This window comes from Orbaceae bacterium lpD01, assembly GCA_036251705.1.
Lineage (GTDB): Bacteria > Pseudomonadota > Gammaproteobacteria > Enterobacterales > Orbaceae > Utexia > Utexia brackfieldae.
Map to the genome: position 1 here is coordinate 980,414 of CP133959.1, position 461,373 is coordinate 1,441,786.

The 461,373-nt window shown below is 41.7% G+C and carries 410 protein-coding genes, 8 tRNA genes, 3 riboswitches and 1 other annotated feature (2 of these 422 only partly in view); of the genes, 233 read left to right on the plus strand and 185 right to left on the minus strand.

Features of this window, described 5'->3' with window-relative positions:
• Together mscM and fdhD are read left to right on the plus strand one after the other, a co-directional pair.
• Positions 1-670: the 3' portion of a miniconductance mechanosensitive channel MscM gene (gene mscM, locus RHO15_04425; GenBank protein ID WVD64764.1), read on the plus strand. Its footprint begins 1,901 nt before the window's first position; 670 of the gene's 2,571 nt are visible here — the last part of the coding sequence; its start codon lies off the left edge, out of view; the stop codon is at positions 668-670.
• 209 nt (positions 671-879) lie between these two features.
• Positions 880-1,674, plus strand: a complete 795-nt coding sequence (gene fdhD / locus RHO15_04430; protein ID WVD64765.1) for a formate dehydrogenase accessory sulfurtransferase FdhD — start codon at positions 880-882, stop codon at positions 1,672-1,674.
• Positions 1,675-1,754: 80 nt separating this feature from the next.
• Here fdhD and RHO15_04435 read toward each other — a convergent pair whose 3' ends face one another.
• Positions 1,755-2,075 (minus strand): MGMT family protein, encoded by a 321-nt coding sequence (locus RHO15_04435; GenBank protein WVD64766.1) that lies wholly within the window; start codon positions 2,073-2,075, stop codon positions 1,755-1,757.
• Positions 2,056-3,018, minus strand: a complete 963-nt coding sequence (ygfZ, locus tag RHO15_04440; protein WVD64767.1) for a tRNA-modifying protein YgfZ — start codon at positions 3,016-3,018, stop codon at positions 2,056-2,058. The genes RHO15_04435 and ygfZ overlap by 20 nt, the downstream gene beginning before the upstream one ends.
• A 352-nt stretch (positions 3,019-3,370) precedes the next feature.
• Here ygfZ and RHO15_04445 point away from each other — a divergent pair, with 352 nt between their 5' ends.
• Complete coding sequence (locus tag RHO15_04445) at positions 3,371-3,769, plus strand: protein YgfX (protein ID WVD64768.1); 399 nt, start codon at positions 3,371-3,373, stop codon at positions 3,767-3,769.
• A 179-nt stretch (positions 3,770-3,948) separates the two neighbouring features.
• The gene (locus RHO15_04450) at positions 3,949-5,898 is read left to right on the plus strand and encodes a U32 family peptidase (GenBank protein ID WVD64769.1); all 1,950 of its coding nucleotides are present in this window, start codon (positions 3,949-3,951) and stop codon (positions 5,896-5,898) included.
• A gap of 94 nt (positions 5,899-5,992) precedes the next feature.
• Here the strand turns inward: RHO15_04450 and queG are convergent, their stop codons facing one another.
• Positions 5,993-7,105, minus strand: coding sequence for a tRNA epoxyqueuosine(34) reductase QueG (queG, locus tag RHO15_04455; GenBank protein WVD64770.1), 1,113 nt, complete (start codon positions 7,103-7,105; stop codon positions 5,993-5,995).
• Between the two features lie 11 nt (positions 7,106-7,116).
• A complete protein-coding gene (gene rsmI / locus RHO15_04460) occupies positions 7,117-7,989 on the minus strand; it encodes a 16S rRNA (cytidine(1402)-2'-O)-methyltransferase (protein ID WVD64771.1) in 873 nt (290 codons plus the stop codon).
• A 268-nt stretch (positions 7,990-8,257) separates the two neighbouring features.
• Between rsmI and nlpD the strand changes: the two genes are divergently transcribed.
• The 6 genes from nlpD to RHO15_04490 all read left to right on the plus strand — a co-directional run bounded on the left by nlpD (position 8,258) and on the right by RHO15_04490 (position 15,500).
• Entirely contained in the window at positions 8,258-9,325 is a 1,068-nt protein-coding gene (gene nlpD, locus RHO15_04465; GenBank protein ID WVD64772.1) for a murein hydrolase activator NlpD, read from the plus strand.
• Positions 9,326-9,584: 259 nt separating this feature from the next.
• A complete protein-coding gene (gpmA, locus tag RHO15_04470) occupies positions 9,585-10,337 on the plus strand; it encodes a 2,3-diphosphoglycerate-dependent phosphoglycerate mutase (protein ID WVD64773.1) in 753 nt (250 codons plus the stop codon).
• 424 nt (positions 10,338-10,761) lie between these two features.
• Complete coding sequence (locus tag RHO15_04475) at positions 10,762-11,901, plus strand: MFS transporter (GenBank protein ID WVD64774.1); 1,140 nt, start codon at positions 10,762-10,764, stop codon at positions 11,899-11,901.
• A 313-nt stretch (positions 11,902-12,214) separates the two neighbouring features.
• Positions 12,215-13,426, plus strand: a complete 1,212-nt coding sequence (locus RHO15_04480) for an aldose 1-epimerase family protein (GenBank protein WVD64775.1) — start codon at positions 12,215-12,217, stop codon at positions 13,424-13,426.
• 262 nt (positions 13,427-13,688) lie between these two features.
• Positions 13,689-14,720, plus strand: coding sequence for a 23S rRNA (adenine(1618)-N(6))-methyltransferase RlmF (gene rlmF, locus RHO15_04485; protein WVD64776.1), 1,032 nt, complete (start codon positions 13,689-13,691; stop codon positions 14,718-14,720).
• 342 nt (positions 14,721-15,062) lie between these two features.
• Positions 15,063-15,500: a hypothetical protein gene (locus tag RHO15_04490; GenBank protein ID WVD64777.1), complete on the plus strand. Its 438-nt coding sequence runs from the start codon at positions 15,063-15,065 to the stop codon at positions 15,498-15,500.
• Positions 15,501-15,583: 83 nt separating this feature from the next.
• On the opposite strand, the gene mutS is transcribed toward RHO15_04490, so the two are convergent.
• A complete protein-coding gene (gene mutS, locus RHO15_04495; GenBank protein ID WVD64778.1) occupies positions 15,584-18,142 on the minus strand; it encodes a DNA mismatch repair protein MutS in 2,559 nt (852 codons plus the stop codon).
• Positions 18,143-18,637: 495 nt separating this feature from the next.
• Between mutS and RHO15_04500 the strand changes: the two genes are divergently transcribed.
• From RHO15_04500 to RHO15_04510, 3 genes are all read left to right on the plus strand, one after another.
• Positions 18,638-19,735, plus strand: coding sequence for a mechanosensitive ion channel family protein (locus RHO15_04500; GenBank protein ID WVD64779.1), 1,098 nt, complete (start codon positions 18,638-18,640; stop codon positions 19,733-19,735).
• A gap of 552 nt (positions 19,736-20,287) precedes the next feature.
• Positions 20,288-20,827 carry a DUF2058 domain-containing protein gene (locus RHO15_04505; protein WVD64970.1) on the plus strand — a complete coding sequence of 180 codons (540 nt, stop codon included), beginning with the start codon at positions 20,288-20,290 and terminating at the stop codon, positions 20,825-20,827.
• Between the two features lie 225 nt (positions 20,828-21,052).
• Positions 21,053-21,808, plus strand: coding sequence for an ankyrin repeat domain-containing protein (locus RHO15_04510; GenBank protein ID WVD64780.1), 756 nt, complete (start codon positions 21,053-21,055; stop codon positions 21,806-21,808).
• Between the two features lie 273 nt (positions 21,809-22,081).
• Here the strand turns inward: RHO15_04510 and RHO15_04515 are convergent, their stop codons facing one another.
• The gene (locus RHO15_04515) at positions 22,082-22,546 is read right to left on the minus strand and encodes a hypothetical protein (GenBank protein ID WVD64781.1); all 465 of its coding nucleotides are present in this window, start codon (positions 22,544-22,546) and stop codon (positions 22,082-22,084) included.
• A 121-nt stretch (positions 22,547-22,667) separates the two neighbouring features.
• Here RHO15_04515 and RHO15_04520 point away from each other — a divergent pair, with 121 nt between their 5' ends.
• The 4 genes from RHO15_04520 to RHO15_04535 all read left to right on the plus strand — a co-directional run bounded on the left by RHO15_04520 (position 22,668) and on the right by RHO15_04535 (position 26,362).
• The gene (locus tag RHO15_04520; protein ID WVD64782.1) at positions 22,668-22,838 is read left to right on the plus strand and encodes a hypothetical protein; all 171 of its coding nucleotides are present in this window, start codon (positions 22,668-22,670) and stop codon (positions 22,836-22,838) included.
• A gap of 386 nt (positions 22,839-23,224) precedes the next feature.
• Positions 23,225-24,019 carry a nucleoside triphosphate pyrophosphohydrolase gene (gene mazG, locus RHO15_04525; GenBank protein WVD64783.1) on the plus strand — a complete coding sequence of 265 codons (795 nt, stop codon included), beginning with the start codon at positions 23,225-23,227 and terminating at the stop codon, positions 24,017-24,019.
• Positions 24,020-24,208: 189 nt separating this feature from the next.
• Positions 24,209-24,649 carry a hypothetical protein gene (locus RHO15_04530; GenBank protein WVD64784.1) on the plus strand — a complete coding sequence of 147 codons (441 nt, stop codon included), beginning with the start codon at positions 24,209-24,211 and terminating at the stop codon, positions 24,647-24,649.
• A 66-nt stretch (positions 24,650-24,715) separates the two neighbouring features.
• Positions 24,716-26,362: a DUF2813 domain-containing protein gene (locus tag RHO15_04535; GenBank protein WVD64785.1), complete on the plus strand. Its 1,647-nt coding sequence runs from the start codon at positions 24,716-24,718 to the stop codon at positions 26,360-26,362.
• Between the two features lie 18 nt (positions 26,363-26,380).
• Here RHO15_04535 and RHO15_04540 read toward each other — a convergent pair whose 3' ends face one another.
• Positions 26,381-26,554 carry a hypothetical protein gene (locus RHO15_04540; GenBank protein ID WVD64786.1) on the minus strand — a complete coding sequence of 58 codons (174 nt, stop codon included), beginning with the start codon at positions 26,552-26,554 and terminating at the stop codon, positions 26,381-26,383.
• A gap of 101 nt (positions 26,555-26,655) precedes the next feature.
• Here RHO15_04540 and pyrG point away from each other — a divergent pair, with 101 nt between their 5' ends.
• The 6 genes from pyrG (at position 26,656) to RHO15_04570 (ending at position 35,049) form a co-directional block, all read left to right on the plus strand.
• A complete protein-coding gene (pyrG, locus tag RHO15_04545) occupies positions 26,656-28,290 on the plus strand; it encodes a CTP synthase (glutamine hydrolyzing) (protein WVD64787.1) in 1,635 nt (544 codons plus the stop codon).
• Between the two features lie 52 nt (positions 28,291-28,342).
• Positions 28,343-29,647 carry a phosphopyruvate hydratase gene (gene eno / locus RHO15_04550; GenBank protein WVD64788.1) on the plus strand — a complete coding sequence of 435 codons (1,305 nt, stop codon included), beginning with the start codon at positions 28,343-28,345 and terminating at the stop codon, positions 29,645-29,647.
• A gap of 350 nt (positions 29,648-29,997) precedes the next feature.
• Positions 29,998-32,571, plus strand: a complete 2,574-nt coding sequence (gene clpB / locus RHO15_04555; GenBank protein ID WVD64789.1) for an ATP-dependent chaperone ClpB — start codon at positions 29,998-30,000, stop codon at positions 32,569-32,571.
• A 239-nt stretch (positions 32,572-32,810) separates the two neighbouring features.
• Positions 32,811-33,587 carry a transporter substrate-binding domain-containing protein gene (locus RHO15_04560; protein ID WVD64971.1) on the plus strand — a complete coding sequence of 259 codons (777 nt, stop codon included), beginning with the start codon at positions 32,811-32,813 and terminating at the stop codon, positions 33,585-33,587.
• A 62-nt stretch (positions 33,588-33,649) separates the two neighbouring features.
• Complete coding sequence (hisQ, locus tag RHO15_04565) at positions 33,650-34,336, plus strand: histidine ABC transporter permease HisQ (GenBank protein WVD64790.1); 687 nt, start codon at positions 33,650-33,652, stop codon at positions 34,334-34,336.
• The gene (locus tag RHO15_04570) at positions 34,333-35,049 is read left to right on the plus strand and encodes an ABC transporter permease (protein ID WVD64791.1); all 717 of its coding nucleotides are present in this window, start codon (positions 34,333-34,335) and stop codon (positions 35,047-35,049) included. Before hisQ ends, RHO15_04570 begins: the two co-directional genes overlap by 4 nt.
• Before the next feature lie 108 nt (positions 35,050-35,157).
• On the opposite strand, the gene ttcA is transcribed toward RHO15_04570, so the two are convergent.
• Positions 35,158-36,051, minus strand: a complete 894-nt coding sequence (gene ttcA, locus RHO15_04575) for a tRNA 2-thiocytidine(32) synthetase TtcA (protein WVD64792.1) — start codon at positions 36,049-36,051, stop codon at positions 35,158-35,160.
• 130 nt (positions 36,052-36,181) lie between these two features.
• Positions 36,182-36,754 (minus strand): elongation factor P-like protein YeiP, encoded by a 573-nt coding sequence (gene yeiP, locus RHO15_04580; protein ID WVD64793.1) that lies wholly within the window; start codon positions 36,752-36,754, stop codon positions 36,182-36,184.
• Between the two features lie 110 nt (positions 36,755-36,864).
• Between yeiP and RHO15_04585 the strand changes: the two genes are divergently transcribed.
• Together RHO15_04585 and RHO15_04590 are read left to right on the plus strand one after the other, a co-directional pair.
• The gene (locus RHO15_04585; protein ID WVD64794.1) at positions 36,865-37,119 is read left to right on the plus strand and encodes a YkgJ family cysteine cluster protein; all 255 of its coding nucleotides are present in this window, start codon (positions 36,865-36,867) and stop codon (positions 37,117-37,119) included.
• Positions 37,120-37,193: 74 nt separating this feature from the next.
• Complete coding sequence (locus RHO15_04590; GenBank protein WVD64795.1) at positions 37,194-38,642, plus strand: amino acid permease; 1,449 nt, start codon at positions 37,194-37,196, stop codon at positions 38,640-38,642.
• A 78-nt stretch (positions 38,643-38,720) separates the two neighbouring features.
• Here RHO15_04590 and RHO15_04595 read toward each other — a convergent pair whose 3' ends face one another.
• A complete protein-coding gene (locus RHO15_04595) occupies positions 38,721-39,554 on the minus strand; it encodes a shikimate dehydrogenase (GenBank protein WVD64796.1) in 834 nt (277 codons plus the stop codon).
• Between the two features lie 403 nt (positions 39,555-39,957).
• Between RHO15_04595 and RHO15_04600 the strand changes: the two genes are divergently transcribed.
• Positions 39,958-41,160 (plus strand): MFS transporter, encoded by a 1,203-nt coding sequence (locus tag RHO15_04600; GenBank protein ID WVD64797.1) that lies wholly within the window; start codon positions 39,958-39,960, stop codon positions 41,158-41,160.
• A 125-nt stretch (positions 41,161-41,285) separates the two neighbouring features.
• Entirely contained in the window at positions 41,286-42,173 is an 888-nt protein-coding gene (htpX, locus tag RHO15_04605; protein ID WVD64798.1) for a protease HtpX, read from the plus strand.
• Between the two features lie 113 nt (positions 42,174-42,286).
• Here the strand turns inward: htpX and argE are convergent, their stop codons facing one another.
• Entirely contained in the window at positions 42,287-43,429 is a 1,143-nt protein-coding gene (gene argE, locus RHO15_04610; GenBank protein WVD64799.1) for an acetylornithine deacetylase, read from the minus strand.
• A gap of 357 nt (positions 43,430-43,786) precedes the next feature.
• On the opposite strand from argE, the gene argC reads away from it, so the two are divergent.
• From argC to argH, 4 genes are all read left to right on the plus strand, one after another.
• Positions 43,787-44,797 carry an N-acetyl-gamma-glutamyl-phosphate reductase gene (gene argC / locus RHO15_04615; GenBank protein WVD64800.1) on the plus strand — a complete coding sequence of 337 codons (1,011 nt, stop codon included), beginning with the start codon at positions 43,787-43,789 and terminating at the stop codon, positions 44,795-44,797.
• 10 nt (positions 44,798-44,807) lie between these two features.
• Entirely contained in the window at positions 44,808-45,581 is a 774-nt protein-coding gene (gene argB / locus RHO15_04620) for an acetylglutamate kinase (GenBank protein WVD64801.1), read from the plus strand.
• Between the two features lie 96 nt (positions 45,582-45,677).
• On the plus strand, positions 45,678-46,898 hold the full coding sequence (locus tag RHO15_04625) for an argininosuccinate synthase (protein ID WVD64802.1): 1,221 nt from the start codon (positions 45,678-45,680) through the stop codon (positions 46,896-46,898).
• A 117-nt stretch (positions 46,899-47,015) separates the two neighbouring features.
• On the plus strand, positions 47,016-48,395 hold the full coding sequence (gene argH / locus RHO15_04630; GenBank protein ID WVD64803.1) for an argininosuccinate lyase: 1,380 nt from the start codon (positions 47,016-47,018) through the stop codon (positions 48,393-48,395).
• A 104-nt stretch (positions 48,396-48,499) separates the two neighbouring features.
• Here the strand turns inward: argH and RHO15_04635 are convergent, their stop codons facing one another.
• Complete coding sequence (locus tag RHO15_04635; GenBank protein WVD64804.1) at positions 48,500-49,534, minus strand: GTP-binding protein; 1,035 nt, start codon at positions 49,532-49,534, stop codon at positions 48,500-48,502.
• A 193-nt stretch (positions 49,535-49,727) separates the two neighbouring features.
• Entirely contained in the window at positions 49,728-49,925 is a 198-nt protein-coding gene (locus RHO15_04640) for a YbdD/YjiX family protein (protein WVD64805.1), read from the minus strand.
• A gap of 334 nt (positions 49,926-50,259) precedes the next feature.
• Here RHO15_04640 and oxyR point away from each other — a divergent pair, with 334 nt between their 5' ends.
• Together oxyR and fabR are read left to right on the plus strand one after the other, a co-directional pair.
• Positions 50,260-51,174 (plus strand): DNA-binding transcriptional regulator OxyR, encoded by a 915-nt coding sequence (gene oxyR, locus RHO15_04645; protein WVD64806.1) that lies wholly within the window; start codon positions 50,260-50,262, stop codon positions 51,172-51,174.
• Positions 51,171-51,839, plus strand: a complete 669-nt coding sequence (fabR, locus tag RHO15_04650) for an HTH-type transcriptional repressor FabR (GenBank protein ID WVD64807.1) — start codon at positions 51,171-51,173, stop codon at positions 51,837-51,839. Before oxyR ends, fabR begins: the two co-directional genes overlap by 4 nt.
• A 183-nt stretch (positions 51,840-52,022) precedes the next feature.
• Here the strand turns inward: fabR and RHO15_04655 are convergent, their stop codons facing one another.
• A complete protein-coding gene (locus tag RHO15_04655; protein WVD64808.1) occupies positions 52,023-53,423 on the minus strand; it encodes a sodium:proton antiporter in 1,401 nt (466 codons plus the stop codon).
• Positions 53,424-53,572: 149 nt separating this feature from the next.
• Here RHO15_04655 and RHO15_04660 point away from each other — a divergent pair, with 149 nt between their 5' ends.
• The 14 genes from RHO15_04660 to RHO15_04725 all read left to right on the plus strand — a co-directional run bounded on the left by RHO15_04660 (position 53,573) and on the right by RHO15_04725 (position 71,799).
• Positions 53,573-58,750, plus strand: coding sequence for an alpha-2-macroglobulin (locus tag RHO15_04660; GenBank protein ID WVD64809.1), 5,178 nt, complete (start codon positions 53,573-53,575; stop codon positions 58,748-58,750).
• Between the two features lie 179 nt (positions 58,751-58,929).
• On the plus strand, positions 58,930-61,266 hold the full coding sequence (gene pbpC / locus RHO15_04665) for a peptidoglycan glycosyltransferase PbpC (protein WVD64810.1): 2,337 nt from the start codon (positions 58,930-58,932) through the stop codon (positions 61,264-61,266).
• A gap of 97 nt (positions 61,267-61,363) precedes the next feature.
• Complete coding sequence (ndk, locus tag RHO15_04670) at positions 61,364-61,789, plus strand: nucleoside-diphosphate kinase (GenBank protein WVD64972.1); 426 nt, start codon at positions 61,364-61,366, stop codon at positions 61,787-61,789.
• A gap of 22 nt (positions 61,790-61,811) precedes the next feature.
• On the plus strand, positions 61,812-62,633 hold the full coding sequence (locus tag RHO15_04675) for a Cof-type HAD-IIB family hydrolase (protein ID WVD64811.1): 822 nt from the start codon (positions 61,812-61,814) through the stop codon (positions 62,631-62,633).
• 152 nt (positions 62,634-62,785) lie between these two features.
• On the plus strand, positions 62,786-64,714 hold the full coding sequence (gene thrS, locus RHO15_04680) for a threonine--tRNA ligase (GenBank protein ID WVD64812.1): 1,929 nt from the start codon (positions 62,786-62,788) through the stop codon (positions 64,712-64,714).
• A gap of 21 nt (positions 64,715-64,735) precedes the next feature.
• A complete protein-coding gene (gene infC, locus RHO15_04685; GenBank protein ID WVD64973.1) occupies positions 64,736-65,257 on the plus strand; it encodes a translation initiation factor IF-3 in 522 nt (173 codons plus the stop codon).
• A gap of 81 nt (positions 65,258-65,338) precedes the next feature.
• Positions 65,339-65,536, plus strand: coding sequence for a 50S ribosomal protein L35 (rpmI, locus tag RHO15_04690; protein ID WVD64813.1), 198 nt, complete (start codon positions 65,339-65,341; stop codon positions 65,534-65,536).
• 42 nt (positions 65,537-65,578) lie between these two features.
• Complete coding sequence (gene rplT, locus RHO15_04695) at positions 65,579-65,932, plus strand: 50S ribosomal protein L20 (protein ID WVD64814.1); 354 nt, start codon at positions 65,579-65,581, stop codon at positions 65,930-65,932.
• 78 nt (positions 65,933-66,010) lie between these two features.
• Positions 66,011-66,126 (plus strand) — a sequence feature (Phe leader region).
• Positions 66,127-66,169: 43 nt separating this feature from the next.
• Positions 66,170-67,153, plus strand: a complete 984-nt coding sequence (pheS, locus tag RHO15_04700) for a phenylalanine--tRNA ligase subunit alpha (GenBank protein ID WVD64815.1) — start codon at positions 66,170-66,172, stop codon at positions 67,151-67,153.
• A 17-nt stretch (positions 67,154-67,170) separates the two neighbouring features.
• A complete protein-coding gene (gene pheT / locus RHO15_04705; protein WVD64816.1) occupies positions 67,171-69,558 on the plus strand; it encodes a phenylalanine--tRNA ligase subunit beta in 2,388 nt (795 codons plus the stop codon).
• Between the two features lie 4 nt (positions 69,559-69,562).
• On the plus strand, positions 69,563-69,862 hold the full coding sequence (locus tag RHO15_04710; GenBank protein WVD64817.1) for an integration host factor subunit alpha: 300 nt from the start codon (positions 69,563-69,565) through the stop codon (positions 69,860-69,862).
• Between the two features lie 60 nt (positions 69,863-69,922).
• Positions 69,923-69,967: riboswitch (PreQ1 riboswitch) on the plus strand.
• Between the two features lie 3 nt (positions 69,968-69,970).
• The gene (gene queF, locus RHO15_04715) at positions 69,971-70,453 is read left to right on the plus strand and encodes a preQ(1) synthase (protein WVD64818.1); all 483 of its coding nucleotides are present in this window, start codon (positions 69,971-69,973) and stop codon (positions 70,451-70,453) included.
• The gene (gene queC, locus RHO15_04720; protein WVD64819.1) at positions 70,419-71,141 is read left to right on the plus strand and encodes a 7-cyano-7-deazaguanine synthase QueC; all 723 of its coding nucleotides are present in this window, start codon (positions 70,419-70,421) and stop codon (positions 71,139-71,141) included. Before queF ends, queC begins: the two co-directional genes overlap by 35 nt.
• Positions 71,142-71,163: 22 nt before the next feature.
• Positions 71,164-71,799, plus strand: coding sequence for a 7-cyano-7-deazaguanine/7-aminomethyl-7-deazaguanine transporter (locus RHO15_04725; GenBank protein ID WVD64820.1), 636 nt, complete (start codon positions 71,164-71,166; stop codon positions 71,797-71,799).
• Positions 71,800-71,857: 58 nt separating this feature from the next.
• Here the strand turns inward: RHO15_04725 and fis are convergent, their stop codons facing one another.
• From fis to RHO15_04750, 5 genes are all read right to left on the minus strand, one after another.
• Positions 71,858-72,154 (minus strand): DNA-binding transcriptional regulator Fis, encoded by a 297-nt coding sequence (gene fis, locus RHO15_04730; protein WVD64821.1) that lies wholly within the window; start codon positions 72,152-72,154, stop codon positions 71,858-71,860.
• Between the two features lie 7 nt (positions 72,155-72,161).
• On the minus strand, positions 72,162-73,157 hold the full coding sequence (gene dusB, locus RHO15_04735) for a tRNA dihydrouridine synthase DusB (protein ID WVD64822.1): 996 nt from the start codon (positions 73,155-73,157) through the stop codon (positions 72,162-72,164).
• A gap of 169 nt (positions 73,158-73,326) precedes the next feature.
• Positions 73,327-74,211 carry a 50S ribosomal protein L11 methyltransferase gene (prmA, locus tag RHO15_04740; protein ID WVD64823.1) on the minus strand — a complete coding sequence of 295 codons (885 nt, stop codon included), beginning with the start codon at positions 74,209-74,211 and terminating at the stop codon, positions 73,327-73,329.
• Positions 74,212-74,219: 8 nt separating this feature from the next.
• Positions 74,220-75,650 (minus strand): sodium/pantothenate symporter, encoded by a 1,431-nt coding sequence (panF, locus tag RHO15_04745; GenBank protein ID WVD64824.1) that lies wholly within the window; start codon positions 75,648-75,650, stop codon positions 74,220-74,222.
• A 4-nt stretch (positions 75,651-75,654) separates the two neighbouring features.
• Positions 75,655-75,900 carry a DUF997 family protein gene (locus tag RHO15_04750; protein ID WVD64825.1) on the minus strand — a complete coding sequence of 82 codons (246 nt, stop codon included), beginning with the start codon at positions 75,898-75,900 and terminating at the stop codon, positions 75,655-75,657.
• 296 nt (positions 75,901-76,196) lie between these two features.
• On the opposite strand from RHO15_04750, the gene RHO15_04755 reads away from it, so the two are divergent.
• The 6 genes from RHO15_04755 to crcB all read left to right on the plus strand — a co-directional run bounded on the left by RHO15_04755 (position 76,197) and on the right by crcB (position 79,138).
• Positions 76,197-76,400, plus strand: coding sequence for an alternative ribosome-rescue factor A (locus RHO15_04755; GenBank protein ID WVD64826.1), 204 nt, complete (start codon positions 76,197-76,199; stop codon positions 76,398-76,400).
• Positions 76,401-76,646: 246 nt separating this feature from the next.
• Entirely contained in the window at positions 76,647-77,075 is a 429-nt protein-coding gene (gene rplM / locus RHO15_04760; GenBank protein WVD64827.1) for a 50S ribosomal protein L13, read from the plus strand.
• Positions 77,076-77,086: 11 nt separating this feature from the next.
• The gene (gene rpsI / locus RHO15_04765; protein WVD64828.1) at positions 77,087-77,479 is read left to right on the plus strand and encodes a 30S ribosomal protein S9; all 393 of its coding nucleotides are present in this window, start codon (positions 77,087-77,089) and stop codon (positions 77,477-77,479) included.
• Between the two features lie 158 nt (positions 77,480-77,637).
• Positions 77,638-78,270, plus strand: a complete 633-nt coding sequence (gene sspA / locus RHO15_04770; protein WVD64829.1) for a stringent starvation protein SspA — start codon at positions 77,638-77,640, stop codon at positions 78,268-78,270.
• Between the two features lie 3 nt (positions 78,271-78,273).
• Positions 78,274-78,714 carry a ClpXP protease specificity-enhancing factor gene (locus tag RHO15_04775; protein ID WVD64830.1) on the plus strand — a complete coding sequence of 147 codons (441 nt, stop codon included), beginning with the start codon at positions 78,274-78,276 and terminating at the stop codon, positions 78,712-78,714.
• A gap of 28 nt (positions 78,715-78,742) precedes the next feature.
• Positions 78,743-79,138: a fluoride efflux transporter CrcB gene (gene crcB / locus RHO15_04780; GenBank protein ID WVD64831.1), complete on the plus strand. Its 396-nt coding sequence runs from the start codon at positions 78,743-78,745 to the stop codon at positions 79,136-79,138.
• A gap of 72 nt (positions 79,139-79,210) precedes the next feature.
• Here crcB and pepT read toward each other — a convergent pair whose 3' ends face one another.
• From pepT to RHO15_04795, 3 genes are all read right to left on the minus strand, one after another.
• Positions 79,211-80,446 (minus strand): peptidase T, encoded by a 1,236-nt coding sequence (gene pepT, locus RHO15_04785; GenBank protein WVD64832.1) that lies wholly within the window; start codon positions 80,444-80,446, stop codon positions 79,211-79,213.
• A 15-nt stretch (positions 80,447-80,461) separates the two neighbouring features.
• Positions 80,462-82,015 carry an AbgT family transporter gene (locus tag RHO15_04790; protein ID WVD64833.1) on the minus strand — a complete coding sequence of 518 codons (1,554 nt, stop codon included), beginning with the start codon at positions 82,013-82,015 and terminating at the stop codon, positions 80,462-80,464.
• Between the two features lie 298 nt (positions 82,016-82,313).
• Positions 82,314-84,275, minus strand: coding sequence for an exoribonuclease II (locus tag RHO15_04795; protein WVD64834.1), 1,962 nt, complete (start codon positions 84,273-84,275; stop codon positions 82,314-82,316).
• Between the two features lie 268 nt (positions 84,276-84,543).
• Between RHO15_04795 and RHO15_04800 the strand changes: the two genes are divergently transcribed.
• The 4 genes from RHO15_04800 (at position 84,544) to dgt (ending at position 88,654) form a co-directional block, all read left to right on the plus strand.
• Positions 84,544-85,401, plus strand: a complete 858-nt coding sequence (locus RHO15_04800) for an SDR family oxidoreductase (GenBank protein WVD64835.1) — start codon at positions 84,544-84,546, stop codon at positions 85,399-85,401.
• Positions 85,402-85,524: 123 nt separating this feature from the next.
• Positions 85,525-86,025 (plus strand): 5-(carboxyamino)imidazole ribonucleotide mutase, encoded by a 501-nt coding sequence (purE, locus tag RHO15_04805; GenBank protein WVD64836.1) that lies wholly within the window; start codon positions 85,525-85,527, stop codon positions 86,023-86,025.
• 39 nt (positions 86,026-86,064) lie between these two features.
• On the plus strand, positions 86,065-87,132 hold the full coding sequence (purK, locus tag RHO15_04810) for a 5-(carboxyamino)imidazole ribonucleotide synthase (protein WVD64837.1): 1,068 nt from the start codon (positions 86,065-86,067) through the stop codon (positions 87,130-87,132).
• A gap of 22 nt (positions 87,133-87,154) precedes the next feature.
• Positions 87,155-88,654, plus strand: a complete 1,500-nt coding sequence (gene dgt / locus RHO15_04815) for a dGTPase (GenBank protein ID WVD64838.1) — start codon at positions 87,155-87,157, stop codon at positions 88,652-88,654.
• A 122-nt stretch (positions 88,655-88,776) separates the two neighbouring features.
• Here dgt and RHO15_04820 read toward each other — a convergent pair whose 3' ends face one another.
• The 3 genes from RHO15_04820 to RHO15_04830 are packed head-to-tail and all read right to left on the minus strand — an operon-like array spanning position 88,777 to position 91,024.
• Complete coding sequence (locus RHO15_04820; GenBank protein WVD64839.1) at positions 88,777-89,178, minus strand: YchJ family protein; 402 nt, start codon at positions 89,176-89,178, stop codon at positions 88,777-88,779.
• A gap of 5 nt (positions 89,179-89,183) precedes the next feature.
• Positions 89,184-90,083 carry a lysine exporter LysO family protein gene (locus RHO15_04825; GenBank protein ID WVD64840.1) on the minus strand — a complete coding sequence of 300 codons (900 nt, stop codon included), beginning with the start codon at positions 90,081-90,083 and terminating at the stop codon, positions 89,184-89,186.
• A 20-nt stretch (positions 90,084-90,103) separates the two neighbouring features.
• Positions 90,104-91,024, minus strand: coding sequence for a VirK/YbjX family protein (locus RHO15_04830; protein ID WVD64841.1), 921 nt, complete (start codon positions 91,022-91,024; stop codon positions 90,104-90,106).
• 221 nt (positions 91,025-91,245) lie between these two features.
• Here RHO15_04830 and clpS point away from each other — a divergent pair, with 221 nt between their 5' ends.
• Both clpS and clpA read left to right on the plus strand, forming a co-directional pair.
• Positions 91,246-91,563, plus strand: coding sequence for an ATP-dependent Clp protease adapter ClpS (gene clpS / locus RHO15_04835; protein WVD64842.1), 318 nt, complete (start codon positions 91,246-91,248; stop codon positions 91,561-91,563).
• Positions 91,563-93,788, plus strand: a complete 2,226-nt coding sequence (gene clpA / locus RHO15_04840; protein ID WVD64974.1) for an ATP-dependent Clp protease ATP-binding subunit ClpA — start codon at positions 91,563-91,565, stop codon at positions 93,786-93,788. The genes clpS and clpA overlap by 1 nt, the downstream gene beginning before the upstream one ends.
• 120 nt (positions 93,789-93,908) lie before the next feature.
• Here the strand turns inward: clpA and ubiG are convergent, their stop codons facing one another.
• A complete protein-coding gene (gene ubiG, locus RHO15_04845) occupies positions 93,909-94,625 on the minus strand; it encodes a bifunctional 2-polyprenyl-6-hydroxyphenol methylase/3-demethylubiquinol 3-O-methyltransferase UbiG (protein ID WVD64843.1) in 717 nt (238 codons plus the stop codon).
• Between the two features lie 18 nt (positions 94,626-94,643).
• On the minus strand, positions 94,644-95,264 hold the full coding sequence (locus tag RHO15_04850; protein ID WVD64844.1) for a CoA pyrophosphatase: 621 nt from the start codon (positions 95,262-95,264) through the stop codon (positions 94,644-94,646).
• A gap of 149 nt (positions 95,265-95,413) precedes the next feature.
• Here RHO15_04850 and cra point away from each other — a divergent pair, with 149 nt between their 5' ends.
• From cra to fruA, 4 genes are all read left to right on the plus strand, one after another.
• Entirely contained in the window at positions 95,414-96,436 is a 1,023-nt protein-coding gene (cra, locus tag RHO15_04855; GenBank protein ID WVD64845.1) for a catabolite repressor/activator, read from the plus strand.
• Between the two features lie 219 nt (positions 96,437-96,655).
• Complete coding sequence (fruB, locus tag RHO15_04860; GenBank protein ID WVD64846.1) at positions 96,656-97,867, plus strand: fused PTS fructose transporter subunit IIA/HPr protein; 1,212 nt, start codon at positions 96,656-96,658, stop codon at positions 97,865-97,867.
• A gap of 1 nt (position 97,868) precedes the next feature.
• Positions 97,869-98,807, plus strand: a complete 939-nt coding sequence (fruK, locus tag RHO15_04865; protein ID WVD64847.1) for a 1-phosphofructokinase — start codon at positions 97,869-97,871, stop codon at positions 98,805-98,807.
• A gap of 14 nt (positions 98,808-98,821) precedes the next feature.
• Complete coding sequence (gene fruA, locus RHO15_04870) at positions 98,822-100,507, plus strand: PTS fructose transporter subunit IIBC (GenBank protein ID WVD64848.1); 1,686 nt, start codon at positions 98,822-98,824, stop codon at positions 100,505-100,507.
• 73 nt (positions 100,508-100,580) lie between these two features.
• On the opposite strand, the gene RHO15_04875 is transcribed toward fruA, so the two are convergent.
• Positions 100,581-101,156, minus strand: a complete 576-nt coding sequence (locus RHO15_04875; protein WVD64849.1) for a TIGR00730 family Rossman fold protein — start codon at positions 101,154-101,156, stop codon at positions 100,581-100,583.
• Positions 101,157-101,383: 227 nt separating this feature from the next.
• On the opposite strand from RHO15_04875, the gene RHO15_04880 reads away from it, so the two are divergent.
• From RHO15_04880 to RHO15_04920, 9 genes are all read left to right on the plus strand, one after another.
• Positions 101,384-101,459: transfer RNA gene (locus tag RHO15_04880), tRNA-Asn, on the plus strand.
• A gap of 301 nt (positions 101,460-101,760) precedes the next feature.
• A complete protein-coding gene (gene recA / locus RHO15_04885) occupies positions 101,761-102,804 on the plus strand; it encodes a recombinase RecA (protein WVD64850.1) in 1,044 nt (347 codons plus the stop codon).
• Positions 102,805-102,839: 35 nt separating this feature from the next.
• On the plus strand, positions 102,840-103,346 hold the full coding sequence (locus RHO15_04890) for a regulatory protein RecX (GenBank protein ID WVD64851.1): 507 nt from the start codon (positions 102,840-102,842) through the stop codon (positions 103,344-103,346).
• 296 nt (positions 103,347-103,642) lie between these two features.
• The gene (alaS, locus tag RHO15_04895; GenBank protein ID WVD64852.1) at positions 103,643-106,273 is read left to right on the plus strand and encodes an alanine--tRNA ligase; all 2,631 of its coding nucleotides are present in this window, start codon (positions 103,643-103,645) and stop codon (positions 106,271-106,273) included.
• A 20-nt stretch (positions 106,274-106,293) separates the two neighbouring features.
• The gene (csrA, locus tag RHO15_04900; protein ID WVD64853.1) at positions 106,294-106,521 is read left to right on the plus strand and encodes a carbon storage regulator CsrA; all 228 of its coding nucleotides are present in this window, start codon (positions 106,294-106,296) and stop codon (positions 106,519-106,521) included.
• 132 nt (positions 106,522-106,653) lie between these two features.
• Positions 106,654-106,746 (plus strand) — tRNA-Ser (locus RHO15_04905).
• Between the two features lie 23 nt (positions 106,747-106,769).
• A tRNA-Arg gene (locus RHO15_04910) sits at positions 106,770-106,846 on the plus strand.
• Between the two features lie 12 nt (positions 106,847-106,858).
• Positions 106,859-106,935: transfer RNA gene (locus RHO15_04915), tRNA-Arg, on the plus strand.
• Between the two features lie 21 nt (positions 106,936-106,956).
• A tRNA-Arg gene (locus RHO15_04920) sits at positions 106,957-107,033 on the plus strand.
• A gap of 666 nt (positions 107,034-107,699) precedes the next feature.
• On the opposite strand, the gene RHO15_04925 is transcribed toward RHO15_04920, so the two are convergent.
• From RHO15_04925 to rsfS, 9 genes are all read right to left on the minus strand, one after another.
• Positions 107,700-108,425, minus strand: coding sequence for an amino acid ABC transporter ATP-binding protein (locus RHO15_04925; protein WVD64854.1), 726 nt, complete (start codon positions 108,423-108,425; stop codon positions 107,700-107,702).
• On the minus strand, positions 108,426-109,100 hold the full coding sequence (gltK, locus tag RHO15_04930) for a glutamate/aspartate ABC transporter permease GltK (protein WVD64855.1): 675 nt from the start codon (positions 109,098-109,100) through the stop codon (positions 108,426-108,428).
• 1 nt (position 109,101) lies between these two features.
• Positions 109,102-109,839 carry an amino acid ABC transporter permease gene (locus RHO15_04935; protein ID WVD64856.1) on the minus strand — a complete coding sequence of 246 codons (738 nt, stop codon included), beginning with the start codon at positions 109,837-109,839 and terminating at the stop codon, positions 109,102-109,104.
• Between the two features lie 73 nt (positions 109,840-109,912).
• Complete coding sequence (locus RHO15_04940) at positions 109,913-110,839, minus strand: glutamate/aspartate ABC transporter substrate-binding protein (GenBank protein ID WVD64857.1); 927 nt, start codon at positions 110,837-110,839, stop codon at positions 109,913-109,915.
• A 155-nt stretch (positions 110,840-110,994) separates the two neighbouring features.
• Positions 110,995-112,515, minus strand: a complete 1,521-nt coding sequence (gene lnt / locus RHO15_04945; GenBank protein WVD64858.1) for an apolipoprotein N-acyltransferase — start codon at positions 112,513-112,515, stop codon at positions 110,995-110,997.
• The gene (gene corC, locus RHO15_04950; protein ID WVD64859.1) at positions 112,512-113,384 is read right to left on the minus strand and encodes a CNNM family magnesium/cobalt transport protein CorC; all 873 of its coding nucleotides are present in this window, start codon (positions 113,382-113,384) and stop codon (positions 112,512-112,514) included. Before corC ends, lnt begins: the two co-directional genes overlap by 4 nt.
• A 55-nt stretch (positions 113,385-113,439) precedes the next feature.
• Entirely contained in the window at positions 113,440-113,910 is a 471-nt protein-coding gene (gene ybeY / locus RHO15_04955) for an rRNA maturation RNase YbeY (GenBank protein ID WVD64860.1), read from the minus strand.
• A 6-nt stretch (positions 113,911-113,916) separates the two neighbouring features.
• Positions 113,917-114,387, minus strand: a complete 471-nt coding sequence (rlmH, locus tag RHO15_04960) for a 23S rRNA (pseudouridine(1915)-N(3))-methyltransferase RlmH (GenBank protein ID WVD64861.1) — start codon at positions 114,385-114,387, stop codon at positions 113,917-113,919.
• A 6-nt stretch (positions 114,388-114,393) separates the two neighbouring features.
• The gene (rsfS, locus tag RHO15_04965; GenBank protein ID WVD64975.1) at positions 114,394-114,711 is read right to left on the minus strand and encodes a ribosome silencing factor; all 318 of its coding nucleotides are present in this window, start codon (positions 114,709-114,711) and stop codon (positions 114,394-114,396) included.
• Between the two features lie 204 nt (positions 114,712-114,915).
• On the opposite strand from rsfS, the gene fabB reads away from it, so the two are divergent.
• Positions 114,916-116,127, plus strand: coding sequence for a beta-ketoacyl-ACP synthase I (fabB, locus tag RHO15_04970; protein WVD64862.1), 1,212 nt, complete (start codon positions 114,916-114,918; stop codon positions 116,125-116,127).
• Positions 116,128-116,173: 46 nt separating this feature from the next.
• Here fabB and RHO15_04975 read toward each other — a convergent pair whose 3' ends face one another.
• From RHO15_04975 to RHO15_04985, 3 genes are all read right to left on the minus strand, one after another.
• Positions 116,174-116,896 carry an amino acid ABC transporter ATP-binding protein gene (locus RHO15_04975; GenBank protein ID WVD64863.1) on the minus strand — a complete coding sequence of 241 codons (723 nt, stop codon included), beginning with the start codon at positions 116,894-116,896 and terminating at the stop codon, positions 116,174-116,176.
• On the minus strand, positions 116,880-117,647 hold the full coding sequence (locus tag RHO15_04980) for an amino acid ABC transporter permease (protein ID WVD64976.1): 768 nt from the start codon (positions 117,645-117,647) through the stop codon (positions 116,880-116,882). The genes RHO15_04975 and RHO15_04980 overlap by 17 nt, the downstream gene beginning before the upstream one ends.
• 114 nt (positions 117,648-117,761) lie before the next feature.
• Positions 117,762-118,541, minus strand: a complete 780-nt coding sequence (locus RHO15_04985; GenBank protein ID WVD64864.1) for a basic amino acid ABC transporter substrate-binding protein — start codon at positions 118,539-118,541, stop codon at positions 117,762-117,764.
• Between the two features lie 160 nt (positions 118,542-118,701).
• Here RHO15_04985 and asnA point away from each other — a divergent pair, with 160 nt between their 5' ends.
• Complete coding sequence (gene asnA / locus RHO15_04990; GenBank protein ID WVD64865.1) at positions 118,702-119,694, plus strand: aspartate--ammonia ligase; 993 nt, start codon at positions 118,702-118,704, stop codon at positions 119,692-119,694.
• Between the two features lie 96 nt (positions 119,695-119,790).
• Here asnA and sppA read toward each other — a convergent pair whose 3' ends face one another.
• From sppA to pcnB, 6 genes are all read right to left on the minus strand, one after another.
• On the minus strand, positions 119,791-121,623 hold the full coding sequence (sppA, locus tag RHO15_04995; GenBank protein ID WVD64866.1) for a signal peptide peptidase SppA: 1,833 nt from the start codon (positions 121,621-121,623) through the stop codon (positions 119,791-119,793).
• A gap of 337 nt (positions 121,624-121,960) precedes the next feature.
• Entirely contained in the window at positions 121,961-122,782 is an 822-nt protein-coding gene (gene apaH / locus RHO15_05000; GenBank protein WVD64867.1) for a bis(5'-nucleosyl)-tetraphosphatase (symmetrical) ApaH, read from the minus strand.
• 9 nt (positions 122,783-122,791) lie between these two features.
• The gene (rsmA, locus tag RHO15_05005) at positions 122,792-123,619 is read right to left on the minus strand and encodes a 16S rRNA (adenine(1518)-N(6)/adenine(1519)-N(6))-dimethyltransferase RsmA (protein WVD64868.1); all 828 of its coding nucleotides are present in this window, start codon (positions 123,617-123,619) and stop codon (positions 122,792-122,794) included.
• Positions 123,620-124,936, minus strand: coding sequence for a peptidylprolyl isomerase SurA (surA, locus tag RHO15_05010; protein ID WVD64869.1), 1,317 nt, complete (start codon positions 124,934-124,936; stop codon positions 123,620-123,622).
• Positions 124,937-125,072: 136 nt separating this feature from the next.
• Positions 125,073-127,424: an LPS assembly protein LptD gene (gene lptD / locus RHO15_05015; protein ID WVD64870.1), complete on the minus strand. Its 2,352-nt coding sequence runs from the start codon at positions 127,422-127,424 to the stop codon at positions 125,073-125,075.
• Positions 127,425-127,547: 123 nt separating this feature from the next.
• Positions 127,548-128,960: a polynucleotide adenylyltransferase PcnB gene (gene pcnB, locus RHO15_05020; protein ID WVD64977.1), complete on the minus strand. Its 1,413-nt coding sequence runs from the start codon at positions 128,958-128,960 to the stop codon at positions 127,548-127,550.
• Between the two features lie 229 nt (positions 128,961-129,189).
• Between pcnB and serC the strand changes: the two genes are divergently transcribed.
• Positions 129,190-130,485, plus strand: a complete 1,296-nt coding sequence (serC, locus tag RHO15_05025; protein WVD64871.1) for a 3-phosphoserine/phosphohydroxythreonine transaminase — start codon at positions 129,190-129,192, stop codon at positions 130,483-130,485.
• 202 nt (positions 130,486-130,687) lie between these two features.
• On the opposite strand, the gene RHO15_05030 is transcribed toward serC, so the two are convergent.
• From RHO15_05030 to RHO15_05045, 4 genes are all read right to left on the minus strand, one after another.
• Positions 130,688-131,242, minus strand: a complete 555-nt coding sequence (locus RHO15_05030) for an MltR family transcriptional regulator (protein WVD64872.1) — start codon at positions 131,240-131,242, stop codon at positions 130,688-130,690.
• Positions 131,243-131,257: 15 nt separating this feature from the next.
• Positions 131,258-132,418 (minus strand): mannitol-1-phosphate 5-dehydrogenase, encoded by a 1,161-nt coding sequence (locus RHO15_05035; protein WVD64873.1) that lies wholly within the window; start codon positions 132,416-132,418, stop codon positions 131,258-131,260.
• Positions 132,419-132,528: 110 nt separating this feature from the next.
• A complete protein-coding gene (locus tag RHO15_05040; protein ID WVD64874.1) occupies positions 132,529-134,406 on the minus strand; it encodes a PTS mannitol transporter subunit IICBA in 1,878 nt (625 codons plus the stop codon).
• A 203-nt stretch (positions 134,407-134,609) separates the two neighbouring features.
• Positions 134,610-134,960, minus strand: a complete 351-nt coding sequence (locus RHO15_05045; GenBank protein ID WVD64875.1) for a DUF4156 domain-containing protein — start codon at positions 134,958-134,960, stop codon at positions 134,610-134,612.
• Between the two features lie 204 nt (positions 134,961-135,164).
• Between RHO15_05045 and RHO15_05050 the strand changes: the two genes are divergently transcribed.
• The 5 genes from RHO15_05050 (at position 135,165) to RHO15_05070 (ending at position 139,374) form a co-directional block, all read left to right on the plus strand.
• Positions 135,165-135,241: transfer RNA gene (locus tag RHO15_05050), tRNA-Ile, on the plus strand.
• 356 nt (positions 135,242-135,597) lie between these two features.
• Positions 135,598-136,017, plus strand: a complete 420-nt coding sequence (locus RHO15_05055; protein ID WVD64876.1) for an OsmC family protein — start codon at positions 135,598-135,600, stop codon at positions 136,015-136,017.
• A 230-nt stretch (positions 136,018-136,247) separates the two neighbouring features.
• Entirely contained in the window at positions 136,248-137,594 is a 1,347-nt protein-coding gene (locus RHO15_05060; GenBank protein WVD64877.1) for an APC family permease, read from the plus strand.
• Positions 137,595-137,929: 335 nt separating this feature from the next.
• Positions 137,930-138,142: a hypothetical protein gene (locus tag RHO15_05065; protein ID WVD64878.1), complete on the plus strand. Its 213-nt coding sequence runs from the start codon at positions 137,930-137,932 to the stop codon at positions 138,140-138,142.
• Between the two features lie 506 nt (positions 138,143-138,648).
• Positions 138,649-139,374, plus strand: coding sequence for a hypothetical protein (locus RHO15_05070; protein ID WVD64879.1), 726 nt, complete (start codon positions 138,649-138,651; stop codon positions 139,372-139,374).
• A 790-nt stretch (positions 139,375-140,164) separates the two neighbouring features.
• Here RHO15_05070 and RHO15_05075 read toward each other — a convergent pair.
• On the minus strand, positions 140,165-140,350 hold the full coding sequence (locus RHO15_05075) for a hypothetical protein (GenBank protein WVD64880.1): 186 nt from the start codon (positions 140,348-140,350) through the stop codon (positions 140,165-140,167).
• Between the two features lie 419 nt (positions 140,351-140,769).
• Here RHO15_05075 and RHO15_05080 point away from each other — a divergent pair, with 419 nt between their 5' ends.
• The gene (locus RHO15_05080) at positions 140,770-143,568 is read left to right on the plus strand and encodes an autotransporter outer membrane beta-barrel domain-containing protein (protein WVD64881.1); all 2,799 of its coding nucleotides are present in this window, start codon (positions 140,770-140,772) and stop codon (positions 143,566-143,568) included.
• A gap of 240 nt (positions 143,569-143,808) precedes the next feature.
• Complete coding sequence (locus RHO15_05085; protein ID WVD64882.1) at positions 143,809-144,966, plus strand: sugar diacid recognition domain-containing protein; 1,158 nt, start codon at positions 143,809-143,811, stop codon at positions 144,964-144,966.
• A gap of 122 nt (positions 144,967-145,088) precedes the next feature.
• Here the strand turns inward: RHO15_05085 and garD are convergent, their stop codons facing one another.
• Positions 145,089-146,648, minus strand: coding sequence for a galactarate dehydratase (gene garD / locus RHO15_05090; protein WVD64883.1), 1,560 nt, complete (start codon positions 146,646-146,648; stop codon positions 145,089-145,091).
• Between the two features lie 373 nt (positions 146,649-147,021).
• Here garD and RHO15_05095 point away from each other — a divergent pair, with 373 nt between their 5' ends.
• The 6 genes from RHO15_05095 (at position 147,022) to RHO15_05120 (ending at position 154,230) form a co-directional block, all read left to right on the plus strand.
• On the plus strand, positions 147,022-148,359 hold the full coding sequence (locus tag RHO15_05095; protein WVD64884.1) for an MFS transporter: 1,338 nt from the start codon (positions 147,022-147,024) through the stop codon (positions 148,357-148,359).
• 58 nt (positions 148,360-148,417) lie between these two features.
• Positions 148,418-149,755, plus strand: a complete 1,338-nt coding sequence (locus RHO15_05100; GenBank protein ID WVD64885.1) for an enolase C-terminal domain-like protein — start codon at positions 148,418-148,420, stop codon at positions 149,753-149,755.
• A 33-nt stretch (positions 149,756-149,788) separates the two neighbouring features.
• Entirely contained in the window at positions 149,789-151,123 is a 1,335-nt protein-coding gene (locus tag RHO15_05105; protein ID WVD64886.1) for an enolase C-terminal domain-like protein, read from the plus strand.
• Between the two features lie 75 nt (positions 151,124-151,198).
• On the plus strand, positions 151,199-151,972 hold the full coding sequence (garL, locus tag RHO15_05110) for a 2-dehydro-3-deoxyglucarate aldolase (GenBank protein ID WVD64887.1): 774 nt from the start codon (positions 151,199-151,201) through the stop codon (positions 151,970-151,972).
• A 17-nt stretch (positions 151,973-151,989) separates the two neighbouring features.
• Positions 151,990-152,871: a 2-hydroxy-3-oxopropionate reductase gene (gene garR, locus RHO15_05115; protein WVD64888.1), complete on the plus strand. Its 882-nt coding sequence runs from the start codon at positions 151,990-151,992 to the stop codon at positions 152,869-152,871.
• A 183-nt stretch (positions 152,872-153,054) separates the two neighbouring features.
• Positions 153,055-154,230: a glycerate kinase gene (locus RHO15_05120; GenBank protein WVD64889.1), complete on the plus strand. Its 1,176-nt coding sequence runs from the start codon at positions 153,055-153,057 to the stop codon at positions 154,228-154,230.
• 17 nt (positions 154,231-154,247) lie between these two features.
• Here RHO15_05120 and nsrR read toward each other — a convergent pair whose 3' ends face one another.
• The 3 genes from nsrR to hcp form a co-directional block, all read right to left on the minus strand.
• Positions 154,248-154,664 (minus strand): nitric oxide-sensing transcriptional repressor NsrR, encoded by a 417-nt coding sequence (gene nsrR / locus RHO15_05125; GenBank protein WVD64890.1) that lies wholly within the window; start codon positions 154,662-154,664, stop codon positions 154,248-154,250.
• 77 nt (positions 154,665-154,741) lie between these two features.
• Positions 154,742-155,773 carry an iron-sulfur cluster-binding domain-containing protein gene (locus RHO15_05130; GenBank protein ID WVD64891.1) on the minus strand — a complete coding sequence of 344 codons (1,032 nt, stop codon included), beginning with the start codon at positions 155,771-155,773 and terminating at the stop codon, positions 154,742-154,744.
• 63 nt (positions 155,774-155,836) lie between these two features.
• Positions 155,837-157,507: a hydroxylamine reductase gene (hcp, locus tag RHO15_05135; GenBank protein ID WVD64892.1), complete on the minus strand. Its 1,671-nt coding sequence runs from the start codon at positions 157,505-157,507 to the stop codon at positions 155,837-155,839.
• 310 nt (positions 157,508-157,817) lie between these two features.
• On the opposite strand from hcp, the gene treR reads away from it, so the two are divergent.
• From treR to RHO15_05165, 6 genes are all read left to right on the plus strand, one after another.
• Positions 157,818-158,780 carry a trehalose operon repressor TreR gene (treR, locus tag RHO15_05140; GenBank protein ID WVD64893.1) on the plus strand — a complete coding sequence of 321 codons (963 nt, stop codon included), beginning with the start codon at positions 157,818-157,820 and terminating at the stop codon, positions 158,778-158,780.
• Between the two features lie 287 nt (positions 158,781-159,067).
• Entirely contained in the window at positions 159,068-160,495 is a 1,428-nt protein-coding gene (treB, locus tag RHO15_05145; protein ID WVD64894.1) for a PTS trehalose transporter subunit IIBC, read from the plus strand.
• 12 nt (positions 160,496-160,507) lie between these two features.
• The gene (treC, locus tag RHO15_05150; protein ID WVD64895.1) at positions 160,508-162,211 is read left to right on the plus strand and encodes an alpha,alpha-phosphotrehalase; all 1,704 of its coding nucleotides are present in this window, start codon (positions 160,508-160,510) and stop codon (positions 162,209-162,211) included.
• Between the two features lie 384 nt (positions 162,212-162,595).
• Positions 162,596-163,432 carry a PRD domain-containing protein gene (locus RHO15_05155; protein WVD64896.1) on the plus strand — a complete coding sequence of 279 codons (837 nt, stop codon included), beginning with the start codon at positions 162,596-162,598 and terminating at the stop codon, positions 163,430-163,432.
• Between the two features lie 96 nt (positions 163,433-163,528).
• Positions 163,529-165,469 carry a beta-glucoside-specific PTS transporter subunit IIABC gene (locus RHO15_05160; GenBank protein WVD64897.1) on the plus strand — a complete coding sequence of 647 codons (1,941 nt, stop codon included), beginning with the start codon at positions 163,529-163,531 and terminating at the stop codon, positions 165,467-165,469.
• A gap of 1 nt (position 165,470) precedes the next feature.
• Positions 165,471-166,901, plus strand: coding sequence for a 6-phospho-beta-glucosidase (locus RHO15_05165; GenBank protein ID WVD64898.1), 1,431 nt, complete (start codon positions 165,471-165,473; stop codon positions 166,899-166,901).
• Positions 166,902-166,956: 55 nt separating this feature from the next.
• On the opposite strand, the gene RHO15_05170 is transcribed toward RHO15_05165, so the two are convergent.
• From RHO15_05170 to RHO15_05210, 9 genes are all read right to left on the minus strand, one after another.
• Positions 166,957-167,916, minus strand: a complete 960-nt coding sequence (locus RHO15_05170; protein WVD64899.1) for a fimbrial protein — start codon at positions 167,914-167,916, stop codon at positions 166,957-166,959.
• Between the two features lie 12 nt (positions 167,917-167,928).
• Positions 167,929-168,492: a fimbrial protein gene (locus RHO15_05175; GenBank protein ID WVD64900.1), complete on the minus strand. Its 564-nt coding sequence runs from the start codon at positions 168,490-168,492 to the stop codon at positions 167,929-167,931.
• A 17-nt stretch (positions 168,493-168,509) separates the two neighbouring features.
• Positions 168,510-169,094 (minus strand): fimbrial protein, encoded by a 585-nt coding sequence (locus RHO15_05180; protein ID WVD64901.1) that lies wholly within the window; start codon positions 169,092-169,094, stop codon positions 168,510-168,512.
• 60 nt (positions 169,095-169,154) lie between these two features.
• Entirely contained in the window at positions 169,155-169,901 is a 747-nt protein-coding gene (locus tag RHO15_05185) for a fimbria/pilus periplasmic chaperone (GenBank protein WVD64902.1), read from the minus strand.
• A gap of 92 nt (positions 169,902-169,993) precedes the next feature.
• The gene (locus RHO15_05190; GenBank protein ID WVD64903.1) at positions 169,994-172,489 is read right to left on the minus strand and encodes an outer membrane usher protein; all 2,496 of its coding nucleotides are present in this window, start codon (positions 172,487-172,489) and stop codon (positions 169,994-169,996) included.
• A gap of 37 nt (positions 172,490-172,526) precedes the next feature.
• The gene (locus tag RHO15_05195) at positions 172,527-173,060 is read right to left on the minus strand and encodes a fimbrial protein (GenBank protein ID WVD64904.1); all 534 of its coding nucleotides are present in this window, start codon (positions 173,058-173,060) and stop codon (positions 172,527-172,529) included.
• Positions 173,061-173,121: 61 nt separating this feature from the next.
• Entirely contained in the window at positions 173,122-173,673 is a 552-nt protein-coding gene (locus RHO15_05200) for a fimbrial protein (protein WVD64905.1), read from the minus strand.
• A 1,211-nt stretch (positions 173,674-174,884) separates the two neighbouring features.
• Positions 174,885-176,435, minus strand: coding sequence for an amino acid carrier protein (locus RHO15_05205; GenBank protein WVD64906.1), 1,551 nt, complete (start codon positions 176,433-176,435; stop codon positions 174,885-174,887).
• Positions 176,436-176,926: 491 nt separating this feature from the next.
• A complete protein-coding gene (locus RHO15_05210) occupies positions 176,927-178,096 on the minus strand; it encodes a M20 aminoacylase family protein (GenBank protein WVD64907.1) in 1,170 nt (389 codons plus the stop codon).
• 488 nt (positions 178,097-178,584) lie between these two features.
• Here RHO15_05210 and RHO15_05215 point away from each other — a divergent pair, with 488 nt between their 5' ends.
• Both RHO15_05215 and RHO15_05220 read left to right on the plus strand, forming a co-directional pair.
• Positions 178,585-180,048, plus strand: a complete 1,464-nt coding sequence (locus tag RHO15_05215; protein WVD64908.1) for a catalase — start codon at positions 178,585-178,587, stop codon at positions 180,046-180,048.
• 301 nt (positions 180,049-180,349) lie between these two features.
• Entirely contained in the window at positions 180,350-181,009 is a 660-nt protein-coding gene (locus RHO15_05220) for an OmpA family lipoprotein (GenBank protein ID WVD64909.1), read from the plus strand.
• A gap of 272 nt (positions 181,010-181,281) precedes the next feature.
• Here the strand turns inward: RHO15_05220 and RHO15_05225 are convergent, their stop codons facing one another.
• From RHO15_05225 to epmA, 8 genes are all read right to left on the minus strand, one after another.
• Positions 181,282-181,770, minus strand: coding sequence for an SCP2 domain-containing protein (locus RHO15_05225; protein ID WVD64910.1), 489 nt, complete (start codon positions 181,768-181,770; stop codon positions 181,282-181,284).
• Positions 181,771-181,789: 19 nt separating this feature from the next.
• Complete coding sequence (locus tag RHO15_05230) at positions 181,790-183,412, minus strand: Na+/H+ antiporter (protein WVD64911.1); 1,623 nt, start codon at positions 183,410-183,412, stop codon at positions 181,790-181,792.
• Positions 183,413-183,734: 322 nt separating this feature from the next.
• Positions 183,735-185,477 (minus strand): adenine deaminase, encoded by a 1,743-nt coding sequence (ade, locus tag RHO15_05235; protein ID WVD64912.1) that lies wholly within the window; start codon positions 185,475-185,477, stop codon positions 183,735-183,737.
• Positions 185,478-185,570: 93 nt separating this feature from the next.
• Positions 185,571-187,394, minus strand: coding sequence for an adenine deaminase C-terminal domain-containing protein (locus tag RHO15_05240; protein WVD64913.1), 1,824 nt, complete (start codon positions 187,392-187,394; stop codon positions 185,571-185,573).
• Between the two features lie 31 nt (positions 187,395-187,425).
• A complete protein-coding gene (locus tag RHO15_05245) occupies positions 187,426-188,748 on the minus strand; it encodes an NCS2 family permease (protein WVD64914.1) in 1,323 nt (440 codons plus the stop codon).
• 381 nt (positions 188,749-189,129) lie between these two features.
• A complete protein-coding gene (locus RHO15_05250) occupies positions 189,130-190,146 on the minus strand; it encodes a lipoate--protein ligase (protein WVD64915.1) in 1,017 nt (338 codons plus the stop codon).
• Positions 190,147-190,149: 3 nt separating this feature from the next.
• Positions 190,150-191,706, minus strand: coding sequence for a DNA recombination protein RmuC (gene rmuC, locus RHO15_05255; protein WVD64916.1), 1,557 nt, complete (start codon positions 191,704-191,706; stop codon positions 190,150-190,152).
• Positions 191,707-191,709: 3 nt separating this feature from the next.
• Positions 191,710-192,693, minus strand: a complete 984-nt coding sequence (epmA, locus tag RHO15_05260) for an elongation factor P--(R)-beta-lysine ligase (GenBank protein WVD64917.1) — start codon at positions 192,691-192,693, stop codon at positions 191,710-191,712.
• A gap of 240 nt (positions 192,694-192,933) precedes the next feature.
• Here epmA and RHO15_05265 point away from each other — a divergent pair, with 240 nt between their 5' ends.
• The 11 genes from RHO15_05265 (at position 192,934) to RHO15_05315 (ending at position 198,618) form a co-directional block, all read left to right on the plus strand.
• The gene (locus RHO15_05265; GenBank protein WVD64918.1) at positions 192,934-193,443 is read left to right on the plus strand and encodes a GspH/FimT family pseudopilin; all 510 of its coding nucleotides are present in this window, start codon (positions 192,934-192,936) and stop codon (positions 193,441-193,443) included.
• Positions 193,437-194,003, plus strand: a complete 567-nt coding sequence (locus RHO15_05270; protein ID WVD64919.1) for a hypothetical protein — start codon at positions 193,437-193,439, stop codon at positions 194,001-194,003. Before RHO15_05265 ends, RHO15_05270 begins: the two co-directional genes overlap by 7 nt.
• Positions 193,990-194,418, plus strand: coding sequence for a DUF2509 family protein (locus RHO15_05275; protein ID WVD64920.1), 429 nt, complete (start codon positions 193,990-193,992; stop codon positions 194,416-194,418). Before RHO15_05270 ends, RHO15_05275 begins: the two co-directional genes overlap by 14 nt.
• A complete protein-coding gene (locus RHO15_05280; GenBank protein WVD64921.1) occupies positions 194,408-194,776 on the plus strand; it encodes a prepilin-type N-terminal cleavage/methylation domain-containing protein in 369 nt (122 codons plus the stop codon). The genes RHO15_05275 and RHO15_05280 overlap by 11 nt, the downstream gene beginning before the upstream one ends.
• 219 nt (positions 194,777-194,995) lie before the next feature.
• Positions 194,996-195,400 carry a 30S ribosomal protein S6 gene (rpsF, locus tag RHO15_05285; protein WVD64922.1) on the plus strand — a complete coding sequence of 135 codons (405 nt, stop codon included), beginning with the start codon at positions 194,996-194,998 and terminating at the stop codon, positions 195,398-195,400.
• A 5-nt stretch (positions 195,401-195,405) separates the two neighbouring features.
• Positions 195,406-195,708, plus strand: coding sequence for a primosomal replication protein N (gene priB / locus RHO15_05290; GenBank protein ID WVD64923.1), 303 nt, complete (start codon positions 195,406-195,408; stop codon positions 195,706-195,708).
• 4 nt (positions 195,709-195,712) lie between these two features.
• Positions 195,713-195,937: a 30S ribosomal protein S18 gene (gene rpsR / locus RHO15_05295; protein WVD64924.1), complete on the plus strand. Its 225-nt coding sequence runs from the start codon at positions 195,713-195,715 to the stop codon at positions 195,935-195,937.
• Between the two features lie 22 nt (positions 195,938-195,959).
• Positions 195,960-196,412: a 50S ribosomal protein L9 gene (rplI, locus tag RHO15_05300; GenBank protein ID WVD64925.1), complete on the plus strand. Its 453-nt coding sequence runs from the start codon at positions 195,960-195,962 to the stop codon at positions 196,410-196,412.
• A 101-nt stretch (positions 196,413-196,513) separates the two neighbouring features.
• Positions 196,514-197,134 carry an FKBP-type peptidyl-prolyl cis-trans isomerase gene (locus RHO15_05305; GenBank protein ID WVD64926.1) on the plus strand — a complete coding sequence of 207 codons (621 nt, stop codon included), beginning with the start codon at positions 196,514-196,516 and terminating at the stop codon, positions 197,132-197,134.
• 331 nt (positions 197,135-197,465) lie between these two features.
• A complete protein-coding gene (gene dapB, locus RHO15_05310; GenBank protein ID WVD64927.1) occupies positions 197,466-198,290 on the plus strand; it encodes a 4-hydroxy-tetrahydrodipicolinate reductase in 825 nt (274 codons plus the stop codon).
• Between the two features lie 121 nt (positions 198,291-198,411).
• Positions 198,412-198,618, plus strand: a complete 207-nt coding sequence (locus RHO15_05315) for a hypothetical protein (GenBank protein WVD64928.1) — start codon at positions 198,412-198,414, stop codon at positions 198,616-198,618.
• Positions 198,619-198,629: 11 nt separating this feature from the next.
• Here RHO15_05315 and hemN read toward each other — a convergent pair whose 3' ends face one another.
• Together hemN and yihI are read right to left on the minus strand one after the other, a co-directional pair.
• Complete coding sequence (hemN, locus tag RHO15_05320) at positions 198,630-200,015, minus strand: oxygen-independent coproporphyrinogen III oxidase (protein ID WVD64929.1); 1,386 nt, start codon at positions 200,013-200,015, stop codon at positions 198,630-198,632.
• 165 nt (positions 200,016-200,180) lie between these two features.
• Positions 200,181-200,666, minus strand: a complete 486-nt coding sequence (gene yihI, locus RHO15_05325; protein ID WVD64930.1) for a Der GTPase-activating protein YihI — start codon at positions 200,664-200,666, stop codon at positions 200,181-200,183.
• A gap of 180 nt (positions 200,667-200,846) precedes the next feature.
• Between yihI and coaA the strand changes: the two genes are divergently transcribed.
• From coaA to RHO15_05355, 6 genes are all read left to right on the plus strand, one after another.
• Complete coding sequence (gene coaA, locus RHO15_05330; GenBank protein WVD64931.1) at positions 200,847-201,782, plus strand: type I pantothenate kinase; 936 nt, start codon at positions 200,847-200,849, stop codon at positions 201,780-201,782.
• Positions 201,783-201,813: 31 nt separating this feature from the next.
• Positions 201,814-202,227, plus strand: coding sequence for a DUF1090 domain-containing protein (locus RHO15_05335; GenBank protein WVD64932.1), 414 nt, complete (start codon positions 201,814-201,816; stop codon positions 202,225-202,227).
• Between the two features lie 233 nt (positions 202,228-202,460).
• Positions 202,461-203,147 (plus strand): DUF2884 family protein, encoded by a 687-nt coding sequence (locus RHO15_05340; GenBank protein ID WVD64933.1) that lies wholly within the window; start codon positions 202,461-202,463, stop codon positions 203,145-203,147.
• A gap of 183 nt (positions 203,148-203,330) precedes the next feature.
• Positions 203,331-204,182 (plus strand): bifunctional methylenetetrahydrofolate dehydrogenase/methenyltetrahydrofolate cyclohydrolase FolD, encoded by an 852-nt coding sequence (gene folD / locus RHO15_05345; GenBank protein WVD64934.1) that lies wholly within the window; start codon positions 203,331-203,333, stop codon positions 204,180-204,182.
• Positions 204,183-204,274: 92 nt separating this feature from the next.
• Positions 204,275-204,766, plus strand: a complete 492-nt coding sequence (gene ppiB / locus RHO15_05350; protein ID WVD64935.1) for a peptidylprolyl isomerase B — start codon at positions 204,275-204,277, stop codon at positions 204,764-204,766.
• Positions 204,767-204,776: 10 nt separating this feature from the next.
• Positions 204,777-205,505 (plus strand): UDP-2,3-diacylglucosamine diphosphatase, encoded by a 729-nt coding sequence (locus RHO15_05355; GenBank protein ID WVD64936.1) that lies wholly within the window; start codon positions 204,777-204,779, stop codon positions 205,503-205,505.
• Between the two features lie 82 nt (positions 205,506-205,587).
• Here the strand turns inward: RHO15_05355 and ulaG are convergent, their stop codons facing one another.
• Both ulaG and ulaR read right to left on the minus strand, forming a co-directional pair.
• Positions 205,588-206,655 (minus strand): L-ascorbate 6-phosphate lactonase, encoded by a 1,068-nt coding sequence (gene ulaG / locus RHO15_05360; GenBank protein WVD64937.1) that lies wholly within the window; start codon positions 206,653-206,655, stop codon positions 205,588-205,590.
• Between the two features lie 24 nt (positions 206,656-206,679).
• Positions 206,680-207,441, minus strand: a complete 762-nt coding sequence (ulaR, locus tag RHO15_05365; protein ID WVD64938.1) for an HTH-type transcriptional regulator UlaR — start codon at positions 207,439-207,441, stop codon at positions 206,680-206,682.
• A 431-nt stretch (positions 207,442-207,872) separates the two neighbouring features.
• Here ulaR and RHO15_05370 point away from each other — a divergent pair, with 431 nt between their 5' ends.
• The 6 genes from RHO15_05370 to RHO15_05395 all read left to right on the plus strand — a co-directional run bounded on the left by RHO15_05370 (position 207,873) and on the right by RHO15_05395 (position 214,153).
• Complete coding sequence (locus tag RHO15_05370) at positions 207,873-209,639, plus strand: PTS ascorbate-specific subunit IIBC (GenBank protein WVD64939.1); 1,767 nt, start codon at positions 207,873-207,875, stop codon at positions 209,637-209,639.
• 27 nt (positions 209,640-209,666) lie between these two features.
• Positions 209,667-210,137: a PTS sugar transporter subunit IIA gene (locus RHO15_05375; protein ID WVD64940.1), complete on the plus strand. Its 471-nt coding sequence runs from the start codon at positions 209,667-209,669 to the stop codon at positions 210,135-210,137.
• A gap of 2 nt (positions 210,138-210,139) precedes the next feature.
• Positions 210,140-210,832: an L-ribulose-5-phosphate 4-epimerase gene (locus RHO15_05380; GenBank protein WVD64941.1), complete on the plus strand. Its 693-nt coding sequence runs from the start codon at positions 210,140-210,142 to the stop codon at positions 210,830-210,832.
• A gap of 12 nt (positions 210,833-210,844) precedes the next feature.
• Positions 210,845-211,492, plus strand: coding sequence for a 3-keto-L-gulonate-6-phosphate decarboxylase UlaD (locus RHO15_05385; GenBank protein WVD64942.1), 648 nt, complete (start codon positions 210,845-210,847; stop codon positions 211,490-211,492).
• Between the two features lie 82 nt (positions 211,493-211,574).
• Entirely contained in the window at positions 211,575-212,447 is an 873-nt protein-coding gene (locus tag RHO15_05390; protein ID WVD64943.1) for an L-ribulose-5-phosphate 3-epimerase, read from the plus strand.
• 308 nt (positions 212,448-212,755) lie between these two features.
• Positions 212,756-214,153, plus strand: coding sequence for an NAD-dependent succinate-semialdehyde dehydrogenase (locus RHO15_05395; GenBank protein ID WVD64944.1), 1,398 nt, complete (start codon positions 212,756-212,758; stop codon positions 214,151-214,153).
• Between the two features lie 97 nt (positions 214,154-214,250).
• Here the strand turns inward: RHO15_05395 and RHO15_05400 are convergent, their stop codons facing one another.
• The 5 genes from RHO15_05400 to modA all read right to left on the minus strand — a co-directional run bounded on the left by RHO15_05400 (position 214,251) and on the right by modA (position 217,566).
• On the minus strand, positions 214,251-214,766 hold the full coding sequence (locus tag RHO15_05400; GenBank protein ID WVD62916.1) for a thioredoxin domain-containing protein: 516 nt from the start codon (positions 214,764-214,766) through the stop codon (positions 214,251-214,253).
• A 4-nt stretch (positions 214,767-214,770) separates the two neighbouring features.
• Positions 214,771-215,232, minus strand: a complete 462-nt coding sequence (locus RHO15_05405) for a redoxin domain-containing protein (GenBank protein ID WVD62917.1) — start codon at positions 215,230-215,232, stop codon at positions 214,771-214,773.
• Between the two features lie 218 nt (positions 215,233-215,450).
• Entirely contained in the window at positions 215,451-216,131 is a 681-nt protein-coding gene (locus RHO15_05410) for an ATP-binding cassette domain-containing protein (protein WVD62918.1), read from the minus strand.
• 2 nt (positions 216,132-216,133) lie between these two features.
• Positions 216,134-216,823 carry a molybdate ABC transporter permease subunit gene (gene modB, locus RHO15_05415; GenBank protein WVD62919.1) on the minus strand — a complete coding sequence of 230 codons (690 nt, stop codon included), beginning with the start codon at positions 216,821-216,823 and terminating at the stop codon, positions 216,134-216,136.
• Positions 216,820-217,566, minus strand: coding sequence for a molybdate ABC transporter substrate-binding protein (gene modA / locus RHO15_05420; protein ID WVD62920.1), 747 nt, complete (start codon positions 217,564-217,566; stop codon positions 216,820-216,822). The genes modB and modA overlap by 4 nt, the downstream gene beginning before the upstream one ends.
• Before the next feature lie 263 nt (positions 217,567-217,829).
• Here modA and RHO15_05425 point away from each other — a divergent pair, with 263 nt between their 5' ends.
• The 4 genes from RHO15_05425 (at position 217,830) to RHO15_05440 (ending at position 222,945) form a co-directional block, all read left to right on the plus strand.
• Positions 217,830-218,618, plus strand: a complete 789-nt coding sequence (locus RHO15_05425) for a TOBE domain-containing protein (GenBank protein ID WVD62921.1) — start codon at positions 217,830-217,832, stop codon at positions 218,616-218,618.
• Between the two features lie 67 nt (positions 218,619-218,685).
• Complete coding sequence (gene modF, locus RHO15_05430; GenBank protein WVD62922.1) at positions 218,686-220,152, plus strand: molybdate ABC transporter ATP-binding protein ModF; 1,467 nt, start codon at positions 218,686-218,688, stop codon at positions 220,150-220,152.
• A 421-nt stretch (positions 220,153-220,573) separates the two neighbouring features.
• Positions 220,574-222,577 carry an excinuclease ABC subunit UvrB gene (gene uvrB, locus RHO15_05435; GenBank protein WVD62923.1) on the plus strand — a complete coding sequence of 668 codons (2,004 nt, stop codon included), beginning with the start codon at positions 220,574-220,576 and terminating at the stop codon, positions 222,575-222,577.
• A gap of 17 nt (positions 222,578-222,594) precedes the next feature.
• The gene (locus RHO15_05440; GenBank protein ID WVD62924.1) at positions 222,595-222,945 is read left to right on the plus strand and encodes a RidA family protein; all 351 of its coding nucleotides are present in this window, start codon (positions 222,595-222,597) and stop codon (positions 222,943-222,945) included.
• A gap of 50 nt (positions 222,946-222,995) precedes the next feature.
• On the opposite strand, the gene fabA is transcribed toward RHO15_05440, so the two are convergent.
• Positions 222,996-223,517 (minus strand): bifunctional 3-hydroxydecanoyl-ACP dehydratase/trans-2-decenoyl-ACP isomerase, encoded by a 522-nt coding sequence (gene fabA / locus RHO15_05445; GenBank protein ID WVD62925.1) that lies wholly within the window; start codon positions 223,515-223,517, stop codon positions 222,996-222,998.
• Between the two features lie 288 nt (positions 223,518-223,805).
• Between fabA and RHO15_05450 the strand changes: the two genes are divergently transcribed.
• Positions 223,806-225,851, plus strand: a complete 2,046-nt coding sequence (locus tag RHO15_05450; GenBank protein ID WVD62926.1) for an oligopeptide transporter, OPT family — start codon at positions 223,806-223,808, stop codon at positions 225,849-225,851.
• Positions 225,852-226,166: 315 nt separating this feature from the next.
• On the opposite strand, the gene map is transcribed toward RHO15_05450, so the two are convergent.
• Positions 226,167-226,961: a type I methionyl aminopeptidase gene (gene map / locus RHO15_05455; GenBank protein ID WVD62927.1), complete on the minus strand. Its 795-nt coding sequence runs from the start codon at positions 226,959-226,961 to the stop codon at positions 226,167-226,169.
• A 279-nt stretch (positions 226,962-227,240) separates the two neighbouring features.
• Positions 227,241-228,035 (minus strand): peroxide stress protein YaaA, encoded by a 795-nt coding sequence (gene yaaA, locus RHO15_05460; protein WVD62928.1) that lies wholly within the window; start codon positions 228,033-228,035, stop codon positions 227,241-227,243.
• Positions 228,036-228,206: 171 nt separating this feature from the next.
• Between yaaA and RHO15_05465 the strand changes: the two genes are divergently transcribed.
• The 5 genes from RHO15_05465 to RHO15_05485 all read left to right on the plus strand — a co-directional run bounded on the left by RHO15_05465 (position 228,207) and on the right by RHO15_05485 (position 233,671).
• The gene (locus RHO15_05465) at positions 228,207-228,677 is read left to right on the plus strand and encodes a hypothetical protein (GenBank protein WVD62929.1); all 471 of its coding nucleotides are present in this window, start codon (positions 228,207-228,209) and stop codon (positions 228,675-228,677) included.
• A 357-nt stretch (positions 228,678-229,034) separates the two neighbouring features.
• The gene (locus tag RHO15_05470; protein ID WVD62930.1) at positions 229,035-230,168 is read left to right on the plus strand and encodes an extracellular solute-binding protein; all 1,134 of its coding nucleotides are present in this window, start codon (positions 229,035-229,037) and stop codon (positions 230,166-230,168) included.
• A 138-nt stretch (positions 230,169-230,306) separates the two neighbouring features.
• On the plus strand, positions 230,307-231,449 hold the full coding sequence (potG, locus tag RHO15_05475) for a putrescine ABC transporter ATP-binding subunit PotG (GenBank protein ID WVD62931.1): 1,143 nt from the start codon (positions 230,307-230,309) through the stop codon (positions 231,447-231,449).
• A 33-nt stretch (positions 231,450-231,482) separates the two neighbouring features.
• Entirely contained in the window at positions 231,483-232,655 is a 1,173-nt protein-coding gene (gene potH / locus RHO15_05480; protein WVD62932.1) for a putrescine ABC transporter permease PotH, read from the plus strand.
• A 2-nt stretch (positions 232,656-232,657) separates the two neighbouring features.
• Entirely contained in the window at positions 232,658-233,671 is a 1,014-nt protein-coding gene (locus RHO15_05485) for an ABC transporter permease subunit (protein WVD62933.1), read from the plus strand.
• Positions 233,672-234,045: 374 nt separating this feature from the next.
• Here RHO15_05485 and RHO15_05490 read toward each other — a convergent pair whose 3' ends face one another.
• The gene (locus RHO15_05490; protein ID WVD62934.1) at positions 234,046-235,407 is read right to left on the minus strand and encodes an APC family permease; all 1,362 of its coding nucleotides are present in this window, start codon (positions 235,405-235,407) and stop codon (positions 234,046-234,048) included.
• A 451-nt stretch (positions 235,408-235,858) separates the two neighbouring features.
• The gene (locus tag RHO15_05495) at positions 235,859-237,568 is read right to left on the minus strand and encodes an amidohydrolase family protein (GenBank protein ID WVD62935.1); all 1,710 of its coding nucleotides are present in this window, start codon (positions 237,566-237,568) and stop codon (positions 235,859-235,861) included.
• A 414-nt stretch (positions 237,569-237,982) separates the two neighbouring features.
• Here RHO15_05495 and matP point away from each other — a divergent pair, with 414 nt between their 5' ends.
• The 11 genes from matP (at position 237,983) to RHO15_05550 (ending at position 249,446) form a co-directional block, all read left to right on the plus strand.
• The gene (matP, locus tag RHO15_05500) at positions 237,983-238,444 is read left to right on the plus strand and encodes a macrodomain Ter protein MatP (protein ID WVD62936.1); all 462 of its coding nucleotides are present in this window, start codon (positions 237,983-237,985) and stop codon (positions 238,442-238,444) included.
• Between the two features lie 98 nt (positions 238,445-238,542).
• Positions 238,543-241,152, plus strand: a complete 2,610-nt coding sequence (gene topA, locus RHO15_05505) for a type I DNA topoisomerase (protein ID WVD62937.1) — start codon at positions 238,543-238,545, stop codon at positions 241,150-241,152.
• A 149-nt stretch (positions 241,153-241,301) separates the two neighbouring features.
• Entirely contained in the window at positions 241,302-242,273 is a 972-nt protein-coding gene (cysB, locus tag RHO15_05510) for an HTH-type transcriptional regulator CysB (GenBank protein ID WVD62938.1), read from the plus strand.
• Between the two features lie 271 nt (positions 242,274-242,544).
• Positions 242,545-243,489: a magnesium/cobalt transporter CorA gene (gene corA, locus RHO15_05515; protein ID WVD62939.1), complete on the plus strand. Its 945-nt coding sequence runs from the start codon at positions 242,545-242,547 to the stop codon at positions 243,487-243,489.
• Between the two features lie 339 nt (positions 243,490-243,828).
• Positions 243,829-245,202: an adenylosuccinate lyase gene (gene purB / locus RHO15_05520; protein WVD62940.1), complete on the plus strand. Its 1,374-nt coding sequence runs from the start codon at positions 243,829-243,831 to the stop codon at positions 245,200-245,202.
• Positions 245,199-245,774, plus strand: a complete 576-nt coding sequence (locus RHO15_05525; GenBank protein WVD62941.1) for a GNAT family N-acetyltransferase — start codon at positions 245,199-245,201, stop codon at positions 245,772-245,774. The genes purB (RHO15_05520) and RHO15_05525 overlap by 4 nt, the downstream gene beginning before the upstream one ends.
• Position 245,775: 1 nt before the next feature.
• A complete protein-coding gene (locus RHO15_05530; GenBank protein ID WVD62942.1) occupies positions 245,776-246,561 on the plus strand; it encodes an amino acid ABC transporter substrate-binding protein in 786 nt (261 codons plus the stop codon).
• Positions 246,562-246,667: 106 nt separating this feature from the next.
• Complete coding sequence (locus tag RHO15_05535; protein WVD62943.1) at positions 246,668-247,339, plus strand: amino acid ABC transporter permease; 672 nt, start codon at positions 246,668-246,670, stop codon at positions 247,337-247,339.
• A gap of 8 nt (positions 247,340-247,347) precedes the next feature.
• On the plus strand, positions 247,348-248,145 hold the full coding sequence (locus tag RHO15_05540; GenBank protein ID WVD62944.1) for an amino acid ABC transporter ATP-binding protein: 798 nt from the start codon (positions 247,348-247,350) through the stop codon (positions 248,143-248,145).
• Complete coding sequence (locus RHO15_05545) at positions 248,108-248,701, plus strand: MmgE/PrpD family protein (GenBank protein ID WVD62945.1); 594 nt, start codon at positions 248,108-248,110, stop codon at positions 248,699-248,701. The genes RHO15_05540 and RHO15_05545 overlap by 38 nt, the downstream gene beginning before the upstream one ends.
• The gene (locus RHO15_05550; GenBank protein ID WVD62946.1) at positions 248,649-249,446 is read left to right on the plus strand and encodes an MmgE/PrpD family protein; all 798 of its coding nucleotides are present in this window, start codon (positions 248,649-248,651) and stop codon (positions 249,444-249,446) included. Before RHO15_05545 ends, RHO15_05550 begins: the two co-directional genes overlap by 53 nt.
• Before the next feature lie 20 nt (positions 249,447-249,466).
• Here RHO15_05550 and dusC read toward each other — a convergent pair whose 3' ends face one another.
• From dusC to ilvY, 3 genes are all read right to left on the minus strand, one after another.
• Positions 249,467-250,450, minus strand: coding sequence for a tRNA dihydrouridine(16) synthase DusC (dusC, locus tag RHO15_05555; GenBank protein ID WVD62947.1), 984 nt, complete (start codon positions 250,448-250,450; stop codon positions 249,467-249,469).
• Positions 250,443-251,195 (minus strand): molybdopterin-synthase adenylyltransferase MoeB, encoded by a 753-nt coding sequence (locus RHO15_05560; GenBank protein ID WVD62948.1) that lies wholly within the window; start codon positions 251,193-251,195, stop codon positions 250,443-250,445. Before RHO15_05560 ends, dusC begins: the two co-directional genes overlap by 8 nt.
• Before the next feature lie 104 nt (positions 251,196-251,299).
• Positions 251,300-252,181 (minus strand): HTH-type transcriptional activator IlvY, encoded by an 882-nt coding sequence (gene ilvY / locus RHO15_05565; GenBank protein WVD62949.1) that lies wholly within the window; start codon positions 252,179-252,181, stop codon positions 251,300-251,302.
• 139 nt (positions 252,182-252,320) lie between these two features.
• Here ilvY and ilvC point away from each other — a divergent pair, with 139 nt between their 5' ends.
• Together ilvC and RHO15_05575 are read left to right on the plus strand one after the other, a co-directional pair.
• Positions 252,321-253,799, plus strand: coding sequence for a ketol-acid reductoisomerase (gene ilvC, locus RHO15_05570; GenBank protein ID WVD62950.1), 1,479 nt, complete (start codon positions 252,321-252,323; stop codon positions 253,797-253,799).
• A gap of 613 nt (positions 253,800-254,412) precedes the next feature.
• The gene (locus RHO15_05575) at positions 254,413-255,000 is read left to right on the plus strand and encodes a cell division protein ZapC (protein ID WVD62951.1); all 588 of its coding nucleotides are present in this window, start codon (positions 254,413-254,415) and stop codon (positions 254,998-255,000) included.
• Positions 255,001-255,044: 44 nt separating this feature from the next.
• Here RHO15_05575 and RHO15_05580 read toward each other — a convergent pair whose 3' ends face one another.
• Positions 255,045-256,166 (minus strand): YcbX family protein, encoded by a 1,122-nt coding sequence (locus RHO15_05580; GenBank protein ID WVD62952.1) that lies wholly within the window; start codon positions 256,164-256,166, stop codon positions 255,045-255,047.
• A 108-nt stretch (positions 256,167-256,274) separates the two neighbouring features.
• Here RHO15_05580 and RHO15_05585 point away from each other — a divergent pair, with 108 nt between their 5' ends.
• The 4 genes from RHO15_05585 (at position 256,275) to RHO15_05600 (ending at position 259,826) form a co-directional block, all read left to right on the plus strand.
• On the plus strand, positions 256,275-257,003 hold the full coding sequence (locus RHO15_05585; GenBank protein ID WVD62953.1) for an AzlC family ABC transporter permease: 729 nt from the start codon (positions 256,275-256,277) through the stop codon (positions 257,001-257,003).
• Positions 257,000-257,329: an AzlD domain-containing protein gene (locus RHO15_05590; GenBank protein ID WVD62954.1), complete on the plus strand. Its 330-nt coding sequence runs from the start codon at positions 257,000-257,002 to the stop codon at positions 257,327-257,329. The genes RHO15_05585 and RHO15_05590 overlap by 4 nt, the downstream gene beginning before the upstream one ends.
• 165 nt (positions 257,330-257,494) lie before the next feature.
• Positions 257,495-258,841: an NADP-specific glutamate dehydrogenase gene (gene gdhA, locus RHO15_05595; GenBank protein ID WVD62955.1), complete on the plus strand. Its 1,347-nt coding sequence runs from the start codon at positions 257,495-257,497 to the stop codon at positions 258,839-258,841.
• A 310-nt stretch (positions 258,842-259,151) separates the two neighbouring features.
• Complete coding sequence (locus tag RHO15_05600) at positions 259,152-259,826, plus strand: ZinT/AdcA family metal-binding protein (protein WVD62956.1); 675 nt, start codon at positions 259,152-259,154, stop codon at positions 259,824-259,826.
• Positions 259,827-259,852: 26 nt separating this feature from the next.
• On the opposite strand, the gene RHO15_05605 is transcribed toward RHO15_05600, so the two are convergent.
• From RHO15_05605 to mnmA, 7 genes are read right to left on the minus strand one after another with little or no spacing between them, the layout of a single operon-like run.
• Positions 259,853-260,746, minus strand: coding sequence for a heme biosynthesis HemY N-terminal domain-containing protein (locus RHO15_05605; GenBank protein WVD62957.1), 894 nt, complete (start codon positions 260,744-260,746; stop codon positions 259,853-259,855).
• A 10-nt stretch (positions 260,747-260,756) separates the two neighbouring features.
• Positions 260,757-262,166, minus strand: coding sequence for a uroporphyrinogen-III C-methyltransferase (locus RHO15_05610; protein WVD62958.1), 1,410 nt, complete (start codon positions 262,164-262,166; stop codon positions 260,757-260,759).
• A gap of 22 nt (positions 262,167-262,188) precedes the next feature.
• On the minus strand, positions 262,189-262,923 hold the full coding sequence (locus RHO15_05615; GenBank protein ID WVD62959.1) for a uroporphyrinogen-III synthase: 735 nt from the start codon (positions 262,921-262,923) through the stop codon (positions 262,189-262,191).
• The gene (gene hemC, locus RHO15_05620) at positions 262,920-263,855 is read right to left on the minus strand and encodes a hydroxymethylbilane synthase (GenBank protein ID WVD62960.1); all 936 of its coding nucleotides are present in this window, start codon (positions 263,853-263,855) and stop codon (positions 262,920-262,922) included. Before hemC ends, RHO15_05615 begins: the two co-directional genes overlap by 4 nt.
• Positions 263,856-263,908: 53 nt before the next feature.
• Positions 263,909-265,279, minus strand: a complete 1,371-nt coding sequence (gene purB, locus RHO15_05625; protein WVD62961.1) for an adenylosuccinate lyase — start codon at positions 265,277-265,279, stop codon at positions 263,909-263,911.
• A 23-nt stretch (positions 265,280-265,302) separates the two neighbouring features.
• Complete coding sequence (hflD, locus tag RHO15_05630; protein ID WVD62962.1) at positions 265,303-265,938, minus strand: high frequency lysogenization protein HflD; 636 nt, start codon at positions 265,936-265,938, stop codon at positions 265,303-265,305.
• Between the two features lie 3 nt (positions 265,939-265,941).
• Positions 265,942-267,096: a tRNA 2-thiouridine(34) synthase MnmA gene (gene mnmA / locus RHO15_05635; protein WVD62963.1), complete on the minus strand. Its 1,155-nt coding sequence runs from the start codon at positions 267,094-267,096 to the stop codon at positions 265,942-265,944.
• 467 nt (positions 267,097-267,563) lie between these two features.
• Between mnmA and RHO15_05640 the strand changes: the two genes are divergently transcribed.
• Positions 267,564-267,890, plus strand: coding sequence for a thioredoxin family protein (locus tag RHO15_05640; protein ID WVD62964.1), 327 nt, complete (start codon positions 267,564-267,566; stop codon positions 267,888-267,890).
• Between the two features lie 137 nt (positions 267,891-268,027).
• Here the strand turns inward: RHO15_05640 and tpiA are convergent, their stop codons facing one another.
• Positions 268,028-268,792 carry a triose-phosphate isomerase gene (tpiA, locus tag RHO15_05645; protein WVD62965.1) on the minus strand — a complete coding sequence of 255 codons (765 nt, stop codon included), beginning with the start codon at positions 268,790-268,792 and terminating at the stop codon, positions 268,028-268,030.
• Between the two features lie 112 nt (positions 268,793-268,904).
• Here tpiA and zapB point away from each other — a divergent pair, with 112 nt between their 5' ends.
• The 4 genes from zapB to RHO15_05665 all read left to right on the plus strand — a co-directional run bounded on the left by zapB (position 268,905) and on the right by RHO15_05665 (position 272,433).
• Positions 268,905-269,147, plus strand: a complete 243-nt coding sequence (gene zapB, locus RHO15_05650; protein WVD62966.1) for a cell division protein ZapB — start codon at positions 268,905-268,907, stop codon at positions 269,145-269,147.
• Positions 269,148-269,156: 9 nt separating this feature from the next.
• Positions 269,157-270,479, plus strand: a complete 1,323-nt coding sequence (locus tag RHO15_05655; protein WVD62967.1) for a DUF2868 domain-containing protein — start codon at positions 269,157-269,159, stop codon at positions 270,477-270,479.
• Between the two features lies 1 nt (position 270,480).
• The gene (locus RHO15_05660) at positions 270,481-271,836 is read left to right on the plus strand and encodes a GTPase/DUF3482 domain-containing protein (protein ID WVD62968.1); all 1,356 of its coding nucleotides are present in this window, start codon (positions 270,481-270,483) and stop codon (positions 271,834-271,836) included.
• A gap of 81 nt (positions 271,837-271,917) precedes the next feature.
• Positions 271,918-272,433 (plus strand): NlpC/P60 family protein, encoded by a 516-nt coding sequence (locus tag RHO15_05665; protein ID WVD62969.1) that lies wholly within the window; start codon positions 271,918-271,920, stop codon positions 272,431-272,433.
• Positions 272,434-272,528: 95 nt separating this feature from the next.
• On the opposite strand, the gene RHO15_05670 is transcribed toward RHO15_05665, so the two are convergent.
• Together RHO15_05670 and RHO15_05675 are read right to left on the minus strand one after the other, a co-directional pair.
• Complete coding sequence (locus RHO15_05670; GenBank protein WVD62970.1) at positions 272,529-272,978, minus strand: hypothetical protein; 450 nt, start codon at positions 272,976-272,978, stop codon at positions 272,529-272,531.
• A complete protein-coding gene (locus tag RHO15_05675; GenBank protein ID WVD62971.1) occupies positions 272,978-273,772 on the minus strand; it encodes a DUF3100 domain-containing protein in 795 nt (264 codons plus the stop codon). Before RHO15_05675 ends, RHO15_05670 begins: the two co-directional genes overlap by 1 nt.
• A gap of 376 nt (positions 273,773-274,148) precedes the next feature.
• Between RHO15_05675 and aspS the strand changes: the two genes are divergently transcribed.
• From aspS to ruvB, 7 genes are all read left to right on the plus strand, one after another.
• Positions 274,149-275,912, plus strand: a complete 1,764-nt coding sequence (gene aspS, locus RHO15_05680) for an aspartate--tRNA ligase (protein WVD62972.1) — start codon at positions 274,149-274,151, stop codon at positions 275,910-275,912.
• Positions 275,913-276,107: 195 nt separating this feature from the next.
• Entirely contained in the window at positions 276,108-276,545 is a 438-nt protein-coding gene (gene nudB / locus RHO15_05685) for a dihydroneopterin triphosphate diphosphatase (GenBank protein ID WVD62973.1), read from the plus strand.
• A 129-nt stretch (positions 276,546-276,674) separates the two neighbouring features.
• On the plus strand, positions 276,675-277,418 hold the full coding sequence (locus tag RHO15_05690; GenBank protein ID WVD62974.1) for a YebC/PmpR family DNA-binding transcriptional regulator: 744 nt from the start codon (positions 276,675-276,677) through the stop codon (positions 277,416-277,418).
• Between the two features lie 3 nt (positions 277,419-277,421).
• The gene (gene ruvC, locus RHO15_05695) at positions 277,422-277,934 is read left to right on the plus strand and encodes a crossover junction endodeoxyribonuclease RuvC (GenBank protein WVD62975.1); all 513 of its coding nucleotides are present in this window, start codon (positions 277,422-277,424) and stop codon (positions 277,932-277,934) included.
• A 53-nt stretch (positions 277,935-277,987) separates the two neighbouring features.
• Positions 277,988-278,398, plus strand: a complete 411-nt coding sequence (locus tag RHO15_05700) for a hypothetical protein (protein WVD62976.1) — start codon at positions 277,988-277,990, stop codon at positions 278,396-278,398.
• A gap of 122 nt (positions 278,399-278,520) precedes the next feature.
• The gene (gene ruvA, locus RHO15_05705; protein WVD62977.1) at positions 278,521-279,135 is read left to right on the plus strand and encodes a Holliday junction branch migration protein RuvA; all 615 of its coding nucleotides are present in this window, start codon (positions 278,521-278,523) and stop codon (positions 279,133-279,135) included.
• A 27-nt stretch (positions 279,136-279,162) separates the two neighbouring features.
• The gene (gene ruvB / locus RHO15_05710; protein ID WVD62978.1) at positions 279,163-280,170 is read left to right on the plus strand and encodes a Holliday junction branch migration DNA helicase RuvB; all 1,008 of its coding nucleotides are present in this window, start codon (positions 279,163-279,165) and stop codon (positions 280,168-280,170) included.
• A 63-nt stretch (positions 280,171-280,233) separates the two neighbouring features.
• Here the strand turns inward: ruvB and lptG are convergent, their stop codons facing one another.
• Entirely contained in the window at positions 280,234-281,298 is a 1,065-nt protein-coding gene (gene lptG, locus RHO15_05715; GenBank protein WVD62979.1) for an LPS export ABC transporter permease LptG, read from the minus strand.
• Complete coding sequence (gene lptF, locus RHO15_05720) at positions 281,299-282,405, minus strand: LPS export ABC transporter permease LptF (protein ID WVD62980.1); 1,107 nt, start codon at positions 282,403-282,405, stop codon at positions 281,299-281,301. It lies immediately after the preceding gene.
• Positions 282,406-282,537: 132 nt separating this feature from the next.
• On the opposite strand from lptF, the gene RHO15_05725 reads away from it, so the two are divergent.
• Together RHO15_05725 and RHO15_05730 are read left to right on the plus strand one after the other, a co-directional pair.
• Entirely contained in the window at positions 282,538-284,040 is a 1,503-nt protein-coding gene (locus tag RHO15_05725; protein WVD62981.1) for a leucyl aminopeptidase, read from the plus strand.
• Position 284,041: 1 nt separating this feature from the next.
• Complete coding sequence (locus tag RHO15_05730; GenBank protein WVD62982.1) at positions 284,042-284,512, plus strand: DNA polymerase III subunit chi; 471 nt, start codon at positions 284,042-284,044, stop codon at positions 284,510-284,512.
• A gap of 178 nt (positions 284,513-284,690) precedes the next feature.
• On the opposite strand, the gene RHO15_05735 is transcribed toward RHO15_05730, so the two are convergent.
• The 5 genes from RHO15_05735 to RHO15_05755 are packed head-to-tail and all read right to left on the minus strand — an operon-like array spanning position 284,691 to position 286,637.
• On the minus strand, positions 284,691-284,921 hold the full coding sequence (locus tag RHO15_05735; protein ID WVD62983.1) for a hypothetical protein: 231 nt from the start codon (positions 284,919-284,921) through the stop codon (positions 284,691-284,693).
• Between the two features lie 34 nt (positions 284,922-284,955).
• Positions 284,956-285,468: a hypothetical protein gene (locus RHO15_05740; protein WVD62984.1), complete on the minus strand. Its 513-nt coding sequence runs from the start codon at positions 285,466-285,468 to the stop codon at positions 284,956-284,958.
• 17 nt (positions 285,469-285,485) lie between these two features.
• On the minus strand, positions 285,486-285,731 hold the full coding sequence (locus RHO15_05745; GenBank protein WVD62985.1) for a hypothetical protein: 246 nt from the start codon (positions 285,729-285,731) through the stop codon (positions 285,486-285,488).
• Positions 285,732-285,777: 46 nt separating this feature from the next.
• On the minus strand, positions 285,778-286,182 hold the full coding sequence (locus RHO15_05750; protein ID WVD62986.1) for an SIS domain-containing protein: 405 nt from the start codon (positions 286,180-286,182) through the stop codon (positions 285,778-285,780).
• Positions 286,179-286,637: a hypothetical protein gene (locus tag RHO15_05755; protein ID WVD62987.1), complete on the minus strand. Its 459-nt coding sequence runs from the start codon at positions 286,635-286,637 to the stop codon at positions 286,179-286,181. Before RHO15_05755 ends, RHO15_05750 begins: the two co-directional genes overlap by 4 nt.
• 588 nt (positions 286,638-287,225) lie before the next feature.
• On the opposite strand from RHO15_05755, the gene RHO15_05760 reads away from it, so the two are divergent.
• Both RHO15_05760 and glpG read left to right on the plus strand, forming a co-directional pair.
• A complete protein-coding gene (locus tag RHO15_05760) occupies positions 287,226-290,093 on the plus strand; it encodes a valine--tRNA ligase (protein WVD62988.1) in 2,868 nt (955 codons plus the stop codon).
• A 268-nt stretch (positions 290,094-290,361) separates the two neighbouring features.
• On the plus strand, positions 290,362-291,177 hold the full coding sequence (gene glpG / locus RHO15_05765; GenBank protein ID WVD62989.1) for a rhomboid family intramembrane serine protease GlpG: 816 nt from the start codon (positions 290,362-290,364) through the stop codon (positions 291,175-291,177).
• A 141-nt stretch (positions 291,178-291,318) separates the two neighbouring features.
• Here the strand turns inward: glpG and RHO15_05770 are convergent, their stop codons facing one another.
• Positions 291,319-293,700: a membrane-bound PQQ-dependent dehydrogenase, glucose/quinate/shikimate family gene (locus tag RHO15_05770; GenBank protein WVD62990.1), complete on the minus strand. Its 2,382-nt coding sequence runs from the start codon at positions 293,698-293,700 to the stop codon at positions 291,319-291,321.
• A gap of 253 nt (positions 293,701-293,953) precedes the next feature.
• Here RHO15_05770 and RHO15_05775 point away from each other — a divergent pair.
• Positions 293,954-294,029 (plus strand) — tRNA-Lys (locus RHO15_05775).
• 467 nt (positions 294,030-294,496) lie between these two features.
• On the opposite strand, the gene RHO15_05780 is transcribed toward RHO15_05775, so the two are convergent.
• The 24 genes from RHO15_05780 to RHO15_05895 form a co-directional block, all read right to left on the minus strand.
• On the minus strand, positions 294,497-295,516 hold the full coding sequence (locus RHO15_05780) for a phage late control D family protein (protein ID WVD62991.1): 1,020 nt from the start codon (positions 295,514-295,516) through the stop codon (positions 294,497-294,499).
• A 5-nt stretch (positions 295,517-295,521) separates the two neighbouring features.
• Positions 295,522-295,938, minus strand: coding sequence for a phage tail protein (locus RHO15_05785; GenBank protein WVD62992.1), 417 nt, complete (start codon positions 295,936-295,938; stop codon positions 295,522-295,524).
• Positions 295,938-298,751 (minus strand): phage tail tape measure protein, encoded by a 2,814-nt coding sequence (locus RHO15_05790; protein WVD62993.1) that lies wholly within the window; start codon positions 298,749-298,751, stop codon positions 295,938-295,940. The genes RHO15_05785 and RHO15_05790 overlap by 1 nt, the downstream gene beginning before the upstream one ends.
• Positions 298,744-298,911, minus strand: a complete 168-nt coding sequence (locus RHO15_05795; protein WVD64978.1) for a GpE family phage tail protein — start codon at positions 298,909-298,911, stop codon at positions 298,744-298,746. Before RHO15_05795 ends, RHO15_05790 begins: the two co-directional genes overlap by 8 nt.
• Positions 298,875-299,174: a phage tail assembly protein gene (locus RHO15_05800; protein ID WVD62994.1), complete on the minus strand. Its 300-nt coding sequence runs from the start codon at positions 299,172-299,174 to the stop codon at positions 298,875-298,877. The genes RHO15_05795 and RHO15_05800 overlap by 37 nt, the downstream gene beginning before the upstream one ends.
• Before the next feature lie 68 nt (positions 299,175-299,242).
• On the minus strand, positions 299,243-299,755 hold the full coding sequence (locus RHO15_05805) for a phage major tail tube protein (GenBank protein ID WVD62995.1): 513 nt from the start codon (positions 299,753-299,755) through the stop codon (positions 299,243-299,245).
• An 11-nt stretch (positions 299,756-299,766) separates the two neighbouring features.
• Entirely contained in the window at positions 299,767-300,942 is a 1,176-nt protein-coding gene (locus RHO15_05810; protein WVD62996.1) for a phage tail sheath protein, read from the minus strand.
• Between the two features lie 127 nt (positions 300,943-301,069).
• Entirely contained in the window at positions 301,070-301,615 is a 546-nt protein-coding gene (locus RHO15_05815) for a tail fiber assembly protein (protein ID WVD62997.1), read from the minus strand.
• A 3-nt stretch (positions 301,616-301,618) separates the two neighbouring features.
• A complete protein-coding gene (locus RHO15_05820) occupies positions 301,619-302,881 on the minus strand; it encodes a phage tail protein (protein WVD62998.1) in 1,263 nt (420 codons plus the stop codon).
• On the minus strand, positions 302,878-303,483 hold the full coding sequence (locus tag RHO15_05825; GenBank protein WVD62999.1) for a phage tail protein I: 606 nt from the start codon (positions 303,481-303,483) through the stop codon (positions 302,878-302,880). Before RHO15_05825 ends, RHO15_05820 begins: the two co-directional genes overlap by 4 nt.
• Positions 303,476-304,381, minus strand: a complete 906-nt coding sequence (locus tag RHO15_05830; GenBank protein WVD63000.1) for a baseplate J/gp47 family protein — start codon at positions 304,379-304,381, stop codon at positions 303,476-303,478. Before RHO15_05830 ends, RHO15_05825 begins: the two co-directional genes overlap by 8 nt.
• On the minus strand, positions 304,381-304,722 hold the full coding sequence (locus RHO15_05835) for a GPW/gp25 family protein (GenBank protein ID WVD63001.1): 342 nt from the start codon (positions 304,720-304,722) through the stop codon (positions 304,381-304,383). Before RHO15_05835 ends, RHO15_05830 begins: the two co-directional genes overlap by 1 nt.
• A complete protein-coding gene (locus tag RHO15_05840) occupies positions 304,719-305,405 on the minus strand; it encodes a phage baseplate assembly protein V (GenBank protein WVD63002.1) in 687 nt (228 codons plus the stop codon). Before RHO15_05840 ends, RHO15_05835 begins: the two co-directional genes overlap by 4 nt.
• 60 nt (positions 305,406-305,465) lie before the next feature.
• Entirely contained in the window at positions 305,466-305,921 is a 456-nt protein-coding gene (locus RHO15_05845; protein WVD63003.1) for a phage virion morphogenesis protein, read from the minus strand.
• Positions 305,906-306,352, minus strand: a complete 447-nt coding sequence (locus tag RHO15_05850; protein ID WVD63004.1) for a phage tail protein — start codon at positions 306,350-306,352, stop codon at positions 305,906-305,908. Before RHO15_05850 ends, RHO15_05845 begins: the two co-directional genes overlap by 16 nt.
• Positions 306,353-306,459: 107 nt before the next feature.
• Positions 306,460-306,894, minus strand: coding sequence for a hypothetical protein (locus RHO15_05855; GenBank protein ID WVD63005.1), 435 nt, complete (start codon positions 306,892-306,894; stop codon positions 306,460-306,462).
• Positions 306,869-307,456 carry an N-acetylmuramidase family protein gene (locus RHO15_05860; protein ID WVD63006.1) on the minus strand — a complete coding sequence of 196 codons (588 nt, stop codon included), beginning with the start codon at positions 307,454-307,456 and terminating at the stop codon, positions 306,869-306,871. The genes RHO15_05855 and RHO15_05860 overlap by 26 nt, the downstream gene beginning before the upstream one ends.
• Positions 307,444-307,758 (minus strand): phage holin family protein, encoded by a 315-nt coding sequence (locus RHO15_05865; GenBank protein WVD63007.1) that lies wholly within the window; start codon positions 307,756-307,758, stop codon positions 307,444-307,446. The genes RHO15_05860 and RHO15_05865 overlap by 13 nt, the downstream gene beginning before the upstream one ends.
• The gene (locus tag RHO15_05870) at positions 307,758-308,123 is read right to left on the minus strand and encodes a putative holin (protein ID WVD63008.1); all 366 of its coding nucleotides are present in this window, start codon (positions 308,121-308,123) and stop codon (positions 307,758-307,760) included. The genes RHO15_05865 and RHO15_05870 overlap by 1 nt, the downstream gene beginning before the upstream one ends.
• A gap of 4 nt (positions 308,124-308,127) precedes the next feature.
• A complete protein-coding gene (locus RHO15_05875) occupies positions 308,128-308,331 on the minus strand; it encodes a tail protein X (protein WVD63009.1) in 204 nt (67 codons plus the stop codon).
• On the minus strand, positions 308,332-308,802 hold the full coding sequence (locus tag RHO15_05880) for a head completion/stabilization protein (GenBank protein WVD63010.1): 471 nt from the start codon (positions 308,800-308,802) through the stop codon (positions 308,332-308,334).
• Between the two features lie 92 nt (positions 308,803-308,894).
• Positions 308,895-309,575, minus strand: coding sequence for a phage terminase small subunit (gene gpM, locus RHO15_05885; protein WVD63011.1), 681 nt, complete (start codon positions 309,573-309,575; stop codon positions 308,895-308,897).
• On the minus strand, positions 309,553-310,560 hold the full coding sequence (locus RHO15_05890; GenBank protein ID WVD63012.1) for a phage major capsid protein, P2 family: 1,008 nt from the start codon (positions 310,558-310,560) through the stop codon (positions 309,553-309,555). The genes gpM and RHO15_05890 overlap by 23 nt, the downstream gene beginning before the upstream one ends.
• Before the next feature lie 62 nt (positions 310,561-310,622).
• Entirely contained in the window at positions 310,623-311,456 is an 834-nt protein-coding gene (locus RHO15_05895) for a GPO family capsid scaffolding protein (GenBank protein WVD63013.1), read from the minus strand.
• Between the two features lie 158 nt (positions 311,457-311,614).
• On the opposite strand from RHO15_05895, the gene RHO15_05900 reads away from it, so the two are divergent.
• Positions 311,615-313,399, plus strand: coding sequence for a terminase family protein (locus RHO15_05900; GenBank protein WVD63014.1), 1,785 nt, complete (start codon positions 311,615-311,617; stop codon positions 313,397-313,399).
• Positions 313,399-314,394 carry a phage portal protein gene (locus RHO15_05905; GenBank protein ID WVD63015.1) on the plus strand — a complete coding sequence of 332 codons (996 nt, stop codon included), beginning with the start codon at positions 313,399-313,401 and terminating at the stop codon, positions 314,392-314,394. The genes RHO15_05900 and RHO15_05905 overlap by 1 nt, the downstream gene beginning before the upstream one ends.
• A 285-nt stretch (positions 314,395-314,679) precedes the next feature.
• Here the strand turns inward: RHO15_05905 and RHO15_05910 are convergent, their stop codons facing one another.
• The 13 genes from RHO15_05910 to RHO15_05970 all read right to left on the minus strand — a co-directional run bounded on the left by RHO15_05910 (position 314,680) and on the right by RHO15_05970 (position 322,350).
• Positions 314,680-315,225, minus strand: a complete 546-nt coding sequence (locus RHO15_05910; protein WVD63016.1) for a DUF4875 domain-containing protein — start codon at positions 315,223-315,225, stop codon at positions 314,680-314,682.
• A 60-nt stretch (positions 315,226-315,285) separates the two neighbouring features.
• Entirely contained in the window at positions 315,286-315,456 is a 171-nt protein-coding gene (locus RHO15_05915) for a hypothetical protein (protein ID WVD63017.1), read from the minus strand.
• 571 nt (positions 315,457-316,027) lie between these two features.
• Positions 316,028-318,196: a replication endonuclease gene (locus RHO15_05920; GenBank protein ID WVD63018.1), complete on the minus strand. Its 2,169-nt coding sequence runs from the start codon at positions 318,194-318,196 to the stop codon at positions 316,028-316,030.
• 6 nt (positions 318,197-318,202) lie between these two features.
• Positions 318,203-319,249 (minus strand): DNA cytosine methyltransferase, encoded by a 1,047-nt coding sequence (locus tag RHO15_05925; GenBank protein ID WVD63019.1) that lies wholly within the window; start codon positions 319,247-319,249, stop codon positions 318,203-318,205.
• Between the two features lie 14 nt (positions 319,250-319,263).
• Positions 319,264-320,100: a Dam family site-specific DNA-(adenine-N6)-methyltransferase gene (locus RHO15_05930; protein WVD63020.1), complete on the minus strand. Its 837-nt coding sequence runs from the start codon at positions 320,098-320,100 to the stop codon at positions 319,264-319,266.
• Positions 320,101-320,143: 43 nt separating this feature from the next.
• A complete protein-coding gene (locus RHO15_05935) occupies positions 320,144-320,563 on the minus strand; it encodes a hypothetical protein (protein WVD63021.1) in 420 nt (139 codons plus the stop codon).
• A gap of 16 nt (positions 320,564-320,579) precedes the next feature.
• The gene (locus RHO15_05940; GenBank protein WVD63022.1) at positions 320,580-320,789 is read right to left on the minus strand and encodes a hypothetical protein; all 210 of its coding nucleotides are present in this window, start codon (positions 320,787-320,789) and stop codon (positions 320,580-320,582) included.
• A 78-nt stretch (positions 320,790-320,867) separates the two neighbouring features.
• On the minus strand, positions 320,868-321,071 hold the full coding sequence (locus RHO15_05945) for a TraR/DksA family transcriptional regulator (protein ID WVD63023.1): 204 nt from the start codon (positions 321,069-321,071) through the stop codon (positions 320,868-320,870).
• Entirely contained in the window at positions 321,071-321,295 is a 225-nt protein-coding gene (locus RHO15_05950) for a DUF2732 family protein (protein ID WVD63024.1), read from the minus strand. The genes RHO15_05945 and RHO15_05950 overlap by 1 nt, the downstream gene beginning before the upstream one ends.
• Positions 321,285-321,680: a hypothetical protein gene (locus RHO15_05955; GenBank protein ID WVD63025.1), complete on the minus strand. Its 396-nt coding sequence runs from the start codon at positions 321,678-321,680 to the stop codon at positions 321,285-321,287. Before RHO15_05955 ends, RHO15_05950 begins: the two co-directional genes overlap by 11 nt.
• Before the next feature lie 34 nt (positions 321,681-321,714).
• A complete protein-coding gene (locus tag RHO15_05960; GenBank protein ID WVD63026.1) occupies positions 321,715-321,966 on the minus strand; it encodes a hypothetical protein in 252 nt (83 codons plus the stop codon).
• Entirely contained in the window at positions 321,959-322,108 is a 150-nt protein-coding gene (locus RHO15_05965) for a hypothetical protein (GenBank protein WVD63027.1), read from the minus strand. Before RHO15_05965 ends, RHO15_05960 begins: the two co-directional genes overlap by 8 nt.
• Before the next feature lie 2 nt (positions 322,109-322,110).
• Positions 322,111-322,350 carry a MerR family DNA-binding transcriptional regulator gene (locus tag RHO15_05970; GenBank protein WVD63028.1) on the minus strand — a complete coding sequence of 80 codons (240 nt, stop codon included), beginning with the start codon at positions 322,348-322,350 and terminating at the stop codon, positions 322,111-322,113.
• 119 nt (positions 322,351-322,469) lie between these two features.
• On the opposite strand from RHO15_05970, the gene RHO15_05975 reads away from it, so the two are divergent.
• From RHO15_05975 to RHO15_05990, 4 genes are all read left to right on the plus strand, one after another.
• Positions 322,470-322,823 carry a helix-turn-helix transcriptional regulator gene (locus tag RHO15_05975; protein ID WVD63029.1) on the plus strand — a complete coding sequence of 118 codons (354 nt, stop codon included), beginning with the start codon at positions 322,470-322,472 and terminating at the stop codon, positions 322,821-322,823.
• Positions 322,824-322,921: 98 nt separating this feature from the next.
• Positions 322,922-323,443 carry a DUF4760 domain-containing protein gene (locus RHO15_05980; protein WVD63030.1) on the plus strand — a complete coding sequence of 174 codons (522 nt, stop codon included), beginning with the start codon at positions 322,922-322,924 and terminating at the stop codon, positions 323,441-323,443.
• Positions 323,415-324,422 carry a tyrosine-type recombinase/integrase gene (locus tag RHO15_05985; protein WVD63031.1) on the plus strand — a complete coding sequence of 336 codons (1,008 nt, stop codon included), beginning with the start codon at positions 323,415-323,417 and terminating at the stop codon, positions 324,420-324,422. The genes RHO15_05980 and RHO15_05985 overlap by 29 nt, the downstream gene beginning before the upstream one ends.
• A gap of 8 nt (positions 324,423-324,430) precedes the next feature.
• Positions 324,431-325,258 (plus strand): hypothetical protein, encoded by an 828-nt coding sequence (locus tag RHO15_05990; GenBank protein WVD63032.1) that lies wholly within the window; start codon positions 324,431-324,433, stop codon positions 325,256-325,258.
• 483 nt (positions 325,259-325,741) lie between these two features.
• Here the strand turns inward: RHO15_05990 and RHO15_05995 are convergent, their stop codons facing one another.
• The 7 genes from RHO15_05995 to RHO15_06025 all read right to left on the minus strand — a co-directional run bounded on the left by RHO15_05995 (position 325,742) and on the right by RHO15_06025 (position 331,077).
• A complete protein-coding gene (locus RHO15_05995) occupies positions 325,742-325,990 on the minus strand; it encodes a hypothetical protein (GenBank protein ID WVD63033.1) in 249 nt (82 codons plus the stop codon).
• Between the two features lie 347 nt (positions 325,991-326,337).
• Complete coding sequence (locus tag RHO15_06000) at positions 326,338-326,796, minus strand: hypothetical protein (GenBank protein ID WVD63034.1); 459 nt, start codon at positions 326,794-326,796, stop codon at positions 326,338-326,340.
• Positions 326,797-327,122: 326 nt separating this feature from the next.
• Positions 327,123-327,587 carry a DUF4822 domain-containing protein gene (locus tag RHO15_06005; protein WVD63035.1) on the minus strand — a complete coding sequence of 155 codons (465 nt, stop codon included), beginning with the start codon at positions 327,585-327,587 and terminating at the stop codon, positions 327,123-327,125.
• A 31-nt stretch (positions 327,588-327,618) separates the two neighbouring features.
• Positions 327,619-328,365: an ankyrin repeat domain-containing protein gene (locus RHO15_06010; protein WVD63036.1), complete on the minus strand. Its 747-nt coding sequence runs from the start codon at positions 328,363-328,365 to the stop codon at positions 327,619-327,621.
• Positions 328,366-328,660: 295 nt separating this feature from the next.
• The gene (locus RHO15_06015) at positions 328,661-329,398 is read right to left on the minus strand and encodes a carbonic anhydrase family protein (GenBank protein ID WVD63037.1); all 738 of its coding nucleotides are present in this window, start codon (positions 329,396-329,398) and stop codon (positions 328,661-328,663) included.
• Positions 329,399-329,729: 331 nt separating this feature from the next.
• Positions 329,730-330,071: a hypothetical protein gene (locus tag RHO15_06020; protein ID WVD63038.1), complete on the minus strand. Its 342-nt coding sequence runs from the start codon at positions 330,069-330,071 to the stop codon at positions 329,730-329,732.
• Positions 330,072-330,444: 373 nt separating this feature from the next.
• Positions 330,445-331,077 (minus strand): S24 family peptidase, encoded by a 633-nt coding sequence (locus RHO15_06025; GenBank protein ID WVD63039.1) that lies wholly within the window; start codon positions 331,075-331,077, stop codon positions 330,445-330,447.
• Positions 331,078-332,164: 1,087 nt separating this feature from the next.
• Here RHO15_06025 and RHO15_06030 point away from each other — a divergent pair.
• On the plus strand, positions 332,165-346,576 hold the full coding sequence (locus tag RHO15_06030; GenBank protein WVD63040.1) for an ESPR-type extended signal peptide-containing protein: 14,412 nt from the start codon (positions 332,165-332,167) through the stop codon (positions 346,574-346,576).
• A 524-nt stretch (positions 346,577-347,100) separates the two neighbouring features.
• On the opposite strand, the gene RHO15_06035 is transcribed toward RHO15_06030, so the two are convergent.
• From RHO15_06035 to RHO15_06045, 3 genes are all read right to left on the minus strand, one after another.
• Complete coding sequence (locus RHO15_06035; protein WVD63041.1) at positions 347,101-348,624, minus strand: DHA2 family efflux MFS transporter permease subunit; 1,524 nt, start codon at positions 348,622-348,624, stop codon at positions 347,101-347,103.
• Position 348,625: 1 nt separating this feature from the next.
• Positions 348,626-349,801: an HlyD family secretion protein gene (locus RHO15_06040; protein ID WVD63042.1), complete on the minus strand. Its 1,176-nt coding sequence runs from the start codon at positions 349,799-349,801 to the stop codon at positions 348,626-348,628.
• Positions 349,802-350,281: 480 nt separating this feature from the next.
• Positions 350,282-350,632 carry an MliC family protein gene (locus tag RHO15_06045; protein WVD63043.1) on the minus strand — a complete coding sequence of 117 codons (351 nt, stop codon included), beginning with the start codon at positions 350,630-350,632 and terminating at the stop codon, positions 350,282-350,284.
• A 273-nt stretch (positions 350,633-350,905) separates the two neighbouring features.
• On the opposite strand from RHO15_06045, the gene nfi reads away from it, so the two are divergent.
• Together nfi and RHO15_06055 are read left to right on the plus strand one after the other, a co-directional pair.
• Positions 350,906-351,589 (plus strand): deoxyribonuclease V, encoded by a 684-nt coding sequence (gene nfi, locus RHO15_06050; GenBank protein WVD63044.1) that lies wholly within the window; start codon positions 350,906-350,908, stop codon positions 351,587-351,589.
• A gap of 238 nt (positions 351,590-351,827) precedes the next feature.
• On the plus strand, positions 351,828-352,703 hold the full coding sequence (locus RHO15_06055) for an EamA family transporter (protein ID WVD63045.1): 876 nt from the start codon (positions 351,828-351,830) through the stop codon (positions 352,701-352,703).
• A gap of 2 nt (positions 352,704-352,705) precedes the next feature.
• On the opposite strand, the gene RHO15_06060 is transcribed toward RHO15_06055, so the two are convergent.
• The 3 genes from RHO15_06060 to RHO15_06070 form a co-directional block, all read right to left on the minus strand.
• Positions 352,706-353,299 (minus strand): YigZ family protein, encoded by a 594-nt coding sequence (locus RHO15_06060; GenBank protein ID WVD63046.1) that lies wholly within the window; start codon positions 353,297-353,299, stop codon positions 352,706-352,708.
• Positions 353,300-353,472: 173 nt separating this feature from the next.
• Entirely contained in the window at positions 353,473-354,339 is an 867-nt protein-coding gene (locus tag RHO15_06065) for a formate/nitrite transporter family protein (GenBank protein WVD63047.1), read from the minus strand.
• Positions 354,340-354,604: 265 nt separating this feature from the next.
• Positions 354,605-355,348: an alpha/beta fold hydrolase gene (locus RHO15_06070; GenBank protein WVD63048.1), complete on the minus strand. Its 744-nt coding sequence runs from the start codon at positions 355,346-355,348 to the stop codon at positions 354,605-354,607.
• A gap of 414 nt (positions 355,349-355,762) precedes the next feature.
• On the opposite strand from RHO15_06070, the gene RHO15_06075 reads away from it, so the two are divergent.
• Positions 355,763-356,992, plus strand: coding sequence for a GNAT family N-acetyltransferase (locus RHO15_06075; protein ID WVD63049.1), 1,230 nt, complete (start codon positions 355,763-355,765; stop codon positions 356,990-356,992).
• Positions 356,993-357,048: 56 nt separating this feature from the next.
• On the opposite strand, the gene RHO15_06080 is transcribed toward RHO15_06075, so the two are convergent.
• Positions 357,049-357,594, minus strand: a complete 546-nt coding sequence (locus tag RHO15_06080; protein WVD63050.1) for a cytochrome b — start codon at positions 357,592-357,594, stop codon at positions 357,049-357,051.
• A gap of 271 nt (positions 357,595-357,865) precedes the next feature.
• Positions 357,866-358,417, minus strand: a complete 552-nt coding sequence (gene apt / locus RHO15_06085; GenBank protein WVD63051.1) for an adenine phosphoribosyltransferase — start codon at positions 358,415-358,417, stop codon at positions 357,866-357,868.
• 206 nt (positions 358,418-358,623) lie between these two features.
• Here apt and RHO15_06090 point away from each other — a divergent pair, with 206 nt between their 5' ends.
• Positions 358,624-359,364 (plus strand): methyltransferase, encoded by a 741-nt coding sequence (locus RHO15_06090; protein ID WVD63052.1) that lies wholly within the window; start codon positions 358,624-358,626, stop codon positions 359,362-359,364.
• Positions 359,365-359,709: 345 nt separating this feature from the next.
• Positions 359,710-360,783, plus strand: coding sequence for an AI-2E family transporter (locus tag RHO15_06095; GenBank protein WVD63053.1), 1,074 nt, complete (start codon positions 359,710-359,712; stop codon positions 360,781-360,783).
• A gap of 174 nt (positions 360,784-360,957) precedes the next feature.
• On the opposite strand, the gene eptA is transcribed toward RHO15_06095, so the two are convergent.
• The 3 genes from eptA to hemL all read right to left on the minus strand — a co-directional run bounded on the left by eptA (position 360,958) and on the right by hemL (position 364,826).
• Positions 360,958-362,646: a phosphoethanolamine transferase EptA gene (eptA, locus tag RHO15_06100; protein ID WVD63054.1), complete on the minus strand. Its 1,689-nt coding sequence runs from the start codon at positions 362,644-362,646 to the stop codon at positions 360,958-360,960.
• Positions 362,647-363,009: 363 nt separating this feature from the next.
• Positions 363,010-363,489, minus strand: a complete 480-nt coding sequence (bcp, locus tag RHO15_06105; protein WVD63055.1) for a thioredoxin-dependent thiol peroxidase — start codon at positions 363,487-363,489, stop codon at positions 363,010-363,012.
• Between the two features lie 56 nt (positions 363,490-363,545).
• Entirely contained in the window at positions 363,546-364,826 is a 1,281-nt protein-coding gene (hemL, locus tag RHO15_06110; protein ID WVD64979.1) for a glutamate-1-semialdehyde 2,1-aminomutase, read from the minus strand.
• A 487-nt stretch (positions 364,827-365,313) separates the two neighbouring features.
• Between hemL and erpA the strand changes: the two genes are divergently transcribed.
• Positions 365,314-365,652 carry an iron-sulfur cluster insertion protein ErpA gene (erpA, locus tag RHO15_06115; GenBank protein ID WVD63056.1) on the plus strand — a complete coding sequence of 113 codons (339 nt, stop codon included), beginning with the start codon at positions 365,314-365,316 and terminating at the stop codon, positions 365,650-365,652.
• A 69-nt stretch (positions 365,653-365,721) separates the two neighbouring features.
• A riboswitch (FMN riboswitch) is annotated at positions 365,722-365,856 on the plus strand.
• An 82-nt stretch (positions 365,857-365,938) separates the two neighbouring features.
• On the plus strand, positions 365,939-366,598 hold the full coding sequence (gene ribB, locus RHO15_06120; protein ID WVD63057.1) for a 3,4-dihydroxy-2-butanone-4-phosphate synthase: 660 nt from the start codon (positions 365,939-365,941) through the stop codon (positions 366,596-366,598).
• Between the two features lie 88 nt (positions 366,599-366,686).
• Here ribB and ruvX read toward each other — a convergent pair whose 3' ends face one another.
• Genes ruvX through rsmE form a run of 4 tightly spaced genes read right to left on the minus strand, consistent with a single transcriptional unit; the run spans position 366,687 to position 369,367 of the window.
• Positions 366,687-367,106, minus strand: a complete 420-nt coding sequence (gene ruvX / locus RHO15_06125) for a Holliday junction resolvase RuvX (protein WVD64980.1) — start codon at positions 367,104-367,106, stop codon at positions 366,687-366,689.
• Positions 367,103-367,660: a YqgE/AlgH family protein gene (locus RHO15_06130; GenBank protein WVD63058.1), complete on the minus strand. Its 558-nt coding sequence runs from the start codon at positions 367,658-367,660 to the stop codon at positions 367,103-367,105. The genes ruvX and RHO15_06130 overlap by 4 nt, the downstream gene beginning before the upstream one ends.
• A gap of 12 nt (positions 367,661-367,672) precedes the next feature.
• The gene (gene gshB / locus RHO15_06135; GenBank protein WVD63059.1) at positions 367,673-368,632 is read right to left on the minus strand and encodes a glutathione synthase; all 960 of its coding nucleotides are present in this window, start codon (positions 368,630-368,632) and stop codon (positions 367,673-367,675) included.
• Between the two features lie 9 nt (positions 368,633-368,641).
• Positions 368,642-369,367, minus strand: a complete 726-nt coding sequence (rsmE, locus tag RHO15_06140) for a 16S rRNA (uracil(1498)-N(3))-methyltransferase (GenBank protein ID WVD63060.1) — start codon at positions 369,365-369,367, stop codon at positions 368,642-368,644.
• Between the two features lie 172 nt (positions 369,368-369,539).
• Here rsmE and folB point away from each other — a divergent pair, with 172 nt between their 5' ends.
• Positions 369,540-369,911, plus strand: a complete 372-nt coding sequence (gene folB / locus RHO15_06145; GenBank protein ID WVD63061.1) for a dihydroneopterin aldolase — start codon at positions 369,540-369,542, stop codon at positions 369,909-369,911.
• Positions 369,912-370,344: 433 nt separating this feature from the next.
• Here the strand turns inward: folB and RHO15_06150 are convergent, their stop codons facing one another.
• Together RHO15_06150 and RHO15_06155 are read right to left on the minus strand one after the other, a co-directional pair.
• Positions 370,345-370,998, minus strand: a complete 654-nt coding sequence (locus RHO15_06150; GenBank protein WVD63062.1) for a hypothetical protein — start codon at positions 370,996-370,998, stop codon at positions 370,345-370,347.
• The gene (locus RHO15_06155; GenBank protein ID WVD64981.1) at positions 370,999-371,436 is read right to left on the minus strand and encodes a GNAT family N-acetyltransferase; all 438 of its coding nucleotides are present in this window, start codon (positions 371,434-371,436) and stop codon (positions 370,999-371,001) included. It abuts the gene before it with no gap.
• 257 nt (positions 371,437-371,693) lie between these two features.
• Between RHO15_06155 and RHO15_06160 the strand changes: the two genes are divergently transcribed.
• From RHO15_06160 to RHO15_06195, 8 genes are all read left to right on the plus strand, one after another.
• Positions 371,694-372,464, plus strand: coding sequence for a transporter substrate-binding domain-containing protein (locus RHO15_06160; GenBank protein WVD63063.1), 771 nt, complete (start codon positions 371,694-371,696; stop codon positions 372,462-372,464).
• Between the two features lie 210 nt (positions 372,465-372,674).
• The gene (locus tag RHO15_06165; protein ID WVD63064.1) at positions 372,675-373,544 is read left to right on the plus strand and encodes a GRP family sugar transporter; all 870 of its coding nucleotides are present in this window, start codon (positions 372,675-372,677) and stop codon (positions 373,542-373,544) included.
• Between the two features lie 121 nt (positions 373,545-373,665).
• Positions 373,666-373,777: riboswitch (TPP riboswitch) on the plus strand.
• Between the two features lie 54 nt (positions 373,778-373,831).
• On the plus strand, positions 373,832-374,824 hold the full coding sequence (gene thiB / locus RHO15_06170; GenBank protein WVD63065.1) for a thiamine ABC transporter substrate binding subunit: 993 nt from the start codon (positions 373,832-373,834) through the stop codon (positions 374,822-374,824).
• Positions 374,800-376,389: a thiamine/thiamine pyrophosphate ABC transporter permease gene (thiP, locus tag RHO15_06175; GenBank protein WVD63066.1), complete on the plus strand. Its 1,590-nt coding sequence runs from the start codon at positions 374,800-374,802 to the stop codon at positions 376,387-376,389. The genes thiB and thiP overlap by 25 nt, the downstream gene beginning before the upstream one ends.
• Positions 376,382-377,080, plus strand: a complete 699-nt coding sequence (gene thiQ, locus RHO15_06180) for a thiamine ABC transporter ATP-binding protein ThiQ (protein ID WVD63067.1) — start codon at positions 376,382-376,384, stop codon at positions 377,078-377,080. The genes thiP and thiQ overlap by 8 nt, the downstream gene beginning before the upstream one ends.
• 531 nt (positions 377,081-377,611) lie before the next feature.
• Positions 377,612-378,622: an amidohydrolase family protein gene (locus RHO15_06185; GenBank protein WVD63068.1), complete on the plus strand. Its 1,011-nt coding sequence runs from the start codon at positions 377,612-377,614 to the stop codon at positions 378,620-378,622.
• A 263-nt stretch (positions 378,623-378,885) separates the two neighbouring features.
• A complete protein-coding gene (locus RHO15_06190; GenBank protein ID WVD63069.1) occupies positions 378,886-379,953 on the plus strand; it encodes a tRNA-dihydrouridine synthase in 1,068 nt (355 codons plus the stop codon).
• 3 nt (positions 379,954-379,956) lie between these two features.
• Complete coding sequence (locus RHO15_06195) at positions 379,957-380,247, plus strand: putative quinol monooxygenase (protein WVD63070.1); 291 nt, start codon at positions 379,957-379,959, stop codon at positions 380,245-380,247.
• Positions 380,248-380,390: 143 nt separating this feature from the next.
• Here RHO15_06195 and cmoB read toward each other — a convergent pair whose 3' ends face one another.
• Together cmoB and cmoA are read right to left on the minus strand one after the other, a co-directional pair.
• Positions 380,391-381,374 carry a tRNA 5-methoxyuridine(34)/uridine 5-oxyacetic acid(34) synthase CmoB gene (gene cmoB / locus RHO15_06200; GenBank protein WVD63071.1) on the minus strand — a complete coding sequence of 328 codons (984 nt, stop codon included), beginning with the start codon at positions 381,372-381,374 and terminating at the stop codon, positions 380,391-380,393.
• 8 nt (positions 381,375-381,382) lie between these two features.
• On the minus strand, positions 381,383-382,114 hold the full coding sequence (cmoA, locus tag RHO15_06205; GenBank protein WVD63072.1) for a carboxy-S-adenosyl-L-methionine synthase CmoA: 732 nt from the start codon (positions 382,112-382,114) through the stop codon (positions 381,383-381,385).
• A 291-nt stretch (positions 382,115-382,405) separates the two neighbouring features.
• Between cmoA and RHO15_06210 the strand changes: the two genes are divergently transcribed.
• On the plus strand, positions 382,406-383,557 hold the full coding sequence (locus RHO15_06210; protein ID WVD63073.1) for a metallophosphoesterase: 1,152 nt from the start codon (positions 382,406-382,408) through the stop codon (positions 383,555-383,557).
• Positions 383,558-383,667: 110 nt separating this feature from the next.
• Positions 383,668-384,780: a ribonuclease D gene (rnd, locus tag RHO15_06215; GenBank protein WVD63074.1), complete on the plus strand. Its 1,113-nt coding sequence runs from the start codon at positions 383,668-383,670 to the stop codon at positions 384,778-384,780.
• Between the two features lie 127 nt (positions 384,781-384,907).
• Here rnd and RHO15_06220 read toward each other — a convergent pair whose 3' ends face one another.
• On the minus strand, positions 384,908-385,375 hold the full coding sequence (locus RHO15_06220; GenBank protein WVD63075.1) for a SulA-like leucine-rich domain-containing protein: 468 nt from the start codon (positions 385,373-385,375) through the stop codon (positions 384,908-384,910).
• A gap of 173 nt (positions 385,376-385,548) precedes the next feature.
• Between RHO15_06220 and RHO15_06225 the strand changes: the two genes are divergently transcribed.
• Positions 385,549-386,160, plus strand: coding sequence for a riboflavin synthase subunit alpha (locus RHO15_06225; GenBank protein WVD63076.1), 612 nt, complete (start codon positions 385,549-385,551; stop codon positions 386,158-386,160).
• 120 nt (positions 386,161-386,280) lie between these two features.
• On the opposite strand, the gene RHO15_06230 is transcribed toward RHO15_06225, so the two are convergent.
• Both RHO15_06230 and mfd read right to left on the minus strand, forming a co-directional pair.
• Complete coding sequence (locus tag RHO15_06230) at positions 386,281-387,807, minus strand: DUF945 family protein (GenBank protein WVD63077.1); 1,527 nt, start codon at positions 387,805-387,807, stop codon at positions 386,281-386,283.
• Positions 387,808-387,967: 160 nt separating this feature from the next.
• The gene (gene mfd / locus RHO15_06235) at positions 387,968-391,417 is read right to left on the minus strand and encodes a transcription-repair coupling factor (GenBank protein WVD63078.1); all 3,450 of its coding nucleotides are present in this window, start codon (positions 391,415-391,417) and stop codon (positions 387,968-387,970) included.
• A 641-nt stretch (positions 391,418-392,058) separates the two neighbouring features.
• Here mfd and lolC point away from each other — a divergent pair.
• From lolC to yejK, 28 genes are all read left to right on the plus strand, one after another.
• The gene (gene lolC / locus RHO15_06240) at positions 392,059-393,261 is read left to right on the plus strand and encodes a lipoprotein-releasing ABC transporter permease subunit LolC (protein WVD63079.1); all 1,203 of its coding nucleotides are present in this window, start codon (positions 392,059-392,061) and stop codon (positions 393,259-393,261) included.
• Between the two features lie 4 nt (positions 393,262-393,265).
• Positions 393,266-393,988 carry a lipoprotein-releasing ABC transporter ATP-binding protein LolD gene (gene lolD, locus RHO15_06245; protein WVD63080.1) on the plus strand — a complete coding sequence of 241 codons (723 nt, stop codon included), beginning with the start codon at positions 393,266-393,268 and terminating at the stop codon, positions 393,986-393,988.
• Positions 393,988-395,229, plus strand: a complete 1,242-nt coding sequence (gene lolE / locus RHO15_06250) for a lipoprotein-releasing ABC transporter permease subunit LolE (protein WVD63081.1) — start codon at positions 393,988-393,990, stop codon at positions 395,227-395,229. The genes lolD and lolE overlap by 1 nt, the downstream gene beginning before the upstream one ends.
• 449 nt (positions 395,230-395,678) lie before the next feature.
• Positions 395,679-396,743 carry an FUSC family protein gene (locus RHO15_06255; GenBank protein WVD63082.1) on the plus strand — a complete coding sequence of 355 codons (1,065 nt, stop codon included), beginning with the start codon at positions 395,679-395,681 and terminating at the stop codon, positions 396,741-396,743.
• A 795-nt stretch (positions 396,744-397,538) separates the two neighbouring features.
• Positions 397,539-398,804 carry a diaminopimelate decarboxylase gene (gene lysA / locus RHO15_06260; GenBank protein WVD63083.1) on the plus strand — a complete coding sequence of 422 codons (1,266 nt, stop codon included), beginning with the start codon at positions 397,539-397,541 and terminating at the stop codon, positions 398,802-398,804.
• Positions 398,805-398,849: 45 nt separating this feature from the next.
• Positions 398,850-399,674: a diaminopimelate epimerase gene (gene dapF, locus RHO15_06265; GenBank protein ID WVD63084.1), complete on the plus strand. Its 825-nt coding sequence runs from the start codon at positions 398,850-398,852 to the stop codon at positions 399,672-399,674.
• A complete protein-coding gene (locus tag RHO15_06270) occupies positions 399,671-400,429 on the plus strand; it encodes a DUF484 family protein (GenBank protein WVD63085.1) in 759 nt (252 codons plus the stop codon). Before dapF ends, RHO15_06270 begins: the two co-directional genes overlap by 4 nt.
• A 268-nt stretch (positions 400,430-400,697) precedes the next feature.
• The gene (locus RHO15_06275) at positions 400,698-402,266 is read left to right on the plus strand and encodes a glucan biosynthesis protein G (protein ID WVD63086.1); all 1,569 of its coding nucleotides are present in this window, start codon (positions 400,698-400,700) and stop codon (positions 402,264-402,266) included.
• A 190-nt stretch (positions 402,267-402,456) separates the two neighbouring features.
• On the plus strand, positions 402,457-404,736 hold the full coding sequence (mdoH, locus tag RHO15_06280) for a glucans biosynthesis glucosyltransferase MdoH (protein ID WVD63087.1): 2,280 nt from the start codon (positions 402,457-402,459) through the stop codon (positions 404,734-404,736).
• A gap of 180 nt (positions 404,737-404,916) precedes the next feature.
• Positions 404,917-405,879 (plus strand): tyrosine recombinase XerC, encoded by a 963-nt coding sequence (gene xerC, locus RHO15_06285; GenBank protein ID WVD63088.1) that lies wholly within the window; start codon positions 404,917-404,919, stop codon positions 405,877-405,879.
• A complete protein-coding gene (yigB, locus tag RHO15_06290) occupies positions 405,879-406,592 on the plus strand; it encodes a 5-amino-6-(5-phospho-D-ribitylamino)uracil phosphatase YigB (protein WVD63089.1) in 714 nt (237 codons plus the stop codon). The genes xerC and yigB overlap by 1 nt, the downstream gene beginning before the upstream one ends.
• A 31-nt stretch (positions 406,593-406,623) precedes the next feature.
• Positions 406,624-408,894 (plus strand): DNA helicase II, encoded by a 2,271-nt coding sequence (gene uvrD, locus RHO15_06295; GenBank protein ID WVD63090.1) that lies wholly within the window; start codon positions 406,624-406,626, stop codon positions 408,892-408,894.
• A gap of 145 nt (positions 408,895-409,039) precedes the next feature.
• Positions 409,040-409,591 carry a RimK/LysX family protein gene (locus RHO15_06300; GenBank protein ID WVD63091.1) on the plus strand — a complete coding sequence of 184 codons (552 nt, stop codon included), beginning with the start codon at positions 409,040-409,042 and terminating at the stop codon, positions 409,589-409,591.
• Positions 409,592-409,614: 23 nt separating this feature from the next.
• Positions 409,615-411,207 (plus strand): UUP1 family membrane protein, encoded by a 1,593-nt coding sequence (locus tag RHO15_06305; protein ID WVD63092.1) that lies wholly within the window; start codon positions 409,615-409,617, stop codon positions 411,205-411,207.
• Positions 411,208-411,218: 11 nt separating this feature from the next.
• Positions 411,219-412,208, plus strand: a complete 990-nt coding sequence (locus tag RHO15_06310; GenBank protein ID WVD63093.1) for an alpha-L-glutamate ligase-like protein — start codon at positions 411,219-411,221, stop codon at positions 412,206-412,208.
• Positions 412,209-412,368: 160 nt separating this feature from the next.
• The gene (gene pldA, locus RHO15_06315; protein WVD64982.1) at positions 412,369-413,196 is read left to right on the plus strand and encodes a phospholipase A; all 828 of its coding nucleotides are present in this window, start codon (positions 412,369-412,371) and stop codon (positions 413,194-413,196) included.
• 26 nt (positions 413,197-413,222) lie between these two features.
• Positions 413,223-415,043 carry a DNA helicase RecQ gene (gene recQ / locus RHO15_06320; protein ID WVD63094.1) on the plus strand — a complete coding sequence of 607 codons (1,821 nt, stop codon included), beginning with the start codon at positions 413,223-413,225 and terminating at the stop codon, positions 415,041-415,043.
• 134 nt (positions 415,044-415,177) lie between these two features.
• A complete protein-coding gene (locus RHO15_06325) occupies positions 415,178-416,422 on the plus strand; it encodes a hypothetical protein (protein WVD63095.1) in 1,245 nt (414 codons plus the stop codon).
• Between the two features lie 316 nt (positions 416,423-416,738).
• The gene (locus RHO15_06330; GenBank protein WVD63096.1) at positions 416,739-417,971 is read left to right on the plus strand and encodes a Zn-dependent hydrolase; all 1,233 of its coding nucleotides are present in this window, start codon (positions 416,739-416,741) and stop codon (positions 417,969-417,971) included.
• Positions 417,971-419,155, plus strand: coding sequence for an amidohydrolase (locus RHO15_06335; protein ID WVD63097.1), 1,185 nt, complete (start codon positions 417,971-417,973; stop codon positions 419,153-419,155). The genes RHO15_06330 and RHO15_06335 overlap by 1 nt, the downstream gene beginning before the upstream one ends.
• A gap of 87 nt (positions 419,156-419,242) precedes the next feature.
• On the plus strand, positions 419,243-421,240 hold the full coding sequence (dnaX, locus tag RHO15_06340; protein WVD63098.1) for a DNA polymerase III subunit gamma/tau: 1,998 nt from the start codon (positions 419,243-419,245) through the stop codon (positions 421,238-421,240).
• Positions 421,241-421,283: 43 nt separating this feature from the next.
• A complete protein-coding gene (locus tag RHO15_06345; protein WVD63099.1) occupies positions 421,284-421,619 on the plus strand; it encodes a YbaB/EbfC family nucleoid-associated protein in 336 nt (111 codons plus the stop codon).
• Positions 421,620-421,633: 14 nt separating this feature from the next.
• The gene (gene recR / locus RHO15_06350; protein ID WVD63100.1) at positions 421,634-422,239 is read left to right on the plus strand and encodes a recombination mediator RecR; all 606 of its coding nucleotides are present in this window, start codon (positions 421,634-421,636) and stop codon (positions 422,237-422,239) included.
• Positions 422,240-422,320: 81 nt separating this feature from the next.
• A complete protein-coding gene (locus RHO15_06355) occupies positions 422,321-423,139 on the plus strand; it encodes a pyridoxal phosphatase (GenBank protein ID WVD63101.1) in 819 nt (272 codons plus the stop codon).
• Between the two features lie 161 nt (positions 423,140-423,300).
• Positions 423,301-424,038, plus strand: coding sequence for a tRNA pseudouridine(65) synthase TruC (gene truC / locus RHO15_06360; protein WVD63102.1), 738 nt, complete (start codon positions 423,301-423,303; stop codon positions 424,036-424,038).
• Positions 424,039-424,175: 137 nt separating this feature from the next.
• The gene (zntB, locus tag RHO15_06365) at positions 424,176-425,186 is read left to right on the plus strand and encodes a zinc transporter ZntB (GenBank protein ID WVD63103.1); all 1,011 of its coding nucleotides are present in this window, start codon (positions 424,176-424,178) and stop codon (positions 425,184-425,186) included.
• A gap of 315 nt (positions 425,187-425,501) precedes the next feature.
• On the plus strand, positions 425,502-427,364 hold the full coding sequence (locus RHO15_06370) for a DNA topoisomerase III (GenBank protein ID WVD63104.1): 1,863 nt from the start codon (positions 425,502-425,504) through the stop codon (positions 427,362-427,364).
• A 166-nt stretch (positions 427,365-427,530) separates the two neighbouring features.
• Positions 427,531-428,532: a nucleoid-associated protein YejK gene (gene yejK / locus RHO15_06375; GenBank protein WVD63105.1), complete on the plus strand. Its 1,002-nt coding sequence runs from the start codon at positions 427,531-427,533 to the stop codon at positions 428,530-428,532.
• Positions 428,533-428,723: 191 nt separating this feature from the next.
• Here the strand turns inward: yejK and RHO15_06380 are convergent, their stop codons facing one another.
• Positions 428,724-428,993 (minus strand): chorismate mutase, encoded by a 270-nt coding sequence (locus RHO15_06380; protein WVD63106.1) that lies wholly within the window; start codon positions 428,991-428,993, stop codon positions 428,724-428,726.
• A gap of 323 nt (positions 428,994-429,316) precedes the next feature.
• Between RHO15_06380 and nfo the strand changes: the two genes are divergently transcribed.
• A complete protein-coding gene (nfo, locus tag RHO15_06385; protein ID WVD63107.1) occupies positions 429,317-430,162 on the plus strand; it encodes a deoxyribonuclease IV in 846 nt (281 codons plus the stop codon).
• Positions 430,163-430,413: 251 nt separating this feature from the next.
• Here nfo and yccS read toward each other — a convergent pair whose 3' ends face one another.
• Positions 430,414-432,570: a YccS family putative transporter gene (gene yccS, locus RHO15_06390; GenBank protein ID WVD63108.1), complete on the minus strand. Its 2,157-nt coding sequence runs from the start codon at positions 432,568-432,570 to the stop codon at positions 430,414-430,416.
• 285 nt (positions 432,571-432,855) lie between these two features.
• Between yccS and grxD the strand changes: the two genes are divergently transcribed.
• On the plus strand, positions 432,856-433,194 hold the full coding sequence (gene grxD / locus RHO15_06395; GenBank protein ID WVD63109.1) for a Grx4 family monothiol glutaredoxin: 339 nt from the start codon (positions 432,856-432,858) through the stop codon (positions 433,192-433,194).
• A gap of 204 nt (positions 433,195-433,398) precedes the next feature.
• Here the strand turns inward: grxD and rnt are convergent, their stop codons facing one another.
• A complete protein-coding gene (rnt, locus tag RHO15_06400) occupies positions 433,399-434,031 on the minus strand; it encodes a ribonuclease T (protein WVD63110.1) in 633 nt (210 codons plus the stop codon).
• Between the two features lie 295 nt (positions 434,032-434,326).
• On the opposite strand from rnt, the gene dinB reads away from it, so the two are divergent.
• Entirely contained in the window at positions 434,327-435,388 is a 1,062-nt protein-coding gene (gene dinB, locus RHO15_06405) for a DNA polymerase IV (protein WVD63111.1), read from the plus strand.
• 92 nt (positions 435,389-435,480) lie between these two features.
• On the opposite strand, the gene RHO15_06410 is transcribed toward dinB, so the two are convergent.
• Entirely contained in the window at positions 435,481-436,629 is a 1,149-nt protein-coding gene (locus RHO15_06410) for an SIMPL domain-containing protein (protein ID WVD63112.1), read from the minus strand.
• 318 nt (positions 436,630-436,947) lie between these two features.
• Here RHO15_06410 and RHO15_06415 point away from each other — a divergent pair, with 318 nt between their 5' ends.
• Positions 436,948-437,445, plus strand: coding sequence for a hypothetical protein (locus RHO15_06415; GenBank protein WVD63113.1), 498 nt, complete (start codon positions 436,948-436,950; stop codon positions 437,443-437,445).
• A gap of 217 nt (positions 437,446-437,662) precedes the next feature.
• Positions 437,663-437,739, plus strand: a tRNA-Arg gene (locus RHO15_06420).
• Between the two features lie 72 nt (positions 437,740-437,811).
• Here RHO15_06420 and RHO15_06425 read toward each other — a convergent pair.
• The gene (locus RHO15_06425) at positions 437,812-438,000 is read right to left on the minus strand and encodes a tyrosine-type recombinase/integrase (protein ID WVD64983.1); all 189 of its coding nucleotides are present in this window, start codon (positions 437,998-438,000) and stop codon (positions 437,812-437,814) included.
• A gap of 1,302 nt (positions 438,001-439,302) precedes the next feature.
• On the opposite strand from RHO15_06425, the gene RHO15_06430 reads away from it, so the two are divergent.
• The 5 genes from RHO15_06430 to RHO15_06450 all read left to right on the plus strand — a co-directional run bounded on the left by RHO15_06430 (position 439,303) and on the right by RHO15_06450 (position 449,731).
• Positions 439,303-441,006: a ShlB/FhaC/HecB family hemolysin secretion/activation protein gene (locus tag RHO15_06430; GenBank protein ID WVD63114.1), complete on the plus strand. Its 1,704-nt coding sequence runs from the start codon at positions 439,303-439,305 to the stop codon at positions 441,004-441,006.
• A gap of 246 nt (positions 441,007-441,252) precedes the next feature.
• On the plus strand, positions 441,253-447,972 hold the full coding sequence (locus tag RHO15_06435) for a hemagglutinin repeat-containing protein (GenBank protein ID WVD63115.1): 6,720 nt from the start codon (positions 441,253-441,255) through the stop codon (positions 447,970-447,972).
• A 4-nt stretch (positions 447,973-447,976) separates the two neighbouring features.
• Complete coding sequence (locus tag RHO15_06440) at positions 447,977-448,474, plus strand: hypothetical protein (protein WVD63116.1); 498 nt, start codon at positions 447,977-447,979, stop codon at positions 448,472-448,474.
• Positions 448,475-448,728: 254 nt separating this feature from the next.
• Entirely contained in the window at positions 448,729-449,490 is a 762-nt protein-coding gene (locus RHO15_06445; protein WVD63117.1) for a VENN motif pre-toxin domain-containing protein, read from the plus strand.
• The gene (locus RHO15_06450) at positions 449,480-449,731 is read left to right on the plus strand and encodes a hypothetical protein (protein WVD63118.1); all 252 of its coding nucleotides are present in this window, start codon (positions 449,480-449,482) and stop codon (positions 449,729-449,731) included. Before RHO15_06445 ends, RHO15_06450 begins: the two co-directional genes overlap by 11 nt.
• Positions 449,732-449,820: 89 nt before the next feature.
• Here the strand turns inward: RHO15_06450 and RHO15_06455 are convergent, their stop codons facing one another.
• Positions 449,821-450,036: a SymE family type I addiction module toxin gene (locus RHO15_06455; protein ID WVD63119.1), complete on the minus strand. Its 216-nt coding sequence runs from the start codon at positions 450,034-450,036 to the stop codon at positions 449,821-449,823.
• 51 nt (positions 450,037-450,087) lie between these two features.
• Between RHO15_06455 and RHO15_06460 the strand changes: the two genes are divergently transcribed.
• Positions 450,088-450,891, plus strand: a complete 804-nt coding sequence (locus tag RHO15_06460) for a hypothetical protein (GenBank protein ID WVD63120.1) — start codon at positions 450,088-450,090, stop codon at positions 450,889-450,891.
• Positions 450,888-451,226, plus strand: a complete 339-nt coding sequence (locus RHO15_06465; GenBank protein WVD63121.1) for a hypothetical protein — start codon at positions 450,888-450,890, stop codon at positions 451,224-451,226. Before RHO15_06460 ends, RHO15_06465 begins: the two co-directional genes overlap by 4 nt.
• Before the next feature lie 43 nt (positions 451,227-451,269).
• Here the strand turns inward: RHO15_06465 and RHO15_06470 are convergent, their stop codons facing one another.
• Entirely contained in the window at positions 451,270-451,503 is a 234-nt protein-coding gene (locus tag RHO15_06470; protein WVD63122.1) for a SymE family type I addiction module toxin, read from the minus strand.
• 361 nt (positions 451,504-451,864) lie between these two features.
• Between RHO15_06470 and RHO15_06475 the strand changes: the two genes are divergently transcribed.
• From RHO15_06475 to RHO15_06490, 4 genes are all read left to right on the plus strand, one after another.
• Positions 451,865-452,611 carry a VENN motif pre-toxin domain-containing protein gene (locus RHO15_06475; GenBank protein WVD63123.1) on the plus strand — a complete coding sequence of 249 codons (747 nt, stop codon included), beginning with the start codon at positions 451,865-451,867 and terminating at the stop codon, positions 452,609-452,611.
• A 257-nt stretch (positions 452,612-452,868) separates the two neighbouring features.
• The gene (locus RHO15_06480; protein WVD63124.1) at positions 452,869-453,483 is read left to right on the plus strand and encodes a hypothetical protein; all 615 of its coding nucleotides are present in this window, start codon (positions 452,869-452,871) and stop codon (positions 453,481-453,483) included.
• Positions 453,480-453,818, plus strand: coding sequence for a hypothetical protein (locus tag RHO15_06485; GenBank protein WVD63125.1), 339 nt, complete (start codon positions 453,480-453,482; stop codon positions 453,816-453,818). Before RHO15_06480 ends, RHO15_06485 begins: the two co-directional genes overlap by 4 nt.
• Positions 453,819-454,092: 274 nt before the next feature.
• Positions 454,093-454,884 carry a hypothetical protein gene (locus tag RHO15_06490; GenBank protein WVD63126.1) on the plus strand — a complete coding sequence of 264 codons (792 nt, stop codon included), beginning with the start codon at positions 454,093-454,095 and terminating at the stop codon, positions 454,882-454,884.
• A 37-nt stretch (positions 454,885-454,921) separates the two neighbouring features.
• Here RHO15_06490 and RHO15_06495 read toward each other — a convergent pair whose 3' ends face one another.
• The 4 genes from RHO15_06495 to vasI all read right to left on the minus strand — a co-directional run.
• Complete coding sequence (locus RHO15_06495; GenBank protein ID WVD63127.1) at positions 454,922-456,208, minus strand: VasL domain-containing protein; 1,287 nt, start codon at positions 456,206-456,208, stop codon at positions 454,922-454,924.
• Positions 456,209-456,256: 48 nt separating this feature from the next.
• The gene (gene tssM, locus RHO15_06500; GenBank protein ID WVD63128.1) at positions 456,257-459,727 is read right to left on the minus strand and encodes a type VI secretion system membrane subunit TssM; all 3,471 of its coding nucleotides are present in this window, start codon (positions 459,725-459,727) and stop codon (positions 456,257-456,259) included.
• Between the two features lie 3 nt (positions 459,728-459,730).
• Entirely contained in the window at positions 459,731-461,128 is a 1,398-nt protein-coding gene (gene tssA / locus RHO15_06505; GenBank protein ID WVD63129.1) for a type VI secretion system protein TssA, read from the minus strand.
• 64 nt (positions 461,129-461,192) lie between these two features.
• Positions 461,193-461,373, minus strand: partial view of a type VI secretion system-associated protein VasI gene (gene vasI / locus RHO15_06510; GenBank protein ID WVD63130.1) — the 3' portion only. 479 nt of this gene lie beyond the right edge of the window; only the last 181 of its 660 coding nucleotides appear in the window; its start codon lies off the right edge, out of view; it ends in the stop codon at positions 461,193-461,195.

Sequence of the window (461,373 nt, forward strand, 5' to 3'; positions counted from 1 at the left end):
GTATGTCATTTTAATGATCGGCTGTATGGTCGCCTTCTCATTTTTAGGGATTGATTGGTCGAAAATTCAGTGGCTAATTGCTGCACTAGGGGTTGGACTGGGTTTTGGTCTGCAAGAGATTTTTGCTAACTTCATATCAGGTCTGATTATTCTGTTTGAGAAACCAATTCGGATTGGTGATACCGTGACCATTCGTGATTTAACCGGCAGTATTACCAAAATCAATACGCGGGCGACCACGATTGTCGATTGGGATCGCAAAGAGATTGTCATGCCGAATAAAGCCTTTATTACTGAGCAGCTGATTAACTGGTCGTTATCCGATGCGATTACCCGTATTGTGTTAACGGTGCCGGCGACCATCAATGCCAGTAGTGAAACGATTATTGATATTTTGAAAGTGGCGGCTCAGGAGTGTAGTTATGTGCTGGACGACCCTGAACCACAAATATTCTTAGTCGATATTCAAGAGGGCATTCAGCTCTTTGAAATCCGGGTATTTGCGGCTGAAATGGCACATCGTATGCCGCTGCGCAGCGAGATCCAGCAACTAATTCTCGATGGTTATCGAAAACATGATCTCGAGCTGCCTTTCCCACCTTTACAGACCAATATTGAAGCCTTAGGCCGTAAAAGTGGCCGACGTATCTATCAATCCGGCTCGCTGTAAACGCATAGATCATGACACCATAAAATCAAATTCATCTGATTGATTTTATGGTGTAAAGCTGAGCCGTATTCCTGTTATCAATATCTCACAAAAGACAGAACACCCAACACCATTATCGTCAATATCGATAACGACAATATAGATTATGCGTGCACCCACTAAAATCTGTAATATAATGAGCCAACGCATTTACCGAAGAAGAGAACAAGATGATAAAAGGTATTCAATCCGTCAATGTGCAGCGATACCAACAGGGTGAGATCACACCTCCAACTGAAGATATGATTGCGCAAGAGGTGCCGGTGGCTTTGGTTTATAACGGTATCTCACACGTGGTCATGATGGCGACGCCCAAAGATCTGGATCATTTTGCGATGGGCTTTTCATTAGCCGAGAATATTATTGAGGCACCTAGCGATATTTACGGTATCGATATTATTGAGACCCCACAAGGGATTGAGGTACAGATAGAACTCTCCACGCGACGTTTTAGCGAGCTGAAACAGAAAAGACGTACGCTGGCTGGACGCACCGGTTGTGGCATCTGTGGCACTGAGCAGCTAGAGCAGATCTGCCCGGTCGTAGCGCCCCTGGCTTTTTCACAAACCTTCTCTTTAGCCCATTTATCAGCCGGTCTGGGTTATTTAAAACAGGTCCAGACGGTTGGCCAAATTACGGGCTGCACCCATGCCGCGGTCTGGCTTAGCGCTAAGGGGGATTTTATCGCTGGTTTTGAAGATATTGGCCGTCATGTAGCGCTGGATAAATTACTTGGCTTTCGGGCCAAACAACCTGATACGCAAGGCGTTGTCATGATCTCTTCACGGGCGAGCTATGAGATGGTGCAGAAGGCGGCCAATTGTGGGGTTGAGATCTTGTGTGCGGTCTCTGCGCCGACCTCAATGGCGGTGGCACTGGCAGCGCGCTGTGGCTTGACCTTAATGGGCTTTTGCCGTCAGCAGCAGGGGGTTATCTATACCCATCCGCAGCGCTTGTCAGTCTAATCGTCGCCTTGTCATGTTCTTAAGCGCAGCCTTTATAGCTGCGCTAATCCCGTCGCTAAACCATTTGATACTGTTACGGCCTAACCGCGCCAGCCATATTTTTTCAGATCAACCAAACCATTGGCGCGAAATAGCACCCCTTCGGCCAGAAGTTTATCGTGCTGCACTTGCTGGCGATTACCAATTAAGGCACAGCCACCTTTGTGGTTAATGACCCGGTGCCAGGGCAGTGTGCTATCACTGGGCAGTTTTTTCAGTACCTGCCCAACAAATCTGGCGGCGCGCGGTAATCCTGCCATTTCAGCTATCTGTCCATAGCTGGCGACGCTACCCGGTGGGATTTGACTGATCACCAGATAGACACGTGCCGCCGGCTCAAGATCAAACGGCGCTGACGTCATCACTGACGATGGTCAACTGGCTGTCAGGATCCTGTTTGACTTTAAACTGGTCGCTGAGCGTAATATCCCGGTTTAAAATCGCCTGCACGAAGAGGCGATCATCTGCCAGCCTCACCGCAGCCAGCACATGGCCACTCTCTCGTTGATGTTCACCCAGTATCAGGACAAGTCCTTCGCCGATCGGCGGTAATACTGAACTGGTACCGATTAAGCTAAACAGTGCTCTTTTATTAGCGCCGCGAAATTGAGCACGAGCGACCATCTCTTGACCGCGATAACAGCCTTTATCAAAGCTGATACCGTCGATTTTTTCCAGACTCATTGCCTGCGGTAAAAATTGAGCAAAATTAATGGCATCAATAAGCGGATAACTGGCCTCGATATCCAATGCCAACCATTGATTATCCTCGGTTGGCTGTGCCCCTTGGGCGATTAGCTGTTGACTGATCATCGCGATATGGGTAGATTCGCCAATCAGCAGAAAACGTGCCGCAGGTTTAGCTAAACGGATGATCGTCAGATTATCTTGATGTATCATCGTTTGTGAAGCCTCGTCCGGCAGCGTCAGGTTTAATTGCTGCAACATGGCGCCGGCCTGCTCACCCGCCACGCCTAATAGCTGTTGGCCATGGTCTATCTCAATGACCACTTTCGAGAATACCGCGTATTTTTTCAGGTCAGCGACCTGCTGCTCGGCCACGCTGCGGCGCTCAAGATAGTAGTAGGTCTCATGCTGTTTATATACCAACATGTTGGAGAGGATTTTACCGGTCGGATCGCAGTGGCCACTGAATAAAAAATCGATCTCAGTGAGCTTGTTGAGATCCTGAGTGAATTGGCCCTGTAGATAGCTGAGCGCATCCTGACCGGTCACTTTGACCAGCTGCCAGTGCTTGAGCGACATAAAACAGCAAGGTAAGGTATTAGCGAGTTGAATATTCATAAGCAACCTGATGTTAGTAATGAGTAATAAGCCAAATAGCATAGCGTATTTATAAATCAATCGGCGACTTTTTTCAAATAATACTCATGCTCACCATCCTGATAAAGCGGAACTCTTTTTGCTTGTCGCCTCGAGATAGTACACTTTTTCAACCGGATTTCAGTCGGCTTCTCTTATCATGGAAAAGTGGTCTGAGGGTCATCTGACCGGACGCCATGCAAGTTTCAACGAGGACAGATATCGTTCAGATTAGACTCAATTAAAACAACTGAAGGCAAGTTAAATTAACACAAATCAATATTAGTTAAGACGAGTTGAATTAAGATAAATTAATACAAGTTAAGGAGCCGTGATGTGGGAAATAAAACTCAAATTATCCAAGCGGTTGTTGTGCCTGTATAGTCTGTTTTATCTGGGATTATTAGGATTACTCTATATTGAGCTATCAACCACCTTATGGCCGATTGCCATGATCGCGATTTTGCTGGTGGGGGTTATCGAATATTATCGCTGTTATCGAGGCTGGTTAATCCTGCAAGGCGATTTTGCCATCATCTCTGACCTCAAGCAGATCTACTTTCGCCGGCAACGCTGGCGGTTATATCGTTCACCCCTGTTTTTGCAATATGCGGTGATTGTTCATTTACAGTCAATTCGCCACAACAAACGGCGCACGCTCTGTTTGATGTTTGATCATGTTTCGCGGTCAGATTGGCGCAAGCTGTGCTATTTACTGCAGCGCTGGCGCTAGTGAGAGGAGGCACAGCTTCGGTGAAAAGGGCAGTATCGGTCTATTTTTGCGACTGTCCTCATCGTTAAGCTGAGCGAATTAAATAACACAACCTCAATCTTTCCGCTATAATAGCCGGCGAATCAAGATTGTCCTTATCCTGACATGACCATTATTAATCATCAAGTGAATTATCATCCATGTATCAACTATCGAATCAGTTAGAGCTTTTAAGTCCAGCGCGTGATATTGAGATCGCCAGGCAGGCCATTTTACATGGTGCCGATGCGGTTTATATTGGCGGTCCCCATTTTGGCGCCCGGCATAATGCCGGCAATAGTGTGGCCGATATCGCCAAACTGGTCACCTTTGCCCATCAATATTATGCGAAAGTCTTTGTCACCTTAAATACGATATTACATGATAATGAGCTGGAAGCGGCTCGCAGCCTGATTTACCAATATTATGAGGCGGGGGTCGATGCCCTGATTGTGCAGGATATGGGCATTATGGCCTTAGATATTCCGCCGATTGATCTGCATGCCAGTACCCAGATGGATATCCGAACACCAGAAAAAGCCAAATTCTTAGCTGACGTCGGCTTTTCACAGATGGTGTTAGCCAGAGAGCTGGATTTAACCCAGATCTATCAGATTGCTCAGCAATCGGCGGCCAAGATTGAGTTTTTTGTGCATGGCGCATTGTGCGTCGCCTACTCAGGCCAGTGTTATATCTCTCATGCTCAGACTGGGCGCAGCGCCAATCGTGGCGACTGTTCACAAGCCTGTCGTTTACCCTATACCCTAAAAGATGATCAAGGCCGCGTCGTTGCCTATGAAAAACATCTGCTATCGATGAAAGATAATGATCAATCAGCCAACTTAATTGAGTTGATTGAGAGTGGTGTTCGTTCATTTAAAATTGAGGGTCGCTATAAAGATCTGGCTTATGTCAAAAATATTACCGCGCATTATCGTCAGCAGCTCGATGAGATTTTAACCCAGCGTGCTGATTTGCGGGCGGCTTCGAGCGGCCGTGTGGAGTATCAGTTTATCCCTAATCCGCAAAAAACCTTCCATCGCGGCAGTACCGACTATTTTGTGACTGGTCGAAAAATGGATATTGGTGCCTTTGATTCCCCTAAATTCATTGGTTTAACCATTGGTGAAGTGTTGAAAGTTACCAAAGATGCTTTAGAGATCCAAACCGATTCGCCGCTGGTCAATGGTGATGGTCTGAATGTCCTGGTTAAACGCGATATTATCGGTTTTCGGGCCAACACGGTTGAGAAACTGTCGGCTAACCGATATCGGGTGGTACCCAATGAGATGCCCAGTGCGTTACTGAATTTACGTCCACATCATGCTCTGAATCGTAACCTTGATCATCAGTGGCAACAGAGTTTAACCAAGTCATCGAGTACCCGGCGTATCGGTGTCAGTTTTTATCTGCACCGTGATGAACAGGGCCTCTGTTTACAAGCCACCAGTGAAGAGGGCGTAAAAGTCTGTGAGCGGTTGACCGGTGAGCTGAGTTTGGCTAATCAGCCGGAAAAAGCACGCAGTCAGTTTTATGCCAGCTTGGAGAAGCTCGGTCAAACCGATTATTATGCGCAGGATATTGTGATTGATTTACCGGTGGTCTACTTTGTTAGCAATGCCCAGTTTAATCAATTAAGACGCGATGTGATTGAGGCCTTAACCGCGCAGCGTCTAGCGGCTTATAAGCCCGCGCAGCGTAAGCCCATCAGCGAACCGGCGCCAGTTTATCCACAAACCCAGTTAACCTATCTGGACAACGTCTATAATCAGAAAGCCTGTGAGTTTTATGCGCGTTTTGGGGTGACACTGATAGAAGCGGCTTATGAAGCACACGAAGTAAAAACCGAAGCGCCAGTAATGATCACCAAGCACTGCTTGCGGTTCGCCTTTAATCTTTGCCCGAAACAGGCGAAAGGGGTGACAGGCGTGAAAACCAAAGTGACACCGATGCAGCTAGTGCATAATGACGAAGTGTTGACGCTGAAATTTGATTGCAAAGCTTGTGAGATGCAGGTCTGGGGCAAAATCAAATCACATGTGTTGAAATCGCCTTTAGCCGGCAGTGAGCTGATTTTTCTTGAGCGCAGCGAAGAGAAAACCCCTCGCTAAAAGTAAACGCAATGGCGGCGATGGGTCGCCATCTAAAACAGCCTGCTACATCACTTTTTATCGCTTTATTTATCGCTGACTTTATTGTTTTACTTTATAGCTCACGCAGCGCTATCTGGCGTAGCAAGCGGGCTTGCCGGGTGGTTACCTCTGGTGCTTGGGTTCGGTGTTGCTCCTGTCTGGCCAGTGCCCAATCAATATGGTTATCGAGCAGTGGACTTATCTGCTGATGGGCCTTAAGCGCCTGCACAATCCGTTCATCATAAGCCGCGTTACCTAAGGCAACGGTAATATTACGCAGCCATTTGGCATAACCGACGCGTCTGATTGGCGAACCTTCGGTGCGTTTTAAAAAGGTCGCTTCATCCCACTCATACAGCGCCAGTAACTCTGCCTTATCGAGCCCATGGCGCGGCGCAAAATCAGCTTCCTGGGTATAGTCGGGCTGACGATTAAAAGGGCAGATCAGCTGGCAATCATCACAGCCATAAATTCGGTTACCAATTAAAGGCCGCAGTGCTTCAGGGATAATGCCATCATATTCAATGGTCAGGTAAGAGATACAGCGTCTGGCATCGACCACATAAGGTTCAACAATCGCCTGTGTCGGACAAATTTGCAAACAAGCCTGACATTTACCACACAGATCCGCGACCGGCTGATCGACCGGGAGTGGCATATTGACCAGTAATTCCCCTAAAAAGAAGAAGGAACCGGTCTCCTTTAAGAGCAGGCTATGTTTACCGCGCCAGCCTAAACCGGCTTTGGCGGCCAGACTTCGTTCAAGTAAAGGTGCTGAATCGACAAACGGTCGATAGCTCAGCGTTTCACAATAGTGCTTAATTTGCTCGCCCAGTTTTTGTAAACGTTGCCGCATCAACTTATGGTAATCTCGGCCAAGCGCATAGCGGCTGACGTAAGCGTTGTCTGGGTTGGCCAGACTGTCACTGATGTGACTCCGATACGGCAGGTAGGGCAGACTGACCGAGATAACACGTAAAGTGCCGGGCAGCAGTAGATCGGGTCGGCTGCGAAGCTCACCATGGGCCGCCATCCACTGCATCTCACCATGATAACCCTGCTTGAGCCACTGCTGTAGGGCCGTTTCATCTAAGCTTAGATCAATATTACAGATACCAACATGGACAAAGCCTAAGGCTTCTCCCCATACTTTAATTTTTTCGGCCAGCGTTACATAATCAATCACGATGAAGCTCGTTATGCGGACGGATTATCTTGTTCTGCTAAGGCGAATTTATACAGCTGATTTTTCTTCGCGCCATAGATTTCCGCTGTGATAGCTGCGGCTTTATTTAACGGCAGCTCCTGCATCAGGCGTCTTAAGGTCTTGAGGATTTGTGGATCGAGTTCATCTTGTGCCGGTTTTTCATAGCCCTCAATAATCAGTACAAACTCCCCTTTTTGGCGCTGTTCATCCTCGTTCAACCACTCAATTAACTGCGTGACCGGCAAACCGATAATCGTTTCCCAGGTTTTGGTTAACTCTTTGGCCAGCACCATATAGCGCTCAGCCCCAAAACATTGTACCATATCACTGAGCGTATCGAGTAAGCGGTGGGTTGACTCATAAAAGATCAGGGTGCGGGTCTCTTGTCTCAGTGCATTGAGTTTATCCTGACGACCTTTACTTTTAGCCGGTAAAAAGCCCTCATAACAAAAACGGTCTGAGGCAATACCCGCAGCGCACAGGGCAGTAATCGCTGCACAGGCCCCCGGAAGCGGTACTACTTTAATGCCGGCCTGATGACACTGGCGCACTAAATGGTAGCCAGGATCATTGATGAGCGGCGTACCGGCGTCAGAGACTAGCGCAATCGACTGACCCGCTTGCAGTTTCTCTATTAGTAACTGAGCTTTGTGCTGCTCATTGTGATCGTGCAGCGCAAATAGTTTGGCGTTAATCACCAAATGCTGAAGTAGCAGACCGGTATGACGGGTATCTTCAGCTGCAATCAGATCAACTTGCTTGAGCACTGAAATAGCGCGGCTGGTAATATCCCCTAAATTACCAATCGGGGTGGCGACAATATAGAGTGCGCCGGGGAGAACTTGATATGAGTATGACGACATAATGGCTCAGTTAACGGTTTCATCAATAATAAATAACTGACGCTATTCTAAAGGAGTTATGCTATTTTACCAATTGCAAATCGATTGTTTTTAAAAATCAATCACTCATCTGACCTGAACGCCTTGATGCTCAGGTCTATTTAGCGTGGTCTAAAAAATAACGTTGCCAGCTGATGCAATTAAATTAGGCAAGCTGAATAATATTGTATAAAATAAAACGCATTGATAGATTATTTGATTTTCATCTGATTTATGGTAGGGGAGACCTATGTCAATTTTGTTCAACACACTAATACAACACCGCTGGGCGAAGACCGTGACGCTGGCTTCAATGAGTCTGTTTTTTGTGGCCTGTACCCAGACCAATCCGGCACAAATCAGAGATATCTCTGCTGCCAGTCCGCAGGTCAGTCCACAAGCTGTTTCAACCGATGTCGATTATGATTACGAGCAGCCGCCGTCATCGATTCAAACGCGTAGTGTGACGCCAGTCACCCAAACGGTCGCACCTAACTCAACCACCATTACCACTCGTGATAATAATGATGGCTCAAAAACGGTGGTGACCACTTCACAGCAGCGCATGGTCTATTCGCGCAACTATGATGATATTCCAAAAGGCGGCTATAAAGGCAGCGCTTATACGGTTAAACGCGGTGATACACTATTTTATATCGCTTGGATTACCGGTAATGATTATCGCGCCTTAGCGGCACGTAATAATATCAAAGAGCCGTACGATTTACACGTCGGTCAGGTGCTGGATGTCAATGGCGATGCCACGGTAGTGGTAACCCAAAAAACCACCACCACGACGCCGGCTAAAACAACGTCCACCGCAACAGCGAATACAACCGGACAGTCGGCAGCGGTGACTAAACCAACAGTGGTCACGACCACGACGACGACGGCAGGTAATAAGACGACCACCACCAATAACACCACGCCGGTGACGGTTGCCACCGTGGCGAATTTACAGTGGCAGTGGCCAACCCGTGGTAAAGTGATTGAAGCATTTTCTAACGAGAGCAAAGGTATCGATATTGCCGGTAGTTTAGGGGATAAAATCGTTGCCGCCGCCGCTGGTCGGGTGGTGTATGCCGGTAGTGCCTTACCGGGTTATGGTAACTTAATCATCATTAAACATAACGATGACTACTTAACTGCTTATGCGCATAACCAAAATATTTTGGTGAAAGAGGGGCAGGATGTAGCCGCTGGCCAGCAAATTGCCACCATGGGTAACACCGGTGGGGTCGCTTCGGTCAGATTGCATTTTGAAATTCGTTATAAAGCCAAATCGGTTGATCCGATGAAATATCTCCCTAAACAGTAAGTTGCTGGGGCGGGTCAGGTTTAAAATACCGATTTCGGCCCCATATCAATATCTAAGGCGTTGATTATGCCATCAGCGCCTGGCCATGCACTGAGTCGCCATTTATCTATTTGGACATCAATGGAGCGAGTCAGCGTTGTGACTGTTGTCAATCAAGCAGAACAGGAATAGTGCCTCACGAGCAAGATGAAGTCAGATCAGGCGGTCAGATACCGCTAGTTGGTGAGGAAATCGGTTATTTTTCACGAAGGAGCATGCTATGGCTGTTAAGAAGTTAGTTTTAGTCCGACATGGTGAGAGTGTCTGGAATCAAGAGAACCGTTTCACTGGCTGGACCGATGTCGAGTTATCCGATAAGGGTCGTTTAGAAGCAGCAGAAGCCGGTCGGCTCCTTAAACAAGATGGCTTTGTGTTTGATGCCGCTTATACGTCAGTGCTAAAACGCGCGATTCATACCCTCTGGTCAGTCTTAGATCAGCTCGATCAACCTTGGTTACCGGTAGAGAAATCCTGGAAACTCAATGAGCGTCATTATGGTGCGCTGCAGGGACTCAATAAAGCGGAAACCGCGCAAAAATATGGCGAAGATCAGGTGAAATTATGGCGTCGCGGCTTTGCTGTGACACCACCCGCTTTGACTGAGACCGATGCGCGTTATCCGGGCCATGATTTAAGATATCAACACTTAAGCGCAAACGCGTTACCGCTGACCGAAAGCTTAGCCTTAACCATTGAGCGCGTGATTCCTTACTGGCAACAAGAGATTGAGCCTCGGGTGCAAGCTGGCGAACGGATTATTATCGCCGCCCATGGTAACTCGTTACGTGCCTTAGTCAAATATCTCGATAACATCAGCGATGATGATATTATTGAACTGAATATTCCAACAGGTGTACCGCTGGTATATGAGTTTGATGACAATATGCAGGTCATTAAACACTACTATCTGGGCGATGCCAAAGAGATTGCTGCCAAAGCCAATGCGGTGGCTAATCAAGGTAAACAGCAGTAACGCTGTTCTGAACGATAAATCAGTGCTGGCCGATGTAGCACTGGTTTTTTTATCCCGCTCTGCTTCTACTCGTCTGATGATTAACGCTGGCGATATCCGGTCGCTAATACTGGGTTAACATTGCAGCTATTGTGCCATCAGGATAAATGCCATGATTGGCATAAATTCAGCGGCGCTGGCGTGATAAATCGTGCGGAAAATCTGCGCCGACTAGTTGACGAACCAAATAGCAACTAAGGTATAATAGCCACGATGAATTGATTTGCTTAGCTGGGTGATGTTGCGTCATGATGCCAACAAATTAGCATAATCGCTTGTGGTTAAATACCCGTTTGCACAACCTTAGTGTCACTGATTTTGCGTCCACTACCTAAACGTCATTTACATACAAGTCAAACCATAACTATAATCAGTAGGCTGCTCGATGACTCGCTCATTCTCATTTCCAATCCTCTTAATTAGTCTGTTATTTGTGACCATTTCACTCTCAGCGCTTAACACTCAAACCCCATTATGGTTGGTCAGAGAGCATTTCGATGTCTGGAAGATCGGGCTGGTTGGCTCGAGCTACTTTGTTGGTAACTTAGTCGGTACGTTTGTGGCTAACTGGTTTGTGGCGAAAATTAATGCCAAAAAAACCTACTGCTATACCTGCCTGCTGTTTGCGGTGTCGACCCTCGGTATGAGTATCTCGATGGATCTGTATAGCTGGTCATTCTGCCGTTTTTTAATTGGTATCGCTTGCGCGATTACCTGGGTGATTGTCGAGAGTTGTATCTTAGTCACCAGTAAGGCGAACAATCGCAGTAAAATGCTTGCGGTATATATGACCACTTACTATCTGGGCACGGTGATGGGGCAGGGGCTACTGCGTTTTTTCCCGACTCAGGTGGTCCATTTTGGCTTAGTGGTGACGATGTTAATGGCGCTGGCAATACTGTTTATTCTGTTGACGCACTACCACCTGCCGCATAAAAAGAAAAAAGCCTTTGATATGATGTCGATGATTTTCCATCGTCAGGCCAGGCTAGGTCTGGTCGGCTGTATTATTGCCGGCATGATCATTGGCGGCATCTATTCACTGATGCCGGTTTATTACGCCAAACTGGGCTTTAATGATGAAGACGTGGCTAACTGGATGATAGTGATTATTACCAGTGGCTTGCTGGCGCAAATCCCGGCCGGCTATTTTGCCGATAAATATGGCCGATCCAGAGTCTTAGTGATTGAAACGTTTATCTTTATGTTAGCCTGTGTGATGCTGATTATTGGGATTTTCCCGGTTATTGCGGCGATCATTATGGGGGCGACGATTTATACGGTTTATCCACTGGCGATGGCCTGGGCCTGTAGTACGGTGAACAAACAAGAGATTATCTTGATGAATCAAGCCATGTTGTTTGTTAATACCTTAGGCAGCTTAGTGGCGCCGGCCATTATCTCCTTTTTTATGACAGAATATGGTAATAATAGCCTGTTTGTCTGTTTTATCTTGATTGCGCTGCTGTTTGCTGTGCTGCTGATGCTGAGCGCCAGAGTGAAGAGACCGGCGCTGAGCCATTAGCGACACCTGACGCTTTGCAGCCGCAATCATCCGCTGCCGCTTGATTTTATGCCTATCCGCTAGCGCCAACGTGTTTGGCGCTCACTGTCTCCTCTGCCAGCTTGCCGGCATCCACTTATTGTTGCTCACACTGCTTTTTATCTGAATAAATATCGATGATGGTATGCGATAAATTGTGAATTCGATCTCATCTTAATGCGAAGTCGATTGTGTCAAATGACACGCTAGGTCACAATGTTTTCACCCTCAGTTTAGCGTGGTTTATTGACCAACTGATTGAGTTTATTGACTATTTTAACGGGAGCAAAGGCAGATGAAGAGAACACTTTTGGCTGTTGGCGTGATAGTGAGCCTAATTTCGGGGAGTAGTATGGCAAAAGAGTTTGTGCTAATCGATCAAGCAAAAGGCATGACGGCAGGCAACTGGCAGGTGACCGAGCGTGATCTAGCCGTGTCGGACAATCTCACCTTTTCAGTGAAAAATCAGATACTTCACGGGGGTAAGCAAGAAGGCAGTCAGCGGATCACTATTCGTAGTGGTGACTTCGCGATTAACTTAAGTCCGACTCGCGGTATGGGAATTTTATCGGTGGTGGGTAATGGAGTGCGTCTGGGTTGGGATTCGCCGGTCGATGAGGTGGTCAATCCGGCTTTTATCAATTTAGATAGCCGCGGTGGATTAGGCTGGTTAGAGGGGTTTAATGAGATGATGGTGCGCTGCGGCTTTGAGTGGACTGGCCATCCGGTGATAGCCGATGGCACGATCTATTCACTGCATGGTCGCGCCGGTAATACGCCGGTTTCCCAGTTGATTGTCGACATTGAGGATCAGCCACCGTATACCATTACCGTCAAAGGATTAATCAAAGAGAACACCTTTAAGAAGGGCCATTTAGAAACCTGGGCATCATTAAGTTATGTGCCGGGCACAAACTCGTTTACGGTGCATGATATATTGACCAACCGTGGCGACTATCCGCGTGATTATCAGATTATCTATCACAGCAATTTTGGTCCGCCGCTCTTAGAGCAGGATGCGCAATTTATCGCGCCAGTCAAAGCGATCTCGCCGTTTAATGATTATGCGAAACAGGGCCTCGACAGCTGGCAAAGCTATCTCGGTCCAACCAACGGCTTTGATGAGATGGTGTTTAATATCTATCCCTATGCGGATGCGCAAGGTCAAACCCAGGTAATGCTGACCAATAAAGCCGGTGATAAAGGGGCGGGCATTGCCTTTAATATCAATCAGTTGCCGGTGTTATCACTCTGGAAGAATACCGACACCCTCAAGCAGGGCTATGTGACCGGGCTTGAACCGGGCACCAGTTTTGCTTACCCGGTCACGATTGAGAGAGAACAGTCACGAGTACGTCAACTGGCACCCGGCCAAAGCACGGCATTTACGCTGACTTATAGCCTGCTGGCGGACAAAACCGCTGTCGATCGCTATCAAGCGCAGATTCGGGCCATTCAGGGCGATCGTCAGACTGAGGTGATCGCGCAGCCGCTGGCCGAGGAGTAACCGTGCGTAATCCGCTGATCCTCATGGTGTAAGCAGCGCCATGAGGGTGCTAAGACTCATAGATATGAGTTTGGGTAATCTCATATAACTGGATTTTTGGCGTGTTTTGAGTGCGTTTGAACAGGCCGCTCAGCGTGGTGTTAATCAGAGGATGCCTCTTCTAACCTGTTGAAAATCAATCGACTGACGGAATATTTTTCGCTTTATCGCCAAAAATCACTATAATACCCACATCGTTTATAATGACAGTGATTAGGATATGATGAGCCGCGAAGCGATTGCGCCAGACACCCGTTTAAATACCCTTGTAGCGACTGATTCGACCGCGCCAGCTACACGCCATCCGATGAAAGCAGAGTTACACCCACGTAATCGCCATCGGCAGGGCTATGACTTTTTGCAGCTGGCCCAGACCTTACCTGATCTGGCGCCCTATATCCGCCAGAATCAGTACGGTAACCTTTCGGTTGATTTTGCTGATCCACGGGTGGTCAAGCTACTGAATAAAGCCCTGTTGTTACAGTTTTATCAGCTAAGCTATTGGGATATCCCGGATAACTATTTATGCCCACCGGTGCCGGGGCGAGTCGATTATATTCACTATCTGGCTGATCTGCTTGCCGACGATAATCACGGTCAGCTGCTACGCTGTAAAGGTGTGCGGGTGCTGGATATTGGGGTGGGAGCGAATGCGATTTACCCGATTGTCGGCCACGCTGAATATGGCTGGTCATTTGTCGGTAGTGATATCAATCCGCAGGCCATTAACGTGGCTAATGTGATTGCAAAGAGCAATCCAGCACTGAAATCTGCCTTACAGTGCCGGTTACAAACTGATAGTGCGGCAATATTTCACACGATCATTAAACCCAAGGACTATTTCACGTTCACACTGTGTAATCCGCCGTTTTATACCTCGGCACAAGAGGCCGATGCCAGTAATCATAAAAAGGTCAGCAATTTAACCGCATCGCAACCGCAAAAGTCGCCAGTGCGTAATTTTGCCGGTCAGCAGAGTGAACTGTGGTGCCCAGGCGGCGAGCGTGCTTTTATTAGCCAAATGATCATTGAAAGTCAGGATTATGCACAGCAGTGTCTATGGTTTAGTTCGCTGGTAGCCAAAAAGGATTCACTCACGCTGCTGATGAAAACCTTGCAAAAGGTCAATCCCGCCGAAGTGAAAGTGATTGAGATGGCACAAGGGCAAAAAATCAGCCGCTTTATCGCCTGGACCTTTATCCCGCAGGCGCAGCGTCACGCTTTTTTAGTTAAGCATCGGATGGTGATGGTTTAACTGTAAATTATATGACTATTTATGATATATCACCAAGGCATATTCCCAAACCTTGGTTCTTATTTTCCCAATTGAATCCAACGAATCCCATTTATCGTATTTTTGTGTTTGTCCGATGTTTTGCCTAAAGCAAGCATTCGTCTTGTGCAGGCTATAACTCATACTAGTGGCATGGCCAATTAAAGACCAATATATGATATTTTAATAGATATATTTAGTTGAATCTTCTAGTATTATCGCGCTTTATTGTAACTAATAAGTAAAATAATAAAAACTTTATCACAAGGAACGATGAATGAAAAAAATGCTTAGTCTGGCGTTTATTGCATTGGCTTTATCTGGATGCATGGCGACCAATCTTATTTCAGGCAAGATGTAGAGCGTCAGGCTGAGGCCAATGATGCCACCATTGCATTCTCTTCTGATTACCAGACTGAAACGATATTTTGGATAAATACTGATTCTCCGGTTGCCCAGCGTTCATGTGCCCATACCGATAAAATCGGTTATTTGTCTTACGACCCTGGCTTTTTGTCATTCGCTAAACCCGTCACAACACTTGAAACATCGGTGCCTAGTGGTGAAGAGATCGTAATAACCGGTTCAGGAACCGAGGGTAATACCTCGTGTGGTCAACTCGATAAAGCATTTACACCTGAAAAAAATAAAAATTATCTGATTCATTTTGAAAAAGCCGGTAATTACTGTCGTATGAATATTACTGAAAAAGAGAGCGGTGCAGAAGTCGCTTCTCGTCGAGTCACAACTTGTTCTAATTAATTTAGTCATATCAGCGAAGTTGCTGCAAGATTGGCAAGAAAAAGGCACCGTCAGGTGCCTTTTTTTATGCGTTTCAAACCAGCTTATAGCAGTTTTTTCAATTGATAGAGGGTTTCCAGTGCCTGCTTGGGCGTCAAGCTATCCGGATCGATGGTTTGTAAAGCCAGTTCCACTTCAGCTGGTTCCGGTTCGGCCATCAGCGACAGTTGTGAACTCTCGACATGGCTGCCGGCCGACTGTTTCGACAGCAGCTCTAACTCTTTCAGTTTCTGTTTAGCCCGTTTAAGGGTGGAAGCCGGCACACCAGCCAGACCGGCGACGGCAATGCCATAACTTTTACTGGCGGCGCCCTCTTGCACAGTGTGCATAAAGGCGATAGTGCTGCCATGTTCTACCGCATTCAGATGAACGTTATAGACACCGCTCATCTGCTCGGGCAGCTGGGTCAGTTCAAAGTAGTGGGTAGCAAACAGCGTCATGGCTTTAATCTGATGAATCAGATTTTCGGCGCAGGCCCAGGCTAATGACAGGCCATCATAGGTTGAGGTGCCGCGGCCGACTTCATCCATCAAGACTAAACTTTTGTCGGTGGCATTATTAAGAATATTGGCCGTTTCAGTCATTTCGACCATAAAGGTGGAGCGGCCAGAAGCCAAATCATCAGAGGCGCCGATACGGGTAAAGATACGATCAACCGGCCCGATAGTGGCCGCGCTGGCCGGCACAAAACTACCGATATAGGCCAATAGCACAATCAGCGCAGTTTGCCGCATATAGGTACTTTTACCGCCCATATTCGGTCCGGTAATGATCAGCATACGCCGGTCGGGTGACAGTGTCAGTGGATTGGTGATAAACGGCTCGGATAACACCTGTTCAACTACCGGATGACGGCCGGCCTCAATCTCGATCCCCATCTTATCGGTTAAGCGCGGGCAGGTATAATTGAGGCAGTCAGCCCGCTCGGCCAGATTGGTGAGGACATCGAGTTCGGCAATCGCTGCAGCACTCTGTTGCATCTCGGCCAAGGTCGGTAGCAGCAGGTCAAACAGCTGATCATAGAGTGATTTTTCCAGCGCCAGCGCTTTGCCTTTTGAGCTCAGCACCTTATCTTCATACTCTTTCAGCTCGGGAATAATATAGCGCTCGGCATTTTTTAAGGTCTGCCGGCGGGTATAGTGAATCGGCACTAAATGACTCTGCCCGCGGCTAACCTGAATATAGTAACCATGGATAGCGTTATAACCGATCTTTAAGGTTTCGATACCGAGCTGGCTGCGCTCTCTGACTTCCAGTTGATCGAGATATTGACTGGCGCCTTCAGCCAGTAAACGCAGCTCATCGAGCTCGGCATGATAACCGGGCGCAATCACGCCGCCATCACGAATTAACACCGGTGGTGCGTCAATAATCGCCCGCGACAACAGATCACTGATCGTATCAAATTGATTGATCGCCGCTTTTAGCTGAGTTAAGTGTGGCGTGTCGAGTGTGGCCAGCATGGCTTGTAACTGCGGTAACGTCTTATAGGCATCACGTAGCCGGGCAAAGTCCCGCGGTCGTGCCGTTCTCAGGGCCAGACGGGCCAGGATCCGCTCAATATCGCCAATCTGGCGCAGCAGTGGCTGTATATTTGCCACTGATAACTGCAGGTCATTAATCGCTTGCTGACGCAGGCCTAAAATTGTTCGATTACAGATCGGCATATGCAGCCAGCGTTTAAGCATGCGGCTGCCCATGGCGGTTTTGGTTTTATCTAAAATGGCGGCCAGGGTGTTGTCGCTGCCGCCGCTGAGGTTTTCGGTGATCTCCAAATTGCGGCGGGTTGCGGCATCGAGCACCACACAGTCGGCTAATGAGGATTTTATTAAGCTACGGATATGCGGCAGGGCGGTGCGCTGGGTATCTTTAACATACTGCAGCAGGCAGCCGGCGGCGCAGAGAGCTTTAACCTCTTTCTCTACACCAAAGCCGATGAGATCGCGGGTACCAAACTGCAGATTAAGCTGCTGACGCGCGGTATCTAGCTCAAATTCCCACACCGGTCGGCGACGCAGGCCATGGCGATGCTCAATCAGTGACATAGCGCTAAAGGTTTCGATATAGAGCAGTTCAACTGGATTGGTTCTTTGTAGCTCGGCCTGCATCGCCTCTTCAGACTGACACTCAAACACATGGAAACGGCCCGAGCTGATATCCAAGGTGGCATAGCCAAAGCCGCTGTTATCCTGATAGATGGCGGCCAGTAAATTATCCTGTTTCTCTTGCAGCAGTGACTCATCACTCACCGTACCGGGCGTGACAATCCGCACCACCTGACGTTCAACCGGTCCTTTGCTGGTAGCGGGGTCGCCAATCTGCTCACAAATGGCCACCGACTCGCCTAAACTGATCAATTTAGCCAGATAGTTCTCCACCGCATGGTAGGGCACGCCGGCCATCGGAATCGGCTCACCCGCTGAGGCGCCGCGTTTAGTCAGCGAAATCTCCAGCAGCTGTGAGGCCTTTTTGGCATCCTCATAAAACAGCTCATAAAAATCGCCCATCCGGTAAAATAGTAAGATATCCGGATGCGCCGCTTTGAGCCGCAAATATTGCTGCATCATGGGGGTGTGGCTGGTTAAATTTTCATTTTCATTCATGGCAGTGATTCTATACCGGGTTGAAGTTTCTCATTATTCACAGGTCGCGACAGCACTGAAGTGGAGCTGCAGCGTACCTATTTTTTACTGGTGGCTATCATAAAATAAAGCCGGTTAACTTGCTATCATTTAAAGTGTCACATTATGATATATGCCTGATTATAGCCGAATTATCGATAGGATGGAGAGATTATTTATCCGGTTAATAACACGGGATAATAGGATACGTTTTCATTTTGGAAAAGGAGTTGTTGAAGCAGTTGATGAGCGATGCTGATAGTGTAATACAGTAAACTCATGAGCAACGTTTGATGACGAAAATAGCGCCTCTCAGCCCGATCGACTAACCGACAATTATTCAGCTAAACTGTCAGTCTGAATATCTCACAGATTAGCATCAAGATTTTGATTAATTGATAGTAATTTACACAAGTATTCGCTTTTTGTTATCATGTTTTTTAACTTAGCAAGGTATTTTAATAGCGAGGTATTTTAATGAATTGGATAGAATCTTTTAAAAACATCATTGAGGGACACGTTTTCTGGTTAGTCCCATTATTATTAGTGATTTCACTTGTCGTCATCAGTAAGTTATTAAGTTGTCTGTTAAATTTTTTTGAAAAAAAAGGTGATTTTGCCACAAATGGCTGGCGAATTGCGATACTGAATGCGACTAAAGTCCCGTTAATTATGACCGTTTGGTTGGTAGGTATCATTATTGCTGTTCGTCATTACTTCCCTTCCGAAAATGAATATAGCGCACTTTACAAAATCATTTCGCCAACACAAAAAATAGTATTCATTGTTTTACTCAGCTGGTTTCTATTTCGTCTCATTCATAACGTTCAGTCTTATTATCTTAACCAGGCCGATAGCCAAGAGACAAATATCGATCGAACCGCTGTAGATGCCATCAGCAAAATTACAACAGTGATTGTTTTTCTAATTATGGTGCTAGGTATCATTCAAGCATTAGGTATTTCGATCACCGGATTACTGGCATTTGGTGGGGCGGCAGGGATTGCTGTTGGTTTCGCTGCACAAAATCTGGTATCTAATCTTTTTGGTGGCTTAACGGTGTTTGCCAGCCGGATCTTTAAAATAAATGATGATATTATTATCAAAGATGCAGATTTATCTGGTAAGGTTATTCATATTGGCTGGCGCTCAACGACGATTGAGGGCTGGGATGGTAAGCGTATCTACGTACCCAATTCAGTCTTTAATACCCATAACCTGATTAATAATTCTCGGCTTACTCATCGGACACTGTCACAAGATATCTTACTCAGCTACAGTGATTACTCAAAAATACAAGATGTCGTTGAGGAAGGGAATAAATGGTTATCGATGCGCGAAGATCTGAGTTATTTCGTTTTTCGCTTCAGTGAATTTGGCCAGACAGCCTTGAAAATCAATCTCTATGCTTGGGTGAAATCGGTCCCGGGTGGGGATTTTGTTCCCTATGGCGAATTTGCCAAGGCCCAAGAAGAAATTCTGATTGCGCTTGCTGATATTGCTCATCAGAAAGGATGCCATGTGCTGCCAATTAATCATGTATTAATTAACGAATTTTCCAATCCCAATGGTTAACATCGATAAAGTCAGGCGGGGAGAGAGCGTATATGGTGTTACAACTTAGCAACCAAATACGTTATCTGGGAAAAGATATCTTTTTTATATTTAACATTTCTGATGAATAACGCTGACTTACCGATCAGTCACCGGATATAATTACCATGGTAAGAATATGAGATATACTGGGATTTAGCTGCAAGAGTGATTAAACCTAGCTAAAATATTGAGGTGAAAATGGGGTGGGGAATGGTAATCAGGCGGTTGTTTTATCGGCGATTTATTTACAAAAAGATCACTCCTATCAAGTGGTCTGAATAAGATCAACATCAGGCCTTTATTTATCAATTTTATGGGCCTGGTAATATTATCGATACAACAACATATGCAATCGGCCACAATAAAACCGTATACCCTAGAGAATAAGTTGCAGATATCCTACGGTTACAGGTAACATACTCCACAACGTTTAAGGCTGATACGGCTATTGCTGTGCCGATGGTGTCAAGCCATCCACCAAGCCATCAGCCAGATAATTTCCGTAATGATTTAACCGATGTAGAGACCAAGATGACAAAACTCACCTTACAAGAGCAGATGCTCAAAGCGGGCTTAGTGACCAGTAAAAAAGTCGCCAAAGTGCAGCGAACGGCGAAAAAATCCCGCGTACAGGCGCGCGAGGCTCGCGCGGCGGTGGAAGAGAATAAACAAGCCCAGCTCGAACGTAATAAAGAACTCAGCGAACAGCAGAAACAAGCTGCCTTAGCTAAAGAGGCTCAGGCACAGGTCAAACAGCTGATTGAGATGAACCGTATCAGCCTGAGTAAAGGCGATATCGGTTTTAATTTTACGGATAATAAGCTGATTAAAAAAATCCTGGTGGATAAGCTGACGCAAAGCCAGCTTATCAGTGGTCGTCTGGCGATTGCCCGTTTGATGGCCGAGGGCAGTGGCACCAGTCAATATGCGATTATTCCGGCCAGCGTGGCTGATAAAATTGCCCAGCGCGACGCCCAGAGCATTGTGCTCAATAACGCATTGACTCAGGAAGCACTCGATGAAGATGATCCGTATGCTGATTTTAAAGTGCCGGATGATTTAATGTGGTAATGCCGCTGTGACCGCGCTTGTTGGATAAGCCATCGCTGGCGGTGGCTGATTGATCAACCGAGGGATTGCGTTATCTGTCGTGCTATCTTGCGATAAGAATTCAGACTATTTCAACCGAGGCGGTTTATTTATCGCCGCGTTTATGCTCTCATTCACTTCAATCATCTTTACATTGGATTGCGCTATTGGTGATATAATACCTGTCATCAATCAAGGAGCGGCGCGATGACAAATAGTATGTTAGACAAAGGTAGCTTAGATAAAAATACCTTAGAGACTAGTACTTTAGAGGCTAGTCCCGCACAGAACAGAGCTTTAGAAAATAGTCCTTCAGAAAACAGTCCCTTAAAAGATAATACCCTGACGCCGCATACCGCAAAAGAGAGCAGCTTAGCTGAAACGTTTCTCAGCGCGGCAGCGCAGGGACAGTTAACCTGCTTAAAACGTTGTCTTGAGATGGGCGTGGATATCAATGTGACCAACCGGCAAGGCCGCACGGCGATGATTAATGCCAGTTTGCATCAACATTATGACTGTGTGGCTTGGTTGATTGAGGCCGGTGCGGATGTAAATAAACAAGATCAAACCTGTTTTAATCCGTTTTTGCTGAGCTGCTTAAATAATGATTTAACCTTATTGCGGCTGGTGTTACCCGCACAACCTAATCTGGACTTGTTAACTCGTTTTGGCGGCGTTGGACTCACGCCAGCTTGTGAAAAAGGTCATATTGCGATTGTGCGTGAACTACTCGAAAAAACCGACATCAATGTTAATCATACTAACTTTGTCGGCTGGACGCCGTTACTCGAAGCGATTGTGCTGAATGATGGCGGCGAGACACAGCAACAGATCGTGCAGCTGCTGTTAAGCCATGGCGCCAATCCGCATATGACTGATAAATATGGTAAAACGCCTTTAACGCTTGCGCAAGAGAAGGGCTACCACAATATTGCTCAGTTACTGATCGCGGCGGGGGCCTAATCCAGTCAGACTGATTTGTCCAGAAGGTCAAGCGCCAAGTGTGGTATCGATTGTCAACCATCATCAGCGGCAATCATCGCTAACGGGATCGGTCACCCACTTTTTATTGCCATGCAGGCCGGTTTGGTGTCGGTCTTTATGCGGCACTAAAAGCCCAGCTGGTGAGAATATTGCGTCATTCAAATAGTTTTGCTTATCCCAGATAGCGATCTGACAGCGATCACGGCAGACTGCAATCAGCAGTGATCGTTGTCTGGGTGATATCAACACGTATCAGGCTGGCATCTCAACGATGACTGACGTCATGCGCCAGTGATTAAGCATCTCACGCAGGATCAGTAACGTTAAGGTAAATTCGCTGGTGATGGGCAACTTATCCAGGCTGGCCGGTCTGCCGTGAATAATATCGGCCAGTCGGTTAAACAGATCTTCTACTTGTTTAAGGGTGATTTCACAACTCGGTTTGGTTTCTAAACCAAGTAGCTGCGCCATCAGCTGAATCTGCGGATTATGAGTGTGTAACTGGCCCGCTGGCGGCAATTTGGCATACAGCGGCATAATCTGATCTTCAATCTGCATAATCGCCGTTTCGGTTTCCCGCGGTGAAGCCGGCAGCTGTTTTAAGGGATTACCGATAATGGTCTGGTTACCGATCGGCACATTAAGCTGCTGACCCGCAAAATAGAGGGTGGTTTGCTGCGGCTCAATGGTCAGTTCGATAGCGGTTTTCTGGGTCATACTCAATGTCGGCTTATAATGGCGTAAAGCCGATCACGTTAGCCGAAAAGCGGCTGTTTGGCAACTAAATCTTATTTGACCCACATAACCTTGGTCGGCGCAGCTAAGTTATACCGCCAGCGTGGATTTTTATCACAATGGTTTGGGCACGGTCACGGAGATAAATACCGCCGAGATTACGCTATTTACCGCGCAAATTGCGCAAATTGACGCTTATACCAGTGCCTTAATTGCCTCGGTAGATTTGGCCTTTTCCCTTGGTGAGCTCGGCCAAGCGATACCTTCATTTTAAAAGGGCATCCGACCATATCAGGGACGGGTATTCAGGCCTGTAGGTATTGAGGAATCGTATTAAGGGACTTGAATAAAGGGACTATTCTTAAGGAACTGTCATTAAGGAACTGTTATTAAAGAACCATTATTAAGGAACGAGTATTAAGAAACCAGTATTAAGAAACGGGTATTAAGGATAGTAAGAATACAATTTTTGGGTTCATGCTATGTTACGCGTGTTATCAGATAAAGGTTCGGGCAAAACCGGTCTTTGTGAGGTTGAATGAGTGATTAAAAGTCCATTCAGGCGGCCAACTCGACGGGTTAAAAAATTCGTTCAAATCAACTTTGTATTGCGGCGCGATCGCGTATAATAAATCGTTATCTACTTATCAGGAGTCAACCGTGCCAAAGCGTGATGAACAGGCCTTAAATCAGTTATTAACCGTGATGAAGCGTCTGCGTGATCCTCAGACTGGCTGTGAATGGGATCGGGTACAGACCTTTGCGTCGATTGTGCCTTATACCTTAGAAGAGACCTATGAGGTACTCGATGCGATTGCGCGTCAGGATTTCGCCGAGTTGAAAGTTGAACTGGGCGATCTGCTCTATCAAATAATATTTTATGCTGAGATGGCCGATGAGCAAGGCTTTTTCCATTTTTATGATGTTTGTCAGGCGATAACCGATAAGCTGATACGGCGACACCCGCATATCTTTGCCGGTGAAACCCTACCTGCCGATAAGCAGTGGGAGCAGCGTAAACAGCAGGAAAGAGCCGAGAAGCAGCAGTTTTCTGTACTTGATGATATTCCGCACACCTTACCGGCATTAATGCGCGCCGAAAAGATTCAAAAACGCTGTGCCAGTGTCGGGTTTGATTGGGAAACCCTAGGTCCGGTGGTGGCTAAGGTGAAAGAGGAGCTGGCGGAAGTGATGGCCGAAGTTAATCAACCGGTGGTCGATCAAGAGAAGGTCACCGAGGAGGTGGGCGATTTACTGTTTGCCGTGGTTAATTTATCTCGTCATCTGGGACAAAAAGCCGAAACGACCTTGCAACAAGCCAATCAAAAATTTGAAGCGCGTTTCAGACAGGTTGAGCAGATTATCGCCGCGCAGCAGATAACCATGCAAGATGCCTCGTTAGCGCAGATGGAAGCGGCCTGGCAGCAAGTGAAAGCTCAGGAAAAAGGTGAATAACCTGTCGATTTGCATCAGTGGCAACTGACGCTAAACGTAATGTGTTAGATTGATTTGAACGGCCAGCGTATCTGGCGGGATCAATCAATTGCCGGATGTGCGAGCAGCCAGACATGACGCTGAGGCTAAATCAGGGTAGAATAAGCCAAAATAGTATTTATAGATGATGACAAATAGGTGTTGATGATTATGGCAACGGTAAAAAATGAGTTATTTGAAGAGATTAATGCTTGGTCAAACAACGCGGTATTAAATAGTCCAGCGTGGAGTTTAAATCAGCTCGATTATAGTGAAAAAAGTGTCAGTGCTGTTGAGATTATTATCGATGAGATCTCAGCAAAACATCATGAGATTTCCGAAGAGCAGCTCGATATGTTGGCGCAAGAGTACGGCTGTTATCTGCTGATAACAGCCTGGCGCCTGTATGGGGGTGAGTTTTACTGGAATGAAGATCTGCAGCAACCGATGCTGATTGTCGGTGAACCTGAGACCTGCATTATCCTGTTAACTTGGCAAAAAGTGAAAGGTCGCCTGCTGGGTGACAAAGTCGATCATTTAGGCTATTTCTTTGAGCAGTTCTCACTCGATGCCAAAGCCACTGAGTCGGGTAAACAAGTGTTATATATGTAATTGATATCGGTGATCTGGATAGGTCATCCGCACTAAATCAAGCCATGTTTGTCGAAAAGGATTGCTATGTACTTAAAGCGTGTTGAGATTGTCGGTTTTCGGGGTATCAATCAGCTGGTATTAGATATCGATCCTAATCAGATGATGCTCACTGGCGAGAATACCTGGGGAAAATCGAGTTTACTCGGCGCGCTGTCATTACTGTCGCCTGAGCAGCTAGATTATCCGTTTACCGCCCGAGATTTTTATCAGCCAACGCCTGATCAGCCAGCGCCGGCCGAACAGGCGTTGCCGTCACAGCGGGCAACGCTGAGTTTTACCTTTGCAGAAAAACAGTCGGGGCAGTGGCAAAGTCCGATTTATCAGCTGTTTGAGCCGGTTGCTGAAGTGGCTGAAGAGGGCCTGAAACAGTTGACCTATCAAATCCTGGCGACCCGCACCTCTGCCAATGATATCGTGATGGCCTACCATTTTTTAGATCGGCAAGGTCAGGTCATGGCGACAGATGCCCAGCTAGCCGAACGTCGCCAGTATCTGGTGCGACTAAGCCCGGTGATGCGCCTAAAAAATCCTTTGCAGCATGAGATGAAAGGGGTTTCCCCGGAAATCCTCTCTGATCACTATCTGGAGTTACTCTCACATCAGCTTAAAGCAGCACAGACTAGCCTCAGTGGCGATGACGTATTTAAGGGATTACAGGTGGCGCGCGCGTTAATGTCCTATTATCTGGTTGATAGCCATCAACGCGATAAACTGAAACGGCAGGCACCGCTGGGTTACCAGCCGAGTTTAACTGACTGGAATGTACTTGATCGCTTTAATCATGCACTGGATGGTTTAGAGGACGAGTATACCCGGTTAAGTTTATTAGCGGTGTTTACTGGTTTACTGTGCTCTGAAGAGGGTCAGGCCTGGTCAGCCGCTGCGATGCCGATTTTATTGTTAGAAGAGCCGGAAAGTCAGCTGCATCCGATTATTTTGTCAGTCGCGATGCATCTGCTTGGTCACCTGCCGGTACAAAAGATTATTACCACCAACTCCAGTGACACGCTGGCGCTGGCGGAGCTGATGCAGATTTATCGCCTAAAGCGCTATCCAGACTATATTGAAGCCAAACATGTCAACGAGAAATCTCTGGGACATAGTGATGTGCGCCGGATTAAATTTCATATTCTCTATCGACGTTCGGCAGCGCTGTTTGCCCGTACCTGGTTATTGGTTGAAGGTGAGACCGAGGTGTGGATTTTACGCGAACTGGCGGAACAAGCGGGCTATTACCTGAACTCTGAAGGGGTACAGATCATTGAGTTTGCGCAGTGTGGCCTGAAACCACTGATAAAATATGCCCAGCAGATGGGCATTCACTGGCATGTGTTGACGGATGGTGATCAAGCCGGTAAAAAATATGCCGACACCGTGCGATCGCTCTGTCCGCAGGAGCGCCAGCTGGATGATTATTTAACGGTGTTGCCGGCTAAAGATATGGAAAACTTTATGTTCCGGCATGGCTTTAGCCATATCTATAAAATGATGGCCTGTGGCACCACCGCCCATATTGATATGCCGATCTCCCGTATTATTCAAAAAGCCATTCATAAATCGTCTAAACCGGATTTAGCCGTAGCCATTTGTGATGACGCCAGAGCCAGAGGACTGCAAGCTATCCCTAATCTGTTTAAGCAGATGTTTGCCCGAATTGTAAAATCTTCTTAACAGGATCTTTTAACTATCTTAATAGATAATCAAACCGCGGAAGCCGTAAAATAGCCGGATTGCGATAAGGGACACGATCTCTGGCAGTTTGTTGCGATAGATGACGATAAAAAGAACATAGAGTAACTGAAATCTGGCATAATGTGGGGCGATGTCTGCAATGGTATAACGTCGATTTAATGTAATTTTCATTGTCGCCAATTCTGCTTTCTGTTAAACTAATATCCCGTCTGATAAGTTTAAAACGAGCCCTTTTTTGGGGCATTATTCATCTCAACGTTAATCGGTTTATTATGGTCACAAATTATATTTTTGTTACAGGCGGCGTCGTTTCCTCGCTAGGTAAAGGTATTGCTGCAGCTTCATTGGCGGCAATTTTAGAAGCGCGTGGCTTAAAAGTCACCATGCTAAAACTTGATCCTTATATCAATGTGGATCCAGGCACTATGAGTCCTATTCAGCACGGCGAAGTATTTGTGACTGAAGATGGTGCTGAGACGGATCTCGATCTTGGTCATTATGAGCGTTTTATCCGCACTAAAATGACCCGCAAAAATAATTTCACTACCGGTCGCATCTATTCTGACGTGTTAAGAAAAGAGCGTCGTGGCGACTATCTGGGTGCTACCGTGCAAGTGATTCCGCATATAACCAATGCGATCAAAGATCGGGTGATCGAAGGCGCAAAAGGCTTTGATGTGGCGATTGTCGAAATCGGCGGTACGGTTGGTGATATTGAATCACTGCCATTCTTAGAAGCGATTCGTCAGTTAGCGGTGAATGTGGGCCGTGAACATACCCTATTTATGCATTTAACCCTGGTGCCTTATTTAGCCGCTTCAGGGGAAGTGAAAACTAAGCCAACGCAGCACTCGGTGAAAGAGTTGCTATCAATTGGTATCCAACCTGATATTCTGATTTGTCGTTCAGATCGCGTAGTACCGGCTAATGAACGCGCTAAAATTGCCCTATTTTGTAATGTACCGGAAAAAGCGGTTATCTCATTAAAAGATGTCGATTCTATCTATAAAATCCCAGCACTACTCAAATCACAAGGTTTAGATGACTACGTCTGTTCGCGTTTTCACTTAACTTGCCCGGAAGCTAATTTGGCAGAGTGGGAACAGGTAATTTATGAAGAAGCCAATCCGGTTGGTGAAGTCACTATTGGTATGGTCGGTAAATATATTGAATTACCGGATGCTTATAAATCAGTGAATGAAGCCTTAAAACATGGTGGCTTAAAAAATCGTATTACCGTACATATTCGTTATATTGATTCAGAAGATGTCGAAGCTCGTGGCGCAGAGTTGCTGCATGGTTTAGATGGTATCTTAATCCCTGGTGGTTTTGGTTACCGTGGCGTGGAAGGCAAGATTTTAGCGGCGCGTTATGCCCGTGAACAGAAAATTCCTTATTTAGGCATCTGCTTAGGGATGCAAGTTGCCTTAATTGAGTTTGCCCGTAATGTGGCTGGTTTGGCGCAGGCTAATTCGACTGAGTTTGTCAAAGATACGCCGATGCCCGTCGTCGGTCTGATTACTGAGTGGAGCGATGAAGCCGGCAATGTTGAACACCGTTCAGAGACCAGTGACTTAGGTGGTACTATGCGTTTAGGCGGCCAAATCTGTCATTTAGAACCGAATACACGCGTTCGCGATATGTATCAGAAAGAGTCGATTGTTGAGCGCCATCGTCACCGTTATGAAGTGAATAACAATCTGTTGCCAAAAATTGTGGCAGCTGGTTTGAAGGTAACCGGTTTATCGACTGATAGAAAACTAGTTGAAATAATTGAAAATCCTGATCATCCTTGGTTTGTTGCGTGTCAGTTCCACCCGGAATTTACCTCAACACCACGTGACGGACATCCGTTATTTACCAGCTTTATTAAAGCAGCAAAAGAGTATGGTCAGCACAAAGACTAACAGCAGAATTATTTTTTAATTTTTTACTATGTCATAATAGAGGAAAGTACACATGGCAAAAATCGTTAAAGTATTAGGTCGCGAAGTGATCGATTCACGCGGTAACCCAACTGTTGAAGCAGAAGTTCATTTAGAAGGTGGTTATGTTGGTTTAGCTATCGTTCCATCTGGGGCATCGACTGGTTCACGTGAAGCATTAGAACTTCGTGATGGTGATAAATCACGTTTCTTAGGTAAAGGTGTATTAAAAGCGGTTGCCAATGTTAATGGTCCAATTGCCAAAGCATTAATCGGTAAAGATGCAACGAATCAAGCAGATATCGATCAGATCATGTTAGATCTTGATGGTACTGACTTTAAATCTAACTTAGGTGCAAACTCAATTCTTGCGGTTTCTTTAGCGAATGCAAAAGCGGCAGCTGCATCAAAAGGCATTCCTCTTTACAAACATATCTCTGAACTGAACAACACGCCAGAAACTTACTCTATGCCATTACCCATGATGAATATCATCAATGGTGGTGAACATGCGGATAATAATATCGATCTGCAAGAGTTTATGATTCAACCTGTCGGTGCGAAAAATCTAAAAGAAGCATTACGTATGGGCGCAGAAATTTTCCATAACTTAGCTAAAGTACTTCATAGCAAAGGGATGAGCACGTCTGTTGGTGATGAAGGTGGTTTTGCCCCTAACTTAAAATCAAATGCTGATGCTTTAGCGTGTATTAAAGAAGCGGTCACTAACGCGGGTTATGTATTAGGTAAAGATGTCGTCCTTGCGCTTGACTGTGCTGCGTCAGAATTCTATAACAAAGAAACCGGTAAATATGAACTGAAAGGTGAAGGCCGTTCATTCACTTCTCAAGAGTTCGCACACTACTTAGAGCAGCTGACTAAAGATTATCCAATCGTGTCTATTGAAGATGGTTTAGACGAAAGCGATTGGGAAGGTTGGGCGTACTTAACTAAAGTATTAGGTGATAAAGTACAATTAGTCGGTGACGATCTATTTGTAACTAATACTAAGATCTTCAAACAAGGTATCGATAAAGGTATCGCCAACTCAATCTTAATCAAATTTAACCAAATCGGTTCATTAACTGAAACGATTGCAGCGGTTAAACTCGCGAAAGATTCTGGTTATACCGCGGTTATTTCTCACCGTAGTGGTGAAACTGAAGATTCAACGATTGCTGATTTAGCGGTTGGTCTGGCAGCCGGTCAAATCAAAACGGGTTCAATGAGCCGTTCTGACCGTATGGCTAAATACAACCAATTAATCCGTATTGAAGAAGCGTTAGGCGAAGCGAAAGCGCCGTTTAATGGCTTAAAAGAAGTGAAAGGTCAGGCTTAATAATCCTGCTTACCACTGATGAAAAAATCCCGCTTAGGCGGGATTTTTTTTGCTTAAAAATCGGCGATCTGGTGCTTATCTTGTTGCATTGTTCACGCCAATTTTGATGACCTTATGCTGCGTAGCTATGTTTGGTATCACTGAGTTTTAGGCTGACTGAAGCTGTTTGGGCGGATGGGATTAAAAAGATGAAAAACAGATGCCGGCATAAAAAAATTTATGGCAAAATTACTTGAAATTAGTTTAAAAGCACAAATCTTATCACTATGCGAAGATTTAAGTCACTGAATCGAAAGTTGTTTATTCCTTTTATCACTTAATTCAATTTAACGCTTAAGGAGAGTTTTACGATGCGTTTAGATCGATTAACCAATAAATTTCAACAGGCTTTAGTGGATGCCCAGTCACTGGCATTAGGTAAAGATAATCAATATATTGAGCCTGTTCATTTGATGTCAGCACTGCTCAATCAGGAAGGCGGTAGTGTCAAACCTTTATTAGTGACCGCGGGTGTCAATGTCGCCACGCTGAGCCAGAATTTAGCCAATGAGATTGACAAGTTACCTCAGGTACAGGGAACGGGTGGTGATATTCATCCGTCCAATGAGTTTGTGCGGGTGCTGAATCTGTGTGACAAGATAGCCCAAAAAAATAGTGATAGTTATATTTCATCGGAACTGTTTGTACAGGCCGCTTTGGAAGATAACGGTAAACTGGCTGATTTAATGAAAAAAGCCGGCTTAACCCAAGAGCGATTAAACCAGGCGATTAACCAGATTAGAGGAGGCGCTAACGTGAATGACGCCAATGCTGAAGATCAGCGCGATGCACTCAAAAAATATACCATTGATTTAACCGAACGCGCGGAACAAGGTAAGCTTGATCCCGTGATTGGACGTGATGAAGAGATTCGTCGTACCATTCAGGTTTTGCAGCGCCGCACCAAAAATAATCCGGTCTTAATTGGTGAACCGGGTGTTGGTAAAACGGCGATCGTGGAAGGCTTAGCGCAGCGTATTGTCGATGGTGAGATTCCGGAAGGCTTGCGCAATAAACGCGTATTATCACTCGATATGGGGGCACTGATTGCTGGGGCTAAATATCGTGGTGAATTTGAAGAGCGTCTGAAAGCCTTGCTGAAAGATCTAGCCAAAGAAGAGGGTCGTATTATCCTGTTTATCGACGAGATTCATACAATGGTCGGCGCTGGTAAAAGCGATGGCGCGATGGATGCGGGTAATATGTTAAAACCGGCGCTGGCGCGCGGTGAACTGCACTGTGTTGGTGCGACCACCTTAGATGAGTATCGCCAATATGTCGAGAAAGATCCGGCGTTAGAGCGTCGTTTCCAGAAAGTGTATGTGGCCGAGCCAACGGTTGAAGATACCATTGCGATTTTACGGGGTCTAAAAGAGCGTTACGAGCTGCATCATCATGTACAAATTACCGATCCGGCTATCGTTGCTGCTGCCACATTATCGCACCGTTATATTTCTGATCGCATGTTACCGGATAAAGCGATTGACTTAATTGATGAAGCCGCTTCAAGTATCCGCATGCAGATGGACTCGAAACCAGAATCACTCGATCGTCTTGAACGTCGGATTATTCAGTTAAAACTGGAGCAGCAGGCGCTGAAAAAAGAGACCGATGAGGCCAGTAAGAAACGGCTTGAGATGCTGAGCGATGAGTTAAACAGCAAAGAGCAAGAGTACGCTTCACTCGAAGAGGCGTGGAAAGCTGAGAAAGCCGCAGTTTCCGGTACCCAAACCATTAAAGCCGATTTAGAGAAAGCCCGTACTGAGCTTGAACAGGCCAGACGTGCGGGTGATTTGAATAAGATGTCAGAGCTGCAGTATGGTCAGATTCCTGAGCTGGAAAAGCAGCTGGCGTTAGCGACGCAATCTGAGGGTAAAACCATGAAGTTGCTGCGTAATAAAGTGACTGAACATGAGATTGCGGAAGTGTTATCCAAAGCCACCGGTATTCCGGTTTCCCGTATGCTGGAGGGCGAAAAAGATAAGCTGCTACATATGGAAGCGAACTTACACCAGCGCGTGATTGGCCAAAATGAGGCGGTCGTTGCGGTATCCAATGCGATTCGTCGTAGTCGGGCAGGCTTATCCGATCCTAATCGACCGATTGGTTCATTTTTATTCTTAGGCCCAACTGGGGTAGGTAAAACTGAACTGTGTAAAGCACTGGCTAACTTTATGTTTGATAGCGAAGATGCGATGGTACGTATCGATATGTCTGAGTTTATGGAGAAACACTCGGTTGCTCGTCTGATTGGTGCGCCGCCAGGTTATGTTGGTTATGAAGAAGGCGGTTATCTCACGGAAGCGGTCAGACGTCGACCCTATTCGGTTATCCTGCTCGATGAGGTAGAGAAAGCGCATCCGGATGTGTTTAATATCCTGTTGCAAGTACTTGATGATGGTCGCTTAACTGACGGTCAGGGACGCACGGTTGATTTCCGCAATACGGTTGTGATTATGACCTCTAACTTAGGATCAGATTTGATTCAAGGGCGTGATGACACTAGCTATGATGAAATGAAAGCGATGGTAATGACGGTTGTAGCGAAACACTTTAGGCCTGAGTTTATTAACCGTATTGATGAGACGGTGGTGTTCCATCCACTTGGCCGTGAGAATATCAAAGCGATTGCGAAAATTCAGTTAGCTCGTCTTGAAAAACGTCTCGAAGAGCGCGGTTATAGCTTGAACATCTCTGAGGCGGCTTTAGAGCAGTTAGCGCAGGTTGGTTTTGATCCGATTTACGGCGCACGTCCATTGAAACGGGCGATACAGCAAGAGATTGAAAATCCATTAGCTCAGCAGATGCTGTCGGGTAAATTAATCCCAGGGAAGACGATACAGCTTGATTTAGTCGATGATAATATTGTCGCTACCCAAGCTTAAGCGTTAATAGAGGTAGATGAAAATCGCTGGCTAAAACCAGCGATTTTTTTTGTCTATCATATTGACATTAGCACATTTTAACGACGAATTATCAAGAATCTGCATAACATATGTGGAAAATAGCCGTAATTAACTTATAATACCGGTTACCTGTCTTATGATCTTTTATCAAACAAGCTGTTGGCTTGTTTTTTTATTCAGAGATTATTGTAAAATCAAGGATATCAATCATGAAGAGAATGATTAAACCATTTTTAGCTATCGGTCTGTTATTGGGCGTACTCAATACCACAACTGCCGTTTTACCCCAAGTGATTAAAATTGGTAGTGATACCTCTTATGCGCCTTATGAGTGGCTGGATGTTGATGGGACGGCAAAAGGCTTTGAAGTCGAGCTGACCGATGCAATGTGTCAACACCTTGGCGTTAAATGTGTTTTTGTGGCGACGGATTTTGATGGTTTAATCCCTTCATTACAATCTGAAAAAGTCGATATGTTGGTCTCAGCATTGGCGATGACTGAAAAGCGTCAACGTCAGATCGCTTTCTCTGATAAAATATTTGCCGTTGCGCCGCGTCTTATCGCGCCTAAAGGTGCTGATTTGCAGCCGACAGCGGACTCATTACGCGGTAAAAATGTTGGGGTTGAGCAAGGCACGACACAAGAGTCATACGCCAATGCCGTGTGGCGTAATCAAGGTGTGAATGTGATTGCTTATCAAAATCAACATTTGGTTTATGAAGATTTAGTGGCCGGTCGTTTGGATGCGTCATTACAAGATCAAGTCGCCGGTGAAGAGGGCTTCCTGAAGCAGGAAAAAGGCAAGGATTTTGCTTTTACCGGGCCTGCGATTAACGATACCAAATATTTTGGTGTTGGCACTGGCTTTGGTTTCCGCAAAGGCGATGATGAACTCAGAGAAGCCTTTAACCAAGCCCTGATTGCGATTCGTGCTGATGGTACGTATCAAGCGATTGCGGCGAAATATTTCGATTTTGATATTTATGGTGGCTAAGCACAGCACAGCGCTGCGTTGTGATGACTCCCCGGTTGTTTATAAAAGATTAGGCGTGTTTTATGTTTCAAGAGTATTTGCCTGCGCTACTGCAAGGGATGTTGATTACGTTACAGTTGGCTATTTGTGCCGTGGTGTTGGCGATATCAATTGGTTTGCTCGGCGCATTAGGTAAACTGTCAAAAAATCGACTGATTGCCAGCGTTTTTAAATTATATACCTCGGTGATTCGGGGTATTCCTGATCTGGTATTAATGTTGCTGGTTTTTTATGGCGTCCAGATCTGGGCGAATATGCTGACCAAGGCGCTCGGATTTGCCCATGTGGATATTGATCCGATGATCGCCGGTATTATTACCTTGGGGTTTATCTATGGGGCATACTTTACGGAAACATTCAGAGGCGCCTATTTAGCGGTGTCTAAAGGACAAATTGAAGCGGCCAAAGCATTCGGTTTTTCCGGCAGACAAACCTTTGTCTATATTTTATTTCCACAAATGATGCGCTTTGCTTTACCCGGTATTGCCAATAACTGGTTAGTGATTTTAAAAGCGACGGCGCTGGTCTCTATTTTAGGTTTACAAGATTTAATTAAAGTCACCAAATTAGCCGGCGTTGTGACACATCAGCCGCTTTACTTTGCACTAGTTGCCGGTGGTTTTTATCTGTTTTTTACCACGGTTTCTCACCTTATTTTATGGTGGATTGAGAGACATTACTCGATAGGTATGAAGAAAACCATTCTATGATTGATATTATTGACGAATACTGGCGCTCACTGCTGTGGAGTGATGGTTACAACATGACCGGTCTGGCTATGACACTTTGGTTACTGGTGAGTTCGGTAACGATGGGCGGCATTCTCGCGCTATTCTTAGCCATTGGCCGCGTCTCATCCAAACCTTGGATTCGCTTACCGATTTGGTTGTTTACCTATGTGTTCAGAGGGACGCCGCTCTATGTGCAGCTATTGGTTTTTTATTCCGGTTTTTATACGTTAGAGGTGGTGCGCGATACCGCGATGTTAAACGCCTTTTTTCGCAGTGGTCTGAATTGTGCGATACTGGCTTTTACCCTCAATACCTGTGCCTATACTACCGAGGTCTTTGCCGGGGCGATTCGTAATGTGCCGCATGGCGAGGTTGAAGCCGCCCGGGCATTCGGATTTTCTGGCTTTAAGCTCTATGCTTACATTATTTTGCCTTCAGCACTCCGTACCGCGTTACCAGCTTATAGTAATGAGATCATTTTAATGCTCCATTCCACTGCGCTAGCCTTTACCGCGACGGTGCCGGATATTTTAAAAATTGCTCGTGATATTAATGCTGATACTTATGAGACCTTCTATGCCTATGGCATTGCCGCCGCGCTATATTTAATGATTAGCAGCGTACTGATTTGGTTATTTAGAAAAGCCGAGAAAAGATGGCTGGTACAGTCTGAGTTGAAAGCGTTCTCTTAAGGTTATGATGGGCAGCGGCTGCATCATCTAGTGATAATTGATGATGTCGGTTTTATCGAGCTGAATATAATCTTAGCAGACTAGGGTAGCTGGGCTACCCTGTTTGATTTACTGCGCTTCTTTCCACAAGATCAGATCTTCATCGGCTAATTTGGCTACATCAAACTGTGGGGTTGGCATCTGTTCGCGGTCAAAGGCTAGATCGCCACCTTCAATCACGTCATCGCCAGCGCGAATCGCTTTAAAGTCGAATAACTGTGTATCGCATAAGTGGGAAGGGACGATATTTTGCGTCGCACTAAACATCGTTTCAATACGACCTGGGAACTTTTTATCCCAATCAACCAGCATCTCTTTAATCACCTGACGTTGCAAATTAGGCTGAGAGCCGCACAGATTACACGGAATAATCGGGAATTGTTTAATATCCGCATACTGGATAATATCTTTTTCTTTGCAATAGGCCAACGGACGAATAACGATATGCTCTCCGGTATCATTCATCAATTTTGGTGGCATCGCTTTCATCTTACCACCATAGAACATATTGAGAAACAGGGTTTCTAAGATATCATCGCGGTGATGGCCCAAAGCAATTTTGGTCGCCCCAATTTCGGTTGCGGTGCGGTATAAAATACCGCGGCGTAAACGTGAACAGAGCGAACAAGTGGTTTTACCGGCTGGAATTTTCTCCTTCACAATCCCATAGGTATTTTCTTGCACAATTTTATATTCAACGCCTAGTTGCTTAAGATAGTTCGGTAAAACATCAGCCGGAAAGCCCGGTTGTTTTTGGTCAAGATTGACCGCAATCAGGTCAAAATGAACCGGTGCGCTCAGCTTTAAATTCAGCAGAATATCGAGCAGGGTATAACTATCTTTACCGCCCGACAGACAAACCATCACCCGATCGCCTTCTTCAATCATATTGAAATCAGCAATGGCCTGACCGACTTGACGACGTAAGCGTTTGTGTAGCTTATTTTGATTATATTGATTCAATTTTATAATCCATTGATTTTACAGATTAAATTTAAATAAATAGTTATTTATATAAATTTGCCAATGACTTGCTCACATCATGTCGATGTGAGCTTTGATATATGTACATATTAACTATTGTAGCGATCGATTACTCTGCGCGACTCATATAGCGTCTTTCCGCGACATGAATTTTCAGTCTCTCTTCATTATTGATATATTCCGGCACCTGCACCACTAAACCGGTTGAGAGTGTGGCAGGTTTGGTACGCGCACTGGCTGAAGCCCCTTTAATGCCGGGCGCCGTTTCAATAATTTGTAGTTCAACGGTTTGCGGTAACTCTAATGCAATGAGCTGATCATCAACCATGACCACCGACATACCCGGAATGCCCCCTTCAGGAATAAACAGTAGTTCGTCTTCAATTTGATCTTTTTTAAAGATATACGGGGTAAAGTCTTCATCATCCATGAAATTATACTCATCACCATCTACATAAGAGAGGCTGACAGGGCGACGGGTTAATTGTACGGTCTCTAAAATATCATCACCTTTAAACCGTTCTTCAACTTTCATACCGGTTTTGACATCATTAAAACGCATTTTATACAGCGTACTGGCGCCACGTGCACTAGGACTTTGCACTTCAACATCTTTAACAACTAATAATTTACCATTATAATTTAACGCATCACCGCGTTTGACTTCATTTGCTTTTGCCATAATTTTGTCTTCTTGTACAATATACAGTTAATTGGATACACGATTTTCGTGAGTTATTTTAACCTTAACTGATTATTGTCTCCATCACTATTTTTGGACATAAAGAAAAAATGGAATGTCGAGCAAAATGTGGCGCCTGTTGTATTGCGCCGTCTATCTCCAGCGCAATGCCTGAAATGCCGGCCGGAAAGCCGGCCAATCTTGCCTGTCCGCACTTGGATAGTGATTACCGCTGCCGGATTTTTCATGATCCCGCCAGACCTGCGGTCTGTGGTCAATTACAGCCGAATGCGGAGATGTGTGGCGATAACCGGCAACAAGCACTATGCTTTTTAGCCAAACTCGAAAAAGAAACCGCACCTTAGGCTAAAATAAAGCTTTTATCCTCGTGATATTTTGATAAAATCCCTCTCGTTTTTTATTTTAAAGTTGATGGATTATGCAAAAAAGATTAAAAAGAGATTTAAAAGCTCGACATTTAACCATGATCGCCATAGGTGGATCGATTGGTACCGGGCTTTTTGTCGCTTCTGGTGCGACGATCGCACATGCCGGCCCTGCTGGCGCGCTATTATCTTATATGATAATCGGCTTAATGGTCTATTTTTTAATGACCAGCTTAGGTGAACTGGCGGCTTATTTACCGGTTTCGGGAACGTTTGCCACTTATGGTTCGCGTTATGTTGATGAGTCTTTTGGTTTTGCGATTGGCTGGAACTATTGGTATAACTGGGCGGTGACCGTTGCAGTTGACTTAGTGGCGGCACAATTGGTGATCTCATACTGGTTTGATGTCTCCGGCAGTTACAGCTGGCTGTGGAGTGCGCTGTTTCTCAGTGTCATTTTCTTACTGAACTATATTTCCGTTAAAGGGTTTGGTGAAGCAGAGTTTTGGTTCTCACTGATTAAGGTCGTGACGGTCGTGGTGTTTATTGTTGTGGGGGCGCTGATGATTATCGGCATCTTGCGTGGTGCGCCGAATGCGGGCTGGCATAACTGGACCATTGGTGAGGCGCCCTTTGTCGGCGGATTCTCCTCGATGATCGGGATCGCCATGATAGTTGGCTTCTCTTTTCAGGGTACTGAGCTTATTGGTATCGCGGCCGGTGAATCGCAAGATCCGGAGAAAAATATTCCTAAATCGATGAAACAGGTCTTTTGGCGTATTTTGCTGTTCTATGTGCTGGCTATTTTTATTATCAGCTTAATTATTCCTTACACCGATCCTAGTCTGCTACGCAATGACGAAAGCGATATCAGTGTCAGTCCTTTTACTCTGGTGTTCCAAAATGCCGGCTTATTATCCGCTGCGGCTATCATGAATACGGTTATTCTTACCTCAGTGCTCTCGGCGGGTAATTCGGGTCTTTATGCTTCAACCCGTATGCTCTATGCCTTAGCCAAAGAGGGCAAAGCGCCGAAGATGTTCACCAAATTATCTAAATCTGGTGTGCCGCGTCGGGCTCTGTTTGCCACCACGGCTGTCGCGATGCTCTGCTTCTTAACCTCGATGTTTGAAAATAAAGATGTTTACCTGTGGTTGCTTAACTTATCCGGTATGACAGGGTTTATTGCCTGGCTAGGCATTGCCATCAGTCAATATCGTTTTAGAAAAGGGTTAATGGTACAAGGCTATGATCTATCACAGCTACCTTATAAAGCCAGCGCTTTCCCTTTTGGTCCTATTTTTGCATTTGTGCTCTGTTTGATTATCACACTCGGACAGAACTATGAGGCCTTCTTACGCGATCAAATTGACTGGTATGGTGCCACAGCAACCTATATTGGTATTCCACTATTTTTCATTATTATGTTTAGCTATAAACTGATCAAAAAAACCAAATTTGTCCGTTATAAAGAGATGAATTTTTCACGTGATGCCGATTAGTTAATAACAGGTTTTTCTTGATAAATAGTCATAAAAAAAGCTGGCCATAAGCCAGCATTTTTATTTTTAGCGAAAAGATTATTTCTCTGCTAAGGTATCAATCACCACTTGTTTGGCGCCCGCTGATAATCCTTGACCGGTCCAGGTTTTAAATTGGGCATCGGCTTGGGCGATAAACATATCGCGGCCAGACACACTACGCCAGCCAGCGGCTTCAGCTTCTTGACGAAAACGTGTCATAAATGGCGTATAAACGATATCGTATGCTAGGCCTTTTTTACCTTTAAACCACTCAGTGTCATAGGCAGTTTGGCTTTCAAATTTACCCTGCATGCCGAGCGGCGTTGAATTGATCACGATATCCGCTTCAACACTGCCACGCTTATCCCAGTCAACGACTTGTAGGTTAAACTCTTTGGCTAAGGTGACCGGTAAATCAGCCGCAATATCGGTCACGGTGATATCAGTATAACCGAGTGTTTGCAGACCGACCACAGCAGCACGCGCCGCGCCGCCCGCGCCTAGCAATAGCACTTTTTTCAGTTCCGGTGCTGCCGGATTCTCTTCCAATGGCGCCATAAAACCCAGTACATCAGTATTATCACCACATAGTTTGTCGCCATCCCAATAAATCAGATTCGCCGCCCCAATCGCTTTTACTCGATCGGTGACTTCATCAAGGAAAGGGATCACGGTTTGTTTGTGTGGAATGGTGACGCAGCAGCCTTTGATATTGAGTAAACGCATAGATTCAACAAAGGTGGCCAGTTTTTCCGGTGGTGTTGACCAGGGTAATAGCACAGCCGGAATACCCAGATCCCGAAAGGCGGTGGTGTGTAACAGTGGACTCATACTGTGTCCTAAAGGATAACCGATAATACCATATAAACTGGGTAACGTAATTTGACTCATAAAAGTCCCCTTAATGAAATTGTTCGCGTGAAAAAGATAACCTAAAAAATAACGGCTCACTGAGAGCGCCAATAGAGCGTTAATAAAGTATAGTCGATTCTGTGAAAAAGCATGAATAATATTTACGATATTTCGTCTAATCTAAGGCGTTAAGTCTGTTAAATCGATAATTTTGTTAAATTAAATCAAAAGGATGATGAGTCTGCGATACTATTTTCAATATCGCTTTGACAATATAACAAAAACATTAATCACTTTGTGACCTAGCCGATACTTTATGCTGAATGTCTATATTTGTTCTTTCCTCATACAGGTTAACGCAGTAATATGTAAATAAATTATGTCAATAAATCCGATTCGTTTTATCGTTAAGATTGAATATTGTGCACAGGAAATTATCAAGATGAGTAAAAACAATCCGCTACCGATCGTGGGGTCACTCTATGCCAACTACATCATTCAGAGTATTGCACTGATAACCATTATGCAGTTTTCTGTGCCGTTGATGGCGCAGTTTCATACCGATGTACAAGGATTAGGTAAAATAGCGGCCGGTATTGGTATTGGAAAGGTTTTATTCATGTTTTTGGGCGGTGTTTTATCGGATAAGTTTGGCCGTAAACCCTTTATCTATCTTGGCATGATCTGTTATGCGATCTTTTTTCTGGGCATGATCCACTGCACTGATACCACGGTTGCTTTCTATTTAGCGGTGATTGTGGGGGCGGGCAACTCTTTTTTAGATACCGGCTCGATGCCGGCATTAACGGAATGCTATCCACACTCTGCGGGTACGGCGAGTGTCTTAATCAAAGCCTTTATTTCGATTGGCACCTTAGTGTTACCCTTGATTGTGACTGTAATCTATCAATCCCAGATTTGGTATGGCTGGGCATTTATTGGTTTTAGTGTGTATTTATTGATCAATGGCCTGCTACTCGCCCCAAGGCGCTTTCCCTCTAAAGATACCCTGATCGCTTCGGCAGATAAAACGATACCGTGTGGATGTTATTTTACCGGTCAACCTAAGATCTATATTGAGGGACTCTGTTTGATTCTGATGGGGTTTACCACGACAGCTACTTTTGTGGTAATTATGCAGTGGATGCCGGAAATTGCAATTCGCGCGGTGAATATGGCGGAAGTCGAAGCCAAGCAGCTGATTAGTTATTACAGCACCGGCTCGATTATTTCGGTATTTTTGACCGCCTTTTTAGTCAAAAAATTTCTTAAACCGGTGCAGTGTATTATTATTCTACCATTTTTATCTGCTTGTGTGTTGTTAGTCTTTTATCTGTCACCGACGCCACTTGTTTGTCGGATTTGCGCCTTTTTTATGGGGGTGACTGCGGCTGGTGGGGTTTTACAATTGACGCTGGTGGTGATGCAGCAGCTGTTTCCTAAGTTTAAAGGCATTGCAGTTGGTGTGATGTATACCTTAAGCGGTATCTCATTTTATATTGTGCCCAGTGTAGTACCAAAATTGGCGGCAACCAATGTGAAATATGCGATTTTATTTGATCTGTTTATTGCTTGCGCCAGTGTTCTGTTGGCAATCATTGTTTATAGCCGTTTTAGACTTGTGATTGATATGAAAAAGATCTAATTGATTGTACTGGCAGCCTTATATCACGGTTGATTACGATTGATTTGATAGATTGATTATTGCCAGTAGACATAAGATAATAAGGGCTGATTTGATTGGCTACTATCTGCTTAAAGAGGATATGCATGTTACGTATAGGTCTTTTTTTATTAACTAATTTAGCGGTGATGTTTATTTTTGGTATCGTACTGAGTCTGTTTGGTATTGATTCGCAAAGTTTCACCGGTTTACTGATTTTTGCCGCCATTTTCGGTTTTGCGGGCTCTATTATTTCCCTGTTATTGTCTAAAACCTTGGCTTTACGTTCAGTGGGTGCAAAAGTCATCGCGCAGCCGAGTACTGAGCAGGAACGTTGGTTATTTGATGTAGTGAAAAGACAGTCTGATCGGGTCGGCATTAAAATGCCCGAAGTAGCCATTTACCAAGCGCCTGACATGAATGCTTTTGCCACTGGTGCACGCCGTGATGCCTCTTTAGTTGCAGTGAGTAGCGGTTTGTTAACCACCATGACGCGTACAGAAGCTGAAGCTGTGCTGGCCCATGAAGTTAGTCATATTGCTAACGGGGACATGGTGACCATGACCTTGCTGCAGGGCGTATTAAATACCTTTGTAATTTTTATTTCTCGTGTACTTGGGCAGGTCATCGCTTCCGCACTGTCTGAACGTAATAAAGAGATGGGCAGAGGCGCCTACTTTTTGATTGTGATGCTGCTTGAGTTTGTTTTTGGTATTTTAGCCAGTATTATTGCGATGTGGTTCTCGCGTCATCGTGAATTTAGGGCCGATGCCGGAGCTGCGGAATTAGTTGGTGCAGATAATATGATTGCGGCTTTAAATCGTTTAAAAGGCAGCAGTGAACCGAAAGAAGAAGCGTCGATTGCAGCTTTTTGTATTAATGGCGGTAAAAAGTCATTATCAGAACTCTTCTTATCCCATCCGCCGCTCGATAAACGCATTGAAGCATTAAGAAGTGGTACTTATCGTAAGCGAGGGGCAGGACTGGTTGAATAGGTCTATATCGATATAGACCGGTGACGTCGATAAGGTGATCGGTTGTATTGATGATTCAAGACTTCTAGCTTGATAAAAAGGCGGCTTAATTAGCCGCCTTTTTTTATGCATATTTATTGACAAAAACGCTGAATGAACTGTTTGAGCAGTAAGTCAGTCGGCTTGATAAAGTCCATATCAAGAAACTCATCGGGTTGATGGGCTTGTTCAATCGAACCTGGGCCGATAACAATAGTTGGAGTCAATTGATTCAGATAAGGCGCCTCAGTACAATAGTTGACTGTTTCAGCTGGCTGTCCCACTAACGCTTCAATCGCTTTGAGTGCCGGTGTATCGGGTTGGCATTCGTAACCTGGAATCGGATCATTTTGATAACTCACCGATAAGCGACCAGGCCACTGGGCTATCACCGGCGCCAGCTCTTGGCACAATAAGTCATAGAGATTTTCGATCGACATTTCAGGTAAAGGACGAATATCCATCACCAGTTCACAACAGCCACAAATCCGATTTGCTGAATCGCCACCATGAATACGGCCTAAATTCATGGTTGGATAGGGCACAGCAAAGCTTACATTATGATATTGCTGTTTCAATTTATCCCGTAGCGTTAATAACCGGGCGATCACCTGATGCATGATTTCAATCGCATTCACCCCTTTGTCCGGATCGCTTGAATGTCCCGATTTACCGATCACTTTGATCACATTAGCAATATGGCCTTTATGGGCGCGAATCGGTACCAGTCCGGTCGGTTCACCAATAATGGCACAGTCAGGCGCCAGGCTGGCTGTTTTGGCAAAATAGATCGCGCCAGACATGGTCGTCTCTTCGTCGGCAGTGGCCAAGATATGAATGGGCTTTTTAAGCTGAGTTAAATCAATATCCCGTAGTGCTTCTAAAATAAAGGCGAAGAATCCTTTCATATCAGCGGTACCTAGGCCATATAATTTATTGTCGATTTCGGTTAACTGAAAAGGATTTTTTTGCCATTGCCCCTCATCAAAAGGAACCGTATCGCTATGACCACTCAGTAATAAGCCACCGCGACCTTCGCCATAACTGGCTAATAAGTTAAATTTATTGCGTGTATTGGGCACAGGGGTGATAGTGATACGAAAACCAAGTGCTTCGAACCATTCAGCTAATTGGTTAATCAGTGCCTGGTTACTTTGATCAATCGTCGCATCTGCCGCACTAATTGATGGAATACTGATGATTTCATTATAAATTTTTAAAAAAGAGGGAATAGTCATCTTAACCTTACCAAAAGAACAAATAATGGCAGATATTAAACAACAAAACCGGCTGAAAGCATAGTGTTAAAAATAGTAAGACGATTTGTATGATGAGTGAATATTTTTTCATTTTTCTGTTTTTGCGGGTTATTGAAATGAGTGTTTATTAACTAATTAATTATATAAAATTAATCTGGTATTATTATTTAATGGAGACGGTTATTTTGTCTAAAAATTGAGATTGTTCGATGGCTATTTTTGAGTTTAAATTCAATTTAAATGAATAAAAATGCATTTTGCAATTGAAAGTCAGATAAAAATAACCTATGCTAACTGGCAGTGAAATCATCATGACAGATAAAACAGGACTTTATCATGTTAAAAGCGTTGATCATTGGCGCGAGTGGTTATGCCGGCGCAGAAATCGCTCGTTATTTAAGTCAGCATCCTGACGTTGAGATTGCCGGTTTACTGGTTTCTGAGCAGAGTACCGATAAAGGTAAATTATTATCTGACCGTGATTTGTATCCTCAGCTGAAAGGCGTGGTTGATTTACCGCTGCAAGGTACGTCAGATTATGCCGCTTTTTCTCAGTCAATTGATATGGTCTTTTTAGCTACAGAGCATCGTGTCAGTCATGATATTGCCCCCCATTTTTTAAAGCAAGGCTGCGTGGTCTTTGATCTTTCAGCGGCATTTCGCGTGAATCAATCGCCGTTTTATACTGATTATTATGGCTTTGACCATCAGCATCCGCAATGGCTAGCCAAAGCGGTTTATGGACTGGCAGAATGGCAGGCCGAGGCCATTAAAACGGCGCAGCTTATTGCTGTGCCGGGCTGTTATCCGACTGCGGCACAGTTGGCATTGAAACCGTTAATTGCCAGACAACTGCTCAATCCTGCCTATTGGCCGGTGATTAATGCGGTCAGTGGTGTGAGTGGCGCAGGCCGAAAAGCCAGTTTAAATAGCAGTTTTTGTGAGGTCAGCCTGAATGCTTATGGTCTGTTTAACCATCGTCATCAGCCGGAAATTGTCGCGCATTTAGGACAAGAGGTGATCTTCTCCCCCCATCTTGGTAGTTTTCCGCGCGGCATTCATGAAACGATTACTTGTCAGGTCAAGTCGGGTACAACTGAAAGGGATATTTTGTCGGCCTTTAATCAATGCTATCACGCTAAACCATTAGTACGCATCTACCAACAAGGCTGGCCGGCACTCAAATCGGTCATCGGTTTACCCTTCTGTGATATTGGTTTTGCGCTTAAAGATCAGCACCTTATTGTGATTGCCGTTGAGGATAATTTATTAAAAGGGGCGGCAGCACAGGCGGTGCAGTGTATGAATATTCGTTTTAATTTTACGGAAACATTATCCCTGATATAAGGAAACTGATATGACCCCATTAGTGCTTAAGCTGGGTGGTGTATTACTCGATAATACGGTTGCGCTAAATCAACTCTTCAGTGCGATAGCTATTCATCAGCAGACAATGTACCGTCCACTTGTTATTGTGCACGGCGGCGGCTGTCTGGTCGATGAGCTGCTACAAAAATTAGCGTTACCGATTGTTCGGCGTAATGGTTTACGGGTCACCCCCAAAGCGCAGCTCGATATTATTGTTGGTGCTTTAGCCGGTAGTGCCAATAAAACCTTATTAGCCGAAGCTAAAAAACATCAGCTGCTGGCGATTGGTTTATGTCTGGCTGATGGCGATAGTGTTGAGGTTAAGCAGATGAGTGAAGCGTTAGGTCATGTTGGTCAGGCTCTGCCGGGCAATCCTACTTTTATCCGGCAATTGTGGCAGGATGGCTATTTACCAATTATGAGCTCGATTGGTATTACCGATACCGGTGAGATGATGAACGTCAATGCCGATCATGCGGCGGCAGCCTTGGCTAACACGCTGTCGGCTGATTTAGTCTTATTATCTGATGTGGCTGGTGTGCTTGATGCGCAAAAGCAGAAAATTGCACTATTGACCGCTGAGCAGGCAGCACAGCTGATCGCTGAAGGCGTGATTACTGACGGCATGGTGGTGAAAGTGAAAACGGCTTTAGCAGCTGCAAGCCTATTAAAACGACCAGTCGAGATAGCCAGCTGGCAGCAAACCGAACAGTTTGATGAACTGTTCAAGGGGCAATCTATTGGTACGCGCATAATCGATTGATATTCGTCATATCATCTTGTGGGCTTCGCCGTTAGATTAGCGGCGTGATCAAATTAGGGTTATTAATTTTCTCAGTGTGAATCAGAAGGACATCATATGAAACAGAGTGGTATTAAGAAAGTAGTACTGGCATATTCAGGTGGATTAGATACGTCGGCGATTATTCCTTGGCTTAAAGAGAATTATGCCGGTTGTGAGGTGATTGCTTTTGTCGCTAACGTTGGACAAGATGCTAATGAGCTGATTGATGTCGAGAAAAAAGCGCTGGCTTCTGGCGCCAGTGCTTGTTATATCGCTGATCTTCGAGAAGAGTTTGTTAAAGATTATGTCTATCCTGTGCTCAAAACCGGCGCGCTATATGAAGGCAAGTATCTGTTAGGGACTTCCATGGCGCGTCCGATTATCGCTAAAGCACAGGTTGAGCTGGCGCTGAAAGTCGGGGCCGATGCGTTATGTCATGGCGCAACCGGTAAAGGTAACGACCAAGTCCGCTTTGAAACAACTTATACCGCTTTAGCCCCGCAGCTCAAAGTGATCGCACCATGGCGTGAATGGAATTTAAGATCACGTGAGGCGTTACTTAACTATCTCAAGGAGCGAAATATCCCGACCACGGCGACGCTGGAGAAAATTTATAGTCGTGATGAGAATGCCTGGCATATTTCGACTGAAGGGGGGGTTTTAGAGAGCACCTGGAATTCGGCTAATGATGACTGTTGGGCATGGACAGTGGCGCCGGAAGCCGCACCAGAACAAGCGGAACTGGTGACGATTGGTATTGAAAAAGGTGAGGTGGTTGCGGTTAATGGCCAACAACTATCACCTTATCATTGTGTTACAACTTTAAATAAAATTGGCGCTAAACATGGCATTGGCCGGGTTGATATCATTGAGAACCGTTTAGTCGGCATAAAATCGCGTGGCTGTTATGAAACGCCAGGCGGGACGATTATCATGGAAGCGTTGCGCGGTTTAGAGCAGCTAATTTTAGATCGCGATAGCTTCAAGTGGCGCGAGCAGCTCGGTTTAGAGATGTCCTATGTGGTGTATGATGGGCGTTGGTTTGCGCCTTACCGCCTTTCTCTACAGGCTGCCGCTGACGTTCTCGCCGAGTCAGTGAATGGTGAAGTTATCATCAAACTCTATAAAGGCAATGCCACAGCTATTCAAAAACGCTCAGAAAATAGCTTATATAGCGAAGCGTTTGCCACCTTCGGTGAAGATGAAGTGTATGATCATAGCCATGCGGGTGGTTTTATTCGGTTATTTTCGTTGTCGTCCCGTATTCGCGCAATCAATGAAGAAAAGAAAAAATGATTGGCTAAATAGCGTTGGCTGATTATAATCTAAAAATTGAGATTGTATCGGGGCGGTTTTCCGCCCTGATTTGTTTATGACTAATTGATATTGAAATAACTATTTTTGGGGTTAAATATGGCATTATGGGGCGGGCGTTTTACTCAAGCAGCAGACCAACGTTTTAAACAGTTTAATGACTCATTACGTTTTGATTACCGCTTAGCTCAGCAAGATATTATCGGTTCGATTGCCTGGTCTAAAGCGCTGGTAACGGTTAATGTCTTAACGCAGCAAGAACAGCAGACATTAGCGCTGGCGCTGGAAACCTTACTTAAAAAAGTGACGGCGGATCCTCAGCAGATCTTAGCGAGCGACGCGGAAGATATTCATAGTTGGGTTGAGCAGCAGTTAATTGAGCAAGTCGGTGATCTGGGTAAAAAACTGCATACTGGACGCAGCCGTAATGATCAGGTCGCCACCGATTTAAAACTCTGGTGCAAACATCAGGTGCCGGTATTACTCCATACACTTAATACGCTACGGCAGCAACTGGTGGTCACCGCAGAAAAATATCAAGATGCGGTGATGCCGGGTTATACCCATTTGCAACGTGCCCAGCCTGTCACTTTTGCTCATTGGTGCTTGGCTTATTTTGAAATGCTTAGCCGTGATATCACGCGTTTACAAGATGCGCTTGCCCGCTTAGATGTGAGCCCGCTAGGTTGTGGCGCCTTAGCCGGTACTGCTTATCCGATTGATCGTGAACAGTTAGCCGATTGGCTTGGTTTTGCCCGTGCAACCAATAATAGTCTAGATACGGTTTCCGATCGCGATCATGTAATGGAGCTGCTGGCGGCGGCGGCGATTGGCATGAATCACTTATCACGCTTTGCCGAAGATCTGATTATTTTTAACAGTGGTGAAGCCAACTTTGTTGAACTCTCTGACAAAGTCACCTCGGGCTCATCTTTAATGCCACAAAAGAAAAATCCTGATGCACTCGAGCTGATTCGCGGCAAAACTGGCCGTGTTTTTGGTGCGCTCAGTGGAGCAATGATGACCTTTAAGAGCTTGCCATTAGCCTATAATAAAGATATGCAAGAGGATAAAGAGTCGTTATTTGATGCTCTTGATACTTGGCATGACTGTTTAGATATGGCTGCTTTAGTGCTTGAAGGTCTTGAGATCAATTATGCCCGATGCTGTGAGGCCGCTCAGCAAGGTTATGCTAATGCGACTGAGTTGGCTGATTATTTGGTGGCCAAAGGTGTGCCTTTCCGCGAAGCGCATCATATTGTTGGCGCCGCTGTGGTGGGAGCTATCGCGAAACAGAGAGCATTAGAAGCATTAACGCTCACCGAATTAAAGGTTTTTTCACCGGTGATTGAGGAAGATGTTTATCCAATTCTATCGCTTGAGTCTTGTTTGGCAAAACGCAATGCGAAAGGCGGCGTTGCCGCTTCGCAAGTAAAACTCGCGATAGAGGATGCCAAAAAAGCATTGAGCACCATGTAATTTAAGTTTGGTTCTACCTCTAGATTAAAAGGCCTATCCCGCAACGGTGTACCGATGGATAGGCTTTTTTGTACCCAACTAGTTGAGTATCTATGTTTTTGTGCTTAAGCCTCAGTGTCTAAAAACTGTTGATAGAGCCGCTCAAAAGGGAGCTTGCGGCTGATGACAACGAAACGCGATTGCGGCACTTCATCTGCTTGCCATAATGCAGCATAATCAAATCCTACCACTTTATGTACGCCCTGTACGATAAGCTTGGCCGGATTATCTTTAATCGCCAGTACGCCTTTATAACGCAACATATCATTACCGTATTGTTCAATCAGCGTCTCGACAAAGGCGCCAATTGTTTTGATATCAAGTTCTCCAGCTTCAAAAAGATAAGAGCGGATGTCATCATTATAGGATAAATGCTGACTCGTGGGCTGTTGGATCAATGGTTGATAATGGGTTGATTGCGGACGCTGAGCATCGATAACAAAAAAACCTTTATTCATCTCAAGCTCATCGGTCAGTTCAAAGGCATGAATATCCAGCCAGGCCGCTTTGGGGATTTCACCTTTTACCGCGACAAACAGCGTTGCTTTACGATTAATTGTCGCGAGCCGGTGGAGGACAGTCTCTTTTTGGGCGGTGCTAATACGATCAGTTTTGGTGAGTATCAGTCTGTCGGCAAAGCCAATTTGCGAATGCGCAACACGATGTTCATCCAGTTGTTTGAGAATATGTTCACTATCAACCAGGGTAATAATGCCATCGATCTCAAAGGTCTCGCGGATTAAGGTATCAATAAAAAAGGTTTGCAGGATGGGCGCCGGATCGGCCAGTCCGGTTGTTTCGATAATCAGACGATCAAAGTGCAGTGTGCCGGCTAACCTACGTTGATTGAGCTGGTGAAGTGCCGTGGTTAATTCGCCCTGAACACTACAGCAGATACAGCCATTAGTCATCTCCAGCACTTCAATATTTTGAGCCGAAGGGAACAGTTGGCTGTCGATATTGGTTGGACCAAACTCATTTTCAATAATCAGAATTTTTTCTGTTTTATCTTGTGTTAGCAAGTAGTTAATCAAGGTGGTTTTGCCGGCACCTAAAAAGCCGGTTAAAATGGTGACAGGTAATAGGGCTTGAGTCGTCATAGGCTCACCTAATATGGATTGTTGTGATGATTAATGGTTATTGTTGTCGGATTGATCATTGGGTCGTTGTTTATGATGGCAGATAACTATCTCAGTATAACTATCGGTATATAACTAGCAGCACAAACCAACAGACGATATCAGTCGACTCATGTTCAGTATCGAAATATTCAGCACATTGAAGTCCAGCAAATTAACAGCAACGCGTACCATCTTTACCACTATAACGCGCATCCTGACGCTCTCTGAAAAACGCTTCATAAGTCATGGGTGTTTGCTCGGGATGGTTAAGTTTGATATGTTGAACATAGGTATCATAGTCTGGAATACCGACCATTAATTTAGCTGCTTGTCCTAAATATTTACCCGCTTTGGCTAAGTTTTCAAACATATTATTCAACCTTTTATAAGTTTTATTATCGTATCATGATATCAATCTATCCTTTATTATTCTTTTATTGTACAGGAATAATGGGATATGAACAGTGGGTTTTTAGCCAAAATAAAACCGTCTGACTAGGGATAAACAAAACTAGCAACGGGTCATCGATAAAGTTATTGTTAGGTCTGGTATCGATGTTGCATGGAGGAGTATTAACCCGATTAATATCAGATAATAAACGTATCACAAAAATAATTTTGTGATATTTCTAATGATATCGATTGGAAAAAACTATATAATCCATCGTTAGGAAATACATTGCTACCGTTTTTGAGGACAGATTATGAACATTCGTGATTTAGAATACTTTGTTGCGCTTGCCGAATATCGCCATTTTAGAAAAGCTGCTGATGCTTGTAATGTCAGCCAACCCACATTAAGTGGCCAGGTTCGTAAATTAGAAGATGAACTGGGTGTGATGCTGCTTGAGCGTACGAGTCGAAAAGTCCTTTTTACCCAGACCGGTTTAATGCTGGTTGAGCAAGCACGTGAAGTGCTGCGTAATGTACAAATTTTTCGAGAAATGGCCAGTAAGCAGGGCGAGGATATGTCAGGACCGATGCATATCGGTTTGATTCCAACGGTAGCCCCCTATTTACTGCCTTATATCATTACCTTACTACATGATGCGTTCCCGCAACTTGAACTCTATTTACATGAAGCACAAACCAATGTCATCGTATCGCAACTGGAACAAGGTAAACTGGATTGTGCGATTTTAGCCGCGGTTAAAGAGACCGATCCGTTTATTAAAATTCCGTTGTTTGATGAGCCGATGTGTTTAGCCGCGCATGTTGATAATCGCTTAGCTAAAGAAAAAGTGGTCAAACTTTCCGAACTCAGAGGTGAAAAATTCTTGATGTTAGAAGATGGCCACTGTTTACGTGATCATGCGATGGGATACTGTTTCCAGGCCGGCATCGATGAAGATAAACGTTTTCGGGCAACCAGCCTTGAAACATTACGCAGTATGATTTCAGCTGGCCGCGGTATTACCCTGTTTCCAGAATTAGCGGCACCGATTGACCGTGTGCGTGATAATGTGGTGTATATCCCTTGTACTGATCCGGTACCGATGCGTTCAATTGAGTTGATTTACCGTCCTGGCTCACCACTGCGTTCACGTTACGAACAGATCGCCAAGAAAGTGAAAGAGACCATGCCGGCGGTATTGGCAAAACGAAATATCAATGCATGAAAAACCTAGTCGCTAAATCAGCGGTATCAACCACCGGGATTCGAGCGTTACAAAAAGAGCGTACCCGCCGTTCATTGATTGATGCCGCTTTCAACCAGCTCAATGCCGAGCAAGGTTTTGCCAGTTTAAGTCTACGTGAAGTGGCCAGAGAAGCGGGAATTGCGCCGACCTCATTTTATCGCCATTTTCGGGATATGGATGAGCTGGGATTAGCCATGGTTGATGAGAGCGGATTAACCTTAAGACAGTTAATGCGTCAGGCGCGTAAACGGATAGAGAAAGGGGGCAGTGTGATTCAAACCTCCATCACCACATTTATTGAGTTTATCGATAAAAATCCGAAGATATTTTTATTACTGTTACGTGAAAAAGCCGGGACTTCAGCGGCTTTTCGTAATGCCATCGATCGTGAAATTCAGCATTTTATTGCCGAATTGGCGGATTATCTGGATAGTGCCAATAATATGCCGCGCCGGGTTAATGAGTCTCAAGCCGAAGCGATGGTGACAATAGCCTTTAATAGTGGTGCAGAAGCGTTGGAGTTTGATGCCAACAAGCGACAAAAACTCATCGATAAGTTAATCTTTCAATTAAGAATGGTATCGCGCGGCGCTTACTATCTCTATCGCAGAGAGCAAGAAAAAGCCCTTCATCATCACGCTTGACCTTCAGATTGCGTCTTTATCGTTCATTTCATTGATATTTTTCGCCAATCCACCGCGCTACAGCTGCCGTTTTTGTTCGATATACACCTCTTAAGCGATAGCATATTGCAATACGCTCGAGATGTGTGTTGCTCATACACATCTCTATTTCTCACTAGCCTCGAGCATATGCAGCTTGAGCGCTTAGAAAAAAATCAGTGCTAACAGAATAAATACCGGCAACAAGATACTGAACGACCATTTCATATAACCAAAGAAACCGGGCATCACAATATGGTGCTGTGTGGCAATACTTTTGATCATAAAGTTAGGTGCATTTCCAATATAGGTTAAAGCGCCCATAAATACCGATCCCATCGAGATGGCCAGCAATGTTTTAGCGAGCTCTGTCATTAACAAACCAGCATCACCAGCGGCCAGATTAAAAAATACCAGATAAGTGGGAGCATTATCCAGAAAACCAGATAGCAGGCCAGTTAGCCAGAAATACATCAGATTAATCGGCTCGCCATGATGATCGGTAACGAGTTCGGTAATACTGGCCAGATCACCTTGCTGACCTGCTCTTAAGATAGCTAGTACCGGCACAATCGTAATAAAAATACCGACGAATAGCTTAGCCACTTCGAGAATAGGTTCCCAATTAAATTGATTCTCGACTCTGATCGATTTAGAAGTCACGCAGAGTGAAATCAGCGTAATCGCGAATAATAGCAGATCGCGCACCAGATTCGATAACGAGAGCGTCGCACCGAGTACTTTCAGTTCGAGACTGGATTGCCAAAACCCTGAGAGCAGCACGCAGCCGATAATTGCCACTAGTAATAAGAGATTTATTTTGCCCTTAAGCTGGAGACGATTATCCGTCGGTGTGGGATCTTCGACACTGATATTATCCTCTCTACGATAATAATAGCTATCAATAGCATAAAACAGTATAAGCAGTATGGCTGAGCTAATAAAAACCGGTAGCAACATATGGCCAACGGTCCAAAAGAAATCCACCCCTTTTAAAAAACCGATAAATAGCGGAGGATCGCCAAGGGGGGTTAAGCCACCGCCAATATTCGCCACTAAGAAAATAAAGAAGATCACAACGTGAACTTGGTGTCGACGTTGATCATTGGCGCGAATAAGTGGTCTTATCAGTAGCATGGCTGCACCAGTGGTGCCCATGATAGAGGCAAGCAGCGTACCGATAGCTAACAGAGTGACATTGAGTTTAGGTGTGCCTTGTAGATTGCCTTTAATCAATATGCCGCCAGAAACAGTAAACAGTGCGAGCAGTAATAAGATAAAAGGAATAAATTCTTCTAGAATTGAATGTGAAATTGTGTAAACTAACAGCAACAGGCCAAAATGATGGGCAAATGGAATAACAAAAAGCAGCACCCAGACCCAGATAATCTTACCAAAATGGTGGTGCCAGAGATTAGGTAAACATAGTGGACACAGTGCGATAGAGAGTAATATGCCCACAAAAGGAATGCCCCAATAAAGAGATAATGTGGCACCATTGAGCTCACCGGCAAAACTGAAATGGGGAAAGAGCATAACAAAAACAGCAAGTAAATATCGAGTCATATTGAAAATATAGCCAGTAAATAAAATAGAGTATAACAAAGAGTTCGTAGAAAAAGAAAATAAAATGGGTCTAAATTGACTGAGTTAGCGATAACATCGTATCCAAGACAATTTAGGGGATCAAATAATCATGGATAATGAGGTCGTGGATGCGATTTAATCTATTATCACAGTGTAAATATTGGCGAACAGCCGTTGTTTTTCTCTTTTTTGTTATCGGTTATTTTATTATGTTACCTTCCGTTAATGCCACTCAAACGGAGAGTAATGCTGGGCAGAGTACACTTTCTGCCACCCAGCAAAGCGACGATGAAGAGCCAATCGAAAGCCAATTTACTACTGAAACATTGAATCATGTCAACGCCAATCCCTCTCATGTAGCGACCCCTATCGATAAAAATCAATTTCGCGATAAATCACTGACTGTGCTTGATGCCAGTGAAATGATCATTGATGGTGCTAGTACCATGGTGGTGACTTTTTCCATTCCGATCGATCCTCATCAGCATTTCAGCCAACTATTACGCTTAGTCGATAAAGAAAAAGGTCTCGTCGATGGTGAATGGGAGCTATCAGATAATCAACGCGAATTACACTTGCGTTACTTAGAACCTGGGCGATCATTGATTGTTAATATTGATCAAAATCTCAAGAGTATTAATAATGTTGCCTTGGCTAAACCCTATCAAAATGAGATAACCACACGCTCGCGTTCGCCTGTGGTCGGTTTTACTGGTAATGGTTCACTCTTACCGGCGAATAATATTACCGGATTGCCGATTATGGCGTTTAATGTGAACCGAGTTGATGTCAATTTCTATAAGATTAAACCTGCCTATCTCTATAAGTTTTTGAAATATTATCGTGATCTAAAGCAAGTTTCTGTCTGGGATGCTGAAGAGATTATGTCTTATGTTGATTTAGTTTATTCTGGACGATTTGATCTCAATTTAAAAAGCAATGTTCAGGAAAATCTGTTACTGAATCTGTCGAGTATTACCCCGCTACAACAAGAGGGCTTTTATTTAGCTATCATGAATAAAGCGGGTAACTATGCTTATAATAATCCGGCAACGACTTTTTCGATCAGTGATATTGGTGTTTCGGTACATGTTTATCCCAATAAAAGCCTGTCTTTGCTAACCCAGTCGCTTTCAACTGGTGCACCGCTGAGTGATGTTGATATCGAACTGGTGTATAAAAATGGTGATATTGATGTGGTGGGTAAAACGGATAAAAATGGTTTTTTAAGTCTGGCTAATCTGACTTTAGCCGAAGATCCGCCATTATTGATTGCGCATAAGAATCAACAAAATTCGCTGATCGAATTAGAGCGAAATGCGCTGGATTTAAGTGAATTTAACATCACCGGCAATCGCTATTACGATAAGCAGCTGTTTACTTTTGGTCCGCGTGATTTATATCGCCCGGGTGAGAAGGTCTTTATGAATGCGCTTTTGCGTGATGCCGATGGTAAACCACTACAATCACAACCGGTAAAAGTCGAAGTGTTAAAACCGGATGGTCAGGTTGCCTTTGAGTCGGTCTGGTTACCCGCGGACAATCAGCCCGGTTTTTATCAGATGGAATACGCCGTTCCACTTAATGCCTCTGTTGGTAAATGGACCTTCCGTTTCAATGTGGGTGATGATAATTATCGCTATCACGATTTTATGGTTGAAGAGTTTTTACCCGAACGAATGGGGCTAGAACTTACGTCGCAATTACCAACTCAGGCGATCGACAATCAACAAGATGTCTCTTTTCATGTTAAAGGTTGGTATCTTTATGGCGCCCCGGCTAATGGCAATAAACTACAGGGTCAAATTTACTTAAAAACCCAGCGTAAAATAGCTGGATTAAATGATTTTGAAATCGGTTTAGTGGATGAGGCAAAGCTAAGCCGTTATTTGAGCGAAGTAGATACCACGCTCGATGAGTCGGGCGAAACTGAGGTCAGCGCGAGTAACAGTAATTGGCGTTATATCAAATCACCGGTGCAAATCATGTATCAAGCCAGCTTGCTGGATGCCGGTGGCCGACCGATTAATCGACAAGTTTCACAAACCGTTTGGCCGGCAGACAAAATGCCTGCGGTGAGAGCGCTGTTTGGTTCTGATGAGTACTATGATTGGTCTGTCGATCGCTATGTGACTCGGCCTACGGTTGATGAAGGCAGTATGGCTCAGTTTGAAGTGATTTCGGTTGATAGTCAGGGGCAACGTCAGCTCAATCCCGATATGCAAGCCCGTATTATTAAAGAACGCCGAGATTACTACTGGACCTGGTCGGCGAATGACGGCTGGCATATGAATTATAATCAAAAAGAGTTTGTGGTTTCTGATGAACAACTGAATTTTGATAGTAGCGGTATCGCGCAGGTTAACTTTGTGCCTGATGATTGGGGTTCTTATCGTCTTGAAGTGACCGATAACCAAACTCATATTACCACCAGTAGCCGTTTTTGGTCGGGGTATTCGTGGGCTGATAATACCAATGGTACCGGCTCTGTGAGACCTGATCAGGTTAAGTTAAGTCTGGATAAGTTGGCTTACAATCCGGGTGATAAAGCTCGCGTTCATGTTCAGGCCCCTAATGCGGGTAAAGGCTATATTGCGGTTGAATCCAATAGTGGCATTTTATGGTCAAAAATGATTGAAGTTCCTGAAGAGGGAATCGATATCGATATTCCTATTGCGAACTGGCAGCGCCATGATCTCTATATTTCGTCTGCCATTATCCGCTCCACTGATTTGACGAATCAGAAAAATCAAACGATCAAAAGGGCGGTTGGCTTACTCTATTTACCCTTTAACGTCGATGATCGTCAATTATCCTTAAAAATTGATGCCCCTGCAAAAGTGGAACCCAATCAGACTGTGCCAGTTAAAATCAAATTATCGGCGGCGCAACAAGTTGCCGGTAAATCAGTGACTGTGTTGGTTTCTGCGGTTGATTCTGGCGTCTTGAATATTACCAATTTTGTGACCCCCGATCCCTTCAGTGGATTTTTGGGACGTAAACGTTACGAGGTTGATCAATTCGATGTTTACGGCAAATTAATTGAGGGCAAAGGCCGCGCTGTTGGTCTTAGTTTTGGTGGTGATAGTGATGCCGCGAGCCTGACGGCAGGCGGTAAGCGTAATGAATCGACTGTACAGATTATTGCTCAACAACTGCAAACTGTTACGCTTGATGACAATGGTGAGGCGACCGTTGAGCTCACATTACCGGATTTTAATGGTGAGTTACGTTTGATGGCGCAAGCTTGGGATGAGACCCGTTTTGGTAAAGCAGAACAAACGATGAAAGTGGCTGCGCCGATTATTGCTGAACTGTCAGCCCCCCGTTTTCTTTCCGGAGGGGATAAAGCGACGTTAGCGATAGATTTACGTAATTTGACCGATAAACCGCAATCTTTAATTCTTAGTTTCTCGGCTGAAGGCTTGCTGAGTTTAGACAAGCAGATGGCAAGATCGCAGTCTGTTGAACTGGCTGCAGGCCAGCGTACGATTCTTCCTGTGCTGATTAATGCGAATGCCGGTTTTGGTTCAGGCAGAGTCAATATGACGGTTGATGGCATTAAAATCGATGGTGTATCAGGTAATAAGATGCGACGAGCTTGGTCAATAGCGGTTCGCCCGGCCTATGCCGCAGATACTCTTTCTTACTCTTTTGTGCTCGACAAAGGGGATCTCTGGCAGATACCCAAGCAGGCTTTAAGTAGTTTAATCCCTAACACGGTAGAGGGAAAACTGGCCATCTCTAATAAACCCGTGATTAATGTCGCTCAATACATTAAGGCGCTGTTTGCCTATCCATATGGTTGTTTAGAGCAGACGAGCAGTGGATTATATCCTTCACTATTTAGCAATCATGCTGAGCTTAAGAGCTTAGGGATTGAGAGCGATACGGATGATGTTCGTCGCGATAAAATTGAGCAAGGTATTGAGCATATTCTCGGCATGCAGCGCAGTAATGGTAGTTTTGGTCTGTGGTCGAAAGAGAGTCCGGAAGAGTATTGGTTGACGGTTTATGCGACGGATTTTTTACTGCAAGCTCAGCAACGTGGCTATCCAGTCAATAGCAAAGCATTGGATAAAGCGATTGAACGAATTAATGCTTATATTTATGACAGCAGTGCTTTTTATAATATGAGTGAGAGTAATTTTTACAATGGTGATCTGCTGGATGTTAAAAATCGGGCTGATTCATTACAATTTATGGTGAAATCTTATGCCGTGATGGTACTGACACAGCATGGTAAAATTACCCCGGTAGTCAGAAATGAAATTAACCGACTCTATTTATCCGCCCGAGATAATGGAAAGCAGCTTATTAAATCTAGTCTATCGTTAGTGCATTTAGCCATTGCGGCAAAAAATGCCGGCTATGTGAAAGCAATGGATAATTTATTAGATATGGCGTTTGAATATCACTCAACACTGCAGCGCAAAACCGAGTGGTATGGCGATTTTGGCAGCCAACTGCGTGATGATGGTATGATGCTGTTCTTGTTGCTGGATAATGACCTTAAGACCGATAAGGCTTATGATCTTCTGCCGGAACTAGCCAGTAGTTTAAATGCAAAACATTACCTATCAACCCAAGAACTCAATGCGGTATTTCTGGCTGGCTGGCAGATTAATCAGCAAAAAGTCACTGACAACTGGCAAGTTGAACTCAATGGTGTGCAGAGCAGTGCGACCAAACCATTCACATTAGCCTTAGATGATGATGATTTAAATGCTGGCTTAATGATTCAAAATCCGGCTAAACAGCATAAATTATATGGCCGAATTGATATCACTGGCTATGCGCAGCAAGCGCCGGCGGCAACTTCTGATAATCAGGTATTACGCATTGAACGTACCTATTATGATATTGATGGTAATAAGATTAATCCTGAGTCATTAAGTTCGGGTGATTTAGTTGTGGTGATATTGGATGTGTATGCAGACAGAGAACTGGCGGATGCCTTAGTCGTTGATCTGCTACCGGCAGGACTTGAACTGGAAAATCAGCATCTTGAGAACAGCAGCGTAAGTTTAAGCGCTATGCCAAATATTGCCAGCTTATTAAAAGATGAGAATAGTGCCGATATTCAATATCAAGAGTACCGGGATGATCGCTATGTTGCGGCTGTTAATGTTCGGCAATATTATCGTCGCTCGCTTTACCGCACGCGGGTTGCTTATTTAGCCAGAGCCGTGACGCCGGGTTGGTATCATGTGCCGGCATCTTATGTCGAGTCAATGTACAATCCGAGTTGGTTTGCCATTGGTGAAACCAGTGCCAATGGGATGACCATTAAAGCGAGTCAATAACGATGAAATCTCTCTTTTGTTGAGGATAGCTATCTGGCTCATTACCGTATCTGTTGAGATGTTATCAGCGGTTTGTTATAAAGGGTTGACTTGTCCATGCCAACCCTATTTTTATGATAAAAATAATGAGTGACCGATTCGACAGTAACAACTGAATTCTGTTGGGGCAGTGAAAACGCATGAAATTAATCCAAATCAAAAAACGCTGGTGGTGGCTGCTCGGTTTACCGCTGTTTTTGTTTGCGCTATTTTTGGCTGCCGATAAACTGTTTCCACTGCCAATACAATCGTTAAAGCCAACCCAAACTATCTTAGCCGAAGATGGTCAGCCTTTATGGCGATTTGCTGACGAACAGGGTATTTGGCGTTATCCCGTCACCTTAAATGAATTACCGAAACACTATTTACAAGCACTATTAACCTATGAAGATCGTTGGTTTTATTATCACTGGGGCATCAATCCCGCCGCTATTTTTCGAGCCTGCTGGCAATATCTGATTAACGGACGTATTATTTCTGGTGGTAGCACCTTGACCATGCAGGTTGCGAGAATTATTGATCCGCATGATAAAACATTGTTAGGTAAGCTAAGGCAGGTTTTCCGCGCAGCACAATTGGAGTGGCACTATTCCAAAGATGAAATTCTGACCTTGTATGTCAATCGAGCCCCTTTTGGTGGCACATTAGCCGGTATTGGTGCGGCAAGTTGGGCCTATTTGGGTAAAGCTCCCTCGGCAATAACACCGGCAGAATCTGCCTTATTAGCGGTTTTACCTCAAGCCCCCAGTCGCTTAAGGCCGGACCGATATCCACAGCAAGCTCAACAGGCGCGTGATAAAGTGCTTGATCGTTTGCAAGCGTTTAGCGTCTGGCCTGAGAGTATGATTGATGATATTCGTCAGGAAGAGGTCTGGGTTTATCCGCGTAAACCGCCTCAGTTAGCCCCATTACTTGCCAGACGTCTTAGTGTACGTTATCCAGATCGCCCGATTATTCATACAACGATCGATACCGCTTTGCAGTATACCCTGGAAGATCTGGCCATCAATTGGAAAAATAAGCTGCTGCCGAAAGGTTCACTGGCTATTTTAGTAGTTGATCATACCGACATGTCGGTAAAAGCTTATGTTGGTTCAGTCGATTTTAATGATAAAGCCCGTTTCGGTCAGGTTGATATGATTGCCGCCTTACGTTCGCCAGGTTCAACCTTAAAACCCTTTTTATATGCTTTTGCCTTAGAGGATGGTCTCATCCATTCTGAGTCGTTACTTCAGGATGTGCCACGCATTACCAGTGATTATCGACCACTTAATTTTGACACGGGTTTTAGCGGACCAGTTAGTGTATCTCAGGCATTACAGCGATCCTTAAATTTACCAGCGGTGCAGCTGCTTGAGATCTATGGGCCGAAACGATTTGCGACTAAACTCTATCAAACCGGCTTAAAGCTTCATTCAGCCGGGAATGAGCCCAATCTGTCTTATATTTTAGGTGGGGCTTCCACGCGTATGGATCAGTTGCTCGCTGCCTATAGTGCTTTTGCGCGGCAGGGTAAGGTGGCTCAATTACGTTTTACCCTCGATCAGCCACTAGTCGAAAAATCGCTGTTTTCTCATGCCGCTGGCTGGGTGGTTCGACAGATTTTAGCTGGTGAAAGCCCGCAAAGTGATGCTTTAGTAGGCTCAAGTGTGGTGCCTTTAGCCTTTAAAACCGGTACTAGTTATGGGTATCGAGATGCCTGGGCTGTGGGTATCAATGCGCGTTACCTGATTGGCGTATGGGTTGGCCGGCCTGATGGTACACCGGTTGCCGGGCAGTATGGCAATGCTTCTGCGGTACCCATTTTGCAGCAGGTAAATACGATTTTATTGAATCGACTACGGGCGATAAATCAGGTGCTGCCCGAAGATCCTCAGCCAGATACGGTGACATCAACGATGATTTGTTGGCCAACTGGCGAAGCCTTAGCCAGTAGTGATCCTAATTGTCATCGTCAAATGCGCACCTGGATTGTCAATGACGTCATTCCACCAACATTAAGTAGTTTTGAGTCGGCCAATCATCAGGCGATGCGTGCGGGTCAAATCACCGTTTGGGTCAATCAGCAGGGCTATCGCGTAGCATCTGATTGTCCTGATGCCCATAAGAAACAGTTAGCGATTTGGCCAATCGCACTTGAAAATTGGCTGCGTCCAGAAGAACGACGAGCCGAGTTACTGCCAAAGATTGATAAAAATTGCCCGATATTAACGGACACCAGTTTTGGTCCATTATTAATTAATGGTATGATTGATCAACAAGTATTAAAACCACTTCCGCAAAAAAACAGTGTGACGATCACCTTAAACAGTTTGGGCGGATTTGGGCAGCGTTGGTGGTTTGTTGATGGCAAACTACAGCAATCCTTGCCGGAAGGACAACGATTCGAATTTACGTTATCAGACAAAGGTGCACATAATTTACTGTTATTAGATGAAAGCGGCCAAATTGATCGGCTTTCGTTTAGGTTGGAGTAAATGAATTGAATAGTTATCTGTGATATTTAGATTATCGATAGCTTAGTCGAGCAGTGTGATGCCATAACAAACTTATTTTATATTCACGATGGAGAATATAGCCATGCAAAGAACATTATCAATTATTAAACCCAATGCGGTAAAAAAAAACCTGATCGGTACGATTAATTTACGTTTAGAACAGGCTCGATTTAAGATTATTGCCATGAAAATGGTGCAGTTAAACCACGAACAAGCAGCTGGTTTTTATGCAGAGCATGCAGGTAAACCTTTTTTCGATAACTTGATTCGTTTTATGACTAGTGGCCCGGTTGTTGTACAGGTACTTGAGGCTGAGCAGGCGATCGTCCGTTATCGTGAAATAATGGGCGCGACCGATCTATCCAAAGCGGCTGCTGGCACCTTACGTTATGATTTTGCCGACAACGTGACCGAAAATGCCGTGCATGGTTCTGATTCGGTTGAATCAGCGCAAAGAGAGATTATGTATTTTTTCGCTGAACATGAATGTTTTTCTCGTTAAGTTAAGCTAAGTTGAGGCAACTATGTATAAGCTCATCGCTTGCGATATGGATGAAACATTATTAGATGAACAGGCGCAAGTGTCACAGCAAAATCGTGATGCTATCGCAAAAGCCAGAGCCGCAGGTGTGCGCTTTGTGTTGGCTAGTGGTCGAGGGTTTCCTGCTATGCAGACAACCGCACAAATTTTAGGGATGGCCAATCAGACAGATGAGTATATGATTTCATTTAATGGTGGCGCCATAACCGAAAATAGGGGCAATCGGATCATCGCGTTACAAGCGCTTACATTTGAGCAAGTAAAAACACTTTTCCAGATCGGTTTAGCTTATGATGTGGGTTTTCATATTTATACGACTGAATCGGTATTTATGTATCGAATTAATCAAGAAGAGCGGACTTATGTTGAAGGTCGATTAGATGGTTATATCGAATTGACCTCGCCTGATATTGATTTTCTCAAAGATCATCAGCTGATAAAAATTTTGTTTCATAACAATGAACGTCACTATTTAGAACAGATTAAGCAGCATATGCCGGCTGAGATTGTCGCGCAGTTAAGTCTCTCATTTTCTGGCAATCGTTATCTTGAGTTTAACCAAAAAGGGGTGAGTAAAGGTAACGCACTGCGCTTTTTGGCGGAAAAACTGAATATCAAACCGACAGAAATCATTACGATTGGCGATAACAATAATGATATTTCCATGCTGAGTATGGCCGGTTTAGGGATTGCAGTTTTAAACGCCACGGCAGATGCCAAAGCAGCTGCAGATTATATCTGTAGTCGAGATCATACCCAATCGGCGATTGCTGATGTGATTAATCGATTTGTTTTGAATGCTTAAAATCGTAAATATTCGCCTTGTCAGCGCGAGAACTATTTCCAAATAAATTGAATGGTGCTATCATATTGCGTCATATTTTAACGTTATTATTCATATAATGAGAACTCAAGTGCGCTGTCGTGTGGCGCACCACTGTGTATAAAAGGAATACCATGCCAGTTATTACTCTTCCTGACGGGAGTCAACGTCATTTTGATCGACCAGTGACTATATTAGAAGTTGCACAAAGTATTGGTAGCGGCCTTGCGAAAGCTTGTATTGCTGGCCGTGTCAATGGTGAGCGTAAAGATGCTTGTGATTTAATTGAAACAGATACCACCTTAGCGATTATTACCGCTAAAGATGAAGATGGTTTAGAGATTATCCGTCACTCTTGCGCGCATTTGCTTGGACATGCCATTAAACAGCTATGGCCAGATACAAAAATGGCAATTGGTCCAACGATTGATAATGGTTTCTATTACGATGTGGATCTTGATCGTACGTTAACTCAGGAAGATCTCGACGCGCTTGAAAAACGCATGTTAGCGTTAGCTAAGACTAACTATGATGTGATCAAAAAAGTGGGTAGCTGGCAAACTGCGCGTGATACTTTTACTGCGCGTCACGAACCTTATAAAGTGGCGATTCTTGATGAAAATATTGCACAAGACGAGACGCCTGCACTTTATCATCATCAAGAGTATGTTGATATGTGTCGTGGACCCCATGTACCGAATATGCGCTTTTGTCAGCACTTTAAATTACAAAAAGTGGCAGGTGCCTACTGGCGCGGTGATAGCAAGAATAAAATGCTGCAACGTATTTACGGTACAGCTTGGGCGGATAAAAAGCAGTTAGATGCGTATTTACTCCGTCTGGAAGAGGCCGCTAAACGCGATCATCGTCGTATTGGTAAACAACTCGATTTATATCATATGCAAGAAGAAGCACCTGGTATGGTCTTTTGGCACAATGATGGCTGGACGATTTTTCGTGAATTAGAGACATTTGTACGGACTAAATTAAAAGAGTACCAATATCAAGAAGTGAAAGGTCCATTTATGATGGATCGCGTATTATGGGAAAAAACCGGTCACTGGCAAAACTATAAAGATTTAATGTTTACGACCTCATCTGAAAATCGTGAATATTGCATTAAGCCGATGAACTGTCCTGGTCATGTGCAGATTTTTAATCAGGGATTAAAATCTTATCGTGATTTACCGCTGCGTATGGCTGAGTTTGGTAGTTGTCATCGTAACGAACCATCAGGTTCACTGCATGGTTTGATGCGCGTACGTGGCTTTACCCAAGATGATGCGCATATATTTTGTACAGAATCACAAATTCGTAGCGAAGTGAATAGCTGTATTAAAATGGTTTATGACATTTATAGCACTTTTGGTTTCAAAAATATTTCGGTAAAATTATCGACACGTCCAGAAAAACGTATCGGCCGAGATGAAGTTTGGGACATGGCTGAAAAAGATTTGGCTGAATGTTTAACTGAAAATGGTATCGAATTCCAGTATTTACCGGGTGAAGGTGCTTTCTACGGTCCGAAAATTGAATTTACTTTACATGACTGCTTAGATCGTGCCTGGCAGTGTGGTACAGTACAGTTAGACTTTATGTTACCTGAACGTTTAGATGCCTCTTACGTCGGTGAAGATAATGAACGTCATATTCCAGTGATGATCCATCGTGCGATTTTAGGTTCACTAGAGCGATTCATTGGTATTTTAATTGAAGATTGCGCAGGATTCTTCCCAACCTGGCTTGCACCATTGCAAGTGATTGTGATGAACATCACTGATGGTCAGGCTGATTATGTTCAGGCGCTGGCAGATAAATTACAGGATGCCGGCATTCGTGCACGAGCAGACCTAAGAAATGAAAAAGTCGGTTTCAAAGTCCGCGAACACACCTTAAAACGTGTTCCATATATGTTTGTATGTGGTGATAAAGAAGTAGAAACTGGAAAAGTTTCGGTCAGAACCCGTCGTGGTAAAGATCTTGGTAGCTTTGATATCGATCATGTTATAGAATTACTGTTAGCAGAAATTCGGACTCGCCGTTTAAATCAACTGGAGGAATAGAGTATTAAAGCCGGAAAACGTATTCAAACAACGCGTGCACACAAGATTAATGATGAAATTACTGCACGTGAGCTCAGATTAACAGGTGTCGATGGTGAACAACTAGGCATCGTTAGTCTAAATGAGGCGCTTAGACAAGCCGTAGAAACAGGAATGGATTTAGTCGAGATTAGTCCAAATGCAGAACCGCCTGTTTGTCGAATTATGGATTACGGTAAGTTCATCTATGAAAAGAGTAAGGCGACTAAAGAGCAGAAGAAGAAGCAAAAAGTTGTTCAGGTTAAGGAAATTAAATTCCGACCTGGTACAGACGAAGGTGATTATCAGGTAAAACTCCGCAGCCTGGTTCGCTTTCTTGAAGATGGAGATAAAGCCAAAGTCACATTACGTTTTCGTGGTCGTGAAATGGCACATCAACAGATTGGTATGGAGATGCTTGAACGCATCAAACAAGATCTTTCTGAATTAGCTGTGGTTGAATCTTACCCAAGTAAGATTGAAGGACGACAGATGATTATGGTGTTAGCTCCGAAGAAGAAATAATAGGTTTGCAAGCTGATTATCGTCAGATAGTTACACCTATTATTTTATGTTATTAACAATGCGAAGTGGAAATTAACTATTATGCCAAAAATTAAAACAGTTCGTGGCGCAGCTAAGCGCTTTAAAAAAACAGCTTCTGGTGGTTTTAAACACAAGCAAGCCAACAAAAGTCATATCCTGACTAAAAAATCAACTAAGCGTAAGCGTCATTTACGTGGTTTGACCATGGTGTCAAAAGGGGATTTAGGTTTAGTTTCAGCGTGTGTTCCATACGCTTAAAATTTAATTATTCATAATTATTATAGATAGAGGATATGATTTATGGCTCGTGTTAAACGCGGTGTTATTGCTCGTGCACGTCACAAGAAAGTTCTAAAACAAGCAAAAGGTTATTATGGTGCACGTTCACGTGTGTATCGTGTTGCTTTCCAAGCAGTTATCAAAGCTGGTCAATACGCCTATCGTGACCGTCGTCAGCGTAAACGTCAATTCCGTCAATTATGGATTGTGCGTATTAATGCTGCAGCTCGTCAATGTGGTTTATCTTACAGCCGTTTCATCAACGGTTTAAAGAAAGCTTCAATTGAGATCGATCGTAAGATCCTTGCTGATATTGCTGTATTCGACAAAAATGCCTTTGCTGCATTAGTTGAAAAAGCGAAAGCTGCATTATAATCGTTTGGTAAAGGCTGATTTATTCAGCCTTTATTTTATTAAAATAATCATTGATTTGGTATTAAAAAATTTAGGATAGTCTAAATGAACACAGTTATTTTCCGTTTCTTTTTTAGCTTTAGAATCTAGTTCATTTTGGGGCGAAATGAAAAATGGAAAATAATTGAAAAGCCTCTTAAAGAGGCTTTTTTTATACCAGTAATTTCTATATCGGATGATCACAAAAAAGAGGATGCTATGTCTCAATTAGCAGAATTAGTTAAAAATGCGAAAGCGGCGATTGAAAATGCAGCCGATAGCAATGCAATCGAACAGATACGTGTCGAATATTTAGGTAAGAAGGGCTATTTTACTTTACAGATGGCTTCACTTCGAGATGTACCCGCAGAAGAGCGCCCCGCAGTTGGGCAGACAATTAATGATGCTAAACAGCAAGTTGTTGATCTGTTAAATGAAAGAAAAAATTATTTTGATACACAAGCACTCAATGCCAAACTTGAAGGTGAGCGGATTGATGTGACGCTGCCGGGTAAAAAAATGCCTGCAGGTGGCTTACATCCAATTACCCGTACCATTATTCGTTTAGAGACCTTTTTTGGTCAGCTCGGATTTGCGGTGAAAACCGGACCTGAAATCGAAGATGCTTATCATAATTTTGATGCTTTAAATATTCCTGCTCATCATCCTGCGCGTGCTGATCATGATACGTTTTGGTTCGATGCTGACCGATTACTGCGTACACAAACCTCAAGTGTACAAATTCGTACAATGCAAAATACCCAGCCACCTATTCGCATGATTGCCCCAGGTCGCACTTACCGAAATGATTATGACCAAACGCATACGCCAATGTTTCATCAAATCGAAGGTTTACTGGTCGATAAAGATATTAGTTTTACTCATCTGAAAGGGTTATTGCATGATTTTCTGCACTATTTCTTTGAAGAAGATATGGAGATTCGTTTCCGTCCGGGTTACTTCCCGTTTACTGAGCCTTCGGCGGAAGTCGATATTAAAGGTAAAAATGGCAAATGGTTAGAAGTCTTAGGTTGTGGTATGGTTCATCCCAATGTACTGCGCAATGTGGGGATAGATCCAGAGGTTTATTCTGGTTTTGCCTTTGGTATGGGGATTGAGCGTTTAACGATGCTACGTTATGGCGTGACGGATTTACGCTCATTCTTTGAAAATGATTTACGTTTTTTAAAGCAGTTTAATTAATTCTGGGAGAACCATACATGAAATTTAGTGAAAGTTGGCTACGTGAGTGGGTAAACCCAGAGATAAGTAGCGAAATATTGTCCAATCAGTTAACCATGGCGGGACTGGAAGTGGATGATATTGGGGCCGTTGCCGGTGATTTTAGCGGCGTTGTGGTTGGACGCGTTGTCGAGTGTGGACAACATCCTAATGCGGATAAATTGCGTGTGACCAAAGTCGATATCGGTCAAAGTGAACTCTTAAATATTGTTTGCGGTGCGCCAAATTGTCGTGAAGGATTGACCGTTGCTTGTGCCACTGTAGGTGCCGTATTACCGGGTGACTTTAAAATAAAGCCAGCTAAACTACGCGGTGAACCTTCTGAAGGGATGCTATGTTCCTATTCTGAATTAGGTATTTCAGACGAGCAGTCTGGTATTATTGAGTTACCGGATGATGCGCCACTCGGGCAAGATCTCAGAACCTATTTAAAACTCGATGATCATATTATCGATATTAGTGTGACCCCTAATCGTGCTGATTGCTTTGGCATTATTGGGATTGCGCGAGATATCTCTGCTGTGAATAATGTTCCGATGGCAAAAGCTGAGTTCAAAACCGCGGCTGTCACGATTGCTGATAAGATTACCGTTAGCATTGCAGAGCCTCAAGCGGCACCGAAATATTTAGCGCGAATCATCAAAGGTATTAATGTTAAAGCGCAGACCCCATTATGGATGAAAGAGAAATTACGTCGTGGTGGGATCCGTTCTATTGATGCGGTCGTTGATATTACTAATTTTGTCTTGCTTGAGTTAGGCCATCCGATGCACGCCTTTGATTTACAAAAAATCGAGGGGGAGATCCAGGTTCGTTATGGTCAGCCAAATGAGAAATTAGTCTTATTAGATGGCAATGAGATTGAGATTAAACCGAAAACTTTAGTGATTGCTGATGATCATAAGGTCTTAGCATTAGCAGGGATTTTTGGTGGTAAAGCATCAGGTGTGAGTGATGAGACCCAAGATATCTTACTCGAAGCTGCTTTCTTTGCGCCGCTGACCATCGCCGGTAAAGCACGTGAATATGGTTTACATACCGATGCTTCACATCGATATGAGCGTGGCGTTGATCCACAAATGCAGCATGGCGCGATGGAGAGAGCAACCACATTGCTACTCAGTATTTGTGGTGGTCATGCCGGACCGATTATTGAAGCAATTGATGAAGGTGCTTTACCTAAATCGGCACAAATCTCGCTGCGCGCTGAAAAAGTTGATGCACTGATTGGTTATAAAATTGATGCACAGCGCATTATGGATATCTTAGTTCGACTAGGCTGTCAGGTTATTTATCAAGATAAAGTATGGCAAGTAACCGCACCAAGCTGGCGTTTTGATTTACAGATTGAAGAAGATTTGGTTGAAGAAATTGCCCGTATTTATGGCTATAACAATATTCCTAATAGTTTAATGAAGATTGAGCCAGTTATCTCAAATCTACCAGAAAGAAATCTATCGCTAGTCGGAGCAAAACAGCTGCTGGTCGATCGTGGTTTCCAGGAAGCGATTACTTATAGTTTTGTCGATCCTAAATTACAAGCACTGCTGCATCCGGGTCAATCCGCATTAGTGTTATCAAATCCGATTTCAAGTGAAATGTCGACGATGCGCTTATCCTTATGGGCTGGGCTCTTGGATGTGGTGCAATATAATCAAAATCGTCAGCAAAATCGGATCCGCTTATTTGAGTCTGGTTTACGGTTTGTGCCAGATGAACATGCTGAATTTGGTGTTCGTCAGGAAGTGGTATTATCCGGTGTGATTACGGGTAATTTGTACGATGAACATTGGAGTTTACCAAAACAATCGGTTAACTTTTATGATCTTAAAGGTGATGTCGAGGCTATTTTAGCGCTGACCCATTTTCAGGATAAGATTCAATTTAAAACGATTGCGCATCCCGCCTTACATCCAGGACAAAGTGCCGGATTATTCATCAATAATCATCAGGTTGGTGTTATTGGTGTACTTCATCCACAATTAGAGAAGACATTGGATTTAAAAGGTCGCGTGGTCTTATTTGAACTATTTTGGGATAAAATCAGTACTCGAAGCGTGCCTGAGTTTAAAGATATTTCTCGTTTCCCGGCCAATCGTCGAGATATTGCTATCTTAGTCGCCGATAATGTGCCAGCAGCACAGATAGTGGCTGAATGTCAGCGTGTTGGCGGTGAAAATTTGATTAGCGTCAATTTATTTGATGTATATCAAGGTGATAATATTGCTAAAGGTCAAAAGAGCTTAGCTATCAGTTTGATATTACAGGATAATTATCGGACGCTTGAAGACACTGATATAACAAATATTGTTGACAAATGTGTTGTTGCGTTGCAAAATCGTTTCGATGCATTACTAAGAGAATAATAATATGACATTAACAAAAGCTGATATTGCAGAAAGCTTAACAAATAAACTCAATCTGGATAAACAAGAATCAAAAGTACTTGTCGAGCTATTTTTTGAAGAAATAAGAGTTGCGCTTGAAAAAGGTGAACCGGTAAAACTGTCTGGTTTCGGTAACTTCACTGTTCGTGATAAAAATGCGCGTCCAGGCCGTAATCCAAAAACTGGTGAAAGCGTGTCAATTTGCGCGCGTCGCGTCGTGACATTCAGACCTGGTATTAAGTTTAAAGAACGAATTGAACAAGGTATTGCTAAACTTGATTAATTTCGGTTTTTAAGAGACACGATAGAACACAAAATAGCACTATTTTGTGTTCTTTTTATTTATACCGTGGTTCGCAATCCTCCCACGTAAAAAAACTAAGGCAAATCAATGACCAACAAATCTCCGATTACTTTATTGGGTAATCAATCTGTACACTATCCTACCCACTATTCGCCGGATATACTGGAAACATTTGAGAATAAACATGGTGATAATGATTACTTTGTTAAATTCAACTGTCCAGAATTTTCCAGTCTTTGCCCGATTACCGGACAACCTGATTTTGCGGCGATTTATATCTCTTATGTTCCAAACATCTATATGGTTGAAAGCAAATCGCTAAAACTCTATTTATTTAGTTTTCGCAATCAAGGTGATTTTCATGAGGATTGTATCAATAAAATCATGAAAGATTTAATTGCGTTGATGGATCCTAAGTATATCGAGGTATGGGGTAAATTTACCCCAAGAGGGGGGATCTCAATCGATCCTTATGTGAATTATGGTCAAGCTGGCACAAGGTGGCAAGAGATCGCTTTCAATCGTCTGGCTAATCATGATCTCTATCCTGAGAAAATTGATAATCGTTAAGCTTAAGGATAGATTAATGCAAAAAAATAAAGCCTTGGTGATTTTTTCTGGAGGCCAAGATTCAACGACCTGTTTAATTCAGGCAATCGCTGATTATCAGCGCGAGAATGTTCAGACCATTACCTTTGATTATGGCCAGCGGCACCATATCGAACTAGAAAAAGCGGCCTATATTGCCCGGGATCTTGGCGTCTCACAAAGGGTGATTAATACCTCGGTCATTGCGCAGACAACGCATAATGCTTTGCTCGATGCGTCGATGCCAATCCTTCATTCGCAAGATCAGGCTTATCCAAATACTTTTGTCGATGGACGTAATGCCTTATTTCTGTTACTGGCCGCCTCTTATGCGAAAACCCAGCAGATTCACGATATGATTATTGGCGTCTGTGAAACCGATTTTAGCGGTTATCCCGATTGTCGTGATATCTTTATTAAATCCATGAATGTGACGTTGAATTTAGCGATGGACTATTCATTCAATATTAAAACGCCCTTAATGTATTTAACTAAAGTGCAGACTTGGCAGCTGGCCGATCAGCTCGGTTATTTAGATTATATCAACCAAAACACGCATACCTGTTATCAAGGTGTTGCGGGGGGCTGTGGTGAATGTCCAAGTTGCCAGTTACGCCAAACTAGTTTAGCCATTTATTTAGCCAATAAAATGGGTTCCCTAACCCCATAAAATGATAAAAAGGTCAGATTACATGTATACTTTTACTACCCAGCAACGCCATCACGCTTTATATTTATTAGCTTTTTTTCATATTGTGATTATTGCTTCCAGTAATTATTTAGTGCAGATTCCCTTTACGATATTGGGATTTAATACCACTTGGGGAGCATTCACATTCCCGTTTATCTTTTTAACTACCGATTTGACGATTCGTATTTTTGGTGCTAGTTTGGCGCGAAAAATTATTTTTGTCGTCATGATGCCTGCTTTATTACTCTCTTATTTGATCTCAGTACTCTTTTTTGAAGGTGTCTGGACTGGGTTCGGTGCTGTCGTCGTATTTAATCTGTTTGTGGCCAGAATTGCACTGGCGAGCTTTGCTGCTTATGCTATTGGCCAGTTAATGGATATTACCATCTTTAACTATTTACGTCAGAATATGCGTTGGTGGATTGCGCCTTCTGCGGCGGCTATTTTTGGTAATATGATCGATACCATAGTATTTTTTAGCATTGCTTTTTATCGCAGTGATGATCCGTTTATGGCAAATCATTGGATTGAAATTGCCACGATTGATTATAGTTTTAAGATATTAATATGTGCGCTGTTTTTCTTGCCGCTTTATGGGGTTCTACTGAATATTTTACTGAAGAAATTGACTAAGTAAAAAAATAAGGCATCGTGAAAACGATGCCTTATTTGAAGGGACGAGATAATCTGCTCGATTAGCTCATGCCATACTGTTTAAGTTTTTTACGTAACGTACCACGGTTGATACCTAACATGTTTGCTGCACGTGTTTGGTTACCACGAGTATATTGCATGACCATATCAAGGAAAGGGTGCTCAACTTCAGCTAAAACTAATTCGTAAAGATCAGTTGGATCTTGACCATTTAGTTGTGACAAATAGTTTCTTAAAGCTTGTTTAACTGAATCTCTTAATGGCTTTTGAGTAATTTGATCCTGAGAGTTTACAGTAGTGAATTTCAAAGCATCTGCTGTAACGCGTATTTCTGACATAGTATTATTAACTCTTTTGTGATAAATGTGTTGTACTAAAAAATGCTTCTAATGCTATAAATTGCTGCTCGGCATTATCAATAGCATTAAATAAGCGCCTAAATTGTTCGCTCTGGGCATAGTCCTGTAAATACCAACTAACATGCTTGCGAGCAATTCTTAATCCTTTATATTCACCGTACAGATTATGTAAAGCTCGCACATGATCGTTGATTAGTGGAGCTTTCTCTATTAGCGATTTTTTTTGTAGCAACTTCCCATGTCGCAGGTAATACTCGATTTGCTCAAAGATCCAAGGATTACCTTGAGCGCAACGGCCTATCATCAGACCATCCGCACCCGTATACTCAAGCACTGCTTTGGCTTTTTCTGGCGAAGTAATATCACCATTAGCAATGACCGGTATATTGATGTGCTGCTTCACGCTTCGGATCGAATCATATTCCGCCTCACCATTAAATAAACAGGCGCGTGTGCGTCCATGGATAGTTAATGCTGAGATACCTGAACCTTCGGCAATCTTAGCAATTTCAAGACAATTAATATTGTCTTTATTCCATCCCGTACGAATTTTTAATGTCACAGGTATATCAACAGATTTTACCACAGTGCTCAAAATTTGTTCCACTAGTATAGGATATTGCAGTAATGCAGAACCTGCTAGTTTTTTATTCACTTTTTTTGCGGGACATCCCATATTAATATCAATGAGTTGTGCGCCACTTGCAGCGCACAGCTGCGCTGCGTTCGCCATCTCCTGTGGGTCAGCACCAACAATCTGTACGGCCCGAATATGGTTTTCGTCTTTTGACGCCATTCTAAGCGCAGATTTATCGGTATGCCAGAGATCTGGATTAGCCAACAGCATTTCTGATACTGCCATTGCTGCGCCCATTTGGCAGCATAAACTGCGAAATGCTCTGTCACTAATTCCAGCCATCGGCGCCGCAATTAATCGGCTCTTTAATTCTAAATTACCAATCTTGATATTAACGGCTGACATGCTTATTTCCCCTTTAGGGTCGCGTATATTACGCACTTTTTGTTTCAGATAAAAGAGGCAAATATAAAAAAAATGTTAAATTTTGCACAAATTGTTTAATATTTTACTTAAGCTATCAAAATGCTTAATAACGATTTGTTTTACCAATTAATTGAGCGAGAGGGAAGGCTCAGCTTAATTTTTTACCGGTAATTCTGCACCACTCTTCTAGCTCAACAACCTCATCAATCGTAAAATCGTCTTGATAGGCAGCACTGACACTGCTGGCTTGTGTGGCTAAGATACCCGATAGTCCTAATAGACCGTGAGGATTGACGCGTTGGATTATTTGTGGAGCCAGCTCTTTTAATGGTCCGGCTAAGATATTGGCCACGACGATATCAGCCTGAATATCATCGGTTAAATCTTTGGCTAACAGTAGCGTGAGTCTATCATCAACATGATTACGTTCAGCATTTGCCTGACTTGCTTGTAGTGCCTGTGGATCAATATCAACACCAATTGCACTTATAGCTCCTAATTTTAATGCCGCAATCGCTAAAATACCTGAGCCGCATCCGTAATCGATAATCGTTTTTCCTGTCAAATCTAAACTGTCTAACCAGCTTAAACACATCGCGGTAGTTGGATGGGTGCCAGTACCAAAGGCAAGTCCAGGATCAAGCATGACATTTACCGCATCAGGCTCAGGAATTTCACGCCAGCTAGGACAAATCCATAAACGTTGGCCAAATTTAAGGGGATGAAAGTTATCCATCCACTCACGTTCCCAATCTTTATCTTCCAATTGCTCGATTTTATAATGGGTTTGCGAATGAAATAATGGGGTATTGTGTAAAGCAGCGATTACCATATCGGTATCTGTCTGCGCATCAAATAAACCGATCACATCGGTATTGCCCCATAATCTGGTTTCACCCGGTAATGGTTCAAAAATCGGCGTATCATAGGTATCTTGAAAGGTGACCGATAATGCGCCTAATTCAGTTAAGCAGTCACTTAACGCTTCAGCTGATTGATCGGTGGTATTTATCTTGATTTGAATCCAAGGCATGATGTCATTTATCTCGCTGTTTTACTGAATTGGTTACCAATCCAAAAGGTGATAAGTCCAATAATCAAGGCGGGGATTATTGGGTGCAAATTGAGCAATTTTATATCAAAGCTGGCTAAAAGTGTATAACTTAGTGCGCCACAGATCATGGAACTTAGCGCACCGCAAGCGTTGGCTTTTTTCCAGTATAAGCCAAGTACCAGTGGCCATAAGAAGACGGCTTCTAGTCCACCAAATGCCAGCAGATTTAACCAGATAATCATCTCAGGTGGATGCCATGCGGTAAGAATCAACAGTGCACCAAAGAGAAAGGTAATCGTTACTGATAATCGGGTTAAGGTCTTATCGCTCATTTTATTTTCGGGCACCGCTCTTAACAGCAGATCTTTAATCATCACCGATGACACTTGTAGTAGTTGCGCATTAATGGTTGACATAATTGCCGCCAGGGGCGCGGCTAAAAAAATGCCTGCGGCAAAGGGCGGTAATACTTTGATAATTAACTGGGGAACCACTTGATCTGGCACGGTTAGTTCGGGTAAAATCACGCGCCCAAGCGCACCGGCTAAGTGCATGGTGAGCATAATCACTGCGATAACGATCGTACCAATAATAATTGCGCGGTGTAGCGCTTTACTATCTTTATATGCCATACACCGAATAGCTGTATGCGGTAGTCCGACGACACCAAAACAGACTAACACCCAAAATGAGATCATGAATGGAAAATCCATAAAATTATTGGGACCGGTTGGCGTAAGTAAGGCGGGATCTATCGCTTTTAATGTTTGTACGGTTTGAGTCACTCCACCACCGGCGTAAATAATCGCCGTTAAGAGTAGAATGGCGCCGACTAACATGACAATGCCTTGAAAGGCGTCATTGAGAATACTGGCTTTAAAACCACCAAATGCGGTATAGAGTACTGTGCCAATACCGAAAACAAAGAGACCGATTTTATAGGGAATACCGGCAGCGGTTTCAAGTAAATAAGCGCCACCCACAAATTGAACTGTCATCGCACCGACAAAGGCGACAATAATCGCAATACTGGAAAACCAGACAATCAGATGACTTTTATAATGCGCATAGAGCATATCGCTGAGGGTGATCGCATTATATTGACGTGCCAGAATCGCAAATTTTTTACCTAAGATACCCAGTGATAATAAAATAGTTGGCACCTGTATCATGGCGAGTAATACCCAACCTAAGCCAAATTTATAAGCGGCGCCAGGGCCACCGATAAAGGAACTAGCACTAATATAAGTCGCGGCTAAGGTCATCGCTAATAAAAAGCCACCCATTGTGCGATTACCAATAAAATATTCGGTAAACTGGTTGACGGATTGACGCTTAAAATAAGCGTAGCCTGATAAGGCGAAGACGAATAATAAATAGAGTACCAGTGGTATAATAATTTCAGTATGCATAGTCATATTGTTATTTGTTTTTAGTCGGAGCGTCGAGTAACATGTTAATAAACTTATATTTTACCACCAGCCAACAGAGTAAAATAAAGCCAATAGGTAAAAACAGACACGAGACTTCAAACCAGAGCGGGAGACCAAACAGTCCAGATGTATTCCCCAGTAAATAGGCTGAAACCAACCAAGCAGTCAGGTAGATGAGGGTCAGAATGAGTGAGAGCTTTGCTTCTTTATTGGCTTGTATAAATCTTTTATCCATAAAGTGATAACCAAGAGATGGAAGAGGCTGGATAGGTTAAAAGAAACCTGAGAGGTTAGCAAGCAAGTTGTTTCATTTAACTATATTATAATGATCATTTGTTAACAAATGGTTATAATTTGTCAGCAAGTGCAACGATTTATTTTGATTATGTTTAATCTTATCGTGATTGATATGATCAAGCTTTGTGCGTTATAGCCTGAAAAAAATCATACCTGTTACTGATATTATTGCACGACATCGTCATATTAAAAGAGCGTTTATTCAACAGAAATTCAACTAATTTTGGAGAGAAAATGGGTCAATATCAACATAAAAAAGGGATCATAAAAGAGAATGCTATTGAGGCATTACTACATGATCTGCTATTTCGGCAGCGTATAGAAAAAAATCGCAAAGGCAAAGGAAGCTATCAACGCAAAGCTAAACACGTAAAAAGCACCACGAGGGAGGCAAGCGATAAGCCGATGTGTTCACATCTCTTATCACTTGCCTTCTGATGACATTAATAGACTTCCGCCACTTTTTAATAAGAAAAATAAATTCTTTCTATTTCGGACTAGCACTTTAAATAATTTTCGGTATAATAACGCGCACCCACGTTACGACAATGTTTTTCCCAACATTGTGTTAATATTTAATTCATCGCTCGAAGGGGTGGATGGCTTAGATAAAAGTGTAAATGAATCAAGCAATTGCTTTTTTCATTAACGTGAGATTAATTATTGAAATTGGATAATCCTAGAATGAAAACTTTTTCAGCTAAACCAGAAACTGTAAAACGTGACTGGTATGTTGTTGATGCGACAGGTAAAACTTTAGGTCGTTTAGCAACTGAAATCGCAAGCCGTTTACGCGGTAAGCATAAACCAGAATATACTCCACATGTTGATACCGGTGATTACATTATCGTTCTTAACGCAGAGAAAGTAGCTGTAACAGGCAGAAAGCGTACTGATAAAATGTATTACCGTTATACTGGATATATTGGTGGTCTTAAAGAGGCAACTTTTAACGAGATGATCGAACGTCATCCTGAACAAGTTATTGAGATTGCTGTAAAAGGCATGTTGCCAAAAGGTCCTCTTGGTCGTGCAATGTATCGTAAATTAAAAGTTTACGCAGGTAGCGAACACAATCACGCGGCGCAACAACCGCAAGTATTGGATATTTAAGGGGATAAAAGATGGCTGAGAATCAATATTACGGTACAGGTCGCCGAAAAAGTTCATCTGCTCGTGTATTTATTAAACCGGGTAGTGGTAGTATCGTTATCAATCAACGTAGCTTAGAGCAATACTTCGGCCGAGATACGGCACGTATGGTTGTTATGCAACCGCTTGAGTTAGTTGAAATGACAGGTAAACTTGATTTATATATTACCGTAACGGGTGGTGGTATTTCAGGTCAAGCAGGTGCGATTCGCCACGGTATTACTCGTGCGTTGATGGAATATGATGAAACATTGCGCCCAACATTACGTCAAGCCGGGTTTGTTACTCGAGATGCACGTAAAGTTGAACGTAAGAAAGTGGGTCTACGTAAAGCACGTCGTCGTCCACAATTCTCTAAACGTTAATCGTATTTTATGCGTCAAAAAACCCAGCTTTTTGCTGGGTTTTTTCTTTTTAAGTAAAAGTTATTTCATTTAGGCGAGATTTTTTACAAATTTGTTTATCAATTTGCTAAAATAGCCAGTATCGTTAATTATCTAGTTGATATTATATTGGAGTAGGTATGGCTGTTGCTGTTAATAAACGTTCTGTTATGACGCTTTTTTCAGATACGAGTAGTATATATAGTCACCAGATTCGCTTAGTGCTAGCAGAAAAAGGTGTCACAGTTGAGGTCGAGCTAGTCGAACCCAATAACTTACCACAAGAGTTACTTGATCTAAATCCATATGGAACCATTCCAACGTTGATTGATCGCGACTTAACTTTGTTTGAGCCACATATCGCATTAGAATATCTAGATGAACGTTTTCCTCATCCCCCACTTATGCCTGTTTATCCCATTGCCAGAGCGCAGGCTCGTTTAGTGATGTTTCGTGTTCGTCGTGAATGGTACACAGCTTATGAAACGATTATTAAAGCACCCAACTCACCTGAAGCTGCCAATGCACGCAAAACATTACAGGACGATTTAACCGCTATCTCTGCGCTGTTTAAAGAGAAACCTTATTTTATGAGCGAGGATTTTAGCCTAAATGATTGTTATATGGCACCGCTTTTATGGCGTTTACCATTGCTTGATTTGACTTTACCTAAAGTGGCTGAGAAAAATCTACTGCCTTATATGGCGCGTTTATTTGAACGTCATTCATTTATTGAATCGTTAACTGATGATGAGAAAAAAATAAGGGCATAGTAGATGGAATTTTCTGAAGAAAAGTTATTACCAAGACGACCTTACTTATTTCGTGCTTTTTATGACTGGATTTTAGATAATGAATTAACACCTTTGGTCGTGGTTGATGCGACAAAAGAGGGGGTTGATGTCCCGGCTGAATACATTGCGGATGATAAAATCGTTCTGAATATTGCTCCTCACTCAGTGGGTCAATATTTGATGAATAATGATGGTATCACTTTTAGCGCGAGATTTAATGGGGTTTTGCGGCAAATTAATGTGCCGATGGCCGCTATTGAAGCTATCTATGCGCGAGAAAATAGCGCAGGATTAGGTTTTGCGCCAGAGCCGCAATATGAAACCCAGTCGAATACCCCATCGGCTGCATCAGCGGAATCGTTACCCGCAGAAAAGAAAAAGACTGAGAAGACCGCTGGCCCAACATTTAGGGTCGTGAAATAGGTCGTGATAATCGATAAAAAAGTTTTGCATGGATGATGTTGGAGTAAAAATAAAAATGATATTGATTATGGTTGCTTTGGGTGGCGCCGTCGGCTCTATTTTACGCTACCTCACCTCAGTTTGGGCAGTGCAGTACCTTGGCAGTGCTTTTCCCTATGGCACGTTGATCGTCAATGTTATCGGCTCATTTTTTATTGGTTTAGTGCTAGCTATGTTAGAAACCAATATACTGGTTTCACCTCATTGGAGGCCGCTAATTATGGTCGGTATCTTAGGCGGTTTTACCACTTTTTCTTCATTCTCTTTAGATACGTTAAATCTATTAATCCAGGCGCAATATCTTAAAGCAGGATTATATCTATTGTTAAATGTCGTATTAGGATTAATTGCCGTTTCAATTGGTTATTTTATGTTGAAACATTAAGTTTGATGTTCGTCTTTGTGAAACCGTGATAGCGAATAATCTATCACGGTTTTTTATTGCCCATGAGAAGGTCTATTTTATGACTAAACGACCAGCCAGCTGGCAGATTTTTTCGGTCACAAGATAGCTTTTGAGAAAAGATTGCATCGGTAAAAACTCAAAACAGGAGTGAAAATTATGCGCGCCGGTAAAGTAGTTTGGCGTGAAAATACCACGAGTTGATAGTGCTGAGCCATCAGTCCCGCCTCGCATTGCGATGACTTTAGGTTCAATCGCTAAGGTTTTCATGGCGCTGAAAATCAGTTCTATGGCGGTTTTATCTTCACTTAATGCATCATGGATATTGCTGTAAACATCGACAATTTGATAACTGATTTTTGCCTTTGGATATTGTTCCTGTACTTTTTTTACCGCTTCACCAATGGCCTGTTTGCGAGCGAGATAACTATTTTTATCAAAGTCTCGGATTGACATCTTGATATTAGCACTATCGGCATTAGCTTGTAGCTGGGTAAAGTAGAAATAGCCCTCACGAAGTTCAGTATGTTCCGGCGTATCGTGTTTATCAAAACAACTGATAAAATCATGCATCACCTGGATTGGGTTGACTAAAACATTTTTTGCTGACATCGGATGCGCGGTTACCCCTTTAATATGAATAGCGGCGGAAGCGGCATTAAATGTTTCATACACTATTTCACCTAACTGGCAGCAATCAATCGTGTAAGCAAAATCAACTGGGAATCGATTTAAATCCATCAATTTGGCACCACGTAAACCGATCTCTTCATCAGGGACAAAAGCGATATAGATATCGCCAAATTCAGTGGGATTTGCTATTAATCTTGCCATCAATGTCATGATGACACTAATCGCGGCTTTATTGTCTGCGCCAAGCACACTGGTACCATCACTAACAATAATCTCATCACCTTGATAGGGGAAAATTTCAGGATGTTCGGAAACCTTAAGCCAGATATCTTGTGCGGGATTTAAACAGAGATCTTGGCCGGTAAAGTGCAATACTTGTGGTTTGATGCTGGCAGATAATCCGACATCAACCGTATCAAGATGAGCTACAAAGCCGATTGTGGGCGCTTGTGTTTTTTGACCTTTAAAATGGGCGGTCAGCACACTATGCTCATCGATATAAATATCGTTTAAGCCGATTTCAGTGAGCTCACTGGCGAGTTGTGTGGCTAATTTTCGTTGCCCTGTAGTACTTGGCACCTGTGTCGCTGCCGCATCACTTTGTGAGGCGATACTCACGTATCGAAAGAAACGCTCGGTTAACTGTTTACTGATCATTTTTCGGCTCCTCTTCTATTTTATCATGCCAGGAATATAGCTATAACGACTATCAAAACCCAATGGAATATCGAACCACCAATAAAAATAGAGCATCGCTGACAGGGCGATTAACAGACCGATTGTATAGGGAATCATCATCGAGCATAAGGTGCCGATACCGGCTTTTTCACAGTATTTATTACAATAAGATAAAATCAGTGGATAGAACGCAAACATCGGTGTACAGACATTCACTGCTGAATCACTAATCCTAAAAGCGGCCTGTGTTAGCTCTGGTGAGATACCGACTGACATTAACATCGGTATTAAGACCGGTGCCATAATAGCCCATTTAGAGGTGGCAGAGGTGATAATTAAATTGATGACAGCTGTGAGTAAAATGACGCCAAGAATGGTCAATCCCGAAGGCATATGTAAGGTTTTTAGTAGTTCGGCTCCTGAGAGTGAGAGCAGGGCGCCTAAGTTTGATTTATCAAAAGAGTATAAAAACTGTGCGGCAAAGAAACTGAAGACTAAAAAAGAGATTAATGCGGTGAGGACTTTTTCCATCGAGCGAGTAACATCTTTTGATGATTTAAAGGTGCCAGAAAGTATACCGTAGACCAGTCCCGGGACAGCAAAAAAGATGAACAGTAGTGGTACAATCGCTTTCATTATGGGTGCCTCTGAACTGGTCAGACTGCCATTTGGCGCACGAAAGGGGGAGCTGTCGGGATAAAGTAATACAATCAATAAAACAATCAACCCAATGATAGAAAAACCGGCCCAGGTAAAACCTTTGGCCTCTGCTGGGCTGATTGTCTGCATATTTTCAGCGATATCGATGGTACGATGGGTATCGATCGGACAAGTTTTATTGAGCCAGGGTTCGACAATTTTTTCGGTGATAAACCAACATACCCCAATCACCAGAAATGTACTACCAAAGCTGAGAAAATAGTTACAGAGTACATTGACCGTATAATTCGAATCGATAATCTGGGCAGCATTTTGCGTAAAACTTTGCATGATCGGATCAATTTTTGAAGGAGTATAACTGGCGGAAAAGCCACCGGCAAGCCCAGCAAATGCGGTAGCGATGCCCGCTAAAGGATGACGACCGTTAAGATAGAAGATAAGTGCTGAAACCGGCATAATGATGACGTAAGCCGAATCGGAGACCACATGGGCAAATATCCCGACAAAGGCAACAGTTGGCGTCAACATTTTCGGGGAAATTAATTTAAGCATCTTCTTCAGTGCGGTTTTAATAAAACCACTACCTTCAGCAATACCTATCCCTAAAGTGGCGACCAATGTGATGCCTAACGGCGGAAAGTTAATAAAATTATGTACCATCATGGTTAAAAACTGAATAATTTGCTGATAACCAAACATATTGATGACTTCAATACGCTGTGAGGTTCTTGGATTGATATAATCAAACTCAATAAAAGAGAGTAAAAAAGAGAGTAGCCAACAAATGATTAATGCATATAAAAATAATATCGTAATATTGGGCATTGCATTACCAATACGCTCGATTCGATTGAGAAATCCGCGCGGTTTATTTATTGTATGGTCCATATTTTAGTCCATTTTTGATGAGCGAGATCTAGATAATAATTTATTGTTAAATAAAGAGAAAGAGTAGATTAAAAATAATATTAACTTCTGGGTATGATCGCTAGAAGACTTATTTTAGGTTATGCTAATTATTCAGATGAGCGATGCGTTTAGGTAAGCCAAGGTTAAGTAGAATAGGCATCAGTTTTGCGAATAAGTGACTCAATGTTATTGTTAAGCTGAATAAGATATCCAGATAGCAGTGAACGGCTAAGACCGTTCACTGTATTTTAACAGATAGATATGACAGATACTGGGGCTATTCTGGTATCACTGGCATTGGTGCGGCTGCCTGATATTTGACAATAATCGCATTGTTGTCCATTTTAACTTCATGCAGCGTGACATTGATTTTATCTGCGATACGAAAGGCTTCTAGCTGATTAATTTTCATCAGCCCATCTTCAGGGATGCTTTCAACCGCGCTACGTTCTTGATGAATCAGTGACATTGGCAAAAAGGCTACCGCGCCTATTTCACATAATCGGACTTTTGCGCCACCTTTATTGATATCAAATACCTCGGCAGTAAAGCCTTGGCCTAAACGATCTTTGAGATATTGACTGTAGAGATATTTAGCCAGTTCTCTTTCAGCTAAACGTAAGCGTTTTCTGCGTTCATTGATACCTTTGAGTACTGATTCGCAAGGCTTAATGACGGGTTGTTTATAGATAATACCCTTTAATAAACGATGGTTCAGCATATCACTATATTTTCTTAATGGCGAAGTCCAGGTCGTATAAAGCGCCAGACCTAAGCCATAGTGCGGCGCTGCTTCTAAGACAAAATCGGCCGCCGTCTGATAACGTAAAATCCGCGATTCAATATAGGGTTTATCGGCGATCTGTTTACGTAGCGCTTTGTAGCCTTCAAAAGTGGCTAAGCGGATTTTATCAAACTCAGTGATATCATATTTATTCAATAATTTGACGATCATGTCTAAATGTTTGCTATCAAAACCAGCATGAACATTAAAGACAGCCATACCAATATGCTGCTGCAAGTAATAGGCCAGTGCCTGATTGACTAAAATCATCGCTTCTTCAATCATTTGATGACCGATGCGACGATTGTCTTGCACAATATCGATGACCTGACGTTGGCTATCAAGTATAAATCGGTACTCTTCTCTGTCTTTAAATAGCAGTGAGTTTATTTTTCGCCACTCGATTCGACACAAACACAGTTGATGCAGTAAATGAAGCTGCTTGTCGATGATCTGATTATCCGGTTGGCAGGATTGATTACCCTCGAGATAATCAGACACAGCGGTATAATCTAGTTTGGCTTTTGAACTAATCCAGGCGGTTGAGAAATCGGCTTGCGAAACCGGATTACCTTGCTCATCAATTGTCACACGGCAGATAACCGCAGCGCGCTTCTCATTTAATTTTAATGAGCAGTGATCATCACTCATTTCGGGCGGTAACATGGGTACATTAAATTCAGGTAAGTAGGTGGTAAATAATCTCTGGCTAGCCACTTTATCAAGATCTTGTTGCTGAGAGAGATAAGCGGTCGGATCCGCTATCGCTACGGTTAGGACAAATTGCCCTGCTTCATTTTGTTCGACGCAGATAGCATCATCAATATCCTGTGTCTCTTTATTATCAATAGAGAAGAAGGGTAAATTACAAAGATCTTGACGCAGATACTGTTCCTGTTCACTCAGCTGTAGATCAATGTCTAAGATAGGTGCACTCACCTCAAGCTGGTAGTGACTTAAGGTGGTTAACCAAGGAGCCAGCGGATCATTGGCGGTGGCAATAAAATCAGTAATCTCGGCCAGAAAAGCGGTTTGTCCATTTTGTAATGGCCGTGCAACCAGTTTGGCACTGACCCAATCACCGGTTGCCAGTGTTTCTTGAATATGCGGACTTACCTGACATTTTATCGGATGGATTATATGATGATATTTGGCATACACAACCAGCTGTTTGGTCTGGCACTCGACACGGCCAACAAATTGATTAACCGCACTTTCAATCACTTTTTCAGGTTCAAATTGTTCTTTATCGCCATTAATTTGAATTGTGCCTTCAACAATATCGCCATTCAACAATTTTCGCATCTGTGCGACCGGTATAAAGTAGCTTTTCTTATTATCTAACACTAAAAAGCCGTAGCCTTTTTCATGTGCTTTTACCATCCCTTGAATACGAGGCGTCTCTTTTTGTAACTGCTGTTTGAGTTGGGCAAGTAGTGAATTATTCTGAAACATAATGATCTAGTATGGTTTTTTACAATTAATAGGCTAAGTTTAGCATATTTTATCTTAATCGTTATAAATATTAATGATTTATGTTAATGAATTATGTTGAATTTTGGCTGGAAATCATGGTGAAAGCATGCTTTTTAACAATTTTTGCGCATTTTTGTTGATTATCAAAATGTTAACATGAATAAAAATAGCATTAGTCATCGTCGGGTTTTTTATGGTAAAAAGAGGATATCATTTTCATTAACTCATTTAATTTATTGAGGTTTATATGCATAATAATTGGTTAGCACTCGAGTCTGATGTTTGTGTTATTACTGGTGCCGTGGGGGGAATGGGCACCGAGATTGCACGTGAATTTGCCAAGCAAAAAGCCCGCTTAGTCTTGATCGATCTTGATAAAGAAAAATGCCAACAATTTGCCCAAGCATTAAACGACGAATTTGGTATTCAGGCTATTGGTATCGGTTGCAATACGACTTTGGAAATAGAGGTCGATGCGGCTGTTGCAAAGGTAAAAGAGACGTTTGGGCGCTGTGATGTTTTAGTCAATACCGCCGCTATTTTACGTTTTTGTCCATTAGAAGATTTGCCGCTTGAAGAGTGGAATCAAACCATTAATGTTAATATGACAGGCTATTTTTTAATGTCGCAACGTTTTGGTCGTTTAATGATAACCCAACAATCAGGGCGCATGGTACATATTGCCACCGTTGCCGCTCATACCCCAGAAACTTATAGTGGTGCTTATAGTGCAACCAAAGCCGCCATCGCGATGCTATCTAAACAAATCGCCGCTGAATGGGGACAATTTGGTATTCGTAGTAATGCGATCTGTCCCTGCTTTGTGAAAACGCCCTTATCCAAAAAATTCTATGAAGATAAAGCGGTAGAGCAGGGTCGAACACGGATGATCGCCAGTCGCCGGATTGGTGAAACAAAGGATATCGCCAATGCCGTTCTCTATCTTGCTAGTAAACGTGCTGATTATACAAATGGTAGTGAGCTGGTGGTTGATGGTGGCTATGAAGTGATGTTAGGTGACTTGGTTCCTCGTCCGGGGGGCCGTCGTCAATTTGCGATTGAGCAACACACTGCAGCGCAATTAGCAAAAACGAATAAACAATAGTCGTCTCTCTGTCTAAATTTAGGTCTATAAATTAAAGGGGAAAGTTATGTCCCCTTTTTTATTCATTTCAAGCTGATTATTCTTTATAATGATAAGCCTCTACGCTTAAGCTGAGTCTATTTTATGTGCAATATTCGCCCCAAAGTCGCGATAGTGATGGGATCGCAAAGTGATTGGTCAACCATGCAACATGCTGCCGACGTGCTTACCGCCTTATCAATTGATTATCATATTGAGATCGTTTCTGCCCATCGAACACCGGATAAATTATTTTCATTTGCTGAACAAGCCAAGCATCATGGTATTGAGATTATTATTGCCGGTGCTGGCGGCGCCGCTCATTTACCGGGCATGTTAGCGGCTAAAACCTTAGTCCCTGTTTTAGGGGTGCCGATACAAAGTGCGGCTTTAAGTGGTGTGGATAGTTTATATTCTATCGTGCAGATGCCTAAAGGCATTCCGGTCGGTACTTTAGCGATAGGTAAGGCTGGTGCTGCAAATGCGGCTCTGTTAGCTGCGCAAATTTTAGCTTTACATGACCAACGAATTTTTACTGCTTTACTGCACTGGCGCCAAACACAGACCGAGGAAGTGTTAGCGCATCCTGATCCACGTGAGCTATAAGTCACTTATTTGTCTAATTCCAAAAGGGATATTGATATCATGAAGTCAGTTTATATATTAGGTAATGGTCAATTAGGACGAATGTTACGTCAAGCTGGCGAACCGCTCGGTATCGCGGTCTATCCGATTGGTGTTGATGCTTTACCCGATCAGATATCTTATCAACAATCGGTGATCACCGCTGAAATTGAACGATGGCCTGATACCCCTTTTACGCAAATGTTAGCGACTCATCCCCTGTTTGTGAATCGCGATGTCTTTCCAATTATTGCCGACAGATTAACCCAAAAAGCGTTATTAGATGAACTGTCACTGCCTACGGCAAAATGGTCTGCACTCAATGATGATGCGCAGTGGCCAGCACTATTTCAATCGTTGGGCGATTTACTCATTATCAAGCGCCGAGTAGGGGGATATGATGGTCGCGGACAGTGGCGTTTAGGTAAAGATAAGGCAATTGATTTACCGTTAGAGATATACACTCAGGCGATTGTTGAACAAGCGATTGCTTTTGAGGGTGAAATCTCTTTAGTGGGGGCACGTAACCGACAAGGGCAAACGGTTTTTTATCCGATAACCCACAATTACCACCAAGAGGGGATATTAAAGGCGAGCATCGCCCATCCTTATCTGGCCGATCGTTTTCAGTTACAGGCCGAAAAGAGATTAACAACGATTATGGATCGCCTGAATTATGTCGGTGTTATGGCGATGGAGTGTTTTATTGTTGGCGAATCGTTACTGATTAATGAACTCGCACCCAGAGTACACAATAGTGGCCACTGGACACAAAACGGTGCATCTATCAGCCAGTTTGAACTGCATCTTCGGGCTATTTTAGATATGCCGTTACCTAAACCAGTTGTCTCTTCTTCCTCATTGATGATAAATTTGATCGGTATACCATTAAATTATCAGTGGCTACAGCAACCCTTGGTGCATTTGCACTGGTATGATAAAGCGGTGAGAGCGGGTCGCAAAGTCGGACATCTCAATTTATGTCATCCTGATCCCAACCAGCTTAGTCAGGTATTAATCACACTCCTGCCGCTATTACCCTCACTGAGTCAAGATGTGATACAGTGGGCAAACCGTCGACTGGTTTAAATAAAAGGATTAGATTGTCAGCATGATCAATTTCAACACTAAAATGAGCTATCACCGTCATAATCATAAACAGTCTTCCACTGAACCGAAAGATGAATATGCCATTATCCGCTGTTTTGAAAGTGATCGTGGGCGCATTTTAAATTCGGCGGCTATTCGTCGTTTGCAACAAAAAACACAAGTCTTTCCGCTCGAGCGTAATGCGGTGGTCAGAACGCGGTTAACGCACTCTTTAGAAGTACAACAAGTGGGTCGCCATATTGTGAAAGAGGTGTTTCACCGCTTAGCTAATGATCACAAGCTTGAACAGTATGGATTAACCGCCTGGATGACACCGATTGAAAGTGTGATTGAAATGGCCTGTTTAATGCATGATATTGGTAATCCACCTTTTGGACATTTTGGTGAGTCGGCGATTAATCAATGGTTTATGGCGCGTTTTTCCATTGATAAAGCGAGTCATTATGCCGTGCTGGCTTTTGCTGATCAAGATGGCTCACCAGCACAAGATGCGTTACGTAAAAAGATTCGCCATGATCTCTGTCATTTTGAAGGTAATGCGCAAGCGATCCGTTTAGTACATTCATTGTTGAAATTAAATCTGACTTATTCACAAACCGCCTGTATTTTAAAGTATACCCGACCCGCTTACTGGTATGAAGCCATTCCAGACAGTTATCACTATTTGATGAAGAAACCGGGTTACTATCTGTCAGAAGAAGCTTTTGTTACTGAGCTTTATCAGCAGTTAGAGATGCAACCTTTTCATCGTTTCCCATTGACCTATATTATGGAAGCGGCAGATGATATCTCTTACTGTATTGCTGATCTTGAAGATGCGGTTGAGAAACGCATTCTATCCGTTGAACAGCTTTATCAATATTTACAGGAAGCATGGGGTCAACAAACGTCAGGTGATCTGTTTGAGCAGACGGTGAATAAAGCCTATAAAGTTTATAATGAGCTAAAGAGAAATGAGCTATTACCGACCGGTATTGATCAGTTTTTTATGCTACTGAGAGTCAATACCATCGGGCAGTTAGTGCCGCATGCCGCAGAACGTTTTTTAGAAAATATCGACGATATCTATCACGGCAGTTTTAATCAGGCACTCCTTGAAGATCGGGGGAGTGAATATCAGCTATTAAATATGTTTAAAACGGTCGGCTTTAAGTATGTCTTTAATCACGAGTCGGTTGAGAATATTGAGCTACAAGGTTATCGTATTATTTGTGGCTTGCTCGATATCTATAGCCCACTGCTGGATATGTCGACCGCTGACTTTATCCAGTTAGTCGATGAGAATAGCCATAAACGTTACCCTATCGAAACGCGGCTTTTTCATAAGCTATCGGCCAAACATTGTGTCGCTTACCGTCAATCGATTGATGAATATCAGCAAAGTGCTGACTTTGCTATTTGGGAATTCTATTATCGCTGCCGGCTAATTCAGGATTATATCAGTGGTATGACCGATCACTTTGCTTATGATGAGTATCGACGATTTATGGTTGCCGATTGATTGATGATGTTATTATGGAGATTGAGTAGAGAGGTTAACTGCTGAAATACCGTGGTTAACCTGATTTAATCTGACTGGCTAATTTGATAAAACGTATGGTCAGCACGTTTGGTGTTAATCCCTTAGCTGACCTGTCCATCGACATAGAACCAGTGATCACCCTGTTTGATAAAGCGGCTAATTTCATGCATCTTTTCTGCGCGGCCCGAGCTATTTCGATAGCGCGCGGTGAATTCAACATAAGCTTCATCAGCTTTATCGCCTGGCCAGCTTTTTTCTATCTTAAGTTCAATCCATTTAGCCTCATTGAGATATTCAGCCAATTGGTTTGGCAGTGTTTTAGGATGCCAGGTGGCAATCAGATATTTGGCATTTTTTAAAGCATAAGCGCTATAGCGAGAACGCATTAAGGTTTCAGCATCGGGTGCATTTTTTTGCCATAAATGGTAAGGCTGGCAGCACTGGGCATAAGATTGTTGTATGCCACATGGACAGTCGGTATTTTTTTGTATCGATTTGGTCATGATAATTAGTAGTTAAATAGCGTTAATAAAATAGGCACCAGCAGGCTCAATATAAAACCTTGCACAATTGCTGCCGGTACCATAGAGGGGCCACCGCCTTTTTGTAGAATAGGCAGGGTAAAATCCATTGATGTTGCGCCGCAAAGGCCCAAAGCGGTGATGCGATAACGATGAATCAGCGAGGGGATCAGTAACACCGCTATCAGTTCGCGCAATAAATCGTTAAAAAAGGCGATACTACCGATAAGCGGCCCGTGAGTCTCAGTCATTAAAATACCCGACAACGAGTACCAGCCGAAACTCGATGATAGGGCTAAACCATTTTTTAAGGGCATATCAAGTATCAAAGCGGAAAGTATGCCACCTAATAAAGCACTACTACACACAACGGCAGTGGTCATTAAGCCAATCTTGTTAATCAGGATCTGTTTTAAGGTCATGCCATTGCTACGTAATTGAATACCCACAATAAACAGTAAGATAATTAATACAATTTCGCTGACATGGCTCGCATAATGAAAGATGTTAATTGGTATTAAGCCAATTAAAAATCCGCTAATGAGTGCAAGACAAATCTGTAACGACTCTAAGATCATTTTCCATCTTGACGGGAGCTGCTGATTGGTATTGTGTGAACGCCAAGGTAAAAAGATATCGATACAGGCTAAAGCAAAAAAATTCATCCCGAAGGTACAAATAAATACAATCGATGTCGAGTAGATGATCGTTTGAAAATGATTACCCAGATTATCCAGTTGTGCCAAGCTAATCCCCATGACAAAGAGGATGAGATAAACACATAGACTCAATAAAAAATTAATTCTATCTAACCACTTTTTATCTTTCAGTCTGAAAAGATAACCGAGAAAAAAAGGTAACAAAACGATCAGCAATCCCGAGTACATATAGGCTCAATTCCTTTTTATTATTTTGTTAAATTCACTAAATGTTGATGGGTGTCATCGATAAGCTTATCTAATAGCAAATAGCGATTTCGATATTCGGATCTCTTTTTACTTGGAATATCTTCCATCGCTTTACGAACCAGCTTGGCAGGCAGTGAGTAGAAATCATCATCGCTGATTGTTGCTTGTAACGTCTCCCAATAACTATCATAATCGGCCATACGCAACTTATTTTGGCGACGATAACGAAAGTTATTATAAATATGCGTTCGATTGCTCACAGCCAGAATCTGCTCTACCTGCAAAAAGCGTGCGATAACCAAAATAGCTTCAATGGCCATCGTTTTAGGAAAAATACCGTAGCAAGCTTTCGTCGCCTTTTGAATCTGTTCGCGAGCATTTTCTTGATTACTACCTTGCAAACCACCAATGAAAAGCGTCAATTTTTGCTGATGCTTGATGATAGCGAAAGTTAGTGTGGCTAAATTAACCTGTTCATGATTAAACACCGAAAGGGTTAATTCACCTTCACGGCTATATTTATCATTACTTTCCAATGTGATAGTAAACGGCTGTTCATCTTTACCAATAATCTCGGCCAATACGATCGGATTTGCGGCATAAAGATGCTCAACTAATGTTGTTGGTAAAGACGATATAAAATCATAATGTGCACATAACGCGTTGTAGCGTGCTTTACGTGACATATTGCTCGCCAAGTAAGGTCTTTGTAGCTTGGCGGGTAAATTCGTTTGCTGACTTAAAAAGGTTTGAAGTAAAGGATATAGAGCCAACTTTTTTAGCCAAGGCAAGGTTTCAGGATAAGCCAAATAAGAACGGAATAAAAACTTCATTCTGTAGCTGGTTTTTTGCCATAAAGGATTGAGCGGTAATTGACCTGAGACAAGTTGAACTAAAAGTGATTTGGTTTGATTTGGCATTTTCATATATTTGAATTAAATAGGAAACTGTTTTACAGTAGGGTTCTGCGTTTTTATCGTTTTGATTACCAGCGAACAAACGATAGCCCTCATATGTTATTAAACTAAGATTAATTATTGTTTCTTTGATCAAAAAGCTAGTGTAAATCACTGTAACCAATATCGACTCGAGTATATAATAAACAACAAAATTGGCTTGATAGAAGAAAAGATTTGCAATAATGTCATATTATAACATAAAAGATCACTGTGTTAATGAAAAGAAACAAAAACAGTTAACGCCCCCATCAAAATATCTTGTCATTATGCATAATGATGATTATACAACAATGGATTTTGTGATTGAGGTTTTACAACGATTTTTTAGTCATGATGAGGCAAAAGCAACCGAAATTATGCTGGCAATACATCATCATGGTATTGGAGTTTGTGGTTTTTATACAGCTGAAATAGCTGAAATGAAAGTGATTAAGGTCACCCAATATGCTCGGGAACACCAGTTTCCATTACGCTGTACCATGGAGAAAGTTTTGGAATGATTATAAATAAAGATTTACAGTTAGTGATTAATCAAGCCTTTAGTGATGCTCAATCCTTTGGTTATGAGTATTTAACTATCGAACAGCTATTAATGGCCCTATTAAAAGATAAAACCGTCATTAATGTGTTATCGGCTTTACATCTGGATTTTGAAGCGATTATCGATGATTTGATCGTTTATATTGAACAAAATATTACCTACCTCAGTGATAACGAATCTATGACTGAGCCAACGATGGCTTTTCAGCAGGTGATTCAGCGCGCCGCCCTTCATATTGAGTCCGTCCAAAAAGAAGAGATAACCAGTTTGGATGTCTTGGTTTCAATTTTAAGCCAAAATGAATCTTATGCCTGCTATATCCTTAATCAACATAATATTGACAGGCTTGAGGTGATCGACTTTATTTCTCATCATTATATGTCGACAGAAAATAGGCAGCCGCAACACGATGCATCACAACAAGCTGAATTGACCGCTTTAGAACGTTATACGACCAATTTGAATGCGATCGCTAAACAAGGTGGGATTGATCCGTTAATTGGACGAGAGCTGGATATTGAAAGAGTGATGCAAGTTTTGTGTCGCCGGCGTAAGAATAATTCAATTTTAGTCGGTGAAGCCGGCGTCGGTAAAACGGCCATTGTTGAAGGATTAGCCTGGCTGATTGAGCGAAATAAAGTACCGCATATTTTAAAAGATGCGGTCATTTACTCATTTGATATGAGCGCCTTAATCGCAGGGACAACTTATCGGGGCGATTTTGAAAAACGATTTAATGAATTAGTGACAGAATTAGAGCAGCAGCCCAATAGTATTTTGTTTATCGATGAAATTCATATGATTATTGGTGCTGGCGCAACGGGTGAGAGTAAAGTGGATACGGCTAATTTGTTTAAGCCGTTACTCTCTTCAGGACGAATTCGAGTAATAGGTTCAACCACTTATCAGGAGTTTAGCCGAATCTTTGAAAAGGATCATGCGTTAGCCCGACGATTCCAAAAAATTGATATCCTTGAACCCTCGGTTGAAGATACGATTAAGATTTTAGCGGGTTTAAAAAGTTATTATGAAAAGTATCATCAGATCCATTATACCGATAAAGCGCTACGTAGTGCCGTTGAGCTGTCGGTTAAATATATCAATGATCGGTTTTTACCCGATAAAGCCATCGATTTAATTGATGAAGCTGGCGCAAAAAATGCACTTTTACCGAAACGAAGTCGAAAAAAGATCATTCATGAGAGTGATATTGAAACGATTGTCGCCAAAATTGCCCGAGTGCCTGAAAATAACGTCTCGACTAATGATAAAACACGCTTACAACATCTGCATACTGAATTAAAATCGGTGGTTTTTGGGCAAGATAAAGCGATTGATGTATTAAGTGATGCCATTATTTTAAATCGCGCTGGACTTGGCCGTGAACATAAACCGGTAGGTTCATTTTTATTTGCCGGGCCGACTGGTGTCGGTAAAACTGAAATTACCCAGCAACTCGCCAAAATGCTGGGTATCAAATTATTACGCTTTGATATGTCTGAATATAAAGAGGCTCATACCGTGAGTCGTTTAATTGGTTCACCACCCGGTTATGTCGGTTTTGAGCAGGGCGGACTATTAACTGATGCGGTGATTAAACATCCTTATTCGGTATTACTATTGGATGAGATAGAGAAGGCTCATCCCGATATCTTCAACTTATTATTACAGATTATGGATAATGGTTCATTGACCGATAGCAATGGTCGTAAAGCAGACTTTCGAAATGTGATTGTGGTGATGACAACCAATGCCGGGGTTCAGGAGACGGTGCGTAAGAGTATTGGTTTTAATCAGCAAGACAATAGTACTGATGCAATGCAGGAGATTAACCGTTTATTTAGTCCGGAATTTCGTAATCGACTGGATAATATTGTTTGGTTTGCGCATTTAACACCAGAAATTACCGCGAATATCGTCAATAAATTCATTCATGAGCTCGCAGAGCAACTTAATGCTAAGCAGGTTCAGCTTGAGGTAAGTAAATCGGCACGGGCTTGGCTTGCTGAGAAGGGCTATGATAAAGCCATGGGCGCAAGGCCGATGGCGCGAGTCATTCATGAAAATATTAAAAAACCGATTGCGCATGAACTGCTATTTGGCGCTTTACGGCATGGTGGTTTGGTTAAAGTGGATCTTAAGAAGAAACAGTTGGTGTTAGATTATAAACTGGCGGTGCATTAAGAGACTAAAAAGATCTTTTGCTCTGAATGAACAGAGAGCCCGGCACTGGACTAGGCTCTTTTCATCTGTTTCAGCTAGCTTGATTATTTTAAGACAAAACAGCTGTTTTTTTCTGTCGGACTACTTTTTTGTCGCCAGAGCAATATAGTTCACATCGATGTTGCGCCCTAAGGTAAACTTATTGCCAAGTAGATGATACTCCATACCAATAAAGGCTTGTGTCGCTAGTCCGGCTTGCTCTATCCAGCCCATTAATTCGGACGGTCGGATAAACTTATTAAAATCATGGGTGCCTTTGGGGACAATTCGCGCAATATATTCTGCCCCAATAATCAGCATTAAACGGGATTTATGATTACGATTGATGGTCGATAAGAAGAGCTTACCCTGCGGTTTGAGTAATTTAGCGCAGCTATCAATGATAGAGTGTGGATCTGGCACGTGTTCTAACATCTCCATACAAGTAATCACATCATAACGCTGTGATGTTTGGGCTAGGTGCTGCTCAATCGATTCGAGTCGATAATCAATCGTCAGATGCTGCGCTTGTGCGTGTGTTTTGGCTATATTCAAAGAGAGTTCGGCCATATCGATGGCTGTAGTTGTTGCACCTAATTTGGCTAAACTTTCAGTAAGAATACCGCCACCACAACCGACATCTAATACCGATTTACCCATTAAATCACCAGTTTGACTTAAAATATATTCAACCCGCAGGGGATTAATTGTGTGTAATGGCTTGAATTTACCATTAGGATCCCACCACTCAGACGCCATTGCCGAGAATTTATCGATCTCAGATTGATCGACATTAAGGGGCTTTGGGTTATTTAACATGTTCAATCCTTTTTGATTTTATATTGCATTGAATAAACTTAAACAAGATACGATAATTTGTGCCGTCAGTCCCCATATCACATGATGTTGATATGGGTAAAGATAGACTTCATGTGATGACCTTTGTTGCCACTCGGTATCACGATTTTTTAATAGTTCTAATGGAAAATTCCCGGCGGGCTTTGTTGCAACCAACATATCTGCCTTAATGGGTGGGTTTGCCATAAACCAGCTAATTGGGACAGTAAAAATAGATTCTACCTCTTGCTGATTGATCTTTATATGTTCCGGATGCACGATTTCACCAATGACCGGATAAATCTCTAAACCTAGTACGGTAAAAAATGGCGGTAGCTCATAATATATTTTAATATCTTGCGCGCCTAAGCCTAACTCTTCTTGCGTCTCTCGTAGGGCCGTAAAATGGGTTGAGGTATCTGTCAATTCAACTTTACCACCAGGAAAACAGATATCGCCAGGTTGCCATTTTAAATGTGCTGCTCTGACTTCAAAAAGAAAGCTTATTCCGGCCTCTGTTTCAACTAACGGGATGAATACCGCAGCTTGGCGTAATGGATGAAAATCAGGTCTATTATTTTGGGTTTGCAAATGCTTGATAATTTGCGACTTCGTTAGCATAAGTATTTATATTGCAGATATCAATTTATTCATCCCAACATTATGCGGGTAGTCCCGAATAAAAACAATATTGATTGTTTTTTATTATTTATACTAATATGGTCTGATTTTATCGATGAAAATGCCTAATTGAGTACGGAATTAATAATATGAAACTTGAGGAAATAGCTCGTTTAGCCGGGGTTTCAAGAACGACTGCCAGCTATGTAATTAATGGTAAAGCCAAACAGTATCGGGTGAGCGATAAGACTATTGAGAAGGTTTTAGCCGTTGTGAAACAACATCAGTTTCAGCCTAATGCTATCGCAGCAGGTTTAAGAGCGGGACGTACATCATCACTGGGATTGGTGATCCCCGATCTCGAAAATTTGAGTTATACCCGCATTGCCAATTATCTTGAGAGATTTGCTCGCGAACAGGGCTATCAGTTACTGATCTCTTGTTCAGAAGATCAACCAGAACTTGAAATTCAATGCATACGTCATTTACAGCAGCGCCGGGTTGATGCGGTTATTGTCTCTTCTTCGTTTTCTGAGGCTGATGAGTTCTATCTTAACTGGGATAATCGAGCGTTACCCATTTTTGCCCTCGACCGTTCTATTGATCCGGCCCGTTTTTGTACGATAACCGGTTCTGATTTTTATGACGCAAAAATGCTCGCGGAAGCTTTCGAACAACATGCTGGTAGCAAAGTGGTCTATATGGGCGCTTTATCTGAATTACCCATCAGTGGATTGCGAGAACATGGGTTTAAAACCGTGATGAGTGAGGATAACCGAGATATTCATCTCTTATATGCGGACAGCTTTACCCGTCAAGATGCGGAAAAGACGTTTACCGATTGGTTGAATCGAAGTCCATTACCCAATCCAATACCGAATGCGATTTTTGTGACGTCGTTTACCTTATTACAAGGGATTATAGATGCGATTCTAAAACGGCTCGGCTATTTACCCAATGATCTATTGATTGCCACTTTCGGTGATAATGAATTACTGGATTTTTTACCGTGCCCCATTATTAGTGTGACACAACAACATAAAGAGATTGCCCATCAAACATTAAGCAGGGTACTCAACTGTCTGGAAAGTCATCAATACCAAGCAAATCTGACCATTATTAATCGAACATTGATTTATCGTGGTGGTCTGCGCCGTGAACGGCTGAGATAATATTTCTGGTGTAATACACTCGGTCAATAATCAGCAAAATGTGAGTTATATCCCAATATTCTGAGCTTTTTTGAAAAGAAATTTGCCTATCTGAAAATTTATTGTCATTATTTTGCTGAAACGATTCAACTTTGATAATATAGGCTGAAAATATCTAAATCTGGTTTGTTTATTATTATTTAGCTGAATTGAAGTAGCTCATGAGAAGAAGAGGTTAAAATGTTTGAATTAGTCGCAAAAGATGTTCATATGAATCAAAGCGCGCAGGATAAAACTCAGGCAATTAAAAGTATTGCTCAAGCTTTGGTTGAAGCAGGTTTTGTGGAAGAGGGATATGGCGAAGGTATGTTGCAGCGTGAACAGCAGGCGGCAACCTATTTGGATAACGGTATTGCAATTCCTCACGGAACCACCACGACGCGTTATTTAGTGAAAAAGACCGGTGTGCAAGTCTTTCACTTTCCTCAGGGCGTGAAATGGGGCGATGAAGATCAATTAGCTTATGTTGCGATCGGTATTGCGGCAAGTTCGGATGAGCATCTTGAACTATTACGTCAGCTCACTCGCGTATTGGGCGATGATGATGTTGAAGACAGATTAAAACAGGTCAAATCAGCCGATGATATCGTGGCTATTTTAACCGGTAAATCAGAGGCAGCCTCTGATGAGATTATTGTTGACACTTCACTGATGATGCTTGATATTCCCGCCGATAGCTTACAGACTTTACAGGCACTTAATGCTTCGCGATTACAGAAAATAGCTGCAGTCAACACGGCTTTTTTAACTTCAGTGATTGAGCATCAGCCAAGCTATTTAGGTGAGGGGATTTGGCTTAGTGACAGCGCACAAGGCAATCTGAAAAATGCGGTTGCTATTAGTCGTCCAACAAATGCCCTAACTGAACAAGATAAACCGGTTAATCTGTTAATGACAATTTCGTCAGTCAATGACGCATTTTCGCCGATTATCGACAAGCTTGCACAGTTACTTTTTAATCGTCAGGCAAAAACCTTATTAAATGCTGGTGCGCAAACGTTAGCGCAGTTTTTTGATGTGAATGTATCCTTACCACCGTCAACATTAGAATCAGCGCCTTCATCTACACCTGTTGAAGCGGATGTCGCGTCAGTTGAGGATACGCAAGAGGGTTTCAGTCGAGAGCTGACTGTACTCAATCCACACGGCTTACATACTCGTCCAAGTTCTGTGTTGATTAAGGTAATTAAGGCATTTAAGAGTACGGTTAAAGTGACTAATTTAAGTGGTTCAAATAAGCCCGTGAATGCCGCAAGTCTAATTAAAGTAGTAGCGTTAGGCGCTAAAAAAGGCGATCGCTTGCTGTTTACCGCCGAAGGTCCAGATGCTCAGCAAGTTTTAGATGCGATTGAAAAAGCAATGGCTGAAGGATTGGGCGAAGGAGTCGAATAAAATGCGTTATAAAGTTGCGACAATTACGTTAAATCCTGCTTATGATCTGGTTGGTTTCTGCCCCAAAGTGGCCTTGGGTGATGTTAATTTAGTCAATACCACGGGTTTACATGCGGCGGGAAAAGGTATCAATGTCGCTAAAGTTCTGAGGGATTTGGGGCTAGACATTACTGTTAGTGGTTTTTTAGGTAAAGAAAATGATGATGGTTTCGTTCAGCTTTTTGAACAGTTAAAGATTGATAATCAATTTCAAACAGTAGCAGGACGAACGCGTATCAATGTGAAAATCACAGAAGAGACCGGTGATGTGACTGATTTGAATTTCTCTGGTTTTTCTATCACAGAGCAGAATTGGCAACAATTTGCCAAGGATTCTCTGGTTTGGCTGAAAGATTTTGATATGATTGCGGTGAGTGGTAGTTTACCAGCAGGTATCGAACTCGATGCTTTTACAGCCTGGATGAGCCAGCTGACTAAACAGTGTCCGCGGGTTGTTTTTGATAGTAGTCGCGATGCATTGATTGCAGGCTTAAAAGCATCACCGTGGTTAATTAAGCCCAATGATAAAGAGTTGGAAATGTGGTCAGGCAAGTCATTAACCACACTAGATGATATTACTAATGTGGCTCAACAGCTGGTTGCACAAGGAATCGCAAATGTTGTCGTTTCTTTAGGTAGTAAAGGTGCATTATGGGTGACAAAAGATCACGTCTGGTTAGCAAAACCGCCTGTTTGTAAAGTGGTTAGTACTGTTGGTGCGGGCGATTCAATGGTTGCAGGTCTGATGTATGGACTGTTAGGACAAAAAACGATTGACGAAACCTTCCGTTTAGCCTCGGCAGTAGCCGCATTATCGGTTAGTCAAAGTAATGTGGGTGTACCAGATAAAAATGCATTGTCAGCGATGATCGATAATATTGAATTAACGGCGATTAAGTAAGTTTAGGTGAGAAGATGAAAATATTTTTAGTGGAAGATTCGAGTGTTGGTCCAATTAATACTCGATTAGCGCAAGCAGAATTAAAGTTAGCTGCAACCCAGCTACATTGGCAAATTGTTGACACACTGGTTGAGTCAGATTTTGCTGTCGTTGCCGGAAATAATATTCCAGCTGATACCGCTTTGGTTGGACGAAAAGTGGCTTTGGTCTCTGTTGCTGAGGTTTTTACTGATCCAATCTCAGCATTAAGTCTGGCTGAGAAGAATGCGGTTGTGTATGAGAAAGTCACTGATACTGCATCAGTGCCAGCCGTATCCGGTATAAAACGTATTGTTGCCGTGACGGCTTGCCCTACGGGAGTTGCTCATACGTTTATGGCCGCAGAAGCGATTGAAGAAGAAGCCAAAAAACGTGGCTGGTGGTGTAAAGTTGAAACGCGTGGCTCTGTTGGTGTGGGTAACGAAATTACACCAGAAGAGATTGCTGCGGCTGATTTAGTCTTTGTAGCGGCAGATATCGATGTCGATTTGAATAAATTCGCCGGTAAGCTGATGTATCGTACTAAGACTGGACCCGCGTTAAAGAAAACAGCGCAAGAGTTTGATCAGGCATTTGCACAGGCAAGCATTTATCAACCGCAATCAAAAAGTAGTTCACAAAACAGTGGCACTCAGGAGAAAAAAGGTGTGTATAAACATCTTCTGACTGGCGTGTCTTATATGCTACCGATGGTTGTGGCAGGTGGTTTGATTATCGCCCTTGCTTTTGCTTTTGGTCATTTTGCACTCGATGCAAATGGTGTACAAACCTTAATTGGTGAGCCGCATTTAGCTGAAATTGGTGGATTAGCGTTTTCATTAATGGTGCCATTATTAGCGGGATATATTGCTTATTCGATAGCGGATAGACCCGGTTTAACACCTGGCTTGGTAGGCGGTATGATTGCCGTGTCGATTGGTGCCGGTTTTCTAGGTGGTATTGCTGCGGGTTATTTAGCCGGTTACTTAGCCTTATTATTAACGCGTCGAGTGCCGTTACCGCAAAGCTTAGAAGCGCTTAAGCCAATCCTTATCATTCCCTTGTTTGCAACATTGATAACCGGTTTAGCGATGCAGTTTATTATCGGTTCACCGATCGCCTGGCTCATGACGAATTTAAGTGAGTGGCTAAGTACGATGAATACCTCTAATGCGATAATATTAGGTATGGTACTTGGTGGCATGATGTGTACCGATATGGGCGGACCGATTAATAAGGTTGCCTATGCATTTGGTGTGGGTTTACTCAGTGATCATCAGTACGCGCCAATGGCGGCTGTGATGGCCGGCGGTATGGTACCACCGTTAGCAATGAGTCTGGCGACTTTTATTGCTAAAAATAAATTCGCTAAAAGTGAACAAGAGAGTGGTAAAGCTGCATTTGTGCTTGGTTTGTGCTTTATCTCGGAAGGTGCCATTCCATTTGCTGCGCGAGATCCATTAAGAGTGTTACCAAGTTGTATCATTGGTGGTGCGATTACGGGCGGTATGGCTTTAGCCTTTGGCTCACAATTAATGACGCCACATGGTGGATTGTTTGCGCTAGCTATTCCAGGTGTGGTAAAACCGGTTTTAGGTTACCTCTTATCAATTATTGTCGGTTCGGTGGTTGCCGGTGTTATTTATGCAATAATCAAACGACCTGAAGAAGTGAAAGCCTAAGCATCTTTATGGATATTGCAAATGAACAAAGAGCGTCTGACTGACGCTCTTTTTTATGATAAGTTGCAATCAGCTATTTTTTAATCCAGCGCTCGAGATTTTGTGGAAAATAGTGATCTATTTTTTGGAACAACTCATCAGTATCATCCGTCACAATTAGGGTTTCATAAAATTGACGACGAATAAAACCCTCGGCAACAGCATGTTCTAAAAATGCCAGCATCTTGTCATAAAAACCTGCAATATTAAACAGTGACACGGGTTTTTGATGATAACCAATTTGCGCGGCAGTCCAAACTTCATAAAGCTCTTCTAAGGTGCCTGTGCCGCCAGGCATAGCAATAAAGCTATCAGCGAGTTCGGCCATCCGCGCTTTACGTTGATGCATATCTTGCACAACCTCTAAGTGAGTAATACCTTGATGCGCAGTTTCGGCTTTGACTAAGCGTTCTGGAATGATACCTATCACTTCCCCACCATGTGAAATTACGGCATTGGCAATCACGCCCATTAAACCTCTATTCCCGCCACCGTAGACTAAACGGCGATGTTGCAATGCAATCGCTTTACCTAGTTGTTGGGCATAGGTTGTATATTCAGGACGCAGACCATCGCTGGCTCCACAATAGACACAAATATTCTGTTTCATCATTTTTCCACATCATAAAGCGTAATTATTTTGTCAGTATATCCTTTTCTGCCCATGTGCCAAATAGATATATTTATTTACTGTATTGAGAAAAAAAGTGGCTGATAGCACATAATAATCAACATTGTAGTCAAAAATGACTATTCAATAATCAATTACAACGGTTTTTATTTTTATTGATTGACAGTTCCTTCTCTTAAAGATACTATTCACAGCGTTAAATCTTTTCCTCCATAGTTCAGTTGGTAGAACGCCGGACTGTTAATCCGTATGTCACTGGTTCGAGTCCAGTTGGAGGAGCCAAATATATAACTAATGCTTCTGCATTAGTCAGCAGAAGCCACTTTAGAGTGGCTTTTGTTTTTTTAATCTACATTATCTTATTCTGTCAAATCTACACTTAATCTAACTCGCCAATTGAATTGTCAATCATTAGCCTGTGATGATTTTCACAAAAAATAGTTTTATTAATTATCTATGTTTACTGAATTTGTTATTAGTGGTTATTCATAAAATAGAAATAATAAAAAAAACGCTTGATACTGTATAACAATACAGTATAATTGTTTACATCTTATCTAATAATTTAAAATGGATATCAAGAATGAATGAGAATAAACAACGCGCACTGTCAGCTGCTTTAAGCCAGATTGAGAAACAATTTGGTAAAGGTTCCATTATGCGTTTAGGTGATACACAAACGCTAGATGTCGATTATATTTCAACAGGTTCTTTAGGACTTGATGTCGCACTGGGCATTGGTGGTTTACCGATGGGGCGAATCGTGGAGATTTTTGGACCAGAGTCTTCAGGTAAAACAACGCTAACGTTGTCGGTTATCGCCCAAGCACAAAAACAAGGTAAAACCTGTGCATTTATTGATGCAGAACATGCGCTTGATCCCATCTATGCAGCTAAACTGGGTGTGCAAGTCGATGATTTATTAGTTTCTCAGCCGGATACGGGTGAACAAGCTTTAGAAATTTGTGATGCTTTAGTCCGTTCAGGTGCTGTTGATGTCGTGATTGTTGACTCTGTTGCCGCCTTAACCCCAAGAGCTGAAATTGAAGGTGAAATGGGGGATTCTCATATGGGCCTACAAGCGCGTTTGATGTCTCAAGCACTGCGTAAATTAACGGCTAATATCAAAAACGCTAACTGTTTAGTGATCTTTATCAATCAAATTCGTATGAAAATTGGTGTTATGTTTGGTAATCCAGAAACGACAACCGGTGGTAATGCGTTGAAATTCTATGCCTCAGTTCGTTTAGATATACGTCGAATTGGTTCAGTCAAAGAGGGCGAAGAGGTGATTGGTAGTGATACTCGCGTTAAAGTTGTTAAAAATAAAGTGGCTGCACCATTCCGTCAAGCTGAGTTCCAGATTCTATACGGCAGCGGTATTTCTAAAGAGGGTGAGTTAATTGATTTAGGTGTTAAACATAAATTAGTTGATAAAGCCGGTGCATGGTATAGCTATAACGGCGAAAAAATTGGTCAGGGTAAGGCAAACTCGATGAAATATCTTCAAGAGCATACAGGGATTGCTAATGAGCTTGAACAGAAATTACGCGAGCTATTACTCAGCAGCCCAGCAGAATTTATTGCTGATGACAGTGCTGTTAATGAAAGCGAAGACGCGTTTTAATTTCAGTGAATCACGTCGTCACCAATAAGAACATCTTGGATAAAGCTGTGCAGTTGCTTGCACAGCGAAATCACAGCAAGTTAGAATTAAAAAAGAAATTAACGCTATTTTTTACCAAAAAAAATCGGCCACTCTCTTCTAAAACTGATCCCTTCCTTGATGAGGATACCCTGTTATCCTCGCACATGTCTTTAATAAAACAGATTGATCAAGCCATTGATTATTGCCATGAACGTAAGTGGCTAGATGATTATGCATTTGCTGCTGTGTATATTGAAATGCGATCCAAACGTGGGTTTGGATATAAACGGATTATCATGGAATTAAATCAACGTGGTATAACAAATGACGTTGCAATGACTTTTTTTGCTCAGAATGAATCAGATACAGTGTTGAAAAAAATGAGCGAAGTAATTGAAAAGAAATACGGAAAAATTGATAAATTTGATATAAAACAACGTCAAAAAATCTATCGATTCCTTTTAAGTAGAGGTTTTTCGCAACAAAATGTAAATAGTATTTATTCTTTAATTGAAGATTGATATTATAACGCGGTTTTTGTACCAAAAATCCACTATTGGTTTGTCAAAATACATAATTTATTATAGCTATTTAGTTTGTTGTATCTGCAGAAAGGATATGGCACTAGTATTTGTATTATGTTAATAAAATTACCTTTTGTATACTCACTATTTTAATTAAACTGCTTAAAATAGTGTAATAGTATCTTAATTTCGTTTATTGATGAGCGAAATAGGTTATTTGTTTATATTTTTGATCAGAATAAAAAAACAATCAATATTGATTAATAAATTAACGTTAAAATCGGAATTTAATGATGAGTAAGAGTACTGCTGAAATTCGCCAGATGTTTCTTGATTTTTTTCATGCCAAAGGTCATGAAGTTGTGCCAAGTAGTTCATTAGTCCCGCACAATGATCCCACATTACTATTTACTAATGCTGGTATGAATCAATTTAAAGATGTCTTCTTAGGTCAGGATAAACGGAATTATACCAGAGCAACAACGTCACAGCGTTGTGTGCGTGCAGGTGGAAAACACAACGACTTAGATAATGTCGGTTATACTGCTCGTCATCATACTTTCTTCGAAATGTTAGGTAATTTCAGTTTCGGTGATTATTTTAAGCATGACGCGATTCGCTTTGCCTGGGAGCTTTTGACGGGGGAAGGTTGGTTTAATTTGCCGAAAGAGAAATTACTGGTCACCGTTTATGCAACTGATGATGAGGCTTATGATATCTGGGCAAATGAGATAGGTATTCCTCGTGAGCGTATCGTTCGTATTGGTGACAATAAAGGTGCACCTTATGCTTCAGATAACTTCTGGCAAATGGGAGATACCGGTCCTTGTGGTCCTTGTACTGAAATTTTTTATGATCATGGTGCACATATTTGGGGGGGACCGCCAGGCAGTGCAGAAGAAGATGGCGATCGGTTTATTGAAATCTGGAATATCGTTTTCATGCAGTTCAATCGTCAGCAAGATGGTACTATGCTACCATTACCAAAACCGTCAGTCGATACCGGTATGGGACTTGAACGTGTTTCTGCTGTGTTACAACATGTAAACGCAAACTATGATATAGATCTGTTTAAACAGCTGATTGAGGCAACGGCTGAAATTATTCAGGTTCAGGATTTAACCAATAAATCATTACGAGTTATTGCTGATCATATTCGTTCTTGCGCATACTTAATTGCTGATGGTGTCATTCCTTCTAATGAAGGTCGTGGTTATGTATTACGTCGTATTATTCGTCGTGCGGTGCGCCATGGGCATATGTTAGGTGCGAAAGATATCTTCTTCTACAAACTCGTACAGCCTTTAATTGATGCCATGCAAAGTGCTGCGAGTGATTTAGCAAAACAAAAAACATTTGTTGAAAATACGCTTAAAACTGAAGAAGAGCAATTCTTGAAAACCTTGGAACGCGGACTGGCACTATTAGATCAAGAGCTAGAGAAATTAGATGGTACCGTCTTAAGTGGTGAAGTCGCGTTTAAACTTTATGATACTTATGGTTTTCCGCTAGATCTTACTGCTGATGTTTGTCGAGAGAGAAATATTTCAATTGATGAAACTGGTTTTGAAAAGGCGATGGATGCTCAGCGTCAGCGAGCACGAGAAGCCAATAATTTTAGTGTCGACTATAGTAAAGTCATCAAGCTTGATGAAGTGACCGAATTCACGGGTTACAATGAGATCAACGCAGAGAGTCAAGTCGTCGCTATTTTTGAAGACGGTGTTGCTGTTGAGCAAATCACTTCACCAAGTAATGCCATTATTATCCTGAATAAAACTCCATTTTATGGTGAGTCAGGTGGACAAGTTGGCGATAAGGGTCAGTTATCTTCACAAGGCGTAGTTTTCGATATTGTTGATACGCAAAAATATGGTCAAAGTATTGGTCATATCGGTACTTTGCAACAAGGCTCGTTAAAAGTCGGCGATTCGGTATCGACATTAGTTGATGCTGAGATAAGGGAAAGAATAAAACTGAATCATTCAGCAACTCATTTACTACAAGCAGCGTTGCAAAAAATATTAGGTTCTCATGTTCATCAAAAAGGTTCATTAGTGACTGCAGATTCGCTCCGTTTTGATTTTTCACATCATGAAGCTTTGACGTCTGAACAGTTTATGCAAATTGAAAATCTAGTGAATAAGCAGATTCGTCGAAATCTTGCCGTTGATGTCGCGGTGATGGCACTTGATGAGGCTAAACAAAAAGGCGCTATGGCACTTTTTGGTGAGAAGTATGATGATCAGGTTAGGGTATTAACCATGGGAGATTTTTCCATTGAGCTGTGTGGTGGTACGCATGTATCGAGAACGGGTGATATTGGTTTATTCAAAATCGCTTCAGAATCAGGTATTGCAGCGGGTGTTAGACGTATTGAAGCAATCACTGGGCAGGTCGCAATAAATGCGATGCATCGAGATGTGAGCCAGCTTTCACAAGCGGCACAACTGTTTAAATCGGATCGTTACAGCGTAGTCGATAAAATCGCTTTGTTGATGGAGCAAACCAAACAGTTTGAGAAAACCATTCAGCAACTCAAAGAGCAACAAGCGGGGCTGACAAGTTCACAGTTACTCAATAACATCGAAAATGTTAATGGTAAAGCGGTGTTAGTTGCCAAAATAGAAGGGGTTGAAGCTAAGTTGTTACGTACCATGATTGATGATATTAAAAATCAGATCAAATCTGGAGTGGTTATTCTTGCGACAATTAACGAAGATAGAATTAATCTTGCTGGCGGCGTGACTAAAGATTTAGTCGATATTGTTAAAGCGGGTGACATTATTTCAATTTTAGCACAAAGCGTTGGTGGAAAAGGCGGTGGACGCGCTGATTTTGCACAGGCTGGCGGTGTAGATATTCAAGCATTACCTCAAGCTCTATTGAATATCAATGAAATAATAAAACAAAGACTCATGTAATTTAGCAAGAAGGAGAACAAATGCTAATTTTAACCAGAAGAGTTGGTGAAACATTAATTGTTGGTGATGATGTTTTCATTACCGTTTTAGGTATAAAAGGTAATCAGGTTCGTATCGGTATCAATGCACCAAAAGAGATCTCAATTCATCGAGAAGAGATTTATAATCGTATTTTTCAGGATCGCGAACAGGACCAAGAACCACAGTCCGAAGAGTGCCAATCAGCCGAAAACGCTGAAAATTTGTAATATTTTATGCGTAATTGGGTGTTAAATATTCAAACAACCGGATAGTTTAAAAAATTGTTTGACTTATTTTCTGTAGCCCTTAATATATGCGCCACACAACGGTTTTAAAGTTTAGTTAAAAACGTTGTTAGTGGTGAGATGGCCGAGAGGCTGAAGGCGCTCCCCTGCTAAGGGAGTATAGGGTCAAAAGCTCTATCGAGGGTTCGAATCCCTCTCTCACCGCCATTTTTATTGTAAAAGTAGTAAGTGCACCCGTAGCTCAGCTGGATAGAGTACCCGGCTACGAACCGGGCGGTCAGAGGTTCGAATCCTCTCGGGTGCACCATTTTTTATTAATGCACCCGTAGCTCAGCTGGATAGAGTACCCGGCTACGAACCGGGCGGTCAGAGGTTCGAATCCTCTCGGGTGCACCAGTCTGAATCTTATTTACATAAGCATCCGTAGCTCAGCTGGATAGAGCACTCGGCTTCGAACCGAGCGGTCAGGGGTTCGAATCCCTTCGGGTGCACCAGTATTCTCTTTTTTCACTTCCTCAATAAATTGCCGATTTCAACTAATCAATTCTTATTTTATATAGCAATGCTAAATCCTTCGTCATTTAGTTTGTTGTTTCATGTAAGTGCTATTTTTTGCTATATTCTTATGAATGTTAGTCTGCATAGTATATTTGCATATAGCACAGTTTTTAAATTATCCTCAGATTTTAGTATTTACAGTATCCACATCAATATCGCACTGTAAATCGCTTAAATAGGCAATAATATCTTTACAGCTATACTCTATTCATAAAATCTCAATGACATGCTAAATTTAATTTACAGGCGTTTTGACGTGCCATGAATGGTAGAATCTACAATTTACACTTTTCGCATTTATTCTGAAATGATAGATTTTAATATGATTATATTCCTATTCGATTAATCTGATATTGTGATATAGATAAATTCTCATTCATTTCGTATTGTCTGATAGCGTAATCTCAAGCAGGTTAAAAAATGAGGTTAGAATGCTGGTATCAGTCATCTGCTTATCAGTAGAAGTTAATCGCTGTTTGGAAAACCTTGGGCGAAGGGGACTATTTGAGCGAATCCAATAGTAAAAAAGCCACTCAGTTGAGTGGCTTTGATGATATTTTGAATATTCGCTTGTTGAGGTATCAACTCAAGATAACCTATCACTAATGAATAATCTTTGCTAAAAAATCCTTCGCACGGTCGGATTTTGGATTAGAGAAGAACTCTTCTTTTGAAGTATCTTCAATAATCGTGCCCTCATCCATAAATAGGATGCGATTGGCAACTTTACGGGCAAATCCCATTTCATGGGTTACAACCATCATCGTCATACCTTCATAAGCCAGCTCGACCATTACATCTAAGACCTCATTGACCATCTCAGGATCAAGTGCAGAAGTGGGTTCATCAAATAACATAACAACGGGATCCATGCATAGTGCACGGGCTATAGCGACACGCTGTTGTTGGCCACCAGATAACTGCCCAGGGAATTTTTCTGCATGGGCAAGAAGACCCACGCGTTCGAGTAACGAAAGCGCTTTTTCTTTGGCTTCAACTTCAGAGCGGCTGAGTACTTTTACTTGAGCTAAGGTTAAATTTTTAATAATCGATAGATGCGGGAAAAGCTCAAAATGTTGGAACACCATACCAACTTTAGAACGCAACTTAGCTAAATTAGTCGCTTTACTGGTGACATTAACCCCATCAACCATAATCGTGCCTTGTTGAATAGGCTCTAAGGCATTAACCGTTTTAATTAATGTCGATTTACCAGAACCAGATGGCCCACAAACAACCACCACTTCGCCTTTACTGACTTGTGTTGTGCAGTCTTTCAGTACTTGGAAGTCACCGTACCATTTTGAAATATTTTTTAAGGAAATCACTTAAGCCATCCTATTTTTAACATAATTAACTAAACTTGACGCGGCAAAACAGATTACAAAATAAACTACTGCTGCGAATAAAATCATCTCATTATAGACACCATTATTATTACCGATAATCTCAACGCTTTGGTAGAAGAAGTCAGCTAAATTGAGCACATAAACTAGCGTAGTATCTTGGAAAAGGACAATACCTTGAGTTAATAATAACGGCGCCATAATTCTAAAGGCTTGTGGAATAACCACAAGTCTTAATCCTTGCATTCTGGTCATGCCTAGCGCTAAAGCGGCGCTTAGCTGGCCTTTAGAGATACTTTGAATACCTGCGCGCATGATCTCTGAATAATAAGCGGCTTCAAACAGCGCAAAAGCGACCATTGCTGAAATTAAACGAATATCAGTACTAGAGGGTAAGTCAAATAGCGTCTTAAGAAGTTGTGGGACTAATAGATAAAACCAGAGTAATACCATCACCAAGGGAATGGATCGAAAGGTATTGACATAAGCTTTGGCTATCCAGCGCACTGCTTTAACCGAGGAGAGTCTCATCACGGCTAATATCGTTCCCCAAATAATACCAAAAATAATCGCCGTTACCGTTATTTGTAGCGAAATTTTAAGGCTTTGTAAAATAAATGGAAGATTATTGGTAATCACGTGCCAGTCAAAATTCATTTTATTTACCTCCTAAAGCGCCAGGGAGGCGAGTTACTTTCTCTATATAGTGCATTCCTTTCATCACCACGATATTGATGATGACATAACCGATAGTGACAGCAATGAAAGACTCATAAGCGGCACCAGCGTGATCTAACAGTTGATTGGCTTGTTTAGAGAGCTCCACCAAACCAACGGTAGAGGCTACGGCAGAGTTTTTAAACATATTGAGTGCTTCAGATGTCAATGGCGGTAATACACGACGATAGGCATTCGGTAATAAGATATATAAATAGGTTTGCCTCAAGGTAAAACCTAATGCGGTTCCCGCATTCTTTTGACCTGATGGTAAAGATTGAATAGCCGTTCTCACTTGTTCACAAACACGTGCACCGGTAAAAAGGCCCAGACCAATCGTTGACATCATAAAAATAAAGATTGAGGGATCAAGAGAAAATAGCCAATCTCTCATTGATTCAGGGACTAAATCTGGCACCACATAGATCCAAATAAAAAGATGAATAATGAGTGGAATATTTCTAAATAGCTGTACATAGCCTGCCCCTAAGCGCGCTAAAAATCGATTAGGTAAAGTTCTTAAAATGCCAAAAAAAGAACCGACAACGAAAGCAATAATGCCTGCGCATATCGATAGTAGGACGGTCATTTGAAAGCCAAGCCATAACCAGCCTAAATAAGTGGTATCACCGAACGGGGCTTGTTCAAAAAAGATGCCCCAATTCCATTGTATGTGCATAGATACTCCATTGATATAAGCTTATTAAATTGATAATAAGCTTATATTATATATGACTAATTTACGTTACTCTTTAATCTAAAGCTTTATCATTTGGTGCAGCAAAAAGCGCTTTCATTTCTGAGGACATATCGAAATTCATATTGAGTCCTCTTGGTGGAATCGGTTGTTTAAACCAACGATTGAATGAGGTTTCTGCAGCGCCAGAAGTTTGTGCTTGTACTATCGTATTATCGACCAGTGTTTTAAATTGGGCATCATCTTTACGTAGCATACAGCCGTAGGCTTCATAAGATAATGGCGTACCAACAATCACCCATTGATCTGAATTACGCGCACGTGAGCGTTCTCCCGCTAATAACGCATCATCCATTAAGAATGCAGATGCACGACCACTTTCCAGTGTTCTAAAAGCATCACCATGATCTTTTGGGGTAATGATACGAATACCTAAATTTTTCTCATCATTAATCTGATTAAGTCTGACTTCCGAGGTCGTACCGGCAGTCACCACAACATTTTTGCCTTTCAGATCATCAATATCTTTAATACCACTGCTGTTTTTAACTAAAAAACGAGTACCAACAATAAAAATGGTATCAGAAAAATCGACTTGATTTTGTCTTGCTGCATTATTCGTGGTTGAGCCACATTCAAAATCATAGGTACCATTTTGGAGTAGCGGGATTCGGTTTTGCGATGTGACGGGTAAATATTTGACTTTTAAATTAGGCAGGTTGAGCTCTTTTTTCACCGCATCGACAATCAGATTAGCGTAGTCTTGTGAATAACCGACAACATTTTGTTGATTATCATAATAAGAGAAAGGAATTGATGATTCTCGATGCCCAACAACAATCACGCCATCTTGTTTAATTTTGGCCAAAGTACCGGTTAGCTCAGCCGCGGCAACCGTAGAACTCATCATGCCAAGTGCGGATAATAATAAAGCTAACTTCGCTAGATTTTTATTAAGATATTTTGTTTTTAATTGTTTCATCGTCATACTCCTTTTAAGGTACTTATTTTGCACCATAATAAGTCAAAAGCCCAATAATGGGGCAAAAATGTTGGTGTTGTACTATTTTTGTGATATCAAACTACACAATAGAACAGTGACCCGTTTATAAAAAGCAAAAAATATGCCAGATATTATCACTTTCTTATTTTGAACCAGAAAGTGATTAGAAATAATAACAAAGTGAGGCTCCAATATGGCCAGTTTCCCCATATTGCAAAAGGCGTTTCTCCGATTGATGGAGAGACACTTACACTCAATACGGCTTGTTCAAATTGAGGTAACTGATCAATAATCTCGCCTTGGGGATTGATGACAGCGGTTATACCATTATTTGTACTACGAATTAGTGACCGCCCAAATTCAACTGCGCGAGTTTGTGCCATCTGTAAATGCTGCCAAGGGCCGATAGTATTACCAAACCAGGCATCATTTGATATTGTCAGTAAGAAGTCAGTGTCTGGCTGAAAATTGTCCAAAATCAACTCAGGTAGGATAATCTCATAACAGATTACAGTTGTAAACTTAAATCCTTGCATCATCAGTGGAGGTTGAGTGCGTTCTCCTGCCGTCATTGATGAAACCGGGACATTAAGTAATTGGGCAATTGGTTTAAAGAGTTGTGCTAACGGAATATACTCGCCAAAAGGCACCAGATGGTGCTTAGAGTAGCGATTATCATTCAAATAGGCATAGGGAACACGATCACCTAAGACAATAATTGAGTTAAACACGTCAATATCATGATGGCGATAACGAACATCGATAATCCCTGTTGCAACCGTAGTCTTATTTTCACGTGCCTGTTTATCTAATGCGGTTAAGTAGTCTTGTTGATTGAGCTCGGCATCGGTAATGGCGGCTTCTGGCCAGATAATAATATCGGCACTTGATAGATGTGCCTGTGTTAACTGTTTATAAGTTGATAATGTTGTTTCTAATTGATCTTTATTCCATTTCAATGACTGCTGAATATTGCCTTGAACTAACGCCAGTTCGACTTTGCGGGACGTGTCCACTTTGGTCCAATGGATAGGGGATAAATATCCGGTAATCACGCTAAAAACAAGGATACTCACTACAACTAAATAGATGGTTAAGCGATGTATTCGATGGCGAATCGAGAAGAGATAGAGTAACAATCCACATAGCATTGGCACAAACAGATTCAGAAAGTTGACGCCAAAAATAGGTAAATAAGCCTTCAGGGGTGAATTAAGTTGGGTATAGCCAAGTTGGAGCCATGAAAAACCACTTAATATCCAGCCACGTAAAAACTCGGTGAGTTGCCATAATGCTGGTGCAGCAATGACTAACTGAACAAAAGAGTAAGGTTTTGCCAATCTATTTAACAGGAAGGCAAACAGCGCAGGGTATAAAGATAAATAACCGATAAGCAGCGATAATAGCAGTAATGCGACCGGAATAGGCAGCTCGCCATATTGCTGAATACTGACATAAATCCAGTGTACACCCGCACCAAAAAAGCCCAGTCCCCAGAAAAATGCAATAATTGCTGACTTTTTGGCGTTTACATTAATACTTAAAGCAACAAGACCGATAAATGAGAAAAAAGCCAATGGCCATAAGTTAAATGGTGAAAAAGCAAAGACGGCAATCACACCAAAAAATAGGGCAAGCAAGGCTTTTAGTTTCATGTTACATCTGTCTCTAATAATGGCACCGGCATATCTTCTGGGACAGTAACATTCAATTGAATAATGCGTCTTTTATCGACAACGGTAACCTTAAATTGATAGGCATCGATAGTGACAATTTCGCCTTTGATTGGTAGACGACCAATATATTGCATCACTAAGCCGCCAACGGTATCAACATCATCATCGCTGAATGTCGTTTGGAAAATCTCATTGAAATCTTCTATCGGGGTTAATGCCCGAACGTTGTAGACCCGGGTATTTAAACGACGGATATCTTGATCTTCAATTTCATCGTACTCATCTTCAATATTGCCGACGATCAGTTCGAGAATATCCTCGATAGTGACCACGCCCGATACGCCACCAAACTCATCGACAACAATCGCCATATGATAGCGCTGTGAACGAAACTCTTTTAACATTTGATCAACGCGTTTACTTTCAGGTACGACCACCGCTGGACGTAATATACGTTGAAGATTGAATTCACCAGCATCAGGTAGCATGAAGTTGAGTAAGTCTTTGGCTAAAAGTATACCTTGAATATGATCTCTATCTTCACTGATAACCGGATAGCGAGAGTGGCCATATTTTTGGATAATCTTCAGACATTCATCTAAGCTATGATCGTTATCAACGGTGACCATTTGTGAACGCGGAATCATCACATCCCGGACTCTTTGTTCGGCAATTTCAAGCACACCTTCGAGCATTTCGCGCGTTTCAGTATCAATTACCCCATTTTGCTGAACAACGTCGATAAATGAAACCAGATCTTCGATGGTTTCCGGGGCACTCTGGAATAGTTGTCCCAGTTTTAGTTTGAATTTTTTCTTGAATAATCTCCGGTGATTATCGTCACTCATGCTCTTTTATTTCCTTGTTTAATTAACTTTTATTGATTATTTATTGGTGAATGATTTATTGATGATCGAAACGATAGGGATTTTTAAACCCTAACGTTTGCATGATCTCTATCTCAAGGCTTTCCATCTCTTCTGCTTCTTCGTCAGAAATATGATCATAACCGAGTAAATGTAAACAGCCATGCACAACCATATGCGCCCAGTGAGACTCTAAACTTTTATTTTGCGCTAAAGCCTCCGCTTCGACAACTGTTTTACAGATAATTAAATCACCCAGCAATGGTACCTCAATTTCAACTGGCGATTCAAATGGAAATGATAATACATTGGTAGGTTTATCTTTATGCCGATAGGTGTTGTTGAGCGATTGGCTTTCCTGCTCATCCACGATACGAATGGTTAATTCGGCCTCATTTTGAAAAGGGAATAAGATTTTATTTAGCCAAATCAGTATTTTACCCTCATCAGGAATATCGGTTGCTGATTGGCTGGCAATTTGTAAATCAAGGATAATGTTGCTTTTCATATCTGATTATTCTCTATGATAAGGATGATTGGCCGTGATACTCCATGCGCGATAGAGACTTTCGGCAACAATCACGCGCACTAATGGATGAGGCAACGTTAAAGGAGAGAGCGACCAACTTTGATGGGCCGCTTGTCTACAGGCTGGTGATAGTCCTTCAGGCCCGCCAATCAGTAAACTGATATCGCGGCCATCTAATTTCCAGCTCTCTAATTGGTTCGCTAATGCCTGGGTTGTCCAAGATTTACCGGGAATATCAAGGGTAACAATACAGTTTCCTTTACCGCATGCCGCTAACATCTGTTCGCCTTCTTTTTCAAGGATTCGCACAATATCGGCGTTTTTGGTTCGTTTCCCGGCAGGGATTTCAATTAATTCTAACGGCATATCCTTGGGAAAACGATTGCTATAATCGTTATAGGCAGTAGAGACCCAGTCAGGCATTTTTGTACCAACAGCGATTAATTGCAGTTTCATGGCAAGTTAACCCCAGAGTTTTTCCAGTTCATAGAGATGACGGCTTTCTTGCTGCATAACATGAACGATAACACTATCACAATCAACGACTACCCAATCAGCGTCAACTTTGCCTTCGCTGCCTAATACGAGCAGACCTGCTTTTTTGCACTCATCAATCAGATGATCAGCAATTGATGTGGTATGACGATTTGATGTACCGGTACAAATCACCAAATAATCGGTGATACTGGATTTATTTTCAACATTTAGGGTGGTGATATCTTGTGCTTTGAGATCATCTAACTTATCAACGATAAATTCAACTAACTGTTTGTCTTGCAAAATCATAAATTTTCTATTCATTAACTTTTAATCAACGATACCATATCATAGCATTAATTCCGGAATAATTCATTTATCATCACTAAATTTAGTTGTTCAGCGTACACTTGTACGCTATAATCGAATCCAGCGTACAAGTGTACGCCATATATATGGATTTTTTCCATCAAGATGAAAAAATGGCACACAGATTAGGGGTTATTAATGAAAAGAGTTGTAATTACAGGCCTAGGTATTCTTTCAAGCATTGGTAATAATGCGAAAGAAGTTTTAGAATCTTTGAAAAAAGGCCGTTCAGGTATTACCTTTTCACAAGAAATGAAAGATGCGGGTATGCGTAGCCATGTCTGGGGCAATGTAAAATTAGATACGACTGGTTTAATCGATCGTAAAGTAGCCCGTTTTATGAGTGATGCATCAATTTATGCTTTTTTGGCACTACAAGAAGCCATCAAAGATGCTAATTTAGCACCGGAACAAGTCTCCAATATTCGTTCAGGTTTAGTGGTTGGTTCAGGCGGCGCGTCGCCACGTAGTCAATACGCGGCAGTAGAAGGTATGAAAACCAAAGGATTGCGCGGCGTTGGCCCTTATGCGGTAACTAAATCAATGGCATCAGGGGTTTCTGCTTGCTTAGCGACACCATTTCAAATTAAAGGCGTTAACTATTCAATTAGTTCAGCCTGTGCAACATCAGCCCACTGTATCGGTCATGCTGCCGAATTGATTCAACTTGGCAAACAAGATATTGTCTTTGCCGGTGGCGGTGAAGAGTTATGTTGGGAAATGGCTTGTGAGTTTGATGCGATGGGTGCATTATCAACCAAATACAATGAAACACCAGATAAAGCATCACGCGCTTATGATGCTAATCGTGATGGATTCGTCATTGCTGGCGGTGCGGGTATGGTTGTAGTTGAAGAACTTGAACATGCTTTAGCCCGTGGTGCCCATATTTATGGTGAAATTGTCGGTTATGGCGCAACTTCTGATGGTGCTGATATGGTTGCACCATCTGGTGAAGGGGCGGTCCGTTGTATGCAGATGGCGATGCATGGCCTTGATTCTGATATCGATTATATTAACGTGCACGGTACCTCTACACCAGTTGGTGATGTCAAAGAGCTTGGAGCGATTGCGGAAGTATTTGCTGATAAAGTGCCGGCGATCTCATCGACTAAATCAATGACTGGTCACTCTTTGGGCGCGGCAGGCGCGCAGGAAGCTATCTATTCATTATTAATGTTAGAAAACGATTTTATTGCACCAAGCATTAATGTTGAAGCGTTAGATGAGAAAGCGCAAGGTATGAATGTTATCACTCAGCCAACGCTGCGTAAGTTAACGACGGTCATGTCAAATAGCTTTGGTTTCGGTGGCACCAATGCAACACTGGTGATGCGTAAGTATTCGTAACATTGATTAAATATAAAAAAAACCCCTTATTTAAGGGGATTTTTTTTTATAAAACTTTGCTTAAAAAGGCTTGAGTACGCTCATTTTTGGGCTTATCGAAAATCTGCTCTGGCGGTCCTTCTTCTTGAATAATACCTTGATCAATAAAGATGACCCGATCAGACATCTCTCTGGCAAACCCCATTTCATGGGTGACCACGACCATGGTCATGCCTTCGTATGCCAGTGATTTCATGACACTGAGTACCTCACCCACCAGCTCTGGATCTAATGCTGAGGTTGGTTCATCAAATAGCATGACCTTAGGCTGCATCATTAAAGCTCTGGCAATCGCCACACGCTGCTGCTGACCGCCCGAAAGCTGGCTTGGATAAGCATCAATTTTATCTAATAGGCCAACTTTGTTTAATAGCTGCTCGGCCCTTATGATCGCATCGGCTTTAGATAACTTCTTTATCTCCATTGGTGCCATAATTAAGTTTTGCAGCACCGACATATGTGGAAAAAGATTAAAGCGTTGAAACACCATGCCAACCGATTCTCTCATCTGATTGAGATTGGTCTTAGGATCATGAACGGCAAAGCCGTTAACAATAATCTCACCTGATGTTATCTGCTCAAGTGCATTAATACAGCGTAAAAAGGTGCTTTTTCCTGACCCGGATGGACCGATGATAGAGATGACCTCTTTTTCATTAATATCACAGGAAATACCGCGTAGAACATGTACCTGACCAAATTGTTTTTGCAGATTATGAATGTGAATCACTTTTACCTAACCTTTTTTCCATCTGTTGGACAATCATTGTAAGTATAAATGTCATACACCAATATATGACCGAAATAACGAGATAGGGCTCATCATAAGATGCATAAGCTGCACCTGCGGTTCTGGCCGCAAAAGCCAGATCGGCCAGGCCGATAGCCGCACCGAGCGAGGAGTCTTTCAAAATGGCAATCGCATTGTTGCCTAATGGTGGTAACATGCGGCGAAAAGCTTGTGGTAAGATAACCTTACGCATGGTTTTGCCATAGGGCATCCCGAGTGAGCGCGCAGCTTCCATTTGGCCTTTATCTATTGATTGAATACCAGCTCGAAATATTTCCGACACATAGGCACCCGAGTTTAAGGTGATGGCGACAACACTGGCGATAAACGCGCCATACTGTGAGCGCATTATTCTGGCAGTTTCCACCGAGATAATATTTGAGGTCACTAAAATACCGTCTTTAGGGCTCACCAGATAGGGCATTAAGACAAAATAGACCACCATAATTTGTACAAATAATGGCGTGCCGCGAAAAGCACTGACATAAATACGTACTGGCCACTGCACCCCAAAATATAACAGATATTTTGGTAAGCCATGTGGAGCCGAGGCAATACGACCTAAACCTAATAATAATCCCCAGAGAATCCCCAAAATGACACAAATGACGGTACATTTCAGGGTCATGAGTGCACCATCAATAAATAGAGGCAGATAATCCTGAATAATCGCCCAATTAAACCCCATAATCATTTCAACCTATAAAAAAACTAAAAAATTAAGCTATCTTAGCGTGATACCATTTAACCGAATGTGTGAGAAGAATGATGGTTCTTTTCATTATCCCACTTTGATTGTCTGAGATTATTCGATATCAATCGGTAATTTCGGTGTATTACTATCGAACCATTTCTCATAAATTTTATGATAAGTACCATCGACAATAATTTTCTTTAAACCCGCATCGATCTTATTTTTTAAGTCTGTATTGCCTTTTTCAACCGCAATACCAAAATATTGTGGTTCAAACGCGTTATCATAAACTAAATCAAACGCTTTGCCCGGATGCATTTTAATATAGAATTTGACGACACCCACATCGCCTACCGCAGCGTCAATACCTTCTTCATAAAGTTCTTGCAATAATAGTGGGGTATTATCAAATCGGCGGATGGCGGTATTATTGCGACCCAAAACAGTCGAGATAACGATATCGCCGGTACTGCCGTTGACCACACCGACAATTTTATCTTTTAAGCTTGCTATTGAGGTAATCTCAGTGCCTTTTTGACCAACAATTACCTGTTCGGCTGGAAAATAAGGCAATGAAAAATCGACTGACTGTTTTCTTTTCTCGGTAATGGTAATGCCGGATATAATAATATCGCGATCGCCGTTATCTAACGTGGCAAAAATACCTTCCCAAGGTGTATTGACTAATTGCACCTGAAACCCTTCGACATGAGCAATCGCTTTGATGAGATCAATATCAAATCCTTCTAGTTCTTTATTGCTATTTTCATACTCAAATGGTCGGTAGGTGCCTCCAGCGCCCACAATATAAGTGGTTTGAACGGCTAAAGCGCTTGGCTGAATGAAAATAGTCATTATGAAAATAATGAAAGAAAATAAGTATTTAAACATGTTAAAGACTACCTCTGTAATTATTTATGCAAAAAAATTGGATAAATATTAAGGTTTATTGCTTCTTAATGCAACATCTTTGAATAATTCTTTATTCTCCTTTATTTGTAGCAATGATATGATATGATTTATTTTTCCTAAAATCAGACAAGGTAATGCCATGGTTCGTCAATTCATCGAACAACAACAACGAATTTCTTTTGTTAAATCATTTTTCTCATTTCAATTAGCTGAAAAACTCTCATTAATCGAAGTTCAGGCGCCGATTTTAAGTCGAGTGGGCGATGGTACACAGGATAATCTTTCTGGCTATGAAAAAGCGGTACAGGTGACGGTGAAAGCGATTCCTAATGCTCAATTTGAGGTCGTCCATTCATTAGCGAAATGGAAACGAAAAGTGTTAAGTCAGCATAAATTTCAGATAGAAGAAGGGATTTATACTAATATGAAAGCGTTGCGTCCTGATGAAGACGGACTATCGCCGATTCATTCGGTCTATGTTGATCAGTGGGACTGGGAAAAAGTGATCGCGGAAAAAGATCGCACCTTAACTTATTTAAAGAAAACTGTTCAGCAAATCTATTCAGCTATTAAAGCGACTGAAAAAGCGGTTGCAGAAGCTTACCAATTAACCCCATTTTTACCCGATCATATTACTTTTGTTGATAGTGAATCACTGCTAAAACGATACCCAGATTTATCGGCAAAAGAGCGTGAAAATCGGATTACCCAAGAGCTCGGCGCCGTATTTTTAATCGGTATTGGCGGTAAATTATCTAATAATGATTATCATGATGTGCGAGCACCTGATTACGATGACTGGAGTACGCTAAATGAAGAGGGGCACGCGGGACTCAATGGTGATATTTTGGTGTGGAATCCGGTGTTAAATAGTGCTTTTGAACTCTCATCGATGGGGATTCGCGTCAATGCTCAGGCATTACAGCATCAATTATCGTTAACCCATGATGAAGGTCGTTTGATGTTTGATTGGCACAAGGCATTAATGAATGGTGAGCTTGTGCAAACCATTGGTGGTGGTATCGGCCAATCACGTTTAACCATGCTTTTATTACAATTAAAACATATTGGTCAAGTACAGAGCTCTGTCTGGGATCAGGTGACTTATCAAAAATATGATGGTTTGCTATAAATATTAAGTATATCATCGTTAAAAGGCGCTACTGATAGCGCCTTTTTTTATTTGATGAATCTCTATTTAATGTGCCGCTATTTAACGCATGTCGGTCTAGCGAACATCAGCACAATTGAGACAATAGATATAGCGGTTCTGCGGATCATTGAGATGATACCAAAGCGCTGCTTGCTGTTGTAACTGTTTGGACATCGGTAACGCCTGATAAATCATATCAGCCATGCTTTGCGGCAAACTAGCCGAGAAATTCAGGAGTAATGAACTGAACCAGTTGCCGGTTGGTTTTAGCCAATCAAGCTGATAATGAGAGAGCTGCGCTAATTCACTCGCTTTAGCAACCGCATCATCAAAATCCCCCAATTGATCGACCAGTTTGAGTTGATAAGCCTCTTGACCTAGCCAGACTTGACCTTGGGCAATCTTGTCTACTTCAGCTTCGGTTAAGTGTCGAGCATTAGCCACTAAATGGATAAACGTTTGGTAACCATTCTCAATGCTAAGCTGCATCAATTGACTATATTCTGTCGGTAGCGCCTTCGTTAAACTGGTATCAACTAATGGCGAGGTATTTACGCCATCGGTATAAACCCCGATTTGCGCTAAAGATTGCTCAAACGTTGGGATCACTCCAAAAATACCAATTGAGCCCGTGATAGTATTGGGTGAGGCAACAATATAGTCAGACTCAGTGGCAATCCAATAACCCCCCGATGCTGCCATGCCGCCCATCGAGATAACCACGGGTACGCCTTTTTTACGCAGCGCTGCTATTTCATTACGAATAGCTTCAGATGCAGTAACACTGCCGCCAGGGCTATTCACTCGGATAATGACTGCCCGAATGTTATCGTTTTGACGAATCTCTTTTAATTGCTGAGTGATTGAGTAGCTACTCGCGTTATTATTACTCGCATCGCCATCAATAATTGTACCATTGACGAAGACAACGGCAATATTGGGTTCGGTCTGGCTATTTTTTGCTGGTTTAAGCAGCGTATAGTTATAAATACTAAGCTGTGGCTCATCTTTAAAAGCCGCTTGCATATCTGCTTCAAACTGATAATAAGGTACCGCTTTATCGGCTAAGTTATGCTGGAGTGCATAATCACTTAAACTGCCGTTAACCGCTTTTAGGTCAGTGATAAATCTGTTTGCATCAGGCACCAAAACTGCTGGTAGTTGTTCTCTGTTGAGTGAGACATCATTAAGATAGTTATGCCACATCGTAGTTAACCAGCGTGTGGTGTTTTCTCTGGCTTCTGATGACATATCGTTACGAATGAGCGGTTCGATGGCTGATTTATAGGTCCCCACCCGAAATACGTGGGTATCAATTTTTAAGTGATCTAACAGGGATTTATAATAAAGTGTATTGGTACCAAAGCCATACAGGCTCACTGCGCCTTGTGGCGTTAAATAAATGTGGTCAGCAAAACTGGCTAAATAGTACTGATTTTGATTATAACTTGGTGAAACCGCATAGATGGGTTTGTTATTTTCGCTAAACTGGTTTAAATATTTACCGATATATTGTAATGAAGGTAAGTCTGCGCCGGTGAAATCGTCTAATTTTAAGATCATACCGGTAATATTCGGATCGTTTGCGGCTTGGGCAATTTTTTCGGTGAGCTCAAACAGACTATTTTCTCTTGATCTATCGATCTGAGCCCCATAGATCTTAGCTCTTAATCGATAATAATCTTCATCATAGGGGGTTGTATCGACAATCGAACCTTGAATATTGACTTCAAGCACGCCTTTTTGAGGATAACTATTTTGGCTATCCTGATCTTTCAATGAAACCCAAAGTCCCCAAATCGCCAGTATGATGAATAAAAATAGTAGATTGGCGATGATCTCTCTGACGAGATTAATCGCGCGCCAGCTAAATTTAATGATTGACCCGATTATTTTCCAAAAATGCATCACTTATCCCACAATAAACTTAAAATAGATCGTCATCATATAATAGCGGATAAATCAATCAAAAGCATATTTTTCATCAGGTTTACTTTATTTTGAGCAAGCATGACATCTTCTGGTTTGTTATGATTATTTTTGTATCGTAAATCATGGATATCTTACTCGTTCATGAATGAAATAACCTTCATCATACTTTCATGAGAGGTATGGAGATGTAGGAAATAGGGTAGGATAGCATCAAAATCGCTTTAAAGATGAACGACTATGCTGATGAAAACAGTTTAATTAAAAAGATAATCAGTTAACCATAGCGGATTGAGAAACCAAACCGATGTGCTAATTAGTCTTTCTGCTTAATTTTACGTTTTTTAAAATATTGCTGATCTTCCCAGCGTAGGGCGGTTAATTTGCCTCCCCAGCAGCATCCGGTATCCAAAGCATAGATCTTGTCTGGGGTTCCTTTGCCATTGAGCGAAGCCCAGTGGCCGAAAGCAATGCTATACTCATCAGGAATTTTTCGCGGCAACATAAACCAGGGTTTTAATTTAGCCGGTGCGTCTTCAGGGGCTTCTTTAAAATTCAGATCCAAACGCCCATCGAGATAGCAGTAACGCATTCGGGTAAAGACATTGGCACTATATCTTAAACGATCAATACCTTGTAAATCTTCACGCCAAAAATCGGGTAAGTCACCATACATCGCATTGAGAAAAAACGCGTAGCTATCGCTCGATAGCATTGCCTCAAGATTGCGTGCACACTGTTTTGCTGTGTCTAGATCCCACTGGGCACTGATTCCAGCATGTACCATAATCAGTTTCAGCTGCTCATCAATTTGCATGATGGGTTGACGGCGCAACCAGTTCATCAGTTCGTCATAATCTGGCGCATTTAATAGTGGCTCAAGATTATCCCGTCGCTTATTTTTACTGATTCCGGCATAAATCGCTAAAAGATGGAGATCATGATTACCTAAACACAAACGAACATGATCTTTGATAGAGTGGATAAAACGCAAAACGTTCAGTGAGTCAGGGCCACGAGCTACTAAATCTCCTGTAAACCACAAGGTATCGCGGCAAGGCTCAAAATCAGCTTTTTCCAGTACACGTCTTAACTCTTCGTAACAGCCATGTACATCGCCGATTAAAATATTTGCCATTATTGATGCCTATGCCTGACTTGGTGTATTCGTCTGTTGAGGTTGGTAAATATTGGCTAGTGCACAGTACTGTTCAACAGACAGATTTTCTGCTCTTAAATTAGCATCGATACCAATCTGTTCAAATTGCGCTAGAGTAAAGAGTTGCCCTAAACTATTGCGAATCGTTTTTCTACGTTGATTGAAAGCCTGTGTGGTAATTTGACCTAATACTTTGATATCTTTTACCGGATGAGGAATCGTCTGATGTGGGGTTAATCTTACGACTGCCGAATCCACTTTAGGCGCTGGTGTAAAAGCGGTTGGTGGCACTTCGAGTACCGGGATTATTTGACAATAATATTGCGCCATCACGCTTAAACGGCCGTAAGTTTTGCTATTCGGCCCAGCAACGAGTCTGTTTACCACCTCTTTTTGTAACATAAAGTGCATGTCAGCAACCGAAGTGGTAAATTCAAACAGATGAAACATCAGTGGTGTCGAGATATTGTAAGGTAGATTACCAAAAATTCTCAGTGGCTGCTGACGCTCTTGGGCAATTTGCGCAAAATCAACGGTCATAGCATCTTGTTGAATAATCCTAATTTTATCTTTCAGTTCTGGATGTACAGCAAGGCGTGCGGCTAAATCTCGGTCAATTTCAACAACCGTCATCTGATCAACACGTCTGGCAACTGGCAAGGTTAATGCCGCGAGTCCCGGACCTATCTCAACCAGTGCTTGGGTCTTTTTCGGTGCGATAGCCGCAACGATATTTTCGATGACAAAATCATCATTTAAAAAGTTCTGTCCGAAACGTTTGCGGGCAAAATGGCCTTGGTGTACACGATTATTCATTTATTTGTTGTCATCTATAATATTAATATAAGCATCTGCGCGCAGTTCCTGCACCCAAACTTGAGCCTCTTCACCGAATTTACGGTTAAATATCATTCGGTAAGCTTGATCTTTCTGAGCTAAGTCAGTTTTATCTGATTGACGGGTATCTAATAACTGAATGATATGCCAACCAAATGCCGATTTAATCGGTACACTGATTTCCCCTTTTTTCAGGCTTAATAAAGCACGTTTGAAACTCTCATCATAACGATCTGGCATGCTCCACCCCAGTTCACCGCCTTTATCTTTTGAACCTGGATCTTCCGAGTAAGCTTTGGCAGCGGCATCAAAAGTCGTTTTATTACTGAGAATATCGTCACGAATACGATTCAATTTCTCTTGGGCTTGCTGATCATCAAAAATTAAATTTGTTTTTAATAAAATATGACGCGCATTCACCTCTGTAACGGTAAGTGATTTTTTCACTTGTGCGCGTGTATCATTCACTTTTAAGATATGAAACCCAACCCCAGAACGAATCGGCCCGACAATATCGCCTTTTTGCGCCCGAATCAGCGGTTCCTCAAACAGAGATGGAAGCTCATTGATCTTTTTCCAACCCAGACTACCGCCAGAAAAGGCTTGATCATCATTAGAATAGGTGGCGGCTAAACGAGAAAAGCTTTCACCGGCTCTTAATTTTTGAATGACGGTATTGGCTTTATTTTGTGCATCCGCGAGTTGTTGTTTGGTTGGCGAATCAGGAATAGAAATCAATATATGGCTGATATTCACATCGATGTTTTCATTCGGTTTCTCAGCAATCACTTTTGCTAAGGCATCGACTTCGGATGGGGAGATAGCGATACGGCGTCTCACTTCATTCATTCGGATATCTTCAATGGCCATTTCGCTACGGATACGATTACGATACCTGGCAAAGTTAATCCCGGCACGCGCTAAATGACTTTTAAGCTCTTGAAGGCTAATTCTATTTTGTTTAGCAATATCATTAATTGCATTATCTACATCACTATCGGTGATGCTGACTTGCGCTTTATTGGCTTGTTGTAAAATCAGCGTGTCATTAATTAAGCGATCGAGAATTTGTTGACGTAATGTGGCATTATCAGGCAGATTTTCCGCACTATTGCCGCTTTTGACCGTTTTTATCATATCATTGACACTACTTTCCAATACCACGTCATTATTGACAACGGCAGCAACTCTATCAACGATTTTAGGGGAAGCTGAAACCAGAGCTGTTGAGCATAAACTGATTGCTAAACAAAAAAACTTAATATAATTTTCTATTTTCATATTATAAATTTCCATTACATCCTTTTAACTAAATCGCTTTCATTGTTATTGGACTGCTATTTTTTCTTTTAGTTCAATAATTTATAGACTGTCGCTCCGTTTGACTAGCAATTACACAAAACGGAGATCAAGATTCATCGATTTGTTGATATTATTCAAACGTTGAGCGATAAGGCAGAATACCAAAATCCAACATTTTAGCCGTCGTATTACGATTTCGACCAAATCCTCTTAGTTCAAAGCTAATCGATAATTTATTATCGTACTCACTGCGGCGAGATTCGCTCTCCCAGTTGACTATTTTTCTACCATATAGAATGCTTAAGCCCCAGCAGCAATCATTGTATTGCAAACCCATAAAGCTATCTGATGATTGTTTAAGATTGACATCATAGTAGTAAGCGCCGACGACTGAGAAGAAATCATTTAAAGGAAAGCTGCCGACAGTGCCTAATTGCGAGATATCTTGACGATAAGGTGAGGCAGCGCTCAGTCCCATTGTATCGATATAGTTTTGATTAGCATAACGATAGCTGATCTGTAATAGCTTATTTTCAGCAGGTTTGTATTCAAAAATAGCATTCGCTAAGGCAACTTCATTAATACGCGTATCGTACTGTAAGCCCAGTCTGAATAGCAGATCTTGTTGAATCAGCCAGAAGCCATCGGTTGCCCAAGTTAAACTACCAGTATCGGTATTTTTGTCTAATGGTGAAACCGTATCGCCGGTGCGAGATTGATTAAAATAGTAAATCTGACCGATCGAAAAATTAAAACGTTCGATAAAGTTATTGTCATAAATGCGTGTCGTGACACCCGTTGCAATTTGATTTGCTGAAGCAATGCGGTCCAGACCACTGTACATTTTGTTTCTAAATAGACCGGAATAATCAGATTGCATTAATGACGAATCATAGTTTTTTATATTAGATTGATCGCGATAAGGGATATACTCATATTTAATACGAGGTTCTAATGTCTGTGTATATCCATCAATAAAGGCATTATTTCTTTCAAAAATGACACGTCCGTCAACAGTGAGTCGAGGCAGAATTCGGGTGACATGCTGTTCTAATTCTGGATATAGCGCCGGTTGTGGAATATCTTGATCATAATGCGTTGCAAACAAGGTGGCCTTGGTATTGAGTGTCGCCCAACTATTAGCAAGGGTATAGCTTAAAGTCGGTTCTATATGGAGTCGAACCGTTTGTGGATTGTTTTTCCCTGGACTGGTAAAGTTAACGATCTGGCCATAAGTAGTGAAGTAGAATGGGCCTAGATTATCGTTATAGTAATTAATATCTAGCTGTGGCTCGGTTCGATAGATATCATCTTTTAAGGCGGTTCGGAATACCTGGAAATTCTTGGAGCTGAGCGCAATATTCCAGTTATCATTGGCATAACCGGCGGCATATTGTTGTGTCAGATAACCATCGGTAACATTGGCATATTGAGAACTTAAGTCAACCAGATATTGCCGGTCACTAACGCGCGTCACATCCGTTTTAATAAACCAGTTTTCATCAATAGTACCATCATGATTCCAATGAAATAACCAGCGACTTTTGTTATCACCAATATCTGAGGTGATTTGAGATTTATTTTTATCGTAGAGTGAATCGTGTTCGAGCCAGTCAAATGCTAGGGTACCTTTACCTAATTCAGTCAGGTAACGACCTTCAGTTTGAAGCTGTAACCCTCGTCGTTGAATGATTCTTGGGGTAATGGTGGCATCAAAATTAGGCGCAATATTCCAATAGAAAGGAACAGCAATATTCACACCATCAGTACTATTGTAATTAAACGTTGGGATCAGTAAACCTGATCGGCGCTTATTGCCAGTTGGATATTGAATATAAGGCGAATAAAAAATGGGTACGGATCCGATTCGAAAAACCGTATTCCAAGCTTCAAGTAACTCTTCTTCTTTATCGTAAATAATCGTTGAACCTGATATATTCCAACTATTGTTACCGACAGGGCAGGTAGTAAAGGTACTGTTTTTTAACGTGACATAACGCGAATCGTCAGTGAGCGAAATATTGGTTGCAGCGCCCCGACCAAGACGATCGACCAAATGATATTGACTATCGGTAATTTCCACATCATTTTTTTCGATTTCCATGCCAACCGTATTACCCTGTAATTTGATAAAATTATCCAGATAATTCACATGACCGGATACCGTCATATAGTGACTATTATCTTCCTGGGTTTGAATGGTCAGTTTATCGGCTTTTAATGCGCGATTGCCTTGCTGTACTCTAACGTCACCTTGATAGATAACGCGATCAATTGCATTGCCTTGTAACGTATTAGCCTCAATGGTAACCGGTAATGATTTAGGATCTTCTGTGATGATCGGGCCTGTATATCTAGGCACATTCGCTAAACAACGCGGATTGGTATTATCAACAAACGATGATTGATTAGCATTAACATTTGCGTTATAAAGACTTGACCATACCGCTACTGTTATTAGTGAAGGAAGAAACTTTCTCATATTTAGCGAATCTATACCAGATGATAAAATGTTAATGCATTATAACGTGTCTTCAGCAAAGTAGTAATGAATAATCATCATTAATCCGATTAAATTTAAGATGATTATTTATGACTCATCAGATCAATCATTATTTGCTGTTGTTGATTGACGACGTCCTCGAGGTGTTTTATGCCAGCGCCTTTTTTGATCATTAGGCAGATTTTTAATCATCGTCTCGCGCTGTTCGGCACTCACATGCTGAAACTCATCCCACCATTTGGCCTGCTCAAGCAAATCACCTTTTTCGATTGATGAACGGAGCTCAAGCAAGTCATAAGCGGCGCGGAATCTAGGATGTTCAAAAACACTGAAAGCACGTTTGCCAAATCGTTTGGATAGACGAATTTGTAACTGCCAAATCTCATTCATGATAGTCGTTAAACGGCGCGGTATGGCAATCGTTTTACACTGCTGGCTGAGTATCTCGTTACAGGCTAAAGCGAAAGCGTCATGATAGGTTAAACCACCTTCATGCATCAAGTTTTGGGTCGTTTCGGTTAATGGATACCATAAAAAAGCGGCAAACAGGAAAGCTGGATTGACTTTTCGCTGTTCAGCTATTCGATAATCGGTATTTTTAAGGACTTGTTCAATCATTTTTTCCATATAAGAAACCGGTTGTTGCTGGTTTGATGGTACAAACAGCGGTTCAATGATTGGGAAAAGTGGACCAAATAAGTGATATTCACGTAACAATTTATAGGTGTTAAAACCATAACCAGATTGGAACAGTTTTAGCGATTCATCAAAGATGCGTGGCGATGGAATATGATTTAATAGTGTTGCTAATCGTTTGATCGGTTCAGCGGTATTCGCTTCGATTTGCATATTGAGCTTGGCGCCAAAACGGATCGCTCTGAGCATTCTTACCGGATCTTCTCGGTAACGTGTTTCTGGATCACCAATCAGTCGGATAATGCCTTGCTGTAAATCATTAAGACCGTTACAGTAATCACGAACGGTAAAATCTTTCACATTATAATAAAGGCTGTTAATGGTAAAATCGCGACGCTGGGCATCTTGTTCAATCGAGCCATAAACGTTATCTCTTAGCAGCATCCCATTTTGCGACTGTTTTGAGATATTGGCGTTTTCTTCATTGCTATGCTCACCGCGAAAGGTGGCTACTTCAATAATCTCTCGGCCGAAGATAATATGGGCTAATTTAAAACGGCGTCCGACCAGACGACAGTTACGAAATATTTTTTGAATCTGCTCTGGTGTGGCATTGGTTGTTACATCAAAATCTTTCGGTTTAAGTCCTAGCAGTAAATCACGAACACATCCACCGACAAGATAAGCTTCATAACCCTGTTTATTTAGGCGATAAAGCACTTTAAGTGCATTTTCACTGATTGATTGACGAGAAATATTGTGCTGGTTTCTAGCGATAATTGTCATATCTTTAGCAGGAGACGCTGGCGCCACTTTTTCTGGTTGTTGTTCTGCAGATTGAAACAATTTTTGATAGAAACGTGAAATTTGCTTAAAAATAACTCACCTCGAAATAATACGGTCATAATGGATAAAATTCGGCGCAATTATAACGCAACTACCTTAATTATCAAAATAGCTTGTATATAAAAATAATTTATAGGGTTTTTGTTGCTATAAAATGACTTGAATGATAAAAATAAAAGTCACGGTATAAAATAGATAGCGCCATAATGCGGCGAGATTATCTGATTAGTTAATGACTCTTAAACAGGTGCTCGTTTGATGGTTGATTGCATACCATGATCTTTTACATGGTGACGCCGCGATTGATGAAAAGCATTGGCGAGTAACTATGCGCTATTTTGCGCGCCTGTTTATCGGCGGCATAAAATTTAAGCTTGTAACATCAGCAGAACAGGTGATTCACCGGAACTGGGGGGGACAATTATCTCCGTGTATTCACCTCTCTAAACGTAACTATGAGTGTAACAATATGAAAAAAATTTACAATTTTAGTGCTGGCCCAGCGATTTTACCGCACGACGTTTTAATTCAGGTGCAGAAGGAGTTACTTAATTGGCAAGATACTGGCGCTTCGGTGATGGAGTTAAGCCATCGAGGAAAAGAGTTTGATGCTTGCGCGATTGAGGCCACGCAAGATCTTAAATCCCTGTTAAACGTCCCCGATAACTACAAGATTCTGTTTTGTCAGGGGGGGGCAAGGGCGCAGTTTGCCGCTGTACCGATGAATATTTTGGGCGATAAAGCTCGCGCAGACTATATCGACAGTGGTTATTGGAGTTTGTGTGCATTGCAGGAAGCACAAAAGTATTGCCAGGTGAATCATCATATGATTAAAACTGAGCAAGATGGTTTGCTCGGTCTTCAGCCGATGTCTCAATGGCCAATATCTGAGGATGCCGCTTATGTGCACTATTGTCCTAATGAGACGATTGAGGGCGTGGCCATTTTTGAACAGCCTGATTTTGGCGATAAAGTGGTTGTGGCGGATCTCTCTTCCTGTATTTTATCGGCGCCAATCGATGTCAGCCGGTATGGGATTATTTATGCCGGTGCACAAAAAAATATTGGTCCATCGGGCATCACTATTGTCATTGTTCGTGAAGATTTGATCGGAAACGCAAAATCATTTTTGCCTTCAGTACTCGATTATCAAGTTCTGGCTAAGTATGATTCAATGTACAATACGCCGCCGACGTTTGCCTGGTATCTGTCTGGACTGGTGTTTAAGTGGATAAAACAGCTGGGTGGCTTAACGGCGATGGCGCAGCGTAATCATGAGAAAGCCCAGCAACTTTATCAATATATTGATCACTCTGATTTTTATCAGAATCGTGTCGCTCAGGCTAACCGATCACTGATGAATGTGCCGTTCCTGTCACCCAATGCCGCGCTGGATAAACAGTTTGTGGCCGAGGCTCAAAAAGAGGGCATTATCGGCATTAAAGGTCATCGGGTTGCCGGCGGTATGCGCGCATCCATTTATAATGCGATGGATTTAGCCGGTGTCAATTATCTGATCGATTTTATGGCAGACTTTGAGACCCGCTATTCAAAATAACCGCTCTCGTATCGATTAAGACAAAATGTGCATTTGAGCGCGTTTTTTTTATCGCGTGAAACGGATGAATTTGCTTACCAAAAAGTTAAGCTACAGCTTGATGAGGCGATGATAGCATTACTGATAGCGGTTTATGTCGATAAGGGTGGCACGACAACCAGTTGTATACGTGATAGAGATAGATATAATGAGGGCCGGATGATTAAGAGAATAGTCTGACGTGCTGCTGCTGATTTAATCGGGTGGCTAAGTTTGTAATCGCAATAATGAGCGAGGCTCGGATCATCTGCTGATAACGCTGATGATACATTGACGATTTCATACTATCGACAATACCAATTTCATGCGTGCCTTTCTGTTTTATCGGTAAATTAGGCGGAATGATCATATCTTGCAACAGACTAATCGGTCCTAAAATCTCATCATCAATGAAGGTATAGGTGGTCTCTTTATCCATATTGAGTTCATCGAGTATCGCGATTAGCAGCTCAACATCCTCATAATCTTCGCGCGAGATAACGCCTAAAGCATAGAGTAATTTTAACCGTACAGACAACTCATTGAGCGGCCCTTTATGACCGACCAGAGACGGAATAACAAATTTGATAGCATGCTTCTCTTTACAAAAAGCCTTCATCATCAGGTTGTTAATACTTTTACTGATTATCCCAATAGCACTAGATAAAAGCCCGTAGATATCAGGCTTTTGATTCAGTGTTTCAAGAATAATATCTTCTTGTAAGCGTTTTTTAGACATTTTGTAATAATGAGATTAAAAAGTCTTGTTTTGCATTGTTGCATAGATTGCCGCGACGTCTTTAATGACGGGATGACTCGCTTCAATCCCTGATACAGTAGCTAAAGCTTGGGTGATCCCATCCTGAGAGATCATTTTTTCCAGCTCAAGGGCCTGATCATCTTCTACGTTACGATAATTGAGCGCCGCAGCAATTCCGATTACCAGATTTTGATGTGGCACATGATATTCAAAGGTACCCAGTAACGGTTTGATTAGACGGTCATTCGCACTCAGTTTACGGATTGGCTGACGGCCGACACGCGCCGTGTCATCATGGAGATGCGGATTTTCAAAACGGCTAATAATCTTCTCAATATAAGCGGCATGTTTAACATCATCAAAACCATAACGTTTGATTAAGACTTGTCCGCTTTCACCCATTGCGCCACGCACGATTAAACGAATACGTTCATCTAAGATAGCGTCTCTGATGGTGGTTAAACCAAAATAGTCGCCAAGATAAGCGGTGATAGCATGACCGGTATTGAGCGTGAATAGTTTACGTTCAACGAACGCCATTAAATTATCGGTAGGTTCCATCCCTTTGATGGCTGGAATATCACCTTTAAACTGGGTTTGGTCAACAATCCATTCGGAAAAGGTTTCCACCGTCACTTCTAAAATATCACCGGTTTTTGAGGTTGCTGGCGGTACGATACGATCGACGGCAGAGTCGACGAAACCAACATGGGCATTAACCCAATCATGATATTGAACCGGTAATTCAGCCATCACATGGGTTTTAAATTGTGAGCTGCCACGGACCATATTTTCGCAGGCAATAATGTTGAGTGGGTGAGTATTGTTTTTATCACAGCGCGCGGTTAAACCTTTTGCGACACTACCAGCAATACGCGGTAAAATTTGTGGACCAACCGCCGTAGTAATCAAATCAACTTCACTGATTTTTGTTAACACGTCATCAGATAAACTGCTGATCGCATCAACATTTTTAACGATTTCCGTCGTTGAGTGCTCACCAACCACATTCACAGGATATTCATGACGGCTCGCCAGTGCTTCAATGACAGCTTGATTAACATCAGCAAAGGTCACTTTAACCCCTGCATCAGCCAATAATTTACCAATAAAACCACGACCAATATTACCTGCACCAAAATGTAACGCTTGCATAAGTTCGACCTTAAATTAATGAGTTATTTCGTTGTGACTATCATGATGCGATGAGGTATCACGAAATGTAAAAGCGTAGCACTGATATCGTGCTACGCTTTGGGGATGACTTAGCCTAATATCGCTAATACATCATCGATGTTGGTGGTATTGGCTAATTTATCAATAATACCCTCTTCATCCAGTGCGCTGGTTAATTTAGCGATCACTTGTAGATGTTCGTTATTGCGTGCAGCGATAGCTACCACTAAACGCGCCATATCGTCGGCATCTTCACCAAACTGCACACCGCCAGGGTATTGGCAGAACACGATACCGGTTTTAAGCACTTTATCTTTTGCTTCAATCGTACCATGTGGCACGGCGATCGATTCACCCAAATAAGTGCTGGTGAGCTGCTCTCTGGCTAGCATCGCGTCAACATAATCCGCTTCAACGTAGCCACGTTCAAACAGTTTTTGACCGGCAAAGCGAATCGCTTCTTCTTTTGACGTTGCGGTTAAACCCAAGAAGATATCCTCTTTAGCCAGACTAAATGCGGGCGCTTCAGGCTCTGCTTCTTGCGCTACAGTTCCTTCACTGTGGCTTTGAGCTTGCTGTTTTGATGCCAGTGAACTGACTAGCTGATTATAGAGATCACTATCTAAGAAGTTACTCAGTGAAATATGATGCGCATTAGGCACTTGTTCTTTTGCTCGGGCCGTCAAGTCTTTATGCGTAATCACAATATCAACATCAGATGGCAGATTATTAATCGCCATATTGGTAACGTTGATATCCAGACCGGCATCTTGTACTTTTTTACGCAGCACGCCAGCACCCATCGCACTTGAACCCATACCGGCATCACAAGCGACAATAATTTTTTTCACCTTAGCTAAATCAAAGTCAGCAGCGCTGATTTGACCTTTTGATTGACTCTTCATTGCTGAAACATCATTTTTAGCATCTTCCAAGTTTTTATCACTGTGTTTTGAGCTTTTCAGTAAGATAGCGGCAACCACAAAGGTCACGATACAAGATACGACGACTGAAGCCACAACACCTAATATCGATCCTTTTGGTGTAACGGCCAGTACCGCAATAATCGAACCCGGTGAAGCGGGTGAGTTTAAACCGGCATTGAAAACGGTTAAGGTAAATACGCCTGACATGCCACCTAAAATCATCGCAATGATTAAACGTGGATTCATGAGTACATACGGGAAGTAAATCTCGTGGATACCACCAAAGAACTGGATGATCGCCGCGCCGCCCGCTGAACTTTTCGCTGAACCTTTACCAAAGAACATATAAGCTAATAACAGACCAAGACCTGGACCCGGGTTAGCTTCAATTAAGAAGAAAATTGATTTAGAGTGCTCGGCTGCCTGCTGAATACCTAAGGGTGAGAAGATACCATGATTGATCGCATTATTTAAAAACAGAATCTTAGCGGGCTCAACGATAATTGAGGTTAATGGTAACAAATTGTTTTGTACCATAAAATCAACGCCATGCGCTAAAATATTTGAGGCGTGAACTACCGATGGACCAATTGCGAAGAAAGATAGTAGGGCTAAAATCATGCCGATAATACCGGATGAAAAGTTATTCACTAACATTTCAAAGCCGCTTTTGATTTTGCCATCAACTAAACGGTCAAATTGCTTAATGACCCAGCCGCCTAAAGGACCGACGATCATCGCGCCAAGGAACATTGGGATATTCGACCCCACAACTACACCCATGGTGGTGATGGCACCGACGACCGCACCACGCTCACCATAAACTAATTTACCGCCGCTATAACCAATTAACAGGGGAAGTAAATAGGTGATCATTGGGCCAACCAGTTGGGCGATTGTCGCATTTGGCCACCAACCCGTTGGGATGAACAGGGCAGTGATAAAACCCCAGGCAATAAAGGCGCCAATGTTTGGCATAACCATATTGCTCAGAAAACGTCCAAATTTCTGAACGCTTAATTTTAAATTTGATGTAGACATAAAGTATTCCATTGAGTGAAAGTCATGGCTATTGTATGAGGTTATCCCGATCGAATTCATCTCAATTTATTAAAAAATGTGAGATAGATCACACTTTGGTTCTCGTCACTGCTTTTTATAATGTGATCTATGTCACATTTTTGTCGATTAAGTAAAAAAATAGCCCTATCGAGAGCGCTATTTTTATCAGATGGCGAGGTGGATTATGGGCATTTATAGACTTCACCCGCCATAACGGCATCAGTCGGCACTAACTCTGAAACAATTTGCATGGTGGCATCTTGGGCATTAAAGATAACATTGCCCCCCATCGCGCCCGCTCGGTTTTGCAGATCTTTGGCCGCTTCACGGATCAGCTCGCTGTGGGTTTTGGTGCCAGCAAAGAAACTGCTGCGACGGCCTTCGGTTTTGCCGAGTAACTGGCAGTCACTACCTGGTTTAACATCCACAAATTTGACTGCTTCGCCGGCCGTGGTTAGCTGGGTGCCGGATGTGCCACAGGCGGTGAGAACCATTGCGGCAGAGGCGATTAAAAGACATTTTTTTAAAGACATGTGCATTCCTTATTCAAGTCATCAATGTACCAAACCAATATAATGGATTGTGTCAGCTTAAGCCAGCCAATTTCTTATTCAATACACAAATTCTGTTTATAAACTGCGCATTTAAGATCATAATCGTCAATATACTCTTTTTTTTAATCTGAAAAACTAGTCAAATGCGGATAAGTTGATTATAATCCCAATCCTCTTCACTATGGCCCCTTAGCTCAGTTGGTTAGAGCAGTCGACTCATAATCGATTGGTCACTGGTTCAAGTCCAGTAGGGGCCACCATTTATTGACGTATTATTATAACAAACGAGTGCGATACCTCTTATTTTTACCAGCGTTAATACCCTCACTAAATTTGTAAAATTATCACCATTACATGCCGATAACGTGTCGTTAAGAACGAATCCACTTTAGCGGATAATATAGCGGGTTTCTAGGCTTGTTTAGGTCTAAAAAATCTGCTGATTGAGTTAGGTTTCAAGACTCCCACCATATGTTACTATTTTTCTCTGCAAAATAAGCCCTTTTGGGGGCGTATGATTTTCTCAAATAGGTTTAAAATATTAAGCGGTTGATTTTATTGGTTAAACAACATAAAGTATCCTCAACTTGGTTGCATATTTTAAGAGGTAAACGCTATGACAGATCGTTTAAAATGGGTTGACGGGTTTTGTTTTATGGGTGAAACCGCTAGCGGTCACTCGTTAGTGATGGACGGCGGCATTGAACATGGTGGGCGTAATCGTGGCGCCAGGCCTATGGAGTTATTGCTACATGGCGCAGCAGGTTGTATGGCTTATGATATTATCGCCATTTTGAAAACGGCCAAAGAAGATGTCCGTGACTTGTGGATTGATATTGAAAAGACACAAGCACCATCGTCACCCAAAGTGTATACCAGCATTAATTTTCATATTGTCATTACGGGTAAATCAGTCTCTAATGAGGCGGTTGAACGAGCGATTAAACTTGCTTCAGAAAAGTATTGCAGTGCATCAATTATGTTAGGTAAAACGGCACAAATGAGCTATACCTATGAAATCCAAGAGCTAATATGAGTTATCCTTTAGATTTATAACTTACCTGAATGGGGAGCTCTTTTATTATCTATTATTAGTGTTAGCCTCTGTTTGCACAGCCTAGTTTACATCAACAAGCCTTGTTGCAAATAGCGACACAATACGTATATAACCCATGTCTATAGGATAAAACCGATTTATGCTTAATTGATTGGAATCAGTTTAATTAAGCTGTTCGGTCATTAATCGAGTTATTACAGAGAAAGGCTATGCAACAATTAAATAAAAGTATGCGTTTTAGAGATTTGGTCATTCTTGGATTGCTCTTTATGGGACCTGCAGCGCCAGTTGGCTTATTTGGTGTGCTTGATGCGATTAGTGATGGCGCCATTGCATTGGTCTATATTGTGTCTACATTTGTGATGGCATTCACGGCTTTCTCTTATGCTAGAATGTCGAGCGAGTTACCGCATGCCGGTTCAGTTTACGCTTATTGTTCGGCAGGTATTCATCCGCATGCCGGTTTTTTAGTCGGGTGGCTGCTTTTACTGGATTACCTGTTTATTCCTGCCGTGGCCTATCTGTTTAGTGGTATTTCATTAAATGCAATTATGCCATCAGTGCCTGTTTGGGTTTGGACCTGTATTGCTGTTGTGCTCACGACCACATTAAATTTAATCGGAGTCAAGAAATCAGCTAAAATAACCTTACTGATTTTAATCGTTGAAATTGTTGTGTTAGCCGCAGTTTTATTTGCGGGGATCTGGATCTTAGCGACAAGTGGTATTGAGCGAGACTGGTTGGTTCCTTTCTCTGGTGGAGAACGATTTAGTTGGGGTAACCTGTCTACAGCTGTCTCAATTGCAGCACTTTCCTATCTTGGTTTTGACGCGATTGCGACTTTTGCTGAAGAAAATGGTGGTGAACGGAGTTTGGTCAGTAAAGCGATTATCGGTTGTCTGATTTTAGCGGGTGCCTTGTTTGTGATTCAAACCTATATTGGCGCGCTACTGAGTCCTTATTCACCGGCATATTTACGAGCTAACCCTAGCCTGCAAGGCAAAGCCTACTACGATATAGTTAACCAAGAATTGGGTCTTTATCTGGGTTGGTCATTAGGTTTGATGAAGGCTATTGGTGCTGCCTTTGCAGCGATGGTGGGTCAAGCCGCGGCAAGTCGTTTATTATTTAGTATGGGACGAGATAAACGTTTACCGCCAATACTGGCGAAGGTTGGTAAGCATAGCGGTGTACCTACGATTGCGATTCTTTTTGCGGCTGCTTTTAACTTCTGTCTTGCGACCAGTGCGGCAAACAACGCAAAAGGGCTACCCACGTTAGTTTCTTTTGTTGATGTCGGCGCGTTAAGTGCGTTTATTATGTTGCACATCGCCGTGATTGGCTACTTTAGATTTAAAAAGAACAATATTGGTTTATCCTCTTTATTGTCTGATATTATCATACCCATCATTGGGATCTCAGTCCTACTGCCCGTGTTATTATATATAAATCATGATGCTAAAATCGTCGGAGGTATTTGGTTGCTTATTGGGGGGCTGATCCTATTTTTAAATAAAAATAAACCCACATTACAATGGATTGATCACATAAAATAGTGCATGACTACGGCATAAAGTTAACGGTTAAGATTGGTATGCACAGATAAATTGGATAGGGCTATGCGTTGTGATGAGCTTGTGCCTAAGAACATGGTATGGTGGATACTTAAGCGCTTACGGCAGGCTAAACAAAAATATCAAAACCGCCGCAGCGGTTTTGATTAAAGTGTGTCAGATTAATCAAAATAGACATAGTCAATATTTTGGCCGATAAAAACATGAATATAATCAAAACCAAAATACTACTTGCTGTTTTTTGTGGTATTTTCTCGACTTCAAGCTTTGCATTAGATTCGTTACAAGTAATTTGTAGCAAATACAATGGTACAATGTTGAGTACACAAGAAGTACAAGGTCTTTATGCTAGCTCAATCTCAAATGTCGTCAGTATTCAGGCAGATAAGGTTTGGTATCATATGGAGTTTACTAATAACGCAGCAACATTTGTATATGATCTGAGTAAAACGGCATTTATTACCAAGCGAAGCATTGAGGTTTGTGTTGATAAAAATGGCGATTATTTATTAGGTGTGCAATACGACTAATCCCTTCTATACAGCAAATCACTTAGATGATTACAACGTAATTATTGATCTAACTAAGATTAACTTTTGTTTAATAACTTTTTAACTCGATATCTATCTCTATCTCTATCAATGGCCACCGTTTTGATCCTTTATCACCATAAGTAAACCTCTTTAACGATGATGAAGATTGAACACGACTGTGATGTTTAAGTCTTACAATAAGCAAACTGGAAACTATTATTACGAAAAAATAGAGGACTATTTTATATCCTAATATTGTTTCATCGCATCGTTATTTGGGGCAAAACGCAATCCATAAAATGAGATAAAATGAGATAAAAAGAGATGATTTAATCACTCTCAGATAAGTGCGACCAAAAATTCGCTAAATCTATCGATTTAAACTCAATACCATAAGCACTTAACTAGATAGCTTAGTTATATTTACAAAACAGGTGGTTCAAGACTAACCAATCACTATTGATAGATCACAACTTTTATCCATCAAATTATATGAGGAATTTATGCGTAACAAAAATAGTACTATTTTACCTAAAGGGCTAACCAACCTTAAAGATGGATCAATTATAATGCCAAAAGGGGATCTGCGAGTCGGCTATCCACAAATTTGCTTACGTTCAAACCGAAAACCAGAACCGACTGATATGGAAGAAATTTGTAAAATTGCCGATGAAGCTGCGGCGGAGTTTCCTGATGATCCGAACGCGCACGCTAAAGCGGTTGTAAAAGCATTGAATAAAATTTGCGGTGGCGGTAGTTTAGGCCATGCTTGGATTATTGTGTTTGAAAGTGAAAATGTGACGGATTCAAATTGCCACCGTTACGGTTACCATGAAGGTGTTGGTTACACCAAAAATAGAAGCAATGATCGTCCTGAGCGTGGTTTTGCTTATCAGTTGAGTTTGCCGATCAGCCAACAGCAAATGATGGATCTGGAAAATAGCGTGATTCCACAATTGAATGATGAAAGTACTGAATTGGCGAAAAACTTCCATATGGAGCCAGGTCCAGGTGACAAAGGCGTTTACACACCAATTACTAACTGTACTTGGTTTGCGGGTAATGTTTGGAATCTGACGATGCAGCAGTCAATTGAATTTAAACAGCCATTTGCAGGTAAAGATCATGCTGAGAATTGGGGGATTGATTATCTAAATGAAGTGGAAGAGGTGGCTGATCCTGGTTATCTGGCGATGAAAATGTCACAAGTTATCCCTCAAAGTGAATAACTTACTTAATGCGTTGGTTTACAAAACCGGCGCATAACGACAAGCTAGCTAATCGGTGATGATGAATCTCATAGGATTGAAATTAATAAGGCGTAAGATATGGTTGTACAGTAGTTACTCCTCTCTTGATGTTACGCCTCGAAATTAAACATTTCATGAGCAATAACAATCAAACAAGAAACTGGCTACGGCTTATTTATAGATAACCCATTTGAGAGATCCAAGTCAGCACATTGACTTAGACAGTAAAATAAATGATAGAGTAATCTTATATATAGTATTTTTGTTCAAAACTTAATACGACCAAGATTACTCGTCTTTTAATCAAAACATGATAAACTAATAATGAGTTAACCTATCGCTACCTTTCTGGGCAAAGCGTAAACGTTCTTAATGGATACTTTTTAACATAGGTCTTAATAATAAATCCACTATTGATAAAATACATCTCGTAGTAGCAGTATGCATAAAGACCATTACTTAATGCCCCTAATAGCCTAATGGATGTTAAGTTCGCATAAGCCGATGATGATGGTAATATTAATGTCAAGCTCAATACAAGACTTATCATTCTAATCAATTTTTTCATATTTATTTTCCCTTGGTTGTTTATGTTGTTTCCAATTAGTATAACGACTTATTTTTTTTAACATTATGATTATCTTTGACATAATCATAAGTATCAAGAATCAATCCACTGACTTTCAAAATATTTTTAGGTTTATCGATGATAACTCGGTCACCTATGCCGATCTCTAAGCCCACGCTTTTTACCTCTTTATTCAACTGCTTAATCAATTAGATAGCCTGCTTTATATTCAGCTTTTCCATTTGTTGGCTCATAAGATGAGAAACCCAAAATATCTAATAACGGTAAGATTAAAATTTGCTTGGTGGTCGCTTCAGTTGAGTAGTGAGTATCAACTTTTTGGACATAATCTGCATGATTATTTAATTTAATCCTAAAATTATTCATTCCGTCCCTTTAACCAATAAGATTATCTTTATACATAAATTTTATCACTAATTAATCCAAATTATTAGAATAATTACATTTTTTTATAAATTTTAGGTACGAAGATTCGAATTTCGCTTAGGATTTATTCGCTTACATTCGGATTATTTAACGTTAGTTGAAATAGCTGTATTTTTATATTCACAGCGTTAAACGTTGTCACAGCTATCTTTTCATCTCATGCTGGGAGATTTTTGGCCAAGAATAATTTTTAATTTGATGGATAACGATGCTAATTGTATGAAAATTGTTAAAAAACAGTATAGAATAGATGGAAATGATCACTTTTTAGTCAGTTAAAGTGATTAGATTAAGTTTATATTATTACTTTCATAATCATTATTTCATTTTTACCGTACTAGCATAGGATGAATTTAGGGATGAAAAATAGTCGAAAATTATTAACAGCCACGATAACGATGATATTAAGTACTCATTATACCTCGTCAGTACATGCCACTGATTACCAACCATTAAATGGCGGTAGTATTGTCTTAAATGACGGTGATACTGTCTCATCGATTGATGAAGGACAGAAGTACGGTATCAATGTCACCACACCAACAGACAGTTTAACCATAAATGGTTCTGCCGATATTACTGTTGAAAGTGATCAAGTGGTAAATGGCGTTACTATCAGCAACACCAACACAAATGATTTGGGCGATGGTACCTCGATAAACACGACCGGTAATGGTGTTGCTGCAACGGGTCTACAAATCGGTGAAAATACGACAGAGGTCAAAGGAACTCACTTAACCATCAATACAAAGGCGACAGGTGGCTACGCATACGGCATTAATGCAGGTCGCTATAGTCAGATCGATTTAGGGGATAGCAGTGTCATTAATACTGACGGTAATGCATTAGGAATTGGGATTTATGGGCTAGTCGGTAGCCATATTCAGGCTAATGCATTGAACCTGAGTATCACCAATCCTAATGGTTATGGTATTTACCTGACGAATGCTTATTTGGATTTAGGTCGTGATTCTGTGATTAAAACGGATACCGCAGATGGCGGCATTCAAGTTTCACAATCGAGCTCACTCAAGGCTGATAATTTAACTGTGATAACGACTGGCTCTGATGGCATTAATCTACAGGAAGGATCAACCACTGATTTAGGTTCAAATACGACAATCTTAACGCAAGGGGCGAATACCAGTGCACTATCGGCCTATGGTCAAAATTCATTAGTGAGGGCCGATCATCTCAGTACCACAGCAACAGGGATGAACAGTTATGCTATTCAAGCTTCTAATGGTGGCACTATCAATGTTGGTGCTGGTAGTTCAGTGAATACCGTACAAGGTGATGCTATCTCTAGTGCGAAATCGACAATTAATTTTTTAGGCAGTGAGACCGAACGTAATACGATCACAATAAAGGCTAAAATGGCTGTTCAATCTGGTGGGATTGGGGCGCAGGTAAATTTAGCTAACACTGATATTCAGGCTGATAACAGTGCGAATACCGATAAAAAAGTGATTGGACTCTATGCTAATACTAATGGTGTAATTAACGCTGAAAATACCAACCTGACCATGTCTGGCTTAGCTTACTCTGCTTACGCGCAAAAAATGGGCAAGATCAACTTAACGGGTCATACCCGGATTATTGCTAATGATGATCCGGGCAGTTTAGCACTGGTAGTGAATGGTGATGGGTCGGTCATTAATTTGGATGGTCGAGTCAATATTGATGGTAATATTCATGCCGAGGAGAAAGGACTGATATCAGCCAATCTGACTGCCGGTTCACTGTTAAATGGAAAGGCGACATTAGCTGATGCCAGCAGTGAGATCGATTTTACCATGGATAGTAGTACTTGGAATGTAAGCGATAATTCGCAAGTTTCTAGCCTTAATTTAAATCAGAGCAATATCAGTTTCACTCAGACTAACAGGGCCAATCAGTCTGATTATGTCACGCTAACCACTAATTCGCTTATCGGTAACGGGACATTTGACATGCGCACCGATATTGTTGGCCAAAAGGGCGATCTATTAACGGTGAATGGTCAAGCGCAAGGGACTTATCAATTAAATATCCTGAATAATGGCGCAGCCTCAACGTCCGGCAATGAAACCTTGACGGTAGTAAAAACCACAACCAATGATGCCGATTTTTCATTAGCCAATAAAGTTGAATTAGGGGCTTATGAGTATGAGTTAAGAGCGGTTGATGGATCGCCAAATAATTTAGAGCTCTATTCTGCCAGTAGCTCAAATAACGGTGGAGGCGGTAATTTAACCACTACTGCTAAAGCTGCCACCAGTTTCCTAAATATCGGTTATTTTACCAATTACATTGAAAATCAAACGCTACTGCAGCGTTTAGGTGATCTACGTAATGGCATGCTCTCTGGTACGCAAACTAATGGCTTATGGTTAAGAGCATTTGGCGGTAAATTAGATTCATTTTCAGACAGTTTAATGACTGATTTTGATATGCGTTATAGTGGAACTCAACTCGGTTTTGATACACCGGTTTCGGTAGCGCAAGGGCAGTTAATGATCGGTGCTATGGTCGGTTATACCCAAACTGATCCCAATTATCAAGCCGGCACAGGTAAAAACAAAAATATTTCAGCGGGTATTTATGCAACCTATTTATTAGATAATGGCTTCTATTTTGATGCAACGTTTAGATATAACAACATGAGAAACAACTTCAATGTTTATGATACTAAAGGGGCCAGTGTGGCAGGTAAAGGCCGTACAGAAGGTCTATCACTATCAGCTGAAATCGGCAAACGAGTTTGGTTTGCCGATGACAAACAAGGCTTCTATATCGAGCCACAACTCCAAATCACCTATGGCTATCAACATGGTGATAATATAAATGCCAGTAATGGTTTGACGATTAAATTAAGTGATTATAATAGTGTCTTAGGCCGCGTCAGTGGCATCTTGGGTTATCAAATTAGTGGCAATAACCCAGTTAATGTCTATGTCAAAACCGGCCTACTCAGTGAAATGAGTGGTAGTGTAGATTACCGCTTTAATGGTAGTGGACCTAATCACTATATATTCCGTTCTAACTGGTTTAACAATGGTTTAGGTGCCAATATCAGTTTTTCCCATGTTCATCATATTTATGCTGAAGCTGATTATTCAACGGGTCATGAGTTTAACAACTTGATGTTTAACATTGGTTATCGTTACGCTTTCTAATCTGAATTCAAAAATACCCAGCGTTTGCTGCTGGGTATTTTGCTGTGTTATTTTCATTTTATAGTGTGATGTCGATTGCTCATACCTCATACCTAATACTTCATAGTGCGGTTCTGATAGTTTATATTGAGTCTTGTTATCTTTATCACAAAATTGCCATCGTTATTTTATAACATATTGAATATAATCTATAAATCATGGTGTAATGAGTCTATTGACACCTGACTATCAAACAATTTAATGAACAATGATAACTTAACCCCACACATCGCCCAAAATATTGTTCAACGGACTATGGCGATTATCAATTGCAACATTAATGTGATGGATGAACATGGCCTAATTATTGGTAGCGGTGATCTGGAGAGAATAGGTGAGTTACATGAAGGCGCAATATTGGCTATTACACAACAAAGAGTCGTCTCAATTGACTCAGCAACCGCACAAACGCTACAGGGCGTTAAACCAGGGATTAACCTACCACTTAAACACAACCTCAAAATCGTTGGTGCGATTGGTCTAACTGGCGAGCCTGAGCAGATTACGCAGTTTGGTCAATTGGTGTGCATGTCAGCTGAGATGATGATGGAACAAGCTCAGCTTTTAAATCAACTATCTCAAGATAATCGTCTGAAGGAGGAGTTAATTCTTTCACTGATTCAGTCTGATGATTTATACACACATCTTGCCGAGTGGGGGCGTAAGTTACAGATTGATCTTGAGCTAGCAAGGGTGGTGGCGGTGCTGGAAGTCGACAGTGGGCAGCTCGGGATTACCACTGCGATGGCTGAGTTACAATATTTACAAAAAACCGTCGAATCAACGCTAAAACATAGCTTAGTCGCGATTCAATCATTAAATGAAATAGTCATATTAATGCCTGCACTGAATCGTTTTAAACGTTGGGATATCGCTGAACACCAGCTTAAGCTAGAAAATCTAGTAAACCAAATTAAAAGTCAAAATCAACTTGATGTGCGTATTGCGCTTGGAAACTTCTTTACTCAAAAAGATAAGCAAATCGCCAAATCCTATCAAACCGCTAAAACTACCCTGCTGGTGGGTAAACAGCGTTCGCTCACTAAGCGTAATTACGCTTATCAAGCGCTAATTTTACCGGTATTACTTCATGGATTAAGCTATAACTGGCAAGCAGAAGAGTTGCTGCTACCGCTGAAAAAATTAGCCATAGCGGATCATCATGGTGGATTACAAAAAACCTTACAAACGTGGTTTCACCATAATTTACATAACAGCCAAACAGCGCAAGCGTTATTTATCCATCGTAATACCCTAGAGTATCGGTTACATAAGATCGCTAAATTAACCGGATTAAATCTGGATAAATTCGACGATCGAATGCTACTCTATATCGCGTTACAGCTAGATAAGCACTAGCGAGTTGAGCGCGTATTATTGAGTGACAATCTTAACCTGCTTTTCAGCAGTGGTATTATAGATATGCAATCGAGATCGCCGCCCTTTTTAACGGCGGCTCAGATTATCTGAGATTAAATAGGTTAGGTCACCGGTGCAGGATTAAAAATAGCCAATGGATTGTGTAATCCCCAATGATCAGACCAAGGTATGTGTTGACCACTGGCCACGGCAATAATCAGATGAAATAGTTGCCAGCCGATATCCGCAATAGATGCTTTGCCCAGCGCTATATCGCCAGCACTAATATCGATAAGATCAAACCAACGCTCGGCAATCTCATGACGACTCGCCATTTTAATGACCGGAACCATAGCCAGACCATATGGCGTACCGCGACCTGAGGTAAAGACTTGTACTGTGATGCCGGATGCAACTTGCTGTGTGCCACAAATAAAATCACTGGCAGGCGTTGCGGCAAAGATCAGGCCTTTTTGAGTCGGGCGTTGACCTGGCGATAATACCTCAACGATCGGACTGGATCCTGATTTAGTAATCGATCCCATGGCTTTTTCAACAATATTATTTAATCCGCCTTTTTTATTCCCTGGCGTGGTGTTAGCACTACGATCAACCTGTCCCTGCGCCAGATACTCATCATACCACTGCATTTCTCTAATGAGCGCCTCACCAACAGCACGATTAGCTGCTCTAGGTGTTAGTAGATGGATACCGTCTCTCACCTCAGTGACTTCTGAAAACAATACCGTTGCGCCACATCTTACTAGTAAGTCAGTAGCGAAGCCGACCGCGGGATTTGACGTAATACCCGAAAAAGCATCACTTCCTCCGCACTGCATACCAACTACTAATTCAGACACCGGCACCGTTTCCCTGCGGCGGCGGTTAAGACGTACCAGATGGCGTTCAGCGACATCTAAAATATGCGTGACCATTGAAGCAAAACCATGATGCCGTTCATCTTGTAAACTGATGATATCATCACTTTCAAGCACAGTAATCGGGATGCTGTCGATGGTTCCTTGTAATAAATGTGCCGGCTGGAGCTTTTCACAGCCTAATCCGACCACCATCACTTCACCCCCAAAATTAGGGTTTTTGGCCAGATTATGCAGGCTTCTGATTGGCATTATTGCGGCGGGGGCATCAATGGCGACTCCACAACCATATAAGTGGGTCAGCGCGACAACCCCATCGACATTCGGATAACGTGGCAGTAGATCACGTTCGATGATTTTAACCACATATTCAACCACGCCAGCTACGCAGTTCACACTCATCGTAATACCTAATAAGTTACGCGTGCCAACCGAGCCATCCTCATTTCGATATCCTTCAAAGGTATAACCCGTTAAGGGTGGTAAATCAGGCGGTATTTTGGTGGCAATAGCCAGATCGTCTAATTGAGGGGCAACGGGCATACGCGTGATTGTTTCGTCAATCCGTTCACCGCGAGCGATTGATGTTAATGCGTAACCAATAATTTCACCATAGCGAATAATGGTGCTATCTTGTGCAATATCGGCTAAGGCTACCTTATGCCCTTGCGCAATATCATCAAGCAGGATTAAACCATCGTCAAATTGAGTGCCTCGCGCTAATCCTTTGTCATTGACGACAATGGCTACATTATCTTGTGGATTAACCTTAATATATAGTGGTCTGGTTAAATTATCGGTCATATATTCCTCTGACTTGTGATGCATGTTTTCAACATAGTAGCGTGTCAGGAGAAATATAACATTGTCATCTTGCACAATATTGTCAGTTTTTAAATGGCTTTTTTTATCAGATTCATCATGTTATGTGATAGCAATCACATAAACTCAGCAAGTAAAACAAAAAGTGTGAAAAGGTTAACCTTTTTTAGGCATTATGCACAAATTAATCTAAATTCAGCGAATTTTTTTCAGTTTATCCTCCAATGATCTTTCTCTTTTTCAGCGCCATACTGATGCCCAATCATATAAAACGTTTCTGAGCAAAAATTAAAAATAGTGCATTGTTTTATATCACGTTAATGCTAAATAAATTTTGACTTTTTAGAGGTTTGATATGGATACAAGTACAATCGTTCTGACCCGCAAGAGAACCAATTTTCGCTGGGCTATCGTGGTATTTCTGTTTATTGTGACCGCAATTAACTATGGCGATCGCGCAACTTTAGGTATTGCCGGTAAAAGTATGCAAACCGCCCTCGGTTTTGATGCTGCCGCGATGGGGTGGGTCATGTCCTCTTTTGGCATTGCTTATGTCATTGGCCAGTTACCCGGCGGCTGGTTACTCGATCGCTTCGGATCGAAGCGCGTCTATTTCTGTAGTATCTTTTTCTGGTCGATCTTCACCTTACTGCAAGGTAGTGTCTACTTTTTTACCGGTGCCTGGGCCATCATTATGCTCTTCACCTTTCGCTTTCTAATGGGCTTTGCCGAGGCGCCATCTTTCCCTGGCAATAGTCGTATTACCGCCGCTTGGTTTCCGGCTAAAGAGAGAGCGACCGCAGTGGCGATTTTCAATTCTGCACAATACTTTGCGACGGTTATTTTTGCTCCAATCATGGGCTGGCTGACCTTTGAGTTCGGTTGGCAAGCGGTTTTCTGGTTTATGGGATTGATTGGCATATTGATCAGTTTTGTGGTGTTGTTGATGATTCGCAATCCGAAGGATCATCCCTTAGCTAACAGCGCAGAGGTTGAGTATATTGCCCAAGGGGGCGGGTTGGTTGATATGGACCAACAGGCTTGTGCTGACGATGAAAAAGCGCAAGGACCTAAACTGAATTATCTTGCTCAGTTATTAAAAAATCGCATGTTGCTGGGCGTCTATTTGGGTCAATACTGTATTAATGTGCTGACCTTCTTCTTTATCACTTGGTTTCCTATCTATTTAGCCACTGAACGCGGTTTAAATATTAAAGAGGTAGGTTTTGCCGCGGCTATTCCGGCCATTTGTGGTTTTGTGGGTGGCTTATCTGGCGGGGTATGCTCCGATTTCTTGATGCGTAAAACCCACTCCCTTTCGATTGCTAGAAAGACACCGATCGTCATGGGGATGCTGTTTTCGATGACGATGATTTTTTGCAACTATGTTGATTCGGTTGTCTGGGTGATTGCCTTTATGTCAATGGCCTTTTTTGGTAAAGGATTTGGCGCATTGGGTTGGGCTGTAATGGCCGATACCGCGCCTAAAGAGATCTGCGGTCTGGCGGGTGGCTTATTCAATATGTGTGGTAATGCGTCGAGTATTATTTCACCGATTATTATTGGTTACATTGTGGCGATAAGTGGACGCTTTGAATGGGCGCTGGTGTTTGTTGCTGCGCACGCTCTGCTGGCCGCGTTTAGCTTCTTGTTTATCGTTGGACCAATTAAGCGCATGGAATTAAAAAAGTAGTCATTTGAATTCAGTCATTTCAATACAGTCATTTAATACAATGAGTCGAGGTCAATCTATGCATTCACAATCTGTACCTATCATCCAGTCGATGCAGGTTATTCCTGTGGCTGGCTGGGATAGTATGCTGCTCAATATCGGCGGGGCACATAGCCCGTTTTTTACCCGAAATATTGTGATTTTAAAGGATAGCGCTGGCCATACTGGTGTGGGTGAAGCACCTGGCGGAACCACGATTGAGCAGGCTTTATTGCAAGCTACTGCACATGTTGAAGGGCAGCCTATTTCGCTATTAAACAAAATAGTGAACCAGATGCATCAGGGCTATGTGAATACTGATTATGATAGTTTTGCGCAGGGCGCCTGGACCTTTGAGTTACGGGTTAATGCGGTTGCAGCGCTTGAAGCGGCTTTACTGGATTTAATGGGACAGTATTTGGGGGTACCGGTCGCAGAGCTATTAGGGGCAGGTCAACAGCGCGACCGTGTGCCGGTTTTAGGTTATCTGTTTTATATTGGTGATGCGCAAAAAACCGATCTGCCTTATGACACCCCGCTGACTAATCAGCATCACTGGTATAATTTGCGCCGCCGCGCTGCAATGACTCCCGAGGCGATAGTCGATTTAGCGCAGGCTGCGCAAGATCGCTATGGATTTAAGGACTTTAAATTAAAAGGCGGTGTCTTTGCGGGCGAAACAGAGATTGATACCGTCAAGGCGCTGAAAAAATACTTTGCCGATGCTCGCATCACTGTCGATCCCAATGGGGGTTGGTCACTGCAGCAGGCTATCGAACTCTGCCACGGATTAAACGATATATTAACCTATGCCGAAGATCCTTGTGGCGCCGAACAGGGCTACTCTAGTCGTGAAGTGATGGTCGAATTTCGGCGTGCTACCGGTATTCCTACCGCGACCAATATGGTGGCGACCAACTGGCGCGAGCTCGGCCATGCCATGCAATTACAATCCGTCGATATCCCGCTGGCTGATCCTCATTTCTGGACACTTACCGGCGCCAGTCGAGTGGCGCAGCTCTGTCATGAATGGGGACTCACTTGGGGATGTCATTCAAATAATCATTTTGATATCTCGCTGGCCATGTTTACCCAGGTCGGCGCTAGTGCACCCGGTCAGATTACGGCATTAGATACTCACTGGATATGGCAGGAGGGACAAGCCCGTTTAACAAAAGATCCGCTGCAAATCGTCGATGGTCATATTCAGCTCAATGGTAAGCCTGGACTGGGTATCGATATCGATATGGCTGAGATTGAAAAAGCCCATGCACTTTATCAAAAGCTACCCTCTGGCGCCCGTAATGATGGCGTGGCGATGCAGTCTATCATCCCCGGTTGGACCTTTGATCGCAAACGTCCTTGTCTGGTCAGATAACCAATATGTTATTTATTTAATGAGGAAAATAAGATGCTTTCATCTACGCCGATCATTACTGCTATGCAGGTCATTCCTGTAGCAGGGTTTGATAGTATGTTGCTCAATTTGAGTGGAGCTCACTCACCCTACTTCACCCGTAATATTGTGATTTTAAAAGATAGTGCCGGTCATACCGGCTTGGGTGAGGTGCCTTGTGTGGGCTGTGTGACGCAAACGCTGGTGGAGGCGATACCGCTAGTAGTGGGCAAGTCGATTGCGCAGTATCATCATGTGATGAATACCGTGCGCCAAACCTTTGCCGCTCGTGATGTGGGCGGACGGGGAAATCAGACTTTCGATCAACGTTCGACTATTCATGTGGTGACGGCGATTGAAACGGCGATGCTCGATCTGTTAGGTCAGTACTTAAATGTGCCGGTTGCTGCGCTGCTAGGAGATGGTCAGCAACGTGATGAGGTTGAGATGCTGGGTTATCTGTTTTTTGTTGGTGATCGCAGCCAAACCGATCTGCCTTATCAAAGCCAACCCGATGAACAGTGTGAGTGGTATCGTATTCGTCATAATCAGGCTTTAACGCCACAGGCGATTGCCGATTTTGCACAGGCGACTTATGAAAAATATGGTTTTCGTGATTTCAAGTTAAAAGGCGGTGTGCTGTCGGCTGCTGATGAGGCTGAAGCGGTGATAGCGATTAAACGCGCTTTTCCTGATGCCCGGGTAACCCTTGATCCGAATGGCGGCTGGATGCTCGATGAAGCGATTGGGATTGGTCAATACCTGAAAGGCACGCTGGCCTATGCTGAAGATCCCTGCGGCGCTGAACAGGGCTATTCCGGCCGTGAAATTATGGCGGAGTTTCGCCGTGCGACCGGCCTGCCAACGGCCACCAATATGATTGCGACGGATTGGCGTGAGATGGGCCACACCTTGCAATTACAATCAGTTGATATCCCGCTGGCCGATCCGCATTTCTGGACCCTGCAGGGCTCGGTGCGGGTGGCACAAATGTGTCATGAATGGGGCTTAACCTGGGGCTCTCACTCCAATAATCACTTCGATATCTCACTGGCCATGTTTACCCATGTGGGGGCCGCGGCACCGGGAACCCCCACAGCACTTGATACCCACTGGATCTGGCAGGAGGGCAATCAACGTTTAACCAAGTCGCCGCTGCAGATCGTCAATGGCAAAATTAAAGTACCGGCGAAACCCGGCTTAGGGATTGATATCGATATGGATCAAGTGATGAAAGCCCACGAATTATTTAAACAACAAGGATTAGGAACGCGTAATGACGCGATGGCGATGCAATATCTGATTCCTGACTGGCGCTTTGATAGCAAACGGCCGTGTCTGGTACGTTAGGGATTAATTATATTGAGTTGAGCACGCTGCCGATCAGCTTCGCGAGAGGGGCAAGTGGTGTAAAGGAGAACAGAAATGAACACGTTGCGTTGTCATAATCAGTTAAAAGACGATCTATTAGCAGGAAAAACACGGATTGGTTGTTGGGGGGCGCTGGGAAGTCTGATTACTACGGAAATCCTCGGATATGCCGGATTCGATTGGATACTGCTCGATAGTGAGCATGCGCCCAATGACGTTTTATCGCTTATACCGCAATTGATGGCGTTAAAAGAGAGTTCAGCGGCGGCCATCGTCAGACCGGCTTGTAATGATCCGGTGCTCATTAAACGTTTACTGGATATCGGTTTTTATAATTTTTTAATTCCCTTTATTGAGACCGAAGCCCAAGCCAGACAAGCAGTTGCCGCCACTCGCTATCCACCCGAAGGCATCAGGGGCGTTTCGGTTGCACATCGCAGTAATCAGTTTGGCAGAATCAAAGACTATTTCGACAATATCAATCGCTGCATTAGCGTGATGGTGCAAATTGAGTCTCAACTGGCGCTGGATAATTTATCAGCGATTGCAGCGGTTGACGGCGTCGATCTGCTGTTTATTGGACCGAGTGATTTATCTGCCTCGTTAGGCCATTTTGGTGATCCTAATCATCCTGATGTGCAAAAGGCAATTCAATTTGTATTTGATGTAGCAAAAAAACTGCATAAACCCTGTGGTATTCTGGCGCCAGTTGAAGCAGATGCCAGACGGTATATGGCGATGGGGGCGAGTTTTGTTGGTGTTGGCAGTGATGTAGGAATATTACGTGCCCATTCTCAGGCACTGGCTGACAAATATTTGAAATCATAAAACAGAGGAGTGAAATAATGAAAATTGGATTTATTGGCTTAGGAATTATGGGCAAACCGATGAGTCGTAACCTGCTCAAAGCCGGTTACGCATTAGTGGTATATGACAGAAATCATGCCGCCGTTGATGAGATAGTCGCAGCCGGTGCTCAAGCCGCGCATAATATTAAAACGATTGCCCAATCTTGTCAGGTCATTATTACGATGTTACCGAATTCGCCGCATGTGAAAGAGGTTGTTTTAGGTGAAGGGGGCATTTTAGCCTTTGCGCCGTCAGGTACGGTGATTATTGATATGAGTTCGATTGCGCCACTCGCCAGCCGAGAAATCCATGCAGCAGTGATTAAAAAGGGCTTATCGATGCTTGATGCACCGGTGAGCGGTGGCGAACCGAAGGCGATTGATGGCACGTTATCAGTGATGGTTGGCGGTGATAAGGCCGTATTTGATAAGTATGCTGGAATCATGAAAGCCATGGCCGGCTCGGTCGTTTATACTGGCGAGATTGGTGCCGGCAATGTCACTAAACTCGCCAATCAGGTGATTGTTGCCTTAAATATTGCTGCGATGTCAGAAGCACTGATTTTGGCCACTAAAGCCGGCGTGGATCCTGAGCTGGTCTATCAAGCCATCCGCGGTGGACTTGCCGGTAGTACGGTACTCGATGCCAAAGCCCCGATGGTGCTTAAGCGTAATTTTAAACCGGGATTTAGAATCGACTTACATATTAAAGATCTGCAAAACGCGCTCGATACCTCGCATGGCGTCGGTACCTCATTGCCTTTAACCGCGGCGGTCATGGAGATGATGCAAGCGCTGCGTACTGAGGGTTTAGGACAGGCGGATCATAGTGCCTTAGCTTGTTATTATGAAAAATTAGCCAACATTGAAATTCAGTAACTAGACATACAGTCGCATGACAATCATATTGAGCATAATACTGCAATTATCGCAGAGTAGTGTTAAAGTCTTGGGGGCAAGCATAGTCAGGAAACCGGTCATATCTCGTAAATGGATAAATTATCATGATTATCGATTAGCGGTATATGCTCAGTATGGAATAATCGTTGATTAAGGAAAGATATGAAAATTATCATTGCGCCCGACTCATTTAAAGAGAGCTTATCAGCCCTGGATATTGCGAATACGATCAAAGCCGGTTTTTGTGAGATATTCCCCGAGGCCGACTATATCATCAGACCGATTGCCGATGGGGGTGAAGGCACGGTTGAAGCGATGGTGCACGCTTTAAAAGGGGAGATTATCACAACCACCATTACCGATCCTTTAGGTGAAAAAGGGACAGCTTTTTATGGTCTCTCGGGGGATAAGCGGTGCGCAATTATTGAGATGGCCGCCGCTAGCGGACTAGAGCGGGTACCGACTGAAAAACGCGATGCCAAAACCACCACCTCCTACGGCACCGGTGAATTAATTCTTGATGCGTTGGACAAAGGCGCGCGCCAATTTATTATCGGTATCGGCGGCAGTGCCACCAATGATGGCGGCGCAGGCATGTTGCAAGCGCTGGGTGTCAAACTGCTCGATGATGCCGGTCAACAAATCGGTTATGGTGGCAAAAATTTGCGTCAACTGGTACGTATTGATATGCAGGCGATAGATCCACGTCTTGCTGACTGTCAGTTTGAGGTGGCTTGTGACGTCACCAATCCATTGACGGGTCAACAAGGCGCCTCTGCAGTCTTTGGCCCGCAGAAAGGCGCTTCTTGCGAGGACATTGCGTTATTAGATAAAGCACTCAAACATTTCGCCAAGATCATCAAACGAGATTTAGGTCGAGATGTTGAACATATTCCCGGTACCGGTGCGGCGGGTGGTATGGGCGCCGGTCTGCTGGCTTTTTTAAATGCACAGCTCAAACCCGGTATTGAGATTATCACCGAGCAGCTTCAGTTAGCACCGTTGATTCAACAAGCCGATTTAGTCATTACCGGGGAAGGTCGTTTAGATCATCAAAGTCTCAATGGTAAAGTACCTATTGGCGTCGCGACGCTGGCAAAAAAGTATCACAAACCGGTTATTGCGATTGTTGGTAGTTTTGGCGAGAAAGCGGAGAGCGTCTATCCGTATGGGATCAGTGCCATGTTTAGCATTCTTTCACGCATATCGACGCTAGAGTCAGCATTACAACCTCAAACGACCAAAGATAATCTCTTTTTAAGTGCTAGAAACATTGCCGCCACTTTAAAAATGGGCTATCAGTTAGGTCAACATGAGTATTATCAAAAAGTAAGATGATAATCCCTAGGTAACGGTTACAGTAAATTAATCAGTTTAGGGTTATCATCCACCAGATCGGCGAGGGTATATTGTGCTAATGCTTGTAAAAAAGCTTTTTTGGCGTCGCTGAGATAACCTTTTAAACGGCATTCAGGGCTAATATGGCAAAAAGAGAGATGACAATTTAAAATTTCGAGCGGCTCTAATAATTTGATAACCTCACCGATATTAATTTGTGCAGCGGGTTTTTGTAAGCGGATCCCCCCATTTTTACCGCGAATCGTTTCGATATAACCAAGTTGACCGAGCTTATGTACCACTTTGACCAGATGATTTCTAGAGATATGGTAACGTTGGCTGACAGTGCTAATGTTGGTCAGGGTATGTTGATCTAAAGCGGCTAGATAGATCAGCACACGAATACCATAATCAGTAAAACTGGATAACTGCACGTAAACAATCCCTCATTCTATTTATTGCCACTTACCTTATATAATCGACTAATCTAAATCAATCACTGTGTATTGACTTAGATTAGTGAAATCTCTACATCGCTTTTAATTTTACCCACGCAAGCTAGGCGATAACCTTGTGCGATCTCTTCTTGAGTAAGGGCTAGCATATTATCACTACTTACATCACCCTGTTCAACCTTACATTTGCAAGCGCCACAAACACCGGCGCGACAAGCAGCAATAATGGGTAATTGTGCCGAGCTTAAAACGTCAAGTAATGTATCTTCTAACTGAGCAGTTTGATTAATATTAAAGGCCGGAACCTGCACTGTTACTGCTGATGGTGTGGCTAAGTTATCATCGTTAGCCGTCGATGAGATCGTAAAATATTCATGATGAAAATGAGCCATATCGAAAGCCTGCTCAACGAGTAATTGCTTAAGCTCGGCGGTGAATTTTCCTGAACCACAAACAAACAGCGTATACTCTTTGGCTAGTTGGGGATAGTGTGCATCGATAAATGCTGAAGTGATACGACCCACTGAACGGGTGCTGTGTGGCTGATCGGACGTACAACTTTTTAGTCTGAGATGATAATTAAAAGTTGTAAATTCGTGAGCTAGTTCCATCAATTGTTGATGAAAGATAACGTTGTGTTCATCTTTAGCACAATGCAAAAATTCAATCGCAGGTGGATTAGCCTGTTTCAGTAAATATTCCGTCATCGACATGACCGGTGTAATGCCACAACCAGCACTAATAAATAGTACTTTACGGCGGAACGGGTGATCAATGATATTAAAATCCCCAGCAAACCCATTTAGTGTGACTTGCTGGCCTGGTTTTAAATGATCAATCAGCCAGTTTGAAACAATCCCTTGTGGTGCTCTTTTAATGGTTAATCTTAAGATTGGACTATTGGGTTGTGAGCTCATGGAATAAGCTCTAACATAGGTCTTATCGTCAATGGTGACGGCTAATAAAGCGTATTGCCCTGGTTTAAACGAAAAAAATGGCACGGATTTGGCAGTGAAATAAAAACTTTCGCAGTCTACGGTTTCTGCATGTCTAGCAGTTAAAGTAAGCGGTAGAGGATAAAAAGACATAATCGCTATTCCTTTCGCCACCGATCAAGGTCGGTGGCGTTATAATGTCATACTATTTATAATTTAAGCGACTTTTGCCGATAGTATTGTTGCTAAATCCGAATCGGCATCCGTTGTCATGCGTATATCAAACTCAGATTGTAAGAACGAGAGTAAATTATCGGTTAAAAAAGCCGGCATTGTCGGACCAGTATAAATGCCTTTGACGCCTAAAGAAAGTAATGTTAGCAAGATGACAATGGCTTTTTGCTCAAACCAAGATAAAACCAAGGTGAGGGGGAGTTCATTCACACTACATTTAAAGGTCTCAGCTAAAGCCAACGCCAGCTGAATGGCAGAGTAAGCATCATTACATTGACCAATATCTAATAAACGCGGGATGCCATGAATATCACCAAAATCCTGTTTATTAAAACGGTATTTACCACAGCCTAAGGTCAAAATGACGCTATCAGTGGGGACTTTGCTAGCCATATCGGTATAGTAGTGACGTTCTGCTTTACCGCCATCACAGCCACCAATTAAGAAAAAGTGGTTAATATGGCCTGCTTTAATCTCTTCAATCACCGTTGGTGCAACATTCATCAATGTATTGCGTGCAAAACCAATCGTAATAAAATGTTCAATTTGTGAATACGTAAATCCAGTTTGATTAAGCGCACTATCGATAACCGCGCTAAAATCATCGCCTTCAATATGGGTCACGCCAGGCCAGCCCACAATACTACGGGTAAAGATACGATCAGCATACTGACCAACAAATGGATTAATAATACAGTTTGAGGTCATCACGATAGCGCCTGGGAAATTGGCAAACTCATGTTGCTGGTTCTGCCAAGCGCTGCCGAAATTACCGACTAAGTGTGGGTATTTCTTAAGTTCAGGATAGGCGTGAGCCGGTAGCATTTCACCATGAGTATAAACATTGATGCCTGTGTTCTGTGTCTGTTCTAGAATCAAACGTAAGTCATGAAAATCGTGACCTGATACTAAAATGCACTTACCCGCTATTGGCTGCGTATTGACTTGAGTCGGCGTTGGGTGGCCGAAAGCGGTAGTTTCACCTAAATCAAGCATCTGCATGACTTGATAGTTTAAACGTCCGATATCCAAAGAGAGCGTGACTAAGGTATTGAGGTCGTTAGGATTATTACCTAATATTGTCATAATTCGATGATACTCGGCTGAAATATCATCCCGCACTTGGCCGAGTACTGCTGCGTGTTCCATATAGGCTGCAGCACCTTTCAAGCCATATAAAGCCAGTAATCTCGCACCAAGAATATCAGCATCAACCTGCTCATGACCACAGTTTAAAGCCACCAATGGTGCAAGTTCAAGTAGCTCTGCTTTATTGGTCGGATAGGTCATTTTCGCGGCATAGGTGAGTGGGGCTAACGGGCGTTGGGCTTGCTGAGCGGCGGCAACGACTTGCTGCTCTAATAATAGCGCGTAATGGTTGGCTTCGATGATATAGCTTAAGATTCTTTCTGGATCAAAGTTAACATTAGTTAATGTTGAGAAGAAACTCTGGCAGCACCAGCGGTCAATCTGGCGATTGATCAGCTGATACTGTCGTCCCTGATTGGCCCAGAAGGAGACCCGTTGTAGGGCGGCGACTAAAATATCTTGTAGATCTGATACCTCAGCGGTTTTGCCACACATACCTTGAGCATAGCTACAGCCTTTAGCGGTTGGTGTGGTTATTGTTTGCTCACATTGAATACAAAACATAGTTGCTTCCTTTAATGATTTTTTCGTAAATAGATAACCTCTTAAACATGTATATAAAATACATGTTTAAGAGTGACTTTGTAAAGACAATTTTTAATATCGGAAGTAATACCTTGATGTAGCATAAATCCTTAATCACAGCGAATTGCTTAAGTCGTCGGTGATAATGTGTTCCGCTAGTTTATAGATTTTGATTCTATGCTATGATAACGCGGTAAATTTCCTGTATTTATCGCTGCTACTTGAGTGAGGTGGTCGTGTCATCTTATGAATAAAGTGAATAGTTAAAAAGAGTAACTGATTAATAACCATGCAAAATTTAACGATTAAAGATATTGCCAAACTTTGTGGTGTAGGTAAATCGACGGTTTCCCGTGTCATTAATCACGATCCGAATGTGAAAGCGTCAACGCGTGAAAAAGTATTGGCTATTATTGCCGAGCAGCAGTTCTCACCGTCAAAATCAGCACGGGCGATGCGCGGTTATCATCATCAGGTGATTGGTATTATGGTGACGCGCTTGGATTCATACGCTGAAAATCAAGCTGTTCGTGCCATGCTACCGATACTTTATCAGCAGGGTATTGATGCCATGATTGTCGAGTCACAATTTAACCATCAACAGGTTAAAACACATTTAAAAATGTTACAGAGTCGTCAGGTCGATGGATTAATCACCTTTGCTTTTTCTGATCTTGATACCACATTATTTGCACCTTGGCAGGATAAGGCACTATTTATGGCCAGAATTATCAATCGTTTTCCATCAATCTGTTACGATGATGTCGGGGCGGTATACCAAGTTCTTAATTATCTTTATACAGTAAAACAGCATCGCAATATCGGTTTTCTTGGTGTGCAGTTGACGGACTTAACGACGGGAAAATTGCGTTATCAAGCATACCAACAATTCTGTCAGCAGCATCAATTGGCTTGTCATGCGCAGTTAGGTGATCTTGATAGCCAAAGCGGTTATCTACTTGCTAGCCAACTGTTAGCCACGAATCCGACAGCCATTGTTTGTGCAACCGATAGTTTAGCATTAGGACTTGGTAAATATCTGCAAGAGAATCAAATTCATACCGTTGAGGTCTGTAGTATTGGTTATAGTGAGTTACTCAAATTTTTATATCCAGCCATTTTATCTGTTGATCTGGGTTTTTATGCCTCGGGTCAGATTGCCGCAACCAGCTTACTACGCCTCCTCGCTGGCGAGGATATTCCCCAACATACCATTATTAGCTCTAAGATGTCGAGTCAGCACGTCTGCTGATGATAATATCTGATTAGGTTAATCTTAACCTTGCTGAAAAAGCGAGAAATTGTCAACTGCGTTGTATGAGACCTTCAGGATTAAAATCAACCCTATTGTTTAATTCTAGTATCGATTAAAAGTCAGAATATGTGATACTACTCACATTAAGGGAACGTTCCCATTTAGATTGTCTCTGATTTGATTTATAGTGTATTCATGAGTCAAAAGTATTGATTTGATTATTGAACTGACTTTTGATCGCGCCTGAGACAGCTTAAATCAATCACGTAAGGAGTGGCATTACTATGGTGGAAAAAAGAGTTATCGATCCCGAGATCCTAAGCCAGTTGATTCAATTGATTGGCGGTAGAGAAAATATTGTTAATGTCACGCACTGTCTGACCCGCTTGCGGTTTGTGCTTAATCATCCAGAGCAGGCGGATATTGAGGCTATCAAAGCATTACCGCCGGTGAAAGGGTGTTTCGTACAAGCTGGACAATTTCAGGTCATTATTGGCACCGATGTTGAACACTACTACAAAGTCTTAATCCAGCAATTAGGTCTCACTGAAGCCAGTAAAGAACAAGTTAAAGTGGCGGCTAAACAGAATATGTCCTTTTTTGAAAGATTGATAGCCAATCTGGCTGAAATATTCGTCCCATTGATTCCCGCGTTGATTGCCGGAGGCCTGTTGCTGGGTCTGCGTAATGTGATTGGTGAAGTCCAGTTTAGTCAGCAAAAAACCTTGATTCAGCTCTATCCATGGATGAATACCCTCTATGATTTTTTATGGTTGCCCTGTGAAGCGATTTTCCATTTTTTACCGGTGGCTATCTGCTGGTCAGCGACCCGCAAAATGGGTGGCACGCCGGTGCTAGGTATTGTGTTAGGCATCACTTTAGTGTCTCCGCAGCTGATGAATGCCTATAATATCGGTATTTCAGTGCCGCAAGTGTGGCATTTTGGTCTGTTTTCGATTGAAAAAGTCGGCTATCAGGCGCAGGTGATCCCCTCTATTTTAGCCGGGCTGTTTTTAGGCTGGTTTGAGGTTCGATTAAAACGCATTATTCCCGATTATCTCTATTTGGTGATCGTACCGATTTTGGCCTTAATGGTGGCGATTTTCCTTGCCCATGCTTTAATTGGCCCGTTTGGTCGCCTGCTAGGTGATGGTATTGCTTATGTGGTTAAACTACTGATGACCGGTAGCTTTGCGCCAATTGGCTCGGCGCTGTTTGGCTTTTTGTATGCACCGTTGGTGATTACGGGAATTCATCACACTACACTGGCGATTGACCTGCAAATGACTAATAGTATCGGTGGTACGCCTTTATGGCCGATTATCGCCTTATCCAATATCGCGCAAGCATCAGCCGTGGTTGGGATTATTTTGATAAGCCGTAAATACAATGAGCGCGAGGTATCGATCCCCGCCGCCATCGCCGCTTATCTTGGCGTCACTGAACCGGCCATGTACGGTATCAATTTACGTTATAAATTTCCGATGCTCTGCGCTATGATTGGTTCGGCTGTGGCGGGATTACTGTGTGGCCTGTTTGGTGTGCTATCGAACGGGATTGGCGTGGGCGGATTGCCGGGAATTTTAGCGATTCAGCCGATGTTTTGGGGGATTTATATTCTAGCGATGCTGATTGCGATTATTATACCTGTTGTCTTAACGATGTTGGTTTATCGGGTAAAACAACGTCGTGGTACTTTACAAGCTAATTAAGAGAGAGAACCGATGACTAAACAATTTTCACAACCGCTATCCCCCTCATCTTCACCGGCGTGGTGGAAGACTGGTGTTGTTTATCAAATTTATCCGAAAAGTTTTCAGGATACTACTGGTAATGGTATGGGCGATATTCAGGGCATTATTCAGCGTTTAGATTATTTAGCTGAGCTTGGTGTTGCCGCGATTTGGTTAACGCCCATCTACCTTTCGCCGCAAATCGACAATGGTTACGATATTGCCGATTACTATCAGCTCAATCCTGATTACGGTACGATGGCTGACTTTGACGAGTTGGTGGCAAAAGCCCATCAACGCAATATTCGTATTATGATGGATATGGTACTTAATCATACCTCTACCGAGCACCCTTGGTTTAAGTCCTCGTTAGATAAGCAGAGCCCTTATCGCTCGTTTTATATCTGGCGTGATGGCAAAGCGGATGGCGGATTACCGAATAACTGGCAATCTAAATTTTCCGGGCCGGCCTGGCAGTGGCATCCAGAAAGTCAGCAGTACTACTTACATCTGTTTGCGGTGCAGCAGGCGGATCTAAACTGGGAAAATCCGCAAGTTCGCGATGAAGTAAAACAGGTCTGTCAATTTTGGATCGATAAAGGCGTGGATGCATTACGACTCGATGTGATGAATTTAGCCTCCAAACAGCAGGATTTTCCCGATGATGATCAGGGGGATGGGCGGCGCTTTTATACCGATGGGCCGCGTATCCATGAATTTTTACAAGAGCTCAGCCGTGATGTCTTTCAGCCAAATCAAACGGCGACTGTCGGCGAGATGTCTTCAACCACGCTGGCGCACTGTCAGCAATATGCCTGTTTGACCGGACAAGAGCTGTCGATGGTATTTAACTTTCATCATCTTAAAGTGGATTATCCGCAAGGCAATAAATGGACAGTGGCGAACCCCGATTTTATTGAGCTGAAAAAGATCTTTAAAACCTGGCAGCAGGGGATGCATAATCAGGCCTGGAGTGCGCTATTTTGGTGTAATCATGATCAGCCGCGCATTGTCTCGCGTTTCGGTCATGAGCAGCAGTACCATACCGCATCGGCAAAAATGTTAGCGATGGTGCTACATGGTATGCAAGGTACCCCTTACATCTATCAGGGTGAGGAGATTGGTATGCTCAATCCCCATTTTAGTGAGATTGAGCAGTATCGTGACATTGAAAGTCTCAATATCTACGATCATTTACTGGCTGAAGGCGTGCCAGAAGCACATATCATGGCGATTTTAGCGCAAAAATCACGGGATAATAGTCGAACACCAATGCAGTGGGATAGCAGTCAATATGCTGGATTCTCAGTGAATACGCCGTGGATTGAGATAGGTAAAACCGCCAAACAGATTAATGTTGCCAATGCCCTGGCTGATAAACATTCGACATTTTACTGTTATCAACGCTTAATTAAGCTGCGCCAACAGTATGCGATTTTTACTTGCGGTGATTTCACGGAGCTGAGTCCCAATAGTCAGGATATCTGGCACTATCGTCGCCAATTTGAAGAGACCACCTTGCAGGTCATCGCGAATTTAACCGATCAACCGCAATTATACTGTCTGGCGGACTATTGTCAGCTGGGAGATTGGCAGACGCTGTATCGTAACTATCCTGATACGCTTAGCCTGACTGATAAGATCGTGCTTAAGCCTTATGAAGCTCACTATTTATATCGTGAAACACAACATTAAGCCGATAAATATATCCTTGCTCAGCGATGTAGGCAGTGGCTTGAATATCGCTTGCTAACTCGTCGCACTGGTTGGTATTCGACAATCGTTGCTTCAAGCCGGTATCGCTGACTTTGAGAATACTAACCCTAGACGCTGATTCTGTCAGCGTTTTTGAAGGGTATCAGGCCTTAAGCTTATCGTCTTAGTGGTCTGAAATATGTTATTTATTCGTGCTTCGGCTCACTTTACATTTTTGAGCAAAATGATATATTAACCTTATCAATGTAGTAAGATTGGATGGTAACTGTTTCAATACAGGCTAGACCTATTTACGCCACCGATAACGCTTTTGCGGTTTGTCGTGTGGTGGAATAGGTCTTTTTTGTTTTTGGGGATACATCAATGAAAATCATCAAAGTTATCAACAATAATGTGGCCTTAGCTGAAAATGAGCGTGGCAAGCAGGTGATCATCAAAGGTAAGGGCATCGCTTTTAAGCGACAAAAAGGTGAGTATGTCGATAAGCAAGTGGTTGAACAATTTTTTCATCTATCCGACCGCGAGACCTTTGCTCGTTTTGAAGAATTACTCACGCAGATGCCGCTCGCCTATCTTGAGCTGGCGATAGAGATTGTTGAACAATCGAAATTGGTGCTGGGCAAGAAACTCAATGAGAGTATCTATTTATCTTTAGCCGATCATTTATACAATACCCTGACCCGAAAAAAAGAAGGGATTGAGCTAAAAAATGCCTTACTGTGGGAAATTAAACGTTTTTATCCTGACGAGTATGAGATCGGTAAACGCGCATTAATCTCGATTCAACAGACCTTCGAAATGACGCTCGCTGAAGATGAAGCCGGTTTTATTGCACTACATTTTGTCAATGCGCAGTCGCAAGATGGTAGTATCGATACGTTTAAAATGACGCAGCTCATGCAAGATATGTCGAATATTGTGCGCTATTTTTTCAATATTAATTTGAATGAGGAGTCGGTCTACTATTACCGATTTATTACCCATTTAAAATTTTTTGCGCAGCGTATTGTGACCGAAAAGACCTACAATAGTCAGGAAGATCCTGATATGATTGTTTTTGTACAGAAAAAGTATCCGCAGGCCTATGCTTGTGTTGAAAAAATGACAGCGTTTTTGAATCATAACTATCACTATCGTCTTTCTGATGAAGAGCGCTTATATTTAACGGTGCATATTCAGAAGGTGATAAGTCAACAATAACAAGAGTAACAAACCCAGCAATCGCGCGTTAAATTTTTGGATAGTGACATTCAGTTGGCTAGACCTTCAAAACGTAGGTTTAATTTGGAGGCAAAAATGGCAGATTATACACAGTTAGCAAGCAAAATCATTGCAGAGGTGGGCGGTAAAGAGAATATTATCAGCTTAACCCACTGTATTACCCGATTAAGGTTTCAGTTAAAAAACGATCAGGCCGCCCATGACGATATCTTAAAAAATATGGATGGCGTGGTGACTGTGATGAAATCCGGTGGCCAATATCAGGTGGTTATCGGTAACCAAGTGGCGGATGTCTATAGTGCCGTCATGCATCAATTAGGCAGTCTTGATGAGCAAGCGGCCGAGGCTGACAATACCAAAAAACAGAAAAAACTCAATCAGCTTATCGACCTGATTTCTGGCATTTTTCAGCCGGTTTTAGGTATTATGGCGGCTGCTGGCATGCTAAAGGGTTTGAACATTCTAGTCAGTGTAATGGGCCTATATCCCGATAGCAGCGGCGTTTTTAAGATCATCAATGCGATGAGTGATGCGCTGTTTATGTATTTACCGGTCTTTCTGGGATATACCGCAGCGAAAAAATTTAAATTAAATCCGTTTATCGGCCTGCTGATTGGTTTGGGACTCTGTTATCCCGGACTACAACTGGCACAAATTGAAACGACAAAACAACCGCTATACACCCTGTTTGAGCATACGCTGTTTTCGTCACCGATCTATTTAGATTTCTTTGGTATTCCGGTTATTACCATGAATTACACCTCAACGGTGTTACCGGTTATCTTCATTGTCTATATTGCGGCTAAGTTTGAAAAGCTATTTAATCGCATTATTCCCGATGTGATTAAGTTTTTTACCGTGCCGATGTTAACCCTGCTCTGTGCTATGCTGCTGGGTTTAATTCTGATAGGCCCGGTTGTGACGTTTGTTTCCGCCTTAATCGCTGAAGGGATATTACTTGTGCGAGATTTTAGTCCCATGTTGGCAGGTGCCTTAGTTGGTTTTTTCTGGCAAATTATGGTGATTTTTGGCGTGCATTGGGGGCTGATTCCAGTGTATATCAATAATATTATGACACTAGGCTATGATAACGTGATGATGCCATTCTTTGCCACCACCTTTGCACAAACGGCGGTGGTGATTGCGATTATGCTTAAAACCAAAAACAGAAAATTAAAACAGCTCTCTTTTCCTGCTGCTGTATCGGCCTTCTTTGGCGTCACTGAGCCAGCGATTTACGGCATCACGCTGCCACTGAAAAAACCGTTTATTATTAGCTGCATTGCTTCTGCAATTGCCGGTGCCTATTACGGTTATGCCAATTTACGCGAATATATCTTTGGTGGTATTGGTATTTTTGAATTTCCGGCCATGATCAATCCGCAAACGCAAGGCATGGGCGATATTGTGGTGGGATTAATTGGGATTGCGATTGCGATGCCGATTGCCTTTGTCGCTACACTGCTTATGTTTAAAGATAAAGATGATACGCTCGATAATACGCATACTTCCGCCGATACCGTTGCGGCAGCGGCCACTCAGCAAAGCTTAAATAGTATGACGGTCTACAGCCCGCTTGCGGGGCAGGTCATACCACTGAGCCAAATCGAGGATGCGGCTTTTGCACAAGGACTGTTAGGTTTAGGTGTGGGTATCAAGCCTGCTAAAGGTGAGGTTGTGGCACCTTTTGATGGCCGCGTTTCATCGCTATTTCCCACCAAGCATGCGATTGGGCTACTTTCTGATGAGGGGGCTGAAGTGTTAATTCATATCGGTCTTGATACGGTGCAACTCGATGGACAATACTTTGATAGTTTTGTCGCCGCCGGTGACAGGATTGTAAAAGGACAAACATTGATCTCATTTGATCAGCAGCAGATACAGGCTGCGGGATTCTCAACGGTGACACCGATCATTATCACCAATTCAGACGATTATTTAGATATCTTACCGACCGATAACAGTGAGATTTCAGCGGGACAAATACTCTTAAAAGGCTTAGTTAAGGAGAAATAAGATGAGTTTTCCAAAAGATTTTCTATGGGGTGGTGCAACTGCGGCCAATCAGGTTGAAGGTGGGCTGATGGAAGATGGGCGTGGCTTAGCCAATGTCGATTTGTTGCCGTTTGGTGAACAGCGATATGCGGTTATGGCAGGTACCCGTAAAATGCTACAGTTTGAAGCGGGTTATGACTATCCGGCAACGCGGGGAATCGATATGTATCATCGTTATCAAACGGATATTGCGCTGTTTGCCGAGATGGGGTTTTCGGTTTACCGCTTCTCAATCTCTTGGACACGTATTTTTCCGCAAGGTGATGAAGCACAGCCCAATGAAGCCGGACTGCGTTTTTATGAAAACATGGTGGATACCTGCTTATCTTATGGTATCACTCCCTTAATCACGATCTCGCATTTTGATTGTCCGATTTATCTGGTCGAAAAATTCGGTGGTTGGCGCAATCGACAGATGATCGATGCCTATTTACGGTTATGTGAAGTGTTATTTATTCGTTTTAAAGGAAAAGTGCGCTACTGGATTACCTTTAATGAAATCAATATGCTGCTGCATGCGCCTTTTATGGCCGCTGGACTGGTATTTGATGAACATGAAAATCAGGAACAGGTAAAATATACGGCAGCCCATCATGAGTTAGTAGCCAGTGCACTAGCCACTAAGCTAGCCAAAAGTATCGATAATCATTACCAGATTGGTTGTATGATTGCGGCCGGGGAAAACTATCCCAATACCCCCAACCCAGCCGATATTTGGGCGGCTAAAGAGATTGATCGTGAAAGTTTCTTTTTTACCGATGTACAGATCAACGGCTACTATTCGAACTATGCCTTGAAAACACTGGCACGAAAAGGTATTAAGTTGCCGATCATCGGCGATGATGCAGATATCTTACGCCAGCATACCGCTGATTTCTTAGGTTTTTCATATTACTCCTCTAGTGTGGCAAGCAGTGATCCTAAAATCAATGAAACCCGAGAGGGAAATTTATTTCCTACCTTAAAAAATCCTTATTTGGCGGCCAGTGAGTGGGGCTGGCAGATCGACCCACTCGGTTTTAGAATCACGATGAATACCCTCTATGATCGTTATCATATTCCGTTATTTGTGGTGGAAAATGGCTTAGGTGCCATTGACACTGTCGAGCCGGATGGCTCGATTGATGATGACTATCGCATCATTTATTTGGCCCAGCATATTCAGGCTATGAAAGATGCCATTGAGCAGGATGGGTTGGAAATTTTGGGCTATACGACTTGGGGCTGCATTGATTTAGTGTCGGCTAGTAGCGGTGAAATGAAAAAACGCTATGGCTTTATTTATGTTGACAGCGATAATCATGGCAAAGGTACTTTTGAACGGAAACGGAAAAAATCGTTCTCATGGTATCAAAAAGTGATCGCTTCTCATGGTGAAGATTTATCCAACTGATCAGATCGATTTCAGGCTGATGATAGGTACTCATCAGCCTGTCTTTGGGGGATATTTAAGGTAGTGATAGAATGAGTGAGGCACTGGCTGAAAAACGGCCGTCCGCTAAATCACTGCTGCTTAAATTGGCCTGTTTAACTAAGGCAAAGGTCACTTGTTCATCAGCCATACCACCATTGAGCGTTGATTGAAAACTGCCAAATGGCGCGACCAATACATGATTATGAAACATCTGTACGCCAAGGGTCGCGTTCATGTTTGTGGCAATCGTATCGCTGGAAAAATCCGCTACATCCGCACTGAGTGTTACTTTGATTTTCTGATTGTTGATACTGCTATCATTACAATCAATTTTTAGATCAACAGCTTGTGTGATGCTATCTAATCCGGTGGTCGCAATTTTATTTTTAGGAACTAAACCAAAATCGACGTAGATGTCTTCATTATTATTAATACTACACGTTCCGGTGCTTAGTACTGATTTATTCGCTGCGGTGAATATCCAGACAAAATTCTCTTCTACATTCGTGGCACCGTTAGAAGTACTGTGTTTATTTAAATTTAATTTCATCAACGTTTGTCCCTTTTCGATAATTAAACTTTCGCCAAGTCCAGCGGGCGTAACAAAAAACATTTGAATATCAACAGGATGATACAGACTATCGGTGAGTGTCAGAATATTGGTTTTGGGCGTATTTTTTGATGAAAGCCGTTGACCTTTGATATATATCCCTGTATCGAGTGATGAGATGACACTACCAACGGTCACACCGCCAGCAGCCAGATCCATATAGTCTACATAAATGTTAGGAAAATGATTTTTACATTCTAGATAATCGCCGACATTACCAAAAATATTCTCATCACCATGCTGTAGGTTTTCATCAATAGGAATTGCAATCGTTACTGTCGCATTACTGGCGATTTCTTTGCCGGTCAATTTATTCTGGCAAACAAAAGCTGCCGCCTGAGGCAACTGCAGCAGTATGAACAACATAAACAGATATTTTTTCATATTTTGTACCAATTAATTATATTGTAGCAAAAAAGTCGCCGTAGCACTAAATGATCCAAGACCGATAGTTTTCTGGCTAATGGCTGTCGGATCTGCCTGTAAAAAAGCTTTAAAAATTAGTGTATTATCTTTATTGATGATAGGGTATGTGGGGCCATTTTTCTCATTAATGGCAATGAGCTGGCCACCATCAGATTCAATGCCGATGCTAACGCCACTCGCTTGGCTTTGGCTATCAATGGCCAATAAGCCCGTTTGTTGGCTACTGGCATTACCCATAAAGGCGATGCTGATCGTTTTGGCCATCGCATTATCACAGTCGGTCAGATTGATTTGAAATGGCTGCTCAATTCGATTTAGGCGATATAAATCACGATCATTCAATGCACCAAAATTAACTTCAATATTGGCACTTTCCGGTAAAACCGTACAAGGTTCACTGATTAATAAACCTGTGATATGAATATTACCGATAGCCAAAGCAGATTTCATGGCTAAGCCTAACCATAAACCTTGACTAATCAGCAGGAGCAAGACGGTTAATAGCAAAGAGTTAAAACGCTTTATGTGAATCATTAATACTCCAGAGTCGATTAATCATAGATTAATTCAAAAGTGATTATCGCGTGATAAGCACCGGGTACTAATGGTGCGGCTGTTCTTATTGGTCGAACGAAATAGCTCAGTTTATTACTGTTGAGGTTTAATAATTGAGGTGGCGTATTTTCACCTATCGATAGCACTTGACCATGAGCAGTAATAAGCTGTAAACCTAATCCTTTTGCGCCATTGACCTGAATAATATCCGGATTCATCGCGCTGGTTGCCGATAAGAAACGTATTTTTACGCCCGGTTGCTGATTACTCCAGGTTACCGTATCTGTGCGATTATTGGTGAGGGTAGTTAAGGCTTGCAGACAATCAAGTAACTCAATACTAAATTCGACAGGTCGCCCTGTATCACCGACTTTCTTGAGATCTGCCGTGACGGTATTGCCCATATCAATGGCTTGATACGCTGAATCCATTGATAATAAACAGCTACCTTGAGTGAGTGAGCCCTGGATATATAACACCCCCTGATTGCTAGCTGCCTCCCAATCATTAACGGGTTGGCGCCAATTATCGACCACGGCTTGGCTAGAAACGGTAAACATGGTACCTACAGTGATAGCCATGATCTGCATCCACTTTTGGTATCTTAATCTGCTACTGATAAACATACGCTGTTCACCTAATTATTGAGAATCGTTAATAACGTGACATACGTTATTTTTACATTGAAAAAACAAATTCGGCCGTCCACCATAATCATTAATATAAGTGAGCACCGGTGCGTTACCGAGTAAATTGGCTGTTATCGCTAATTTAGTTTCACTTAAGGGCGCTATCATTACCGGATCAAAACGATTACTGGCTAAACCTGCTTTGGTGGCCGCGGCATTAATAATTGTGACATAAAATGGTGAGTCATTTTTAAATTTAACGGTTGATCCTTGGATAATAAGTTGTAATTTTTGTTGCCAATTCGTTTTATATATTTCGTTGATTGCGGCAGGGCGATAGAACAGCTTAATCTTCGTTTGAAGCGCAAGTTGTAAAACGTTCTGTTTATCACTTTTTGGTGGAATTTCCCGTAAATTAAAATAGAATAAACTCTCACGATCTTGGGGTAAATTTTTGACTTCAGGCAGCGCTTCAATTCTTACCTGACTCGCTTTGCCGGGTTCAATACGCTGAATCGGTGGTAATACCACGAACGGTGAGCTAATTTTTTGTCCCTGACTATTTTCAATCCATGCTTGGGCTAAATAGGGTAACTGTTTATTTTTATTAGCCACATTGATCGATTCTGATTTATGATTGCCATCAAAAATGACACGGGTACGATCGAGTGAGATCGCCGCGAATGAATTTGACGATAAAAATGTGCTGATGAGCACACTACCAGCGAGTAACAAATAACGGATGTTTGGGGTTTTCATCATAATTCCTCATATATCTCTTGTTGATAAGAAATAGTATCTAAAAATCTTTTCGGCACGTAGCTAATTAGTCTATTTTTTCGACTATTTAACTAATTATTTAACGCTTGGCAAACCAGCGATAATCGTTTAGATAGATCGGTTAATTGCGCTGGGAAGACGATGCGGCATTGTTGTGCACCGTTCCATTTTATAAACATCACTTCATGGGGTTGAATACCACTGATATAAGCCATGCCATTATCATCTACGATACCCGTTTCCTGTTGACGGTTGTTGATAATTTGCGCGCCAAAAGGGGGAAGCTCGCCGCTTTCCAGTGTCAGATTGACCATCATTTTTTGACCAGAAAGCACACTGAATTTGCGATAGCCAATAGCGCCATCGGTTAAGGTAAATTGAACGACTGAGTCGGTGACTTCTGCGTCCTCTGGCAGTTTATTTAAGTCAACTTTGACTTTATTACGATAGTAGCTATTCACATCAGGAATCACCGCTTTACCAAACCGATTTGAGGTCACCGCTGAACTACTGCCTTTCACGGGTATATTAGCGACGCCATCGGTATCAACTAACAGTCTGGTGCCGCCTAGTCTAGATACTCGGTGAGTATCGACACCTTCTGAGGTTAAGGTGATCCCTCCTTTGGCACTGACACCAAATGAGTAATATTCGTTATTCATATAGTTAACATTTGCGGTTAAACGGGCATTATTTGCCTGATGGTTGATATAGGCACTGGCCGTTGTTCCCTGTTTAGCGTTACCGACTGCGACTTGATAGTTAGTCTTATCACTTAACGTACTATAATAGTTAGCTTGATTAATGGTTTCATGACGATTTTGGGTTAATGAGTAACCTAAATAGTTAGCATCGCCAAGCGGTAAGGTGAGCGATAAGAATAGGCCATCATTATTCTTATTATCAAACACTTGTCGGTATGCAGACAGTGAGACACTGATATTTTTTAATGCGCCAATATCAAAATATTTTGAGGCCATAAGGCTATAACGATCAACATTTGAACTATTCCAATAAGTTTGATGGTCATAATTAAAATAGAGTGAAGCTTGGATATCGGTAAAATTCTTATTAAATGAGAGAGTATACATTTCACGACTACTTTTACGACGATCGCCGGTCTCTAGTGCGGTGAGATATTCCGACATACTCATATAGTTACGTTGCGTGAACCGATATCCAGCAAACTGAATTTGGCTATTGTAGCTATCAAATCGTTTTGAGTAGTTCACTCGGAAAGAGCCGCCAGTCATCATTTTTTCTTCAGGAAATCGCGTAAATGATTGTGTCATATCCAATGAGATAGCACCAAATTTAAAGAGATCGCGTCCTAAACCTAAGGATAGCGCATCATAATTTTCACTATTTAGGCTGCCACCAAATAGTGACCAACCATTAGAGATCCCCCAGGAAAAATCGCCGGTAACAAAGAAGTTTCCTTGTGTGTGTCTATCAAGATTGGTGGGACGACCGAGTGCAACATTATAACGTACCGAACCAGGGCGTGTCAGATAGGGAATTGAGGCAGTATTGACCTGATAATTTTGTACGCTGCCATCTTGTTCTTCCACGCGTATATCTAATTGCCCGGTGATCCCACTCGGTAGATCCTGAATTTGGAATGGACCTGAAGGTACTTGCGTTTGATAAATAACACGGCCTGCCTGAGTAATAATCACCGTCGCGTTACTATTCGCAATACCGGTCACTTCTGGGGCATAACCGCGTAAATTAGGTGGTAACATATTCAGGTCGCTATTTAGACTGATACCCGTATAGCGGAAACTATCAAATAGCGCTGAACTTAGATAATTCTCTCCAATTGAGAGTTTGGCATTGAGTTGTGGTATGGCGGTATAAGCATAGATCCTTGTCCAATCAAAAACATTCTGTGTTTTCTCGTTGGTTTCTCCCCAGCTATGATTACTACGACCTTGCCAGTCAGCGCGTACTCGCCAGGCGCCAAGGTTAGCGCCCATTACACCGTTACCATTAATATTATAGTATTTATGGTCGTTTTTATAACTACTGTTCATTTGGGTTGTGACGTTATAGTCAAACAGTAAACCATTCACACCATCATCCCATAATGATGGTGGATCCCAAGTGTTACTACGGTATTCTAAATAAGCCTGTGGAATTTGGATATTCAGTGTCGCAGTGGCTAAGTCTCCTTTAGCTTCCATACCTGGTAAGCTATTTAAATCAAGACACTGCTCATCATGCAGCCAGGTTAGTTTGTTACGTATCTCCGGCTTAAGGCCTAACTGAGCGATCAATGATTTTGATAAACATGCCTGACTATTACCTTCAGTCAATGCATAATATTCAATGGGTTGTTCTGACACAGCTTCATTGTTCATCCTCACTTTTAAGGTATAGGTACCGGGCATAATATAGCCTGGTAAGGCGAACTGATTGAGGTCGATATTTTTTCTATCTTCTAGATCTAATACATCGGTATTAAACTGCACATAATCATTAGCATAAGTCGCTCTGGCGCAAGTAATACTCACCATAAAAGCGATAAATGACCAGATATGTGTCCTGCTTAAGCAAAAAGACATAAAAAATATACCTACTGAATGAACGTGGGTGAAAAAATTAGTAATAATCGAGTTTAAAACGTATGATCGCTTGATAATAACCAGGTTTTAGATAGTGGCCATTAGCTATTAGTTTAATCTCATAAGTTAAGCCTGATTCATTATCTTCGGTGCCGTTGAGTAAAAATGGTTTACCTGGTGTAATTATTGTGCCACGACTATCTTTTAAAGAGAGTTCGACCCCTCTGGCATCCCCGAAAACTTGAAAAGCATCATCATGAGCGGGACCATCAAAGGTGATATAAAAGCCTTGCCACGCTTGAGTTACTTTTTTTTCAAAATTGCAGTCGATGAGTTTGATACTGAAAAATTTACTGGGTCCTTCACCGACTTTATAAACTTCAGCCATAGGTGTTTTGCCTATCTCAATCGTTTGATCAGTTGAACCTGTATCGATCATACACGTTGAATTGCGAATCGCCCCTTGTAGATGGACCTTGCCGGAACCCTTTGGATCCGCTGCGATTGTCACCGTACTGAACATGAGCAGCAATAAAGAGACATATCGAGCAAGGTAGCGTTTATTTTTCAATATTGTTATCCTATCAAAGCGTATTTAAGTGGAGATATAAGACATATCTCCACCATCGATCTTATTCGTAAGATAAAACAAAATCAGTCACAGAAGTAAATGCACCAGGTGTCACTTCTTCAGCGCTACTTAATTTCTTTAAATAGGCAGAAAATAATAAGGTGTTGTTACCTGCTTGTAGCACATGAGTAGAGGTGGTCGCCTGACCTAACGTCACTGGCGTGCCGTTACTGTCGGTGATTTGAATTCCGGCGCCAGCACCTGAACCCACAATTCCTAGCAACGTCGCATCAGAACCAGTTCCTGCTGCTGCACCACTAAAGGTGATATTGATGGTTTTATTGGTTAATCCGGTTAAATCACAATCTTCTAAATTAATTTGGAATGATTGTGGTGATGAGGTGCCATTACTTTCAAGAACAGATTTCGTCACACTTCCTAAATCAACGGTTTGATCAACTGATTCAGGAGAGATAGAGCACGCACCTGAGTTGATGCTACCTGTAAAGTTAACGGTACCAGAACCGCCAGTAATCGTTGTGGTATCTGCCATGGCGGTTGAGAGCATTGAACCAGATAATAGAGTAATAAGTGCTAAGTTTGATAATTTCATATCTTTTCCCTTGTTAGCAATCAAAATTGATGAAGATATCTTTTTTTTCGGTGGAAAATAAAGCGCGCATTATAGATTTCTTTTTTTTGAAAGTAAATAATGTTTATTTTGGTTGTTTCTGCGTTTTATTAAATTTATTAAGTGATTTTGTCTTGTTAATGGTTTCTTATTAGTTCAATGCCTTATCTGATAAGATATTTGATAAATATGCATATTTAGCGATAATTAAGCTAAAAAAGCTTAACACCTTAAGTATTTTTTTACATTTAAGTCATGTTTAGCGCAAGTATTGATCGATGATTGTATATAAAACGTAAAGTCAAATTCAGCGTATTTTTTTATATTCAACTACTCTTTTATGTAGCTCATCAGCGGCATTGATGCTTGCTGTATCGCTATAATTGTGACTATGGTCTCAAAAATGTTGATGATTTATACAATCTAGGAAAATGGTTTTAAGTTCTAAGCGATAGCTTTTTTTTGCTTATTTTTTTCTGTAAATTCACATGGAATTAAATGAGGTTAAGTGAATTTTGATCAGCATAGCAATTAATTGTTATTTTATTATTTTTTAACGTATTTTTTCTTTTTTAAATGCTTGATGTAACCATGTTGGCCTATTTTTTATCAAGATAAACAGTTGTTATTATCAATTTCTAGACAAAGTTATCGGTAGCTTGGTGATGAAAAGGTTATTTTTTGTTAAGATTATCATTGAGTTAAATTTTTGCTGAGAATTGATGCTTAATAATAGTCGCAAAATTAGTTGTGTGGTATGGGCTAGAAAAATGAGCAAGCCTTAACAAATAAAGTGAAACTGGATTTTTAAGATTGTCAAAGATCGGTGCTGACGGTGAGTGAAGGCTAGCCATAAAGTGACACAATTTGACTAAAATTAGTGAACCTTGTTTACCTTAAATTAGCGATTTTGTCATATTGATTGTTTAAGATATAAACGCCGTTTTTATTATTAATCTCAAGGCTTTAAGCGATATTATTAAACAATAATTGTATAGAAATCCGAATTTATCTATTTGTGCCTAATAGGCGCAATGACGATATGCTGTCGATTTTGGTCGGTCACGGAACATCCATTGCGTCAGCTGATTATTTATCTAAATTGCGGCCAAAAACGGATTAGTTTAAAAAAACAGACTGTATGAGGGAGCCCGTGAGGCTACTAATGGATACTCACGGGCTGAATTAATCGGTTATTTATGGAGATCTTGTTCTTCAGTCCAGCAATCTGTTTGAATACCAAAATCTTGCGAGATAAATTTACCACCTTTAGTTTTTCGATAGTGCGCTAAGGCTTTTAGGACTATCGGTAAACCAATTAGTAGTAATGGCACATTGAGATAGACCATGATGATATTCATGAGATCAGAGATATACCATAGATTACCTAGCTCTAAACCGGCTAAAATCGTTAAGGCGCCAAATGGCACGAAGATAAATGAACCAAGAATACGGATAGCGATAATGAAACTGGGCTTTCTGGAGATAAAATTAGCGGAAATCTCGGCAAACGAGATCATCCCCAGTAGTGTGGTGAAAGCGAACAATCCATAACAAATACACATGATGATCTCAATGGTCGCCGCTAACATGCCGGGTACTAATGCTTTGACCGAGGTTAAATATAGACTGAGTTTGGACGCTTTAATTGATTCCCAAACCACGCCATCCACACTGCCAGTCCAAACATGGGCCATGACAACAATAAATCCAGTTAAGGTACAAATGACCATCGTATCAAAGAAAACGCCAAAGCTCTGGACTAAGCCTTGTTCACAAGGGTGGCGATTGTTGGCGACGGCAGCGGCCATGGTGATAGTACCTTGGCCCGCTTCATTGGACATTAAGCCACGTTTAACCCCTTGAGCTAAGGCCGTGCCGATAGCACCGCCAAAAATAGCATGGGGTAAAAATGCCCCGACAAAAACCTCTTTGAAGAAATAAGGGATTAACGGGAAATTGATTAAGATGATAATGAATGAGATCCCACAGAAGATAGTCGCTTTTAATGGAACCAATAGATCGGAATAGGCGACAACCCGGCGGATACCACCGAAAATAATAAAGCTGCAGGCAACGACCAGTATTATCGCAATCGTGTAGTAAAGTATTGACTGACGACTATACACCTCTCCAGTTGCTGCTTCGGCAATCCCACCAATCGCAGAGAAGACATTAAAGGTTTGTGCGGGAATATTAAATAGGGCATAGGTGATAAATACACATGATAAAAACAGACCAACCCAGCGTTTATTACCCAGTAAGCGTTTACCATAAAAAGGTAAGCCACCGACATATTCATTGCCTTTTTTCTCTTTAAATATTTGGGCAAGTACCGATTCGGTAAAAGCCGAAGCCATACCAAAAAAGGCCGCGACCCACATCCAAAATAGTGCGCCAGGGCCACCAATTGATATGGCGCCAGTAATGCCAACGATATTGCCGGGTCCGGCTCGCATCGCAAGACCTAGCATGAAAGAACCGATAGCGCTCACGCCTTGTTTGGATTTTTGCCGAGAAAGCATAATTTTTATCGATGGACCAAAACTCAGGCTTTGGATAAAACGGGTACGGATGGTGAAATAGATACCTACACCAATCAGTAAAATGACCGGGAAAGAGAACTGACCAACGACTGGAATGTTGTGGTACCAATCGATATTGGTTGGAAAATCCCAGATTGCATCGGTGATAGGGCCAAGAAAAGCAAAAAATTCATTAATTAAACTAAAGATATCTTCCAAAACAAAACCTTATTATTTTCTATTCGACTTGATTTGGTTGGGTATGATACAGGAAAGATTGGCGCTAAATATAGATTAATTTCATCATATTAAATTTATTTAACATATTTACTGAGTTAATAGTTTTTCTTATGTACATTTCGCCAGACAAGGCGAGCATTAGCTTTATGTACTATTTTGATTATATTAGTTATTTCTATTTTTTATTAATGTGGATCATGAAAGTGGTTGATTTGTTTAGCAGGGCAGCCCGTTAAGTAAGCTGAGTCGTAGCTAAGTATTATAACAGAGGTATGGAACTCATATTGATTCAATCTTTATTCTGCCTTTATTGATTAAAAAGGCGGGCGGGACGATGAAAGTGAGATGAACAATAATCAAAGCATATTCAACTAATCTGCTATTTTATAATCGCCGTATAAATAGCAAAACAGACCGGTGAAGTCTCTGCTCTGATAAAGACTTTACCGGCGCTTTGAGAGGCTGAAAAATTATTTACCCAGTACCGATTTGACGATTTCTACCCAGTAACTTGCCCCATAGCTTAAGAGCTTATCGTTAAAGTCGAAAGCGGGGTTGTGTAAACCGGCGCCTTTACCGGCTCCTAACCAGATGTAGCCCCCCGGTTTTTGTTGTAACATAAAGGCAAAATCTTCAGACCCCATTTGCGGATTCGGTTGAGTATTGACCTGATCGTGCCCTACCACGGCTCGAGCCGCGTTAATGGCAATCTCGGTCTCTTTGACAGAATTGATGGTAGCTGGATAACGACGTTGATACATCACCTCGATTTGAACATTCATGGCCGAGCCAATACCCGAGGCAATCGCTTTAATGCGTTGCTCAATATTATCCTGGACTTCCGGTCTGAATGTTCTGACGGTGCCGCGTAAGATAGCCTCTTGAGGTAACACATTCCAGGTATCGCCACTATGTACTTGGGTAATACTCACTACCCCAGCATCCAGCGGATCAACATTACGGCTCATAATGCTTTGCAGCGCCGTGATAAGCTGGCCGGCCGCAACAATCGTATCATGGCCGAAATGGGGCGCCGCAGCATGTGCACCGACACCATTGATAGTAATTTCAAAAATATCATAGGCGGCCATTAGCGGGCCTGATTTAATCGCAAATTCGCCAAATGGCATATTTGGCCAGTTATGCATACCATAAATAGATTCAATCGGGAGTTCATCAAATAAACCATTTTCAACCATGACACGGCCACCGCCTTCGTTCTCTTCCGCAGGCTGAAAAATCAAGGCCAAGGTACCGGCAAAATCACGGTGCTGCGCCAGATATTTAGTGGCGCCAAGAAGCATGGCGGTATGACCATCATGGCCACAAGCATGCATTTTGCCTGGTATTGTTGAACAGTGATGAATACTATTTTTTTCTTGTACATCTAATGCATCAATATCAGCGCGCAAACCTAACCAAGGACCCGGTTTATGGCCATGAATAATCGCAACCAGTCCGGTCGGTGCAAAGTGTTTATAAATTTTATCGACACCAAATTCAGTCAGTTTTTTTTCCAGGTACTGCGTGGTATTAAACTCTTCAAAAGCGGTTTCTGGGTGTGCATGTAAATGATGACGCCATTCGATCATCTCATGTTCTAACGCGGCAATCTCGGGTTTTATATTCAAGTTAATCATATCGGTTTCCTTTTCAAAAATAGGGCCTACACCAAGTTCATCACCAAGTCCATTTTGCCTGTCTGAACGGTTTAATTTTGTACTTATTATATACTGTTCAATAGAACGGATGCACGTAATAAGTTCGCTATTACTCTAATTGCTATTTCAGTTGTGATTCTCTGTTAGCATAATCACCATGCTGCTTTGCAAGATGATAAACGGTCATGCTTATCTGTCATTGTTTCACAGTCAGGTGCAGTGAAACAGATTGCTAAGCTCATGAAAGTGACAAGCGATGTGAGCATCAATTATGCAACTGACTGAGTGAGATACGCTGGGTTAATTTGTACAAATACAAATAGTTATCTGTTTTTAAATATGCTAAGTTAAAACCAGAAAGAGAAGGCAAGTCTGCTTTATTCTGCTTTTGACGCCTGTCAGCATACGGATATTGCCGATAATGATAATTAAGATTTATTCATTGATAAAAACATAGGAGTAATGTGATGACATCTAAAAATAGACTAACTGGCGCCAATGGAGCCCCTATTGCTAATAATCAAAATTCAAGAACCGCAGGGGATAGAGGACCGGTTTTACTTGACGATTATCATTTAGTTGAGAAGCTCGCTCACTTTAATCGTGAAAATATTCCGGAAAGACGCGTGCATGCCAAAGGATCGGCGGCACATGGTATCTTTACGGTCACCCAGGATATTTCACAGTACAGCTATGCGGATTTATTTAGTCATATTGGCAAACAGACGCCGGTTTTTGTGCGTTTTTCCACTGTGGGTGGCGAGCGCGGTTCAGCTGATACCGCGCGTGATCCACGTGGATTTGCGGTAAAGCTCTACACGCAGCAGGGTAACTGGGATATTGTGGGCAATAATACCCCGGTTTTCTTTATTCGTGACGCGATTAAGTTTCCCGATTTTATTCATACGCAAAAGCGTGATCCCAGAACCAATTTAAAAGATCCTCGTATGATGTGGGATTTTTGGTCATTATCACCCGAGTCGTTACATCAAGTCACTATTCTATTTTCTGATCGTGGTATTCCTGATGGTTATCGCCACATGCATGGTTATGGTAGTCATACTTATAGTTTGATTAATCATAATGGCATTCGCTATTGGGTCAAATGGCATTTTCGTACTGAACAAGGCATTAAAAATCTACCGCCGCAAAAGGCTAAAGAGCTCGAAGGAACCCATGCCGATTATGCGCAAGAGGATTTATATCAGGCCATCGAGCAAGGCAATTATCCTCGATGGCGTCTGTATATGCAGATTATGACGGAGGCGCAAGCACAGCAGCATTCAACCAATCCATTCGATGTGACCAAAGTGTGGTCGCAAAAACAGTATCCGCTGATTGAGGTTGGTTTGATGGAGCTTAATCGTAATCCAGACAACTATTTTGCCGAAGTGGAACAGGCTGCATTTGCACCGAGTAATGTCGTGCCTGGCGTTGGCTTATCACCGGATAAAATGTTGCAAGGCCGGGTGTTTGCTTACGCTGATGCACAGCGCTATCGTATTGGCACTAATTATCAACAGTTACCAATTAATAAACCGGTTTGTCCTTATCATAACTATCAACGTGATGGAGCGATGCGTCTGGATGGTAATAGTGGTGGTGATGCCAATTATGAACCGAACAGTTTTGACAATTTACCGAAACAACAACCGCAATATGAAGAGCCAGATCTCCATTTAGGGGATGTCAATGCCGGTCATCACGATCACCGTATCGATGGCGATTATTACTCACAGGCGGGTGATCTGTTCCGATTGATGAACGATAGTCAAAAACAGCTATTGATCGATAATATTGTTGGTTCGATAAAACAGGTCGATGAGTCTATTCAAGTAAAACAGATTCAACATTTTTATTATGCTGATCCGGCTTATGGTGAAGGAGTGGCAAAAGGTTTGGGTCTTGATATCAATAAAATCATGCAATAAATAGACTTAAGCGCGATGAGCGTAACGCTACCGTTGAGAGGTTAGGCATGGATACATTGTCTGACCTTTTTTAAGTCATGTTATGCTACTATGTTGAATCATTATCGAAGGTTAGGCGAATATCGGTCTATTTTGCTGGTTTATGCCAAGGCATTTTTTTAATTGAAGCACACAATAGTAGTGCCGCTGCCAATCATTTGCGTATATACTATTGGAGCGTAACTATTGATGATCATGACTGTAGGTATTGATCTCAATATCAATGGACATGATTCAAATAAAGACAAAAAGGAGAGAGGAAATGAAAATACCTGCGTTAATTATTTCGGTATTTAGTGCTGTGCTTATTTTATCTGGCTGTACAACTGACCCCTATAGTGGTGAATCTCAAGCGGCTAAAACGGGCACGGGTGCGGCGATTGGTAGCTTGGTGGGTGCAGGTATCGGTGTGTTGGCCTCATCTAAAAGTGATCGCGGTAAAGGTGCTTTGATTGGCGCAGCTTCCGGTGCGGCATTAGGTGGTGGCATTGGTGCTTATATGGATGCGCAGGAGAGCAAATTGCGTAATCAATTACGCGGTTCTGGCGTCAGCGTTACGCGTAACGGTAACAATGTGATTTTAAATATGCCAAATAGCGTGACCTTTGATACTAACAGCTCGGTTTTAAAACCAGCGGGTGCCAATACCTTAATGAGTGTCGCTTTAGTGCTGAAAGAGTACAACAAAACGGCGATTAATATTACCGGACACACTGACTCAACCGGTAGCGTTGCAACAAATCAACGTCTATCACTTGAACGCGCGAATAGTGTGGCGAATATGTTAATTCAGCAAAATGTTGCAGCAGGTCGTATGTACACTTATGGCGCAGGTTCAACACAACCGATTGCTTCAAATAGCAATGAGAGTGGCCGTGCTGAAAACCGTCGTGTTGAGATCACGCTTTCACCATTACAATAAGATTATCGACGAACAGAGCAAGCTGATTATCTTGCTTGATTGTTGAGAATTAACCGGCGGTTTAATACCGCCTTTTTTTATTGTATTTATTTTCTAATCAGCGCTTTTTATCAACCTAGTCATTAATTTATTAGGGCACTGTTTAGATAATTTATCTGATACGGTTATCTTTCAATGAATAGACTATTTTGAACGTGCTTAACCGATAATTGTTAAAGCAAATAAAAACACCCTCATTTGAGGGTGTTTTTATTACTATGAATATTGATTTGTTAGTATCTCGATTGACCTTTTTCAATAAAATCGGCACATTTTTCCAGTGTCATTCTGAGGGATTTTGGCATGGTATCGAGATCAATCGAATCCATCAGATTTTTGATGTTCAGTCCCAGCTCAGTATCACCTTCAATGATTAAACGGCGCTGAAAGAACAACGTATCCGGATCTTGTCGACGGGTCGCGATCAAGATTAAATCATTAGTTTCGCCACTAAAGGCCACATCGGCAATTTCATCAGGGCTGACACAAAGCTTGCCATCAATTAAACTGACAAACCAGATCAGTTGAATATCTCTGACCTCAATCTTAAGCCAACGATCTTCTAAAAAATCGAGCTCGCCATCGGCTAAAGCTTGTTCAAACTGACGGCGTAGCAGCTGCTCGATAACCTGTTTTTTTAAACCAAACGGGATGTAACGTAGGGTCAACGACAGTACCGAAGGTGTCTTTTTTAAAACAAGTGCGTGTAATTTTTTATACATGCTAATCCTTTATCCTATATTAATTGTCTTCAGCTAACATAGTTTCATATAACACTAAGTCATAGCTCAGACGTTCAAATATGTCATCACTAATCTGTTTTTTGGCTTTTAACTGATAAAGCGCTGAACGTTCGGCACCGATAGCGACCAGACGCATACGTCGTTCAAGATTCTCTGCCTCGAGCGCTTTCTCTTCTTGATTTTTAAGACCGGTGCGGCGACGTAACGAGCTAATGACGCGCGAGCCGACCTCTTTGACAATTTCATTATCAATTTCATGGGTAGTACTTTCTTGTAAGTTAGCCTGCATTTTCTCCAGTGAGGTAATCGCTTCTTCAGCCATAATCCCTTTGGCATACATCTCTTCACGTAGGCTTTCACTATTATCGAGTATCACTTTACCACCTAACAACAGTGGTAAAACGAATACCGCAGTAATCAAGGAGATAAGAATAACGCCGGCTGCAATAAAGACCAGTTCATAACGGCCAGTAATACTGATAGGGATTGAGAGCACACCGGCAAGGGTAATCGCTCCGCGTACGCCAGCAAAAGTAGAGATTAATAGATCACGCGTGCTATATTTTGTAAAGGCAAGGGGTCTTTTGCGATTAATTGACTCAGATAAGTTTTTCATTAACCACAGCCATAAGAAACGTGTGCCCATCAGCGCGAGATAAACAAAAACAACAATCACCGCCAGTTCCCATAACTCAATGGTGGAATCGCGCTGGTTTTCTAAATAAGTATTACTCACAATACGGGGTAACTGAATACCGAGTAAAATAAACACAAATCCATTAAATACAAAAGTGAGCATCGACCAGGTGCTGTCTGATTGGAGTCGAATGTTCAGCGGCGCATTACGCATCATACCGGATTGATTCACGGTCATACCGGCACTCACTGCTGCTAAGATACCAGAAAAACCAATATGCTCAGCAATCAGATAGACCGCAAAAGGGAGTAAGAACAGCAGGACGATTTGCACAGCCGGATCTTGTGAGGTTAAATTATTGAGTTTACGTAATATCCGCGTATAAACCCAGGTGACCAGAAAGCCAGTGGCCAGACCACCAATCGCGACAAACAAGAAATTGAGCGAGATATGAAAAAGATTAAACTCCATCTGACCGACGGCGATTAAAATCGCAAATTTTAAACAGACCAGACCAGAAGCATCATTCATCAGGGCTTCACCCTCAATGATTTCCATTTTATTTTTTTCAATGCGCCCTTTACCGACGATACCGGAGAGTGCCACAGCATCAGTAGGTGAAAGCACTGCCGCTAAAGCGAATGACGCTGCGAGCGAGACATTCGGTAACAGCCAATGCATCAGATAACCTAAGGCCACCACGGTAATAATCACTAATACTAAGGCCAGCCCAACCATTTCGCGAATATTGTGCACAAAATCTTTTAAGATGGTATGTCGACCATCGGCAAACAGTAAGGGGGGAATAAATAAGACAAGAAAGAGTTCAGGATCAAATTCAACATAAAAACCAAATGCGGCCAGTAAACAACCTAATGCAATTTGCATCAATGGCAGTGGAATTTGAAAGGGCAATAATTTTACTGCGACACCTGATAGTGAAACAAGCAGGATAAGAATCAAGATACTTGAGAATAGTTCCATGGCTTCATCTTCAATTTATTGTTAGTTATATTTGCTAGAGTATAACGGATCTTCAACAAAATTTCAGTCGAAAAAAGTGAATTTTTTACTTATTTAATTAAAACTATGCGTTGAAAAAGGGGGATGTGCTGACTGATGAGTGATGCTTTTCCTCTCAGGAAAACGCGTTTAATTGCTGTAAGATTTTTCATTCTAATATCAAAATCGGATAGATAGAATCTATGGGTGAAGTGATGGAAAACCGGTGAGGTTGGTTTGATGCTATGATAAGGCATAAAAAATGGCGTTATCACGCCATTTTTATTATCGGTCAAGTCTGAATCTAATCGTGAATGCAGAGATCAATCGGCTGATAGGTTTTCACATTAAAGAGGCCGGTGGAGGTTAATTTCAACGCCGGAATCACCGGTAACGTCATAAACACCAACGTCATTAAAGGGTGTGCCTGAGGATTAATATCTAAGGCTTCTCGCGCCACTTTAATCATCTGCTCTAAGTTTTGAGCGACCTCTTGCGCGGGTTTATCGGACATTAAGCCGGCCACTGGTAGCGCCAGATGCGCCAGAATTTGGCCATTTTGGCAGAGTGAGAAACCACCGCCCATCTGCTCAACATCTTTGACGGCGGTAAGCATATCTTGATCATTATCCCCGACAACGACGATATTGTGTGAGTCATGGGCAACGGTGACGGCAATCGCGCCATTTTTTAAGCCATAATTGGCGATAATGCCCAAACCAATATTGCCGGTTGCATGATGACGTTCTATCACGGCTAACTTATTTAAACCCGGATTGAGTGTGGCATCAAAATGACCCAGCTGATCTTGGTTTACCTCAAGCTGTAGATGTTCAGTCAGTACGCTACCCGGATTAACCCCAATCACATTGACTTTACCGCTGGTTAATGGCAGCTGAAAACTTTCAGCACTCAGTGGAGCTAAACGAACGCTATTGAGTACGCTATCGGATATATAGTCAGACCAGTCGATGAGCAACTGACCTTGATAAGCTATCTGTTTTCCAGCCACAAAGACATGCGTTGGTTTGAAGCTGTGTAAATCTTCTACAATCAATAAATCCGCATCATAGTTTGGTGCAATGGCGCCTTTATTTTTTAAACGAAAGCACTCTGCCGCATTGAGTGTTGCCATGGTAATGGCAATTAACGGATCTAACCCATGCTCAACTGCTAAGCGTAAACTTTTATTGATATGGCCGGTACTTAAAATATCTGCCGCTTCTCGGTCATCGGTACATAAAACGCAGCGACGTGCATTCGCGGGCGTGATTGCTGGCAGTAGATTTAACAAGTCTTTACAGGTTGAACCTTCGCGTAGCAGGATATATTGACCTAAACGTAGACGATCGATCATCTCTTGCGGGGTGCTACACTCATGATCGGTCATAATACCGCCCATCACATAGGCATTTAACGCTTTGCCGCTAACGCCAGGGCTATGACCATCTATCACGCGATCGTGATCTTTGGCCATCCAGAGCTTATCCATCATCTTATCGGCGTGATTAATTACACTAGGATAATCCATGACTTCACCTAAACCATTAACGCCCGGTTCGTTGATCAGTTTGACTAAATCGGCCGCTTGCAGTATCGCGCCGGCTTGCTCAAACGGCGTTGCTGGCACACACGAGGGTAACATGATCTGTACATTAAGTGGCGTTTTTTTAGCTGATTCAAGCATAAAACGGATACCATCAAGACCACAGACATTGGCGATTTCATGGGGATCAGCTATTACTGTTGTGGTACCAAAAGGTAATATACAGCGGGCAAATTGGGCCGGCGTGAGCGAGGATGATTCAATATGAACATGACCATCAATTAAACCCGGCATAACATAGCCACCCTCGGCATCAAAAATCTCTTTCGCTTGATAATCAGCACCATAACCGATAATTTTGCCATGACCAATCGCAAGGGGACCGGCAACGATTTGTTGGTTATAAACATCAATCACTTTACAATTGGTGATTAATAGATCCACGGCTTTTTTACCGGCGGCCATATCAATTAAATCATTCAGCTGTTGTCTTTTTGTCATAGAACACCTCAAACTTATTTAATCATTCCAATAATCCACGAGCACTGATACCCCTCACTAAGCGATTAACTTGCTTAGTGAGGGGTATCACGATTAGTGATGGCATTTAGGATGCAATTTACCGTGGGTACAGCCACATTTAAACACCGGATCCATCACAGCTTGTTCATGAAAGTCAATCACACCAAGATCGGTCATCGCAAAATCAGGAATAGCGGTAATTTGTAAACAGCACATATAAAAGAGTGGATCGGGTAAATCACAACCAAGCTGGCGAGCTAAGGTGAATAATTTCGCCTCTTCTTTGGCCATAGTGTGCGGATCAAGGTCTGATACAATGCCGCATATCGGTAAGGATAAGAAGCCTAAGACTTGGCCATCTTTGACAATCACCTGACCGCCACCATGTTCTGCCAGATGATTGATGGCAATAGCCATATCTTCTGAGTTAGTCCCAATACAGACCACGTTATTATCGTCTGGCGCACAAGAGCTGGCCATGGCGCCGGCTTTTAATTTCCAGCCAGAACAAAAACCGACGGCTGGTTTGGTGTCGGTTTTACCAAAACGTTCAATGACTGTGGCATAAAGAACATCGTTATCACTATCAGGCAGAACGATCCCATCTTTGACGACAAGCTCGACTTGACGGCCACGACGCACAAACGGAATATCGAAGTCAACATCCATGGATAGGGCATGAACTTTATCTGCATTTACCTCAGTGCGTACTTTAAGATCCTCGGCGTTAACTGGTTTAAGTTTCATACTTTGGAGTAGCGTATCACTGCGTTTAGGCGGGATAAATTCATATGTTAAGGTATTATCTTGCATCACTAGCTGACCCTTGGCGATAACGGTATCGATTTCAAATTTCACTAAATCTTCAACCAACAGGATATCGGCAAAACGGCCCGGTGAGATAGAACCAACTAGATGATCGATACGGTAGGCTTCGGCTGAGTTAATTGAGCCCATTTGAATCGCCGTCATCGGATCGACACCGTGGGCAATGGCCATACGAATCAGTTTATCCATATGTCCGTTAGCGACAATATCAGAGGCAATCACGTCATCAGTACAGAAGCTGACGCGGCGTGAAACGCGTGGATTTAAATGAGTAATCACTTTCACATTTTCAGTTAAAAAGTGAGAAATAGAGGATTCACGAATAATGACGTTCATCCCTTTGCGGATTTTCTCCATCATCTCTTGATGGTCGTAGCTTTCATGATCTAAACGGACACCAGCACATAAAATTGAGTTCAGTTTATGACCGCGTGTCATTGGCGCACAGCCAAAGATCGGTAATCGGTTAATTCGCGCATATTCAATCGCCCGCATCACATCACTATGCTGATTTTCAATAAACTCACTCACAGTTTCCCATACGCCAAATACTTCAGGCCATTTTTGCACTTCAGCGTGGGTTTTAGCGGTGACATTAAAGCCCACATTGCTTTGTGGTAAGGTGTAAGGGGTGAGGAAAGGTAGTCCCCAAAACACTTTTAGTGGCGTACCATCGATCTCAGCTAAAATCTCTTTAATGCCATCGAGTCCAGCGGTCACAATATATTGATCTAAACCAGAAATGATACTAGTGGTGCCGTGCGGAAGGACGGCTTTGGCAAAACTGGTCATGGATAATTTACTACATTCAATATGTAAATGACCATCGATTAAGCCAGGAACAATATATTTACCTTGAGCATCTATCGTTTGCGTGTTATCCCCGATATAGCCTGACACATCACCGGTGGCGACAATACGTGATTTATAGATAGCAACATCCGCCTCATAGATCTCTGCAGAGTTCACATTTACCAGTTTACCGTTGGTAATAATGAGATCAGCCGGGAGTTTAGCGGCACCCGCATCGATCATTTCACAGATATCTTCTTTATACATACTAGTCATTAATGTATTCCTATTTTTCAGTCAACAGATATTAGAGAAAAATATAACGAGCTAAGAATAAGATCGCCATAACAACAGAACAAATGGTTAAATCTTTAAATTTACCTGCGCAGACTTTCATCAAGACATAGGTAATAAAACCGGTTGCAATGCCTTCGGTAATGGTGAAGGTAAAAGGCATCATAATGGTTGCAACGAACGCGGGTACCGCTTCGGTTAAGTCATCCCATTTGACGCGCGCTAAATCGGAGGCCATTAACACACCGATATAAATCAATGCTCCCGTTGTGGCATAGAGCGGCACCATTTTTTCTAATGGAGATAAAAAGATCGCGCAGAAGAATAAGATACCGACGCCACAGGCCATCAAGCCAGTTCGGCCGCCGACCGCCACGCCGGTGGCACTTTCAACATAAGCGGTCACTGCTGAAGTCCCCATGGCGGCACCTAACGCTGAGCAGCTGCTATCAATATAAAGTGATCGTTGTTGATTAGGATAGCAGCCATTTTTATCCGCTAGGCCAGCTTTATCGGTAACTGCAATAAAGGTACCGGATGATTCAAACAGGTTGATTAACATCACGGAGATAATGATACCCACCAGCGAGATTTCAAAAATATGTTTAAAGTCTAACTGCCATACCACCGTTGAGATATCTGGCGGTAAACTGACTAAACCGTGATAAGTCACATTGGGATCAATGATTAAACTAATGATGGTAATGATAATAAAAGAGAGTAAAATAGAGGCATTCCAGCCACGCTGGGCCAGTACGGCAACAATCAGGAAACTTAAGCTACCTAAGACAAAAGGAATCGAGGTTGGATCCCCCAGTCTGACCATGGTATCGGGATCGGCGACGATAATATCGGCATTATGTAATCCTATCAACGTGATTAATAAGCCACAGCCACTACTGACGCCAATCCGGATGGAGAAGGGGATATTGGAGATCATCCAGTAACGTAATCGAAACAGCGATAATAAGAATAGACCCGCCGCGCCCATAAAAATCAGCGTCATGCCGGTTTGCCAGGTGAGTCCCATTGAGCCGACTAAGACATAAGCAAAGTAGGCATTAATGCCCATACCTGGTGCTAAGGCAATCGGTAACTTAGCGATAATCCCCATCAGAAAACAAGCGATACCGGTAATTAGCGCGGTAGTGACAAAAACCGCCTGCGAATCCATGCCGGCATCGCCGAGAATTTTAGGATTCACAAAAATGATATAAACCATGGTAATAAAGGTGGTAAAACTGGCGATAAGTTCAGTGCGTAACGTGGTTTTATTTTCTTGAAATTGAAAATAGCGATCCAAAAACGATCGTTTCGTCGTCGAATTAGTAGGCATGGAATAGCTCCAAAAATGGATATAATAGAAGAGAGAATAGGACTGTATTGAATGTATTATGATGCATAACCAAAACAATATCTAACAACCGTATCTTTGGCGCGGGATACGCTAATAATAGCCACGACTGTTTTTGAGGCCGGCATTATAGCATGATGATTTCAAACAACCAGATGATTTTATAAAATATAACTATTTTTATGAAAAAAAATCATTCTATAATTTGTGTTTATTAGATTTGTACTATTTTTGTTTAATCAGAACAAAAAAACACAAAACAGGTTTGGGATACTGCAAGTCTCCTTGCTATAGGCTTGATCAATATCCTCTGTAACTATCTGATTATCTGTAGTTATTTGATAATAATGAATCAATCGATGTTTATTCGATTTGCGCTGTCATCCAGTCTGATAATTCGGTCAGTTCCACAATATAATCTGGATATTGTCTTATTAAAGAGTGGAAGAGGGCTGTCAGAGCGGTGGCATTATACTGACAATCGATTAAGCGCTTGGCCAGATCTTCAAGTGGCGCGGGTTGTAAGCTATCGGTAAATATCTGGCACTGGGTGATGTTACCCTGTTCGATATCAAAATGGACTTCGATGCCACCCCAGATAAATCGGGTTTCGATAAGATGGCTAAAGGCGGGCGCGTGGCCAAAATTCCACTGCCAGCTGCTTTGGTGTTTAAAAATTTGACTAAATTCAGCAATATCCGGCGGATTCTGTTCCGAGATAAATTCAGGTTCAACCCGTTCGCCATAGTAGTCAAAGAAGGCGTCGATAATCGCTTGACTGATTAACCCATGATCAAGGTCTGGCCGATAAATGACGAGATTGGTTACCCGACTTTTTACCGACGTAATTCCTTTGGCCTGAAGCTTTTTCGGATCGGGGTTGAGATAGTCAGCTAAGCGATTTAAATCGGCATTGAGTAGTAGGGTACCATGATGAAATCCCCGGTCGAGCGTCTCTTTATAAGCTGAGCCAGAGATTTTTTTCTCACCTTCTGGGGTATGTAAGATTAAATCATTACGACCTGAAGCACTCACGGTTAAACCGAAACTATGCAGCGCATTAAGAATAATCTGAGTTGAAATCGTTTTATTATAATCGGGTTTACCTGCCATAAAGGTGAAACAGGTATTACCTAAATCATGAAAAACGGCGCCACCACCACTACTGCGTCGGGCTAATTTGATATTATCTTCCGCCATTTTTCGGGTGTTACACTCTTTCCAGGGGTTTTGTGCCCGGCCGATAACAACAGTATGATCATTGCGCCATAAAAACAGGACATGTTGTGAGGTTGGCAGATGGCGAAAAATCGCCTCTTCAACCGCTAGATTGAAGTAGGGATCATAAGAGGTTGAAAATAGCACGCGCAGTTTAGACATCAGTCAATTCCTTTCATCGTTTGTACTTTCATTTGAGTGCGGGTTTAAGCGCTGTTCAGACAACTGCTCAGGTAACTGTTCAGCTAACAACATACCACTATCGGGTTGTGCTTGAAATTCATCACACGCTGTTTGGCTTATTTTCGGTGAAATTGGTTTTTTGATCTCAATACCTAATTCTCGAAACTGCTCAATCTGACCAATGACATTACCCCGACCTTTGGTTAATTTTGTCATGGAGTCCTCGTAAGCTTTATGAGCGCGAGATAAGTTAAGACCCAAGCTTTCCATATCCTCCACAAAACCACGCATTTTGTCGTAGAGTTTTGAGGCTCGCTCGGCGATCATCTGGGCGTGTCTGTTCTGGTACTCATAACGCCATAAATTATTGATCGTGCGCAGCGCAACTAGCAGGGTGGTTGGGCTGACTAGCATAATATTACATTTTAATGCTTCATTAATTAAGGTCGGATCGCGATCAATCGCCGTCAGGAAAGCGGGTTCAACGGGGATAAACATCAGTATATAGTCGAGTGATTTTATTCCCGACAGCTTATGATAATCCTTGTGACTCAGCTGTTTGATATGTTGACGAATCGCTATCAGATGTTCAGCCAGTGCTTGTTCTTTCTCTATCTCATTATCGCTATTAAAATAACGCTCATAGGCAATCAGGGTCACTTTTGAGTCAATAATGACATCATTACTTTGCGGTAAACGAATAATAACATCGGGTTGTAAACGTTTGCCGGCTTCATTATTGAGATTAACTTGCGTTTCATATTCATAGCCTTCCCGTAGTCCAGATGACTCTAAAATACGGTTCAGAATGACTTCACCCCAATTACCTTGGGTTTTGTTATTACCTTTTAAAGCATTGGTCAAATTAACCGCTTCTTTGGCCATTTGCAGATTGAGTTGTTGCAGATTTTTGATCTCATGGGTCAGGGTATGACGCTCTTTGGCCTCTTCGCCAAAGCTATCTTGAACCTGTTTTTTAAAGCCGGCTAGTTGCTCTTTGAGCGGCGTTAATAAGTGATCTAAACTTTGTCTGTTTTGCTGCTCAAACCGCTTGCCACTGTGTTCAAAAATACGGTTGGCCAGATTTTCAAACTGTTCGGTCAGACGCAGTTCACTTTGGGCTAACAGTTGCAATTTTTCTTCGGCCGATAGTTTCGTCTCTTGTAATCGTGTTTTGAGCTCACTTAGCTCGGCATACTGCTTCGTATAGTGGGCTCTAAGCTGATTGAGTTCAGCTTCTAAAGCCTGATTTTGATTTTGATAAACCGCTAACAAATTGAGTTTTTCCGTTAAGGCCGCATTTTGCGCGCTCAGCTCTGTCAGCTGTAACTGTGCTTGATTTAACGAGGATGATATGGTTTGATGATTGGATTGCCATTGGCGTTTCTCTTGCTCAAGCTGCTCCAATTGTAAATTGAAGAGCAGCTGCTGATTGCTCGCACTGAGTCTTGTTTTGATGATAACAATACTGAGCATCAGCAGGATCATGATGATGACCACGCCGATAATCGAGAGTGTAGTAAGTCCGATTGTCAGCATGGCTTAAGCTCTGTCTATTGTAAAAGAGATGACATCGCCTAATTTTTCAGCATGGAGTGCCAGCATAATTAAACGATCTAAACCTAGCGCGACGCCAGAACAGTCAGGTAAACCGGCTTCAATAGCGTTTAAAAAAAGCTCATCAACTGATTGGGCAGGTAGACCACGCGCGACTCTCTGTTGATTGTCTGCCTCGAAACGAGCACGCTGTTCACCGGCATGGGTTAACTCTTTAAAGCCATTGGCCAGTTCTACACCTTTATAATAGAATTCGAAACGTTTCGCAACGCGATGATCTTCGCTGCAGATCTCAGCTAAAGCTGCTTGCGAGGCTGGGAAATAGTAAACGGCTGTCGGTTTCTCTAGACCAATATGGGGTTCGACCCCGAAGGTGAATAAAAACTGGAGTAAGGTGTCATTATCAACATTATTGGTCTCAAATCCCAGATTGAGGGCGGTGACGGCTTTACATAACGCTTCATTATCGGCCGTTAATGGATCAAGATTTAAATAGCGCTGAAAGGCGTTTTGATAACTGATCTTCTCCGCAGGCTCAGTATCTAAAATAATCTGTAACAGGTCATCAACTTCATTGATCATCTGAATCATATCAAATTGTATGCGATACCATTCAAGCATCGTAAATTCGGGATTGTGATAACGCCCAGCTTCTTCATTACGAAAACATTTGGTTAACTGAAAAATAGGGCCACTACCTGCGGCAATTAAGCGCTTCATGTGGTATTCAGGACTGGTGATCAGGGACAATGTTTGTGCGTGTTGGTGAGCCGTATCACCGGGCACATAATACTCAGTATGAAAGGACGATAAATGGACATCCGTTACCGCGGCCTGGCTCATTACCGGTGTTTCGACTTCAAGAACGCCGCGATCGGTAAAAAATTGTCGCACTTGTTTAATGATTTTTGCGCGTTTTAATAAATTTGCGACAGGTGCGCTTGGTTGCCAGTTTGCTGTATTACTCATGGATGAATTAAAACCTTTGTTGTCTTTCAAAAAATATTTTTAATCAAACCGGTAAGTTTAACGCGAATCGACCTGAATCGGAAGCGCTAAAGTGTCTATGTTAATTTGTTTTCTTAAAAATCAGTAAGTTATTTTAGTTTATTGTGAAATCTATCGCACTATTTTCGTTTAAGTGGTGAGCGAATAGTGATAGAGATTATGCTCAATACACTTTATTCATAATAATTATGGGGAATGTGATTGCGGCTATCCGTTGCGATAATCAAAAATAGTCTCGGTTTTACTTTTATTGAGCTATTAATTGCATTATTGATTTTAGGCCTATTATCTTCAGTCGGGCTCGATCAATGGTCGATACTTAAGCAACGAAACGCGCTGGCGTCGGCCACCTTATCACTCTTCGCTTTTATACAACAAGCACAGTCGGAGGCGAACTGGCAAAACCGAAATGTCACTATTTTTTTATTTGAGCAAGATAACGCTTGGTGTCTGAGTGTCGATTATCAGGAAACCCGACCAGATTCCTGTTTCAAGGGGAACCGCTATTTTTTTTCGCCAGCGTCTACGGTTCGTTTGAGCCATTTTAATGACACGGCGATGTTAACTTTTTATGGCAAACGCGCCAATGCTCAGCCTGGAACGCTGATTTTAGAGAATTCGCAAGGTCGCACCCATATCATTATCTCAGGCAGGGGGCGTCTACGTTATTGTAGTGAAACGAGGGGAATAAGTGGTATACCAATATGTTAAATTCGCGTGGTTTTAGTCTGTTTGAAATGTTATTAATCCTGATGTTATCCAGTCTTTTGATGATGACATTGATACTGTTTTTTCCGTTACTCTATCGACACTTATTACAACATTATCAACAGCAACGATTACGCCAAGCGGTCGATTGGGGTATGTTGCCGATGATCAAAGATATTAAGCGGGCGGGCTTTATGGCTAAATTGTCCCTTTCAAGCGGGCAAATGCAGTCGGCGATAGTGATTGAGCCCGCACGACCTTGTCTGATCATACGCTATGACCTATCCGGTATTGCTCAATCGTCTGATGTGGCTTCTAATGTGAGCAGCAACGCTAGCTTTGCTTATCGTTATCATCAACATAACATTGAATATGCTTCGGATGTCTCGCATTGTAGCGGTAATGGATGGATTAAATTATTTGATGAACGAGAAATTAAGGTGACTTCATTTACGCTGCTTGACAAGCCAACTTATTTACAACTCAGGCTATCGGCTTGTCTGATATTTCAGCCCACTTTATGTTATCAATATGCACAGTGGATTCGTTATGAAAACCGTTAATTTATCCTCGCAATCGGGCATGGTACTTATCGCTATGGTCATGATATTGTGGATGCTCAGTCTGCTACTGCTTACCGCGATGATGCAGGTGCAGTCATACTGGCAAAAAGCCGACTTTTATGAAAAACGTTATTATCAGCACTATAATCAAGCCTATTCTGGATTAAATTGGGCTTTGTCACAAGCGTGGCCAGTACCCAGCCGAATTTGGTACTGCCAACGGATGAGTAGCTTATCACTGACCGCGTGTTTCAAAACGTCATCACAAGCCGATTTTGTTTTAGTTAAAGGCGTGAGTAAAACACTGCCACTATACTATTTAGCCCAGTATCTTCCTAATGGCCAGTTAGCGATTACCCAAGGTCATTGGTTGGATTTTTGTCCGGAGAAAAAACAGCGTGATTGTGACGAATAACTCATTATCTGCGCAAGCAGGCATCAGTACCGTTGAATTTTTAGTGGCGATAATGTTGTTCTCGATTATCGTGATCGCGCTCGTGCAGTTTCAAGAGAACTTGCAGCGGCTTTGGTTACAGCAAAATAGTCTACTGGACGCTGAACGTTTAGCTTTCAAACAGCTGGAGATTTATCCTGATCAACTACCTTATGATGCCACACGCTGGCACTATCAACATCAAATCACCGCCTATAGTGCAGATTGTGATTTGATTCAGGTTACATTTATCCATATTCAAGGGTATCAAAGCCGCCAGCAACGCTTGATCTGTCATCAATCAAATAGGGTGATTGACGATGAAAATCATTCCAACTGATCACCTCACGCTTTTTTTAAGGCCTGTAGGTATCTGCCAGACACTGATTGGCGCACTATCGTGATGCTGATAATAAATAATTAGATGATCTACTGGCATCTTTGGCTTGCTTAGGATATAATGCCCCGTCAATTTCAACCGTCTATCTTTCATGTTCCTTGCTTTCAATGGGCTACGGTTGACCCAGACAGAAGGCTGACTAATCCGTAGGGAGCTATAATGCGTCATTACGAAATTGTTTTTATGGTTCATCCAGACCAGAGCGAGCAAGTATCTGGTATGATTGAACGTTACACCGGTGCATTAACTAATGCTGGTGGTACTATCCATCGTTTAGAAGATTGGGGTCGTCGCCAATTGGCTTATCCGATCGAAAAACTGCACAAAGCACATTATGTTCTTATGAACGTAGAAGCGACTCAAGAATCTGTTGACGAGTTAGAAGATAACTTCCGTTTCAACGATGCAGTAATTCGTAGTTTAATTATGCGTACAAAAGGCGCTGTTACTGAAGCATCTCCAATGTTAAAAGCAAAAGATGAGCGTAAACCTCATGATAATTTTGCTGATGGTGTCAATGATGACGCTGACGAAGAGGCAAGTTCTGAGGAATCAGAAGATTAATTCAAATGACTAATCGAATGGTGCTCACGGGTATCGTGAATAAAACGTCTGTTCGAAAAGTAAGTCCAAGTGGTATTCCGCATTGCCAATTCTATCTTGATCATGTATCAGAGCAGATTGAAGCAGGATTTAAACGGAAGGTATGGTGTAATATCCCCGTTGTTATCAGTGGACAAATTGAATTAATTAACAGTATACAGAAAGGCAGTAAGATTTGTGTTCATGGCTTTATTAATTTGCATAAAAGGCAAAATAATATAAACCAACTTGTTTTACATGCTGACCATATTGAATTTTTAGGAGAGTAGCCACATGGCACGTTATTTCCGTCGTCGTAAATTCTGCCGTTTTACAGCAGAAGGCGTTCAAGAAATTGATTACAAAGATATTTCTACGTTAAAAAGTTTTATCACTGAAAGTGGTAAAATTGTCCCAAGCCGTATTACTGGTACATGCGCTAAATACCAACGTCAACTAGCTCGTGCTATCAAACGTGCTCGTTATTTAGCCCTATTACCTTATACTGACAATCAGTAATTAGCAACAAGAGGAATATATAATGCAAATTATTCTACTCGACAAAGTTGCTAACTTAGGCAGCTTAGGTGATCAGGTTAACGTTAAAGCAGGTTATGCTCGTAACTTCTTGGTTCCACAAGGAAAAGCAGTTCCAGCAACAAAACAAAATATCGAGTTTTTCGAAACTCGCCGTGCTGAATTAGAAGCTAAATTAGCAGACGTGCTTAAATTAGCTGAAGCAAGAGCCGCTCAAGTCGTCGCTTTAGGTAAAGTTACAATTGCCTCTAAAGCTGGTGATGAAGGTAAGCTTTTTGGTTCTATCGGTACTCGTGATATCGCTGATGCGATCAAAGCGAAAAATATTGATGTTGCTAAAAGTGAAGTGCGTTTACCAAATGGTGTATTACGTACACTTGGCGAACATGAAGTTTCACTACAACTTCATAGTGAAGTATTCGCGAAAATTATCGTGGATATCGTTGCTGAAGCTTAATCAGTTTCAACTTTTAATTAAAAACCCGCTAATGCGGGTTTTTTTATGCATTAAGATCCGGTAGCATAGCGTTTTATTCGGATCTTATATGAGGAAAAATGATGACAAAAGTTACTTTTGATACTATTCAATCACAAGCCAGTTATGGTATCGGTTTACAAATTGGCCAACAACTCCAAACGACCGGACTTAAAAATCTCGATTCAGCGGCGATTGCGGCTGGTATTAGCGATGTTTTAGCCGGTAATCCACCTACAGTGGCTTTAGATGTTTTACATCATGCACTGCGTGAAGTTCACGAAGCTGCAGCCAAAGATCGAGAAGAAGCCTCAAAAGCGACGATCCAAAAAAGTAAAGATTTCTTAAGCCAGAATCTCAGCAATGAAGGTGTGAAAAGTACCGAATCTGGCCTGCAATATAAAATCCTCGCACCCGGTGAAGGAGCACGTCCACAAGCCTCTGATCGCGTTCGCGTTCATTATACCGGCCGCCTTGTTGATGGTACGGTGTTTGATAGTTCAGTGGAACGAGGCATGCCAGCAGAGTTTCCGGTTAATGGTGTGATTCCTGGTTGGGTTGAGGCGCTGCAATTAATGTCCGTTGGTGCTAAATGGCAACTCTTTATTCCACAAGAGCTCGCTTATGGTGAGCGTGGTGCGGGTGCTGATATTCCGCCTTATAGCGCATTAATTTTTGATGTTGAACTTCTCGATATTCTTTAATCTTGAATTAATCTTCGGTAAAATGTGTAGTGTCTGACTACACGTTTTTTTATGGCTAAATGGTTGGTTTCACTCGATAACGATAAGCTCAGTTTATGAGTAATTGAGGGTGTTGGTATCAATATGTCGATATTTTTCAGTAGGTTATTTCTGCTTATTCATCATCATTTGATCAATATAAACTAAAACAGTGATATTTACAGCCTACGTTTGATAGTATAGCGATAATAAACAAGCATAATTAGTGATACTCGATTATCAGTATAACTGATTAGTGATTGGCTTTTTTTTTGATTACAATATTGACTATGATGCTATTACTGAGAGAGAGATGATGACAACAAATCCAGTTAGAATTGCGGTCGCCGGTTCAGGTGGTCGGATGGGACGACAATTAATTGAAGCAATACAGCATGCTGATGGTGTAGTTTTAACGGCTGCTTTTGAACGTTCAGGTTCTTCTTTGATTGGCAGCGATGCCGGCGAATTAGCCGGTATTGGTCAGATAGGTGTCTTGATTTCAGATAATTTATTACTAGCAAAAGATCATTTTGATATCTTTATCGATTTTACTCGCCCGGATGGGACGCTGGCGCATTTAACTTATTGTCAGCAGCATCGCAAAATGATGGTAATTGGTACAACCGGTTTTGATGAGTCAGGCAAACAGCGCATTAAACAAGCTGCGGCAGATATTGGTATTGTGTTTGCGGCTAATTTTAGTGTGGGTGTTAATTTATTATTGAAGCTGCTGGAAAAAGCCGCCACAGTGATGGGAGATTATACCGATATTGAAATTATAGAAGCTCATCATCGACATAAAGTGGATGCACCTTCAGGAACTGCACTGGCAATGGGGGAAGTGATTGCCGATACTTTAGGTCGTGATCTTGAGCAATGTGCCGTTTATTGCCGTGAAGGTCATACAGGGGAACGGCCACGTGACGCTATCGGTTTTGCTACGATTCGTGCCGGCGATATTGTCGGTGAGCATACGGCAATATTTGCCGATATGGGTGAGCGCGTTGAAATTAGCCATAAAGCGACCAGCAGAATGACTTTTGCCAATGGCGCCATTAGAGCTGCTGCTTGGCTTGCACGGCAACCTATCGGTCTTTATGATATGCGTGATGTATTAAGTTTAAATCGGGACTAAGCAGTTAAATTCGCAGTTAAATTCATTGATGCCGTTTTAGCTACTGTCACTGATTTTCGTTATGCTCGACAGATTGTAGCTGACTAACCCCACTAATAGCTTTTACATTAATGATGGTTTAATGGGTGATAGGACTGGCTATGATTACCGTTATGCGATTGATCATAGCAAAATAACACGAACGCTGCACTGGCAACCAAGTTATACGTTTGAACAAGGATTCATGCAAACCATGATCTGGTATATTGCTCATCCACTTTGGTGGCAGACGATTCTGGATAAATCCTATCTTAATGGTGCAGGCTCATCATGTACAAAAAGTAGATGATGAGCACTGTTTTAGATCACGCGTGAAAATTGCCGCTGTCTTGCCAGTCTTCTTAAATAAACATCGAAACACATACAAATATTACGAATCAGCAGATGTCCTTTAGCGGTCACAATCAGCTCATCTTGATTCATAATGATGAGATTATCCTGCTCGAATTGTGCCAATAACACTAAATCTTCGGTAAAATATTGCTCAAAATCCAGCTGATACTGCGTTTCGATGGTTTTTTTGTCTAATCTGAAATGGCAGATGAGTTGTTTAATGACATCGCGGCGAATAATGTCATCCAGGCTCATCGTAAAACCTTTCCACAAGGCATGTTGCTGCTCATTGACCGCTTGCGTATAGAGTTTCAGCTCTTTTTGGTTTTGTGCATAACTATCGCCTAACATGCTGATCGCAGAAACGCCAAGCCCAAGCAGATCATTATTACCTTGTGTCGTATAACCTTGAAAATTGCGATGTAAAATACCTTGTTCTTGCGCCAGTGCAAGTTCATCATTCGGTTTGGCAAAGTGATCCATACCAATAAAGCGATAGCCTACATGAGTCAGTGACTCAATCGTTTTTTCGAGAATTTCGAGTTTAACTTCAGCATTGGGTAGATCATCATCTTTAATTTTTCTTTGTGCGGCAAAACGATCGGGAAGATGGGCATAGTTAAATACGCTTAGACGATCAGGCGATAACTCAATGACTTTATTTAATGTATAGACAAAACTTTCCACAGTCTGCGTTGGCAAACCATAGATCAAATCGAGATTAATCGATTTAAAATGTTGCGCTCTGGCGCGTTGAATTAACGCTGAAATAAAGGCTTCATCTTGCTCACGATTAACCAGTTGCTGTACCTGCTTATTAAAGTCTTGAATACCAATACTTAATCGATTAAATCCCTCTTTTGCCAGATGATCGATAGTATCCAGCGTAATTTCACGCGGATCGACCTCGATCGACATTTCGGCATTATCAGCAAACTGAAAATGCGTTTTGAGCATCTGCATTAAACGACTAATTTCTTGATTATTCAGAAATGTTGGGGTACCGCCACCCCAATGAAGCTGGGTGACTGTGCGATGAGTAAATAGTTTACTCCGGCTAATGATCTCTTTTTCTAAAGTGTCTAAATACTGGGTGACTTTATGGGTTTGCCGCGTAATAATTTTATTGCAGCCACAAAAATAACAGAGTTTATGACAAAAAGGGATATGGACATAAAGCGAGAGATCTCTTTCTGGATACTTAGCTGCCGCCTGTTCAAATTCGGTTTCGGAAAACTGTTCACTAAATTCGAGTGCGGTTGGATAGGAGGTATAACGAGGTCCGGAGTAGTTATATTTTTTGATGAGTGAATTGTCCCATTCAACTTGATGAGGACGATGAGTTCTTAGCATGATGATTTCCGGTTAATATCTTAAATTATTACGTTTTCTGCGCGACACCTTGGGTGGAGAGGATGTCTTTTTTCTGATTTTTTTTAGTTTGCGTAGATAAAGTAGGGTAGAGATTAGTAGTCCCAAATACAACCCTATCATAACAAATATCAACATTATTATGATCTATTGCTTCAATAATTTCATGATATCATCTCTGCCGTTATCTTGCTCGTCATCATCACCTTCGTCATATTCATAACCGAGCATATCCATCAATATTTCAATACGTTCTAAGCTTTGGTCAACAAAAAGTTGCTCTGCTGCAGTTAACGTTTCACCTTCATCAATACGATCGAGTAACTGTTCTAATTTGGGATCATTTTCTAACTGCGCTAACTCTTTTTCTGGTGGTAAGTTGACTTTTTGTGCTTTTTCTACTTTTCTTGGCGTAGTTTGTGGTTGTTGTGCTGTCAAAGAGATAGGTTTTTTACTGCCAATTCGCGGATCATTTAAATTTGATGCGCCACGTGAGCCATTTTTACCCTCACTATCGTTTTGCTTGTTACCACTAGGTAAACCTTTATGCTTACGTTTTTTCTTTAAAAGACGGCCTTCATCATTAATTTCTTGACGGGTCTTTTTATGTTTGCAGGGGACTTTATATACCATGATATTCCAGATTATAAGATAGAGTGATAGATTGATGTATTATCATATTGAAATTTAGTATGAAATGTAACAGAAAGGCAAAAAAAAGTATAGATTGTTTGGAAAGTGCTTGCGATTTTATTCGGCAATTGGTAAAAAGAGCCGGTGAATCAATTAATGAACAACAAGTGAAGATGAAAGATGACAAATAATATCAGTCCTTATATGCAGTTTAGCCGTCAAGAGTGGGCCGCTTTGCGAAATGCTATCCCGATGACGCTGACGCAAGATGATTTGGCATCATTACAAGGCATTAATGAAGGTCTATCTGTCGAAGAGGTGAGTGATATCTATTTGCCGCTTTCACGTTTAATTAATTATTATATCACCGCAAATATTAGTCGACAGGCCGTATTAGGTCAGTTTTTGGGCAAAACACAGAAAGTGCCTTATGTTATTGGTATCGCAGGTTCTGTTGCGGTAGGAAAAAGTACTACTGCACGGGTTATGCAAGCGTTACTCACTCGCTGGCCAGAGCACCGTAAAGTGGCGTTAGTCACAACCGATGGTTTTTTATATCCTAATCGTGTGCTTGAATCACGGGGAATCATGAATAAAAAAGGGTTTCCACAATCTTATGATACCAAAAAATTGCTGAAATTCGTTGCCGATGTAAAATCAGGTCAGTCACATGTCGAAGCGCCGATCTATTCTCATCTGATTTATGATATCATAGATGATAATCAACTGATGATTGATTGCCCTGATATTCTTATCCTCGAAGGGTTGAATGTTTTACAAGGTACAGTTAATCATTCGCAGCAAAATAATCGCGTGTTTGTCTCTGATTATGTTGATTTTTCAATCTTTGTTGATGCAGATACTAATTTGTTACATCAGTGGTATGTGAATCGTTTTTTAAAATTTAGAGCGGGTGCATTTAGTGATCCAAACTCCTATTTTCATCACTATGCAAAGTTAACCGAAGAGGAAGCCATTAATATTGCCAACAATATCTGGCATGATATTAATGAGAAGAATTTAGTCGAAAATATTTTGCCAACCAGAGAGCGGGCAAATTTAATTTTGACTAAAGGCGAAGGCCATAAAATCAAAAACGTTTATTTACGTAAATAAAATAATATAAAACAACTAGGATGGAGTAAATATGACTAAGATATCAGTCAAGAAAGCCGTAGTACTTTTATCGGTATTATTACCGTTAAGTGCTTTTGCATCAGAACAAGGATTAACCTGTCAAAGTAAAATTAAAGCGATTCAAACGCAAATTGCCTATGCTAAGGCAAATAACAACACTGCAGAAACGATGGGTTTAAATACCGCGTTAGCTGATACCATCAGCAATTGCTCTGATTCAAGTCTTGAAAAAAAATATCAAGCTAAAGTAACAGAAAAAACTGCCAAAGTGGCTGAGCGTAAAGCTGACTTAGCGGAGGCGCAAGCTGAAGGTAAAGTGAATAAATTAGCAAAATTACAACGTAAAATAGACAGTGCTCAAGCTGAGTTAGATGAAGCGCAAGCACAATTAGATAGTTTTCATCAAACGTTAAAAGCCCAATAATCTAAGATATTTATCTGAAAGTAGCATGATATTGTGCTACTTTTCTTTCATTGAAGCGTAAACCGATTACGCCGTTTTATCTGTTTCAAATATCCGTAAAAAATGATCACAATAGTAGAATAACACATTATCATGATTGGATTACGAGCAAACCTTGATCAGATTGACCGTAAAAATGATGATTTTGCTTCAAGCAAGCATCTTGCATAATAAGCTGATATAGGATGATAAGTGTGATTAAACAATTTATACTATGCCTTTTTTTAACCTGTTTTAGTGTCGTCAGTTTGGCTAAACCAGCAGAAACGACTTGTCCTGTGGCATCAAATTTTGACATTATTATTGATACACAATCGGTAAGATTGATCGAGCAAAACAGCGAATTGAAAATTTTCCCCAATGGCAAAATGGCGTTAAATCAACGCAATGTTACCAGCGATCGCGTAATCCAACAAAAAGCAGCGGCGTTTCAGACCTATTTGCGAAAGGAGTTACCGGCTTTTTTACTGCTATCTGATCAACAGTTAGCGAATATTTATCAGGTATTCATTAGCGCTATTGATAAACGATTAGGTAATGATAGTCGATTAATCCAATATATTGATCGCTTAAATACTCGCCTGAAAGCGATATTAGATGCCGCTATTTATCATCAGGATGAGCAACTCATTTTTAATCATCAAAAGTTTAATGCGATTAAACATGATGGTGAAGATATTGCTAAAAGAATTTTTACCACGGCAACGCTAGATAGTCTTATCCATTTTAATATCTTTAAAAATTATTCAGCAATCAAGACGATTGCGGGCGAAGAGTGGAAAGCACAAAAACCAGCACTGAAAATCTTTAATCAGCAAGTTTGTGACTTAATGGCGGACATTAATACGCAATATAATCTGCTGCGTGCGGAGATTGATTAATCTATATTGACTGATTTACTGACAGATTAATCAATTTCAGCACATCCGCAGGTAGTATCAACTTTTTGCTGTAAAGACGCAGAATGAATGAGGTTTCTTATCCCTAGTCGTGAATGATATAATATTGGTGAGAGATACCTGTGTGGTTAATGATATTCGATGAGTAAGAGGTGAATTGTTACAATGGCAGCAAAAATTATTGATGGTAAAGCACTCGCGCAGCAGGTTCGCGATGAAGTGAAACAAAAAATAGAACAACGGCTCGAGCGGGGATTACGTGCGCCAGGTTTAGCGGTTATTCAGGTTGGTGCCGATCCGGCTTCCAATATTTATGTGAGAAATAAGCGTAAAGCGTGTGAAGAAGTTGGACTTATCTCTTTTGCCTATGACTTCGAATCCTCAACTACTGAGGCATTGCTGAAGTTGATTTCAGAACTTAATCATAATCCCGCAGTCGATGGTATTTTAGTGCAGCTCCCTTTACCGGATAATATTGATAAAACCAAAGTGTTGGAGCATATTCATCCAAGTAAAGATGTCGATGGTTTTCATCCTTATAATATCGGTCATCTTTGTCAACGCGATCCTAAGCTGCGTCCTTGTACGCCTTATGGGATTGTCACGATGCTAGAGTCGACGGGCATTGCGTTATCAGGATTGAATGCAACGGTTGTCGGCGCATCTAATATTGTTGGGCGACCGATGGCAATGGAGCTATTATTATTGGGCTGCACGACAACTGTCACCCATAGTCGTACGGTTGATCTCGCCGCACATGTCGCGAGAGCAGATATTGTTGTTGCTGGCGTTGGTATCCCGGGCTTTGTGAAAGGTGAGTGGATAAAACCAGGGGCGATTGTGATTGATGTTGGGATTAATCGATTAGCATCGGGTAAAGTCGTTGGTGATGTCGAATTTGAATCGGCCGCCGAGCGTGCCGGTTGGATTACCCCCGTACCCGGTGGTGTGGGGCCGATGACGGTGGCAACACTGATTCGTAATACGCTCGAGGCATGTGAACAGCATTGTCATTAATTTAAGTACCGGTTATTAACAGTCATGGTGATCACTTTGTGTGGCATTCATGATTTTATTATTCATTTTTTCATTATCAATAGAGGAACAACATGATTATTTTTCATACTAACAAAGGTGATATTAAAATTGAGACATTTGATGATAAAGCGCCTGAAACTGCAAAAAACTTTGTTGAATATTGCAAAGAGGGTTTTTATGACAATACGATCTTTCACCGTGTCATCAATGGTTTTATGATTCAAGGTGGCGGCTTTGAACCGGGTATGAAACAGAAAAAGACCAAAGCACCAATTAAAAATGAAGCGGCTAATGGTCTGAAAAATGACCGTGGTACATTATCAATGGCGCGTACTAACGATCCACACTCAGCAACGGCGCAGTTTTTTATTAATGTTGTTGATAATGATTTTTTAAATTATCGTTCATCTGACATGAATGGCTTCGGTTATTGTGTATTTGCTAAAGTCGTTGACGGGATGGATGTGGTTGATACGATTAAAGGCGTTAAAACCGGTAATCATGGTATGCATGGTGATGTGCCTGTTCAAGATGTTGTCATTGAACGTGTTACCGTTGAGTAATTAAATTATTATGCTGCGTTACTTTGTTGCTGATATTCATCTCAGTGATAAACAGCCGGAGATCTCGGTATCATTTATCCGCTTTCTTCAGCAGTTGCCTAATTATAGTGAACTCTATATTTTAGGTGACCTGTTTGATGCTTGGGTCGGTGATGATATTCAGACTGAGCTACATAATGATATTGCTCATCAGTTAAAATCACTATCGCGACGCGGAATTCGGACCTTCTTTATTCAGGGTAATCGTGATTTTTTGCTCAGAAAGTCATATGCTAAAAAATGTGCAATGACGATACTGCCGGAAATCTACGTGCTCAAGCAAGGGGATAAAAATATCTTAATCCTTCATGGTGATCAGCTATGTACTGATGATGCTGCGTATCAGCGTTTTCGGCGTATTGTGCATAACCGTTTATGGCAGAACTGCTTTTTACTGTTACCTGCTATTTTTCGCCAATATATTGCTCGTCGTTTACGTAATCGAAGTCGTGAACGTAATTCACAAAAGGCTGATGATGTGATGGATGTGAATGCCCAAGCCGTCAATGATATCATGACTAAATATCGGGCCGATATCTTGATTCATGGGCATACTCATCGACCAGCAAGCTATCAGTTTGAATATCAAGGTAAACAACTGCAGCGCTTTGTGCTGGGTGCCTGGCATGATAATGGTGACTATGTGGTTGCCGGCGAACGTTTGGCATTGGTGACATTAGAGACTGATTGTTCTGAATGATGTGGTTGTCTTCGCTGGGTGTTGAGTTAAAAAGCCATCTTGATAGATGGCTTTTTTATCGCTGTTTTATGTCTAATTACGATTATAAGAAAGAGCGATAAGGTAGTTCAGGTTCGTCGGTGAAGATATCTCTGAATCCACGATAATGCTGATAATGCATTCTACCTTTATCATCCGGATAGGTATATCTACCGCCTACTTGCCAAAAGAAGGGGGCGAACTGATATTGTAAACGGTCTCGTTTCATATCCCACAACACCTCTATTTCACGTGGATCGCTCTGGAAATTAGCCCAAATATCATGATGGAACGGAATAACTACTTGGGTATTCAATGATTCTGCTGCGCGTAGGATGTCAGCTGAGGTCATCTTATCGGTAACACCGCGCGGATTTTCACCATAAGAGAGTAAGGCAACATCAATTTTATGGTCATTACCATGTTTAGCATAATAGTTCGAATAGTGGGAGTCGCCAGAGTGATACAGCGCGCCGCCGGTGGTTTCAAACAGATAGTTGACTGCGCGATCATCCATGCCATCGAGAATGCTCTTATCGGTTGATGAAGTCCCTTCTGGTAGGGTGACGAGTGAGGTACGATCAAACGAATCGAGTACTTTGATGGTAATATCACCGATTTGAATGACATCGCCTACTTTGGCGGTGATACAACGTTCAGCCGGCACGCCCCATTTTTGCCATAGTTTTACGCAGGCTTTGGGTCCAATAAACTTCACTTTATCGCTACAATTTTGGATCACTGCCGCCGCCACATTGACATCAATATGATCGGCGTGATCATGTGTTGCCATCACCGCGTCAATCTCTTTAATACCAAATGGATCTAAGACGAAAGGGCTGGTTCTTAAATTAGGCTGTAATTCACGCACGCCACCCATTCGCATCATTTGATGCTGGTTTTTCATGAACGGATTACCATGAGTCTGTTTCCCGGTACCACACCAAAAATCAACGGAAATATTGGTATTACCAGCTGATTTTAACCAAATGCCGGTACAACCCAGCCACCACATCGTGAAGGTGTTGGATTTCACTTTCGTGCTTACGATCTCTTCATTTAACCAGGTGCCCCACTCTGGAAAGGTGCTTAAAATCCAAGATTCTCGGGTAATTTCATTTATTTTGCTCATCGTAATATCCTTTTTTATGTGTGATCAAACCAAAATGACTTCAACTCCTTGATGTTTGATTGCTTCTATCACCGCTTTATCGGCTTGCTTGCCGGTGATCAAAACATCAATTTTAGATACAGGACAAAACAGCATGCCTGCATCGACCTTCATACTAATTTTTGAACTATCGACAACCACCACTAATTTTTCTGTTTTATCGAGCATTTGTTGTTCAGAAACGGCGGTTAAGATTTCGGTTTTATATAATCCTGTCGGCGTCAACGCTTTGCCACTGGTAAACATCCATTTACCGCCATAAGCGTTAGCAATATTGCCGATCGGGTTGATGATAATATTTTGTGATTTATTATATAACCCGCCCATGATAATGACATTTTCATGGTTATTTTCAATCAGATAACTTGCCAAGGGAAAGTAGTTGGTGATAATCGAAATATTTTTACCGCACAGTTCCCGGCCTAATAAAAAAGCAGTCGAACCACAGTTAATAATAATATTTTCGCCATCATGACAGAGTTTGGCCGCTCTTAATGCAATACGGGCTTTTTCGTGATAATTATCCGTATTGGTGATATCAAGCGGTGCCCAAATGGGTTTTTTTTCTTCTACTTTCATAATGCCGTTACGAACTTTTTTTACTCGGCAGTCTTGATCTAATTTACTAATATCTCGTCTAGCGGTAGCTGGCGAGATAGCAAAATGGCAGACTAATTCGGTCACTTTGACCATGCCTTTATTATTCACTAAAGCAACAATTTCATTATGTCGGGTTATTTCATTCATCCTGATACTCCGTGTGACATCTTGCGCAATGAAATCAAAACTAATCATTTTATGATTGGTTTTGATGTTAATTTTCATTTTTAATCTTGTCAATATAAATTCAAATAAATAATTTTCCATTAAGATGAATTTGATTAATTATCAATGGTTTGGGTTGATTTGTTTATGGTTGTTTCATCCTTGTTAATTATTTTGTGATAGGCGTCACAGTTATTTTTTTTAATTAAATAGAAAGGTGATCTGCTTCAAATTAATCATTAATAATCATTCTTTGATTTATTTTGATTTTGTATGATGCTTAAAAATCAAATACACCTATTTTCATCATGGCTTTAGATGTGAGCAAAAAACCTGATTAAGGTGGTTTATCAAAAGTCTGAGAATCTTACTGGTTTAGTATTTAATATAGCCGTAATTAACGAGAGGGATATATGGAAGTCATCTATAACGCATTTTATATCTTTTATAGTCAAGTGATGACAAAGGCGCCTTTGTTATTAGGACTGGTTACCTGTTTAGGTTACTGTTTGCTACGTAAGGATATTACGACCGTATTGAAGGGAACCATCAAAACGATTGTTGGCTTTATGTTACTCCAAGTCGGCTCAACTGTACTTGTTTCAACCTTTAAACCGGTCATTGAAAAACTCTCTGAATATCATCACATTAGTGGCTCAATTATTGATGCTTACGCCTCGATGGTCGCTGTTGAAAATAATATGGGTGAGTATTACTCCTGGGTTGGATATGCCGTACTGCTTGCACTAGCGCTCAATATTTTACTGGTGGTATTTCGCCGTATAACCGGTATTCGGACGATTATGTTAACTGGCCACATCATGTTTCAACAGGTGGGCTTAATCGCGCTATTCTATTTTTTATTCGGCTATTCGATGTGGGAGACGATTATTTATTCCGCTATTATCACTGCGTTATATTGGGGAATCTTTTCAAATATCATGTTTAAGCCAACGCAGGCGGTGACCGGCGGGGCTGGTTTCTCGATTGGCCATCAGCAACAACTCGCCTCCTGGATAGCGGTTAAAGTTGCCCCGAAGTTGGGAAATAAAGCTGAGTCAGTCGATAATTTAAAATTGCCTAAATGGTTACATATTTTTCACGATAGTATTGCCGCGACAACGATTGTTATGACGCTATTTTTTGGCATCATTTTGCTCTCATTTGGTTTAGATAATTTACAAACCATGGCCGGTTCAACCCATTGGACGATTTATATTTTTGAGACGGGACTTAAATTTGCTGTCGCGATACAGATTATTGTTACCGGCGTAAGAATGTTTGTGGCCGAACTCTCCGAAGCTTTTAAAGGGATTTCCGAGCATTTGATTCCTAATGCTGTCTTAGCTATCGATTGTGCGGCAATTTATGCCTTTTCACCGAATGCGATGGTATTTGGGTTTATCTGGGGCGCACTTGGACAGTTTGTGGCACTAGGATTGTTACTGATTTTTAAATCGCCAATTATGATTATTCCTGGTTTTATTCCGATGTTCTTCTCCAATGCGACCATTGGTGTTTTTGCCAATCATTTTGGTGGCTGGAAAGCGGTGATGAAAATCTGTTTTGTCATGGGCATTATTGAAGTATTAGGCTCTGCTTGGGTCATTCATATTTTTGCCGAGAATAATACGCCTATCGATGCCTGGATGGGCATGGCTGACTGGTCAATCTTATTCCCGCCAGTTTTACAAGGTTTGTCGGCTTCTCATCTGTTTATCTATCTCTTAATCGCATTATCACTGGTCTATATGTTCTTCGCGGCTAAGCAGCTACGTGTAGAAGAAGCCGCGATGGTTGCTGAGCCTGAGGATAATAACCCGCATCAGGATGTTGATCTTGATGTGGTTGAAAAAATGGCTGAAGTCGCCGTTGCTGAAGGCTATCCAGTGCGTATTTTAGCGGTCTGTGGTAGTGGTCAGGGCTCCTCTATGATGATGAAAATGAAAATTGCTAATTATCTCGATAAGAAAGGCATCAAAAACATCATGGATTCCTGTGCGGTGACTGACTACAAATCTCGTCTGCCTAATGTGGATATTATTGTGGCTTCTAAACATCTTATCCATGAAATAGAAGTGAATAATGGCCAGTATGCCTTAGGCGTACAGAATATGCTTAACCCTGCGACATTTGGTGATGAACTGATCGAACTGATTAACAAAATATCTGATCGTTAACGTATTAAAATTGAAAAGGAACATGATATGGCATTTAAACAGTCCTTAATGGAAAATGATTCAATTTTACTCAAGGCCAAAGCTGAAAACTGGCAATCGGCGATAAAATTAGGCACCGATATGTTAGTTAGTTCTGGGGCTATCACACCGCATTACTACGATGCGATTATTCACTGTGTTGAAAAAATGGGGCCTTATATCATTATTGCGCCCAACTTTGCTATGCCGCATGCGCGGCCTGAAGATGGCGTAAACAGAACCGCATTTGCCTTAGTCACTCTGGATAAACCGATCTATTTTGAGGGTGAAGATGAACCGGTTGATGTGCTGGTCACCTTAGCCGGTAGCACTTCAGATCAGCATATGGAGGGCTTAATGGAAGTCATTTCCATTTTAGAGAGTGAAGAGAGTGAGACCGGTGTCGATCTGAATAAATTCAGACAGTGCCACTGTAAAGAAGATATTTATGCCGTCATTGATCAAACGCTGGGAGCCTGATTATGTTTCAAACCTTAAAAACGCGAGTGCTAGCCGCTAATCTGGCGCTGCCTCGTTATGGACTGGTGACATTTACCTGGGGAAATGTCTCGGAGATAGACAGAGAAAGAGGCGTAATAGCGATCAAACCATCTGGTGTTGAATATGAGGATATGCAGTTAGCCGATATTGTGGTGCTTGATCTTAATGGTAATGTCATTGAAGGGGAGCTGAATCCCTCTAGTGATACCGCAACTCATCTGGCCTTATATCGCGCCTTTGATTCGATTGGGGGCATTGTTCACACTCACTCTCGTCACGCCACGGTATGGGCTCAGGCCAGTATGGATATTCCGGCTTTAGGGACGACTCACGCCGACTATTTTTATGGTGATATACCTTGTACGCGCCCATTACATGAAGCCGAGATTAGTCAAGATTATGAGGAAAATACCGGCTTAGTGATTATTGAAGAGTTTATGCGCCGCCAGCTTGATCCGGTTGCGATGCCTGGTGTTGTGGTATCTGGACATGCGCCATTTTGTTGGGGGAAAAGTGCACTGGATGCGGTGCACAATGCGGTGGTGCTTGAGGAGGTCGCATTAATGGCATTTGATACCCGTCAGCTTAATCAAGAGATCAAAATTCAACCAGCTTTATCCAATAAACACTATTTTCGTAAGCATGGTGAAAATGCTTACTACGGACAGAAATAAAAGGAGTTCACTATGACGCAACCGATGTTACAAATTGCTTTAGATCAAACAGATTTAGCTACTGCGCTTGAGGTGGCTAACAACGTGCAAAGTTATGTCGATATTATAGAGATTGGTACGATTCTAGCTTTTGCCGAAGGGATGAATGCGGTTAAACAGATTAAAAAAAATCATCCTGACCATATCATTGTCTGTGATCTAAAAACCACCGATGGGGGAGCAATTTTAGCCAAAATGGCTTTTAGTGCTGGCGCCAATTGGTTAACGGTCTCAGCTGCTGCACATATTGCCACTATCGCGGCTTGTAAGAAAGTCGCTGATGAGTATCACGGTGAAATACAGATTGAAATTTATGGTAACTGGACATTTGAAGATGCGAAAGCGTGGCGAGAACTGGGGATTAAACAAGCTATTTATCACCGTTCACGGGATGCCGAACTGGCTGGCGTGGGGTGGACTGCAGAAGATTTGCAAAAAATGAAAAAGTTGTCCGATCTGGGTCTTGAACTATCGATTACCGGCGGCATTGTGCCGGAAGATGTGCATCTGTTTGCCGAAATTAAGGCGAAAGCCTTTATCGCGGGACGAGCATTAACCGGTGATAAAGGCAAAACCACTGCTGAGGCACTACGAAAGCAAATTAATCGTTATTGGTCTTAAACGCATCGCAACAGGTCAGGCATGACAATTGTGTGGTGCCTGTTTATTATCGATATGATTAGTATCTATAGTGGGTAGAGTTATGTATAAAACCAAACAAACGCCTCGATTAGGCATTTATGAAAAAGCCATACCCAATATCTACACCTGGCCGGAAAAACTACAAACCGCACAAAGCTTAGGTTTTGATTTTATTGAGATCTCTATCGATGAATCGGCTGAACGTCAGGAAAGACTGGATTGGTCAGAGAAAGAGATTTATGCGTTACGTCATCTGTGTGAACAATATCAGCTCCCGCTACATTCGATGTGTTTAAGTGCGCATCGAAAATATCCGTTTGGCTCGGCGGATGCCGCGATAAGGTTAAAAGCACAGGAGATCATGAATAAAGCCATTGAATTTGCTTATAAATCGGGTATTCGGGTGATTCAGTTAGCTGGATACGATGTCTATTATGAACCAGCTAATGAGCAAACACATCTTCGTTTTATTGAAGGTATGCAGTGGGCTGCAAAGCAAGCTGAGCGAGCTGGTGTGATGCTGGCAGTAGAAATTATGGATACGGATTACCTTAATGCGCTCAGTAAGTTTGAAATTCTTAAACGAGAAGTCAATTCCGCTTATTTTATGGCTTATCCTGATGTTGGTAATATCAATGGTTGGAACTACGATACGTGTACTGAATTAAGGTTAAGTCGCGATCATATCGTCCAGATTCATCTCAAAGATACCTTTAAAGTCAAACCTAATTATGCGGGCCAGTTTCGCGATTTAGTGATCGGCGAAGGTGAGGTTGACTTTACGGCGATATTTAAAACGCTGAAAGCCATCCATTACACGGCACCTATGGTGATTGAAATGTGGGCGCAAGACGATAAGTGGCGTCAAAATATTATCACTGCAAAAACGGTTTTACAAAGCGCGGCTAAACAAGCCGACTTCCCACTCCTCTGATTAATCTCACAGACTGATAGGATAAAGAGACTTTATTCATTCAGTCTTTGTTCTTTTTAGCGATATCCCCAACATGCTAACGGTATCTTTTAATCCCGATAAGTGTGATTTAACTATTTAATTTTTAATGTGTTTTATTTGATGCTATATTGCTCAAATAACGCTGAAAGATTAAACATGACGATTTTGGCTAAACACGGCTATTTTACCCAAGCATCGCGTAACGGCACCAGCGGTGTTGTTATTATTAAGGCGACTAATTCAGTTGATTAGTTGCAAATTGCTCACACTGTAAAGAGGTACTAAATATGTCTGCTCCTGTATCATCAATCAAAACCCTCAATCCGACCACAAACAAGATTGAAAAAGTCTTTAAAGAGATGACTGATAGTCAATTAGACCATATTTTAGCTGCTGCCGATCAAGCTTTTTTATCCTGGAAGACGACATCAATTGCAACAAGGGCGCAATTACTGCATAACGTTGCCAAGATTATGCGCACGCGTAAGCAGGCGCTGGCACGATTATGCACTGTTGAGATGGGTAAGCTGGTTGCCGAAGGCATTGCTGAAGTTGAGTTATGTGCCGATATCTTTGATTACTATGCGGATAATGGTGCGCAGTTGCTAGCCGATCGGCAGTTAACTGTGAAGCAGGGTAAAGCCTTTTTAAGTTATGAACCACTTGGTGTGTTATTGACCGTGCAACCCTGGAATTTTCCTTTTTATCAAATCACCCGAACGGCCGCAGCCAATTTAATGGGCGGCAATACCGTGGTTTTAAAGCATGCTTCGAATGTGCCTCAGTGCGCAGAGATGATGGAGAAAATCTTTATCGAAGCAGGCGCACCCAAAGGTGTTTACAGTAATCTATTTGTGTCAGGTAGCCGAGTTTCTCAGTTAGTTGCCAGTCCCTATGTAAAGGCGGTCTCACTCACCGGGAGTGCACCGGCGGGTTCGAGTTATGCCGCAGCAGCAGGTAAAGTCATCAAGAAATCTACGCTGGAACTGGGCGGCAGTGATGCCTTTATTGTTTTAGCCGATGCCAATATTGAACAAGCGGTGAATATGGCCGCCTTCGGACGTTTATGGAATGCCGGCCAGGTCTGTATTTCACCTAAACGTATTATTGTTTTAGAGAGCGTTGCCGATGAGTTTATTCGCCGTGCAACCGATATCTATAAGCAGATTGTGATTGGTGATCCGCTTGAGGCTAAAACGCAGCTTGCACCACTGAGCACTGAAAAGGGATTGGTAGATGTGCTTAAGCAGGTTGAGACCACGGTTAAGCAGGGGGCGAGATTAGTTTATGGTGGTCATCGTCTCGACCGTGAAGGCTTTTTTATGCAGCCGACTATCCTAACCGATATTAAGCCGGGCATGTTAGCCTACGCCGATGAGATCTTTGGTCCTGTTCTGTGTATCTATGCAGTCAAAAATATTGAAGAGGCGATTAAACTGGCTAACGATACAGAGTTTGGCTTAGGCGGGACAGTATTTGGTAATAATACTGATGAAGCTGTTAAGATAGCACGTCAAATGGTGACCGGTATGGTATATATTAACCATATTACCGGGATTTCACCTGAGCTACCGTTTGGCGGAACTAAGCAGTCTGGTTATGGTCGAGAACAAGCCGATGCAGGATTCTACGAATTTTTAAACGCAAAATTAATTCGAATTACCACACCAGAGAGTGCCTATTAATGAACTAATCATTAGGGCATTATTCATCTGTTTAAAATAGCGTGATTCTTCTACATCAGCTGCTGTTTAGCCATTTTTGAATCGTATACAACTGGGTTTAAATCAGCGTCTGGATATAGCTGAGTAGTGCCTGAGCCGAGTAATCGCCCTGATATTTTTTCCCATTAATGTAGATAGATGGGGTGCCATTGACGCCACTACGTAAGCCACTCTCAATATCACTGTCAATTTTTTTTATCAAAGCGGTGTTTTGAAAGTCAGCACTAAACTGCTTTTTCGTCACGCCGAGTTGCTTGGCGTACTGCATGAGTGAATTATCGTCAAGATGTTGCTGATTTTCATAAAGCAGATCATGCATTGGCCAAAATTGCTGGTGTTTAGCCATCAGCTCTGCAGATATGGCTGCATCTAGCGCATTGGGATGCATATCGAGTGGAAAATTTCTAAAAATAAATTTAAGTTTGTCGCCCAGTTCTACTTGTAACGATTTGACCGTATAGTGAAAATCCCGGCAGTATGGACATTGATAATCACCATATTCAACTAATTCTATCGTTGCTTGCGGATTGCCTTGTATATGATCATTGGCTGACACAGTCGGTTTTAATGGCATACACTCACTCCTTATTTAATTGTTCTAAGGCATCAATGACACCATCAACGCCAGGGTTAATGCCATCAGCAGATAACGCACTCCAACGAATAGTGCCTGTTTCATCGATAAGATAAAGCGATCTTTTACTGTGGCCCTCAGTGGTATGATAACTTTCATAGCGTCTGGAGACCTCACCTTTAGGTTCAAAATCGGCAAGTAAAGGGAAGTTTAGATGGTGTTTTTCGGCAAATACTATATGAGAGGATACACTGTCAACCGAGATAGCGACGACGGTAGCATTATTTTTGGCAAATAATTTGAGTGAGGCATTAAAGATTGAAAGTTCGTCGGAACAGACACTACTCCAGTCTGCGGGATAAAAAACCAGAATGACTTTTTGACTAGCGAACTGACTGAGAGATATCGGTTTATTTAAGTTTGATTGCAGCGTAAATTCAGGTGCTTGAGTGCCAGTTTTTAACATATTAACATCCTTATTCATATGAACGAAATGAGAATATCACAATCAATAAATCAGACAAATTTGACAATATTGCCCAATTGTTGAGGAAAAAATCAGCTTAAATACTTCATTGTATGTTGTTTTCTTATTGAAATACAAAGACATTATTTTAAATAAATTGAAATGACAAAGTCTGATATTCTCAATCGGCGATTCAACAGGATATTGAACCAAGTGATTTATAGCCACTCCTTGAGATATGGACTCTCTAAAATAGTGGCCGTTTCACCATAATCAATTAACTGGCCCTGCTCAAAGATGGCAATATGCTGGGCAATCTGCCTGGTTTCATTAATATTGTGCGTCACGTAAAGCATGGGAACATCGAGTTCTGCGACTAGCTGTTTAATATAGATTAACAGTTCTTTTTTACGTGGCATATCGAGTGCAGACAGGGGTTCATCAAGTAATAATAGTTGCGGATCACTTAATATCGCTCGACCAATTGATATGCGCTGTTTTTCGCCACCAGAGAGCATCGCCGGATAACGATTTAATAAATGCCGGATATTGAGAACATCAATAATTTCATCAAAGCGCTTTTGTCCATTACTTGCCATTCCATAGGTAAGATTTTTTAAGACTGAGTAGTGTGGGAATAGTAACGCTTCCTGAAACACAGTACCGATATGACGTTTTTCTGGTGGTACAAAAAACTGATGACTACTATCAACTAGTGTCTGGCCATTTAAACTGATAGAGCCAGAATCAGGCTTAATTAAGCCGTTGATCAAATTAATTAAGGTTGATTTGCCAGAGCCGGATACGCCTAAAATGGCCGTAATACCTTCACACACAAAATCATGTTCAAGATGGAAGGTGAAATGGGGCAATTTTTTATTGAGTTTGAGTGAGAGCATAATTATCCTGCAAGCTTGCGTTTGTGCCAACGCATTAGCCACTCGGAGGCGAGTAAGGCAATGATCGACATTATGACTGCAATGATACACAGACGCATGGCTTGATATTCACCGCCGACAGTCTCTATTAGTGTGTACATGGCTAACGGCAGTGTCCGCGTCTCGCCGGGAATATTCGAGACAAACGTGATGGTTGCACCAAATTCACCCAGCGATCGCGCAAAACCGAGTACTAACCCCATTAAAATACCCGGAAAGGCTAATGGTAGGGTAATCGTTATAAAGACCCGTAAACGGCTAGCACCGAGCGTGCGGGCGACGTGCTCCAGACGCTGATCGATGGATTCAATGGCTAAGCGAATCGAACGAACCATTAACGGAAAGGCGACGACCGCCGAGGCCAAAGCGGCACCTTTCCAGTTGAAGCTAAAGCTAATATCAAAATAAGTATAAAGCCATTTACCGATCAGCCCTTTTTTGCTCATGGTCAGTAATAGTAGATAACCTAATACCACGGGCGGTAAGACTAACGGTAAATGGATAAAACTATCGAGCAGGGATTTGCCCATAAACTGAAAGCGCGCCAGAATCCAGGCCACTAAAATGCCCAGCGGCAGACTAAAGATGATGGCTGCCGCAGCAACTTTAATGCTGAGATAAAGGACTTGCAGTTCATACGCAGTGAGTATCATAGCGTGACAAATCCATATTTTTCGAATACCGCTTTGGCTTGTGGACTTTTTAGAAAAGTGTAAAAGGCCTGACTTGGTGCTGAATCATTTAATAGGCTAATAGGGTATTCGATGGCATCAAAGCTGTCAGCCGGAAACTCACCGACGATTTTCACTTTATTGCTGACTTGTGCATCTGTACTGTAGACAATGCCCAATGGGGCTTCATCCATTTCAACTAACATCAGCGCAGCACGGACATTGTTTGCTCGAGCAAGCTGGGATTCTAATCGACTATAAGCACCTAGATGGGTTAATGAGGCTTTGGCGTAAACACCCGCCGGCACATGATCAGGATCACCAACAGCCAAATGTGAACCAGCAGGTAATAAAGTTGACCAGTCAGTATGTTGATCAATGATAACGTTATTGATTGGTGAGGTTTTTGGGGCAATCAGCACTAAGGTATTTTTCAGTAAGGTCTCTTTATTTTTAGCCAGATTACGGTCTAACAAATAATCCATCCACTGTTGATCAGCTGACATGAAAATATCGGCCGGAGCGCCTTGTTCTATTTGCCTTGCTAAGGCAGAGGAAGAGGCGAAAGAGAAGACAATATCGGTATCTGGATGACTTTGCCGATAAAGCTGGCTAATATTTTCCATGACATCGGTGAGGGAGGCCGCGGCAAAAACGGTAATTTTTTCTGCTGCATTGACGGTAAAACAGCATAACATCATTATGAGAGGAATTATTTTTTTCATGATCATCTCTTTATCGTTATATAAAAAATAATATAGCGATAATATCAGATACCGAGTCATTCGTATAGTGATGCTCGATTTTCTGTTCAAAAAATCACTGTTTCAACCAGTGTTTAGCGCTATATTTTATCTTGTTATCGTTGATTTTAAATCAATTTATTCTGGTCTTCCCTTTCGTTATAAACCACTTATTTCTGCTAAAATTATGGTATAATCACAGCAGAAATAAGCCCGCCACATTGATGCAAACGTTAGGTGTTATGATGCTAGAAGCAGAGATTTTACTGACCTTAAAATTAAAACAGCAGTTATTTACCGATACACGTCGCATCGCATTACTTAAGCAGATCAAAATCACTGGCTCATTAAGCCAGGCGGCTAAAATGGTGGGTATCAGTTATAAAACGGCTTGGGATGCGGTACATCAAATGAATACCTTATCACCCAAACTGATGGTTGAAGCCTCGATTGGTGGTAAAGGCGGCGGCGGCGCGAAATTGAGTCGGTATGCGCAGCGCTTTATTCAGTTATATGATTTATTAACCACACTTGAATATCGTGCTTTTAAAACATTGAATGATGATGATGCACCTTTGGATAACCTGTTAGCTGCAACCGCAAAGCTGTCAGTGCAGACAAGTGCACGGAATCAGCTTTATGGTACGATTATTCAGTTACCTGATGCCGCATTATCAGGTGCAGTTAAGGTGCTGTTAGAGGATGGACGAACCAGATTGACGGTTAATATGACGCAAGGCAGTATCAAACGACTTGATTTGGCAGAAAACAAAGCCGTGATCCTCTTGATAAAAGCACCTAACGTCACCATATCAAAGCAGGTACAGACTGATAGTGATAACCAGTTTACCGCAACTATCTCTAATGTGATGAGCGATGCTTTATGGCATGAGATCGAGCTACAACTGCCATCTGGTTTAATCATCTGTGCGACTTTATCGGCAGCGCAATTTCTTCGCCAGTTATATGAAAAGGGTGATATTGTCAGCGTATCAGTTAATCCGGAAAATATTATTTTAGCCACATTGGTATAATTTCACTTGGATGTTTTAAGACGGCATACTGTTTTTACGTACAATTAAAATAATAACAGGAGAATTTATGTTAACGATCTCTCAAGGCCGATATCGCATCAGTGATTTTCGACTATTTTCTATACCTGAATTATGCATTGAACCTCGTCAGAGTTGGGCTTTTGTCGGCAGTAATGGGAGTGGTAAATCGGTGCTCGCGCGCGTGATTGCCGGCGCAGTATCAGAACAATCCGGTGAGCATAACAATCGCTTTGCAAAGGTGGCTCGATTATCGTTAGAACAGTTGCAAAAACTGGTTGATGAAGAGTGGAACCGAAACAATACCGATCTGCTAAGTGCCGATGAAGACGATATCGGCAGAACAACCGCACAAATTATTCAGGCGCAGGTCAGTGATGCTGATAGATGCGAGGCGCTGGCGCAACAATTTGGTATTGCACATTTACTTGAGCGGCGCTTTAAATATCTTTCAACCGGTGAGACGCGCAAAACATTATTATGTCAGGTATTGATGTCAAAACCTGATTTACTGGTGCTCGATGAACCCTTTGATGGGCTTGATGTTCTTTCTCGTCAGCAGCTGGCAAAAACCTTAGCTGCGTTATCGGCACAAGGGATGACATTGGTTTTGGTGTTAAATCGTTTTGATGATATTCCCGATTTTATTGACCATGTTGGTGTTTTAGTCGAGTGTGAATTAGTTAAACAAGGGCCTAAAGCAGCCATGTTACAAGATGAGATGATTAAACAGTTTACTAATCTGGAACATCTTGCTCACTTTACCTTACCACCGTCAGATGACGATCTGATTGTGCTAGATGCCAACGTGCCACGGATTAAGCTGAATAATGGTTACGTGCACTATAATGACAAAGCCATCATCAATGGCTTAACCTGGCAGGTTAATGCCGGTGAACATTGGCAGATTATTGGCCCAAATGGGGCGGGTAAATCCACCTTACTTAGTTTAATTACCGGTGATCATCCGCAGGGATATAGCAATGATTTAAGTCTGTTTGGACGTCAGCGCGGCTCAGGGGAGACCATTTGGGATATCAAAAAACATATTGGCTATGTCAGTAGTAGCCTGCATTTAGATTATCGTGTCAGCAGTAGTGTACGCAATGTGCTGATTTCTGGTTATTTTGACTCAATCGGTGTGTATAACGCTATCAGTGATAAACAGTTAAAGCTGGCTAACGAGTGGCTAATTTTGTTGAATCTACTTGATAAAGCTGATCAACCGTTCCATTCGTTATCCTGGGGACAGCAGCGGCTGATTTTGATCGCGCGTGCATTGGTGAAGCATCCGATCTTATTGATCCTTGATGAACCTCTGCAAGGATTGGATCAATTAAATCGAGAATTAGTTAAACGCTGGATAGATCGCTTAATTGAAGAGGGGCACAGCCAGTTACTCTTTGTCTCTCATCACGCCGAAGATGCACCAAATTGCATCAGCCACTGCTTAACATTTGTTAGTCAGGAAGAGAGAGGCTATCAGTATAAAATGACCGAATCCCCTAAAAGATAGTCAATAACGATTAAAAGTAGGATTAATAAAAATAAATTAAATCACTTGGCGATTATCTCTAGCGCTAATTCACGTACTTTTTATGAGGCTAATTCCTTGAATTATAGGGATTCTACTAAATTTAGGTGATTTAAAAAAGTTATCCCCGTTGCCTGTGGATAACTCTGTTAATAGATTATTGAAAAAATGGATAACCTCTAGAAATCAAAGGTTTTTGGTCAACTTGGTCATAATGTGATCGGTTTTTTTCAAATTAAATAAAATCAATAAGTTATAATAAATCAAGTCGTGTGGTGAACCCGTTTTTTATAATTTTAGTGATGCAAAACGGTCATAACAGTAAAAGAATAAAGGTCAAGCTTTTTTGGGGATAATTTTTTATTAATAGGTAAAATTTAAGTTTATAATTTAGGAAAATGAAATGAAAAATTTTAAATTGCATTCTGATTTTAAACCCGCTGGTGATCAGCCAGAAGCAATTAAAAAGATCCTGCAAAATCTTGATGATGGTATTGCACATCAGACGCTGTTAGGTGTAACTGGATCCGGTAAAACATTTACCATGGCCAATGTGATTGCCAAGCATAATCGACCAGCTATTATTTTGGCGCCCAACAAAACCTTGGCGGCTCAGCTATATGGGGAGATGAAAGCCTTTTTTCCTGAAAATGCAGTAGAGTATTTTGTCTCTTACTATGATTATTATCAGCCTGAGTCTTATGTACCGACGACCGATACGTTTATTGAGAAAGATGCGTCGATTAACGAGCATATCGAGCAGATGCGTCTGTCAGCGACCAAATCATTACTTGAACGTCGCGATGTCGTGATTGTGGCATCGGTATCGGCAATCTATGGCTTGGGTGCACCGGAAACGTATATGGCGATGATCTTGCACTTAACGCGCGGTACGATCACCGATCAAAGAGCTATTCTGACCCGGTTGGCTGAGTTACAGTACAAACGAAACGATTTTGGTTTTTCGCGAGGGACCTTTAGAGTTCGCGGTGATGTGATTGATATTTTTCCGGCTGATTCCGATTCAACGGCGGTTCGCGTTGAATTGTTTGATGATGAAGTGGATCGCATTACTATCTTTGATCCCCTGACCGGTCAGATAGTGAATGAGGTGCCAAGAATTACCATTCATCCAAAAACGCACTATGTGACGCCACGAGATCGTTTAGATTTAGTGGTGGAACAGATTAAAGAGGACTTAGCGCTGCGCCGTCAGGAGCTGCTTGATAATCATCGTTTACTTGAGGAGCAGCGTCTATCACAACGGACGCTATTCGATATTGAAATGTTGAATGAGCTTGGTTACTGCTCGGGGATAGAGAACTATTCACGTTATCTATCGCAGCGTCAGCCCGGCGATCCACCTGCAACGTTATTCGATTATTTGCCCTCTGATGGTTTACTTTTTATTGATGAGTCGCATGTGGGAATTCCACAAATCGGCGCGATGTATAATGGTGACCGTTCACGTAAAATGACCTTAGTCGATTATGGTTTCCGTTTACCGTCGGCCTTGGATAACCGACCACTGAAATTTACCGAATTTGAAAGTATCATGCCGCAGACGATTTATGTTTCAGCGACGCCAGCGAAATATGAGATTGAAAAATCCAGTGGCGAGATCATTGAACAAGTCGTGCGTCCAACCGGCTTGCTCGATCCGATTCTTGAAGTGAGGCCAGCCACCACTCAGGTGGATGATCTCTTATCCGAAATACAGATTCGTTTGGCGAATGATGAACGTGTTTTGGTCACCACGTTAACCAAACGAATGTCTGAGAATCTGACCGACTATTTGGTTGAGCACGGTATCAATGTCAAATATTTACACTCTGATATTAATACCGTTGAACGTATGGAGATCATTCGCGATTTGCGTCTTGGTGAAATCGATGTTTTGGTTGGAATCAACCTATTACGTGAGGGACTTGATATCCCAGAAGTTTCGTTAGTGGCGATTTTAGATGCCGATCGAGAAGGTTTTTTACGTTCAGTCAGTGCACTAATTCAGACGGTGGGCCGAGCCGCGCGAAATGCCAATGGTAAAGCAATTCTATATGCGGATAAGATAACGCCAGCCATGCAAACTACCATCGATGAAACCGCACGCCGTCGTGCAAAACAGGAAGCCTTTAATTTGGCCAATGGAATTACCCCAACCTCTGTTCGCAAAGAGGTTCAGGATATTCTAGGGACGACCATGGGGCAGAAGAAAACCAATAGTAAAAGTCGATTGTATGAAAAAGGTCAAGCGTATCATCTACTGTCGGCCACTGAGGTTCAGCAAAAAATTAAAGATCTCGAGGCGCAGATGTATGAAGCCGCTAAAAATCTCGAATTTGAGAAAGCCGGCGTCTTGCGTGATGAGATTAAGCAGTTAAGAGAAGAGTTTATACAAGTATCATAATATAAAAAGGAGAGACAATGTCCATAATCAGAATAGATCCAGAAGCGCGCTGGTCTGAAGCAGTCATACATAATGGGGTTATCTATTATACTAGCGTACCAGCCCAGCTTGATGGCGATGCTTATGAACAAACCCAAAGTGCATTAGCTGAAATTGATAACATGCTAGCCAGAGCCGGTAGCGATAAATCGTGTATTCTCGATGCGACGATCTTTATTATTGATAAAGCTGATTTCAAAGCGATGAATCGTGCCTGGGATGAGTGGGTTTGTGCGGGTCATGCGCCGGTACGCTGCACTGTTCAGAGCGGTCTTATGCATGAAAAATACAAAGTTGAGATTAAAATTATTGCGGCAGTGGCTGAATAAATCAGTAGCCTGATTTGCGTATAAAAAATGGGGCTAAGCCCCATTTTTAATTAGAATGTGGTAGTATCCTGAAACAAACCGACTTTTAAATCAGTGGCTTGATAAATTAATTTACCATCAACAAATACTTCACCATCAGCCAGTCCCATAATCAACTTACGATTGATGACACGTTTAAAATGAATTTTATAGGTCACTTTTTTCGCTGTCGGTAGCACTTGACCCGTAAATTTCACTTCACCGACCCCAAGGGCGCGTCCTTTACCTTTACCGCCTAACCAGCCAAGATAAAAACCCACTAACTGCCACATAGCATCAAGACCTAAGCAGCCAGGCATAACTGGGTCACTTTTAAAATGACATTTGAAAAACCATAAGTCAGGATTAATATCTAGTTCAGCTTCAACATAACCTTTATCAAAGTGACCGCCACTTTCATTCATTTCAATCACGCGATCCATCATCAGCATCTCATCTGCTGGTAATGGCGGCCCATCATGACCAAATAGTTCATTATTACCTGATGCAATCAGGTCTGCTTTTGTATAAGATGATTTTTTCTCAAACGACATAGTCTACCTTTGGCTATCTGATTCTTAAATTAGCGTACAAGTGTAAGCTCAATTAAACGGATTTGCAAATGATTAATACTTGCCAGCGCTGACTTTAGCAACTATCGTTAAAAAATTCAACCTGAAAGATAAGCTTGAGCACTGTAGTGTGTTGTTTTTTTATACGGTTTTCGATTATCAGACAGCAATTAAACTATTAAAATGAAGATTTTAACGACATTTTATAAAAAAAAATATCAAATTATGGTTATAATAGCGAAGTTTATGACTATTTTGAGCTAATAATTTATGAATAATTTAAGAGAACTCACGCTGAGAGGCATGATTTTAGGTGCTTTGATCACTGTGGTATTTACCGCTTCTAATGTCTATTTAGGGCTTAAAGTGGGCTTAACCTTTTCTTCCGCAATTCCTGCGGCGGTCATTTCAATGGCTGTGTTACGTTTTTTTAGTGGTTCCACTATTTTAGAAAATAATATGGTTCAGACGCAAGCTTCAGCTGCGGGTACGTTATCATCGATTATTTTTGTATTACCCGGATTGCTGATGATTGGCTATTGGCAAAACTTTCCGTTTTGGAGCACGATGGCCATCTGTGCGGCGGGGGGCATGCTTGGGGTACTTTTCTCGATTCCTTTACGTCATGTGATGGTCGTGAAGAGTGATCTGCCTTATCCAGAAGGGGTTGCGGCAGCAGAAATTCTTAAAGCTGGCCATGAAGATGAAAATGAAGAGAGTGATACAGAAGTTCGAACCAGCAGAGGTCTTAAAGATATTTTGTTTGGGGGCACGATTGCTGCAGTGGTGAGCTTTTTAACCGGTGGATTACGGGCTATTTCAGATAGTACCGCTTACTGGTTTGCTTCAGGTAAAGCGATTTTTCAATTACCGATGGGTTTTTCATTAGCGTTATTAAGTGCTGGATATCTAGTGGGTATTGCTTCCGGTATCGCCATTTTGATTGGCAACTTAATTGCTTGGGGCGTGGCCATTCCGGTATTAAGTTCAATGGCTGACTATCCTGCAGGAGCTGATTTAAGTGATGTTGCTATGGGCTTATGGGCAAGTAATATTCGCTTCATTGGTGCAGGTACCTTAGCGATTGCCGCTATCTGGACTTTGTTATCATTGATTAAGCCGGTTATTGAAGGCTTAAAAATTTCATTTCGTTCGCTGAAATCAGAAAATGGTCAGCAAAAGATTGAAAGAACTGAACAAGATCTATCGCCTAAAACAATCTTACTTATTATGGCTGCCATGCTCATTATTTTAGTGGTGACATTTTATGGTTTTGTGAGTGATAGTGGTCTATCAGAAGGTGTCGCTTGGTCGTTAATCATCTGCGCCGTACTGTTTGCTTTTATTATGGGCTTTTTAGTTGCGGCAGCATGTGGCTATATGGCGGGATTAGTCGGATCGTCGGCCAGTCCTATTTCCGGTATCGGCATTATTGCGGTAACAGTGATCTCTTTACTGTTACTTGGTTTAGGTGAGATAAATGGTATGTTGGATCATGCCGCTAACGGTCAATTTGCCACAGCGCTTGCGCTATTTACGACTGCGGCAGTATTGGCGATTGCGACGATCTCAAACGATAATCTGCAAGATCTCAAAACCGGTTATTTAGTTAAAGCAACCCCATGGCGCCAGCAAGTTGCCTTGCTTATCGGCTGTGTGGTTGGGGCCATTGTGATTGCGCCAGTACTGGATATTCTATACCAAGCCTATGGTTTTACCGGGGCAATGCCGCGTGCGGGGATGGATACTTCACAAGTATTAGCAGCACCACAAGCGACACTGATGACGACGATTGCGACAGGTATTTTTTCTCATAAACTTGAATGGAATATGATTATTATTGGTCTGATTTTAGGGGCAGTGATTATTGTGATTGATCTGTTACTGGCAAAACGTCAATCTAAATTTCGTTTACCGGCTTTAGCAGTTGGTATGGGCATCTATTTGCCGCCAGTGATTACTACACCGTTAATTATTGGATCTGTTTTATCCTGGTTGATTCGTCGCATGGTCGCCAAACGAACTTCACAAGCTGAATTTAAAAAGGCTTACCAGAAAGTTGATCGTAAAGCGACTCTGATTGCTTCAGGATTAATCGTCGGTGAAAGTTTAGTTGGGGTTATTCTTGCAGTCTGTATCGTCCTGAGTATTAGTAGTGGTTATAGCGATGCACCGCTATCAATCAGTAGTTGGATGGGTGAAGTATTCGGTACACAAGTCGGCGTTGTTGAGCAGTTATTCGGCTTAATCTTATTTGTGGTTATCTGTATCAGTTTTGTTCGCCGTGCGATGAGTGCAATGAAGACGAAAAAATAATTCGGATAGTGATGAAGTGATTCATTAATATCATTGGGTAGTCTGGCTACCCATTTTTTTCGCTTAAATATATCGCTGTATATTATTAATTCAGCCACATACACCACCCAACATGAGAGCAGATTTTATCTGTATGATTTCAGCAGTGCTTCTTCATCTGGTTGGCATGATGAATGCAAACATCATGAATGCAAAACAGTTCTAAACTTGAAGGTTATGGGGTCAATAGAACCAGATGATAATAGAGAATATGATATTAACATTGAAGTTAAAGGGAAAATACGCGTACTAAGGTGAGTACGCGTTTAGATGCAATCAGGATTGATGTTCAGTTAAACGAGGAAAATCTTCATTGGTTCTTAAGGTTAATACCTCACATCCATTATCGGTGACCAGTAAGGTATGTTCATATTGAGCTGACAGACTGTGATCTTTAGTCTTAACTGTCCAGCCATCTTTCATGGTTCTGGTTTTCCAGTCTCCGGCATTGATCATTGGTTCAATGGTGAAGGTCATCCCCGGTTTTAAAATTACCCCATTATCGTCGCCATCATAGTGTAACACTTGTGGCTCCTCATGATAGACCTGACCAATACCATGACCGCAATATTCACGAACCGATGAAAATCCTGCTGACTCGGCATGCTTTTGAATCGTTTTACCAATTTCACGCAAGCGTAAACCAGGCTTAACTAGACGGATAGCCTTATATAAACACGCTTGCGTCACCTTACACAAGCGTTCGCCAAGAATCGACGGTTTGCCTGCGATATACATTCTTGAGGTATCACCATGAAAACCATCTTTAATCACGGTCACATCGATATTTAAGATATCACCCTCTTTGATTTTTTTTTCAAAATTTGGGATACCATGACAAACGACATCATTGATTGAGATACAACTGGTGTGCTGATAACCATGATAACCAATATTGGCCGGAATCGCTTTTTGCACATTGATAATATAATCGTAACAGATTTTATCTAGTTCACCGGTGCTTATCCCTGGTTTGACGTATGGTTCAATCATCTCCAATACATCAGCTGCTAATTTACCTGCAATACGCATTTTTTCAATTTGCTCAGGCGTCTTAATCGTTATACTCATGACAGTTAACCCTTCAATTTTACTTGTGTTCATTCTAGCATAAAATTATCGCTATTTCAGTATTCGGTGAGTGATATTAGTGATGAATGAAATAGGATTAATCAGCTGTGGATCTCATGACTCTTGCTCAATCTTAGAGACGATATGGGTCACCTTAATCAGCCTGAATAAATAAGATTGCGCATTTAACGTACTTAAGGATAGAGCAAGAGGGTATCCTCAATACCTGTCATCATCAAATATCAGTTGACAGGCATAAAGGGGGGGGGAGCGCCAAAGCTATGACTTGTTGGCTAAGGCAGCTTTCTCGGTACGTTTAAAGATTAATGTATTGTTTATTGACTGCTGTTTATCAAATTGATAACCCTCGGTATTAAACTCGGTTAATGCAGCAGGGGTATTTAACCGATTTTTAATGATAAACCGGCTCATCAAACCACGCGCTTTTTTCGCGTAAAAGCTAATAATCTTATATTCGCCCTTTTTTTCATCCATAAATATCGGTTTAATAACCGGAAATTTTAATGCTTGCTGAGGCAGTACTTTAAAATATTCGTCAGAAGCCAGATTAATTAGCGCCGGATTATCCTGTTCAGCTAGTTGTTGATTAAGATTATCGGTGAGCTGATTGGCCCAAAAAGCGTAAAGGTTTTTACCTTTGCTATTATCTAAACGGATACCCATTTCCAGACGATAGGGCTGTATTAAATCAAGGGGACGAAGCAGACCATATAATCCAGATAAAATGCGTAAATGATGTTGAGCAAAAGTGAAATCTTGCTCAACAAAATCATCGGTATTTAAGCCTTCATAAACATCACCTTTAAAGGCTAAGATAGCTTGGCGTGCGTTGTCTAATGTAAAAGGTTGATGCCATTGTGCGAAACGTTCATGATTTAATTTGGCTAACGCAGGACTAATTTTCATCAGCTTTTCAAGGTCAGACTGGGTTAATTGGCGGGCCCGTTCAATTAATTGTTGTGAATTGGCTAACATGGCAGGCTGGCTTAATTGCTTGGTTTTTATAGGGCTTTCGTAATCAAGTGTTTTGGCTGGTGAGATGACAGTTAACATAACCATTCCTTATTTGAGATGGACCGATGCACATAAACCGGACAATATAGAAACTATTATAGAGAAAATAACAGCAAATACACTAATCGATTTAAATTATTTGTATCACTCTCAGGTAGTTAGTGTAAACTATCGACAAATTTTCTTGCGTGATTATGATTAGGTGTAATATTGGAAATTTCTATCGATAGCAAACAATTAACTGATTGGTTGACTATGTTAGGCACAGCGTATTATCAATGTGAATATTGTCAAGGATTGCATATTGTTCGGGTCAAAGATCAGAATGAGATTGATGACGCCAAAATTGAACTGATTGATGATATTCTTTATTATCGAATAACCGTCGAAGTCAAACAAAGTGCTATAGCCTCTCTGATTGCGGACTTAAGCCTTATCAATGCTTCTTCTCCGATACTTAAAGTGTTCTTAGAACTCCAAGATGAAGGTAATGCAAAATTTGTGATTATGCACACTATCAGTTGTGGTGAAGGGTTAAGTTTAAAGCAATTTATTCTCTTTATGCAGCAGTTCGAAGAGCAAGCGCTACAATTAGTCAGTGAACTTAAACAGTGTGATGTGCTCATTGATGCAGCATTACCAAATAGTACTGCGTTATCATCATCGCAAACATATCATTAATTTTCTATTTTAGCGGTTGAATTATTTTTTGTTTTTTTTTTGAACATTTAATTTAAATTTGTTGTATATCGCTTTTTAATGGTGGACTTATTTTAAAATTAAGGTATTCTTTGCCCCGTAGAGCGAGGGTGGTGTCCTAATTTGTTGTTTGTCTTTTTAGGAATGAAAAGACTAGACGAAGAATCAGTTTTATTAATCGAATCAATTCTCCGGTTGGTCATTACAAAATAACTGACTCGCGGTTACCTCGGATTTGCCTAACCAGCAAAATTTGGGTGTCTGCTTTTAATTTTAAATATAAAAGACAGGCATTGTGTTCAACACTGTGTTTCACCCGAGCGTGTGGGAGTTGTGCGGATGTTTACTCAACGTAACAAATTTTTTACAAATAAATCTTTATTATCTATCACTTCAATGATCTTAGGCGCAACTATCGCCGTATCTCAGCCGGTACTGGCTAAAGATGATTCTGTTCGTGTCTATAACTGGGCTGGACAAATCGGTTCGTCAACGATATCTGATTTTGAAAAAACAACGAATATTAAGGTCGTTTATGATGTTTTTGATTCTAACGAAGTGTTAGAAGGCAAACTCATGGCGGGACGTTCTGGTTTTGACGTTGTCTCTCCTTCTGATAGTTTTCTGGCGCGTCAGATTCAATCTGACATTTATCTTCCGCTTGATAAGAGTAAGTTGCCAAATTGGAACAATTTAGATCCTAACTTAATGAAGTTAATGGCATCTCATGATCCTGACAACAAATATGCGATTCCTTATGTCTGGATGACAACAGGTATTGGCTATAATGTCGATATGATCAAGGCACGTTTAGGTGATGATGCTCCCGTTGATAGTTGGGATTTGATTTTTAAACCAGAAAATTTAGAAAAATTAAAAGATTGTGGTGTCGCTTTTCTTGATGCCCCAACTGAAGTTTTTGCCAGTGTGCTTAACTATTTAGGTAAAGATCCAAATAGTCCTGATGCGAAAGATTATACTGGTACGGCTTATGATCTATTAGCTAAATTAAGACCTAATATTCGTTATTTCCATTCATCACAGTATATTAATGATATTGCCAATGGCGATATTTGTGTTGTGTTAGGTTGGTCTGGCGATATTTTACAAGCGCGCGATCGTGCAAAAGAAGCGAAAAATGGCGTCAACATCCGCTATTTTATTCCGAAAGAGGGAGCGTTAGTCTTCTTTGATACTTTTGCTATTCCAAAAGATGCGGAAAACGTTGAAGCGGCTCATGAATTCCTTAACTTTATTTTACGTCCGGAAATTGCGGCACAAGTGACTAATGATGTTAATTTTGCCAGCGCAAATAAAGCAGCAGATGCATTCATTCGTACCGAGATTCGTCAAGATCCCGCCATTTATCCGACGCCTGAAATAATGGAGAAGTTATTTACCTTAAAAGTGCAAGATCCAAAATTAGAGCGCGTAATGACGCGAACCTGGACGAAGGTTAGAACAGGTAAGTAAAATTAGTCTAATTGTGATGCAATAACGGAATTCACTTTTTGTTATTTACACAACTAGGTAAGTAACAAATACGGACGGTAGCCAATAAGCCTACCGTCTCGTTTTTTTATGGCATACTGTTTGTGAGGAATGCTGAAAATGAATGAACATGTAATACCAGTACAAAATCATCCTAATCGAAAAAAATTAGCGACGCCTTTATTAGAAATCAAAAATCTCACTAAGATATTTGGTGGTGACTATTATGCGGTTGATGATATCAATTTAACGATTTACGAAGGTGAAATTTTTGCTTTACTCGGTGCTTCAGGTAGCGGTAAGTCGACATTACTTCGTATGCTGGCTGGTTTTGAACAACCGACATCAGGTCAAATTTTACTTGATGGACAGGATCTTTCATTAGTTGCTCCTTATGAGCGTCCGATCAATATGATGTTTCAGTCTTATGCACTATTTCCGCATATGACCGTTGAACAAAATATTGCCTTTGGATTAAAGCAAGATAAATTAGATAAACAAGAGATTAAACGGCGCGTTGAAGAGATGCTTTCGCTAGTTCATATGGAAGAGTTTGGTAAGCGTAAACCGCATCAGCTTTCAGGTGGACAACGTCAACGGGTTGCTTTAGCGCGTAGTTTGGCGAAGCGTCCGCGTTTATTGCTACTCGATGAGCCGATGGGGGCTTTAGATAAAAAATTACGTGATCGAATGCAACTTGAAGTGGTCGATATCTTAGAACAAGTCGGTGCGACATGTGTCATGGTGACTCATGACCAGGAAGAGGCCATGACCATGGCCGGCCGTATTGCGATTATGAATAAAGGTCAGTTCGTGCAAATTGGCGAGCCTGAAGAGATTTATGAGCATCCGACCAGTCTTTATAGCGCTGAATTTATTGGTTCAGTAAATATCTTTAAAGGTATGCTACAAGAAACCTTAGAAGATGGACTGGTGATTAACTGTCCAATGCTTAAACATCCGATTAAAGTTGATTATGACTCTCCTGTTATTGATGGTGTTCCTATCATGGTAGCACTGCGTCCTGAAAAAATTAAATGGTGTGATGAGATCCCTGACGATAGATATAACTTCGCGGTAGGTGAAGTGGTGAATATCGCCTATTTAGGTGACTTATCAATTTATCATGTTCAGTTGCATAGTGGACAGATCGTTATTGCTCAGCTACAAAATGAGGATCGATTTAGAAAAGGCATGCCAACTTGGGGTGATGATATGTATCTCAGCTGGGATGTTGATAGCTGTGTGGTATTAACAGAATGATTCTTTGTTTTTTTGGATAGTAGGAGGCTCTCAGTGCGTACGATTGGGTCTTGTTTTCTATTGCATATATTAGTATTAGTACTGTCGTACTATTACTCTGTATCGCATGAAGTAGTTTATATGGTCAGTGTGGATATTTGGTTGACACTGTTAACCGTCGGTATCTTAATTTCATTTTTTGGATTATTTTTAATTCAATATAAAGCGTCAAGATTTGCTTACTGGCTGGTTATCATCGGTAGTATTCCATTTATTCCTGTCGGTGGTTTACTGATCTATTTTTCATTGAAAAATATGAAAAAAGTGCAAGATGACTCTGATTTAATGGCACTTTATGGTCGGCTTTTTGTCACCGCGGTGCCTTATCTTTGGATGTCGTTGCTATTTTTATTACCCTTCTTAATTGTGTTTAAATTAAGTTTTTCAGAGATGGTTAGAGCGATTCCACCTTATACTGACTTAGTCTCATGGGATGAGGGATTACTCAATATTTCACTGAATTTTGGTAACTATTTAAATTTACTCGATGATACACTTTATATCAGTGCTTATTTGCAGTCACTCCAAATTGCCTTTATATCAACGGTATTGTGTATTTTAATCGGTTATCCCTTAGCCTGGGCGATCTCGCAGTGTAAATCATCAACCCGAAATATTTTATTATTATTAGTGATTTTACCGTCGTGGACCTCTTTTTTGATTCGGGTTTATGCCTGGATCGGTATTTTAAAGAATAATGGCTTGCTGAATAATTTCTTGATGTGGCTCGGTGTTATTGATCATCCATTAGTAATTTTGAATACTAATTTAGCCGTTTATATCGGTATTGTTTACTCCTATTTACCGTTTGTTGTGTTACCTATCTATAACTCTTTAGTGAAGGTAGATAATACCCTGATTGAAGCTGCACTTGATTTAGGTTGTAAACCGATTAAAACCTTCTTCTCTGTGATTATTCCATTAACCAAAAGCGGTATTATCGCCGGCGGTATGTTAGTTTTCATACCCGCAGTGGGTGAGTACGTGATTCCTGAACTACTTGGCGGTTCTGATACGATTATGATAGGTCGCGTATTGTGGCAAGAGTTCTTTAATAATCGAGATTGGCCAGCGGCAGCGGCAGTTGCTTCGGTGATGCTATTAATATTGATCATTCCAATATTCTATTTTAATAAGTATCAGAATAAAGAGATGGGAGGGAAGTAATGATGAATACTCAAATTATTGTGCGATCAGCGGCGGGTGTATTTATTGGTACTTTAGTCGCGTCATTTATTTTAACGATATTGATTTCATCAATCTCATTGATTGATCTGGTGCTTTCACCTGCTCAGTATGCAGATATTTTTATCGGGGTATTCGTTTTTAGTCTGATTGTGACGTTTATTGTGACATTGGCCTTAACGCTAAAAAGTCTCAAGGCATTAATCTTAATCGTGGTATTTTCTTTTTTATATATCCCGATGTTAATGCTGGTGATTTACTCATTTAATAGCTCTCGTCTGGTCACAGTCTGGGCGAGTTGGTCAACGAAGTGGTACGGCGAACTCTTTAATAATAGTGCTTTAATTAAAGCGGTGATTTTAAGTCTCAGTATTGCAGCTGCCTCGGCGACCGTTGCTGTTGTACTGGGCACATTAGCTTCGTTTACGATTGTTCGTTTCCGTCGTTTCCGTGGTGCTAACTTATTCTCTTTTATGATGACAGCGCCATTGGTGATGCCTGATGTGATTACCGGTTTAGCCTTACTGTTGCTGTTTGTTGCGATGGGGCAGGCGATTGGTTGGCCGCAAGATCGTGGTGCGTTAACTATTTGGCTTGCACATGTGACGTTCTGTACTGCTTATGTCACGGTGGTGGTCAGTGCCAGATTAAGGGAACTAGATAAATCGTTAGAAGAGGCGGCGATGGATCTTGGCGCTAATCCATTGAAGGTCTTCTTTATTATTACGATTCCCATGATCATTCCGGCTTTGGTCTCTGGCTGGTTATTGGCATTTACCTTATCGCTTGATGATCTCGTGATAGCCAGTTTCGTGGCTGGACCGGGCGCAACAACACTACCGATGCTGATTTTCTCGAAAGTACGTTTAGGGGTCGACCCACAAATCAATGCTTTAGCCACTATCATACTCTTGATTGTTGGTATTATTGGCTTTGTGTCATGGCTGTTGATCAGACGTGCAGAAAGACGTCATTTAAAAGAGCTTCGTCGCCATTAGTCTGCTTTCTCGAGCCGATATTTGAATATCGGCTCTCTTTTCTCTCTATTCCTGCTATTTTATAGTTATCTGTGAACTCTTTTTATTTGTCTGTACGCCTATTGCTTGATTGAGTCCGTGTGTCTACAAGCCACATAACCGGCTCAATCAAGGCCATTAAAAGATGAGACGTGTTGCTGTCTGGTTAACCATACTCGATAATCTCTTGGTATCTTGATATCATCAGACTGGTGCGATGCGACATAAGCTATTCGATGAGTATATTGTCCATCAGATAAGCAACTAGCCATAGCCAATTAACTCGTTAACGCTCATTGTCAAACTGACTGTAAGCGGTTTTAGCCGGTATGTTTGTTACCTACCTCTGTTTCTGGCTATTCGATAATCCGACTAATTTCATCCTGATTCAGTGAAGGCACCTGCCGGGTAAATAGACGAGTTAAGTAAAGCAGATAAATAAAACCTAGCAATAGCCATAACAGGCCAATTTTCATCGCCATACTGTCCAGATGTGTCCATAACCAGAGTGAAAGGATGACGCCAATCGCCGGAAGTAAACCATATTTAAGCAGATTGATAACCGTGTAGTGGTGACGGTTAATCAGATAGCTTTTAATGACGCATAAATTGACAAAGGTGAAGGCAACCAGTGCACCAAAGCTAATCATTGAAACGACTAAGCTGAGTGATAACACTAAAGATAACAGTGAAAAAACAGCGACAAACAGGATTGAGAGATAGGGGGTATGGAATCGTCTATGTACACGATAGAAAATTTTTCTTGGCAAAACGCCTTCACGTCCCATGGCAAAGAAAATTCTCGAGATACTTGTTTGTGCCGTCATCGCTGAAGCAAATACCCCGGTTAAATAGGCTGCTAAGAAGAAGCTAGATAAGAAATGGCCACCTAATTGGGTAAAATCACCTACATGCCTGACAATAATTAAACTGGCGGTATCTTCATTACTACCGATAAATTGTGACCAGTCAGGATAGGCCACATGAGCGGCATAAGAGACGACCAGAAAAATACTACCGGCAATCACCACTGTCCATAAAATTGCTTTGGGGAGCGTTTTGCTGGCATTATTGGACTCTTCGGCTAATGTTGCAATGGCATCAAAGCCCAAAAAAGCTAAGCAGAGAACCGCCGCGCCGGATAATAGACCACTAAAATCATGGCGACCAAATTCGAGCGGTTTTAACAGATTTTCAGGACTCAGATCGGCGCCAGAAAATGCCAAAATCACGAATAGCAGAATAAAGATCATTTGCACAATGATTAAGGTAAAGTTGACTGAATTGATCAGTTTGATACCTAAATAGTTGAGAAAGCTGACGCTGGATAATGACAATATGACGAAGACCGATTCCGGAATAAAGGGGAAACGGTCATGCAAATAGAGACCTAACACAATATAGTTTAAGATTGGCAGAAATAAGTAATCGAGGATTTGTGTCCAGCCAACTAAAAAACCCATTTTACCGCCAAAAGTGTGCTGTACATAGGAGTAAGCAGAACCTGAAAGAGGTAATAAATTGGTCATTCGACAGTAACTTAAAGCGGTAAAAAAGATCATGATCAGCGTAATGATATAAGCGATTGGCAAATGGCCGTTACTTAATACTGTCACTTGTCCATAGGTGGTAAAGATGCCCAGTGGCACCATATAAGCAAGACCGAAAGCAACAAGTGCAGGTGTGGTTAAAACACGTTTCATTTTTATTGTGGACATGATTGTTTCTCTCTCCCTAGTCCAAAACGACAATAAAAAACGACTAACAGACTTTATCGTTATATTCACCAGCCTAAAAAGTGGTAGCGAATTGTCCCACAATTGGCTAATTATGCAAGTTTTTTGTCCTTGATAAGCTAGATTGATTTATGTTTATCTTATTTATCAATAACATAGGAGAGTTTTTTCTGATGCTGATTATTATGGCAATTCTTTTTTGAAAAGCAGGCGATTTGCTGATGCGGATGAGATAAATGACATTGTAATTAACTAATTGAATATAATAAATATTACGCTGTCGAGAAGCGCGATTGATTGAACTCATTGAAGCTGAAATATGGTTGATATCGAGCTGATTTGGCGGCAAATAGTTAAATCCATGGATCAAAAACGATACCGAAAAGGCCTTATATTTGCTCATCGGTATCGTTAGTAAGGTGACAGGTCAGGATTAAATGACGGGCACGCCACCCACAATGGTGCTGAGTACGTTTACCTGCTCAATATCCTCTGCGGCAATCTGGAAAGGATTCCTATCTAAAATAATCAGATCGGCAAATTTACCCACTTCAATTGAACCTAATTGATCTTCATAGCCGATAGCATAAGCCGCATCTATTGTTGCTGCGCGCAAGGTTTCGATCGCCGTGAGATTTCGATCGGTATCAAGACGCGGGGCATTGGCTTGACTGATTTTACGTGTCATCGCCACTTTAAAGTCATACCATTCATTAAGTGGATCGATAGGCCAGTCACTCCCAAAGGCGATACGTGCACCGGCATCGAGAAATTTCGCAATTGGTTCAAGTTCAGCAAAACGAGTTTCACCGATAATACTTTTGTCATCATCCATTAACGCTTGGGGCATACCGGCCCACTGGAAAGAGAGTGAGGCAATCACATTTAATTGTGCAAATCGCTGATATTGATGAGGGGCTGCAAGCTCATTATGTACAAATGCTGGGCGAATGTCTTTATTGGGTAGTTGTTGACGCATTTTCTCAACGGCATTGAGACAAACTTCGATTGCGCCTTCCGCCACGGTATGCATATGTGGATGAAACCCGGCTTGGCTGACTTCGAGGACTAAATGTTCCAAAATATCATTCGGATAATAGAGATCGCCATAGCGATCAGACTCAACATAGCAGGGTTCTGCGGCATTTCCTTGATTGTCTAAATAGGGCGAAAGGAGTGACGCAGTCATAATCGGTTTATGCAGCACACCGTCAACAAAGAATTTGGTATGTTTAATCGCGATACCAGGTTTGGGTGACAGCTGTTTATCGGTATATTTTTCGGCAAAAGCAGCCATACGACTGACTGCCGCTGAAACTGACGCTAACGTTGATGCATCATCAGGGGTGATTTCTCTTGCACCAAATACTCTTAGTGTGAGCTGATTTTGCAATTTAAGTTGGCTAAATGCATCAAATTGTATCGGTAGTGCCCTGGCATCCATCACGGTAGTGACGCCCTGGCGATTAAGTATGGTTTGGACATTCTTGGCAATGACCTGTGCTTGTGCATCATTGATACCGGGAATACTATCGAAGGCGCGCATGGCCGGCGCATCTTCTAAAATACCATTGAGTGAACCATCGTCATTCCGGCCGATTTTGCCATCGCTGGGTGAAGGGGTATTTTCATCGAGCCCGAAGAGTGTTAATGCTCGACTATTGGCGACAAGCGTATGACAGTCATTAGAGAATAAAATAACCGGACGACGGGTACTTAAGGTATCGAGATCGGCGCGGGTGATATCGGTACCGCTTGGTAACATTCCTTGACGTAACCACGCACGAACTTGTAACCAGTCGTTCTCATCGGTGAAACTATCCTGATCCAGATGTTTTTGGATACGTGAGAGTGTTTGAGCGATAGTTAAACTCTCATAATTGAGGTGGCAGCCGGAAAGTTGCAGTCCGCCCCAGAATGGATGAAGATGAGAGTCAATAATACCGGGCATCATCGTTTTACCTGCCAGATCATTAACCTGCGTGTTTTCATTAATATATTTTTTTATTTCTTGGTTAGTGCCGCTGGCAATAATATAACCATCTGCGATGGCAATCGCTTCACACACCTGATTGTGCTTGTCAGCCGTAAAAATATAACCATTAATAAAAACAGTCTCTGCATGGTGATGATTAATAGTCAATGTCCTACTCCTTTTAACCAAACAAGGTGAATAATAAAATACGAAACGTCGATTCGTCATAAAAGTAACCGCAAAAGATAACAGATTGCCATTTTCTGGCAAGTAAAAAATCGGTCAGTTAATAAAAACGACGGTATTGATTTTTAATGAAAGCATATTATCTGTATGAAAGTCAGTATTCTCAAAGATTCACAGATTCATGGTATTGATTATTTTGTAAGGTTCAGATGATGCTATTAAGCGAATAACCTGTATAAGCTGCTGATCGTCATTCATATTAAAGATAATAGTGATGGCTTAATTTAATGTAGTTAATAACGCTTTGATTACGGATGATTTATCATAAAAGCATTGTGTTTATCGGTGAATCAGGTTTAAAATGCATGTCATGTTACAACGTCACCAAGAGATATTATGAAGTATCAACAATTAGAGAACCTTGAATGTGGCTGGAAATGGACCTATTTAATTAAGAAACACCGCGAAGGTGAGGCGATTACACGGTATATTGAAAGAAGTGCCGCCGACGCTGCCGTACTCGAATTGATGAAATTAGAGAACACCCCGGTGAGTGTGCTTGAATGGATTCAGCAACATATGAATCCGGTGTTGGATAATAAGTTAAAACAGACCATTCGAGCGAGAAGAAAAAGGCATTTTAATGCTGAACAACAGTCTTTACGTAAAAAATCGATTGATCTTGAGTTTTTAGTGTGGCAACGTTTAGCACAGTTAGCCAAACGTCGGCAATCAACTTTATCTGAGACGATTATCCAGTTAATTGATGATGCAGAGAAAAAAGAGCACTATGCGCACAAGATGTCTTCATTAAAGCAGGATTTAGAGTCACTGCTGTTTGTATCTGATGATAATTGATCTCAGATAAATATGGTATGTTACGAGCAATATGGCGTTGATGATCATTCTATTTGACCCGTTGCTTAAGCAATTTGATATAGGTTATAGGTATAAGTATGGGTAAATCCCTGGTAATAGTCGAATCACCAGCTAAAGCGAAAACAATAAACAAGTATTTAGGTAAGGAGTTTATTGTTAAGTCGAGTGTTGGCCATATACGTGATCTGCCTGTGAGTGGCACAGGACAAAAACGAACGTCTTTAGCAAAAAGTAGTGGTGATAAAAAGACCAAAGTAAAGCGTTCGCCAGAACAGGCGTTAGTTGATCGTATGGGCGTTGATCCTTATCATGATTGGCAAGCACACTATGAAATTTTACCTGGTAAAGAGCGTGTCGTCTCTGAGTTAAAAAAATTAGCCAAAGATGCTGATACCATCTATCTCGCGACCGACTTGGATAGAGAGGGAGAGGCGATTGCCTGGCACTTGAAAGAGGTGATTGGCGGGGATGATGCTAAATATCGTCGCGTGGTGTTTAATGAGATAACCAAAAGTGCGATTCAAAATGCCTTTAAATCGCCTGATAAGCTTGATATTGATCGCGTTAATGCACAGCAGGCGAGACGTTTTATGGATCGCGTGGTGGGCTTTATGCTCTCGCCGCTATTATGGAAAAAGTTAGCCAGAGGATTATCGGCTGGGCGTGTTCAATCCGTTGCAGTTAAATTAGTGGTTGAACGTGAACGTGAAATTCGTGCTTTTGTACCGGAAGAGTTTTGGGAGCTTCAGGCCGATCTATTAACCCTTAAAAAAGTGTCGTTGCCGATGCAAGTGACACATTTTAAAGATGCTGCTTATAAGCCAAAAAACAAACAAGATATTGATCTTGCGCTGGCGTTGCTTGGCAAAGAAACTTATCAGGTTATTGAGCGTGAAGATAAACCGACTAAAAGTCGCGCTTCCGCCCCTTTTATCACCTCAACATTACAGCAAGCGGCAAGTACTCGTCTTGGCTTTGGCGTTAAGAAAACCATGTTACTGGCTCAGCGTTTATATGAAGCGGGTTACATTACCTATATGCGTACTGACTCAACGAACTTAAGTCAGGATGCGTTACAGATGGTGCGCGGTTATATCGATAAACAGTTTGGTCAGCAATATTTACCGAAAGCGGCTAACTTTTTCTCCAGCAAACAAAATTCACAAGAAGCACATGAAGCGATTCGACCTTCTGATGTTGAGCTATTAGCCGAAAAAATTAAAGATGTTGAAGCGGATGCGAAAAAACTCTATCAATTGATTTGGCAGCAATTTGTTGCCTGTCAAATGGCAGAAGCTGAGTATGATTCAACGACTATCACGGTTCAGGCTGGCGACTTTACTTTGAAGGCAAAAGGCCGAACATTACGTTTTGATGGTTGGACAAAAGTACAACCGGCACTGCGTAAAAATGATGAAGATAAAATATTACCGGTTGTGGCCGTCAATGATAAATTATCACTTGAAGCCTTACAGCCAACACAACATTTTACTAAACCACCGGCGCGTTTTAATGAAGCCTCTTTGGTTAGAGAACTTGAAAAGCGGGGGATTGGTCGTCCTTCAACTTATGCAACGATCATCTCAACGATTCAAGATCGCGGTTACGTTAGATTAGAGAATCGTCGCTTTTTTGCTGAAAAAATTGGTGAGATTGTTACCGATCGTTTGACCGAAAATTTTGACGATTTAATGAGCTATGATTTTACTGCGCGAATGGAAGATGCACTGGATGATGTTGCGACTAAGAAAATCAAATGGAAAACCGTCCTTAATGATTTTTTTGGTGATTTCTCTTCGCATTTAACATTAGCCGAAAAAGATCCTGAAGCTGGTGGCATGCGCCTTAATCCATTGGTGATGACACCTGAGATTATCTGTCCTAATTGTGGACGCCCAATGGGGATTAAAACGGCCAGTTCAGGCGTGTTTTTAGCCTGTACGGGTTATAGTCTGCCGCCGAAAGAGCGCTGTAAACAGACGTTAAATCTGATTCCAGAACATGAAGCGATCAATATTTTAGAAGATGCGGATTCAGCGGAAACCACCGCTTTACGCGCAAAACATCGCTGTAAGATTTGTCATACGGCAATGGACAGTTATCTGCTTGATAGCAATCGTAAATTGCACATTTGTGGTAATAACCCGATTTGTGATGGCTTTGAAATTGAAGAGGGTGATTTTAAAGTTAAAGGTTATGAAGGGCCGGTTGTTGAATGTGATAAGTGTGGATCGGATATGCATTTAAAATCAGGACGGTTTGGGATTTACATGGGCTGTACCAATCCCGATTGTAAAAATACGCGTAAGATTTTAAAAAATGGTGAGGTAGCGCCACCGAAAGAGGATCCGGTTGAACTCCCTGAGCTGAAATGTAGTAAATCGGATGCCTATTTTGTACTACGTGATGGGGCGGCAGGGATCTTCTTGGCAGCAAATACTTTCCCTAAATCGCGAGAGACAAGAGCGCCATTAGTGGAAGAGCTGGTTCGATTTAAAGACAGATTACCGGAGAAATTCTATTATTTGACTGAGGCACCGGTTAAAGATCCAGAAGGGAATCAAACCATGGTTCGTTTTAGCCGTAAAAATAAACAGCAGTATATCTCCTCGGAAAAAGAGGGCAAAGCGACAGGCTGGGCGCTACATTATGTCAACGGAAAATGGGTAGATATGAAAACCAAATAGTCCGGTTGGGCTAGATTTGAGGTTGTGTAAAATCGATCTGTTAGTATTTTAGCGAATAATTTAGCGAATAAATAGGTGGCTTTTGCCACCTAAAGCCGTGCCTGATAGGATCAAATAACATATCCTCGAACATTGTAAAAGAGTGTCATATGAAATTACAGCAGCTTAGATATATCGTTGAAGTGGTTAAACATGATTTAAACGTCTCTTTGACGGCGGAAAGTCTTTATACCTCTCAACCCGGTATCAGCAAGCAGATTAAGCTGTTAGAGGATGAACTGGGCGTACAAATTTTTGCCCGTTCAGGCAAACATTTAACGCATCTTACGCCGATTGGTCAAGATATCGTGCATATCGCTCAGGAAATTTTGAGTAAAGTCAGTGCAATTAAAGTCGCGGCGGTCGAACATACGCAGCCCAATCAAGGCGTATTTAACATTGCCACAACTTATACACAAGCCCGTTACATGCTGCCACTAGTTATTCAACATTTTATGCAACAATATCCGCATATTTCGTTACAGATGGAGCAGGGATCATCACGTCAGGTTGTTGATGATGTGGTGAGCGGTAAGGTTGATTTTGCGATTGTGTCCGAATTACCTAAAGTGAATGATGATTTTATTGTTTTACCCTGTTATCACTGGAACTATGCCATCATTTTACCGAAAAATCATCCACTCGCTACATTACCCATTTTAACAATTGCCGATTTAGCCCAGCACCCTTTAGTCAGTTATGACTTTTCCAGTGATGGTTCTGATTTGAGTAAAGCATTTAGCCGTGCCAACTATGAACCGAATATTGTGTTTAATATTTCAGATGCTGATTTAATCAAGACCTATGTGAAATTAGGTATTGGGGTGGGAATCTTAGCTAAAATGGCGGTTGATGAAGAGCAAGAGCAAGATTTGCTGGTATTTAATGCCGGACATCTCTTTTCTTACAATACCACTTATATTGTCTTTCGCCGGACACTCTTTTTAAGAAACTATATGTATGAGTTTATTTATCAATTTTCTTCGCATTTAACCAAAGAGTTAATTGATAAAGCCCTCGCTTGTAATAGTAATGCCGAAATTCAGGCGATGTTCAATGGGATAAAATTACCCGTCAGATAAGTAGTGATTGCTTTTGATGGCATCATACTATAAATTGCAATGCCATAATTAAAAATAACCTGTATTACTGATTTCAACACCAATAAGTCTGTTATATGTTTATATATATCAATGATTAAATTGATGATGAGTGGCAAAAGGTTTGTTATAAAACTGCTAAGAATATAATACTGATCCACGATAACTGATATGATAATAGCTATCTTAATTGGACATCGTCACACCACAAATATAATAATGTGGGGGATTGGTATGTTAAGGATGAATAAGTATGCTCAGTGCATTTGAATTGAAAGAGAAGCATTTATCACGGCTCGGTGAGCAAGAGAATTTACAGCTAGCCAAATGGATTGATCTGGTTGAACCGGAAGATGTTGATCGTCGGCGGGTATTAGAGGATTTAGGACAAAACTTGGCTACCAGCCTTGAACTCGATGATATTGAGGCATCAGCCCGTTTTTTTGAAGATACCGAAGGTTTACATATCCACTCCTTCTTCTTTTTTGAAGATATTGATGACCACGCCGGCAACTCTACTGTCGCTTTTACCATTCGCGATGGTCGTCTGTTTACGCTACGTGAACGTGATTTACCGGCTTTTCGTCTTTATCGAATGCGTTCGCGTTATCAGCAGCTCAATGATGGAAACGCTTATGAGATTTTGCTTGATTTGTTTGAAACCAAAGTTGAACAACTGGCGGATGAGATTGAAAATATCTATAGTCAGTTAGAAGAGCTGGGGCGGGTTATTATGCGCGGTTCAGCACAAGAAGGCTATGATGAAGCCATTTCTTCTCTAGCCGAATTAGAAGATATTGGCTGGAAAGTCCGTTTATGTTTAATGGATAGTCAGCGCGCCCTAAATTATCTGGTGAGACGGGCTAAAATGCCGGCTGATCAACTTGAGCAAGCGCGCGAAGTTATTCGCGATATTGAATCCTTGATTCCACACAATGAATCGCTATTTCAAAAAGTCAATTTCTTAATGCAAGCCGCCATGGGTTTTATCAATATTGAGCAAAGCCGTATTATTAAAATCTTCTCAGTTGTTTCGGTGGTATTCTTACCGCCAACTGTGGTGGCGTCAGCCTATGGTATGAACTTTGAGATCATGCCTGAGTTACATTGGGAATATGGTTATCCGTTCGCCATCGGTTTAATGGTTCTTGCTGCACTGGCGCCTTATATCTATTTTAAATTGAAAAAATGGTTATAACTATTGGATATCTTGTGATCATAACCGGCGGGTTATGATCCATCACTGTACATCTTATTTATCAATTGTTTCAATAGGCGCAGAGATGTATAGCGTGCTTTGAGCGACTTTGAACCCATCATCTTTGCGCTTTTTATTGCGCTCAATCTCAATGTAGACAACGGTTTTTATCTTCCAGATTCCCCCTTTACGGCTAAGTCAAATTAACTGTTGATGACTAGTTTGTGTTTTTTATAACCAATAGTTATATAAATAGAAAAACTTCGTATTAGACAGATCTGCGCGAAATGCCAATAATCAATCTATGATTAATTTGACTTAAAATCATAAGGTTGAAGCATGGCAGCACATATTATTGATTTTCTGATGTTGGGTAATAACTTTGGGACGATAGAGATGCGTTCGGTGTGGTCCGAAGAGAATCGGCTGCATCAACAAGTGGCGGTTGAAGTTGCTTTGGCACAGGCTGAAGGGGATTTAGGTCTGATTCCTGAGTCGGCAGCGGCGCAAATTGTACGGCAAGCCGATGCCAGTCAACTCAGTATTGCCGAGATTGCCGATGAAGTGGCTAAAGCTAAACACTCTTTAATGCCAACCGTTAATGCGCTGCAAAAACAGTGTGGTGAGGCTGGTCAATATATTCATTATGGCGTCACAACTCAGGATATTGTTGATACGGCGACGGTATTACAGCTCAAACACGCTTTTGCGATCGTTGAACGTGATGTGCACGCGATTGTACTTGAACTTATCAAACAGGCAAAAATCTATCAGCACGTACCAATGGTGGGACGTTCACATGGGATGCAAGCCTTGCCAACCACCTTTGGTTTTAAATTAGCGGTTTGGTTAGATGAGTTTGTGCGTCACTTAACCCGTTTAAAAGAGATTAAATCACGCGTATTGGTCGGTAATTTAAATGGCGCGATTGGCACTTATGCAGCATTAGGCGAACAGGGGATTGAAGTCGAACGACAAGCACTGGCAAGACTCGATCTTGGCGTGCCCAATATTAGCTGGCAATCTGCCCGCGATCGTTTTTCTGAATATGCCTCAGTCATTGCACTTATCAGTGGCACTCTGGGTAAGATAGGCAATGAACTTTATAACTTAATGCGCACCGAAATCAACGAGATCGAAGAGCCCTTTTCTGAGGGTAAGATCGGTTCAACCACCATGCCACATAAGCGCAATCCTGCCGCTTTTGAAGGGCTGGCTAGTTTAACGGCACCCGTGTTGAAAAGTGTGGCGCTGATTCATGAATCGATGAAGGTTGAACATGAACGCGATGCCATGAGCTGGCGGGCTGAGTGGATTGCCTTACCAGAAATCAATATCTATGTTTCAGCGCAGCTGCAAAGCGCATTAGCTATTTTTCGGGGTATGAAGGTGAACCAGCAACAAATGCTGGATAATTTAACCTTACAACAAGGCCTATTGTTGTCGGAAAAAGTGATGTTTGAGTTGGGTAAAGTGCTGGGAAAACAGAGCGCGCATCACTTAGTCTATGAACTGGCGATGCAGTCCTTTGAACAGAAGATATCGTTCAGTGAGTTATTACTTCATCATGAATCACTGAAGCACCTATTGAATCCCGCTGATCTCAAACAGTGGCTGGATCCGATTCATTATTTAGGCAAAACAGTCGAAAAAGTCGATCAAGTTATCGCTGCGGCATACGCATCTGGACTGTTAAACGAGGTGAATCAATGAACATACGCGCGGTGAAATTGAGTGAAAGTCAGCGGTTAACTGACTTGATACAGTCCGCTTATCAAGCCCATCAAGTTGCCGATATCCACTTTGCCGCGGTAGACATCGATATGCAAAGCATGCAGCAACATCTGCTCTACAATGCAGCCTATGTATTAGAGATTGATGACCGCTTTGCTTCAACGATAAGTTTACGCTTTCCTTGGGGGAATAATCCGGGACCTTTTGGTGTCCCGCATATAGGTTGGTTTGCCACCCATCCTGATTTTACTCAGCAAGGATTAGGGGCAAAGTTGCTGGTCTGGCTTGAAAACCATATTTTAAAAGAGACACTGAAATTACCCGCGGTGACATTAGGTACCGCAGAAAACCATCCCTGGTTAGTCTCTTTTTATCAAAAACAGGGATTTAATCCCATCGCTAAGGCTGATCTGGGACTCGGCCATCGTACACTTTATTTGGAAAAAATCATTGACCAGCAGCGTTATCATACATGGCGAGAAAAACGGGATGCATTAATGGCGACCGGTTTTCAGTTCGCCGGAAAACACATTGATATTGAGGGAGTGTAGCATGCAAATAAAACAGAGATTGATTGCCGGCTTATTAGTTATTATCGCTTTAGCCGGTTGTGATAAGCAAAGCAGTGAAACCGCACAAGCGACATTACCGATATTAAAAGTGGGAACGACCGGACAAAGCTATCCGAATGGTTTCAAGCAAGATGGTCAGCTAGTTGGATTTGATGTCGAAGTGACGCAAGCTATCGCCAAAGAGTTAGGTTGTCAAATTGAGTGGGTTACCGCCGAGTTTGGTGGCTTAATGGCGCAGTTAGAGGCTAAGCGTCTAGACACGCTTGCTAACGCTGTTGCTGTCACTGCGGCTCGACAGGAAAAATATGATTTTAGCTTGCCTTATAGCTACTATGGCAGTCAACTTGTGATTAATAATCAAAATAGTGCTATCCATTCGCTGGCTGATTTAAAGGGCAAAACGATCTCTGGCGTACTCGGTTCAAATCATATTAATGCGTTAAAGCAGGCTTTTCCTGATGATAGTATTACTATTCGTACCTATGAAACCCGTGATGGTGCAATGTATGATTTAGTCTATAACCGGGTCGATGCTTACATCAATGCCAAGCCGATTTTATTGGCTGAAATGAAACGTCACAATTTGCCCTTTACCCTATTGGGTGACCCATTAATTATTGAACCGGTGGCGTTTCCTTTTAATCGTAATGCGTCAGGTGAAAAGCTCAAAGTGGCCTTCGATCAGGCCATCAGCAAGCTGCAACAAAACGGCACTATCAAGGCGATTTCTGAGAAATATTATGGTCAGGATATTTCAACGCAGTAATCAGATAAATCTTGATATCGTTGCGCCTAGGCCAGTATGAGTGAAGCTAGGTTAGTGATAAGTAAAATAGAATAATATAAACACATGGACAGGGTTGAGGCATAGAATGAATTTTGATTTTAATTACTTTATACATGTTTTTCCCGCCATTATTCCTTATGTGCCGGTGACACTTTATCTGGCTGTCGTCTCCATGTTATTTGCGATGATCGTTGGGATGATGATAGCCTTAGTTCGCAGTGCAAGGCTACCGGTGATTGATCAGTTAATGGCACTTTATATTTCACTATTTCGAGGTATACCATCGGTCGTGCTGCTCTTCATCATCTATTATGGCTTACCCCAGCTGTTCCCGGTACTGACCAAAATGGGCGCGATTACCGCGGCGATTCTCTGTTTTAGCTTAAAATTTGCCGCCTATTTAGCCGAAATTTTTCGTGCGGGTCTTCAATCTGTTGATCATGGCCAGCGTGAAGCCGGTTTAACGGTGGGTTTATCGGTTTCGCAAGTTTATCGCCGCATTATTTTACCACAGGCTTTGGTCAATGCACTGCCGGCAACCGGCAATACCTTTATTTCGTTATTAAAAGACTCTTCAATCGCTTTTTTTGTCGGGGTCTCAGAATTGCTCGCGGCCGGAAAGTTACTGACGACTGAATCCTATCGTTTTTTTGAAACGTATCTGGCGGTTGGCATCGTTTACTGGACATTAGTTGTGATCTATGCCGCGCTGCAAAAACAGCTGGAAAAATATCTTAATATCCCTTATCAGCGCTAGGAGATGCTATGATTCAAGTAGAACATTTATCCAAAAATTTTGGTGAGCATCGCGTACTGACCGATGTGAACTTGAGTGTGAAAGCGGGAGAGGTGATTGCCATTATTGGTCCGTCTGGATCGGGTAAGTCAACCCTGTTACGTTGCCTGAATTTATTAGAGAAGCCAGAGACCGGTACGATTCAAATTGGTGAGGTGAGTCTTGATGCTGCGCACTATTCGCGTAAACAGGAAACGCAGTTGCGTCATCAATTGGCGATGGTTTTTCAGCACTATAATCTGTTTAAAAATAAGACCGCGCTGGAGAATATCACTGAAGCGCTCATTGTTGGGCAGAAAATCGCTAAAAAAGAGGCTAATCAACTCGGTTTGCGTTTACTTGAGCGGGTTGGTTTATTAGCACAAGCCAATCAATATCCGATAACCTTATCTGGCGGTCAACAGCAACGTGTTGCTATCGCGCGAGCCTTAGCGGTCAATCCTAAAGTCATCTTATTTGATGAACCCACTTCAGCGCTCGATCCAGAAAGAGTACACGAAGTGTTGCAGGTGATACATGATTTAGCCAAAGCGCAAACCACCATGATTATTGTGACGCATGAAATGGAGTTTGCTAAATATGTGGCAGATAGAGTGGTTTTTATGGCCGATGGCACAGTGATTGAAGAGGGCAATGCCGTTGATGTGATCGATTTTCCGCAGCATGTGTTAACTAAGAAATTTTTGAGACAGCTGTCGAAACTATTGAATTTGAAATCTAAGCCTGATCATGTTAACCACGCAATTATTCGAGTTAATCGAAAATAGCCGTCCGCTAGATAACCCAAAGGTGGTCAGACTGGCGATTGAGGGGATTTTGGATTACATAGCCTCCAGTTTACTGGCCCGCTCTCAGGATTCTGCTCAAGCGCTGATGCGCTGGATACAAGATGAGGGAGGGCATCCGGCTGCTTTGTTAATCGGTCATTCCCCTTTAGTCACCGCCCGACAAGCGGCTCTATTTAACGGTTATCAGGCGCATCTACTCGACTATGATGATGTACATGAGCAGGTACGCGGTCATCCCTCCGCGGTGATTCTATCGGCACTGCTAAGTCAAATTCCGTTAACTCAACCAGACTTACCTGAGTTGACCGGCAAACGTTTTTTAGCCGCTTATATCATTGGTATTGAGGTCATGGCGCGTTTGGGAGAAGCAATCGGCGATGGCCATTATAGGAAAGGGTGGCATAATACCGCCACCTTAGGGGGGGGGTGCGGCGACCGCGGCGATCGGTTATTTTCTCCATCAACCTTTCCTGGTCCAGGCGATGGCGATTGCCGCAACCCAGTCGGCCGGCTTGCGTTTACATTTTGGTTCTGATATCAAGCCGCTTCATGCCGGACTGGCGGCTCAGCAAGCGGTACTGGCAGTTGAATTGTGCCAATACGGCTTACAAGCAAATCCTGATTTTTTAGCTGAAGATATCGGTTTTTTAGCCTTGTATGGACAAGGTAATGCCGCATTAAATTTATCTGATTGGGGAGCAAACTGGCGTATTGGAACCCCGGGTCTCTGGTTTAAAAATTATCCTTACTGCTCGGCTAATGCCTATGTGGTGGATGCGATGCAGTTAATATTGGCCCAGCATTCGATTGATTTTCAGCATATCGACAGGGTCAACCTCATCTTTCCTGTGCATGGCGATGCTGCCTTGATTTATCGTTTACCGAAAAGGCAGGATCAAGGCCGATTCTCTGCCGAATATGTGATAGCCTGTTTATTACAGCATAAACGGTTAGATGAGACCGCATTTCAGCCCGTGCCGATTGATGAGACGACGACTTGTTTAATGCATAAAATAGTGCGGCAGTATCACGATTCGCCTTTGCCGCGTTTTGCGCAGATTGATATCTACTTAAGTCATCAGCACTGTGTTTCAGCCCGGGTTGAACATCCTAAAGGGAGTCCGGCAAATCCCTACAGTCAACGTGAAATACGGACTAAACTCACTCGAGCTATCGGCAGTGATGAACGTGCCGGGCAGCTTGTCGCGTTAAGTGAAGACTTTCATACTGACCAGCCGGTACAGCAGATTGTCAAACAACTGCAACGCATTATATGCTAATACCTGTGGATGATGTTATTTTAACCAGGCTCACAATATTGTAATAAGCGCTCTACCATCTGTTGCTGTGTTTTGGTGGTGCGAACCTGCTGCAACAGCTCTGTTGCCTGCGGATAATAGCCCTTTAAATAGGTCAACCACTGCTTGATGCGGGCGGAGTGGTAGAACGGTTTGTTGAGCAGTAGTTCCGGGTCAAACTCGGTTTGGGCATAGCTTAATAATAGCTGCGCGGTTTTAGACCAAGCTAACGGGGCTTCATGCAAGCGAATTACATTGGCTAAATTAGGAATTTGTAAAACACCGCGAGCGAGCATCAGATCCTGACAGTGGCTCTGCACTATACAAGTTTGGGCATCTTCAGGGCTGAAGATTTCCCCGTTGGCAATCACCGGAATCGTGAGCTTTTGTTTGATTAAACCGATAGTTTGCCAGTCAATTTTATCAGCTCGGTAGCCATCCTCTTTGGTTCGACCATGGATGGCGATTTCCGTTGCGCCGCCTTGAGCGACAGCATCGGCAATCTCAAAACAGTGCGATTTATCTGCCCAGCCGAGCCGGATTTTTACCGATACCGGTAGGTTTTGCGGCACAGCCTGACGAACCTGACGGGTAATTTGATAGATCAGTTCGGGCGTTTTGAGTAAACAGGCACCGCCTTGGTTACCCACTACTGTTTTGGCCGGACAACCGGCATTAATATCAATTCCATAAGAGCCTAATTCGGCAGCCAGCGCTGCATTTTCAGCCATCAATGCCGGATGCTGGCCCAGTAGTTGCACTCTAACCGGCGAACCACTGGCGGTTTTACCTTGCTGATACAGCTCTGGACATAAACGGTAGAAGACTTTTTTAGGTAAACGCTGTTGCGTCACGCGGACAAACTCAGTTACGCAGTAATCAATCTGATTCAGCTCGGTTAGGAGTCCGCGAACGATACCGTCTAAAACGCCCTCCATCGGGGCGAGAATCATGCGCTGAATGGATAAATTGGGTCGGTTATGCATGTGAGCAAATCGGACAATGGGGTAAAGGATTAAATTTAATTTCAGTAAATTGCATGGTCATTGCATCAACCGTTAACAGGCGACCAATGAGTGGCTTGCCAAACTGGGTGAGGACTTTAATCGCCTCCATCGCTTGCATCGCCCCTATCATGCCAACTAGCGGGGACATCACGCCAGATTCGGCGCAGGTTAAATGATCCTGACCAAATAGTTGACTTAAACAGTGATAGCAGGGCTGATTATCTTGATAGATAAAGGTAGAAAGTAGACCTTCCATGCGAATAGCCGCCCCTGACACCAACGGCACTTTGTATTGATAGCAAAGCCGATTGATCTGCTCACGCGTAGCGAGATTATCACTACAATCAAGTACAATCGACTGTTTCTGTAGTTGTACCGCTAATGCGTCATCATCGAGGGCGCTAGCTAAGGTCTGCAACTGGATTGAGGGATTAATCTGCTTTAATGCTTGCGCGGCTGAATCGACTTTGTGTTGATTAATCGACTGCTCAGTATGTAAAATTTGTCGATGCAAATTAGATAGGCTGACAGTGTCGAAATCAACCAGGGTTAATTGGCCGATACCACTGGCAGCAAGGTATTGCGCAGCACTACAGCCTAGTCCCCCTAGACCAATAATCAGCGCTGAAGACTGCTTGAGTCGCTCTTGTCCATCGATATCGAATCCTTTAAGACTAATTTGTCTGTCATAGCGAAGAAATTCTTGATCTGAGAGTATAGCCATCATTTACCTGCGTTATTTTTATCTACTCAGTCTATTTTAGCACAGCAATCTCAATTCTCGAATATTCACATCATGATTGTGTGTGCTTAACAGGCCTCAGCAGATTAACTGACTAGTTGCCAAAATGCGGCAATAACATGTTCTGATAGGCGTTTTTTTTGTACACAAACGCCAATTTCAAACGGATCAACTAAATTTTTCGGCCATTCAAGAATCCTTTCTCTAATGCGATCTGGGCTATTTTCAATCACCACTTTGGGTAATAAAGCGACCCCACAACCCAGGGCAATCATCGATACAATCGCTTCATGACCCGCGACAGTCGCATAAATATGTGGCTGGAGAATTTTTTGTTGTTTAAACCAGCGATCGATTTTACGTCGACTCGGTCCATGTTCTGGTAAGATAAAGGGAATCTGTTGCCAGTTCGGCGATGATTGATGGAGCTGTGCACTAAAATTGGTTTTCAACTTCGGCATAAACAGGGTCATTTCGATGTTACCAATATCGGCAAAATTGATGCCCGCAGGGAGCAATTTAGGTCGTCCAGCAATGGCCAGATCAGCTTCATTCGATTGAATTTTCTTGACTGCATCAGCCGCATCACCGGTGGTGAGTTTGATCTCTACTGCCGGATATTGGACGCGAAACTGATCCAAAATATCCGGTAAATGACTATAAGCGGCCGTCACTGAACAGAATAGGCGCAGTTCGCCGACCAGTTCTGTTTGATCGGATTTAAGCTGATGTTGTAGCTGTTGATAGTGCTGTAGCGTTTGTGTCGCAAAATGTTTAAATAATGTACCGGCTTCCGTTATTTGTACACTGCGGTTATCGCGGATAAACAGGGCCTGTCCTAACTGCGCTTCCAAACGTTGAATTTGCCGAGAAAGTGTCGACGGACTGATATACATCTCTTTAGCCGTCTGACTAAAGTTTCCGCTATCACATAAATGTAAATAAAGCCTGAGATCTCGAATATCCATAAGTCGTTTCATGTTGCAATATTTGCAATATAGTATATTAAATATATCAATTTAAGCAATATGATATTCAGTGTATGATGATCCAAAGTAAAGCAGTGGAATGTTGCCATTAACCCTTTTTCAGTAACTGGAGTCAGCTATGTCAAATTACTTTAACACCTTAAATTTGCGCCAAAAATTAGATCAATTAGGTCAATGCCGTTTTATGTCTCGTGATGAATTTGCTTCCGGCGCCAATTTTTTGAAAGGCAAAAAAATTGTGATTGTGGGTTGTGGTGCACAAGGCCTTAATCAAGGTTTAAATATGCGCGACTCAGGTCTAGATATTGCTTATACCTTACGTAAAGAAGCGATTACTGAAAAACGTGCTTCATGGCGTAAAGCGACTGAAAATGGTTTTAAAGTTGGTACTTATGAAGAGTTAATTCCGTCGGCAGATTTAGTGGTGAATTTAACCCCCGACAAACAGCATTCAGCAGTAGTGAAAGCGGTTCAACCTTTAATGAAAAAAGGCGCGGCATTAGGTTATTCACATGGTTTCAATATTGTTGAAGTGGGTGAAAAAATTCGTCCAGATATCACCGTTGTGATGGTTGCACCAAAATGTCCGGGCACCGAGGTTCGTGAAGAGTATAAACGTGGTTTTGGGGTACCGACGCTGATTGCGGTGCATCCTGAAAATGACCCACAAGGTGAAGGTTTAGCGATTGCTAAAGCCTGGGCATCGGCAACCGGTGGCGATCGCGCTGGTGTGCTTGAATCCTCTTTTGTTGCTGAAGTGAAGTCAGATTTAATGGGTGAACAAACTATTCTTTGCGGCATGTTACAAACCGGTTCATTACTATGTTTTGATAAAATGGTCGCCGAGGGCGTCGATCCTGCTTATGCCTGTAAACAGATCCAATTTGGTTGGGAAACGATCACTGAGGCCCTAAAACAGGGCGGTATTACCCTAATGATGGATCGTTTATCCAATCCCGCTAAATTACGCGCCAATGCACTGTCTGAAGAGTTAAAAGTGATTTTACGTGATCTGTTCCGCAAACATATGGACGATATCATTTCGGGTGAGTTCTCATCAACTATGATGGCGGATTGGGCAAATGATGATGTTAATCTTTTAACCTGGCGTAAAGAAACGGGTGAAACGGGTTTTGAAAAAGCGTCTTTATATAATGGTAAAATCGATGAGCAGGCTTATTTTGATCAAGGTGTGGTGATGATTGCGATGGTGAAAGCAGGGGTTGAGCTTGCCTTTGAAACCATGCTTGAATCAGGCATTTTATCTGAATCGGCTTATTATGAATCACTACATGAGTTACCTTTGATTGCCAATACCATTGCCCGTAAACGTTTATATGAGATGAATGTGGTTATTTCTGATACTGCTGAATATGGTAACTATCTATTTGCCAATGCAGCTGAGTCCTTATTACGTCAGAAATTCATGTCCACTTTACAGACGGGTGACTTAGGTAAAGCCATTCCTGAAGGCAGCGTTGATAATGCGCAGCTACGCGAAGTGAACGAAGCGATTCGTCACCATCCAATCGAGGTGATCGGTCGTCAATTACGCGGTTATATGACTGATATGAAACGTATTAACGTCGGCAACTAATTCTCGCTATCTGCGTTTCATAAAGGTAATATTGATAGAGCAGGGTGTACCATTGCGTACACCCTTTTTTTATGCTGTCGATTGGGTTGGCCAAGCATATTTGATTGTCGTGTGACCCTATCATCACCTTTAGACCTATATCTCCTGATTATGACAGGTACGATCACCCCTTCCGTTTTCGGCTTAATGTTTATATCGATATCTCTGTATGAGTAAGGTTATGACCCACCATTTTTGATCGTATGATTGGCTCGTTTATGAGGGCCATTAACCTTATGTTGAATATGACTGATCCTATCGACAGTCTGTTGTTTTGAACGACTCTTTTTGTGATCTCGCTAACAGTCTCATTTTTATATCGCTTTAAACTAAAAAGTCATCACAATCAGTCAATTTTAGCTGAGATAAAATCACGATCTTAAGTATCTAAAAAGATCTTAAATTATGATCTTTTTAGGCTCATTAAGATCTATTTTTAATATTAATTAGATCTTAATTATTAATAATAAAATCATTTAATTTTATATAGTTAAATTAAAATTAATGCTTTATTTAAATAATTATCTATGCTATATATAAGCGGTTAATAAATATTATTACGAGAATAACAATAATGAATATTCGACCTGCCGAAAATTGGTTCTGGTTTTTTGACAAAGCATTAGATGCGCTAATGATTGATTTGTCTAATGAGATGATTTTTCGTTCCCGCTATAATCAAAAACTATTAATTGCTGATGCGCTATATCAGTCGGCGTTTTGTATTCAGGATGCCACGTTTTATTATCAATTCTATGAAAGCTGTGCAGAGTTATCACTTTCAGAACCGAATAGAGTGGAATTAGTGTTAAATGCGTTAGCGGCTAGAAACTATTTGAAACCACAGTTGCCAAAAAGCTGGTTTTTTATGCAGCAACCATGTTTCTTTGTTCCTGCTGTAGGTGAGATCGTGGTTGCGTGTACACAAGAATCGGGCGAATGTGTGAACTTATTAACGATTGATGTTGGCGAAAGTGCTTCTTTGTGTGTGGTGGCCGATGTTCATATCACGATGTCAGGCAAGACCTTTTATCTTGGCGAGCCTATCAAAGTCATGCACGACCGTCTGGCGCCGAAAAACAGAGTATCTCAACAGCAGATGCAAAGCACTGACACTGAGACAAATCAAATATTACAGAATTTTTTAAGTAAAGTTTGTTGAGCGAAAGTCGCCCTGATTCATTCAAGACGACACTGATTGTTATTCTATCCTAATTTAATATTACTCCGCGGAATGCAGCTGCACGCTAGTATTTGATGTTGTTGCCGTATGGCATTTTGCACCAATGGTTTTACCTCACCTTCAATTAATGCTACATGACACCTTCCACAAAGGCCGGCTCGGCAAGAGTAGGGTATTTGGATATTATGCTGTTCTAATTGCTCCAAAATGGTTTGCTCGGTATTGCCTTTAAAAAACTGACCTTGATAGTCAATATCAATCTCTTGATGGGTTGTTGCGCTGGGCTCAGCCGATGCCCTGAATGACGGTAAAGTATATTGACGCTGCTGATATAATTTTGCCGGTTTGGTCTCGAGAATTTCAACACGATCTGTCACACGAATAAGACCTTGATTGCGCGCAATCATATTCATACCAAAATCAATGTCACCTTTATCATCAGTTCTAAATTCAGCCAGCACACTTAAAGGCTCTTTTTGCGAATTTAATTTGGCAGATAGGGTATCGACGGTGGTTAAGATGCAGCGAGAACAAGGTTTGACCAATTCAAAAATCACTTCACCAATCTTTATCGTTTTCCAGCTATCTTCGGCAAAAGGCTGCTGATCATCAACAATAATATTGGCTCTAAACTGTGCTATCTCAATTGGTGAATGACAACGTGCTTTGACATATTCAAAAGAGGCGCGGTTGATTAATAAAAACGGATAACCGTCTGCAAATGAGAGGGGAATATCGGGAAACTGCTTGATCCGACGAGAGGAGTGTTCACCCACCCAGCGCAGCTGCACATCGTGCTGTAAATAATCACTAAACCAACGATTGACGTTGATTGAGGCAATATAAGCATGAAAATGATTGCCCCAGACTTCAGTGAATTCAGGTTGACTTGAAAAATCACGGTAATTGATTACAATACTTCGATTATCTGGCGATATAATCGTCAGGCCTGCATCAGTGATTTGTGGGGTTAACCGTAGCAGCTTGGGATATTTTCGGGCCGTGATAAAGGTGCCATCCGGTTTCGTCAACATAAACTGACGATCAAACTGAAAACCGCTTGGTTGGACCTGCGCGCTATCAAGCCTAATTCCGCTGAGTGATTTGGCGGGATAGATAAAAAGTTGTTCGATTGTTCGCATCATAGAAATACAATAAAATAACAAACAACTATTGTAAAAATAAATATGCTTGAGATCAATGTCGTCAAAGATATTGATGTTGAATTGACGAATTATTTAAAAGGTCGCCTTATGTCACAACAAAACGTTAATCAACCATTAACGCCTAAGCCGGTTGTCACCTTCAAAGATGGTGCTAGAGATTGTTTACCAACAATATTAGGTTATATGGGTATCGGTATTGCCGCAGGGGTTTTAGGCCGAGCTGCTAATTTAAGTGTGTTAGAAATAACCTTAATGGCGATGTTTATCTATGCAGGGGCCTCTCAGTTTATTATCGCCGGTATGATGGTGATCGGTAGCCCTGTTTCGGCGATTATCCTGACGACTTTTTTCGTTAATTCAAGACATTTCTTAATGAGCATGGCGCAGGCCGCCTATTTTCGTCGTTATAATTTGTGGCACAATATGGGGATTGGTTCACTGCTTACGGATGAATCCTTTGCGGTTGCCATGAATTTTATCAGCCTCAAGCGGCCTATCACTGCACACTGGATGCACGGCCTTAATGTGATGGCCTATTTGTCCTGGATTTTATCCTGTTTGTTAGGGGCGATATTGGGGAGTTGGTTACCGAATCCGCAGCAATTTGGACTCGATTTTGCATTAGTGGCCATGTTTATTGGCTTACTCTACCTGCAAATTATCAGTGATAAACAGAAAAAAATATTACATACTCTACTGATTATGAGCGCAGTGGTGATCTTTATGGTGATTTTTATGCGGTTTTTATCACCGCAGATATCACTGTTAGCCGCTACCCTATTAGGCTGTTTGATTGGCGTGGTAACCGAGAAATGAGCATAACACTTTACGCTTTACTGATTATTATTGGCTGTAGCTTGGTGACCTGGTTACCCAGAGTGATCCCTTTTATTTTAGTGCGCAAAATTCAGCTACCCTATAAGGTTGTTCGATTTTTATCGTATGTCCCTTTATGTATTTTAACGGCACTATTTTTTCAGAGCTTATTGATTTATCGAGAAGGTCAGTTTCCCGCTATTCATACCGATTATCTCGTGGCTTCATTACCGACTATTCTGTGCGCTATTTTAAGTAAAAACTTGATGTGGATCGTCGTCATTGGCATGTTAAGTATGGCACTGATTCGTTATTTAGGTTATTGATAAACGTTAAAAATGATACTTATAATCTCAATATCAAGATTGATTTTTATTATAACAGGGAATTAACGCACGGCTTTGGATCCTTAAGCTTAAGAAATGATGTTATATTCTACAAATGCAATCTATTTTTCAGTCATTTTACTTTCTTAAGGAAAAAGGGCATTTATGAGTCAGTTCACTTCTGTTGAGCAGTTTATTCATCATATCCAAAAGCGAGATCCACATCAGCCGGAATATTTACAGGCGATTCGGGAAGTGCTTGTCTCGCTATGGCCATTTTTAAAAAATAATCCTCGTTATACTGAAGAGGCATTATTACTTCGTATTACTGAACCTGAACGTATTGTTCAATTTCGCGTGACCTGGATTGATGATAAAGGACAAGTGCAGGTGAATCGGGCATGGCGAATTCAGTTTAGTTCAGCCATTGGTCCCTATAAAGGCGGCATGCGTTTTCATCCTTCGGTGAATCTGTCGATACTGAAGTTTCTCGGTTTTGAACAGACCTTCAAAAATGCATTAACCACGCTACCTATTGGTGGTGCCAAAGGGGGAAGTGACTTCGATCCTAAAGGTAAAAGTCATGGTGAAGTAATGCGTTTTTGTCAGGCGCTGATGACTGAGCTTTATCGTCATCTTGGTGCGGATACCGATGTACCGGCCGGTGATATTGGTGTCGGTGGTCGAGAAGTGGGCTTTATGGCCGGCATGATGAAGAAATTGACCAATAATGCCTCTTGTGTTTTTACCGGCAAAGGATTGGCATTTGGTGGTAGTCTGATTCGTCCGGAAGCAACAGGCTATGGTCTGGTTTATTTTGTGCAGGCAATGCTTGAAAAACAAGGTAAAAGTCTGGATGGGCTCAAAGTCGCCATTTCCGGATCTGGTAATGTGGCGCAATATGCGGTGGAGAAATGTTTAGAACTCGGCGCGAAAGTGATTACGGTTTCTGACTCTAATGGTACAGTGGTTGACGAGCAAGGATTTACCAAAGAGAAATTAGCTGCGCTGATGGAGATTAAAAATGTACAATATGGACGCGTTAAAGATTATGCTAAAGCCTTTAATCTAACCTATCTGGAAGGACAAAGACCATGGCATATTGCGGTTGATATTGCCTTACCTTGTGCTACGCAAAATGAGCTTCATTTGGAAGATGCAAAAACGCTGATCAAAAATGGTGTTATTGCCGTTGGTGAAGGCGCTAATATGCCAACGACGATTGAAGCTACCGAAGCCTTTATTGCCGCAAATGTGCTGTTTGCTCCAGGTAAAGCAGCCAATGCTGGTGGGGTAGCGACATCAGGCCTTGAAATGGCACAAAATTCAGCGCGATTATCCTGGTCTGCCGAGAAGGTTGATCATAAACTACATCATATCATGCTGGCAATACACGAATCTTGTGCTCGTTACGGCGATAATGGCAGCAAGGTGATTAACTACGTGAATGGGGCCAATATTGCAGGCTTCGTTAAGGTCGCTGATGCGATGATAGGACAAGGCGTACTGTAGGTTTTATCTGATAAAAAAGCTGCCAGCAGGTGGCTTTTTTTATGCTTGTTATATTTAGCCTGATTTTTATTTTAAAAACCTTCGTTTCTTTTGTTGTTCAGGTGTTGATACAGACACCTCTTTTTATCGGCTGAGTTTCTCCTCATATCAGAAAGTGAAAGAGATTCAACATTCAATCAATCAGTTATCAATATATACGTGGAATATGTCACTTGAGAAAAATAGAGTTATGTTATAACATAACATTTAATGATCATTTGTCAGTGATATGACAGTACAATTTTAACTCAATTATTATTCGGAACGCTTCATGCAGACAAATCTATTTTATCATTTCATCTCTGGTGTAACACTGTTATCTGGTTGTATTGCTTTTTATACTTCCGCACATAGTCACGGCCATAATCATGATCATGCGCACCATCATGAGATGACCGAGCAGGAGCGCCAGATATTTGCTGGATATTTTAGCAATGCTGAGGTAAAAGATCGCCCGCTCTCCGATTGGCAAGGTAACTGGCAGTCAGTATATAGTTATTTATTGGCTGGCGATCTTGATGCGGTATTGGCCGCTAAAGCGGCAAGCGATGGAACGAAAACATTCGCAGGGTTCAAGGATTATTATGAGAAAGGTTATGCAACGAATATTGACCTTATTTCGATTGAGGGCGATGAGATCTATTTCTTTGCAAAAGATAAAATGAGCTCTTGTCGCTACACTTATGAGGGGTATAAAATTTTAGACTATCAAGCTGGCAATCGTGGGGTTCGTTATCTGTTTCAATGTCGTGATCCTGCATCATCAGCGCCAAAATATGTGCAATTTAGCGATCATGGTATTGCACCTGCGCCATCTTTCCATTTCCATCTTTATCTAGGCAATGAGTCACAAGTTGAATTAGAAAATGAAGTCACCAATTGGCCCACCTTTTATCCGCTCTCTTATGATAAAGCGGATATTGTGGAAGAGATGCTGGCGCACTAACTTACACTTAAGATCGCATAAAATAGCTATATGCCATTTTTATGTTTAGCGATCTGCGCGTTGATTTTCTGTGCTTCAGCAAGCTGACCAATTTGGGTTAGAGATTGTGCTACTTCTTTTTGATAAAGTAGATTTGTTCTGATTACTTTAGGTTGTGCCTGCCACCAATGAGATAAAGCATGACTATCCACGTCGTTGGCTAATTGATGAATGCGGCCAATATAGGCACTGTGCTTATATTGGTCAAGCTGCGTTTCTGGATAGAGTTGTACTTTGTACATCACTGGCATCATCTCAATAATGGCTTGATAATCTTGTAAGTTATCATAAATTTTACTGGCCAGCTTGATGACTTCAGGATGTCTTGGATGATCATCGAGTAACTTATTAATCTGTTTTTTCGCTTGCAGCAGTTCGTTATTCTTAATTTGCAAACGTATTTGGACCAATAAGAAGGCCATTTTTTCTTTATCTGTGCAAGTTAGCGCAGCTTGTTCAAGTAACTGATTTGCTGAAATTAAATCATTGGCATCAATCGCGGCTTGCGCAGCTTGTAAATAGAGCAAGGTTTGATGATTGGCTGATTTAGCCGCTTTGGTTAATAATTTCTCCGCTGCTTTATATTTTCCCTCTAATATCAGTAGTTGTGCATCTTCTATTTTCTTCGCTGATTTATTGGGAAATACATAGTGCCAGAATCGCCTTATAGAACTATGTGATAGTGAGATCTCTTTTAATAACCAATAGACAAAATAGACCAGAAAAAACAGAATGACTTCAGCTAATATAAATAGCGTAAAACTCATTTTTATCCGGTAACCGGCAACTTGAAAAAACACCATGCCTTGATGCCCAGCGAGCATTGGTGCAATCACGATGACGCCAGCGGCAATCAGGAAAATAATCAAGATTCTAATCATCACTTATCTCCTAATTGGCGGTGAGTAAATCGCGAACGCGGGTTTGCATCAAATGCGCTAATAGTGGTGCGCTCGCAAGTTTTTCAGGTAAATATTTTTGGCTGATGGTCTGTTCTTGTAATTGCGTCAATTCATCAATAAAGGCTTGGGTCATCGGCGCTTGGGTATTAAAGTAAGCATAAATCGAACTGGAGACGTCTTTGAGTGCTTGTTGATAAATGGCATCTTGATGACGCGGTACGGCTTGGGCAGCAATAAAAAGTTGTAATCGCAGATTTTCTCTTAGATAAACGGATTGTTCTGGCGTAATCAGCGCACGATAGATCTGGCAATGCTGAGCTGCCTCTTTATTCTGGCCTGCCTTAGCAAGACAATTGGTGAGTTGATCATACTTTTCAACTGTGACAAATTTATTTAAGAAAGATTGCCCATTTCTCAGTAAATTATGGTACCAACGACTGAAGGTTGAGGGCGGCGTTTCTGCCGGAAGCATCTCTGAACTGGTCGCTTCATGTTCGGTGGCTGCTTCAGAGAATGAATCATCATAGTTTACCAGTGACAGATCAATCGCTTCATAATTATCTACTAATGGCAAATCACTGACCTGATTTGCCATTTCCATTAATGACATCACAATGCCATCAAAATCAATATGGCTTATCAGTGCAAGCGAGCTCATATCTTTTGCAATCGCTTGTCGAACCGGTAATAAACTAGGATCATTGGTTTCAGCCAGACTCGCATCGGCACTTTTTAAGAGTAACCTTGCTGTCACATAATCTTGATCATTCCATATTTTACGGCCGGCCAGATTGACCAGATAATCCGCTTGAGAAATTAACCAGTTATTATTATTGGCGGGTGAAAGCGCGGATAATTGTGCATGCAATTTCTGTAAGCTTTGCTCATTAATCTGCATGGCATCGTCAATTTTAGTGGTAAATTGATTTTGTGATTGTTGCTGTTTAATCAGATCATCGTTAACTTTTTGCTGCAGTTGCGCAAGTTGTTGATTTTGACTAGTACTTGCTTGTGTTAACTCTTGTTGAATCTGCTGAGATAATGACTCATGGAGTGTGGTCAGTTCGCGCTGGAGTGAAGCGATAGTCGCTTGTTGCTCTGCGACTTGGCGATGCCCATGAAAATAGATACCCGTTCCAAGCCCGAATGTCAGTAAAATAGCCAAAATGGATAATTTAGAAACCGGTGTCTTATTCGTCGTATCTTTTGAGCGACTTTTTGGCGCATCGGATTTGATCGCTGATTGCTGCCGATTATTATCTGTTATTGGGGCAGGCTTCTCTTTTTTAGGTTTCTGTTCAGGTGCCGTCTGCTTATTATCAGACTGTGACTGAACTGCATCAGTAGCCTCATTATGCTGAATATCTTCATTGCTTGGTAATGATCTGTTTTCAGTCATGATTCATCCTTATCCAGTGAGATTAAACGCGTCCATTATGACATAGAGTGACAAGCATTTTAAATAAAATTTGATTATTGGCGGAGTCGACTTGAATGACGTTAAGCCAGCCGAGTTGTCTCGCTTTATTAGCTATTCTTGGGCTCGTGACAACTAATTTGCTCAGTGAACGCTGAGAAGGGGTGACCAACTCATTTAATCTTAGCAAGCTATCAATGTTGGTCATTGTTATTGTGGCACGCTTCGGCCAGCTTTGAATCTCTTTGGCGGGATAGTCAATATGTCTTCTCTGGTAACATTCAACATACTCCACCTGCGCACCTCGCGATTGTAGAATACTGGCTAAAAGCTCACGTCCATTATTGCCGCGCAGAATCAGTATTCGTTTACCGGCCACCTTTTGCAGCGCGGACAAAGTAAGGAGTGCTTCGCTATTTTCATCCATACTTGGATAAATCACCGTTTGACCAATTTTTTTTTGTAGCAATTGTGCCGTTTTTTGACCAATCGCGGCATAATTTAATGCCATCGGAAATTGAATCGGCTCAGCAGATTGTTCCAGGCAATTGATCACTTGTGGTGATACGGCAATCACCATATCATGCTCAGAAAGCGTATCAAGTTTACCCTGTAAATTGTTGATTGATATACTTGGTTCTATGGTAAATAGCGGTATATGTCTGGCCGATAAACCAGCATGCTTAAGACAATTAAGTAGTTCCTCTCCGTAAGGGGAAGGCCGCGTAATAATTATCATGAGGAGGCGTTTATTTCATCTAAAATTTCTCTGGCACCTTGCGCTAAAAGTTGCTTTGCTAAGGCGATACCAAGCTGCTCCGCGCACTCACTTTTACCGGTGATTTTCGCATGAATAATTTTACTGCCATCACAGCGACCAACTAACGCCTTAATCTGTAGCGTATCTTGCTGCAGTGTTGCATGACAGCCGATCGGTATTTGGCAGCCACCTTGTAACATTTTATTCATGGCTCGTTCAGCTAATAGGCAAAGGCGCGTAGGTTTATCATCAAGCGGCGCTAACAGCTGTTCAATCATCGGATCATTTACGCGAGTTTCGATACCAACAGCACCTTGTCCAACCGCAGGTAGCATGATTTGCTGATCTAACGCGGTGGTAATACGATCCGATAGACCTAAACGTTTTAGTCCTGCAACCGCTAGGATGATCGCATCGTACTCACCTTGATCAAGTTTGGCTAATCGGGTACCGACATTACCGCGCAAATCTTTAATATTTAACTGCGGATAATGCGCTTTAAGCTGACATTGGCGACGTAAGCTTGAAGTGCCGACGACCGCGTCACTAGGCAGATCGTCCAGTGATTGATAGTGATTAGAAACAAATGCATCACGCGGGTCCTCGCGTTGACAAATCGTTGTCAAGGTCAGTTTATCTGGAAACTCTACCGGAATATCTTTCATCGAATGAACCGCGATATCCGCTTCATTATTAAGCAAGGCTTGCTCTAATTGCTTGACAAATAAGCCTTTACCGCCGATTTTTGCAAGCGGTGTATCTAAAATAATGTCACCTTGTGTAACAATCGGGAACAGTTCAACAATCAGATTGGGATGATATTTTAATAATTGTGATTTTACAAAATTGGCTTGCCAAAGTGCCAAAGGACTTTTTCTTGTGGCAATCCGAATAACGGGCTGTTGCTGCATAAAAACCTCAATAAGTGGATTAATTGCACCCTAAGTACATTAACCCACTAAAACTAATTTAATTTATCGACCAGCTGGGGCGCTAAACCGATATAATTTGCGGGTGTCATCGCTTTTAAGCGTATTTTTTCTTCTTCTGGTATTGCCAGGCTATCGATAAATTGTTGCATGCCTTTTGCATCGATACGTTTACCGCGAGTGAGCTCTTTTAGTTTCTCATAAGGTTTTTCTATGCCATAGCGACGCATCACCGTTTGAATCGGCTCTGCAAGAACTTCCCAGTTACGATCTAGCTCATGGCACAAATGAGCTTGGTTGACTTCTAATTTACTCAATCCTTTTAAGGTCGACTGATAGGCAATGATGGCATAACCAATGCCTACACCAAGATTACGCAGCACCGTTGAGTCAGTTAAGTCTCTTTGCCAGCGTGATATCGGTAATTTACTGGCCAGGTGGGCCATCATCGCATTGGCTAAGCCCAGATTACCTTCGGAATTTTCAAAATCAATTGGATTGACTTTATGAGGCATGGTTGATGAACCAATTTCACCGGCGATAGTTTTTTGTTTGAAATGATTAAGTGCAATGTAGCCCCAAACATCACGATCAAAGTCGATTAAAATGGTATTGAATCTGGCCACACAATCAAATAGCTCAGCAATATAGTCATGCGGCTCAATCTGTGTGGTATAAGGATTCCATTTAATACCTAAATGTGTCACAAAGTCATGACTCAATTGATGCCAGTCAACATTGGGATAAGCGATGATATGCGCATTATAATTGCCCGTCGCACCATTTATTTTGCCTAATATTTCAATCTGTTGTAGCTGAGCAAACTGGCGCTGTAAACGATAAACCACATTTGCAAACTCTTTACCAATCGTTGAAGGCGTTGCCGGTTGCCCATGGGTACGAGAGAGCAAGGGAATATTGCGGTATTCATGCGCCAGCTGTGTGAGAGTATCGATAATTTTGTGCCAATATGGATTCAGTACTGTTTCTCTGGCTTCTGATAACATTAAAGCATGGGAGAGATTATTGATATCTTCAGAGGTGCAAGCAAAATGAATAAACTCTGAAATCTGGCTAAGCTCCTCAATGTGTGCAATTTTATCTTTTAAAAAGTACTCAACGGCTTTCACATCATGATTTGTCGTTTTTTCTATGTTTTTAATCAACAGTGCATCTTGCTCGCTAAAATTATCGACAATCTGATTGAGATATTCAGTCGCCTTGCTACTTAATGCAGGTACTTCTTGAATCACTTGGCATTCAGCCAATTTTTGCAACCAACGTACTTCAACTTTAACCCGATATTTGAGTAATCCATATTCACTGAATAGGGTGCGTAGTTGTGCCGTTTTATCGCCATAACGTCCATCGATAGGGGATAAGGCGGTAAGAGAAGATAATTTCATCAATTTAGACTCCACAGATCATGCTAGGAATAAGATAATAGTTCGTTGGCAGCTTGCAACATTTTTTTACGTGAAAAAATAAACTGCCAGCGCGAGCCACCCATTTGAAACCATAACGTTCCTGCTCTAACACAGGCAAATAACGCCGTTCTAATTTTGGCTTGTACCAAGGTATTTTGTAGGCACTCAATTTTACCTGTCACTTTAATTTTAGTGGTGATAGGACTAATGATATCGGCATAGATGCCGGCGAGTGAATAAGAGAGTTCATCAATATGCTCGGCGATGGTCGTCTCATCTAAAGGTGAATGTAGATGGGTGATACGTGAGAGTCTTTGGGCTAGCTCTGATAGCGCCTGATTATTTTTACGCAGCTTATTGGCAATACCCAGTGAACCAAAAATATAACGTATCAAGTCCATCTGTTCTTTATTTTGATTCGCATTTAAGACTTTGATCAGTATACGCAGTCCTGACTGAATATTCTCGATACCACCAAAAACATCACCAACCGATGTCGGCGAAGTATTAAATAAACTTTTTACCGCTATTTTATATTGCTCATGATTACAGGTCGCTGAATCTGCCAGCTGCGTTACTAGCGAGGCATTTTGGCAGACGCCAGCGAGTGAAATAACGATATTATGATATTTGCTCATGTTTTACTCGAATTTATGGTTTAATGAGTTGCCGATGCGCTCTTCTATAATCCCGCCACCCAGACAAATTTCATGATGGTAAAAAACAGCTGATTGTCCCGGCGTAACAGCAGAAATCGGTTCATCGAAGATCACTTCAATTTTTTCATCCGTAATGGGGGTAACCGTACAGGGAATATCTTGTTGGCGATATCGGGTTTTCACACTACAACGAATGGTTTGGATTAATGGCTTACGGTTGACCCAATCGAGTTGCTGGGCAATTAAACCCGTTGAAAATAGGGCTGGATGATTAGCGCCTTGTGCAACAATGAGCTCGTTAGTGAGTAGATTTTTTTCAACTACATACCAAGGCGTTTCAGGCGCATCTTTGAGACCGCCAATGCCTAATCCTTTGCGTTGACCTAAGGTGTGATACATTAAACCTTGATGTTCACCGATCACTTTACCGTCAACGGTACGAATTTTACCTGGCTGAGCGGGTAGGTAACGCGCTAAAAAATCGCGAAATTTACGTTCGCCAATAAAACAGATGCCGGTTGAGTCTTTCTTTTGTGCCGTGATTAAACCGAGTTCATCCGCAATTTTTCTCACTTGTGGCTTTTCTAATTCGCCCACTGGAAAAAGACTTTTACTAATTTGTGCTTCGCTCAGCGTATAGAGAAAATAGCTTTGATCTTTATTATTATCGATACCGCGTAATAACTCAGTACCGGCATCGGTGTCACGTCGTCTGACATAGTGGCCAGTGGCAATATAGTCAGCACCTAAATCTTCAGCGGCATAGTCTAAAAAGGCTTTAAATTTAATCTCTTTATTACATAGAATATCTGGGTTGGGCGTTCTGCCCGCTTTATATTCAGAGAGGAAGTGTTCAAATACATTATCCCAATACTCTGCCGCAAAATTGATGGTTAATAACTCTATGCCTAATTTATCACAGACGGCTTGTGCGTCAGCCAAATCAGCAGATGCACTGCAGTACTCATCATTATCATCCTCTTCCCAGTTTTTCATGAAAAGGCCGGTGACCTGATAACCCTGTTGTTTTAATAAGTAGGCGGATACTGATGAGTCAACGCCCCCAGACATACCTACAATCACTTTTTTAGTGCTTGTTTCAATTGCATTTAATGCAGAAATTTTTGCGTCAGACATAATATATTTTTAGCTAAAAAGGCTCTCTCTATATAACGAATACTTAAACAGTAAAATAGTTGAATAAACACTATTTCAACCAGCTTGATAGATTAAAAATGAGTTATTTAACGGATCTTTACCGCATGAATAAAAAAATGAAACAGATTTAACTATACCTAATATTAGGTAGGTAATCTGAATATTCAATATGGCATTGACGATTTTCTCTATCTTAGCATATAAATAGAGAAATTTAACCCTATGCTCATGGTTTCAATCGTTGATTTTTGAAAGAAATCATCAAATAAAAAAGCCAGATAAATGGGATTCATCGTAATAGATTGAGATGATGTCAGGTTATCAAGTTAGCTGATTTATCGATAGCAATCTTATCTACCAAGAGCTTGATAGTGTTTAATGATTGCATAAGCTGTTAAATACGAGCACAATAAAATCATAAAATGAGATGTGTCGAGGGATATTTTATGTCAAAAACGGTATTGGTGGTAACCGCGGAGCAGTTAGCTAGCCAGCTCTTGAGTACTGAGCGTTTGATTTTACTGTTTTGTATCAACAATAGCAGTGATGATTATCAGACTATGCTGCCGATGATTGAAACATTACAATCTCACTACCAATCTCAGATCTATTGTTGTCAGATAGATATTGATCAGGATACTGCTTTTGCTAAAAAAATGGCTATTGATGTTGTTCCGACCATTTTTCTTATTCGTCATCAGCAGATCATTGATGAAAGAGAAGGGCGGTTAACTGCCGATGAATTGGCACATTTTATCGAGAATAATCTGTAGTTTTTGATGCGTTAAGCTGAGTGAAACAATTTGATTAGAGCACTATTTTATTGCAGCTTGTTCTCTTCATATTTAATAAAAAAGCGGGTTAATCCCGCTTTTTTTATTCATAGTTGCTGAATCAACCGTGAACCATCTTAGCTTTTCGCTTTTGCGGCAGCTTTAACTATCACCGCGAACGCATCGGCCTTCAATGAGGCGCCACCGACTAAAGCACCATCAATATCTGGCTGAGTGAATAATTCAGCTGCATTGCTATCATTCACTGAACCGCCGTATTGAATAATCACTTGTTTAGCGATTTCAGCGTCTTTTTTCGCGATATGATCACGGATAAATTTATGTACCGCTTGTGCTTGTGCTGGCGTTGCTGATTTACCGGTACCAATTGCCCAAATCGGTTCATAAGCAATCACGGCATCTTTAAATGCGGCAGCGCCTAAAGTCTCTAATACCGCATCAATTTGGCGTGCACAAACTGCTTCTGTCTGGTTTGCTTCATTTTCCGCTTCGGTTTCGCCAATACATAAAACAGGAATTAAGCCATTTTCTTTTAACACCGCAAATTTCTTAGCAATAAAAGAATCAGACTCTTTGTGATAAGTTCGACGTTCAGAGTGACCGATAATGATATATTTCGTGCCCATCTCTTTAAGCATTTGCGCAGAAATATCACCGGTATAAGCACCTGATACTGCAGTATCAACATTTTGTGCGCCAAGGTTGATTGCACTTCCAGATAATTGCTCACGAACAAAATCCAGATACATAACAGGCGGGGCAATGGCGACATCACAGTTTTTGACATCAGCCAGGTTCTGTTTCAGTCCTGCCACTAATGTTTTCGCCATTTCTTTGCTTCCGTTGAGCTTCCAGTTTCCCATTACTAATGGTTTGCGCATGATTTTTCTCCAAGTAAGACATTAATATATGATTTAGGTGTAGAATTCTGGTCAATTAGATATAATAATAGTATTGTAGTTAAATAACCACCATTAATTATTGAGGACTAACATGTCATTAGAAATCTTAAATCAATTAGAAAGTAAAATTCAACAAGCGGTTGATACTGTCGGATTATTACAAATGGAAATTGATGAACTCAAAGAACATAATCAGCAACTTGAACAACAACTTTCTACTTCAAATGCGACGTTTGCTGCTTTACAAGAGGAAAATCAACGTTTAAAACAAGAACAGTCTCAGTGGCAAGATCGTCTGCAGAGTTTACTTGGCCGGATGAGTGATATTAAATAAGGTCACACATTGAATCAGCGTTTTAAAGATTTATGGCTAGCAGAAACCATTCGTTTAATTGAACAAACTGATCATTTTGCTGATAGTGAGGCCAATCGTCAGGCTAAAGGCATCAACGGTAATTTAACCCACCGTATATTATTCAGAGCTAAACTTATTGCCCAGCAAATAGGTTTACTGGATCTGCAAAGACGTTATATCAAAGTGTTGCAAATCACCTTATTTGCGCTCTTTTTTATGGCTTTATTGATTGGCACCGGTTTAAGCTTTACCGCATTAAGTCAGGAGCCAGTCAATATATTCTGGGCTTTAATTAGTCTGTTAGGTCTTAACTTTGTTATGCTGCTGATTTGGTTATTCAGCTTTTTATTACTGCCCAAAGAGAGCGGTAGCTTGTTTGTTCAGTTATGGTTATGGCTCAGTCATAAATTTGCTGCCAAACAGACGACGCAACAATTCTTACCAGCCCTCATGGCGTTATCAGGTCATCAGATACGTTGGGCAATCAGTTTTGTGGTCAATCTTTTTTGGACGTTAATCCTGTTATCCAGTTTCTTGATTTTAGTTATTCTTTTTTCGGCTAAACACTACAGCTTTGTTTGGCAAACCACCCTCTTAAATGCGCATTCATTTATCTGGCTAACACAATCGTTAGGTGCTTTTCCTGCGTTGTTGGGATTTGCGGTGCCTGATGTTGAAACCATTCGTCAGAGTGGCGTGCTGGCGTTATCGGCGGGCGAGGTTCGCTCCTCATGGGCGATCTGGCTATTGGGCGTTTTTTTAGCTTATGGATTACTCCCCCGCATGATACTCATGCTCATCAGCGGTTTTATTTGGTCAATCAAGCAGAGAACAGCTCAGCTAAATTTAGCTTTGCCAGCATATCAATTACTCGCTCAGCGCTTACAACCATTCTCTTGCGAAGGACAGATCGTTGATCCTAATTTAATCGCACATGAGTTATCGCAAATCTTGCCATTAGATAGGCAAGGTCGAGGTCAATATCTGGTTGCGATTGAGGTTTATCAAGATTGGCAACCACCGATATCCGTAGATTTCTCCTTTTTAGGGTGCTTAAATCAACGACAGCAGCGCCAACAAGTGTTAGATTATTTACAGCAATATCCCGCACAAAAATTGTTAATTGCTATTGATACCCAGCGTGCCCCTGACCGCGGTATACTCAATTTGATCATTGCACTGATAAATAAATCGCAGCAAACCAGAATATGGCTGCTCAATGAAGGTAAACAGTACCAAAACTGGCGAGCTGATTTAGCTGAGCTTGCACTATTAACGGCACAACCTGATTGGTTAACAGAAGTGGGCTAAGATGAAGAGATTAAATTTAGCGATAGTTGGCCATGCGAATGCAGGAAAAACCTCTTTTTTAAGGACACTAACGCGAAATGGTCATTTTGGTGCTATATCAGATAAACCCGGTACTACCCGTCATGTAGAAAAAATCACGCTAACGATCAATGACCATGAGTCAGTGGTGTTTTATGATACGCCAGGGCTTGAAGATAGCATGTCACTTTATGATTATATTTATAGCTCAATTGGCGTAGGTGAAAAACTTGATGGTATTGATCGTTTACAACGTTTCTTAATCAGTCCGGAAGCTGAGCAGCGTTTTAATCAAGAAGCCAAAGTTATTCGGCAGCTGTTAGTGAGTGATGCGGGACTGTACGTGATTGATGTCACAGAACCGGTATTGGATAAATATCATGACGAATTAGCGATTTTGGCCGATAGTCATAAACCGTTATTGGCTATTTTAAATTTTACCGCCAATGAAGTCAGCTTTGAAGTTGAGTGGAAAGCATTACTGGCGCGGGTTGGTATTCATGCCATTATTCGCTTTGATGCAGTTTTTCCGCCAATAGATGGTGAAACGCGACTTTATCAAAGCTTGTCACTGCTGATCGAATCGGCTAAAACGTTGCTGAATAATTTGGTGACGGAGCTGGAGGTTAAGCGTAAGCAGCGTGAATATCATGCTAGACAACTTATCGCTGAAGCACTGATTGATGTGACGGCCTGTTATCGTACGATTGAACCTGATGATCAACAAGCCATCACAGCTTTACAAGATGAAGTCAGGAAAAGAGAACAAAAGGCGATTAAATCACTGCTTCAGCTTTATCAATTTGATGATCAATATCAAACCTTAGAACAGATGCCCATCATTGCCGGACGCTTCGAGAGTGATCTGTTTAGTCCTGAAGCAATGAAGCTGCTGGGTATCCATATGAGTAAAGGTATGGTCACAGGTGCAATTGCCGGTGCTGGGATTGATCTGGCTGCGGGGGGAATGACATTAGGCGCTGCGGCCTTGATTGGTGCGCTAATTGGTGGCGTTTCGCAGACAGCGAGACATTATGGTGCTAAGATTAGAGGTAAGTTTTCCGGGCAATTAACCTTGACGGTCGATGATGCAGTGATCTGTTTTTTATTTTTAAGATTACAAGCGTTAAAAACAGACTTAGATGCAAGAAGTCATGCTAATACAGATTTAATTGTGATTAACAATCCTGCCTCGACAGTTTGGCAGAAAGGACAATTACCGAAACAATTAATTGTTGCCAGATCACATCCTAAGTGGTCAAGTTTAAATAAATCCTCAGCACTGTATGATGACCAGCGAACTGAAATTGTTAACGAGTTGGCTAAGCAATTAGAATAATTTTTTACTGATTTTCTTTTCATATTCTATTCTATTGGTTATTATGATGTTTGTGATTAATTTATTGAGCGTCGCTCTCTTATGAACTCTACTTTACTCTCCCAATTAAAGCCGAATAGTACCAATATAATAAGACGACTTCGTTCGATTAGTTTTTTTCTGCTATCATTAATTTTTTTCGGCTGTTCAAGTACTAATGCGGTTAGTTATGTCGACCAAAATTCCGATAAACAAGTCTTAATGAATATTCAGTCTCAATATCAGCAGTGGAAAAATACCCCTTATAAATATGGCGGTAGTAGTTATAAAGGCATTGACTGTTCAGCTTTTGTGATGAACGCGTTTCAATCTAAATTTAATGTGAATTTACCAAGAACTACCACACAGCAAGCAAAATTGGGTCATGAAGTCTCGAAGTTAAAAGCGGGTGATCTGGTTTTTTTCAAAACGGGTGAAGGTCGAAGTGGTTTACATGTCGGTATTTATTATAAGAACGGACAATTTTTACATGTTTCATCCCATCATGGCGTACAGCTGGCCAGTTTGAGTAATGAGTACTGGAAATCAAATTATTGGATGAGTCGAAGGGTACTATAAGTTCTATTATCCTCTCAACGCGTGCGCAAATAATAAAAAACCACCCTAAGGTGGTTTTTTTGTCATGAGGCGATATGGCTAATGCTGCTATTGGCTTATATGACGCCTTCCCAGTGTAATGTCACCTCAGCAATAAACGCCGCACATAAAAAGGTACCGGCACAGACGACAAGTGCAACCGGGATGATCCGCCAGGAGATTTTTCTGAACATGGCGAGATCTTTACCAATTGCCAGACCGGCATAAGCTAGAATTGGTGTACATACGGCAAGAAATTGCACATTTTTAGCCGTTGCTATCACCCATTCAGAGATCGGCATCTGCGGTATAGAGACCATAATCGCAACAATTGAAACCCAAAAGATGACGGGTAACTTATTACAGTAAGGTAATTTAGCAATTAGATAGCCAATCGCGGATATAGCGGCCAGTATAGCCACCGCTTTGACTGAGCTCAATATATCAATATGATAGCCAACCGTATTACCCGCTGCCATGATTAAGCTGACCAGAATCAGCACAAAAATCGTTTCCATTATTTTCATTATGAATTACCTGACACATTATCAGTTTTACCAAACATACGGCTAAATACGACGTACATTTTATTCGCAAAAGGTAAAGAGAAGAACATATAGATATAGATGCCAAGTACACTCGACATCAGATTGGCTGAGGCTGCATAGGCACGAATTGATTCGGCCATGGTTGGATAAACCGCGATAATTGAACCAGCTGAAGCAGCCATCATGCTGCCACTACCCACGCCGGCGCCCATTGCCAACGCGTAAGGATGTAAAATACCTAAATTAGCAATAAATGTGGCCAGAATACTGATCCAGATTGCGCCAAACAGTGTGCCACAGATATACATCGCCATCACACCGCTACCTTCCGGTGAATCTAAGCCGTACTTATCGGCAATAATCGCAATATTGGGTTCGCGAGCGACAGAGTAAGTTGCACCGACTGCTTCTCGGCCCATGCCCAGGGCAACGGCAAGCGGCAAGCCAAATAGAATAGTACCGATAAAATGTCCGACTTCCTGAAATAGTAGGGCGCCTTTCGCTTCCATGATATGACTTAAATTCGGGCCAATATCTAAACCAAGTTTGGCAATCAACAGCATTAATGACACGGTCATAATACTACTGGCGTGTTTCATATTGCGTTCTTTTAATATTTTTAATTTAGGAAAACTGATTATGCCACCGATAATCATGGCAAAAATCATCGGTAATAAAGAGATCATCCCTATTTTTTGAATACCGATTAATTCACTGATGATAACAATCACCAAAGCCAACATATGCAATCGCCAATCCTTAAAAACATCCATCTAAAATATGACTCCTATGTTTTATATCAATCCTCTGAATGATATTTATGTGTGTTTTTATTGAGGAGGAACTGTATTATTTTTACTACTATTAAAAGTAGTGAATAAAAAACAGTAGTGGGTATAAAACCATAATCAAATCCGCTGAGCAAATAAAAATTTTTAATACTGTGATATAAACGACACGAGTTCTTTATGCTGTCTAATCTAGACTGGCCGGCAATAGCCGTTTATTATGAAAAATAAGTATTTAAATTTTTATAAAAATTAAGCAGTTATGCTTCTTTACTGAAAAGTAAACAGGAATTATGTTTATTGCAACTGAATTTGTTTTATAATAATTACAATTTTGCGTCAGAGTTAAAGGATATCTTGTATGCGTTCGATTTATTGTGGTCAGTTAAATGCTTCTTTTATTGATGAAGAGGTGACGTTATGTGGTTGGGTGAATAAACGCCGTGACTTAGGTGGTATGATTTTTATTGACATGCGAGATCGTGAAGGCATTGTACAAGTCTTTTTTGACCCAGCTTATAAAGAGGCATTTATACTAGCGGCTGAATTACGTAATGAATTTTGTATTCAAATTAAAGGTAAGGTCAGAGCGCGTCCGGAAGGTCAAAAAAACAAGGACATGTCGACAGGTGAGATCGAAGTGCTTGCGACCGAATTAGTGATCATTAATCGTTCAGAAGTACTGCCTTTAGACTTTAATCAGAACAATACCGAAGAGCAGCGATTAAAATATCGTTATATTGATTTACGTCGCCCAGAAATGGCGCAAATCTTTAAAACCCGCGCCAAAATTACCGCTTTTGTGCGCCGCTTTATGGATGAACATGGTTTTCTCGATATTGAGACACCGATGCTCACTAAAGCCACGCCAGAAGGTGCTCGAGATTATTTAGTGCCAAGTCGAGTGCATAAAGGTGAGTTTTATGCGTTGCCCCAGTCCCCACAACTTTTTAAACAACTCTTAATGATGTCTGGTTTTGATCGTTATTATCAAATTGTTAAATGTTTCCGTGATGAAGATCTCCGTGCTGATCGTCAGCCTGAATTTACCCAGATCGATGTTGAAACGTCGTTTATGAATGCCGCACAAGTACGTGACATAATGGAAACATTGATTCGTCAGTTATGGCTACATGTGAAACAGGTTGATTTAGGTGATTTTCCTGTGATGACATATGCTGAAGCAATGCGCCGCTACGGCTCAGATAAACCGGATTTACGTAATGATTTAGAAATTATTGATGTGGCTGATCTGGTTAAAGAGATTGATTTTAAAGTATTCTCTGAACCTGCCGCAAATCCAACCGGGCGTGTTGCACTATTATGTGTACCTGGTGGTGCTGAACTGAGCCGTAAACAGTTAGATGACTATACTAAATTTATTCAGATTTATGGTGCCAAAGGTATGGCCTGGATAAAAGTCAATAACGTTGAGGCCGGTCTTGAAGGGGTACAAAGCCCGATTGCGAAATTCTTTAATGCCGAGCAAATGCAGCTGTTATTAGCGCGCGCTAATGCGAAGAACAATGATATTCTGCTGTTCGGTGCGGATAGTTATAAAGTCGTGAGTGATGCGCTCGGTGCATTACGCCTTAAAGTGGCCAAGGATTTCGGTTTAACCGATGAAAAACGCTGGTCACCACTGTGGGTGGTTGACTTCCCTATGTTCGAAGAGAACGATGAGGGGGGATTAAGTGCGATGCATCATCCATTTACGTCGCCAAAAGATTACTCACCAGCACAGCTGAAACAAAGTCCTGTGGGCGCTGTCGCTAATGCCTATGATATGGTCATTAATGGCTATGAAGTAGGCGGCGGCTCAGTCCGAATTCACCGTAGTGAGATGCAGCAAGCTGTGTTTTCCATTTTAGGCATCAGCGAACAAGAGCAGCAAGAAAAATTTGGCTTCTTACTTGATGCGTTAAAATATGGTACGCCACCGCATGCTGGATTAGCTTTTGGATTGGATCGATTAACGATGCTTTTAACTGGCACAGATAACATTCGTGACGTGATCGCTTTTCCAAAAACAACAGCAGCGGCTTGTTTATTGACTGATGCACCAAGTCCGGCTAATCCTGCCTCATTACAGGAGTTGGCTATCGAAGTGATTAAAAAAGCGTAAAAGGCTTTTAATGATTGCTCAAGAAGGGGAATGGTTCGCTATTCCCTTTTTTTATGTTCAACCTTATACGCTATGATCGATTAAAGCATGAATATTCAGTACGGCGGTATAATAAGTCGCTGCTTTTGAATGAAAGTTATTAGAGCATAGACCGTTTAATTCATTGACGATCGTTTTCTCAAGATTGGATTCATCATGAAAATATATAAAAAACCAGAATCTGTATTAGTTGTGATTTATGTTGCATTGACTAAACAAGTATTGATGCTACAGAGACAAGATGATCCGCTATTTTGGCAATCGGTCACAGGTAGCCTTGAAGAGAATGAAACACCCTATATGACGGCGATACGAGAAGTTAAAGAAGAGACCGGTATCGATATTATCGCCGATCATTTAACCCTGGTTGATGCCCACTACTCATTAATCTTTGATATTTTTCCGCAATTTTTACATCGCTACCAGCCAGGGGTAACGCAGAATAAAGAGCACTGGTTCTATCTGGCGCTACCTCATGAGTATCCTATTTTGATGACTGAGCACGATAGTTATCAATGGTTACCCTATCAGCAAGCCGCAGCACTGACTAAATCGGCGAATAACGGTCAGGCGATTCTGAAGTTAGCCGAATAATGTTTGGATGATTTATCATCTTCGTTCTATTTTATTGTGCAAATCGCAGTAAACTGATGAAATCGTCCCTCGGATCTGCTAAAATGCCACGTTTTTTATAAAAAATTAGACAGATTATTGGAGATTATTATGGCCGGTCATAGTAAATGGGCTAACACAAAACACCGCAAAGCTGCTCAAGATGCAAAACGCGGTAAGATCTTTACTAAAATCATTCGTGAACTAGTCACTGCTGCAAAGTTAGGCGGTGGTGATGCGGCCTCTAATCCGCGTTTACGTGCTGCAATGGATAAAGCGCTTTCAAATAATATGACGCGCGATACCATGAACCGTGCGATTGCTCGCGGCGTGGGTGGTGAAGATGACAGTAACATGGAAACGATTATTTATGAAGGCTATGGCCCGGCAGGTACTGCGGTTATGGTTGAATGCTTGAGTGATAATCGTAATCGTACCGTTTCTGATGTTCGTCATGCATTTACCAAAACGGGTGGCAATTTAGGTACCGATGGTTCGGTTGCTTATCTTTTCTCTAAAAAAGGGGTCATTTCTTATGCGCCCGGTGTTGATGAAGATAAAGTGATGGAAGCGGCATTAGAAGCAGGCGCTGACGATGTGGTTAATTATGACGATGGTGCCATTGATGTTTTCACTACACCAGAGAGCTTTGGTGAGGTTAAAGATGCACTTGATGCTGCCGGACTGGTGGCTGAATCTGCAGAAGTGTCACTGATTCCAGCGACCAAAGTTGATTTAGATATTGAATCAGCACCTAAATTATTACGCTTAATCGATATGTTAGAAGATTGTGATGATGTACAGGAAGTTTACCATAATGGCGAAGTTTCTGATGAAGTTGCAGCTACGTTATAATTAATGGCCATTATTTTAGGTATTGACCCTGGTTCACGTTTAACTGGATATGGTGTCATTCGTCAATCAGGACGTCAATTAGAATATCTTGGCAGTGGTTGTATTCGAACTGCTGCCCCTGATATACCCACCCGATTAAAGCGTATCTACGCTGGTGTAAACGAAATTATTCAGCAATTTCAACCCCAATTTTTTGCCATTGAACAAGTTTTTATGTCACGTAATGCTGATTCCGCATTGAAATTAGGTCAGGCTCGTGGCGCGGCGATTGTGGCGGCGGTCAATCATGATTTACCGGTTTTTGAATATGCCGCCAGGCAGGTAAAACAGAGTGTGGTTGGCACAGGCGCAGCGGATAAATCACAGGTCCAGCATATGGTAAAAACATTACTTAAATTGCCAGCGTGTCCACAAGCCGATGCGGCTGATGCCTTAGCGATTGCTATTACCCATATTCATATGAGTCAACAGTTGATTAAAGTGAGCAGTAATAAACTGGTTTTGTCATCTCGTTGACAGAGATATCAGCGTCTACGCTGATATTGATCACTTAAAAAAGGGAGCATTCCATGCAGTCAACATTCAATCTGAATGATTTTTTAGCGCAATATTCTCTTTCTATGGGACAATTTATGACCAGTATAGCGATTGTGGGCATACTCTTTGTCTTGGTGTTTGCTGTTGTCTCGTTGATTGCGGCAAAAATGTGTCGGATTCAGTCTGTGCGATTTCGCTCAGCATTGTTGGTGTCGGTTATCTATTTTGCTATCTCGATTTTGAGCGGTTTTTTATTCAGATCCTTGATCATTAACCTCAATTATGCCAGTGAACTGATTAACTTTGTTATTGGTTATGCGCTGCTGAGCTATCTTTATGCGCTCTTTTTTAAAATCTCTTTCCTGCGCGGTCTGCTTATCACGTTTGTGGTAGGTATCATTTTTATGCTGCTGCTTTACTTGGTCAATATCGCCTTGATGTGATAGGAATTGATTGGCTACCTGAGGTGACCAATTTTTTAGGCTGTTTATTTATACAGTTTTTCTTTATTCTTTGAGTCTCATCAGGTAAACTATCCCAAAATATGCGATAAAAGGATAGTGGTGTGATAGGTCGATTACGGGGTATTATTTTAGAAAAGCAGCCGCCTGAAGTACTCATCGAAGTTAATGGCATGGGTTACGAAGTGGCGATGCCGATGACCTGTTTTTATGAGTTACCTGATAATGGTCAAGAAACGATTATTTTCACCCATTTTGTAGTGCGTGAAGATGCGCAGTTACTTTACGGATTTAATCATAAGCAGGAAAGAGCACTATTCCGTGAATTAATCAAAGTCAATGGTGTTGGTCCTAAACTCGCGCTGGCTATCTTATCTGGCATGTCGGCGATTGAGTTTGTTCAGGCTGTTGAACAAGGCGAGATAAAAACCTTAGTGAAACTACCGGGTGTTGGCAATAAAACCGCAGAGCGTTTAATTGTTGAAATGAAAGATCGCCTTAAACGCTTAGGCGGTGATATTCTGAGTCTCAATCAGCATCCGAACACGCCTATGATGCCACTTTATGGTGATACTAATGCGATTGAGTCAGAGGCGATTTCAGCCTTAATTGCGTTAGGTTATAAACCACAGGAAGCGAGTAAAATGATCAGTAAACTCATTCGTCCTGATGTTGATAGTGAAACACTCATTAAAGAAGCCTTAAAAGCAGCTTTATAAAATAGATAAGAAAAACAGAGGTTTTTTATGATTGAAGCAGATCGCCTTATCTCACCCGTCTCTTTAAGAGAAGATGAGACCATTGATCGCGCGATTCGGCCTAAACTGTTGGATGAATATATTGGCCAGCCTCACGTTAAAGAGCAGATGAAAATTTTTATTCAAGCGGCCAAACAGCGTGGCGATGCTTTAGATCATTTACTCATTTTTGGCCCGCCAGGTTTAGGTAAAACAACCTTAGCGAATATTGTCGCCAATGAAATGGGGGTTAATGTTCGTACAACTTCGGGTCCAGTACTGGAAAAAGCGGGTGATTTAGCGGCCATGCTTACCAATCTTGAACCACATGATGTGCTATTTATTGATGAGATTCATCGTCTTTCTCCCGTTGTTGAAGAGATTTTGTATCCGGCGATGGAGGATTATCAGCTCGATATTATGATTGGTGAAGGACCAGCAGCGCGTTCAATTAAGATTGATCTACCGCCTTTTACGCTGATCGGGGCGACAACACGAGCCGGTTCGTTAACTTCGCCACTGCGTGATCGTTTTGGTATTGTGCAGCGTCTTGAATTTTATAAAGTCGACGATCTCGAATATATTGTCAGTCGTAGCGCTAAATATTTAGGATTGAGCTTATCTGATGATGGCTCACATCAAATCGCTAAACGTTCTCGGGGTACGCCGCGTATTGCTAATCGTTTATTGAGACGAGTGCGCGATTTTGCTCAGGTTTGTTCTGATGGCCAGGTAGATGCTATCGTTGCCAGTAAAGCCCTTGATATGCTTGATGTTGATATCGAAGGTTTTGATTTTATGGATCGTAAATTACTGCTGACCGTGATTGAGAAATTTATGGGGGGGCCGGTTGGACTCGATAATCTGGCTGCTGCGATCGGTGAAGAGAAAGATACGATTGAAGATGTCCTTGAACCTTATCTCATTCAGCAAGGTTTTATTCAACGAACGCCGAGAGGACGCATTGCAACGCCGCATGCTTATCGACACTTTGGTATTATCCCAAACGAAGCGTAGCTGGAATATGAAAAAATAGGTGCAAAAGCACCTATTTTTATAGGATATAGAACGAAACGACCATTAGCGCTTCTTATTTAGTAGATATAAACTGATTAACAGAAATAACACACTGGTTAATAGTGCACCAATAAATGGTTTGAAGCCGGCGACAATGCTGATCTGTGAAAATAGCATGTCAGAAATATAAAACAAGAAACCAAAGGTAATCCCCGTTAATACTCTGATTCCCATAGGCACAGATCGCAGCGGTCCAAAAATGAAAGAGAGCGCCATTAACATCATCACGGCAACTGAAAATGGCTTAAAGATTTTCTTCCAAAAAATCAGTTGATAGTTAGCTGAGTCTCGACCACTAGTCTTTAAGTAATTAATGTATTTATACAGACCCGATGCCGATAGTGAACCAGGATCTAAGGCAACAATACCTAATTTATCCGGGGTAATATTGGTTTTCCAGTTCATCGTCAACAGACTGGTACCTGATATTTTATCTGGATTGGATAAATCAGATTCATCCACTTGTGTCAAAAGCCATTCATGATCCTGATATTTACCATAAGCCGCGTGGGTCAGTCGGACTAAACGTCCATCATTGAGGGCATAAATATCGATGTCACTGATCGTATCATCGTTATTCACTCGACCGATATGAATAAAGTCATCGCCATCTTTGGCCCAAATACTGTTTTGCGTTGCGATGAGTGAGCGACCATAAATTTTTTCCGACCGCATATTCGTCGCGATTTGTTCACTGACAGGTGCGACCCATTCGCCAACGATCATCGTAAGCAAAACCAGCGGAATCGCCGTTTTCATCACAGCTTTAGCGATGCTGATTCGGCTAAAACCGGCCGTTTCCATCACAACCAGTTCACTCTTGGCGGCTAAAGTACCCAGACCGATTAATGCACCGAGTAAAGCGGCAATCGGAAAGAAGACTTCAAGATCTTTTGGCACAGTTAACAGACAATAATAAGCGGCAGATAAGGCATCATAGTCTTCACTGACTTTACGCAGCTGATCGATAAACCGAATAATACCGGACAAACCAACGAGCATAAACAGGGTTAAACCAATCGTTTTAAGGATAGTTTTGCCGATATAACGATCTAATATACCAAACATTTAGGCTATTCCTTTTAACTTAAAGCGTAGCTTTCGCATAAATAAACTATGCCAAATATTGCATAAAATAGCGAGTAAGAGATAGCTACCATTGACCACCCACATCCAAACACCGGGATCTAAACGTCCTTTTGCGCCATTAGCTTTGATCGAACTTTGCAGCAAAAAGTACACCAGATAGAGCAGTAAAGCGGGTAAAAAATTGGCTAATTTGCCCTGACGTGGATTAAGCTCTGAAAGCGGAATCACCAAAAAGGCCATTAAAGGTACTGAGAATATTAACGTCAAGCGCCAGTTATATTCAGCTTTGGCTTTAGGGGTGTGGAGTTTACGTAACTGACTATAGCTAAGCAGTTCAACATTATCCTGCATTTTTTGATCGTCAAAAGTTACCGCTTTCGGTTTTACTATCGCTTGATAATCTTTAAAATCACTAATACGGAAGTCACGTAGTTGTGCTGAGCCCTCATAACGCGTCGCATTATCTAATGAAATGATTTGATTACCATCATGATCCTCTATCATTTTACCTTGATTGGCTATAACAATAGACGGTCTTTGACCTGTTTTTGGGTTAAGCTGTGCAATGAAGACATTGTTGATATTATTTTTATTGACATGGCCAATATATAAAACAGAATCATTTTGCGAGGAAGTTTGAAATTGACCTTCTAAAAGGCCAGCTAAACTTGGATTTAATTTCACATTTTCAATTAAATAGGCTTTTTGTTTGCTTGACCAAGGTCCGAGCCAGACTGCGTTGGTAATTGTTAATAAGCAGGTTATAATTGATAAGAACAGCACAACTTTATAGAGAAAAAGTTTTTTCACGCCACAGGCAAACATGGCGGTCATCTCGCTTTCGAGATAAAGCCGACCCAAGGTGATTAAAATGGCTAAAAACAGACTTAATGGCAGAATAAGTTGAGCCATTTCAGAGATGCCTAACATTAAAATAGGCAGAATCAGGTCGCTGGGAATTGATCCGCTTACTGCATCGGCTAAGATACGCACTAATTTTTGTGAAAAAAAGATCAGCAATAATATAAATAAAATAGCTGCTTGCGTTTTTAATGTTTCTTTGATGACATATCTGGTGATAATCACTGCAAATCCTGCAAAATATAAAATAACGACACTCGTTTATTATAGCTCGAAATCATCGTTAACGTTATTGAAATTTTTAGTTGCTAACATTTTACCAGTCGATAGAATAAGATGAAAACGATAAAGGAGTTTATGATGGATTTTTTAGTCAAAAGTGTTGATGTCACCAAACAACGTAGTCAGTGTATTATTCTCAGTGTGTTCGCTAATCAAACTTTAACGGGCGTAGCGCAGCAGATAGATCAGTTAGCGGATGGGTTATTGACTCGTTTAATCAAGCAAGGTGAGCTGAATACAGCATTAGGCGAAACGACACTGCTATATCAAATTCCACAACTCAAAGCGGAAAAAGTATTGATTGTTGGCGCAGGAGATGAAAAATCATTTGATCAGAAAGGTGCTAAACGATGGATTCAAGCGGTTGCAGAAACACTTAAAGCCAAATCGCTTACTGAAGCGATGGTGATTTATTCATTTAATGATGAACTTGATGGCTATTTATTTGGTCGTGCTTTTGCGGAAATCGTTGTTGCAACCAATTATCGTTTCGAACAATTTAAATCAAAGCCGAGCAAATTAGATAATGTCATCAAAAAATTAACCTTGATAACGGCCAATAAAACCCTACAGCAAACCTTAAAACAAGCGATTACTGAAGGAAATGCTATTGCACAAGGTATCCGCGCCGCGAAGGATTTAGCTAATTTACCACCCAATATCTGTAATCCAGACTATTTAGCCAAACAAGGTCTTGCTTTAGCCAAAGATTTTGCTTCAATTAACACAACGGTATTAGATGAAAAACAGCTCAGTAAACTGGGTATGAACGCTTATTTAGCGGTGGGCCAAGGCTCTGATAATGAATCTAAATTAACCGTTATGGAGTATTATGGCGCAAAAGATAAAAAGGCTAAACCCATCGTACTTGTGGGTAAAGGTTTAACCTTTGACTCAGGGGGGATTTCGATTAAGCCTGCAGCAGGTATGGATGAGATGAAATATGATATGTGTGGCGCAGCAACCGTATATGGAGTGATGCAAGCGGTAGCCTCACTTAATTTACCGCTTAATGTTGTCGGCTTAATGGCGGGCTGTGAGAATATGCCCTCATCAGGTGCCTATCGACCGGGTGATATTCTTACCACTATGTCAGGACTGACTGTGGAGGTCATTAATACTGACGCGGAGGGGCGCTTGGTGTTATGTGATACCTTGACCTACGCGGCCCGTTTTAATCCACAGTATGTAATTGATATTGCCACCTTAACCGGGGCTTGTATTATTGCTTTGGGACATCACTATACTGGGGTGATGGCTAATGATAATCAACTAGCTAAACGCTTGCTTAATGCCGCTGAAGTATCTGGTGATAAAGCCTGGCAGTTGCCGTTAGATGAGGATTTCCAAAAACAGATTGATTCTAGTATTGCCGATATTGTCAATGCCGGTGGCCGGGATGGCGGCACTATAACGGCTGGCTGTTTCTTGTCTCGTTTTACCCAAGATTATCAGTGGGCGCATTTAGATATTGCTGGTACAGCCTGGACATCGGGCGCGAAAAAAGGCGCAACAGGTCGACCTGTTGCGATGTTATTACAGTTTTTATTAGCTCAAACCAAAGAGACATTATCATAGAATGAAAAAGGTTCTGTTTTATCTTTTTTCCCAGCCGATTGATAGGCTGACTTTCGGCTTAGAAGAAGAGATATTGCCACATGAATATTTAGCTTGTCAGAAGGTCATCGCATCATGGCAACAGAAAAAACGGGTTTTAGTGGCTTGTCAAACTCAGGCACAGGCTGAAAAAATCGATGAGTTTTTATGGCAGCTAGATACGGCACACTTTGTGCCACATAATTTAGCTGGCGAAGGTCTCAAAGGTGGTACGGCAGTTGAAATTTGTTGGCCGGAAAGACGCGGTAGTGGGGCAAGGCAGCTACTCATTAATTTACAAGATAGCTTTGCTGATTTTGCCCTGATGTTTCAGGATATTATTGATTTTGTCCCTTATGATGAGGCGCGCAAGATATTAGCCAGAGAGCGTTATAAAGCCTATAAAAATATGGGCTTTAATTTAAAAACTATTAATATTGACTCATTAGATTAAGGTTTCACCTTTCGCAAACCGCGGCGATATCATCTGATGAGTGAGTCACGCTCTGACTCGCTAATTTATCTAAAAAATTATCACTTAGCATAAATAAGATCATATCGAACAAGTGGTCTGTTTGAGCTCATGCTTAGTGTTCACGTAATAGTACTAAATCGCTTATTTTATAGCTATATTATGTTGCCCAGCCGGTCAAAATCTGTGTTTGCGTCTCTTTTACGCCGGTTTGCCATATAACTAGCATGAGGCTGTCTGGCTGTTCATAAAAGCCACCATAGTTACCATCACCAATATATTCTTTTACTTTTTGTGGCGGTAATTGGTGCAATAACTCAAGATCTATCTGCGCTTTAGCCGATTTTGGCATAATGACATCTTGTAAACGTGTCCAGGGGAAATTCTCCATCTAGGAGGCATGTGAGGCGGTCTTATCAATAGCTTTAATTTTTCGCATGGTTAAAGGGGCCGACCACCAGTGAGGTTACTTTATCCGAGCATCGATATGTGTCACCAGCCATTGCAATCAGGAAAATGACCATCAAAATAGTATGGATCGAACGGATGGCAGAGGATTGATAGCGATCGGCCAGATAATCAGCCATCGAGAGAAAGTTCTTATGTTTTATCAGTTGCATTAATTTCTTTCCCACCAATAGCACGGGAATAAGCATCGAGAACGCAACATTTGGCAGCGTAATACTCATACCAGCAAAGCCATTGAGGTAAGCAATGCCCGGTACTCCCATGAACGTGCTCATGTGGTACTGTGTGGCAAAATAGGCGATGCCTGATACGATGGCGCCAGCCTTCTCCCCCATGGCTAAAAAATCTTTCATATTATTTGTCTGGCGGGCAGCGATATAGCCAATACACGCGATGATCACAAAATAGGTTCTGATAACAATAATAAAAGCAATGGCGGTGGGATAAACCAGCTGATCAATATTTCTCATTAAAAGCCAGCTCGTGATTAGCTTTCTTCTTCTTCAAAATTTTTGTACTCAGGTCTTTTCATACACAAACAAGCATAAATAATCGTTAAGACTAAAATAACAAAACCATGCAGCAACCAGCCAAATAGAAATAGGGGTACCCCAAAAAAATCGTCATTGTACTGTATATTGTAATACCAAGGGAGCGGTACCATAATTAACATATAAAGTAATAAAAATAAAAAAAGCCAATTTCTTTCAAAATTATCTTTAATTTTTTTCACGTCAGTCTCCAGATTTCTTCAAGCAAATAGATCAATTTGAGTCAACTTACTCTTCAGTATTAAAATAAAAGTAGGGCAATAAATAATCGGTTTGTTTAGTTAAATAGTCAGCGGATTTTTTTATTTTTATCGCTAATGCGGTCGTTAAACTTTCAATTAGGGCAAACATCGCCATATTAATCGTATAAAGAATATTATACTGAGCAATGGCGAGTAACGTCACATCGGCAAATGCCACCATCGGTAATGATAAACAGTCAGTGATAGCCAGTATTTTGATATTCTTTTCTTTAGCTTGTATTAATAACTCGATAATCCCTTTTGAGCAACCGGGTAAACAGATAGCAATGATCAGGTCGTTTTCACCTAACATACTGACACGGAGAAAAGCTCTCGCTATCCCGCAGATGCCGGTAATATCTTTAATTTTATTGAAAATAAAAGGTTTCATGCTGCTGACCAAAAAAGAAGCATACAGAGTGCTGACAGACATACCTGCAACACAGATATTGTCGGATTAATCGCTTGTTCCAAATACTTTTCAGACAACTGTGCTTTGGTTTTGATTAATTGAGCGATGGAGTTATCCAGGCTATCTGAAATAGTTTGCATTGAAGTATCAAGATGATGTGACACTCGGCTCAACTTTTCAGCTGGCTCAAATAATTTATTAAATAGTTCTCTCATGGCTAAACGAAAATAAGGATAACCAGAATAACCACAGTGATGAACAAAACGATTCACCGTTGCAACCGACACATCCGATTCTTTTACCAGTTCGTCAATTGTCATCGATGAGGCTAAAAAGGTATTATTGATAATGATGTGTGCATCATGCTGGTAAGCTTTAGACAATTCGGGTTGTGATTTTTTGATACGTTCAATCAAATTACTGTCTGGCTGCATAATAAAATTAGTTATATGGTTAATTTTTAAAAACTTTATCAGGATAGCACTAAAAAGATTGCTTGATAATTTTTTTTACGTTTTTGACATGTTTGTGTTTATATTGGCTACAAGTTGATTATATGGAATAATTTGTCACTATTACGTATCGATTTAGGTGATTTTTATTTTTTAAAAAATTAGTTGTTACAAGTTATTGCTTGATAATGAGGGCGATTTAATGTGATCTTGTCTTGTGGGATAGGGCATCAGATTAGATTGAAACTTGATTTGAGCAGTGGCAGCCTTTTTTGCTATGATTGAAAGTCTTAAGATCAGCTAAGGTTTTTCGTAATAATCACTTTGAATCTTTTTACTTTATAGTAGAATAGGAAAAATTTTATTCGTTCAAACTGAACAATAGCCAATAAAACATGCTTCTCTGAGAGATCTATTTTAGTGGCGGAGAGAGCCGCGTTACTTGGGCTATTTTATTGATATGATGAGATTGATTGAGAACTCAGTGGTCAGGTCTTGTTCGCATCATGTCAATCATCATATGACGTTTGTTGTTTGCCTTAATTATTCACTAATCGATTAGACATAAACATGAAGAATACACTAGATAAAACCTATAATCCGCTAGACATTGAGCAGCCTATCTACCAGCATTGGGAATCTGAAGGATATTTTAAGCCTAATGGTGATAAATCAGCCCCGAGTTACTGTATTGCGATTCCACCGCCGAATGTGACGGGGAGTCTACATATGGGTCATGCTTTCCAGCAAACCATTATGGATGCGTTGATTCGTTATCACCGTATGCAGGGGGACAATACCTTATGGCAATCCGGGACTGACCATGCAGGTATTGCAACACAGATGGTCGTGGAACGCAAAGTTGCGGCGGAAGAGAATAAAACCCGTCATGATTATGGACGAGAGACTTTCATCGACAAAATTTGGCAGTGGAAAGCGGAGTCAGGAGGTTCAATTACTCGTCAGATGCGACGTCTAGGTGATTCTGTCGACTGGCAACGTGAACGCTTTACCATGGACGAAGGGCTATCTAATGCAGTAAAAGAAGTCTTTGTGCGCTTATATAAAGAGGGCTTAATTTATCGAGGTAAACGTTTAGTTAACTGGGATCCTAAGTTACGTACGGCGATTTCGGATTTAGAAGTTGAGAATCGAGACGTTAAAGGATCAATGTGGTATTTACGTTATCCGTTAGCCAATGGTGCAAAAACAGCGGAAGGTAAAGATTACTTAGTGGTGGCGACAACGCGCCCAGAAACGGTCTTTGGTGATACTGGCGTTGCAGTCAATCCGAAAGATCCACGCTATAAAGACTTGATTGGCCAGCATGTGATTTTGCCACTGGTTGAGCGCATGATTCCGATTGTCGGTGATGAGCATGCTGATATGGAAAAAGGCACTGGCTGCGTTAAAATTACCCCTGCACACGATTTTAATGACTATGAAGTCGGCCGTCGTCATCAGTTACCGATGATCAATATTTTCTCTTTTGATGGTGATATTCTGGCACAGGCTGAAGTGTATGACACGCATGGTCATATAAGCGATGTTTACGATAAAGCGATACCGGTAGCATTTCAAAATCTAGAAAGATTTGCCGCACGTAAAGCCATTATCGCCACGTTTGAAGCATCGGGTGTATTAGAGAAAATTGAGCCGCATAATTTAACCATTCCTTACGGTGATCGTGGTGGAGTGGTTATTGAGCCGATGCTGACCGATCAATGGTATGTAAAAACTAAACCACTGGCTGAAGTCGCCATTGATGCGGTTAAATCAGGCGAAATTCAGTTTGTCCCAAAACAGTATGAAAATATGTATTTTTCTTGGATGAATGATATTCAGGACTGGTGTATTTCTCGTCAACTTTGGTGGGGACATCGTATTCCAGCCTGGTATGATGAACAAGGTAATATCTATGTTGGACGTACTGAGGACGAAGTCAGAAAAGAACATCATTTAGATTCACATGTTGTTTTAAAACAAGATGAAGATGTACTGGATACCTGGTTCTCTTCTGGTTTATGGACTTTCTCAACTTTAGGCTGGCCAGAAAATACTGATGATTTAGCAACGTTCCATCCAACCAATGTGCTGGTCACCGGTTTTGATATTATTTTCTTTTGGGTTGCCAGAATGATCATGCTGACGATGCATTTTCTCAAAGATGAAAATGGTAAGCCGCAAGTGCCATTTAAAACCGTCTATGTCACGGGTCTTATCCGTGATGATGAAGGCCAGAAGATGTCTAAATCGAAAGGTAATGTTATCGATCCTTTAGATATGATTGATGGTATTTCACTGCCTGAACTCGTTGAGAAACGTACCGGCAATATGATGCAGCCGCAATTGGCAGAAAAGATCTGCAAACGGACGGAAAAACAGTTCCCAAATGGCATTGAAGCACATGGTACTGATGCACTACGTTTTACCTTAGCGGCATTAGCCACAACTGGCCGAGATATCAACTGGGATATGAAGCGCTTAGAGGGATATCGCAACTTCTGTAATAAACTTTGGAATGCCAGCCGTTATGTGTTGATGAATACCGAAGGTCATGACTGTGGCTTCTCTGGGGGTGAAATGGCACTCTCATTAGCCGATAAATGGGTGTTGGCTGAATTTAATCAAACGATTAAAGCTTATCGTGAAGCACTAGATACGTACCGTTTTGATATTGCTGCGAACATTTTATATGAGTTTACCTGGAATCAGTTCTGTGATTGGTATTTAGAACTCACCAAATCGGTACTAACTTCCGGTAGTGCAGCGCAGCAACGTGCCGCCAGACATACCCTGATTAGCGTACTGGAAGCGCTATTAAGATTGGCCCATCCAATTATTCCGTTTATTACCGAAGCTATCTGGCAAAATATTAAAGGATTAATGAATATTGCCGCTGATACGATTATGTTACAGCCAATGCCTGAATTTGATGCTCGTATGCTCGATGAACAGGCGGTAGGTGATCTCAACTGGATTAAACAAGTGGTCATTGCGGTCAGAAATATTCGTGCTGAAATGAATATTGCGCCAAGTAAGCCACTCGAACTGCTTATTCGTGACGCTTCGGCGGCAACACATCGCCGCGTGAGTGATAATGTCCGCTTTATTGAATCTTTAGCGAAACTCTCACACATTGTGATTTTAGAAGGTGCAGAAAAAGGGCCAGTATCAGTCACTAAACTGGTTGATGGTGCTGAATTACTCATTCCAATGGCGGGTTTAATTGATAAGCAGACTGAGCTCGGACGCCTAAATAAAGAGATGGCTAAGCTTGATGATGAGATCAATCGCCTCGATAGCAAACTCTCCAACGCCAGTTTTGTGGATAAAGCACCTGAAACCGTGGTTGCCAAAGAGAAAGAGAAATTAAAATCTTATCAAGATGATCGACTGAAATTAGAAGAGCAATATCGTATTATTGAAAACTTATAAAATTATCATGATTGATACTTAAAAACCTGCCATAGGCAGGTTTTTTGTTTTTAGGTGAGGCGAAATGAAATCTGGTTGATGAGGGCATTTCGATGTTTTATTGTTAGTATGAAATGTCAATATGAATAGGATAAATGAGTATCACCAATGTTGGTGAGTAGTAAACAGAGACAGGTTTTTTAGCGTAATAGTTAGTATACTTGACTCGAACACTGTTGGCGTATGTACTTTAGATGCGCTGTGTTATTAACCTATTGAGTGAATTTATATGTATCTTATTTCTATTTCAGATATTACTGTGGCTTATTTATTTGTTGATTATATGGCGGCTCAAGCTATTACTATTCGCCTTGAAAGCAAAGATAATCAACAAGTAGATCTCTATTTGGATGATGAAACGCAGTTAGCATTTGTTCAGCAAGCATTAAAGTCATTTATTGAAAATCCGGATGATCCGCGCTATCGCGAAGTAAGTTGGCAAATAGGCAAGCTACAACAGCATAACTTAACATCGACTTCGTTATTGAATATTCGTCATACTGGCATTATAACAACATCCGTTGCTGTACTTTGTATTATTTTGTTTTTGATTGAGCGTGTAGCTGGCCCTCAGGCTGTTCTGGCTTATTTTGGTTTTCCGGTTGGCGGGAACATGTCAGGTCAATTATGGCGATGGTTAACGCCCATTTTTCTTCATTTTTCATTACTGCATATTCTATTTAATCTTTGTTGGTGGTGGTATTTAGGCGGCATGGTTGAGCAGCGACTTGGTAAAGTAACATTACTAGAAATTACGTTGCTGGCAGGTCTTATTTCCAACTATAGTGAGGCAATCTTGGTTGGTTCTGCTTTTGGTGGATTATCTGGTGTAATTTATGCGTTAATGGGGTATGCATGGCTGATGGGTGAGTTTAAGAGTCAATCAGGCATCTACCTGGAAAGAGGGCTGTTATTGATTGCGATTATCTGGTTGATTGCCGGATTTTCTGGCTATTTAGGCCCGATAGCTAATATCGCGCATCTATCTGGTCTGATTGTCGGTCTATTGATAGCAGCTAAAGATATCATGTTCAAATTAAAATAGTTATGGAATCTGAAGAAATAAGATACTGCTCACATGAGATAATCGGATTTTTACGATTAACGGCGTGGTGTTAAGTTTTATTTTCGATTGATAATTCAAAAAAGAGAAGAGACAACCGCCGTAGCGGTTGTCTTAATCATGCTATTTATCCGCTAACTTATAACCAATAATATAATCACCGCGCACGGGTGACTGACGAGCACCACCTGCATTAATGACAATATACTGTTTACCTGTTGTTGGAGAGACATAAGTAATTGGCGTACCCTGACTACCTACCGGTAGACGTGATTTCCAAATTTCTTTACCTGTCGCACTATCAAAGGCTCGTAGATAAAAATCTTGTGTACCAGCAAAGAATAGTAAGCCGGATTTAGTGGCCATAGAACCACCTAAAGTAGGCATACCAACTGGCATCGCTGTTTTCATTGGAATACCGAAGATACCCGTATCCATTACAGTACCAACAGGTACCTGCCAGACGATTTTTTTCGTTTTTAAATCGATAGCGGTCATCGTGCCATAAGGTGGTTTTTGACACGGTATGCCGAGTGGTGACATGAAGCGTATACGCATAGCTCCATATGGTGTACCATCTTGCGGGACGACACCCATCTCAATACCGCTACTATCGGTTGGAACTTGAGCACGTGGAATCATCCAGTTGGTTAGACCAATACGCATATCATTGACGAACATATAACTGGTCGTTGGATCAACCGAAACACTGCCCCAGTTCATACCACCCAATGAGCCAGGGTATTGTAACGTTTTACCCATGCCTGGTGGCGTGAAAAGACCATCATATTCTGATCCCATAAAATCAATACGACACATCAACTGATCAAAGGGAGTCGCGCCCCACATATCAGATTCTTTTAATGTTTCATTACCGATGGAAGGCATACCGACAGAGAATGGTTGTGTTTTAGAATAAACTTCACCAGGTACGTTACCTTGAGGTACTGGAAGTTCTTTCACTTCAGTGATTGATTCACCAGTTTTACGATTTAATAGAAAGATTTCACCTGATTTTGTGGTCTGTACTAAAGCAGGAATGCTACCACCATTACCGTCTGGAATATCATAAAGTAGCGGTTGTGAAGGTAGATCATAATCCCATAAATCGTGGTGGACGGTTTGATAGGTCCATTTGATATCTCCAGTTTTACGATCTAAAGCCACCACTGAAGAGTTATATTTATTATCTAAATCAGTTCTTTCTGCACCGAAAAAGTCCGGTGTTGCATTACCAGTAGATGCATAAATCGTATCGAGAGCCGGATCATAAGCCATCGTCGCCCAAACATTTACCGTACCACGGGTATAAATACCACCATCAGCCGGTACAGTTTTAGTACTCATATTGCCTGGATCCCATGCCCAAACTAACTGTCCAGTATGAACGTCATAGGCACGAATAACCCCACCAGGTTCACCCGTTGAGTAGTTATCAGCGACTCGACCACCCACAACCACGACATCATCAGCAACTAATGGTGCTGCGGTTGGTTGATAGAAACCGGGTTTAATCTCACCCATATTCTTTTTAAGATTGACAACCCCTTTATCACCAAAATCTTCACATAATTGGCCTGTTTGGGCATCAATTGCCATCAGTCTGCCGTCACTGGTATTCATCAAAATACGACTATGGCAAACTAAGTCACTATTGGCTGATTGATTATCTGTTGTATTGTTGCTGGCACTATCTTCATAGTAACCAACACCGCGACAACGCTGCCAGTTTGGTACACTTGACTTAGGATCAAATTTCCACTGCTCTTTACCTGTATCAGCATTAAGTGAAATGACAATATTATTTGGCGTACAAATGTATAAAGAGTCGTTGATTTGCAGTGGTGTATCTTGATCTTCACCGCCAGCACCACTAAATGGTGGAATATCACCCGTATGATACGTCCAGGCAACTTCTAATTGATTAATATTATCTTTGGTGATTTGATCGGCACCAGAAAAACGTGTTCCTTTAGTGGTATTAGCATAGTTTTTCCAGTCAGTAGGTAAATCATCTTGGCTCACAGTATTTAATTGTGGCAATTGATTACTTTCAATCGTATTATGCTTAACAAAGCCTAAACCGATTGAAATAACTAAAAGAATCGCGATAACTCCACCCAATTTATAGCCCGTGTTGGAGCGTTTTGTTGAGGATGCTTTAAGTAAAGAAGGGTAGGCAAAAGCCACCAACATTGCAAAACCGCCGAGAAAAGCGAGACGAGAAAGCAGTTGCCAGTAATCGAAGCCAACCTCCCACAGTGACCATATAATCGTTAGTACATAAGCTATGGCATAAATCCATGCACCAACAGGACGAAGCCTAAATAGTAAAATACCTGAAAGTAACATAGCAATGCCCATTAAGACAAAATACCAGCTACCGCCAAGCATAACTAAGCGAGTTCCTTGTATAGCTAAAAACAATCCGGCAATAATAAAGATAAGACTTAGTAGCCAGATTAAGTTTTTAGAGATAAAACTGATTCCACGATGATTAATCATTCCTTTAACTCCATTGAATGTAACACTGCAACTTAAAATTAGATTTTTATTTTTGGTAAATTAGATTGGTAGATAGAGAGTTTATCAGTTTATAGTATTGATTTAATGTAAATCAATACTATTTTTTGAGGTACTTGATTAAATAACACTAACTTATTGATTTTTAATTAAACATATTTATTGCTGGTAAAATAAATTTACTTTACAGCCATCAAAAAAACATTATAAAATAATAAATGCCCCTATTGGGTGTGGGCTGTTAGCTCAGTCGGTAGAGCAGTTGACTCTTAATCAATTGGTCGTGGGTTCGATCCCCCCACAGCCCACCATTAATTAACTGTAAAATCAAATAGTTAATAATGAATTGCAAAGTCATAAAAGATTTAATTTTAGTCAAGTGGCGATAAAATGGCGGTTGATTTTTAGCTTGATAATAAAAAATCTCAAGTTAATGAGATTTCGAACTAGGCTTATTAGATATGATTATGCTTTTATAGCATTTCGTCTTGCATTATGGCTGGTTGATAGCGGGATATTAACTTTAGGATCTGGGCAGGAACTCGGCACGATAGTTTCGCTCACTGATTGCATAGCCGTAAATGTGTGGCCGCAATAAATATTTGAACATTGATAATATTGTTTTCTGGTTAGGCTTGATAGTTCTTCACTTGAACGAATAGATGATTTAAATTTGCAATGTGGACATTTCATTAACGATAATCCTATTATGTTTAAGTGTAATTTAATTTAACTTAAAGTTATTTTTTGTCAACTAAAAGTTAATAAAACTAATATTTTATAACTTTATTTCCAACTCTATTGATGTGATATATCCCCCGGTTGCTGTTATTGAATGTGTGCAACGGGTGATTATCCACTCTGATGAATCAATCTCCTTCTTAAAACCCTGAACTTTAACTGGCATCTCTGGACATAAATCAGGGCGTCCCTCTGACAAAGTCATACTAAATTGGCATGCACCCCGTTGAAGTTTTTTCCATTGGTTGGTGGCTGCACGATGCGCATTCTGTTTACTTGCATAGGTATGGCGTAATACTTTTACATTTCCCTCAGCTCCAACTAATATGCTTTTATCATCTGAATTAGGACTACCACTCGCTGAGGAACTGATTGATGCTTTCTTATAATCTAGCCAATAAGCTTTTACGCCTGTATAAGCTTCTCTATCAGCAATTGAAAACGTATGCGTGTCGCCAGAGGATCGCGTAATAACCACACTGGGTAACGGTTCACCGCTAACAGTTTTGGATGCACCAGACAAGAATACGATCAACATGCCATTTTTTACTGTTGCAATCGCATCATAATCACTAAGTACTCGAGTTAAAAATGAGGCGTCAGACTCCTGTGTTTGGTCTGAATGTTCAATTTTCTGGTTAGTTAATTTATCAGTAATCTTATAATCAAGGTTATGACGTTTAGCAATTTGAGTAACAATCTCACCAATAGTAATATCATGGTAGCTTTGTGATCGCTTCACATTAAGTGACTCACGAAAATTAGCACTTTTACCTCGGATCGTTAATCGATCGGGTGGGCCCGTGTGTTCACATTCATCTACGACAAATCGGTTTTTAAAAATTAAACCTTGGTTATCATTCCAACCAAATGAAACGTTAAGCTCAATACCGCGTTTTGGCAGCGCTAATTTACCATCAGTATCCGATAATTCTAATGAGATCGTATCAGCTTCAAAGCCACTATTATCCGTTATTTCTAGCGAAATAAGCCGGTCATCAAAGTGGCTTGTAATGTCTTTATCGTTATACAGAATTTTAAAAATAGCTTTCTTCATAATATCTATAATAATTTTAATATATCTGCGCCAGGAATCACTGCCGGCGGATCAACTTTTCTTAGTGAAAATGTAAACTCAATCTTTCTGGCTGCGCCATCAAAAAAAAATTCTTCTTTGTCAGTTTGAATTGATTCATTTATATAAAACCCGAGTAATATTCCTGAGCCATTAATCAGCGGCCAGGCAATACCTAAATCGGACTGACGGCGGTATAACTCAAGACTAACCCGGCCGCCGGTAAGTTCTGGATATAGGACGCCACTTAAGGTTATTTTTTCCTCGCCAATACCAACAAACTGTACCGCTGGGCGTTCTGCAAACCGGTCGTTGGTTGGATAACGATATTGCACACTTTCACTCATTTTCTGAAAGGGGATGCTTTTTAGTTCAAAAGCAAACATGCCGTAGATCATTAACATTAGTCGATATCCCTGTAACTATTGCGAAAATTATTATGCTGGTTGCGTAAATGTCGGCTTACTTCTTGACTTACTTTTGCCGCAAGGTCTGTCTCGTTCATATTTGGCGCGGCATTAATTGTGATGTAAATTTGTGGCGCATCACTAACAGGCGCCACACTAAACTGGCCTGAAGTAATTGGTGATCTATCATCTACCTTTAAATTAGCAAACTGTTTATCCGCTATTTGGCCAGATAATGAATCAATTGATTTTAAGGCTTTATTTCTATTTTTATCAATACCCAGACGATAACCTTCCACAGTAAAACCACCATATTCGGCAAATACGCGAGATGGGGAGTGTATGCCTAATGCGTTTTTAAACCACCCAGTTACGCTATCGGTCAAATCTGAAATAGTACTTTTAAGATCGTTCCATTTATTTTGAATACCGCCCATTAAACCATCAACAAGGTTGCCGCCTAAATTGGTGAATATTCCAGTAATGCCACCATCACCCGTGAATAAATTACCTATTGCAGTGGGTAGGTTGGCAAGTTTTTCCGGAATGGAGCTAAAGAATTCAATGAGTTCTTTCACTTTATCAATTAACCAGGTTATTAAATCGAATGGTAATTTAATCGCCATTGCGAGTGCTTCACCAAATTGAACACCTGCAGATTTAGCACTTTCGAATTCTTCACTGGTGAGCTTAACTGGTTCAAATAAATTACTAAACCAATTGATCACGGAACCTATTGCATCACCAATAGCATTGAATATGGGCGCTAATGGTTCAAAAAGTTGAATAATTGGTTCAAACGCTGTTTTCACTGGTGCCATTGCCCGAGTAAAGCCTTCCCAAACACCGATAAAAAAAGCTTTAATCGGTTCCCAGTATTTATAAATAAGTAACGCCGCAACCGCTATCGCAGTCACTATTAAGCCAATTGGTGAGGTTAAAAACAGTCTTCCTACAAATGTGAATACTGAACCTAAAGTTTTAATCGCAGTAGATAGAATAGATAATGGCGAGGTAGCGAATTTTATGATCAGTGAACCCAGCGAGCCAAATGTTTTGCCTAGTAAACTATTTTTTATAGCTAATGAACCCACTGATAAACCCAAACGAGATAAAATAAATTTGGTCATAAGCATAGGACCAAAGATGCTCATTAATGCAAGTGATAAAGCGCCAAATATTGTTGTAAGTGTTACCAGTCCGGCTCCGAGCATTACAATGCCTTTACTTACTGCAGGATGACGTTTTAAGAACTCACCGAATTGATGAAGAAAACCAGTAAAACCTTGAATAGCCTTACGTAACCAAACATTATTTTTTTCGAATAATTCAACACTGATATTTTCATAAGCAGCATGGAGCATGGTCATGTCGCCTTTGAGGTTATCAAGTTTTAATTGCGCAACACGGTGTGCCTCACCATCATATTCGCCTTTTTCGCCGCGCATTTTTCTAAGCTCACCGGTTGAACTTTGCGAGAGGAGTATTTCAAATCCGGTTAAACCGATTTGCCCAGCAATTTTTTTATTAATCGCCGCACGATCAACATTACCCATATGTTTAGTGGCGTTGGCTATTTCAGCAAGAATATCCACTAAATCGCGCATGTTGCCACTTTTGTCCTTGGTTTTTACGCCCAATTTTGCAACGGCTTCCGATGTGCCTATACGGGTTAATATCTGTCTTAGTGTTGTACCCGCTTGGCTGCCCTGAATACCAGCATTACCCATCATGGCTGTTGTGGCTGAAATAGTTTCCAAACTTTGCCCAAATGCTGCGCCGATTCCCGCACTGTATTTTAAGGATTCACCGAGCATCGGGATATCAACATTATTACGCGTAAACATTGCGGTTAAAACATCGGCAACATGGTCCATTTTTTCTGCAGGAATACCCATGGCCATTTGAATATTAGATGCAATATCAGCGGTGGTGCCTAAATCGATATCACCAGCAGAAGCCAAATCAAGCATACCTGGCATGGCTTTTAATATTTGATCGGCGTTATAACCTGTTCGTCCTAAAAAATATTGACCGGCAGCTACTTCGCTATCAGTAAATTTAGACGTTAACGGCAAAGTCCTTGCTTGATGACGTAGCGCAAGCATACGAGGATCATCTTTATCTGCAATACGCGTTACCGCTTGGGTTGAGCTCATACTAGCGTCAAATTCATATCCTACACCTAATAAATTCTTCATACCGCGCGAAATGGTGCGCCCGGTGGATAATGCGCCGTAGCCAACCCCGCCCATTACAGCAATACGCTGCATCCCTTTATCATAATTAGCACGAATTTGATGGGATTTTTTCATCTGTTCATTAAGACGAGCAAGTTGAGCTTTCTGCTGCTCGATACTTTTAGTGGTATTACTAATTTGAGATCGTAATGTGGTTTGATGCTGGGCTAAATTTTTGGTTTTAATACCGGACTTAGCTAATTCGTCACGCTGTTTTTGAGTGGCGGTAAGTAGCTCGTTGAACTTATCTTTGAGTTGCGCCGCTTTTTGTTTGGCTTTTTCGAAATCATCAGCCATTTTTTTAGTAGGTGATGATGATTGCGCTAATGCCTGAGCTAATGATTTAACTCTGTTTCTGGTGAGTTCCAGTTCGGTACCGATTTTTTGCGTATTATTTTTTAATTGCGTAAAACCGGATAAGCTTTTTTGTGTCTGATTCAGGCTTTTTAATTCAGATTTAGCCTTGACTAGTTGTTCTGATAAAAGTTTAGTACTTTTGGTCGTTTGGTTCAGCGGGCGACTTGCTTTATCAACTCCACTAAGAATAATTTTAGCTTCAAGTTTACTCATCGCTCGCTGCTCCGCTACGAATTCTGGCTTGTTCTCGCCAGTGCATTAATTCAGAAAGGGTTAATTTATTTAGTACATCAAGCGACCAGTGAAAGATGGCCGCGATATCTGCTTGCGCATTTTCTACTCGCTCGGGGATTCCTCGCTCACACTGTTTGATGTCGGTTTCAAAAAATCACTTATTTCAACCACAAACTGCGTTAAATCAGACAGGTCCATTTGGTATACGTCTTGTTCTGATAGGGTAGGTGTTGAGATACGAGGTAAAACTTTCGCTAGTGAATCAATATCCGCATCAACAAAATTAAGCAATTTAACTCCGCGAAGGTCGCCGGTCACAGGCTTACGAACGGTCACTTTTGTGATTTCATTTTTACCGCTTACAATTGGGGTGGATAATTTAATCTCTTTTAAACTTGTCATTGTATCTATTCCTAATTAACAATCTGATAATGGCCTATTAATGGTTTAATAGACCGTGATAATTAATGTTATAAGCCGATAGCTTGGCGCGCTGATTCCAGTATGTCTTTACCATTGACCTTATAAACCATATTAATGATATCGATCTCAAGGACTTCCTCACCATCTACCGTGAGCTTGTAATAGACTGCTGCCATCGAATATTTAATTTGTGTGTTTTCGCCTTGCTTTTTCTCGCCCGAATCTTCATCCTTCAAGCGGCCGGTGACCTCTACCTCGTATTTTATATATTCTTCACTATCATCTTGCTGAAAAGCGCCGGCGAAACGTAAACTTGTGCTACTAATCGAACCACCCAGCTTTTTAGTGAGCGCGGGAACCAATCCGCCCATGGTAAATTCAAGTTCAAGCGCGTCGTCATCTAAACCTAAATTAATCTTTACCGCGCCGGGCATGCCAGCGCCGCGATAACTTTCCAGTTTTTGAGTTAATTTAGGTAAAGTGATCGATTCGGCCTCACCAATATAAGATGTGCCATCGATAAAGGTATTAAAATATTTCAGCTTTTTAGGTAATGCCATTGATAAAACTCCTAATTTGCCGCAACTGAATTAGCTAAATCAACTAAATAGCTGTCGGTAATGCGTTGGTTAAACATGAGATTTTCAAGCGGTGGCACGGGGGTATAGTCATAGTCTATTTTGAGTTTACCCTCTTTTAGTTGATCTGCGGTATTGACTGAGGCATCAAACCACGCTTTACCATCAACAATATAGCCATTTGATTTTAGTTCCCGGAATTTATTGTTAACGGATAAGATAATATCTTTAATGAGAGAGGCATGCATGGGTTTGTCAACAAAGTCAAACATTGCCTCAGCAATTGAATCCGCCAATACCTGCGCTGTTCTCGTATAGTTCTCAAACATGAAAAAGCCATCTTCAGTGCAGGTGCGAGATCCCCAGAAACGATAACCGCTACGGCATATTAATGTCGTTACTTCATTTTCATTCAGATAGTTTGCATCGGTGCTTTCAGCTTGTAGATCCCAATACACATCTTTATTAATTCCTGTAACTCCATTAACTGGGATATTTGATAAAGTTTTGTGCCAGCCGATTTGTTGATCAAGTTTGGCTCGCAGGCCAACCGCTCTGGCTGTCGCGTAAGATATTGCCTCTTTCGAGTCTACCGTATCAAAGCTGATAAAATCTGGCCAGATAACCATGACTTCACGCGCACCGAAGTTATTTCGATAAGTTACTGCATCCTCTTTAGTTTCAGCGCTAAAGGCGGAAACATAACAAAAGGCTCTTAGCTGTTGCGCAATAGAGATCAGCGCGGTAGCAACAGGTAATGAATCAAGACCTGGCGCGGCAAGAATGCGAGGTTTAATACTTAACTTAGTTTGAGCTGCGAGCAGCGCTTTCATTCCGGTATATTTACCGTCTGCAGTCGTGGTCCCAATAATATTGGCTTGAGTTTCGGCATCAGTTTCGCCTTCAGCCACTCTCACCGCGACAATAACAGGGGAGCATTGATCCGCAATTGCGTTTAATGTTTGCAGTAAAGTACCTTTCGTACCAGCGTTAGCAATAGCGCCGTAAACATTAGTAATAAGGACAGGGGTATCAAGAGGAAAAGAATCAGGGCTGGCATCACTGGCGGTACAGACAATGCCGATGACGGCGGTTGATACTGTACGAATAGTTTTGCTTCCTTGATTTATTTCGATAACTCTAACACCGTGATGATAATCAGCAGCCATTTAAAATCCTCAATATTTAACGATAGATTGAATTAAATAGTTGCATAGGATAAATAAAGAATGTAGGTGTTTAACTTGTAAAATGAATATTTACGGATAGAGAAAGTAGAGCCGGAGCTCTACTTGATTATTCAGGTTTTTCAGGCCAAGAGATTTCAAGATTATTGATATCAATACGTGTTAATTGAATACGATATTTTTTCCATGCCTTGAGTTGTTGATCTTCATCACTTTCTTGCATGTCAAAATCAATGATATCTTGGAGCACCGCTATTTTTTGATTAGCTTGATTTAATTCACTTTCTTTAATTTTATTATTTTGCAAAATGGTGTGATCAGTTTTTGCTTGTTGATTTTCCACAAATTTATTTAAGTTCTCATCAAAAACAGGAAAATCACAATCTGGAATGATGGTCGTCAAATGAGTTGGTAATTTCCCAAGGTCTTTCATCTCAGTCTGTTCGCCCGATTTTTTCATGAATAGATTAATATTCCGATAATCGTCTATCTGAATCCAGGAGCCATTATACTCGCAAGGCCAAAAACCTTGTTTAAACTCAGGTTTAATGCGGAGGGCGTTATTCGGTACCAGTGAATTTATATTCGCTTCTAGCGAGATGGTAAAGGGTCGCAAGGGATGATTTTCATCAAAATAATAATTCATATCAGACATAAATTAAACTCCTAAGTAGATTGCAGCGGTCATGCCGATGTTTAAGGAAACATTTTCGTTACCGGTTGGAACGACTGTGCTGGCATCAAAAACTATAGTTCTATTCCCCAAGTTAACAGCCGAATTAATTCTCACGCTACTATTGGCTATGGAGCTAAAAACACCGTTATCATTAGTGACGACAGAGAGTCCCGCGTCGCTATAAAATTTACCGATAATATTTCTGATCATATCGTTTTGGATTGTGCCCACTTGCCGGTCAATACCGTTAACCGCTCTGATCATAAAACCACGGCCATCCGAATAGAAAAAAGTAGGGAGATTTATTTGCTCTGATGATTCCGTTATACCCCAATCCAACTTAAAATTATCTGAAAGAGATTTGAGCGCGAGACCAACTGGGCTTGTAGTTGAATATTTATCACCATTAGCAAAATACCATCCAGCTGGAAGTTCAGCGGAGCGAAAGGGTAGAAAACGTATCTCGCCGACATAAACGCCGCTAGTAATATTATTTATCATGTTTTTTAATATATTTATTGCATTAGGCGTGGCGGCTTGATTTTCGGCATTGCTATCTATGGATGAGCTAAGCTGTACTTGTCCTTTAACCGTAGTTGAGGCATCCGTTTCCGCGATGGTTTTAGCTGTACTCGCTAAATCATAAGCTATTTTGACCGCCTTTGGTGTTGCGGCTTGATTTTCTGCGGTGCTATTGATAGCTGAATTTAATTGAACAAATCCTTTTTCAGATATTGACGCATCTGGATGATCGGTTGATTTTTCGTGTTCGGCAATCACGTTATCAACATATTTTCTGGTTGCAAGCACTGTTGATGCATCTATTTTTAATTCTACAGAGCTCGCATTATCAACAATAATAACCACGTTAATTATTTGAGTTCGGCCGCTCCCTTCCGAAAGTACTGGCTTATAAGAGGGCGGGCAATTACCGACAGCAATTAAATTGCCTTTATCGTCGAAAACACCGATTTCTCTAATATCCCAGCCACCCTCCTCAGGTGGGATCACCTGCTCAATAATAATTTGTTTAGGGTTTTGGGGATCAATATGGATTGAATTTATTGCGCCGCGCCGCTTTTCGTTTAACAGTGCGGTTTGCGTTACTGCAGGTTTTGGTAGTGTTCCATTGGCGTCACCAACTGCCATGTAACTGAATTTTACTTGAACGCCAAGTGCTGCCGCTTGTGCAAGTAAGGATGCGCCTAAATTGGTAACGACGGTATAATAGGTTTGCTGACTCATGGGTTAACCTCGATGGTATCAATAAAATAGCTGATAGCGTGATAATAACTACGTCCAGAGATACTAATGCTTTCCGGAACATAAGGATAAACTGTTACGGCATTGCCATCTAAAGTGATAGCGTGATTGTACATTTGACCTTGGGTTGCAATAACGATAGATAATCCTGTGATATGACGAGAATAGGCGCGCACATCGTCTATAATTCGTGTGAGTTCTCGATAGTCATCCTCGGTAATTCCCGTATTTAATATACCGATTTCAAGTGAAAAAGTACCGGGCTCTTGACCAGTATGAAACCATTCTTTAACACGAATAACATAGCCAAAGGGTTCGACAGCTTTTTTTATTGCTGAAATGGTTCCTTTAAATTTATGCGTTAAATAACTATCAACAATGACTTTGCGTTTAATCTGCTGAGGCCAGTTTTCATCCCATCGATCGACACTATATTGCCAGGCAAGAAAGGGTAAAAACTTAGCCGGGCAGCGTAGCGGGTCCCATAAAAAGCGTAAATCAACATTAAGTTGGATTTGACAGGTATTAGCCAGATTTTTTTCAAGTTTGGTTGCGGTTGGTGGTAGCAGCGTCTTATTACTCATCCTGCACCACCTCAATAACGCAACCGGTGCAGTAACTCGCTTGCTCTTTAGTGATAACGATATCTTGTTCAGGCTCTATAAGTTCTACGCGTTGCACTCCATCAACATGCAGCGCCGAAATAATCGCACTGCGATTAATATGTGCACCAATCAGATGTTTATGATTAATAAAATCAGCCAATTTGGCCAGTGCTGCTGATTTGATCGGTTCAGCTTCAGGATAAGGATCTAGATAGATATTTGCCCTAATCTGATAATTAATAATTTCTGCCGATTGTACAGTAACGCGATCTGCAATCGGGCGACGCTGCTCATCATTTAAGGATAGTGCAACGAGATTAATTAAATCATCAGGCGCAGTACCATCACCGTCACGAGATAAGATCACTACGGTGACATAACAGGGTTTTGGGCTCAATACCTCGGCATCTAGTACGCGACCGTCTGCACTTTTCGCATAAAATCGATATGCACCACGCGGGCCAGCGACAGATAGGCCTTCGAACGCATCGGGCGTACGCTTTCGTAAATCTAGATCGGATTCTAAAATCTGTTCAATAGGAGGCGTGATACTGTCATCTGCTGATTGTACAACTAGACGTTTTACGTTAAAGATAGCACTCAAATTATCCAGATCATTACCATTCGCATAAGCAATCATAACTGCTAGCGCTGCCTCATTAATACGCTGCCGTAAAATGAGCTCCTGATAGCTTGATTCTTGTAATAATTTGACAATAGGCTCACTCTCCAAAGTGAGGGTTTTAATTAATTCCGGTTGCTGATCGGTAGGGTATAGCGCAATAAATTTTGCTTTGCGATCGGCAAAGATAGTTTCAAAATCAAGATCATCGATAATTTTGGGGGGCGGTAAAGTCGATAAATCAATAATTGCCATTAGCGCACCTCTATTTCAGTAGTTACTTTTTGATTGGGTTGTACTGCCAAGTAATACGTAAGTTCCAGCGTTAAAATCTCTTTATTGATATGAAATTTCATTGAGTCGATTCTAATCCTTGGTTCCCACTGAGTTAATGCCATGACGGTAGCTGACATAATTTTTAATTGGGCGGCTCTCTGATTTGGGTGGTCGATTAAAAAGAAGAGCAGTGAACCGTAATCACGGCGTTCTAATCGAGAACCGATTGGCGTTAAGATGATATCTTTAATTGACTGCTTAATGTGTTCAGCATCACTTAGTTTTCTACCTGTTTCACTGCTCATACCTAAATAAGTCATTGAGGGCCACCTGTGGAATCACTGCCCGTTTGAACATCACTATGAGTATGCTTGTTAAGTACAATGCCATTCGTTGATAAATTACCGCCTTTATGCTCAACATTCCCGGTAATAACACCTGTAGTACTTTCACCACCGCCACCGGTTGCACCAAATGATTGAAAGGTAATATGATTGCTACATTCAACCAAAGGTGCATTAAGGCTAATTTTAGCGCCTGCTTTAGCAGTAATACTGGTTTTAGCATTAATAAACGCAGTATTAATACCGGAAATATTTAGCGTACTGCTATTGGGATCGTATGAAAAAATTGCGCCATCAGGTAATTTAAAAGTCATCTTATTGTCGTATTCGAATGTCGCTTTATCAGCAAACTCGATAAATAGACCGTCGTCACTGTTAGATGGTGCAGGAAAAGCGTTTGAATAAATGCTGGGCAATACAATCGCAAGTTGTAACTCTCCGCCGGGGCTTAATAATAAAACCTGTTCACCAATACTTGGGCGCCACCAGGTACGATTTTTACCAGCTCGATAGGTTAACCATGGTAACCATGTAGTTAAATTCTCACCGGTACGAACTTTTACCCGATCGCCACTAGACTCTTCAATAATGCCTTGGCGGATCAAGTTATCTAATTTTCTTAATATGTCGATTAAATCGGCTGGATGATATGATTTCATATTCATATCTTTAAGATTGCAGAGATAAAAGGGAAGCGCGGCAATTTGTAACAATCATTTTTACAAGTTGCGGGCAAGGTGGCTTAATGTCAACTGCTCAACCATCATTAAATCAGCATTATTAATACCCAGAAGCTGGCGTTTAGGGTAGATGGTATCTACATGGTCGTTGACTCTGTCTCTCAATCCAAAATGGTGGGCCTTAGCAATTCGGCTTACTGCATCGATGAAAGAAACGCTGGCACTATTAGCATTAGCGTTAATTTTTAGATATTTAGTGGTACGAATTTTAGAAAACATTTTGCGGCGAATATGGCCTTTTTTGGCTCGTAATCGCTGTTTTTTTCTCGGTATAAACGAAGCGCCGTCAGGGTCAACTTGAGCGACAATCCGTTTACGGTTATGTTCCCGAATTTTTTTTGCAATCTCACGGGCTAACTTGGTACGATTTTCGGGTTTTAACTGGGTTAATATACCATCAGCATATTGATGATATTGGGTTAATACATCTGACATATTTCTTTAGCCCATTGCGGGATCATGTATTCTGGTGGATTATCACTGACATGCTTATATTCCAAACCGTTGGCCCCCATTTGTACAATAACCCTCTCAGATAAGGATAAGGTTATACCAATATCGTAGCTTTTGTTATTGAGATGTTCGATATCTAATTTTATTGCCTCTGCTCTAAGTTCTGGATTCCCCATATATTCTTGTTGATGAACATACATCCAGGCAATAACCGGTACCATTAAACTGTCAATCGACTCACCATAATCGAGCAATACAATATTGAGTTTGTATTGATATTCGTAACTAAGGCTTTTAGCGGCGGTGGCAATAATATTGCCATCTTCGATAAAAATGTGAAGTTTATCGGGGTCAGTCTTAATAAATAAACTGCTTTGTTCCAACAATTTACGGAGCTGTTCTGGTTTTTTCATTTTGGTTATCCTGACAATCAGCAATCATATCGACTTGAGCGGCGCAAAATAGCCACGCTTTTTTAAGTGCATTGTAATCATTTAATAGCGACTGATTATTGGTAAGATTATTGCCCGGAATTGTGCAGCGACTTACTAGCGGACAAGAATCGTTTATAATCTCGGCTGTTGTTAATGGTACCTGATCGACTGTACAAGCGGATAACATCAGCAGGTAAAGCGGTGTCAGCCCATAGTTTAAGATCTTTATCATCATTTTTTAGCCTTTCTAATTCTATTTCGTTACCATTAACCAACTCTATTGACTGTTGCAACTGCTTTTGCAGCTGTGTTAATGCTAACTGGTTATTTTTATTTTGTTGTGTCAAATTAGTGATCAAACTATCACGATTTTTGATAACTAATTCTAATTGTGTGATTTTAATGAGTCGTTGCTGATTTTCAGCCTGGATGCCCACAATATAGCGCCAGATAACAAGCAAAATAATGGCTAACACACCAGATAACCAATATTTATTAATGAGCATTTTTAATAGCGTCATACGCTTCCTCTATCTTTTCATCGTATCGGTTTTTTTTGTAGGCCGGACCATTATATAAACGGGCAAATGTGGCAAAATCTTCTTGTTTTAAGGCTGCGATCATTTTGATATTACCTGGTAGTGATATAAACCGGATGAACGCTTCAGTTTGTTCTATTTCACTCTTTGACATCGCTAACTCAAATTGTTGTGGGGATGAATAGCCAAGTGCTTGCCAGTGAAATCCCATGATCTGAAATAGCCCGAAACTTGCAGACTCTATCGCACATGATTCATTAATCTGTTTTGCCATTTGTAAGCGATAATTTTCGCGCTGACCGCCTAGATATCCGCCGGGCGTTTTATTTATCAAAGTTGGATATTGGTTAGTGAGCTGGTCGACATTGAATCCCTGTTTTTTTAATTGTTTATAAAAAATATGTCTTTCGAATAAAATGGTCGGTTTTCCATCGGCAATAAATCCTTTGGTGTTAGCCTCGACTTTAGCGACGGCCAACAATATGAAATAATTAATACCTAATTTTTCTGCGCATTCCTTTAAATAATCGATTATTTTATCCATTGATTAACTCCTTTCTTATGGTGTTTGCTATGTTTATGTGTATCAAAAAGGACATAGATAGTTTGTGATACATTGCCTTTCGTTTTTAACATGCAAACAAAGAACAGTAGATTGATGACAACTTGCGCGGCCTGAGCGTGAAATGGTTGATTAAATAGTGTTAGTATCGCAACAGCACCACTAGCACAAATTAAGCCCCAAGCAATAAATGAGTAGTAAACTTTATATTTTGCGGCATTTCGTCTAAACATAAATAAACGAATAACGATAGCTAAGCAGATTATGGCATTTAGTGTGAGCATCAGATTTTTCCCCTTATGAGTTTGATTAAAGAGGCCAGATCCTGATCAATAATTAGTAGTAATAATTGTGTTATAAGAACCGAAACCACTAGTGCTCCCAAGCTATTGGGTACCGTGATCGAGTCTGGCGCAAAGTTACTGATTACGCTCGCCATAAAATCAGCAAATAAGATACCAATTAAGAATGACGCAAAAAATAAAAGGACACTTTTAAATCGGCTTATTTCCCTTTTTTTGATAATTAATACAGTGGCACCACAGAGCGCACCGAGTACGACATTGGCGTCAAGATTGGGAAATAAGGCACTAATTGAAAAGGCGCTAATTAATGCTGTTGTCGTTGTCGTAGTTGTCGGTTCTGCCATTATTTTAGTCCCATAAATTGATTTGATGCTTTTGTGGTTCCGTTACAGTTTCAGGGACGATGATCCTTGTCCCCATGGGCAATTGTGCTGATAATTCACAGAGACCAGGATTTAAATGATAAATTTGCTCAACAATCCCTTTCGTTTTGCCATAGAGGCGGTAGGCAATGGCATCAACTGTTTCGTTTTGTAGTGCAAAGACAATCATTTAGAGAAGTTCCATCGTTGAATGGGATTTCCCTAAAATATCCCGTATCGAATATCTGGCATCACGATACAGATCGCCGGCACTTTGTAATTCTGGTTCAATTTGCTTGGTTGCTTTCGCTGTTGCATCAAAGTTAAGGTAGCGATCGTTTAGTAAAGCGTTAGCCTGGCAATAAACTGCATTTTTGTAATAATGAACAAATTTATATTCATCATTAATCATTTCATCTGATACTTGCTCGATTGAGGTGTAACCTTTATCCTGCTGCTCAAATCGCCATGTCACTAACTCATCATTAACAGCAATAATAGCCGCAATAATGGCTTTTTTTAGTCTGACGGTAGTCACCGTACCATCTAACCGCTGCGCTTCTCTCACATCTTTAACGCTGATATGGGGGAAAAATGAGATATTCGTTATCTCGAGATCTTCATCTTCTTTGGGTTGAGAAATAGCAATAAAATCACTCATATCAATCCTTATTAGTCAGCGGTGAACGGGGGCCTTTATATACTAAAAGTATTTATCGCCCCCGTGCCGCTGAGGTGTGAGGGTTCACTCGGTTAAGATTTATCTATCTCTAGCGTTTTTTCTAAGGTTTTAATTAAGCCTTTTACACCGCTATTTTCATCCAGTTCAAGAGCGCGCTTTAGATAGCTCAAAGCTTGTTCTGGTTGATTATCCTTTAAGACTAACCCAATTGCTTTACTGAGTTTGGCGCGGACTTCATCGAACATATCTTTATCATTAACTAGTTCAGCAAACTTGAATAAAATATCGACATTAACCTCTTGTTTATTACTGAGTTGAGTCAACGTGGTATTGGCTAACTCTTCGGCAATTAATGCGGCAGTTTGTCGTTTATATTCGTCAGGTGTGATCCAATTGTGTTTAATCGCATGCTCTGCCAGTGGATAGGCTAGCTCAAACTGTTTTGTATCAATCATCCACACCATAAGCCGCATAAATACGTCATCTTGTTGCGCGTTATCCGCTTTTAGCACACCGTCGATCCAGTCGAGATATTCTGGAATTAATATCTTTTTAAGCTCAATTTTAGCTTCTTTAGATTGGAATTTTTTAAGACGAATACGATCGCTATTTAATTTTGCAAGCATCATTTCGTAAGCGTTAGTTGCTTTAACATTTTGGGTATTACGCTGTAATCCAGCGTAATGTTTTTTTAGAAATTGTTGTGCTGGTGATACCATAATGCCCTCATTAAGCGTGAATAATATTTTCAATCAGGCAGCCTGCATCGTAGCGCTCAATCACAAATGCTTCATTAGCTGATTGATAATCTTCGATGCGGTCACGTTTTGGGTTGTCAACAATATGGCGGCGCGCTGTGCCATTTTGAATATAAATCGCTAAGTTACTAAATGAAGTAATTAGCATTGCCCCTTTAGGAAAGTAAGGGACTCGATAAGCCGGCAGTTCACCAATTGATTTTTTAGCAAGTAATAACTGACCGGCGACTTTGTCGGTATTTTTATCAGCATCATTAATAATCGGAAAGTACTTATCAAATAGCAAACCACGACCACATAACACAACCAAATCTGTGCTATCGGCATAAACTGGATCAATGAGTGTTTCGACTGCATCGTAGACCAGAGCATCAATGTTTTTATAATCGCCGTCCGTACCAAGAATAATTTTGCCTGGTGTTTTAGTCCCTTCAAACATAACTCGCTCTGGTGCGTCCTCTCGATATTTTTGCAACCAGCCTTTGTTAACATCTTGTAGTAATGGGTTAGTGATACGATTTGAAGTGGACGCACGACTGGTACCATTAAAGCCAATCATAATACGATCAAGCGCTTTTTGGCGGGTGAGGGCATCACGTAGAATAGTCTGGAAATCCTTTTTATGGCGCCATGCATCTAATTTGGCGTAGCGAATAGAGGTGTCATAATTGGTCTGTTCACAGCGATAACGATATTTATTTAAATCAGAGATATCGACCGCATCGCGATCTTTTTCTGTTGTATCCGTTGTGCCGGCCGTGGTACCTGAAACACCAACGCCAACCTTTTCGCCTTCTTGAGCATCAACATATTCAAAATTGATTTTATTTAATAAATCAGATGATTGCTGTGTGCGTTTTTCTAACGTTTGCTGCACTTCTGGTGCAACAGCGAAACTTTCGCTGGCATTGTCGATGCCGTTTAATTGGGCAATTCGCTGTTTGAATCCGTTAAATAACTTTCTGGTTTCATTTTTCATTATTTCGCTTCCTATAAAAATGGGTAAACAATAATTTGATTGTTCTAGATTGTTGTTGTCTGTTAACAATCTGTTTCGGTGTTTGCCTCTAAATTACCGCCAGATGAAACCGGGCGATCTGGCGTATCAGGAATACTGCCCAATAACGCTCTGTATTCGTCGTTTTGCGCTTTAATCTGTACCAGTTCATCAGTTAACTCAGTGACTTTTGAATTTAATTCGCTAAATTGTGAAATAGTTTGATTAAAAAATTGTTCAACGATATCGCCAAGTTGGGCAAATTTAGTCGCGTCTTTATCTGATTTATTTTGGAATAGATTAGTTAAACGATTGACCATTGAACTGAATAAAGCATCATTACTCTTTTCGTCAGTTTCGAACTCGATTACTGTTTCTTCTGCGGCCGTAAATAAATTATTGGGTGATAGCTTACGGCTAGAAAGTGGGTTAAACGTTGCTTTGGCGCTAAACTCTAAAAACTCAGTGCCTAAACTTGCTGGATCATCTGTCACGGCCAGACCAACTAGATAAGCCTCGCCGGTATCGGCAAATTCTGGATTGACTTCGATGGACGTGTAAACTTTTTGTTTTGATTTATTAAGCTTGATTAAATCCTCGGTAGGTTCAATGAGCGCTAGTAACGCCAGTTTACCTGCAAGTTTACCCTCGGTTATCTCAATGGATTTAAGTGCAAGTACATCACCATAGCGCTTGAATGTCCCTTCTGGGCCATAACCTTTGATATGTTCAATATTGATTCTAGCGCCGTAGACTTCCGGGCTGTAATTTTCGGCCATTTGTAAAATCCAATCTCGCTGGATTTTACGGCCATCAGTTGTCGCGCCTTCAACCGCGACACGAAACCATTTTGCTTTATATGACGTTGCTTTGCTCATGAATATTATCCCATACATTAATCAACGGAGTTTAATAGCTATACTCCTTTGCAATCGCGGCTTGTGCAAATAAGGCCATTTGTAGTTCATCTGTTTACAAAATCCACTTAAATAAAAAAAGACCAATGATCGGTAAATTGATGGCGTGAGGAGAGATCATGCAAAACATTAATTTATTAGATTATTTAGTCAGTGACGACACCGACCCACGGCGCACAGCGCGATCATTGTATTGGGCTGGCTATCGTATAAAACGAATAGCCGAATTACTTAATGAAAATATCAATACCATTCATAGCTGGAAACGTCGCGATAAATGGGAACAATCAACGGTACTTGAGCGAGTTAATGGCGTGCTTGAGGCGCAACTTATTCATTTAGTGATTAAGCCGAACAAAGAGGGGAAGGATTTTAAAGAGATCGATTTATTAAGCCGGCAACTGGAGCGCACCGCGAGGATTGAACGTTATCAAAATGGTGGTAATGAAACAGATCTTAATCCAAATATAGCAAATCGTAATAATAGTCCGAAGCAAAAACCCAAAACTAATCTGTTATCAGATGAACAGATCGAAAAAATCAATACACTATTTAATGACAGCTTATACGAACATCAGCGAATATGGTACCGGGCCGGTACTGAGCATCGCATCCGTAACATTAATAAATCGCGGCAGATCGGGGCAACTATGTTTTTTGCTCGTGAGGGGGCCATTGATGCGATTAATACCGGACGAGATCAAATATATTTATCCGCATCGAAATCTCAAGCCTTCCAATCTCGCCAATATATCGTCGATTTCTTCCATGATGTTGATATTGATTTAAAAGGTGAGGTGATCCATTTTCCTCACAATGATGCACGTATTCGTTTTCTGGGGACTAATTCAAAAACAGCTCAGAGTTATCATGGTAATGTTTATCTTGATGAATATTTTTGGATTAATCGATTTTTAGAGTTGCGTAAAGTGGCTTCAGCGATGGCCAGCCAAAAACGTTGGAGACAAACCTACTTATCAACACCATCAAGTATAACTCACGAAGCCTATAAATTTTGGACAGGTCAACTGTTTAACAAAGGTCGAAGCAAAGAAGATCGTATCAGTATCGATATTTCGCACAACGCCCTTAAAAATGGTTGCGTCTGTGCAGATGGTCAATGGCGTCAAATTGTGACGATTGAAGATGCCGAGCGGCTAGGATTTGATTTATTCGATATTAATCAGTTAAAACTTGAATATAGTCCTGATGATTTCGCTAACTTATTTTTATGTCAATTTATTGATGATTCAGCTTCTGTGTTTCCACTATCTAGTTTACAACCTTGCATGGTTGATTCTTGGGAGGTATGGGACGATTACAAGCCATTTGCATTAAGACCCCTTGGTGATCGTCCGGTCTGGATTGGCTACGATCCATCAAATACCGGGGATAATGCTGGGTGTGTTATTGTTGCGCCGCCTCTTGTTGAAGGGGGCAAATTTAGAGTAATTGAGAAGCACCAATGGACCGGAATGGACTTTGCTGCTCAAGCAGATGCCATCAAAAAAATGACTGAACGCTATAACGTGACCTATATCGGTATTGATGCAACCGGCTTAGGCGTTGGCGTGTATCAGATAGTTAAACAATTTTATCCCGCCGTGCAGGGGTTTACTTATTCGCCAGAAGTTAAGCAGCGTTTAGTTTTAAAGATGCAAGATATTATCCGTAAACGGCGCCTTGAATTTGATGCGGGATGGTCGGATTTAGCACAGTCATTTATGGCTATTCGTAAAACATTGACGGCCAGCCAGCGACAAATCACTTATGTGGCCGATCGTAATGAAGAGATATCTCATGCGGATATTGCATGGGCAACAATGCACGCAGTTTATAACGAGCCGCTGGAAAGTTTAGGCGGTGCAAACAGTAACAGTGGTTATATTGGAGTATTTGAATAATGAATGAAATCAACCAAACTGCAGAGCAGAATGATAAGATAGTAAGCTTTACTTTTGGCGATAGTGAGCCTTTAGGTGACGCCAAGGATTTATTGACGTATTTACAATGTACTGAGCTTGACAAATGGTACGAGCCACCTATCAATTTTAATACGTTAGCGAATACGTTTTCTTCATCGTCATATCACAGCAGTCCAATTTATGTTAAGCGTAATATACTGACGAGTACTTTTATACCTCATAAATATTTATCGCGATCAGCATTCGAACGTATTGCGAATGACTTTTTAATATTAGGAAATGGCTATTTAGAAAAACGTAATAATTTACTTAAACAACCAGACGGATTAAAACCAGCTTTGGCGAAATATACCCGGCGCGGAGTTGATACTGACCAATATTTTTATCTGGATCAATACCTGGATGATCATGAATTTAAAAAGGGTAGTATTTGGCATTTATTGATGCCGGAAATAAATCAGGAGATTTATGGTGTTCCTGAGTATTTATCTGCACTTAATTCTGTTTGGCTTGATAATTCAGCTACTGTATTCAGGCAGCGCTATTATAAGAATGGCTCTCACGCTGGTTTTATTCTGTATCTATCTAATCCATCACATAACGAAAAGGATATCGAGGAATTAAAAAAAGCCTTACAAAATAGTAAAGGACCGGGTAATTTTCGCAACTTACTGATGTATGCGCCAAATGGTAAACCTGATGGACTAAAATTAATTCCAGTTGGTGAGGTTGCCGCCAAAGATAACTTTGCGGATATTAAATCTGTTAGCCAGGATGATATTTTAACAGCTCACCGGGTGCCGCCGTCACTGATGGGGATCACGCCTAAAAATACCGGTGGTTTTGGCGACCCGGAAAAAGCATCGATAGTATTTGCGCGTAATGAAATTAAACCACTTCAAGATAGATTTTTACAGCTTAATGATTGGATGGGAGAGGAGATAGTCAGATTTACACCGTATAAATTAGAGTAGTAAACATTGGTTATGACAACGCCCGCTTTAGCGGGTTTTTTGTTTGAAAAATATGGCTTAAACTTTTGCTGACTGATTATAAACAATAATTTTTATTATGATTGATTTTGATGATATAACCTTAAATCGCGCGGTTGTAACCCCACCCCACCTGCGCGCTAAAAGTGTGTGAATCTGTGCAGAATTGCACAGTTTACAAAAGAAGCCCTGATAAAAGGGCTTGCGCTATTTTAGATCCTTTTTAGATCTTTCATTTTCGTGCACTGTATCTGTGCAGTAAAAAAATTATTCAATCGATTCTAAAAATAACATAGTAGGATTTGCATCCTTAGTCTTAATTTTTAGTTTTTTTGCTACATACGATGTTAATTTCTGTTCATCAGGCAGACCGTATTTATCGAGGAATTTATTTAGATTAGCATAATATTCATAAGCAATTTTAAGTTCTAAGTCTGTTAATTGTTGATCTGTCGCATTAACTTCCCATTGCTTATTATTGCACTGAGTACCGGAGTTGCCGCAGCCATCACTCCAATAATTAGCAATTGCATAGTTATAACCTGTTCCTGCTGCTTGTTTAAATGGTACTAAAAAAACTGATACCACTTTAGCATTAGTTTTTAATGAATAATCCGTGGCTGCAATTTTGGCTGTATCAACTCTTTGCTCTAATGTTTGTGCATCAGGCGAAACAATAAAAATTTGTGCTCTTAGTCTATTGGCAAATGAGGTATTTTTTTGATGTACAATTTCGTAAGGTTTAATTTGATTTGCAGCACTACTGGTAATAAAAAGAAAAAGCGCTAAAAAGCCTAAAATGAATTTTTTCATACAAATCCCCAAAAATTTAAATGGTGAAATAATTTAAGATTGAACAAATTACGAATAAAATTATTTTTTTTGTGCCTTATCTACTAAAAATTCTTTTATCGGTTCTAATAAATCACGAACCCAAAACAATGTAATATCTTTATCTTGTTCGGTTAGATGTTCAGACTCTGTCACAACGCGTACGAGCAATTCCGCTCGCTCAACTATTTTGGCTTTTTCTAATTCATCCATAGATTCATAACCTTTCAAAATAACTGTTTTTATATACAGTATATAAAATTATAATTCTGGTCAACTTATAAAATAGCTATAAATTATTATATGGTTTAAAAATATTCATGAATAATTTATTCGAATGAATATGATTATTAACTCTACTCCTTATAGTTTTTAATATTTTGAATTAAACCAGAAAGCCATAATATGACGATATAGATTTATATTTTTAAATAACATCATCAAATTATTTCTTTATGGCTAGTATCAAATATAAATTAAATTTGATGATGCCACAATTTAATAACCTCAATTTGTGGAAAAACTAGCAAATTAATTAAAAATCATTGATTGAATATAGGCTAAATCGCTTATTAATGACATAATTTAAATTTATCTTAAATATTAAGTTTTGGTACTTACTTTGATTGCTTTAAGATGTTCCAAGGCTATTTGTAGTTTAGCTAATGAACAACCACACCGATATTGCAGTTGATTTAATTCATTAATAACCATTAATAATGACTGTTCTTTAGGGGGTGGTGGAACTGGTCTAAATCTTGGCGTTACCATTTTATGATCCTTTTTAAAATAAAAATTCGTAATCATCAAATGTGCTAATTTTCAATGATTTTTTTGAATGATTCACTTTATCACCTGGTGAATTACTCACGATAAGATGCACACCATTTAAGGTATTATCTAATTTTATGTACTGATTTTGATTGATTTTTATGTTTTTTCGTAAATAAAGCTGATTAATGATGAAATCATCATCAGATAACCCCATTATTTTTAGTTCTCTCCTTATTTGTTCTCGCTGATCGTCCCCGTCATTCTTAAATTTCCGCGTACAGTTATTGACAGAACTCCAAGGCGTGCGTCCCGCACGATTTTTAAGGTCAACATCCTTTTCTTTTTTGACTAGTACCCACTTGATTAATCGTGTGCAAATAAAAGAGCTAAGTCCAATTAGAGGGGAGAACACACCTTTTATTTTTTTTATTTTTTCCTCGTACTGGTTGAACTCTTCATCGTAAGACAAGCGAACTTTTAAATCTTTTCTTAAAACCATAGGACCACCCTGGTGAGAGGTATACGCAGCCCAATCTCCTACATCCGCCGCAGCCAACACTGGATCGATGATTTTATCTTCTACTTTTTTATCCTTTAATCTACGAAGTTCTCGCCAAACCGAGACAGGAGCGCCACCTATTTGTTGGAACTGTCTTATTTTCCAGCGACTAGCCCACGCGGTGACGGCTTTAGACATATCCTTTAAGCTCTGCCCAGATCCGTCGTCGAGTTCATCATCCAAAGCATAACCATCGATATTTTTTGAAATATATTTAGCAATATAACCAGTTGCACTACCTTTAGTTTTATCGATCATCGTAAATTCAAAGCGGTTTAATGCCGCGCCTTTTTCGTGTCCATCTTCATCCATTGCATAGATCCACATCGTTTTAAAGGCTATATCAAGATGTTCTGGACGCATAAACACTAAGATATGCCAGTGGGGTGTGCCATCGTGATGTGGCTCAGCGACGCGAAAACCAAAGATTTTAATGCCTTCTCGGTTTAATTTGGCTCTAATTCGTGACCAAACACCACATAAGTAGGACTGAGTATCGCGAGGATTGTTACCGATCCAGTTTTCAACAAATCCGCCTTTTGAGTGAACACTATGAAATTTTGATGGTGCAGTAATCGTGATAAATACGCCGCTGTAATTTAACTCATCGGCAATGTCTTCGAATCCACGCATTCTGGTCATTAATTCACAGCGGCGAATAGCCGGGTTGGCGTTAGATTTATATACTTGAAGGTTTAACGGGATCTGTTCTCCCGTCTCTTGATTTTCGATAGCGGTATTATCAATAAACTCTTTATTTTGCCGTTTTTGCTCTATCCACTCGCCAATACATGAGCGGCTTGCATATGGGCTGGCTTTTTTTTGAACCTGACCAACTGCGATAGATAAATGTTCGCGTTGAATATCACGGCGTCTTTTTAACTTATTGTTCCACCAGTTATCATCTGTTATTTTAGCTAAAGCTTTAATGATGTTGTCATTAGTTAATTTGTCATTTTTGTAATCAGAAAAGTAGGGTGGTTCGATGTTAATTCCGGCCATTTCTTTCAAAATGATTAAATAAATTTTGTGCTCTAAACTTTCTTGATTGGTTTCATTAGCGGATAAGCAAAACGCTGTTTCAGATAATAAATTTTGAATATGTTTATCTAAATAGCGGGCTATTTCTACGCTAAGATCTGATATTCGTTGGCGACTGAATGTGGGTAGCTTTTCAAACTCAGCACTAAAATTAATCGATAATGCACTGGGTTTTATTGGCTCATAGCGATGATTGACAAGATCAAGTCTTTTCTTGATATCACCACCTAAGGTATTGCGTAAAAAGGTATTAGCCGATCGGCGATTTTTCGTTTTGAATAAATCAATATACTTATTAGCGAAATAACTACTTAAATAATCAGGCAAGTTAGCAATATATTGAGATCTAAAATCATGATCTTCATTATCAACTTGCCAAAGTTTTATCTCGCTATAAGAGATATCATTAGGCATTTTCTTTTCAAGAACGGGTTTGGTTATTGGCGTTCTTTCTATGGGCTTATAAGGTAAATATTTCCCTATTTTTTCAAAGTAACCACGCAGCGCAATACCCGAAAAATATCGGGTATTTTCGGGTATTGCGTCGGTAAAATCTCTAAGCTGCTGTGTTGATGTCATCTTGATTTAAAGCTCTAAATAGCTTTCGATAAATGTTTTTGCAACTTCCGCATTGATCGCATTGCCGTAGGCGCGCAGTCGTCCCACTCTGGCGGTAGCCCCATTAACCAACGGGAATGTGCCGGATCTAACCGGTCGCCATTTTCCATCTGTGCAATATAGCCAATCTGCATCTCTCCAGAAGCCGTTAGTCGGGCCGGCGTTTGGCATTCCTTGAGATACAAACTCACTTGTTCTGATACGCTGCCCGGGCTCAGAGATGTTCTGCCCGTCGCTAATCGCTGTGCTGTTCTTTTGGCCATTGCCTCCGGTGAGCGCTTCCCAATATTGGTTGAGGTTGGGGTTAACCATCCTGTCATTTTTACTATGTTGGGTAGTTCTGATTTCCCTTTGCCCGCACTCCCTCGGCTGTCCGACGCCAGAGGTGTTGGGCATCCCCTCAACATCTGAATAGCACAGTCGCTCAGGCGAGAAGATGTTCGCTGGCCCTTGCGCAATACTTCGCGCTGCACTGCTTCTAACGTCGAGCATCCTTTCACGTCCGAAGCTAAGGGCGTCGGCCACCCAGTATAATCGTTGCCGGATGTGCGGAGCACCGACGCCCGCTGCGCAGATATCAAGCGCCCCGACGGCGTAGTTCGACTTTTCCAAGTCAGTTTGTACAACGTCGAGCCAAGACAGTGCGTCTTTGCTTGATACTTGCTCGCCAAAAATAACGTCAGGTTTGCACTGCTTAATGAGTTCGTACCACACTGGCCATAAATGTCGTTCATCTTGTAAACCTTCTTTTTTTCCTGCTGCACTAAAAGGCTGGCACGGACATGATCCCGTCCAAACAGATCGACTATCTGACCAACCCGCTTTTCTCAACGCATGAGACCAAACCCCAATACCTGCAAAAAAATGGCACTGGGTATACTTCTTGATATCTTGATACGTCACATCAACTATACTTCTCTCATCAACATCACCGGGCGCAATAAGATTTTTAGCAATTAAATTTCTCAACCATTGCGCCGCAAATGGATCTATCTCGTTATAATAAGCAGCCATACTGATTCCTATTTTTAAAGCATGTCAGGCGTTAAAACGCAGATAAGTTCTTTTGCCGGCTGGCGGTTGCCGTTGGCTGCCACTCGTCGGGGCGCGGTAATAGTGTAACGCTCAAAATCGCTAAAAATATCGCGAGTAATAGCGTTATCACTATTAGACACAATAGCGATCGCACCCTTACGCACAGCTTTAATCAAGCAATCTCTAAGGGCTATTGTTCCAATGAAATCAAAACCGCCCGGCGTATAACCGACGAAAGAGTCATTTTCGCTAGCTGATAGATAAGGCGGATCGCAATAAATAACATCACCATAATCTGCGTATCCTAAAGTCTCTGTAAAATCTACTGAAAGCATTAATAGTTCATGAGAATTTAACTTATTGCTAAAATTAATAAGCTCTTGTTTCGGGAAGTAGACTTTTTTATAATTACCTTTAGGCGTGTTAAATTTACCTGATTTGTTATATCGGCAAATTCCATTAAAACAGTGACGCATAAGCCAAATAAATCTGGCTGCCTGCTCAACCGAATCGCGATCGAATGGTTGGCAATTATTAAATAAATGTCTGACTTCGTAATAATCCAGATTGTCATTAAATAATGACTCTGCAGTGTTTACGAGCAAAGCAAGATTGTCATATAGCCACACATAAACATTCATTAAATCTCGATTGCTATCACCGATAATATAACTTTGGTAATTAGTATTGATAAACACATTACCAGCGCCGACAAAAGGCTCAATAAGGCGAGTACAGTGTGATTCGCCGATGGGTAAATAAGGCAATAACTGATCAATGATCCGGTTTTTGCTTCCTATCCATTTTAAAAAAGATTTTTCTACACGCATAGAAACCTCATAGGGAATAAATAAGGCGCAATTGCGCTCGTATTTATAGATGAACTTTTGAAAAAGTGACAATGTCCAAATCACGGCAAACAGACGAATAACTAATTGACTCAACGCACACTACGATACTTGCATCATTACAATTTAGAACTGCATGTTCTTCTTCTTCCATTTCGTCACGTTTAACGTGAATTAATGAAGCCCCTTGTTGTATTATTAATTCGAATTCTTTCTCTGATACTTTAATTGTTTTAATTGATTTTCTTGGATATTTGCTAAACATGTCCGCATCCTTTTTGGTTGTCTTAGAATGTAAATAATTAAGTGCATCTAACGCGTCTTGACTAGTTAGTACTTGTGAGGCACAAATGTCTCCACCTTCTTGCGCCTTATCCCATTCGTGAATATATAGCCAGAACGGGTTAACAAGTGGCGGTCTTGCTGGGTCAAATTTCGGTTTCATTACTATTAGTCCATTTTTAGTTGATAAATTCGAATCGATTAACCGTTTTTTCTTTGTCAATTATTGAGGTGTTAACTTTTGTTACTCGAATAAATAAAGACGCATTATCACAGTGCAAAACAGCAATACTCCCCGGTGTCAATTTTTGTGGACGAGTATAAAAAAATCCGGATTGCGCGATGTCTTGCCACTGGCTGGATAACTGAATATTTGCTGTATATTTCATGATATAACCCTCTCAATCCGTTGCTTTTAATCAATGAATAAATTGGCTGCTGAAAGTTTATGGATAATGTTAAAGTCGTTAACGTCTGCGTTCGTTTAAACTCTGACAATCAACACAAAGTTGACAACCGGCTAATAACTGCCTGCGTCGTTCTGGTATAGGTTCGTCACAATCTTGACAATGTGTTGCTGATTCACCAACAAACTTAGGTGTTCGATTTTTTAATGTACTGTCTAACTCGCGCTGCGCTAAGTCATTGGCCTTGTCGATGTTGTCACGCATTATGTGTATGCCTCATTTTTTTCATTTAGCATTTTAGTCGCCTCTTGATCTAACAATTCAGCGGCTTCCGCGCCCGATAAATGATTATTTCGAATGTGACTGGCTAAACGATCGAGCTTACTGTGAAAAACATCACACAAGCCGTTTTTGGCTTCTTCTTTAGCTTGATTTAATGCTGCGAGTAGTGCTTCCCCGCTTAGTGATTGCATTGATTTATTCGGCATAATGAGATCCCTCTGTAATTTGTTTGACGAGTGCAACACGTTCTTTAAGTACAATGCTATGTTGATCAATAGCTGCTGATGTTTCTGGTAACTGGATTTTTATAAAATCCTCTTCCTTACAATTCATAAATTGATTAACAACACTTGATAATCGCTTTATACCTAACTGGATTTTGGCCAAATCATCATTGTCTAATTGGTCCCAGTTTCCGGTGCAATGCTCAAGCCCCGCAGCGATAAGTAAGCAGCGCTTTTGGCCTCTGCTCAGCCGTTCAAAAGCGGCACGAGCCAGACTGCGATCGTTAGTGATTAATTGACGTAATTTTCTAACCTGATCTAGATTGTTCAGCCTTGTTTTAAGTTGTTGTGTTGTCTCATTTATCATTGAAAATAACCTCAACCAGTAACCAAATAACCTTTTAATGAAGAGAATTCGTATTAGGCAAATTAAATGCACGTTCAGGAAAACGGTTTAACCATTGCATTACATCCATAGGAGGTGATTTTTGTGCTGTAAAAAAACCAGAAATAAAGTAATAGAGAGCATTGAGAGAGTATTCCTGTTGTACTTCACGGTAATGGCATCTCATGTCTTCAATTAATATGTAAGCTAATTCATTGTGTTCAACAAATTTCAGCGCTTCATCAAATAGACAATGTTTATTAGGCATGTTTACCTCTGGCTTTTTGCAATTTGATTGCCTTTCCGTTTGGTTTTTCAATCCAACCCTGCTGATTGTGGCAATTGGTCCGGATAAAAATTAAAGCGGGTTTATCTGCCGCTTTTGTGCTTAAGTAAATTGAATGACTCATGGTTAATCTTCTTTTAGGTTTAACTCTGGATTGAATGACTTAGCACCTTCAAGTGTTAAGGCCGTCATATTGATAAGAACAGTTGAGCGATCTGAGCGTCCTGTCACTTTCTTTTTCCTGGTGGGTAAAAGTCCTTCATGGACATACTTTCGAACAGTGCGAGGAGTCATGCCTGACAATCTGGCAAACTCATCCACCGTGACATAAGGAGATGAAATAGCTATTGAAATTGGCGTCGTCATAGTGCATTATTTCCGGTTAATGTTTATATATGTTCAAATAGGTGAAATCTAACTTCAAGTTAAATATATTATAAGTTGAATTTAGAGTCAACACCTTTTTATTAACTTGGGGTTTGATTGTGAAAATTAATTTTGAGAGTGGTGGTGCAGAAGTCATAGACAGAATTATTGAAGCTTATGGCTTTAGAACAAAATTGGAATATAGCAATTACTTGGGCACATCTTCGGCCAATATGTCATCTCGCTATAAAAAAGGTTTTTTCCCGTCAGATCTTGTCGTGCGTTGTATGGCTGAAACTGGAGCTACTCTTGAATGGCTTGCGACTGGTGAGGGGGATTTCCCACCAAATAAACCTAAAGAAACAGTTTTATCTGATGATACATTAGAGAAATTAGAACGATTGGCCGTATTGAAAGAAAAGGGCGTTATCACTGAACAGGAACTTATAGAATTAAAGGCTAAGTTGATTTAATAAATGTATTACGAGTGATAAGGAATAGTTGTAGATTCTATTATTGAAAATGATTTTCTAAGTTTTAAAGACTGGCGAGATACTGTAGGAGAGGGGTTATGGAATTAATCCAGTTAGGGATTAGTATTTTGGCTCTTATTGTTTCTATCATTGCAATTTTGTTAAGTAGAAAAACGGGCAAGAGTTCTAAAACAATCGATTTTTTGTTTCAAAGCCGAGAAGATGAAAAATACATCAATGCACTTAATGTAATAAGCACTATGTATAAAGCAAACCTATCTCTTTGCTGCTTAATAGATCCGGATCCATCCTGGAACAATAAACGAAAGGAAGAAATGAGGAAAAATTTCAATTCAGTTAGATATATTCTGAATTTATATGAAAGAATGGCTATTGCAATAAAAAAAGGGATATATGACGAGAATATGATAAAAGAAACATCTTATTCAACATTATGCAGAGTTTATCAGCGTTCAAAGCCTTTGATTGATAAAATTAGAGAAAACCGCGAACACCCGACAGCCTATATTGAGTTTGAACGTTTAGCTGATAAATGGTCTAAAAAACCCCTTAAAGTTGAGTTTTTGGAAAATGACAGTCAGAAAACAAAAATCAGGTAAATGGCTTTTTGAAAAATATCTCGATGGCGGCCGGCGTATTAGAAAAACGTTTGCAACTAAAGGAGAGGCCTTGGCTTATGAAAATTATTTAGAAGAACAGTCGAGTGAAAAGCCATGGCTTCGTGAGAAGCTGGATAAACGTCATTTATCCGAGTTAATTAATATCTGGTACTCTTTGCATGGGCAAACCTTAAAAGATGGTCATTCTCGTTTAAAAGCAATGTTATTTGCCTGCGAATACATTGATGATCCACTAGCCACTAACTTTACTGCCAAACAATTCACTAACTACCGGCAAAAACGTATCAGTGGCGAAATATATCGAACTGATCGTATCAAAACGGTTGCGCCTAGAACCATGAATTTAGAATTAACCTATTTTAAAGCGATGTTTAATGAGCTAATTAGGTTAGGGGAGTGGTTACATAATAATCCTCTGGAACGGGTACGCTCATTTAAAACTGATGATCAGGAAATGGCTTATTTAACTAAAGAGCAAATTGATGCGCTACTGTTATCCTGTCAGCAAAGCAAGGCTAAAGATTTAACCATTATTGTTAAAATTTGCCTAGCTACTGGCGCGCGTTGGAGCGAAGCGGAAAGCTTAAAGGCTACTCAAGTCAAAGACGGTAAAATCACCTATATTAATACCAAAGGTAAACGTAACCGGACCGTCCCAATAAGTGAGTTATTATTCAATGAGATCCCTAAAAAGAATTACTCACTATTTACCGCTTGTTATTCAGCGTTCCGTTCGGCAATTGATAGAGCTGGTATCGAATTGCCAGATCGCCAGTTAACCCACGTTTTGCGGCATACTTTCGCCAGCCATTTTATGATGAATGGTGGAAACATTTTAGTTTTACAAAAAATACTCGGCCACACTGACATCAAAATGACTATGCGATATGCACATTTCGCCCCAGATCACTTTGAAGATGCGGTAAGGTTGAATCCGTTGGCTATCACACATAAGTGAATTTGATTATGGGAAACTATAGTAAAAACTTATCTAAAAGAATAGAGAATGTAAGAATAACCGAAGGGTATTGTTTAATTTGTGGTAAATACGGTTTTCTTACAATGGATCATGTTCCACCTAAAGGTTCAATAACAATTACTAAAGTTGAACAAAAACATATTTTTGATGTGTTACGCGCTGAAGGAACAAAAATAAAGGGTGTATCATCAACAAATGGAAGTAAATTTAAAACGATATGTGCTTATTGTAATAATACGATACTAGGTGCTAATGATGTGGAAATTTCCTCCGTCATTAAAGAATTGAACAGAAAAATAAATATTTATTTTACTAATTTAAATTCAATATATAATTCCGTATCTGTTCCGTTTAATCCGATCAAGTTTTGCCGGGCAATGATAGGTCACATACTATCTGCAACTACTGTCAAAGATTGCAAAATAACTCCACAATACACACCTTACTTTACGCCACTACAGGAATTTGTTTTGGGGGATGATAATGCGCTAAATAATACTCATGATATTTATTATTGGTTTTATCCTCACAAAATGCACATTAGTAGTAAAATGGTCAGTTTTTACAATAATGGCAATAACTGTATCGTGAGTATCTTATCTTTTTTTCCTATAGCATTTTTAGTAACAGAAAAAGGTAAAGGTATTTTCCCTGCCCAAGCTATAAAGTTGACTTTTAAAGATAGCCACATTGTGCTGAATCTTTCATCTGGAAACTTAGATTATTCTACTTTTCCGTTTAATCATTTAGAAGGGAATCAAGTGATATTAACTAGTGAAAATCATTGTATAGTTAGTTATCCAATTAAGGGGTAGGTAACTCTTTAAAGCGCTATATTAAATGGCGGTTAAATGGCGATTGAGGTTATTCTTATATAGATAAATGTGTCTTTATATGTATCCTTAACCTTTTGATTTGTTTGTAAGTTATTGATTTTAAATATAGTGTTAAAGAACTCTTAATCAATTGGTCGTGGGTTCGATCCCCCCACAGCCCACCATCATTCGCTCAGTTTTGTACGATAAACTCATCGTATACTTATCATTCAGTTATCTCTTTTATTTACCATTTGCTACATCTATATCGGTGTTTATACAAATTAGATGAGATAGCATATCAACTTAACAATCTGCAATCTGAGCTCGATATGTGGGTACGGCGTATTTTTTATCATTGGCGCTGTGATAACGATCAGCAGGATATGGACTAAAGCATAGCGATATAAAATAGATTGGCTGGAGACGTGTATTATTTTACAGAAGACAAAACTCCCCGTCGAGATAACGGGGAGAGCACCATTAAGCAGCTGGGCAGCTAGAGTAAACCCAACGAGGTAATTGTTTCGAATAAGAAGAAATCAAGTACCCTGTATCCGCTCTATAAATCTGATATCCACAATAGATAAAAAATGTATCTGATTGTGTCCAAGCAAGTTTAATGGCTGTATTTGCCCAAGCGTTTGCCCAAGGGTTGGTTTTCGCATGAGAAGGTGATGAGATAACAAATAAACTTAAAACAACACTGAGACTTAAAAGTAATTTTTTCATGTTAACTTTCCTTAGTAATTAAAATACATTTAGTAATTAAATGCAGAAAAATTTTATCTCGTTTATCGCTAGGAATAAAAAAAAATTCTCAAATTTGTGATCAAGATCACTTTTATTATAAATGGCTAGATAAAACATTATTGGTTGAGTGATACAAATATAATAAAACTTTAAATAAACTGAAAAGGTCTTAAATGGGAAAAATAAGCGTTAACTTTATCGGGATGGCCTGCAACAGTTTCACTGTTTGCTCTTCAAATTAGTGTTTATAAAATTGAAAGAATTTCATTATGCACTAATAACGGAGATTTTGAATGTTTAGAGGGAGGGATAAATGTTTGATCGATTTATTTTGATGCTATTTTTATACACGCAATGACTAATTTCGATTTTGAGTTGAGCTTATTATATCGCGTATCTTTAATCAGATAAGTGTGCTCTTCAACCAAGTTGACAGTATTTTTTGTCTGATTTTCTAGATACTCATTTTTAATTCTTATGGAACGGCCATCATCTTCAACGATGGGGAGGTTATTATATTCAGTCAGGATACTTCCTTTTATCCACTGGCTATTTTTCAAAGCAAATAGCTGATTATTTTCGTATTTAAAAATGAGTTGACCTTTAGTGACATTTGATGTCTGAACATAATCAGCAAACTTATTATTCACCCAGCTGGCTTGATACTCAATCCTGTTGCATGACCACTGGCCAGCCAGTGACTCATCAGTAAATCGATAGACTTTTTTATTGCAACTGACTAGTGTGATACTCGCTAGGCAACATAAAAATATAAGATTTTTCATTCTATAACCTCTAATGCTTATCATTCAATTTCAATTACAGAAACCTCAATACGTAAAGTATATAGTTGTACCCAATGTATACTTTCAATTAGCTATTTGCCCAGAGTTAAATCATAGGCGTTACTATAAAGATTTAGCGGTAAGAATAACCTTGCTTATGTTATGGGTAAAGAAAAATTGATAGTTAACTGGTAAAATTAATTTGATAGCGAGTAAGACTAAGTTTAGCTTATTGGCCAACTTTAAAGATTTAACACGAGGAAATTTTCAGTGATTTAGGGGATGAATGAGCACATAGTTTTATCCTATGTGCTCATTGAGAATATTTATTTACTGTCAGTTAACAGGATTGATAGCGGTTTGTGAACAATATCAAAGTAAACGTTTTTATTGTTTGCTTCTGGATAGATACGATAGACATAAAGATTCGGTTCAACTGTCACATTTTCTACGGTTCTTGTGAACATTACACTGCCATCCGGTTTTTTAGCAATCAATGTTCTGCTCTTTCCATCTTGGCTGATTGACCAGTCACCGGCCAGTTTTAGCTTCCCTTCTTGAGTAAACATTTTGAAAGTGCCATTAGCGTTATATTCGGCAATGCCAAAAAAACCATTCACGCTTTTATCTGATGAAGGAATAATTTGATTATCAGCATTAACGGCTTCAGTTGTAATCCAGACTTTATTCGTCATTAGGTTTTCGTACTGATTTAAATTGGTTGCGGCTTGAACTGTTTGCATCCCGAAAAAAGTTGCGATAATAAATAGTGCTGTGTGCATTACTTTCATGAGATTTCCTCTCCATTAGTTAATGTTACGGTTATTGACAGGTTGATTTACCCGTTTTGTGATTAATTGCACCATGTGCAATCAATAATTGCTGCATCTCTTTATGACCTCTAACACAGGCATAACTTAATGCGCTTTGGCTAAAAGATGGTCTATTGGTATCTTGTATCGTTGTTACTTGATTTAAATCCACACCTTCACTGATAAAATATTTAACAGTTTCGATTCGATTATTACTGGCGGCAATCATAACCAGACTCTCACCGTCATCCTCATAACTTGTGTCATTAAAATTGAAGTTAGGCAAAAGCTGGTGCGCTTTTTTAACTAGATTAACATCTTTGCCAAGTACGGCGGATTTTAAGACATTATAAACGTCTCCCTTATCCGTAGCCCAAAGATTCGCGTTTTTCTTGACTAGATAGTCAAAAATATCTTCATAACCAATAAATGCGGCCCAACCTAGTGCAGTTTGATCAAGCGAACCGACATCTTTAACCTCAATATCTTGACCGGCTTCAACCATTCTTTTTACTGTCTCAATATCGCCTTGCTTTACCGCATCAAACCAAGCGGCATTAGGGCCGGTGGATGGCGATTGATAGAATATTCGCCAACTTAGTTTATCGGGATTTGCAATATCTTGCATCTCGGCCAAACTAAATCTAAATTGTTGATAACCTTCAGGATTGTTGGGGTTAAGTATTTTTGCACTGACACTATTCATAAAAACTAATGAAGACACAATAATACAAAGTGACTTTTTTAAATTGTTCATATGGCACCTTACTTTTTATGTTTGAGTATATAATTTTTATCGATTAATTCGCCGCTTCAAACAAAATTGAATGAAATGTACTGTTTATGATTATAAATAGCACAATTTCATTATAAACATAATAAAAAATAAGATAAATAACAACCGTTGAGACCAATTGTCCTAAAAAATGGAATAATCAATCAGTTTAATGATCTTCATTAGTATAAATCCGATCGGCGAGTAATCTGCCTGCCAGCAGCGTCAATTATTTTAACGCCTTATGAGTTATGGCGTTAAAATAATAGAAAACAATTTATTCTACAATTAAGCGACCATTTAAAGCTTGTAATGGGCGATTATTTGAGTGTTTTAGGGCTTCTTGAAATTGTGTGATTTGTTGTTTTGACATTTCAACCGGCTCTTTCATTACAAACCAAGTGACTCCTTCAGTACAAGGTGGTGTGGTTAAAGATCCGCTATAGCGGTAATAATGCTTATCGGTAGGAAATAGTTTAGAAAAATTAAATGGCTGCTCAATTTTCTCTTCTTTATCAATTTGAGCTGGAATATCCTTTAATATCTCATCAATAACCGGATTGGCTTTCCCTTCTTTGACCATTACCGCAACAACAGCTAATTGATTATCATCATTGGCGTGAACAAAATGAATCTCTACTGGAAAAGCTTGACCATTGATATGATTTTCACTGGGTGAATGAAAATGGAACTGTTTGAGCGAATATTTTACATTATCAATCGTTACATCATCGCCATCACTGGTGGTCACTTGGATGGTATGGCCATTATTGACAATAGTTTCATTGGTCACATGAAAATCAATCGCTAAGTTATCCAATTTCCCTTTAATAGTATGATCAATATTTATTGGAGATTGATTAGAACCAGTATGGCAGGTTTCCCATTTTTTATCTAACTCACCCCAATGTTCCGGTGAAGTTTTACCTTCATATGTCCAATGAGGATCAGCATAAGCCAGACTTGAAGCCATAAGACAAAGACTGAGTATTGAGACTTTAAATTTGATTTTCATCTTTTTATTTCCTTTTTATTCACTTTATTTTATTTATCATTATTGATTATGTGGGCAATTTAAAACCCCTGGGAATTATATGCCTTTTTTGTTAAATGAAAATATAAATTTGCTAATACTAATAGCGAGACGAGTAATATTTAAAAATAGAGAATGGGGAATATTGAGTGAGACAGGTAGATAATAATAAAAGAGCCGACTTGAGTGCAACGTAGGTGACGCTAATCATAAAAGTTACTTATTGAGGCGGTAATCATGTCATGACGACTTAACAGTAAACCCTCAATATTGATAATCGTAAATGTTGAGGGTTATAGATATCTAATTATTATTAGGGTTTTTGTTTTGCATGCTGTTGCTGCTGTTCTATCAGTTGTGCTTGCTTTTGTAGTTGTTGTGTTTGTTGTTGTGTCATGGTGTCCTTTACTATTGCAGGTTTCGTGTTGCTGAGGTTTAAATCCCCCTGCGTTGCATTTGTTTGGGCGGAAGAACCGGCGACCGGACTGCTGTTACTTGTATCGTTATCGAGAATTGCAGCGTCAGTTGTCGTAGCCGGTGCTTGTGTCGTCGGTGAAATATTATTATAGCTTTCTTTATGATCGCCTTCGCATTCGTAAACAGTAACACAGCCAGATAAGATGAAAATGCTGGCTAATAGAGATAATTTGTACATTTTTTTTCCTTAAATTTATTATCTATAATAAAGTGCACAGCCAACAAGTAGATGACATACCGTGAGGGTTAAAATAAATAAACAAGATTTTTTCATAGCTAGTTTTCCTATATTTTTATTATGTTATGTAAACTTAGTTCGTGTGACTTTTATATTGAGCTGTTCATTAAAAGAACACGCTGTTAAGTATTTAAATAATATCTATTTCGTTAATTAAGTATAATTTATTTAAACATAAAGTAAAGATATAGTTTCTTTTGTGTGTTATTTTTATACTTTTGTAGCGTACCAATGCCAGTCAGCATAGATTAAATTGATTAAACGTAGTCAGCTCAGATAGCTTTTGTATGATAGGATTAATAATTGCTCAAGGCTATAAACCCGCGGTACCGCCGCGCCAAACAATACGGCCGATGATATGATCATTTTTTAATGCAAACATGATAGGGAAACTATTTTTATCCATATTATCACTGATATAAATCCAGTGACCATCACGATCTCGTGATACTCTTTTGATAATAAGCTCATGGGTATCGCGTGCAATGAGATAGATTTTATTTTCAATCAATGTTGTTTGATTAGTATCAATGAGTAGGGCCTGATCATTCTGTAAGGTCGGATACATACTTGAGCCTTTAGCATAGATGACCGAGCAGGAAGTCGGATTGATGCCCATTTCGGTTAACCATGTTTTGCCCAATAATAGTTGGCCGTTGATACTAAAGTAGTCGTTAACGGGATGGATATTATATTGATTAGCGACGTTAAATGGGGCGATGGTAACCGCATTTTCCTCACCAATGCGATTGATGGGTTGTGATGGTAAAGAAACATGGCACCATTCACATATTTTCAACATAACCAGATAGCTCGGTGTTGTCCGCCCATTTTCAAATGCGGAAATATTCGCTTTAGTCATTGATAATTTTTCAGCTAACTGTTCTTGCGTCAACTTTACCTTATGTCTTGCCGATTTTACCCATTCTGCAAAATTAATTTCCATCATTATCTCCATTCACTTGTTATTATTGTTTGATTATAGTGTAAAGCAAAATTATCTAAGCAACGTATCAATTTAATCTGTTTGCATATGTCGTTACATTATATCGGCTGGCTTTATTTTGTCTTTTGTTAAAGCGATAGTGACATGTTATAAACTATGCCAGTACTGTTAGCTCAGTAATTCTAAATGGTTAGGTTCATCCCTATTTGCTATATCAAACATCAATATGTTGCTTAATCATTCAAGTCTAAATTTATCAGTAAAACGTGATCTTTTTTAAGGATCAAAATTTTATTATGCATCTATTTTACAACATACTATACGCTAGATTAGTACCGAATAAGTAATTTATTCATCAGGCTTATTATGCCGCCGATAATCAATATCGTATGCCATGAATGATTTAGTCTGGAATAATTTATTGGAATCTTTTGGCTAAAAAAGACGCTGAAAAAATAAAACTGCATAATCTGCTTTTAATTTGAGCATGACCATAACTCGACTAAATATAAAAATTAAATTCGACTATCCACAGGTTTATTAAGGCTTTTTGTGGATGATTGGTTTTGACATTATTAAATAATGGGCATTAATTATCTAACTTGCGTTATAACAATTGTAGCAATTTTTATTGTCTCTTTTATATCCTGAGATACGGTCGCCTTAGCAACGTTCATGTGGGTTTGAAATGCGATCTAAATTTGATCTTTTCTCTTAGACTAAACCGAGTAGGCCTTTTTGACAGTAACACAATAGCATAGATAAATATTTACTTTAATTGAAGAGTCTGAATTGTAAATCTTAATAAAAACATCGTGTTGCAGTATAAGAATAGTCGCTATATTTTTTTTAGTAAACAGCGTACCGATAAGCCAAAATAATCAAGATTAAATAGGTTATTCGTGCTTTTAATCTAATTTTTACAGTGTATTACATTTTGTTATCTATCATTACATTTTTGCTTGTAATATTTTCTATTTATGCGCTAAATTTAATCAATACAGATGTATATAACATAATAAAATAGTCATCATCAAATATTATCGAAATAGTAGTGCTGCTATTTTTCATTGAGGATGTGATTATTATGAATAAAATTTATCGTGTCATTTGGAGCCATGTTAATCATACCTGGATTGTGGTAAGTGAACTGGCCAAAGGCCGAGGCAAAATAAAAAATAGCCGTCAGGTTAGTCAGGTCGAGAATATTCGGGCGCCTAAATTATCTTTGTTATCTGCAGCGTTATTTGTAGCCGGATTTACCGCGATCCCTAATGCATTTGCGGCTAGTTGTAACGTCAGCACGGTAGCTGAATTTAATACTTCAATTGCAAGTTCTACTTGTGATACGTTAGTCTTGACGCAAGATATCACGCTCAACAAAAATTTAACTACCTCTTTTGGTTCGCGAAACAATATCACTATCGATGGCAATGGTCATAACCTAAATGTCAGAGGCTATCGTCTTGATTTTACTGGCGGACAAAATGTACCTAATGGCGTTAATTTAAATTTTATTAATTTTAATACAATCTCCTCAAATAATAGTACTAATAACCCGGTAGCTTACGTATCGGATCAAACCGCACGTATTAATGTGACCTTTAATAATATTACAACCATGCCAAATGGTACGATTGCTATTTTATCAAAAAGCTCAAGTTCAGGAAGCAATAATCAAAACCCCTATAGCCAGCTGATCATTGGTAATATTCAAAATACTATCGATATTACTACACGTGCCGATAAGCAGTTAGCGAATGCCAGTAAAATTACTTTTAATGGCAAATTAGTTGTCGTTGCCCAGCCATCAAATACTAATTACTCTTATGTTTTTTTCAGTAACAGTCCAATCAACCAAAACGTCGTCACTTTTAATCCGACTGCCGATGTTTCAATCGCGCTGGGTAAAGGGAATAAATTCACCTCTGGTGACACAAAATCCAGTAAGGGTTACTCCTATATTTTCGCCGACAACGCGAAATTTTTATTACTCGGTGAACAGAATGTTTTTGGTGATGCTACCGGGAGTAACGTTGGTTTAAAAATCGGTACTTATGACAAGTCGACCAAGACCTTTGGTTATGGCGCGACTTTACAGGTTGCTGGGGTAAGTGGCGTGCAGCTTGAAGGTGATGGTTTGACTAATGCCGGTGGTGTTGTTGGCGGTATTGATAATGGTGCTAGTGGTTCTGAGGATGTGATATTTAATCTTGCAGCGGGTTCCAGTTTTGATGTGACAGGAAGCGGTATTAATGTTATAAAAAATGCGGGTAATAACACAGGTATTTATGTGCGATCAGCGACTAAAATTAATGCCGATACAGGTATTAAAATTACCCATAATGGTAGTGGTGAAGTGGTTGTCGCTAATCAAGGGACGATAACGAGCACCAATGCCGGTATGCTATTCTCCTCAACCAGTGGCAATAATATGAGTGTTGATCTAACTGGGGGCGTTCTAAATGTAACCAGTGGTGATGGTATTGATGTCGGCACGTCGTTAACAACCGGTAATGCGAACTTAAATATTAAAAATGGTACGATTAATTTGTCAGGCAGCAGTAATGCGATTGATTTCAGTAATAGCAGTGCCCGAAATACCAATAATATTACTGGTACAACAATTAATATGGCAAGCGGTGCTAGTGGTAAAGTCATTAGAAATAACAGCGCTAAAGTTATTTTGAAAGATACGCATATCAATGTAGTCAATTCTACTGCTTTTACTGATACAGATTTGAATAATATTACTTTTGCTAATAGTGATGATAATAAAAATAATATCATTACGGTTAAAGGTGCAGGCATAGGTCTGTCATTAGATAAAGATTTAAAGTCAATCAGTGATAGCTATTTGACGATTAATGTGACTGACAGTTCAGGTACTGTCGGGACAACAGGAACCGGCACTGCGATTAAAATAAATAATGGTACAACTAGCGATGTGATCAATGTCGTCGACAATATCATGATCAATGCGATCAACGCAACGGCATTAAATATCGGTGGTACTCAGGCGCGCCAGCTCGTTAATAATGGCGTGATCAATGGTAATGTGGTCTTTAGTAATGGAAATGTGAATAATGTCATTACGAATAATAATCAACTTAATGGTAATTTAACCACAGGATCTGGTAATGATGTTCTAACCCTCAACTCAGGCTCAAAAACAACCGGGACGATTAATTTAGGTGATGGTAATAATACCGTGACTATTGGTGATAAAACCTACGTCAGTAGTGTGACAACCGGTTCGGGTAATGATATTTTTAACTTAACAAATCTCAATGCTAACTCATCTAACTATATTGGTACGTTAGATGCAGGTACTGGCACGAATGCGTTAAATCTTACTAATTCTAATTTACAGGCCAATTCGACTACCCTTTTCAAGAACTTTACTAATATTAACTTAGCTAATTCCAGCCTCTCTTTAGTCAATAAAAACAATCTCAATAGCGGTACAGTTAATTTAAACAATAACAGCCAATTAAACTTTACTAGCTCTTATAATGATAGTGTTGGCGTGGTGTTGGCCGGTGCTGGTACTGTAGGTATAAAAAATGGCGCTAAGGTTACTCTAGCCAGCGCTAACGGTAGTTTTACTGGTAATTGGGCAATTGAGCAAGGTGCCGCACTCAATAGTTCTAACGCTAACCAACTGGGTAGTGGTACAGTCAATTTATCCGGTAACTTAAATTTAACTCAAAGTACCTTCAACAATAAATTAAATGGTAATGGTACTCTCAATGTCAATACTAATGGCGGCGCCTTCAACTTTGGTGCAAATGTCGGCCAAGTTTTTGCCGGTACCATAAATTTTGGTAATAGTCAGTTTACTTTATCTGGTAATAATAGTCTTGCCTTAGCTAAGGCAAAATTGAACAGTGGTACGGGTAATGTAACGACAGTGGGTAGTGGTACACAAAATGTTGGTCAGGTTGCGCTCAATGGTGGCACGCTGAATTATCAAAGTAATAGTGGTGTCATTAAAACGAATAACTTAGCAGTAACAGCCGCAAGTAACGTTAATATTGACACGAATGGCATGAGTAGCAGTGGTAATCTACTCGACCAAAATATCCAAAAGAGCTTACAACTGATCGAGAGCACCAACAGTTTAACCGCAACTGATTTAGCCAAATTATCGCTCCGCGACAGCTCAGGTGCAATACTGAGTGATAACGTGCAAAGTGATATTATTCAGTCGGGTGCTAAAGTAGCCGCTGCTTCATATACTTATGGCGTATCGGGAGAAAAGGGATTAACCGTTGTCTCGCAGCTTTCACAATTAGACTTACAAAATCAACAAACGTTGACGCTAGACTCTACTAATGCAACCAATCGTATATTAACCGCGCGCGTTATTGGTAGCGGTAATTTAAATCTGATCAGCGATGCAACTGGTATTACACTAAATAATAATACGAACAGTTATTCGGGTAATACTACCGTCAGTAGCGGTAAGATTATTGCTGGTTCAAATAGTGCTTTTGGTCAGACAGCTCAACTGGCCGTTAAGGCAAACAGTACGGTCGATTTCAATGGTAAAAGTCAGACTGTGGGCAGTTTGCTAAATGATGGTGCAGTCAATCTTAATAATGGATCATTGACCTTAACTAACGGCGGCCGCTCAACGGTGACTAATGGTCTAAGTGGTGCTGGTAGCTTAGTGGTTTCTGGCGGTAATTTAAATTTATCTGCGCAAAATAACACGCTAACCGCTAATACCCAGATAGGTAGCAATGCTCAAGTTACTTTAGCAAACAGTGGTAGTTTGGGCAGTGGTGCGGTTAATGTTTCTGGTATCTTGACAATTAACAATGCTAATCCGGCGTTAGCCAATATCATCAGTGGCACGGGTACTATTAATAGTAATAATGCGGTGACATTAACGGGTAACAATAGCAGTTTCTCTGGTAAACAAGTCATTGGTTCGGCAGGGATTTTGACGGTCAATTCAGCTAATAATCTGGGTTCATCTGCAGCGGCGGTAAATTTTACTGGTGCGAATTCAACGTTAGTCCTTAATGGCGTGACTGGTGCGATTAACCAGAGTTTAGTGGGGAATGCAGGCCGGGTCAATATTACCAATAACGCCAACACATCATTGACTGGTAACAATAGTAATTTTAGCGGTATTTATAATATTAGTGGCGGCAGTAAGTTCAATATTAATCAAGCGACTAGACTAAGTAATGGCGCTTCAATCAATGTCGCGACGGCTAATGACACATTGAATGTGAATAGTAATATCGATTATACCTTCGGTCAGGCATTAACCGGTCAAGGCACCATTAATGTCGATACCACAAATAAACTCTTTAATTTTGGTAGTAATGTCGGTAAGGCTTTTGCCGGTAATGTAAATTTGACCAATAGTCAGTTTACACTGACAGGCAATAATACACAGGCGTTAACACAAGCTACATTAATGGCAGGGAAAGGTAATACGACTACCGTCTCTGCAGGTACACAAAATGTAGGGAATGTTACGCTTAATGGTGGACAGTTAGTCTTTCAAACTGGCGGTTTGATTAAAACAGATAAACTGGCAGTTACCGATAACAGTATCATTAAAATTGATCAAGGCAATCTGTCGTCAGGTTCGTCAAGTCTATCCTCTAATTTACTCGATCAAAGTTTGGGTACACAGATCACATTAGTTGAGGCCAATAACAGTGAAGATGTAGATATTGCATCTTTAACATTACAGGATCTTGACGGTAATCTCTTGCAAGACGGTATCGAACAGAACCTGATTCAAAATAATAATACCGTTGCTAAAGCCCAATATAATTATCAGTTAGTAAATGACCAGGGGCTTGATGTGAGCTATAAACTCACGCAGCTCGATTTACAAAACGCGCAGACCTTAGTGCTTAGCTCATCAGGCGCGACCAATCGCATTCTTAGTGCGCTGGTTACCGGGCAAGGTAATTTAACCTTGACCACCGACGACACGGGTATCAACCTCAATAATAGTCGTAATAATTACACCGGTAATACGAATGTGACTGCCGGTAAGGTAATACTGGGCTCGAATAATGCGATGGGTCAAACGGCAGTACTATCGGTGAATAATGCTGCGACGGTTTCAGTGAATGGTAAAAACCAGACGGTGGGTCAGCTAGTTAACCAGGGTACGGTTGATCTGGCTGGTGGCTCATTAACGCTAACAAATGGCGGTAGTTCAAGTTCAACCAACGGCTTAACTGGCAGTGGTAACTTAACGATCACCGGTGGTGATTTTGCCGTGTCAGGCGTCAATAGTGGGCTGACAGCCGGCACTACGATTGCCAAGAATGGCTCAGTGAGTCTCAGCGGTACAGGCACGCTGGGCACCAGCGCGATTGATGTAACAGGCGCACTTAATCTCAACAGTGCCAACAGTAATTTTGCCAATACGCTCAGTGGCGCAGGTCAGGTCAATACCAACGCAGCGGTCAGTTTAACCGGTAATAACAGCAGCTTTACCGGCACACAAAACATTGGCAGCAACGGCAGCTTAACCGTCGGCTCGGCCAATAATCTTGGCGCAACCAGTGCTACGGTCAATCTAACTGGCTCTGGCAGTAATCTGGTCTTTAACGCGGTAACCGATGCTATTACGCAGGCGCTGAGTGGTAATGCTGGAACTGTGACAGTTGGTAATGGTTCAAATATGAGCCTAACTGGTAATAACAGTGGTTTTAGTGGCAGTTACAACGTGACGGGCGAGAGTACCTTAACGGTGAGTAAGAGCAACAATCTGGGCAGCAGTGATGTGGCTATCACCAGTGGTAATGTGGTGCTCGATAACCTAAACGGTGGAGTGAGTACCGAGCTGGCGAATAAACTGACAGGCACCGGCTCATTAACCTTGTCTGGCACAGATTTAACCTTAGGAGCAGCGAATACTTATGCCAGTAACTTTACCGGCCAGTTTGTGGTGAGTGATGGTTCAACACTGACGCTGGCTAAAGATACCGGATTAAATAGTGATGCCACGATTGCCGTAGATAAAACCGGCGATAACCTCAATATTGCCAGTGAGGGTGCATTTACCTTGAATAATGCATTAACTGGTCAGGGTCAACTGAATGTCGGGACGAATGGCACCGCCTTTAATTTCGGTAATAACGTGGGGAGTGCATTTGCTGGCAACGTTGTGTTAAATAATAGTCAGTTTAGTCTGGGTGGCGCTAACACAACAGCTTTAGCCAACGGTACCTTAACCTTATCAACCGATAGTCAGACTACCGTGGCTGATGGTGTGCAAAATATTAAAAACTTAACGCTAGATGGTGGCGATCTCTATTTTAATCATATTTCTGAAAATAATGGTGAGTTTAACTCTGAAGGTATCATTAAAACAGACACCTTAGATATTTCTGGCACAGGGACAGTGTATGTTGACTTACCTGACAATGTTTATCCTAGTATCTTAGGTAATACCGTTACCGAGTTAGATAAAGGTAATATTATACTGCACCTGATCGAAGCAAATAATGTCGTTGGCAACAGTGATAATCCAGAACTCAAAAACGCAGATGGCAATTCAATGCCAGTTAACGTCATGCAAAACCTTATCAATACCAATAGTACGGTTAAATCAGCCAATGGTTATTTTAACTATAAGCTTAGTACCGGCGATAATACTGATGGTCTGTATTTGAGTTATGGCTTGGTTAAAATTGATTTACTGGCATCAGGTAGTGATGCTTTGGTATTGGCTTCAACAGAGGCCTACAATAATAAAGCTGCTGGGCAACTTTCGTCAGAGGTGACTGGCGTAGGTGATCTTGCGATTGAGGGAGAAACCAGCAATACGATTATTACCATGATCAATAGTGATAATAGTTATACCGGTAAAACTGATGTCCGCACAGGGATCTTAAAACTGGGTGATAATTCTGTACTGGGTAATACGGCTGAATTAATTATTCATGATCAAGCTAAAACAGATATGGGTGGCAATACGCAGACGGTTGGTCTCTTAACCAATAGTGGTACGCTCGATCTGGCTGGTGGCTCATTAACGCTAACAAATGGCGGTAGTTCAAGTTCAACCAACGGCTTAACTGGTAGTGGTAACTTAACGATCACCGGTGGTGATTTTGCCGTGTCAGGCGCCAATAGTGGGCTGACAGCCGGCACCACGATTGCTAAGAATGGCTCAGTGAGCCTCAGCGGCACAGGCACGCTGGGCACCAGCGCTGTTGATGTGGCAGGTGCGCTTAATCTCAACAGTGCCAACAGTAATTTTGCCAATACGCTCAGTGGCGCTGGTCAGGTCAATACCAACGCTGCGGTCAGTTTAACCGGTAATAACAGCAGCTTTACCGGCACACAAAACATTGGCAGCAACGGCAGCTTAACCGTCGGCTCGGCCAATAATCTTGGCGCAACCAGTGCTACGGTCAATCTAACTGGCTCTGGCAGTAATCTGGTCTTTAACGCGGTAACCGATGCTATTGCGCAGGCGCTGAGTGGTAATGCTGGAACTGTGACAGTTGGTAATGGTTCAAATATGAGCCTAACTGGTAATAACAGTGGTTTTAGTGGCAGTTACAGCGTGACGGGCGAGAGTACCTTAACAGTGAGTGAGAGCAACAATCTGGGCAGCAGTGATGTGGCTATCACCAGTGGTAATGTGGTGCTCGATAACCTAAACGGTGGAGTGAGTACTGAGCTGGCGAATAAACTGACAGGCACCGGCTCATTAACCTTGTCTGGCACAGATTTAACCTTAGCAGCAGCGAATACTTATGCCAGTAACTTTACCGGCCAGTTTGTGGTGAGTAATGGTTCAACACTGACGCTGGCTAAAGATACCGGATTAAATAGTGATGCCACGATTGCCGTAGATAAAACCGGCGATAACCTCAATATTGTCAGTGAGGGTGCATTTACCTTGAATAATGCATTAACTGGTCAGGGTCAACTGAATATCGGGACAAATGGTACCGCCTTTGATTTCGGTAATAACGTGGGGAGTGCGTTTGCTGGCAACGTTGTGCTAAATAATAGTCAGTTTAGTCTGGGTGGCGCTAACACAACAGCTTTAGCCAACGGTACCTTAACCTTATCAACCGGTAGTAAGACTACTGTGGCGCAAGGTCAGCAAGATATTGGTAACTTGACGCTTAATGGCGGTAGTCTCGCCTTTAATGGGGATGGCGTGGTTAATACTGATAAACTCTCTACGACTGATAATAGTGTTATCCAAATTAACCAGAATAATATTCCAAATACCAGCGCAGGGACTGACGTTAACTTACTTGATCAAAATAAGGGTGAAGTTAGCCATTTAGTGAATGCGACTGATAGCACGGCGTTGGATGTGAGTAAATTAGTCTTACAAGATGCATCAGGTAACGCGCTTACGACCGCATCAAATCTCAATATACAGCAAAATGACGCTACGGTCGCTAAAGCAACTTATGGTTATCAGCTTATTAATGATGCAGGTTTAGCTGTCACCTATACTTTACAGCAGCTCAATTTACAGGCTGATCAAACGTTAACCCTAGATTCAACTGGAGCGACCAATCGTGAGTTTACCGCGCAGTTAACCGGGGTAGGTAATTTAAGTCTGAAGACCGATTCGACGGGGATTAGTTTAAATAATAGTCGTAATGACTACACCGGTAATACCACCATCACAACGGGTAAGGTCAGTTTAGGCTCCAATAGTGCGTTAGGTCAAACCGCGATATTATCCTTAAACGATACCGCTAACCTTAACCTGAATGGTAACAACCAGACGGTCGGTCAGTTAGTCAATCAGGGCACCGTTGATTTGGCTGGTGGTTCATTAACACTCACCAACGGCGGCAGTTCCAGCTCAACCAATGGCTTAACTGGCAGTGGTAACTTAACCATAACAGGTGGTGATTTTGCCGTGTCAGGCGCCAATAGCGGGCTGACCGCTAAAACCACGATAGCCAAAACCGGTTCAGTGAGCCTCAGCGGTACAGGCACGCTGGGCACCAGCGCGATTGATGTAACAGGCGCACTTAATCTCAACAGTGCCAACAGTAATTTTGCCAATACGCTCAGTGGCGCAGGTCAGGTCAATACCAACGCAGCGGTCAGTTTAACCGGTAATAACAGCAGCTTTACCGGCACACAAAACATTGGCAGCAACGGCAGCTTAACCGTCGGCTCGGCCAATAATCTTGGCGCAACCAGTGCTACGGTCAATCTAACTGGCTCTGGCAGTAATCTGGTCTTTAACGCGGTAACCGATGCTATTGCGCAGGCGCTGAGTGGTAATGCTGGAACTGTGACAGTTGGTAATGGTTCAAATATGAGCCTAACTGGTAATAACAGTGGTTTTAGTGGCAGTTACAGCGTGACGGGCGAGAGTACCTTAACAGTGAGTAAGAGTAACAATCTGGGCAGCAGTGATGTGGCTATCACCAGTGGTAATGTGGTGCTCGATAACCTAAACGGTGGAGTGAGTACTGAGCTGGCGAATAAACTGACAGGCACCGGCTCATTAACCTTGTCTGGCACAGATTTAACCTTAGCAGCAGCGAATACTTATGCCAGTAACTTTACCGGCCAGTTTGTGGTGAGTAATGGTTCAACACTGACGCTGGCTAAAGATACCGGATTAAATAGTGATGCCACGATTGCCGTAGATAAAACCGGCGATAACCTCAATATTGTCAGTGAGGGTGCATTTACCTTGAATAATGCATTAACTGGTCAGGGTCAACTGAATATCGGGACGAATGGCACCGCCTTTGATTTCGGTAATAACGTGGGGAGTGCGTTTGCTGGCAACGTTGTGTTAAATAATAGTCAGTTTAGTCTGGGTGGCGCTAACACGACAGCTTTAGCCAACGGTACCTTAACCTTATCAACCGGTAGTAAGACTACTGTGGCGCAAGGTCAGCAAGATATTGGTAACTTGACGCTTAATGGTGGTAGTCTCGTCTTTAATGGGGATGGGGTGGTTAATACTGATAAACTCTCTACGACTGATAATAGTGTTATCCAAATTAACCAGAATAATATACCCAACGCCGATGTGAATATCGCGGCTAATCTATTCGATCAAAATAAGGGTGAAGAGAATCGTCTGATTAATGCTAAAGATAGTACTGAGTTGGATGTCAACAAACTCAACTTGCAAGATATGGATGGGAATAGCTTAAGCAGCAGTACCACCAATAATGTTGTCGAAGATGGAATAACAGTGGCTAAAGCGAGTTATGATTATCAATTAGTCAACAATGACGGTCTGACCGTAGCCTATACCTTAAAACAGCTCGATCTACAGGCTGATCAAACGTTAACCCTAGATTCAACTGGAGCGACCAATCGTGAGTTTACCGCGCAGTTAACTGGCGGTGGTAATTTAAGTCTTAAAACTGATGAGACCGGTATTAGCTTAAATAATAGTCGTAATGACTACACTGGTAATACCACCATCACAACGGGTAAGGTCAGTTTAGGCTCCAATAGTGCGTTAGGTCAAACTGCGATATTATCCTTAAACGATACGGCTAACCTTAACCTGAATGGTAACAACCAAACGGTCGGTCAGTTAGTCAATCAGGGCACCGTTGATTTGGCTGGTGGTTCATTAACACTCACCAACGGCGGCAGTTCCAGCTCAACCAATGGCTTAACTGGCAGTGGTAACTTAACCATAACAGGTGGTGATTTTGCCGTGTCAGGCGCCAATAGCGGGCTGACCGCTAAAACCACGATAGCCAAAACCGGTTCAGTGAGCCTCAGCGGCACAGGTACACTGGGCACCAGCGCTGTTGATGTGGCAGGTGCGCTTAATCTCAACAGTGCCAACAGTAATTTTGCCAATACGCTCAGTGGCGCAGGTCAGGTCAATACCAACGCAGCGGTCAGTTTAACTGGCAATAACAGCAGCTTTACCGGCACACAAAACATTGGCAGCAATGGCAGCTTAACCGTCGGCTCGGCCAATAATCTTGGCGCAACCAGTGCTACGGTCAATCTAACTGGCTCTGGCAGTAATCTGGTCTTTAACGCGGTAACCGATGCTATTGCGCAGGCGCTGAGTGGTAATGCTGGAACTGTGACAGTTGGTAATGGTTCAAATATGAGCCTAACTGGTAATAACAGTGGTTTTAGTGGCAGTTACAGCGTGACGGGCGAGAGTACCTTAACAGTGAGTAAGAGTAACAATCTGGGCAGCAGTGATGTGGCTATCACCAGTGGTAATGTGGTGCTCGATAACCTAAACGGTGGAGTGAGTACTGAGCTGGCGAATAAACTGACAGGCACCGGCTCATTAACCTTGTCTGGCACAGATTTAACCTTAGCAGCAGCGAATACTTATGCCAGTAACTTTACCGGCCAGTTTGTGGTGAGTAATGGTTCAACACTGACGCTGGCTAAAGATACCGGATTAAATAGTGATGCCACGATTGCCGTAGATAAAACCGGCGATAACCTCAATATTGTCAGTGAGGGTGCATTTACCTTGAATAATGCATTAACTGGTCAGGGTCAACTGAATATCGGGACAAATGGCACCGCCTTTAATTTCGGTAATAACGTGGGGAGTGCGTTTACAGGTACCGTGAATTTAGAACATACCACCTTTAATTTAGACAACAACAACACGGCTGCTTTAGCCAATGGTACCTTAACCTTATCAACCGGTAGTCAAACTACCGTGGCTGATGGGGTGCAAAATATTAAAAACTTAACGCTAAATGGTGGAGATCTCTATTTTAATCATATTTCTGAAAATAATGGTGAATTTAACGCTGAAGGTACCATTAAAACAGATACCTTAGATATTTCAGGAGCAGGTTCAGTCTATATTGATCTACCGGATGATGTCCATCCTAGTATTTTAGGTAATACGGTCACTGAGCTCGACAGAGGTAATATCATATTGCAATTAGTTGAGGCAAATAACGTGATTGGTAGTAGTAGTGATGCTCAACTTAAAAATATGACGGGGGGAGCATTACCGACTAATGTGCCAGAAAACTTAATCAATACGGGCAGCAGCGTAACCTCAGCAACAGGTTATTTCAACTATAAATTGAGTACGGGCGACAATATTGACGGACTTTATTTAAGTTATGGTCTGGTTAAAATAGATCTGCTTGCTTCAGGATCTGATGCTTTAGTGCTATCTTCCAAAGAGGATTATAACGGTAAGGCGGCTAGCGATCTTACGTCAGAAGTCACTGGTGCTGGTGATATAGCAATTGTTGGTGAAACGAATAATACCGTTATTTCAATCTCCAATAGTGACAATAGTTATACCGGTAAGACTGATGTGCGTACAGGTATTTTAAAACTCGGTAACGATAATGCGCTAGGTAATACTTCGGGCCTGATGATCGGTAATCAAACCAAAGTGGATCTTAACGGTAAGATGCAAACCATTGGCAGTTTAACCAATAGTGGTACACTTGATCTTGCCGGTGGCTATTTAACGGTTACTGACGGGGGAAGCTCTTTAGTCACTAACGGCTTAGTAGGCAGTGGTCAATTGACGATTGACGGTGGTGAACTGATCATTGCTGGAGCCAATGCGAATTTAACTGCAAATACCGATATTAACAGTCATGCAACGGTAACCTTAAATGATCAAGGATCGTTGGGAACGGGTGATCTTTTGTTAGACGGTATTTTAAATCTTAACGGTGATAATACTAATTTTATCAATATGCTCACAGGTTCGGGTCAATTTAATGTCAATGCCAATATTGGTTTAGGCGTAGATAACACCGATTTTGCCGGTGAATTTAATATTGCTCAGCAAGGTTCGCTCATGACTACTTCAGTCAATCAATTAGGTACCGCCGAGATCCATAATGAGGGAAATTTACTGTTTGATTTGAATAATCAAGATCAGATGTTAAATAACCAAATTACGGGCACCGGTAACTTAATCAAAAATGGCGCGAAAACATTGACGGTCAATACTGATTTGAACTATACCGGTAATACCAATATCAACCAAGGGGATCTGTTTGTCAACCAAGGGATAACTTTGGGTGGGAGCGATGCGGGAGATCTGATTATTGCTAATAATGACAGCTCACTTAGTGGATCAGGTATCATCAATGCAAATCAGGTGATTAATAATGGCACGATTAATGTTAAATCGAATGCTGTTACCCGAATTGCCACTGAAGATACAGCTGAACTCACCATTAATGGCAACGTGAATAACTTTGCGAATATCCAGATTGGTAATACAGGTGATATCGTTGGGAATCGTTTAGTGATTAATGGTGACTATACCGGCGCAAATGACGCGATTATCTATATGAATACAGCATTAAGCGATCAGGAGGATAGTAAGGCTGACCAATTGATCATCTCTGGTCATGCTGGCGGTACCTCATTGATTCATATTAACGATGTAGATGGAACCGGTGCCAGCACCAGCCCGAAAGGGATAAAAATCATCGAGAATGGCAGCTCTGATATCAATGCATTCAAGCTTGAAAATACAGTTGTTAAAGGTGCTTATGAGTATGTATTAAATCGGGATAATAGTGATCAAAATTGGTATTTAACGTCCTATCAAGATAATTTATATCGCCCTGATTTTGGTGTCTATATTGCGAATATGGATAGTGTGGTTAAATCACTGTTACCAAGTTTTGGTGCCAAACCTTCTGGTGCGTTAGCTGCTGGCGCTGGTGGTTTACGTGCGATGGACCGATTAAGTCAGGAGGCTAGTGGTCGTTCTAGCTCTGTTTGGATGATAAACACAGTTGGTACGAATAAAGGTGAAGCGGCCAATGGACAAATTAAGTTCAATTATAATGAGTTCTCATCGGTAATTGGTATTGATAACAGTTTTAATCATGCTGATAGTGCTTTTGTGGTGGGGGTCATGACCGGTTATACTAATGTCTCATCGTCATCTAATAATAAAGCTACTGGTTCAGACAGTAGTGGTAGCGTAAATGGTAATACCTTTGGCGTTTATGGAACTTGGTATTTTGAGGCAGATAATCCATTAAGTCCATTTATTGATGGGTATTTCTCTTATGGACACTATCGCAACTCGTCTAGCACGCAGGGTAATAGTAGTGACGCTTATTCGGCAAACTTATTTAGTTATACCTTACAAGGCGGTTACCCACTCTTGGTCAGTGATAACTTGGTGTTTGAACCCCAGGCTCAGGTGAGCTACCTCAATTATAATACTGGAGATTTTACTGATCATGCCGGCACGGAGATTAGCCAATCATTAGAAGGTCACTATATTTATCGAGTTGGTGGTTATGTTTATCCTTTCAAAGGTGAGATTAAACCATTTGCCGGTATTAACGTCTGGTATGACGGTACTCAATCCTCGGTAAACTATGACAATACTCGTCTGGATTCAGATAAAGCGGGTGTAATGACCGAGTTCAAAGTCGGTATTCAATCTCAATTCCAGAGCAGTTTTTCACTGGCCACTGAGATCAATTATCGTGTCGGTCAACATGGTTCTGAGAGCTATAATATGAACCTAGGTTTAAAATATCAGTTCTAGTTTATAAATTAAACCAAGCCAATCATCCCCTATTTAATGCATAGGGGATGATTTTTATCGCTTTTATCTCATCTCTTCGCCACTATTTTAATTGAACAGCCAATCTGCTTAGCAATAGCAACGCTTAATATCTTTGTGATGCTCATACTGAATGAAATCATTTGATCATCGAGCTGATGGTTTTTATCATATCATTAACCCTCCTTTATCCCATCTTAGGCGTCGATGAGGTGACTGAGATGCTTCAGTCTAGTATTAGTCTGACGGCGTTAACATGAGGTTCGTGAACAAAAGCCCGCCCGCTATACGACGATAGTTTGCCATGTTATCAAACCTCAACAGATTGATTTTGCTGGTATTGATAACACACTTTTAGAACATAAAAAAAGTGAGATGGATAGCGGCGCTGAGTGTGTTTTTACCATAAATAAAGGTATTAGCGTGAACGTCTGGAGTGGGGATTAGATTGGGGGTAAATATCCGTAGGAAAACAGCGGTAAACAAACTTACCGCTGTATTTTTATCTATCCGCCCATCGCCTTAAACGGCGGTTTTGCAAGCCAAATGGTAATAATGAGACCAATAAATATCCAGCCACACAGCCAGAAGATATCATTAGCCGATATGATTAAACTCTGCGCAGAAACTTGTTGGTTGATATAGGTTGAAATTTGTTCTGTCGACAAACCTTGTGCCGCGAGTTGATGGTACATGGCCACACTATCAGGATTATACGCAGTAACCGATTCAGTCAATTGGGCATGGTGTAACGAAGCTCTATTGGCCCAAAGGGTTGTGGTAATAGAGGTACCAACCGAGCCAGCAAGGGTCCTAAAAAAGTTAGCCAGACTTGATGCTGACGCCAAACGATCACTTGGCAAACCGGATAAGGTTAGCGTTGTCAGTGGCATAAAGAAACAAGCTAAGGCGATACCTTGCACAAATTGTGGCAGCGCAAAAGTCATAAAACTACCGTCAACTTCAAAGGTATAAGCTCGCCAGAAAAAACACAACGAGAAAAACAGAAATGCGTTAGTAATAATCCAGCGAATATCAATGTAATCTGACACTTTAGCCACCGCAGCTGAAAATAAAATTGGTAATATACCAATTGGGGCGAGCGCGAGGCCTGACCAAGTTGCAGTGTAACTATAGACCTCTTGGAGTAACTGGGGTAGTAGTACGATAGCACCAAAGTAAGCCATATAAGCTAAACTTGTTGAGAGCGTACCAATCGAGAAATTACGGGATTTGAACAATGATAAATCCACGACAGGATTTTTATTATTCAGTTCCCAGATGACTAAAAAGGTCAGGGCGATAACCGCGATAATGGCTAGAGCGACAATCTGATCAGACGCGAACCAGTTAAGTTGTTGGCCTTTATCCAGAAATATTTGTAAACAGCCAACGCCAACGACTAATAGCGCTAAACCAATATAGTTGAGCGGTAATCTTGTCGTCATTGACTCCATTGGCTTTAACAGAAAACGGCCAATGATAACAACACTAATCCCGATAGGGATATTGATAAAGAATATCCAGCCCCAATCATAGTTATCACTGATATAACCACCAAAAATAGGCCCAAAGACCGGTGCTAAAATAATCGTCATGGACCATAAAGCTAACGCGATTTTTTGCAGTGCTGGCGGGTATCCTCTCAGCAAAATACTTTGTGACAATGGGATGACCGGACCGGCAACTGCGCCCTGAATAACTCTAAAAAAGAGCAACATCGCTAAACTATCAGAAATCCCACATAAGAATGAAAATAGGGTAAATAAGCCGGTCGCCCATAAAAAAACACGCACCTCACCATACCGTTTGGCAAGAAACCCCGTGATCGCAATAGAGATGGCATTCGATACCCCAAAGGAGGTGATGATCCAAGTGCCTTCTGTCGTCGACACGCCTAATGAACCAGAAATCGTTGGAATCGCCACGTTAGCAATGGTCGAATCTAACACCTGCATAAAGGTTGCCAGTGATAGCAAGATGGTCATTATAACGAGTTTGGCCCCTTTAAATGGTTGCATAGCTGCCATGCTACTGCTCCGCTGGCACGCGGTAAGTATTTTGCGTGATAATATCGCTAATCATTTGATTGACATCTTGTTGATTGAGTACTAACGCCTGACTTTCATAAAAAGGCTGCGTACGCTGGGTCGAAGCTAAAACGGGACCATTTTGATCGTGAGTATCTATGGTTACGGTTGTCGATAAACCGATACGTAATGGATACTTTTCAACTTGTTGCGGATCTAATTCAACTCTGACAGGCAGACGTTGAACCACCTTGATCCAGTTACCGGTCGCATTTTGCGCGGGTAATAGTGAAAATGCGCTACCCGTACCCATATTAATACCGATGACTTTACCACTATAAGTGACCTCGTCACCATAGATATCACTGACCACGCTGACCGGTTGACCAATACGGATATCTTGTAACTGCGTCTCTTTAAAGTTGGCATCAATCCAAATCGGTTGCTGTGGCACAATCACCATTAGCTGACTTTCTGAACTCACTTGTGTCCCGACCTCAACATTCGATCGGGCGACATAACCGGTAATAGGACTACGAATAGTGGTACGTTGTAAGGTGACCCAAGCTTGGCGAACATTATCGGCCGCTTGTTTCACCGCCGGATGATTAGCTAAACCCACACCGTGTAATAAAACCTGATTAGATAGATACTGCTGTGTGGCGATATCAACTTGTAATTGGGCAAGCTCCATCGTCTGCTTGGCATGTTGTAGCTCTTCAATTGATATATCATCTTTACGGCCTAACGCATAACGGCGATTATAATCTTGCGTAGCTTGGAGTAAACTAATTTGGTCAGATTTAATTTTTGCGGCGTATTCATCGGCTTCAATATAAAGCACTTGCGTTTGACGAACCGTATTAGCAAGCTCATCTTTGGCTTGTTGATAGGCTAGTTTAGCATCAGTATCATCTAACACTATAAGGATATCACCGGCTTTCACTAAATCGGTATTGATGTAGTTTACTTGGATGACTTTGCCCGATGTTTGCGCCACAACGGGCGATTGTACACCTGACACATACGCGTCATCGGTGGAGACTTCAAAGCGTAGCGCGACCAACCAGTAAACACCATAAGCTATGAAAAGGAAGATAAACACACCTGTCGCGATCAGTGTCCACGATTTCCGACGTTTTGGATTATCTACATTTGTAGTCTGATTTGTATCCATGAAAAATTAAAACCTCTGATGATTAGTATATTGCTTGTAAAAAGCCAATTAAATACCGCTATAATAGTTAGAAAATAGCGGAGATAATTAAATTTTTTATATTGTGGGGATTATTTAATCGTGAAGTAAGTGGGTTTACTAATTATTTACCGTAAAAAGTTGTTTTTTACGATAAGTAATGAAATAAGATTGACGCACGGATATTAAGCTGATTTTTTTCTATTTAATATCCCGTTTAAATGGTTTTTTTAACTAAATTGCATTTTTTTATTTTTAAAAATCAATTAATTAGAGCTTCTATCTTGCTTGATGACGTTAGTTATAAGTTGATAGTGCGAATCAAAATAGATTTCAATGTTACGGTGCTCAGTCATTATCTTGCGTTAACTATCATCCCCAAAATGCTGCGGATAAGTACAATCAATAGCTGCACTTATCCGACTTCCGATTTACCTGTTAGACATCAGACAAATCAACCGCTTACTTAGACTCATTCAGTGTGATGGCTGAGGTTTTAGTGATCGCTTCGCAATTCAGTCCATCACTGGCGATGCTTTTATCTTCGGGTAGAATCGATAGCATGGCATTGTTAATACCTTGAGTCCAAAGTTGCCAACCTTCGCCCACATAACGTGCACCATTAGCCGATTGAGCAATGTTTAATAAAAAGAGTTGATTTTGATAGTAGAGCACCGCTTGATCTTCATTAGGGTAGGCTGCCGTAAAACTTTGGCCATTATTACAAGAATAGGTCATGGTATCGGCAGCAATAGTAGAGTGACTGAATCCGATGGTGGTAAATAGCATCATGATACTGAGTAATTTTTTCATGGTTTGACTTCTCCTTGTTATTGATGAAAACAGTTGATGAAAACAGTTGATGAAAACAATTCATTGAAAACCGTTTATAGATTGAGCCGTGCTGGGGTGATCAATCAGGTGATAACTCTATAGAGCACAGTCTATGCTTGCTAAAAATAGAGTCAAGCAAATTGAATATTCACTCACTAAATCTTTAGTTTAATCTATACTTAGACATCTTATTGTTTTAGGTTATGCTATATTTACGTTGGAAATTTAATCTATTGGGATAACGTTGAAAAAATGCACTCGACGACTTTAGATATCAAAAAACTGAAACAGTTACAAATTGACACCGCAGCGCAAGTCATTCGCCACGATGATATTGATATCACACAGATTAAATTTATCGCTGGTACCGATGTGGGATTTGAAGAGCAAGGTCAGATTACCCGGGCGGCAATGGTGGTGTTTAGCTATCCTGAGTTAAAGGTTGTGGAGTTTAAAATTGCCCGTTCAGTCACTGAGTTTCCGTATATTCCAGGCTATCTATCTTTTCGTGAATATCCAACATTACTCAGAGTGTGGCACAGTCTGGAAAACAAGCCGGATCTGCTGTTGGTTGATGGGCAGGGTATTGCGCATCCAAGGCGCTTAGGGATTGCCAGCCATCTTGGGGTATTGCTTGATTTACCCACCATTGGGGTGGCGAAAAAACGCTTATGTGGCCAGCATATCCTTTTGCCGGAGGAAGTTGGTGCCGCTGTCGCATTAATGGATGAGCAGGAGCAGATTGGCTGGGTATTAAGAAGTAAGCTGCGCTGTAACCCTTTATATATTTCGATTGGCCATCGTGTTTCTGATCTCACGGCGTTGCAGCTGGTTAAAAGTTGCTTAAAAGGTTATCGTTTACCAGAACCAACGCGCTGGGCAGATGCGGTGGCTTCAAATAAAGCCCTGTTTAGTCGTTGGCTAAATCAACAGTAATATGATGCATAAAACCAATCACCGTTGATGTGGTGCCCTCGCAGTATATTGTCCGTCCGTCAAAGGGAAGATACGGATGCTTTTTTTGACGGTCTATTTTTAATATTGCTCTTTAGACAATTAGCCTAAACGAAATGGCTCGACCGACGGAGAAATTTCTTTTCATTTGTCCGTTCACTTTCTGCTCAGGAGGATTTAGAATAGGCGACTCCTTTTTTACTTATCTATTGAGTATCCTGTGCCATTTTCATCCTACTGCTTAGCCTTATTGGTTGTGATTATTTGGGCTTATAATAATATTGCTGTCAAAATGGGCGTTGGTGAGATTCCGCCGATGTTTTTAATCACTTTACGTTTTTTGGTTGTTGCTATTTTAGTTGTCCCCTTTACCCGAATTAAACGCGATCAAATAAAAACGCTCGTACTACTGGCCTTTACTTTCGGTTTTATCCATTTTGCTTTCTTATTCACCGGCTTATCTTATGCCAATGCGGGGATCAGTGCCATTTTGGTACAACTGGGGACGCCGTTTGCCATTATTATGGCTTGTTTTTTGTTAAAAGAGCCCTTAAAGATGAAACAGATTGTGGGCATTGTGATCTCCTTTATCGGTATTGTGGTGTTATCGGGGAGTCCAGAGATGCCCAGTGTGAAAGCCATTATCTTGCTATTAATTAGTGCCATGGGCTGGGCGTTAACCAATATTATTGTGAAAAAACAGGCAACACAAATTGCGCCTTTAACCTTAACAGGTTGGTTGTCTTTATTTGCGATTCCTATTGTCGGTTTAGCCTCGTTTATTTTTGAGTCAAATCAATTCGAATCTATACAACAAGCAACCTGGAAAGGCTGGAATGCGGTACTGTTTAGCGCGATTGCCTCTTCTATCGTGGCTTATTCGATTTGGTACTGGTTACTGAGAAAATATCCGATTAATAGTGTCGTGCCTTTTTCCCTGCTAAGTCCAGTTTTTGCGGTATTTTTTGGCGCCTTTATGCTGGGCGAATCATTGGATGGCGCAAAATTAGTTGGGGCTTTGTTAGTGGTGGCGGGTATTTTCTTCGCAATTATCGATATTAAAGCGTTATTGAGTAAGCGACGCCGGGCTATTTGAGATTACTTATCGACTAACAGGGTGGCGATAACGCGGCCCTTCGTCAAATCAGCCAGCCACTGCTGTAGTGTTGCAACATGTGCAGGGGGAATCTGTAGGCAGACATTGACCCCGCTGGCATCAAAATCAAGCTTATCGATGATAATCTCTAATGTACAAAGACGCTTCTCCAGAAGTGGCCATTGGTGATAATCACAATGAAATAGATAAATCTGCCTGTGAATCAAGGGATGTAACGGTGCTTGTTGTAAGCAGCGAGCCGCCGAGCCGCCATAGGCTCTTATCAGTCCACTGGCCCCCAGTTTAACACCCCCAAAAAAACGCGTCACGATAATGACTATTTGATCACAATCATTACCTTCTATGGCGCTGAGAATCGGTTTTCCGGCTGTGCCACTGGGCTCGCCATCATCATTAAAGCGATATTGTTGGCCGGCTTTCCATGCCCAGCAGTTGTGATTGGCCAGCGGCTGCTGATGGGCAGTAATAAAATTTTTTGCCTCTTCGCCATTGGCGATTGGCGCAGCATTCACAATAAAGCGGCTTTTTTTTATCTCCTCTTCAATCCGAAAGGGAGCCAGAAGTATTACTGCCATGAATAGGTTTGGGTTAGCCAAAAAGGCCTGTATGATAGCTCAATCCGCCAGGATTGTAAAAAATATCGTCTTGATAATATGACCCAGGTCTTATAAAGAGCGGATTCGTTAATCCGCCATACTATTTCGCTTTATATTTATAAGCATTATCGCTGTTTAAAACTCATATTATGCTAATTAAAATCACCCATATCACTGCGAATTTCAATATGCGACAGTAAAGAAAAAATTAGGGTACCACCGACAATATTTCCCAATAACGTAGGTATGGCAAATGGGTAAAGAATATCGATAAACGTTATGTTTCCGGTTAAAAATAGATAAAATATTTCGGTTGAACCGACCACAATGTGGGTAAAGTCGCCTAAGGCAATAATATAGGTAATAAGCACGATCACAATAAATTGACCATATTTAATATTGGCTAAAATCCAAACTAAGGTCGCAATCAACCACCCAGCAAAAATACCTTTACAAAACATCGCCCAAGCTGAATTTTGCATGACCTTTTGCCCTAGATCGATGAAAGCGCTTTTGACTTCAGGCGAAAAGGCCGGTAATTTGACTAAAGCTAAAGCCATGAGAAAGGTGCCAATCAAGTTACCCAGTAAGACTAATCCCCATAAGCGACCTAAGCGCATAAAGTTGCGCGATTTAGGCCGTGTCATTACTGGCAACACAGCGGTGACTGTATTTTCGGTAAATAGCTGCTGCTTAGCAAGGATAACCAGAACAAAACCGACAGTATAGCCAAAGCTAGCGATAAGATGGATATAAGGAAAATGAGGTAAAGCCGCCTGAAGTAAGGCTTTAGCTATCATTGAACTGCTCACGGTCAGCCCGGCAGCGATAGCTGAGATGAGTAGTGCGCTGGCATTACGATTCATCTCTTTATTACCTTCTCGCAGAATACGCTGATGAATAGCCGCTGATTTAGAGGGTAGCTTGCTCTCGTTGATATTATCAGACGTCTGGATATTAATCGTATCTGGCTGTGTTTTATCGACTTTGCTGGCTGTTTTCTGTTTTGCTGATTTCATCGTATTCCTACCTATTTATCTCAATTGAAAAATATGTTGACGAGTGATGTATCTCTATTACAGATTAGCTTAATAATCAAGTGATTAACAATCATAATGACCGCTTTTGCTATTTTTTTAATTGATGGTGTTGAGTTATAGACGTAATTTGTAGCATTACACTATGGCGTTAAGTTAACTAAAAGTCGATTTAATTGATTGAATCGACCAGATTAAAATCGCGGTTGTATAATAAACACTGCTCTAAATTGAGATTACTTCCACGCTAACAGAGTAGATTATTAATGATATCTAGTACTTGCTGTGGTTTTTCTGCATGCACATTATGATGGGCGCCATCCACAGTGAACAGTTTGGCTTGGGGAAACTGATCGATTATCGCCGATTGATATGCAGCGGTAATATAATCAGATAGACTGCCCTTAATAAAGCAAATCGGTTTATGACAAGGCATAATTTTTTGCCAACTGAACAGGTTGTCACTATGTTGTGCAATCGCGGCAAAATTGAATAGCCAATGATGCTGTTTGTAGGATTTTAATAAAAATTGCACGACAGGTTCAGGCAATCTTTGACGTAATAGCGTTAAGATTTGTGCTCTTTCTAAGTTTGGCTGACAAACTATCTCAGTTAAAGCATCGAATACGTCTTGATGGGTGTTTTGCTGATAAGTGATAGGCGCGATATCCAATACAAAGAGTTGTTTGATCGATTTAGGCGCGATATCAGCTAGTTTCATCGCGACTTTGCCTCCCATTGAGTGGCCGATAAGCGTGACATGTTCAAGTGATAATGATTCAATCAGTGCAGCAAGGTCTTGCGCCATTAGTGTATAATTCATCTCATCATCCCATGGTGATAAACCATGATTACGCAGATCAACAGAGATCGTTTGATAATGTGTTTGTAACGGGCGCGCTAAAACACCTAAATTGGCGAAACTACCCAATAAACCATGTAACAGGATAATCGGTTGACCTTGACCGGCAATTTCATAATGCAGTTGCATCTATGCGCTCTCTTAATTAAAAGATAAAAATAACGCGATTAATTTAGGTCAATATCAACCAAAATACAAGCGCAAATCCTGTAATAAATCATAATAACAGGCTATTGTTAGATATATTGTGCAACACACAGAGACAAACTTAAGCAAGTTAAATCATCGCCATGAGAAATTGTGCAGTCTGTTTGTAAATATCAAAATAGCCCATTCATCCTATCAAATTTGCCAGATTCCATTTGTCAGAATACAATACACAAGTGGTTATAAAATAAATAGAAAAGTTCAGAGACAAAATAATATCAACATGGCCATTGATGATGAGTATAAAAAATCAGTGCGAAAAGGCTTATTTTAGATGCATAATTGTTCGCTTTGTCCATGAAGATCAATCAATTATATTAAAAAAACATATCATCTATGATTAATACAAAACAAAAAATAAGAGAAAAATTACAGCTTAGGCCCGTCGGCCTTGAATCTTTGGATCAATTCAATGAACTATTACGTTATGTTTTTCAGGTCACTAATCGTGATTTAGAAGAGAGTGGCTATGAAGATGGTGAAATTGTTCGTGCTAAACGTCCGGTTTTACGCGATGCGGATGTGATTGGCTGGTTTAATGATGATCAGCTTGTTTCACAGCTCTGTATCTATCCCTGTAAGATCAATATTCATGGTAAAATTTTTGAAATGGCCGGTCTTACTGGCGTAGGTACTTATCCTGAATATGCCAATATGGGATTGATGCACGACCTGATTCGTGTCGCCCTCAACAAAATGCGAGAGAATCAGCAGTGGATATCCTATCTTTATCCCTATTCTGTGCCTTTTTATCGCAATAAAGGTTGGGAAATTTTCAGTGAACATCTGGTCTTCTCCATCAAAGATACCCAAATTCCTAAATATAAAGATGTGCCAGGTTTCGTTGAACGATTGAATATCGACGATCCTGACGTTATTACTGTTTACGATAACTATGCGTTGAACAATCATGGTTCCATGATTCGTAATCAGCTATCGTGGGATGAGTATTGGCGCTGGGAAAATGAAGAGGAGAGAACAGCAGCAGTCTATTATGATGCCAGCGGTAAGCCAATGGGGTATATTCTTTATTGGGTCGCTAAGGATATCTTTCATATCAAAGATATGCTGTATCTGAATCAGGAAGCGCGCAGAGGACTGTGGAATTTTATTTATGCCCATTTGTCTATGGTCGATAAAGTCAAAGGGAATATTTATCGCAATGAGCCGATTGCCTTTTTACTCGAAGATAGCCATATTCAGGAGTCAATCGAGCCTTATTATATGGCGCGGATAGTCGATGTTGAGGCTTTTTTGAAAGCGTATCCGTTTGAAGAGCTTGACAGCTATAAGCCGTTTCACTTCATCGTGACCGATCCGGTTGCTGAGTGGAATAATGGTATCTTTGGCGTCAGCTGGAATGAGCAAGGAGAAGTGCAGATCTCTCGCGAAGCTATTGGCGCCCCTGTTGAACTCTCTATTCAAACCTTAAGTGCCATGCTGATGAGTTTTCGACGTCCTGCCTATTTCTATAAATTAGAGCGCATTAAAACCCATTATAAGGTCTTACGGATTCTGGAAGAGCTCATTCCTAGCGATTCACCCTATTTTTCAGATTATTTCTAATACCGATAGATACCGATGAACTTATGTCTCATCGGTATCCGCTTTTCACTTCTCAGTCAGCCTTCTCTTCGCATGCGCATTGAGTTAAGTACATTATCTTTTTTAATGTAATGATGAAATAGCGCGGCCACCGCATGTAACAAGATTAATGCGATCATGATATAGGCGCCCCAAATATGGCTGGTATGGGCGATTGCCATTGTTTCGGATGAGAGATCCATCGCTGGAATCAGCCAGATATTAAAGAAGTTGATACCTTTTGCACCCATTAAAAAACCGGAGATAGGCAACATGAGTAGGAGTAAATAAAGCAGTTTTTGTGTGGAATTTGCGGCAAGTCGTAATAAATGGGCATTTGCTGGCAGTACTTCAGGGACACCTAATTTAATGTTAACCACAATACGAACAATGGTCATCATAAATACAATCACTGAGAGTGATTTGTGCAACATAAACACCTGACTTATGCCACCAAACAGCGGCGCCCAAAAATTGCGGCTAAGCGGCAGCACAATGATAAAGATGATCAGCAGTGCAGACAACCAATGAATGAGGATCTGAATGTGATGATAGCGCGGTAGGTGGGAGATTGAACTTTCCATGTCAAATGATTCCTTTTTCCGTCATGTTAAATGATAACTCTTTATTATTGCTGATTTAATCGGTGTAAGAAAATGATCAGCCGCAGTTATCATATCTTAGTTGTAAGATTAAACGCAATCGCGTAAGCAAAAAGTGTGAAGGAAGTTGAGACGGTGAGGTGATAGCTCATTATCAGCTTAAAAACGTTGGACTAAGCTGACGAATTTAATCTATGACAGAAAATAACTGGCAATGAGCAAATCGCACGATCCACTCATTGAGGTTAGTCAATTAATGTCCTGAAAAATCGACCAGTGTAAAACAGTTAATGCCCATCTGGGTTAACTTTTCTTTGCCGTCTAAGTCAGGTAGATCAATCACAAATGCTGCATGATGAGCCAGGCCGCCGGCTTTCTTGATCAGATTGGCTGTTGCCCCAACAGTCCCCCCAGTTGCCAAGAGATCATCAACGATTAAGACGTTATCATTGGGGCTGATCGCATCGGTATGAATTTCAAGTATATCTGAGCCATATTCGAGTTGATACTCCTCTTTAAAGACATGACGCGGTAATTTATTTGGTTTGCGAACCGGAATAAATGGTACATTCAACGCAAGAGCGATAGGAGCAGCAAAAATAAATCCTCGTGCTTCAGTCCCAACTACTTTATCAATCTTTTTATCACGATAATGTTCTACAAGCAGCTCAATGGTCAGCCGAAAAGCGGTAGGGTTTTGCAATAAGCTGGTAATATCCCGGAATAAGATGCCTTTTTTCGGATAATCGGGAATCGTGAGGATACTTTCTTTGATTAATGTTAACTTTTGCGCTAAAGAGGGCATTGGCGAATAATCCTTAATACTTAAATTTAAGGCCGCTATTATGCGCCATCCCATTGAAAAATGAAAATTAATTTCTTAGTCAAAAAGGTGTAAAAGTCATCAGATAAACGTTATCACCTCAATACCATGTAATACAATTGAGATGATTATTAGTATATACTAATACCATCAATCACAATCACACAATTAAGTTTACGCTTTTTATTATGGTTATTTCTTCCCGTCCAATTCAATCTAATGGCTTTACCTTTAAACGTTTTTTCGTTGCACATGACAAAAGTCCGATGAAAATCACCACTGATAGTGTATTACTGGCTGCGTGGGTTCCCTTAAATGACGATATTTCGCGGGTATTAGATATTGGCACTGGTTGTGGCGTGATTGCGTTAATGCTGGCTCAGCGTTTAGCTCATCTTGATTGTCAGATTGAGGCGATTGAGATAGATCCGCAGGCGGCTGAGCAGTGTCAGGAGAATAATCAACGTTCACCTTTTCGACCGATTCATGTCATTCAGGGGGATGTGATTAAATATGCCGATCAACAGCGCCATCGCTATGATTTGATTATCTCAAATCCGCCGTATTTCGCTGCGGCGGTTGCTTGCCGAGATACGGCACGTGAGCATGCGCGGTATACCACGTTACTGGATCATCAACAATTATTAACCTGCGCCACGGCGTTGCTAAAAGAGCGGGGCAGCTTTTGTTTAGTGCTGCCTTGGCATGGTTTAACCGATTTTATGGCAAAAGCCAAGCAGTTGGGCTGGTTTGCGAAAGCAATGACTGAGGTAAAGTATAACGAGAATAAATCTTTTTCTTTAGTTTTGCTCTGTTTAGTGCGGTATGCTTGCGATACGGCTGAAAACCAGCTATGTATGCGTCATAAGAATCATGACTATACTGATGAGTTTGCGGCTTTGTTGCAGGATTTCTATTTACGCTTTTAATCTTTACCGCACCATTAGGCTTGCAAATTCTAATTTTTCCGTATCTCATCGATGATAATCATCCTGATGATATCAGTCGGTTTATCTCTTTTGTGCGGATGGGCTGAAATAGGGTTAAGCAAAAGCAAGGTTAAATAAACAGAAATAGATACCCAAATGTGTTTGATTTTCGTAGAATAACTTTTAACCAGCTTAGCGGATGCATTATAAAATGCCTGTTATTTGATCTATTCAGTAGATAGGTAACATGACAATCAAATAGAACGTTACCTATCGTGGGATATCAGATCGTTGTCTTATTTCATTCACACATCATGGATTAACATAATAGAATAAGGATTATTGATGTTTAAATTATTTATAGATTGGTATCGTCGCTGTTTTAGTGATCCCAATGCAGTGGCATTGGCCGTCGTGCTAATACTGTTATTCATTACACTCTATTTTTTCCACTCTATTTTATCGCCGTTACTGATTGCTATTGTGCTCTCTTATTTACTCGAAAAACCGATTTTAATGTTAACTAATCGCGGCATTTCACGCACTTTTGCGGTCTTGATTGTGTTACTGCTATTTATTGCGATTGTGTTGCTCTCCATGGCTTTTCTGGTGCCGCTGATTTGGCAACAAGTGGTCGGGTTAGTCAGTAATTTGCCCACCATGTTGACCTCGCTCAATAGCTTCTTATCGACGCTACCTGAGCGATATCCAGAGCTATTAAGCGTCGATTTATTTGATGCGATTATCAATAGCTTAAAAAGTCGTCTGGCACAGACCAGTAATACGATTGTGCAGTTTTCAATTGCCTCTCTGCTGAGTTTTATCTCGGTGATAGTCAATGCGGTACTGGTGCCGATTATTATGTTTTTTCTACTTAAAGATAAGAAAATGATCATGGATTACTGCTTACGTTTTTTACCGCAAAATCGTAAACTGATGCGAAAAGTGGCTAATGAGATGAATCAACAAATTAGTAATTATATTGTCGGTACCTTTTTACAGGTATTAATCCTCAGTATCATGCTCTATATTCCATTCTGGTTTTTTGGTTTAGATTATGCACTATTACTGGCTATTATGGTGGGATTAGCGGTAATCATTCCCTATATCGGCATTATTATTGCCACGATTCCAATAATTTTAATCGCGCTGTTTCAGTTTGGCGTGAGTCCCGAATTTGGCTATTTAATGGCCTGTTATTTTATGATTCAGTTGATTGACGGTAATATTGTGGTGCCAGTGCTGTTTTCTGAAGCACTTGATCTGCATCCAATCGTGATTATTCTTGCTATTATTATCTTTGGTGGACTATGGGGATTTTGGGGAATCTTCTTCTCAATCCCTTTAGCGACCTTAGTCAAAGCGATTATTAATGTCTGGCCCATCAAAGGGGCAGCGTCACCCAAAGCTGCCGATTAACGTAATCATCATAATCAATGATCCAAAAAATTAACGCCCTTTAACATGATGCTAAAGGGCGTTTTTATTATTACTGATTAGGTTAATGCTGGTTTGTGATAAACCCGTAAACGGATTTTAAACGCTGTTGCGACTCGTTAGGATTGAGCGAGTCGCGCTTTATCGTTGGTTATTTTATTTGCCTGTATTGGGTTCGGTTTCACAAGCGTTAAAAATATCTAAATTAGGTTGATAGAGTGACGTTTTCACATTAAAAATGCCCAATAATGAGTGAAATAAATTGTCATGTGAGAACGACTCTTGACTACCGCGTTGCTGCATACAAGCGAGCTGAATGCCTTTTTGCTGAATAAAATTATCTGATAACCAAACAAAGAACGGGATATGGGTCTGTTCTTTTGGTGCAACGGAGTAGGGCATACTATGTAAATAAATGCCATTCTCGCCTAATGATTCACCGTGATCAGACATATACATGACAATCAAATTGTACTTGTCATCATACTTTTTAAGTAACTCAATAGTCTGTTTTAACACATAATCGGTGTAGACAATCGTATTATCATAGGTATTGATTAAGGCCTGCTGATCACAATTATTAATCTCATTGGTATCGCAAGTCGGTTGAAACGTTTTAAACTGATCCGGATAACGTCGAAAATAGGTTGGTCCATGGCTGCCTATCATATGAAGCGTGATTAGGGTGTCTTTATTGTGCCCATCAAGATTATCGATATATTTATCGAGGTCATTGAGTAGCGCTTGATCATAGCAGTAGCCATTTTTACACAGCTCAGGATCATTCTTATATATCTCGGTCACATTTTCTGTTTCTATGCGCTTACAAACACCTTTACAGCCATCATCATTATCGCGCCACAGCAGATTAACGCCGGTCGCTTTCAATATATCAAGGATATTGGTTTGATGTGCCGCGCTAATCGGATCATATTGTGAACGCGTCATATTCGAAAACATACAAGGTACGGAGTAAGCGGTAAAGGTACCACAGGAAGAAGTTTGGCTAAAATTAATGCCATTTTTTTCCTGGCTAAGATAGGGATTGGTCGGTTTTTCGTAGCCATTGAGAGCGAAGTTTTGTGCTCTGGCTGTTTCACCCACCAGCAGCACCATCAAGGTTTTTTTCCCATTATCATAGGCTTGCGGTATCCGATAAGCATCTTCACCGATGGTGATAAAAGGCATATTGGAGACTTTAATATATTGATACTGTTTATAGATGGCCGCGATATAGTTAGAGGGCAATAGATAGCGAATTAAGGTCTCATTATTGCGAAAGAAGGTCGCGTAGTTTTTATATAAACAAAAAGCGATGAGGCCTATCATGAAAAAGGAACCGACAATACTCACGATTCTACGCAGTAAATAGGGTATTACGCGTCCGATTGGCTTAACCTTTAACAAGATAACGATGAGTGCTGGAATTAGACCTAACAATACGATATACATGATTAATGACGGCGTAATAAGAGCGGCACTTTCAGCCTGATTAGTTTCTAAAGCATTTTGCAACATATCACGATCAATAACGATCTTAAAGGTACTGATAAAGTAGGTGAGGGGAGCTCCGATCAGAATAAATAAAATACCGACCAGCTTAATCAAACGAGGAAATAGGGCGACATTAAGCACAGCAAATACCACGCAAAAAATCACGACCGGCATCGAGAGTAGAAAGAAAAAGTCAGTCGTTCCCTCAATTTTTAACAAAGAAAAAACTTGTTTATAGTAGCCAAGATTGAGTAAGGTTGCTTGATAAAGCGCAATTAAAGCAGCTAAGGTGGCTGTACTGATAGGATATCGTTTGAATAGAGCAATATTTTTTAGTTTTAATAAATTCATGATGGGCTAATTCCTTGGTAAAGCCGGCGTCAAATAATAGAAAGCAAGGGTTGCTGAGAAGATTTAAACACAATTTAGTCTGTTTGAATATGACAATCCAACATATTAGCTACAAAGAAAATAATGATGTCGGTTTCGCCTAAAACACCTTCAAATTACGATGTTTTCACCAGCAGAGACGAGATTAAACCGTCAATCTCACCTTTGACAAAAGATGGCTAGCTGATGTGTAACGCCATCATGGCTTCAAATCGTCACTTAATTTATCTCAGCACAGGCCATCTTAAAAAACTAAGACAGTTTTGCTGATTTTTAGACAAATAAAAAGGCGAAATGTTTCGCCTTTTTTGACTGTTTGGCTTTTTATTTTGCCGAACACGCTTTTAAATAGTTGAGAACGACTTCATGGTGGTTACTGGTTTTAAAGTCATTAAAGACTTTTTCAATGATACCTTGGCTATCGATTAAGAATGAAACACGATGAATACCATCATAAGTTTTACCCATAAACTCTTTTTGTCCCCAAACGCCAAATTGTTCGGCAACAATATGCTGTTCATCCGATAGCAGTTCAAAATTGAGCAGCTCTTTTTCCATAAAACGAGAAAGCTTGTCTGGATTATCTGTACTGATACCAATGATAGCCACATTATATTTTTTTAACTCATCAAAATTATCGCGTAAATTACATGCCTGAACTGTGCAGCCTGGTGTCATGGCTTTCGGATAAAAATAGACAAGCACTCGTTGTCCTTTATATTCATCCAAACTGATAAGTTCACCGTCTTGATCTGGAAGCGAAAATTGGGGGGCTTTCTCACCTTCCAATAGTGGTTTAAACATAGAGTACCTTATATCCGTTAACATTGTTTTGAGTTAAATTAAAAATTCACTTATTTTCAAAGTGTGGCAAAAAAGCGATTTGCAGCATCAATGGTTTTATTGATGTCTTCTTCCGTGTGAGCAAGTGACATAAACCCAGCCTCAAAAGCCGATGGCGCGAAGTATATACCGTTATTTATCATATGATGAAAGAGTTTTTTAAATAATTTAACATCACAAGTCATGACATCTTGATAAGTGCTCACTTTTGAAGCATTTGTAAAGAAGAAACCAAACATGGCGCCTGCTTGATTAAAGACGAGTGGCACACGATATTTCTTAGCAGAGGAGATAAAACCGTCGGCGAGCATCTGAGTCAGATCAGTTAAATGCTCATAAACACCTACTTGAGTGAGCTGCGTTAAACACGCATAACCAGCCGCCATCGCGATGGGATTACCCGATAGCGTGCCGGCTTGGTAGATTGGACCTGTTGGCGCAAGTTGCATCATGATATCACGACGACCACCAAAAGCCCCGACCGGCATGCCACCACCAATGATTTTACCTAAACAGGTCAGATCCGGCTCAACCTGATAGTAATCTTGTGCGCCACCTAGTGCAACACGAAAACCCGTCATCACTTCATCGATAATCAGTAGAGCGCCATATTGGTCACATAATATTCTTAAACCTTGCAAGAACTCCGGCTCAGCAGGAATACAGTTCATATTACCGGCAACCGGTTCGATAATAATACAGGCAATATCATCTGGATATTGTTCGAAGGCGCGTTGCACTGAGGCTAGATTATTATAATCACAAACCAAGGTATGCTTAACAAAATCAGCCGGTACACCAGGCGAAGTTGGATGACCAAATGTTAATGCACCCGAGCCGGCTTTGACTAATAGATAATCAGCATGACCATGATAACAGCCTTCAAATTTGATAATTTTATCGCGATGCGTAAAGCCACGTGCGACGCGAATCGCGCTCATGGTTGCTTCGGTACCTGAATTGACCATACGCAGCATTTCAATTGATGGCATTAACTCTGTGACGAGCTCGGCGAGTTCCACTTCTTTGGCCGTGGGGGCGCCAAAGCTTAAGCCATTTTTTAAGGCTTTTTCTACTGCTGTCGTGATAACGGGATTATTGTGACCTAAAATCATCGGTCCCCATGATCCCACATAATCGATATAAGCGTGACCATCAACGTCATAAATATAGGCACCCTCAGCACGGTCAATAAAAAGCGGTGTGCCGCCGACGCCATTAAACGCTCTTACCGGTGAATTTACGCCACCAGGCATAATCGTCAACGCTTCCTGATAGAGTTGTTCTGATTTATTTATCATGCTGAATATCCTTGAATATAGGGGGGTAATCGTCAATCGATAGTATGATAGACCGGATAAGAAGAATCATACGTTAAGTGCACTGGCATGATGATTTATCATAAATTGAGAAGACGCTTTTTCAAAACAACGTATTTATCCATAAAATTATTATAAATTCAAGTGTTATTGATAGATAAAATATGCGCTAAATCAATCGAAAGATTTTATATGCTGATTCAGCATAGACAGCTGTCGCATCATTCATCGGATAGCTTGGTGCTTCACGGTCAAAGCAAAGCAAGTCAATGAGGGGTATTTATCCTAGCTGATAGTCAATAATAAAGGTGGACTTAGCCAATCACGCTACTGATGATGTTATCCGTCAAGAAAGCACTCATTTATCAAGTCATCAAATGATGCGGACGATCGAAATCGGCTATTTTTTGCTGATTAAAATTAGTTTATAATGGTGCGTTAATGATAAATAAGAGTCGAGAATTTTATGAGCGATGCATTACCCTTACAGTTTACTGACGCAGCGGCCAATAAAGTGAAAACCCTAGTGATGGAAGAAGAGAATCCGGCGCTAAAACTCCGTGTCTATATTACTGGCGGTGGTTGCAGTGGTTTTCAGTATGGTTTCACTTTTGATGAAAAAAGTAATGAAGACGATATGGTCATTGAAAAGAATGGCGTTCAGTTAGTCGTTGACCCGATGAGCTTACAATATTTGGTCGGCGGTGTTATTGACTATGTTGAAGGTTTGCAGGGTTCCCGTTTTATCGTGGATAATCCGAATGCTAAAACAACTTGCGGTTGTGGTTCATCATTTAGCGTCTAATTATTTATGGCAAATGGTTGCCATTTTAAGCGCATCATATTATATTTATGCTACATCAACATTGATTGATGGCATTCTCAGGGCGGGGTGTAAGTCCCCACCGGTGGTAAAGCCCACGAGCGCTTATTATGATAGTAATAAGGTCTAGCAGATTTGGTGAAACTCCAAAGCCGACAGTGATAGTCTGGATAGAAGAGAGTTGCTTAATCATTTTATTATGTAATTTGATCTCTTTTTTAAGCGCTAGCCCTGGTTCTGGTATAAGTTAATTTTTAGAGGTTTTACCATGAATCAGTCTCCTAATCATAGCTTTAATTTATCTGAATTTGGCAATCCGATTGAACGGGTTGAACAAGCACTACACTCACTGCGTCAAGGAAACGGTGTTCTCGTCTTAGATGATGAAGATCGTGAAAATGAAGGTGATATCATCTGGGCAGCTCAAACGATTACACCCGAGCAAATGGCACTGACTATTCGATACGGTAGTGGTATTGTCTGTTTATGTTTACCCAAAGCCCGTTGTGAAGCCTTAGATTTACCCATGATGGTTGCGCATAACACCAGTAAAAACCAAACCGCTTTTACCGTCAGTATTGAAGCGGCAGAGGGCGTTACTACAGGGGTGTCGGCCGCCGATCGTGTCACCACCATTAAAGCAGCAACCGCTGAGCACGCTAAACCGTCTGATTTAAGTCGTCCAGGGCACGTTTATCCTTTGGTGGCGAGTGAAGGTGGCGTATTTACGCGTCGTGGACATACTGAAGCAACCGTTGACCTTGTGCGCATGTCGGGATTTAGTCCAGCAGGTGTATTATGTGAACTCACCAATGATGACGGCACGATGGCCAGAGCGCCTGAAGTGGTTGAATTTGCCAAACGACACCAAATGCCGGTTGTGACGATTGAAGATATTGTTGCGTATCGTCAACATAATAATCTTTAATCAACACCGTTTCCATTCACCTCGATCGATGATTGAGGTGAATCAAGTTGAATATCAATGCACCGGTAATCGTGTGCTTTAGCTTAAGCTACTCAGCCAGCTGATCGAACCAACTCTCTAAGATAATCACGGCAGATGCGGCATCGACTCGACCTTTTTGCAGTCCCCGATAACCACTCGTTTCGAAAATATAGGATTTGGCTTCAACCGTGGTCAGACGTTCATCTTGTAAATGGACTTGATAACCAAAGCGACCATGTAAACGGGCGGCAAATTTGCGTGCTCTGATTGTCAGCGGTTGTTCTGTACCATCCATATTCAGCGGTAAACCTACCACCAGATAATCAGGTTGCCACTCTTTTAGCATATGGTCTATTTTCTGCCAATCGGGCACGCCGTCTCTAGCCTTAAATGCCTGCAGTGGACGCGCTGTTTTAGTGATATCTTGACCAATCGCCACGCCAATACTGCTGGTACCAAAATCAAAGCCAATAATCGTCGCCATTATGCATTCCCTAATAACGAGGAAATGGTATTGATATTCACGCCTAGCTTTTTCGCTGCACTTTGCCAGCGTGTTTCAATCGGTTCATCAAAGATGATCTGTGGATAGGCTGGAGAGACCAGCCAGTCGTTATTGATAATCTCTTTTTCCAACTGGTTTTCTTGCCATCCGGCATAGCCGAGCGCCAGCAGAATATTATCTGGTTGCTGCTTGGATCCAATTGAACGCAACAGATCTAAAGATGTAGTAATCATAATATCGTCAGAGATACGAATACTTGAGGCAAAATTTTCTTGTGGTGTGTGTAGAATAAAACCTTGCTCTTCGGCCAGTGGACCGCCGATAAAAACCGGTTGCTCCATTTCTGCACAAAGTTTGTATGGGGTGATATCGAGACGGGCCAATACCGTCTCAACGTTTAAATCGTCAATCGATTTATTAATCACAATGCCCATGGCACCTTCATGACTATGTTCACAAATATAAACAACAGATTGCTCAAAAATAGCATCCTGCACCTTAGGCATGGCGATTAAAAAATGATTTTTTAAATTCATAATCTCTGGAGTCTAACTTTTCATAGCTTTAATTTGTTGTTCGATAGCATTAAATAACATACCGGTAATCGATAGTTCTGGATGCGCATCTTCTATCTGGCAAAGGCAGGTTGGGCTGGTGACATTAATTTCAGTTAATTTGTCACCAATAATATCTAACCCGACAAACATTAAGCCTTTTTGTTTTAAAACTGGCGCAATCGACTCAGCAATCACTTTATCTTGCACGGTTAAAGCGCGAACTTCACCATGTCCACCCGCAGCTAAATTGCCACGTGTTTCACCCTGTTTCGGTATCCGTGCCAGACAGTAAGGCACCACTTGACCATCAACAATTAAGATGCGCTTATCGCCATTTTTAATCTCTGGGATATAATTTTGTGCCATACAGTAACGATGATTATGTTCGGTGAGCGTTTCAATAATCACGGATAAGTTAGGATCATCTTGTTTGATTCTAAAAATAGACGCCCCGCCCATACCATCAAGCGGTTTCAAAATGATATCACCATGTTCCTGATGGAAATCACGCAGTAATTGCGTCTGTCTGGTCACCAGTGTGGCCGGGGTAAATTCAGCAAACCAGGCGGTAAACAATTTCTCGTTACAATCACGTAAACTTTGCGGTTTATTGACCACTAGCGTACCGCGATTTTCAGCGCGTTCAAGCATATAGGTAGCGTAAATATATTCGGTATCAAAAGGGGGATCTTTACGCATCAAAATCACATCGAGGTCGCTGAGTGGTATGCTCTGTTTTTCGTGGAAATCAAACCAGTGATTTTTATCTTTTTGTACCGTTAAGCGGGTGGTGGTGGCAAAGGCTTCGCCTGCATTTAAAAATAGATCGTTCATTTCCATATAATGGATTTCATAGCCGCGTTTTTGCGCTTCCAGTAACATCGCGAAGCTGGTATCTTTTTTAATATTAATTTTCGCGATAGGATCCATTACTATACCTAGTTTAATCATGATAACTCCTTAACCAAGATCACCAAATTTTGTTTGTAAAGCGGTTATTGCCGTTAATGCGGCAGTTTCAGTGCGTAATATTCGCGGGCCGAGTAACATACCCATAAAACCCTGTTTTTCAGCCTGACTAATTTCTAAGTCAGATAATCCGCCTTCAGGGCCAATTAATAAGTGAATATTATTACTATGAATTTCAAGCGTATTGATAGACTGTGTTGCGCGAGGATGTAAATTGAGCTTCAATCCTTCAGCTAAATCGCTACACCATTGTTCCACATTCATGGCGGGTTTGACAACCGGAATTTGATTTCTACCGCACTGTTCACAAGCAGATATCACGATCTTTTGCCATTGCTGAATTTTTTTACTCAGTCGGTCATCATCGAGTCGAACGCCGCAGCGTTCAGAAAATAGCGGGGTGATCGTATTCACACCAAGCTCAACAGATTTTTGAATGGTAAAATCCATTTTATCCCCGCGCGAGATCACTTGTCCAAGGTGGATATTTAACGGCGACTCCCGATTATCAAACTGACCCGCACCGACTGCAACGATAGCCTGTTTTTTAGTGATGCTCTCGAGTGTAGCTTGAAAGGTATAATTTGTCCCATCAAATAGTGTCAGTATGTCGCCTTCTTTCATGCGTAAGACACGGACGACATGATTAAAAGCCTCATCGTCTAGTGTTAACTGGCTATTCTCGGTTATCGTTGAAGTGTGAAAGATTCTGGTCATGGCTGGTTTTAAAGTTATTGGATAAAGTTGCTCATCATTATAACTGAAATTTCCATTCTATATAGGTTTAACCCTAGTCTGGATTAAAATAACTGCAAAGATACTGGTCACAAGTGGCTTGACTTAACATATAATAGGCCAATTCGATTGGTTAATTTAGTCAGGTAACAGGATGAGTGATAAAGTATTAATTGAAGGGCTTACTGTCTTTACGACTATTGGTGCTTATGATTGGGAACAGACGATCAAGCAAAAATTAGTGCTGGATATCGAAATGGATTGGGAAAATCGTTTAGCCGCCCAAAGTGATGATGTCACATTTTGTCTGGACTATGCACACGTCAGTGAGGCAGTGATTCAGTTCTTAACCGATAATCGTTTCGTGCTGATTGAGCGGGTTGCAGAAGATGTTGCACAGCTTATTATTGAAGGCTTCTCGGTGCCTAAAGTTAGAATTAAAGTCAGCAAGCCGGGAGCGGTTGCAATGGCCAATAATGTTGCGGTCAGCATTAAAAGAGAGCAAAAAAGAAAACGCAGCGATTAAGTAAGTTAGTATTTAATCAGCCTTTTTTATGATTTCGGCAAAGCACGTTCTATGTCGGCAGGATTTTGCAGTCCAGCGCCATTTTCTGTCTCCTCTCTAGCATTTGCATCTTGGCGCGGTAACGTATACATAATCATCTATCTATGCTGTAAAAATAGGGGTATCTCCTCGTATTGATTTGGTGTTGCTTGCTATTGGTGACGATGGCCGTGGTTGGTTTATGCACAACATATTGATTGGATAGCGGCGATGGCTAGGTTTAAATTACGCCACTGAAACAGACATTAGCGATTTAGTGAGGCGCATTTGAGTTGGCTGATAAATCGTAAGATGAGCCGCCACAGTTATTCAAATCGACTGATTTGGCTGAAGAGAGGGATAGGACACGAGTTCAATTGATTAAAATGGCACAAAGCCTTAGCTTTTAAACCAATCATTGCCGGTATTGATAATAGTGGCAAAGTTGATTGAGTGGACAATTTTGACAGCTAGGTGTGGCTTTACAGTAGTCTTTACCTTGACGGATAATGAGGGCATGAAACTCGTTACAGATGGTCAGGCTGAACGCTTGACCCAGCGCTAGTTCTATCTGTAATTGAAAAGCGGCATATTGTTTAGCTACCGCGAAACCTATGCGTTCGAACAGTCGACCGGTATAAGTATCAATAATAAAAAAGGGTTTATCAAATGCATAGACTAACATACAATCGGCCGTTTCCGGGCCAATTCCCTTTAAGCTGAGCAGTATCGCTCTGAGCTGCACACCATTTATCTGCTTAATCTGCTCAATATCGCCGTCATACTGCATAAACCAGTGTGTAAATTGCAAAATACGTTGGGCTTTTTGATTATGATAACCGCTGGGGCGAATCAGGCTGGCCAAGTCTTCTTGGCTCAACGATAAGATCTTGGCTGGTGTAATGGGGTGTTTTAAATTGGCCAAGGCTTTTTCGACATTTTGCCAATTGGTATTCTGAGTTAAAATCGCCCCAATTAACATTTCATAATTATTATTGGCCGGCCACCAGGCTTGTGGACCAAAGGCGTTATATAGCCGCTGATAGACATCAATGACCGTTATCTTCATTTAATCACGCCGCGCTAAATGGATAATTGGAAAAGGGTGACCGCAGCTATCAAGTTCATTGCGGCCTTTTACCACAAAACCTTGGGCCAGATAAAATGCCAGTGCAGAGGGATTTTGCTCATTGACATCAATACTCAATTTGGGGTGCTGGCTTAGGGCGAATTCCAGTAACTGCTTGCCAATACCTTGACGAAAACAGCGGCTATCGACAAATAACATCTCGATATGCTGAGGAGTCCAGCCAATAAAACCGGAGATCTGTTTGGCTGAATCAACGGCAACGTAAATATCCATAGCGGATAAGTACTTGTCACGAATCTCGGCGAAATAGAAATCGATGTCTTGCTGGCTAAGAAAATGGTGCGTGGCTTTGACCGACCTGTGCCAAACTTGCATCAGTTCATCGGTATCTTGTGGTTGAAAAGGCCGGATAATCATATTCAATGCTGGATAAACCTATTTAAGTATTTAGTGAAATTTGGCTCTCATTTCTGAGAGGCAACCATACAATGACGCCGTATTATCTGCCAGTTTATTCGGCTATAGTATGACAGATTTTATCGTTTTAAGCATCATCAATCCTAATCGGTTTAAAACATCATAGTCTGAAAAAACAGATATCCGTTTTTAGTTAAGTCGGTTTAATGTTAATCTGATGACTCATCAAGCTCTTCTGACTTTATAAAGGAACAATAATGAAAAAAAGACTTTGTCTGATACTGCTATTGGCGACGATAGCACAAGTTCAGGCTAAACCTTATGAAGATATTATCGCGTCAAAGGTCATTCGCATCGGTGTGCCTGGTGACTATGCACCGTTGGCTTTTGTCGATAGGCAGGGACAGTTAGTCGGATTTGATATCGATATGGCAAAAAGTTTCGCTAAGTCACAGGGCTTGACGCCGCAGTTTGTGATCACCAGTTGGCCTACATTATCGGCCGATTTAACCAATGATAAATATGATATTGCTATGGGCGGGATAACTTATACGCCAGAGAGAGCTAAACAGTTTTTACTCTCAGGCGAAGTGGTGACCAATGGCAAGGTCGCTTTAGCTGCTTGTCAGTCAGTGGGTAAAGTGAGTAGTTTAGCTGCAATAAATCAACCACAAGTCAAGGTTGTCGTCAATCCCGGTGGTACGAATGAAACGTTTGTTAATCAACATATTCAACAAGCTGAAGTGATTCGGGTAAAGAATAATATTGATAATTTACAAGCGTTACGGGATAAACGTGCCGATATGATGGTCACGGATCTGATTGAGGCTAACTACTATCAGCATAATGAACCCGGTATTTTATGTTTAGGGACGCCAAAGCCTTTTGCCGGCACTGAAAGTTTTAAAGTTTACATGACTCAGAAAGAGAATATTCGTTTAATGGATGAGATTAATCATTGGATACCGACCTCAGATAAGTCGGCTTTGGCCAATAAATGGGGTATCTCTTTAGAATTGCCTAAATAATTGCCAATAAAATCACGGATATTGGTTCATCTGCATCCTTATACTCAAGATCGGATACCGAGATAATGACGTCCGGTACAATAGCAACAGTAAAGCATCAGGCTAATTTTATTTTCTTGAATGAGATTAAAGATTTAATCAAGATAATTTACCTTATTAGCTAAACTGATTATGCTAAATAAACCTTAATTTCTTGGATATTAGCTCGCTATGTTAAATATTGTTATCGGGTTGTTTCCCGCCTTAATGTGGGGAATTTTACCTATTTTGCTGACCAAAATTGGTGGGCAACCCATTCATCAAATGGTTGGTACAACGCTGGGTGCACTGGCTGTTGCTATCGTTATTTTCTGCTTTACCTATTCGCAAGTTCATTTTACCTGGCTAGTTGTTCTTTTATGTTTTGTCTCAGGGCTATTTTGGAGTATCGGCCAGATTAACCAATATCGCGCTTTCAATATGATCGGGGTTTCACAAACCATGCCGCTTTCAACTGGCCTGAACCTGATCTCTAACTCCCTATTTGGCGTGATAGTATTCGGTGAATGGGCGACGACGACAAAGCTTATTCTCGGTTTTTCGGCTATTTGTGTAATTATTATTGGCGTCTCTTTTACCTCATATCAACAAGAACGCTCAAACAAAGAAGCAAAAAAATTTAAAAAAGGCATTTGGATTTTACTGTTATCGACGATTGGTTATGTGGGTTACGCCACGTTACCTAATTTTACTCATGCAAATGGCTGGACAACTTTTTTACCCCAAGTTAGCGGCATGGTAGTCGGTACTTTCATTCATGCATTGTTTGAACCAAAGGAGCGTAACATTCTGCAACGAGAGTCCTGGCTTAATTTAGTTAGTGGGATGGTCTTTTCATTAGGTGCGCTTGGTTATTTGATCTCTTTACAATCAAATGGGGTTGCGATTGGTTATACGTTGTCACAGATGGGGGTGGTGCTATCGACTATTGGTGGCATACTATTTTTGCATGAGAAGAAAAATCATAAAGAGACGCTGTTTATGATAATGGGTTTAGTGCTTATCTGTATTGGCGGCGTGCTGATAGGTTTAACTAAATGATCTCGCTGTTTGATGTTTAGAGAGATGATTAAATCGAACCAACGGCTGGTATTGTCAGTGTATGATACTCGGCCTTGCTCAGGCCTGATTTACTTTCGCTTAGATAGCGTTTAGAATAATGAAGTTCTCAACGGGGTGCCTAAAGCTGAGAGTTGTTTTACAGCAAGTTAAAACATAACCCGTCGAACCTGAACCGGCTAATACCGGCGGAGGGATTTGAGAGTGTTGAAAGTCTATTTGTGCTTCATAACCTCAAACCTTTTGCCTAATCTTTATTAGGAGGCAAAATGTTTCGTATCTTCATGACGGCTTTTTTTAGTGTATGCTTAACGTTTCCATTATGGGCGAATAGCCGGCCAATTTTAAATATTTATACCTATAGTTCCTTTATTTCTGAGTGGGGTCCCGGCGCTGCGATCAAGCAATTATTTGAAGCGCAGTGTGATTGTCAAATTAAATATACTGCCTTTGGCGATGGCGTGACTATTTTAAATCGTTTAAAACTCGAAGTGGCACGCAGTAAGGCAGATGTCATCATTGGATTAGATAATAATTTAATCACGGCCACCAGGCAGGCTGATTTAGTCCAGCCGCACCATATTGCCCCTTTTGCGCATCAGCAACTGGATTGGTGGGATCCCTTATTTATCCCTTATGATTATGGCTATTTTGCCTTTGTATATAACCGCGATAAGATAGCCAATCCCCCTCAGAGCATGCAGGCACTGCTGACTTCTCCTGAGGCCTGGAAAATCGTTTATCAAGATCCCCGTACCAGTACGCCGGGACTCGGTTTACTGCTTTGGATACAAGCGCTTTATGGTGAACAGAGTCATCAGGCCTGGCAACAGTTAGCCACAAAAACCTTGACCATCACTAAAGGCTGGAGTGAGGCCTATAGCCTGATGTTAAAAGGTGAGGCAGATTTTGTGTTAAGTTACGATACGTCACCGGCGGTACATCTGATGAATGACCATGATGATCGCTTTGTTTCCGCAAAATTTAGCGAAGGGCATTATCAGCAAATTGAGGTGGCTGCTATCACTAAAACCACGCAACAATTAACTTTAGCCCAGCAATTTTTAGCGTTTTTGGGACAACCAGAAGTGCAGCGGGTGATTGCGACTAAAAATATTATGCATCCGGTGATTGATATCGAACTGCCAGCGGCATTTAAACAGTTAATCACGGTAGATAAAACCTTAAGATTGCCTCCTGAAGCTATTGAAGCCCATCGCAAACAGTGGATTGCCCTATGGCAAAGCAGCGTCAGCGATTAGGCGATATATTGCCGGGATTGCTGTCTGCCAGCACCATCTTGACGATTTTATGCCTGGCCATACTATCGCTGTGGTTTTTTGCTGATAATCAGATCGATCTGGATTTTTTATCTAATCCTGAGTTGTGGCGTGTTTTCCGTTTTACGGTCTGGCAAGCGCTGCTTTCCGCACTACTTGCTATTGGCTTTGCCTTGATATTGGCCAAAGCCTGTTATCCGCTCCAGTTTCTGGGCAAACGATTACTGCTCAGGCTTTATGCTGTCACCTTCGTGTTACCCACCTTAGTGCTCATTATCGGTCTGCCACAAGTGTATGGCCGACAGGGCTGGCTGGCAACCGTTTGGATGTGGTTTGGCTTTGATTATACGTTCTCTATTTATGGATTATCGGGTATTTTGATTGCCCATCTCTTTTATAATTTGCCGTTTGCATTTCGTCTGTTTTATCAAAGTCTTGATTCGATTGCGATTGAGCAGCGGCAGCTGTCTGCGCAGCTTGGGCTATCTTACTGGCAACGTTTTCGATATTTAGAGTGGCCTGTATTAAATCGTCAATTATTACCGACGTTTGCACTGGTTTTTATGCTCTGTTTTACCAGCTTTGCGATAGTCTTAACACTGGGCGGCGGGCCACAAAATACCTCCTTTGAGGTCGCTATCTATCAGGCTTTGCGGGATTTTGAGATAGGGCAGGCGGTGATTCTCTCTTTTATCCAGCTGCTGTTCTGTGTTAGTTTTATGCTGCTGTTAAGACGATTAGCATCGCCGGTTGCGCCGATTTCGATCTCAAATCATCGTCAATTTCGCGAATTTAATCATCCAGCAGCGCGCTGGATGAGCGCTGTGATTACTGTGATTGCCAGTCTGTTTATCTTATCCCCCATGCTGGCGGTGATAGTAAATGGTATAAAAGCGTTCTCATTGGCGTTATTGACCAGCGCCCTGCTTAAATCCACGATAACCTCTTTATTGATTGCTATTGGCTCGGCCTGCTTTGCCTTATTACTGACTTTGTCACTGTTATGGACTACCAGTCGATTGCAGTTTTCCGGTCGTTATCGGCTCAGTGATCTGCTCATGTTAAGTGGCTCATTGATACTCGCGATACCCGGTATGGTGCTGGCGGCAGGTTTTTTTCTGCTGTTTTATGGTCTACATGACAGTGCCCTAATGATTGGCGGCTTAATGATCATAAGCAATGGTTTAATGGCGTTACCCTTTACGCTAAAAACCTTAGAAAATCCGGTTAATGATCTGACGCACCGTTATACATTATTAGCACAATCACTGAATATACAAGGTAAAAACTATTTTTACTGGATTGAGTTTAAAGCACTGAAATCGATTTTTCTGTTCGCATTTGCTTTTGCTTGTGTCATGTCGATTGGTGATTTTGGGATGATATCGCTATTTGGTTCACAAGATTTTGCAACCTTACCTTTTTATTTATATCAACAGTTAGGGGCCTATCGTAATCAAGCGGCTGATTTTACCGCCCTGGTTTTACTAGTACTCTGTTTTGGTATTTTCTATTTGATAGAACGATGGGCAAATAAGTATGATTGAACTTAAACAGGTCAGTTATCAGTATCAGCAGGAGAACATGCAGTTTTCGTTCTCGATTCAGCCGCACGAACGGGTGGCGATTATTGGTCCGAGTGGCGCCGGTAAAAGCACCTTACTGAGCCTGATTGCCGGATTTATTGATACCGACAGTGGCCAGATTATCCTGGCCAATCAGGATGTGACCTTGATACCACCGAATCGAAGACCTGTTTCGATGCTATTTCAGGATAATAATCTATTTACGCATTTAACGGTTGCTCAAAATATGGGGTTAGGGCTCAATCCGTCTTTGCGCTTATCGGCAGCACAGCAACAGGATTTAGCCGATATTGCCGAGAAAGTTGGTTTAGATTCGCTGTTACAGCGTTACCCTGATCAGCTTTCAGGTGGACAGCGGCAGCGGGTGGCGCTGGCACGTTGTTTATTGCAAAAAAGGCCGATTCTGTTACTCGATGAGCCATTTTCATCGCTTGATCCTGCCCTGAGAACCGATATGCTGAGTCTGGTACAGAGGGTCTGTGAGCAATATCAATTAACGCTGCTAATGATCACTCATAATCTGGATGACGCTATGGCTATCGCACCGAGAACCTTGGTGATTAAACAAGGTCAGATTGTTTTCGATCAGCCAACACAAACCTTAGTGGATAATGTATCGGCACTCTATGCAACACTGTCTGACGCGCCATGATCATGCTTGCAGTGATAAAAAATCAATCGCGAGATGAGTGTATCGTTAAGCAGAATTTGATTATGACTGATTCATTGGTTAACTATTTGATTTTAAAGTGAAAGCTTAATCTCATTTTTGATATTATCGACGCTAATTGCGATAATTTATCTTTCGTATAGTTAATTTAGCTGATTTTGATTAACGATATAGTCAGTAAGCGACGATAAAATCGCTGGGGCTGGTTGCTATCGTGGTGTCTGAAGACGCATTCATCCCATTTCTGTCTCAAAAATAATACTCTAACCTTTTCATTTATTTATATATTTTGTCTTTAAATAGGCTTGTTTTTATGATTTTATCTTGTAAAATGCCAGACACTTAACTTCAATCAGCATCGGATGGTATCACCCAATATGTTTTGCGCTCAAACCACAAAAAATATCTGCTGGTATCGCCAGCCTGCTGAGTTATTGAAAGATCGATTGTTATCCTCCATTTGGGGGATTTTTTTTGTCTGTAATTTAGTGATTTAAAGGAAAAGTGAGAGAGATGATGACAAATCAAGAGACTTTATTGCGTAGCCGAGATCAAAACTTAAAATCATTTTTAATGCAACGTATCGCGCAAAATGGCGGTTGGGTGAATGCCCATATGCATGCAGATCGTGCTTTTACCATTACCCGAGATAGCTTCGATATCTATCAAAAACAGACACTGATTGAAAAATGGGATACGGTTGATCGCTTAAAATCATCCATGAGTACCGATGATTACTATCGTCATTTTAGTATGGCAATAGAGCGCATGATTGAGCAGAACGTCTCGGCGATGGGGACTTTTGTCGATATTGATCCGATTTGTGAAGAGCGAGCCATTCGGGCGGCGATAAAGGCGCGTGAACATTACCAGCAAGATATCACGATTAAGCTCGTCAACCAGACTTTAAAAGGGGTGATCGATAAAGAGGCGCGTTACTGGTTTGATAAAGGTGCCGATTTAGTCGATATCATTGGCGGTTTACCTCGACGTGATGAGCGTGACTATGGTAAAGGTGCCGAGCATCTGGATATTCTAATGACCACGGCCAAACGGTTAGACAAAATGGTCCATGTTCACGTTGACCAGTTTAACTCTCAGGAAGAGAAAGAGACTGAGCAGTTGACCGACAAAACACTGGAGCATGGTATGCATGGCCGGGTCGTTGCGATTCACAGCATTTCGATTACGGCTCATGATATTGCCTACCGACAGGCTTTGTATAAAAAAATGCAGCAGGCACAAATGATGGTGATCGCCTGTCCGTTTGCCTGGATTGATAGTCCGCGTCGGGAAGATCACGGACCAACCCGTAATGCTTTGACGCCGGTTGATGAGCTATCGCAGGCGGGGATTGTTGTGGCCATCGGCACGGATAATATTAGTGATTATATGCTGCCGTTCTCTGATGGGGATATGTGGGAGGAGCTTAAACTACTGATTACCGGTTGTCGTTATACCGATCTGGATAATGTGATTGGCATAGCAACCACTAATGGGCGACGCGTGCTCGGTATTGCGTAATTTTAACTATTACGCAGCCTAGATAAACACTTATTACGATAAATAGTCGGTCAGGCAGATTATAAGAAAATGGCTATAGGTCTCGTGGAATTATAATATTCCGCTATATTGGTTGAGTGTTATCGATTAAAAAAATATCATATAAAACAATCGTACGCGTAATATTTTCATTTATCGCCAGTCCGACTTACCGTGAGCTGATTATTTTCGGTCATGCACTGTGAGTGGATATGGGCAATTATCAAACATAAGCGGAATAATATATGAATCAAACACCCTTTTATGATCCTATTTTAAGCTACGAAGATAATTATCAGCGTGGTCCATTCGGTGCTTTCGCCGCAGACAGTAAACTTGAGATGCCAGTCTTAAAATCAGCCGCTTTTTTTGGGCACACCGTAAACAGTCGTTTGGGTATTCCTGCGGGACCGCTATTAAATAGCCGTTATATTGATGCGGCATTTCGTTATGGTTTTGATTTATGCGTTTATAAAACGGTCCGTAGTCAGGAACACAAAAGTCATCCACTACCTAATGTGCTGGCTATTCATCCTCGGGGTAAATTAAGTGCTGGGATTGATACGGTTTTAGCGGATACCCATTATGATGCGCCATTATCGATAACCAACTCCTTTGGGGTGCCCTCGTTTAAACCAGATATTTGGCAACCAGATATGCAGCAAGCGGTACAAGCGGCCGGGCAAGGACAACTACTTATCGGCAGTTTTCAAGGCACACCGGGTAAAAGCTCGATTGAGGCGGATTATGCCTTAACCGCTCGTTTGGTGGATGAAACAGACGCGCCTATCTTAGAGGCTAACTTAAGCTGCCCAAATGAAGGAGTAAGTAAGTTGTTATGCTTTGACTTTGACAAAGTTGAACGCATCGCTAACAGCATTAAAAATGCGGTACCGAATAAGCCACTGATCATGAAACTCGCCTACTTTTCGGATCCACAACTATTAACGCAGTTATTGAAAAAAGTTGGGCATGTGATCGATGGATTTAGTACAATCAATACACTGTCAGCCAGACCGGTTAATCAGCAAGGTTTACCGGCATTAGGCGCTAACCGTCCTGAAGGAGGCGTATGTGGTGATGCAATTCGCTGGGCAGGCCTTGAGATGGTTACTCATTTAGCTCAGCTGCGCGCGGAAATGTCACTTAACTTCACCATTATTGGCGTGGGTGGCATCAGTCATATTGATCATTACCAGCAATTTTTAGCCGCCGGCGCTGACGCTGTGATGAGTGCAACCGGCGCGATGTGGAATCCACTGCTCGCGTTAGAGATTAAACAATCGTTAGCCAAATCGACTATGGAGGAGTGATTGATGAGCCAGTTAAGTATCGTTGCTATTTTTACCATTAAACCTGAGTTTGCGGCCGAATTTAAGACTGAATTTAAAAAGATTGTCGATGCCAGCCGGCAGGAAGCCGGGTGCATTGCTTATCATTTAAATCAGGATATCAACCATCGTGATATTTATGTCTTTACTGAAATTTGGGCGTCACAGCAAGCGATAGACGAACATAATGCAACGCCGCATTTTAAACATTTTAAAGCCTTTATTGAGAATAAACTCAGTAGCCGACAGGCGCATATCCTTGCTCAGGTATTCTAATTTTGTCAGCGTGTTTACCATTGAAAAAAGCTGAACTTTCAGCTTTTTTTATATTTATTTGTGATTGAGTTAAGTGGGGGATCACCATTATAATCGTAATCAACTCAACTCAACTCAACTCAACTCAACTCAACTCAATCCAATTAGGGTTTTAGGGCAGTAAACACCGCTCTCATCGGCGCCGGATAACCCTCTATGGTTTTACTGCTATCGTTAGGATCGAGAAAATCGGCTAAAGAGTCTGATGTCATCCAATCTGTTTTACGCTGTTCAGCGGTTGTGGTGATGGATACATCCATCATTCTTACCTCAGTAAAACCACATTTATATAACCAGTTTTCCATGGCTTTGATGGAGGGAATAAAATAGACATTGCGCATTTGCGCGTAACGTTCGCCGGGCATGAGGACTTGTTGTTCATCGCCTTCAATCACCAAGGTTTCCAGAATCAACTCACCACCGGCGACCAGTTGGGCTTTGAGCTGGAGTAAATGATCGAGCGGTGAGCGGCGATGGTAGAGTACGCCCATTGAAAATACCGTATCAAAAGCAGCCAGTTCAGGTAGGTCTTCAATACCTAATGGTAAAAAATGCGCACGTTGATCACCACCCAGTAACCGACGAATCACTTCAAATTGACATAAGTAAAGTGGCATTGGATCAATGCCAACGGCCAGTTTAGCCCCTTCACCCACCATACGCCATAAGTGATAACCACTATTACAGCCAACATCTAGGACCGTTTTACCGGCTAGCGGTTTAATATGGTTAATCAGTCGATCCCATTTCCAGTCTGAACGCCACTCGGTATCGATATGAATATCGTATAAATGATAGGGGCCTTTTCGCCAGGGGCTCAAGGTTTGTAGCAAATAGGTTAACTGTTTTTGTTGGCCTTCACTCAAACTATCACCTGACACGCTGACACTATTTTTTAGATCGATGTGTGTTGCCGTGAGATCAGGTAAATGTTTAAGACTATTGAGCCATTGATTAAAACGACTATCGGTATTGTGTTTCTGAAAGGCGGCTAATTGTGCCGGTAGTACTTCTAGCCAGCTTGCTAAATTGCTTTTTGCAATAATTTGATAAAAATTACCGAAATCGATCATATTATGTATTGTCATCTCTAAAGTTATTTTATGGCGATAATTGAACCAAAGTTAAAGCATTGGAACCAGTTGTCGATATGTTTGAAGCCTGCTGTCTGTAAACGTTGATGGTGAGTTTGAATTGTATCGGTAATCATCACGTTTTCGAGCATGCTACGCTTTTGACTGATCTCCAGTTCACTATATCCATTGGCACGTTTAAAATCATGGTGCATATCGAAGAGCAGGGTATCGATTTTGCTATCAGGAAAGGTGAATTTCTCGGATAAAACCAGAATGCCGCCGGGATTTAAACCTGTATAAATCTTATTCAGTAGGGTTTGACGATTAGTTGGTGTCAAAAATTGTAAAGTAAAATTCAGCACAATCATCGAGGCATTACTTATCTCAATATCCATAATATCGGCGCACACAACGTCAACGGGGGTTTGCGCTTTAAAAGCACTAATATGGCGCTGACACCGCTCAACCATTGCCGGTGAATTATCAATGGCAATAATTTGACAACCGGGTTGATGAATATGTCGACGCATTGATAAAGTCGCGGCGCCAAGTGAACATCCCAAATCATACAGCAGCGTATTAGGGCCGGCAAATCGCTGCGCCAGCATACCTATCATCGAGATGATATTTGAATAGCCAGGTACGGAGCGCTGTATCATGTCAGGAAACACTTCAGCGACTTTTTCATCAAATGTCCAGTCACCTAATTTTTCTATTGGTACGGAAAAAAGTCTATCTTTATGATTACTCATGCTATGTAAATCGAACCTCAAATTTTATCGTCAACAGGCAGAATTTTTAAGTGACATTATTTATCAGCAATACGTTGTGATTTTAATCTCTATTAGCAGATAAATTACTCAAAAAACACACTTATTTAAATTAATTAGTATGTTTTTTAGTCCTCATGATAAAACTATTATATTATAATATCTTACTATGTAGAACATAATATCGAAGTTCCTTTTCTGGAAATGAGTAAACATGATTTTTGACATACATTCATAAACTAAAAATAGCACAATAAAGATTAGGTAACATATATGGGATGGTTTTTGGTTGTTTCAATCTGCATTAGTCTGTTACTTGTGGTTTATGTCGGTTCTCATCTGTTATTTTTATTTCAGTGGCGCCAAAAAAGCCGCTTCTTCAAAATCTTCTTTTGGCTGGGGATAATCGTATCCGGTTTTGCTTTAGTGATTGGTAGAATGATAGCGGCAAGTGGATATGTGATACCACTTTGTTTGAGCTATCTATTTGCTTTTTTCCTTTGTCTGTTTTTGAGCTGTTTGATTTTTGATGTCATTATCCTGATGGTAAAGTGCCTGACTGGCAAACTGATGAGTTTTGGTCGAAAAAGTCAGCTCTGTTTTCTGTTACTGGTTTTTGCGATATTCGGTCACGGTTTGTACATGGCTAACATGCCCAATGTTGTTTATTATAAAGTGACTATCGCCAAGCCTTCGTATGTCAGAGATTTACGCATTGTTCAGGTCAGCGACGTTCATATTAGTGAGTTAACTTCAACGGCTTTTGTTGAAGGTATGGTGAAGCGAATCAATCAACGCGATCCTGATTATATTTTTATTACGGGTGATACGTTAGATATAAGACTCAAACCGTTTATTGATAAAAATATGGCCAGTTTGTTTGCCAAGCTTAAGTCCACTTATGGTACGATTATTGTGTTAGGCAATCATGAGTATTATGGCGTTGCTCGTGAGAAAGAGAATAGTGAGCAAGCGATTGTTGAGGCATTTAGTGCAGGGAATATGCTTGTTTTAAAAGATGAAGTGTTATACTCAGCAGAAACCGATAGTTATATTATTGGTCGTCGAGATCGAGCGGTCGATCAACTTATCTCAGCACGAGCCCCACTGAGTGATTTGATGGCACAAACGGTATCCACTAAACCGATTTTTTTGCTGGATCATCAACCTTATGATCTCAACGAACCGGCTAGTGCGGGTGTCGATATCATGTTTTCTGGGCATACTCATGGTGGTCAAATTTTTCCTGTGACGCTGTTAATCTCATTGATGTATGAAAATGCCTGGGGTATGTTACAAAAAGTGATTAACCAGCATCAATTTACCAGTATTGTGAGTCGTGGCTATGGATTTTGGGGACCACCGATTCGTTTGATGAGCCGCGCTGAAATTGCTGTTACCGATATCCGTTTTCAACCTGAATAATCGATGCACTTATTTAAATATAAGTGCAAAGAATACGTTTAAATTGATAAGTGAATAAATAAAAATAACAGATAACTTATTTTATTAATCTATTGTACTGGAGGAGCTATTTGAATTATCAATTAATCACTCATAACAAGCAATTAGCTGCAATATGTCAAGCTTTGCCGCAAAACGGGGTACTCGCGCTGGATACCGAGTTTATGCGTACCAGAACCTATTATCCCAAATTGGGCTTAATACAGCTCTATACTGGCGATAATCTGGTGCTGATTGATCCAACGCATATCACTGATTGGTATGATTTTTGTCAGATTTTAAATGCGACCAATCATACCAAATACTTCCACGCTTGCAGTGAAGATATTGATGTTTTTATGCACCATTTTAAGCTCATTCCTGCAGCACTGCTTGATAGTCAAATTTTAGCCGCCTTTTTAGATAATCCCGTGAGCAGTGGCTATGCTGGACTGGTGAGTAAATATCTCGATACGACTTTAGATAAGAGTGAAACACGAACCGATTGGCTCGCCCGGCCATTAACCGAAAAACAGTGCCAATATGCTGCTGCCGATGTTTATTATTTATTACCATTAATGAATAAATTAATCGATTTAGTCAAGACAAAAGGTTGGTTTGCAGCAGCACAGGAAGAGTGTCAGACGCTGGTAGCTAAAAAGCAGGAGATCATGACACCAGACCTAGCCTATTTGAATATCAAAAAAGCCTGGCAACTCAAAGGTACCCAGTTGAATTTACTGCAACGTTTAGCCGCCTGGCGTTTAGAGTATGCCAGATCGCATGATATGGCGATAAACTTTGTGATCAACGAAGAGCATATTTGGAAATTGGCCCGTTATCATCCTAGCTCTTTAGCTGAACTTCAGGCGTTAGGGTTACACGGTAAAGAGGTCCGTTTATATGGTAGTACACTGCTTAATTTACTCAGTCAGCCAGTACAGCAGGTTTTACCGAAAATAGAGCGTATTACTGATTATCCTAAATATAAAAAAATTGCCGAACAGTTAAAACAAATGGCAGAGCAAATTAGTCAGGAAACCGGACTATCGGCGGAACTGTTGCTTTCTCGTCGCCATATCAATCATTATGTTGAGTGGTTGAAGTGTGGAGATAGTATCGCGCCACCTGAACTGATTGCCGGTTGGCGAGCACCGCTGTTTAAAGATCATCTTAGTTATCTTTCATCTTTAAAAGCTAATTAATCCCGAAATTGATCATTCATCGCTGCTGTTCAATGATATATCAGTTATAATGTTATCTTATATATCATTGAATAGTGTTGCAGAAGATCAAAATCACCGTCGATCTGGATGAGCTGATAATCAACGGTTAGTGTGTCTTGCAGTTGATTAATTGAGACATCATCATGAAGTCATTATGATTCATAAACTCGTCATCGATTAAAAACAGATGTGTGCCGCTGGCTTTCACAGCCAATTGTAACTGACGTTTATGGTGATCATCGATCTGAGCTACGCAAGCAACAATATAGCTATTTTTTCTGCTCAGCAGGGCTTTTTCGATGACTTGAATCATCTCATTTTCAGCAATATTGGCACAATGAATCACTTTTGACTCATTTAAACCCGCTTGTTTTATCCAGCTTCGTTTAAGCATCGGACGAGAAGATAACCAAAGTTGCCAGCGTTGCTGCTGATCGAGTAGACGTAACAAAGGTGCCTGTTCTTGTAAAATCTGTTGTAATGGTGTCTCAAAGCCAATAGCATTAATTTGTGCATCATCGGAAAGATGAATTTTGGCTTTTTTAGATAAACGATTAGATTTGAAGACTTGCATAGTAGCACCTTTATCATGTGTTTTTATACAGTGTATATTAATACAGTATTTTTATGTTGTAAAATATTATTTATTAAATCGACGATTTTTTTTACAATATTGTCTTACAAATAAAACAATAAACTGAATATTTAACCATTAATTGAATGTTTAACCATCAAATAGGATTGCCAATGTTTACTGGTATTGTTCAAGGTATCGCGGAAATTATCGCGATTGAAGATAAAGAAAACTTTCGTACATACACCCTAAGATTACCCTCAGCAATGACTGATTCACTGACCCTCGGTGCTTCGATTGCCAATGATGGCTGCTGCTTAACCATTACATCGATTCATCATGATGAAGTGACTTTCGATTTGATGGCCGAAACATTAGCATTAACGACACTGGGTCATAAAAAAATAGGCGATGTTGTTAATGTGGAAAGAGCGGCTAAATTTGGTGATGAAATTGGTGGGCACTTAATGTCTGGTCATATTACCTGTACGGCCAAGATTATTGCTATCGCGCAGACGGAAAATAATCATCAGCTGACATTAGCGTTGCCAACTGATTTTGCAAAATATGTCTTGTATAAAGGCTATATTGGTATTGATGGGATTAGCCTAACTGTCGGCAATGTGGTCAATAATCAGTTTAATCTCCATCTCATTCCTGAAACGTTAGCTCGCACTACTTTAGGCCTTAAAAAAGTGGGCGATGAAGTGAATATTGAGATTGATCCACAAACGCAAGCCATTGTGGACACCGTTGAGCGTGTGATGCTGCAAACCGGTCATTAGGATTATCAATTTATTATCTAAACTGATAAAAATCTGATCTATCGAGATAAAGCTTAATTTTATGGCTGTATCTCGATAAAATGACCAGTAGACCAATCACATTGGTGCCCAACCAATTAGCTATTTTAATAATTTTAAATGACTAAAAAATAACTGTGCATCAACTGGTTTACCATTCATCGTGGCTTGCGCCTGTCCATTATCATAATGTAAATCTGAATAGATGCCCGCTTCACGTGAAGATTGACGATTGGGTGTCATCTCAATCTGTAAAATTGACGAGTTTTGTAATAGGGCGCTCAAGAGTATGACGCTCTGATAAGCATCTTGTATATTTGCCTGACTGACCTCTGGTTTATCTGAATTGGCGACTTGCGCCAAGATATAAGCCAACGTATTGAAGGGCGCATTGAACACAAAATCAAGTTTTTCAACATTGTCCTCACCTTGCATGGCAAGGTTAAAATTTACATTTTTCAATTGTGTCAACAGTTTCAAATTAATCATACCTTGTGCGTTCTGCCAATGGACATCATCGATATTAATGCGAATCTTATCGTTCGCTTTTTGTTCATCAGTCTGGTTGACTGATGCATCAGAAAAGCGACTCAGTAGGCTATCAGGTAAGTTTTCAAACGCTATTTTTAAGTGACCAGTGCCTAAATCTTGCTGATCTAGCTGGGCATGACCAATATCGCCAATAAGTGAACCTGAAATAGTTTGGTTATTCGTTGATACATTTTGATTGGTTAGCGTGAGGTTATTAAGCAAGATACTTTTCAATTGATTGGTGAAAATGATTTTCTCCACATTCAGGCTATTTTGATTATGCAGTCCGATAGTCTGGTCATGCTGTATCTGTGAACTGTAAGAGATTTTATTCAATTTGATGCTTTGGGGGTTTTGTGTCGCACGATTGATTTCTGTCAGCGTGAGCTGATTAATCGCAGCCGTCATCTGGTAGGTCCAATCGCTATTTGGCTGAGAAACAGGTTGCCCATGCATTGACAGATCACTCATATCAATATTGAGAACATTATTTTTAATATTGAGATGATCGAAATCTACCTGCAAATTAACTTGCTTTCTATCATGACTGACAGATAAATTTAGCCAGCCAGGACTGATATCATAGGTGGTGTTATTAGCCAGATTAGCCTGATTGATGGGCAGAGTATGGATATCCAGATTAAGATTCTGCTGATAATCTATCGATAGTCTGGCTTGAAGAAAAGGGCGTTTATTGGTTAATTGCCAGAGCTTAGGATTGGTTTTTTCTGACATGGCATAAAAGAGACTGGCCATTTTCGGCATAAAATTAAGGTGTCTGATTTGTGACCACGGAAAAGGTCCATGATAAATGGTAATTTCATCGTTAAACAGGATCTGAGACTGATTACTCGACAATACATTATTCTCTGTTGCGGTGATCTTGAGTTTGAGCTTGGTTGAAAAAAGACCTTGATGGTAATCACTGTAGGTGGTTTTTATCGTCATGAAGTGCTGTGATTGATTAATCAAGGTATCCGTTTGAGAGACTTGTTGATCAAAATCATTGGCGATTATTTTACCGGTATACCAGGATACGCCAGTATAAATAACCATTAAAGAAGCTAAAATAATGAGTACTAAAGTTCTTTTTTTCATTCTTTTTCTCTCATCTCAATAGAGTAAAAACAGTACACTGGAGAACCGATGAATATCCAGCTCATTTCTGGATTAACCCGATATTAATCAATTATCGCAAGCTTGCATATATCGATAAGGCCTTAACATCAATAAATTAACAGCCAAAATATGCATACTGTTAATTCACGTGATGTGCAAAATCTTGTAATAGTTTATATAAGTAATTGATACGTTCTAGCCTTGAAAGCTTTTCCTTCAATAATTTCATCCGATTCGTACCATCAAAACGATAGTTTTGCGGATTTTTTTGAATGATCGAGATCAGATAATCGACTGAAATTTTATGTTTATCATAAAATTCAATAAAACCACCTTGTTCTGCAAATTCGATCCGTTTTATGCCTAAGTTACGCGCCAGTAGTTTTAATTCGGCAACCTCTAATAAAAATTTAACCGCTTCAGGTAATAGACCAAAACGATCGATCATCTCAATTTTGATATCATTTAACTCACTCTGATCGTCGGCGCTAGCAATCTGTTTATAGAGTGAAAGCCGGGTATTGACATCGGGAATAAAATCATCCGGGATCAGGGTCGGTAAACGTAATTCAACATCCGTCTGATTATTGGCTAAAAGCGTTTCAAGTGAAGGTGACTCACCATTTTTCAGCGATTTAACGGCTTCATCTAATAACTCCATATACAGTGTAAAACCAATCGTTTCAATTTGGCCACTTTGATCTTCACCCAATAATTCACCCGCACCGCGAATTTCTAAATCATGCGTTGCTAAGGCAAAACCAGCCCCTAAATCTTCCAGTGAGCTAATCGCCTCAAGACGTTTTTTCGCATCAGATTTCATCATTTTAGGCGGCGGAGTGAGCAGATAAGCATAAGCTTGATGATAAGAGCGGCCAACACGACCGCGCAATTGATGTAACTGAGCTAAACCAAACTTATCCGCTCGTTCAATAATAATGGTATTGGCATTGGGAATATCGATGCCCGTTTCGATAATGGTCGTACAAATTAACACATTAAACTTTTGATGATGAAAATCATTCATTACCCGTTCTAGTTCTCGCTCATTCATTTGACCATGACCAATGGCAATACGCGCCTCAGGCACCAGTTCAGCAATTTTCTCTCGGGTATTTTCAATTGATTGCACATCGTTATGTAGGTAATATACCTGTCCACCACGCAGTATTTCACGCAAGATAGCTTCTCGAATCACCAGTTTATCATACTCTCGTAAGAACGTTTTGACCGCTAAGCGTCGCGCTGGCGGTGTGGCAATGATCGATAGATCTCGCATCCCACTCATGGCCATATTAAGTGTACGTGGAATTGGCGTAGCGGTTAAGGTTAAAATATCGACATCAGCCCGCATCGCTTTAATCCGTTCTTTCTGACGCACGCCGAAACGATGCTCTTCATCCACAATTAATAAACCGAGATCATGCCATTTAACATCTGATTGTAATAGCTTATGCGTACCGACAACGATATCGACTTTTCCCTCACTAATCGCCTGCATGATCTGCTGCTGCTCTTTAGCCGTTTTAAAACGCGAAAGCACCTCAACCCTGACGGGCCAATTGGCAAAGCGATCGCGAAAGTTTTCAAAATGTTGCTGGGCTAGCAGTGTGGTTGGCACCAAAAGCGCCACTTGTTTATGATTGATGATAGATAAAAAAGCGGCCCGCATAGCGACTTCGGTTTTACCAAATCCGACATCACCGCAAACTAAGCGATCCATTGCGGTTGGTGAGCACATATCACCAATGACTGCGCCAATAGCATCTTGTTGATCTTGTGTAACCTGATAAGGGAATCCCTGACAAAATAGCGGATACTGTTCATGATCTTGTACAAACGCAAAACCTGGCTTAGCCTCTCTTTCCGCATAAATATCTAACAGTTCAGCGGCAACATCACGAATTTTTTCAGCCACTTTTTGACGCGCTTTCGACCAGGTGTCGGTACCGAGTTTATTGAGGGGGGCCTGCTCTTCATCACCACCAGAATAGCGACTAATTAAATTTAATGAAGATATTGGCACATAAAGTTTTGTCTCGTTAGCATATAACAGAATTAAGTATTCGCCTTTAATGCCACCGGTCTCGAGTGTCGTTAAGCCAGCATAGCGGCCCACGCCATGTTCTAAATGCACTACCGGTTTACCCGGAGTCAGTTCAGCTAAACTGAGAATCAGCGTATCGGTATTGATGGTGTTTTTGGTTTCACGCTTACGGCGGATGAGTCGTTGACCTATCAGCTCATTTTCAGTAATGAATGCTGTCTGAGTTGCAGTATCAATAAAGCCTTGTTCGCTGGCGCCAAGCATGATATAGAATCGTTCATCAGCTGAGATATCGACTAACGAATGAATCGCTTTGGGGCGTATTTTGATGGGTTTTAATAAATCTTGTAACGCTTCGCGTCGTCCTTCCGATTCGACCGAAAAAACTATCGTGCCGACAAACTGTTCGCTGAATTGACGCAGATTGTGTAAAGGCTCTTTATGTTGATGTTCAATCGCAATGTTCGGTAGTTTGTCGAAAGGTAAATTAATTACATGGGCTTTTTCCTGCCAACGCTCAGATGAAACGATCACGCGCGGGTACTGTTTTAAATAAGAGAAAAGGACCTCGACAGGCATCCACAATTTTTCTGGTGGCAGCAACGGCCTCATCGGATCAATACCGCGGCTTTCATAGCGCTGCTTGATATCTTGCCAATATTTTTCCGCAGATGTTTGAATCTGCGCGGTGGTAATAACCAGCGTATTATCGGGTAAATAGGTGAATAATGGTGTGAGTGGTTCACGAAAAAACAGTGGCTGCCAATATTCAATGCCGGTAGGTAAAATATCTTTACTGACCTGCTGGTAGATGTTTTCTGGTTCGCGACGTACTTCAAATATTTCTCGCCACTGACTACGAAAGATATCAATAGACGCTTTATCAAAAGGAAATTCATGGGCTGGTAAGAGCTGGACCGATTTGATCTCTTCAATGGTGCGCTGACTATCAATATCGAAGGTGCGAATACTATCAATTTCATCATCAAAAAAATCAATGCGATAAGGTAGCTCACTACCCATAGGAAAGATATCCAGTAAAGCGCCACGAGTAGCATATTCACCATGTTCTATCACTTGACTGACTGAGCGATATCCGGCATTTTCCAGTTGTAGACGCAAGGTATCGCGTGAAATATGCTGTCCCTGTTTCATGATGAAAATATGACCGGTTAAAAAACTGACCGGACAACATTTTTGCATCAAGGTATTTATCGGTAGCAGCAGGGCACCTTTTTTCATATGAACTAACTGATGTAGACAAGCTAGCCTGTCAGAGACAATATCCTGATGGGGTGAGAAACTATCATAGGGTAATGTTTCCCAATCCGGTAATAAAATATTATGTTGATTAGTGAACTGTTTTAGCTCTTCGTGAATGCGTGAGGTTTGCTGCATATCATCGGTAATGATTAAAACTAATCCCGGATGTTTTTCAATAATATCAGTACAAACTAAAGATAATGAAGATCCAATAAGCTGGCCTAATTTTTGAATTTCCCCTGATTTAAGCGGTAATTTTAATGCTGTTTGCTTGGTCATGAATTGGGTATCTTTCTTTTAAATGAGTTGATTATCTTCAAAGCGAGATAACAGGCTGCAATCGGTCATAATAGATAAAAATAACAGCTTAGTATCATAGATTGCCAATATTGAAACACGTTCACTAGAAATTAATATTATAAAGTATTGTGACTTAATTGTGAAATATTTGGCAGTGTAATCCACAAAAAGGCGTGATCTAACGCAATGGGATTAAACAAGAGTCTTCACCCGTTTATCCTATAGCGCATGAGAGAAATAGCGATATCAACGATGAATAGGGTTGTTTTAAATGATTTACATGCTAGGATGTTTTATATTCAGCCATCATGTTCACCATCATGAGGGTATTACAACACCAAATAGACAGATAGCGTCATTGTGCTTATCTTTATTTGCATGTTATGCTGGACGATCTTATTGGTTGGGATTGAGTAAAATATTCCTGATTTAGCGGGTTGACTGAAAATATACTTGCAGGGCTTTTATTCATTAATATTGCTTTAAATGCTAATTATTACATACCGTTTTATCCTATAGGCACAGATATGAGGCAACGCATCATTCATGTTACTATCGTTTGGTAATCTTTATGTTACTAATCGATGTCTGGATAATTGAAAAATAAAATAAGGGTATTCATGTACAGTCCTTTGACGCTATTTATTGGTTTACGCTATGTGTATGGTAAAAATACCGATAGTTTTAGCCGCTTTATTTCAATACTTTCTATGATGGGCCTGATGTTAGGCGCTATTGCACTGATTATTGTATTGTCGGTCATGAATGGACTGGAACGTGAAATGCAAAAAAATATTCTTAATTTTTTACCGCAGGCACAAATCACCACGCCGCAAAATCAGATTAATATGCAAACCTATCCCGAGGAATTATTCAAAGACTTGCAAGGGACTTATCTTATCTCGCCATTAATTACCGGTGATGTTATTTTACAAGGAAAAAACGGCATTAATGTGAGTCAATTAATGGGTGTGAATCCCAGTTCACCAGAACCCATTAATGACTATATGTATGCTGGTGATATCTCGTTGTTACAACCGGGTCAATATCAAGTTATTTTAGGGCAGAGCTTGGCCCAAGAACTGCAGGTTTCGATTGGCGATAAAATTCGCTTAATGGTCCCCAATGCCACGCAGCTAACGCCGATGGGCCGAATCCCGAGCCAACGACTCTTTACCGTGGCGGGACTGTTTTCTGTCAATAATGATATCAATCAATCGCTGGTATACATTAATTTGGATGATGCGGCAAAATTGATGCATTATCCCAAAGAGACGATAACCAGCTGGCGGCTATTTTTAAATCAGCCACTGCAGGTCGAATCACTGGTCGAACAACCGCTACCGACAGGCTTAATGTTTAAAGACTGGCGTGATTTGAGAGGCGAACTTTTTGCCGCCATCAAGCTGGAAAAAAAGATGATGGGGCTGTTAATTAGTTTAATTGTGATTGTCGCGGCCTTTAATATTATTACGTCAGTGGGCTTATTGGTGATTGAAAAACAGGGCGAAGTAGCGATTTTGAAAACCCAAGGACTGACCAGCCGTCGTATTATGCAAATTTTTGTGATTCAAGGCGCAAGTGCTGGCATCGTTGGGACATGTATTGGGGCCATTATCGGTATAACGGTAGCGCTTAACTTGAATACCATTATGGCGCTCACCCGAATGTCGATTGCCGGACTCTATTTACCGGTCTTAATTGAGCCAAAACAAGTCGTCATCATCGTTTCATCACTGATTGCTATTTCAGTATTAGCGACGATTTATCCCGCATGGCGTGCAGCAAGAACGCAGCCAGCAGAAGCACTACGTTATGAGTAAGGTTATGAGTGAAACTATGCAACAAACTATCTTTCAGAAAAAACCGCTTTTATCGGTCAGAGATTTACATAAAACCTATAAAGAGGGTTCGCTCTATACTGAAGTGTTAAAAGGCGTCTCTTTTGATATTCAACCGGGTGATTTAACTGCAATTGTGGGTAGTTCGGGTTCGGGTAAAAGTACCTTGTTGCACTTGTTGGGAGGATTGGACGTACCCAGTCAGGGCGAGGTGATTTTTCGTTCTCATGAACTCAATAAATTATCGGAAAATGAAAAAGCCTTGTTACGGAATAAAGAGATAGGTTTTATTTATCAGTTTCATCATTTATTACCGGATTTCTCTGCTTTAGAGAATATTGCGATGCCACTGTTGATTGCTGGGGTTAATCCTAAAGTTGCCGCTGAACGTGCATTCGCGATGCTGGAATCGGTTAATTTAGCCAGTCGAGCTAAACATCGTCCCGCCGAACTGTCTGGTGGAGAGCGTCAGCGTGTTGCCATTGGTCGAGCCTTAATCAATAATCCAACTTTAGTCATGGCCGATGAACCAACAGGTAATCTTGATCAGCAAACCGCTGAAACCATTTTTGAGCTGCTCATTGAGTTAAATCGTCAACATGGCACGGCATTTTTAGTTGTGACGCATGATTTATCCTTAGCCGGTAAACTGGATTATCAGTTAAAAATGAGTAATGGCCAGCTTATTGCGACAGAGAGTGATATCTGATGACTTCGTTGAGTTTTTTAGTCGCCTGGCGTTTTAGGAAAGGCCGTAAACGCAGTGGTATGCTGTCGTTAGTCTCGATAATTTCAACCCTCAGTATCGCATTGGGCATTATTGCGTTGCTGGTTGGCTTAAGCGCGATGAATGGTTTTGAGCGACAATTGCGCGAACGTGTTTTAGCCGTGGTGCCACATGCCGAAGTCTCCTCCGCTTTTGGTTTATTAAATAATTGGCCACAGCTCGCCAGTGAATTACAAAAAAATTCTCAGATCGTTGCTACCGCACCTTATATTAGTTTTACTGGACTCATTGAAAATGGGGCTAAATTAGGTGCAGTGTTGGTGAAAGGTGTTGATCCGGTATTAGAAGAGAAGATAAGTGCCTTACCGCATTATGTGAACAACGATGGCTGGCATCATTTCACACAAGGCGCATCGCAAATTATTTTAGGTAAAGGATTAGCTGAGCAGCTCAATGTGAAGCAGGGCGATTGGGTAACGTTATTAATTCCCGATTTTACGCAAACGGATCAGCTTAAACCGCCGAAAAGAGTGCGAGTTCAAATCGCGGGCATTTTAGAATTAAGTGGCACGCTTGGCTATAAATTTGCTTTGATCTCATTAAAAGATGCCCAGAACTATCATCAAACGGGTGACAGCGTCACAGGTTTAAGTGTGGGTGTGAAAGATATTCTGAATGCTAAACAAATCATGAATAACGCGGTTAAAAATTTGAGTTTCCCTGTCAAAGTCAGTAATTGGGAAGATAAATATGGCTATATGTATCGGGATATTCAAATGATTCGGTCAATTATGTATTTAGCCATGATCTTAGTGATTGGTGTCTCTTGTTTCAATATTATTTCGACGCTGATTATTGCGGTAAAAGATAAAACGGCAGATATTGCGATTTTGAAAACGCTAGGTGCTGATAACCGATTTATTCGCCGTATATTTCTTTGGTATGGGGTGATTAGCGGTTTTATGGGCAGTATTGTTGGGATTATATTTGGGGTATTGATTGCCCTGAACTTATCATCGATTGTTGGTGTGATTGAGTCATTGATCGGACATAAATTTTTAAATAGCCATATCTATTTTATTGACTTCTTACCATCTGAACTGCATATCACTGATGTGGTCATCGTGTTTGCAACGGCGATGATATTAAGTCTGTTGGCGAGCTATTATCCGGCTAGCCGGGCATTTAAAATCGAACCGGCTAAAGTACTGAGCGGCGTATAAGTGAGATCATCTGATCAATGCTATCTGGATGATGTGGTTGTGATATCAGGCAGTTTATCGCCTTATTAACATGAGTAGAGCAAATAAATGTTTTGCAGTAACCTGCCCGCTATTGTATCGAACTTAGCCAGTGATAGCGCAGATAAAATAGCAGACGCCTATTTTATTGACTATTTTTATTTTAAAAGATATAAAAAATAGGTATAGATTTAAAGTGTTATATTTATTTTGGTCGATTGAGGCAAAATAATCTTTAAACTGCTTGAAGCATTTAATTTATTCGCAGTAGAATAACCACTATTAAATGATAAATAGGTTGGCTAAATAAGCTATCCATCGCTGATATCGTGATCTGACCGGCAAGTTTATCCCTTATTTGTCAGCTAAACTCCTGTTTTTGGGCATTATAATTATAATAAATGGAACGCTTACATAGTATATCTGTTTTCGTGACAGATATTATTCAACAATTTCGTCCAAAGTCTTTCACTTTAGTCCGTTTTATTGATGAACTTGAAGTGATCTGTTCGGTTTTTCTCGCCATCCTTTTTGCTCATTTACTGCATACACAAAATATCGGTTGGGCAGCCTTTACCGGTTATATGATTATGCGATCGCATGTTGTTGACACGCTGATTCGCGGCGCTTTACGCTTATTAGGGACCGTCGTTGGCGCTTGTTTAGCCTTTAGTGTGACTTTTCTACTTGGACATGATCTATTGCTGATTGCACTGGGTATCTCACTGGTTGGCGGGATAACCCTTTATCTCTCTGTGACGAGCAAATATAGCTATGCTTGGCTGTTTTGCGGTATTACCTATATCATGGTTGGGGTCGATTCACTCGGGCAATCATTTGTGCAGGTAGAGTCATTTGCTATGACGCGCGTCGTTGAAGTGATGGCCGGTATTGCCGCCAGTATGACAGTCAGCCTGATCTCTAACTTGATTAAACCTAAATTTAAAATGAAACCGGCGAAAGTTGGATTACTCGATGTGGTGAAGTTTCCGTTGTGTGAAAAATATACCGTGATTCACTCAATCCGTGCGGTTCTTGCGATAGCCACGTTACCTTTCTTAGAACATTTTTTCGATTTACGTTATCTTACTCAAACCGCGATAACTATCTTTGTAGTACTGAGTGTCCCCTTATCTACCATTAACAATCCACAACTTATCTCTAGACGCAATTTTCACCGCTTTTTAGGTTGTACGCTCGGTGGTTTGTTGGCGATTATCTGTCTGCCGTTTTATCAAATCAATTTAGGTATTACGGCTTTGATTCTCTGTTTGGGGATTTTTATTGGTCGTCATATTGAAAACAGCCGTCAATCTTTTGCTTATGTGGGCACCCAATTTGTGTTGGTCTATCTCGTGGTCATGGTGCCTGATTCATTAGCCTATACCTCGGCCGATCCGGGTTTTTCCCGATTATTGGGGGTGATCATTGGGGTTATTTTAGTTGAATTGTCCAAATTCTGTATTTTACCGTTAAAAAAATATTGGCACTTATAAATAGTGTGCGCGGTGATGGTGACTTTCTCGTCACCACTGTCATTATTTTGGGCTTATTCAGTTATGCGCCAATCGTGGCTGGCGTGTTATCAAAAAAATCCATTGCACTTTAAAATTATCATTTAAAATTACACCTTAAAATTGTGCCTTAAATCCGTCGATATAAACAAACCATCCAAATCACCTGATGGTACTATGACAGGACTGAGGATTGGGTTTAAATCGGCTATCTGGTAGTCAGTTTAAGTCTGACTGGATGGCAACCAAGGAGCTTAGTTTTTGAGCTTTCCATTAATTGATTGTTTTTAATTGATTTTTTGAGTTTACTCTAAAACTTATTCACAGTTTTTGTGAATAAGTTAAGGGTTTTAAGCGAATGATGCGTTAATTTATCAACATTTGATGTGTGAAAAATGCTCTTTATGTGTATTAATGTGAATAAAATCGTGTTACTACGACTACCACTGCTGGTGTAAAAACATTAACCAACAAGATCAGCTGTAATAAAATAAAAAACAACTTTATTTCATCAGCCTATAATCATAAAAAAATTTATTCAGCTAACACTTAATCAAACAAGATAAATAAATATCATGGTAACTACTGAATATTGATATTATTTATAGTAGACTAACAGCAACAATTGCTAATTACTGATCTCTCTATTATGAAACATGCTATAAGATTACTCTCTATCGTGATGACGATTACACTACTTTTATCTGGCTGTGGTCTGAAAGGCGATCTCTATTTTCCTGATAATCAACCGTCGACATCTGTAAGCGAGTCCAAATAATGACCTATTTTAATTATCATCATCAACAATTATTGGCCGAACAGGTGTCTGTCTCTGCATTAGCAAAACAGTATGGTACGCCACTTTATATTTACGCAAAAAATGTGATTGAAACGCAGTGGCTGGCTTTCGAGAAAGCACTGGGACATCAAAAACATCTTATCTGTTATGCGATGAAGGCGAATAGTAGCCTGGCGGTATTAAATGTACTGGCTAAATTGGGTTCTGGCTTTGATATTGTTTCGCAAGGCGAGTTAGAACGCGTTATCGCTGCGGGGGGCGACCCGGCTAAGGTGGTTTTTTCGGGAGTAGCGAAAACAGCTCAGGAAATCGAGCGTGCTTTACATTTAGGTATTCGCTGTTTTAATGTGGAGTCGGTTGCGGAGCTCTATCGGATTAATCAGGTTGCTGAGCGTTTAAATAAAAAGGCGCCAGTCTCATTGCGCATCAACCCTGATGTCGATGCGAAAACCCATCCCTATATTTCAACCGGTTTAAAAGAGAACAAATTTGGTATTAGTTATGAAATTGCCCGTGATGTGTATCAGGAAGCCAGTAAGCTGCCTTATCTTAATCTTGTCGGCATCGATTGTCATATTGGCTCGCAATTAACTGAGCTGACGCCGTTCTTAGATGCGACAGATCGTATTCTGGCGCTTGTCGATGCACTGGCTCAGGATGGGATTATCATTAAGCATCTTGATCTCGGTGGTGGACTGGGTGTTTGTTATAAAGACGAAACGCCACCGACACCGGAAGTGTTTGTGAATGCATTGCGCAATAAACTCAAAAATCATCAACATCTGGAAATTCTATTTGAACCTGGCCGAGTCATTGTGGCCAATGCCGGTATTCTGATTACACAAGTTGAATATTTAAAGCATCATGAAGATAATCACTTTGCGATTGTCGATGCCGGTATGAATGATTTAATCCGCCCAGCCTTATATGAAGCTTGGATGGATATTATTCCAGTCATCAAAGATGCCCATCAACAGCCATCTTACCCTTATAATATTGTCGGTCCTATTTGTGAGTCGAGTGATTTTTTAGGTAAATCACGCAGGCTTTCGCTCGCACAGGGTGACCTGTTAGCCGTCTGTGGCGCGGGTGCTTATGGCTTTAGTATGGCGTCAAATTATAATAGTCGGCCTAGAGCTGCAGAAGTGATGGTTGATGGTGATAAATCTTATTTAATTCGTGAGCGAGAGGTCTTTACTGACCTTTGGCGTGGTGAACATCTTATTGATGAAATCGATGGCTAAATAATTTTTTATGTGAGTTTAATTTTTGATGTAGGTTGTGAGAATATGAATTTTTCTAAAATGCATGGATTGGGGAATGATTTTGTGGTGATTGATGCCATCACGCAAAATGTCCATTTATCACCAGAATTGATTAAACGACTGGCTCATCGACATACCGGAATAGGTTTTGATCAACTATTAGTGGTTGAGCCACCGTATTCACCCGAACATGATTTTCACTATCGCATTTATAATGCTGATGGTAGCGAAGTTGAGCAGTGTGGTAATGGCGCGCGCTGTTTTGCCCGATTTGTCCGTTTAAAAGGCTTAACCAAAAAAAAACAACTCAAAGTCAGCACGCAAAAGGGCGCGATTATACTCACAATTAATGATGATGAAAGTGTTCGTGTCAATATGGGGATGCCGGTTTTTGAACCACAATTAGTCCCTTTTAAAGCGACTAAAGAGGAGAAAACCTATATTATTCGTGCGCAGGAGAGAACCATATTTTGCGGCGTAGCTTCAATGGGTAATCCTCACTGCGTATTGCAAGTCGATGATGTTGAGTTGGCAGAAGTGAGCGTGTTAGGACCGATATTGGAACAACATGAACGCTTCCCAGAAAAGGCCAATATTGGTTTTATGCAAATTATCGATAAAAAACATATCCATCTACGTGTCTTTGAACGGGGTGTCGGTGAAACCTTAGCTTGTGGTACCGGCGCGTGTGCGGCTGTTGCAGTCGGTATTACGCAAGGTCTGCTTGCCCCTCAGGTTGAGGTCTATTTACCTGGCGGTACGCTCAATATCGAGTGGCTGGGACCGGGTCAACCACTGTATATGACCGGCCCAGCTACCCATGTTTATGATGGATTTATTGTCATATGATGGATAACCGACGTTCAAAAAAATCTTCGATGATTGCAAAGCGACGGGCTCATCATAAAATCAAGCATCAACCGCCTATTTTAAATGATGACAAGGTGTGCGAATATCTGTTTCAGCACCCTGATTTTTTTATTCGTCATGCCCAGCAAATTGATAAGCTGCGTATTCCCCATCCGGTGCGCGGTGTGGTTTCGTTACCTGAGTGGCAAATGACCCGCCAACGAAATAAGATTAAACAATTAGAGAACGAGATCCAATCCTTAGTCCAGCACGCCACCATCAATGAACGGCTATTTTCCCAATTAATGACGCTACAACTTGCCTTACTCAAAGCCAATAGTTTTAGCGAGTTACTCGAACATTTAAATGATTGGGGGCGTTCTTTAGGTTTACTGGGGGCTTATTTATATCTGTTTGAGGATAAATGGCAGTTAACGGCACCGTCGAATTTTCAACATTTATCACTGTCGACAGAGAAGTTTGATTTTATTCGAATTCGTCATTTACAGTATGGTTTTCAGTATTTGGGGCAGTTATCACCCGCGGAATTGACGTTACTCATCCCTGAACAAGGCTATGTCGGCTCGATTGCATTATCACTATTAGGCGATTTTGGCGATTTAGGGGTACTGGTTTTTGCCAGCCGCGATCCCCATCACTATCAGCCCGGTCAGGGCACGGTACTGCTGGAGAAATTAGGACAAATTTTACCGGTCTTAATCAATCGATGGATCGAACGTAAACCTTTATGCTGATAAGGGATAATAGCAACAATCCGTTTGCTAAAATTATCATTGATAAGCAGGGGTTTTTTGTAATATGCTGAGTACTTAAATAATAGCAAAAAATAAAAGTATTGATCAGCTTAAAAGTAAAGTTTCATTGAGATTAGTACGCTCAAATAACTGTCATTGATGCCATGATACTTAATGTATTGACACGTTTATGATAATTAAATGCGCGTTAAAAATCGGTGAATAATGATGGTTATTTATCGAAGTAACAGAGGATGATGAGTGTAATATGAATAAAAAATGGCATCTTATTAAACGGGTTAGTCCAGCCATTGGCTTGCTAAGTTTATTGTGTTTATCCCTACCGTCAGCAATGGCATTTTCTTTACAAGATGTGGCACAACAGGCCAAAGTATTAAGTGAAAAACCTTATGTCAAACCGCAAAGCCATTTACCCAATGAGTATAAAAATCTCTCTTATGCGGATTATCAGAAGATCTATTTTAACTATGATAAAAACTACTGGAAAAATGATAATCTCATGTTCATGCTGCAGTTTTATCATCAAGGTTCCTATTTTGATACGCCGGTAAAAATCAATGAAATTATCAATAATAAAGTCTCGCCAATCCAGTATAGCGCTGACTATTTTGATACTCGAGCGATCAATCAGCAAGAACCGAAAGATAGCCAGCTAGGTTTTGCCGGTTTTAAGGTGCAGTTTCCGATAAATCAAAGCAAAAAACGCGATGATGAGATATTTTCTGCGCTCGGCGCGAGTTATTTTCGGGTGGTGGGTAAAGGGCAAGTTTATGGCTTATCGGCTCGTGCATTGGCCATTGATACCGGTTTAATGAGCGGTGAAGAGTTTCCCCATTTTAGTGAGTTTTGGTTAGAGAAACCGAAAGCCAAACAAAAATATTTGGTGATTTATGCTTTACTGGATTCGCCTCGCGTGACTGGTGCTTATAAGTTCATCTTAAGACCAAATAATGAGATGGTGATTGATGTTGAATCACAACTCTATTTCCGTGATGGTATCGAAAAATTGGGTATTGCGCCATTAACCAGTATGTTTTTATATGGTAAGAATCAACCCGCTATAACCCCTAACTACCGTCCGGCTATTCATGACTCAAATGGATTATCTATTTTGACAACCGATAATCGTTGGATTTGGCGTCCCTTGAATAATCCGCAAAAATTGTCCTTTTCAAACTTCAATTTGGATAATCCGAAAGGGTTTGGACTCATTCAACGTGATGATGGATTTAGTGATTACCAGGATTTAGATGACCGCTATGATTTACGTCCAAGTGCCTGGATTGAAGCCTTGAGTCCTTGGGGAAAAGGGCACGTAGAGTTGATTGAGATTCCAACACCAGATGAGACCAATGATAATATTGTCTCTTTTTGGGTACCGGAAAAACATTATGGTAAAGGTGATCAATTCTCAATTAAGTATCGTCTGCATTTTATGCTCAATGAAGCGGGCCGTTATCCGGCCAATATTGCCTATGCAAAAGAGACACTCTATTCACTGGGTGATGTAAAACAGGCCAATCTGGTGCGTAAACTGGATGGCTCGGTCTCTTATGTGATTGATTTTGTCGGTAAAGATCTTGCTTTAATCCCCAAAGATAAAAGTGTTAAACCGTTTATCAATATCAGTGACAATGGTGAAGTGGTTGGCAGCAAAGTGATCTATAATCCGGTCACAAAAGGATGGCGAGTTATCTTGCGCTTTAAAGTAAAAGATGCAGCTAAAGCCACCGAGATTTATGTGAGCTTACTATCGAATGATGGTAAGGATAAGCTACTGTCTGAAACCTGGAACGCACAGTATCCGGCAAAATAGTCTGCAATGATAACATCAACCGGCCTTAATCTTCTCCGGCTGGTTGATGTTATTGTATAAAGTGCGTTTGTACTGGTTTAACTGCTTGGCCAATAAAATCAAATCGCCCGAAAAAAATATTTTGCGGTGCGTGGCCTTGTTACCTAAAGTGGCTTAAACCAGATGATCGAGAATAAACGAGATAAAATTTATGGATGACAAAGAGATATCAACAATGATGGCGCCCGGTCGCAATCAAGACTCATCAGATAATATGATTGCGGCATTAAATCGCAAGTGGCAGCATCTGTTGTCTCGTCAAGGGTTTAATCAACAACGTGCACAGCTAAACGCCATGCCAAACATGACCCGGCAATCGGTTAAGCCGCACGCGTGGTATAAAAAGAATAAACCTAAAGATCAATCACTATCGATCCATTTTTGGGGCTCGCTACGTCGATTACTGTTATTTGTTTTAATTATTGGCCAAACGATAATGGGCGCGGCTTATCTCACCTCGTTGTTACCTTATCAGGGCTGGGCAGAACTCAGCTTTGCTAATGACTGGCAAATCAATCCAATGGTCGCACTCGAAAATATCACACCGTATGTCATTGAAGCCATTGTGATTGGTTTATTTGCGATTTTGTTTGCCTGGATATCGATTGGTTTTTGGACCGCCATGATGGGTATCTTAGTGACACTGTTTGGCGGTGACCGCTATACGATAAAAATCCCTCAACATCCGGTTAAAGAGATTAATCGTCAACATCGAACAGCCCTAGTGATGCCGATTTGTAATGAAGATGTCGCGCGGGTCTTTGCCGGCTTAAAAGCCACCTGGCAATCATTAAAAGAGACCGGACAGCTTGAATTATGCGATTTCTATGTACTGAGTGATACTAATGACCCTGATGTCTATGTTAATGAACTCAACGCTTGGGCCGAGTTGGTCAATGAGATGGAGAGCGATAGTCAGGTGTTTTATCGTCATCGCGAAAGACGCGTCAAGCGCAAAAGCGGTAATATTGACGACTTTTGTCGTCGTTTCGGTAATCAGTATGAGTATATGATTATTCTCGATGCCGATAGCGTGATGACTGGCGACTGTATTGTTAACATGATAGCCATGATGGAGATGACGCCGAAAGCCGGTATAATCCAATCCCCGCCAAAAACCATTCGTATGCGCACATTATATGGACGTATTCAACAGTTTGCCAATCAGACCTATAGTGATATTTTCAGTAGTGGCGTTCATTACTGGCAATTAAGTGAAGCACAATATTGGGGGCATAATGCGATTATCCGTTTAGCACCTTTCATCGAACATTGTCTGCTCACGCCATTTAAAAAATGGGGTCAGCCTCATCATATTTTATCGCATGATTTAGTTGAAGCCGCTTTAATGCGTAGTGCCGGGTGGCAGGTTTGGATTGCCTATAATCTTAGTGGCAGTTATGAAGAAGTGCCGGCCAATATGATTGAAGATCTCAAACGGGATAATCGTTGGTGTATGGGAAATTTAATTAACTTACGCGTGCTATTTAAACCGGGTATTCGTTTTATTCATCGCATTATGTTTATCACCAGTGCGATGGCTTATGTCTCATCACTACTGTGGTTACTATTTTTATTTTTCTCGACCCTGTTATTGTTAATGTTCAACGTGTCTGAACCCCAATATTTCCTGCATCCCAATCAGTTGTATCCGGTTTGGCCGCAATGGAATGAAGCCCTGGCCATTAATCTGTTGTGTACCACCTTTGTGCTGTTGCTGGCGCCGAAATTGGTCAGCTATGTGATTGTGCTGTTTAAACAGAAGCCCAAAGCACTAGGCGGTATCGTCGGTTTTACCTGTTCGATTGTATTAGAAATCCTGTTTTCAGTGATTTTAGCGCCAATCAGAATGATCTTTCACAGTAAATTTGTGATCAAAGCTCTGATGGGAAGCAAAGTACAGTGGAAATCGCCTGCGCGCAGTGATGATGCTTTAACCTGGCGAGAAGCGGTTTATTTTTGCTGGCCATTAACCCTGTTAGGGATCGTTTGGCTCTGGATCGTCTTATGGCTCAATCCACAATTTACCACTTGGTTTATTGCGATTTTAGTCCCATTAATCATTTCTCCTTTGGTCATCAAATACTCTAGCTTAACTGCTATTGGCTTACTGCTACAGCGGAAAGGTCTGTTTATCACCAAAGATGAAAGTATGCCTAACCAAGCGATTATTGATACTGATCGCAATCTACAGCAATTTGAACAGTACCAGATGGATGAGGCTTATCAAACGGCCTTAACCGATGAAAGTTTGCATGCTTTAGTCTGTGCGATGTCGACGCGTCGTCATCATGACAACCTGAAAAATAGCCACTATCGTCAGGCGTTGCTCAGTGATTATCTGAGTCGTGATGCGTCAACTCGCTCAAAAGAGCTGAAATTAAAAATGATGGCCGATCCTCAGCTGTTTAAACCGCTGTTTCGATCTTAAGCCTATGATGATGGTATCCGTGTCGATTGCTCAATGCGAATGCTATCATTATCTCATGCCTCGTCATAAAATCAGCCGATAATCCGCTTTTAAAGCCCATTTTCAGTCTCATCGTCTGTCTGCAGTTATGCTATACTAGTCGACGATACAAAGCCTTTTGTTGATACAGGATATTCATTTATGCATAAATCTGCCACAAACCCTGCTGAGAATGCGCCCGATTTAAGTGGATTAGGGGCGGTATCTCCCCTATTAACACAGCCTGTGCAGGCTTTTTTGCAGTATTTAAAGTCAGAGCGGCAGCTGAGCCTGAATACTCAGAAAAATTATCAACGCCAGCTTGATACGTTACTCCGCCTTAGCCAAGAGATCGGGCTATCGTGTTGGCAAAATCTCGATGCGGCGGCGGTTAGATTGCTGGTTGGACGAAGTAAGCGTAGTGGCTTGAAAGAGAGCAGTATTGCGCTGCGTTTATCTGCCTTAAGAAGTTTTTTAGACTGGATGGTCAAACAAAAACGGTTAACCGCCAATCCAGCCCGTGGAGTATTAACGCCGAAACAGGGTAAACACCTGCCGAAAAATATTGAGGTCGATCAGATTAATCAATTGCTGGAGATTAATCTCAACGATCCCTTATCGGTAAGAGATCGAACCATGATGGAGCTGATGTATAGTGCCGGGCTGCGTTTATCGGAAATGGTCAACTTGAACTGTCGTGAAGTGAATTTACTCGATGCCGAGATTCGGGTCACCGGGAAGGGCAATAAACAGCGCAAGTTGCCGATTGGCCGTATGGCGGCCACCTGGATTCAGCGCTGGTTATCCATGCGAGAACTCTTCGAACCGGAAGATGATGCGCTATTTATTTCGAAGATGGGCAATCGTATTTCCACGCGTAATGTCGAGAAACGTTTTGCGCAGTGGGGCATTAAACAGGGCCTTACTACGCATGTGCATCCGCATAAATTGCGTCACTCATTTGCTACACATATGCTTGAATCCAGCGGCGATTTAAGGGCGGTGCAAGAGTTATTAGGTCATGCCAATTTATCGACCACGCAAGTCTATACCCATCTTGATTTTCAGCATTTAGCGCATGTTTATGATGCTGCCCATCCAAGAGCCAAAAGAGGAAAATCGTAATGCTGTTTTATCGCGCCATGACCCCGATTAAAGCGATGACGTTTGATCTGGATGATACGCTTTATGACAATGTGCCGGTGATTAAAAAAGCCGAGCAATCACTCAATGAAGAATTAGTCAGAATAACCGGTTTAAACCAGTTTACCGTGACAGATTTTAATCTGCTTAAGCAGCACGTGCTTACCCTCAATCCAGATATTTATCATGATGTAGTGGCCTGGCGGCAAATGACAATCAGATACTTAGGTCATCAATATGGTATCGTCAGTCAGGATATTGAGCTACTGGTTGACCATTTGATGGATCACTTTACCTACTGGCGACATCAGATCGAGATTCCAGCGCAAACGCATCAAGTGCTCAGCTACTTAGCCGAGCGTATTCCCTTAGCGGTGATTACCAATGGCAATGTTGAGATTGAAAAAATCGGTTTAGCGGATTATTTCCAATTTAGTCTACGCGGTGGGATAGATGGTCGTTCCAAACCATTTGCCGATACGTTTGCACTGGCTGCCAGACAGCTGAATTTACCGTCGCAGCAGATACTTCACGTGGGTGATAATCTTTATACTGATGTATTAGGCGCCGTTGAACAGGGCATGCAAGCTTGCTGGATTAATTTAACCGGTCAAACCATCGCACAGCAGTCAGATGCTCGCCTGTTACCGCATATTGAAATTACTGATTTAGTTGAGCTGAAGAGTTTGCTATAATCTGTATAAATAACCAGTAAGATGATGTGATATGATAAACGCCCATAATTTAATCGATTCGCTCAACCCTGAGCAGCAACGTGCCGTCACCACGGAGAGTCAATATAGTTTGGTTTTAGCCGGGGCCGGAAGCGGTAAAACCCGCGTTCTAGTGCACCGTATTGCCTGGTTATGCAGCGTCAAAGATAATCCAGCCGGTTCAATTTTTGCCGTCACTTTTACCAATAAAGCTGCTGCTGAAATGCAGGAGCGCATCATTGATTTATTAGGACAAGAGCGCTATCAAGGCATGTGGGTAGGCACCTTTCATGGGTTAACCCATCGTCTGTTACGTATTTTTTCCCAGCAAGCGGGATTACCGGATAATTTTCAGTTGATTGATACCGACGATCAGTTACGTTTGGTGAAGCGTCTATTTAAAGAGCTCAATATCGATGATAAAAAATGGTCACCGCGTGACTGTGCGGGCTATATTTCCACGCAAAAAGAGAAAGGGTTAAGACCACAGGATATCGCCCCTGCCGATATGCTCGAGCGAACCTGGGTACAAGTTTATAGCAGCTATCAAGCGATGTGTGACCGAACCGGTTATGTCGATTTTTCCGAACTTATCTTACGTACTTATGAGCTGCTTAAACGAGACGCCGAGGTATTGGCTTACTGTCATCGCCGTTTTCGCCATATCTTAGTCGATGAGTTTCAAGATACCAACCATATTCAGTTTCAGTTTATTAAGATCCTGGCCGGCGATAGTAGCAATGTGATGATTGTGGGGGATGATGACCAGTCAATCTACGGCTGGCGTGGGGCGAATTCAGATAATTTGCAAACCTTTGTCGATACCTATGCGGCAACCGACATGATCCGGTTAGAACAAAATTACCGCTCAACCGGCGCGATTTTACAGGTCGCCAATCATCTGATTGCGAATAATCAGCAGCGTTTAGGCAAAAATCTCTGGACCGCCCAAGATCACGGCGAACAGATCAATCTGTATATGGGCTTTAATGATATTGATGAAGCGCGTTATGTGATTGGTCAAATAAAGCAATATTATGCGGAGAGCGGTCATTATCGCGATTGCGCTATTTTATATCGTAATAATGCCCAATCACGACTGTTTGAAGATACCTTATTACAGTCCGCGCTACCGTATCAAATTTATGGTTCAATTCGTTTTTATGAACGTCAGGAGGTCAAAATGGCCTTGGCTTATCTGCGTTTACTTTACGATAATCATAATGATATGGCTTTTGAGCAGATTATTAATGTGCCAACCCGCGGGATTGGGAATGTGACGTTAGATAATGTACGAAGTCTGGCCCGGCAGCATGATAAATCGTTATGGGCAATGTCCGTTGAGTTACTCTCCTCTTCAGTGCTGCGCGCGAAACCGAAAGCCGGTTTAGGCCGATTTATTGAACTCTTTGAGATTATGCGCAAAGAGCTGATCGGACTGCCTTTTTATGAGCAGCTTGATCATATAATTCATGATTCAGGTCTTTATGCTATGTATGAACAAGAACAAGGAATTAAAGCGCAATCTCGTCTCGAAAATCTGCAAGAGTTAGTCTCTGCCGCCAAGCAGTTTTATGAAACCAACAGTGGTGACTTTGTCGATGTTGAGACCGGTAAAACGCTGACGGTACTTGAGGCCTTTTTGGCTTATACTTCCTTAGAGGGGAAAGAGACTGCTAAACATCAAGATGCTGTGCAGCTGATGACGCTGCATTCCGCCAAAGGACTCGAATTTAACAATGTCTTTATGGTCGGCATGGAAGAGGGGATTTTCCCTTCGCAGCGTTCGCTCGCCGATAGTGTGCAGATGGAAGAGGAGCGGCGTCTGGCATATGTCGGTATTACCCGCGCACGCCAACAATTAACCTTAACTTGTGCGCAAAGTCGGCGTTTATATGGTAAAGAGGAACGTAATGTTCCCTCACGTTTTTTACATGAATTACCAATTGAATGGTTAAAAGATGTCGGTTATAAAAATAGTTATCTACAGCAATCCGCATCGGCTCAAACCCGTCACCGTGCTTATCAATTTGACACAGAAGAGACTCAGCAGCGCACAGCATCGCCTGATGAGATGAAAAAGATGCGGGCGCGGGTGAATGAAGCGGCACATGCCGAGAGCGGTTTTAAACTCGGCCAACGTGTTTCGCACCGCCGCTTTGGTGAAGGCACGATCATCAATATGGATGGCGAAGGCGATCATCGCCGGGTTCAAGTGGCGTTTGTCAATGAAGGGATAAAATGGTTAGTACTGAAATTAGCTAATTTAGAACCTATGAAGTAAATGACCAAGATGAAATGTCGGTATTATCTGCTGTGCGTAATCAATTTAAATAATTCATCAATTAAGTGTAAATATCTTTAATTAATCGGATAAAAGATGTTTATCCCGGACAGATGACGATATGATATTTTAACGTAAAAATAATATGGGTTTTAATAATTTTATGCGCAAGCCTTTTTTATCGACACTTATCTTGCTGATGTTGGCAACGATGAGTTTTACTTATGCTGAAAATAGTCATGCTGAAAACAAGTCAGTTTATGGATTATATGAGAAAGTTCAATTTCCTGAATTTAAAAATGTCATCATCAAAGCGAAGCTCGATACTGGCGCTAAAACAGCCTCATTAGGGGCTACCGATATTCACTTTTTTGAGCGTAATGGTGAACAATGGGTGAGTTTTAAACCCCAAATTAAAGGACAAGACTTGCCAGTGATGGAGCGATTACTGGTGCGCAATAGCAACATTAAACGTCGTATCGCCGATCTCAGCGAGGGTGAGGATGTGCTGCATACCGCCAGACCGGTGGTGCTGATGAATATCTGTTTTGATGGTAAGTTAAAGGCCATAGAAGTTAACTTAACCGATCGTTCTCACTTTATCTATCCACTTTTACTGGGTTCCAGCGCGTTAGTTGAACTTGATGCAATCGTGGATCCCAGTTTAACTTACCAATCACTGCCTAATTGTAAATAACTTAACGATTGACGAGAATACTTATGCGTTCTTTATCTTTACACCTCAAAGCACTTATCGCGATATTCTTAGTTTTAGGTCTGTCGATTATTGCCTATCAAATCTTTGTGCAAAAAACGCCAGTCACGGAAAATGAAGTCGATAATCTCTGGACTATCGATGCCAAAATCAGTTTTGATGTGCGCAATGGGCCTAAACCTGTACGGGTACAATTTTATATTCCGCCTAAATCTGATTACTACACGATTTCTAATGAACTGTTTTTAGCCAAAGATTATGGTCAAAATATTGATATCAGTCAGCCGGACAATCGTTTTGTGGTCTGGTCGGCGCGTAAAGTGACCGGTAAACAGACTTTATATTATCGTTTAAATGTCACCAAACGTTACGCCGATGAGGTGAGTAATACCAGTAAAGGCCTAACCTGGCGTGAACCTATTGCGACCAAAGGCGCTGATGCATTAGCGGTCGATGCCTTAGTCAATGAGATTCGTTCCAAATCCTCTAATATTGCGACGTTTATCTCGGCAGCCATTAATCTGATTAATGACAGTAATAACGATAATGTGAATTTATTACTCGCCGGGGATAAAAGCACCGAGAATAAGGTCAAAGTGATTGAGCTGGTCTTATCACAGGCTTATATTCCGATTCAACGTGTTCAGACTTTGAAATTAGCATCGGGCGGCGTGCAGACGCCTTCATTATGGATTCGCAGCTATTATGTTGATGCCACCAAAAAAAGTGACAATAACAGTAATATTAGCAGTAGTAGTAATAGTAATGAGTTAATCGGCCAGTGGCACTATTTTAACCCTTTAACCGGCAATATTGGTTTGCCGGATGATCAAATTGTCTGGTGGACTGGCGATGATAAAGTCTTGACGGTGGATAATGGCATCAACAGCCATGTGACCTTTAGTCTGGAAAAAAGCGAGCTGGCTGCCTTGAGTCTGGCCAAGTTATCCAATGAGTTTAACAGTCAAACCGACTACTCTTTTTACAGTTTACCGCTCAACACGCAAGATGCTTATAAAATCATGCTAATGATTCCCTTTGGCGTCTTAATGATTCTGTTTTTCCGTAACATTGTCGGCATCAATACCCTTGGTACCTTTACACCGGTGCTGATCGCTTTAGCCTTTAGAGAGACCGGACTAGTGTTTGGCATTGTATTCTTCTCTATTATTGTCGCGATAGGTTTATCGCTGCGGTCTTACTTAGAACATTTGAAACTGCAAATGTTGCCCCGCTTATCGATCGTGCTGACGTTTGTGGTCTTGCTGATTATTTTTGTTGGCCTGTTAAGCCATAAACTCGGTTTTGATCAAGGGCTCTCTATTACCTTATTCCCGATGGTTATTTTAACCATGACAATTGAGCGCTTATCGATTACCTGGGAAGAGCGGGGTAGTTCATTCGCTTTTCGAGTGGCGATAGGTACACTGTTTACCTCATCGATCGCTTATGCCGTAATGGGCTTCAAGCCGTTTAACTATTTTGTGTTTACGTTCCCGGCCATTTTACTGATTTTAATCGCCTTTATGTTGATGATGGGACGTTATCGTGGCTATCGCCTGACAGAGCTGTTTCGTTTTAAAGCGCTGCTAAAATAGGGGGCTGAACGATGTTAAATCTAATTAAAACCTGGCGAGCATTAAGAGAAAAGGGCATTATCGGGATTAATCAGCGTAATGCTGACTATATTCTTAACTATAATCAGCGCCGTCTTTATCCGCTGGTTGATGATAAGATTATCACCAAACAACTGGCCATTGCTGCCGGGATTCATGTGCCTGAGCTGTATGGCGTGGTCAAGACTGAACACGATATCTCAAAAGTCAGTGAACTACTCGCCCATCATAATGATTTTGTGATTAAGCCGGCACAAGGCTCAGGTGGCGATGGGATTATTGTGATTGCCAATCGTTATGATGATAATCGCTTTAAAACGGTTTCTGGTCGCTTAATCACGTTAGCTGAGATTGAGTATCAGCTATCAAATATCATTACCGGATTATATTCACTGGGCGGCATGCGCGATAGTGCATTGATCGAATATCGGGTTAAACCAGATCCGATCTTTAAGCGCATCAGTTTTGAAGGAGTACCGGATATCCGTATTATTGTTTTAAAGGGCTATCCGGTGATGGCCATGGTCCGTTTACCAACTCGGCAATCGAACGGCAAGGCGAATTTGCATCAAGGGGCGATCGGGGTCGGTATCGATTTAGCAACGGGCAGAACGCTCAATGGTACCTGGTTAAACGAAAAAATTCATCGCCATCCTGATACGGATAACCATGTGAGTGGCCTGGCACTACCCGACTGGGATAAGTTTATGCATCTGGCGGCCAGCTGTTATGAATTAGTCGGATTAGGTTATATTGGTGTCGATCTGGTGCTGGATGAAGAAAAGGGCCCATTAATTTTAGAACTTAATGCCCGTCCGGGCTTGAATATTCAGATTGCTAATGACATGGGGCTGTATAAACGCACCAGTGTGGTCGAAGCGCATTTAGCCGAACTAGCCAAGCAAGGCATCACTGAAAGTGTCGAAGAACGACTGCGTTTTGTGAAACAGCATTTTGCTATAACCGACACAAGAACCGATTAATTTGCTGAAGTTTTAGCAGCGATTTGCTATATTAGGCGCCTGATGATTCAGTCGCCCAAGATGGCCTATTATGATAAAAAAATTAAACGCTGATTTAATGCAGCTTGCTTGTTACTGCTCGCCTAAGACAGCCGGCCTGAGTCTGGCGCTGTTAACCTGTATGGCGATGACACCGGCTCAGGCTAGCGAAGTGGCCAGCCACGATCGGCCAGATTCGATTATTGCGCGATTGCTGGAGAAAAATACCGGCCACTACTTCATGCTCTATCCTTATGAAAGTAACTATGTGATTCAAACTTATACCAGCAATATTAATCGACAGTCGATTCATAGCTACTCTTGGTCCGAGCATGCCCGCAAGGATGAGACTAAATTTCAAATTAGCCTCGGTTTTCCGATCTATCGGGGGATTTTTGGTGAGAACTCACTATTGGGCGCCTCTTATACTCAGCGCTCCTGGTGGCAATCGCTCAATGCTTCACAATCGTCGCCTTTTCGCGAAACTAATTATGAGCCACAACTGTTTGTCGGTTTTACGACCGATTATCAACTCCTCGGTTGGACGATTAAAGATGTGGAAATGGGCTTCAATCATCAATCGAATGGCCGGCCTGAGCAAACATCTCGTAGCTGGAATCGTTTATATGCTCGCAGTATGGCAACTTATAATAATTTCACGCTAGATTTAAAGCTTTGGTATCGTATCCCAGAAAGTGCAAAAAATGATGACAATCCCGATATGACCCGATATATGGGTTATTATCGCTTATTAATGGGCTACCAATGGGATAACAACACCTTCACCGCGCAGACCCATTATAATTGGCAAAGCGGTTATGGTAATGTCGAACTTGGCTGGAGTTATCCGATTAATGACGCTATTCGGCTATATGCGCAGTTATTTAGCGGTTATGGTGAGTCGATGATTGATTATAATTATAAACAGACCCGCTTTGGTCTGGGTGTGATGTTAAATGATCTGTTTTAAAAAAAGAGTATGGTCGTAAAATTATTGTGATAAAACGTAACGCAGAGCAGATTCTGCAAACTATCTTTGGTTATAAATCGTTCCGAAATGAGCAGCAGACCATTATTGAAACCGTCACGTCGCAGCGTGATGCCTTAGTTATCATGCCAACGGGTGGGGGAAAGTCAATCTGTTACCAGATCCCGGCATTGATGAAAGAGGGCGTAACGATTGTGGTTTCACCGCTAATCTCTTTAATGAAGGATCAGGTTGATCAGCTTAATGCCAATGGCGTGAGCGCAGCTTGTCTCAATTCTACCCAAACGATGCAGCAGCAAAGAGCGGTCATGACGCAATATCGTGATGATGAGATTAAGCTGCTGTATATTGCCCCAGAACGGCTTAGTGTGAGCGCTTTTTTGTCGCTGCTCCTGCAAAAACCACCGACCTTAATCGCGATCGATGAAGCGCACTGTATTTCACAGTGGGGACATGATTTTCGGCCCGAGTACCGGCAGCTAGGGCAGTTGAAATCACAATTTCCACAAACCCCCATCATTGCGCTCACCGCGACTGCTGACGATGTGACCCGGCGTGATATTATCCGGTTATTGGCTTTAGATCAGCCCTTAATTAGTATCAGTAGTTTTGACCGGCCGAATATCCGTTACACCGTCACAGAGAAGTTTAATGCGCTGGAGCAGATTACCACCTTCTTATTACGTCAGAAAAATAGTAGTGGCATCATTTACTGTAGCAGCAGGGCTAAAGTGGAAGAGATGGCGGTTAGACTCAAAGCGCGTCACTTTTCGGTTGCCGCCTATCATGCCGGACTCAGTCATCAAGAACGTGAGCGAGCACAAGAGGCGTTTCTGCGTGATGATATTCAAATAATCATCGCCACAATCGCCTTTGGTATGGGAATTAATAAGCCCAATGTACGCTTTGTGATTCATGCAGATATCCCTAAAAATATTGAAGCCTATTATCAGGAAACCGGTCGAGCCGGTCGTGATGGCTTACCCGCTGAAGCCCTGTTACTATTTAATACGGGTGATTTAGGCTGGTATCGCAAACTGGTGGAAGAGAAAGACGATGATAGCCAAAAAGAGATCGAGCTGCATAAACTCAATGCGATGGGCGCTTTTGCTCAGGGGCTGACCTGCCGACGTTTAGTCTTGCTCAATTACTTTGGTGAGAACCGGCAACAGTCTTGTCATAATTGCGATATCTGTCTGTTTCCACCGAAACAGTACGATGGTCTGGAAGATGCTCAAAAAGTCCTGTCCTGTATCTATCGGGTTGGGCAGCGTTTTGGTATGCACTATGTGGTCGATGTATTACGTGGCGCCAATAATGCTAAGATTCGTGATTTTGGCCATAATCAGCTATCGGTATATGGCATTGGTAAAGCACAATCCAGCGATTACTGGATCAGCATTATTCGCCAGCTGATTCATCTGGGCTTGCTCATTCAGGATATTACCGCCTATTCAGCGTTAAAATTAACCGAGGCAGCCAGGCCGATCCTCAAAGGTGAAACCGCACTTTCGCTGGCGGTACCGCGTTTGGAGATTGTTAAAAAAGAGAAATATCGCCAGCCAGGCCGCTCCTCTATTTTAACCACCTCACTCACCAGTGAAGAGAAAGTCTTGTTTGGTCGGCTTCGTCATTTACGTAAAACGATTGCGGATCAGGATGGTGTGCCGCCTTATGTCGTCTTTAGTGATGCCAGTTTATTAGAGATGGTTCAGCAGCAACCGACCACTAAAACTGAATTACTCTCTATTAGTGGGGTAGGACAGACTAAACTGGAGAAGTATGGCGATGAGTTTTTAACACTGATTAGTGAGTTTATGTTTAGTTAGCAATATTGATTGACTAATCGAGTGAGATAATGCTATTTATGAGGCGTATTGATGGATAAATACGCCTCTCAATCATCAAGTATGATGTTGGGTGACAATATAATTACTTTTTAAACATGGATTGGAGAAAAGTGATGAGCCCTATCGAAACTATGCCGCAAATGGTCGCATTGGTACTGGTATTATTGATCTTATATATTGGTGATGTGATAAGTAATCTGAGTAAAGCCTGGATTCCCTCTGTTTTTGTCTGTGTCGTGCTCTTTTTGCTCGGTTACTGGACCTTTTTCCCAAAAGATATTATTGCCAAAGCCGGCATTCCTGCGGTGGTGGCTATCATGCTGATGTATCTGCTCATCACCAATATGGGCACATTGTTGTTAATGACGGACTTAAAGAAACAGTGGAAAACCATTCTTATCTCGCTGGCCGGTATTGGCGGCATTATTGTATCATGTTACCTGATTGGGCTCACCTTGTTTGATTACAATACAGTTGTGGTCGCGATTCCGCCGCTAGTGGGCGGGATTGTGTCAGCCTTAATTATGTCAGGCGGCGCCAAGGCAGCTGGCCTCATTGAGCTATCCGTCTTTGCTATTGTAATCTATGTGATGCAGGGCTTTGCTGGTTTTCCGTTAACGGCGATTGTGCTGAAAAAAGAGGGCTTGCGCGTACTGGCGCTGCACCGTCAAGGGGATTGGCAATCCACAACCACCCAGGAGAATGCCAATCATGCCTTAGAGCAAGTCATTTCGCCCGAAGAGACGCCGATGCCAAAATTATTTGCGCAGTTTCCGGCTCGATACAATACCGCTTATTGCCAATTTTTACGTTTAGCCGTGGTCGGTATGCTGGCCTATATCGTCTCTGAATTATTAAAACCGCTGGTGCCTATTAGTCCTTTTGTGTTGTGTCTGTTATTTGGCATCATCGCCACATCCGCTGGTTTTTTAGAGCGTCATGCACTGAAAAAGGCCAATGGTTTTGGCTTTGCGGTGATGGGGTTGATGCTGTTTGTGTTTGATGGGCTTAATTACGCGACGCCATCGATGCTGGTGAATCTATTTGTCCCTCTGGTTGTCTTAATTATCAGTGCTGTAATGGGCATGTTTATGTTTTCGGTGATCATGGGCAAAATACTCGGCGTTACCAAGTCACTGGCTTTTGCCATTGCGTTAACGGCGCTCTATGGTTTTCCGGCCGATTATATTATTACCAATGAGGTGATTAATAATCTGACCAAAGATCAGCATGAACGGTTAATCTTAACCAATCACCTGCTGCCACCTATGCTCATTGGTGGTTTTATTTCGGTGACGATGGTCTCGGTGGTATTAGCCGGTATTATGGTTGGCATGATCATCCCGGTTAGCGCATAAACCAGCAGTTTGACACGGATTTGATTTAAGCTATATTAATACAGTCAACATCATGGTTTTATGCCATATCGCCTTGGACCGGTAACTGATTTCAGGGCGAGTAATTTTATCATTTTGGGTGCTTAATGAAGTGTCTTATCCGCTGCTTTTATCAGCCGCTTTAATGAAACATTTTAATGATGTACTTTAATGATGTACTTGAAAGATACGCACTTTACCTATAATAAGGTCTCTTTATCAATCAAGCCTATTTATTCACAAGGTATCTTTAACCCGATATCTTCATTTGTCAGATATCAACCAGTGAGGGAACGGCATGTTAGCCAATAAAAAAAGAGTACAAGCCCATTTAGAAGCACTGGCTCAATTTACCGCCACCCCCGGTAAGGGGATTACCCGTTTGTCTTACAGCGCTGAAGATTTACAGGCGAGAACCTACCTGAAATCGACTATGCAGGCGATAGGGCTCGATGTCCACGAAGATGCGATCGGCAATATTTATGGTCGTTTAGCGGGCCAAGATCCGACCTTACCGGCGGTGCTGATCGGCTCCCATTTTGATTCGGTGCCCCACGGCGGCGCCTTTGATGGGACTGCCGGGGTCGTGATGGGGCTGGAGGTCGCCACGCTATTTCATGAACAGCAGCTAACTCCTTACTATCCATTGGAAGTGGTGGCTTTGGTCGAAGAGGAAGGCAGTAGTTTTGGGCACGGTTTACTGGCATCCCGCGCGATTGCCGGTCAGATAAGCGCCGATGATTTGAAGCAGATGCAGGATGATCAAGGCCGCTCTGCAGCCCAAAAAATGGCGCAAGCGGGTTTTAATGCCGAGCAGGTATCCAGTGTGATGCGTTCACCCAAAGAGATGAAAGCCTTTATCGAATTACATATTGAACAGGGCCCGATTCTGGAGCAAGCGGGGCAAGATATTGGTATTGTCGATACGATCGTGGGGCTATGTCAGCTTGAGATTACCGTGCAAGGTAGAGCCGGGCATGCGGGTACCACGCCGATGCATCTGCGGGCCGATGCGTTATTAGCAGCGACCTATCTGATTCAAGCCATTAATCAGCTTGCGGCACAAGAAACCGAGGCAGTGGCGACGGTCGGTAAGCTGGCGGTCTATCCGAATGGGTCCAATGTTATCCCTAGCAAAGTGATCTTTACTGTCGATGTGCGGGCTAAATATGCGGATAAACTGCAGTGGCTGTTACAGCAAATTCAAGCTGATTGTGCCGCAGCTAACAGTTCGACCATTAAGGTGCATTATCATCAAAAAGTCTCAATTGCCCCGGTAAATCTCAATCCGATGATTAGCGCCTTACTGAAAGCGAATAGTGATAAACTGGGTTTTAAAAGTCGCATGATGGTCAGTGGTGCCGGTCATGACGCGATGGTTTTGGCGGATTTAACGGCGGTTGGGCTGGTGTTTGTGCCTAGCCGACAGGGGTTAAGTCATCATCCTGATGAGTGGACCGACTACGCACAGATTTGTCAAGGGATTGAGGTTATTTTTGAAACTGTTAAAACGCTCACAGAGGAAAAATGATGTTAAATACTACCTTAACCAAGCTTATTGCCGCTTATTGTGATGAGATGATCGCTTTTCGGCGCGATCTCCATCAACATCCAGAGTTGCCTTTCGAAGAGGTGAGAACCACGCAGCGGATTGTGCAGCAGCTTAAACAAATCGGTATCGACTATCGCTTAACTGAGCCGACCGGTGTGATCGCTGAGATCAAAGGTGCCAAGCCGGGCAAAACCGTGCTGTTACGCGCTGATATTGATGCTTTGCCGGTGATGGAACTGAATGATAAGATCGATTATCAATCAACCATTAGCGGAAAAATGCACGCCTGTGGCCATGATACTCATACCGCAATGCTATTAACCGCGGCTAAAGCGCTGTATCAGATTCGTGATCAATTAACCGGTAATGTGCGTTTGGTCTTTCAGCCAGCAGAAGAGATTGCCCAAGGCGCTAACGCAATGATTGCTCAGGGCGTCATGATCGGCGTCGATAATGTGTTTGGTATGCATATCTGGTCAAAGATGCGCAGTCATCAACTTGCTTGTGTGGTGGGGCCGACTTTCGCTTCAGCGGATCTGTTAAAAGTCACCTTTAAAGGTCAAGGTGGCCATGGCTCGATGCCGCATGACACGGTGGATGCGGCGATGGTTGCGTCGGCTTTTGTCATGAATGTGCAGGCGATTGTCTCTCGTGAGATCGATCCGCTCGAACCAGCCGTTGTGACTATTGGTAAAATGGTGGTGGGTACCCGTTTTAATGTGATTGCTGAAAATGCCGTGCTGGAAGGAACGGTGCGCTGTTTTAATCTTGAGGTACGTAACAAGCTTGAAGCTGCTATTGAGCGCTATGCTCAGCAAGTGGCCGCGATGTATCGCGCGACCGCCAAGGTCGAATATACTTATGGCACACTACCGCTGGTTAACGAATCACAAAGCGCTTTACTGGCACAGTCGATTATTCAGCAGGCTTTTGGTGAAGAGGCACTGCATGCTGAGCGGCCAACCACGGGCGCGGAAGATTTTAGTTATTATCTTGAGCATGCACCGGGCGCTTTTGCCTTAGTTGGCAGCGGTAATCCGGCTAAAGATACCCAGTGGGCTCATCATCATGGCTGCTTTAATGTTGATGAAGATTCACTCACCCGCGGCGCTGAACTGTATGCGCAGTACGCTTTCGCTTATTTACAGCAAAACCAATTTTAGTTTACTGTCTTTTATTGGAGTAATTATGCTATCATATTGCTATTAAATAGTGGTTAATTGCGTTAAGTAAGTGGGAATATCCTATCGATGAGTTATCAAGTTCTTGCCCGTAAGTGGCGTCCTAAATCTTTTGCTGAAGTGGTTGGACAGGCTCATGTACTGAAAATTCTGAGCAATGCGTTAACGCTAGGACGTGTGCATCACGCTTATCTTTTTTCTGGTACCCGTGGCGTTGGTAAAACCTCGATTGCCCGTTTGTTGGCGAAAGGACTTAATTGCGAAACCGGCATTACTGCTACTCCGTGTGGTCAATGTGGTAACTGTCTAGATATTGAGCAGGGCCGTTTTGTCGATTTGATTGAGATTGATGCGGCTTCACGCACGAAAGTTGAAGATACCCGTGAGATCCTCGACAATATCCAGTATTTACCGACCAGAGGACGATTTAAAGTTTATCTGATCGATGAAGTGCATATGTTATCGCGCAGCAGTTTTAATGCCTTATTAAAAACGCTGGAAGAGCCGCCTGAGCATGTCAAGTTTCTTCTAGCCACCACCGATCCTCAAAAATTACCGATTACGATTTTATCGCGCTGTCTACATCTGCATCTGCAAATGTTAGATAATGGACAAATTACCCAGCAACTCGAGCATATTTTGCAGGCTGAAAAAATCCCGTTCCAGCCACGTGCTTTAACACTGTTATCCAAAGCGGCTAATGGCAGTATGCGTGATGCGCTGAGTTTAACCGATCAAGCTATTGCACTGGGTAATGGTGAAGTGGATACTACTTCCGTTGCCAGTATGTTGGGGGCGCTAGATGATAATGTGCCGTTTAGCTTAATGGAGTCACTGGTTGCTGTTGAGGGGAATACCTTAATGTCACAGATCAGTCAGGCCGCCACGCAAGGCGCTGACTGGGAGACACTGTTAAATGATACGCTGGCACTGTTACATCAAATTGCACTGCTGCAGATGGTGCCGACCGCCTTAGGGGAATATCAGCATCGCGAAGCACGTATTCGGCATCTAGCCCAGATTATTACCCCACAAGATGTGCAGCTCTATTATCAAATCCTGTTGGAGGGTAAAAAGACCCTCAATACCGCTCATGATAAAAAAATGGTGGTTGAGATGGCTTTTTTACGGGCGATTGCTTTTCAGCCTAAAGTGTTTCATGCTGCGCAGTCGACCAATAGCGTTAATGTGGCTATTGATAAGCCGGTGAATATGCCAGCCAGTCAGTCGCCAGCCAGCCCGGCAGCAGGGGCAGCCAATTCAGCTGAGACGCCATCTCGCCCACCAAGTGCTGCGACTGAAACAGTGAACGCACCGCCCACGCTATCAACACCGCCAGTATCGGCACCGGATATCGCTTTGCCCTCGGCGACCCAACAGATTTTGCAAGCGCGTGAAAAGCTTCTCAGCCAAGGTGATCCTAAGCCAAAAAAGTCTGAACGGGCAGCACCCGCGCAGCCTGGTAAATCATCTCGTTTTGATAGTGTAAAGCAGGGGAACTTTAAACGTCCGGAAGCTTTTGCCGAGCCCGCCGAAGATGAGCCGATGTCTGCTGAAAATTATCAGTGGCAGGCCAAGACAGTATTTGAAACGCCAGTTACCACGTTAACGCCGAAAAATTTGCGGCAAAGTGTTGAAGAAGAGAAGACCCCGGAGTTGGTTAAAAAATTGATTGCTGAAGCGATGACCCAAGATAGCTGGTCAGCGGAGATTGAGCAGTTAGGCTTGCCGCCGCTGATTAAACAGCTGGCTATCAATGCGTTTTTAGAGCAGAAAAGTGCCGGGCAGCTAGTGTTACATCTGCGCGCTGCACAGGCCCATATTAATAAAAGAAGTAACGTTGAGACCCTACAAGCGCTGATGTCAGCCCATCGTCAGCAGCCGATTGAACTCGATATTGTGATTGATGATAATTTAGCTCAGCAAACGCCGTTAGAGCTGCGTGAGTCTATCTATCAGCAAAAGTTACAAGCAGCTAAGACAACCATTCATCAAGATGAAAAGATTGTATTATTGTGTCGTTATTTTAATGCACAGATTGATGAAGAGAGCATTCGTCCCGTATAATAGCGGATAACTATTTATCGTATGAAATAAAAGAGGAATATGTATGTTTGGTGGTAAAGGCGGTTTAGGTAATATGATGAAACAAGCCCAACAGATGCAAGAGCGTATGCAAAAAATGCAAGAAGAGATCGCGCAGATGGAAGTCACGGGTGAATCAGGTGCCGGAATGGTCAAAGTGACCATCAATGGCGCACACAGCTGCCGCCGGGTTGAGATCGATCCTTCACTGTTAGTGGAAGATGACAAAGAGATGTTAGAAGATTTAGTTGCGGCAGCATTTAATGATGCCAATCGCCGCATTGATGAAGCACAGAAAGAGAAGATGGCGCAGGTCACTGGCGGTATGCAATTACCACCGGGCTTTAAAATGCCATTTTAATGATGTGAGAAGATATGCAAACCAGTCCCTTACTTGAATCTTTAATGGAAGCTTTACGCTGTTTACCTGGCGTGGGGCCTAAGTCAGCCCAGCGTATGGCTTTTCATCTGTTACAGCGCAACCGTGCTGGTGGATTAAACTTGGCGAATATGCTCCATGAAGCGATGACCCATATTGGCCATTGTCATGATTGTCGTACGTTTACTGAACAAGAATATTGCGCTATATGCAGTAATCCGCGCCGACAAGCGAGTCAACAGCTCTGTATCGTTGAAACGCCGGCCGATATTGTGGCCATAGAACAAACGGGTCAGTATGCCGGCCGTTATTTTGTGTTACTCGGGCATTTATCGCCGCTTGATGGTATTGGCCCACAGGATATTGGTTTAGACAGGCTCGAACAGCGCCTGTCACGAGAGTCGATTAGCGAAGTGATTTTAGCCACTAACCCAACCATTGAAGGCGAAGCTACCGCCAATTATATTGCCGAAATTTGTGCTGAGTATAACACAGTAGCGACACGTATTGCCCACGGTGTGCCGGTCGGCGGCGAGCTAGAGATGGTTGATGGCACCACGCTTTCACACTCCTTTATTGGCCGCCAAAAGATCGAGCTATAACCACGTTCTAATCGACCAATTGCGTTTACATGACATTAAATCAATGACGCTAAATCAATTTTATTAAATTAAGGTGAAATGATGACCAATCAAGCAGTGGCTTTTGACATGGATGGTACGTTATTAAATAACCAACGCCAAATCTTACCGGAAACGATTGCGGTGATTGAAAAAATTAAAGCCAAAGGGATCAAGGTTGTTCTGGTCACCGGTCGTCATCATTCGGTCATCTATCCCTACTATTATCAGCTCGGTTTAGATGCACCGGTGGTTTGCTGTAATGGGACTTATCTGTATGATTTTAAACAGCAACAAGCGTTTTACGCCAATCCCATCGATAAGCCACAAGCAACATCACTCCTCAAACAGGTCAATGAGTTCGGTATTCATACCCTGATTTATACCGATAGCATGATGTGTTATGAAGTGCTCGATGATCATTTGCAGGGGCTATTTGGCTGGATTGATTCCTTACCGACTTTTTTAAGACCGAAAATCTATCAGGTTGATAGTTTTCAAGACGTGATTGAGCAGTCAAGCGCCATTTATAAATTTGCCACCAGCTCTCATGATATCCCTGCTTTAAAAGCCTTTTCAGTCGCCGTTGAAGCGCGGGGTGATTTAGAGTGTGAATGGTCATGGATTAATCGTGCCGATGTGGCTTTAAAAGGTAATACTAAGGGTAATGGACTGGAGAAATGGTCAAAATTAACTGGTATTCCACTGGCCAATATGGTGGCTTTTGGTGACAGCTATAACGATATCAGTATGCTTGAGCGCTGTGGTCTGGGTATTGCGATGGGTAATGCCGATGTTGCTGTGCAGCAAAAAGCGGATCGGGTGATTGGTCATAATAATGAACCTAGCCTGGCTACGGTATTAACTGAGCTGTTTTTATAATCGGTTTGTTGGCCGCCAATAGCGATAGCTAGCGATGATCAAAAATTGTGTTAAGATCATGCTTTTTAGTTATCACCCCATGTCAATCAAGATAGTTTGTTGACTATCTTGATTTTATCATCCCCAATAAGCGATCTTGTGCTTATTTTTAAAAATAGTGAATGATGTTTGATATCCTGTACCAAGACGAATATATCGTTGCCATCAATAAACCTACCGGCTGGTTAGTCCACCGTAGCTGGCTCGACAAACATGAAAAAGTCGTGGTGATGCAGACCTTGCGTGATCAAATCGGTCAACATGTTTTTCCTGTTCATCGTCTCGATCGACCGACTTCCGGCGTGTTACTGTTTGCGCTGTCATCTGCTGTAGCGCGCCTATTAGCCGAGCAGTTTGCGCAAGGTAACATCGTCAAACAGTATCTGGCGATTGTGCGTGGTTTTGTTACTGGCGAAGCGGTGATTGACTATCCTTTAGTGGAGGAGCATGACCGGATTGCCGATAAGTTTGCTAAACAAGATAAACTGGCACAAGCGGCGGTTTCTCACTACCAAGGCTTGGCAACGTTTGAAATCCCGGTCGCCGTCGGTCGTTATCCTTCTGCCCGTTATTCACTGGTCGCGTTAAGCCCACAAACGGGGCGTAAACATCAGCTTCGTCGCCATATGAAACATATCTTTCACCCGATTATCGGCGACAGTAAACATGGTGATTTACATCAAAATCGGGCTTTTGCTGACTATTTTGAGGTGCGCCGTCTGATGCTACATGCGGCCTCGTTATCCCTGCGCCATCCGATTACAAAGGCGCCGCTGTTGTTAACAGCGACCGCTGATTCGCCGTTATTTGATCTGGCGTATATTCGGCAATTACCCGCGCTAGAACCGCACAGCTCGTGATGATGATTAAGTGGTTCATTATAACTAGCTGTTGGCCTTAACACTTGACCGATCGCTTGGTCGAGGGCAAATTAGCATGACAAATTTGTCATATCAATTATATAATTGCGTGATATTGGGCGTATCAGGAGTGAGAGATGATAACTGAACATGATCCACAGCTGCTAACCGGTCAGCAATTTCTTGACGCTAAACCGGTGTTTTGTTGTCAGCTCACTGGCAAAGGGGATAAAACCGCCTTACAGCCAGATTCGCAAGCCAGTAACGCCAAACCTTTTTGGATTCATCTTGATTATCAGGACAAACAGACAGTTGAGTGGATAAAAAACACCCAGCTGCTGCCCGATATCGCGAAAACATCGCTGATCAGTAAAAATCAAACCGCCAAATCGATCCGCTTTGATACCCATCGCGGTATGTTAGTTGTGCTCAAAGGTGTCAATATCACCCCAGGTGATCAGTACGATCCGATTGTCACTTTACGTTTCTATATTACCGATAATTTTATTCTTTCCACGCGTCATCAGAAAATTAATGCTATCAATGATTTACAGCTGCAGTTAGATAAAAAGATTGGACCAGTGGATGTGGCCGACTGGTTAGTGCAAATTTCTGAAAATTTAACCAATCATGCCAATCAAGCAGTCGAAAATATTCATGATCAGGTGATTAAGCTGGAAGATTATGTGCTCACCCAGCAGCGCGTGATGCCACATCAAGAAATTGGCCGGGTGCGCCGTAAACTGATTACCTTAAGACGGATTTTAACGCCACAGCGTGATACGTTTATTAAGATTGCCACAGAAAGATTATCGTGGATTGACGATAATGATCGCCGCCATATGCATGATATCGCCACCCGTTTAAACCATTATATTGGCGATATTGATACCTGTTTATTACGCTTATCCTCAATTCTGGAACAGATCAATGCCATGTTTACCGAGCAGATGAATAAACGTATCTATATTATGTCGATCCTGGCCACTATTTTTATGCCTTTAACCTTCTTAGCCAGCCTGTTTGGCGTTAATTTGGCGGGCATTCCATTTACCACCCATCTCTGGTCATTTGGGGTGTTTTCAGCCATTTTAACGGTATTAGGGATTATGTTAAGTATCTGGCTGAAGCGTAAACAGTGGTTGTGACGGTTTTGTCAACATCTTGGTACTAAGCTAATGCGCGCAATGCGATGACCGGCTTGGCACCTGTGTGCTTGAAAGCCAGTATGAGGATGTGGGTCAAACGCGATATTTTAAATGAGATTAAAGAGAGCGTGAGGTTTAGATTAAATTTATTTAACTTTAATTGAAGTTAAATTCAATTGAACCTCAATCAAGGTTAGGTTGAAAAGGAAATGTTCGCACGCTTGCGGATACCAGCTGAAAAGCCTGTCATCCATGATGTTTAGTGATGAGCCGCCTAAGAGTGACGTTTAACAGATAAGCAATAAGAAAAATAATATGATGCAACTTTATATCGCTGAAAAACCCAGTTTAGCCCGAGCACTGGCCGATGTGCTACCGAAGCCTCACCAAAAAGGGGATGGTTTTATTCGGGTGGCCAATGGCGATATTGTCAGTTGGTGTATTGGTCATCTTTTAGAACAGGCTCCGCCAGATGCCTATGATGAGAAACTCAAACGCTGGCAGCTGCAAGATTTACCCATCATGCCGGAAAAATGGCTGTTGCTACCCAAGCAGAGTACCCAAAAACAGCTGCAGGTCTTAACCCAGTTAATTCAGCAAGCAGAGCAGATTGTCCATGTCGGTGACCCGGACAGAGAAGGGCAGCTGCTGATTGATGAAGTGCTCAACTATTGCCAGTTACCCGCCGATAAGATTAAAATTGTTAAACGCTGTTTGATCAGTGATTTAAATGCCTCTGCAGTCGAGAAGGCCATCGCTCAGTTACGCGAAAATAGTGATTTTGTGCCGCTCTCGACCTCCGCTTTAGCTAGAGCCAGAGCGGATTGGTTATATGGCATCAATATGAGTCGCCTGTATACCATTAAAGGTCGTCAGGGGGGGTATCAGGGCGTCTTGTCAGTTGGCCGCGTCCAAACACCGATTCTGGGATTAGTCGTGCGCCGTGATTTAGAGATTGAACAGTTTAAGCCGAAACCGTTTTATGAAGTCTACGCGATGTTAGCCACCCAGCATCAGGAGACCTTTAAAGCGAAATGGCAACCGAGTGAGGCCTGTGCACCTTATCAAGATGAAGAGGGCCGGGTACTGGTCAAAGCGTTGGCCGAAAATGTCGTCAATCGGATTAAAGGGCAGCCCGGCACGGTTGAACAGGTCAGTAATAAAAAGAAAGAACTGTCTCCGCCGCTGCCTTATAATTTATCGACCCTACAGATTGAGATGGCCCGAAAAGCCAATTTGAATGCGCAAGCGGTGCTCGATACCTGTCAGGCGCTGTATGAAAAGTATAAACTGATTACCTATCCTCGTTCCGATTCACGCTATTTACCGCAGGAGCATCTGACACAGATTGACGGTGTGCAAAGCGCTATCTTACATAATTTGCCCGATCTACAGCCGGCTATCACGCAAGCTGATTTTAAGCTGCGTTCGAAAGCCTGGAATGATAAGAAAGTGGATGCGCATCATGCCATTATTCCCACCTTGCGCAAAGCCAATTTAGGTAGCCTTAGCGCGGATGAACGCCTGGTTTATCAGGCGGTTGCCCTGCAGTATCTGGCGCAGTTTTATCCGGTCTATCGCTATGCTGAATTGCAAATTGATGTCGATATTGCTGGTGGTAAATTTATTGCCAAAGCAACCCAGATGCTGGCCGAAGGCTGGAAAGTGCTATTTAAGCAAAAAAATCAGGATAGCCCTGATGACGAGGATGAGAATGAACCGGCACTGAGTAGTCTGGTGAAAAAAGGCGAAATCGTGCAGTGTGTCGATGCGCTGCTGCTCGATAAAGAGACGCAGCCACCGAAACCTTTTAATGATGCCACGCTGCTGTCGGCAATGACCGGGATTGCCCGCTTTGTTAAAGATCCCGAGATTAAAAAGATACTGAGAGAGACCGATGGATTAGGCACTGAGGCAACTCGGGCCGGCATTATTGAACTGCTATTTAAGCGGCAATTTTTAGAACGCAAAGGTAAACAAATTCGCGCAACCCAAACCGGTCGCCAGTTAATTGCTAACTTACCTGATGTGGCAACAACGCCAGATATGACCGCACTCTGGGAGTCTCAGCTCGATGAGATCAGTAAAAAATCGCTCAGTTATGCGGCATTTATGGCGCAGCTGGAGCTGTTTTTAACCCAGCTGATTGCCCAGTTACGACAGCGATCCTTTCGCTAAATTTTGCTATAATGTGTCCATATCGAAAAGTGGCCCGTATTGAGGCGGATACATCAATATACAACATAAATTTTAGGCGCTAGCCAGACAAACTGTGCTAGCCAAATCGGCCAGATAAGATCGGCGTCTGGCTCAATGAATCTTGAATCAACATGAGTGAATCCACATGAGTTTACAGATCGAACAAATTGTTTTACATCAGCTGGTGCGTAAAAGTGAAACCGAGATTGAGGTGATGTTACGTGAAACTGTCCTGGAGAGTAATCAAGCGGTCAGCGCATTAATCGCTGATATTAATCGGGTTTATAACAACAAAAGCAAAGCCTATGGTCTGTTTAATGAGGCGAGTTTATTTGCTGATTCGGTGCGGGAAATGCGCGCCGGTAATCAGGATTTTCTCAACTTTAGTCAAGGTTCGGCTAAGCAGCTGCGCAATGAACTCGTGAAATATCCGTTTGCTGAAGGGGGCACGGTGATTTTCTGTCTTTACCGCTATTTAGCGGTCGAATATTTATTGATTGCGGTACTCAGTAGCTGCCAGAGTATGCTGGTTGACGACAAACTCAATATCTCCAGTACCCAATATCTCGATATTGATCATGCCGATATCATTGCCCGGGTCGATTTAACCGAGTGGCAAACCGATGCTGACTCTAAACGTTATTTAACCTTCTTAAAAGGTCGCGTGGGGCGTAAAGTCTCGGACTTTTTCATGGACTATTTAGGCGCCACTGAAGGTCTCAATGCTAAGGCGCAAAACAAAAGCTTAGTGATGGCGGTTGATGACTATTGTCAGGAGATTCAGCTCGATAAACAGGAGAAACAGTCTTGCCGTCAGCAAGTGTATGATTATTGTCATAGTCAGCTTGAGGCGGGTGAAGAGATTGAATTAGCCAACTTAGCCAAAGAGCTACCGACCGGCGATGCGGGTGACTTTTTACGCTTTGTTGAGGAGCACGCTTATGAACTCGATGACAACTTTCCTGCCGATCGTAGTGCCTTACGTAGCCTGAAAAAATTCAGTGGTAGCGGTGGCGGTTTAACCATCAATTTTGATGTAGATTTACTTGGTCAACGAGTTGAGTGGGATGCCAGAACCGATACCTTAGTGATCAAAGGCACACCGCCGAATCTACGCGATCAGTTACAACGTAACTATGATAAATAACGGATAAAATTAAGTAGTAGATAAATAACCGATAACTGTTTGAGTAATAATTCACAAGTTAATCCATCACAAATCGTTGATTGACTAGCTGCTGAACCAGATTAGGTCAAAGCGATAAAAAGCAACGAAAGAGTCCGGATCAAATAAAAAAGAGACGTTTATCGTCTCTTTTTTATGCATGGCGATCGTGATTATTTATGATTGATGATGTTATTTTGATAATCTTTGGTCACGTTCATTAAATGCTGGAAAAAGGCGCTGACGGCTTGTTGATAAGCTTTATTCTGTAAGCGACTTTGTGCCTTTTCAAGCACCAGTTGTTCACGGCTGTTATCGAAAACCGCTAACTGATTGTCGCGTTTAATGCGGCCAATTTCAGTCACACAATCCATTCTCTGTTCAAACAGTTTAACCAGTTCTGCATCTATCCGATCAATTTCACTACGTTGTTTTTCTAACATGTTTATTCCATTTATTTAAGCTTAATCGGTTAAGTATTTTAAGTCAGATCATGGAAAATTCAACTGGATTATTGCGGTTTTAGCAAAATGGCTGCCGCGGTCTGGATAAGATCAATTAGGCGGTATTATCTGATAGGCGCGCGGATGGGATTTAATGCGTTGATAAATAGCTATTTTATTGATCGGCCTCAATCTGGTAGAGCGCTCAGCATCACATTATTTGGCCGCTAATTGGAAAAATAGCTGATAGCTTTTGAGCTCAAAGCCAATTTATGTCATGATCAAGGCCAATTTTGATTAAGAATGAACAGAAGGATAGTGTGATGAAATTTGTTGGTGCCCACGTCAGTGCAGCGGGTGGGGTTGAGAATGCGGTACTCAGGGCCCATGAGATCGGCGCAACGGCGTTTGCGTTATTTACCAAGAACCAGCGACAATGGCAAGCACCGCCGCTGACCACTGCCAGTATTGATAAATTTAAACAAGCTTGTGAAACCTATCACTATTCACCGGCACAGATTTTGCCGCATGACAGCTATTTAATTAACTTAGGTCATCCTGAAGCGGAGGCGCTGGCTAAATCACGTGCGGCCTTTTTGGATGAGATGCAGCGCTGTGAAGCATTAGGCTTGACGTTACTGAATTTCCATCCAGGTAGCGATCTCAAGCAGATTCCGGTCGATGTCTGTTTAGCCCGCATTGCCGAATCGATCAATATCGTCTTAGCGCAGACTCAGCAGGTGGTCGCTGTGATTGAAAATACCGCCGGACAGGGCTCTAATTTAGGTTATAAATTTGAACATTTAGCCGCCATTATTGAGCAGGTCGAGGATAAAAGTCGGGTCGGGGTCTGCCTCGATACCTGCCATGCTTTCGCTGCCGGCTATGATTTACGTACTGAGCAAGCCTGCCATCAGACCTTTACCGAGTTTGCTAATATCGTGGGTTTTGCGTATTTACGCGGCATGCATTTAAATGATGCCAAGAGCGAATTTGCCAGCCATGTCGATAGACATCAAAGTTTAGGCAAAGGCAATATTGGCGAAACCGCTTTTCGCTATATTATGCGTGATAGTCGTTTTGATGGCATTCCCCTTATTTTAGAGACGATTGATGACACGATCTGGCCAGATGAAATTGCCTGGTTAAAAAGCCAAATGAACGCTTAAAACAATCAAAGCGCGGGGTAGCGAGTGATTCAGTTCTGATCGTAGGAGTCATGAGTGAATATCTGCAGCTAATGATGACATCATCGACATGCAGTGATCAAGATGATGGATATATATCAATACGTGAACATGCTTGCGCCAACATGAATAAGCCGATTCATTTACCTATATTCATGCGCGCCGATGAATCCCATACCTACTCATGATGCCATACTGAAATGACACGGGCCATCTTATAGATGGCCCATTTTTTATGGCTGAACCGGCTGAACTGGTAGGGTGGCCGATAATTCGACCACCAGCTGGGTAAATTCCGGTAACAGGTCGACAATCAGGATCAGCTGCTGGATGATGAGTAAATTAATATTCTCCTCATGCTGCGGCGGATGCTGGTCAAGAAAAGCCAGCAGCGAGGTTTTCAGCGCGCTGAGCTCATCGGGATTGACTAACTGTTGGCCATTAATAGTATTAATCGTATAGACCACCGTGTCATCAAACAGTGCCATCACCTCGGCTGAGGCATTGGTATTACGATGCGCACCCAGCGTCGAAATAAAGCTGAGCAGGGTATGATTCAAGGTTAATAAGCGAAAACCTTTTTCGATTTGGGCCGGATTGGTATGGGGTTCAACTGACATAGAATTAATCAGATTAAATAGTTCACTGTCGCTCTCATGGGCCTTTCTGCGTGATAATCGATAATTGGCATCATTCAGCTTACCGCTCTGGTATTGATAGCCAATCAGGGCGAAATAGTGGCTATCATTATGGCAGATCTTCTCAACCAGCTGTTTGATATTGCGAAATAACCAGTCTGGCCAAATATAGGTCACGCCCAGCCAGGCGATAAAACAGCCGATCAAGGTCGCGATAATGCGGGCAGCGGCCACCGATAAGCTACTTTCACCGACTAAACCGAAGCTAAAAAATACCAACAAGGTAATAAATGCCGTCGCATAGGCATACTGCGAACCTTTAAACAGAAAGAATAGCCAGCCACTGAGAATAATCAGTACCAGCTGCGCTTCAATATTCGGCAGTAAATAGGTCAGCGGCAGTCCTAACAGAATACCGATTACGGTGCCCAGAACCCGTAGTTTTAACCGATGTCGGGTGGTGCTATAGTTAGGCTGACAGACAAACAGACTGGTCAAGATAATCCAGTAGCTATGCGGCAGATTGGTCATCTGGATAATCAGATAATCGATACTTAAGACGATACTCATGCGAATCGCGTGCCGAAATAGGGCAGACTTCACCGTCAAATTGGGTTTGATCCGCTGATAAATATCTCGCCAGCCAGTGATCTGATCGTCGACTAAACGGTTATCCTCTTGCTGCTCTGAAAGGGTCATATCCTTATCAATATTGGCCAGCAAGCTATCAATATCGTGCAGATTTTTATACAGATTAGACAGCGAGTTGACTAACAGTTTTTCGGCGCGATCGGTCGGGTTTAGCTGATCAATCGCTTCTCGCAGATAGCTAAAATAGTCGACAAACCGGCTGTTGTGCTGATAAGTCTGATTTAAGCGCAGACTGGCGGCCAGATCGATACAGGCTTTCGATTGAAGATTTAAAATGCGGGCAAAGCGAAACAGAATATCACTATGACGAAACTGGCGACTTAACGCTTGATATTGACCATGCGATGAGCTGACCCGTTCATGAATATCCTGCGCGACAAAATAGTCGTTCAGCATCCGGCGTGACTGATGCTGGCCACGACCACTTTTCAGCCGCTGAAATAAGATATCCTTGGTCTGATTGAGCTGCGCCACCAGTTTTTGATTACTATTGGTGAGGGCCAGAATCTGCTGTTTAAAGCCGCTGGTTTCATCAGGATCAAACATCGCCGCTTTACAGTCCAGATAGTTGGCTAACAGATAAAAGCAGTTCGCCAGACTATGCTGGGTCGAACGAACTGGTAACAGAATCGATTCGATTAAGGCGATAGTATTATACCAGAGTACACCGATGATCAGATAAAATGATTGGGTAAAGGGGTCCTTGTACATATGATAGCCAATCATGGTATATGCGGCTATCAGTAAAGAGCCAAAAGCGATGACCGCATAACGCTGCCCCAATACGCCGAGCATCACAAAACCAAAAGTGGCCACCAGCAGCCCGATCAGAAAGAGCGGCGGATAGGGAAACAGCAGCTCAACCGAGAGCGAAGCAATCAAAAAACAGATAATGGTGAGAAGAAGATTGCGTATACGGCCAATTAACCGGTCATCAATATCGGTTAAAGCGGCAGCGACCACCCCCAGCGTAATCGGGATCACCAGCTGAGTGTAACCTAAAGACCAAGGCACAAAGGTGCTCACTGAAAGACTGACGAGAATTCTCAGGCTATAGAGTAAATTACTATTATATAAGACTTTACGGACCGGCAAGTTCATGGGGTTAACGCACCTTATCAATTAAATATCTATAGATTATCTCTGATAGTACCATGATAGCGCAGGGTTGACGATTAACCCAGTAAGTAGCCGATAACGGTATCTTGTCGCTGCATTATGGCATCGATATTGAGGCTATGACTATATTAACCTGTCATAGCTAAAAAGCGAATCGTTCAATATGAGGTTCTGGCAATAATTAAAATAGTTATGGCTAACGTGGCGATTTACCGATGAATCAGGTATGATTAAATCGTTATCCGTTACCTGAAAGGTTATTAAGTTATGACAGACATCAATACACAAGAAAAAATTGCCAAACAAATTGCTGAAAATCCGATTATTTTATATATGAAAGGTTCACCTAAACTGCCGAGCTGCGGCTTTTCGGCTCAAGCGGTACAGGTTCTCTCACAGTGTGGTGTGCCTTTTGCTTATGTCGATATTTTACAGCACCCAGATATTCGAGCTGAATTACCAAAAATAGCCAATTGGCCGACCTTCCCACAGTTATGGGTTGAAGGCGAGCTCATTGGTGGCTGCGATATCATGATTGAGATGTTTCAATCGGGTGAATTAAAAGCGCTGATTGAAGAGGCCGCCGCCAAATATCAAACGGCCTAAGTCTATTTGCTCAAATAGCGCTCATAACCGTGCGGTGACTGCCGCATGGTTAAACGGCCAACCTACCTCACCGCACAATTATCCGCACAACCAAACATACCTTTGCACCTCAGGATGCACTGTGACATCGATTAGATACTGATCAGATTGCCGTTTAGGTGAAGAGCATGCTAGGTCAATTATGACCCGCAAACCACCGATAAATTATGCATTCACCAGTGGCCAGCCGCCCAGTTTTTTCCAACGATTGACAATCTCACAAAACAGCACGGCGGTTTTTTGCGTATCATATAAGGCTGAGTGTGCCTGTTTATGATCAAAGGCGATGCCGGCCGTTTCACAGGCTTTGGCTAAAACCGTTTGGCCATAGACCAGACCACTTAGTGCGGCGGTATCAAAGGTAGCAAAGGGATGAAAAGGATTGCGTTTACTTTTACAGCGCTCAGCAGCGGCCATTAAAAAGCTGTGATCAAAGTGAGCATTGTGAGCCACCATCACCGCGCGATTACAGTCGGCCTCTTTTAATCCTTTACGTACTAATTTAAAGATCTCATCGAGTGCGTGTTCTTCATCAACCGCGCCGCGTAACGGATTCTCTGGATCGATACCATTAAAAGCCAGCGCCGAAGGCTCCAGAATGGCATGAGCAAAGGGATTCACATTAAATTGAATGGTTTGATCTAAATGTAACCAGCCATGGCTATCCATTTTCAGGGTAATGGCGGCAATCTCTAAAATGGCATTCTCTTTGGCATGAAAACCAGAGGTTTCGATATCGATCACAACCGGATAAAAACCACGAAATCGTTCACATAATTTATTGATATTTTCAGACACAGGCTTAACTTATTATTTGGTTCAAGATTATTGGCGCTTATTATGCCATTTTTTCATTCGCTCGAACAGGCCGATATCCACCTGGAAGTGGTTTATTTGTTTTTTAGTCAGGTTTTGATTAATCTCAGGATTAATCTTTAAGCGTAATCTAATAATAAGTCTTGTGATAGCCGACTTTTTACGCCTCTGACTGATCAGCAATCAACTGAGCTAAAATGGTTCAAAAAGTGCGCGGCTAACCGAAAAAATATTCTCAATTGTATATTTATACAGTAATATGACCGATATGAGTTTAGTGAAAAAAATTATTCATATCGATATGGATTGTTTCTACGCAGCGGTTGAGATGCGTGATAATCCCCGTTATCGACATATCCCGATTGCCATTGGCGGCGATCCACGTAAACGTGGTGTTGTCTCAACGGCCAATTACAATGCCCGTCAGTATGGCGTACACAGCGCGATGCCGATGTCACAAGCCCTTAAACTATGTCCGCACTTGAAAGTGGTGGCCGGGCGTATGGCGGTCTACAAAGAGGTATCGCTACAAATCCATCAGATCTTTCGGCGTTATACCAAATTGATTGAAGCAGTCTCGCTGGATGAAGCCTATTTAGATGTCAGCGATAGTCGACTTTTTCAAGGTTCTGCCACCTTGATTGCGCAGGATATTCGTCAGACGATTTTTCAGGAGCTGCAGTTAACGGCGTCAGCGGGTATTGCCCCGTTAAAGTTTTTAGCCAAAATCGCTTCAGATATGAATAAACCCAATGGTCAATATGTGATAACCCCAGAGCAGGTAAGGCCCTTTATTCAAACCTTACCGTTAACCAAAATTCCTGGTGTCGGTAAAGTGACCGGCCAGAAGCTGGCCGATTTGGGTCTACAGACCTGTGCGGATGTGCTCAATTATGATCTGGCGAAACTGTTGCAGCAGTTTGGTAAAATGGGGCGAATACTGTATGAGCGCTGTCAGGGGATTGATGAACGTGAGGTAGATAATGAACGTTTACGTAAATCGATTGGCGTGGAGAAGACCTTATCTGAAGATATTCATCACTGGTCTGAGTGTCTGCCACTGTTAGAACCGCTCTATGAGGAGTTACTCAAACGGCTTAGCCGGGTAAGGGCAGATCTGTCGATTTCGCGGCAAGGGGTTAAATTCAAGTTCAGTGATTTTCAATCCACCACCCAAGAACATGTCTGGCCAAAACTGGATAAAGCCGATCTGATTGCACAAGCGCAGCAAGTTTGGCAAGAGCGGCGTAAAGAACGCGGTGTACGTTTAATTGGTTTTCATGTCACCTTGATCGATCCCCAGCTCGATAAACAACTGGCCTTAACCCTTGAACAGTAAGGAATTACATCTTGGTGACGGCGTCACTGATTAAATGTTTTCGTTTCACTGGATCAAATAAATAGGCCAGCCGAAACTGGCCTTGATGCCGGTTAAGGGGTGGTCGTGTCGGTTTGTTCACCCGTGACCCTAATCGGTTTTAAAATGCTGAACTGACCGGATAACATGACGGTCAGTTCAAATTCAGACGGTGGCTGGATATTGATTTGGCTATTGTCACTGGCATCAGTCATCATCGCTATCGGCTGGCTTTTAGCATATAAATTATAACGCGGCTGCACGATCGGCAGATTGGCTCCCAGCTCACTAAATTGTAAATGATTGGCCACGCCAAGCTGATAATCCTGCTGGGTGAGCAGACGTTTGGCTTTCTCGGTTAACTTGCCTAAAAGGGTGGTTTCCTGTTTGGCCAATGCGGCCTCTTTGGCTTCATTTGAGACGCTGTATTCAATATCATCATTGACATTCATTTTTAACGATTGGGCTTTGGCAATGATTTTACCCAGCTGATCAAAATCCTTCACTTTAATCTGTAAGGTATTCTCCACAAAATAGGTCTTAACTGGCTCTGCGCTGATAGGCAATGTGCTGTTAGAATAATTCTGCAACACGATATCTTCCAGACTCAATTTTTTCAATTTACTGGCGATTTGCTGATAAGTCTGATTCACGGCCTGTTTAGACTGATCGGCGCTGTCAGCAGATTGGCTGATAGTGAAGGTATAGTAATCTTCGCCTTCCACCCGTTTTAGATCACTGATGTCATAAGTGGCTAATAAATTCACCACATCAAAAAAGCGCGGCTGGGCAATATCGAGTAACACCGATAATTGTGTTTGATAGCGTACTGGTTGCTTACTATCTGACGGCTGTATATTGGCATAGTTACGATAACTGGTGGTGACTAAATCACTCGAACTGATACCTAAATCGGTCAGATAGCTATTGAGGGATTTCATGCCTTCGGCATTTTGATTTGCCGCTTCAACGGAGTCGCTCGCTTGGGTCAGATAGGTGATAGAAAAAGTCGCGGTATCGGGTTTGAGCTTAATATTTTCGGTTACCGAGGTATTTAATTGACCGACACTGATCAGCTGGGCGCCATACAGTAAACTATCGAGCTCAAGTTGCGATTGAATACTATCCGCAGCGCCTGCTTGAAGCGGTGCTGCCTGTGCTGCTGAAACAGAGAATAACCCCATATTGAGTAAAGTTACAATTAATAATAATTTTGTTTTCATTGAACGCTCCGTGTGTAGATAAAAACGATGATAACTTAACCACTTTGCGATTATGTTATCATGAATATCAGAAAAAACCTGCTTAATTCTGTGCTACCGGTTTTAACTTTTTCAGCTTAAACCATTGGTGAAACTGATAAAATCAACTTAATGAAAACTTTGCTATTTTTTACGGCTAATTAATCAAATCATCCTAGCGGCAGAGTCGGTTTTAAGCCATAATTAATCAGGATAAGCTATCTTGTCCCAATTTATTATCGTCACGATGAGTTGTTCTATCTATTGTTCTATCAGCAATCGCCCTATAAGGAGAACGCGATGAAATCACAAGGACATCCTTCAGTCAAACAGCAAGATAATATTGATACCAGCAATACGCTGGATGAGGTTGAAAACCTCACTGATGAGCTAGACCCCGAGACCGTCAGAGTCACGGCCGACGCCAGTTATGATGCGATCACCGGTATCGATTCGACCGATGGCACCAATCATTTAGCCGATATTGATGATACCGATAGTATTAATCAATTAGCCAACATGGATAATGTCGCCAGTCGTAAAGGCATGCGAGGGCTGCAAGATACGGTCGATATGCGCAATACCGATGAGATCAACGAGCTGGATTACCTCGATAGCTCGGCAGATATTGGTTATAGTGAAGAGGAAGAGCAGCAGATCCCTTACCGTTTACAGTGTCCCCACTGTCACTATGAATTTATCGTCGCCTATGTGATTGTCCATGATGATATGCCCGTCACCTGTCCCCATTGCAGTAAGGTGTTTGAGTCCGAGGCTCATGTGATTGGCCAGGCTTAATCGATCCTCGTGCGATTATCTCGCTCAGCGTAGTGCAGCCGCTACGTTGCGGCAGATAATCTATCCATGCACTATCAGCCTGATAAAACGGCTTTAAGCGCGTTTTAGGCAGACTGATTATTAAATAGCCCAATTGTTGCGAATTACCGAATAAACCAACAAAATACATTGACTCAGCTAAATTGCTTTATATAATACGTCACATCATTTCTGATATGTCTCCTTAGCTCAGTTGGATAGAGCAACGGCCTTCTAAGCCGTAGGTCACTGGTTCGAATCCAGTAGGGGACACCATTTTATCTCTTCGAAATACACCATTTACGATTCTAAACTCGATAATTAATTTTTTTCTTCTCCATTTGGTGACTAAATTGTGACCGTGCCAGCGTATTGATGTAAGTGATCTACGTTTATGTGCACGTATTTTTTCACCATTTCCAACGTTTCCCAGCCGCCAAGCTCTTTCAATGCATACAACGGTGTGCCGTTTTGGACATGCCAGCTCGCCCACGTATGCCGTAGGTCATGAAAGTGGAAATCTTCTGGTGAAATAATTACTCCTTAGTGTAGTTACTTCATAATCAAGCTTACTCAGTAATGAGCTTATGCGTGATACCTAAGTCATACAATTACGCGCTTATGCTCGCGCCCTTTGAGTTCCTCAACACAAAGGAATGTGGTAGTATTAAAATATCCCAACACAATAAACAGGAAAAAAATGGAAGGTTTGTTGAAAGCCTTATTAGATAAAATCTCAATTGAGATACTTTTTATAACATTATTTTTATTTGGTTTATCACTGGCTGGATTAATCTTTTTTACAGAGCAGATATCATTTATTTTTTTGATTACTTATTGTTGCTTGTCTATATCTACTTCATATTTTTTGTCATGCTTTATCGTATTTTCACTTAAAAAAATAAAGGCTAACTTTTTAACAAAGAGTATTATCGATAATTTTTCTTAGTTATCTGAAACAGAAAAAGAAGCTTTGCTATATGTTTTATTGGCAGGTGATACAGGTAGAATGCTGCATAAAAAATATGAAAACTGCGAAAATAAGCTAATTTTAAATGAATTTATAATTGTCAACTCAAAAGCGAGTTGGGGCCATTACTCTTATATAGTTAACCCTAAATTCAAAAATGAATTAAATAAGTTACTAAAAAATATTAACTTACAACGAAACTCACTCTAAGAATGAGCTTGGTTTTAAATGCTAGATACAGGCCTCTGCAGGGGATTGTCGCTTTTATCCTGATGTTAATCAATTTTATTTATTCGACAATCTATGTTGTCAGTATCGTTGTCAATGTTATGGCAATGCCATATTAATCTGATTATCCGCCCTGCAAACTATGAGCAGGGCAAGAATGCCTGAGTCAATCTAAAATATCATTTCGGGTTTAGCCCTCTCCTTAATATTAAATAGGTTAATTAATACAAAAAGATAACCTGTTGGTATTATTTAACTATTTTTTATTATTTCTTTATGTTATTGCGGGTAATTAATTTTATTAGCTTTATTACCCATTGATTTTTATCAAAAAATTAAATTATTTAATTAAATTAATGAATCACTTAACTGGTTTGGTGGACAAAAAAAGTGCTAGTATAGCCGGCTAATTTTGGTTAAGATAGCACGATTAGCTTAGGCAAAATGAACTAGAAAAAATTGCTTTGGTTCTCAAAAATTGATTTTATCACCATCTGATTGGACTGTTTTTGGTTATAATCAATCATACTTTTAAAGCTGATCGCCATTCGTGCTTGGTATAGCGAGATGTAGCGAGATGTAACGATAGAGAGATAACCTCTCGATACACTACTATTTGTATAATAATAACGATTAAATCTATGATGACACCCAGAATAATAAGAAAAACCTGCGTTGCCTTAATCAGTTTATCGGCAACGGGAACGGCCGTCGGGGCAGAGGGCTTGGCAAATTTAAATCAGATCAGCGATCAACAGTTGATTTATCAGCAAGAGCGGCAAAAAGCCTTAGCGGCTCAGTTGACGCCGCAAACCCGTGATGTCCGATTATTACCGACCATCAAAGGGGCGCGCCTGCTCGATTTTCCGCAGGAGTCGCCTTGCTTTATCATCAATAAAGTCAATCTGCTCCGGCGCGATGCACTCTCCTATATCATGCCGCTCTATGCGCTATCACGCCAGGCAGAAGGGCGCTGTCTGGGGGCACAAGGCATCAATCTGTTGATGAGTGCGCTGCAAAATCGCTTAATCAGTTATGGCTATATTACCTCGCGGGTGGTGGCACCCCCGCAAGATTTAACCCGCGGCGAGCTCTCATTACTGTTTGTGCCAGGTAAAATTCGTCAGGTCTATTACGACCAAACCAGTGATCCGCAAGCTAAGTTAAGTACCGGTATGCCAGCTAAACCCGGTCAAATCCTCAATCTACGGGATATCGAGCAGGGGCTGGAAAATTTACAGCGAATGCCAACGGTCACCGCTAACATGCAGCTGGTCCCCGGCCAGCAACCCGGTGAGAGCGATATCGTGATTCACCGTGAACAGGTTAAACGCTGGCGGCTCGGGGTGTCACTGGATGACTCCGGCACCCGTAGCACCGGCCGTTATCAAGGCGGCATGACGCTCTATCTGGACAATCCGCTATTACTGAGCGATACCCTGTATATTTCAGGCGGTCATGACTTAGATCGTAATAGTGAATTTGGCTCGAAAAACTATCTAGTCGGTTACTCGGTGCCGTTTCGTTACTGGCTACTGAGCCTATCATTTGGTGGTAATGACTATTATCAACAAGTCGCCGGTGCCTTTACCGATTATCAATATAGTGGCCGCAGTGAAAACCAAAACTTCCAGCTCAGCCGCGTGATTCATCGTAATGAGTCACAAAAAACCACCCTTTACTATGGCATTAATCTGCGTGAATCGCATAACTTTGTCGATCATACTGAGGTAGATATTCAACAGCGCCGCACCACCAGTTGGCGCCTTGGCGTGCAGCATCGCCACTATATTCAGGCGATGACGCTGGATTTAGACGTCTCTTATCAAAAAGGGGTACGCTGGTTTGGCGCTTTGCAAGCGCCAGAAGAGTTGGCTCACGAAGGGACGGCACTGTCAGAGATATTTAAACTTAATGCCAGTTTATCGGTGCCATTTACGTTAGCCACGCAGCGTTTTCGTTATGATATCAACTATCAGGGCCAGCTAGCGCGGCACGGCCATTTAACCCCACAAGAGCGCTTCTCGATTGGTGGTCGCTGGACCGTACGCGGCTTTGATGGCGAGCTGTCATTAAGTGCCGATAACGGCTGGTTTGTCCGCAATGAGTTAAGTTGGGCAACGCCATATGCGCAAGAGCTCTATTTGGGACTCGATTACGGCGAAGTCTCTGGTGCCGATTCGGGTTATCTATTGGGTAAAAAATTAGCCGGCAGCGCTTTGGGGCTACGCGGTGATGTGCTGCACACTAATTATGATTTGTTTATTGGTGCGCCCATTTATAAACCCAAAGGTTTTCGTACCAATGATACTGTACTCGGTTTTAATCTGAACTGGCACTTTTAAGCCGGTTTAGCCGCGGTATACGGCAAGGCCATTGATGTTCGCGGCATGCCCTCCGCGCGATGAGTAACGATATCTGTATGACCAAGCTGCGTATGATAAGCGTCGCAGGTAACTACTGATACATAAATATAGCTACAACAATATAGACAAATAAATAAAGCGGGCCAGCAACGTACTGGCAAAGCGCAGTAACATAACAAAAGTCAAACATTGGCGAATAAGCCGATGCGTGCCGGGAATATTATTATGAATAAACACTTTTATCGTCTCGTTTTTAGCCGCGCCCGCGGTTTGCTTATCGTCGTGGCTGAGATTGCCTGTCAGCATCAAGGCGCTGGTCGTACAACACTCAAAGCTAAAGCCACTACTGCAAAACCAAAAGTGTCGGCACTGAGCACGCTTTGCCATGCGCTCTATCTGTCACTCGGTTTAATGACGATAACGCTGCCTGCACAGGCAACGGTGGTGATTGCTGACAAAACCGCGCCAGGCAATCAACAGCCAATTATCGGTAAAAGCAGCAACGGCACGATACAAGTGGATATTCAAACGCCGAATAACAATGGCATCTCCCAAAATAAATATTCGCAGTTTGATGTCTCCAAACAGGGCGTCATCCTCAATAATAGCCCGAACCTGTCGAATACCGAACTGGGCGGCTACATTAAAGGCAATGATTATTTGAAGGCTGGTGGTGCCAAGATTATTCTCAATGAGGTTAATTCGAAAAATGCCAGCCAGCTCAACGGCTATATCGAAGTGGCCGGTCAAAAAGCGCAGGTGATTATTGCTAATGGAGCCGGCATAACCTGTGATGGCTGTGGTTTTATCAATGCCGACAGGTCAACCCTGACAACCGGTACGCCGATCATTGAAAATGGTCAGCTTAAAGGCTATCAGGTAGAGCAGGGACAAATCAGTATTACTGGCAAAGGGCTGGATGCGACACGGGCTGACTATACCGATCTGATTGCCCGCAGCGTATCGGTCAATGCCGGCTTATGGGCGAACAATGCAACGGTGGTTACCGGTCGTAATAAGGTCAGTGCCGATTTAAGTCAGGTTCAGCCGTTGGCCGATGATGATAGCATCAAGCCACAACTGGCGCTGGATGTCTCGGCGTTAGGCGGCATGTATGCCGGTAAAATTACGATGATCGGCACCGAAACCGGTGTCGGGGTGAGTAATGCCGGTGAACTCGGTGCCAGTGCCGGCAGCATTAGTATTACCGCTGATGGTCAGATTGCCAACACCGGTCAGATGCAGTCTCAGGGCGATCTGACGCTAAGCAGTCAGCACAATATTGACAATCATGGTCAGTTATATGCCAAAGCTGGTTCGATCAACTTGACCGCTAAAGGCGATATTGAAAGTACCAATACCGTTGTCGCTAAAAATAATATTGATCTGCGTGCCAGCAATATCCATCTGACTAACACGGCGCAATTAGCCGCCGGCGTGGATGAGCAGGGCCAGTTAACCCAGCCCGGTAATCTGACCGCTGAGGCTGACAAGGTCATCACGTTGGAGAATCAAAACCGCGCCACTGGTCAGTTGCATCTTAAGGCCGATACCCTAAATAATACCGGGCTGATTGATAGCCAGCAGACGATGATTGAAGGACAGACGGTGAATAATTCAGACAATGGTCGGATCTATGGCGATAGCGTGGCGATTGGCGCTAAAACTCTAAATAACTTTGCTGTCAATGCAGGTAAAGATCCAATTATTGCCAGCCGTGGCCGGCTGGATTTAGGCATTGGTGAACTTAATAACCTGAAACATGCCCAGATCTTAAGTTTAGGCGATCTGATCATTGCCGGCCACCTCAATAGCCAGTATCAGGCTGAAGGCCGCGGCCAAACCATTAATAACCACTCAGCTTATATCGAAGCAGGTCAGGATATGACGGTGAATGTTGATACCCTGAATAATATCAATGATGATCTGCAAACCGACATCTTCTTAATTGATGAGCATAATGTCACGGAATATGCCTTTAATACTTCACCGGATAAACGCTATAAACCTGAGGAAGTTGCAATTTATTGTGTGGGTTGTGGTGATGCAACTAATTATTTAGAGTTGAAAGTGATACAAACGGGTCAACTAACACAATATTTTAATACCTATAACTATGTTGAACGGACTTATGAAACTAAAATTGTCACCACGGATCCAGCCAAATTCATCAGTGGCGGTAATCTGACCATCAATGCCAATACCGTCACCAATGATAACAGCCAGATTATTGCCGGTAAAACCGCCCAGATTAATGCCGATGAACTGAATAATCTCAATACCATTGGTGAACATCGTATTGTGCGAGCTGGACAAAGGGTCTATACCTATAAACATAAAGAAAAAGGCACATTTGGTGAAACCAGATATTATTCTAAGCATGATTACTATGCCTATAACCCTGCCGATGAGGTCTCTGAAGTCGATCTGGCGACCGGCGTCATTTTAAATGATCAAGCTGTTGAGTCCGGTTCAATCAATGACGAGCAGATGAAACTGCCCAATAGTTCACTCTATACCGTCACCAAAGACAGCACGAAAAACTATCTGGTTGAAACCGATCCTAACTTCACCAACAAACAAACATGGCTCAGCTCAGACTATATGTTTGAGGCCATGAAAAAGAGTCCAGATAATATTCAAAAACGCTTAGGCGATGGCTACTATGAGCAGCAGCTGATTAAAGACCAAATTACCGCCTTAACCGGCCAGCGTTACCTGCCCGGTTATGACAGTGATATGGAGCAGTATAAGCAGCTGATGGACGCCGGTGTCACCTTTGCCCAGACCTATGATCTGACCATTGGCGTCGCGTTAACTCCCGAGCAGATGAAGGCCTTAACCACCGATATGGTCTGGATGGTCAGTAAAACCGTCAATATTGATGGTCAGGATGTTGAGGTGCTGGTGCCGCAGGTCTATATCGTTAATCATGCGCAGGTCACACCACAAGGTAGCCTGATTGCTGGCAAGAATGTCCAGATAAGTACTGTCGGTGATCTCAATACTAATGGTGGTATCGCCGCGCGCGATACGCTGGCTTTGGCAGCGAATAATCTTAACAGCAAAGGGGTATTAAGTGGCGATAAGGTGCAAGTAACTGCTAAACAAGACATCAACGCCAGCGGCACCATCTTGGGTGATAAACAGGTCAGCTTAAGCGCGGGTAATAACGTCAATTTGGTCACCACCACTCATACCGAGACCAATCAACAAGGACTGGCGCAAAATAGTAAAACCAATATTGATCGCGTCTCATCGGTGCAGGTCAACAGTGGGGATATGTCCATTACGGCCGGTAAGGATGTCAATCTGGTCGGCGCGATGGTCATCAATAATGACGCTGACGGTAAAACGGCGATTGCGGCCGGTGGTGATCTCAATATCAGCACCATCACCACGCGCGATCAAGAGCAGAGTATTAATAGCGGTAGTGACTACCGCCTGAGTGATGTACAAAAAGCCCAGGGTAGTGAGGTTATCACTAAAGGCGATCTGAGTTTAACTGCTGGCGATAAGCTGGCCGTGAGTGGCAGCCATATTCAAGCAGATAAACAGCTGTCACTTACCGCAAAACAGGTTGATATTACCAGCGCGGCCGAGCAGGCGCAGCTGGATATGCATCATGAGTCAAGTAGTAGTAGCACTTTCTCCAAAACCAAAAATACCACTGATGTACAGGTCAATAATCAGACTCAGGTAGGCAGCCAGCTCAGCGGCGGCAGTGTGGTGATTAAGGCGGATAATGATCTGTCCATTTTGGGCAGTCAGGTGGCCAGCAATAAAGAGATGAACCTGACGGCAGGAAATAACGTCAATATCGGTAGCAGCGAAGAGTCCTACTATAGTAAAGAGCAGCACACCTCGAAAACCTCCGGCCTGCTGGCCGGCGATGGCGGCATTGGTTTCTCAGTCGGCAAAGAGAAAGATCGCCAGACTGACACCGATACCGAAAAATCGTACCTAAGTAGTATGGTAGGTAGCACCGATGGTAATGTCAGCATACAAGCCGGTCAGGATATTGGCGTCAAAGGTAGTGATGTGGTGGCCAAAGGCGATATTAGTCTACAGGGGCAGAATGTGGCTATCACCGCTGATGATGCGCAGACCCATTCGCGTAGTGAATACGTCTATAAGAAGACCGGCTTAACCGTTGGCTTAACGGGTACCGTCGCCGATATCTATCAGGCTAAACAGGCGATAGAGAGCGCCAAAGCGCGCGACAATGACACGCTCACCGCCTTACAGGCGATTAAAGGTGGCTTAACCGTGGCCGGTGGCGCCTTAGATACACAGATTAGTAATCAACAGGGCGATAAACAAGCCTCAATTGGCGTAAGTGCCAGCTTTGGCAGCCAGAAAACCGAGCGTACCACCAATCAAGATAACCATACTGTTGCTGGTGCCGGGATTTCTGCCGGTCAGAATGTCACCATTAACGCGACAGGCAATGCCGCTAAAACCGATGGCGATATTACCGTACAAGGCAGCCAGGTGACCGGTGGCAAAGATGTGACCCTCACCGCCAATCGCGATGTCAATGTGCTCGGAGCAGTCAATACCCAGCATACCGATAAAACTGAAACCTCGTCGGGCTCGTCAGTTGGGGTTGGCGTGAGTGTAGGGGGGAATCAGCCGGGTATCAGCTACACAGCCAGCGGCAACTATAGCCGTGAGCGTGAAAATGCCGAGGGTAGTAACTGGACGCAGGGCACGGTGCAGGCCGGTAATAACTTAACCGTGAAAACCGGTCAGGATGCCAATCTGATTGGCGGCCAGCTGAAGGGCGATAGCGTAACCGCTGATATCGGCAATAATCTCAATATTAAATCCCTGCAGGATAGCGATAACTACGATTATGAGAAGTTATCTGGCTCTATCAGCGGGTCTGTTGGTAACAGCGGCTGGAGTGCGAATCTATCGGAAACCAAAACCGATATGAACAGCAAATGGGCCAGCGTCGTTGAGCAGTCGGGTATTTTTGCCGGCCAAGGTGGCTATGATGTGACTGTTGATAAAAATACCGATTTAACTGGCGCGGTGATTGCTTCCAAGGCCGAAGATAAGGCCAAGAACAAACTTGATACCGGCACGATTAGCTTTAACGATATTGAGAATAAAGCCGATTATCAGGTCAATAGTGAAACGGTCAATATTGGTATGGGCACCGGGCAAATTGCAACGCCGGGCGCGCCATCGATTTACCACAATGGTGATAGTGCGTCCAGTACCACTAAGTCAGCGGTGGAAGCGGGCAAGCTAACCATCCGTGATAAGGCTAATCAGCAGCAGGATGTGGCTGACTTAAGCCGTGATACGGCGGATGCCAATAATCCGCTGGCACACATCTTTGATAAACAGAAAGAGCTCGATAAGATTGAGCAGCAGCAGCTGATTAATGATATTGCCGCGCAGGCCAAAGATATTGCTAATAAGTATGACCGGATTGTAGCGCAGAATGATTTAGCGGATAAAAAAGATAAAATTATCAAAGATGCTGAAGATAAGTTTGCAGGTCTGTCTGAAGATGAGAAGAAACGCTACGGCAGCGCGGAAAATTATGCGAACCAAACTTACTACGATGCGGTGAGTCAGCAGGTGAGTGATAATGTCAGCAAAAATGTCGGCGGTATTGGCAGCAGCGTAAACAAAGGCATTGATGCGGCGACGTCCGTTATCACTGGCATATTAACCGGCAATATGGCGGGTGGCCTTGCTGGCGCCACTGCGCCCTATATTGCCGAAAAAATTAAAGAGCAGACCGGCCATTATGATGCAGATAATAAAAAGTGGATCAACGATGATCCCAATGCCAATCTGATAGCTCATGCGGTGCTGGGTGCCGTTGTTGCCCAGTTGCAGGGTAATTCAGCCTTATATGGCGCTGCGGGAGCGGCGGGCGGAGAGAAACTTTCTGCGATTATACGCGAGAACTTGTATAAAGATAAATCGGATAAAGAGCTTACCGAGTCAGATAAACAGAATATCAGTAATCTGGTACAGTTAGCTTCAGGCCTTGCTTCAGCACTTGCGAGTGGGGGTAATATGGGGGATACTGGAGCGTCGGTCAGTGCGAGCAAGAATGCGGTCGAGAATAATAATTTAGTACTCAGAGTTGGCTGGCAGTTAATCAAGCCAAGTGAACTTGGTAGTGGTATGCTTAATATAACGCCTGAATTAATGGCTGCAGGTGTATTAGCACAGAATGCGCAGATTGATTTGGATACAGCAAAGAAATTCGTTGATGGATTGACACAAGAACAAATAGACGTTTTAAATAAACAAGGTATCGATGTTAGTGATTCATCTTATTCAAAAGGTTATAAGGATGCCATCCTTGATCTGTACAATAAAAGTCAGAATGAAACCACAATAGCCATAGATCCAAATGATAAACCTAAATTGGAAGGTATCCCGATACCGGAAGAAAAGAAACCAATTGTACTTGAAAATCCGACGTTAGAGCAAGATAAGAATTCGGGTAAACTCACCAATCCGCTGCCTGAGCAGGACAAAAACTCAGGGACGCTAGCAGGTCCTGAAGTAGATGTTGGGGATTGGCAGAATAATATTCTTACATCTGAAAATGGAGATCCTGCGTTTAAAAATGGTTATATCTGGAAGCCTGAACAAGATGTAGATTTACGTGGAACAGGAAAAAATTTCCAAGATGCATTAGATGAAGCATTTAATAGAACAGGATATGATAAATCACAATTTAAGCCTGTAAGATGGTCTAAAACAGCAGATGGAAAAAGTATCCCTGTTGAATATTTAGGACCAGGAGGGGCTGAAGTTAATGTTGATATTGAACATTCAGGAACTAATTCCTTGGGAGTTCCTCATATTGGTTATCAAGTAGGAAGAAAAGGAAAAACGACAGGGCATATTTTAGTTGATGATGTTCCTGCTAATAGGTATCCGGGACAGCTAAAGGAGAATTGATAAAGTGGAAGATTTAGATAAACTAATATTTGAAAAAAGAATTATTACAAATTATTTATTTGAAGATGCTCAAAATCTAAATTTAAATATAAAAGAATTGTCACCAGATATCGGTAATATAATTATTCAAAAAGCAATAAAAAAATTTATTGATCCCCAAAAAGGTCCTTTATTATGTTATGGAATTATTTCTCCGTATGTATCAGCTAGTTTTCCTGATGAATGGGGCATTATTGGTGAATTACAGGAAGTTCCTGAAAATTTTTTCGTTTTTTTTGATAGCTATAAAGACAATCATGTCATTGAAATCAATAAAATTAGTGATTTTGGTAAATTAGTAGAAGAGACAATTGTCTTTACTTATTATATAGTTAACAAGGACCTTGATTTTTTAATTGCTTGGGATGCTGCTCATCAAGTTTTAATTGGTACAGGAAAGGCTCAAAACTGGATTAAAAATTTGATAAAACGCAGATCAGATGATGCTGTGCTGTTACAGTAAATTTAATAAAATCTAATGAATTGAAAGACAAATAGCCAAAAAATGTTTCAATACTATAAAATACTAGCTCATTATAAGAAAAATGAATAAAACTTATAATAAATAAGTCTCTTATAAAACCTTTTCATAACAATATATAAATAAGAATCTCAGTCTTGTAATCTGGGATTTTTTATACCTGCAATTAATCTTACTTTTCTATTACCGAAACAATTCTTAATAAAGAAAATCAGCAACAACTGATTAGTGATATTGTGGCGCAGGCGAAAGATATTGCTTATAAATATGACCGGATTCAGGCGCAGTTAGCTACAGGCCTTGCAACCTCACTTGCCAGTGGCGGGAATATGGGTGATACAGGGGCTGCGGTCAGCGCGGGTAAGAATGCGGTGGAGAATAACTTCTTGAGTGATATCGCAAAAGATTTTATGGAGATATCAAAACAAAGTGCGGAAGTAGAATGTGCTAGGAATGGATATTGTCAGGAGCAAGGTATTAGTAACTTTGAGAAAGATGCTTATATTGCCCATGTATCGAATGAAAACTTACAAAAAATAAATGAAACCTTGGAAGCACAAGCTGAGGGTGCTAAAATTATTGTAACTACTTCAGCAGCTTTAGCAACCATGGGAGGCAGCCTTGCTGCAGGGACAGCTCTTAGTGGACAAGGTATCATGATTGGTTTGGGTGTGAATGGAACTTACCAAGTTGCGACGAAACCTATTGAAGAATTTAGTTTTTTAAATTGGGGAATGTCAGGTTTGACTGGTGGACTTTCTAACCAAGGACTTGTTCCTATTATTATTTACAGTACTACATCGGCTGCTTTTGAATCTTCACTGAATGGTGAAAAATTGGGTCCATCTATGGCAGGGGCAACTGTGGGGAGTGTTGGCGGAAATATAGCCAGTAAACCTTTAGGCCCTGTGGGTGGAGCAATGATTGAACAATTAATTAATGATTTAATTAAAAATTCAATGAATACAAACAAGGAAAGAGGAAAAGATGATAAATAAAGTAAGCAATCTTTTCTTTCATCTGAAATTGTTAATATTCAATATTATCAGAGGTATTGTTATTTTTTTTGTAACCGCAGTAGTAGCTATTATTGTTGTTCGGTATATGGGGTATATGATTGATTGGGATCTTTTCTTTAGCTTTGAGTATATCTATAAAGTTATAGTGGGAGGCGGATTAATGGGTATTGCCGCTTGGTGGATAAAAATGTTTGGGTCAGGTAGTAAAAAAGATAAATAGTTTATAGTTAGAAAAAAGATCCCAGCCTAAAAACTGGGATTTTTTACATTTGCGATCTTTATCGCAGAACTGGAATAATTATCTTTCAACTATGCGATCTCTCTCGCAAGTTCAATAATAAGTTGCCCCTTTTTAGTGGTAATGGTCACGGCTTGCCCTGTGGTAAATCCGAGCTCATTCAGCCAGTTGCCTTTAATGTGTAGTGATGGGTGTTTGCTGTAGTGAGTGGTCATGAGGGTAGCTTTTTGCTGATGACGGACACTGACATAACCGATTTTATAGTGACGTTGCGACGTATCTCGCAAGGGTTGTTGTGTTGCTTTGGTTTTATCGTTTTTTACCGTAGAATGTGCGTTGTGGAGAATAACTTTTTGGGGTCTAACGGAAATCTTCTACCAGGTGTTGTTGAGGCTACAAGTGCAACAGAGCAAGTAGTGAAAGAGCTTCAGGCTGAGTGCGGTTCGGATTGTTCGGATGCACAATATCTGAAAGCTATGCAAGATGCTGGCATTATACCAAGAGCTCCGCTTATTCCTGCAGAGTTAGGACGTGAATTATTTGAAATGATACCGATAATAGGTGATTATGCATCAATTAGAAGAGCGATAGAAAATGATGACTATGAATCACTTCTTTTAAGTGTCACGCAGGTAAGCAGAGCCAGGGTCTTAGCCACATTAGGTAAAATGGCGTTATCAATGGGGAAATCATCTGATAGCCTGCCATCTGAGATTAAAACAGCAGTAAAAGATGAAAATAGTGTATCATTAGGGGCTGGAAAGGGGACGAGTACTGTAGATGCACTTCCAAATCCTTATGGAATTACTCAATCCCGAATTAATATGATGAAAGGAAGTCAAGCAAGTGGATCTGGCTGGAATCATGTGGTACATGAACATTACTCAGGTAAGTTAGGGAAGAGTCAATTTACAATTCCTCAAAGTGAGCTTCAGTCAATATTGCAAACTCCACAGGTCGTAAAATCTCCAATTACAGGTACTTTGTCTAGTACTAAAGGGGATCGTTATATTAGAGAGGTTGATATTGGTAGACCAATAGGAACTGATAAATTTAACAATCATCAGCCAACATCAATTATGACTATTCTTACAGATAAGCATGGAAATTTAATTACTGCGACTCCAGGGAGAATTAAATGAGATTAATTGGATCAAGAACTGAATCTATTCGACGAAGCGAGCTATTACACTCAGAAGAACTTATTAATAATAACAAGTTAATAGTTAACCTTTTGAGTGAGATGTATGGGGAAATAAAATCAGTCTATGTTCTCACTCATACACCAGATCAGGCAGAGGATATATATAGATTAATAGTCAATGGTGATTTTATAGTAGGCTTTGAGCTATCCCGAATAGATAATAAAATCAGCGAGATATTTGATATGCCAGTTGTAGATTATTCTAAACAAATAAAGAGTAAATCAGATAAATTAGAGTTAGCTATTGCGATAGATTTAGCTGCTAATAGATAAAAAATGGGATCCCAGCCTGATACTGGGATCTTTTTACCTATATTTAGATCTGTATCGCAAGTTCAATAATCAACTTGTTTTGCTCAACTTTAATGACGACAGGCAGCCCGGCATAAAATCCTATCTGCTCCAGCCAGCGCCCCTTAATGGTCAGCTGCGGTCTGGGGTTGGGTTTTATGCCTTGTGGGATATAACCAATGGTATAAAACCGCTCAGTCAGGGATGTTGTGCTGTCTTTGCATGTCGCTGTTTTTAGCTTAGAATGTACCTTAGCCATAGTTAACTCCGTGATAGTTAGTTGTGGTTAGCAGTGTTAAGGTGTTGTAGCACCTTAATGCTGCGCTATTGTTGTTACTATTTAATGTGTTATTGCTTTATGAGTCATCCTGTTTAACCGCATTACCCAATTAACTGCTTAGCCTGATGCTTCAATATCATGGCGTCTAAAATATCCCTGACCGACTTCTGCTCGTCCGGGTTCATCTGTTTAACCGCCTCAAACTTAAGCTTAAGCTCATCCTACGGCTCGCGTTCACTCTCTTCAAATATCGACCATCCGTGATAAGGCTAATTAGCAGCAGCTGATTAGTGATATTGCCGCGCAGGCCAAAGATATTGCCAATAAGTATGACCGGATTGTGGCACAGAATGTGGTGGATAAAGATCCGAAATTCGACAAAGATAAACTTAAAGCTGATTATGATAGATTGAGTTCTGAGCAAAAAGACAGTAAGGATTTTGATACCTACTATAACGAGATCTATTATCAAGCTGTCACCGATCAGGTCAATAACAGTAAAACTAACATTAGCGGTATTGGCAGCAGCGTAAATAAAGGCATTGATGCGGCCACATCGGTCATTACTGGACTACTGACCGGCAATATTGCCGGTGGGCTGGCTGGTGCCAGTGCGCCGTATCTGGCTGAGCAGATTAAACTGCATACTGGCCATCAAGAGCGTGATGGCAGCTGGACAATGGATGATCCGAATGCCAATCTGGTTGTGCATGCTATACTTGGCGCGGTAGTTGCGCAGCTACAGGGTAACTCCGCCTTAGCCGGAGCAGCAGGGGCTGCTGGTGGCGAGTTGATTGCTAATCAAATCCGTGAAACTCTTTATGGAAACCGAAAAGTTGAAGATTTAACTGAAACTGAGAAGCAGAACATCAGTAATCTGGCACAGCTCGCTGCAGGTCTGGCAACCGCCCTTGCCAGTGGTGGGGATATGAGCGATACTGGGGCTGCGGTCAGTGCGAGCAAGAATACGGTTGAGAATAATTATCTAACTGCAGAAAAAGATAAGGAAAAAACAGATTTAGAGCGTCAGCTCAATTCTTTATCGCCCGAAGAAAAGAGAAGGCTCAAGCAGTTATTGATGAACTGAAAAAATCCAGCGAGGATAAAAATCAGGCTTTAGCACAAGCTTGTACTAACTTAAGTTCATCAGAATGTGTAAAATTAAGAGAAGATTTAAAGGCTGCAGCAAAATCCTATGATGGAAATTTAAGCCCGGATGATCCTTACTATCATTATTTACAAAGTAAATATAAAGATCAGTATGATGGCAATAAAGAGATTGCTGATCTAGAGTTTAGTCTGGCGGTCAAAGACGTCGAAGCCTATCGTGAATATCGAGCTCAGATGCTCTCAGAAAATTATGGTTTTGACATTGAGACATCAAGATGGTTAGTGCAACTTGAAAGGGTCAGTAATACCGCGATGTCAGCCACAGCTGCAGTTTTAGGGCCTAAAATCGCCGATGAAGTGGTTGCTAATACAAGCGTGCCTAAGAGTTCATCAGTGACCAAGCCTAATGTTAGTGGTAGTATTATTGATGAAGGTATTAATGGTGGAAAGGGGAATACTGGAAATAACCTATCTCATTTAACCCAAGAGCAACAACAATTAATTAAGAATGCTGACAATATCTCAACAGCAAAACCGGGTAAACAAGTTACAGCTCCTAGAGATTTGAATGAGCAGGTGCTTTGGAAACAAGTTCAGGAGAATCCGTCAAATGGGATTAAATTTTCAGATAGAGGACAAAATCTTAATACAGATGCTCGTTTCCCTACTGACGCAGGGTTCCAAAAAATGAGTGCCACCCATAAATTACCTGATGGAAAAGTTATTGAAATTCATTATCAATATAATTCAAACACTGGTAAAGCATACGATATGAAAATAGTTACACCACAAAGAACTCAATCAGATCCTAAAGATGTAATCGATACTATAAAGGATAACGTTAAATGAAAATAAAAACAGAATATGGTCATCTAATTGATATTTTTGGAATATATTGGGTTTTATCCATTGATAATTCTTATGCGGAAACGATATTATTGGGATTGCCAAAAGGTAATGGTGGGCTTACCACTTTTCGGATTACAGGGGAATTAGTTGATAAAGTAGAAATTATTGATCCTATTATTCCCGCTAATTTTATGTATATTAATTCAGGTCTCTATCACCGAGCATTAATAGAAGAAAATTTGCTTGATAATATTATTGAATATGATGAAGATGCCTATAATCGTTTCCTTGAAATCATCAAATCAGAAGGTTTAGTTGAACCTGATTTTTATTAAGTAATCCGCTCCCCACCTATAATTAGTGGGGAGTATATTTTTAAATCTCTAGATCTGCATCGCAAGCTCAATAATCAGCTTGTCCTGTTCAACTTTAATGATGACAGGCAGCCCGGGGTAAAAGCCGAGCTGCTCAGTATGTCATAATCATCGGCACTAAATCACTAGCGAGCAAACGATAAACACCAAATAAAACAATTAATTAGTGATGGTAAAAGCAGGTGCAATTGGATAAAATAACCCCACTTTATCGTTGTGCTAAAAGGAGTTAGTCATGTCAAGGTCAGGGAAACGCTATCTAGCGATGATGTTGCCACTGTTAATCTTATCTATCACGGCCTGCAGCTCATCCTCATTTACCCCAAGAAAAGGGGTGTTACCGCCTGCCACTGGTTATTTAACCGAACAGGACGTATTAGATATTCATCCCACTCAGGAAGTAACAGAGCAGGATATTCAGGCGGCAATTAAGCTAGCTAAAACCGATATTTTGACCCTGACGCCTGGGGCGAAAATCATTCTGGTCCAATCTGGTGCGACAGTGCCTGATTCGGTTATGCAGGAGGCGATGATGGCCTACTATCAGGTATCGGTCTATTCAGGGATCGCGCCGGTAAAACCATTGCCTAAACTCCCCCCCAAAGGTGAAGCGCCTTTAGCGCTGCCCGAACCGAATTATATTAAAAGTCTGCGTTTAGCCGCAGCCAAAGCCCGGCAGGATAAAATTATTGTCTATTGGGGCAATTTAGAGTTAGCTCAGGAAGATAAACAGACAAAAACCCTCGTCTGGCAGCGCTATCTCAGTGGTGATATCCCTAGCTCAACCAAACAGATGCGTTATCTGGTGCATTTTGCCATCGTAGATGTGAAGACCGGTATGTGGGCGATGTATGTGGCGATGAATCACCAGAACAACTTTGTCGCAACTCTATTCAAGCGCCAACAGAGTGATATAAATCAGATAGCATACGTCAAAGAGCAGGCTTATCGTCTTGCAGCACAAAGCTTAGCTGAACACTTCTCGTCCGCACAAATCAGTGCTGCTAAAAAGTCAACAACACCATAATCGACGGTGTTTGTTTTATTGGTGAGTCTACCCTTGCTCAACCCGCTGTTTCACTGCTTAGCACATAGTAATAACTTAGTAAGCTATTTAAGCGTTGATCGATCTGTTTGATTAAGCTCGGTGTCGGCTGGACCGACAGCTGGCGTAATAACGCCTCAACGGGGGCTTCTTTATCCAACTGTTGTTGAATCTCATACAATGCAGATTGAAACTGGGAAAAAGTCAGCAATGAGGGATCTTGTTGAGCCCGATCGAGCCTGGTTAATAACTGACTTAAACGCTGCTGCACCTGATGATAACTATCGTAGCTAAAGCGATCTTGATATTGTCGTGTAAGCTGCGCATGCCACGCTTTTGTCAAAGCCTGCTGCGTTAGGCTGTTTGGCCACAAGCGCGCGGCAAGCGCGACTAAATTCGCCCCATAATAGCGAGTGGCCAGTGGCGACAACTGCATCACTTGCTGTAGTTGTCTGGCGTAATCGGCCTGCGCCGCTGTCTGACCGCTCAATATTGGCAGATAGGCGCGGTGTTCTGTAGCAAAACGCGTGGCGGCCTGTGGCTGAAAAAACGACAGATCCAGCTGTGCTGGTTTGTTGGGCTGGCTTTGCAAGCTGTAAAAAGCCAATAGACAAAAGCCACTGACGGCAATGCCCAAGATAAAACCGTGCCAGCCTTTCAATCGTCTGATGGTGGGCTTGGCTGCCGGAATAACCGGCATGATGATGGGATGCGGCGCAGCGGCGGCATCGATTTGCGGCGTTTTGGCGATCACCTTGCTTTTCGGCTGGATTTTAGCCACCTTTTGAGTGAGAGAGCGTTGTTCCAAGCTGATACGCGTATTTTTAATATAATCATATAACGCATAAATTTGGGGTGGCTTCTTGACCGAGACTTGCTGCAGTTTTTGACTGATGGTTTTCAATGACCGTTCCATTTGCAGTAGTAAAGGGATTTGCTTGGTGGTAAACGGATAACTGCGCACATCCTGATCAATATAACGATTGAGCCAGTCAAGCATATTGATACGTGCGCTATCGCTCGTTGGCCAAAACGTTGACCAATGGTCACGGATAAGCAGGGCAATTAACTCAAGACCTTCACACATCCCGATCAGACCGACTAATTTTGTTTTGGCTAAGGTAAAATAAGCCGTTGTTTGTAAATCTAGACCCTGCTCTTTAAACAGGGTTAATGTGTGGGCTTCAATCAACCGGTAATCGATAGCTGGCGCTGCCGGATGATTCATCTTATTGATCTCATTTCTGATCTCTGAAAACGCCAAATAAGCTCTTGGGTCACCGCCAATCTGTCTGTGTACTGACATGATAGATACCTTGTTGTGCCGGGTAGTTGACTACCCGGTTAATGCTGATTAATAAAGAGTTTGCGGTAAAGTAAACTGACTAAATAAGCCACCGGCAAAGGGATTATCTGATTCATCAACGTGAATACGATAAGTGATATAAGCCTTGTCAATATCATAGCGAATATCAAAGGTGTTACTGGTTATGTTGGTGAGTTTACCGGCATTGAACAGACGAATCAGTCCCCAAGGACCAGTATAGATCATCGACTTATCGGTGCGTTCGTTACCACCAATTAAGCTCAACCGGCTCTCGATATTGTCGCGCATTGAATTTGGCCAAATCAGATGCACCACGTTATTACTCGCGTGCTTATATTCCACCAACTGACCATCTAAATTTAACACGCCCCGGCGCCGATTGCCTGACATATCGATCGGTTGCAATGAGAACTGGATACCTAATCCCTGTTGAGTGAAATAAGCCCGGCGAATCTTGTCAGCTAAGGCCAGCTGTTTGATAACATCTTCACGTATTAAAGCATGACCAGACTTATCAATACTGAGTCTATTCTCGACGAACGCTTTGAGATGTTGTTGATAAAACAGATCGAGTGTACCGCCATAACCAAAGAAACGCTCAAACTCACTCAAAGGCACATCTGAGGTTGCCACCGGATTGAAAGGATAGCGATCGGCAAAATAACGTTGATAGGGACTCACTACCTGTTCATTCCACTGGATTTCCAATGATTTGATTGCCTCAACCATAATCACATGCCAGACCTGATTGGTTAACTCATCAATCCAGCGTCCCAACGGTTCGGGGATGGTTTTGGCCATTTGTTGGGTCTCAAAGATCGGATCACTGGCGCTATTATTGAGCCTGAATTGTACCGCCTGCAATGCCGCTTTGGCAGGATCAGGGGAATGTTGAATCGCTAATAGATAACGGTGCATATCGCCCAATTTGCTGATGATATTTTGCAGTGTGCTAGTCTGATCATTATTTTCTAAAATCACGCTGGTTTCTTGTCTGAACGCGTGATTGAGCGTATTGAGCAGCTGATAATCACGTTGCTGGCTTAAATTAGCTGATATCTCTGTCGTCGCTAACGCTTTTGGTGAGACATTCTCTTCTAACAGCACCATCGCGCGCCGAAAGATTTGATCACCACTGATCACCTGTGTTAAGGCGTTAATTGCCTCTGTAATATGGGCAAATGGTTTAATGTGCACATTACTATAGGCGGCGCGCCAAGTGGCGATATAATCATTGAGATAAAGCGCAGTAATTTGCCGCTCAATCTCCTTTCGATCCGCTTCACTATAGTCCGTATTTTGGGTCAAGTTTAATACCCAGCTATCTAAAGTCGTGAGTTGAATCAGCTGACTATCTTGACGAATAAAATAGTTGACTAACCCTTCACGTGTTAGCAGCTGCGGGATATCGAGCATATCGGGATTATCCGAGACAAAGACCTCATCAAAACCAGCACCAATTTGGTTTCTGATGTTGAGTGTAACGGGCAGGGCGATCTTGGATTTAGACAATAAATTTTGATAAACTCGCTGATAAATCGATAATCGTCTTAAGTCAACCTGTGCATCTTGAATACTTTGTTGGAAGGGTAAAAAGCTATCGATGGCCAGCGCCACTTTAGCCGTTCTGGCCTGTTTCCACTGAATATGCTCAAGCGCATAGACTAAATGGCGTAGCAACTGATCTTGTCGTTCGCTTTGTCCTTTAAAGGCGGTGCTCCAGCGTGAAGCCATATATTGAATCACCATGGCGTTATCACGGCCGCTCTCATCTTCGATCATGCGCATGATACGTAAGATAGTCAATTTCTCTTCACTACCAGGTTGGGCTTTAGCTAAATCAGCCTGTAAACCATTCATAATGGCAGGCAGAAAACGCTGTTGCAATAATTTCAGATAGGTATGGTCAATATAGGGGCCAATTTTATACCCTTGATAAAGTCCCATATCTGCAAACAAACGATTACGCCGATGATAGTCCCCGTAAGCGATAGTGGCATCTCCAATCGGATTAAGCAGTGGCAGCTGTAAATCGCCGTAATAATCTTTTTGCTCAGGTAGATCAATATGCATATATTGTTGTGCTTTTAATAACGCGGCTTCGCCTGCGCGATAGTTATCCCGATAGCAGTATTGCCAGCCAGCCAGAATCGCGATACCGATGATAGCGGTGAGCGTGCCCCAGCAGAAAAATTGGCGCTGTTGATAACGTTGATAAACCTGGTTTTCACTGGCCAGCTGGGTCTCTTTGAACAGTAAGGATTGGCAGAGATTGTGGGTAAAATAGCTGTACGAAACGGGTTTTTGCCAGCTGGGGTAGATCTGCTCCGGAAGATGATATTGTGAGGCAGCTGATTTAACAAACAGATCCTCCATCTGACCTTTTTGCGTTGAGGAGGTGAGGTAGACACCACGTACCAAAAACGGTTGCGCCTTCAAGGAGAAGAAACAGTGATCAATCATTTGATCGATATACACCTTAATCCCGTTCACCTCACGAATAAAGGTAAATAGCTGACTACGCTGGCTGACATCCACGCTGTTGATCATCATGGTCGGCAGGGCATGATTGAGTTGATTGAGCCACTGTTGCCAGAACTCGTTTAACGCGCTGCGCCAATCTTTTTGCGGATCGGAAAACGTGACGCCGACAATCTCTTCTCGTTGGCTTTTATCCAGCGTTTGAAACATGGCCTCAAACCCATACAGCAAATCCAGTTTAGTTAAGATGATATAGACTGGCAGTTGGCAGTGTAAGGTACTTGCTATCTCTGCCAGCCGGGCTTTTAACCTAGCCATATAGCGGTCTTTCTCATATTTGCTCATGGTACTGAATTGAAAGATATCAATCGTTAACACAATACCATTAAGCGGCTGGCGAGTCCGTTCAGTCACAAGCCATTGTAGGACATTTTTCCATAACCGTTCTGGCAATGATGAGTGTGCAGTGTCGCTATTTTGTTCAAACAAACGTCCAGCAGTTTCAATAATCACGGCCTGATCAGTTAACCAGCACTGCACAGCCTGAGGCTGCGCTGGCTCGTAGAGGGTATTGAGTTTTTCCCCCTCTTTTAAAAAGGTGGTTTTGCCACTATTCACATCACCAATAACTAAATACCAAGGTAACGCATAGTTAAAATCTTTGCGCATGATATGCTGCTTAAGCCTTAACCGCCAGCGCGTCAAATAACGCTGTTGATCATTAACAGCAATTTGCACCGGATCTTTGATCGTCTGTTTAGTTAGTTGCTGTTGACTATTTAGCCATTTAACCCGTTTATAGAGCCGGTAAATAACCCAAATCATCATGCAAATAGCTGAAAAGAGCGTGATTAACCAGCGTGTCAATAACGAGGCGAACGGTTGTTGGCCAAGAAAGATAAAGCTTGGACCAAATAGCCACATCCAGAGCAGCGCCAGACACCAAACCACAATAATAATAGTTGATATTGTCGACTTAAACTTAAATTTTGGTAATCTTGGTTTGGGCAGTTTCATTGATTACTCCTTATGGCCAATTTGGGCGGCAACTTCATCACATCGTTCAAAAAAGGCAGGCTCCCAATGCTTCACCTCAAGCTGACTCACTTTATGTTGTAGCTGATCGAGCTGCAAGTGGGCTAATTTATCGCAGCCGACTTTATGCATCAGTGTAATAGTTTGTAATTGTGCGTAACTGAGATCACGCAGTTGCTGCGAACTCTGTTGGTCTAAATAGTGGATAGCAGCGGCCAGACCATCGGCTTCAAAAATAGCCAATGATTGATCAGGCTGATCGATATGGCTGCTGATCAGGGCTTTTTTATTCAGCCATTTGAGGGTCTGCTCACTGGCAAACGGGTCACCGTTATTATAGTGTAGCGTGGCACAGGCAGGGCAACGCTGTAAAAAATAGCCCAGCGCATGCTTGATCAACTTGGCAATATGGGGATAACCCAATTTTTGGGCGATTTGGGCCGACATAAAATGACCATCAAACCAATAAGGTGAATAGGTTAGGGTATTTTCTATTTTTTGCCATAATTCTACGGTCGGCTGATTCAGTTCACGCATATATCCACTCACTTTTTCCGCCGGCAACGGGGGAACTTGGGTTCGATCATTATGAGCTACTGGCACATCAATATTGAACCAGACAATATGCCGGCGCAGCTGAAAAACAATCGCTTGATGGGGCGCGCGGCTATTTTCAATTTCAATCACTTTTAAGAGTGTTCGGCGCCAAGCCTGCTCGGATCCGGCATCTAAGCTGATATCCAGTGAAGGCTTGATGTCGCTTTCTGAACTAGGAGTTGACGTGATTGGCTTAGTCTGAACGTGTTTGACCCCCGCCACTTGTGAGCTCATAGGATCTTTCGCGAGCGCTGACGGCACTTTGGCATAGCTGATGATCAGTTTATCGAGTTCATCACAAATATCCGGATAACTTGCCTGCAAGGCCTGTTTTAAACGGACAAACTGCATAGTCGACTCATTGCGCTCAGCGTCAATGGCCTGCGTATTAAACTCACTCTTGACCATCGAGAAGCGCTGAATAATCATGTATAAAATGCGTTTTTTGAGTTTTTGTGGCGCGGCAATGTCCCAATAAATCTCAATATAATCAGCTAAGAGGGTTATCCCTAACAAAATTTGATTGGGTGCATCACTTCGCTGTAACGTATTGATTAAATGCGCGATTAAACGAAAATCCTTGGTCGATTGCTGCAATAATGCTAACACGACCTGCTGGATATGCCCCATGTCCACAGTATCGTGACTAATGGTACCGATTTTGGCCGCTTCACTTTCAATATCGAGCCAGTCCGGATTGTCGGCTGCAATCGGCTGTTTTTCCAGTTCCTGACTAAAACGCTGGGTTACCACTTGACGCCAGGGATGCTCAGTAATAAATTCCATAATGTCCTACTCTATAATGACTTTCATCATCCCACCAGACCTAATACGCCATCCACCTGGTCATTCACCAATGGCAGGCTTGACGTAATGGCACGATGGCTTTTTCCAATTGATAAATATTGAAAGAGAGTCCGTTCAATAATGGACTATCCGATTCAATCAGCACGGCTTTCGCCTGAAAAAGCTTTTGGATTTGCGCGATACCAGGCAGGCCGCGACTATTTTCTAGCACCAAACCTTGATCG

Coding starts and splice junctions, on each gene's coding strand:
- RHO15_05550 (WVD62946.1), top strand. CDS start 248,649: ATGGCGATTGCCGCAACCCAGTCGGCCGGCTTGCGTTTACATTTTGGT.
- RHO15_06130 (WVD63058.1), bottom strand. CDS start 367,660: ATGAATTTAAAAAATCATTTTTTAATCGCCATGCCTAAGGTGCAGGAT.
- RHO15_05470 (WVD62930.1), top strand. CDS start 229,035: ATGTTTACTCAACGTAACAAATTTTTTACAAATAAATCTTTATTATCT.
- nfi (WVD63044.1), top strand. CDS start 350,906: ATGCACTCGACGACTTTAGATATCAAAAAACTGAAACAGTTACAAATT.
- RHO15_05780 (WVD62991.1), bottom strand. CDS start 295,516: ATGAAGAAAGCTATTTTTAAAATTCTGTATAACGATAAAGACATTACA.
- mfd (WVD63078.1), bottom strand. CDS start 391,417: ATGACCAAGCAAACAGCATTAAAATTACCGCTTAAATCAGGGGAAATT.
- RHO15_05750 (WVD62986.1), bottom strand. CDS start 286,182: ATGAAACCTTTTATTTTCAATAAAATTAAAGATATTACCGGCATCTGC.
- clpB (WVD64789.1), top strand. CDS start 29,998: ATGCGTTTAGATCGATTAACCAATAAATTTCAACAGGCTTTAGTGGAT.
- ulaR (WVD64938.1), bottom strand. CDS start 207,441: ATGAATGAAATAACCCGACATAATGAAATTGTTGCTTTAGTGAATAAT.
- dnaX (WVD63098.1), top strand. CDS start 419,243: ATGAGTTATCAAGTTCTTGCCCGTAAGTGGCGTCCTAAATCTTTTGCT.
- thrS (WVD64812.1), top strand. CDS start 62,786: ATGCCAGTTATTACTCTTCCTGACGGGAGTCAACGTCATTTTGATCGA.
- RHO15_06195 (WVD63070.1), top strand. CDS start 379,957: ATGAGCCAGTTAAGTATCGTTGCTATTTTTACCATTAAACCTGAGTTT.
- surA (WVD64869.1), bottom strand. CDS start 124,936: ATGGAAATTTATAATATGAAAATAGAAAATTATATTAAGTTTTTTTGT.
- RHO15_04505 (WVD64970.1), top strand. CDS start 20,288: ATGACAAAACTCACCTTACAAGAGCAGATGCTCAAAGCGGGCTTAGTG.
- lptD (WVD64870.1), bottom strand. CDS start 127,424: ATGAGAAAGTTTCTTCCTTCACTAATAACAGTAGCGGTATGGTCAAGT.
- RHO15_05560 (WVD62948.1), bottom strand. CDS start 251,195: ATGGCTATACTCTCAGATCAAGAATTTCTTCGCTATGACAGACAAATT.
- RHO15_05530 (WVD62942.1), top strand. CDS start 245,776: ATGCAAATAAAACAGAGATTGATTGCCGGCTTATTAGTTATTATCGCT.
- RHO15_04475 (WVD64774.1), top strand. CDS start 10,762: ATGACTCGCTCATTCTCATTTCCAATCCTCTTAATTAGTCTGTTATTT.
- cysB (WVD62938.1), top strand. CDS start 241,302: ATGAAATTACAGCAGCTTAGATATATCGTTGAAGTGGTTAAACATGAT.
- RHO15_05910 (WVD63016.1), bottom strand. CDS start 315,225: ATGAAAAAATTCATTTTAGGCTTTTTAGCGCTTTTTCTTTTTATTACC.
- RHO15_04510 (WVD64780.1), top strand. CDS start 21,053: ATGACAAATAGTATGTTAGACAAAGGTAGCTTAGATAAAAATACCTTA.
- RHO15_05935 (WVD63021.1), bottom strand. CDS start 320,563: ATGAAACCGAAATTTGACCCAGCAAGACCGCCACTTGTTAACCCGTTC.
- RHO15_06190 (WVD63069.1), top strand. CDS start 378,886: ATGAATCAAACACCCTTTTATGATCCTATTTTAAGCTACGAAGATAAT.
- RHO15_06220 (WVD63075.1), bottom strand. CDS start 385,375: ATGCAAGTCTTCAAATCTAATCGTTTATCTAAAAAAGCCAAAATTCAT.
- RHO15_05855 (WVD63005.1), bottom strand. CDS start 306,894: ATGACGCTATTAAAAATGCTCATTAATAAATATTGGTTATCTGGTGTG.
- coaA (WVD64931.1), top strand. CDS start 200,847: ATGACAAATAATATCAGTCCTTATATGCAGTTTAGCCGTCAAGAGTGG.
- RHO15_04515 (WVD64781.1), bottom strand. CDS start 22,546: ATGACCCAGAAAACCGCTATCGAACTGACCATTGAGCCGCAGCAAACC.
- rpsF (WVD64922.1), top strand. CDS start 194,996: ATGCGTCATTACGAAATTGTTTTTATGGTTCATCCAGACCAGAGCGAG.
- htpX (WVD64798.1), top strand. CDS start 41,286: ATGTTACGTATAGGTCTTTTTTTATTAACTAATTTAGCGGTGATGTTT.
- RHO15_06410 (WVD63112.1), bottom strand. CDS start 436,629: ATGAAAACAAAATTATTATTAATTGTAACTTTACTCAATATGGGGTTA.
- RHO15_04775 (WVD64830.1), top strand. CDS start 78,274: ATGGAATTTTCTGAAGAAAAGTTATTACCAAGACGACCTTACTTATTT.
- RHO15_05405 (WVD62917.1), bottom strand. CDS start 215,232: ATGTTAAAAACTGGCACTCAAGCACCTGAATTTACGCTGCAATCAAAC.
- RHO15_04660 (WVD64809.1), top strand. CDS start 53,573: ATGCGATTTAATCTATTATCACAGTGTAAATATTGGCGAACAGCCGTT.
- ybeY (WVD64860.1), bottom strand. CDS start 113,910: ATGAAAAGCAACATTATCCTTGATTTACAAATTGCCAGCCAATCAGCA.
- RHO15_06035 (WVD63041.1), bottom strand. CDS start 348,624: ATGGCAGCTATGCAACCATTTAAAGGGGCCAAACTCGTTATAATGACC.
- RHO15_04750 (WVD64825.1), bottom strand. CDS start 75,900: ATGGATAAAAGATTTATACAAGCCAATAAAGAAGCAAAGCTCTCACTC.
- argH (WVD64803.1), top strand. CDS start 47,016: ATGGCATTATGGGGCGGGCGTTTTACTCAAGCAGCAGACCAACGTTTT.
- RHO15_05865 (WVD63007.1), bottom strand. CDS start 307,758: ATGCTCACACTAAATGCCATAATCTGCTTAGCTATCGTTATTCGTTTA.
- hflD (WVD62962.1), bottom strand. CDS start 265,938: ATGAGCAAATATCATAATATCGTTATTTCACTCGCTGGCGTCTGCCAA.
- rpsI (WVD64828.1), top strand. CDS start 77,087: ATGGCTGAGAATCAATATTACGGTACAGGTCGCCGAAAAAGTTCATCT.
- RHO15_06005 (WVD63035.1), bottom strand. CDS start 327,587: ATGAAAGTAATGCACACAGCACTATTTATTATCGCAACTTTTTTCGGG.
- ulaG (WVD64937.1), bottom strand. CDS start 206,655: ATGAGCAAAATAAATGAAATTACCCGAGAATCTTGGATTTTAAGCACC.
- RHO15_06480 (WVD63124.1), top strand. CDS start 452,869: ATGCTCTCAGAAAATTATGGTTTTGACATTGAGACATCAAGATGGTTA.
- RHO15_06485 (WVD63125.1), top strand. CDS start 453,480: ATGAAAATAAAAACAGAATATGGTCATCTAATTGATATTTTTGGAATA.
- thiP (WVD63066.1), top strand. CDS start 374,800: ATGGCAAAGCAGCGTCAGCGATTAGGCGATATATTGCCGGGATTGCTG.
- tpiA (WVD62965.1), bottom strand. CDS start 268,792: ATGCGCAAACCATTAGTAATGGGAAACTGGAAGCTCAACGGAAGCAAA.
- apt (WVD63051.1), bottom strand. CDS start 358,417: ATGCCCTCTTTAGCGCAAAAGTTAACATTAATCAAAGAAAGTATCCTC.
- corA (WVD62939.1), top strand. CDS start 242,545: ATGCTCAGTGCATTTGAATTGAAAGAGAAGCATTTATCACGGCTCGGT.
- RHO15_06305 (WVD63092.1), top strand. CDS start 409,615: ATGCGTTCTTTATCTTTACACCTCAAAGCACTTATCGCGATATTCTTA.
- RHO15_05250 (WVD64915.1), bottom strand. CDS start 190,146: ATGTCTAAACTGCGCGTGCTATTTTCAACCTCTTATGATCCCTACTTC.
- dgt (WVD64838.1), top strand. CDS start 87,155: ATGATCAATTTCAACACTAAAATGAGCTATCACCGTCATAATCATAAA.
- RHO15_05190 (WVD64903.1), bottom strand. CDS start 172,489: ATGTCTTTTTGCTTAAGCAGGACACATATCTGGTCATTTATCGCTTTT.
- RHO15_05155 (WVD64896.1), top strand. CDS start 162,596: ATGAAAATCATCAAAGTTATCAACAATAATGTGGCCTTAGCTGAAAAT.
- RHO15_05675 (WVD62971.1), bottom strand. CDS start 273,772: ATGGATGTTTTTAAGGATTGGCGATTGCATATGTTGGCTTTGGTGATT.
- RHO15_05040 (WVD64874.1), bottom strand. CDS start 134,406: ATGTCTACATCAAATTTAAAATTAAGCGTTCAGAAATTTGGACGTTTT.
- rlmF (WVD64776.1), top strand. CDS start 13,689: ATGAGCCGCGAAGCGATTGCGCCAGACACCCGTTTAAATACCCTTGTA.
- ppiB (WVD64935.1), top strand. CDS start 204,275: ATGATTATTTTTCATACTAACAAAGGTGATATTAAAATTGAGACATTT.
- RHO15_06230 (WVD63077.1), bottom strand. CDS start 387,807: ATGAAAAAAAGAACTTTAGTACTCATTATTTTAGCTTCTTTAATGGTT.
- RHO15_05525 (WVD62941.1), top strand. CDS start 245,199: ATGAACATACGCGCGGTGAAATTGAGTGAAAGTCAGCGGTTAACTGAC.
- RHO15_05085 (WVD64882.1), top strand. CDS start 143,809: ATGAACAATGATAACTTAACCCCACACATCGCCCAAAATATTGTTCAA.
- argB (WVD64801.1), top strand. CDS start 44,808: ATGACCCCATTAGTGCTTAAGCTGGGTGGTGTATTACTCGATAATACG.
- RHO15_05395 (WVD64944.1), top strand. CDS start 212,756: ATGTCTGCTCCTGTATCATCAATCAAAACCCTCAATCCGACCACAAAC.
- RHO15_06030 (WVD63040.1), top strand. CDS start 332,165: ATGAATAAAATTTATCGTGTCATTTGGAGCCATGTTAATCATACCTGG.
- RHO15_04640 (WVD64805.1), bottom strand. CDS start 49,925: ATGTTTGAAAACTTAGCCAAAGCGGGTAAATATTTAGGACAAGCAGCT.
- RHO15_05380 (WVD64941.1), top strand. CDS start 210,140: ATGTTTCAAACCTTAAAAACGCGAGTGCTAGCCGCTAATCTGGCGCTG.
- RHO15_04800 (WVD64835.1), top strand. CDS start 84,544: ATGCATAATAATTGGTTAGCACTCGAGTCTGATGTTTGTGTTATTACT.
- RHO15_05095 (WVD64884.1), top strand. CDS start 147,022: ATGGATACAAGTACAATCGTTCTGACCCGCAAGAGAACCAATTTTCGC.
- lysA (WVD63083.1), top strand. CDS start 397,539: ATGACCTATTTTAATTATCATCATCAACAATTATTGGCCGAACAGGTG.
- thiB (WVD63065.1), top strand. CDS start 373,832: ATGTTTCGTATCTTCATGACGGCTTTTTTTAGTGTATGCTTAACGTTT.
- RHO15_04755 (WVD64826.1), top strand. CDS start 76,197: ATGGGTCAATATCAACATAAAAAAGGGATCATAAAAGAGAATGCTATT.
- queC (WVD64819.1), top strand. CDS start 70,419: ATGATCTCTATCCTGAGAAAATTGATAATCGTTAAGCTTAAGGATAGA.
- RHO15_05835 (WVD63001.1), bottom strand. CDS start 304,722: ATGACTTATTTAGGTATGAGCAGTGAAACAGGTAGAAAACTAAGTGAT.
- alaS (WVD64852.1), top strand. CDS start 103,643: ATGAGTAAGAGTACTGCTGAAATTCGCCAGATGTTTCTTGATTTTTTT.
- garL (WVD64887.1), top strand. CDS start 151,199: ATGAACACGTTGCGTTGTCATAATCAGTTAAAAGACGATCTATTAGCA.
- RHO15_05955 (WVD63025.1), bottom strand. CDS start 321,680: ATGATAAATGAGACAACACAACAACTTAAAACAAGGCTGAACAATCTA.
- RHO15_05825 (WVD62999.1), bottom strand. CDS start 303,483: ATGAGTAATAAGACGCTGCTACCACCAACCGCAACCAAACTTGAAAAA.
- RHO15_05830 (WVD63000.1), bottom strand. CDS start 304,381: ATGGCAATTATTGATTTATCGACTTTACCGCCCCCCAAAATTATCGAT.
- RHO15_06450 (WVD63118.1), top strand. CDS start 449,480: ATGATAAATAAAGTAAGCAATCTTTTCTTTCATCTGAAATTGTTAATA.
- purB (WVD62940.1), top strand. CDS start 243,829: ATGGCAGCACATATTATTGATTTTCTGATGTTGGGTAATAACTTTGGG.
- oxyR (WVD64806.1), top strand. CDS start 50,260: ATGAACATTCGTGATTTAGAATACTTTGTTGCGCTTGCCGAATATCGC.
- RHO15_06270 (WVD63085.1), top strand. CDS start 399,671: ATGATGGATAACCGACGTTCAAAAAAATCTTCGATGATTGCAAAGCGA.
- hisQ (WVD64790.1), top strand. CDS start 33,650: ATGTTTCAAGAGTATTTGCCTGCGCTACTGCAAGGGATGTTGATTACG.
- RHO15_05805 (WVD62995.1), bottom strand. CDS start 299,755: ATGGCATTACCTAAAAAGCTGAAATATTTTAATACCTTTATCGATGGC.
- RHO15_04530 (WVD64784.1), top strand. CDS start 24,209: ATGGCAACGGTAAAAAATGAGTTATTTGAAGAGATTAATGCTTGGTCA.
- ruvB (WVD62978.1), top strand. CDS start 279,163: ATGATTGAAGCAGATCGCCTTATCTCACCCGTCTCTTTAAGAGAAGAT.
- RHO15_05580 (WVD62952.1), bottom strand. CDS start 256,166: ATGATGCGAACAATCGAACAACTTTTTATCTATCCCGCCAAATCACTC.
- RHO15_06300 (WVD63091.1), top strand. CDS start 409,040: ATGGGTTTTAATAATTTTATGCGCAAGCCTTTTTTATCGACACTTATC.
- RHO15_06045 (WVD63043.1), bottom strand. CDS start 350,632: ATGAAAAAATTACTCAGTATCATGATGCTATTTACCACCATCGGATTC.
- RHO15_05810 (WVD62996.1), bottom strand. CDS start 300,942: ATGGCTGCTGATTATCATCACGGTGTTAGAGTTATCGAAATAAATCAA.
- RHO15_05900 (WVD63014.1), top strand. CDS start 311,615: ATGCAAAACATTAATTTATTAGATTATTTAGTCAGTGACGACACCGAC.
- truC (WVD63102.1), top strand. CDS start 423,301: ATGATGTTTGATATCCTGTACCAAGACGAATATATCGTTGCCATCAAT.
- RHO15_06040 (WVD63042.1), bottom strand. CDS start 349,801: ATGGATACAAATCAGACTACAAATGTAGATAATCCAAAACGTCGGAAA.
- RHO15_06070 (WVD63048.1), bottom strand. CDS start 355,348: ATGCAACTGCATTATGAAATTGCCGGTCAAGGTCAACCGATTATCCTG.
- RHO15_04445 (WVD64768.1), top strand. CDS start 3,371: ATGTGGGAAATAAAACTCAAATTATCCAAGCGGTTGTTGTGCCTGTAT.
- rplT (WVD64814.1), top strand. CDS start 65,579: ATGGCTCGTGTTAAACGCGGTGTTATTGCTCGTGCACGTCACAAGAAA.
- queF (WVD64818.1), top strand. CDS start 69,971: ATGACCAACAAATCTCCGATTACTTTATTGGGTAATCAATCTGTACAC.
- RHO15_06435 (WVD63115.1), top strand. CDS start 441,253: ATGAATAAACACTTTTATCGTCTCGTTTTTAGCCGCGCCCGCGGTTTG.
- yihI (WVD64930.1), bottom strand. CDS start 200,666: ATGGTATATAAAGTCCCCTGCAAACATAAAAAGACCCGTCAAGAAATT.
- yccS (WVD63108.1), bottom strand. CDS start 432,570: ATGAACTTGCCGGTCCGTAAAGTCTTATATAATAGTAATTTACTCTAT.
- pyrG (WVD64787.1), top strand. CDS start 26,656: ATGGTCACAAATTATATTTTTGTTACAGGCGGCGTCGTTTCCTCGCTA.
- RHO15_04450 (WVD64769.1), top strand. CDS start 3,949: ATGTATCAACTATCGAATCAGTTAGAGCTTTTAAGTCCAGCGCGTGAT.
- RHO15_06010 (WVD63036.1), bottom strand. CDS start 328,365: ATGAACAATTTAAAAAAGTCACTTTGTATTATTGTGTCTTCATTAGTT.
- RHO15_06090 (WVD63052.1), top strand. CDS start 358,624: ATGGTTATTTCTTCCCGTCCAATTCAATCTAATGGCTTTACCTTTAAA.
- RHO15_04590 (WVD64795.1), top strand. CDS start 37,194: ATGCAAAAAAGATTAAAAAGAGATTTAAAAGCTCGACATTTAACCATG.
- RHO15_05905 (WVD63015.1), top strand. CDS start 313,399: ATGAATGAAATCAACCAAACTGCAGAGCAGAATGATAAGATAGTAAGC.
- recA (WVD64850.1), top strand. CDS start 101,761: ATGAATGAGAATAAACAACGCGCACTGTCAGCTGCTTTAAGCCAGATT.
- RHO15_06380 (WVD63106.1), bottom strand. CDS start 428,993: ATGTTAGAAAAACAACGTAGTGAAATTGATCGGATAGATGCAGAACTG.
- RHO15_05035 (WVD64873.1), bottom strand. CDS start 132,418: ATGCAAGCGTTACATTTTGGTGCAGGTAATATTGGTCGTGGTTTTATT.
- RHO15_05735 (WVD62983.1), bottom strand. CDS start 284,921: ATGGAGAATTTCCCCTGGACACGTTTACAAGATGTCATTATGCCAAAA.
- RHO15_05170 (WVD64899.1), bottom strand. CDS start 167,916: ATGAAAAAATATCTGTTTATGTTGTTCATACTGCTGCAGTTGCCTCAG.
- RHO15_06015 (WVD63037.1), bottom strand. CDS start 329,398: ATGAAAATCAAATTTAAAGTCTCAATACTCAGTCTTTGTCTTATGGCT.
- RHO15_05690 (WVD62974.1), top strand. CDS start 276,675: ATGGCCGGTCATAGTAAATGGGCTAACACAAAACACCGCAAAGCTGCT.
- RHO15_05770 (WVD62990.1), bottom strand. CDS start 293,700: ATGATTAATCATCGTGGAATCAGTTTTATCTCTAAAAACTTAATCTGG.
- RHO15_05610 (WVD62958.1), bottom strand. CDS start 262,166: ATGACTGAAAACAGATCATTACCAAGCAATGAAGATATTCAGCATAAT.
- RHO15_06025 (WVD63039.1), bottom strand. CDS start 331,077: ATGGAAATTAATTTTGCAGAATGGGTAAAATCGGCAAGACATAAGGTA.
- fruA (WVD64848.1), top strand. CDS start 98,822: ATGAAAATATTTTTAGTGGAAGATTCGAGTGTTGGTCCAATTAATACT.
- RHO15_05665 (WVD62969.1), top strand. CDS start 271,918: ATGAACTCTACTTTACTCTCCCAATTAAAGCCGAATAGTACCAATATA.
- RHO15_06355 (WVD63101.1), top strand. CDS start 422,321: ATGACCAATCAAGCAGTGGCTTTTGACATGGATGGTACGTTATTAAAT.
- fabA (WVD62925.1), bottom strand. CDS start 223,517: ATGTCGTTTGAGAAAAAATCATCTTATACAAAAGCAGACCTGATTGCA.
- RHO15_05915 (WVD63017.1), bottom strand. CDS start 315,456: ATGGATGAATTAGAAAAAGCCAAAATAGTTGAGCGAGCGGAATTGCTC.
- RHO15_05240 (WVD64913.1), bottom strand. CDS start 187,394: ATGACTAGTATGTATAAAGAAGATATCTGTGAAATGATCGATGCGGGT.
- pepT (WVD64832.1), bottom strand. CDS start 80,446: ATGATCAGTAAACAGTTAACCGAGCGTTTCTTTCGATACGTGAGTATC.
- RHO15_06080 (WVD63050.1), bottom strand. CDS start 357,594: ATGGAAAGTTCAATCTCCCACCTACCGCGCTATCATCACATTCAGATC.
- RHO15_06335 (WVD63097.1), top strand. CDS start 417,971: ATGTTAAATACTACCTTAACCAAGCTTATTGCCGCTTATTGTGATGAG.
- RHO15_05220 (WVD64909.1), top strand. CDS start 180,350: ATGAAAATACCTGCGTTAATTATTTCGGTATTTAGTGCTGTGCTTATT.
- RHO15_05965 (WVD63027.1), bottom strand. CDS start 322,108: ATGAGTCATTCAATTTACTTAAGCACAAAAGCGGCAGATAAACCCGCT.
- RHO15_05640 (WVD62964.1), top strand. CDS start 267,564: ATGTCAAAAACGGTATTGGTGGTAACCGCGGAGCAGTTAGCTAGCCAG.
- RHO15_05385 (WVD64942.1), top strand. CDS start 210,845: ATGACGCAACCGATGTTACAAATTGCTTTAGATCAAACAGATTTAGCT.
- dapB (WVD64927.1), top strand. CDS start 197,466: ATGATGACAACAAATCCAGTTAGAATTGCGGTCGCCGGTTCAGGTGGT.
- RHO15_06160 (WVD63063.1), top strand. CDS start 371,694: ATGAAAAAAAGACTTTGTCTGATACTGCTATTGGCGACGATAGCACAA.
- RHO15_06430 (WVD63114.1), top strand. CDS start 439,303: ATGATGACACCCAGAATAATAAGAAAAACCTGCGTTGCCTTAATCAGT.
- RHO15_05670 (WVD62970.1), bottom strand. CDS start 272,978: ATGAAAATAATGGAAACGATTTTTGTGCTGATTCTGGTCAGCTTAATC.
- RHO15_04600 (WVD64797.1), top strand. CDS start 39,958: ATGAGTAAAAACAATCCGCTACCGATCGTGGGGTCACTCTATGCCAAC.
- apaH (WVD64867.1), bottom strand. CDS start 122,782: ATGGCAAATATTTTAATCGGCGATGTACATGGCTGTTACGAAGAGTTA.
- RHO15_05225 (WVD64910.1), bottom strand. CDS start 181,770: ATGTATAAAAAATTACACGCACTTGTTTTAAAAAAGACACCTTCGGTA.
- RHO15_06020 (WVD63038.1), bottom strand. CDS start 330,071: ATGTACAAATTATCTCTATTAGCCAGCATTTTCATCTTATCTGGCTGT.
- RHO15_05725 (WVD62981.1), top strand. CDS start 282,538: ATGATGGATTTTTTAGTCAAAAGTGTTGATGTCACCAAACAACGTAGT.
- RHO15_06325 (WVD63095.1), top strand. CDS start 415,178: ATGAGCCCTATCGAAACTATGCCGCAAATGGTCGCATTGGTACTGGTA.
- RHO15_05185 (WVD64902.1), bottom strand. CDS start 169,901: ATGAAAACCCCAAACATCCGTTATTTGTTACTCGCTGGTAGTGTGCTC.
- eno (WVD64788.1), top strand. CDS start 28,343: ATGGCAAAAATCGTTAAAGTATTAGGTCGCGAAGTGATCGATTCACGC.
- RHO15_05375 (WVD64940.1), top strand. CDS start 209,667: ATGGCATTTAAACAGTCCTTAATGGAAAATGATTCAATTTTACTCAAG.
- fis (WVD64821.1), bottom strand. CDS start 72,154: ATGTCAGAAATACGCGTTACAGCAGATGCTTTGAAATTCACTACTGTA.
- RHO15_05960 (WVD63026.1), bottom strand. CDS start 321,966: ATGCCTAATAAACATTGTCTATTTGATGAAGCGCTGAAATTTGTTGAA.
- RHO15_05925 (WVD63019.1), bottom strand. CDS start 319,249: ATGGCTGCTTATTATAACGAGATAGATCCATTTGCGGCGCAATGGTTG.
- RHO15_05450 (WVD62926.1), top strand. CDS start 223,806: ATGAATAATTTAAGAGAACTCACGCTGAGAGGCATGATTTTAGGTGCT.
- RHO15_05275 (WVD64920.1), top strand. CDS start 193,990: ATGAAAACCGTTAATTTATCCTCGCAATCGGGCATGGTACTTATCGCT.
- clpS (WVD64842.1), top strand. CDS start 91,246: ATGTCATATTATAACATAAAAGATCACTGTGTTAATGAAAAGAAACAA.
- erpA (WVD63056.1), top strand. CDS start 365,314: ATGAGCGATGCATTACCCTTACAGTTTACTGACGCAGCGGCCAATAAA.
- RHO15_04480 (WVD64775.1), top strand. CDS start 12,215: ATGAAGAGAACACTTTTGGCTGTTGGCGTGATAGTGAGCCTAATTTCG.
- RHO15_06155 (WVD64981.1), bottom strand. CDS start 371,436: ATGATTATCCGGCCTTTTCAACCACAAGATACCGATGAACTGATGCAA.
- RHO15_04935 (WVD64856.1), bottom strand. CDS start 109,839: ATGCACATACAATGGAATTGGGGCATCTTTTTTGAACAAGCCCCGTTC.
- ilvC (WVD62950.1), top strand. CDS start 252,321: ATGTCAAATTACTTTAACACCTTAAATTTGCGCCAAAAATTAGATCAA.
- RHO15_05370 (WVD64939.1), top strand. CDS start 207,873: ATGGAAGTCATCTATAACGCATTTTATATCTTTTATAGTCAAGTGATG.
- argC (WVD64800.1), top strand. CDS start 43,787: ATGTTAAAAGCGTTGATCATTGGCGCGAGTGGTTATGCCGGCGCAGAA.
- RHO15_04570 (WVD64791.1), top strand. CDS start 34,333: ATGATTGATATTATTGACGAATACTGGCGCTCACTGCTGTGGAGTGAT.
- nudB (WVD62973.1), top strand. CDS start 276,108: ATGAAAATATATAAAAAACCAGAATCTGTATTAGTTGTGATTTATGTT.
- fdhD (WVD64765.1), top strand. CDS start 880: ATGATAAAAGGTATTCAATCCGTCAATGTGCAGCGATACCAACAGGGT.
- priB (WVD64923.1), top strand. CDS start 195,406: ATGACTAATCGAATGGTGCTCACGGGTATCGTGAATAAAACGTCTGTT.
- RHO15_06210 (WVD63073.1), top strand. CDS start 382,406: ATGGGATGGTTTTTGGTTGTTTCAATCTGCATTAGTCTGTTACTTGTG.
- RHO15_05180 (WVD64901.1), bottom strand. CDS start 169,094: ATGGCTATCACTGTAGGTACCATGTTTACCGTTTCTAGCCAAGCCGTG.
- garR (WVD64888.1), top strand. CDS start 151,990: ATGAAAATTGGATTTATTGGCTTAGGAATTATGGGCAAACCGATGAGT.
- RHO15_04790 (WVD64833.1), bottom strand. CDS start 82,015: ATGGACCATACAATAAATAAACCGCGCGGATTTCTCAATCGAATCGAG.
- zapB (WVD62966.1), top strand. CDS start 268,905: ATGTCATTAGAAATCTTAAATCAATTAGAAAGTAAAATTCAACAAGCG.
- RHO15_05945 (WVD63023.1), bottom strand. CDS start 321,071: ATGCGTGACAACATCGACAAGGCCAATGACTTAGCGCAGCGCGAGTTA.
- RHO15_04655 (WVD64808.1), bottom strand. CDS start 53,423: ATGACTCGATATTTACTTGCTGTTTTTGTTATGCTCTTTCCCCATTTC.
- hemN (WVD64929.1), bottom strand. CDS start 200,015: ATGCTAAGAACTCATCGTCCTCATCAAGTTGAATGGGACAATTCACTC.
- yeiP (WVD64793.1), bottom strand. CDS start 36,754: ATGGCAAAAGCAAATGAAGTCAAACGCGGTGATGCGTTAAATTATAAT.
- RHO15_06495 (WVD63127.1), bottom strand. CDS start 456,208: ATGTCAGTACACAGACAGATTGGCGGTGACCCAAGAGCTTATTTGGCG.
- RHO15_06185 (WVD63068.1), top strand. CDS start 377,612: ATGATGACAAATCAAGAGACTTTATTGCGTAGCCGAGATCAAAACTTA.
- fruB (WVD64846.1), top strand. CDS start 96,656: ATGTTTGAATTAGTCGCAAAAGATGTTCATATGAATCAAAGCGCGCAG.
- RHO15_05055 (WVD64876.1), top strand. CDS start 135,598: ATGACAGATCGTTTAAAATGGGTTGACGGGTTTTGTTTTATGGGTGAA.
- pbpC (WVD64810.1), top strand. CDS start 58,930: ATGAAATTAATCCAAATCAAAAAACGCTGGTGGTGGCTGCTCGGTTTA.
- corC (WVD64859.1), bottom strand. CDS start 113,384: ATGAGTGACGATAATCACCGGAGATTATTCAAGAAAAAATTCAAACTA.
- RHO15_05215 (WVD64908.1), top strand. CDS start 178,585: ATGACATCTAAAAATAGACTAACTGGCGCCAATGGAGCCCCTATTGCT.
- RHO15_05305 (WVD64926.1), top strand. CDS start 196,514: ATGACAAAAGTTACTTTTGATACTATTCAATCACAAGCCAGTTATGGT.
- lnt (WVD64858.1), bottom strand. CDS start 112,515: ATGAAACTAAAAGCCTTGCTTGCCCTATTTTTTGGTGTGATTGCCGTC.
- RHO15_04940 (WVD64857.1), bottom strand. CDS start 110,839: ATGAAACAATTAAAAACAAAATATCTTAATAAAAATCTAGCGAAGTTA.
- RHO15_05485 (WVD62933.1), top strand. CDS start 232,658: ATGAATACTCAAATTATTGTGCGATCAGCGGCGGGTGTATTTATTGGT.
- RHO15_05820 (WVD62998.1), bottom strand. CDS start 302,881: ATGAGTCAGCAAACCTATTATACCGTCGTTACCAATTTAGGCGCATCC.
- argE (WVD64799.1), bottom strand. CDS start 43,429: ATGACTATTCCCTCTTTTTTAAAAATTTATAATGAAATCATCAGTATT.
- cmoA (WVD63072.1), bottom strand. CDS start 382,114: ATGAGTAATCATAAAGATAGACTTTTTTCCGTACCAATAGAAAAATTA.
- RHO15_04875 (WVD64849.1), bottom strand. CDS start 101,156: ATGAAACAGAATATTTGTGTCTATTGTGGAGCCAGCGATGGTCTGCGT.
- yaaA (WVD62928.1), bottom strand. CDS start 228,035: ATGTTAACTGTCATCTCACCAGCCAAAACACTTGATTACGAAAGCCCT.
- purB (WVD62961.1), bottom strand. CDS start 265,279: ATGAAATTATCTTCTCTTACCGCCTTATCCCCTATCGATGGACGTTAT.
- dusC (WVD62947.1), bottom strand. CDS start 250,450: ATGCATAACCGACCCAATTTATCCATTCAGCGCATGATTCTCGCCCCG.
- RHO15_05985 (WVD63031.1), top strand. CDS start 323,415: ATGACAGTCAGAAAACAAAAATCAGGTAAATGGCTTTTTGAAAAATAT.
- RHO15_06225 (WVD63076.1), top strand. CDS start 385,549: ATGTTTACTGGTATTGTTCAAGGTATCGCGGAAATTATCGCGATTGAA.
- rplM (WVD64827.1), top strand. CDS start 76,647: ATGAAAACTTTTTCAGCTAAACCAGAAACTGTAAAACGTGACTGGTAT.
- RHO15_04500 (WVD64779.1), top strand. CDS start 18,638: ATGAATTGGATAGAATCTTTTAAAAACATCATTGAGGGACACGTTTTC.
- gshB (WVD63059.1), bottom strand. CDS start 368,632: ATGATTAAACTAGGTATAGTAATGGATCCTATCGCGAAAATTAATATT.
- RHO15_05970 (WVD63028.1), bottom strand. CDS start 322,350: ATGACGACGCCAATTTCAATAGCTATTTCATCTCCTTATGTCACGGTG.
- sspA (WVD64829.1), top strand. CDS start 77,638: ATGGCTGTTGCTGTTAATAAACGTTCTGTTATGACGCTTTTTTCAGAT.
- modB (WVD62919.1), bottom strand. CDS start 216,823: ATGATACTCACTGCGTATGAACTGCAAGTCCTTTATCTCAGCATTAAA.
- RHO15_06150 (WVD63062.1), bottom strand. CDS start 370,998: ATGAAGATAACGGTCATTGATGTCTATCAGCGGCTATATAACGCCTTT.
- RHO15_05200 (WVD64905.1), bottom strand. CDS start 173,673: ATGAAATTATCAAACTTAGCACTTATTACTCTATTATCTGGTTCAATG.
- RHO15_05600 (WVD62956.1), top strand. CDS start 259,152: ATGCAGACAAATCTATTTTATCATTTCATCTCTGGTGTAACACTGTTA.
- dapF (WVD63084.1), top strand. CDS start 398,850: ATGAATTTTTCTAAAATGCATGGATTGGGGAATGATTTTGTGGTGATT.
- RHO15_05755 (WVD62987.1), bottom strand. CDS start 286,637: ATGCAGCCAGACAGTAATTTGATTGAACGTATCAAAAAATCACAACCC.
- purK (WVD64837.1), top strand. CDS start 86,065: ATGAAGTCAGTTTATATATTAGGTAATGGTCAATTAGGACGAATGTTA.
- RHO15_05895 (WVD63013.1), bottom strand. CDS start 311,456: ATGAGCAAAGCAACGTCATATAAAGCAAAATGGTTTCGTGTCGCGGTT.
- panF (WVD64824.1), bottom strand. CDS start 75,650: ATGACTATGCATACTGAAATTATTATACCACTGGTACTCTATTTATTA.
- RHO15_05335 (WVD64932.1), top strand. CDS start 201,814: ATGACTAAGATATCAGTCAAGAAAGCCGTAGTACTTTTATCGGTATTA.
- modF (WVD62922.1), top strand. CDS start 218,686: ATGTTAACGATCTCTCAAGGCCGATATCGCATCAGTGATTTTCGACTA.
- RHO15_05060 (WVD64877.1), top strand. CDS start 136,248: ATGCAACAATTAAATAAAAGTATGCGTTTTAGAGATTTGGTCATTCTT.
- RHO15_05840 (WVD63002.1), bottom strand. CDS start 305,405: ATGAAATCATATCATCCAGCCGATTTAATCGACATATTAAGAAAATTA.
- zntB (WVD63103.1), top strand. CDS start 424,176: ATGATAACTGAACATGATCCACAGCTGCTAACCGGTCAGCAATTTCTT.
- RHO15_04560 (WVD64971.1), top strand. CDS start 32,811: ATGATTAAACCATTTTTAGCTATCGGTCTGTTATTGGGCGTACTCAAT.
- RHO15_05995 (WVD63033.1), bottom strand. CDS start 325,990: ATGAAAAAATTACTTTTAAGTCTCAGTGTTGTTTTAAGTTTATTTGTT.
- RHO15_04825 (WVD64840.1), bottom strand. CDS start 90,083: ATGTACTCGGGATTGCTGATCGTTTTGTTACCTTTTTTTCTCGGTTAT.
- RHO15_04710 (WVD64817.1), top strand. CDS start 69,563: ATGACATTAACAAAAGCTGATATTGCAGAAAGCTTAACAAATAAACTC.
- RHO15_05400 (WVD62916.1), bottom strand. CDS start 214,766: ATGCCATTAAAACCGACTGTGTCAGCCAATGATCATATACAAGGCAAT.
- RHO15_06165 (WVD63064.1), top strand. CDS start 372,675: ATGTTAAATATTGTTATCGGGTTGTTTCCCGCCTTAATGTGGGGAATT.
- RHO15_05920 (WVD63018.1), bottom strand. CDS start 318,196: ATGACATCAACACAGCAGCTTAGAGATTTTACCGACGCAATACCCGAA.
- grxD (WVD63109.1), top strand. CDS start 432,856: ATGACAGACATCAATACACAAGAAAAAATTGCCAAACAAATTGCTGAA.
- RHO15_06060 (WVD63046.1), bottom strand. CDS start 353,299: ATGGCAGTAATACTTCTGGCTCCCTTTCGGATTGAAGAGGAGATAAAA.
- RHO15_05100 (WVD64885.1), top strand. CDS start 148,418: ATGCATTCACAATCTGTACCTATCATCCAGTCGATGCAGGTTATTCCT.
- hemC (WVD62960.1), bottom strand. CDS start 263,855: ATGCAGCAACAGCCCGTTATTCGGATTGCCACAAGAAAAAGTCCTTTG.
- lptG (WVD62979.1), bottom strand. CDS start 281,298: ATGTTTGGTATATTAGATCGTTATATCGGCAAAACTATCCTTAAAACG.
- RHO15_05490 (WVD62934.1), bottom strand. CDS start 235,407: ATGTCCACAATAAAAATGAAACGTGTTTTAACCACACCTGCACTTGTT.
- RHO15_05880 (WVD63010.1), bottom strand. CDS start 308,802: ATGAGTGATTTTATTGCTATTTCTCAACCCAAAGAAGATGAAGATCTC.
- RHO15_04795 (WVD64834.1), bottom strand. CDS start 84,275: ATGTTTCAGAATAATTCACTACTTGCCCAACTCAAACAGCAGTTACAA.
- RHO15_05590 (WVD62954.1), top strand. CDS start 257,000: ATGAGCATAACACTTTACGCTTTACTGATTATTATTGGCTGTAGCTTG.
- asnA (WVD64865.1), top strand. CDS start 118,702: ATGGTTCGTCAATTCATCGAACAACAACAACGAATTTCTTTTGTTAAA.
- RHO15_05440 (WVD62924.1), top strand. CDS start 222,595: ATGTCCATAATCAGAATAGATCCAGAAGCGCGCTGGTCTGAAGCAGTC.
- nfo (WVD63107.1), top strand. CDS start 429,317: ATGAAATTTGTTGGTGCCCACGTCAGTGCAGCGGGTGGGGTTGAGAAT.
- pldA (WVD64982.1), top strand. CDS start 412,369: ATGGCGATGACACCGGCTCAGGCTAGCGAAGTGGCCAGCCACGATCGG.
- rlmH (WVD64861.1), bottom strand. CDS start 114,387: ATGAAACTGCAATTAATCGCTGTTGGTACAAAAATGCCTGACTGGGTC.
- RHO15_05120 (WVD64889.1), top strand. CDS start 153,055: ATGAAAATTATCATTGCGCCCGACTCATTTAAAGAGAGCTTATCAGCC.
- RHO15_05585 (WVD62953.1), top strand. CDS start 256,275: ATGTCACAACAAAACGTTAATCAACCATTAACGCCTAAGCCGGTTGTC.
- ubiG (WVD64843.1), bottom strand. CDS start 94,625: ATGTTAAATAACCCAAAGCCCCTTAATGTCGATCAATCTGAGATCGAT.
- ilvY (WVD62949.1), bottom strand. CDS start 252,181: ATGGATATTCGAGATCTCAGGCTTTATTTACATTTATGTGATAGCGGA.
- RHO15_04985 (WVD64864.1), bottom strand. CDS start 118,541: ATGTTTAAATACTTATTTTCTTTCATTATTTTCATAATGACTATTTTC.
- RHO15_05535 (WVD62943.1), top strand. CDS start 246,668: ATGAATTTTGATTTTAATTACTTTATACATGTTTTTCCCGCCATTATT.
- RHO15_04675 (WVD64811.1), top strand. CDS start 61,812: ATGTATAAGCTCATCGCTTGCGATATGGATGAAACATTATTAGATGAA.
- RHO15_06000 (WVD63034.1), bottom strand. CDS start 326,796: ATGAAAAATCTTATATTTTTATGTTGCCTAGCGAGTATCACACTAGTC.
- folB (WVD63061.1), top strand. CDS start 369,540: ATGAGTGATAAAGTATTAATTGAAGGGCTTACTGTCTTTACGACTATT.
- RHO15_05800 (WVD62994.1), bottom strand. CDS start 299,174: ATGACAAGTTTAAAAGAGATTAAATTATCCACCCCAATTGTAAGCGGT.
- RHO15_05845 (WVD63003.1), bottom strand. CDS start 305,921: ATGTCAGATGTATTAACCCAATATCATCAATATGCTGATGGTATATTA.
- RHO15_06370 (WVD63104.1), top strand. CDS start 425,502: ATGATGCAACTTTATATCGCTGAAAAACCCAGTTTAGCCCGAGCACTG.
- mutS (WVD64778.1), bottom strand. CDS start 18,142: ATGAATGAAAATGAAAATTTAACCAGCCACACCCCCATGATGCAGCAA.
- RHO15_05950 (WVD63024.1), bottom strand. CDS start 321,295: ATGCCGAATAAATCAATGCAATCACTAAGCGGGGAAGCACTACTCGCA.
- uvrD (WVD63090.1), top strand. CDS start 406,624: ATGATAAACGCCCATAATTTAATCGATTCGCTCAACCCTGAGCAGCAA.
- RHO15_05575 (WVD62951.1), top strand. CDS start 254,413: ATGAATATTCGACCTGCCGAAAATTGGTTCTGGTTTTTTGACAAAGCA.
- RHO15_05605 (WVD62957.1), bottom strand. CDS start 260,746: ATGATTAGAATCTTGATTATTTTCCTGATTGCCGCTGGCGTCATCGTG.
- modA (WVD62920.1), bottom strand. CDS start 217,566: ATGAAAAAAATAATTCCTCTCATAATGATGTTATGCTGTTTTACCGTC.
- RHO15_04535 (WVD64785.1), top strand. CDS start 24,716: ATGTACTTAAAGCGTGTTGAGATTGTCGGTTTTCGGGGTATCAATCAG.
- treR (WVD64893.1), top strand. CDS start 157,818: ATGCAAAATTTAACGATTAAAGATATTGCCAAACTTTGTGGTGTAGGT.
- RHO15_04490 (WVD64777.1), top strand. CDS start 15,063: ATGCATGGCGACCAATCTTATTTCAGGCAAGATGTAGAGCGTCAGGCT.
- xerC (WVD63088.1), top strand. CDS start 404,917: ATGCATAAATCTGCCACAAACCCTGCTGAGAATGCGCCCGATTTAAGT.
- ruvC (WVD62975.1), top strand. CDS start 277,422: ATGGCCATTATTTTAGGTATTGACCCTGGTTCACGTTTAACTGGATAT.
- nlpD (WVD64772.1), top strand. CDS start 8,258: ATGTCAATTTTGTTCAACACACTAATACAACACCGCTGGGCGAAGACC.
- ygfZ (WVD64767.1), bottom strand. CDS start 3,018: ATGAATATTCAACTCGCTAATACCTTACCTTGCTGTTTTATGTCGCTC.
- crcB (WVD64831.1), top strand. CDS start 78,743: ATGGATGATGTTGGAGTAAAAATAAAAATGATATTGATTATGGTTGCT.
- fabB (WVD64862.1), top strand. CDS start 114,916: ATGAAAAGAGTTGTAATTACAGGCCTAGGTATTCTTTCAAGCATTGGT.
- RHO15_05245 (WVD64914.1), bottom strand. CDS start 188,748: ATGCCTACTAATTCGACGACGAAACGATCGTTTTTGGATCGCTATTTT.
- aspS (WVD62972.1), top strand. CDS start 274,149: ATGCGTTCGATTTATTGTGGTCAGTTAAATGCTTCTTTTATTGATGAA.
- RHO15_05390 (WVD64943.1), top strand. CDS start 211,575: ATGTATAAAACCAAACAAACGCCTCGATTAGGCATTTATGAAAAAGCC.
- cmoB (WVD63071.1), bottom strand. CDS start 381,374: ATGACAATACATAATATGATCGATTTCGGTAATTTTTATCAAATTATT.
- RHO15_05165 (WVD64898.1), top strand. CDS start 165,471: ATGAGTTTTCCAAAAGATTTTCTATGGGGTGGTGCAACTGCGGCCAAT.
- RHO15_04635 (WVD64804.1), bottom strand. CDS start 49,534: ATGACGACTCAAGCCCTATTACCTGTCACCATTTTAACCGGCTTTTTA.
- RHO15_05790 (WVD62993.1), bottom strand. CDS start 298,751: ATGAGTAAACTTGAAGCTAAAATTATTCTTAGTGGAGTTGATAAAGCA.
- RHO15_05105 (WVD64886.1), top strand. CDS start 149,789: ATGCTTTCATCTACGCCGATCATTACTGCTATGCAGGTCATTCCTGTA.
- mdoH (WVD63087.1), top strand. CDS start 402,457: ATGGATGACAAAGAGATATCAACAATGATGGCGCCCGGTCGCAATCAA.
- RHO15_05545 (WVD62945.1), top strand. CDS start 248,108: ATGTTAACCACGCAATTATTCGAGTTAATCGAAAATAGCCGTCCGCTA.
- RHO15_06275 (WVD63086.1), top strand. CDS start 400,698: ATGAATAAAAAATGGCATCTTATTAAACGGGTTAGTCCAGCCATTGGC.
- matP (WVD62936.1), top strand. CDS start 237,983: ATGAAGTATCAACAATTAGAGAACCTTGAATGTGGCTGGAAATGGACC.
- RHO15_06490 (WVD63126.1), top strand. CDS start 454,093: ATGTCAAGGTCAGGGAAACGCTATCTAGCGATGATGTTGCCACTGTTA.
- rsmE (WVD63060.1), bottom strand. CDS start 369,367: ATGACCAGAATCTTTCACACTTCAACGATAACCGAGAATAGCCAGTTA.
- RHO15_05210 (WVD64907.1), bottom strand. CDS start 178,096: ATGATTAACTTGAATATAAAACCCGAGATTGCCGCGTTAGAACATGAG.
- eptA (WVD63054.1), bottom strand. CDS start 362,646: ATGAATTTATTAAAACTAAAAAATATTGCTCTATTCAAACGATATCCT.
- RHO15_05875 (WVD63009.1), bottom strand. CDS start 308,331: ATGATTGTCTTTGCACTACAAAACGAAACAGTTGATGCCATTGCCTAC.
- RHO15_04725 (WVD64820.1), top strand. CDS start 71,164: ATGTATACTTTTACTACCCAGCAACGCCATCACGCTTTATATTTATTA.
- RHO15_06330 (WVD63096.1), top strand. CDS start 416,739: ATGTTAGCCAATAAAAAAAGAGTACAAGCCCATTTAGAAGCACTGGCT.
- RHO15_05930 (WVD63020.1), bottom strand. CDS start 320,100: ATGCGTGTAGAAAAATCTTTTTTAAAATGGATAGGAAGCAAAAACCGG.
- RHO15_05540 (WVD62944.1), top strand. CDS start 247,348: ATGATTCAAGTAGAACATTTATCCAAAAATTTTGGTGAGCATCGCGTA.
- RHO15_06415 (WVD63113.1), top strand. CDS start 436,948: ATGAAATCACAAGGACATCCTTCAGTCAAACAGCAAGATAATATTGAT.
- RHO15_05355 (WVD64936.1), top strand. CDS start 204,777: ATGCTGCGTTACTTTGTTGCTGATATTCATCTCAGTGATAAACAGCCG.
- RHO15_04850 (WVD64844.1), bottom strand. CDS start 95,264: ATGCTAACGAAGTCGCAAATTATCAAGCATTTGCAAACCCAAAATAAT.
- tssA (WVD63129.1), bottom strand. CDS start 461,128: ATGGAATTTATTACTGAGCATCCCTGGCGTCAAGTGGTAACCCAGCGT.
- mnmA (WVD62963.1), bottom strand. CDS start 267,096: ATGTCTGACGCAAAAATTTCTGCATTAAATGCAATTGAAACAAGCACT.
- rpmI (WVD64813.1), top strand. CDS start 65,339: ATGCCAAAAATTAAAACAGTTCGTGGCGCAGCTAAGCGCTTTAAAAAA.
- RHO15_04830 (WVD64841.1), bottom strand. CDS start 91,024: ATGCCAAATCAAACCAAATCACTTTTAGTTCAACTTGTCTCAGGTCAA.
- purE (WVD64836.1), top strand. CDS start 85,525: ATGTGCAATATTCGCCCCAAAGTCGCGATAGTGATGGGATCGCAAAGT.
- RHO15_05860 (WVD63006.1), bottom strand. CDS start 307,456: ATGGATAAAATAATCGATTATTTAAAGGAATGCGCAGAAAAATTAGGT.
- gdhA (WVD62955.1), top strand. CDS start 257,495: ATGAGTCAGTTCACTTCTGTTGAGCAGTTTATTCATCATATCCAAAAG.
- yejK (WVD63105.1), top strand. CDS start 427,531: ATGAGTTTACAGATCGAACAAATTGTTTTACATCAGCTGGTGCGTAAA.
- fabR (WVD64807.1), top strand. CDS start 51,171: ATGAAAAACCTAGTCGCTAAATCAGCGGTATCAACCACCGGGATTCGA.
- RHO15_05075 (WVD64880.1), bottom strand. CDS start 140,350: ATGAATAATTTTAGGATTAAATTAAATAATCATGCAGATTATGTCCAA.
- yigB (WVD63089.1), top strand. CDS start 405,879: ATGCTGTTTTATCGCGCCATGACCCCGATTAAAGCGATGACGTTTGAT.
- lolE (WVD63081.1), top strand. CDS start 393,988: ATGACTTCGTTGAGTTTTTTAGTCGCCTGGCGTTTTAGGAAAGGCCGT.
- RHO15_05980 (WVD63030.1), top strand. CDS start 322,922: ATGGAATTAATCCAGTTAGGGATTAGTATTTTGGCTCTTATTGTTTCT.
- RHO15_05890 (WVD63012.1), bottom strand. CDS start 310,560: ATGAAAAATGAAACCAGAAAGTTATTTAACGGATTCAAACAGCGAATT.
- map (WVD62927.1), bottom strand. CDS start 226,961: ATGAGTATAACGATTAAGACGCCTGAGCAAATTGAAAAAATGCGTATT.
- RHO15_06470 (WVD63122.1), bottom strand. CDS start 451,503: ATGGCTAAGGTACATTCTAAGCTAAAAACAGCGACATGCAAAGACAGC.
- RHO15_04820 (WVD64839.1), bottom strand. CDS start 89,178: ATGACCAAATCGATACAAAAAAATACCGACTGTCCATGTGGCATACAA.
- RHO15_06075 (WVD63049.1), top strand. CDS start 355,763: ATGATTAATACAAAACAAAAAATAAGAGAAAAATTACAGCTTAGGCCC.
- folD (WVD64934.1), top strand. CDS start 203,331: ATGGCAGCAAAAATTATTGATGGTAAAGCACTCGCGCAGCAGGTTCGC.
- RHO15_05940 (WVD63022.1), bottom strand. CDS start 320,789: ATGAAATATACAGCAAATATTCAGTTATCCAGCCAGTGGCAAGACATC.
- RHO15_04585 (WVD64794.1), top strand. CDS start 36,865: ATGGAATGTCGAGCAAAATGTGGCGCCTGTTGTATTGCGCCGTCTATC.
- RHO15_05175 (WVD64900.1), bottom strand. CDS start 168,492: ATGATTCACATAAAGCGTTTTAACTCTTTGCTATTAACCGTCTTGCTC.
- hcp (WVD64892.1), bottom strand. CDS start 157,507: ATGTTTTGTATTCAATGTGAGCAAACAATAACCACACCAACCGCTAAA.
- RHO15_04435 (WVD64766.1), bottom strand. CDS start 2,075: ATGACGTCAGCGCCGTTTGATCTTGAGCCGGCGGCACGTGTCTATCTG.
- RHO15_05700 (WVD62976.1), top strand. CDS start 277,988: ATGCAGTCAACATTCAATCTGAATGATTTTTTAGCGCAATATTCTCTT.
- RHO15_04625 (WVD64802.1), top strand. CDS start 45,678: ATGAAACAGAGTGGTATTAAGAAAGTAGTACTGGCATATTCAGGTGGA.
- RHO15_05130 (WVD64891.1), bottom strand. CDS start 155,773: ATGTCTTTTTATCCTCTACCGCTTACTTTAACTGCTAGACATGCAGAA.
- csrA (WVD64853.1), top strand. CDS start 106,294: ATGCTAATTTTAACCAGAAGAGTTGGTGAAACATTAATTGTTGGTGAT.
- bcp (WVD63055.1), bottom strand. CDS start 363,489: ATGTTTAAACCACTATTGGAAGGTGAGAAAGCCCCCCAATTTTCGCTT.
- RHO15_05160 (WVD64897.1), top strand. CDS start 163,529: ATGGCAGATTATACACAGTTAGCAAGCAAAATCATTGCAGAGGTGGGC.
- RHO15_05815 (WVD62997.1), bottom strand. CDS start 301,615: ATGTCTGATATGAATTATTATTTTGATGAAAATCATCCCTTGCGACCC.
- RHO15_05230 (WVD64911.1), bottom strand. CDS start 183,412: ATGGAACTATTCTCAAGTATCTTGATTCTTATCCTGCTTGTTTCACTA.
- treC (WVD64895.1), top strand. CDS start 160,508: ATGACTAAACAATTTTCACAACCGCTATCCCCCTCATCTTCACCGGCG.
- RHO15_05410 (WVD62918.1), bottom strand. CDS start 216,131: ATGCTCTCACTCAAACTCAATAAAAAATTGCCCCATTTCACCTTCCAT.
- fruK (WVD64847.1), top strand. CDS start 97,869: ATGCGTTATAAAGTTGCGACAATTACGTTAAATCCTGCTTATGATCTG.
- RHO15_05870 (WVD63008.1), bottom strand. CDS start 308,123: ATGGCAGAACCGACAACTACGACAACGACAACAGCATTAATTAGCGCC.
- RHO15_05070 (WVD64879.1), top strand. CDS start 138,649: ATGCGTAACAAAAATAGTACTATTTTACCTAAAGGGCTAACCAACCTT.
- pheT (WVD64816.1), top strand. CDS start 67,171: ATGAAATTTAGTGAAAGTTGGCTACGTGAGTGGGTAAACCCAGAGATA.
- treB (WVD64894.1), top strand. CDS start 159,068: ATGGTGGAAAAAAGAGTTATCGATCCCGAGATCCTAAGCCAGTTGATT.
- RHO15_05030 (WVD64872.1), bottom strand. CDS start 131,242: ATGTCTAAAAAACGCTTACAAGAAGATATTATTCTTGAAACACTGAAT.
- dusB (WVD64822.1), bottom strand. CDS start 73,157: ATGTCAGCCGTTAATATCAAGATTGGTAATTTAGAATTAAAGAGCCGA.
- RHO15_05785 (WVD62992.1), bottom strand. CDS start 295,938: ATGTTAATGATCTACGGCATGTTTGCTTTTGAACTAAAAAGCATCCCC.
- tssM (WVD63128.1), bottom strand. CDS start 459,727: ATGAAACTGCCCAAACCAAGATTACCAAAATTTAAGTTTAAGTCGACA.
- RHO15_05740 (WVD62984.1), bottom strand. CDS start 285,468: ATGAGAAATATTGATCAGCTGGTTTATCCCACCGCCATTGCTTTTATT.
- epmA (WVD64917.1), bottom strand. CDS start 192,693: ATGAGTAATACAGCAAACTGGCAACCAAGCGCACCTGTCGCAAATTTA.
- RHO15_06310 (WVD63093.1), top strand. CDS start 411,219: ATGTTAAATCTAATTAAAACCTGGCGAGCATTAAGAGAAAAGGGCATT.
- RHO15_05425 (WVD62921.1), top strand. CDS start 217,830: ATGCTAGAAGCAGAGATTTTACTGACCTTAAAATTAAAACAGCAGTTA.
- sppA (WVD64866.1), bottom strand. CDS start 121,623: ATGCATTTTTGGAAAATAATCGGGTCAATCATTAAATTTAGCTGGCGC.
- glpG (WVD62989.1), top strand. CDS start 290,362: ATGTATCTTATTTCTATTTCAGATATTACTGTGGCTTATTTATTTGTT.
- RHO15_05850 (WVD63004.1), bottom strand. CDS start 306,352: ATGAAAAAACCAGAACAGCTCCGTAAATTGTTGGAACAAAGCAGTTTA.
- RHO15_06465 (WVD63121.1), top strand. CDS start 450,888: ATGAGATTAATTGGATCAAGAACTGAATCTATTCGACGAAGCGAGCTA.
- pheS (WVD64815.1), top strand. CDS start 66,170: ATGTCTCAATTAGCAGAATTAGTTAAAAATGCGAAAGCGGCGATTGAA.
- RHO15_05660 (WVD62968.1), top strand. CDS start 270,481: ATGAAGAGATTAAATTTAGCGATAGTTGGCCATGCGAATGCAGGAAAA.
- RHO15_05615 (WVD62959.1), bottom strand. CDS start 262,923: ATGATAATTATTACGCGGCCTTCCCCTTACGGAGAGGAACTACTTAAT.
- RHO15_05080 (WVD64881.1), top strand. CDS start 140,770: ATGAAAAATAGTCGAAAATTATTAACAGCCACGATAACGATGATATTA.
- lolC (WVD63079.1), top strand. CDS start 392,059: ATGTACAGTCCTTTGACGCTATTTATTGGTTTACGCTATGTGTATGGT.
- gltK (WVD64855.1), bottom strand. CDS start 109,100: ATGAATTTTGACTGGCACGTGATTACCAATAATCTTCCATTTATTTTA.
- garD (WVD64883.1), bottom strand. CDS start 146,648: ATGACCGATAATTTAACCAGACCACTATATATTAAGGTTAATCCACAA.
- RHO15_05270 (WVD64919.1), top strand. CDS start 193,437: ATGTTAAATTCGCGTGGTTTTAGTCTGTTTGAAATGTTATTAATCCTG.
- RHO15_06065 (WVD63047.1), bottom strand. CDS start 354,339: ATGAAATCAGCAAAACAGAAAACAGCCAGCAAAGTCGATAAAACACAG.
- RHO15_06095 (WVD63053.1), top strand. CDS start 359,710: ATGTTTAAATTATTTATAGATTGGTATCGTCGCTGTTTTAGTGATCCC.
- rsmI (WVD64771.1), bottom strand. CDS start 7,989: ATGTCGTCATACTCATATCAAGTTCTCCCCGGCGCACTCTATATTGTC.
- prmA (WVD64823.1), bottom strand. CDS start 74,211: ATGCCTTGGATTCAAATCAAGATAAATACCACCGATCAATCAGCTGAA.
- recR (WVD63100.1), top strand. CDS start 421,634: ATGCAAACCAGTCCCTTACTTGAATCTTTAATGGAAGCTTTACGCTGT.
- RHO15_05730 (WVD62982.1), top strand. CDS start 284,042: ATGAAAAAGGTTCTGTTTTATCTTTTTTCCCAGCCGATTGATAGGCTG.
- potG (WVD62931.1), top strand. CDS start 230,307: ATGAATGAACATGTAATACCAGTACAAAATCATCCTAATCGAAAAAAA.
- RHO15_05990 (WVD63032.1), top strand. CDS start 324,431: ATGGGAAACTATAGTAAAAACTTATCTAAAAGAATAGAGAATGTAAGA.
- RHO15_04540 (WVD64786.1), bottom strand. CDS start 26,554: ATGAAAATTACATTAAATCGACGTTATACCATTGCAGACATCGCCCCA.
- RHO15_05045 (WVD64875.1), bottom strand. CDS start 134,960: ATGTCTTTAAAAAAATGTCTTTTAATCGCCTCTGCCGCAATGGTTCTC.
- cra (WVD64845.1), top strand. CDS start 95,414: ATGAAACTTGAGGAAATAGCTCGTTTAGCCGGGGTTTCAAGAACGACT.
- RHO15_05760 (WVD62988.1), top strand. CDS start 287,226: ATGAAGAATACACTAGATAAAACCTATAATCCGCTAGACATTGAGCAG.
- uvrB (WVD62923.1), top strand. CDS start 220,574: ATGAAAAATTTTAAATTGCATTCTGATTTTAAACCCGCTGGTGATCAG.
- thiQ (WVD63067.1), top strand. CDS start 376,382: ATGATTGAACTTAAACAGGTCAGTTATCAGTATCAGCAGGAGAACATG.
- rpsR (WVD64924.1), top strand. CDS start 195,713: ATGGCACGTTATTTCCGTCGTCGTAAATTCTGCCGTTTTACAGCAGAA.
- rmuC (WVD64916.1), bottom strand. CDS start 191,706: ATGCTGACAATCGGACTTACTACACTCTCGATTATCGGCGTGGTCATC.
- lolD (WVD63080.1), top strand. CDS start 393,266: ATGAGTGAAACTATGCAACAAACTATCTTTCAGAAAAAACCGCTTTTA.
- topA (WVD62937.1), top strand. CDS start 238,543: ATGGGTAAATCCCTGGTAATAGTCGAATCACCAGCTAAAGCGAAAACA.
- RHO15_06345 (WVD63099.1), top strand. CDS start 421,284: ATGTTTGGTGGTAAAGGCGGTTTAGGTAATATGATGAAACAAGCCCAA.
- ribB (WVD63057.1), top strand. CDS start 365,939: ATGAATCAGTCTCCTAATCATAGCTTTAATTTATCTGAATTTGGCAAT.
- rsmA (WVD64868.1), bottom strand. CDS start 123,619: ATGAATAATCGTGTACACCAAGGCCATTTTGCCCGCAAACGTTTCGGA.
- RHO15_05315 (WVD64928.1), top strand. CDS start 198,412: ATGGGTGATAGGACTGGCTATGATTACCGTTATGCGATTGATCATAGC.
- RHO15_04595 (WVD64796.1), bottom strand. CDS start 39,554: ATGAGTCAAATTACGTTACCCAGTTTATATGGTATTATCGGTTATCCT.
- rplI (WVD64925.1), top strand. CDS start 195,960: ATGCAAATTATTCTACTCGACAAAGTTGCTAACTTAGGCAGCTTAGGT.
- gpmA (WVD64773.1), top strand. CDS start 9,585: ATGGCTGTTAAGAAGTTAGTTTTAGTCCGACATGGTGAGAGTGTCTGG.
- ade (WVD64912.1), bottom strand. CDS start 185,477: ATGACAAAAAGACAACAGCTGAATGATTTAATTGATATGGCCGCCGGT.